Raw genomic sequence first — 336,044 nt, 5'->3', positions numbered from 1 at the left:
TTTATACTTCTTCTCCATTAATCTTTTATATTGAACTTTTTACTAATATTTTTTTTAAAATATTCTTTTTATATATTTTTATATACTTTTTAATTTAAATTAGTTTTATTATTAGTTTTTTAATCAATCTTAACTAATTTTATATATATATACTTTATTTATAGAAATTTATAATTTGTATATAATTTTATACCTTTATATACTTTATTTATACTTCTTCTCCATTAATCTTTTTATTGAGACTTATTACTAATATTTTTTTTAAAATATTTTATTTATATATTTTTATATACTTTTTAATTTAAAGTTCTATCTTTTTATTATACTCATACCACATCTTTCTAATTTTTCTAGTTTTTTTATTTCTCCTTATTATTTTTTGCTATTTGCTATCTTTGCAACAGTTTAAAACTAAACCTACGCACAGCCAACATGTTAATAAATATGATCTTCCGTATGATATGAAAGGTAATGGAACACCAACTACTGGTATTAATCCTGATATCATGCCACTATTAATAAATAGTTGAATAAATATCATAAAATTTAATCCTATAATTAATAATTTATTCATATGCTCTTTAACTCGATTACATAGCAATAATCCTATGCAAAACATCATAAAATATATGGATAAAATAATTATAACTCCGATATAACCAAATTCTTCAGCAAATACTGATAAAATAAAGTCTGTATGTCGTTCAGGTAAAAAATTGTGAGTATTTTGAACTCCTTTCCTCCATCCTTGTCCCCAAATTCCTCCATTGCCAATAGCAATTTGTGATTGTAATATATTATAACCTGCTCCTAAAACATCAGAATTTGGATTTAAAAATGTCATAACTCTTTGTTTCTGATATCCTAATAGAACAAAGTTCCACACTATAGGAATTAATAATATCATTAATAATAAAACAAGTAATATCTTTTTTATATCTACTCCTGCATAAAAGAATAGAGAAAAACTACTAGCACATAAAATAATAGTTGTGCCCAAATTAGGTTGTTTTAATATTAAAATTGATGGAATTGCAATTAATATAGATGGTTGTATTAAATATCTCCATTTTTTTATATGTGATATTGGTATATCATCAAAGTATTTTGCTATTATCATTATTGTTGTTATTTTAGCCCATTCAGATGGTTGTATACCAATTGGCCCTATCTGAATCCATCTTTGTGCACCCATTGCGCTATGACCAAAAAGTATGGTTATTATTAAAGCAATAACTAATCCAATATAAGATATTGTAGTTATCTTTTTTATTGTATTATTAGGTATAAATATGAAAATTAAAGATATTATACAAAATATACAACTGGATTGCCAATGTTTTACAGCAATGGCTGGATTTATTGAATATAATGTAATTGATCCTATAATATTTAATATTAATGCAAGAAAAAAATATAAAAATGCAAGTTTGTTTTTATTAGCAAATAAAATCATTATAAATTATTTTTATAAATATTAAAAAATTTATCAATAATATTTAATATATTAAATATTTTTAGATATATATATATAATTTTGATAAAAAAAAGCTTAAGCTAAAATAAAAAATTATTAAATTCTTAATTCATTAAAGATATATATTAAAAATATATATAATATATTAATATAGATTTTTATTTCTCTTATAACTCTTATAAAGAAAGTTCTAAAAATGTTTGTTATTTACTTCATTAAAAAATTCATATATTATTTATAGTAATAAATAATTTTTGAAAACAAATAAATTAAACAAAGATATGTGGAAAAATTGCGAAAAAACTTCTAGTAAGATATTTAATAATATTAAACACGAAAATATATGGAATGCTTGGAAAGATGTAAATAATTGGAATAAATGGGATAATAATATAAATATTTCTGAAATTAAAGATAATTTTCAGAAAGATGCTGAAATTACCTTAACATATAATTCTCAAAAGACTGAAAAATTTATTTTATCTGAAGTAGATGATCGAAAATCTTTTACTATTAAAAAATCTCTTATAGGTGCTGAGGTCTTTAAAACTTATAGCATTGAAGAAGTACAAGATGGTTTAAAAATTACGATGATTTTATCAATAAAAGGCATTTTAGGCTGCATTTGGGAAAAATTTATTGGAGAGAATGTTTTTTCTTCTATGCAAGAAGAAGTTGAACGTGTAGTAAAATTTTGTTCAGAATAAAGTATAATATAAAAAATATAGGTATATAACTTTTAATTATTGCATAAAATTAGTATTTCTTAGTATTTTTTTATTAACTTAGAATAAAAATATTTTTATTTTACGTATATAAACTTATATTAATAAAAAATATATATAATAAAAAAAAACAATTATCTTAAAATTATATAATTAATAATAAAGAATAATAAATTTATGCAAAATAATCAAAAAATTACTCAAAAACAGAGGAAAAAAGATTTTTTAGTATTATATGAATTATATGTAAAATATCAAAAATATAATATAATTTATATAAATAAAGATTTTCAAGATAGAAATTTTATTTCTATTGAAATTTTTTTTGATATTAGTACTCTGACTAATAATATTTCTACAGATGCATATCTTGGCAATCTTTGGAATATATACTTTAAAAATAATAATGGAAGAGAAAATGAATTTTATAAAAGTTGCACTATAGAAATAAATGAAATAGAAAATAAAGAACGAAATCTAAAAGATAATATTTCAGTATTACATGAATTAAATAATGATCTCAATAAATTATCAGAAATATCATTAAGATATAATATATCATTAGATAAATTTTCTAGTGAAAATAATATAAATAGTGTTTTTAATACATATAGTATTCTTCAATTTCGAAAACAACTCACAGACGCATTAAAAAATGATAGCAATGATATAAACAATAAATTTAAACCTATTAAAAGAATACTTCAATATCTTATAAAAGGATTATTTTTTACTTATGAAAAATTAATTAAAATTCCTTATAAATTTTTGAAAAATTTATTTTTAAAAAATTCTCAAAATCCTGAAATTTTACATTAAAAAAGTTGTCAGAAAATAGTATAAAAACTGATAGATTTAAAATTATTTGTGGTATATTTTGGTTGATAGCATCACTTATTATAAGCTCACTTAATGACGTTATAACTAAAAAATATACATTATGCTTTAATTTAGAACAAATAGTTTTTACAAGATTTGTTTTTGGATCATTAAGTATAATTCCAATAATAATATTTAATTCATTTTATAATTACAAATTTTATAGTCAAAATATTGAAAATGATTCAATTTTAAAAAAAATTAAATCATCCTTTAAGACCAATTACATTAAACAGCATTTAATTCGTGGTTTATTATTAAGTATATCAATGTACTTTTGGGTAAATGGTATATCAAAAATACCACTTGCTACAGTTACAGCAATAAGTTTTACTATTCCTATATTTTTAGTGGTATTAGCAATCATTTTTCTCAAAGAAAAAGCTAATATAAAAATTATTATTAATATAATAGTAGGATTTATCGGAATTATTATTGCAATAAATCCATCATCATTTCTTGATACATTAATTATTATCAGATTTATTATATCTGCTATACTTTTTGCTTATTTAGATATAATAAATAAAATACTTATAAATAAAGGTGAAAAAACAATAATTATGCTTTTTTACTCAAATTTTTTTGCAGGACTATTTTTTATAATACCTGCACTTAATAATTGGAAAATTTTCAACTTAAACGACTTACCGTACTTCATAATTTTAGGATTTGGAAGCAATATTATTTTGTATTGTATTTTGAAAGCTTATAGTTTGGCCTCATTAACTATATTAGCCCCACTGCGTTATCTAGAATTAATAATATCAACAATATTTGGTTATTTTTTATTTGATGAAAAAGTAACAATAAATCTTATATTTGGATCTATTATTATTGTAATTTCTACAATTAATACAATAAAAAAGCAGATAATAAGTAATATATAAAATATTATTGAATTTCATTATAATATATATTATACTCTTGTTTATTTATATAAAAAAAATATATATAATAATAAATAATTTATTTGAAATTACAATTAACATTATAAAAAAATAATAATTTTATGCAAAATAATCAAGAACCTATGCAAAATAATCTTACTGAAAAACAAAAACAACATTTTTTAGAGTTATATAAGATGGCTCTAGGATATAAATTTCTAATGGAAAATTATAAAGATCAATCTATTAATACAGATAATGAGATAGATATGTTAAGTGCAACACTATTTGAGTATTATTATGTTATAATTAATATGATATATAAAATAAATTTTAATACTGCTACTATAAACGATATAGAAAGAAATATAGGTATTAGCAAAGATATTTTAATAAGAACTCAAGAGGAAGTAGTTCGTTTGAATCAAAATATAATTACAAAGAATTCAGTAATATTACAAAAACAAGTAAATGATCTTAATGCAGTATTGAAGATAGTAAAAAAATTCAATGATCAAAAACATATGGAAGACGATGTAAAATATGTAATATATCATGCTCTGAAGAAATTACACCCTATTAGAACATTTATAAAAGATAAAATAAAAGATATTACAGGTATTATAATTTCTATTCTACTACGTCCTCTTAAATTAATATATGAACATATTATAAAACCAATTATTAATATTCCATCTCGTATACATAAATATTTCACTTCTGGAAATAATAAGAATTCTTCTATTTCTATTGATAGATAAAAAAGGATATTAAAAAGTTTTTTCTATATTAATAATATAATATTAATGTAAATGTAATATTATCCTATATTATTATCCTATATTAGGGTTTTTAATATAGTAAGGTAAAGGATAATGATATATATTCAACTGATAATTATAAGCATCCTCTTTAAATTCTTTAAATTCTTTCTTATTTAGTTCAATCTCAATATTAGATGATATTGATATAAATATTATTAGTATTATATTTTGATCTATTTTATTAATTATTGTAATTTCTACAATTAATTTAATAAAATTAATAAAAAAGCAGATAATAAATAATATATAAAAATAATAATTTTATGCAAAATAATCAAGAAATCACTATAGAACAAAAACAACAAGCTTTTTTAGAATTATATCCGATATTTTTAAGGTATTCATCATCACAATCACCTAGAGAGAAAGATTTTATATCAAATTTCTTTTTTCGTCTTATAAATTCTTTAGATTCATTTGAAAATATAAGTCAAATCAATATTAGATTAGAAAGTAAGAACATATCAACTGTCGAACAGAATATTAAAATCGTTAAAATGATGGGAGAGTCTCTAGGTATTGATCGAAATACCATCAATAGTATTGATATTCAAAGCATAAGTAATAAAACACATGAAGAAAATATTGATATAGCTTTGAATATGCTTCAAAATCTAAAAAATTTAAGAGATAAAGATAATCTTATAGAAGATTTTGAATCTTTAAAAAAAGATCCTATGGGGGAGGTAGATGTTCAAATTTTACGTCAAAACAGACTTAAAGATCAAGCCCAAGCTCAAGCCCAAGCTCAAGCTCAAGCTCAAGCTATAGCCCAAGCTCAAGCTCAAGCCCAAGATCAAGCCCAAGATCAAGCTCAAGCTATAGCCGAAAACAAAAGACTATTCAAAAGAATATCTTCCTACTTTATACCAGAAGAGTGTAGAGGTTATAGGTTAAGTGAGGACATTTCAGTTTTCTTTGTATATGGGATAAAAAATATTATAGTATTTCCTTTTAAACTGATATATAAACTTTTACCTGAACCGATTAAAGATAAACTTCTTGATCCAGTTATAGATAAATTTTTTAAACCAATTAAAAAATATCTGATTAGACCACTTCTTTATTTAATTACAAGTATTATTTTTCTTCCTTTATTTTTAATAACGGATCCTAAAGATTTCTGTAAATTTATTATTAAAGACATTATAAAACCAATTATTAGAATATCTTCCTACTTTATACCAGAAGAGTGTTATAAACATGGCTCTAAATTCTTAGAGAGGATACCAATTTTCTTTGTATATGGGATAAAAAATATTATAGTATTCCCTTTTAAACTGATATATAACCTTACACCTGAATCAATTCAAGATAAATTTCTTGATCCAGTTATAAATAAATTTTTTGAACCAATTAGAAAAAATCTGATTAAACCACTTCTTTATTTAATTACAAATATTATTTCTGTTCCTTTTTTATTAATACTTTATCCTAAAAAAGTGCGTAAATTGATTATTAAGGAGATTATAAAACCAATTATTAATATTCCATCTCGTATATGTGAATATTTTAGTTCTAAAAGTAATGAGAATTCTTTCATTTCTGAAAGGTGATCAGAATTCTTCTATTTCTATTGATAGATAAAAAAGAATATTAAAAAATATTAAAAGGTTTTTTTGTTATATAATAAATATAATATTAATGTAAATGTAATATTACCCTATATTATTACCCTATATTAGGGTTTTTAATATAGTAAGGTAAAGGATAATGATATATATTCAACTGATAATTATAAGCATCCTCTTTAAATTCTCTAAATTCTTTCTTATTTAGTTCAAGTTCAATATTAGATGATATTGATATAAATAATAATTTATTTAGTATAATATTATAAGTTGGAATATATTTTACTCCTAATATAATATCTTCAGCTTTAATATATGAATTAATATCTAATTCTTTGCAATTTCCAAAAAATATTTCAAATAATATAACATAAAATATAAAGAATCTTTCTTATTACACATTATTTATTATATTTTGATCTATTCTATTAATTATTGTAATTTCTACAATTAATTTAATAAAGAATAAATAATAAGTAATATATAAAAATTATTATTGAATTATTATTGAATTTTATTATAATATATATAATAAAGAATAATTTATTAGAAATTATAATTAATAATACAAAAAAATAATAATTTTATGCAAGAGAATATTACACAAAATAATCAAAAAATATCTAAAGAAGAAAGAAAACAAGATTTTTTAAAATTATACCAAATATATTTTAAATATTCTCATCCTGATACGCAAAGTAATTGTTCTAGTAATAATTCTGAACTTAAATCTATTTATTATAGTTGTAGTTTTAATCCTCTAATAAATAGTTCTTTTAGTAGAATAATTATTGCAATATGTGGTTCAATTGAAGATAATAAAAAAATTACTATAGTTAATGATGATAATTATATTCTTAAAGAAAGAGAAGAAAGATCAAATGCTCTTAAAGAGGTGGAAGAGAAAATAAATCTTATTAAAAAGACAAAAAATACAGACAAAAAAACAATTCTTTTTAAAGATATGAAAGAAAAATTAAATATTCTTGAAAAAATAGGAGAAAAAGAAGATATTCTTAAAGAAATAAATAAAAGATCAGATATTATTCAGAATATAGGAGCAAAAGATCTAAATATTAATGAAGATATCATGAAATGTAAAGCAGTACCTCGAATTACAACTTCAGCAAAAGGAACAATACAACAACAAATAAGTGATATTGATGTATTCTTGAATACATTAAAAAAATCAGGTATACAACTTGATAATAGCATAAAGTACGATATTTCTAATCTTGAAAATACTAAAGCTGATCTTATAAAGATGAAACATAATCTAATAAAAGATTATGTACAAGATACTCTATCTGCAATAGTAGTAACACTTTTTATTGAATTTCCTCTTAAATTAATATCTGTATTCATTATAAAACCAATTATTAATATTTCATCTCATGTATATAAGAGTATAGCTAATATTTTTAATTCTCAAAGTAATAATAATTCTATTCAGAAATAATAGAAGAAGATAATTATAAATTATTTATAATTATATTTATATTAATCGTATTATAAAATTATATTTATATTAATGATAATAGAAGATATTAAAAAATAACATAATATAACATAAAATATAAAGAATCTTTCTTATTACATATTATTTATTATATTTTGATCTATTCTATTAATTATAGTAATTTCTACAATTAATTTAATAAAGAATAAATAATATTTTATGCAAGAGAATATTACACAAAATAATCAAAAAATGACTCAAGAAGAAAGAAAACAAGATTTTTTAAAGTTATATGAAATATATCTAAAATATTATTATCTAAAAGATTATTGTGAGATTACATATAATGATCAAAATGATTTTGATATTATGTATAATGATCAAGATTTTTTTGAGCATATTAAGCATATTAATAATGAAGATATAGATATTATACAACGTCTAATATTAATACATCATTATAAGAATATAATTACTAAAATATATAAAACAATATTTTTATCTCATGAGATTTCATTATATAGGAGTAATTTGCAACAACAAAAAATGTTGGGTGATAATAATAGTATAATTAATATTCATTATATAAATAAAAGTACAATTAAAGAGATAGGAAGACATCTAGGTATTAGTACAGAGATCTTAAAAAAAACTAGCAATAAGGCAGTTGTTTTAAGTAAGAATATGATTAGGAAAACGAAAGCAGAACTAATACAAGAACAAATAAATGATATTAATGTATTCTTGGAAGCAGCAAAAAAAGAAGATATAAGAGATAGCCTTCTTTCTGCACCTATTAAAGGACTAAAAGAGATGAGAGATTATTTTATAAAAATAAAACCCCTTACTAAAACACTAACGAGAAGCATAATACTATTATCTCTTAAATTGATAAAGTTTTCTTTTATATTGATATCTGTGATATTTAAATTCATTATAAAACCACTTATTAATATTCCATCTCGTATATGTAAATATTTCACTTCTAAAAATAATGAGAATTCTTTCATTTCTGAAAGGTGATCAGAATTCTTCTATTTCTATTGATAGATAAAAAAGAATATTAAAAATATTAAAAAGTTTTTTTGTTATATAATAATATAATATTAATGTAATATTATCCTATATTAGGGTTTTTAATATAGTAAGGTAAAGGATAATGATATATATTCAACTGATAATTATAAGTATCCTCTTTAAATTTTTTAAATTCTTTCTCATTTAGTTCAAGTTCAATATTAGATGATATTGATATAAATAATAATTTATTTACTATATTATTATAAGTTGGAATATATTTTACTCCTAATATAATATCTTCAGCTTTAATATATGAATTAATATCTAATTCTTTGCAATTTCCAAAAAATATTTCGTTTTTATATTCAGAAAATGAATAATTGATATTTTTTTCTATATCATTATAAATTTCATTAAGACTTGATATTTTATAATCAATATCACGATATAAATTTATCTTATTATTATAAATAGTATCTTTGTAAAGAGTATTTTTTTTACAGCTATATCTACTATAATAATATAAATTTTCACCATTTTTATCAATTCCTGCTGGTAATAAAGCAACAATATTTTCACTATAATTAATTTTATCTTGAAAATTAGTTTTATCTTGAATTTTATCTAAAGCTTTTGAGGCTATACAATCTAAAGTATTAAATGGAATTATAGGGAATTTCTTAGAATTTTGTTCTTTTTCATTAGGAAATTCTGAAAGACTCATTTTTATTCCATATGCGTAACTTAAACCAATACGATTCCCTGTAAAACTACCTGGTCCAGTTGTAACAGCAATAGCATCTATATAACTAAATATTTTATTATTATCTTTCTTAAGATTATTATTTATATTATCTGATTTATTATCTGATTTATTCAAATTATTCATTATAACTTCAGATATAATCTCTTGTGTTATTGAAGATATAGTTTCAACTTGCATATTAAGATAATCAATAGATTTTGAAATTTCTAATTTAAAATCAATTGAAAAATCATTATTATTGATATTATTACTATAATACTTCTTTTTTTTACTATCTTTATTAATTTCTATTTTATAGAGAGCTACAGAGCAAAATCCACAACAAGTATCTATACAAAGCAAATTCATTTTAAAATTTTAAAAATTTATTTAATGTTTTTTTATTTATTTTTAATATTAATACTTCCATGACTATATATGCTGTGTTAAATAAAATATATTTATAAAATTATTTAATTCATAAAAACTTAATTCATAAAATTCATATACATATGAACATAGAAAATATCTTAATAAAAAATAAAAAAATAACAAAATTAGATACACAAACTAGATTAATTTTAGTACAAATAATGTACATGTATGACATAATGCTCATTGAATATAATTATAAAAAATCTAGTTCTGAAGTTGTTAATAATGTCTTTAAACTTATTAAAAATTGTATTGAAGATGAAAGCTTAGATTCAAAAGACAATAATAATTTCAAAGAAGTAATTCATTTCTTTGAAAAACCAGAAACTTTTAATGATGAAGATAATGAAGAGAATCTATATGGATATAATGGTGTATTATATAAAACACTGAAAAAACATGAATTAAATGCGGATTATATATCTTTTATAATTGAGATAACAAATAAAATATTATACTGCAAAAATCATATAGATGATATAATTCAAGAAAATTTAGAAGGAAAATGGGGGTTAAAAGATATAGCATATGTTATTAGAGCAATTTTAAGATTAGCAATTTTTGAAATAAAACAATTAAATCAATTAAATAAAAGTACAACAGATAAAATTAATGATATTTTTAATTCTAAAGCTGATTCTGAAAATATAAGTTCAGAATCTGATGAACAGAAAAAAAATAACAATAAAATTATAAGAAGTTATATTAAATTAACAAATATTTTAAGTCACTCTAAAGATATAGCATTTATTCATGCTTTCATGAGAAAAACATTTTTATATTAATAAAATTATATTTAATATATTTAATATTATTTTTGATACGTTTAAACTTATGAAAAAAATTAATAAGATATGTAAAAAATATTATTCTGCATTTGCTTCACTATTGTACTTTTCATCAGTATCATTATCGTATCCACCATCATAATCACTATCATCAGTGCTACTATCATCACCAGAATCATTGTTTTGATAAAGTGGTTTTTTATTATTTTTAGTTTCAAGAAAGCCTGCAAGACCTCTACATCTACTTGGTCGCCTCATTTTACGTAATGCTTTTGCTTCTATTTGTCTTATTCTTTCTCTAGTTACATCAAATAAGTGACCTACTTGTTCAAGTGTATGATCACTTCTCAGACCTATTCCAAATCTCATACGCAATACTCTTTCTTCTCTCGGTGTTAATGAAGATAACACAGCTGTTGTTATTTTTCTGAGACTATTACATATAGCAGCATCTAATGGTGTCACAGAATTAGGATCTTGTATAAAATCTGCAAGAACACTAGAATCATCACTACTAACTTTATTTTCTAAGCTAACGGGTTCCTTTGCTATTTTTAGTGTTTTTATAATTTTTTCAACAGATTGACCCATTTTTTCTGCAATTTCTTCTGGAGTTGGCTCTCTTCCCAATTCATGAATTAATTGTTTTATTATACGTAACATTTTATTGATTGTTTCTATCATATGAACAGGAATTCTTATAGTTCGAGCCTGGTCTGCAATAGATCTAGTTATAGCTTGACGTATCCACCATGTTGCATAAGTTGAAAATTTATAACCGCGCTGTGGATCAAATTTATCTACTGCTTTCATCAATCCTATATTACCTTCTTGAACAAGATCTAAAAATTGAAGTCCACGATTTGCATATCTTTTTGCTATTGATATTACAAGCCTTAAATTAGCTTCTATCATTTGTTCTTTTGCTATTTTTATCTTTCTTTCAGCTTGTCTTAATGAATTAATACTTTCTTTAAAAGTTATTAAATCTAATCCTATCTCAACTGCATAATTGGCCATTTTTTTAAGTATATCCTTAATTTTTGCAGACCAAGATGGAAAATCAAAATTTTTTCCTGCAATCTTTTTAACATTTTGTACCCAATCTAAATTATCACTTCCATGATATAGATTTAAAAATTTTATGCGGTTAATATCTGATGATATACAAATTTTAAGAATCTCATTTTCATAACTTAAAATGTTTTTATTTTGTTCTTGTAAAATATCTGCAATATTTTGTGATACATTTTCATTAATATAAAGTTGTCTCATACATTCACTGAGTTCTATAATCTTATTATTATAGTACTCTTCGGAATATTTTATATTATTAATTTCATTGTTAGAAATTTTTTTCTCTTCTATTAAGAAAGTAGAACAATAATTTTTTAATTTAATTTTCTGTAATTCTAAAATTTCTTGTGCAATATTTTTTGCTTTATTTAATAGAATTGTTACGCTTTCAAACAAGACATTTTCCATTTCTGTCATTGAATTTACTTCCTCATCATTTTCTTCTGTTTCATCATCAAAATCATCAAATATAGATTCTTCTCTTGAAATATGTGAATCAAGTTCATCTTGATTAAATTCACGAAAATACATAGTTTCTACATCTATTATTTCTCGTATACTCATATTCCCCATATTAATACTTTCTGCCCATTCAATAATTTTTTTTAAAGAAATAGGAAAAGAAAATAAAATTCTTATTTTTTTATATTTTCCATTTGTTATATCTTCAGCTATTGCTATTTCTGTTTCTCTAGTAAGAAGCTTAATACCACCCATTGCTCTAAGATATAACTTAAAAATATCTCCACTTGACTTATAATCTGATGCAGAGAATTCAGGATTTTTTAGATCATCTGTACTAACAACATCTTCTTTATCACCTTCTAAAGATACAGGCTCTACTATACTTTCATCTTCGAGAAAAAAATCATCTTCATCATTGTCTACTTGTAGTATTATTGAATCTAATTTCTTTTGTTCTTCTGTATCTTCAAACTCTTTATCATTTTTCTTTGTCATTTATTTTATTTATTGTATTATAATTATTATTTATAACTATTTATATTATTTTTTAATTAGATCATTATAAATCATTTATATCAATTATATTATCGATATTATTATTAATAATAATATTTCTTTTTTGTTGATTTTGCTTTAAAGATATAATATTTTTTTCTAATTTCATAAGAAGATTTTCATCTGGAAATTTTTTTTTCACCTCATTAAGAATTATCTGATGAGTTTTTTTTATTTGAATTTCTATCAAGTGATTTTCTTCTATCAAAAGCCATTTATCAAGATTTTGATATAGAAATTCTTTATTATATTTTTCTTTTATTTTAATAATATTATTTATAATAATCTCTTTATTTTCATTAGAAATTGAACAATCTTCCCAATTTTCTCCATTTAATAAAGTATTTTTTATTTTTATTAAATCTTCATTATAAATATCAGGAAGATCACTTAATCTTTCATATATATTAGAATTAGTTGCTTCTGGTTGTAAAATTAAAACTGATATTATATTAATAAAATTCTGACTAATTTTATTTAATTTTACTATATTTATATCATTTTCAAATAAATAATATTTATTTAGATTATTAAAGTTATTATTAATATTTTTATTATTTTGACGAATTTTTTGCCAGTATAATTTATCTAAATATAATTTATATTCAGATGATAATTCCCTATGTTTTACTTTTTTAGCAATATCTTTTAGTATTTGTCTAACACTAGCTTTTTCTTCTGGTTTAGAGTTATGCGTTATATTACAACAGATATCAAATATAAAATTTATTGCTGATTTTCTATTTTCTTGTGCATATTCACTCCATAATATATTTTTTTGCGATATACTACTAGGGTCTTCATCTTTTTTTAAAATGACAATTTCTATATTTTTTTCTGGAGTAAAATCAGAGATAGATTCTTTAATTAAACGAAACATAGCATTTTGACCTGCATTATCACCATCAAAACATATAACAGGATTATAACCTTTATTCCACAAATTATGTATATGATTTTGATTGATAGCTGTACCTAGACTAGCAATTACATTTTGTTTTTGTTTTGCAAGAGAAAGAACATCAAAATATCCTTCTACAATATAAATATCATTTTTATATTTAGTAGAATTATAATTCTGTTTATTATATATATTATGACGTGATATCTGATATAAACCATAAAATATTTCTCTCTTCTTAAAAATATCTGTTTCTCCACTATTAATATATTTAGGTATTTGTTTTATAAATTCATTATTTTGATTTTGATAATTTAAGTTATTTGAATTATAAGTTTTATTTTTATTAAAATCATTTAAAATTCTTCCTCCAAAACCAATAATATTTCCAAATTCGTCATGTATAGGAAATATAATTCGACCAGAAAGTGGATTTACAAATTGCGATATATTATGTTTAAAGACAAGGATTTTACTATTAATGATAATATTATCAGAAAAATTTTTTTTTAATATATTAATTAATTCTTTATTATTATTGGGACAAAATCCTATTTGATATTGTTTTAATATATTCGAATCTATAAGTCCTCTGAGCTCTAAATATTTTAGAGCATTATTATCTTTATTATTGAGTAGATTTTCATGATACCATTCTGCTGATATTTTATTAATAGAATATAATTCTTGATTTATATTATTTTTATAGGATATAGATATAGGTAAATCAACTTTAAATATATCAGCAATATTTTTTTTTGCTTCCATATATTGAATATTATGATATTTCATTGCAAAAGTGATGATATCCCCGTGCTCACCACATCCAAAGCAATGAAAAAATTTCTTGTATTCACTTACTGTAAATGATGGTGTTTTTTCATCATGAAATGGACATATTCCTAAAAATTCTCCATGAGATCTTTGTTTAAGATCTACATACTTACTTATATAATCATAAATATTACAATTTTCTCTAATGATTTGTGAATGCATTTTTTTACAAAATATATCAGAAAATAAATATAAAAATATTTATTTTTAAATAATTCTCGCAATTTGCATTAATTTTAATAAAATTATATTTTATAATTTTGTGACAACATATGTATCACGTAGAAATATTCTTTGAGCTTCTTCCTTATTTTTAGCTACTATAGTAGTGATTAATCTAAATCCATCTATTTGAGCTTTTTTTTCTAATAAAAATGAACTATTATAATATAATAGTAAATTTATTCCCAAAGAAATAAGACTAATATAATATTTATAATCTACTAAATATTCACTTAATAAAATGCATGATGATTTCATGATAAGTATTATTATACCTAAAATCCAAAATTTATGACAAAATAACCAAATCCAAGAAGAAATTAATAATAATAAAGAAGGAGAATCTGAAATAAATCTTGTATTAATTATTGTATCTCTATTGATTAATGCTTGTAGATTATTTCTATAACTACTTTTAATATAGATTGAATAAATTTTCATATCTTTTTATTAAATCAAATTTATATTAATTCTTTTTTATATGGAATTTATATTATCACAAAAATAATTAAAATTTAATACAGAATAATAATTATATTATATTTTTGTTATTATCATAATTGTAGATGTTATAAGAATGGCACAGCTAATAAGTATAGCAATATTTTTACTATGACGTGAGATAATATCATCATCTTTAATATATAAATCATATATATTAATAATTTCTTCGATTTTTTTTACATATTTTGCTGATTTTTGATATTTTTGCATATCTTTATTTAATTTATTGTGATTAAATATTGAAATTAGATCATTTATATTACCAGTTTCATAAACTTTCTCTAAGATCTTAGAAGCAATTTCTATATTAGATTTACCAAGCAAAGAACTAGTAATAGAATATGATAGATTTTTTGCTATTGATTTTATAATATTTTCTATATTTATTCCTTGTTTCGTATTTTTAATATAAAAAGAGTTTATTATTCCAAGTAAAATATAATATTTATGATTTCTTATATATCTAAAAGTTTCAATAGATTTTAAATATGGCCAATCTTTTAATTTCATACTTATTATTAGAAAATCATAAAAATCTGTAGTAATAGTTACATTATTCATATCATTCATATGTGATGATAATGTATTATTAAAGAATTCTATGGCTTCATAAACACTGAAACATATCTTATTATTTACTTCTGGTCCTGAATATTGATTTAGATTGCTAAAATACATCATATACCATATATTCATATTACGTTCATATATTTCGTTAATATCGCTATTACTTAATATATTATAATTATTATTATCACTTTCACTGATTGAAATAGCATCTTTTGTAACTAATTTGTTAATATTTGTTATATCTGAAAAAGACTTATTGATTTTTGAAGCAATACTATTTGCTGTATTAATAATAACAGCAAAAGATTGATGTTTTTTATTATGAGATAAACGACAAATAGATTCTATATAGCCAGATTTTATAATATAAATTAATAAATTTATCAATTTTTTGTCATTTTGATAAATACCATAATTAAGCATATTACCTATTTCTTTTATATTTAAAAAAGTATTTCCAATGCATATATAGTCATTCTTATTTTTATTTAAATTACTAATAAAGAATGCAGATAATAATCTTGTTATTTCATCTTTACTGTTAAAAACATCATCATAATAATAAATTTCATTACGAATATTTAATATTTCTATCATAATAGATCTATAAATAATATCTTCATCTTTTTTTACTTTTTCATCATTGAATGCATTAGAAATTTTTATCTTAAATTGATTATCATCACAGTTAAAAATTATATCTAAACTCATTTCGTATAATGAATTATATTTTTTATTATTTTTATTATTATTTATATCTTTCTCTATATCATATGAATGATTTTTAGCATTATTTTTGATTATATTACATGTATTATCGTTTTTATTTATAATATTTTTATTTATATTTATACAATCATTAATATCTCCATTTAATAATACATTACAAATATCTGATATTTCATCAGGTAAGTCATAATCCTCTATTCGAAATAATTTTTTTAAATAATTGAAACTTTCTTTTCTTGCTGTTGCTATAGCAATATCATGTAAATTAAAATTAAATAATTCAGTTCTTTTAAAAGAATTTAGAATAAGTACTCCAATAGCATAATAATCAGCAATATATTCATCAGATCCTTTTCCACATGGATGCGAACATCCTCTTAATCCATATTCATAAATCTCTGATTGTATACTTCCACATGGAGCATGAAAATAGTTATCTATTTCAATTATATCTTTATCTTCATTATAATAAACTGTAGAATTATTAATATTACCATGCATAATATTCAGATGATGTAGTTTACTTACTATTGAAAGTATTTGCTTAATTCGATGAATCGAAAAATTATCAATAATTTTTCTTTTAGAAAAATTTGTAACAAGAACAATTCTTTCAAATCCATCTATCTCAGTGAGATTAGATGATATTATAGGTAATAATCCAGTTATTGGATTATTTTTTAGTTTTTCTATATCATCTAGACGACATAAAGAAGGACAATAATGAACTATAGCAAATTTACTATTATCTATTTCATTCGAACTATAATTTGAACATATTTTGACTTTATAAGATTTTGTAAAAGGTGTTTTTAAATCTTCTATTGGTTGATTTAAATCTATTTCGAGATAATCATGAAGGCGTAATGGAATAGTATTTTGAATAAAATTAGATCTATTAATAGTTATATAATTTTTTTTTATTGAATCTTGTTGATAGTTTGATGATTTAAACATAATTTAATTAGTTTATTGACAACAGTTTATAAATTATATACTTGGGTAATGAGCTTGTGATATTTTACTATTGTGATACAAGTATTGCAATTTATTGATAAAAAGAGATAGATATTAGTTTTTACGTATATTGTGATATATTATCATATACTTTGCAATTTGTTCATAATAAAAATTTTTTATAGAAAATCTGTAAAGATATGTTATCAAATATTAATACTGTTACTTTTATTGGCATAGAAGCTAACAACATAGATGTTCAAACTCATATTGATAGTGGTGGATTACCAATATTTAATATTGTTGGCTTAGCTGATAAGTCAATTGCTGAATCAAAAGAAAGAGTAAGAGCTGCTTTCTCAAGTATAGGCTTATCATTTCCAGCTAAAAGAATAACTATTAACTTAGCTCCATCAGATCTTTTAAAAGAAGGAAGTCATTTTGATTTAGCTATTGCTATGGGTCTTCTGACAGCAATGAATATTATACCTAAAGATGAAATTCAAAATTTTATAATAATGGGCGAATTATCATTAAGTGGGGAGATTAATAGAGTAAATGGTATACTACCTGCAGCTGTATCTGCTAAAAATGCGAACAAGGGAATAATATGTTCATCAGAAAATGAAATGGAAGCTCTTTATTCAAGTAATAATAATATTTTTGTTTTTGATCATTTATTAGAGATAATTCATCATTTTACAAAAAAAAATCCTAGATATAAATCTGATGTTTCATTAATTGATATATTACAAGAATCTAATCAAAAACATTTAGATCTAAAAGATGTTTTGGGCCAGCCACTTGCAAAAAAAGGTCTCGAAATTGCAGCTGCAGGAAGACATCATATGATTATGATTGGACAACCTGGGTCTGGAAAATCTATGCTTGCTAAACGTCTTCCCAGTATTATGCCACCTCTTTCCACAGAAGAAATACTAGAAATTAATATTATAGCTAGTATTGCTGGAGAAATTGATCATGGCATAGGACTTATTAATTCGAGGCCATATCGTTCTCCACATCCTTCATCTTCCATGGCTTCATTAATTGGTGGAGGTAGAAATATTAGACCTGGTGAAATTACTTTAGCGCATTATGGAATATTATTTCTTGATGAGTTACCAGAATTTCATAGAAATAGTTTAGAATCATTAAGGCAACCTGTAGAAGATGGATATATAATTCTAGATAGAGCAAGTGGTCATGTTAAATATCCTGCTAAATTTTTACTAATTGCTGCAATGAATCCATGTAAATGTGGATATTATGGTAGTAAAATAAATAATATAAGATGTAGAAAAGCTCCACAATGCGCATATGATTATCAAAATAAGATATCTGGACCTATGTTTGATCGTTTCGATCTTCAAGTGCAAACTGATGAAATAAATTCAATATTATATGATTCTCAATTGTATAGTTCGCAAGAGTCTAATGAATCATCAACTAAAATCAGAGAAAGAGTAATATCTGCTTGTGATATTCAAAATAAACGCTATAAAAAATTAGGATGGGAAATAAAATTCAATTCTGAATTGGATGGTGATTGTTTAAATAAATCAGTTATTTTAACTAAAGAGGCAAAGAATCTTCTAGAAAAAGCTATAACAAAGTTTTGTATGTCAATGAGATCTGTTAATCGTGTTCTTAAGGTATCAAGAACAATTGCTGATTTATCGCAAAATGAAGGTGATATAAGATATGAAGACATGCTGAAGTCTATATCCTATAGAATAAATAGAATGATGGAATAAAATAAATAATTATTGAAATTTCATTAAATAGCTGTATTTATGTTCATTGTTTAACACTCTAAATAAATAAAAAAATGTTTTAGCTAAAATGCCTTTAAACCAAAATAATTACTATCTCTCTTGTTCAAATTTATCTATTGAAGATATACTAATAATAGTAGCATATTTGATATTTTGTTTATTAATTGGATTAAGTAAAATTAGTTCAATAAAAACAATACGCTGCTATGCTTTAGGAAGTAAGGATGACTCTATCATTAGTACAGTTTTTCTTGTTACTACATTATTTAGCACATATATTGGTGCTAGAATGACAATAGGAGTTATTGGGAGAACATATGAGTCAGGTCTAGTGTATGGTATAGCACAAATAGTAAGACCAGCTTTTTGGTTAGTTACTGGATTTGTTTTCGCAAAAAATATTAGCAAATTTAAAGGTTGTCTTAGTTTAAGCGATATAATGGAAAAAATGTACGGTATTAGTGGAAAATGGATAATAAATATTTTTTCATTACCTTTAAGCTGTGGAATATTAGCAGCACAAGTATTAGCAATGGGTAAAATGTTTGAATATTTTATAGGAACATCTCAAATTATAGGGGTCCTATGTGGAATGATTGTTCTTATTATTTATTCTGTTTTTGGTGGAGTAAGAGCTGTAATTGTTACTGACTTTGCTCAATTTATTATATTATTTATAGCATTTCCAATTTCAGCATATGTTATTTATTATGCTGCCGGAGGATGGGAGATAATTTTAGCAAATCTTCCAGATACACATAAATCTATCGATTTTAGTAATAAGAATAATATTACAGAACTTGTTTCCTTTATTTCATATTGTTTACTTCCTTGTACTGCTGCGACATATATTCAACGAATGCTTATTTCAGGTAATGAACAACAAATAAAGAAAATAATGAAGATAAATGCAATTTTAACTCTTCCATTAATTATAGTTTTATTAATTATAAGTTTATCAATAAAATCAGTTGCTCCAAATTTAGAAAGAGCAGATATAGCTATGTTTTATGCAATAGATAAATTTCTTCCAGTAGGGGTACGTGGACTAGTAATAGCTGGAATTTTAGCTGTAATAATGTCATCTGCTGATTCTTGGTTAAATACTACTGGAATTATGTTAGCTCATGATGTAGTTAAAAAAATGAAACCATCAATCTCAGATAGAACAGAATTAATCATTGCAAAATATTCGTCAGGCTTAGTAGGATTTATTGCAATCACTATAGCACTTAATGCAAAAAGCTTACTATCTTTATTATGGACTATAGATAATTTTTGGGAACCGATGATTATCGTTCCTTTATGTGCTGGATTTTTAGATATAAAAATAACTACTAAAGAGTTTTTATGTGGAGTTATTTTTTCTATTATAGGTGTAATAACTTCTGCAAATATTTTACGTGGTAACTATGATATAGTTACATTGGTTATAGGACTATTATTTAATATAATAGGAGTTATTACTATGCGTTATTTATTTAAGTTTGTAAAAAATGATTTTTTTAAAAAAAATTATTAGATTCATTAAAATTATCAATTTATGAAATTATATTTTTATTAATGAATGACTAAATTGAATGATTTTATTCCTGAAAGGAAAAAACAAAATTATATTGATAATTTATATTCGTTGTTTGATCAGTATCAAAGTATTAGAAAATCCTCACCTGATCATTTAGAACATATTCAAATATCATATTCTGAGTCTAGAATAATATCAGTGTTAATACAATTGCATAAACCCAATAAAATAATAGAAATAGGAAGTTTTATTGGATATTCAACAGCTCATATTATACAAGCTTTAGAATGTGTTTCTCCATCAGACAATTCTATAAAAACTGATAAATCTATCTTTATTACATTTGAAAAAAATAAAAAATATTATTCTATTCTTAGAAAAAACATGTTAGATTTATCTTTAAAAAAAAATAATCAAAATTTTAATGAAAAAAGCGATAAAAATCAAAAAACAAATATAATTAATGAAAATATAGATATTATTAATTTTTCACACTTGGATCTAATAACAGTTAATGATAATGCTGATATTTGTTTAGATAATATAAAAAATCGATTTTTTGAAAAAGAAAAAATAGATATGATCTTTATTGATGGATCAAAGAATTCTTATCCAGAATATTTAAAATTTGCTAATAAGAATCTCAGAAAAGGAGGATTAATAATATCCGATAATACGTTATTATTTAATTCTATGAATAATTATTCTAATTCTGATGAAATACTTGATAAAAAATTAAAAAAAATGTGGATTAATATTAATTCTTTTAATCAGGAATTAGCTCATTCTGAATTATATTATTCAATAATAATTCCTACTTTTCATGGTATGAGCATAGCAATAAAAGTATGAAATATATATTTTTATATAAGATTTCATGATATTTATAATTTTATGATATTTATTTTTATATACGCATTTTAATTTTTTTTCGCATTTTAAAAATACCACTTAAATTTATTATCATTAAAATACCTCCAGATACACTCATAAGTAACATAACATTATTTTGATCAAAAAATGAAAATAAACTAAATACAGTGATTCCATAAAAAATATATATAATTCTTCCGAATTTTTCATTTATAAATGTTGCACATTTTTGTCCAACAACAAAAAATCCAGCAATTGTTGTAAATCCAGATATAAAAAATAAAATACCTATATATAAATTAACATATCTTGATGGAATTATTGTTTTTATTGCTTCTCCAATGTATTCAGATGGTTTAAAGCCAATCATAGTCCATTTATCAGTAATAATAACTATTAAAACACTCATGGAAGAAATGAATATATTTGATAATAAAGCCATAACAGCAATTGGTGCTTGCTTTTCTGCTTTTGTTATTCTTGTTTCACTATGTATTATTGAATCATATCCTATACCTATATCACCAGAATATACAGCACGTGATGTACCATAATGCATTGCAGTAATCATTGTGCTACCTAAGAATCCACCAATAGCTGAATGCCCATAAAAAGCAGATTTAATAATTAGATATAATGCCGATGGAATTTTCGTATAGTTTAGTGATAATATTATAATACATATAATAGTATAACTGATCATAAAAGGTGGCATCATAATAACACAAATTTTACTAAAATGCTTTATACCTCCTAAAGTTGTCATTAATAACATTAATAATATACAAATAATTACTGTGATTCTATTAAATCCAAAATTTGTAACCATTGTATCTGTAATAATTAAAAACTGAGAAACATCAGCGCCATATATACAAAGAAAAGTAGCACTCATTATTGGTAATACTTTTTTTAAAAATTTATTATCTTTAAAAGCATGTCTAAGATAATACATAGGACCCCCGTTATAACCATTTTGCGAAAAAACCCTATATTCTATACCTAAGTATATTTCTGAGTATTTTATTAACATTCCGATTAAAGCACTTATCCACATCCAAAATAAAGTACCTGGTCCACCTATTAGTAAAGCTGCCACTACACTAACTAAATTCCCGAGTCCTATCATTCCACCTATAGATGCAAAATATATAGAAAATGGATTTATTCCAGGTTGGTCTTTATTTTCATCTTGTATTAATTTTTGAATATGATGTTTCAAGTTCAATATTATTGAAAATTGATATCCTTTTGATACTACAGTTAAGTAAATACCAATAAATATAATTACCAATAGCCCAATATAATTCCATATAATATTATCAATGATATACAAAATACTAAAAAAATCTTCAATAAATAATAAAATAGAAGATTGATATTTATTCATATTAACAGTTTCTTAAATTTATAAAGTTATTTAATATTGAAATTATCTAAAATTTTTTTATCTTATTATTAATATATAAAAATCTTTAATAATATAAAAATTTAAAATAACAACAATAAGTAGTTGATTATGCTTTTCTAATGGGTTATAAAAAACAATCATGCAAAATTATATAATATAAAATATAGTTCAAATTTTTAATAATATACATAAAATAATAAAATATAAAAATGAATAACAATAAACTTAATCCAATATCAAGTTATATCGCCGCAGAAAAAGCATATAATCTCTTATCTGATAAAATTGATCGCAGTGCAAAACAAATTAGAGAATTACCTGATGATTTTATTGATTTTAATAAAGATAATATTAAAGATTCATCAAATGATGTAGATATTATATTTTCTGATAATAATCTTAATAACTATGAATTACCAATACTGAAAGGGGAGAATTTTTATCCTTCAAATAATAATTATAATAATGATGATAATATATCAACAAACAATAGCAGTGAATCTTCAATTAATACATTCAAAGATTTAATTTTAAATGGAATTAATAAAATAAAAAAAGCTGAAGAAAGCGGATCTAAAATAACAGGCAAAGGAAATATTTTACAGTTGGCAAGTGATATATCTGAAGCTGATATATATCTTAAACAAGTTACAAATATTAGAAACTCATTAGTAAAATCATGGAAAGAACTTATATCAGCAGCTTAATCAATAATTATTGATTAATTATTGGTTTTATGATAGGGTATTATCACTATTTTTTCTAAAAAATAAATTTTTGATATTTAATAAATGCCTCAATTAGATCCATCTAATTTTTCTAATCAAATAACTTGGTTATTTATTACATTTGTATCTTGTTATCTTTTAGTTCATTTTATTTTGATTCCAAATATTAAATTTTGTGTTTTTGCGAGAAGAAAACATATAGATGCGCTTCTATATGAAGCACAACAAGCTAATGCAATGGTGGAACAAATTATAGAACAAATGGAATCTTTAAAAGCTTATGCTAATTCACAAGCCGATTTTCTTTTAAAAAAATCTCAAATTGATGCTGTAAAAATAATTACAGAGTGCGTTTCTAAATTAAATGCTGATTTTATTACTTATATTAAAGAAATTGACGAAGAAAAAAAAGAACAATTAAAAAAAGTTGCACTTTTACTTCCAGAAATAGTTGTTGAAATCTCAAGCAATATTGAAAAAATTTGGATTTATAAAACACAATCAAATTTAATAATATAAAGATTATATATATTACTTTTATAAGTATAAAGCAATTTTATTAAAAAATTATTAAAATATTAAATTTTTATTATTTATGACGAACGTTTTTTTAAATGAAGGATTATGGATGTTTTTAGCACTTATCTCTTTGATATTTATTTCTTATAAGCCAGTTAAAAATAAGATTAAGATGTATCTTAATACAAAAATAATAGATTTAGAGAAAGAAATAGCTTCTGCAATAATGATTAAAGAAACTGCATCTTTAAAACTTCATGAGATTCAAGAAAAGCATAGAAAAGCTGTTGATGAGAGTCAAAGAATACAACAAGAAGCAAAAAACAGAGCTGATGAAATAATGCTAGAAACAAATAAAAAAATACAATCAATATCAAATCATAGTAAAGTTATGATAAATTTGTATAAAGAAAAGTCTGATAATGATATCGTAAACATACTAAAGAATGATGTTGTTTTGACAGTAATTAATATGTTAGAAAACAATCACATGAAATATTCACAAAATGATATGAATATTGATTCTCAAGATAATAATGACAATACAAGCAAAAATATTTCTGATAGTGAGCAAAATAATAATATAAATCAAGAAAATTTAGAAATACTAAAAAAGATATGGAATTGAGATTATAGATTATAATTATGAAATATCATTATAAATAGATATTGATTTATTATAAAAAATATGTATAATAAAAGTATGTATTTGACGGGGCATAGCGCAGCCTGGTAGCGCATCTGGTTTGGGACCAGAGGGTCGGGAGTTCGAATCTCTCTGCCCCGACCATTACTCTGATAAATTATCTCTAATATTATTTTATGAATAACTATAGCACAAGTTATGTTTTTTTAAAAAAAAGACTTATTTTGTTGAGCAGCTATTATATATAGTATATAGTTATTGTTAATATTATAAAAATCTATATAATAGTTAATATATAGTAATATAGTACAGTATATGTTTTTAATGTAAAAATATTTGATTTTTTTTGTATAGTGCTAAACAGCAGAGATAATACTCTAATTTATTATATTAGAATACTACAATTTTACTAGAAATATAACACATTCGTTTAGAATGCGTTTAATAAGATAAAATAAAAGCTATTTGTTTTAGACCAAAAAAAATAGCTTTTAAAAAGAAAAAAATAACCTAAAAAGTTAAAATTTTCTATTTGTTTTTTGTATTAAATTAAACATTAAAGAAGAAATTAATCACACATTACTCGGGTGGATTGTTGTTCTAATGGTATTTGAGCAAGAACAGGTTTTTTAGTAAAAGCTTCTATACCTCTAACCACCAATTCACCTATAACTGCAGAAAGTAATAATACAAAAGTACAAATAGCAGCAACAGCTAAACTACCAGAAATAGCACTACCAAATCTTCCAGGAAGCTTTTTATCAATTTTATCTAAACGTGCAAAATTCTTAACACTATTAATAGGATTATAATCAGCTTTTTTACTTGCACCAATTATAGCTCCCACTGTACCACCTATTATTCCACAAACAGCAAGAGAAGCTAATTCTTTCTTACTTTTAGCTATCTCATATATTTTTATAGTCATAGTATTTTTTTTTAAATTATATTATTATTTAATGAACTCATTAACTAAAGACTATAAAATATTTTATATCAGTAGTTAATAAAAAGATATAATACTTTAAATATTAAATTAATTCAAGTATTTTTCCTATTTTCTTATAAAAAATTTATAAGAGATCATATTATAAATAGAAAATTATCATATTTATTATAAAAATAAAGTTTTTTATATATAAAAAACAACTTTTACTGGTATTTTTAAATAAAATTAATAATACTATTAATAATTTAAATAGTAATATTATTCTTGTTACTAACTGTTTCTTTTATTAGAGATATAAGAACTTCAGGATGATAAATAGCAATTTCAGATAAACTTTTTCTATTAATATCTTTATTTGTATTTTTAAGATTATTAATAAACTGAGAGTAATTAAGACCATAACTTCTAACAGCAGCATTTATACGCATAATCCATATTCTACGAAAATTTCTTTTTCTATTTTTTCTATCACGGTATGAGTATTGAAGAGCTTTTTCTACTTTCTGTATTGCTATTCTAAAACAATTTTTAGATCTACCTCTGAAACCTTTGGCTAATTTTAAAATTTTTTTATGTTTTTCTTTTGCATTTACACCTCTTTTTATTCTAGTCATATTTTTTTATTTAAATTTTATTTAAAAATTAACAATTTTTATATTATTTATTATGTATAAAACATATGAAAACAAAATATATCAGCATACGAATTTTATAACAGTAATAATAATATGTCCAACATTATCTGAAGAAATATAGATTTCTATTAATAGAATCAAATAAAATAATAAAAGTAATAATAATACAATTTAATTTTTTTTATATTTTATCAATTAAAATATAGTTAATTAAAAATTATTAAAAATAATACTTTGATTTGTATTAATACTCCTTGGATATAAACTTCTAATACTAGATATTAATAATATCTATCTATAACAAATTATAATTATAATTATGGATAATCTACACCACCATTATTTCCAAAAGGATGACATTTTAAAATTCTAACTAAAATCATTCTTAATCCTAAGAAAATACCATATTTTTCTATTGCTAATAATGCATATTTTGAACAACTGGGGTAATAACGACAATTGTTATTAAAAATTAATGGAGAAATAAAAATACGATAAAAATTAATTATAATTTTTATAGATAATTTTAATATTTTAGTAATTATCAGTTTAACAATTTTAAAAAAAATAATAGTTTTATAAAAATTCATAAAAATTTATAAAATTGATTAAAATTAATTTTCTAATATGATATATGCTTTTCCATTTTTATTTTCTACTTTAATATTTTTTTCTTTTAATAAAGAACTAAGAACAATTGGAGGAACAGTATAATTAATTATAATATTATCAAAGTTTTTATATCCTAAATTCTCTTTAAACTCAATTTTATTAATTTCTTTAATTTCGTTCAAATTTTTTTCTACTAATGGCCAATCTTTTGATTTTATAAATAATATTGAGGAATAATTTTCATTATTGTGAAATTCATCTATTCCTTTCCATAACATATCTATTTTTTCTAATAAATTTTTTATAATTCTTTCTGTAAATATTATTTCATTTTCATTTTCTTTTTTTGTATAAGATATAAATTTATATTTATTACTTGTGTGATTTAAAAATCTTAAATTTATTTCTACACGATTATTATTAATAATATCTTCTATATATATAACAATAATATTTTCTGCACTATGATTTTTAAGAATTGGGATAAATTTATTATATGGTGCACTCATTGCTGTAATATGATCAATATCTATTAAATCTGTTATTTTCCATTGACGAAGTGTGAATTTTAAAAGTCCAATTTTATCTTCGTAATCACTAATTGATGATTGCCATATACTATTAGTCCATAATTTATACTTTTTAGACGAACGAACTATAGGAAAAATAACTATTTTAGGAGTATATTCTGTACCGTACCTTATTCCTTTATTATTAAGGAAGCTTTGCACTGCTTGAGGATTGAAGTGTATATCAAGTTTTGCACGATAGCTATTATGCGTTATTCTTTCCCAGACTATTTCTTTATGTTTAATCATGGGTAAAATTACATCATTATTTATTTTTAGAGATTTATTTTCTGTAATTCTACTTACTAAAATTCTCGTTGCTTCATGCTCAGCTTTAATAAAAGCTTGGCTTTTTGCTTCTTCTGATAAATCTGTAACTACAGAAACATCTATACCACGAACTATAAATGCATCATCTTTATTTATACTTGTTATTTCATCATTTATCTTTTTATCATATATGTTATATTCAGCATTCAAATTTGAAATTATAATAAAATTATTGACAAATAATAAAAAAAATAAAAAAATAAAAAACAATTTATTATTTGGTAATTTTTGTCTTATGATAAAATTTAAATTTATGTTTCTTTCTTTCATATTTTTATTTTAATATAAGATTTTCGGATATAGATTTAATATAAAAAACAACAAAATTATAGTTAGTTGTATTATTAATTATTTATTTGCAACTAATAAAAATGATAATCATAAAATATTACAGGTAATAGGTAATGACTAATGAAACTTATATATTATCAAAAGTAAATAATATTCCAGTTTATAATTCAGAATCTTTTTTTGAAATGAGAAAAGCTGGAGCTTTAGCATCTCATATTTTAAATTATATTACTCCTTATGTTGTTCCTGGTGTTGATACTGAATATTTAGATAAACTTTGTTATAATGAAATTATACGTCATAATGCACTTCCAGCTCCATTAGGCTATAAAGGTTATCCTAAGTCAATATGTACGTCTATTAATCATGTTATATGCCATGGAATCCCAAGCAAGGATATGATTCTAAAAGAAGGTGATATTGTTAATATAGATGTGACTGTTATTCTAAATGGATGGTATGGAGATACAAGTAGAATGTTTTTAGTAGGAGATAAAATTCTTCCTAATGCTAAAATGCTTTGTAAAGTAACATATGAAGCAATGATGTTAGCTATAGAGTCTGTTAAACCAGGTTTAAATTTATCAGAAGTTGGAAGAATTATTAATGATCATGCAAATGAAAACGGATATAGTGTAGTTCGTGATTTTTGTGGCCACGGAATTGGTAGAATTTTTCATGACGAACCACAAGTACTACACTATAAAAATAAAGGTAATATTATATTAGAGGAAGGAATGTTTTTTACTATAGAGCCAATGATAAACGAAGGATCATGGCAATCTAGTATTTTATCTGATGGCTGGACAGCAGTAACAAAAGACAGAAGTTTATCAGCACAATGGGAACATACAATTGGTGTAACAAGTAATGGGTATGAAATTTTCACATCCTATTAATTAATAAATACTTTTGAAATATTAGAAAAAATATGAGTTTTACTCAATATTGTAGATAGCACTTCGAGTAATATTATATCTATAACACACAAAACAACTGTTGTTATGAGAATAATATTCCCTAATAAACGAGATTTTTTATTAGCATCTTCTTTTATATTACTATATGTTAAAAAAAAAAGATTATTTTCCATTATCGAATTAAGCATAAAATAAATTTAATTAATAGTTAAAATAGTTAAGAATTTATTTATACATTATATTAATTTACTTATTAGTGCATTAATAATAATTAAAAATAATATAATATTACAAAAATTATAATATAAATACAATTTTACTTATAAAATAGATTTTATAATTAAAAGTAATTAGACTGTTGACTATAAATATAATTGAAGTATAAAATTTGTTTTGTTTCTAAAATTTAAATCAGAATAAAATTCTATATTATAAATAATTGATATGATTAAAGATTCTAAAATGTCACAGGAGTTTCCATTTATTGCTCATGATATAGATGATATGAATAAAAGGGTTGATGGAGCTAAAAATCAACTTGTTCATAAACTTAATAGCCTCAGAACAGGAAGGGCTTCTCCATCTATGGTAGAAAATATAAAAGTTGAAGTTTATGGAGATTTAAAAAAAATTAAAGAAATTTCAAGTATTACTGCTTCTGATGCTAGATGTATTGTAATAAAACTTTGGGATAAAAGTTTAGTTAAAGCGACAGAAAAAGCTATTAGAGAATCTGGGTTAGGATTTAATCCAATAATTGAAATTGATACATTAAGAGTTCCAGTGCCTGATATGACTGGTGATCAAAGAAATTTAATGGTGCGAAAAGCAAAAGAGTATTCTGAAGAGGCTAAAGTAGCAATAAGAAACATTCGTAGAGATATCATAGATATTATTAAAAAATTAGAAAAAAATAAAGAAGTATCAGAAGATGATTGCAAAAAAGCTAGTAAGAAAATACAGGATCAAATTAATGTATATATTGAAGATATTGATAAATTAGTGAAAGTAAAAATTCAAGAAATTGAAATATGATTGTTTATTTCTGTATATAAATTTTTTAATATAAATTTTATTTATAAATTTAATTTTTTATTATTATATTTAATATATATTATTTTTTTTAATAATATAAAATATATGTATTTATACAAAAAATAAAAAATAATTAACTTAAATTTTTTCATAATATCATTGATACGTTCTGTTTATCCGCTAATATTATCTTTATTTTTAATCTTTGCATTTAAATTGGTAATATTTAATAATTTTAATAATGAATATTCGCTTTTTGATAAAGAGTTTTTTATTTTTTTCAATAATTTATTAAATAAGTCAATTATTATAAAAATAATTGTTGCTGTACTAAATCACCCTTATGAGAAATTTTTAGGAATAGCAATAATGTTATCTTTTAATATATGGGGAATTCTTTCACAACCAAAGGAAAACAGGAAGAAAGCTTTTTTAATATTTATTTATTTTTGGATAAGTTTAGAAATATCTATTATTTTAAATAATAGAATTTTTCATAAAAAACTTCGTATAATGAGAGATTCACCAACTTTAGTACTAGAAGGAGTAAAATTATCAGAGATTTTTCCTAATTATGGTATTAAAGATCGTGCTATTGATTCGTTTCCCAGTGGACATGCATTTGTTATAATATTTTTTGCTCTATTTCAAACAAAAATTTTAGGGAGATGTCATATTGCAACAGTTTTTATAACTGTTTTTTGGTGTTTACCTAGAATAATTGTTGGCGCACATTGGTTTAGTGATGTAGCATTTGGTGGAACTATGGGATGGTTTTTTTATGAAAATTCGATAATATTATTAAATATGATAATTTTTATTAAAGAGTATTTTAGTAAAAAACTAAAAACCAAAAAAACTAGAAAATAATTTCTACCTATTAAATTTTATATTTTATATTTCTGAATTAGATATAAATTTTTTAAGAATCTAAAGCATTCATATAAGTTTCAATAAGTATTTCCATTTCTTTAAGTTCTTCGTCTTTCATACGACGCATTTTAATAACTTGACGCATAGCTTTTGTATCAAATCCCTCTGATTTAGCTTCGTTGTATATTTCTGTTATAGATTTTGATAATTCTTTTTTTTCTTCTTCTAAATATTCAACTTTTTCTATATATGATTTTAGTTTTAAATTAAATTCAGACATTAAATAATTAATTATTTTAAATTAAGTGAAAAATTTGTAAATGAATTTTTATTTTTAACATAATAAGAAAATAATTACTAGTATTAAATTATATTAAAAATTTTAATACATATTTTTTAAGGAAGTTTTTATTGATTAATAAATAAATAAAATATATCAAACTATTATTTATACTTTTTTTGTAAATCGCAAAATCTCTAAATTAAATTCTTTTTTACTTAATTACTAATTAAATTCTATAATATTAGAAGTAGAATTTATTATCAAATCAAGAAAATTAAATTATATTAAAAATTTTAATACATATTTTTTAAAGAAGTTTTTATTGTTATTAGTATTGATAATATATCTTCCTTATTATTTGCATCATCTTTAATATTTACACAAAATTCTTTTTTATAATTGAGATTTTTTTGATTAATATTTTGTATATTATTATATTTATTGAATAAGATATAAGAATCACAATTTGATTTTATAAACTTTAAAAAAAAAGCATGAGTTCCATATTTTTGTAAATCTAATTCTGATATTTTAAACTGATTATAGTCATTTTTATTATCTATAGTATATAAAGTCAGAATTTTTCTATCTGATAAATTATCGGATCTAGTATTTTCAATATCACGAAAAATATTTTTTTTATCTTTCTTTTTTTCAATTTCATATTTTTTTAAAGTTATTTTACCGATTTTTTTATTTGAATGACAAATGTTACAAAAGATGTTATTACATTCTTTCATTTTTAATGATTGTAAGCTTTTTTCTGTAAAATTATTTTTACCTATAAGTTGTATCCATGTTTTACTTGTATATTTTTCAATTTGTTTTGATGATATTAGTAATCCATTAAAATTCTCAATCTTTGATTCACAAATAAGAGAATTATTAATAGCATATATTTTGCCATTACCAGAAATAACTATATCAGGAATTGTATTATGATTAATAAATAAAATATAGAATAAATTTAATAAATATAGAAAAAAAGATATTTTTTTTAAAAATTCTCCTTTTGACATACATATAATATAAAAACTTACGCTAGATATAATAATAAATTCGTCTGAAATTTGTGATATATATATTACAGATCCAGGTAATGAATTCACTATTTCTGAAACTTTAAGAATAAGAAATATACCCCAACTCATTGGAGTTAGGGAAATAGAGTGTAATTTTAATGGCATTAAAATTAAACTAATAATACCTAATGGCATAACTATTATATTAGTTACTGGTACGCATATTAAATTAGCTATGATGCTATATAATGAAATTTGTTGAAAATGATATGCTATGAAAGGTCCAGTTGCTATTGCAGCAACTGCTGAAGAAATAATCAAATCACGGATTTGATAAAATATTTTATATAAGATATTTATATGCATTGATTGATTATTAATACTAAATTTTTTAATATTTTTATTATTTTTTTTTAAAAATCTAAAAGTAATTATTAATGATAAAGAGGCTGAAAAAGACATCTGAAAACCAGGAGAAAATAAATTTTCTGGTGTAATCAGAATAATGATGCAGGCTATTATAGCTATAGCTCGAACAGGATGAAAATTTCTTCCTAAAATAATTGATAAAAATAAAATAGTTGATGTTCCAACTGCTCTCTGAGCTGAAACTGGTGACCCTGCAATTATCATATATAAAAATATTCCTACTATAGAGATTGCAGCTGCAAATCGCTCAACTCCATATTTTAATGCAATATAGCTAAATCTCTTATTTATATTTTTTATAGCTAAAAAAATAATCCCTGCTACTGAAATGACATGTAATCCAGAAATAGCTACTATATGTGCTGTTCCTGCCCCACGTAATATTTTTATAGCATTTAATGGTATTTCTGTGGTCTCACCTATAATCATAGCATTTACAATTGAACTATAGGGTTGATCAATACTTGATTTTACTTTTAATGATATTACTTCTCTAATTTTGTTGATTATATATTCAGATTTTTTTAGAAATTTTTCATAAAAATTTTTATTTTCTGAAATATATAATTTTTTATTCCATTTTTTAGCAATTTCTATAGCATAATCTTTTTTTATTACCCTAATTTTTCCAGTAGTATAACCAATTGCGCAAATCTTATTAAAAAAATAAAATTTTTTAATATCAAATGATCCAGGATATATTGGTGAAGGAGGACTAATTAGTCTAACCCTTGAAATTATAAAATCTCCTATACGAAATTCTTTTCTATCTTCTGATTTAGTATTGATTCTAATCTGATAAATTTCTTCATTAATATCTTTAGAAATTACATGTTTTATATAAAGTCTATAATCTTTCTCTCTTCGTTCTATTTTTTGAACTTCTCCAATAATTGTTGTGGATATTGAGCTAAATTCTACTTTTGGTAAATAAACAACTATATTTCTTATATAAGATGATAAATATCCTATTAATATTAATGAAATAATAATTATTATCTTATTTAATTTATAATTAAAAAAAATAATATTTTTAAAAGAAAAAATTAATTTTTCTGATCTATAAATTAGTATAAAAATTAAACTACATATTAACAATATAGTAGCTTTTATTAAAAAATAAATTTTCTGATTATAATATATATTTTTATATATATTTTTGATATTATCAAATATACTATTATAAGTAGTAATATTCCATTGTTCAAAGAAAATACTTATTCCTAATGCTATGAATAAAGGATACCATAAAACTAAATTAAAATACTCATTTTCAATTTCTTGGCATATTTTATGAAATAATTTAAAAAAATTATTAATAAATTTAGTAATTAATAAAATTAATATAAATTATAATTATTTGATAAATTAAAAGTAAATAATATTTTTATATACCTGAATATAATAATCTCTTGCAATAAATATTTATTTTGCTATAGTCGTCTGATAAGGATGGATGGCCGAGCGGTTTAAGGCACCGGTCTTGAAAACCGACGTATGTGAAAGCGTACCGTGGGTTCGAATCCCACTCCATCCGCCATTTTGCTTTATTAGTTTCATATTTTTCTATTTTTTTATATACAGTTACAAAATATTTTTTTGATACCATATCAATATTATTAGTATTCTTTTATAAAAAAATTGTAAAAAATAACGAATTATAATTTCTAATATATAAGATTAGCAATTATATAATAGCGATTTTTTAAAATCTTACAAAATTATAAAACATTAAAGAAAAGTTTATTGACAGTTTGAACACAATTGTTAATATGAAGTGTGAAATAATGTTATTTAACATTGAATAGATTCGTATAATAATATAAATATTTTTTTCTATGTCTAGAATAGGAAAATTGCCAATAGCAATACCAAAATCAGTAAAAGTAATCAATGATAACTCAAGTCTCTCTGTTACAGGACCATTAGGTATATTGAATATTGTTTTGCCTAAACAAGTGAATTTATCGATAGATGATGAATATATAAAGCTCTGTATTTCTGATAAAAATTGTAAGAAATCTAAATCTCTTTGGGGATTATTCAGAGCCCTCATTAATAATATGGTTGTAGGAGTTCAAAACGGCTTCTGTAAAAATCTAGTCATATATGGTGTTGGATATAAAGCAGATTTATTTGGTAGATATATAAAACTCAGTTTGGGTAAAAGCCATGACATATTTTATGAAATACCAAATGGCATAGAAGTCTCTGTACCAAAGCAAACAGAAATTACTATCACTGGAATTAATAAACAAGTAGTTTCAAATTTCGCTGCTGAAATAAAAAGACTTTGCAGAAAAGATCCTTATAAAGGTAAGGGTATATATAATAAAGATCAAGAAAGAAAACTTAAAAAAGTCAAAAAGTAATTTATTTATATCAAACCATATATTGATTTTAATCAAGATCTTTAATTTTATTTTTAGAAATACTCTTAAATATAATTCTTAAGGATTAATTGTATATTATATCATTAATTTTATTATTGTATTAAAAATAATAAATAATATATATAATTAGATATTAGTTTTATATTATTAACTTAACTATATTAAAAAATAAAAAGTTTTTATGAATAAAAAACAAAAAGCAAAAATTAGACGTGCTGAAAGGGTGCGCTATAAAATTAGAAAAATATGCAGAGAAACAGGAACACATCGTTTATCAGTAAAAAAAACTAATCTTCATATTTATGCACAAATAATTGACGATAGGTGTGGTAAAACTATAGTTTCTTATTCGACTCTAAAAGAAAAAGATCCGACTAAAAACAAAATAAGAGTTAATATGTCTAATAAGCAAAATGCAAAAAAAGTTGGTGAGCAAATTGCTTCTCTTGCTTTAAAAGCTGGAATAGAAAAAGTTGTTTTTGATAGAGGTGAGAGACGTTATCATGGTTGCATTGCGGAATTAGCTCAAGCTGCAAGACAAACTGGTCTTAAAATTTAAATTAAAAAATTATAACAATAGGACTAATTAAATAAAATTAATTTATATTATGTTATAGAAAGGAATTTATATTTTTTTATAAAGTTTTTATAAAGTTGTAATATAACAAATTTATTGATATGTGATACTTAATTAACTGTATTTTAATTTAAATTATAATTTTTTAAGTATGGCAAAATTTCCACATTGGCCTTTGCCTCATCATGGTCGTTTTATATTAGGTTTAGATAAAATGGTGGCAGCAGTTGATAGACTGAGGAGTCCTCATCTAAAAATTCCACCCGTTGTTCATGTTACAGGTACAAATGGCAAAGGTTCTACATGTGCTAATTTATCAAGCATATTTAAAGAGAGTGGATACTCATGGCATCGATATACTTCTCCTCATTTAATGCAATTTAATGAACGAATTGTGATTAACGGTCAAGAAATTGATGATATTCATTTATTTCAATTTTTAGAAGAATGCCGTATGAAATGCGATGATATACCACTATCATTTTTTGAAGGTACAACTGCAGCTGCTTTTTTAGCTTTTTCAAAATATCAAGCTGATGTTTTAGTCATGGAAGTTGGAATGGGTGGAAGATATGATGCTACTAATATTATAGAATCACCTCTGATGACTATTATAACTCCTATATCATTTGATCATACAGAATACCTTGGTGATACAATTGGATTAATTGCTGCAGAGAAAGCTGAAATAATAAAGCCATCATGTTATTGTGTTATATCATGGCAATTAGAAGAAGCAATGGATATATTAGTACAAAAATGTGAAAAATTATCTGTACCTTATCTTGCATGGGGAATAAATTGGATTTTTAAAAAAGTTGAGAACAAAGGATTTATTATTTACATTAAATGTCCATTAGAGTATATATCAGAAGATTTTATTTATGATTATAATATCACTAAAAATAAAGATGATATTGATGAAATAAATAATAGTGATAAAAATAATAGTGATAAAAATATAACTCAAAAAATAATTGATGAAACTTTTTTGCCTAGTGAGAATATTGTATTAAGAAATGATGATAATGAAACATATTTGGAAATTGAATTAATTTTGCCAAGACCTGGATTAATTGGAATACATCAATATATTAATGCAGCTACTAGTGCAGTATCTGCTTGGTGGTTGTCAAAAATGAAAAAATTAAATTCTTCTTACAAATTAAATAATTATTCGAAAATCAATATTAATAATATTGCTAATGGTTTAACTAAAGCAAAATGGATTGGTAGAATGGAAAGAATTACCAATGGATTTTTGGGAAAAATTGTACCTCAACATAGTGAATTATGGTTAGATGGTGCTCATAATCCAGCGGGAGCCGAGATGCTTAGTGCAAGCTTACTAGATATGCAACCTCAATTACCACTTTATGTAATAAATGGTCGTACTATGCAACGTGATATAAAAGGATTCTTACAATTCTTTTTAGGAAAAGCACGTATGGTTTGTGGAGTTCTTGTTGTTTCTGAGCCATCTGGTGAAAAAGCTGAAAATATAAGAGATGTAGCACAAGAAATGGGTTTTATTGCAACTGCAGCAGATAGTTTATTAGATGCTGTTAAAATATGCTTAGCTGATGCTAAAGGGATGCCATGTAGAATTATAATATGTGGATCATTATATTTAGCTGGAGATGTTCTATTAGCTAATAAGGGCATAGGTTAATAAAATAATTATAATAAAATAATTAATATAATAATATATAAATTCATTCAAAAATATTTTAGATAATTGTATTATATTTTAGTATATTTAAATTCACTATTTTGTTTATAAATACTATAAAATATTTTAAATATTTTATTTTAGGGTTTAAAATGATGTTATTTTTTATTTAATATTATATTAATTTGCGTTTTTATTAGTTATGGCAAAAATTATTGTTTTTGGGAATGAAAAAGGTGGTTCTGGGAAAAGTACGATTTGTATTCATGTCATTACAGCATTATGTAAACTTGGTTTTAAAGTTCTTGCTATTGATTTTGATATTTATCAACACTCACTTTTTAATTATATTGAGAATAGAAAAATTACTTCTGAATTATATAATCTTAATCTTGAGATGCCATGTTTAATACCTTCTTTAAATATATCTGAAGAAGATGTTAAAAATTTAATTGATAAAAATTCTGATTATGATTTTATTCTCATTGATACTCCAGGAAATCATAGTTCCCTAAATAGAATTGCACATTCTTATGCTGATTATCTGGTAACTCCGATAAATCCAAGTTATATAGATTTAGAAGTTATTGGGTATGTGGATAAAAAGAATTCAGAAAGGATTATTCCTGGTGTTTATAGTGCAATGCTTTTTGAGCAGAGAATAAAAAGAGCAGCAAGAGATGGAAAAAGGATAGACTGGATTGTTGTATTAAATAATATGCCAGCTACTAAAAATATTCGTAATTCTATACAAATTAAACTTTATTTAAACAACTTTGCTAAAAAAATGGGATTTAGATTAGGAAGTAGTTTATGTGATAGAGTAATTTATAAAGAACTATATTCATTAGGTGTTACACTCTATGACAGGGATAGTATAAAAAAATTAAAATCTCTTAAGATTTCTCCATCTCTTCTTGCTGCAAGGCAAGAAATTAAATCAATGTTAAAGTCTTTACAAATCTCAGAAATAATATCTAAATTAAATATAATTGAAAAATATTAACTTTTAGTGATATAAAATTTTTAATTTTTTATAAAAATATGTTTCTTATAAATTATCTTCTTCCAATTTCAAAAGAAAATCCTAATGATGCTGTAATAAAATCACATCAACTTATGATTAAATCAGGTATGATACATAAAGTTGGAAGTGGTGTATATAGTTGGCTTCCTATTGGACTACGTGTTTTGCATAAAGTTATAGATATTATACGTTTTGAGATGAATAATATAGGTTGTTTAGAAGTTAGCACACCATCCATGCAACCATTTGAACTTTGGAAAAAATCTGGACGTCATAGCGATAATGGAGATCTTTCAGCAGAAACATTAGTAGCAGTTGATCGTCATGGTAATAAGTTGATTTATAGTCCTACTGCTGAAGAAGTTTTTACTGAATTATTTGGAGATTGTATTAAATCATATAAGAATTTGCCAATTGTTTTATATCAAATAAGCACTAAATTTCGTGATGAAATTAGGCCAAGATTCGGGTTAATGCGTGGTAGAGAATTTTTGATGAAAGATGCTTACTCTTTTGATATAGATCAAAAAAATTCTTTGAAGAATTATGAAAATATTTTAAAAGCCTATTTAAAAATCTTTAAACAATGTGAATTGAGCGCAATTCCTGTTTTAGCACCTACTGGATCAATCGGAGGAGATTATTCACATGAGTTTCATATAGTTTCTGATACTGGAGAAAGTACTATTTATTATGATTCTTCAGTTATTAATGACATTGAAAACCAGAATATATCATTGGAAAATCTGAACTCCTACTATATATGTGAAGAAGAAAAACATAAATATAATAATAAAAAACCTATAAATATAAAAGGAGAATTAATAGAAACTAAAAGTATTGAAGTAGGACATATTTTTCATTTGGGAACAAAGTATAGTAAATCTATGAATGTGAAAGTACAAGGATACAATGGAGAATTATTTTATCCATCAATGGGTTGTTATGGTATAGGGGTATCAAGACTTATATGTGCTATAATAGAATGTTATAATGATGAGAGGGGAATAATTTGGCCTAAAAAGTTAGCTCCATTTAAAGTAATTATTATTAATATTAATAATAATTGTGAAAAGTGTGATCAAGTTAGTACAAAAATATATTATGAATTAAATAATATGGGGTTTGAACCTTTATATGATAATACAGATGATTCAATAGGAAAAAAATTTGCTAGAGCTGATTTAATAGGTATACCAGTACAAATAGTTATAAGTACTAAAAATATCAAAGAAGATAAAATAGAATTAAAATTTCGTCAAAAAATAGAAAGTATTTTTTTAGAGCAAGAAAATATAATTAATTATATAAAATTTGTATTAAATTAATGGTATATAATAAAATTACATAAAAAATGAAATATATTGGCGATGCAAAAATTAAAAAATTAATTGCTTATTAACTTTTATTATGTTCTATGTTTTCTTGATTTTGTTTAATATTTGATTCTATTCAAGTTAGAGATAAATATATATAATTTGTAATATTAAAAAAGAAATATTATTATTAGTACTTAATATGTATAAGTTTAATTTACGTAAAAAAAAATACTTTTTAGTTATTTTTTTTGTTTTTTATTATATAAATATCAATATTCCTATTTTATTTGCTAAGAATGATGAGGCTATAAATATTGATGATAAATCTTTAACTAAAATATCTTTTCCTTTAGAAAAAATAGAAGAAATAATTAACTCCTTTAATCTTAAAGAAAATGATAGTAATCATAAAAATGCAAAAACAATTAGTAAACATGTTGAAAAATCATATGATTGGTTAAAAAATAATATAAATGAATTAAAATCTCCAAAAAAAAGAATTCAAGTTAAAAGTAGTTTTTCTAGTTTAAAAACTGCTGATCAAACAATAAAAGAAGCTTTAATTCACAATAAGAACAAAATATATGAATGGATAAATTTTAATAAGTGTATTTTTAATAAGAAGAAAACGAATAAAGCAAAAAGAAAGTGTGATAGTATTCGTCTAATTTATAATGCACAATCTAATGTCGGATATGGAATAATTCAATATATTATTGAAAATGAAAATTTGCCAAAATCACCAATAATAAAGAATTATGAAACTAATACTATTGTAGTAATACTAAAAAAAGATTTACAAAATGTAAGTAATCCTTTTTATGTTTTGAGTGCATACCCTTATCAAACTAAAAAAAATTTGCAAAATAAAGAATTAAATAACGAAAAATAGATAGAATTTAAAATAATATTAGCTCATTATGAATTTACATAGAAAAAGCATACTTCTTCTTGGTGGTACAGGTTCTATTGGATCACAAGTATGTAATATCGTTGCTCAATATCCTGATATATTTCATGTAAAAACTATTATTTGTAAAGGTGATAATCCAAGATATATTGCTGCGCTGGCTAAAAAGTTACGTGTTAATAAAATTGTTACTAATAATCATGATACAAACGATTTGCGTATTCTTCTTTCACAGCAAAATACAAGCTGTTTAGTAAATGGAGGTAATGATGCAGTAATTGATGCTTGTCAAAATAAACATGATATTTGTATATCAGCAATATCTGGTATTGCTGCTCTTCTTCCATTAATTGCAGCAATACCTTATTGTGAGACAATAGGCTTAGCTAATAAAGAAAGTATTATTTGTTTAGGAGATTATATTATCAAGCAAGCAAAAAAACATGATACTAAAATTATACCTTTAGATTCAGAGCATAATGCATTATTTGAACTTTTAGGTTTAGATGATATTGTAAAAAATAATATTGATTTAAATAGTATAAGAAAAATTATTATAACAGCTTCTGGCGGTCCTCTTTGGAAATTTTCTACAAAAGAAATGGATCAATTACCACAGGAAAAAGTACTAAAACATCCTACATGGGGTATGGGTCAAAAAATTAGCATTGATTCAGCAACTATGATTAATAAAGGATTTGAAATAGTTGAAGTTGAAAGATTATTTAATATAAAAGTTGAAGATGTAGAAGTTATAGTCAATAGACAATCTCTAATACATGCTGGAATATCTTACAAAAATGGATCTACTAATATGTATTTTGGACCTACTACTATGGAAATCCCAATAGCAAATTTTCTCTTTAAAAAAAGTGGTCATCAACATAATATTGAAAATATCGATTTTGCATCTCTTGAAGGTATTGAATTCAATCAACCAGATGATAGTAGATTTCCTTTACTTAAATTTGCAGTTGATTGTTATAAGCATAGTAGACAGGCATTAGTTGCACTTAATGCTGCAAATGAGTCTACTGTCAAAGCATATATTGAGAAAAAAATAAAATTTACAGATATTGCAAAAATAAATATGATAGCAGTCGATGAAGCGAATAAAAAAAATCATCCTGTTGAAACACCAGCAGAATTAATTCATTATCATGATATAGTTTCAGCACTTGTTTATAAGCATATCTTTCAACATCATCAATATTGTTAATTATGTTAATTAATGTGATTTTTATTTTTTAATTATTGTTTTTTAAATTACGTTGTTTAGATGTTAGTTTTATATTTATTAAATGATTTTTATACTCTTTAGAAAATATATGTTGTCCATTATTACCAAGTACAAAATACACAAAATTATTCCATTCTGGGTGTAAAACAGCTCTAATTGCATTTTTTCCAGGATTACATATAGGTGTTGGTGGTAATCCTAAATTGATATATGTGTTATATTTTGATTTATGTCTATAATCCGAATATAACATTCTTCTACCTAATGTAGATCTTCCTTCCGTCATTCCATAAATTACTGTAGGGTCTGCTTGTAATAACATTTTTTTTTTAATCTATTTAAATATACTCCAGCAATTATTGCTTGTTCACTTTTTATTTTAGTTTCTTTTTCTACTATAGAAGCTAAAATAAGTGCTTCTTTGTAATTTTTTATTAATGAATCTATTCTTTTATCTCTTAATATCCATTCAGTTTTTTCAAATTTAATTGAAGATTTATACATAATATCAATAATTTGTGAAGCTTTCCAGCTTAAAGTAAAATCATAAGTATCTGGCATGATTTGGCCATTATTTAAAAGATATTTATTAGTATGTAATCCATAGTATAAATCAAATTCTATTTTTGAGTTTAATTTTAGGATTTGTAAAATTTGATAATTTGTTAATCCTTCTGGAATTGTAATTTTATGTCTTTTTACTTTACCATTATTGAGTTTAGTTAATACATCATTTATTCTTTCATTAGCTAAAAATTCATATTCTCCAGCTTTAATGTTCATTTTTTTATTTAATATTTTTTTTATTTTATAATAAATTATAAATGTATATTTATTTCCACCATTTTTATGAAAAATAGATGCTATATTTTCAATAGATGTACCACGATTAATAACTATTGTTTTATTCGATTTTAGTGACCAATTACTAATTTGAATAAATAACCAAAATGCTACTACTGATATAAAAATAATAAATGCACATAGATAATTTGCTATGTAAATTTTTATTTTATGAAAATATCTAGAATTTTTATATTTTACTTTCAACATCTTCTTTTGCATAAAAATACATATTTTGATAAATATTTTTATAAAATAAATTTGTCATAATAAGAATATGCGTAGTATATATTTGATGTGCTATTGTGGGTAATTTATACATTTCTTTTTCTATTTCAGCCATCTGAATAATTAATCTATATAAATAATTTTTATTATTAATCAATAATTTATAAAATTTTAATCTTTTATCTTGATAAAAGGGTAATTTTAGCATATTGATGCATTTATCTATTTTTATAGTATCATTACTATCTCCTATGAGAAATTTTACTATTACAGCTTGTAAAAGATAATTTTTAATAGAACGAAGTAAAGGTATTGGAGAAATTTGATCAATATTATTTATAAATTGAATATTATTACTTTCACAAAAATCTTCTATTGCATGCATATTAAATACACAGTCGTCATTTTTCATAGCAAATATATCATTTTCTGTTAATATACTGCTTTCATTAGAAAATCTTAAATTTTCTTTATTAATAAAAGAATTATTATAAGAATATTGATCAATTCCTAGATATAAGAGTATTTTTTCTAACTCATTATCAATAAATGAATTTTCATTAATCATTAAATCAATAATCATTTGTGGAATATGATTATCAAATTTTATGAAATATTGATTTAAAAAATCACGTATTATATTTATTTTATCTTTCTCATTTTGTTTATAACAATTGATACCTATAATATTTTTAGAAGAATTGTCAAATATAGATCTTGTATGACAATTTTTCTTCATTTTCCCACCAATTAAAAATATATATGGATAATTTTGATTATTGTTATATTTTTTATCTCTATATTCAATAATAATATTTTCAAGTGTTAAATTAATATTTTCTTTTACATTATTAATAATAATAGTTTTGGTTTCAGATGAGAATAAATTTTTTGTATATAACTCTTCTAGTAAGCCTGTAATATCTTTTTCTATATCATTGTAATTAAATTTAATGATTTCATCTACTGATATATTAATTATTTTAATAATTTCTTCTAATATTTTATTTATTTGCCCAATATCATCTCCGAATATCAACCAAATTTTATTTTTTAAAAGATTATTTAGTATTTTTTTTAAAATATTGATATTAAGTATCATTTTTTAATAAAATTTTTTCACTATTTGAACGAAGTTGTCCACAAGCACCCATTATATCTTGACCTCGTGGTTTTCTTATTGAGCAGAAATATCTACCAGATTCCATAATATTAGCAAAAGAATTTATACGTTTTTCATCAGAACAAGAGTACTTAGAATTTGGCCATGGATTGAATGGAATTATATTAATTTTCGCTGGTATATCTTTTAATATGCTTATTAAATGATAAGCATCAGAGTCGCTATCATTTACTCCATCAAGCATTACATATTCAAATGTAATTCTCTCATTATTAGTCTTTTCGGCATAATATTTACATGCATTTAAAAGATCTTTTATTGGGTATTTTTTATTTATTGGAACAATCTCATTGCGAATACTATCATCCGGAGAATGAAGGGAAACTGCCAATTTAACTCTAAGATTATCTGCGCATTGTATTATTCCAGGAATTATACCCGAAGTGGAAACAGTAATTTTTTTACGTGATATATTTAAACCTTTATCATCACAGAGTATTAAAATTGCTTTTTCAACTGAATCATAATTTAAAAATGGTTCCCCCATTCCCATAAATACTATATTAGTTAATTTTGCTCTTTTATTTCTCCAATCGTTAATTGCCGTTTTTGTGAATAGAACTTGAGATATTATTTCATCTGTTCTAATATTTCTGACTAATTTTTGTGTACCTGTATGACAAAAACTGCATGATAATGCGCATCCAATTTGTGATGAGACACAAACAGTTGATCTTGTATAATCTGGTATGTAAACAGTTTCAATATTTTGAGAAGAAATAGAATAACGCTTATTTAAAAAATAAGAATCTTCAAAATTTTGATCAATACTTTTATTACTCAAATCTAAAAGCCATTTACAAGTTCCATCAGAAGACATTAGTTCTTCTTTAAGATTTGGGCTAGTTATAAAAAATATATCTTTTAACTTTTCTTGTAAATTACGTGATAAGTTAGTCATCTCATCAAATCTTTTCACCCCTTTATTATATATCCAATCCCATATTTGATCTGCTATATATTTTTGAGATAAAAGGTTTTTTTGTAGTAATTCTCTTATTTCTTCTTTATTTAGCCCGTATAAAAATTCTTTTTCCACTAGAAATTTTATTATTAAATAATGATTATTAGATTTTTTCTATAATTACATATATTTTTATATTAAAATTCGTATTTTATCTTAATATATTATATTAATCTGTAGAAGTATTGTATCTTTTTCTTTTGCTTTTAGCAACACAAAATCTTTATTTTTACTATAAAGTAAAATATCGATATCATCTCCAGTAATTACTCCTTGATTTTCAAATAAATTAGCAATGATATTAATATCTTTTTTCATTAAAATATCTTGATCATTAAATATTTCTGCTTTTTTAGAATTAATACTGGTATTTTGTAATATTTTATTAGTTGAGTATTTTATTTTTGAATTTTTTGAAAAAGTATTATGTTTGTTCAAACTATATTTTGAATTATTCGTATAATTATTATAATTGTCGAAATTAATAAAAATTTTTACATTATTATTCAAAGAAAAATCTTTATTGTTTAATAAAGGAATATTATCATCATATAATATATCATACATTGAATTATGCAGTAAATCATTTGTATTTTTATTATTTATATATTTGATACATATTGATTTTTCGTTCTGTTTTGAACAGATCTTATCTAATGTTTCTAAAAATTCAAATAAATGTTTTTTATTATAATTTTGAATATATTTTTTAGAATTATTTGATATATTTTCTTTTTTTTTAGAAAAATCCCATTCTGCAGTATTTGATTCTGCTATAAAAAATCTATTACTTAATTTTACATTTGAAATTAAAACAATTTTTTTAGATTTATGATCTATAATACCTTTATCAGCTAATATTGTTATTTTATCAGCAGATTTCATAGCAGATAAAAAACTAGAGATAAAAATAACACAAATAAATATGATATGTTTCATCTGTAAATAAACTCTAAATAAAATATTTTTTTCTTTTTTTTCTTATAAGAAGAATTTGATAATAATTGACAATAAAAATATTGATAATAAAAATATTATTCTTCTTTCATAAGATGATTGAATTTTTTACCTTGAAAAATCACAAATAAATTAGAAATATTACCGTTAAAAGATTTTACTTTAACTCTACTTTCATCTAGCATAGTTTTTGATATTGACATACTTTCCTGCCAATGTGAAGGGCAATTTTCTTTATTACCTGGAAAGTGTTTATGATAAATAACTTTTTTTATTCCAGATTGTATAATCATTCTTGTGCATCCTGCACAAGGGAACCATGGAACATATATCATACAATTATTAGTAGAAACGCCAGATCTTGCTGCATTAATAATAGCATTTTCTTCTGCGTGATTTCCAGCAATATATTTATATTCTTTATTTTTATAATATTTGGCATAATCTACTATTCCTCTTGGTAATCCATTATAGCCAGTTGAAATAATTTCATGATTTACACTGACAATTACTGCTCCAATTTTCGTACTTGGATCTTTACTTTTCATACCAACTACATAAGCAATTGTTATAAAATATTCATCCCAACTCATTGGTCTCGTTATCAATTCATCATTTGATAAATGCATTGTTATATAATATATTTTTTATAATACTATTCAAAGTATATAAATTATATATTATTAATTACCTTCTTCAAGCTTTTTATCTTCTTGTAAAGATTATTTATCTTCTTGTAAAGATTATTATTAATTCTTAATAAAATTAAACTTTTGAAAATATAAATCCTATAAAGCAGCTTATAATATATAAGAATTCCCATAAAATATATAAATAATTTATAAATATAATAATAACTTATTTGTTTGTAATTAATAAAAGATTTTGACAAGATACTATTTTATGTTATGTAGTACATAATGATCTCACTTTAATTTATTTTTTTATTATTATTACTAATTAAAATATGTCAGATATAGAGAACAGACTTATAAACCTTTTAAAAGAAAGTTTTGAAGGGAAAGATAATATTACTTCTGATACTTCATTTGTTGAAGATTTAAGGGCTGATAGCCTTGATTTTGTACAGATGCTTATGGAAATTGAGGAAGAATTTGGAGTTACTATTCCTGATAAAGATGTAGAAGGAATGAAAAAAGTCTCTGATGTTATAAAATATTTAGAAGAAAAACAGGAGTAATTTTTTAAGAAAATCATTAGAATTTAAATTAATATTTAAAATTTCGTGTTAAATACTAATAATTTAAGGTTTTAAAGTGTTATACTTATATTTTTATAGAAAATTTTCTTTTAGTACTAATTGTATTTATTTACATATTCTTTAGTAATTTATATATATTTTTTAGTATTAATAGTTTTTTTTAAATTAAAGTTTTATATATTTTATAATGCTAATCTTTGTTATTAGTATCATTATTGTTATTGTTAGATTGATCATTCATACCCTCTCTAAAGGCTCTAACTCCTTTTCCTAAATCCCTCATTACCTGTGGTAGTTTTCCTGCACCAAAAAGAATTAAAACAACTAGTAATATAACAAGCATCTCACCGACTCTACCATTCATTTTGAAAATTATTAATTAATAATTCTTACAATATATTTTAGTATTTATTATATATTATTTATTTTGTCTAATTATTTTATTATGCTTTATTTGAGTTAATAGCAAATATATAATTTTATATTTTCATATAAAAATCTATATAATTAATAATAATGCAAATTATAGTTTTATTTTGTAAAATAATTTTATATCATAATCTATATCAAATTGTATAATTAATATTTAAACTATAACAAAGTTATTTATTTTATTGTAAATTAAATATTTATTTCTATACATTTCATATAAAATATATAAAAAAATTATGATAATTGGAATAGGAACTGATATAATAAAAGTAAAAAGAGTTAAAATAATATATGCTAGATATGGTCAAAGAATGCTACAAAGAATTTGTACTAATCAGGAAATAGAAGAAATAGATCATCGCTCTTTATCTCATTTTATAGCTAAAAGATTTGCTGCCAAAGAAGCATATGCTAAAGCTTTAGGATATGGGATAGGTAAAATGATAGGTTGGCAAGATATAGAAATTCTTAATAAAAATGGTAAACCATATTTTTCTGAAAATACAAAATTTATTCAGGATAAATATGCACATCTTACTATAGCTGATGAAGATGAATTTGCTCTAGCATTTGTTGTAATTGAAAAGAAAACATGAATAGTTTATTATGTAATAATAATACAATTATAAAAAGCATATATATTTATTAAGATTTATCAAAAAATTAAAAATATATTTTATTTTTAATATATAAGATTAAAAATTTTTATCTTTACTTATTAATATTTTTTTATTAACGTTAAAAGAACGGGGTTATAGCGCTGTGGAGCATTTGAATACTATTCAAAATGTTCATTTCATTTGCTTAGCTCCACAATGCCTCTATGGTGAAATGGTAGACACGACAGACTCAAAATCTGTTATCAATGATGTGCCGGTTCGAATCCGGCTAGAGGCACAAGATTAAATAATCAATCTAATCTTATTAACTTCTGCTAATAAAATCTTCTAAAAAATAATTCATGATTTAATTGTAGATTTCTATTTATAAAATTATAAATTATTATTTTGTATTATATGACGAATAAAATATTTATAACGCTTAAATCCTTATTTAATCAAGCATATTCGCTATTTTTTGCAATGATTTGGCTTTGTTGTGCTGTTTTATTTTCTTATATAGCAGAATATTTACTTAAGCTTTATCCATGTAAATTATGTCTTTATCAGAGATATATTTATGTTACAGGATTAATTATCAATACATTTTTTGTTATATATTTTTCTGATAAATTTCGCTATTTTATGCATTATATCAATAATTATGATAATAATGATGATAATGATAAAAACTTAAAAAAAAATAAAAATATAGATAGTAATTTTGTAAAAAATGTATATTTTATTATTATATTTCTAATAGCATTAATAGAATTACTTTTATCATTTTTTCATTTTGGTGTAGAGCAAAAATGGTGGAAATTTATTTCAACTTGTACAAATAATTTAAATAAAGCAAATTCTATTCAAGAATTTCAATTATTACTAGAATCAGCGGAATATGCAATGTGTGATATACCAAGTAAGATAATTGGGATACCAATGACTATACTAAATATAATATATAGTTTAGTATTTTTAATAATTTGGATTATAATTTTCAGAAAAAATAAATATATATAATAGAATTATTCTATAATTAAAATTATAAATATTATTCAATCATTTTTTTATAAAATAGTTGTATACATTATCGAATAATGATAATAATATCATATGAAAATATAGGTAAAACTAGGTAAAATTGAGTCACAATTTAAGATTATTAGTCAATTTAATAATCATTTAGATTGTTATTCATTAGCGAAAATTATTAACAAAAACGTATTAAATATAATCAATTTCAATATATGTTAAATTAGTGAACTTTATTATAATATCATGATATATATAAAAATTGGCATTATAATATAAGATTGTAAAATTTAATTTTATTAATAAATTAATTTATAATTTTTATAAAAAATTATACTTAAATACTAAATTAATACTGTTATTAATTGCAATGCAATATAATATTATAATATTTTTATATAAGAATTTTCTAAAAACAATTAATTATGAATTATAATGAGCTAAATTTTTATAAACTAAATGAGTTTTATTTTCATAAATACTTACTTATTCTTTACAAGATAATTGATAGAACAGCTATTTAATAGAATAGCTAAATTTTTAGTAATATTTTTTGAATAAAAATTTTTTTTTTAAAAACTCATTTGTTAAAATAGATTCATTAGTTTTATCTCTATGAAAAAAAATTACATCAACTATAAATTTATAATTAAAAAATTAAAATGAAAGATGGTAAAAATTCTGGTAATTCAAAATCTTTAAATTTTTCCTCCGCTAAAAATGATCATATCAAAAAAAAACAAACGTATCACGAAAATAATATACCAATTCTTAATCTAGAACAGCACTATAATGATTTATTATTTATTCCTCTAGGAGGAGCTAATGAAATTGGACTCAATTTTAACTTATACCATTACCAAGGTAAATGGTTGATAGTAGATCTTGGCATAGGATTTTCTGAGCAAGATCTACCTGGAGTTGACGTTATATTACCTAAAATAGATTTTATAGAAGAACATAAAGATAATATTATAGGAATGGTATTAACTCATGCTCATGAAGATCATCTTGGTGGTGTACAATATTTATGGCATTATTTAAGATGTCCAGTATATACAACTAAGTTTACTGCGGAAGTTTTAAGAGCAAAACTTTCAGAATATGAAGATGGAATTGACATAAACATTATAGAAGTTCCTATGAAAGGAAAAATAGAACTAAAGCCATTTTCTATAGAAATGATTAATATTACGCATTCTATTCCAGAAATGAATGGATTAATGATAAGAACACCAAAAGGTAATATTTTTCATACAGGTGATTGGAAATTTGATCCTCAGCCTATAATAGGAGATATAACAGATGAAAATTATATACGTAAATTAGGTGAAGAAGGTATTTTAGCTGTAGTTTGTGATTCAACTAATATTTTTACAGAAGGATCATCAAAATCAGAAGGAGAACTTATTAATAGTATTGGAGATATAGTATCTAAAATAAAAAATGGTATAGTTATTGTAAGTACATTTGCTTCCAATATCGCAAGACTCCATACTATAGGAATAGCTGCTAAAAGAAACAATAGAAAAGTTTTTTTAGCTGGTAGAGCTTTATGGCGTGTCTATAATGCTGCAAGATCATCTGGATATTTATTAGATCTTGATTTATTTTTACCTTCATATGAAATAAAAAACTATAAACGTAATGAAATATTAGTAATATGTACTGGATGTCAGGGAGAAAATCTTGCAGCAGTTAGTAAGATAGCACGTAATCAACACCAAGATATTAATTTAAAAAAAGGCGATGCAATTGTTTTTTCATCTAAAATTATTCCAGGAAATGAAAAAAGAATATCAAATTTATTGAATCATTTTTGTAAAGAAGGTATTGAAACTCTTACAGAAAGAGATCATTTTGTTCATGTATCTGGACATCCGGCACGTGAAGAGGTAAGAAGAATGTACGATCTTTTGCGTCCAAAAATATCAATTCCAGTACATGGTGAACCAACAATGATTCATGAGCATTGTAAATTTGCTATAGAATGTGGAATTGAAAAAGCAATTGAGGTAAGTAATGGAAAAGTTGTAAATCTGAGTATTGAAGATCCTAAAGTTATTGCTTATGTTGATTCAGGATATCTTGCAATTGATGGTAATGATATAATAAATGATAATAGTATAATATTTAAAGAGAGGCAAGAAATTCGAGATAATGGTGCTGTTGTTATTGTTCTTATTATAAACAAATCTCACAGACTTATTAGAAGACCTAAAGTTATATCAATGGGACTATTTGATAGAAATGACGATTCTGATAATAATATCATAGATGAAATTGTTGAGGAAATAAAAAATACAATATCAGAACTCAAAAGAATTGATGTTAAAATTCTTCCTAAAAAAATTAATAGAAATGTACAAAAAATTTGTAGTATGAAAAGAGGAAAATCTCCTAGAGTTTTTGTACATATAGAAAATATATCTTAATTTATCATTTATTTTGCTCAATTAAATAAAAAATAACTATAATATAAATAATATAAATTAAATATATAAAAATATAAAATATATAATTAATAATATAGAAAAATATATAAGAATGATCAATAATAGTAAAAAAATTGAGCAAAAATCACAATTTATATCTTTTGAAGGTGGAGAAGCTAGTGGAAAATCAACACAAGTTCTGATGTTAAAAAATTACCTTCAAAAACAAAAAATTAATGTAATATCGACCAAAGAACCAGGAGGTACTAATTTAGCAAATTCAATTAGAAATCTCATTCTATCACAAGAAATCTCTGATCCTCTAACAGAAAGTTTAATTATTGCTGCAGCGCGTCGTGATCATATAAAAAAAATAAAACAACATCTTAAAAATGAAGATTATGTTATATCTGATAGATATATTGATTCTTTTATAGTATATCAAGGTATTGTCAAAGGACTAGATGAAAAAATAATAAATAAATTAATTGAATGGACAACTGAAGGATTAAAACCAAATATAACGATTTTACTTGATATTGATGTTGATAATATGATGAAACGTATAAAAGGCAGTGAAAATCACAATACGTTTTATGATAATAAAAATTTTGATTTTCATCAAAAAATAAGAAATGGATTTTTAGAAATCGCTAGTAAATCTGCGGAAAGAATAAAAATTGTTGATGGAAATAAAACAAAAGAAGAAGTTCATACTGATATTTTATCAATACTTAACATATAATACAAATTTTAAGTAAAAAATATAAAATATTATATATTGGTTATATATTATATTAATTTGTATCACTGAAAAAAAAGAAAACAGGAAAAATTCAAAAAACTCAGAAAAACTTTTCAATATCTCTTTATTCCCCGATAAAATCAAAATATCAAAGACTTTTTTCTTAATTTGTAATATATTATGAACAAAAATATTATATTCATATTATATTCAGTATAAATATGATAAAATTCTGATAAAATCTATTCTTTGATATAAAATAACTTAAATATTATATTATTTACAATAAATTAAAAGAAAACTAAAAAAATCGTAAACTTATTTAAAATACTTAATAAGATTCAATATATATTAAGAATTTTTCTTCCATTTTGCAATATATCAATATAATGTATTACAAAGCACGAAAATTAATATATATTATATTAGTTATATTATTTACACAAATTAAAAGAAAACTAAAAATTTTTGATATTTTTTTATTTCTATTTTTGGATAAAACCAATATAAAATTATATTAGTTATATTACTTACACAAATTAAAAGAAAACTAAAAACTTTTGATGTTTTTTTATTTCTTTATTTCTATTTTTGGATAAAATCAATATATAAATACATTATTTACACAAATTAAAAGAAAACTAAAAAAATCGTAAACTTATTTAAAATACTTAATAAGATTCAATAAGATTCAATATATATTAAGAATTTTTCTTCCATTTTATGGAGCAACCAATACTAGGATATATATCAAAATTTACGATGTTATTATTAGAAACCATTTTCATAGCTTCGTATAGATCTCTCTTTTTTACTTCCCCATTTTTCCCACCATCATCAAGTCTACCTCTATACATCAACAAACCTTTACTATTAAATCCAAAAAAATCTGGGGTACAAACAGCTTGATACACTTCAGCAATAGATTGTGTACTATCTATAAGGTATGGAAATGAAAAATTATTATCTTTAGCAAAAATTTTCATATTATCAAATGAATCTTCAGGATAAGATTCATAATCATTCGAATTAATAGCAACAAATCCAATATTAATTCGTGCTAATGCTTCTGCTTCAGATGATATTCTTTTTGCTATTGCTTTAACATAAGGGCAATGATTACAAATAAATGCTATAACAAAACCGTTAGATCCTCTAATATCATCAAGAGAAAAATAAGTATTGTTTATACTAAGAAGGCGAAAATCTTCTGCATAAAAGCCAATTTCTGCAGGTAAACTAGAAAGAGGAGGCATATTTGTTTTTTTTATAATTAATAAATATTAAATTATTATATTATAGTATGAGTTTAATTATTATATTTATTAAATTTATAAAAGAATAAACGAATAAATAAATATTTTAACTAAACGTAATACATTTTCATATACCATTATTGAAAATGCATCATATAAACTATGAATAAAAGTATTGCACTAAATGCAAGTATGAGAAAATCTATTATTGATATAAAGTATTAATAAAATAAAAGGGAAAATTGATTGAAAATACTGGTATTTGCTATTTATTATTTTTTAATTCTAATTGTAGTTACAGGAGCATTTTTAACACTAATAGCTGAGAACAACATTATAGCAGAATATATTAGACATGGATCAATAATATAAGAATGAGAAAAATGATGAGCATTAGCGCCAAATGCAACTCCAATTGAAGAAATTATTAATTGAATTATAACAATGTTAAATTTTTTTGCATTTAAACTTTTATTAGCTGTTCTTAAAAAAGAAAAATACATTGCATATTTTGACTTTAGAAAATACAAAGCAACTATTACAAAGAGTGGAAAGACATGAAAAAACTCAATTATATTTTGCATATTTAAAAAATTTTTTTAACTTGTTTTTGCAATTAATAAAATAACTCATTAATATGATGTATCTGATTTTAACAATATTATCAAGAACTTTTTTCAATCTATTAAATTTTTTAGAGTTATTTTTCTTAGTTATTTTTTTTATATAAATTTTAATCTATAATTAAATTATACTATACTATTTTTTAATTTAAGTAAATATAAATTATTTTTATACAAATATCAATCATTCTTTGAGCAAATGCATATTCATTATCATACCATCCTACAACACGACATAAATTTCCATCATCTATTAAACAATTCTGCGTCAGATCTATTATACAGCTTCTGTTATCGCCAATAAAATCACTAGAAACTGTTTGATCTTGATTTATACCCATAATCTCTGGATACTGCTCACTATATTTTATAAATAAATTATTAAGATCATTAATATTTTTTATTTTTTTATCTGGAGTAAAAACAAAATCCACTAAAGATATATTATTTGTTGGAACACGTAATGATGATCCAAATATTTTTCCTTCCATTTCTGGAAAAATATATTTTATTATTTTATTAACACCTGTGGTAGTTGGAATAATAGAACATGCACCAGCTCTTCCTCTACGTTTATCTAAATGTTTTTTATCAACTAGAGATTGATCATTAGTATAGGAATGAATTGTTGTCATAAATCCATTTTTGATACCGTAACTATTTTTAATAACTGAAATTATTGGAAGAAGACAGTTTGTTGTACATGATCCTGCTGATATTACTATCTCAGATTGATTATCTAATTTATTATATAATAAATTTACGGATTTTTTAGAAGAGATAGTATCAAAATTATTATCTGTATTTATATCTGCATTTATATGTTTTTGATATGTATTTATATCTACATTTGTATGTTTTTCATGTGTATTTATATCTACATTTGTATGTTTTTCATGTGTATTTATATCTGCATTTGTATGTTTTTGATATGTATTTATATCTGCATTTATATGTTTTTCATGTGTATTTATATCTGCATTTGTATGTTTTTGATATGTATTTATATCTACATTTATATGTTTTTCATGTGTATTTATATCTACATTTGTATGTTTTTGATATGTATTTATATCTGCATTTGTATGTTTTTTATCTGTATTTATATCTACATTTGTATGTTTTTTATCTGTATTTATATCTACATTTGTATGTTTTTGATATGTATTTATATGTAAATTTTCAATTATATTATCATTTACACCACAAATAATAGTTGCATCTGCTCCATCACATGGAGCTGATACAATAACTCCTATAACGCCGAAATATGGTTTATTATTTATTGTATTGATAACTGGATTTGTGTTTTTTTTATGATTAAAATGCATCTTTGCATATTCAGCCGTATTAAATTTACCAGTGCATTCTAATACAATATCAACATTATTTAATGTCCAATTTATTTTAGATATATCTTCCTCACTTGTTATAAATATTTTATGATCGTCTATAACGAGCAATTCATTGGTATTATCGCTTATATAGTGGATTTTTTCATTAGCTGCAATGCGATGCACAGTATCATATTTGTATGCATATGCAGCATCTTCAGCAGTTATATTTCTACTATTTATTTGAACAACTTGTATAATATTTTTCCATCTAGAATTTGGAGAATAAATTGCACGCATTAAACATTTTCCAATTCTACCAAATCCATTGATACCTACACGAATAGGATAATTGTTGTTCACAGTATTGGTATTCATTTTAATATTGAATTTTTCATCTATAAAATATAGTTATTTTCTATAAATAACTGATAAAATTAATGATAATCAAGGAATTATATATTAATCTTCATCAAAAGGTGGAGTTTCATCATTTAAATCATTAATGTCTTTATCATAAGTTATAGCGGCAAATGCACTTTCACATAATTCTTGAAATGACACATTATGTATTTTAGAAAGATTCTGTAATTTTGATAAGCTTTCTATAACTTCATTTGGAATATTGCCACCTTTTGTATCTTGAATAAATTTATTTTGAAAATATATTGGATTATTCTCTTCTTTAGGGCGCCCAATGTATATATCAATATCACTTTTTTGTCCACCAAAAAAGCATGGAATTTTAAAATTTAATACTCTACGATCATCAGCTGCCATTATTTTAATGAATCTAATAATATTTAAAAATTGAGTAATAACAAATGCTAATACTTGTTATAATTAAATAATATTATAAAATAATTAATTTTATATATCAACCACACTATATAAAACTACTTTAAATAGTGTAATTTATTTTGAAAACTAGAATATGAAAAAAATATTTTATAAAATATAATTGGTATTCAATACCAATAAAATTAAATGTAATAAATTACAAAAACAAAATAAAAAATCAATTAATTTTATTATAATTTTATAATAATTTGAAACTTTTATATTTATATTATTTTTGATAAAGATATATAAAATAAAAGTGGTGCCCAGAGGCGGAATCGAACCGCCGACACAAGGATTTTCAGTCCTTTGCTCTACCGACTGAGCTATCTGGGCATACATGATTTAGCATGATATCAGAAATTTTGTACAAATACAAATAAATCATTATTTTAATAGCTTAAAGCGCCAATAATCATTTATAGTAGTACTATAAAAACTGATATAGTGTAAAAAAAGTAGTAAGTCAGATGAAAAAATAGTGGCTGGGGTAGATGGATTCGAACCACCGAATGCTGGTATCAAAAACCAGTGCCTTGCCACTTGGCTATACCCCAGTAATTAAAATACAAACTTACAATTAAGATCACAAAATAACCTTAAATTTATCATAACAAATCATTATATCATAATCAAGCATAAAAATTATATTCTTAAAATAAAATTATTACTGAATTATTTTTATATAATTATTAGTATAAAATAAAAAAATATTGAAAATTCTTTATATTCATATTTCATATACAATATCTATCATATAAGTCTATCAATATAAGTATTTTAACTGATAAAGCAGTTAGATATAAAAGATATAAAATTTATGAAAATATTTATGAAAATAATTAGATATTATTTTTTTCTTATATAAAATGTCTACTTATATCAATTAGTTGAAATTAATACTGTTTTTGAAAAAGAATTTATATAAAATATATGAATATAAAAAGAAAGAAAAATAAAATAAAAATATATAATAATAATAATTTATCTAAAACTAATACTATAGATAAAAATGAATTTATTAACTTAAGCGAAAAAAATCTTAATAATGACATCCCATCTTGGCAAAAAATGATAGATTTCGTGATTAATCAACAAAATATTCCATCTGGTGGATGTCTTTATGTTGTCGCTACACCTATAGGAAATCTTTATGATATTACATTGCGTGGTCTAGCTATATTAAGTAGTAGTGATATTATTTTAGCTGAAAATACAATTATAACTCATAAAATATTAAATTTTTATAATATAAAATCACAAAAAATTATCTCATTTCATGATTTTGATCATAATATAGATTATGCATTAAACTTATTGAATAGTGGAAAAAAAGTATCATTAGTAAGTGATGCTGGGACTCCAACTATATCAGATCCAGGATCTATATTAATATATAGAGCTAAAATAAGCAATATTCGAGTTATACCAATACCTGGGCCTAGCTCTATATCTGCTGCTATGTCAGTTAGTGGTGTTCTTGGTGATAACTGGTTATTTGTTGGATTTCTTCCAAAAAAAAGCTCTCAAAAGAAAAATAAGTTAGAATACTTAAAGGAATTAGATACTAATGTAATCATTTTAGAAAGCCCATATCGTATATTAGATACTTTGTATAAGATATTAGATATTTTTGGTAGTAAACATATGATTTGTATAGGAAGAGAAATGACGAAAATGCATGAAGAAATTATTTTTGATACTATTGAAAATATTTTTATTCTTTATAATAAAAGAGAAATAATAAAAGGGGAAATAGTTCTTATTATTTCTCAAGATAATAAAACACTTGAAGACAATATTCAATTACATAAAAAAGAAGTAATAGAGTATCATCAAAGCAATATTGAAAACAACAATATAATGCAACATACGCAAAATAAGAAATGTAATCATATTATAAATAATATAAAAACTATAAATAATGATAATAATAATGATAATATGCAGGACTCTATAAAAAATTTTATAAAGAGCAATGTATTATGTAGCGATGTAAAAGAAAATAATATTGAAAGTAATATTATTGAAAATATTGCTAAAATTGAAAATTCTGCTAAAAAAATATTTCAATCTCTTTTTGAATACCAAATTCCTTTAAATACAGCTACTAGAATTGTTGTAAACCTTTTAAATATAAATAGAAATACTGCATACAAAATAGGATTATTAACACAAAAAATAAATTCTGTAAATGGATTTACAATTGATAAAAATAAAAATTAAAAATAAAGCTTTTTAAAGAATAAAATTACTACTTATAATAATAAAACATATTATATATTTAAGGTTTATTTCCTTAAAATTAGATGATTAATTTAAAGAATCTATTTTATATATAATTTTTACGTATTAATTATATAATAATTTTTTAATTATAAAATTTATATAATATTTTCTATAATCATGAATTATATTAATATTAATATTATTGACAGTCAGAAGTATGAATAATATTGTTGAACTTGTTCTAATTTAAGTTAATATAATATATTAAAAAAAATGATTATAAAAAATTTTTTATTAAATTTTATAAAAAAATCTCTAATTTTTTTATTATTAATCGTAATAACTGCATGTTCAAAACAGAATGCATTAACAAATAATAATAATTATAAAGATCATAAATTATATATTATAATGATAGGTGCTCCTAGTTCTGGGAAGGGAACACATGCTTCTATTATATCAAAAAAATATAAAATTCCTCATATATCAGTTGGGGATATTATGAGAGATGAAGTAAAATCTGGAAGTAAATTAGGAAGAGAAATGGGAGATATTATGCAAAAAGGTGGTTTAGTTCCACCTCAAATAACAATGGAATTAATAAATAATAGAATTAGTCAAAAAGACTGTAGGAATGGATATATTCTTGATGGAGCACCTCGTTCTAGATATCAAGCAGAACAAATTAAAAATATTTTGAGTAAAGATCCTAATAATGTGAATATTATTCTAAATTTAGATGTTAGTGATAACGTACTTAAAGCTAGAATGATCAAACGTGCTGAATGTGGTAAATGTAACGCTGGTATGATTAAAGGATCTATCTGTACTAATTGTCATGGTGATGAAGTAATTAGATCTGATGATAATCCACGTACATTTAATAAAAGACTTACAACATATCACAAACATAGTGATGCAGTTATAGATTATTTTAAAAATCATAGCAACTTTATAATAGTTGATATCAAAAGCCATGGTAATGTAGAAGAGGTTTCTAAGAAAATTACAAATAGTATAGATTATTTTATCTCATATATAACAGAAAATAATCAAGTAATGAAATCATCATTAGAAAATATTATTAATTAACTTAACAATATTATTTTTTATTTAAATTTTTATTTAAAGATTAATGAAAAAGTGAAAAAATTTAATAATGTTTAATATATAAAAAAAATAACAAATATAAATGAAAATAAAAAATAAGCGTATTTTAGTACATAAAAATGATCTCCCAGATGATTTATCACTTGACTATACAATTGCAATTGATACAGAAGCAATGGGTTTACAGCCCCATAGAGACAGATTATGCTTAGTTCAAATTACTGATGGATCTGATTGTATTCATCTTATTCAGATGACAGAATTTGCACCTAAATCTCCAAACTTATGTAAAGTTTTATTTGATGATAATTATAAAAAAATTTTTCATTTTGCACGTTTTGATATAGCGATTTTACATCGTAATTTTGCATCTTGTTTCTTAAAAAATAACTATTTTATAGAAAAAAATAATAAAATTAATTCTAAAAATGATAGAATTAATAATGTTTTTTGTACAAAAATTGCTGCTCGTTTAGCTTTAACTTTTTGCCGTAGTCATAGTTTAAGAGACCTATGTTATGATTTATTAGGTGTTAAAATATCAAAAGAACAACAAACATCTGATTGGGGTAAAAATAGTTTATCTGATAAACAATTAGAATATGCAGCTTATGATGTTTTTTATTTACATCATTTAGCAGAAAAACTTTCAGAAATATTGGTTCGAGAAGGTCGTATGGAAATAGCACAAGCTGCTTTTGATTTTGTGCCATATCTTTCTGATTGTGATCTTTTAAATTTATCTGGAGAATATATATTTTCTCATTAATAAAATTTAATATTTTTTATATTTCTTATAATATTTTTTGTGAAATTTTAATTTTAGAATATTTTATTGGAATATTTTATATAATCATCATAATAATGTATAAAATTACCAATATAATGTGTAAATATTTGATTTATATTTAAATTATTAATATAAATAGACTTATATTTAATTTCTTCTTCAATTGATGTAATAATACAATCTTTTATTCCACAAGCATGAGATATTTTTGCAAAATGATGACTTTGTTGATGAATATTCAAGCTTATTCCATGATAAGTAATAGAATTTTTAACTTTTAATCCTAAGAATAATATTTTTTTATAATTCTGAGATATAAAGTCATTTTGATTTTTTTCATTATTATTTTTATTAGAATTAAGTTTATAGTTATCAAAATGCTCAGAATAATTAAAATTATTATAGTTATGAATCCATAATCCTGGATAATTATTTATTTGTTTTGTATCGATATTACAATAATTTTTCAAGAAAAGTGAAAAAAAACTTTGTATAATTATAATAAACTTTTTGATATCTGCACTAAATGGTGAGAAAAATTCAATCAAATTGATAATAAAATATACAACTTTTTGACCTGGAGCATGACAGGTTATCATGCCTCCACGATCAGAAAAGTGAATAATTTCAGGAGAAATTATAGATTGTAGTTTTTGGATTTGATCAGATGGGGTATTACAGCCTATACTATAAATAGTTGGATGTTCTAGAATTAATATATATCCTATAAAATTATCATTATTCTTTTTATTATTATCATATATTTTATTATAATTAATTTGATTATAATTATTAAAATTTAAAAAAGTAGAATAATCTGAATTATTTAAATAATATAAAGGATTTTGATATTTAAATAAACAATAATGTAAACTAGTCATAAGAGAATATGCTTTTTTATATTCAATAAGACTTTTTGCTTCTAGAATTGATATTATTTTAGACATAAATAATAATTCAATCTAATTTTTAATAAAAATATCTAATAAAATTTTTATAAAACTAAATTTTTAAATAAAAAATTAATTAGGATAAAATCCTAAACACATTAAATAATTTGTATCTATTTTATTACTTATTGATAATTTTTTATTAAAAATATTATATTTTATACCAGATATATCAATTATATAATAATTATTATTATATTTATGTTTATTATTTGTATGAGAATTTGTATTATCTTCATTTATTCCATAATTTTTAACTTTTTCAAAAATTTCTAATATTTCATTTGGTTTAATAAAATCTATATAATTGTGTGTTTTTTTAGGAACACATTTAATAATATATTCTGCACAAACTATTGCTTTAAAAAATGAAGTTAAATTCCTATTTATTGTTGATAAAAAAACAATTCCTCCAGGTTTTAGTAAATTTATACAATTTAATAGAAAATCTTCTTTTTCTTTTACATGTTCAATAATTTCCATCATTATTACAATATCAAACTTATTTTTTATAATATCATTTAGTTGTTCTTTTTTTGATGCATCACATACAAAAAATTTTGCATCTGATTCTTTATAATTTTTTTTTCTTTCTATATTTTTTCTGATTTTTATCTCTTCCAGTTTATTTTTGGCTATACTTATAAGATCTTCTTCAATATCTAAACCAACAACACTATGACCAATTCTAGCCAAAGGGATACTAAGTAATCCACCTCCACATCCTATATCAATAATATCTAATTTCTTATCATTACCAAACACTGTATTTACAATATCGTTTATATAATTTAGACGAATAATATTCATATAGTGAAGCATAGACATTGGTCCATCAGATTTCCACCATTCTGAGGAATATTTTGCAAAAAGATTCTCTACTAGATTTGATGAATTATAAATATTTTCATAAATTTCTGTGTTAAAGTTAGTAGAATTTATATTGAAATTATTGCTTTCATCTTTATTACTACTATAATTATTTAAATTATTAAAAAATTTGTGAAATAATTTATTCATAAACTATTTATTAACATATTATCAAATATATATTAAATATAAAATCTATAATTTAAATTCCCAATTATTTATAATTTTTTCAACATGATTCCAATTAACTTCATAAAAAGAATCAACTACAGCATTTATAAAAGAAGTAGGGAATATATTTTTCTGTTTATAATGATTACGACAAATTTCTTCAGCATATGACATACAACAATAAAAATATAAAGATGACATAACTGCAGATTCTATAATACCACTACCAGAACCACAAACAAAAGATGATAGTATTGCATTAAATAATTCAAATAATCCAGGTAAAGACTTAAAATAATTAGGAATTATAGGAATATGCTCTACATTTATTTTAGTGAAAAGGCTAATTTTATTATTAAAAAATTCAATAAAAACTAACTCTTTATTATAAATAAAACCAATTCTTTTTTTTATTAAATTCTCAATACAAAATTGAGATTTAATTTGTTCTTGTTTATAAACAATAATATTAGGATATTTAAATACATTATCCATAAGATGATAAATTTTTTTATCATTACTATTCAATAATTCGTAAAGACAGATACTATCTTTAATTCCAATAATAATTTGATAATTTTTTTCATGATTATTATCAATTATAGCATCCCATAGCCAAGAATTAGGAAAAAGTAATAATTCTTGAAGATCTATGTTTAAAATAACCTTTGATTTATTAAACCTTTTTAAAAACTCATTAAATGAAAAGTTAATATATCTCATATCAATATGATGATCAGAAACACCAAAAGTGCTTAAGCCAGTAGAAATTAGATATGCGAAATGAGAATTTATAAGATTTAATACTAAAGGATTATATATTTCTATATTTGAAATAGCTTTTTGTAATTTTTTTAACATATATTTCTTCTAATATGTTAAATAAGTATTTGACAGATTATATTAAACTAATATTAAATATTAATCAATTATTAAACAATAAGCAACGCATTAGTTTTTGTTATATTAGCAATTAAATAAAATTTAACATTATTTATTAACATAATAATATGATTCTAAATTCAATTGATCATTGAATGAATAAATATACAAATAAATCTTATATCATTAATATAATAAAATGTTAAATATTACTTTTTAATAATAATTGTATAACATATATAAAAATATATAGAATTAGAAATATATAATTAAATCAACTATGAAAATATAAATAAAATTTTAAAATAAAAATCTTATACATTTATACAAAAATAAAATTACTAAACAAAATAAATACTGGAAAAAATTTTTATAAAATAAGAAATGAGGTTGTATTACTTAAAATCTTCAAAAAAATCTATAATAGATATATTATTTATATCTATTTTCTGTAAATCAAGAATGAAAAAGTTTTTACTACCATTCCATACAATTAATATAGGCAAATTGTACGTTTCAAAATATGTTTGTAATTTGCCTTGTATATCAGCATATTTATTTAAATTTCTTATTATATTTAGATTATATATTTCATTGATTTCACGAATACTTTTGACAAATTCTTCCTCAGATTTTGTAACCATTATGGGAAATATATCTATTTCTTTTATGTTATTACGCTTTGCATCAAGTGCTAATTTATCTAATTTTTTAATTGCATCTATTGATTCAATATTCCATGTTACCCATAATAAAATTAATGCTTTTTTTGAATCTAAATCTGATAATGATAAAATATTATTATTTTCTCCAACAAAAAAAACTTCATCAGCATATAGATTTCGATTACTAGAATATTCAAATAATGTAATTTCACCATTTTCTCTTGCATATAAATTGGAATATTTGAAAAAATTCTCAAAAAAGTTTTTTTTGCTATGCAAAAAATTATGTAACAAATGTATAGTACTAATAGTATTAATACTGCTGAAAAATATAATACAAAAAATAAAAAATATTATTCGCAAACAAGAATGATAAAATTTGTTATTAATGTAATAGAAATTAATAATTTGTATTATATAAAAAGATTATAATAAAAACAACTTAATCATATTGAAAAAATCATTTAAAATGATAATATATCGATTGAAGCGAATTTTAAATCTGATATAAGTAAAAAAATATTATAATTATAATCTTCCTTTACAAAAATGTAAAAATAAATAATATTTGCTTTAAATTAATGAATTTTAATAATTAATATAAAAAATTATATGAAAATAAGAAATACTAACATTCAAGAAAAAAACTTTAACTTAATCAATGATCTTGGAACCAAGAGAGAAGAAAAAAATGAGAATAACAAAAATAATTTATCATCCATAAGACTTTATCACAATTTTATAAAAATATTTGAAGCAAGATTGAAAATGCTGCGAAAAGCTGGATTCCTTCAGTCAAATATTAATGTTTATGATAGAATAAAGTCTGCATTAGGAATTCTTGCTTCTAAAACTTATTCAGAAATACAAAAAGAAAATTTATCAAATTATTCTGATATCAATTCTTATATTATAGAACAAGTCATAGCTCTAACTGACCCACAAACAGCAGAATATCTCTTACTAAATTATTCGAAAAAAGAGCAGAATAATATAGCAAGTCGTATGTGGATTCGTGAAGCAACGCATAGAATTATGGAGATAATGCGCTCAATCATAATACAAATTGCTTCTCAAGCTGAATCAAATTTAAAAATATCAATTCCAGGACAAATAAATAATCAAGATATTTTACCTGTGTCTCTTGGATATTATATGATAAGCTATGCTATGTCATTTTATAGATTCTATTATAAATTTTCATTATTTAAACAAGAGCATAATGAAATGCCATCTGGTTCAGGATCAATGGGTGGAACTAGCTTAGTCATGAATAGTAATATCATTGCACGTTATTTGCATTTTAGCAATGTGAAAAGAAATGCTGCTGATGCTTTTGGAGATGATAGTCATATTTCAGATTTTATAAATGCTAGTAACGGCCTAGCTACTAAAATAGGTAAAATTATGCGTCAGATTTCGTTCTGGTCTCAACAATATAATGCTTTTATTTACTTTATAAAATCTCATAGTAGCAATTCATCATTTGGTCAAAGTAATAATGATGCTATGGAATTAATTGATTCTATAATTAGTAAATCAATAGGTATATGTAATATATCAAATAATGTGAATAACATTCTAGTTAATGCTGCATGTCCATTAACTATTAATCATCAAGAATTGAATGCTAATTTATTTAAATGTTTTGACGATCTTGAGTATATGCTTTTAGCAACACAAGATATATTCTTTATTATAAAAGCAAATAAACGTCTTACAAAAGAAGCTGCGCAAAATCCTAAGAGTTTTTATAAAGATATTTTAGAATGGTTCTTGAAAAATACTGAATTAGGATTACATAAAAGTATAGAAGTAACAAATTCAATTATAAATAAAGCTATCGAAAATGATCAGAAAATTGGTTTAATGGATTTACAAGAACTTCAAAAAATTAACCCTAATATTAATGCAGGAATATATGCAGCTGTTAGTCCAATGCGTGCATCAATAGCAAGAAGAAGTATTGATGGAACAAGCCCTGTAAAGGTAAGAAAACTTATTCGTTTCTTGATAAGAAAAATGAATCAAGATACTAATGATAATTTAAATGATAATAATACTAGTGATAGAATAGATACTAAATTAATTAACGAAGCTGGAAACATAAATTAAAATTTGTTTAATTTTAAAGTTTTTAATAATCTAATAGTATTACATTTTAATATTATTAGATAATAATAAGAAATTTTATAATTTTTATAAAAAATATTATTTAGTAATAAAATTGCTAAAAAAGTAATATAAAAATAAATTTATACAATCTCATCAGTGAAAGTTGTACTAGTTTGTGTATAGCTAACCCATTTTCTCGAATTAAGACGTAATAATGATGGATTTATTGATTTATCACGATTATTTATTTGATTTTTTTTAATATGATTTAATATCATAGTGTAAATTTTACTGCTAATATAATATTTTCTTTCTAGAATTTGATCAAATTCCTCTTGCAAATTCTTCATTTCTATCATTAGATCACAAATTATTTTTAATTCATCATTAGTTTCATTATTTTCCAAACAATTGGATTGATTTATTGCATTTATTATATTATCAGATTGAATATTTAAATAATTAAAAATAGCTGTTTTATCACGTTGTAATTTTAATATTACATCAATTTTCTCATTTTTATTAAGAATTTTAATCTCATTTTTAAAAATATCATTTAATCTTTTAAGTGCAAGAATTATAATACGTGAATTAAACTGAAAAATTATATTATTTGTATTACTTTCATTAAGCATATTTAATTCTAATAAATAAATATAAGCAAATGTTTTTATTAATTTTTTAAATTATTAATAAATATTGAAAGTAAATAAAATAATATTTTTATTATTTAATAAATTTATAGCTTTTTATATGTATTAGCTATAAAACAAATTAATCTATGAGGAATTTAAAATCAGTATTTTAAAAAGATATAATACTTAATATAAAACAATATAAAACATTATAGTAATCATAAATTTATAGCTATTTATGTGAGGCAATTCTGTTGACAGGTTTGCCCCGAACCCCGCTTAGCTAATCAAACTTACCACTGGCACTAGGCTACAGCTTGTCTCAAAGAACTATTTAACATTTCTGCAACAGCTTCTTTGAAATTGATTACTTTGCCGCTAATTTTTTGTTTAGCATTTGTTTTTTTAATCCATTACGGTGGTATTATACCGAGCAAACACTTTCCCATTTAATACCTGTCGAATCTATTTCACCCCCATTATAAGAAACCGATATGGTGGAGATGTCGGGTACTGCCCCCGAGTCCAGAGTACTTATCACGAAAAGCTTTTATTGCTATAGTTGATAATATATTATAACCAACAATTACAATATAACATCTAATTTTAAATGTTTCAATAACTAATATATTTAATTAAATTTTCTATAAGAATTTATTATCACTCAATTACTAAAAATAAATATATAATTAATAAATTGATATATTATATATTAAATTGAATATTAAATCAGACTTTATTTTTTTTATTTATTAATAATTATAATAATTCTAAATGTTTCAATAACTAATATATTTAATTAAATTTTCTATAAGAATTTATTATTACTCAATTACTAAAAATAAATATATAATTAATAAATTAAATATTAAATCAGACTTTATTTTTTTTTGATTAAAAAACTTCTGCAAGAATATTTTGTTTAAAAAAAATATAATACAAAATTAATATAAATAATTTTATGTTTAGTAATACTGTTATTTCACATGATGGTAGTGATGCAAATTTATTATTTAGAATAGATCCTAATTCTATTAATTATTCAAATGAGGGAACATGTACAATAAATGATCAATCTGGTGAATATACTTTAGAAGTACAGACTTTATCTGAAAAAAATAGTATTTTATATAATATGATTAAGCATTTATTTTTTTTATTTATAAAAAATTATGATCAAAATTTAGTTTTAGGATTTAATTTCAGGATTTAATATTTCTTTACCATGCCAATATGTAGCAGTATAACATTTTTTATTATCATTCCATATTAAATATGTATATGATATTTCATCTTTTTCAAAAGATACGCTCCACCCACCTACTGATCCTTTATTGAGATTTTTCCAACATAAAAGAATTGTATCGCCAGATTTTAAGTTTGATTCATACTTATTAATATTTGTTATTTTTGAATCTTTTATTGTATATTTAGGAATAATTTTATTTATCACTGCTGTTGCATAATTCATTTTAAGATTAGTATTAATATTATTTTTTAAATCTAAATTATCTTTAATATCATCATTTTTAATATTATTGATAATATCATCTTGTATATTTTTAGATATATTTTCTTTAAAATTATACTCTTTAATAAATTTTTGATATTTTTCATTTATTTGATCTATTTCTATTGCTTGAGTTGTATTCAAAACTGTTATTACAGCTATAAGATTACTATTATTTATTAATTCTTCTGATGTCATGGGTTTTGGTAAAGCTAAAACATCTGATAAAGGTCCTGCAATTATTGAACCAAATAGAAAAGAACTTAATAAATGAGCTTTAACAATAAATTTTGTATAATTTTTTTTTGTGTTATTCATATAATATTAATTATTAGTTGATATATTTTATTTTGCCAACTTAACGATAAATATTAATTCCATTTATATAATATTTTTTGGAAGTAGTGATTATTATAAAAACATATAATTTTTATAATATGTTTTATGCAATGCAAAATTTTAATAAAATAGTATTAATATTAATTTCTATTACTATTTTTTTCCTAGACTAATAAATGTTAAAATCAATTAACAAATATTAAAATACTAAAATATTTAGTAATAAAAAAAATTTTATTTGTTATATTTTATTTTTTTGAAAATTATATAGAATTATTATTATTTTGCATTGCGACAGCTATAGCACATGAAGCTATTCTTGACATAATTTCTTCTTCACTTCTACTTGTTAATATAACTGGTACTTTTGCTCCAACTACAATCCCAGCACCTTCTATATTTGACATATATCTCATTTGCTTGTATAGCATATTTCCTGCTTCAATATTAGGAGCAACTAATATATCTGGATCACCAGATACTTCTGATTCAACTCCCTTACTTATTGCAGCTTCTTTTGATATTGCATTATCAAAAGCTAATGGACCATCAACTATCCCATTAATTATTTGTCCTCTTTGTGTCATTTTACATAATGCAGCAGCATGAATAGTAGATGGAAGACGCTCTGTAACAGTTTCTACTGCTGATATAATTGCAACTTTAGGCTTACGTTTATAAATTGATATAAATAAATCTATTGCATTTTGAATTATACTTACTTTTGTATTTAAATCTGGATCTATATTTATAGCAGCATCTGTCAAGAATAAAGGTTTGTGATAATTAGGTGCTGATACTATAAATACGTGACTTATTCTTTTTTTATCAACTCTTAATCCTGATGTACGACTAACTATTGGAAGCATTAAATCGTCTGTATGAATCTTTCCCTTAATAAGGGCTTTTACTTTATTTTCTTTTGCCATTTGTGTTGCAATAATTGCTGATTGTATACTATCATCACTATCTATTATTTCGTACTGATTAATATCAGTTTTTAATTGCGATGACATTTTTTCCATAATACTTTTAGTTCCAATAAAAATTGGATCTATTATTCCCATTTTTGCGGCTTCTAATGAGCTTTCGAATGAAAACATATCATTTGCATGTACCACAGCAACTTTCATTGGTTTAAAACCCTCAGCTATATGTATAAGATGGGCATAAAGATTTTTGGGATCTTCACTATTAAGGTGAAGTTGATAACTATTTTGATTTGTAGACATATTAAAAAGTTAATTAAATTAATATTTAATTTATTAAAATATTTATAAATATATTAATAAAATCTTAACTTTTTTAAAAAAAAATATCAACTAGTAATTTTTATTCAATTTAATAATATTTATCTTTTATTTATTAAATTTTAATGATATTATTAATTAAAAATTAAAAATATTATATTTTTAAATAATATATTACTAAAATAATATAAAATATATCTTTAAAAGAAGATCTTCAAATTAAATAAAAATTTAACTAAAATATATATATTTATACTTATAATTATGTATAATTATGCACTTCCTGCATAATTTACAAAATATAGTGAATTTTTTACATTAAGTTTTTGATTCATTACTATATCCCAGCTATTTTGTGAATAATTAGATATAATTTTAAGATCTGGTGCAATAATAAGCCAATCATTATTATATATTTCCATCATAAGTTGATCTCCTTCCCAAGCAGCAATACCTTTAGCAAAAACTATTTTTTGTTTTATTTTATTTTTTTCTTTTTTTTGCATTTTAGTAACTATTTCTGTAGCTAATTCTTTTCCATCAAAGTAAAAATCAGCAATTATAGATTTATTATAGTAAAAACTTCTATATGTATAAATATTAGAATCTATTTTTGCATCATAAAATATAGATTTATCATCAAATCCAGCGTTATTTTCAAAAAAAGAAATTTCATTTTTTTGTTCATTAGATGAGTGATTCTCAATTTTTTTAACTTTTCTATTTAAGTTAGAAAAATCTAAACCTACTATTTTATCATTATTACTTGGTCCACCTAAAAGAAGTGGATATTCATCTATTAGATCATTATCATTATGTAAACTAATCTGTTTTCTATTTAAAATATCTAATGGGGATACTGTACCTATGGCATGATTTAAAATAACACCTATAACAATTCCAGATGAATCATAAGCGCAGACATATACAAGTGTTTTTTCAAAAAATGGGTCTTCTAAATGTGGTGAAGCAACTAGAATTTTACCTTCTAATCCTCTTAAATCATATTTTTTCATTTGTTTTAATAAAAATTAATTAATGTATTTTATTACCAATAAATAACATTACTTTTAGTTTAGTTTTTTGTCAAAATATTGGTTTAAAATATTAGTTTATATACAATAATTAATATTTATATAGTATATAATATTATAAGATTATATGGAGATTTATATGTATTTAGTATATAATATACTACTTAATATTATTTTAATAATAAGATATTATTTATATAAATATAATAAAAATAATAAAATAATCAAGATAAAAATTTCTAAAAAATATAATATTTGTATAAATATTACTAATTAAATATTTATTTAATAAATATATTAATATATATTAAATTTTAAATTAATTCAAAATTGCAATTTTTTAATATTTTATATATTTTTTTCTTTATATATATTATTAATTCCGTTAAGCATTTCTAAAGCTTCATTATATGAGCGTTGAAATACATTTCTCCCAATCATTGACCCATTTCCTCCTCCTATTTTTATCGCATTTATTTCTTTATAAAGAATATCTAAATTTTTACTATTTCCACCAGAAAAAAGAACCATTTTTTTTCCAACAAAAGCTGATTGAATTATTTTTTCAATACGATCAGAAATATTATCAAGATTTGGTATAATATTATTTAATCCATTAATATTATCAGGAATTTTAATTTTTATAATATGTGCGCCAAGTAAAGCTGCAATATGTACAGCATAACAAGAAATATCTAAAGCTGTATTCATATTAGGTCTAATTCCCTCACCACGTGGATAAGACCATATAATTACTAATAATCCAAATTTTTTTGCTTGTGCAATTATTTCACGTATTTCCCTAATACTTGAATCGAATTTATTGGATCCAGGATATATTGTCAAACCAATGCCTATACATCCTAGCCTTAATGCATCTTCAACTGATGCTGTGATTGCTTGATGAGGTGAAGTGTCAGAACTTTTTAGCATATTATTGCTATTTATTTTAAGAATAAGAGGAATCATACCAGCGTAATCACGAGCTATATTTTCTATCATTCCAAGAGGTGCAGCATATGCACTAAGTCCAGCTTCTATAGCTAATTTTACATGATACTCTGGGTCATAACCTAATGGATTATTTGAAAAACTTTTTTCTGGTCCATGCTCAAATCCTTGATCTACTGGTAAAATTACAAGATATCCAGTTTTAGATAATTTTCCATGATTTAATAATCTATAAGCATTTGCAGTACAAGCTGGGACATCACTTTGTAAACTTGATAAAAATTTATTGATAAGATTGTTTTTCATTGTTAGCATTAATATTTATTAGAATATTATATTTATTAATATAAGTTGTATAGTTACTTTTTATGTATCAATGTTATGTTATATTAACATTACTTTATTATTAATCCTAATATTATCAAAATCATAATTATAATATTTTTAATTTAAAATGGTTAATATACTAAAATTTAACCTAAATAAAATAATTATTTGCTGTATAATTAGTATTATTGGTATTTTTATTGTTAGTACTAATCTTAGTAGTGAGGTTTTAAGTGTTTACAGAGAATGTTATTTTAATTATGAAGGTATGTTCAGTACTTCTAAAGAAGAAGATGCAAATATAACTACAATAAATATAGGACAAAATATCGACTGTAAAGGAGATTGTGAGTCTAAATGTAAACTAAACTTATTACAAGGAATCAACAGAAACTTAAATAGTGATCAGATCGAAAATCTCAATCCTTTAATAAAAAGTACATTTATTGGATGTATGTCTTCATGCATGAAGGGAGAAAATTATATAGGTCCTGCTATCATGTCTGTAGAAGTAACACCATCTTCTGGTATCAAAGGTCAAAATACAGTTCAACTTCAAAAAAATGGGATCTCAGGTATAAAAAATAAATATTATTATTATGGACCATTAAAACAAATAGAAGGTTGTAAAAGATCAGCGAAAGATATACCAACAATTACAGATTATGGGTCAATAAGAGGAGAAAAAACTATAACGGTTAAAATAGATTTTTCTAAAAAAAATACGGTATATAAATGCGGGAGAAAAAGTCGTATTATGACTCCTACATACCCAAATCTTTCTGGATTTACACCTGAAGTTATGACATCTTACAATGCATCCTATAATATGGAGAAGTATAATAAAGCTAAAAATTCTATAAAACCAGAGAATAATATAAATATTATAGATCCTTATTTTAATTATCCAGAGATGACGTTTGGTATACTAAAAAAAAAGCAACTAAAACGTTATAATTCATCCGGAGAACCTAGAGACGCTGTATATGTACATTCTGATCTAATTGATAAAATTATAGCTAATTCATTTGATGATAAATTAAAACCATCTCTTGAGTGGTGTTTGGATAGAGATTTTAATAATTGTATGAGCAATAGCAGTAAAAATAATAGTCCTAAACTTTCACATCCTTGCTATTCTGTATTATCATCAAATGAATGGAAAACCGTTTCATCAAGAATGCTTACAGAATGCAAAACAAATCCGAAAGGATATCCTATTGGTAATTGTAGATTAAGAGAATTATTAAGTGGAGATAAAGATATTAATAATATTAACAAAAATCCAAATTGTTATCCAGAATGGCATATATATAATGAAAATCCTGTTTATACAGGCATTGATGTCAAAAATGGTGATAAATTATCAATTAGTTGGTATGGAAATATATTTGTTAATATATCTAGTTATATTGATAGCAATGTATTATCTCAATATAAAAATAACATAAATGATACTAATGATGTAAAAACTATTAGAAATAATATAGGATTACCATATTTTGAAAATGATTATGATAAAAGTATTTATCCAATATATGTTGATATAAAATCTAATTTAGTTGCAATGGGAAGAGATTATTTCTCTTCTCTTGATCTTAGAAAGGATTTAATTAATTCTCTTGAAGATCATGCGGGACTTGGTAACTCTTTAAACTTTGCACAACAAATGTTTAGAAGAATACTTCAATTGAGCACTTCAATAGGTGATATAAGTTATGCTCTTGAAAATGAAGGTAATATTTATGTAGAGAGTGATTCTTTAAATATTTATATGTCAATTCATGAAGATGATCCTATATATAGAATATGTAAATCATTAAATTTAAAAACTAAATTAAAGAAATGGAATGGATTAGATGGATATCTTTATCCTTCTGGTTCTTCTCCTATATCTCAGGAGGATGACGAGGATAAAGATAATAATATAGATATCACTACAGATGAAAGTAATCATAAAAATAAACTTGAAAATAACTATTACTGCAATGATATACGTGATCCAGGTTTAGTAAGAGTATCATATTCTGGTATATTATCGGGAATTCCAAATGAAAGAACTCCTTTTAGTATTAAGCCTTCTGTTTTTGATACTGATAATTTTTTAGCTGGTGGATTTGAAGTAGAAATATATTGGGAAAGTTCTTCAGTTAATGTTAGAAGCGTTAATATACAATATGCTATTCTTAAAAAAGGGCAAAATAAAGATCATGTTACTTGGAACAGTCTTAATACTTTTAATATAAATAATTTTATGTTTAGTAATACTGTTATTTCACATGATGGTAGTGATGCAAATTTATTATTTAGAATAGATCCTAATTCTATTAATTATTCAAATGAGGGAACATGTACAATAAATGATCAATCTGGTGAATATACTTTAGAAGTACAGACTTTATCTGAAAAAAATAGTATTTTATATAATATGATTAAGCATGTTCTTCAAACTCTTTATGGTAAAAACGCTTGTGTGGTTGGAGAATCTATGTCAGAAAATGCTGTAGTTCCAAGAGTTTATTCTGCTACTATAGAGCAAATTGCAAAATATGTTAAACCATTACTTGTAATATTTATCATGGTAACGGTAATTTCTTTTGTTATGGGAATTGTTAGTTTTAACCAGAAAGAGTTTCTAATGTTATGTATAAAGTTTTCATTTGTTGTAGCAATGACTACTGTTGCTTCTAGTTGGGAATTATTTGGTGAAAAAATTGCCAATCTTACTGTTTGTGGTAGCATTGATCTTGCAGCAAAATATACACCATCAATATCTGTTACAGAAAATATTGTCACTTTAGAAAAACAAGAAGATCCTTTAAAAATATTTAATGAATTATCAAAAGAATTCTCATTATTACTGAGCAAATTAGTATGGACAAAGATATTTGCACTTGTAGCAAATGGATTATCATGTTTTGCATTAGCAATAGTAATTATATACAGTCTAATAAAGATGCTTATTTTAGCTATTAAAGTTGCATTAATGTATTTAATGTCACTGATCAATATGAGTATATTAGTTATTATAATGCCACTTGTATCAGTATTCATGCTATTCAAAACAACAAGACATATATTTGATGCGACTGTGAAGTATGCAATTATGTTTACAATACTTCCAGCAGCAATATTTTGTGTTTTTAGTATTTTTAATTTAGTTATTCTTCAGTTAATAATAGCAACTTTTAATTATACAGTATGTAAAGTATGTTTAATATCTTTGACAGATATAAGCCCAATATTGAAAGTCTTTGGTTTAGATAGAGAATATTTTTGTCTTTGCCATGGAGCAAAATTCTTATTTGATTTTCACACATCAGAAAATGCAGAATCATTTACTTTATATGTTCCAACTGGTATAGCAAGTGCTGCAATTGCCTTATTATCTATGATGTATGTTGCAAATGCATTTCTTGATAATATATCTAGTATGTTATATAGAATGATTGGTGTTGGAGCAGCTCAAGCTGGTGATGGTGCAAGTGGAGTTCAAGGAGCAGCAGATAGTATAATGAGAACAACTCTTATTAATCCAAAAAATATGAATCCTATTCAAGGAGGCGGGGCTATTTTCCAGAATATTATGGCTAAAACAAAAACAGGAGCTTCTTATATTAACAAAAAACTTTATGAGAGAAAAGTTCGCAGAAAATAAAATGAATGTAAAATTCTTTAATGTAAAATGAATATAAAATATTAATCCTATTCAAGGGGGGCTATTTTCCAGAATATTATGGCTAAAACAAAAACAGGAGCTTCTTATATTAACAAAAAACTTTATGAGAGAAAAGTTCGCAGAAAATAAAATGAATGTAAAATTCTTTAATGTAATATTTTTTAATTATTAATTAATAAAAATACTATTGTAATAGTTACATAATTTTCTTATTGGACATTTTTCACAAAGAGGTTTTCTTGCTTTACATATGTATCTTCCATGTAATACAAGCCAGTGATGTACTTTATTCAGCCATTTTTTAGGTATAATCGATTCAAGTGCTATTTCAGTTGCAATAGGAGTTTTTGTAGAACATAGTCCTATTCTATTACTTGTTCTAAATACATGAGTATCTACTGCAATTACTGATTCTCCAAATATTACGTTTAATATAACTTTAGCTGATTTAGTTCCAATTCCTGGTAGAGAAAGTAAATCTTTAATATTATTTGGTACTTCGCTTTTAAAATTTTCTATTAACATATGAGATGTTACGATAATATTATTAGCCTTATTATTATATAAACCTAAAAATTTTATATAATTTTTTAAATTTTCTTTTCCAAGATCTATCATTTCCTCAGGAGTAGCTATTTTTTCAAATAATTGATCTGTTATTTTATTTACTTGTATATCTGTTGATCTCGCTGAGAGAATAACAGAAACTAGTAATTGATATGGTGTTTTATATTTTAACTCAATTCTAGGATTTATTTCAATTTCGTTGAATATCGAAAATATAGTGTCAATTTCTTTTATAGATTTTTTTGATAAATTATTTTTTTGTTCGATTTTCATAAAATTTTAAAAAATGTTTTCAGTATTATTTTTTTATTATTATAATTTATTAATATATTTTTTTATAATATTTGTTGTTATGTATATCTTCTTAATGATGATTTATAAAAAACTTATTTGAAATAGACAAATTCATAAACATAACTATTATAAATATAAAAATATTTATTTAAGATATAAATATTAAATTAATAATCAAATTAATAATAATTTCAATGATTAGAAAAATAGCACTTGATACAGAAACGACAGGTCTTGATATTAATCAGGGACATAGAATTATTTCAATAGGATGTGTTGAAATTATAAATGGAATGAAAACAGGATCAACAATACATTTAATGTTAAATCCTGGTCGTCCATCAGATCCAGGAGCAATAGCTGTTCATGGTATAAAAGACGAATTTTTGTTAAATAAACCAAAATTCGAAGAAGTAGCTCATGATTTTCTTTCTTTTATTGGAGATGATATATTAATCATTCATAATGCTCAATTTGATTTAAAATTTCTACGTAATGAGTTAAAAATTAGTGGAATAATTGGCCTTGAGAAAAATCATATTATAGATACTCTTTTACTTTCTAGAGAGAGATACCCTGGATCACCAGCTAGTTTAGATGCATTATGTAAAAAATTTAATATTGATAATAGTGAGAGAACACTACATGGAGCTCTGATTGACGCTGAATTATTAGCAAGTGTTTATATTGCTATGGTTGGGACTGTTCAATCAGAAATAGATATAAAAGAAAGTTCTAATAATACAATTGATACGCATTTATATTTAAAAAAAATAATATACGATATAAATAATAGATTTTTTAATATTTCTCAAGAAGATTTAAAAAAACATCAAGAATCTGTAAATAAAATTGAAAATTCTATGTGGAAAAAAATCTTGCCTTTTTTATATTAATAAAAATTTAATATATTTTGTTTTAACAAGTTTTTTTTAAAATTATTTATAATATGGCACATATTCTTATAATAGATGATAAAGTTGATATAACTAATTTAGTTGCAGATATACTAGCTGATGATGGTCATATTACAACTGAAGCTCATACTATAGCACAAGCTGAAGGGAAGTTAAAAATAGGTAATTATGATGTAATTATTGTTGATATTTGGTTAGATGATGGTAATAAAATGGATGGAATAGGATTTTTACGTGTGATTCGAAAAAATTATCCTCAAATTCCAATTATCATGATAAGTGGACATGCCACTGCTGAAACAGCAGCTCTAGCTATGAAAATAGGAGCATATGATTTTATGGAAAAACCATTTAAAAGTGATAAAATTTCATTTATAGTAAGAAAAGCTCTTGGGGTAAGAGAAGCGAATGATAATTACACAAAACATAGTGATAATAATATCAAAAATATAATAGTTGGCAAAAATACTTTAATTAATAATGTAAGAGAACAATGTATAAAAATATCGAAAGGTAACTCTAGAGTTATTATTAATGGTGCATTTGGAACAGGAAAAAGGTTAGTTGCTAAAACAATACATAATCTATCATTAAGACAAAATGGACTAAGTAGATTTGTAGAATATCATCCTTATAATAAAACAGAACAACAAATTCAAAACGATATTCAGGGTAATAATAATAATTTAAATATCTTTGAATTAAGTCAACATGGGACTTTAGTCTTTTATGATATTCATAAATTCTCACTTAAAAATCAGGAAATAATATTAGAAAAATTACAAAATAATATATTTAAGACTAAAAAACAAGAAATTGAAATGGATCTTAGAATAATATGTACAACTTCTTTAAAACAGATAGATTTTGATAATTTATTAAAATTTGGTCAATTTAATGAAGATCTTTTTAATAGAATTTCTATTAATAAAATTTTTCTGCCTGAACTTAAAGATATGTTAGAAGATTTTCAATTATTTATAAATCATTTTTTTAGAATTATATCTAAAAATATGATCACTAGAATACCTATTATAAATCAAGAAACTATATCATTAATGCTTTCATATAACTGGCCTGGAAATATGATAGAACTCTTTAATTTATTAAGAGGATTTATTATTGATAGCATAAATAATAATATAGAGAATATATCTGTTTATTATTTGCCCAGAAAGATTTTAGAATTTCATAAAATATCTTCTAATGAAGAAGAAAATCTTTATTTATTATCTCAAAAAGCTTATCGGGAAGCTAAAAAAGCATTTGAACAACAATATATTGCTACGCAGCTTAAAAAATTTAATGGAAGTATTAGTAAAACAGCAAAATTTATAGGTTTAGAAAGAACAGCATTACATCGTAAAATAAAAGATTTAAAAATTTTAGTAAAAAAATGAGGATATAAATTTTCTTCTGGTAATTTTATTGATAAAAGATAATTTAGTGATATATAAAATATTAAGCTTTAATATCATTGTAATCTCTGTATTTAAAGATATTAAATATTTAAAAATACTAAAAACAGTTTTATATTATATTAATTATTTATTTTTTATATATAAAAAATTTATCAAATGAACATACTTCGTAATACATTTATTAATAAATATATACATGCGATTCGCGAAAAAGCAGGTATATCAATACTACCAGCACTAGTTTTTAGTATATTTTTTTATATTCCAATAATATTATTCTCAATAAAATGTAATAACTGTGATTCAATTATTGATATTTTAAAAATAATAATAGAATTTTGTATTTTATTTTTTAATATATTTTTTTTGTACTTTATTATTGCATGGAATAACTTACTTTATCACGTTATTATATGTGTAACATATGCTTGTGGTGGATTATCTACATATTTCTTAATAAATTATAAAATAATTTTAGATTATGATATAATAGAAAATTGGTATTATAATGGAGTAACAAGTATTTCAAATTTAATTTATACAGGACAGTCAATAATTATATCAATAATGTTTATTATTATAGCTATATTTATAACACGTAAATCTAGAGATCTTTATCATTCTAATAGAGAGATATATTTTTCTTACTATTTTAAAAAATCAAAATCATTTGATTTTATAAATATTGTTGCAAATATATTATGTATTTTTTGGTTTTTACCTATGAATGATAAAATATCAACGCAATATGTTCCATTTAATATTATAAAATATGGTTTTAATAGTATATATGAATCAAATAGAAATTATTTTTTAAGTAAAATAGATATAAGTAAACATTATCAATTTATTTTTCACAAAACTAATCAACAAATTACAATAATACTAGTAATAGGAAATTCTCTAGTATCAAACGCAATGAGTATAAATAATCCAGATATAGTAAATAATACACCTCTTTTAAAAAAACTTGATAATTTAATTTCATTTACAAATAACTATCTTCCTTATAATAACAATAATCTTGCTTTTTCAAGTGTTATGTTTCGTCGTCTTTTTTTTGGAAAAGAACCTGACAAATATCATGAAACTAGTATTATTTCAGTAATGAAAAGTATTGGGTTTAAAACTACGGTTTTAAGTTCTTACCCAAAAGATGTGCATCATAAATTCTCAGATATATTTTTAGAAGCTGATGTACTAATTTATAAAAATGATATCGAAAATAAAATCTCTAAGCAAGATAAATATTGCAATGATCATAATTTAATAGAATTACTGAGAAAAGTAATTAATAAAAATGACAATAATTTTATTATTTTACATACAGTAGGTAATACTTGGCCTTATCATGAAAGATACAGTAAAGATTTAAAAATATTTTCTCCAGATTGTAGTTCCTCTGTTCCAAGTAATTGCTCATTTAGTGAAATAATAAATTCTTATAACAATTCTATATTAAACACTGATAATTTATTATACAATATAATTAATGAGTATAAATCAACCACATCAATATTATTTTTTGTATCAGATCAAGGTCAAGATAATATCTTGAACAATAATAGATATATTTTAAATAATGACAATAATATGCCGTTATTAAAATTTGATGAAAAATATATGTGGATGATTAACAATAATGAAATGATGGTTTGGTTTTCTAAAAAATTTTCTGAAAATTATAAAAATAATACTTACTATATTTTAAACAAAAGACACAAATTAATAACAATCGGTGATATATTTCATAGTATTCTTGGATGTATAGATGTTAAATCAGATATCATAGATCAGAGATTTAATTTGTGTAGTTCTCATGATCATTATTAGTTTTCATAATCATTATATTTACAATAAATAAAAAATTCATAATTTATATAAAAATATAAAATTTTCATTAAATTTCTTAAAAATTTTAGCAATTTGGACAGAAAACTATTTCAATTTCATTCCATAAATCATATTTATCTTGTGGAAGATTTATAAATGGTGCTGCTTTATATACTGCAGATATTGCACTTTGAATAAAAGCTTCATTGTATTTTGGATTTATATTAGAATCATCTGCTAAAACTCTAACATTTAATATATTTGCATTTCTATCTAATTTAATAATAATTCTTGCACTCATCTTTTCATCTCTTGCTCCATTAAAATGTGCTATATTCCATGAATTATTAATCTTATCAGCAATAATTGATATCTCTCTTATTAATTGTTCATTTTGATATTCTCCATCGTTTCCACTTGATTGTGATTTGTTATCATTGTTTATACTACTATCATCAATTTCACGATTATCATCAATATTTTTTAATAATTCACTAATATCTTTTTTATTAGTAACATTTTTTGTTTTATTAAATATAGATTCCGATTTATTATGTTTTTTTACATGATTATCTTTTGTTTTCTCCAATTTTTTATTATTTGATAATTTTTTATCATCTAGTTTTTTGCTAAAAATGCTATTTTCTTTTATTTTATTATCATTTTTAGTTTTATTATTAATAATATTTTCTTTTTTTATATTTTTATTATTATTCTTACTGATATTTTTATTATTTAATAAATTATTTTTATTAATTTGATTTTCTTTATGACTACTATTATTTTCTTTATTTATTAGATCATTTTTTTTAGGTATCTCTTTGATAGAATTATTATCTATATTTTTATCTATATCTATATTTTTTTCTACAATATCTTGATTTTTGTTTTTTATTACAGTCTCTAGTATTTTTTTATCTTCTTTTTCTTTAGTATTAAAATTAATATTATCATTATTATCTTTCAATAACTTTTTTTTACTAATTGTTGTGATTTTTGCAATAGATAAATTATTACCCTTAGATCCTTTATTGCCAATTGTGATTGATTTTTCATTATAAAATCGTGATATTCCCCAAAAAGATAAAATAAAAATTATTAAATGTAAAATAATAGATAAAGTAATAGATAAAAAACGTGATTTTTGCATATTATCTCTAAATAGTAATGTTTTTTATACATTATTTATCATTATTTTCAGTAACAAGAGAAACATTATCTATACCAGCGCCTTTGATTTGACCAAAAATTTTCATAACATATCCATAACTGATATTTTCATCTCCCATAATAAAGATTTTTATTTTATTAATTTCTTTATTACTATTAATATTAGATGAATTGTTATTTGAATTTTTAATTTTTATTAATTCACTTACTAACTTATTTTCCTCAACAATAATATCACGTAAGTAAATTTTATTATCTTTTGTTAAAGAAATAATAATAGGATCATCATTAATATCTTCAAGATTATCCATATTACTTCTTGGTAAATCAACTTCTACTCCAGCAATCATCATTGGAGTTGTTATCATAAATATTACTAGTAATACTAGCATTACATCTATAAAAGGAGTAACATTTATTTCACTATTTAATTTTATATTTCTTCCTTTTTTATTATGATTATTAATTCCAAATCCCATATAAATATAAAAATGAATGAAAAATTTAATAATTAATAGATTTCAATAATAAAATTTGAATTTGTAATAAATATATATTAATCAAGATCTCTTAACATTATATTAATTAATTCTATTTTAAATTCTTCAATTTTCACTTCAATTTCTTGAATATCAGCATTAAACTTGTTGTAAAATATTCCAGCTGGAATAGCAGCAACTAAACCAAACGCTGTTGCTAAAAGTGCTTCTGCCATACCAGGTGCAATATTAGCAATTGTTACATGTTTACTTGATGCAATACTTGGAAATGTTGTCATTATACCCCATACTGTTCCAAATAAGCCTATAAACGGAGAAATAGATCCTATTATTGCAAGAATCGGAAGTCCTTGTTGAAGGGATTGCACAGATCTATTAAAAGAAATGGTCATTGAATTATCTAAGCGTTCTCTGATATTTTTTGCCTGTTTATTTTCATTTTTTATATTAAACTCTTCCATAGCAGCAATTAATATATTAGCAGTAGGAGATCTATTTTTTGAAGAAATACATTTTCTAAAAATAACATCTAAAGATTGTCCAGACCAAAATAATTTTTCAAAAACTTTTATCTTTTTTTTTGTATTTAATAATGAAATAATTTTATCAAAAATAATTGACCAACCATAAATAGATGATAATAAAAGAATTATCATAACACTTTTAACTACAAAATCTGCTTGTAAAAAAAGACTTAAGGCTGATAATTTATTTTTAGAATCGTTTTTATTAAAAGTAGTATTTAAATTATCATTATTTAAATTATCATTATTTAAACTTACAGAATCTGCTGGAGTATCATCAATTATTTTTTTATTCTGATGTGTAGATGCAATATTGCTGTTATTATTATGATTATTTTTATAATCATCGTTATAATATGAATCTATAGCAAAAGTTGTATTGATTTTTAGTGTTATAAAACATATTAAAATAATTAATATATTAATATTTTTAAAGCAAAAAAGTATATTAAAAATTTGATTCATGTAGAATTTTTTAATTTTAAATAGCTTGATATATTAAGTTTTATATAGAATATTAATCTAAATTACTATAATTTTATATACAAATTAGTTATTTTAATAAGTATTAGAATTGTGATTATTATTATTAATAATAATTAAAATTAACAAATCATTTAAAGATTAGTAATCTTTCTAAATTATTTTTTTATTTAATATTTTATATTATATTTTTTATATGTTCTTAAGATTTCAAATTAGTTTTTTCATTATAGTATTTTATTTAATAAGTTTATTAAATAATTTACAACTTTCAGCAGAAGATTTTAATATTTTAAATGATAATTTCATTGTAGCAAAAGTAGATGATGAAATTATAACTAAATTTGATTTTATTTCTCGTCAGAAAATAATAAATACAATGATGCAACATAGTTCAAATACACCTTTAAATATTTTAGATGCATTAATTGATGAAAAAATAGCTGAAATAGAATCTAAGAAATTCGGACTTACTGTATCTAATTCTATGATAGATAATGCTATAATGCAAATTTCTTCAAATATAAATAATGGCAGTGAAATTAATAATGTATTACAAAATAATCATTTATTAAATGAGCTTCGTAAAGTAATCAAGGGACAATTAATGATCAGAAATCTTATTGATTTTTATATAGATAATCAGGTATTCATCACAGATACAGAAAAAAAAGATAAAGATATATTTGTAGAACATATGTTAAATTTATCTTTAGAAAAAAATAATACTATTAATAATTCTGGTTCATTAAAAATTTATGCTATTGAATCAAATCCTCAAAATATTAATTATATATCTGATATATATATAAAATCTTTAGAATTTAATAAAGATTTTGATTTTATTTTATCAGAAATTAAAAAAAATAATATTAAAATTGAAAATTACTATAATATTGGTTGGGTTAATGTTTCTGATATAAATATTAATCAAAAAGATGTTATAGAAAAAGCTATAATAAATAATAGAACTATTTGTGATCCTATAAAAATTAAAGAAGATTTATTTTTAATTATTTTTATTATTGATTCAAAAGATATATCAATGAAAAAAATTACTATTTCTGATAAAGAAAAAAATACATTAAAAAATAATATTTTATTTGAAGAAATATCAAAAAAAGAAATCGAAAAATGGATAGATATTATTAGAAATAATCATTATGTTGAATTATATAATGATTCATTAAATAGTTAAAAATATAAGGTTAAAAAATATAAAAAATCTATTTTATAATAAAATATATCTATTATATTAATAATAGATTTTTAATTATATTATTATGATTTAATATTTATCACTTTAATATCCATATAAATGGATATTTTTTTCTTTATACCAATAAAAATTTTTTAAAATTTTAAAATTATTCTACGATATTCATAAGAAATAATTCGTATAAAGGATTTATTAAACTTATTATATTACAAATATATTAATAATTAAATACTACTTTAAGTAAAAACAATTAAAAGATGTATTTAATTATTAAAAATAACTAATTATATTACATTTTTATAATATTTTTTTTTAATTTTCCCTTCCAGCAAGTATAATCTAATCTTAGATTTGTTTGGGTAATAATATTTTAACAATATTTTAATATTTACTACCCACTTGTATGACAAGACAATTAAAAAAAATTAATTCTATTGATGCATTTAAATTAAAAAAAAATTTATCAATTATATCACCAGTTAATGATAATTTTTTTCATGAACAAAAAGAAAGCATAGTTCTCAATAAGAATCATTTAAATGATCCTAGATTATCTAAAGATAAAAGAAATTCTATTATAGAAAAAAGTAATGTTAGAGCACTATGGCGTAGTGTGATAACACAAGCTCTTATGGATGCTGCAAGCAATTCTCATAAAAAATCAGAAAAAATTAATAAAATTTATGCATTGAAATGGTTAAAAGGAAACAACACAGAATTTATATCTGTTTGTCAGATGGCAGATTTAGATCCTAAATATGTTAAAATCAAAGTAGAATCAGCTTTATCTCGCGGATGTAAATGGAGGAATGATATAAGAAGATCAGGAGAATCTATATCTTTTAGTGATACTAGTATTCATAATCTAGAGCGTCAATCTATAGTTAAAAAAAGAGATAATATAAAAAAAATTAATGATAATTCTTTTTCTAAAGTTACAAAAATTATTAAAAAAACAATAAAACCAAGAGTATTAAATAATACTTATAAGTCTAAAGACTATAAATATAATAATTCTAATTATAATAATATAGATTTTAAAATAAATAAAAAAAAGGCGTTAATATAATTTAATAAATAATTTTATTAGTATATTTATGTTAATATTATAAATTTTCTGAAAAAGTATTATTTTTATATATTATATTATTTTATTGATTATATTTATAATTAAGTTATAGCATATAACCTAATTCTATCTAAATATATAAAAGTAATATTATTAATTAATATGAAAACAATATATTGCGATCATAACGCAACTACTACATTACATAATCATGTGTCTGATGCCATGATTACTTTAATAAAAAAGAATATGCCATATAATTCATCCTCAATACATAAATATGGTCAAGAAGCTAAAAATATTATAGAAGAAGCACGTAAATATATTAAAAAATCTTTTGGTGCAATTAGTTATAATGATAATAAAAATATCTCTGTAATATTTTGTGCTACAGGAACAGAAGCTAATAATTTAGCTTTAAAAGGCAAAAACTGGAAAGAAATAATTATATCTTCTATAGAACATTCATCAGTTGCTAAATGTAGAAAAGATAGCATAATATTAAATGTTGATTCAGACGGCATTGTAAATATTAATCAATTAGAAGAAATTTTATATAATATTTATAATAATATAGAGAAAAATGAGAAATTTTTAGTATCGATAAGCCTGGCAAATGGTGAAATTGGAATAATTCAGAAAATTCAAACTATCGCAAAATTAACCCATAAATATAATGGAGTAATACATACAGATGCAAGTCAAGCTTTTGGAAAAATACCAGTTAATTTTTTTGATTTAGGTGTTGATATGATGACAATTTCTGGTCATAAATTTGGTGGACCAATTGGCTCAGCTGCTTTAGTTTTACAGAATTCTATTAGTTTATATCCCATAATTGATGGTGGTGGACAAGAAATGGGAATGAGATCAGGAACTCTAAATATTATTTCTATTCATGGATTAGGAGTTGCATGCTCAATTATTAATGAAATAAATAATAATTGGAGTAATGTTGAGTTACAAAGAAATAAATTAGAAGATTTATTTAATATTGATAAAAAGAATTTGTTACATAAACCTATTAATTCTGAAATAAAAAGACTACCTAATACTATATCTGTACGTATTCCTGGTATCAAATCAGATGTACAGGTTGCATACTTTGATAGATATAATATATGTGTTAGTTCTGGACCTGCTTGCTCTTCCGGTACTATTAAAAAAACATCAAGTGTTTATTTATCTCTAGGATATGAAAATACTGCTTCTGAAGAGTTCATAAGAATCAGTCTTGGTCCTGGAATTTCTAATGAAGATTTGTATAAAATCAATGATGTTTGGCAGAGTTTAAAAAATAAATATGTAAAATAATAATTTTATATGCTAATTTATTTCTACAAATTCTATAAAAATCTTTAAGTTATATAAGAAATATTAAGTATCAGAAAAAAAATAATATACTAAATAAACTATAAGATATATTATGGATATTTTAGTTATAAATCATAAAAATATAATAATAAAATATAATAATTAATATAAAAACATGCGTAATATATATTTCGATTATTTAGCTTCTACACCTGTAGATTCAAGAGTGCTAGATAAAATGATTCCATTTTTTAGCGAAAAATATGGTAATCCTCACTCTAGAACACATATTTATGGTTGGGAAGCTGAAAAAGCTATAGAGGAAGCTAGAGATAAAATAGCAAATCTTATCAATGCACACTCTTCAGAAATTATATTTACTTCAGGAGCAACAGAATCCAATAATTTAGCAATTAAAGGTAGTGCTTATTTTTACAAAAATTATGGAAAAAAACATATTATAACATTAAAAACAGAACATAAATGTGTTCTAGATTCATGTCGATATCTTAAAGAAGATGGATTTGATATTACTTATTTAGGAGTTGATAAAAATGGAATAGTTGATTTAAATGAACTAGAGAAAACTATCCGCCCTGATACGCTCTTAATTTCAATTATGACAATTAATAATGAAATTGGAGTAATTCAGCCTGTAGCTGAAATTGGAGAAATTTGCAGGAAACATAATGTTTTTTTTCATACAGATGCGGCTCAGGCTTTTGGCAAAATTCCACTTGATGTGAAAAAAATGAAAATTGATATGATGAGTATATCTGGACATAAAATTTATGCACCAAAAGGCATAGGAGTACTTTATGTTAATAAAAATCCAAGAGTAAAATTAAAATCTTTAATTAGTGGTGGTGGGCAAGAAAGAGGTATGAGATCTGGGACCTTACCTACACCTCTTATTGTTGGTTTAGGTGAAGCTGCTGAGATAGCTAAATCAGAAATGAATTTGGATTATCAAAAAATTTCTACTTTTTATCATAAAATAACTAATTTTTTATTAACAATTCCAGATGTATTTATAAATGGTAGCAGAATTGAAAATCAATATTATCCTGGATGTATTAATGCAAGTTTTGCTTATATTGAAGGAGAATCTATGATTGCTAGTCTAAAAGGAATAGCGATATCATCAGGTTCTGCTTGTACATCAGCTTCGCTAGAGCCATCATATGTACTACATGCTCTTGGAATAGATGAAGATTTAGCTCACACATCAATAAGATTCAGTATTGGAAAATTTACAACAGAAGATGATGTGAATTACTTAATTGATTTAATAAACATATCTGTAATACGCTTACGTGATATGAGTCCATTATGGGAAATGGTGCAAAATGGAATAGATATAAAAAGTATAAAATGGGTACATTAATTATGATAATTATAATGTATACATAGATAAAAATTATTTTTATTATACTATTTTGTTGTCAAATCCTAAATTATTAATGAACGATAAAAAAAATATCAGGAAATATATACATTATATACTACTATTAAAACAGTACTAATTTAATATATTTTTTGAAAGTATTAGAAATTATATTTCTATTAAACCTGTTAAACGAAAACTTTATTTTATAAATTAATACTTTTAATACTTATTAAAAATTAAAATAAGCACAGTTTTTACTTTATTATATAAAATTTTCTAACTATAGTTTAAAGTTGAAATAATTTTTTGCAGTGCTTCATCTTTAGTAACTTTTTTTAATATTGAGTATTCTTGAACAAAACGAAGCATTGCAGTATCATATATTTGTTTTTCACTATATGAATGGTCTTCCCCATCTGGTTTATAGAGATCTCTAATAACTTCTGCTAATAATATTAATGATCCAGAATGAATCATTGATTCATATTTCCTAGCGCGTTTACTCCACATTATTCTACCACGTTGATTTTTACTTGATCTGATTTTATTGCTTAATATTTTGAATGCAAATTCAACATCAGATTCACTAGATAAAGAACGTAGTCCTACTTTAGCAGTCCTGTTCTTAGGAATACGCAATGTTACTCTATCATGTGAAAAAGATATAACATAAACAGTCATATCAACTCCTGCAACAGATTGATTCTCTTCAGAGATAATAATTCCAACTCCATGCATAGGATAAACAACATTATCTCCTACTTGGAAGTTTACTTCATTAACATCGGTTGGTTGAGATATTTTTTGAGTAAACATACTAATACTAATTATATATAATTTATTTTTATGTTACTAATAAAGTTAACATATTAAATTGAGTAATAAACTTAATTAAAAATTAATTTTTTATTACCGTAGAAAACAATGCAGTCATCCTAACATAATATTAAATTAATGTAAAGAATTTTAGAGAAAAATTTATCATCATTTTTGATATTATTTTTATATTAATTTAAATAAGTAATTAGTATCTAATAAAATTTTTGCAAAAAATGATATTTTTTGTAAATAATTTAGAATAAAAATATACAAATAAGCAATATTATTATTATCTAAAGATATGGTAATTATTAAAATTTTATTAAAAACTAAGTTTATTAAAAAATTATTATTTTTATTAAAATTTATACTATGTGAATTACACAATGTGTGTAAATTCTATCTCTGTAAATATATTTTCTAAGTTTTTAATATTAATATTCTCATTTTTAATATTTTTTATCTTATATATTTATGTTGCAATAATAAAAAATATGTGCTAGCAGTTCTTAGAACTTAATCATTTATTAAATACAGTAAATGACTATTAAAAAAAATTTAGTTGTTGTAGGCATAGCAGGGGCTTCTGGTTCTGGTAAAAGTTCCCTTGCTAATGCAATTATGAAAGATATACCAGAAGTTGTTATTATACCTCAAGATAATTATTACTTTGATCTTTCATATGTTCCTTTTATGGAAAGAAGGTTAAGGAACTTTGACCATCCTAGAAGTATCGATAATGAACTTCTTGTACAACATATTAAAGATCTCAAAATGGGGAAAACTATATTTATGCCACAATATGATCATAAAACTTGTACGAGACATGCTAGTGGTATTGAAATATCAAAATGTAAAGTTATTGTAATTGAAGGGATTATGGTACTTTCAGACAAGAACCTACGTAAAATGCTTGATATAAAAATATTTGTTGATACACCATTGGACTTATGCCTAAGTCGGAGATTACAAAGAGACGTTGTAGAAAGAGGATTAAAAATTGAAGATGGAATCAAAATGTATAATACTAAAACAAGACCAATGTTCATGAAGTTTGTTAAAACATCTAGAAAATATGCACACTTCCTTATACCAAAAGGTGGAAGAAACAAAGTTGCAATAGATATTGTTCGTAATATGTTGATTAAATTAGTTGATGAAAATAATGTTTTTTAATTTTTAGTTTTAATTAATTTTCTTTAATTTTTATTAAAAAATAATATTAGTGCCAATTTTAATACATCAATTAAAATAATTAAAAATATTGAGTACTAAAATACTATTCTTTATTACTATTCTTACATTTATTTAGTACTCTTACATTTATTTCATACGAATTAATCTCATAATTAAGTTTAAATTTTTTAATTGAAATGCCACAGTATCTACACACAATATTATCGTATATAGTTTTTATATCAATTGCAATTTTGATGAGTACTAATAAAAAAGCAATAAAGAAAACTGATCTAGTTATTGGTATTATATGTCAATTCTTTTTTGCTATAATAGTTATAAAAATACCATCTGTAGTCAATGCACTTACTTGCGTTAATGATACATTAAAATCTATATCTGATTCTGCTATTAAAGGAACATCGGTGGTTTTTGGAGGATTAGCAAAGACAGAAGCTTCTGGTCAGCTTGGTTTTATAATGGCATTACAAAGTCTTCCTGTTCTTATAGTTTTATCAGCTCTTAGTTCTGTTTTAATTTATATCAAGGTTTTACCATTTTTTATAAATATATTATCAAATATATTTCAAAAAACACTTCGTATAGGAGGAACATTAGGAGTTGCAATATCAACTAATATTTTTGCTGGATTAGCTGAAACACCTTTGATTATTACACCATATCTAAAACGTCTTACAAAAAACGAATTATTTACACTGATTACATGTGGAATGGCTGGATTAGCTAGCTCTGTTATGGTTCTTATTGATATTATAATACGACCTATTATTCCTAATGCGATGGTTCATACATTATCTTCTGTTTTAATTGGAATTCCTATGGTTGTCACAATTTCCAAAATTATTATTCCAGAATCATCAAATAATCTTACAGGTGCAAATGATATGGAACTTAAAGAAGGTGATACATTAATTGAATCTGTCTTTACTGGTATTATGAATGGTGCAAAAGTTCTTGTTACTATAGTTGCAATGCTTATAGGTTTTATATCTCTTATTGATATAGCTAATAAAATTTTAGATTATCTTCCATATATAAATAATAAACCTATTTCAATTCAAATGATTTTAGGTTTTTTAATGGCCCCAATAAGCTGGATTATAGGAGTAGAAAGCTCTGATATTATTAATGCTAGTAGTATTATAGGGACTAAAATAGTATTTAATGAGATATTAGCAACACAAGAATTTTTGACATTGGGATCAAGTATTTCACATAAAACACAAATTATAGTTATGTATGTTATATCTGGTTTTGCAAACTTTGGTAGTGTAGGATTAGCTATAGGAGTTTACAGTATGCTAGTTCCAGAAAGACGTGATGAAGTTTTAAAAATAGGTATGAAATCTCTAGTTGCAGGAAATTTAGTAAATTTTATAAATGCATCACTAGTAGCTTTATTTATATAAAATATAATTCCTACAAAATTTATAATACTTAATAATTTAATAATATAATTTATAACTTGATTAACCTTAAATATTTTTACATTATTAATAATTATATTGATATCAATATATTATTTTATTTTGTATTGTAAGTACTAAATAAGTATAAATCATATATTTATAACATGTGTTTTTATGGATGAACTAATGATAATGATATCAATTTTTATAGTAGTTATCTTAATATTATTCTTATTAGTATATATATTATATCTAAAAAAAGAAATAAAAAAAAATAATAAAACAGAACAACAAATAGAAATTATTGAGCAAAAACAACTAGATCTAAAACAAAAAATTGTTTGTATACGTTGTTTAGATGAAATATGCTTTATTTTTTATGGGGATGGACGTCCTCTTCTAATTCATAAAACTTCATTTAATCATTTTTATTCGAAAAATATTGAAGATTTTGAGAGTATTATTAAAAATGATAACCAATATCAAATTAATAATGATAACTCTGAAGACATAAATTATAAAGAATATAAAAATTATCTAAATAATAAATCTTCATTATCTCTGAAATCACATATATCAAATAATGTACAAGATAATTGTGATACAAATAATAAATCATAGTTTTTATGTTATCTTGATTAATCTAAAAACAATAATCATCATAAATGTAGAGTTCTCTCAAACTGTTTTACAAATAATTACTAAAAAATAATTTTATTATTTTATTATAAAAATAACAAATCTAAAATAATGTTGATTTTGCATAGATAATTTCTTATATCTAGATTTATAATATATATAAACTTTCCAACAGATCATACTAATTTATCATGAAATCAAATAATCCTGCTTTTTATAAAGTAATCTTACATATATTAATTTTTTTTAGTTTTGTATTTATAAAATTATTTAATACATCTTTTTTTTTAAAAAAAACTGAACTGTTTGCTTTAGAAACACATGAAAATCAGCAAGATTTGGTTAGTATTTTAACAAAAATGCAAAAGCAGCTCGATATTATCGAGCAAAATACTAAAAAACAAGGGGAAGAAATAGAAAAAATAAAAATTACTCAGAAAAAAAACAATCAATTGACTAATAAAAAAGAAATAAATGAAAAAACAAAAAATATCTCTTCAGTTGATAAAAAAAAGAATACTCAGAGTAATCAAGAAGAAATACTAAATTCTAACAAAAATTTAGAGATACCAAAGAAGCAAAGTAAACAAAATTCATCTGAAAATGAAATAGATATTAGTAAATCTCCACAATATCTTGAAAGTAGATCATCAAGTAGTGATTCTCCTCAATCTATTGATCAATTTAAAAATAAAATAAGTAAACAAGATAAAGCTGATGGTTTTGAAGAATATCAACAGGCATATGATATGCTTCGTTATGCAAATAGTACCAATAAAGATTTCTCTTTATCTTTTGATGCTATGGAAAAATTTGTAAATAAATATCCGAATCATCCTATGGCTGGTAATGCTTATTATTGGATAGGTGAAATATATTTTTATAATAAACAATATGAAAAAGCAGCAGTTCAATACCTTAAAGGTTATAGCTCACCAAGAGGAGAAAGATCAATTTTTAATTTATTAGGATTAGCAAGATCATACTTAAAAATTGGGAAAAAGGAAGATGTCTGTTCAACAATAATGCATATGCAAAAAGAATATCCTAATGCTGATAATGTTATAAAAAAAGAAGCTAGAGATCTTATAAATGAAGCTGGTTGCTAATTGTATATCATTTCTTTTATCATTTCTTTATTATTTGTAAATAAATTACTAGATTAAGTAAATATATATGTTAAATGCTAAAATTATTATTCCAATTGCAACTGCTATTATTTTTATAATGATAAGTATTGCTGGATATAATTCTTCACAAAAAGTAGGTAATAATGATAATAGTTGGTTGGTTAAAATTGGAAATAAAGAATATACATTATTAGATTATCAAGAATTTTATAATGATTTAAAAAATAACTCTTCTTTACCAAATAATTTAGACTTAAAGTCTTACGCTTTTGATAAATTAGTTGATGCAGCATTAATTGAAAAAGAAGCTGAAGAAATAGGTTTAGTTATAAGTGATAATATTATAAAAGAAGAATTACAAAAAATTTCTTCATTTCATGATGAAAATGGAAAATTTGATAAAAAAAAATTTAAAGGAACTTTAAAAAGAAATGGTATTAGTGAAAACAAATTTATAGAAAAAATGGAGCGTTTTTATTTGCGTAAACAACTTATGCAAATTTTTACTCTTAATCGTGGAGTTATATATCCAAGTATAATTCGTATTCTTAATTCAATAATATATGATCAAAGAAAAGCAAAATTAATTACAATAGATGAATTAGACATTCAAGATAATATTATTGCTTCTCAAGAAGAAATAAATAAATATTTTTCTGAAAATGAACAAATTTTTACTATTCCTGAAACAAGAGAGATAGAATATGTATTATTAACAACTGATTCTTTAGAAGATTCTGTAAAAATTCAAGATATTAACGATGATGAAGTTGTAATGGAGTATAAAAAACAAGAAAAATATCTTGAAATACCAGAAAGAAGAGATATAGAACAACTAATATGTACAGATAAAAAAGTTGTTGATATGGCGTATAATGCTATTTTATCTGGAAAAAAATTCGATGATGTTAGAAATAAATATGAAACACCATACGAATATACACGTAGTCTAAAAAAAATATCTCCAAACGATTATTTTAATAAAATTTTAACTGAAATTTTATTTTCTCTTAAAGAAGGTGATATATCGCGCCCATATCAAACTTCTCTAGGATGGCATATATTTTATATCAATAAAATATATCCTACCCAAAAAAGAGAATTTTTTGAAGTAAAAGATTATCTTATTAATGAAATTGTATTTAATAAAAATCAAGAAAAATTAAAAATTCTAACAGAAAAAATTGATTCTGATATCAAAAAAAAGATTTCTTTTGAAGAAATATGTAATAAATTTAAAATAAAATCACACAATGTACATGTGCAAATGAGATATAATAAAGATTATACTATTAATAATAATGAAGATGAAAATAAAAAATTTGATAATGTACCAAAAGTTATACAGAATTTAGCATTTAATACAAAATTATTAGATATATCAGAATTAGAAGTAATTAATGATAAAGAAATAAAATCTATAAGGGTTTTGTCTAATGATATATCAAAAACTAAAAAAGATGATAATAATTCAGATCTTCAAAAAGAATCTATTGGATATGTTTTACTAAAAGTTAATAAAATTATTCCTAAAAGATTAGTAAGACCTTCAGATAAAAAATTAGAAAAACTACTGTTAGATCAAAAGAAATATAATCTCTTAACAAATCTTGCAAATTCAATACATTCGACAGCTGATATTAATGATCAATCAGATTCTAATATTAGAAAAGATTTTTTTAACTCATTAAAAAAGTTAGTTAATAAACCAACTGATATTAATATATCTCGGATTCAACCTATGCCAAAGAATATAGATTTAGAATTATTAGGAGAGATATTTGATTTAGAGCCAGGAAAATCAACAAAACTTTATTTTAATAATGAAAGAAAACAATATCATTTTGCAATTCTAGAAGATATTAATTATCCAAATAATAATGAAGTAATTAATTCAGATTATGAAAAACAACTCACAGAATTCTATTTTGATATTATAAATGATGAATATTTACAATATTTACATAAAAAATATAAACCTAAATTAAATAAAAGCCTCATTTATAATAACTAATAAATATTCTAATAAATGATTTTAACAAAATGTTAAATTGAGTTGTTATTGGAGTTATTATTGTTTTTTATTCTATTTTATGCAATAATTAAACTGATTGATAAGTTCAAATTAATTAGTATTTTTAAATTAAATTAAAATTAATTTTTCATAACAAAATCAATTATTTAATAAGTTAATAAATATTCAATATTAATTATGGAAACAGCTCATTTAATAAATATTACTGATTCTTCATTTGAAAATGAAGTTTTAAAATATAAAGGATTTGTTTTAGTTGATTTTTGGGCAGAATGGTGTGGACCATGCAAGCAACTTATGCCAATACTAGAATCATTTGCAGAAAAAAATAATGATAAAATTAAAATTTGTAAATTAAATGTTGATGATAATCAAAAGATTCCTGGAGAAATGGGAATTAGAGGAATACCAACTTTAATTCTATTTAAAAATGGTGAAAAAATATCAATAAAAGTTGGAGCACTTAGTCTTAAAGATCTAGAAAGCTGGATAGAAGAAAATATGTCTAATAATTAAGAATTAAAGAATTATAATCAATAAATCTCTATACTAGATCTATAAATTAAATATAATAACATATTTTTGTAATTTTATTACAAATATATAGTTTTAATAATGAAATAATTTTATCAAAAATAATTGACCAACCATAAATAGATGATAATAAAAGAATTATCATAACACTTTTAACTACAAAATCTGCTTGTAAAAAAAGACTTAAGGCTGATAATTTATTTTTAGAATCGTTTTTATTAAAAGTAGTATTTAAATTATCATTATTTAAATTATCATTATTTAAACTTACAGAATCTGCTGGCTTATTAAGCTTATATCATAGGCTGAATTAATGATTATTATTATAATAACTTTTTTGTTTTTTTTATTTTAAACTCTTTTTATAAGATTAAAGTTTTATTTTATATCTTATATTTTGTATATTCACAACAAATTGCTAAGCTTAAAAATACAATACTATGTTTAGTATTGAGAACAGCAAATAGACTGAAGAATATAATGGCGGGAATGACGGGATTTGAACCCGCGACCTCTGGCTTGACAGGCCAGCGCTCTAACCAACTGAGCTACATCCCCTGATGTAAAGTGGTGGGCGATGACAGACTCGAACTGCCGACCCCCTCGGTGTAAACGAGATGCTCTACCAACTGAGCTAATCGCCCCCTTACAAGTTTTTATTATAAATATAAAAAATTAATGTGCAAGAAAAATTTTTATCATTTTTAAAAATATATTATAAAATTATTAATTCTCTCCTTAAAAAATATCATCAATAGTATTATAAATATGATACATTTATTAAAATAATAAAGATATAATTCTATTTAATGAAAATATATTTAATAATATTAATATTATATATAAAAAAATCTTATAGAATTTTTTTTAATTGTTTACTACAAAATACTTCCTCAAAAATAATTTTTATTATTACCATTGTAGGTAAAGCAAGAAACATACCTATTAATCCCATAAATTTTGCACTGAATAATAAACTAAAAATTGTTAAAAGAGGATGAAGTCCTATTTTTTTTCCAACAAAATGATTACTTAAAAAACATATATCTATTATATGTCCTACAGTATATGTAGAAATAACTAACCATATCTCAATTGTTATACCACCAAACTGTACTAAAGTTATAATTAATGTTATAATTAATGTTAATATTGCTCCAATATATGGAATAAAACTCATTATAAATGATATTAAACCAATAGTAAATGCGAAATTTATTCCTAATATAGAATATATAAGTGCATAGTAAATCCACCAAAAAAAAGCAATAATAGTTTGTCCAATAAGAAATTGACGAATTATTACATCTATTTTTTTTTGCCAATATTTTATTTTTATTATTTGATTTATAGTAAAAAATTTACTTCCATATTTTTTTATTTCATCATAATCACAAATAAATTGATATGTTATAAAAGGTATTAAAATAATTAATAATATTGATGAAAATATTGTTCCAGTTGAATAAATAACATAATCTATATTTTTACTGATGAAATATACACTTTGATTCAATAATTCTACAAATTTTATTTTGAGAAACTGAGCATTACTACTAGGTATATAAATTTCAAGAGAATTAGTAATTATTTCAACTGTTTTATTCCAATCATGATAAACAAATAGTTTATACATATTAATTACTTGATAATAACAATAAGGTAAAAAATAACTCATAATCATTATTATTGATGCAAATAACATTAATAAACTAGATAATGCTAAATATTCTTTTTTACATTTTAAGTTTTTCTGTAATTTTATGATTATCGGATATAAAATATATGCTAAAAGTCCACCAATTAAAAATGGAATAATGATATCCATAGCAATAATCATTAATATTATTAATATAATTGCTATAATATAAGGAAAAAAAGAATTTAAATTAAAATTCTTAAATATATTTAAATTTTTATTTAGCATTTATTGCTAATATCATTATTAATAAAATTTTATTCTATATAATTATTATTGTACTATAACTTTTTTCAAAGTGCTAAGTCTCTTTTACAAGAATATTTTTATTTTATAAATAAAACTATCAGTAATAAAATTATCAGTAACAAAATTTAATACAAAAATTTATTCTAACTTCTAAATACAAAAATATATTATTACTTAAATAATTTAATAATTAGTTAAAGTTAATAATAATTAATAATTTTTATTTAAGATTTGATCTATTTTGGATTTTATCCATTCCCTTCATATACTTCTTGAGAATATCAGGAATCGCAATACTACCATCTTCTTGTTGATAATTTTCAAGAACAGCAATTAATGTTCTTCCAACTGCTAATCCAGATCCATTAAGAGTATGAATATAATTCTTTTTTTTATCTTGATCAATATAATAAGATTTCATTCTTACTGCTTGAAATTCACCACAATTAGAGCAACTTGATATCTCTCTATATTTATCACACCCAGGAAGCCAAACTTCTATATCATATGTTTTTCTAGATGCAAATCCCATATCTTTTGAAGCTAAAACTATGATCCTATAAGGTAAATCTAAGCCACGTAAGACATTTTCAGCAGTATTTAGCATATATTCATGTTCAATATTAGATTGATTTTTAGATGTTATACTTACTAACTCTACTTTATTAAACTGATGCATTCTAATCATTCCTTTAGTATCTTTTCCAGCACTTCCAGCTTCAGAGCGAAAACATGGAGTATATGCTGTAAATCTTAATGGTAAATCTGATATATCTAATGTTTTATTAGCAACTATATTTGTTAATACAGCTTCTGAAGTAGGTATAAGTCTATATTTTTTGTCAACAACAAAAGAATCTTCAGAGAATTTAGGAAGCTGACCAACGTTATACATAACCTTATCTAATACCATAAGAGGAGTAGAAATTTCTATATATCCAGAAGCTTCTGCATTATCTAGCATATATTGAGCAAGAGCACGTTCGAGTTGTGCTAATTCAGCATATAATAAAACAAATCTAGTTCCAGATATTTCTATCGCAGTTTTAAAATCCATTAGACTAATAGAAAATTTATTATTTTCTATTTTTTTGTTAAATTTAACAGTTAAATCTTCTCCTAGATCAAAATGTTGCTTTGGTATAAAATTAAATACTTTTTTTTCTCCATATTCTTTAAATAATATAGAATCGTCTTCTCCACCTATTGGAACGCATTCATCGGGAATATTCGGTAATATTGATAATATATTATCTAAATGCTCTTGTTTTGAAGTTAGATCGTATTTTATTGTTGAAATTTGTTTATTAATACACTCGCTTTCTATCATCAATTCTTGAATTAAATTATTATTGCCTTGAATTTTTGCTATACTTATTTCTTTAGCAATTGAATTGCGTCGAGTTTGAAAATTTTGTAGTTCATTTTTTAAAATACATACTTCATTATCAATTAATATAATATCAGATGCTGTAGTAGATATACCACGAGCTCTCATACCTCTATCAAAAGATTCTTGATCACTACGTATTAGAGATACTTTATACATATTTTAATAATAAATATAAGAAATATAAGATTTTTATTCAATTAATGTAAATAATATGCTTTATAAAAATTTTTTTAATATTATTATTCAATAATATTCGCACCAACTAATTTTAGATATGAATATATTATATCTTTACTAATTTTCCCACATGAAAACATTTTTCCACTAATTTCCTGCACAGGAAAGACTTCAACAGCAGATCCTGTTACAAATATTTCATCAGCAGATTCAATGTCTTCTTTAGTAATTACAGTCTCTTTACATTCTAAACCAATATTTTCTGATGCAATTTTTAAAACTGTTTGACGTGTTATTCCATTAAGAAAACAGTCAGCTATAGGAGTATAAAGAACTTTATTTTTAATCATAAATATATTAGCACCAGGGCATTCAGCAACATATCCACGATAATCCATCATAACAGCATCATCATATCCTTCTTTAAATACATCTTCTCTACAAAGACTACTAATTATATATTGACCTGCTGCTTTTGCTTCATGTGGAAAACTATTAGGAGGTGGTCTAACCCATTTGGTCCATCCAAGACGTAATGGATTCCTTTTTTGATGACGATATGTCGGCCAACGCATTGCAATAAAAGATAGATGTATAGGTAAAGAGGGTGCTGATATTCCTAAAGAAATCCCTCCTTTCCAAGCAATTAATCTTAAATAAACATCATCATAGTCTGTAAGATCATTAACATAAATAATATCTTTAGCAGCTTTATTTAATTCTTCAATTGTATAAGGTATATGGTAACCTAAGATTTCTGCTGATCTAAGGAGTCTTTTATGATGATCTTCCATAGCAAAAACATTACCATAATAAGATCTTTCACCTTCAAAAACTGCATTTCCATAATGCAGGCTATGATTCATAACATGAAAATTTGCTTGCTCCAATGAAATTATTTTACCATCAACCCATATATACCTACTTGAGTTTTGGTATGTAAACATAATTAGTTATATTCTCATCTTTCTATTATTTAATCGCGTGTTCTACCAAATAAACGAACCATATACACAAACATATTAATAAAATCCATATATAATGATAAAGCGCAAAATACTGCTGCTTTAGATCTTGATATTTGATCTCCAGACATATAATAGTATACATCTTTTGCTTTTTGAGTATCATAAGCTGTAATTCCAGCAAATATTACCACTCCAGCAGCAGAAATCATAAATTCAATAGCGCTACTTTTTGTAAAAATGTTAATTAAACTTGCTATAAGTATACCAATTAAAGCCATAAAAAATATATGTCTGTATTGAGATAAATCTGATTTAGTTGTATATCCATATAAACAAGTTGCTCCAAACATACCACCAGTACTTACAAATGCTTTAAATGTTGTCATTGGTCCAAAAATTGCCAAAATATATGACAAAGAAGCTCCCATTAGAGCTGCGTAAGAAAACAGCAAACCTCTTGCTTTTGAAAGACTCATTTGGTTTATTTTTAAAGTAAAATAAACAGGAATTATAATAGTTGCTATCATCAATAATATACCTAGAGGGCCATGAACTATTGTCCATAAAGATGGACTATAAGAAACAAATCCTGCAACCAAAGATGTAATTAATAAAGCAAAAAACATCTGTTGATATATTAGAAGCATATGATTACGAAGACCTACATCATAACTGTAAGTAGAATTTGTATATGTTGATGTCTGAGATTTATTAAAATTAGATGTGTCTTTTGTATAATCCATAGAGAATCATTTGTTTAATTAGTTATTATAAAAGTAATATGAAATCATATCATATTTTGAGTTTATAAAACAAGTACTTTATCAAATTTGATTCATAAAATAGATGTATTGTAAGATATCAAAATCTCAAAAATACCAGTATAATAACAACTCCATATTTTTATTAAACATTTTCTAAAATTAGAATGAATAAATAGCGATATTTTATAATATGCTATTTATTTTAATATTTTATTCTCCTTTGATTTTTTTAATAACAGATGGAACTGCTTTAAATGAAATTTTAATTCCGGCTGGAACTTCAATAACTCTTTCCAATCCTGGCAAGCGCATAGTTTTAGGTGATGTTTTTACTTTCTTAAACATTCCTAAACTTCTAAAAGAAACTTTATTAGTCTCAGAAAGAGCTTGAATAAGAGAAGATATAAATAATTCTATATCATCTCTAGCTTGTTTTAAATTAATTTTCTTTTTTTTTGAAAGAATTTCTGCAACTCTCTTTATGCTCATATAAAGATTAAAAAATTTTGATTTATTATTATATAATGTACTTAAACACGCAGTTTATATAGTGCTATATTAAATAAATATTTCAATAATAAAAAACGTGTCTTTAAAAATTTTCTTATAAAAAGTAATAATTTGCAAATCAAATTATTATAAAATAGTTAATAAAATTATAATATAAAGAAGATAACCATATATTTTTATATGTTAATAATTAATATTTTATACTAAAAAATATTAATATTAATAGAAAATTGCATAATAATCGAATTTTTTAATAAAAATATATTAATTAATTTTTTCTTTGTAAAATTTCAATTAACAGGTCTTTTAATATGTTAATGTTAAAATTTAAATGATGATTAAGAGGATATTTTCTTTTAATTCTATCAAGAGCAGAAATAGCTACCCCTGCATATGTCTGGGCATAAGAAAGTGTTAAATTTATTATATTATATTTATTAAACATATCTGATATAATTGTAATAATTGTCTGATCATAGTAATTTTCTTTATGAATATTGTTAAAAATACTGATTATAGTGATTCGATCAGCATAATCAGCATTATTCCATAAAATAATAATTGGAATAGTTATTTTTCCTTCTTTGATATCTAACATAGCATCTTTTCCTAATATTTCTTTATTAACGGTATAATCAATTAAATCATCTATTATTTGAAAGGTTAATCCAAAATTTAATCCGAATTCTCTCCATATGGAAGCATCTTTTTTATTTTTGGATAAAACTGCAGCTGTTTCACATGATGAAGCAAAAAGTTCTGCAGTTTTTCCTTTAATAATTTCAATATATGTTTCAATAGAGAATTTATCTATTTTTTCATAAATTATTTCTTTATTATTATCTTCAGGTTTTATGATATTATTTATTTGTTTAATTTCTGCTGTTGCAATATAAGCACTTGCTTGAGCTATAGATTCAAGAACAAAGATTGATCCAGTTTTTACTAAAAATTTAAATGATTGACTAAACAAAAAGTCTCCAACTAATATTGCTTGCTTATTTCCCCATATTTTATGTGCGGTAATCTTATGTCTTCGGTAATTGCTATTATCTATAACATCATCATGAAGTAAAGTTGCTATATGTAATATTTCGATTGATGCTGCAAGATAATATATATGATAATATTTATTTAAATGATTATTATTTTGATTAACAAAATCAATATTATCGCAATCGTATGGTATAAATTTAGGATTATAGCTTCTAAAAATAAATAAAGTCATAGTTAATCTCATATTTTTCCCTCCAGATATAGATATATGTTTAGCAATATCTTTTAAATATGAGGAATCAGACGATTTTATACTTTCTGATATAAGAAAATGTACTACTTTTAATTCTTTTTTTAAAAAATCTTTAATTTTTTTGAGAGATTGCATTTTTAATATGATTAAATTTATAATTTTAGGTAATTTTTATTATAAGTTATATTTATATAATAAATGAGATATTTTTATACTTGAATATGATTTCTTTCTGATTTGTAGTTTATTAATATTTATATTTTTTTTTATAAAAACTTTCTTTAATACTAGTAAATTAACCAAAATATTACAAATCACAAATTTGTGATATATGCTTTTATAGTGTAGGTTTATAGTTAAATTTTTATAATTTGATTTTTATAATAGAAAAATTTAACTTAACTTTAATAAAAAATATGAAAATTACAGATAGTGATTACAAAAATCATATAAATAACAATAATTTATATTTAAAAGAATATAACTATCTTTATAAAACTATTCTATGGAATTCTTTTAATATAGAAGAGGCAACAGGATATAAAATTGAAACTATTTGTTTTTCTCACAATGTAATAATAGATAGCAGATTAGTATTTAAGTATGATTTGAATAAATTACTTAATTATTATACAGATGATATAAAATCTTTAAATAAAAACATTAAAACAATTAATAATTCTTGCTATGGCCCTATATTTGTGGGTCTTCCAGGTCCTAATTTCAACGGTGGGGATTTTGCAGAACAAGCTTTAGAATTAGGTGCTTCATTATGTTTCATTAATTCTGATGCAAAAAGATTTAAATCAGAAAGAATAATTATAGTAGATAATCCATATAAGATTATTGAAAATTTAGCAATTTATAATAGAAAAAGATTTAAAGGAAAAATAGTTTCTGTAACTGGTAGTTGTGGTAAAACTACATTAAAAGACATGATATCTTCATGTATTTCTAAAATAGAAAGCATAAATAATACATCAATTCATAGTGATAAATTTAATAACAATATAAAAGATTTTAGATCTGATAATATAGATTATAATAATAAAATAAATTTTTATAAGAATTATTTTACAAATTCTGAAAAAGATTCATCTTTTAAATCATTATTTAAAGTTTTCTCTTCTTATAGAAATTTTAATAATACTATAGGTCTTCCACTGATGCTTAGTAATATGCATCCAGAAAATGACTATGCTGTTCTAGAAATGGGTATGAATAGAAAAGGAGAGATAGCTAATATGACAGAAATTGCTCAACCAGATGTTACTACTATAACTAATATTTACCCTGCTCATATTGGTTGTTTTTCAAGTATTCAAGATATAATAGAAGCAAAATCTGAAATATTTTTAGGGCTAAATAATGGTATAGCTATAATTCCATATGATACTACTGGAAGTTTATCTCTTATTAACACTGCAGAAAAAAATGCAAAAATTATTATTATTTATGGAATTAATGTAATTCTTAATCAAGAATTAAAAGATTATTTGATTACTAAATTTAATAACAAAAATAGACCTACTTATATTTTTTGTAACGCAAAAATACAAAATAACAATGATAACATATATTATTCTATTAAATTAGAATTTTTTTATATAAATAAAAATTTTATATCTCAAAATAATATTGAAAAAATAAAATCAAAACATAAATTCTTTTATAAAATAAAAATTCCAACTGAACAAACAATTATAAATTCTATAGCTTGTTTATGCTCATTATACGCAGTATTATTAATAAATTATGATGATAACCAATTAATTAATATAATTCAGCAATCTTCAGATTACATTAAAGATTTTATACCATCTTTAGGTAGAGGTGGAATAGTTAATGGTAAAATAGAGAATACATTCATAATTGATGATACTTATAATGCCAATCCAGGATCAGTTGAAAAAGCAATAAATTCAATGATTTTATATAAAAATATAATATCATATGAGATGCGTCTCATAGTTATTCTTGGAGATATGTTAGAATTAGGATCTTACTCTCATCAAATGCATATTGATATTATAAATATATGTTGCGATTCTGGAATAAATATAATTTGTACTTTTGGAAAAGAATATCTAAATTCTGCTACATATTTATTTGGAGATGATATAGAAAATGGAAAATATATTCATAATAAAAATAATAAAAAAATTTTTATTCAATCTTTTAGTAAAATAAATGAATTATTTGATTTCTTAAAAAAAGAAGTTAAAGAAAATGATTTAATTTTAGTTAAAGGATCTAGGAGTATGAATATGCAAAGAATAGTTGATTATTTAGCGGAAAAAATTACTTAGATTTATATTTACTTAAATTTATATATCAAAATAGTATTATTTAGCAAATAAATTAAATTTTAAAATTTAATAGATACTTTATATTATTTCAATATAATATATGATGAATTTAATTTTTAATTTAAAAAAAACTCAGAAATTTATGTTTAATAAGAAAAATTTAATAGAAAAAATTCAATCTCTACGTCAAGAAATTATAAAACACAATCGTTATTATTATTCAAAAAATAAACCAATAATAACAGATCTTGAATATGATAGTATGAGGCGTGAACTAGAGATGTTAGCAAAGCAATTTGGTGATATGAAATTAGCTGATATTGACATAGGATATCCACCTAGTAATAGATTTAATCGTATTCGTCATACTTCTCCTATGCTATCTTTAGCAAATGCTTTTAATGAAGATGAAGTAAAAAGATTTGTTAAAAGAATTGAAAAATATACTGAAAAAAGTAATTTATCTTGTAATTATATTTGTGAGCCGAAAATTGATGGTGTTTCTTTTGCAGCCATATATTATAAAGGTAATTTAATTGCAGGATTAACCAGAGGTGATGGAAAACACGGGGAAGATATAACACAATCTCTATATTATGTAAATAATTTACCACGTAATATTAATTGTTCTGATTTAATTGAAGTAAGAGGTGAAATTTATATAGATAAAAAAGATTTTATTTCTCTAAATGAAAATAGAAAATCATCAAATGAGCAGCAATTTGTAAGTCCACGGAATGCAGCTTCTGGATCCTTAAGACATCTTAATACATCTCAAATTGCTGAAAGAAGGTTGAAATATATGATATGGGATTTATTTATTTTAGAGGAAGATCAGGTCAATATTGTAAACTTTAACAATAAAAAACAAGATAATGTTTTGTATGATATTAATATTGATACGATAGAAAATAGTTTAAAAGATAAATTAGTAAATCATTCTGATTCTTTATTATTTGCCAATAACCTTGGATTTACCACGGTGCCTTATTATATTGCAAAAGACTTTTCAGATATGATGAAATATCATCAAAAAATAGAAGAAGAAAGACCATTCTTAGATTATGATATAGATGGAGTAGTTTATAAGATAAATGAAATAAAAGTAGGAAAATTTCTTGGATCAACAAATCATTCTCCAAGATGGGCAATAGCTCATAAATTTACTGCAGAAACTGCTTTAACTGAGCTTATTAATATAGTATTTCAAGTTAGTAGAAATGGTATTTTAACACCAGTTGCTGAACTAAAGCCTATTTTAATTAATGGCGTAACTGTTAGTAGAGTTAGCCTTCATAATATTGATGAAATCAATAGATTAAAATTATATCTAAATTGCAAAGTAGAAATTAAAAGAGCAGGGGATGTTATTCCCAAAATAACTAGGGTTATATTTGATAATCAAGTAACTAATAATAATCCAATATTAGAATTAACAGATATAAAATGTCCAGAATGTCACAATAAAGCCATATTTAAATCTCCATATTTATATTGTGATAACTATGCATGTCCAGCTCAAATTATTGAAAAAATGATACATTTTTCAGGGCGTTCATGTTTTAATATTATTGGACTAGGAAAAAAGCAGATTAAACAACTATATCAGCTAAATATAATAGAAAATTGTGCAGATATAATGGAAATACCAGATAAATTAGATTTAATTAATAAAATTAAAAATCAAGATGGTTGGGGAGATAAATCTGTTAATGATTTAATAGACTCAATAAAAAAAGCTAGAATCGTATCATTTGCTAATTTTATATATGCAATGGGGATTCCAAATATAGGATATGGTATTGCATCAATATTATCTGATAAGTTTCATAATATAAAATCTCTTGTAGAGATTCAAAATAAAGAAGAATTACAAATAAAATCAAAATTAGGGGAAAAAACATCAGAATATTTATGGAATTTTATATCTAATATTTTAAAACCAGCTTTAATGATAGAATCTTCTCAAAATAAAATAGAATATGAAGAAAAATCCAATAATATCAAAATAACATTAGAAATAGAAACATTGACTAGATTAATAAAGGTAATCACTATTCAATAAATAATTTGATAATTATTAACTATATAACTTTTTAATATATTAAATATGCTACTTTTTCCAATTTTTATGAAATTCCTTATTTTCTTTCTCATCTTTTTCATAAAAAGAATTATATATACAATTTTTTATTGCTTTTAAAGCTAACATACAAAGTAAACCTACTGAACATACTATTGTACTTCCTACTATAGATATTATAAGACTACTAATTATTCTATAGCTTCCGATTGATTTTACTATTAAAGATATATTTATTATTAGAATTTTAATTACAAAATATTAATTTTTGATACACATTTTTTAGATATTAACTTATAAAATATTGTATATTTTATATTTATTCGCTATATATTCATTATGTACAAGATTTGTTATTGTGTCTAGCTATATTTGATTTGACGATAAAAAATATTGCTAATTTCAAATTTAGATTAATTTTATTAATTTAAAATAATAAATTAATTTATACAATAAAAAATAAAATTACCATTAATATCAATAATTTTTATAAAAAAATAATAAATAATTGATAATCATCAATAAATATGATTTTATAAATGCTAAAATATTTTAGTAGTTAAGAATTTTTTTGTTCTTCAAATAAAAATTCTCATATCAATTTATCAGTATTTACATATAGAGATCTGAATCCTTGCATGCTTTTTTATATTTAGTTAAAGTTTTATTTGTAATATAAAAATTTACAAAACTAAGTAAAAAATAAAGTTTATGAGTAAAATTATTATAAATATAAATGGAAACAATTATGAATTTGATAATGATCTAACAATTATTCAAGCATGCGATCAAATTGGTATTGAGATTCCACGTTTTTGTTATCATAAAAATCTTAAAATTGCTGGAAATTGTCGTATGTGTCTTGTAGAAGTAGACGGAATATCAAAGCCTGTGCCTAGTTGTTTACATAAAATTAGCAATAATACTAAGATTTCCACAAACTCTGATTTAGTAAAAAAAGCACGTGAAGGAGTAATGGAATTTTTACTCATTAATCATCCTCTTGATTGCCCTATTTGTGATCAAGCTGGGGAGTGTGATTTACAAAATCAAGCTTTTCTTTATGGAAAAGGAAAATCTTACTATAAAGATAAGCGTCGTATTGTGAATGATAAAAATATGGGACCATTTATATCTACTCATATGACTCGTTGCATTCATTGTTTACGTTGTGTTCGTTTTATGGATGATATAGCAGGATCCCCAGAAATCGGAGTTTTTTATCGTGGTGAACAAGTTGAAATATCAACTATTCTAAAAAAATCAGTTCATTCTGAACTTTCAGGAAATATTATTGATCTTTGTCCAGTTGGTGCTCTTAATGATGCTCCATCAGCATATACATATCGTCCATGGGAATTAAAAAAAATAAAAACCATTGATATATGTGATTCTTTAGGTAGTGCAATTTACATTTATAGTAAAAACAATAAAATAGTTAAAATAAAACCATCTGAAGATAATGATTGTAATCAAGGATGGATTTCTAATAAAAGTCGATTCTCATATGATGCTTTATCTTATCAAAGAATTACTAAACCTATGATACGTAATTCCGATAATCATCTAGTACCATGTTCTTGGGAAGATGCATTAAATTTGATAGTAAATTTAATTAACAATTGCAAAATAAAATCAGAAAAATTTTCACAAAATGTATTGCAAAAACATATAAACATAGCAGCTATTTCAGGAGATTATACAGATCTTGAAACAATTTATAGCTTTAAGACATTATTAGATAATTTAAATTGTAACTTTAATTATGAATGTAGACAGAGAGGTGAATTAATTAATCCTCAAAATAATAGTAATTATTTTTTTTCTAATGGTATTAATAGTATCGATGAAGCTGATTATTTTTTAATTATAGGTGGAAATATGCGTTATGATGCTCCTCTATTAAATTCAAGGATTTTTCAGAATTTTCAAGAAAATAAAATAAATATTAGTTATTTTGGTGAAAATATTAATTCTACTTATAATATGAATTATTTAGGTGATGATATTAATGTATTAAGAAAAATTGCAGATGGGAATCACAAAGAATGTGATATCATTAGAAAATCTAAAAAACCAATTATTATATTATCAACATCAGCAATGCAAAGTATTAATTATAATACTATATATATAATTGTTGAGTTAATTGCTTATCGCTTTGGTTTATCTAATAATGAGTGGAATAGTATTAATATTTTACCTAATACATTAGGCTTGATAAATGGACTTTTTTTAGGTTTTTATCAATGTTCTAAAAACATAAATATTGATAATAATCAAATTAATGATGATAAAGTTTCTCCCATAAAAACATTACTTAAAAAACTTTGCAGTAATAATAACATAATAATAAAAAATCACGAGAGATTTATTAAAAATAAAGAAGATAAAGATATAGATAAAGATATATTTAATGAATCTACATTAGAAGGTAATTCCACTATTTTATTTCTATTAGGATCTGATGAGATTGATTTATTATCTATACCATCAAATGTTAAAGTTATTTATATAGGTCATCATTGCGATAATTCTGCAAATAGAGCAGATATTATTTTACCCAGCCCTGCGTATACAGAGAGAAATAGCTTTTATTTAAATTTAGAAGGAAAATTAAGAAAAACATCATTAGCAATAAATCCTCCAGAAGAATCTAAAGAAGAGTGGGAAATTGCACTTATGATAGCAAAAAAGCTCGCAATTGATATTAAGTGGAATAATAGAAAAGAGTTAATATTTTATTTAATCAATGATAATATCTTAATAAAGCCACAAATGTATAAATATTATATAAATTTAATTGATAAAAATAATTTCAGTGATGATAATACAGATATAACAGATATAAAACAGGATATACTTATAAAAAAAACTAAAGATCATCTAGATAAATACTTCTATAATGATACTATTGATAAAAAAGATGAAAATTGTGAAGATAAAGAAAAGAAATATCCTTCCATGATGCCAAAATCATCTGATATACGCAGTTTTTATTGTGGTGATATCTTAGGTAGAAATTCTAAAAATATGATTATTGCTTATGAATATCATAAAGATTTAAATAAATAAATTTTATACATAAATATACATATTAAGACTATATTAATAGTAAAATACTTAGTATCAATACCATATTGATAAATATATAATATATATAATAAAAATAGTAATTAATTCAATAAAGCAAAGTTTTGATTATTTGATTTTATATTGTTAATTGTTTATATAGTGAGATTGTATATCTAAGTAAAAATTATTCTATTAAAAGGAATGAAAAAAATAATCTTAAGAAAAAAATTAAAAACTATTATTATAGTATTGCTTTTAATATTAAGTATTATATTTGGATTAAATTACCTTTTTAATAATTTTAACGAAAAAAACATTAAAATATCAACAAAAAATATAAAAAAAATGAATTATAATAGCTACATACCTAGAAATATAATTTTTGATAATCCTGAATTTTCAGGACTATCAATTAGTCCTAATGGAGACTATTTATCATATTCTGCACCATATAACAAAGTTATGAATATTTATGTAATAAGTGTAGATAAATTTTCTGATCTGGAAAAAACATATAATTCTCTTGAAAGTAAAGAGAATCGCAAAAGTTGGATGAGTGATTTGATAAAAAATAGTAAAATCATAACAAAAAGTACAGATCGTCCAATTATCAACTATTTTTGGACTGAAGATAGTAAATATATAGTTTATTTATTAGATAAAGACGGAGATGAAAACCATGGAATGTATTTTTTTGACCCTCATTCTGGAGAAGAAGTATTTCGTATTGTAGAACCAGGCGTAAAATTTAATCCATTATTAAATAGTAAAAAATATCCAAATATTCTATTATTTGCAAGCAATGGTAGAAGAAAAGATCTTTTTGATATTTATAAATTAGATACAAAAAAATGGGAAAAAGAATTATTAATTACTAATGATAAATATAGTAATTTTATATTTGATGATGATCTTAACCTTAGATTTGGGGATTTTAGTTTATCTAATGGAGGTATACAAGTTGATATATTCAAATTCTCTTCTTTAAAAGATCATCAACAACTAAAAGAATCAGATACTTTTGTTGCTGATGGAATTATAGTAAATAATAAAAATCATTTTAATAAAATAAAAAATGATAATATAGAAAATTCAAGTAATTCATTATTAAATAATGATAATCTATATGTATATATAGAAAAATTTATGACAATTTTACCAGAAAATGTATATACAACTAATTTAATAGGTTTTAATAAAGATAATACAAAAGTTTATATTCTTGATTCTTTTGGTCAAAATACACCATCAATTTATATTGAAGATATAAATACAAGAAAACGCGAAACTTTATTTTATGATAAGAAAAGCGATGATATTAGCATAAGTATAGACGAAAATACAAAAGAATTGAGATGGATTGATGTTAATTATGCAAGAAATAAAAGATATATATTTGATACAAAAATTAAAGATGATTTTTTAAAATTAGAACAATCATTTCCTAATACTGAAATAAGTATAATCTCATCTACAATCGATGATAGAAATTGGATTATATCTGTATGGAGTGATACTATTCCATCTGAATTTTATTTATATGATAGAAATCAAGAATCAATAAAATTTATAGCAACTACTAGGCCTAAATTATGGGATTATAAATTAATGCCAATGTATCCAGTCCTGATTGAGTCAAGAGATAACTTAAATATGATAAGCTATTTGACTCTTCCAGAAGAATCAAATTTTTCAGAAAAAATTATTTATAATGATGATAAGATAGCAATCAATATACATCCTAAAAATCCCGTTCCTTTGATATTATATGTTCATGGTGGTCCTACAGCCAGAGATGATTGGGGATTAAATCCTGTTACTCAATGGCTTGCTAATCGTGGTTATGCAGTACTAAATGTTAATTATCGTGGATCAACTGGATTTGGCAAAGAATTTATTAATGCTGGAAATGCAGAATGGGGAGCAAAAATGCATGATGATTTAATAGATGCTGTTGAATGGGCAATAAATAATAATATAACCACTAGAGATAAAGTAGGTATATTTGGAGGTAGTTATGGAGGATATGCTGCACTTGTAGGTTTAACATTTACACCAGAAGTTTTTGCATGTGGAGTTGATATTGTCGGTCCATCAAATCTTTTAACGCTGATGGATTCTATTCCTCCATATTGGAAACCTTTTTTTGAACAACTTAAAATAAAAATAGGAGGAGATCCATCTACTGAAGAAGGTAAAAAGTTTTTAGCTCAACGTTCACCAATTACGTTTGCTTCTAATATTAAGCGTCCGTTGCTAATAGGACATGGAGCAAATGACCCTAGAGTTAAAGAACATGAATCAGAGCAAATGATTTCTGAGTTACAAAGAAAAAATATACCTGCAACATATGTTCTTTATCCTGATGAAGGTCATGGTTTTGCTAAACCAGAAAATAAAATGTCTTTTTTTGCTATAACTGAAAAATTTTTAGCAAATTGCTTTGGAAATAGAAATAATTTTGAAGAAATAAAAGATGAAGAATTGAACTTAAGTTCTGCAAAATTTATTGCTGGGAAAGAACAAATACTAAAAAAATAATTAATAAAAAATGTTTTAATTTAACTCATGTTAATATATTATTAAATAACGCAATTTTATTTTCTGATAACTAAATAGTATTATAAAAACAATATGATACTATGTATAATTATATGTTTTGACAACAGTAATATATAAAAACTTTCAAAAATATTGTTGCTCAAAGAGATTCTTGATAATTTAAAACAATATAATTGTTTTTTTTATATAATTTCATATAAATTTAATTTTTTAATTAATTATTTTGATTTTTTTAAATGGCTATAAGTAATAAAGCTTGGGATAGTGTTGAAATTTTACAGGTAATAGAAAGTTTTTCAAGAGAGAATGGAATGTCAAAAGAGGCAGTTTTTTGTTCTCTTGAGGAAACAATAGCAATTTTTGCTAAAAAACAATACGGAAACAATGGAATAATTATAAAAATAGATAGAAATAATGGAGATCTAAAAATTTTCAATGAATTGATTGTAATTAGTGATGAAGATATGGAAAATATCATTATAGGTAAAAATAAAAACTTTAATAAAGATGATAGCTTCATTAATCATGAAATAAATAATCAATTAAATGAAAAAGAGTATAATATTGATGATGTTTTATCTAATCGAGATCATAATCATGATCCAAATTATATACATTCTGGAAATTCTATTTCTCTTAGTGAAGCACTTATTTTATATCCTAATGCTAAAGTAAATGATCGTATTAAAGAGGTTTTACAAAATATAGAGTTTAATAATGCAACTATACAATCTGCTAAAAAAATTCTTAGCGCAAAAATTAATGATATTAGAAAAAAAATAGAAAGAGATAGTTGTCAACATAGAATAGGAGAAATATTTAGTGGAATGGTAACTCATATTAATAATATAGGACTTTATCTTCAGACAAATCATGGTAATGCAATTATAAAAAGAAATAATCTTTTAAAAACAGATCATCATAAAATAGGAGATCGCATAAAAGCATGTTTAATAGAAATAGATTCTGAAAATCATGGACCACAATTAATTCTTTCAAGAACATCTGATGAATTTTTAATTCAACTCATGAAAAATGAGATTCCAGAAATATACAATAAAATTATTAGAATAATGGGTGTTTCTCGATATCCTGGTATTCGTTCGAAGGTTGCAGTTTTTTCTTCAGATAGTAATACAGATGCTGTTGGTTCATGTATTGGAATTAAGGGATTAAGAATTAAATCTATTATGAAGGAATTAGGAGATGAGAAAATAGATATTGTACATTGGTCTGATAATCCAGCACAATACCTTATAAATTGTATACAACCTATTCAACCAAAAAAAATAGTTATTTATGAAGACAAACATTCTGTTGATGTTATACTTGATAATTCTCATTTAAGTTCTGTTATTGGTAGAAGAGGACAAAATATTAATTTGATATCTAAATTATTAGGTTGGAGTATTAATATTACAGATGAAGAAAATTATTCAAATCGTCGTCTTAATGACTTTAATAGAATGACAACATCATTAATGAGCAGACTTGATATAGAAGAAATATTAGCACAATTATTAGTTGTTGAAGGATATGATTCAGTTAATAAAATTGCTGAATCAAAACCAGAAGTATTATCTCAAATAGAAGGGTTAGATCAAGAAGTAGCTGAAGAGCTAATTTTAAGATCCAAAGAGTATCTATCAACAGATGTAAATTCAGAGTTGAACGTTGAAAATACATCTATGTCAGATACAGAATTATCAAATAAAAAAGAGCAAAAAATTAATAAAAAAACATTACTTAATGTTATGAAAATGTTATCATTTAGTGGAATAAAATCAATATATGATCTAGCTAGCCTATCTAGTGATGAATTAATACAGATTTTAGATAAATATAACTATGATATATCAGAAGAATCAGCTCGAGAAATAATAAGTAATGCTCGTAATAAGGCTTATTTTTCTTTTGCTAAATAAATATCTATTCTTAACGTAAATTAACTTAAATAAGAAAATTTTCATAAAAATTTATATATTTATATTTTTATTTTTTTTCTTGTTAAAAAATCATACAACCATAGCAGTGAAATACCAGTAATTGATATAATTAAACATATCACAATTACCATACATCCATTGATTAATGATTGTTCTGTAAATCCACCATTACTCATATTAATATCATTACTATTAGAAATAACTTTACTAATAGAAATGTGGAAAAATGATCCAAATGACATCATTATCATATTTGAAATAGCAGAACTAAGAGAAAAAAGACGAGGTGAAACATAATTAGTAGCTTCACTTATAATAGAAATTTGATATCCACAAAGTATTCCTAATAAGAATAATACCAAATGTGCTAAATTTACTGTATTATCAAATATATTTACAGAATAATCACATATTTTAAATATAAGCATTATAAATAATATTAACATACCTAATGCACATGTCATGATTAAAATATAATTAGATATCTTATTTTTTGATATCTCTGCCATCATTCCTATAAAAGGAAATCCTATACATAAACCTATGAATATACAACTAGAACCTAAAGCAACTTGATTAGAATCCATGTTATAAACTATTTTCAAAAAAGGCATTGCCCATGCGTCAGCAAATCCTTCTAAAACTCCAAGCATTAATCCTCCGATGATAGATATAGTAATTATTTTCCAATTAAATATTACAGAAATTACATCTTTTGCAACTCCAGATTTCTCAGATTTAGATTTTTTATTTATTGATGGAGAAATACTATCTTCATTTTCTGAAATTTTAAATATTTTTTTAATTTTATTACTTCCAGGTATAAAAAATATAAGAATAGTCATAAAGATACTAATTATCATAAATCCTAGTATTAACCAATCAAATCCATAATTTTCTATGATTATCATAGCTGGTTTATTGAATAAACTTACAAGCAATAAAGCAAACGTCACCATGAATCCTAGCATTTTTTCATATCCATCGTTAAAAGATAGCCGAATAATTTTCATTGCAGATAAAAGAATTCCTGCTGATCCAAATCCAACAATAAATCTTCCTATAATATTGATTATCCAATATTTAGATGTAAGATTTGGTAATGTTCCAATTAAAATACAAGCTATCGCAATAAAAAAATTGTTTTTGCTAGAATATCTGGTGAGTAATATACTGAATGGTATATGTCCTATAGAATATCCTATATAATAAATTCCTGCAAATTGTCCAAAATCAGCATTTGTTATTCCAAACTTGATTTTAATTTCATTAATTGCTATAGCGGGAAAAACTCTTAATAAATACTGAAATCCATAGAGCATACTTACTATAAACCATATTATATATGATGTTCGATATTCTTTTGATCTATTTTTAGACATTTTATTAAACTTTTATTGTTTTATTTATTAAATAATTTATAAAATATTAATTAAAGTTTTTGATTATATATATTTTCACTTGTAAAAATCTAGAACAAAAACCTACAATATTTTAAATCTTTTAGGATATAAAAAATCTTAGTATAAGTTTTTATATATCAATTATATACTTTGATTATTTTATTTACAAATATACTTCCATATTAATAAGAAATACTTCCATACTAATAAAAATTAATTTGTAGATAATTAAGGTTGATGTGATAATATATCATATGCTTTATTTTGTAGATGATATATCTTACTAATTAAAGCTGTTTCATTTTCTACTTTTTTTTGTAAATCAACCATATGTGTCATTTCATTAATTGAATTAATATTGGATTCCTCAACTGCTCCTTGAACTATTTTATAATTTTCAGCAGGTATTGTTTGTTCTTCTGATATAAAGAGTAGATCTCTATTTTTACGAAGAAGATGTCTATTAGGAAAATCTACAATAGCAATTTGAGATCTTAATTCCTGTATAATTATAGAATTAGCTTCTGTATATCGACCATATACCTCTCCTATCTCATTTACAACTATACTCATATCATTTTCGTCAATAGCTATTGGATTTCCATCAGTAGATAATAGAGGATATCCATGAGTCGTTACAATTAAATTTTCATTATTTCTATAAAAATGACCTTGTCGTGTATACATGACTCCTTCGGGAGTTTGAACAGAAAAAAAACCACTACCATCTATCATAAAATCAAGAGGATGTTTGGTGTGATTTGGGGCCCCTTGTTTAAAATTTATTATTGTTTTTTCATCATATGGAAATGATACATTATCATTAACATCTTTTGTGATATAATTTCGAAAAATCATATCATCTGTTTTGAATCCATCAGTTTGTGCATTGGCAATATTATTACTACTTTTTCTAGCTCTATTTTGTTCACCAATACTACCAGATAACATAGAATATATAGCATTATCCATTTTATAAAATTTTAATTAAATTAAAGTAAGTTTTTTTATTTAAACTACTAATTTTTTATTTTAATTAATATTAATATTTAAATATATAACTTATAATCCTGTAGAACCAAAACCATTTTCACAACGTATACTAGTATTCAATTCTTCTGATTTTGCTAAACAAACACGTTCATAACGATTTATTACTAATTGTGCTATTCTCATACCATGAGTTATAGTGAAAATATGATTACCAAAATTTGCTAAAATAATTTTTATCTCTCCACGATAATCTGAATCTATTGTTCCTGGAGAATTAAGTACTATAATTCCATTTTTTAGAGATAACCCTGATCTTGATCTGATTTGACCTTCGTAACCATCAGGTATAGCAATACAAATCCCAGTTTCTATAAGAGAACGTTCTCCAGGATAAATAATAATTTCTTTATTCGGAATAGCTGACATAATATCTAGTCCAGCACTACCGGCTGTTGCATACTGAGGAATTGGTAAATCAACAGCATGTGGAAGAAATTTAATTTTTATATCTAATAGTGGTACTTTTACATTATTCATTTTAGTAATGATAAAATATTTATAATAAAAAATATTTGATTTATTAATATTAATTATATTGATTTTAATGTCATGCAATAAACTATAGTCCTATACTATATTAAATGCAATAAATGTTATTTATTTTATGATATTTCAAAGGAGTATTAATAATAATATAAAATATTAAATAATATATATATAAATATATATAATATAAAAATATATAATGTAAAATAAAATTTTTCTAACAGTTTATAACTAGATACAATACTTTAAAGTATATTATTATTTTTCTGATTAAATAATAAATATGAATATGTAAATTTATTTAATATAAAATCAGATATGATATATTAATATATTATCAAAGATATCAATTACATAATATATAATGAAATTAAATAATTTACAAAAAAGAATTTTATCATCTTTTGTTATTTTACCACCAGCTCTTTATATTGTTTATTATGGATCTTGGTTATATGTATTATGGGTTATAATAATTGGTTTATTAATATGCTATGAATGGCAAACTATTATAACAAATAATGCAAAAAAAATTTTAGGAACAAATTTATTTATTGCAAAATTTGAGTGGAGAATACTAGGGATAATTTATTCGTGTATTTTTATTTGGTCAATGTTAGTAATTAGATCCCATAATTTTGGTTATATTTTAACAATGTTTCTTATAACAGTTGTATGTTTTACTGATATAGGTGGTTATATTTTTGGAAAATCTATTGGAGGTCCCAAAATCGCACCGAATATAAGTCCAAATAAGACCTGGAGTGGATTAATAGGAGGTACAAGTCTTGCAACTATTGGTGGATATTTTTTTTATTTATTATGTGGAGATTTTATTTTTCCATATTTTATATCATCTCCTATATTTGCAATTTTATCACAAATTGGAGATCTAATAGAATCTGCTTTTAAAAGAAAATTTGGACAAAAAGATAGTGGAAGTATAATCCCAGGACATGGTGGCATAATGGATAGAATGGATGGTTTTGTAATATCTGCTCCATGTTTTGTATTTTATATAGATATAGTAAATTTATTAATAAAAAATACAGTATTTTTTCTATAATTTTACAATTTCTTATTATATTTAAATAAATTATTATTTAGTAAATTATTAAAAAAATATTTTTTAGGCATTAAAACAGCAGTAGATATATAAACTGAAGAATAAGTGCCAAATGCAATACCAAAAAAAATTGCACTGCCAAATCCATGTAATACATTTCCTCCATAAACAATTAATGAAAGACAAACAGCTAATGTTGTACCAACTGTCATTATTGTTCTAGATAATGTTTCATTTAAACTGGTATTGATTATTATCTCTTGTGATTTATTAATAAGTTTATTTTTATTTTCACGAATACGATCATAAATTACTACACTATCATTTACAGAATACCCAATAATCGTCAAAATTGCAGCAATTGAAGTTAAATCAAAATCATACCCAGTTACAGAATAAAATCCTAACGTTATAAAGATATCATGAAGTAAAGACACAACAACTCCAACAGAAAATCTCCATTCAAAACGGAACCATATATAAATAAGAATTACTAAAATAGCGATTAATAATGATTTTAAAGCATTAATAAAAAAATCACTTTCAGCTTTTGGTCCTACATAATCAAAACGATTGATTTCAGCTTGTTTTCTTAATATATAATCTTTATTATTTAATTCTTTATCTGAAGATTCAAGTAATACACTTGTTTTTGAAATATTATATATACCAGATAATAATTTTATAATTTGTGATATATCATCTTCTTTACTAGATTTAGAATGTATTCTTAAAGTTATATTATATTGTTGTAATTTTTTATCTAAAAAATCAGAATTTAATCTTTTAGTATCATTGTTTATTTGAGAATATTGAATTATAGAGTTTGGATAAATATTATTTAATTTATGTCTTATAAAATCAATATCATTTTTAATGTTATCACTATAAGCGGATACCTCAATAAGAGATCCTCCTGAAAAATCTATCCCTAAATTTAAACCTTTGTTTATTAAACAAAATATTGAATATATTGTAATAATACAACTAAAAATACAAAAAAATGGAATATATTTTGTAAAATTAATATAATAATGTTTATTAGAAATATGATTATTATTCATTTTTATTTTAAATTATGATTTTTTATAGCTGCTTATATGTTAAGCAGATTTATTTGTTTATTGATAGTATCTTTCTTATTTGATAGAGGATCTTTTTATTATAATTTATTAATTAATATATCAATTTTATGAATATTCTTTATAAATAAAAATTTATAATAAATTTTATATAATAAATATATATAATTATATAAAACTATGTTATTTAATATAATTATAATGTTTTTACTGTTTTATAATTAATACTTAAGAATTATTTATGTTATACAAAAATAAGAATTTTAATAATATTTTATTTAAAATAAAAAAATTTTTTATTGAAAATTATCAATTTCATAATCTAATAATTTATGATAAAATTACATTTTTAAATAAAAGTGGTAATGAAGAAAATATTAATTGTACAATAGCAATTGATATTAATAATTATAATAACACTCAAATTTGTATTAATAATTATTATTATAATAATAATGTTTTTAAATTAAAAGATTTATTTATCTCTCATGAGATTTTTAATCAAGATTTAACAAAAAATAAATTAATATTACCTTTTATTAAAAAAGGAATAAGTAATATAGTATTAAAAGGAAAATACTATGAGTTATATAAAGAATATAGGGAAAAATTTCATGAAGAAAAATCATTCTGTATTAGGACTCAAATAATTCATGATTTTTGTGATCATTTACTAATGGATCTCAATAATAGTTTTAAAGAAAAAATAAGTCTCAAAATAATATTTTTTGATATTTTTTTAAAAATATTAAATTATACATATTCTTTTACAAAATCTATACTCTCAAATATATTTTCTACTATAAAATTAGGAATAGTTAATATGAATAATATTTTGATACATCATTTTTATTCATTAAAGAAAAGTATCAATTCTTTTTCTTATAAAAAAAATGTAGAACTAGCTTTTGATTCCGAATTCTATTTTATAAATGAAAATGATATACATTCTTTTGCAAATAATACCACTTTTACAGATTATACTAATAAAATTTTAAATGTTGAAATTAATAATAATAGAATTAAAATAGATGGAGTTGATATTACAGAAGAGAAATGGGTTGTTGTGAGAAAAATTCAACAAGATAAAAACGAATATGTAATGACGAATAAAAAATTTAATGATAAATATCATTTGGTCTTTAAAAACCCAGATTGTCAAAAAAAATCAAATTCAAAAATAACTACTAAATCTGTTATAGATTTTTTTGTAAAAAAATATAGATGTCAAAAGTCTATATCAAAAAACAAATATTTTGATAAATTTTAAACAATTTAAACAAATATTAAAAATAATTATATAGTATAAATATTTTATATTTTATTAAAAAAAATATATATTTTAGATAGTTGAAATAAAAATGTATAAATTATTTATTATATTATAATATTTATAATAAAATAATTTTATGATTATATTTTTAATATATTTTAATATTTTTAGATTATATTTTATAATTATCTTGATTTTATTTATTAAAAAAAATATTATATATAATATATACTAATATTATATAATTAATGTTAAATTTATATAATAAACAGAATAAATTGTTTAACATTATAAAATTAATTTATAAAATCATGTCAAATTTTAAAATAAACAGTTCAAATATAGTATGTGATAATATCAACATACCTATAATTGATCCATATCATCCAGATTGGATTAATCAATTTAAAAATTGTGAATATGCAAATTTATTAATAAATAAATTAAAGTGTTTGCAAAAGAAAGAAAAAAATAAGAATTTAAATCATTATCTTATATTAAAAGCTATTTTTTATGCAAAATTCTATCACAAAGATCAAAAAAGAAAATCCGGAGAATTATATTATGTACATGCACTTAAAGTAACAGAAATGGTTGCTCATTATATCTTACGCACTGATCTTATTATAACATCAATACTACATGATACAGTTGAAGATACTCAATTAACCATTGAAATGATTAGTAATGCATTTGGGTATGATATATCTAATCAAATTCTTTATTTAACAAGAGTATATAATCAAGATAAAATAACAGCAGCGCAAATTGTTGAATACCTATTAGAAGATAAATATCATGATGTTTTAATTATTAAATTATTAGATAGAATACATAATATTATGACTCTTAATACAAAAGGTATTTCTAATACAGCAAAGACTATTCAAGAAACATTACATGCATTTTTGATATTATCATCTTATTTAGGTATAAAAAATGCAGAAGAAAAAATTACATTAATGTGTTTAGAATATAAAAATATATATAATAACAAAAAGAGCTCATAAAATTATACTTATAATTGCAATTGTAAAGATACTTATATTGATACTTATATACTAAAAAATTAATTTATACTGTCTCATTATCATTAGTTGTAGGAACAGATCGTTTTTTTACTTTACGACTATTTTCTTTTATTTTTTTTATTGATTTAGTATCAATACTAATATCATTGTTTCTAATTGGTTTTTTTCTTTCTTGCATACCAATAATTTCCATTATTTGGTCTTGATTTAACGTTTCATTTTCAAGAAGAGCTTTTGCAAGACTATGAAGCTGATCTATATTTTCCTGTATAATTCTTTTAGCTGTATTATATCCTTCTTCTACTAAAGATTTTACTTCACTATCTATAAGTTGACATGTTTTTTCAGAAAGATGACTACTTGCATTTACATTACCTTGTCCTAAGTAAATATCTTCTCTTTCTTCTCCCATAAGAACTGGACCAACTGCATCACTTAAACCCCATTGTGTAACCATACGCTTAGCTATTTGTGTTGCTGATTTTATATCGCCACTTGCTCCAGTTGTAACATTCTCTTTTCCAAATATTAATTCTTCTGCAGCTCTTCCTCCCATTGCAACAGCTAGATCAGAATGTAATTTTTCTCTTGTAATAGAATATCTATCATCTTCAGGAAGTCTTATTACCATTCCTAATGCTCTTCCTCTAGGAATAATAGTCGCTTTATGAATTGGGTCAGAATGTGGCATATGTAAGGCCACAATAGCATGTCCGCCTTCGTGATAAGCAGTAAGTTTTTGTTCTTCGACACTCATTATAATAGACCTTCTTTCTGGACCCATCATAACTTTATCTTTTGCAGCTTCAAATGTTGCCATATCTACAGTTTTATTATTGAGTCTTGCAGCAAGTAGAGATGCTTCATTGACTAGATTTGCTAAATCAGCACCAGTAAAACCAGGAGTACCACGTGCTATAAGATTAATATTAACATCTTTTGCTAGTGGAACTTTTTTCATATGTACATGTAGTATTTGCTCACGTCCATTAATATCTGGCAGTGGAACAATAATCTGGCGATCAAATCTACCAGGACGAAGTAATGCAGGATCTAGAACATCTGGTCTATTAGTTGCAGCAATTATTATAATACCATCATTAGCATCAAAACCATCCATTTCTACTAGAAGTTGATTTAATGTCTGCTCGCGCTCATCGTTTCCTCCACCCATCCCAATTCCACGGTGACGACCTACAGCATCAATTTCATCAATAAATATTATACAAGGACAATTTTTTTTTGCTTGTTCAAACATATCCCTAACTCTACTTGCCCCAACTCCTACAAACATTTCAACAAAATCAGAACCAGAAATGCTAAAAAACTTAACATCAGCTTCTCCAGCTATAGCCTTCGCTAATAATGTTTTTCCTGTTCCTGGTGTTCCTATAAGTAGGCATCCTCTAGGTATCTTACCCCCCAGACGTTGAAATTTAATAGGTTCTTTAAGAAAAGCAACTAATTCTTCTAATTCATCTCTTGCTTCATCTATTCCTGCAACATCATTAAATGTTACTTTACCACCATCCATAACTAAACGAGCCTTAGATTTTCCAAAACTCATTGCTTTTCCACCACCTTGAATATTTTTTATAAAATATATCCAGACTCCAATAAAAAGTAAAACTGGAAACCAAGATGCAATCATTCCTAGTACACTTTGAATTGGATTTTCAATAGGAAGGATTTCTACTTTTACAGAATGCTCAAGTAATTTATCTATCACCTTTGGATAAAAATATGGAGCACTTGTTATAAAAGTATTCAGATTTTGATCCTTAGCCTCAATACTATTACCTTGAATTGAAACCTCTCTTATATTTCCATTTTCAAGCCTTGTCATAAATTCAGAAAAGCTTATTTTATTTGTTCTCAATCCCATTTCTGAAACAGACATATATATTGTTATTACTGCTACTATAATTGATACCCATAATATAGTGCTATTTTTAAAACGAAAATTAAACATGAATTTTATTACTATTTTAAGCTATTATTTAAGTATATTTAATAGTTTTTAATTTATTAATTTTACTTCTTATATTTTAGTGTAATTAAGTTATATAAATTTAGATAAAAATCTATGCATTATTCTAAATTATATTTTGTATTTAATATTTTACATAACTATATAATACATAAATAAATTATATATGTAATTAATATGATATAAAATGTAAAACAGACATAGTCAAATTATTATTCTCTTGTTGTATAAATAAATAAAAATATTATTATATATATTATATATAATTTAAATTATTAAAATTTATTAATTTTTCTAACTATATTAATTATTTCAGCTGATATTTCCTCTATTGCTTTTCTTGTAATATCCACAATAGGAATATTATGAAATCTAAAAAACTGAATGGCTTTAACTATTTCCTCACGTGATTGTGTTATTGAAATATATTTTTTATAAATATCATTTTTACAAACATTTTCTGAATTTGAAAGATATTCTGATCTTTTTTCTCTAATATTTGTTAGTACTGATGGCGAGATAATTAATCCAATTTTAATAACTTCATCTAAATCTGAAATATCTGGTTCAATATCCGGGAAATATGGAATATTTGCTACTTTATATCCATGTCTTGACAAATATAAAGAAGTAGGAGATTTAGATGATCTAGAAGTACCTATTATAACAATATCAGCTTTATTATAATTTTGTCTATTTTGTCCATCATCATGATGAATAGCAAAATTAATATTATCTATTATTTTATAATAATCTTGATTAATATGATATTTACTTGGATAGTTAATATTTGGAGTTATACGTAATAATTCACTGATTTTCTGCGTAATTGGATCAATAGGACATATATAAGAAATATTATTTATTTTGCATTGTTTTATTAAATGATCAAGGCTAGGACTATCTGTCATAGTATAAAGTATAAGTCTTTGATCAAAACTATTAACTTCTTTTTTTATTTCAAAGATAATTTCATCAATTTGTGTGATTGTTCTTGTTAAAGGTCTTATTCTTTTTTCTATTTCTATTCCACTAAATTGTGACAGTGAGGCCTCAGATACTGTATTAACTGTTTCACCAGATGCATCTGAAACTAAATACATTAATAGTTTTTTTTTATTTGTATTAGTATTATTATATAATTTATTTATTTCCGAATTTTTAATTTCGTAATTTAGTATACTATTTTCCACAAATATATATATTTATATTATTTATTTAATTTTAAGAAAAGAATAAATAAAATTTTCCTGATTTTATTGATTTTTTATTTGTTTCTAACAAAAACATTTTTTTTATGAGAAAAAAGTCTATTTTTTTTTCTACCAAATAATTGAAGTTTATGATGAATAACATTATAACCTAATTTATCTCCTATTTTTTTATATATTTCTTCTATTTCATCTTTTTTTAATGAAAATTCTATTATTTCTCCAGTATCACTATCTATTAAATGTTCATGCATACTATAAATATCTGCTATCTCATATCTTGATTTATTTTGATAATCTATTTCTAACTTATATATTACACCGTATTTTTCAAGTAATGCAACATTTCTATAAACAGTAGCTATCCCTATTTCTGGATTTATTTTTTGAATTCTATAGTAAATATCTTCTACTGTTGGATGATCCTCAGAAGCTATTAGTATATTTATAATTGCTCTTCTTTGAGGAGTCATTCTAATTTTTAAATTTTTTGCGAGTTTTTCTAGATCGATGGACTCTAAATTCTTCATCTGGAATTTTTTAAGTAAAATATAAATCTTTATTGCTAATATATATCATATATCAGAACATATAGTATATTTTAATATATGTAATATCTATAAATATTGTATAATGTAAAGTAATTACATTAAAATTTTGGTTATTGAAAATGAAATATATAAAGTTAAAAAAAATAAAATGGTTAAATAATCTAGTACCAAGTACTATTATAATTGGCCTTATAACAACACTTAAATATATGTTGCAACGCAAGGTCACAATTAACTATCCATTTGATAAAGGCAAAGTTAGTAATAAATATAGAGGAGAGCATGCATTAATGTTTTATGATAATGGAGAGGAGAGATGTATTGGGTGTAAACTATGTGAAGCAATATGTCCATCTCAAGCAATAACAATTGATACAAAGCCTAGAGATAGTGATGGTTCACGTAGAACAACAAAATACGATATAGATATGTCAAAATGTATATATTGTGGATTATGTCAAGAAGCATGTCCTGTAGATGCAATAATTGAAACAAATAAATATGAATTTGTTATGGAGAAACGAGATGAGCTACATTATAATAAAGAAAAATTGTTAAAAAATGGAGAAATTCTGCTTAAAAACAATAAAAAATCTTTTATTAGGAAATAATAATTTAATTTTTATAAAAATATTGTTATTATTATATAATTAATATACAAAATTCAAATTAAAGTTTTTTATGAAAAATAATCAAGATACACAAAGTAAAAAAAATCCTTTTTTTAATAAATTAAGTAAAAATTTAAATGAATTTAGTCAAGCTCTAGACAAAAAATTAGAAAAAATAAAAGATCCATTAAAAAATACCAATAAAAATCTATTTGAAACAATTTTCGACGAAAAAGTAGTACAATTCGTGAATTTAGGAAAAAATGTTAATGGTTTAATCAAAGAAGCTGGAGAAAAATTCGATAATTTAGAAAAAACAGTTGGTAATGTAATAGAAGAAGGCAAAAAGGAATTCAATAATTTAGGAACAAATGTTAATGAGATAAAAGATGATATAAAGGAAACAGTAGAAGAGAAAGTCAATCAAGTACAAAATTTAGCTACTGTGATAAAAGAAAAAACAGATCAATTTTCTGATGATTTTAATAAAAAAATTGAAAAAATAGATCAAAAAGTTGGAGAATTATCATCAGTTGTCAATCAAAAACTTGATGAAGGTTTTCAAAAAATAGATGAAGGTATGGAAATTGCTGAGGTTGTAGTTCCAATATGTGGAAAGATATTAGAAAAAGATGCAAAAACATTTGGAGATTATGCAGCTAAAGAAGCGGTAGAAGTAGTTGAAAAAACTCAAAAGGTTATTAATGAAACAAAAGACCAATTAATTCAAGGAACTCAAAATGTTATTACTGAAGCAAGAGATAAAATTGATCAAGTTGCTATAAATATAAATAATATGAAAAAGGAAATGACTGGTACTTTAATTAATTTTCATAAAAAAATAAGTGAAATAAATAAACAATTGAATAATTTATTTTCAAATATTAAAAATTGCTCTGTAAAATTTAAACAAAATGTTGTAAATGGATTTAATTGTGTAACTAGAAGTATAAAAAATTATATACAAAATCAAATACGAAGATTAAAAAAGATCTGTAAATATAGCTTTTATGCTATTGTTACATTATGTGTTATTAAAACAATCAAAGGAATTATTAGATAGTGAGATTTAATTAATATATTTAGATTTTTTATATAAATATCAAAAATAAATAAAAAAAATATCAATTAATATAAAAATATCAAATAGAAAAATCTAACTTTAATTATAGAAAAGTTTTTTAAATCAAATAGAAGAATTCTATCTATGATAGTAAAAACACATCTTTACAGCAATACCTGATTTATTATAATTTATTATTTTATTTATTATATTTAAATTGAGTATATTCCATCCATAATGGAGATCTACTAAGTGAATTTTTAATTTCTTTTTCTAAATTATTTATAGATACTTCTATATTATTAATTTTTTCATTTTGAACTACATATGGATCATTAATATTATAAAAATCAGTGTTAGTATTAGTGTCAATAACAATACTGGTTAATGATTTATTTTCAGTATTTTTTATATCTTCTAATTCTTCTAATTTTGTATCCTTATTTATATTTTTTATTATATTACCATTTGAATAATGATTTGTATTATGATCATTATTTATTATTCCTCTAATCTCACCATGAACTAAATCTTCATCTTTTAATTTAAGATCTTCAGAATCATCAATTGATATACTGTCTTGTTGTGCAAATTTTGATTTTGGTGTTTCAAGAATTAATTTAATACTAATACTACTTTGTATTTGATGTGAATTTTTATTAATTATTTTTTCATTTATATCAGCTTTTTCAATAATAATTTTTAATTTTCCTATAGCTCCATATGATACAAACTTATTACTTATCCAATTTTTTATATTATTTTTGATTAAATTTTCATCTTCCGTAGTATTATCTTCCGTAGTATCATATACCTCTATATCATTTACGTTAAAACAAAATTTGTATATAGATATATCATTAGATTTTTCAGTATTAGGATGTTTATCAATTGTATTATTTGAAGAACAAGATGAAAAGATTATCGTAGATATAATTCCTATTATTATATTACGATAAACAAAAATCATATTCATATAATATAAAAAAATATTAAATATTATAGTTAGTATTATTATGATTTATTCGTATCTATTGTACGTTTTTCTTCGATCATATCATAAGCTTCTATCCTATCTCCTTCTAAAATATTATCATCTTCTATCATTATACCACATTCAAAGCCATATTTAGATTCTTTTACATCATCTTTTCCTTGACGTAAAGATTTTATTTTACTGGAAGAAATGATTATATTATTACGTAGTAATCTTATATTAGAGCTACGAGTAATTAATCCTTCTGTAATATAACATCCAGCAATTTTACCTATATTACTAATATTAAATATTCTTCTTACTTCCGCATATCCTGTAATATTTTCTTTAATAATAGGTTTTAACATACCGCCCATTATGGCTTTTACATCATTTATTAAATCATATATAATAGAATAATATCTTATATCAACACCTATTTTTTCAGCATATGCTTTTGCTAATGATGATGCTCTTACATTAAAGCCAAAAATAATTGAATTAGATGTAGATGCTAATGAAACATCAGATTCTGTAATTCCTCCAACATTCTGTAATATAATTTTAAGAGATATTTCTTCATTATTTAATTTATGTAGACTTTGTACTATTGCTTCAAGAGAACCTTTAACATCTGCTTTAATTATAATAATTAGTTCTTTTATAAGCCCATTATTTTGTTTAATGAGTTTTTCTATAGAACTAGTTTTAGTAACATTAGATAATTCTTGAATTTGCTTTTCACGAAAACTAGCAACAATCTTAGCTGTTTTCTCATCAGTTGTAACAACAAAGTCATCACCAGCTGTGGGAACAGAACTTAATCCAAATATCTCAACAGGAATTGATGGACAAGCTGATTTTATATGACGTCCTTTATCGTCAATCATACTCTTTATTCTTCCAAATGAAGATCCAGCAACAATATAATCACCTACTTTTAGAGTTCCTTTTTCTACTAAAAAAGTAGTACAAATACCTTTTTGTTTATCAATTCTTGCTTCTATAACATGGCCACGAGCTTTTTTATTAATATCAGTTTTTAATTCAAGAAATTCTGATAATAGAATGATTGCCTCTTCAAGTTTATCAAGACCATATTTTGTATGAGCAGATACTCCTATTACAATAGTATCTCCTCCCATATCATCGGGAATTAATTCATAATTCAAAAGAGAATTTTTAACTTTATCAAGATTAGCTTCAGGGTGATCGATTTTATTTATAGCAACTATTATTGGTACATTAGCAGCTTTAGCATGACTTATTGCTTCTATAGTTTGAGCTTTAATACCATCATTTGCAGCAATAACAATAACGACTATATCAGTTACTTTTGCACCTCTCATTCTCATTGCAGTAAATGCTTCATGACCAGGAGTATCAAGAAATGTTATAGATTCACCACTTTTAAGTTTAATATTATATGCTCCAATATGTTGTGTAATTCCACCAAATTCCTTACTTACTATATCAGTTGAACGTAAAGCATCCAAAAGAGATGTTTTTCCATGATCTACATGCCCCATAATTGTAACTACAGGAGCTCTTTTTACTGTAGTTTCAGGATTATTAGGAATTTCCTCTATTAACATCATAATTGAATCTTTTTCATTATTCGTTCTTTTTGGTTTATGACCATATTCTAAAACTAGAAGTTCTGCAGTATCTGAATCTATATTCTGATTTATAGAAGCAATTACACCAAGTTTTATAAGAGATTTTATTAGTTCTGTTGCTCTAACTGTCATGCGATTTGCTAATTCCTGTACACTAATTATTGGTGGAATTTCGACTTCTCGAATTACTTTTTCTGGAGTATAATCTTGCCTGTTAAAATTAGATTTATTTTTCTTTGATTTACCATATCTAGTTCTTGTTTTAAATCTGTTATATAATCCATCTTCAAAATCACTGCTATCATTAACATCAACAGTTGAAATTTGAGATGCTGATAACTTTTTTATATATGTTCTAGCAGATGTTTTCTTTGAAGATATTGATATTTTATTTCTTATTGATAAATTTTCATCAATTTTATTTGAACTTTTAGTTGATATTGGTTTAGATAAGTTATCATCTATTTTTGTATTATCATTCGTTTTACTATCTGTAGTTGATTTTTGTTTTGTTGATACATTTGTGTTTTCAACAATTTTGTTATTTTCATTAATAGAATTCTTTTTAGAAATTGTATTTTTTTTAGTAGAAAGACTAGTGTCGTTATTGGTATCTGAAGCATTAGATAAAGATGAAGTACGAGCCAAATAATTTAAATTAGTAACACCTCGTTTTTTTGTAGAGAATCTTAGAGTATTAATATTGCTATCCGTATTTGTATTATCTTTTATATTTATAAAATGAGATTCATTATTAGATTCTATAGGATAATCTATAAAATCGTTATTTAATTGACTATTATTACTAATATTATTTAATTGAGTATTATTACTACTAATACTAGTAGATATATTTTTAACTAGAATATCATGATCATTAGCATTAGATATAGCATTACTTTTTTCTTCGTTATCTATATTGCTTATATTAATACTATCAGTTGTATTATCATTTTTAGATACATCAGAAGATACATCAGAATTTATTCTATAGTTAGTATTTAATTCATAAATATTATTAATATAATCATTATTATCAATAATTTCAGAATTTTTAGAATTAGACATGTTTTTATTACTATAATTAATTATAAATTCTTTATTATCATCTAGTATAGTACTTTCATCAAATTTAGAAACATTAATATTTAATTCTTTATTATCTAATATCGATATATTTTCCTCAAATATATATTCATTCTGTTGGTTATCTTGTGTATTTTGTATATTATTCACATTTTTCAAATCTATAGAATCTGTTGAATTTTTACTTAAATACTCATTTTTATATATTGTATTTTGTTCATATTCTACTTCTGATTGTATGATATTTTTCTCTTGTTTTCCAATATTTAATAAATCTTTAGAATTTCTTTCATCTTTATCATAATTTTGATTATCTGTTAAATTGTCATCATTTATTGAATCATTTATAAGGAATTCATTATTTTCATTATTTTCAAGATTTTCATTGAAAAAAGTAGAATTACCTTCTTCCTTATCTAAAGAAATAGATTCAATTAAATTTCTTCTTGTATGAATTTCAGATTGTGTTAATTTATTATGTTCTATTTCTTTTTCTTTATTTTCAAATTCCGCATTATTTGGTGTCTTTTTACCACCTGATTTCATTACAACTATAACTTGATTAACTCTAGTAGTTTTATGATGATCAGAATTTAAATCCAAACTTGGTAAATTTATATTAGGATTAGGTACGTCTTTCTTGATACTAAGAACTCGACGTTTATTTGAATCTTTTACCTGATTAGTATTTTTATTATTATTCATTAATTAATTGATTTTGACCAAACTTTGTTAATAGTTATAACAACTATTTTACAGGACTTTATATAACTTTAATAACCATTTGTTAAATTTAAAAATTAAAGTTAGGATTATACTTAAGTCTCAGTAAAAAACAAGTAAACTATTATGAGTTAAATTAAAAAGATAAACTTATTTTTTAGATTTTAATAATAATACTACATTAAAAACAAATATTGTAATACTACTATTTTGGATCATGATGAATATTATTATATATGGTGAATGTTCTCTCTAACATATATATAGCCTGAAACAACCGTAAGAATAGCTGCAAACCATAATGCAAAAGATCCAACTGTTTTCAAATATGTCAACCCATCAACACTACTACCACATAATAGTATTATAATTGATGTCATCTGTAAAATTGTTTTTACTTTACCAATAACACTAACATTAATAATAACTTTAATTTCAGCCAAATACTCTCTAATTCCAGAAACAAATATCTCTCTACATAAAATAACTACAGTTGGTAGAACTGGTGCAATACCTTTACTAACCATCATTAACAATGTTGATGATACTATCATTTTATCCGCTATAGGATCTAACATACGTCCCAGATTACTATGTGCTTTCCATTTACGTGCTAATGCACCATCTATATAATCAGTTATACTTGCAAAAGTAAATATACTAACAGATAAATAGCGGGCTGTTTTAGTATCAAAATAAAAAGATATAACTAAAATAGGTATCAGAATAATCCTTATAATAGTTAAAATATTAGGTATTATTTTCTTTATTGCAGACAATTTTTTGATCAAATAACCAATTTAAATACTAGAAGACAATCAGCTTTTGAATATAGCATCTTGCTATAATTTTGTAAAGTTCATATATTTATTAGTATTGATTATTTTAATCGCTGTAAGATTTATAATTTTTATATGTATATTCTTGGATAAAAATAATATAGAAATTTTTACATCTAAAAATTTAATAGTTACATTTTTTTAAGTTAAATTTGTTGAAGTGAAAATTTTTACACTTAAAATTTTTTAATCTCATATTTTTAAGTTTAATATTTGATCAAAGATTTTCTTTACAATTGGTATAGAATTTCTACCCCAGCTTCCATTTTCTATAATTAATGCGATTGCATAACTATTCTGTATGTCTTCGTCTATAGTATTTATATTTGAATTATTATTATTTAAATAACTTAAATATGAAATTCCTTCAGAAGTATTATTATAATCATAAGACATATATCCTATAAAAATAGAATGTTCTTCTTTTCCTGATTCTGCTTTCAGTTTAGAGATTATTTGAGCAGTTCCTGTTTTACCAGCAAATGTAAATACATTTTTCTTTGCTTTTGGTACATTTATTTTATGTTGATCTACAACTTTTACCATTGCCTTTCTTATAATTTCTAAATTTTCGTTACGAAATGGTAGATCTATAGTTTTTTCGTTATTATTTGTAATCTTTAAACGTGGTTTAACCATTTTTCCACTACTTACACGCGCAATCATAGTTGCTAATTGAATCATCGTAACAAGAGTATATCCTTGTCCTATTGATGAATTTGTAGTATCTCCCATAGACCATTTTTTTCCAAATCTCTGGTATTTCCATGTTTCATCTGGGATAATTCCATTTGATTCAAATGGAATATCTATTCCTGTTTTCTGACCAAGACCTAATATATAAGCTATTTTTTTTATCTTAGATTGTCCAATTTTTCCTCCTATAGTATAAAAATACACGTTACATGAGTGTGCAATTGCTTGTGAGATATCAACAAAACCATGTCCAAATTTTCTCCAACAATGATAAAAACGTGAACCTACCATAATTCCTCCATTACAATATACTTTTCTATGTGGATCAATCCCATTTTCTAATGCAGCAATTGCAACAGCGATTTTAAAAACAGATCCGGGAGGATAGTTAGCACTTATACATTTATTTAAAAGTGGTGAATTTGAAGAATTTATAATATTTTGCCACTGTTTATAAGACATGTTATCAAAAATTTTAGGATCATAAGAATTTGTTGAGTACATTGCATTTATATAACCATTTTCTGGATTCATTATTACAATACTTCCTGTTTTTTCCTTAAGATTAAGTGCAACAATTTCTTGGATTTTTGTATTGATTGATATTTGTATTTTAGATCCTGATTTTGCTTTTAATGTGATTTCTTTTTTTATAATATTGCCTAAAGAATCAACTTCTAAATTTTGATTTCCTGTTATTCCTGATAATTCATTATCATAAAATTTTTCAATACCATTTTGTCCTTTTAAAGTATTATTTTCATAATATAATTGTCCATTAGATATTTTTCTTTCCATAATTACATATCCAATAACATGAGATAACAAATTCGCAAATGGATATATTCTCTGCTGAAATGCATTTATAATACAATGATCTAAGATATTATATTCTTCCTGTGCTATAACAATTTGCTCCCATAAAAGATTATCAATACTAGCTGTAACTTTTTTTGATTTTACAATTGATTTTATTTTAATATTAAATAATACCTCAAGATTATCTATAATTTTAATAGCTGTATTATATTCAACTTTGTGTAATCTTATTGAATATTTAACTATGTTTGTCGCTAATTTTTGATAATCTCTACTTATTATCTCTCCACGTGGACTATCTAAATGAATATTACGGAGTGAATTTTTTCTTGATAAAATACTATATTTTTCAGGATTTAAAATTTGCAGAAAAAAAAATCTATAAGCTATTATATTTAATCCTAAAAATTTTATTACTAAACCAATAAAACTTCTTCTAGAAAACGTTATATCTTTGTTTTTTCTATCAATCATTATATAAATTCATCTTTAAGTAATTTTAAATAAATATACAATTATCTCATTAAAATTATCAAATTATTCTTTTATTTTTTGTTACTTTTTTTATTATTATATATAGTATAGCAAATAATCTTTGCTATATCTTCGATAAACATGTTAGAATTTATATATATTAATTTACAGTTGCAAGAACTGATTGCTAAAAAACTTTTACTAAAAATAAAAATTAAAAATATAATATTATTATTTATTTGTATTAGTTTTTTTTCATTATAATGATTAAATTTTATAATAATATATACAAAAATGTACGATAAAATATTTTGTGATACTGTATTAAGATTAATAATTCTATCGAATAAAGAAATTAATAACAACATTTCTAAATTATTATATGTATTTAATATAGAAAATATAAAATTATCATAAACAATATTAAATAAACTTGATAATTGTTTTTGTGATATTATGTTGTTTATGCATGAAAATAAAAATAATAATAGAAATTTTTGAACAATGTAATTTTTGAGTAATGTTTTCATAGAATCAGTTTAATGTGACTTTTAATTTTTATATAAGCTGTTTTTTTAGTAAGTGAAATATTTGCATTAATAAAAATAACTTTTATAAATGTAGATAATATAAATAAATATGTACCAATATAGTATAATTTTTAACTTTATGATCAAAAATATATATATTATTATCTTAAATATTTTAATTATAAATATTATTTGCAATAGTAAACCTTACTAATTTAGATTTAGCTTTTTTATTAATTAAAAGGATTTATTTAATTTCAGTTTTTTAAGATGGAAAATACTAATAATAAGATCAATAAAACAAAATTAACCATTAGTAAAACAACTAAAGGGAAATATGAAACTTATCCTGTTGTTCCTCTGAGAGACATGGTGATGTTTCCTAGAATGATTGTAACTATATATATAGGAAGAGAATCTTCTATATCTGCTCTTAGTAAAACAAATAATACTGATAATAAAATATTGTTAGTTGCTCAGAAAGATTCTACAATAGATAAACCTGATGCTAAAGATCTCCATAAAGTGGGAGTTATAGCAAAAGTATTGCATACACTAAAATTAAATGAATCAGGAACGAGAAACATTAAAGTATTAGTAGAAGGTCAAAGTAAATGCTCAATCCATAGTTTTAAAACAGAAGAGGATTGTTTATTTGCTAAAGTAAAAATTGTAGAAACAACTAATGGTAACTTTTCTGAAGATGAAATCAAAGTGATGAGAAGGAGCCTAGTAGAAGAATTTGAAATATATGTTAGGAATAATAGAAGAATTAGTATTGATATCTTAAATGGAATTTTACAACTTAAAGAAAATGATACTTTATGTAATGCAATAAGTGCACATATGCCTTTATCTGGAGCAAAAAAACAAGAAATTCTTGAGCTCCCAAATGTTTACAAGCAGATGGAAAGTTTATTAGTTTTTATTAAGTCAGAAATAAATTTCAATGAAGCTGGAAGAAGGATTCAACAAAGAGTTCAAAAACAAGTAGAAACTAATCAAAAACATTATTTACTTGGTGAACAATTAAAAGCTATTTATGCAGAGCTAGGAGAAAATAATGTACATGAAGAATATAAACAGCTTAAAGATATAGCAGAAAAAAGTGGTATGCCCAGCTCAGTACGTAAAAAATTTGATATCGAATTACAAAGACTGAAGTCAATGAGTCCAATGTCTGCAGAAGCAAATATTAGTAGAGTTTATATTGATTGGTTAAAAGATATTCCTTGGAATAAAAAGTCAAACTTAGTTAATTCGATGGATTATGCTGAAAACATTATGAATACTGATCATTATGGTTTGAGTAAAGTTAAAGATAGAGTTTTAGAGTATCTTGCTGTTATGATGCGTACTCAAAAATCTTTAGGTACTGTAATTTGTTTTGTTGGTCCTCCTGGCGTTGGTAAAACATCTCTAGCTAGGTCAATTGCTAAAGCAACAGGTAGAGAATTTGGAAAGATATCACTTGGTGGAATAAGAGACGAGGCTGAAATAAGAGGACATCGTAAAACATATGTTGGAGCCATGCCTGGTAGAATAGTACGTATTTTGAAAGATCTTGGGGTAAATAATCCTATAATATTATTAGATGAAATAGATAAGATAGGTGGATTGTCTGAATATCGTGGAGATCCTTCAGCAGCATTATTAGATATTTTAGATCCAGAACAAAACAAATACTTTAGCGATAATTATTTAGAAGTTGAGATTGATCTTTCAAGTGTTTTATTTATTTGTACAGCTAATAGCTTAAATATATCTAGGCCATTACTTGATAGGATGGAAATAATAAAAATATCTGGATATGTTGAAGAGGAGAAAATTGCTATTGCTAAAAATCATTTAATGAAAAAGCAATACAAACTAAATGGTATATCTGAAAATGAACTAATTATAGTAGATAATGCTATAGAAGATATAATTCGATATTATACAAGGGAATCTGGTGTTAGAAATCTTGAAAGAGAAATATCTAAAATAATGCGTAAAAGTGTTAGGAATTTAATTTCTAAAGAAAGTTGTCAAATAAATGCTTTTGTAGAAGGATCAAATAATAATATATCTAATCAAGAGAATACCTCTTCAATTTTAATTGAAAATAATCCAATACTACTATCTATATCTTCAGATAATCTTAAAGAATTTCTTGGTAATCGTAAATATAATATAGGCTTAATCGATAAAAAAGATGGAATAGGCTTATGTAATGGATTAGCTTATACAGAAGTTGGTGGAGATTTGTTGCCTATAGAAGTTCTTATTGTTCCTGGGAAAGGAGAAGTAAAAACAACAGGAAAACTAGGAGAAGTTATGAGAGAATCTATAATGGCAGCTTGGACTCATATTAAATATTGTTGTTCTGATTTAAATATTCCATCTCAATATTTTGAGAAACATGATTGCCATGTTCATGTTCCTGAAGGAGCTGTACCAAAAGATGGTCCATCTGCTGGATGTGCTATTGCAACTGCAATAATATCGAGTATAACTAATATACCAGTTAGACGTGATATTGCAATGACTGGAGAAATAAGTTTACATGGTAAAGTTTTACCAATAGGAGGATTAAAAGAAAAAGTAATAGCTGCAGCTATGGGTGGAGTATCCTGTGTGTTTATACCTCAAGAAAATGTTAAAGATCTAGAAGATGTTCCACAATCTGCAAAAGATGCTATAGAATTTATTTCTGTATCATATATTCATGAAATATGGAGTAAGGCGCTTCTATCACCTATATCTAATCATAGGAATACATTTGCTATAAAAAATGATCCAATTGTTGATATTAATGGCTTAATTAATAAATGTGATATTAAGAATGAAAAAAGAAATAAAAGAAAAAATATAATCAATCCTTCTTGTTTTAGTTAAAATATAATATAAAAATCTAATATATTTGATAAAATAATAAATAATCAATTTATAATGAAAATATAAATTATATATTAATATAATTATATATATTTTTTTTATTAAGTATATTAATGATAATATATTTTTTAGAATAAATGAATTATCACAAAATAATATAATATTATAAAAGAATATAAACAAAAGTCTTGCAATATCATATAAAATATTGCTAATAAAATTGATGGTATTATTATTATTGCAATGCATAAATGACAAAAGAATTAAATCAAGATTTAACACAAAAACATAAAAAATATTCAAAAATAGTATGTGTTTTTTGTGGATCTAATAATAATGTAGATGAAAAGTATCTCAAACTTGGATATGATTTAGGAGTTGGATTGGCTAAAAATCATTTATCAATGCTTTATGGTGGATCAAATAGTGGAATTATGAATAGCTTAGCACAAGGTACTATAGATGCTAATGGAAAAAGTATAGGTGTTTTTCCTGATAAGATTTTTGGAAGATTTGAATTAGCTAATCCAAATATAACAGAAATGATAAATGTTCCAGACTTATTTACTAGAAAAATGGTTATGATTGAGAAATCTAATGCTTTTGTTATACTACCAGGAGGTTATGGAACATTAGACGAGATGTTTGAAGTTATGAATTTACAATCTATAGATTTGATTAAAAAACCTATTATTGTTGTGAATTATCAAGGATTTTGGAATACATTGATACGTTTATTGTTACATATTGAAAGGGAAAGATTTACACATAGAAGATTAACAGAAGTATATATTGTTTCTAATATAGATGAATGTTTATCTAAATTAAATATTTCATTTCAATAATACAATTAATATTAATAATTAATTAAATCTTAAAATTATATCTTTATATATTAGATTTTTTATAATTATTCATTATTTCCTTTATAAAGATTGAAAATAATCTGTAAATGATCTAATAATTAATTAAATCTTAAAATATATAATTAATTTAGTATAATTACAGTATAATATTATAATAAGAATATTAATATGTTTATTTATTATTTTTTTTATTAAAATTGAGAATTCTAATTTGTATTAAAGAGATATTATTAATATTTTTATATTATTTAATTTCAATAGTAGCTTGTAGAGCACCAACTTGCTGAATTGATTTTAAAATAGCTATCATATCAGATGTTTTCACACCTAAACTATTGAGTCCATCTACTAAATCACTCAGTGTTGTGCTTTCTTTAATCATCATCATTTTAGTTCCAGGCTCAGAATCTCTCGGAGGAAGATCATTTTTATTATTTGACATAAGCCATTCAAATTTGTCAATTTTATCAACTTTTACAATTAAGTTATTATTTGATACAGCAACATTACTTATTGTAACATTATCACTAAAAACTATCGTCCCATTTGTTTCATCTATAACAATTTTAGCTACTTGATCTGGACTAACCATAAGTGTTTCTATTTCAGCTAAAAGTCCAACTACGTTATTCGAATATTGAGGTGGAATATTTATCACGACTGTACCTGGGTCTTCAGCTTTTGATATATCACTTCTAATAGAAGAATTTATAGCATTAACTATTGCTCTTGCTGTTGTTATATCAGGATTTTTCAGTGCAAGATGTAATGTAGATAAATTATTAAGTGAAAATTCTATTTCATTCTCAACTATTGCACCATTTGTTATATAACCAGTTGTCATTATCGATTTATTATTTCTTTTTTTTTGCTGTTGATCTTCTATTTCTCCAAGACTAATTTGCCCTTGTGCAATAGCATAAACTTCTCCATCTGCTCCTACTAATTGTGTTGCTAATAATACTCCACCTTTTAAGCTCTTAGCATCACCTAATGTACTAACAGAAACTGACATGCGACTTCCACTTCTTGCGAATGGTGGAAGATTAGCTGTAACCATAACTGCTGCGACATTTTTAGTTTTTAATGTACTATTATCAGTACTATAAACATTATTTTTGACACCCATACGACCAAGATATGAGCGAAGAGTACTTTCAGTAAAGCCTGTATTAGTTAAGTTATCTCCTGTGCCATTAAGACCAACTACAAGACCATATCCAGCTAACATATTATCTCTAACACCCTCAAAATATACTATATCTTTAATTCTACTATCAGCTATTGAGTAATTACTGTATGGTGTGTAAATGAATATAAAAAAAAAGGTAATAAAATATAGAATAGAAAATATTTTATTAGTCACAAGTTTTCTAATTAACATTTTTTATCAAATTACAAAATTTTTTTAATTATCATTAGTAAATAACTCATATAAATCTTTGTCAAATATTTTATTAAATAACTAATTAAAAGATATTTATTGTTTAAATATAAATAAAAATACTATTCTGATAGTATTTAACACTAATTTGTATATTTTTTATATTATAAATATTTATAAATAATAATTTTATGATTAAGAATTTTTTCTTTTAATAATTAAGAATATATCTAAAAATTTAGATTTTCTGCTGATACAAAAAATTATAAATTTTTTATAAAATTATTATAAAAATAACTTCCATAGTTTAAATATAAAAATTAAATAATAAATCAGCTTAATTTTTTTGAACAGTTTATTTGAATAGTTTAATATTTTAGTTTATAGCATTCAAAATTCACTATTTAAAAAATTTTGTAATTATTTAGAATTAAATTGTTAACTATATATTAAATATAAAAAAGTTTTTATTTTTATGAAGAATACTACTCAAGATAATATTAAAAATAAAATAGAAGAGAGAAATGATATTAAAGATAATATTATTTTAGGAATAGACCCTGGATTAAAACATACTGGTTGGGCATTAATTAACAAAACAAATGATGGAAAAGTTCTTTATATATCATCTGGTGTAATAAAAAATCTTCTTAATAATTTAAAATCTGGAGATTTATCTGATCCAGTATTGAGACATAATACACTATATAAATCTAATTCTATTAGCAGTGATACTAAGAATATAAAAAATATAAAAAGTATATGTGATATAAAAAAACTGCTTTCTACTAATAAAAAATCAGAAAATTTATATATTGCATTGGGAAATATTTTTAAAAAATTGAATATAATTATTCAAGAATATAATCCGAATTGCGCTGCAATTGAAAATACATATGCAAATATAAATTTAGAATCTTCTTTAAAATTAGCACAAGCCAGAGCAGCTGCAATTATTGCTTGTTCTCATAATAATCTATTCTTAACAACATATCAAGCTAAAACTATAAAACAAACAGTAAGCGGAAATGGGAATGCTGATAAAGAACAAATAAAATCTGTTTTACCTTTTCATATAAATAATTTTGATCAATTTAAAAAGAAAAAAATGATCTATGATGAAACTGATGCTATAGCAATTGCAATATGTCATTTATTAAAACTTTAATAAGAAATATACAATATTTCTTAACGATATTTTTAAATATTATAATAGAATTTTTATTTTATAAATAATACTTTGACAATCATTTGTAATTAATAATATAATAGTATTATATTATAATTTATTTAATAAAATTTTCTTATGATAAACAATATAGACAATAATTTAGAATTAGATATAACTATTGATTTTTTTATCTCAAAATTCTATGAAAATCTATCTTCTTTAAAAATAAAATCTGAAAAAGTAAACAAGATTTTAAAAATTATTGAAACTCATTTTCCAGAATTAAAAAATCAACAAGATATTCAAAATTTTCAAATAGACGAAATTTTAAAAGATCTCATTGCTTTCGATTCAGCAATATCTAAATGTACTAATAATACATCTCCAGAAAAATGTGATAAATCTCCAGAAAAATGTGATAAATTAAATGATTTAGTAAATCAAATGAATCTAGATAATATTCAAAAAAAAAATAATGGAATAGAACCAAGATTTCTTAATAAAAATTCTTTAAATTACGATAAAGAAGCAAAAAAAAATACTAATAATAATGATGAAATTCTTAATTTATTAAATTTAATATTTGATATCAATGATCTTGACCTATTAAAAGGTATTATTAAAAGTAATAATATTTCAAATAAAAAATTTGATACCAATAATAGTTCTTTAAATAAAGATAATGCTTTAAATTCTATTGTAAATGATTTTATAGCATTATCAAAAGAATTAGGATTAAATAGATAGAGTTTTTGCTAATTTAATATATAAAGATCATGTAAAATGATAAAAAGTGGGTTTAATATTTTAATATGAAAAATTATTTTTACGTACATTTTCTAATAATTGCTCTTTCTATATTAAAGTCTCTAACTTTTATTACTTTGAATTCAATATTATTAATAATAAATGCATCTCCCACTTTTGGTGCTTCACCAATGTGATGTACCATAAAACTAGCAACAGTTCTTTGTCTTTTATTTACTGATTCTGCAAGAATAGAAGGATTATTCAATAATGCTACTATCTCTGTCATTAATGCAACTCCTGGTACACTATAACATCCATTATTTATTGATATAATATTAGGCAAAACATCACCATCTACAGCATTTTCTGTCGAAAAAATATTAGATATAAGTCCTATATTACCAAGAAAAGTTTTCAAAATATCATGCAATGTAATAACACCTTCAAATTCCCCATATTCATCTACAACTATTGCTATTTTTATACTATTTGCTAAAAATGTATCTATTGTTTTATTTACTTTAGAAGTTTCTGGGATATAAAGAATATGGTTTTTCTTTGCAATTTGGAAAAGTATATTATTATCTATTTTTTTATTTATTTCTAAGTTACATAATGAACGTACTGGAATAAATCCTACAAAATGATCGAAATCTCCATCTAAAAGTGGAAAATTTGCAAAGTTATTTTCTTTAATTTTTTGAATATTAACTTTAATATTATCTTTTATATTTAAACAAATCACTTGTTTACGTGGAGTCATTATTGAATTTACAAGTAAATTTCCTGTATCTATAAAACGTCTTAACATAGTTGATTCTTCATGCTTTATAGATCCTGAATTTTCAGCTTTTCTAATCATACCTTGTATTTCATCTATAGACACGCTATTAGTATTTATTTCATTTATTCTAATAAATTTAAGAATAATTTGAACTGATATTGAAAGTAATGAAACAAAAGGATATGTAATAAAAATGAATGCTGCCATTACATATGAACATACAATTGCTAATTGTTCTGGATAAATCATTGCTATCCTTTTAGGAACAATTTCACTTAAAACAGTAATATATGTCATTATAACAATAGCTAAACAAGTACCCAATGTATCTTTATGTTTTTCTATTATTTCACCAAAATATGGGATATTTAATAAGAAATTACCAAGATCATCTCCAAATACAGTTCCTCCATACAAACCTATGATCATACTCAATAATGTAATTGCTACTTGCACACTTGATAGCATTTTATTTGGAGTACTTAACAATTTAAGTGCTATTCTCGCACCATAACTGCCATTAGATGCGTACTTCTCTAACTTGCTAATTGAAGAAGTTAAGAGAGCTATTTCTGATATAACAAAAATCATGTTCACAATTATGATTATGATTATAATTGCTATTTCATTTAGATTCATTAATATTTTTTTAGTTTCTATTTATGTATTCCTTAAATTGTATATAAAAATATAAAGTATATACAATCGTAAATTTATATAAAATTTAAATTTTATATTTTATATTTTAAAACATGATATTTATATATTCTTATATAATATTATTATATTTATGATAAAAATTTTAAGATTTTAAAGAATAAAGTTGCATTGGAGATAAATTTTTATCTATTAATACTCTATCATCAAAAACAAATAAATTTCCTATCCAATTATTTATTGTTTTTTGTTCTTGTATTTTATTTTCTAAATATTTAATAATACCACCTTTTAAATGATAAACTTTACTAAAACCCAATTTTTTCATATATGCAGTTGATTTTTCACAACGTATTCCACCAGTACAATACATACATATTGGTTTATCTTTTTGTTGAATAAGATTTTTATCTATCCATTCGATTAACCCTGAAAAATTTTTTATACCAGGATTAATAGCATTTTTGAAATATCCAACAATAAACTCATACTCATTTCTAGTATCTATAATAATTGCTTCAGGATTATTTATCATTTCATCCCATTCTTCATTATTAAGATATTCTCCTCGTTCATAATCGCTATTACCACTTACTACCATTTCATTTGAATTTTGTGGATTACGAAAACTTAACACAACATTTTTTATTTTCACTTTCATTTTTGAAAATGGTATAAAATCAGCAAATGAGGCTTTATATTCTATATCTCCAAGATTTGGATAATTTTTATTGATAAAATTTTCAACTGATATAACATCATTTGGTAATCCTGCTAATGCACCATTTATTCCTTCTTCTGCTAGAAGAATAGTTCCTTTAATATTTTTACTATTACAATATGATTTTAATTCATTTTGTAAATTTTCAATTTTATCAATTGGACATATTTTATAAAAAGATATTATTCTATACATATTCTTATAAATTAAAATTAATATTATTATCTAAATTTAATCTAATATTAATATTTATATTGATTATATATTTTCATAGCAAGTAGATTTTTTGATAATATCAAGTGCATCTTGAGTATTTCCCCATTTTATTACTTTAACCCATTTATTTTTTTCTAATTTTTTATAATTTTCAAAAAAATGTTGAATTTTATCTATAAATATCTGAGATAAATCTTCATATTTATTGATATTAGCTAAAAAACAGTCTACTTTTTTATCAGGCACAGATATTATTTTAGCGTCAATACCACCTTCATCTTCTGTATGGAGAACACCTATAGCGCGAACTTTAATAATTGATCCAGGGATTAATTTATAACTTGAATGAATTAATATATCTATAGGATCTCCATCTCCACCTTTAGTTTTAGGTATAAATCCATAGTTACATGGATAATACATACTGGTTGGCATGATACGATCTACACGAATCATACCAATTTCTTTATCAAATTCATATTTTATTGGATCACTATCTGCAGATATTTCAATAATAGCATCAAAACTATTTATCATAAAAAAAAATATATTTTATAAATTTTAATTTTTAAATACTTTTTAATATTTTTACCTAAATGAACTCTTAATTATATTAATATTATATTGATATTATAATTTCTAATCATATTCCCATTATACTCATTCCAGAATCAACATAAATTATTTGACCAGTAATATTTTTCGCCCTATCACTCAATAAAAATGTGCTTAATTCCCCAACATCTTTAGCATCTATATTTCTTTTCATTGGTGAAACTTTTGCTGTATAATCAAGAATCTTAGTAAAATCACCAATTCCTGCTGAAGCAAGTGTTCTAACTGGTCCTGGTGATACTGCATTAACAGTAATATTTTGATCACCTAAATCATTAGCTATATATCTAACACTACATTCTAGAGCAGATTTAGCCACACCCATAACATTATAATTTGGAATAACTTTAGATGATCCATAGTAAGTAAGAGTGAGAATACTTCCTCCGTTTGTCATAATTTTTGAAGCTTTTTGAGCTACTGCTGTAAAAGAATAACAAGAAACATGCATAGTATTGAGAAAATTATCTAATGATGTATCAACATATCTACCTCTTAATTCATTTTTATCAGAGAAAGCTATTGCATGAACAATAAAATCTATATTTTCCCATTTTTGTTCTATTTGATTGAATGTTTCTGTTAAAGATTCATTATTTGTAACATTACATTTTATAATTTCACAGTTAAGGATTGATGCAAGTGGTTCTACTTTTTTTAGAAAAACATCATCTTGATATGATATCATGATATTAGCACCTTCCCTATGACAGATTTGTGCTATATTCCAAGCTAGTGATCTATCATTTGCAACACCCATAATTAAACCTTTTTTACCTTTTAACATTCCATTCCCAATTGATATTTCTTTATCTGTAATATTATTTTGATACATATTTTTTTAAATAAATTATATTTTAAATACAGTATTTTATTACTAGGATTATTTTTATAAGAATTAAAACACAATAACAAAATTCTAACTTAATGAATTTCTACTATTTTACAAGTTAAATTCTATATAATTTTTATTCAATAGAGAAAATTTAATGAGTTTATTCATAAAAAATTATAAGATTACAAATATATTTTATATATACATTTGCCTTAATTTATTAATATATATAATTATTAATATATATAAATTTAATATGGTATATTAAAATAATATGTTTTTTAATTATACTTAAAAATACTAAAAATTTATATGTAATCAAGAAATCAATTTTATAATATTGAATAATTTTTGCTATTTATATACTAAATCTAGTTTTTAAATATATTATGAATAATAAAAAAATTTTTATATAAAACTTGAAATAATAACTTGAAATAATAATCTCAAGTAATAACTTTGAACATTAAAATTATTTTTTATAAAAAATCAGAAAAATGACAAATAAAATAGATATTACTTCTTTAACTAATAACGCTTTATACAATATTACACAAGAATCTTATGCAGTCCAGCATAATATTGCAAATATTAACTTAGAAAATGCTGTACGCGTTAATGTTGAACAGAAAGAAGTAGCTGGATTAAATATTCCTGTTTTTTTAAGAGATTTTGATAAATTAAAAACTGCGATGTTATATGAAAAAAACAGTGAAGTTAATACAATTAAGATAATAAGTGATTATTATGAGCAAATATCAAATATAATGGATTCTACAACATCTGATATTGGAATTTTAGCTTCTTTTCAGAAATTTTTTCAATCTATAAATAATTATTATACAACTGATAATGAAAGTGCTGCAGATGACACAAATATATTATATTTAGTTTTAGAATCAGCTAAAGATATCGCATTTAACATTTCTGATACTCAAAAACAATTAATGAATATTATAGATGAAGTCTCATCAGATTTAGAAACTTCTATAAATCAAGTAAATAATATAATTCATGAAATATATGAGATGAATGTTCAAAAACTAATGGTTGAAAAAAATAGTCTTAGTTATACTAGTATAGAAGAAAGTATCAATCAAAAGTTGATAAAATTATCAGAATTTTTTTCTTTCAGTACATATGAGGATTCAAAAGGATTTCTAAATATTATAATTAATAATGGTGGATATAAAATAGTAGGGGAACAGGAATATTTTATAAAATATAAGAATGAATCAGCAATAGATATGATGAATTCTAACAAAAGTATAGAATTCTCCAAAATTAGTATTGTTCCAATTAACGTAAATAAATTAGGAGAAGGAGAAATTATCCTTGTTAATAGTGGATATGGAGATCAGTGTTCTTCTAAAGTAAGTCAAGGAAAAATATCTGGTCTTCTTGATCTCCGTGATGATATTATTCCTTCAATTTTATCAAAATTAGATAATTTAGCTTATATTTTATCTGATTCTATCAATAGTTGTCATAATAAAGGTACATCTTTAATTAATAACCCAACATTGACTGGTACACATAATATTTCTTTAGATGAATTAATACATGCTAAAGGAGTTGCTTACATATCTTTAGTTGATAAATTTGGTGTTACTGAAGAATCTAGAAATATTGGAAAAATTCCTACTATAGATTTACAGTTTGAAACTATAGCTGAGTCTAGCTCTAATATTGTAAATATTCAGTCAATTATTGATGAGATAAAATCTCTTGGGAATAAGGAAAGTTGTATATCATATGGAGATACTATATACGACCTCCAGCTAGCATCTCTCACACAAAAAATATCTGAATTTGATCTAGATATCACTGTTTTTATTGAAGATCCTCAAGAAAGTATTACTAATAATTTAAATTATAATGAAAATCCATCTTTTATTTTAGAGTCTGCTATAATATATGATAAAAATGGAAATATAATTCCATCATATGTTAATGGTTTATGTGAAATGAAACTTCAAGGTGGGAGACAACGTAGTTCATTTATTAATGGACCAAAAATTGTAATTGATAATCTAGCAGTAAATCAATTGAATGAATCTAATTATCCACTAAAAGTTGAAGTAAAAACTAATTTAATTGAAAATAGAATTAACAAAAAAAATGATATTATATTTGAAATACCATTTAAGGAAGATTCAGAATTAAGTATAAATGGTAGAAGAAATGATAGATTTTATGCAACTAATGTTATTGATAAAGATGGAAATCTTAAAAAAAGTAATCAAAACTCAATAATTTTAGATAATGATAATGAAAATATGATTGAAGTTAATTTAGTTGATAGTGATGATTATCCTGCAAATAACTTTGGATTCTTACAAATTAAATCTTTATCTTCTAATTCTGGAATAATTATAAATTCTGATAATAGCTTATTGAATGGGTATACTGATGGTAAGATAAATAAAAAAGATAGAAATTTTAGTGATTTTTTTGGTTTAAATGATCTCTTCTTAATTAATGATCCTAGTCAAAAAGCTGAGAAATTTAACTCTATTGATGAAATTATGAAATTTTCTGCAAAAAATATCAGAATTCGTGATGATATTAAAAAAAATCCAAATATGTTCGCATTAGCTAAAGCTTCAAGTACTAATAATTCAAATGTATTTTTTTATACAGATAGCGATATCGAAGATGATGATATGATAGAAGTTTACAATAAAATGTATCAAAAACGGCTCTTTGATACTGGAGTTCCATATCTTAACAGTGGGACATTATTTGATAATATCATTTTTTTTAATTCATCTATAACTAAAACAGCAGCATCAACAAAAGGTTCTTATGATAGAAAATTAAAAATATATATACAAATAGATGATGATTTGCAAAATCAAACTGGTATTGATTTTAATGAAGAATTATCAAAATTTCATTTATTATCAAAATTACAAGATGTAAATATTAGTATTCAAAAAATGGAGAATCGTAAAATAGATAGTATTATAGATTTATTAAGGTTTAGATAAAGAATAAATTAGATTTATTTTAATTTATTTCACTACAATAATATTTTTACTGTAAAATTTTAAATATAATTTTTATTAAATAAATATTAAAAATAAATATTAAACTTTTTATTTATATCATTTATCCTTATGATAAAAAAAATATCTGGATTCCCAGAATATCTTCCACAAGATCAAATGATCTTTTCATATGTTATACGAAAGTTACAGTTGTTATTTGAACAGGAGAGCTTTATACCTATGGATACAGCTGCTGTAGAACTTATAGATACATTACTCTCAAAAGGTAATGATCATGAGATATACGGATTATATAGATTGAATGGTGAAGAAAAAAAGAATTTAGCTTTAAGATTTGATCTGACTGTACCTTTAGCGCGTTATGTGGCACAGAACTATGGTCAACTTATATTTCCCTATCGTAGATATCATATAGCTCCAGTATGGCGTGGAGAACGGGCTCAGTCTGGTAGATATAGACAATTTTATCAATGTGATATTGATATTATAGGAAAACAGAATTTGGAAGAAGAATATGATGCTGAAATTTTATCAATTGGATGTAAAACACTTAATGCTTTAGGATTAAATGATTTTGTAGTCAAATTTAGTAGTAGAGATATTCTTATTCCACTGATGATATTATGTGGATTTAATGAAGATATAGTCTTTGATGCAATAAAAATTTTAGATAAATCAACTAAAGTAAGTCAAGATCAAATAATAAATGATCTAAAATTATTAAATTGTTCTTTTAATTTAGAAGCTATAAAATATATTTTATTTTATAATAAAAATATCGAAAATTCTCCAAATGGAAAAGATCAAATATATGATGTATTTAATAATTTAAGCCAGATATTAGAATTTAATTCTAAATTAATTGAAGGATATAATAAATTATATAATATTATTCATAAAGTTGAATTATTAGGAATTTCAAAATCACAACTTTTTTTTGATTTATCATTAGCTAGGGGTTTGAGCTACTATAGTGGAATAATCTTTGAAATTGTAAGTAATTCATTTAAAAACCTAGGCAGTATATGTGCTGGTGGTCGTTACGATAACCTTGTATCATCATTTCATACCAAAGAAAAATTTCCAGGAGTTGGGATGTCTATTGGAATTTCTAGATTGATACCAGAAATGATAAATAAACAAATGATAGATAAAGTATCAATTAATGATGTGATAATAATTGGGTTTGAGAATCATTTGGAAGAGAATAAGGAAATAAATAGCATTATAAATGAAGATAATCTACTGGTATCATATCATTCTAAAATAGCACAAATAATTAGAGATTGTGGTCTCAAAGTCCAACATTATTGGAAGAGATCTAATTTAAAAAAACAATTAGAATATTGTAATAAAATTGGTGTAAAAATTGTGATTATAGCTAGAAATGATGAGAAAATAAAAAATATCGTTTTTGTTAAAAATATGATTACTGGTGAACAAAAAGAATTAGCATTAGAAGAGTTATATGAATATTTAAAGAATATATTATAATCTACATTATAAATTATATTATAAATAAAAATATCATATATTTTAATTAAATTATTATATTTTATGTAAAAATATACTTAATTCAATATTTTTTATTTTATATATGAAAAAAGAATATGAAAAAAGGAAAAAATAAAAATGATTTAATTATTATTTGTCTAAATGGAAATCTACCAGACAGAAATTTTTTTCTAAAACAAAATCAAGAATTTAAAAATATTAAAATTATTGCAGCAGATGGAGCAGCTAATACTTTATATAAATCTGGTATAATACCTAATATAATCATAGGTGATCTAGATAGTTTAGATACAAACATTTTTAGCACTGATATATTAAATAATATAAAAATTATTAAAGATTTAAATCAAAATAAAACAGATTTTGAAAAAGTAATAGAATTTTTAATAAATTCTCATTCTAAAAAAATAAAAATTCAAAAAAATATTATTATTCTCGGAATTAATGGTGGATATATTGATCATATAGTTAATAATTTAAATATTATGATTAAAATCCCATTTAATTACTCATTTTATGATCCACCAATTTGGGGATATATTATAAAAAAAGGTGAAATAGCTGAATTTAATATACCTATAAAATCAAAGATATCAATTTTTGGATTTGTTAAAACATTTGTCAAAACATCAGGATTAAAATGGAATTTAAATCATTGGTTAAATTTTCCTGGAATGAACTCCGCTTTAAATAGATCAGATAGTCAAAATGTTATTATAGAAGTAAAATCAGGTGGAAATATTTTAATAATGATATATGATTCTTATATTAATGATAATGGTATTTAATTTAAAATTATATCATTAATTAAGATTAATTTTAATAAAGAATTATCAAAATTTCATTTATTATTAAAATTATAAGTTTTATTGATTATCAAAATTATAAGATATAAATATTAGTATTCAAAAAATGGAGAATCGTAAAATAGATAGTATTATAGTAGTATTATAGATTTATTAAGAGTATTTTTTTTAATTTTTAAAGAAAGTAATTTACTTCTATAATATCTTTAAATTGCATATTATCTAATAATTTCATTTCTGTTACTATAGAAATGATACTTAAAAATAAAAATATTAGACTTAAATTAATATTATAATATAAACCATCCAATTGAATTATTATTACAAAAAATATTATAAGAAAAATCGCAATTGCAAAATGATCCACTAAAAACCACAATGGAGGTTTAATTTTTATAAATGAGAAAAGATCTATAAGATCAAAAATAACTATAAGAAAACCAGATACCATCATAGCATTTATTATTGATACTAGCCATAAATTATCTGATAATTTAGAAAAATAAATAGCTGCAGGAATAGAAAATAAATTAATAAGTATAAAAAGAATAAAATTAAAACCTAATCGCATTGTTAAAAAGTATTTAAGTTTTGTATTTGATAAAGTTAATTGCATATGAAAGTTATAATTCATGAATCTATATATCCTCATAGGTATCATAAAATAGAAATTAGTAACAAATAATATAATATTAACAATAAAATAATGATTTAATATAAATTTTGGAGGATCTGGCATTTTTCTTAATATAAAACAAAAAACTATCCATAATATCTGCTTTGCAAATATATCTATCCAAGGAGATTTAGCAATAATAAATCTTTTATAGAAAAAAAGCATTGCTTGAAACTGTGATGTAAAAGTTGTCCTGCGATTTAAAACATTATTCACGATTCTTATTATTTTATTATTTTTTATTATTTTATTAAAATTTCTATATTATTTAATATTAATTTAATATTAATTTAATTATTTATTAATATTTTACAATTCATAAAATTCTATATCAGGAGATTCATTATCCATATTAGCAATTATAGGATCAACTGAATTATCATTTAGAAATTTAGTCAATTTATTTAATTGAGTTAAAGTTGAAGTAAGTATTACTATTCCATTTTGATTACATTTGTAACATATAATTTGAGCTATACTTAATGTTCCTCTTATATTATCTAAAAAAACATCACCCAAAGGATTATCCATAAGCCATATTGTAGGATTAGGCATTATTAATCCAATAGCAATACATGAAATTCTTCTTATTAAAACAGTTAAATCACGATAAATATAATCTATATAGCGATCTAAACCACACATGTTAATAATAAGATCTAAGGCAGGTTCAACATTATATAATTTAGCCCATAATATTAAATTATCTAAAAGTGTCATTCTTTGAAAGCATATCCCATTGGGATGTTCTGGTAGGTAACCTACTTGATCTCTCCATTCATCAATAAAAAGATCGACATTAACTTTATTATAAAATATTTCTGTAGGTAATTTTTTCTTAGGAATCAAATCAATTAAACGTTGATTTATTTTTTCTTTTTTATAATTATTAAGCCTGGCTATTTCTAATAATATTCTTGTTCTATATTCAGAATTATTTCCTGCTATTAATAAACATGCTCTGGGTCCTATTGTCATACTTAACATTCTAGGAGCATTTTTTAGAGAAATATAGCGAATATTTGATAATGTGAGCATAATAGACAATAAAATCAGGTATTCAGCAAATTAAACAATAATTTATATTATTTACTATAATATTTATTTTGTATAATGACTTCTTATTACATAAGAATCAAATAATCAATTCTAATTTATTTTATATAAATATTTTTTATTTTATTATATTAACTATATTAATATTAATTTACAGAATATATAATATATATTATAAAATTTTATTTATATTTAAAAAATTTAAAAATTATATATTTTATAATAAAAAAAATTTAATATTAGCAAAATATCATTTAGTATTAGCTAATTTCCAAATATTTATAGAATTTACATCAATTCTTTTAATAAATGACCAAGTATCTGTTATTCTTTCTGTTTGTACTGGATTTCCATCCATAATATTACCATCGCTATTACGTAAAACATATATTTGATCACTTATTATTGTAACATTAATTTTAATTTTATTATCTTTATTATCTTGGTCAATAAAAGCATTATCTATATTAATTTGTCTAATATTAATAACTTTTTGTTCTACAGTCTGATGCATAATTTTAAAATTATTAATTTGATTACTAAAAGATTGATAAACATTATCTTCAAGTAATTCTTTTAAAGTATCACAATCACCATTAGTAAAAGCATTTATAATAGTAATAAATGCTCTATTTACACCTCTTATAAAAGAATCTAAAGTAAATGATTTATCTAATTCCATAATTTCTTTTATAATATTACGTATAGGATACGGTAAATTTGCCTCATGTACACTAATTATCTCTGCGTTAATAGGTTCTGGATCTTTAATTTCAGAAGTTTCTGATGTATTATTTGTATTTTGTGCATCATTTACTTTAAAAAAATTTTGCCATTTTATATCACATGTACCTCTTCTATTTTGGTCATTACTATCTGTTTTTCCTAATACATCAATAAATTTATTAATTATGAAAAAAGTAGCAACACATAATATTATTAAATCTATCATATAAATTTATTATTTTTTTATTTTTTATTTGATTTTTATTGAAAAAATTAGCAAACAAATTGCTATTACAATGTAATTATCATGCAACAAAATTATAGCACATGCTATAATTTTCTTACAAACTAAATTTTTTATGCTATTTATTTCATGTAACTGTTATATTGCATATAACAATTTTTTTTATTAATTAATTCATTATAAATACAGATTGAAATGACAAAAAAAAATAAAGAAAAAATTATTGAAAGTGTGAATATTATTAAAGGGAGTGATTATCTCGATTTTAAATCTGATGCTCAATATATAAAAGATTTATCTGTTGAAAATCCGAATTCTCCATTTTCATTTTTTGCTAGTGAAAAGCCAGAAATAGGAGTTGGTATCAGTATAGATATAAAACATATCCATAATTATATATATGAAAATACTATACGTGCTGAAATCAAAGCATTTAATGTTAATGAACACAATAATAAAGAAGATAATTATTATAATAAACAAGATAATAAAGATAACAAAGATAATATTCTAGGAAACAGTAAAGATATAGTATTTATTATTGATATTAAATATAGTGGATTATTCACAATACAAGGATTAAATCCTGATGATATTAGTGGAAATGAATTAGCAGAACGTACACTTTTCGTTGAATGTCCAAAAATACTTTTTCCATCTCTGAGAGATATTATCATTGATTTAAGTAGTAAATCTGGATATCCACCAGTTATATTAAATATAATAAATTTTGAAGAAATGTATCAAAATGGAAGAAAAAATATTATTATGAAAAAAAAATAAGAAAATTATATTAGATTTTATTATATTATAATGATAAATTTAGACTTATTAATAATAATATCATATATAATAAGTATTTTTTTTATAGGATTGTATTATGGTAAAAATACAAAAACTATTTTAGATTATACAGTTGCAAATAAAAAATCTAATAAAATTGTTCTTTCATTAACTTTAATTGCAACTGTTTTTGGAGCTGGATCAATTGTTGGAGATGCAGCTAAAGTCTCAAGTGATGGTATAATATTTATAGTCAGTATGACTAGTGCATTGTCTATGACAGCTTATGTTCATTTTTTTGCAGATAAATTTTTTGATAGTAGATTTGATAATATGATATCAGCTGGAGATTTATCTCGTTACTTTTATGGAAGAAAAGCAGAACAAATTACAGCAATATTTGGAATTTTAATAAGTTCTACATCAATTGGAGGTCAATTAACTGCTGTTGGTCATCTTTTTAGTAATTTTTTTGAAAATAGCTATGATAAAATAGTTATATTATCATCATTGTTAATAATTATATATGTCAGCATTGGTGGTGTAAAATCTATTGCTATGATATCTATAGTACAATCTGCGATTATTCTTAGCGTTATACCTATAATAGCAATGTGGTTAGTTAATAAATGTGGTGGCATTAGTAATGTCATTATTAATACAAATCCTCAAAAACTTGCTATTCTTACACATTCTAAATTTAAAGAGTATAGTTTTTTGTTTTTTTGTAGCTGGTTACCATTTTTATGGTTACAACCATCTGTTATACAAAGGTTTTTAATGACAAAAAACAAAAATAATATAAAATCAATGTATAATATAATGTTTTTTGTTAGAATATGCTTTTCTATAGCAATTACTATAACTGGATTATGTTCATCATATCTATTCCCTGATATTAATAGTAAGAATATAATATCAGCAGTTATTAAAGAATCTTTACCAATAGGATTACGTGGTCTTTTTATTATTGCTGTACTATCTGCAAGTATATCAACAGCAGATTCTGCACTTAATGCTGCAAGTATATTATTAGTTCGTAATATTATTCATAGAAATAAAATTAAAAAATATAATAATCATGGAACAAATGATGAAATAAATGAAAATCATCAAATAAACACAAAAGAAAAAATAAATGAAAATGATATAAGAAGCTTAATTTTAATGCGTTTGTTCACTATAATTATAGGATCAATAGCAATGTTTATTTCTTTGTATGATCTTGATATTATAGAATTAATGCTAATAGGTTTTTCTGTTTGGGGAAGCGGTATAATTATTCCAATTGTTGGTGCAACTATAAAAATGCCAAATCCAACTTATAGTTTTTATATTCCATCTATTACAACTCTTAGTGTTTGTATATTATCTCAATTAATTGGAATTAGAGGGTTTTATATACCATCTTATACAGTAATATCTGGTTTAATTTCATATATTTTATGTATTTTTTATTATAAAATAAGTAATTCTATTAAAAAAAATAAATTTAATTAATATCAATTAGTAATTATAAAATATTAAAATAATTATAAAATATTAAAATAAATAAAAATATTTTTTTTCATTATACTGTTTTTAGTATATTATCTCAATTAATTGGAATTAGAGGATTTTATATACCATCTTATACAGTAATATCTGGTTTAATTTCATATATTTTATGTATTTTTTATTACAAAATAAGTAATTCTATTAAAAAAAATAAATTTAATTAATATCAATTAGTAATTATAAAATATTAAAATAATTATAAAATATTAAAATAAATAAAAATATTTTTTTTCATTATACTGTTTTATTTTACCACCTTAATAATATTCCATTGAAAATCATACCAGATCCTACACCAAGCATTATTATTAAATCTCCACTAGATAATCTTTTATAAAAACTATCTCCATTATGATATAAAAAATCTAATGCCATTGGTATAGAAGCAGCAGATGTATTCGCATACTTATTAACTGTAATAACAAATTTGTCTATAGATATATCTAAATTAGAAGCTATAGCATCTAAAATTCTTTTATTTGCTTGATGTGGAATTACCCAGGATATATCAGATATATCTAAGTTATTTCTTTTTACTAATAATCTTGATATAAATGTCAATTCTTGAACAGCATGTTTAAATACATTAATACCTTTCATAGTAATAAAACCATCACAATTGGCATATAGTATATCTTTTAAATCTGCATGAGAATAACTTACAAGATCTATTATATTTCCAGATTGTGGAATATTACCACTACTATCAAATAAATATTTTTTTTCGTTTAAATCTTGAACTTTTTCTGAATTGAAAGAAATTATCTTATTATTTAAAGAATTTATATTATAATTTGTATAATCAACTGTTAAATTTTTTTCATAAAATGAATTTTTACTAAAATTATCTATATCTATATTATTCATTAAATTTTGTGCATTATAAACGAGTTCAGCCTCCATTTTATTTTCTATAATAATTGCTCCTGCACCATCACCAAAAAGAACACATGTACTCCTATCATTCCAATCTATGATTTTTGACATTAAATCGGCACCTATCACAGCAATTTTACTGAATTGTCCACTAAATATAAACCCATAGGCTATTTGTATAGCTGTAACAAAACCAGCACATGCAACTTGTATATCAAATGCTGTACATCTATAATTTCCTATAATATTTTGTATTAAAGATGCAGTTGATGGCATTCGCATAGCAGGAGTTGTTGTTGCTAATATTATCGCATCAAGATCTAATGGATTAATACCAGCCATTTTAAGCGCTTTTAATAGAGCTTCAGAAGCTATTGAAACAATATCCTCTCCTTCGTCTATAATATAACGTTGTTTAATTCCTGTTCTTTGTTGAATCCATTCATCACTAGTATTAAGATGAAGAGGTAAATCTTCATTTAGAACGCATTTTTTAGGATGAGAAGCTCCTACTCCAGATATATAAATTCTTTGATGTTCAATTGGGTGTGTCATTAAAACGTAGCATATTCAATAATTTTACTGAACTATTTTTAATTTTATCGATAAAATCAATACAATTTATTTCATTAATTATTCTTTCATTTACATGATTTTCTGCAAGCATTATAGCTGTTTTTATTGCATTAGCAATTCCTTCTGATTTGGAACCACCATGACTCTTAACAATTATTCCATTTAATCCAACAAACATTGCACCATTGTTTTTATCTGGTCTTATTTTTTCCATGTTTTGTTTTATACTAGAACTTAGAAAAAATCCTCCTATTTTACTAATCAAATTTTTCTCTACTGATAATTTTAGTATATCTCTAATATAATTAGATACACCTTCTGCAGATTTAAGCACAACATTTCCTGTATATCCATCTGTTACTATAACATCCGCATTTCCTTCTATTATATGATGTCCTTCAATACATCCAATAAAATTAAGATTTGATTTTTGTAGTAGATCAAAAGCTTTTTTCTCTGTGTTTCTACCTTTATTTGATTCTACTCCAACATTTAACAAAGCAACAGTTGGATTATAATCAGATATATCATTATTTTGTTTTATATTATAAATAAGATGTTCTTCATTTTTATCATGAAAGTTATTTTTATTTAATATTTTATGTGAATTTAATAAATTATCGTTTATATTTTTTGTATTTTCCTGACTTAATATGATCTTTGCAAAGCATGAACCCATCAGAGCAAATTGAAGTAACATTTTTTCATCGCATTCTAAATTCCCTCCTAAATCTAGCATTACACATTTACCTCTTTTTGTAGGAATTGTACCAACTATTGCAGGACGTTTTATACCATTAATACAGCCTAATATTCTTATTGATAATGCCATTAATGCGCCTGTGTTTCCTGATGAGACAGCAACATGTGCTCTTTTTTGGGAAACATCTTCAATGGAAAGTTGCATACTACTATTATTTTTTTTCCCTCTCATAATATCTAATGGATTATCATCTGCTGATACTTCAGTGTTAGTTAGATTAAATATATAGAGATCTTTTGAAATATTGCTAGATTCCAAAAGTTTTTTTGCATCACTATTTCCATGTAAAATAAATGAGCAATTAGAATAATGTAAGGTTTCTTGTATCAATTCAAGAGCTTTAACTGGGGCTAGTGGAGAATAATCACCACCCATTAAGTCGATACTTACAACTATTTTATTATTCATTAAATTTTATAAAAAATAATATCAAATACTCTATATAATTTAGAGAAAATATAATTGTTTAATAAAGTTAAATAATTTATATAAATTTATGTAAAAAAACTATTTTTATGAAGTTTTTATAATTTTTGCAAATTTATTTAAATATTTTAAAATTAAAGTGATTTTTAATTTATATATTTATACAATATTCAAGTATTTTTTTATATTATAACTTTATTTCTTACTTTATTTCTTAAGGTATTAAGAACCAATATAAATAATTTATTTTTTTTATATATTAAAATTACTAAGCAAAAAAATTATGCAAAAATATGAAAGTATAAGATTATAAAATACTAATTTTAGATAAAAATATAAAATAGATTAAAAAATCTATAAAATATTTATTGTTATATTTATATTATATTTAATTTATAATGTTGCATCATCAATATTTTCCTCTTTTGGTAAAGGAAGAACTCTTTTATTTTTAAAAAAACCCTTAGCAGATATATGATGTCTTAAAACTGGTTCCCCTCTTTTATTCAATATAATATTATTACTTTGTAATCTTAATTTTGTTGCATTATTTTGATTTCTTCTTTTTGCTCCTTTACTTTTACTAGTTTTCTTTTTTGGTACTGCCATATTATTATATTATTAATAATTATCTATTATCAATCAATTTAGTTGTCTAAGATAAAAAAACACAAAATTATATTAAATTATAATTTTTTATCAAAGAAATATCTAATAACTTTTTAATGAATAAATCACTTCATTATTATATATATGAATCTTCATATGTCAATATTATCTAAATTTAGTTCTTATTAATTAATATAAATTACTACTGCTAGTTTTAATAAATAATAATATGATAATAATATGATTTTTTTATAAAAATTTCACTTAGCTATTTAGATATTTTTTTTTAGTATAAAATTTCTTAAAATTAAAATTTTTTAAAATATATAATAGATCATTTTACTTCATAAATTAATATACATTAAATATACTTTTTAATATACTTTTTGATATACTTTTGAATATATTTTTTAACGTATTTTTATGTATCTTTAGTTCAAATTCTTCTACTATTTAAATTTTTTTATTTTTTTATTTTTTTTATATACTTCCGTAAAATTTAAAATAAGTATATTTAAGTATATTCAACTGTTTATATTATTTATAAGCACAATATTTTTAAACAAGTTTCAAATATTTTTTATTATTTAATCTCATGCAAATAAATATTTTTCCTTTAAATTTATTAAAAAATAGTCAAAATAAAGCATCAATTCATTTGATTGGAAGTAATTTATCAACTTTAGATAAATCTGATATACAAAATGATATTGTAAATACAAAAGATTTTTATCAAAATAAAGATAGTAATTATACTAATTCTGATGTCAAAAATTATGAATTTTCAGATTATTTAGAATCAACAACCTATATTGAATCAATAAAAGATGCATTGAATTTACGATATGATTTTAAACCTAATTCTGGAAAAGGTGTAATATTAAGTGGAATATGCAAAGACAAAATCATTATTTTAATTGGAAAAGATGGTGATCAATCAACTAAATGGAAGTTAGTAGGCTCATGTATCTTTGATAAAGTTGATTATATTTGTCATCAAAATGCTGATTTAATTATAGATGATATAGAAGAAGAAATACCGCATATTATCAATCAAATTGCTATAGGAGTTGCAATAAAATCTTATAGTTTTACAAAATATTATAAAGCTAAAGCTGATGATAATAAAATATATTTTTCAAACCTTAATATATATGTTTCTGATAAAATATTAGAAAAAACAAAAGAATTATTTAAGGATACAAAAGCAATGATTGATGGAATGAATATAACTAGAAATTTAATCAATGAGCCAGCAAATGTTATATATCCTGAAAGTTTCGCAAATTATTGTAATGCAATAGCTAAAGAGGTAGGTCTTGTTGCAAAAATTATCGATAAAGAAGAAATGGAGTCTTTAGGAATGAATGCTTTATTAGGAGTTGCTCAAGGTAGTGATAAACCCCCATATCTTGTTATTTTAGAATGGTGGGGTAAAGATAATAATAAAGATAATAATAAAGATAACAATTATCAAAATAATTTAATTTCTTTTGTTGGAAAAGGAGTAACTTTTGATACAGGAGGTATAAATCTAAAAGGAAGTGACCATATAGCAGAAATGAAATATGATATGGGTGGAGCAGGAGTTGTAACTGGTTTGATGTATTCTTTAGCTAAAAGAAAAGCTAAAATTAATGCTATAGGTGTTTTAGGATTAGTAGAGAATATGCCTTCAGGTAAAGCACAACGACCTGGTGATGTTATAACATCAATGTCAGGACAAACTATAGAAGTTGATAATACAGATGCAGAAGGAAGATTAGTACTTGCAGATGTTTTGTGGTATGTACAAGAAAAATATCAACCTAATACAATAATAGATTTAGCTACATTAACAGGTGCCGTTAAAGTTGCTCTTGGTAATAATTGTGCTGGATTATTTAGTAATGATGATGATTTAGCTAAAAAAATATCCGATATAGGAGATAAAATTGGTGAATTTATATGGAGATTACCTATGGGTACAAGATATGATGAACAGATTAATTCATCTATAGCAGATATAAAAAATGTAGGACAAGGATATGGTGGAGGCAGCATAACTGCTGCTCAATTTTTAAAGAGGTTTATTCAAAGTAATAGAAAATGGGCGCATATTGATATAGCAGGAGTTTCTTGGAATAAATCTGGTGATAAATTTATACAAAAAGGTGCAACAGGATTTGGTGTAATATTACTTGATCGACTTATAAAAGAGTATTTTGAAAATAATTAAAAATATATTAAATATTAATATTAACAAATAATAAGTAGAATATTTTATGTAAAAAAATTATTTAATAATAGAAAAATAAATAAAAATATATTAAATATTAATATTAAACAAATAATAAGTAGAATATTTTATGTAAAAAAATTATTTAATAATAGAAAAATAAAAAAAATATAATAATTAATATAATTTTTAGTGTGAAATTGCACTATGGTTATTATCTTGATGTAACATTCTCTTTAAAGTATTCACTTCACTGTGTAATTCAGTCATTTTCTTTATATCAGTTACTTTATCATTTGTATTTTTCCATGATATTGTGTTTTCTGTATTTTGTATAGCTAATTTAATTGCTTCTTTATCAAAGTCTAAATGAATCTTATTATTGTGTTCTAAATCCTGATTTAATACACTTTCAATTGTTTTAACTGTGTGTTCAGAGTATTTTACCATATTTGTATTACTGTTTGCATTATGATTTCTCCCCCTAAGAAATTTATCTGCTTTATCTTCTCCATTTAGTTCTTTTTTAATATTATCATATTCTTCATAATCTTTTTTTTGAATGTTGCCCATTGCTTCAATTTTCTCAATATCAAATTTGTGAACTATGCCTTCAATTTTTATTGATTTTTCTAAAAATTTTTCTTTCAGGTTTTTTGATAAATCCTGGAATTCTTGTATATTTTTACTTAAATCTTGATTTAACTTAGGGTTATCTTGATTATTTGCATAATTCTTAAATAATTTATTTGTATTATCAGATATTTTTTTTGCTAAATCTTTTATTGTTTCAAGATCTTTAGGCTTAAAAGATTGTAATACAAGAGATCTTTCTGTATCCTCAATACATTTTATTATAAAATCTACCTGTGATGTAATTTTAGAATATTTATTGAACATATTCTGGAATTTTTCTTTTCTTTGTTCGTCTGTGAACTTTACTATTTTCTTTTCAACTGCGTTTTTATCCATTTTTATTTCAGTATGTTCTTTTATTAAGAAATCAAAATTACTTTTTTGATCAACAAAACTTTGTGATAAATTTTTAAGTTTATCAATTTCAGAAAAAAAATGGTTTCCATCATTTGAATAATCTTCATATAAAAATTTAGGTAATCCATTTTTTGCTTCAGTAGGTATTTCATAATGATTATCTATATTTATATTTGATTGTTGAGCTATTATTTGATTCATCATCTCTTTTAAATATTTATGTTCTTTCATATTAGTAATAGCATTATAATTATTAAGACGATTAACTATTAAAAATACTCCTGCAAAAGTAGTAGATGTTAGTTTTAAAGCTGGTATTGTTACAGGAGCTACAGATTCAACTACTTTAAGTGTACCTGAAACTATTTTTCCTGATTTATTATTGTATGCTCCATCTATAAGATTAGAAACTCCTCCTGCTATTGGATTAATATTTTCGATGGTTTTTTTTGCAATTATTTTTTTTAAAGAAAATTTTGTAAATATTGTAGAGATAGAATGTTTGACATTTCCTACTATATCTTTACTCTTTTGAAGATCGTTTATTTTTTTTGGTTCTTGTCCAATTTCTAGATTTTTCTCTACATATTCTTGATATTTACTTAATAATTCTTTTTGATCATTTTCATTAAACTTACCAGAAAAAATTTTATCTCTTATTTCTATTACATTATTGTTCAATTCATTAATTTCTTGCGTTATTTCTTTTTCTTTCTGTTTTTCTTTATCTGTAAGTCCTTTAGATAATTTTAAAAGATTAGTAAAAACACCAAAATATTTTACTGGACCTAATGAATGTGAGAAAAGTCCTTTTGTTAAACTTTTTGATATTTGATGAATTTTCTCATTATTTTCTAGACGTTCTCCTATTTTTCCATATTTATGTTCTACAACAAGTTTTAGATTTTCTAAATCCTGTTCTGTCAAATTTTCAGAACCAAATTCAATATCTCTTATGTGAGATTTGTTAAAACGTTGTTTCAAATATACTTTAGCTTCGGCATATAATTTATTAAAATTTTTTTTCTGTGCTTTATATATATTTGATTCAATGTTATTTGCTTCTTCATTGAGTTTTTTTGCCTCTTCATTGGGTTTTTTTGCAGCTTCATTTCTTTTTAATTGCACTACTTTTCGTTTATTTTCTAGTTCTTTGTTTTTTGTTACTAATTCTTCTTTAGATTTTTTTACTTCTATTTTTTGCTTATGAAAGTTTTTTTGTTCTTCTTGTATTTCGTTTTCTAAAGATTTTATCTTTTTTTGTAACTCTTCTTTTGAAGGTGTTGTTAATTTTTCTTGATGATTTTTAGCTATTTCTTGAAGTTTTATAATTTCTTCTTTTAAAGATTGTGATTTTGATGTTAAAGATTGAGTATCATTGTTATTTTTCATAGAAAATCCTATTTTTATAATATTTTTATATAATAAAATTTTATTACATTAAAATAATCTTGTAAATACTTTATAATTATCAAAATATTCAAAATTTAATCATATTTTATTTAATATTAAAATTATTCAAGGAATTATCTTGATTTTACAAAAATTTATATAATTTTTTTTTGTAAATTAAATTTATAAATACTTATATTGCATATTCTTAAATATGCAATTTTATTAAAAATATTATTACTTCCCCAGAGAATTACTCTTATTAATGATTAATCTTTTATTTTTCTACTTTTAATACCCCGGGAATAGAATTAAGAAATAGAATTCCTCCGATTACTCTCATTAATCTTTTGTTCTTTTATTTTTTCAACAAAACTCTTTGAAAAATCTTGCTGTTGAGAATACTGCGTTAATTTTGTAACACCACCTTTCTCATCATGTTTATTTATTATTTCCTTAATTTTATTATTTTTTACTCCTTCAGAAAAACTATTACTACGCTGGAAAGATTTGTTTTGAGGATGTTCATTATTATGTTGATCATCCTTCTTAAGATCATTTTTCATTTCCTGAACTAAATTCAACTTTTTACTTACATCTGTTAAATATGAAGATGTAGGATGACCATTTTTGTTATTATGTCTTTCATGATTTTTATGTCCATCAACATCTGGAAATAATTTGAAAGACAATATAAAATCTGTAATAGAATTTAATCCAGACTTGATATAGTCTAAAAACCCCTTAGTTTTAACAGGGTTCGTAGTATGAGTTGTATTACCTTTGACTGTATTATGATTAGCAGAATTAACAGTGGGTTGTGAATGTGTATTTTGTTGTGTATTAGAATTATGTCCTTGTGGTTGAGTTGTTCCATGTGATGTTGTTTGTGGAGGTGTTACTGTGTTATTTACAGTATGTGCATTATGATTATGACTTAGAGCTTCAATTCCTTGATTATAATTATTATATTGATATCCATGATTATTCAGTATCTTATTAAGATCATCATAAAGTATATTTACTGCCTCTGTTTTTACTTCTATTTTAAGATCTTTTTCTATTTTCTCTGTTATATTATTAATATGATTTTGATAAGATTCTTCTGAAAATTCTTTACCATTTTCTATTTTTACAAATTCTTCATCTAATTTTTTAATTTCATTTAATTTTTCATTAAAAAATATTTTTTGACCATTTTCTATACTAGTTTGAATATCAGTAATATTTTCTTCAATATTAAATTCTTTTTTTGGATCAAATCCATTATATTGATATTCTTTTAAACTACTAATAGATTTATCAAAAATTCTAGGATCAATAGGATTTTCAATTCCATGAATTTTATAAGCTTTACTCAATTCATGGTCTAATTCTTTTTGTAAATCTTGTATTTTCATTAAATTTTCACTGAATTCAGCAAATCCTTTCACTGTTTTCTGAATTATCTCCTGTGATTCCTTATTGAATTGTTTATTTATGTTATCATTTAATTTTTCTTTGTTATCTTTATCATCATTTCGATTTTTTTGTTCTTCTGTTTTAATTTTTAATTCTGCATTACTCTTTTGTTGTGCACTGATATCACCAATTAATTTTTTATTTTTTTCAATTAATTCTAAAATTTCACTACTTTTAGATAAATTTTCTTTATATATTTCAAAAGTATTTATAATTTTAGTTGGTATTTTTGGAGCATTTTCTTTTATAACATCTTGTTTTTCTTGTTGAATTTTTTCTTTTTGAGCTTTTTTATCTTCTTCAGATTGTAGATTTTGTACTTGTGGATTTGTTTTAGAAGTATATTCAGAAATAGCTTCATTTAATTTATCATAAGATTTTAACGTCTTTTTTGCTAACTTTTCTTGTGTATGATTATAAATTGCAGCCATGGTTGATCCAGCTACAATACCTACAGTAACACCTGCAGTAATTGCATATAAATTTGGCTCCGGGACTATAGATATTTTTCCTAATACTTCCAATAATTTGCTCGATATTGTTAGACTGCTATCTACTATGTTTGCTATCTTCTCATTTCTTTCTTCTTCTTTTTTATGTGGATCTTCATGTTCTTGAGTATTCTTTTGTATCTCCTTTTTTTTACTGAAAACACTCTTGATTTTATCTTTAAATTTACTAAGTTTATTCTTGATTTTGTCAAAACCTACCATATTTGCGATATTGATTACTATACCTAAAATAACAGTCGTCATATCAAGAATTAATAATACCAGAACTTTAGCAGATTCAGTAAACTGAGAGACTGATATTTTCTTAAATTCTTTAGATTTTTCTTTAGAATTTTTTGATTTTTGTTCAAGTTTTTCTAAACTTGCTTGCAATTCTTCTAATTGATATTTTTTTATAGGATTAGGAGTAATATCCTTTGAATTATCTAAAATAACATTAGCAATATTATTTTTAACTTTTTTTATTTCTTTCTCATAATTATGAGATAAGAACTTCTCTTTCATTCCGGCAATAGAATATCCAATTCCACCAAGAAAATGCGCAACAGAAAGAATTAATATACCTGGAGCTTTAAGAACATGAACCATTGCACCTTTAATGATACTTATAGCTGTTTTCTTATTTTTTTTATAACCTTGTAAAGCTTTTTCTATATCTTGTTTATCTTCTACTATAAAATCAGCAATTTTTTCTAAAAATTTTTCATCTTTAATTTCTTTAATATCATCTTTTGTTATTTGATTTACACTAGTTATAGCTTTTGGTTTTTTAGGATCCTTGAGTTTTTCTGGTTTTTTAGGATCCTTGAGTTTTTCTGGTTTTTTAGGATCCTTGAGTTTTTCTGGTTTTTTAGGATCCTTTGGTTTTTTAGGAATTTGTAATTTATTAAATTCCTCAATTATCTCATTAGCTGTTGCTTGTTTTTTTTCTTTTTTATTCTTTCTATTCTGTTTTTCTTGTTTTTTTTCTTTTGCAATTTTATCTTCAGCTTGTTTTTTTGCAATCTTATCTTCAGCTTGTTTTTGTTTTTTTTCTTTTACAATTTTTTGTTTTTCTTCCTCTTGTTGTTTTTTTTCCTCTAGTTTTTTTGTTTTTTGATCTTCTTCTGTTAGAATTTCCTTATTATTCATAAAATACTAAAAATAAATATAATTTATTTATATTTTAATATTTTTTTAAAAATTAATACATTAATTTAATTATTTGACTATTAATATGATTTATTAGTATAATATTTTATATTTAAAATATATATTTGATATTTACAAATTATATTTTTTTATATCAGATTTTTGTATATTTTAGCTTAATATTAAAATATTTTATCAAATTTTGTGTTTTTTATAAAAAAATTGAGGAACTTTATTTCCTTGATCAATAAGACAATTTTGATAATTCAGATCTATTTCTTCATCTACTTCATTATTTATAGTAGAAATATACGAAAAATTCATAAAAACATTCGATACTTGTTTATTATTGTTTGACATATTTTATAATATTTTGATAATGTTATCTTATCTTAGAATTTGAAAAGCTTTATACTTATTTATTAGGTAAAATATATATTAAATATATATTACATTGCAGATGTTTTATGAATTTAACTTATTAATTGGATTATTTAATATTAGTGTAGTTGATATATAGCAACTTTTAGTTATAAAATCAACTGATGATTGAAAGAATAATTATTTTTTGTTTTAAATATAAATAGAATAACCAAATTATAGGTTAATACAAAACATACTTTATCGTTATAATTTTTAGATTCGCGGATCATTTATATAAATTTAAAATATACAAAAATGAGCTTAATAGAAAAACTTCAAGCAATTGTAAAAAAGTATGAAGAATTAAATCAAAAAATGCTTGAAATTACTTCATCAAATGAGTATCAACAGAATGCTAAAGATGTATCAGAAATAGAAAATATTATTCCATATGCAAAAGCATATCTTGAAAGAAATAAAGAAATAAGCGAAATAAATGAAATATTAGAGAATACTCAAAAAGATGATAAAGAAATGGTTGATATGTTCAACTCTGAGCTTTTAATTTTAAAGGAAGATGTTAAAAATTTGGATTTACAACTAAGATATCTTTTGTTACCCAAAGATAAAGCAGATGATAAAGGTGTTATATTAGAATTAAGATGTGGAACTGGTGGAGAGGAAGCTGCACTTTTTTGCGCAGTTTTATTTAGAATGTATAAAAGATATTCAGAAAAAAAAAGATGGAAATTTGAAATATTAGAATATCAAAATACAGGATTAGATGGATGCAAGGAAGCATCAGTATCAATCAATGGAGAATCTGTTTATGCTCATTTAAAATTTGAATCTGGGGTGCATAGAGTGCAAAGAGTACCTGATACTGAATCAAATGGAAGAATTCATACTTCTACTGCAACAGTAGCAATTCTTCCTGAAGCTGAAGATTTTGAAGTAGAAATAAAAGAAAGTGAAATTAAAATAGATGTTTATCGATCTTCTGGAGCTGGAGGACAACATGTAAATACAACAGATAGTGCAGTACGTATAACACATATACCTACAGGTACTGTAGTATGCCAACAAGATGAAAAATCACAACATAAGAATAAAGCCAAAGCTTTAAAAATATTACGTGCAAGAATATATGATATGCAAAGACAATCTGTAGAAGATGAAAGATCTGAAGCAAGAAGAATTATGGTAGGCAGTGGAGATAGATCAGAAAGAATAAGAACATATAATTATCCGCAAAATAGAGTTACTGATCATCGTATAAATGTAACATCTTATAATTTAGAATCTGTTATAAATGATGGTGATATTGATCAATTTATAGAAAAATTAATAACAGAAAATCAAATGGCTATGCTTGCTAACTATAATAATATATAAATGATAAACTACTAAATATGTAATATTCAATAATAATACTATTATAATAAATTTTAGATAAATTATATTTTGTATTTTTATAATATATAAAAATTTATAATATAAAATTTTTAATATTTTGTTATTGAATATATAAAATAAAAAATATATAATATAGCGCAGTTCTACATTTATATGATTATTATTAATAATAAAATAGATTTATTTGCTTAATGGCATACTATATAACAGAAATAAAAAATCCCAATAGTGTTACATTTAGAACAGAACCACTAGAAAGAGGTTTTGGTACAACATTAGGGAATGCATTGAGGAGGGTACTACTTTCTTCAATTCCTGGTGCAGCTGTTGTTGCTGTAAGAATTAATGACGCAGAACATGAATATTCTTCAATTCATGGAATAAAAGAAGACTTTTTAGATATAATACTGAATCTTAAAAGTATGCCTGTGGGATTAAAAAGTGGTGTAAATAGAATCAAGGCAAAGATAAAAATGAAAGGTCCAGCAATTGTCACAGCAAGAATGTTACAAATAGAAGAGATAAATGAAATGCCTAGAAAAGATAATAATGATCAGATACTCATAATACCGGATTTAGATTATATTATATGTCATCTTGACAAAAATGCTGAGTTAGATTTATCACTTATTATATTAAAAGGCAGTGGTTATAAACAAGCAGGTAGTATTTCAGTAAATTCTCCTGTTTCTGCTTCTGGTAGATATATTTTAATGGATGCCATTTTTTCACCAGTAAAAACATGTACATACAGTGTAGATGTTGCAAAAGTGGGTAAAGAATCAAATTATGATAGTTTAGATTTAACAGTTCAAACAAATGGAACTATAACACCTGATATTGCTTTATCTTACGCTGCACGTATTCTACAAGAACAATTCAAAATGTTTGTCGGTGATTGTGAAGTTACAGAAAAAAATAATAAAGAAAAAAATGAACTTCCATTTGATCCAAAGCTTTTAACTAAAGTTTCTCATCTTGAATTATCAGTTAGATCTCATAATTGTCTCAAAAATGAAAATATAATATATATTGGAGATTTAGTTACTAAAAGTGAAGTCAAAATGCTTCATACTCCAAATTTCGGGAAAAAATCTTTAAATGAAATAAAAGATGTATTAAACAAAATGGGATTACGTTTTGGTATGGATGTACCACAATGGCCTCCTAAAAATATTAAAGAGCTTTCTGAAAAATATGATGAACATATAAATGGTACTACGGAATCTTTTTAAATAGAATATTTTTTTAAATTTGATTTTAAAGTTTATTTTTAAAGTTAATATTTATTTATTAATTTATATTTTTAAAGTCTATATTTATTTGTTTATTTGAATAAATATTTGAATAAATTACTTTACTTATTTATATTTTTATTAAAAATAAAGAGCTTTCTGAAAAATATGATGAACATATAAATGGTACTACGGAGTCTTTTTAAATAGAATATTTTTTTAAATTTGATTTTAAAGTTTATATTTATTAATTTATATTTTTAAAGTTTATTTTTATTTGTTTATTTGAATAAATATTTGAATAAATTACTTTACTTTACTTATTTATATTTTTATTTTTAAGTATTAAAAAATAGCAAAAAACTTTAAAGTATGTTAAAGATATCAATTCTAGATTTGAGAGTTTTAGTATATATAGGATGTACTCAAGAAGAAAGATCGAATCCTCAAATGATATCTATCAATATAGATTTATCATTTGATATTTCTTTATTAGGAGCGGATACAGATAGATTAGAGGATACAGTTTGCTATGCTTCAATAGCAAAAATAGTTAGAGATTTTTGCGAAACTAAATCTTTTAACCTTATAGAAAATTTAGGTAAATCTATATATGAAGAAATTATTAGAAATACTGATATTCATAAAAATTTAATTAATAAAATATCTATTGAAATACATAAAAATTCTCCTATTATTAATTCTATCGCAAAAGGTGGAATAAAATTAGTTTATTCTAGATCATCAATATCAGACTAATACATTTAGATTTAGAATGATTCATACTGTTTATATTAGTTTAGGATCAAATATTGGGAATCGTTTAAGAAATTTACAAGAAGCAATATTATTATTAATAGAAAGTAAATTATTAACTAATATCAAGAAATCAATTGTTTTAGAAACACAAGCAATTTTATCTGATAATACGCCACTAGAATATGCTGATAAATCATATTTAAATATGATAATTAGCGGAGAAACAATAAAAACTCCTTTGGATTTACTGATTGATTTAAAGAATATAGAAAAAATAATGGGTAGAACAGAGAGTATTTATAAATATTCTCCAAGAATTATAGATTTAGATATACTATTTTATGATAATTTAATAATAAATAGTAATATAATTACTATTCCACATCCTGAGATAAAAAATAGAGATTTCATTCAATATTTATTATCTTTAATGGGAAAACAAGACTTATTAGACTTATTAAATATAGAATTAAGACAGAAAATTAATGAATATCCAATATCTTTCTTAAATACATATATAATCAATCCAAAATTAGTTGGTATTATTAATCTCACACAAGATTCTTTTTCTGATGGTGGTAAATTTTATAAATTAAATGATGCAATAGCACACTTACAAAATCTTATTGAAGATGGTGCAAGTATAATTGAAATAGGAGCACAATCTACAAGACCATCAGCTATTATAAAATCTCTAGAATTTGAACATATTAAATTGAATGAATTTCTTAAAGAAATAAATGAAAATTTTTCATCAAAAAATATAAATATTAGTATAGATACATTTCATTCATCTATTATCATAGATTTAATTAAAAAATATAATATTTATATGATTAATGATGTTAAAAACGACCTTGATGATAATTGTTTAAGATTTATTTCAGATAGTGGATGTAAATTCTGTTTCATGCATTCTTTAGATATTCCTCCTGCGAGAAATATTTCATATAATATAAATATTTTGAATAAATTAAAAGAATGGTGTGAAAAATATCTAGAAAAATTAATAAAATTAGGTTTTAAGATAAAAAATTTGGTATTTGATCCTGGGATAGGATTTGGTAAAAATTACCTTCAAAATATTGATATTATTAAAAATATTGAATATTTTAAAGATTTAGGATGTGATATTATGTTAGGTCATTCTAGAAAATCATATATAAAATCATTTTCTAATGAAAAAGAGGCCTATCAAAGAGATATTGAAACGATAGCAATATCTTTGTTAGTAAAAAATAAAGTAGATTTCTTACGTGTTCACAATGTTAAAGATAATATGAAAGCTTTAATATCACAATCTGTGATATATAACGAATAAATATAAAAAATAATGGGATATAAATAGGATAAGATAAAATAGAATATAAAATCAATATTTATTGATTAAAGAACTAATTTCTTTATTTGTTTTTTTATTTTATCTAAAATAAATAAAAACTAAACAAAATGAGTTTTAATATCATAATTTGTGTATATTTCTTATTTTTATCTGAAATTTGTTAAATTATCTGGGAGAATTTAAAAAAATATACGAAAACCATAATCAAAAACTTGTTATCAAGTATATAAATTTTATATATGCTAGTAAACTAACATATATAATTTTTTTTGTAATTCAAAAAGAATTAGAACACATAGTCCATTTTAATTCTGAACATTTGTGTAAAGGTATCAGAAGTTTTAAATGACTTAATAGCCAAAGCACTATCAGTTCCAGCTGCAGCATAAATTTTTGGATATGATATAAATTGTTCATCACTTTTTTGTGATGCTCCTTGTGAATATCCAACTATATAAGCAGCACTTAATCTTGTATTGCCCATTATATATTGAACACCACCACCTAATTCTAGACGAGCAGAAGTTTTCTTTTTCATTTTTGCATCTTTTTGAGCTAATGAATAAGTAGAAGTACTAGATTTAACAATTTTATCAGATGTAACAGCTCTAGTATCATTAGAAATGATGCTTGCAGGATCAACGTTAAATTTTTCTAATGTAACTTCATTTTGTTCTACACCAGCTGCTCCTTCAATAAACGGACTAATAGAAGAATCTGAAATAATGAAATCATATTTCGCTCTTAACATTCCATTATAAGAAACAGTCTTTAATTCTGAATATCCATACCCATCTTTTGATTGAGTTTTGCTTTTTGCAAGAGATTTAGGAGTAAATCCGAATGAAACTCCAAGATTTACATTATCATTAATATAATAACCAACTCCAATTTCTCCAAAATACCCTTTATTGCCTCCATTAGCTGTATACATTACATCACTGAATGTTATAGCAGCTGTATTTTGTGCTTCTATCTTTGCCATAGTATCAGCACTATGAGAAAATTTATATTCTTGTTTTTCTGACATAGCATATCCTCCACCTGCACTGAAAGTCATTTTACATGCATCACCAACAGCTGCAAAAGCTGGATTTGAAGTAGCAAATGCAACTGCGGCAATTGCTAAAATTTTTAGATTTTTTTTACTCATATGTGTAAAAATGTGAAAAAATAATTAAATAGATAAAATCGATCTATAAGACCTATAAATAATTATAGACTTTTTAAATAGTATTATAAAAGTAAATATTACATTTATATGTAAATTATAAGATTTTACTGTAGTTGCTTTACAACAAAATATAATATCAGTTAGTAAAAATATATAAAAATATTTATACTATATAGATAAATATAAATGATAATAAAAATTCTGTGTTCTCGACAGGAATTGAACCTGTGACCTACAGATTAGGAATCCATTGCTCTATCCTACTGAGCTACGAGAACTAAGAATTTAATTTACACATAGTTAATATATAATGTCAAATTAAGTAAAAAACATGATTATTGATTATATTACCAAAATTTTCCTTCATAATAAAAATTATTATGCAAATGATAATATTCTTGCAAAGAACTATTAATAATTATAAGTATAATATTGAGTATATGTAGATTTTACCACTGAATAATCATCTATAAAGTTCAATTGATCATATTCCTTATTTAAAACATTATTTCCAATGTTTATTATATTTAACCCAAGTAAAGTTGATGTAATTGTTTCTGAGACTAAAATATCAATAGGATAAAAAGCAATATCGAATCCTAATCCGATAGCTCGAGTCATACTATGTGGACCAAGTAGTGGAAGTATAATATAATTGCATTGTTTTCCTCCGAATTTTAAAAAAGTATCTCCAAAAGTAGATTTTTGACGTTTTAATCCATGTTTTGAAGCAAAATCACTAAATCCTAAAATACCTACCGTAGAGTTTAAAATAAAACGATTAAAAGAAGAAAAAAAGCTTCTTATTTCTCCTTGGAGTAAATAATTTAACATATAAAGTGGCTCATTTAAATTATTTAAAAAATTAGACATCCCATCCCTCATATTTTGATGAAAAAGTACACCACGATAAACTTTTATAATTGGAATAACAATAAATCTATTTAATTTTTTATTAAAAATCCAAATTTTACGATTATATTTTTCCCATGGATCAGGAATATCAGAAATTAATGTTTGACTGTAAATATAACATTTATCATCCGTTGCAAACGGATTATCACTCATCAAAATTTCCTTATTATTAGTTAAATCTTTAGCTCTAGCTGAATTTATATCTATATGTATAGTCTTGATAAATATAATTATAAATACAATTATAATTTTATTTAATGATTTTATATTAAAATTCATTTTTCACCTAGCACTTACTAAAAAATATTGAAATTCTTATCGAAGGTAATATTACATTATAATCTATTTATTTAGCAAACATTTATCTTAATAAAATTATATTAATTAACTAATATAATAAAGTTACAATGAGTATATTTATACTAAAAAAAGTACAAAATTATATTAAAAAAAAGTACAAAAAAAGTATAAAGTAATTAATTTTTAATTATTAAAAAATATGTATTATTTATATAATCAAAAAAAAATTAAATTTATTGACGAAATTTCAAAATTTATTAACTATAATTCTATAAATCATCCTATAGCCTTTACAAGAGTTGATTTTAATATACCAATTGGAGAAACAAATTCTCCACTATCAGTAGCAAGAATTAAACAGAATAAAGAGACTATTTTATTACTCCTTAAGCTTGGATATATTGTTGTTCTTATTTCACATTTTGGACAACCAACTTCTATAAATCCTGATTATTCCTTAAAAAAAATATTAAAATATATAGAAAATGAGTATCAAATTAATGTTAATATTTTACCATATGAATTAGATAAAGCAGCAAAAACAATTCTAATTAATACACAAAATATAAAGAAACAAAAATCACTGCAATTTTATGATTTTAATAATTCTTTATATTTATTAGAAAATATTAGATTTTATAGTGGAGAAATTGAAAATAATTTAAATTTTGCAAAAAAAATATCAGAACTCAGTCAAAATGAAGATTCTATTTATGTGAATGATGCTTTTTCTGTATCTCATAGACATCATGCATCAATTTGTTCTCTTCCTATTTTTTTTCCTAATAAATCATATGGAGGATTAGCTTTAAAGCAAGAATTATTATTACTTGATAAATATGTTGGTCATTTACGTAATATGGAATCTAAAAAAATTCAATATATTAATAAAACCTCTATATTAGATAATAAAATAAAAGATAATAATAATACTTTTAATGATAAATTTAATATATCTGTAGTTATTATAGGTGGAAAAAAAATAACAACAAAATTACCCTTAATCAAAAATCTAAGCCAAAAATTAGATTATATTATATTAGGTGGAGCTATTGCTAATACATTTTCTATTGCTTTAGGAAAAAAAATTGGATCTTCTTTTTATGAACCAGAAATGATTGATTTTGCAATGGAAATTTATCTAAAAAGCAAAGCAAAAATAATCCTTCCTCAAGATTATATTGTTGTTGAAAATACTGTTGTTGAAAGTACTACAATAAATACAACAGATATAATAAAAAAAGATTATATACATAAATTTTCAGAGGATAATATATCAGGAGAAATAGGAGATATAGGCGAAATAACTATAAAAAATGTTATTTCTATTATAAAAAAAGCAAATATTTTAATTTGGTGTGGTCCTCTCGGGAGATATGAAATTCCTGAATTGTCTAATGGAACAGATAGTGTTGCCAATATAGTAGCTCAAGAAACCTCTCATAGAGCCTTAACGAGTATTGCAGGAGGTGGTGATACGATAGCCGCATTAGGAAAATATGCTGAAAAATTTACATATTGTTCAACTGCTGGAGGTGCTTTTATGATGTGGATAGAAGATGAATTACCAGGATTAATTGCATTACAAAACAATGATTAATTGTATATTAATTACATTACAAAACAATGATTAAAATTGTATATTAATTACATTACAAAACAATGATTAATTACATATTAATTGCATTACAAAACAATAATTAAAATTGTATATTAATTACATTATAAAACAATGATTAAAATTGTATATTAATTACATTATAAAACAATGATTAATTACATATTAATTGCATTACAAAACAATGATTAATTGTATATTAATTACATTATAAAACAATAATTAAAATTGTATATTAATTACATTACAAAACAATAATTAATTACATATTAATTGCATTACAAAACAATAATTAAAATTGCATATTAATTGCATTACAAAACAATGATTAATTACATATTAATTGCATTATAAAACAATGATTAATCGCATATTAATTGCATTACAAAACAATAATTAAAATTGTATATTAATTACATTATAAAACAATGATTAATTGTATATTAATTGCATTACAAAACAATAATTAAAATTGTATATTAATTACATTATAAAACAATAATTAAAATTGTATATTAATTACATTACAAAACAATAATTAAAATTGTATATTAATTACATTATAAAACAATAATTAAAATTGTATATTAATTACATTACAAAACAATAATTAAAATTGTATATTAATTACATTATAAAACCGGTAATTTAGAAAAAAATAATAAAAATACAAATACAAAAGTTAATTAAATATATCTCCATTATCAACTTCTGATAGACCAACAAATTGTCGTTTTTCATTGATAGTCATAAAATTATTATTTTTAAGTTTATCCCATATTATTTCTCTTTTTGGTTGTAAAGCATTTATTTTATCTATATCACAAACTATACGTATTGATTCATCGTTAAAATGCTTTATAAACCAGTTTTGTAAACAGCATATTATTTTTTCAACCATTGGTAATATAGTCTGCTCCCACATTGCAGTTCTAGCTTCACTTAAATTACTATATGTATTATCTCCTGGAATACCTAAAAGCTGAGATGGAACACCTAATGCTAATGCTATTTCACGTGCTAATGAATTTTTTAATTCTAAATAATCCATATCATGTGGTGACATACTTATTGTTTTCCATTCAAGACCTCCTTCAAGAAGTAAAGGTCTTCCAGCATTTTTTGATCCAGAATATATGTCATCGAACATTGATTTTAGCTGAGAAAATTGTTCAGGATTTAATCTACATCCTTGTCCTTGAGCATTTTTGACAATTATTGCACCACTTGGGCGTGCACCATTTTGAAGAAGAGATTGATTCCAAGCACTTGCTTGATTATGTTGATCAATACTAAAGCTTGCTACTTCAAGAGGAGATAATCCATACCAATCAGATAAAGGATGATAATTACGTAAATGTAAAATTTTACAAACATCATTTCTCTGATCTATTGGATAATCAATATTATTACCATCTACTGTATAACGATAAGCATATGGAATTTTATTATTATTGACGATAATTTGAACTCTATCAGGTCTCAATAAATAAATTTCTTGTAATATATTTTTTGGATTGTTTTTATAAATACCTAGAATATATACATTTCCACTTATCAATAAAGAAGTATATAGAGCTTCAAAAAATTCCTTACAACCCTGAAGTGGATTAGGTGAGCGTAGTATATTGATTATTTTATGATTTGTAATGGGGATCATTTCTCCATCATTTATCTCCTTATAAAGTTTTAGTGGTATACTTGCAGCAGCTTTAGCTAACATATCAATAGTACGATATGCTATAGCATTTTGACAATATCCATTTTTTGCCAAATCAATATAACTTTTTCCAGACCATACTGGTTTTCCTATATTATAAAAATAAGAATTATCATGCATTTCTTCATTTAAACTTTTATTTTGAGAACGACTAAATACATTAGATATATTTGAAATTTTATTAAACATAAAAAAATATATTAAATAATGTTGATATAAAAAATATTAAAATTTATTAAATTAATAAATGATCTATCACCTTAATTTATATCAAAGATAATAAAATCAGATTGTATTATAATTTTACTTTTATATCCTGGAAGTATTATTTTTAATAATTTATTTTATTATTTTAATGATTTATTATAATTTATTATGATTTTTATTTAAAATATTTATATGATAAAATTGCTCAAATTAAGTTAATTTAGTCTAATTTTTAGTTTTTTATGTAAATTTAGTTATTTTTAGTTATTTTTGATTAAAAATAGAATTTATAATCTTTTTTTTTATTTATAATATTTTTTTTTATTTAAATTTTATTAGCTTTATAATAAAATATTGTTTTGGATTAAATCCAACTAATTATATCTGGAAAATAAATTAATAAAAATTCTTGCTATATTTTTTATTTAGATATATTTAAATTTTTCTATATTTTTTTCTAAATTCTATCAACTTAAAAAATGATTTTTGTAGGAGTTATTACTTTAATTATATTATATGCTATTTTAGCTAGATTAATAATGAAGTTTTTATATATTAAATTAATCAAAAGTAATCAATTGAGAAAACCGGAGAATCATAATTATAAATCAAATATCAAAGTTATTTCTTTGATTATTGTATCTGTTATTGCATTGCAAACTATTATTTATACAATAGTCTCGTATATAACTTCTAATTCATTTTTATCTTTTATATTAATAATAATACATTTTGTAGGTTCTATATGTGGTGGACCAATTATAGCTTATATTTATGGAATAGGAGATGTATTAGTGAATCAAGGATCAAAAAACACTGGTGCAACCAACATGTTAAGAGTTGGAGGTATTAAATTAGCTGTTTTAACCTTTTCTATTGATGTTATTAAAGGGATAGGATTAACATATATTATGCTATATATTTTAAGATATATATATGATTTTCATACTCAGTATGTTTTTTTCCATCTACATGAATATCCATTGATAATAAAAAAAATAATCATGAATAATTTAAATACTACTTTAATAATGATATTAGTTACTATTTTTCATATTTTTCCAATATTTCCAAATATTAAAGGAGGAAAAGGAGTTTCTGTTATGTTAGGAAGTGCAATAATATTATTGCCTTTAAAAATTTTATCATTAATTATTTTTATTTGGATATCAACTTTTTTTATTAAAAAAATTGTTTCTCTAGCTTCAATTATATCATCAATATCTTTAAGTTGTATATCAATCTTTAGTTTATTTATAAATATATATAAAATTAAAGATAATATTGAAAATATTACAGATATTATGGTATGGAGATTATTTCCAGATATTTTAGGAATTTTAATTGTACCAGCTGTTATAATGTATTCGCATAGAGAAAATATAAAAAGAATTCTATCTGGGGAAGAAAAAAAAATTATTATAAAATAACACAATATTTGTGAATAGTTAAATATGACAAATAATCAAGATAATAGTACTTTCAGTACAAAACGTTCAACAGTCCAAGAAATAGAAGCTATTATAAATCAAACAATTCCTATTCTTGATCATGGTTTTATAAGAATTATTGATTATATGGGGGATGATAATGCTATCGTACAATCAGCTCGTGTTTCTTATGGAAAGGGAACAACTCAAATCAATGCTGATAAGGCACTTATTTCATATTTGATGAGACATCATCATACAAGCCCATTTGAAATGTGTGAAATAAAATTTCACATTAAAGCTCCTATTTTTGTTGCTCGTCAATGGCTTAGGCATAGAACTGCTAATGTAAATGAATATTCCGCGCGTTATTCGATTTTAGATAGAGAATTTTATTTACCTTCTAAAGAAAATATATCATCTCAATCTACAAACAATAAACAATGTAGAGTATCAAATTCTAATCTAAAAGAAGAAGAAATTGAATTTGTTATTGATATATTAAAAAATGATGCTAATCGTTGTTATGATAATTATCTCCAATTAATGAATATTAATGAAAATACAACAGAAAAAATAGATCCTAATAAATCTGGAATAGCAAGAGAATTATCTAGAATGAATTTAAATTTGAATTATTATACTCAGTGGTATTGGAAGATAGATCTTCATAATTTATTACATTTTTTATATTTAAGAACGCATAATCATGCCCAATATGAAATTAGAATTTATGCACAAAAAATACTAGAAATTGTGCAGAAATGGGTTCCTCACACATATGAAGCATTTATAAATTACAGATTAGAAAGTAAATCTTTTTCTAAAAATGCATTGAATTTTATAAAAAAACAAATTAAAGGAGAAGATATAACTTTCTCTGAAAGTGGAATATCAAAAAGAGAATGGAATGATATATGTGAGTATTTTAATCTAGAAGATATTATTATAAAATAATTAGTATTAATTATGATAATTAATTAAAATTAGTTAAAAAATAATCAAATAATAATAAATAAAATATTTTATTAATAAATCATCAAAAAAATAAAAGTTTATTATATACTAATAAAAATAAATAAAACTGTAATATTATGAATTATGATAGAGATTATGATATAAATGAATCTAAAAAATATAATATAGCTATTGTAGGAGCAACTGGTGCTGTTGGAGCAACTTTATTATATCTTTTAATTGAAAGAAGCTTTCCATTTGACAATGTATATGCTGTGGCTTCATCTAGATCAGCAGGAACAAAATTAAATTTTGGATATGATCCACCAATGGAGTTAATAGTTGAGGATCTTGAGACTTTCTCATTTGAAAAAGTAGATATTGCAATTTTTTCTATAGGAAGTAAATTATCATCAGAATATGCACCAAAAGCAGCATTAGCTGGTTGTATTGTTATTGATAATTCTTCATATTGGCGTATGAATGATGATATACCATTAGTAGTTGCAAGTGTTAATAGTGAATGTATATCACAATATAAAAACAAATATATTATATCTAATCCAAATTGTATAGTTGCACCTTTAGTTGATGTATTACATCCACTTAATAAAATTTATGGAGTTAAAAGAATTATTTTATCAACTTATCAATCAGTTTCAGGAAAAGGTAACAGAGCAATTCGTCAACTTTTTGAAGAAACACGTGATGATATTACGCAGAATTATGAAGAAAACTTAAATAATAATGATGATATAAATTATGATGAAAATAATTTCAATCAAGAAAATTATGATGAAAATAATTTCAATCAAGAAAATTACAATGAAAATTGTAAAAAAACTTCTAATAAAAAAATTGAAGAAGAAAATGAAAATTATGAAGAATCTGATGAGTTTTCAGGAGTATTACCACATAAAATAGCATTTAATGTTATTCCTCAAGTTGGAGAAATTTTATCAGATGGAGAAACAGAAGAAGAAGAAAAAATAAGAAATGAAATACAAAAAATTCTATGTTCTCAAATAGGTATTTCTGCAACTTGCGTTAGAGTTCCAGTTTTTTTTGGTCATAGTATTGCTGCAAATATTGAACTTTCAGTAGAAAATATTCCATCTATAGACGAAATAGCTGATGTTATAAAAAACAATAAGGATGTGATTATATCACATGATATTGATCATAATTATTCAACAAATTATATTATGCCAATTGATTGCGTATCCCTACCTTTTGTTTATGTTTCACGTCTAAGACCTGACTATAGTAATTCTAAAGCTTTCAATATATGGATAGTAAGTGATAACTTATATAAAGGGGCAGCATTAAATGCGCTACAAATTGCTGAAAAATTAATTACAACACATTTATAAAAATTGAATAGTATTGATTTATGTAGTATAATAGATTACATTAGCAGTTTTAATGAAGTTATTGTAAAATACACATGTATAAAATATTATTATATTTTATGTTCTTATTTACAATAATAGAATTAAAACCAGTATTTGCTGATTTTTCTGATATTTCTAATTGGTTTTTAGATTTTTTTAATTCTGATACAAAAAGTAATAAAGTTATAGTTTTAACTAGAAAAGATATTGAAAATTATATAAATAGTCAATCAAAAAACGGATATATGATTAATATTTCTGCAGACCTAGGCAGTAGTAATATAAGTAATATTGATCTTTCAGATTTAGATCTGTCTGGTGCTAATTTACAAAAAATGAACATGTCTGGGTGTAAAATGTATAGAACAAGAATGAGAGGAGCTTTTCTTGAAGGGTCAAATTTAAGTAATGTTATTTCTGAATATAGTGATTGGAGTCAATCATCCATAGCATATACAAATCTTGAAAATATAAAATTAGATAATGTAATTTTAGATGATGTTTTTGCAGAGGGAGCAAATTTCTCAGGATCAATCATAAAAAATAGCAGTATTATAGATGGAACTCTTGACAAAAGTAATTTTAGTAATACAAAATTCATAAGTTCTAATTTAACGTACTCAACATTTGACAATTCTGTGGTAAATAATACATATATAGAAAATAGTGATTTTTCTTCAACAAGTTTAGTCAACACTAAACTAATAGAAGTAAAAATAAAAAATTCTTCTTTACGCAATGCTCAAATGAATAGATCTCAAATTTTAAAAACAGATATTAATAATTCTGATTTATTTGGAGTAAATTTATCAAAAGCTATAATTAAAGCTTCTACTATAGAAAAAGTTATTATAGAATCTGGGTATTTTTATGGAACAATTTTTGAAATATCAACAATAAATAATACATTAATTTCATCATCTGATATGAGCTTTGTAAAAATAAATCAAACTACATTTTATTTATCATTATTAAACGATACTAAAATTAGTGATGCTGAAATAACTGATAGTAAATTTAATCGTGTTAATATAGTTAATTGTGACTTTAATAAATCAAAAATACATCAAATTAATGTTAAAGATGTTTTTTGGGGTAGTAATGTATCACAACCATCTATATATAATATCGTTAAATCAACTAATAGTTATATAGAGAATCAGTAATTTTTTATTTAGTTAAATCAACTAATAGTTATATAAAAAATTTATATAAAAAATAAGTAATTCTTTATTGTTTAATTATTAATTGTTTAATGAGCGTAATTTTAATGCGCAACATTTTTTATATTTGTGCCATTTGGTAATATAAATCTATTTATTAAGAGATTAGTTTGTTATGTACTCTTAATATTTAATAAATTTATAGAATTGTCACAGCAACAAGTTAACAGGGATGGCAGTCAAAGGTATACCTTTGCCGTTTTTTCCATGTTAAATTATGTTGCTCCAATGTTTATTGTTAATATTATGGTAACATTAAATGATGTTCTTATAATATTAAGGATAATAGCGATAATGCTATGTTTTGGATTATGTACAGTAGATTATTGGCCAAGAAAGATAAGAGATATTTGTTATCCTTTATATTGGTATATGACTTTATGGTTTTGTTTACCATTTCTTTCTTCGTATACAGCATTTATAACAAGAGCAGAAGAGTGTTGGTTGTTGAATGCTGCTTTATCATTACTTTTGCTAATAATGCTAGTCAGTTGGTTAGTTTTTGTAATATTGATGGTATCAGGAATAAGCTTTGCTTATACTATATATTATATCAAATTATCAAGTTTTCCACCGATTCAACTTCCTTCTAATAATATTTATCCATTTGCTTATTTATGTGCATTTTTATTACTTTCTATAATACTCTTTATGCGACATAAGGAAGATGTTCAGATCGAAAGAATTGAGATGTTACAGCTTTTTAGTGGAGCTATAGCTCATGAAGTTAACAGTCCATTAGCTGCTATAAGAATGCTTTCTAATACTTATAATGAAATATCAAAAGTAATATCTGCAAAAGATAAATCATTGATAAATGAAGATGGAGAGATAGTACATAATATTATAATAAATGATTCTGATTATAAAATGATGCTTGAAATTTTACCACAAAACTTTAATAGAACGGCTTTAGAAGCATCAAAAGTTGTTGAAATATTATTATTCTCATTAAGAAATGATATGTTAGAAAATAATAATTTCTGGAAAATTTCTGAAGTAATAGAAGAAGCAATAGATGGTTATGGTTTTACTCAAGAACAAAGACTTAGAGTTGTTTATGATACTAGTGATGATTTTTTTTTTGCTGGATCAAAACAACTTGTAAAACATATATTATATAATTTAATTCGCAATACTATTAAATATAGTGGAAGTGAAGCGAAAATTAGTATTTGGCTTGAAAATAATCATCTTCATTTCCGTGATAATGGAATTGGAATAGAACCAAAAGAATTAAGTAAAATCTTTAAATTGTATTATACGAGTAATAGAAATATAGGTACTGGTATAGGATTAGCATTTTGTGATTCTGTTATGAAATCTATGGGTGGTAGTATTAAATGTAAATCAGAATATGGATCTTTTAGTGAATTTATATTAAAATTCCCTGAAGAGGACTAATTTGAATAAAATTAAAATTTAAAATTTAATTTAAAATTAAATACAAAATTATATGATTTTTATTTATTTTATGATAAATATATCAATTATTTTATATTTTTCTATATTTTAATTATATTTACTATATTTTAATTAGAAAATAATAGTAATCTAATAAGAAATAAAATATTGCTAAAAAGCTGATCAGAATTTATATAATAATTTCAATCATATAAGTATCAATACAAAATTATATGATTATTCTCAAAAAGAGTTATATAAGTTATATAACTTCAATATTTTATTATTATTTTAGTATTTCTAAGAGTCTGGTGCGGCCGAAAAGACTTGAACTTTCAATCCGTTTCCGGAACAACGACCTCAACGTTGCGTGTCTACCATTCCACCACGGCCACTATATATATAATTTAGTAAGTTTAACTTGTTAAGTTAATACTAAATATAAAATAAGTTTAAAAAAAATATATTCTATAATATTATATATGTCAATATGACTTAATAATATAAATATTTTTTTTATTTAACTCTAGCCATTTTTTTGATCTCTTTGTTTTCTTCTTAAAATATTAGCTTTCATTTGTTTTGCTAAGTTTTTATTTTTCTGTATTATTTTATCTGATTTATTTAGTTTTTCATTTAAGTTATTCATATAAATATATATATTAAAATTTTATATTACAAAAATATATTATAATTTATTATATTAAAATTTTATTATAATTTATATTTAGATTTCTCTCATTATATTTTTTATTATATGAAGAATAGATTCAGAAAGAATTTTTAATTCTTCTTTATATATTGAATTTCTAAAATACATTAGTTTATTAGTTTTTAATGGTGATAATCCTTGATCTAAGTTATGCCAAATAAAATCAATAAATGGAATTTTCCCTAAATATTGAATATTATATTCTTTTGCATATTTTTCAACATTTGATAAATCATTTGTTAATTTTTCTTTATTTGAAGAGAATAAATTTTCAACTATTCCTATTATCTTTACATCTAATTTTCTTAACATTTGCATAGATTTATGCATTGCATCAATAGCAACTTCCTGATTTGTGGATATCAAAATTGTAGCATCTATTTTATAATTATTAATTAAACTTAAATGAAGATCCCCAGTTCCAGGAGGAGTATCTATAATCATATATTCTGAATTTTTCCAATTAAATAAATTACTCCATCTCCATTCAGTATTATATAGCATATGATGTAACATGTTACTTATCATAGGACCTCTCCATATTAATGGTTGATCTGAGCTAAAAAAAGAACTAGACATAATCTTTATAAATCCACGTGTGGGAGGTATAAAGACATTATCTTTTATTAACGGCTCTTCTTTTATTCCAATCATTCTACCCATAGATGGCCCGTGAATATCAGCATCTAAAATAGCTATTCTTTTTCCAATACTTTCAAAAGAATATGCTAATAAAGCTGTAAGTGTTGATTTTCCAACTCCACCCTTACCAGAAAAAATTACTATAGTTTTTTCAACTCCCGGTATATCATTTTTATAATTTTTCTTAAAAGATGTTTTTAATTTAGATTTTTCTTGATGGGATGATTTATTATTTTCTTCTAAATCTTTTGATTCTATATTTTCAGAAGTAGTATTCAATGAGATATTTTTACTATTATATTCTATTTTTTGTACTAATTGGGCAATAAATACAATATGTAATTCATTTTCAAGTATACTAAATTTGTTCTGAAGAAAAAATAATACTGTGTTTTTATATAAATCTGCCACAAAATCATTTGTAATTTCTTCTTCAATACTTTCTACCGAATCAAAATTTAACACTTGTGGATTTATAAATAAAATAATACCACTATTAGATATTTTTATATCAATTAATCCATCTAAAAGATTAGTTTTATTTTGCAGATCGTAATTATGCAATGATTTTTTTATTTCTGATATCAATTTTTATAAGAGTAAGTAATTTTATTTAGAATAAAGGTTTATTTGATAAAGAATATCTTATATAGTAAAACTTATAATAAAGATTTATTATAGTGCATTATATAGTATGTATTTAGTATGTATTATATAGTATATAGAATATAATATATATATAAAATATATAGCACTTTTAACACATCTTTGATAAGACAATAAATAAAAATTTAATTATTTCAAATTTTTTATTTTCAATGATAATTTTAGATACAATTAATACATTAAAGAAAATTTTTTATCCAGAAAAAAAAGTAGACACTGATTTTAATATTGAAAATCCGTGGGCTGAAAAAAATACTACTAATAATAATGATAATAACGAATCCAAAAGTTTTAACAATGATAAAAAAAATTTTTGGAACATTTTTCCAGAAAAAGATAAAAAAAATAACAATATAAAATATATAAAAATCATAGTTGTTGGATTAATAATTGGATGGTTATCAACTGGATTTTATACTGTTAATCCTGATGAACAAGGAGTCGTATTATTATTAGGAAAGTATAATCGTACTAGTACATCTGGATTAAATTGGAAACTCCCAGATCCTATAGAAACTATTGAAAAAGTTAGTGTTACAAGAATGCAAAAAGAATCTATAGGACTAAAACAAGGTACTAATATTTCATCTTATAATAAATATTTAAATTCTAAATCTAAAGTTGAACAAAAATTAGTTTCATTGAAAAAACTGATACCAAATTTAGATGATAATAATTCAGTTCAATCTAAATTTTCATCATCAAATAATGAACAAAATGATTTTTATAATGAAAATGATAGTGATTTAGGTATTAGTCAAGATGAGATCAACAATAGTATTATTGAAGAGAGTCAAATGCTAACTGGTGATGAAAATATTGTAGATATGCATTTTTATGTTCAATGGAGAATAAAAGATGCTAAAGATTATCTTTTTAATATAAGAGATAGTTATGGGGAGAATACTGTTAGATTTTCAGCTGAAAGTGCTATGAGAGAAGTTGTAGGAACTACTAAACTTTATGATGTTTTATCTGAAAAAAGACAAAAAGTTGAAGAATCTGCAAAAAAAATACTACAAAATATACTAGATAAATATAAAGCTGGAATAGAAGTTCATTCACTTGGAATATTATATAGTTATGTTCCACCAGAGGTTAGAAATGCTTATCGTGATATTCAATCAGCAAAAGCAGATAAGGAAAGGTTTATAAATCAAGCAACTGCTTATAGAAATTCTGTTATTCCTAGAACAAAAGCAGAAGCTCAAGCAAAAATAGAAGAAGCTAATTCTTATAAGATTGCCAAGATAGATGAAGCAATTGGAAATATAATGCGTTATAATGCAATGTATAAAGAGTTTAAGAAAAATCCAGATATTATAAAAAATAACTTATATATAGAAAGTATGGAAAATTTTTATGGTAATATAAAAAATAAAATTATTTCACAATCTTCAAGCAATAATCCCCATAATCTTACTCCTATAGTCCCATTACTTCTCAATCAAAAAGATATAGGGTTTGAGATCAGTAATAATGATAACATTAAGACATCTACTTTGTTAAGTGAAAAAAATGATGTATCAGATCATAAAAAAGTCAATAATAATCAATCATGATACTCAAAAATTTAATAAAATAAATTAAAAATCTAATTTTTTAATAGAAATTTTTTATAATTTTATAATCTAATTATATTTTAATATCATATAAAATAAATAATCAAATGCTTTCAAATAATAAGTTAAAAGAAGGAAAATCTCAATTTTCAAAGATTATTACTATTTTTGCTATGTTGTTATTTATTATGGCAATATCTTCATATATTGTTGATCAACGTCAAATGGTAATAGTTACACAATTTGGGAATATTATCTCTATAAAAAAAGAACCAGGTATAAAATTTCATATCCCATTTATTCAAAATATAATATATTTTGATAATAGAATACAAAATATTAATTTTAAAGCCAGTGATGCAAATGAATTAGTAACAAGTGATCAAAAAACTATGAGAATTGAAGCTTTTGCAAAATATAAACTTTCAGATCCTGCTAGATTTTACCAGACTGTTTATACTGAGTCAGCATTTAAAGCTCGCTTAAGTTCAATTTTTGAATCAACAATACGAGAAGTTATAGGAACTTTTTCTTTTGCTGATGTTCTTGGGAGTAAAAGAGAAGTTATTATGGAAAAAATAAGCGAAATTATTACTAAACAAGTAGAGGATTTTGGAGTTCAATTTATTGATATGAGAATAACGAGAATAGGTCTTCCAGAAAAAGCACGTATGGCTGTTTATAGAAGAATGGAAACAGATCGTACAAAAGAAGCTGCTGAAATCAGAGCACAAGGTAAACAAGAAGGAGATATAATTAAAGCTCAAACAGAAAGGGACCAAGTCATTATGCTAGCTGAAGCACAAAAACAAGCTAATGGTATAAGAGGAGATGGTGAGAGTCAAGCAGCAAAAATCGTTCTAGAAGCTGTTGAGAAAAATGGAGACAGTGGTAAGGAATTCTATAATTATTATAGGATATTACAGTCGTATAATAAAATTTTCAGCAATAAAAATGATATATTATTGATTGATATTAAAGAAGCTCCATTATTTGATATAATAACTAATTTTGAAATTAAAAAAAATGAAATTAAAAAAAATGAAGTTAAAAATAATCAAGATTTACAAAAGTTTAATAACAATTAATTATTTTTATTTTTTAACTAACTAAATTAGTTAATTTTATATTTTATTTATTGATATGTCTTATTTATTTAAGGAAATTTCAAAAAAATGGCAACAAAAATGGCAAGAGAAAAAAGTATTTTATACAAAAGAAGATGTATCATCTCCTAAATATTATTGTCTCGAGATGTTTCCTTATCCATCTGGTAAAATGCATATGGGACATTTAAGAAACTATTCTATTGGAGATGTTACTGCACGTTATCATAGAGCATTAGGATATAATGTTCTATATCCCATGGGATGGGATGCATTTGGTTTACCAGCAGAAAATGCTGCTATTGAAAACAATTTATCTCCTAAAGATTGGACAATAGGAAATATTGCACAGATGAGATATCAATTAGAAAGTATTGGATTATCTTATGATTGGGAAAGAGAACAAATTACTTGTTTACCTGATTATTATCGGCACGAGCAAGAGATGTTTATATCATTTCTAGAGAATGGAATAGCTTATCAGAAAGAATCTGATGTTAATTGGGATCCTGTTGACAATACAGTACTTGCAAACGAACAAGTAATAGATGGAAGAGGTTGGAGGTCTGGAGCTCTTATAGAGAAAAAAAAATTAAACCAATGGTTTCTTAAAATAACTGATTTTGCTGAAGATCTTAGTGATAGTTTAGATAGCCTAAAAGATTGGCCTGAAAGTGTCAAAGTTATGCAAAAGAATTGGATTGGAGTTTCAGAAGGAGCATTGATAGACTTTGAAATTCTGACAATTGATAATATTGAAAATAATATTTATAATTTTTATAATTTTGATTATAAAATCAATGAAAATCAAAAAAAAGAGTTAGAAATAGAAATAAAAAATAATATAAAGAGTTTAAATCTTAATAAACTAACTATTTATACTACAAAACCTGAAACAATATTTGGTGCAAGTTTTATTGCAATATCTATAGAGCATGAATTAGTAAAAAAAATTGAGAGCTATTTTACTATTATTGATAATTTTTTATTTAATCTAAAAAAAACAGATAAAAAAAAATTAAATAACCAATTTAATCTAAAAAAAACAGAAGAATTAAAAAAATTTATTGATGAATGTAAATTATATTATGAAATAATTAATAAAAAAATAAAAAAATCTGAAGAGATAGAAAAAATAGGATTTTTTACTGGATTTTATGCAATTCATCCGTTTTATAATGAGTATCCTGATTCCATACAAAAATTAATACCAATTTATATTGCCAATTTTGTGATCTCAGATTATGGAACAGGGGCAATATTTGGATGTCCTGCTCATGATAAGCGAGATTATGAATTTGCTATCAAATATCAATTGCCAATAAAGCCAGTTGTAAAGCCTCTTATACAATCTTCTCAGGAAGAAGATATTAATTCTGATCATAAATCAGATACAATAATCAGCTCTTTACATAAAGATATTGATTATAAAACATATAAATACAATCCTATTCCTTATATAGAATCTGGTATTATTTTTAATTCAGGACCAATTGACGGTTTTACAACAGAAGATGCTAAAAAATTTATTATAAATAAATTAGAATCTAGTGGATTTGGATTAGGAAAAAAAAAATATAGGATTCGTGATTGGGGTATTTCTAGACAAAGATATTGGGGTTGTCCAATCCCTATTATATATTGTCCAAAATGTGGAACTATTCCTGTAGATAGATCTGATCTACCAATACTTCTACCAGAAAATCCTGATTTTGAAAAATCAGGAAACCCACTTATTTACGATGATTCTTGGCGTGTTACTAAATGTCATATTTGTGGCAGTAATGCGCAAAGAGAAACTGATACTTTTGATACTTTTTTTGAATCTTCATGGTATTTTTTGAGATTTTGTAGTAAAAAAGATGAAAAAAATTTAAATATATCAGATTTAAAAAAATGGATGCCTGTTGATCAGTATATAGGTGGTATAGAACATGCTATTTTACATTTATTATATGCAAGATTTTTTGTAAGAGCATTGAGCAAATGTGGTTATTTTAATAAGGATGATATTGGAGGAATACTTGAACCTTTTAAATCTTTGCTAACACAAGGAATGGTCTGTAATATGGCTTTCAAAGATGAAAATGGAAAATGGATCAATGGACAAGACTCATATATTCAAAAAGATGGTAGCTATATATGTAAGAAAACCTCAAGGAAATTGTATCCAGTAGGAGTAGAAAAGATGAGTAAATCTAAATTTAATGGAATTAATCCTGACGATATCATTGATAATTATGGTGCTGATGCTGCTAGATTATTTATTCTATCAGATTCTCCGCCAGATAAAAATCTTGAATGGAGTAATACTGGTATTGATGGAGCATATCGCTATCTTAATAAAATATATACAATTGCCGAAGATTTAAGTAAAAAAAACGAAAAAATTAAATTAATTGATATTGCTCTAAAAATAAAGGCAGAATATTTAAATAATAAAAATATTTTTAATAAATCATTTAATAATGAGATATCTTATTTTATTGAGCAAATAACACTAAAAAATTTATGTAATCCAGATATTCTAAAAAAAATTCATCGTTATATTGCTAATGTTAGTGATGATATAAAATTGTTTAAAATTAATAAGGCTATAGCTAAGATAAGAGAGCTAAGCAATCTATATTTTCATTGTGAATCTGACTTTGATAAAATATTTTTAATTATTGTTGTTATAATATTATTATCACCAATAACACCACATTTATCAGAAGAAATCTGGGAAATGTTTGGATTTACAGAAATATACGGCATGTTATCAGAAATTAGATATTGGCCAGATTATAATAAACAAATTATCAATGAATCCATTATAAACTTACCTGTGCAACTCAATGGAAAATTAAAGGGAATAATATCTATATATTCTGATATGTCTGAAGAAAGTATAGTAAAAACTGCGATTGATAATATATCTGCTTTATCAAATACAATATATAAAAATAAAGATCATAATCATTCTAATAATCTTGATTATGAAAAGAATCAAATCGGTAAAATAATAAAAAAAGTTATATATATTCCACAAAAAATATTAAATATAATAATTTAAAATTAACAATCTTTATATTTTCTATAATTAATTATGTCTACTAAATTACTTAATTATCACAAATTAAAATCTAAAGTTGCTCCAAATAAGCAGGTTATAATTTTACATGGATATGGATCAAATGGTAAAAATATTTTAACTATTGCAGAAGAAATACAAAATTATATTCCTAATGTAGATTTTATTGCTCCAGATGCTCCAAATCGGTTTGAAGGTGATAATATAGATGGTTATCAATGGTTTAGTTTAATCAATAGAGATCCAATAAGTATGTTACGTGGTGTAACATCTGCTACTGCGGTTATAACTAATTTTATGGATAATATTGTTAATCCCAATCTCCCATTATATATAATGGGTTTTTCACAAGGAGCAATGCTTGCTGCACACGCTGCTATGCGTTATAAAACTCATAATGTTATGGGTCTAATAATGTGCTCTGGAGCTCTCATAGCTTCGCATCACCTTAAAAATGAATTAAGTGAAAATGCTCGTGACTGTACAATCGTTATAACACATGGAGATAATGATAATATTGTAGATTATCATTTATCTGAAGAAGCACATAATACTTTTTTAGATTTAGGTCTCAATAGTAAGTTGATCATTGAAAGAAATATTGATCATACTGTTGGACATATAGCATTTGATAATATACTAAAAATATTAAGTTTATAAAATTTTTTATAAATTATTAAATTTAATAGATTTTATATAAAATAAAAAAAATATTAAAAATAATTATTAATATTAAATATGTGTGGAATAATTGCAATATTTGATTCTAAAGAATGTGTAATTGATAGATTAATTAAAGGATTATGTAGTTTAGAGTATAGAGGTTATGATTCAGCAGGTGTTGCTGTATTTTATAATACAAAAAATACTCATAAACAAATTACAATAGATAAATTTCTTGATAATTTAAAAAATTTAAAAAAATTTAGCCAAAAATTAGATAATAAAACTGAAAAAATTGATATTACTTTATTTAAAGATACTATTGGGCATATTTATAAAAAAATAGATAAATGCTCAAGTTTACAAGAAATATTTTCAGAAAAAAATAATAGTAATACATTTTCATTAGGAATAGGGCATACTAGATGGGCTACACACGGAAAGCCAACTCTCCCTAATGCTCATCCTATTTTATCAGGAACTGTATGTGCAGTTCATAATGGTATTATTAGTAACTATGATGAAATAATAGATGATATTGATGAAAAATTAGAAGGAGATACAGATACTGAGATTTTAGCAGCTCTTGTTAATAAAAATTTAATGATTGATATTGATATCAATCAAATTGATAACAAAAATATTACAAGTATTTTTTTTTATATTGCAGTAACTTTATCATGTAAAAAGGCAGTAGGTGTATATAGTGTTGTTTTTACATCTATTGCTATTCCTAATTGTATGGTTATAGTATGTAAAGGATTACCACTAATTCTATCAATAGATAAAAAAAGTAAATCAATTTATATTGTTTCTGATATAGTTGCTCTTCCTAATAGTGATTATTTAATATATAATTTAAAAGATGGAGAAAAATCACTAATTATAGCAGAAGAAGTATATTGTTTTGATAAATTCGATAATAGATTTTATCCTGAATATAATTCTTATACTCAAAATAATTCTAATATTGAAAAAAAAACTAATTACTTCAATTTTATTCAAAATAATTTTGAATTCAATAATATAAATCTAATAAATTTATATAATTCTCATTTTTGGCAAGAAATTAATGAACAGCCAGATATCTTAAATAATATATCAAAAAATATAATTCAAAATATATCTAAGAACTCATCTGCAATTATAAGTTCTTTATCATCTTTAGATTTTTCAGCTTTTAATTCTGTTTGCTTTGTAGCATGTGGCACATCATATAATGCAGCTTGTTGTGCTAATTATTGGTTCGATAGACTTTCTTCTAAAGGAATAAATTGTAGAACAGAAATTGCATCAGAATTTTTAATTAGTGCTATTCGTCCAAATGAAAAAATTTTATATATTTTTATTTCTCAATCTGGTGAAACAGCTGATATAATTTTAGCATTCAAATATTTAAAAAAAATTGATCCTAAAGCAATAACTATCGGATTAATTAATAGAATGAATACAAAATTAGCAAATGATGTTGATTATGTTATAAATACAATGTCTGGTATAGAGTATTCAGTCGCATCTACTAAAGTTTATACTGCTCAACTTATGTTTTTATTACTAATAGGAGTTCAAGCTGGTTGGATTGTATTAAATCATAATATTAATGAAAATAGTGATATAAAAAATAAATTAAATCTAGAGAATGAAATTGATTTATTTAATACTAAGATATTAAACTCATTTTCAGAAAAAAATCAAAATCTTTTTAAGATTATTGAATCAATAATATATAAATCACAATTTATATTATCTAATCAAAAATTAAATATAAAATTTATAGAAATTGCACAAAAAATTATAAAATCTCGTCTTATAGTCTTTATTGGTCGTGGAATATCTTATCCATTATCTTTAGAGATGTCATTAAAAATGAAAGAATTAACTTATATTCCATGTGAAAATATTGCTGGAGGAGAATTTAAGCATGGACCATTAGCTCTTATTGATGAAAAAGTAACAGCTGTAATTATAGCTTGTGATGAAGAAATTAATGCATTGGAAAAAATCATCAGTACTTCACAAGAGATTAAAGCAAGAAATGGTAATTTGATTGTTTTAACAAGTGAAAATTCTGCTAAGAGATTTAAAAATATTTCAGAGGATATAATTATATTACCTTCTGCTGATATTTATAGTTCTTGTTTTATTTATATAATAGCAATGCAGATTATAGTAGGTTATGCAACAATATTCTTAGGTAATAATATAGATAGACCAAGAAATTTAGCAAAATCATTAACAGTAGAATAAAAGAATATATTTAATATTAAAAACAAAAAATTTATATTTCAGTATAAAAAATATTAATATTATTAATATTATAAAATTTTATTGTAAAATATTATTTATCTTCTGTATTTGAAATCTTTCTTGTTTCATGGCGGGAAAATTTTGTAAGACGTGATTCTATTGCAATAGATCTTTTTTCTGCCAATGAAATAGCTTCACTTGCCTGATCTAATTTTAGTTTAGTTTTTGATAAAAGTACTGAGAAATTATTAAAATCCTTTTTAATTATCTCTAATATTTCCCAGATTTTACTAGATTTTTCAGCAATAGCAAGAGTTCTAAAACCCATTCTTAAGCTATTAAGTATTGCTGATAATGTTGTTGGTCCAGCAATAACAACTCTATATTCTCTTTGAATCTCATCAATTATTCCTGGTATTTGAAGAGCTTCTGAATAAACTGATTCAACAGGAATAAACATTATCGCAAAATCAGTACTATATGGTGGTATAATATATTTTTCTGAAATACTTTTTGCAGATTTTTTTATAAAATTTTCGAGATTTTTTATATATTTTACATTTTTTTTATCTATTTTATCATTAATATATATTTTAGAATGATTTATTATATTTTCTGATTCAATAAAATTTTCTTTGTTAATATTATTGTTAATATTGATTTGTTGATTATTATTCTCTTCAATATGATTATTTATTAATCTCTCATAATCACTCATTGGAAATTTAGCATCAATTGGTAAAAAAATATTCATTCCATTCTCTCCACCAGGTAATTTTATTGCAAATTCAACTCTTTCTGTTGATTTTGGATTTATTGCAAAATTCTTTTCATATTGAACTGGAAGTAGAATTTGAGATAAAATAGATTCTAATTGTACTTCTCCCCAAATACCACGCGTTTTAACATTAGTAAGTATATTTTTTAGATCCCCAACGTTATTAGCAAGAGATTGCATTTCTCCTAATCCTCTGTGTACAATTTCTAAACGTCTACTTACAAGATCAAATGAATCTTTTAATCTTTTCTCTAGAGTAGTTTGAAGTTTTTCATCAACTGTCAGCCGAATTGTTTCTAGTTTTTCATCAATTACCTGTCGCATTATTTCGATCTTATTATTAGTATCATTTTGAATATGATCTAATTTATAGTCTATTGCTTTTCTTATATTTTCTAATTTATTATCATTATGTTGATTGCTATGATGTATGATATCAGAAATATATTTATGTGCTTGATCTATAATCATTAATGATTCATAATTTTTATTATTTTGTGTTAATATTATATCTAAATTTTCTATTATTTTTTGATTTTCTTGTTCAAATATAAGAATTTTATATGATATTTCCTGTAATAGAATAGAATTTTTTTTTAATATTTTAAATAAAAGAATAATTCCCAAAAGAATAGATATTCCTATAAAAAAATATAAGTACTGAAAGATTATTTGATGCACAATAAAAATATATAAAAATATAAATTAATACCAAAATACTATATATAATATATTGAACATTGTAGCAAAAAATAAAAATATCTCTGAAAAATTATAATTTTTGATCTGATTTGTATCAGATTGTAATATTTTATCTTTATCTACTAAATAATTTTTAGTATTTGGAAAGTATATAAAAGATATTATTCTTAAATAATAAAATACACTGATAGATGATGTTATCAATATTATACCAATAGTCCAATACATTTCACTACGTAATAATAACTGTAATGTTTCAAACTTAATTATAAATCCGGCAAATGGTGGTAATCCTGCCATAGATAATAACAAAATTGTTAAACAAAAAGCAATAAATGGATGAGATTTACCGATATTTTTTATATCATTGATATTATAATATGTATTATTAGTTTTAAATTCTAAAATAAGCAAAGTTAAAAACGAAGGCATAGCTATTGCCCCAAAATATATAATTGTATAATGAATTGATTTATGCTTTATAAACTCACTACTACTAATTAAGTTATCTGAAATCCTAAAGCCATATGACGTTATAATTAGAGAAATAAAAGCAAGATTATAGATAGTACTATAAGCTAATATTCTTTTTATATTGCTTTGCATTATTCCACCTAAACTTCCAATTACTAACGATATTATTGAAAGAGTCCAAATTATATCGTGTATTTTAAAAGATAAAAAAGTAGGAGATAAAAATATTTTTATAAAAAAAGATACAAATGCTATTTTATTAGCACTACTTAAAAACAACATCACAAAAGTAGGTGCTGATTGGTATAAATCTAATGTCCAAAAATGAAGCGGTGCTAATCCTATTTTTCCAGATATAGAAATTAATATCATTAAACCACCAATATGAGATATTAATGATATTTTATCTTTTGATAAAAATAATGTATTTAAGTTATCAATAAAATTTTTAGATTCTATTTCTAATATATTAATAGAATTTACTTCAAAATATAACATAGCTACTCCAGCTAAGTAAAAAACACTCATTACTCCATTAAATATAAAATATTTAATTACTCCTTCTAAAGCATATATACGTTTATTTTTAGATTCTGAATAACAAACAATAATTGGATACATTATAAGAGAAGAAGCTTCTATGGCTAAATAAGCAGTCATCATATCGTTAACTAATATCAAAAGCGATAAAATAAAAGCACATAATAATAATAAACCTGGTATCTCAAATGTTAATATATTAGAAGTATTATTATACGGAGTTTGATAAGTATTATGAGAATTAATAAAATTTTTATTATTATTTTTATTATTATTTATAATATTATTATTGTTATTATCATTTAAAGATCGGATTTTATCTATCCAATTTGCAGTAATTATCATACTAATTCCCCATAAGATTAAAAAAAAGAAAAGAATTATCAAATCTGAAGAACTAATATATATAGAATTATTAAAAAGAAAATGATTATAATGTGGTTTTATATTATTTATTTGATAAAAATATAATAAAGAACATATAATGACAAATATTCCACTATTATAGAAGAGTTTTACAATATTTTTAGGAGAATGACGAAAAAATACTCCTATTATCAACATAATAAGTGATAATAACAGTATAGAAAAAAGTACATATACAGATGATACAACTCTCATAATACTTATTTGATATGAATTGTTATTTATTAATATATTTATAATATGAATTTATTTAGTATATAGAAATATATTCTATTTTTTTGGGAATTCATAAAATATACTAGAAGGTTTTAAACCAATTAATATAATTAAAAAGATTAAAAAAGATAAAGTAATTATTCTACTGAAGTTCAATGGTTTTATTGCTTTAGAATCAATACTTGATGTTCCAAAAATTATCTTTTCAATTAGATTTATAATATAAATTGCACTAAAAATCATTCCACTAGTCATAATTAATCCATAGATTGTATTATTTAAAAAAACTGCATTGAGACAAATAAATTCAGCTATAAATCCAGATGTTCCAGGAAATCCTATTGATGCCATTACAAAAGCTATGAAAAATACAGCAATTTTAGGATTAGTTCTAGCGATTCCTGAGTATTTAGATATAGATCTATCATGTGTAATTTCAGATATAATGCCTATTAAAAGAAAAATTCCTGCTGATATAAGTCCATGACTTATCATTTGAATTGTAGCAGCTAATTGACTATATTTTGTACCAGCAAATATAGAAGCTGTAAGATATGACATATGAGATATTGAAGAATAAGCTATCATTTTTTTCATATCTTGTTGAGAAAAAGCAATAAAAGATGTATATATCATTGTAAAACAACTCCATCCTATTATTAAATTGGAAAAGTTTTCTGAAATCTCTGGGAAAAATGGTATTAGTATTTTTTGCATTGCATATCCACCCATTTTTAGTAAAATGGCTGCTAAAATTATTGATCCACCGGTTGGTGCTTCAACATGAGCATCAGGTAACCATGTATGAAATGGTATCATTGGAATTTTCACAGCAAATGATATTAGAAATGCTATCCAAAGCCATATTGTATATTCTTTTGGAATAATATTTATATTGTTAGATATATAATCTATATCTGAATTTTTTAAAAAAGATATTATAAATATAATTGCGACCAATGATATTATAGATAAAATAAATGTATATAGAAAAAATTTCATTGCAGCATAATTTTTATTTTTTCCACCCCACACTCCTATTATTATGAAAGTTGGTATTAAAATAAATTCATATAAAATATAAAAAAGTACTATATCTTTAGCTAGGAAAAACGTATTTATTCCAGCTGATAATATTAAAACTAACGCATAATATATATTATTTTGTACAATTGATTTATTTTCTTCCTTAATATCTAAATGAGACTCATTAAGTAGATAAATCTCATTTTTAACAATATTATCATTAGAATCATTAGAATCATTAGAATTAATGTTATTTTTTATTGGTGATTCTATAATAGCTATTATACTTATAATATTTGTAAGTAAAATAAGATAAATATTTAGATTATTTATTTGTAATGAATAATTTATATTATATTCTCTAGATATATTATATATGAAGTTATAAGATTCTATTCCATTTTTTAAGTCAAAAAATAATAATAAAGATATAATAAAAGAAATAAAACTTGCAATCCAAACTAATAATTCAGGATAATTTTTTACTTTTTTGTTTTTTTCGTTATTTTTCTTTAATTTCGAATTTTTTTTTAATCTTAAAAATTTATAAAAAAAATTTACAGGGAATATAAAATGAATAATTTTAATAATAAGAGATAGTAAAAAATTTTGATGATTAAAAATTAAAAATAATCCTGAAAGAAATGGAATTATTATTAATAAATTAATTAATATTGAATATTCTTGCATATATTTATTAGATTTTTATGATAAAAATTTTATATATAAGACTTTTTAATATATAATTTAAAATAATTTAAATAATGTAAAAAATATGCCTCATTCCAATATAATAAATCATACCTATAGTGAATAAAAATATAATCATTGCATAATGACTAATTTGCCCATTATATATTTTTTGTTGATTTTTAGCCATAGAAAAACAATAAAGTACTAAGTAATTTGTAATATTATTAAAAAAACGTTTTTCTATAAAATCATTCATATATTTTACTATAGTGTAAAAACTTCTTAAAAAAATTTTTTCATAAATTAAATCAAAATAAAAAGCATTTTTAGTTAATTTTTCAAAAAAAGTAATATTATTTTTATTAGAAATAGTATTTGAAATTGATGTTTTTTTATAAAAAAATATCATTGATATTATAAAAAATACTGTTCCTATAGAATTTATTATAAATTGTATATGAATTGGAATAATTTCTTTTAATTTTAAATTATCTTTAATAATTATATTTTCCCAAAAATTTATACTATTTTCTCCTAATGATTTTTCTAAAATACCAAAAAAAATAGATCCTATTGATAAAATTATCATTGCTAATTTCATCAAAAATGGTGGATCATGTGGATTTATTTCATTAATGCAAAAATTAAAATTATTATCTTTAATAAAAACGTAAAATATAAGTCTTGTACAATATATTGTAGTTAATATACTAACTAATAAAGCAATATAAAAAACACATTTATGATTAGAAATATAAAGATTTTGTAATATTAAATCTTTTGAAAAAAAACCTGAGAGTGGATAAACTCCTGATAGATTCATACTACCTACAAGCATCATAGAAAAAGTATATGGAATATAATTCGCTAATTTCCCCATTTTTTTGATATTTTGTTCTCCATTAATACTATGAATGATACTTCCAGCACCAAGAAATAAAAGAGCTTTGAAGAAAGCATGAGTTAGTAAATGAAACATAGCAGCAGTAAATGCTTTTGTTCCACAAGCAGCAAACATATATCCTAATTGACTACATGTAGAATAAGCTATTATTTTTTTGATATCATCTTGTGAGACTGCTGATATTGCGCCAAATAATGCTGTTAATATTCCAATATATAATACTATATTTAAAATAATATCAGAATTGCTGAATAATAGATTACACCGAACTATCAAAAATATCCCAGCAGTTACCATTGTTGCTGCATGAATAAGTGCAGATGCTGGAGTTGGTCCTTTCATAGCATCAGGTAACCATATATGAAATAGTATTTGTGCTGATTTTCCCATACATCCGATCAGCAAAAAAATACAACATAAATCCAATTTATTTAAAGATTTATTATAAAATTTGAATATAATTAATTCTTTTGCTTCCAATATTTTATTATTATTCAATATAGAATCAAAATCTATTCCCTGAAAAGTATGTACTATTACTATAATTCCAAAAAGTAATGCAAAATCGCTTATTCTATTTACTATAAATGCTTTTTTTGCTGCTTCTAATGCATCGCTTTTGTCATACCAAAATCCTATTAAAAGATATGATATAAGACCAACTCCTTCCCATCCGATAAATATTTGAATCATATTATCAGCAACAACTAATATAAACATTGCAAATGTAAAAGTTGATAAATAGATAGTAAATCTAAGTTTTCCTTCATCATTTTGCATGTATTTTATAGAATACATATGTACTATGAATGATATATTAGAGACTATATTTAACATATAAATGGACAGTGCGTCAGCTTTTATAGAAAAATTAGCCTTTATATCATAAATATCAATGATTTCCCAAAGAATAATATTAGTATTTAACTTATTAAAAATTAAATAATTAAAAAAAATAGCTACAGATAAAATATTAATATTTGCTAAAATTATCAATTTATTATGAGATAGGCATTTTTGTAAAAATAATAGTAATAGTACAAATACTATCGGAGAAAATACAAATACCACAAATAATGTGTTTATTAACATAAAATCAATATTTTATATGATTATATCTATATAAATTAATATCTCTTTTTAATTTATTGAAATATATTCTTCTTTTAAAGAATTAGCTTCTTCGGTTCTTATATTTTTGCATAATCTATGATAAGACAGTAAAAGTGATAAACCAACTGCAACCTCTGCAGCATTTACAGCTAAAATTAACATTGAGAATATATATGGTGTATAGTTAAGTGTAATTTTATATAAAATAACAAATACTGTGAAACAACCAGCTGTCATCAATTCCATACATATAAAAATATTGATAAAATTCTGGCTTTTACTAATGAGGCCACAACATCCAATAATAAATAGCGCAATACAGAAAATAATGAAATATTCCAGATATATATTATACATATTAGTTTAATAATTGTTATTTTTTAATTGATTTTACGGGGATTTATTTGTAATAATAATAGCACCATCTCCAGGAGATATTTTTATTAAATCAACACTTTTTGTTGAATAATAATCTATATTATGCTTTTTTATTGATTTAAATTCAAAATTACTAATAATAATTGTTATTGAAGATATTATTCCAGCTAATAAAATAATTCCAGCTAATTGAATCTGAAACCAGCTATTTTCATAAAGATGATTAGTTATCTCATCAAAATTACTCTTTGATGAATAAACATTATTTGTTATATTTTCATTATTATATTGTTCTACTTTTTTTAATTGTGTAATTTGTTTCTTTTGAAAAGAAATTGATGAATTTTTATTAAAAGTATCATATTGTATACAAACAAATGGTAAAAATACAAATATGAATATAAATAAAGTATTTATTAATTTATATATGATATTTTGTTTTGCAATAAAATCTAAATTTATCATCATTATTGAGAATAGAAATAAAATAGCTATTGCCCCAACGCATATTATAATTAAACTTATTCCTAAGAACTCATCACATGTGATTATAATTCCAATACCTGTAAATATAAAAACAACTATTAAAAAAAATACAGAATGTATTGTATTATTTGTTGATACAACCATTATGCTTGCAAAAAACGCTAAGCATCCACAAATAACTAGGATCATGAATGGTTAAATTATTAGTATATGTTGTTATATGTTAACATGACATATGGTAAAGTCAATGCTATACAAATTTAATACAAAATATTATTTTTTTATATTTGATAAAGAAATAGTAAATTTGATAATAAATTTTTAATATTATTCAATGAGCAGATATTATTATATAAAATTTCAAGATAATATTAATTACTCTATTTTTAATCAAAAAAAAATAAAAAAAAAGAAACTATTTAATAGTTGGATTAAAACAATTATTATTTTATTTCTATTTTTTTTTATTATTTATATTTTTTTATATCAAAAAATACAAAATAATAGTTCAAATATTGTTCATATTTTGAATATCTTTAAAAATATATATGAAATTGATGATAAAAAAATTGTATTATTAAGTGATAACTTGTATACAAATGATATAATATCAGAAAAAGACATATTTAATTGCTTTATTACTGAAAATAATAAAAAATCTGATATTTATGATTTTCTTCTTGAAGAACAAAAAAAATCTTTTATTGTTAAAATTTTTAATGCATTAAATATATCTTTTAATAAAATTAATCTATTATATATAGATTTATTCTTAATAAAACAAAGAATTTTAGAAAAATGTCCAATTATTGATAATGTTATTATAACTTCTTCTTTTTATCCATCATTAAAAATTCAATTAATAGTAAAAAAACCAGAAGCAATTCTTTACAAAAAAATTAATAATAAAGAAAAATATTACTTTATTGATAAATTTGGAGAAGAAATAAAAATTAACAAACCATATTTAAATAATTTATTAAATAATAGAAATTATAAATTGCCAATAGTGCTGGGAAAAAATTCAGAAAAAAACTTTTTCACAACATTGTCAGTACTAAAAAAATGTGGTATCGATATAGAAACAATTTATTCAATGCATTATATATTAGAACGTCGTTGGAATTTATACCTTAAAGATGGATTAAAAATAAAACTTCCAGAAAATAATCAAATATGTCGCGCTATTAAAATATGGGAACTTACAAAAGATCAATATATAAAAGCAAAATATGTAGATCTGAGATTGACATATTTGAAGCAACCTTTAATATATTATAATTAAAACGTGATAGTTATCAGAAATATAACTATTAAAATATATTAATTTTAAAATATATTAATTTATAATTTAAATAATTTATACAAAAAAATATGCAAAGTAGAAATTTATATAGACAATTGCAAAAAATAGAGAAATCTATATCAATTATTGGATTGGCAGGTAGTGGTAAGAGTACAATAGGTAAAAGATTAGCAAGAAAAATTGGTATTCCAGTATACGATACAGATAGCCATGTTGAAAAATTAGTTGGACACAATAAAGTAGAAATCTATGATTTTCAAGGGAAAGAGTTTTTTAAAAAGAAAGAAAAAGAAGCTGTAAAGGAAATTCTTTCATATGGTATTATTGTTATGTCAACAGGGAATGAAACATATCTTGATGATGAATTACGAAATTTAATCAATGAAAAATGTATAACAGTATGGCTGAAAGCAGATATAGAAACACTTTATTCTCGTATCATTAGACGTAATACAAGACCAGAAATAGATAGGTTAGATGATAAAAAAGCTGCTTTACAAAAAATGATTGATGATACTTCTCATATATATCAAAATGCTAATATAACAGTTACAAGTCAAGATATGGATCCACACTATATTATAGATGCAATTATTGCCAAGTTAAATAGAATACTAAATAATGTACCTATATCGTAAATTAATAATATAATACTAACTAAATACTAATAATTTTAAACTTTTTATATAAAAAATGGAAAATTCTGAATTATCATCACAATATATTAAAAAATTGTCACAACTTGCTTTAATAATAATAGATGATGAAGATAGTAAAAAATATGCTAGTCAATTTAAGGAAATATTCAAAATTCTAAATATGTTACAGAAAATTGATACTAAAGATGTTATACCTATGTCTTCACCAAATAAATCTTCGATTATAATAGATAATATCTTAGATAATACTTCTAATATTGAAATAGATCATTCTTTAATTGATAAAATTTCTAAAAAATCTATCCTTGCTAATGCACCAAAAGAACATAATGGTTATTTTGTTGTTCCAAAAATTATAGAATAAAATTATTAAATTAAATTTATAAATTTCCTATAAATGTCATATTTCCTTGATGCATCAAAGCATTTTTAAGACTACCTTGCTTATGAACATTAAATACTATAATTGGCATTTCATTCTCTTGGGCTAAAGCTACAGCTGCAGTATCCATAAAATGAAGACCATTTTGTATTATTTTTTCATAACTTATATTGTTATAATGTAATGCGTTGCTATATATTTTAGGATCAGCTGAATAAACTCCATCAACTTGTGTTCCCTTTAATACTATATCACAATTTGTTTCAATAGCTCTTAGTATAGCTGCACTATCTGTTGTAAAGAATGGATTTCCTGTTCCTCCTGAAAATATTACAACTCTTCCTTTTTCCATATGTCTAATTGCTCTTCTTCTTATATATGGTTCTGCTACTGGCGGCATTGAAATCGCCGATTGAACTCTAGTTGCAACACCGTAATTTTCCAACTTGCCTTGAATGGCAATAGCATTTATAATGGTTGCCAGCATTCCCATATAATCAGCATTAGCACGATCTATTCCAATCTTAGACATTGTTGCGCCACGACAAATATTACCTCCACCAACAACAACAGCAATTTGGCAACCATTTTCGTATATATCCTTGATCTCTTGACATATTTGATCTATAAAATCAGGATCAATACATGATTTTTCTCCTGATTGCATTAATGCTTCTCCTGATAATTTAAGTAATATTCTACTGTATTTTATTGTTTCAATATTTTTATAAGACATATAATTTTAAATGTATTTAATTTTTAGTTAATAATTATTGCACAGATAAAATTTTTCTCACAACAATAAAAAAAAGTCTATGATAAATTATAGTAATTCTTTAAAAAATAAGCTTAATTTACTTATAATTTTTACAGCAATTATAATATCAGTATTTGTAACAGCTTTTTTATCTTCGCTTTATTATTATTCTGGAATAGAAAGATTATTTAGTGAGGAAGTACGAAATAAAATTGAAGAAACTAATACGATAGCTAATCTCTATCTTGAAGAACATATCAATAGTATTAAAGTTGATTCTCTTGTTATTCAAGGAACAATTGAGAGATCACCAGATTTAATAAATAATTATGAAAAATTAAAAAAGATCTTGGATGAAATATCTCAGAATAGAGCTCTATCAGAAATAGTTATATTTAGTTCTGATAGAAAAAATATTGCAACTTCTTCTTATAGTTTAGCTTTTTTATTTGATCGTGTTCCTGAAGAATATTTAGATAAAACAGAAGGACAAAAAATTCATGTTTATAGAAATGGAGAAGACAAAGTACAAGCTCTATCTAGAATATATTCCCCATTAAGTGACAAAAAAATATATCTGCTTGTTGGTAGATATCTTGATGAGTCAATAATGAATAAAATTAGAGATAGTAATACTTCTACTAATCTTTATTCTACTACAGAAAAAAAATTACGTGTATTAAAAAAACCAATTATAAGTATTTTTGCTATAGGATATATCATATTTTTTTTTATTATAATTTTAATTGCACGCAGAATAAGTCATCTTTTTATTATTCCTATTCAGAATCTAGTTTCTACAGCATCAAGAATTAAAGATGGTGAATACGGATTAATAGTTCCTGAAGAACAAAAAGAAATTGAAATAATGCAATTATCAAATGCTTTTAATCAAATGAGTATTTCTATAGCAAATAGAAAAAAAGAACTAGAATTAGCATTAGATCTATTAGATCAAAGAAATAATTTTATAGAATCGATACTTGAAGAAATAACAATTGGTGTAATTGTTTTTGATTCTCAGAAAAATGTCATTCTTATTAATGATACTGCAAAAAAAATCTTAGATTTCAATGAAAAAAAAGATAATTTAAATAATTATAAAAGTTTTTTTCCAGAACTTGAAAATATAATAGATGATATAACAAATTTATCTATAAAAAATTTTAATAATAATACAATAGTTCGTAAAATACGTATTATAAGAAAATTAGAATATATTGAAATCCTAATACATATTAGATTAATACCAGATAATCAACATAGTATAATTGTGACATTAGATAATATTACAAAAATTTCTGCTGCTGAAAGATTAAGAGCTTGGGCTGATGTTGCACAAAAGGTTACCCATGAAATAAAAAATCCACTTACACCAATTCAATTAGCTGTTGAAAGATTAGAGAAAAAATTTTCACCAGAAGATAGACAAGATAGAAATCAATTTCTCCGTTATACACAGATTATTTTAGAAAGAGTTTCAGATATACAATCTTTAATCAAAGAATTTATAACATTTTCAAGAATAGCACCTTCTAGAATTGAATCTTGCAATATAATAGAAATAATAAATAACGTTATATTATTAGAACAAAATAGTAATAAAAATATTAAGTATGAATTTGACAATAGAATAGCAAATTGTTATGTTCTGTGCGATAGAATGCAGATTACTCAAGTGCTAATTAATATTTTAAAAAATGCAGCAGAAGCAATATATTTTAATCAAAATAATCTTTATAAATCATTATCAAAAGATAAAGAATATAGTACAGTAAATAATAATTACACAATAAATAATGGCTTGATCTCTATTTCTTTGAGTTATGAATACCTTGATAATTGCGATTACAAAAACAATTATTTAGATGATATCACTAATGATCTGGTTTTTATATCAATTCAAGATAATGGTGGTGGTTTAAAATCAGAACCAATTGAGGGAATAAGTACAAAAATAGATGGTAGCGGGATAGGACTTGCTATAGTAAAAAAAATACTCCAAGGACATGAGGAAAGTATGTTTGAGATAAAAAATACTAAAGATAATAGTGGATCAGTTGCAATATTTGCTTTAAAAAAAGTAAAATCAAATATGAAGTCATAATTTTTTGTATTTAAAAATATTTATTCATTATTTTATATAATTTCTGTATAAATATTTAATTTATGTGATTATTATATCACTCAATCTTATTTATAATTTAAATTTATTAGGGTAAATTACACTAAAAATGGAAAGAACTCATGAAAAAATAAAAAGTATTCGCTCTACACGTCGGGGTATTATACTTATGATAATTCATGCGATAGCTATGTCCATATTATATGTTATAAGCAAAAAACTTACGAAAATAATATCTCCAGAACAAGTTGCTTTTTTATATAAATTGGGAGTCTTTGTTATTGCATTTCCATGGTATTTAGCCAAAGGATTATATCAGACTATAAAAACTAATGTAATTCATTGGCATTTTGCTAGAGGAGGATTTAGCTTGCTTGCAACTATTTTCTTTTATAAAGCTATACAATCAATAAAAGTTGCAGACGCCGCTGCTATTACATATCTTGAAAATATACTTGTAATGCTTGTAGGTGTATTTTTTTTCAAAGAAAAGTTTTCATTATCAAAAATTATAATAGCTATATGTGGTATCACAGGAGCATTATTAATTATAAAACCGGGATTTGAATCATTTAGCTCATCCTATATTTATATTATGTATTCTTTAGTTTTTTGGATGTGTAATAATATAGTTGTTAAAGTTTTAGGTAAAACAGAAAAAACACATACTCAACTATTTTATTCGTCACTATTTGGATCTATTTTAGCAATACCAATGATCATAGGGAAAAATTGGAATGGAATAGAACTTTGGTATAATTTCCAATATATTCCAGCTCTAGCAGTTCTTCATGCAATTCATGTTATTGCATTTTTCAGATCATTTAAAGCTGCAGAAATATCTACAGTAATGCCATTTGATTATTCTCGTCTTATTTTTACAGGAATTCTTGGATATTGTTTATTTAATGAAAAACCAGATGCAATTTCTTTGCTTGGGTATTTTATAATATGTTTTGGTGGAATATATTCAGTATATAATGAAACTGTACTGAAATAAATAATATTAAATAATATATTTATATATATTCTAGTATATAATTATTGAGTATTTTGTATATAATTCTTATATAATTCTATTTTTTTTAAAAAATCTTCCAATCTAGTATTTTTTTTATTATAGATTTTGCAGGAGAAAATTTTCCTGGAGATACTAGTTTATTTAACGCTGAATTGTATACTTTTTTAAATTGTAATTTTATATCATCATTTTTTAATACTGAAAGTGTATAAAATAAAATATTAGATACATTGAATTTATCCCTGCCTATTAATTCAGGTATTAATATATTACTGGAAGTAGTATTTGATATAAATTCATAATTATATTGTGTAATACTTTTATTATTAATATCAACATCATCGATAGTATTAATAATATTAATCAAATTAAAGAATTGGTTTTTTTTTATTTGCCATTTTAAAATAAATTCAGTAACTCGTGATAAGCAATAAAAAGTCAACATAGGAACTTTAGCAATTGCGACTTCAATTGTAACAGTTCCAGATTTAACCCATGCGAAATGGCTATATGAAAGTGCAATTTTTTTTTGTATAGCATTATCAACAATAATAATACTAACTTTCTTTGTTTTAATCTTATTATTATTATTTATTACATTTAATTCTTTATCAAAATCTATTATGTGAATATCAGGATTATAATCCAAATAATTTAAAATTTTTTTAATAAGAAAATTTTTTAGCTTAAAAGTAGTGTGAAATATGAATATAATCTCTTTTATATTATATTTATATTGATTATTTTCTTTATTACCTTTATTAAAAATAATATCAACTAAATCAATGATAGATTGTGTTATAATTGTTATGTGATTTTTTATTTCATTTTTACGACTTCCTATCATTATACTTATACATTTTTTATGATTCATATCATTAAATATATTTAATATCACATCTTCTTGTATATCTTTTTGAGTGATATATTTATCTTTGTAATATTTACAATCATTATCAATTTTATTAATTGGATTACTAATATCTAAATTATTATATAATGTTGATATATTATTTTGTATTGATTTATTATTTGATTCCAAAATTTTATTTTCTAAACAAGATATAGATGCAAAATTCTCTTTATTATTTATTGCTAAATAATGTCCAACATATGAGTGTGACATATGTTGAAAAAATTTATCCTCAAATGGCATAATAAGCATTATATGATCGAATAATTTGGCAGCTATTATAGCTCTTTGGGGTTTTCGTGCCCAAACTGTTGGCGCTACATAATGTATATATTTTGGTGGATTTTGTTGTAATATTTTTGATTTTCTTAAATTTTTCACTAAATGAAAATTGAATCCTGGAGCATCTATAGTAATAATCAGATCTGGTTTATAATCTTCAGCAAAAAGAATTAATTTTTTCATTAAAAAATAAGCATTTTTTACAATAAATAATGCTTCTATTAGTCCTATGATAGAAATATTATCATATTGAGCTATTTGGATTAGTCCAGAATCAACCATTTTTTCTCCTCCCATTCCTGCGAATTCAAATTCTATTTTTTCATGATTTGGAGGTAATCCATCTAAATCAGATTTATTATTTATAGATAAAATATCTATATATTTATTTATTATTTGATCTCCAAAGAATTTTTTCATCTTTGGATGACAAAGATCTTCCATAAGACTAGCACCTAATCCATCTCCAGAATCTTCACAAGCAACTATCATAATTTTGAGTGATACCATATAAATACATTTACAATGAAATTAATTATTAATTAAATTTAATAATAAAAATATAATATTTTAATAGTATATGTCGAAAAATTATTTCAAATATTAAAATATAAAAATACTATAATAATGATATATATGATATATGAAATTATGGAAGTATTAAAAAATATAAAATTTTACAAAATATATAATTTTTGAATAAAATTTGAATAAAAATGCATGATAACGAAGCAAAAATATCTAAAAATATAAAAATATTATTTTTTATATTAAATAAGAGAAGAAATTAATATGCTGCGAATTTAGTATGTTTTAGCGTTAATTTACTGATTAAAAATTTATAAAATACATGTAAAATAACATGTAAAATAAACAAAGATACAACTAAAAGATTGTAAATTTTTAAAAAAATAGTAAGTAGTATGAATATGCTAATGCTATATACTGGTGCCGTCAGCGGGAATCGAATCCGCGACCTTTTCATTACCAATGAAATGCACTACCACTGTGCTATGACGGCTATATTTATTTATATAGTAAGTTATATAATATGTAATAACATATTAATTGATAAATAATATATAAAACAATAATATATAAGCATTATAATATATAAATACACAAATTATCCTTGTCAACATTATTTCTGTAAGTAGAATCGAATAATATATAAAATTAATAAGACAATTATTATATAAGTATTTTATAGAAATTTATCTATTTTAAAAACATTATTTAATTTTACTTAAAATTTATGAATATAAATAATATATTCAGTATTTTTTTTATTATTTTAATTTTAAATTCTTGCTCAAAGAATAATAGTTATAATAGTAATAATATTAATATTAACACAAATTTAAAGAAAAATTCTTTAAAAAAAAATTCTATAATTTATTCAGAAGTAATTTTGAAAGATATTGTAAATCTTGATAATGTTAAATTTGATCAACCTAAAATTGATGAACAAGCATATATAATGAAATATCATGCTTATAATATAGTAAATAAAATCAATGATTTTATTTTATTCAAAAATAATGAAAATAATGTAAATATTAATTTATATACAAACATAATACCATTACATTTATATATTTCATATAAATATACGAGAAAAAATGTTGGTATTCAAATTGATTCTTCTGCTAAATTAATTCGCACTAATTTATGGATTAAATATATTTTGTGTTCGAATAATATATCAAATATATCAAATATTAATAATAATTATAAAAAAATAAATCAGGAAATATATAAAGATGGTATTTATGATAGAAATAATGATAATAAATGTTTAATTATATATTCTGGTGAAATATATGAAGATAACGGATTTCGTACATCCGATTCTCTTTATGGTTTCTATGGTGCATATAAAAATATTGAAGAGATATTAGCTATTAAAGCATTAAAGAGTTTAGAAATAAATATTATAAAATTTCTCATAACTCAATAAACATAAAATAAATAAGCATAAAATTATTAATATATAAGTTTTTTAGTAATTTTTTTAGTAATATTAACTATTTCACTTAATGATCTCGCAACTTCTATTCCAGCATCTTGCATTGCATTAATTTTAGCTTCCGCAGTCTCATTAATATTAGATATAATTGCTCCTGCATGTCCCATTCTCTTACCATGTGGTGCTGAAATTCCTGCGATAAAACCAACAATTGGTTTTTTTTTCTTTAAATTTTTATACATTTTAGCTGCTTCTATTTCTAATTCACCACCTATTTCACCAATCATTATTATAATATCTGTGTTTTCATCTTCAATGAAAAGTTGAATTACATCTGAGAAATTAATGCCAGATATTGGATCACCACCTATACCAATACAGGTTGATTGACCAATATTAGATTTTGTTAATTGATATGATGTTTCATAAGCTAAAGTTCCAGAACAAGACACAATTCCTATTTTTCCCATTTTATATATATTACTAGGCATTATCCCTATTTTACATACTCCTGGTACAATAATACCTGGAGAATTTGGACCTATGAGTATAGATGAGCTATTTTTTAGAACTTGCTTTACTATAAGCATATCATGTATAGGAATACCTTCAGTTATACAAATAATAAGATCAATCTGTGCATCTATTGCTTCTAATATTGCCTCAGCAGCTGTTAAAGGAGGAACATAAATTACACTCGCATTAGCTTTTGTTATTTTTTTTGCTTCAATAACAGTATTAAATACTGGAAGATTAAGATGATTTGTACCACCCTTTCCAGGTGTTACACCTCCCACTATTTTAGTTCCATAATCTATATCACATTTTGAGTGAAATGTTCCATGATGCCCAGTAAAACCTTGACATATGACTTTTGTATACTTATCTATTAGAATTCCCATAATTATATTATTATTATACTAATTCATATAATATTTATTTTTTATTAAAGTTAAAACTTTAATACTTATAATTAATTATAAATTTGTTGAAGTTAAGTTTGTTAAAGTTAAGTTTGTTGAAGTTAAATTTGTTAAAGTTAAATTTGTTGAAGTTAAATTTGTTGAAGTTAAAACTTTTATACTTGTAATTAATTATAAATTTGTTTATAAAACTAAATATTGAATAATTTATAATAAACTAAATTAAATTATAAAATTATATCAAATTTATAAGATACATCAAATGAATTATTCTATGATGAATATTATTTAAATATAGTAAAATTTAGTTTATTAAAAAACTATCTTGCACAATTAATAAATTTTGTTTAAAATTAGATGAAGTTATTTTATAATATCATCTTTATTTAAGTCAAAAGTTGCAAAAAATAATAGATAATTATTCCAAGGCATTTACATGTCTTTATAAAGATAGAGAAATTTCAACAACGATATTAAATGAACTTGATCAAGTATATCAAGCTTTTATTAGAGTTGGTGATTCTAGTTATGTTTTTTTAAATCCTGAATCTCCTATGATACTCTTGAAGAAAATAGTGAGTACCATAAAAAAATCTTGGGAAAATCATGGTTTCTTTTTATCAAGAGAAGCACAAGTCTTTATATCTATTTTGATTAGAAATAGAAATCTTAATCTTCTTGGTGCAATTATATCAAAAGTAAGAGAAATCCATAACTTACAAGATGGTTTTGTACTTTTTAGTGTAGAATCAGCATATGAAATATCTGAAGATTATAAAAATTCTATAGTAAAAATAATGGAGAAAAAATATCCGAATAATAAAATACTAACAACTTTTAAAATAAATAAAAAGTTGATAAGTGGAATTTTATTTAGAATGAATGATAAAGTTTTAGATTTATCTTTATCATCTAGATTATCTAAACTCAAAAAAGAATTTTGTAATTAATATATAGAATTTTATATTTTATTGTTTATTATATTCATTGATATAGGTATTTAATTTAATTGATAAAAAACTATATATTATACAAATTATACAACTTAATTTAATATTTTATTCCCACTAAAATTAATTATTTATTTTTTATAAATACTTTTATATTTATTAAAGGTATTATGTGATTTAGTGCTTGGCTAATCCAACCTTTAAAATAAAAAATATATTATTTATTATTATAATACTAAAATTTTAACTTTAACAATTTATGATGATAGTATTATAAGTTAATTAAGAAAAAAATTAGAAAAAATTTATGAATCCTACAGAATTAGCAAATATAATAAAAAATGAGATAAATTCATTTATAATGACTGATAAAGCAACTTTAGAAAATGAAGGTGTTGTTATCAAAGTTGCAGATGGTATTGCAAGAGTTTACGGATTAAATAGTATTAAAATTAATGCTGTTGTTGAGTTTGATTGTCCATCCAAAACAAGAGGATTAGTGCTAAATTTAGAAAAAAATAGCATTGGTGTTGTTATAATAGGTAGTGATTCAAGCATCAAAGAAGGAGATAAAGTGAGATACATCGCTGATAATCCAGAAGTATACTGTGGAAAACCATTATTAGGAAGAGTTGTAGATGGAATAGGAAGACCAATAGATGGACTTGATCCTATAACAGCAAATACTAAAAATATTGTTATTAGATCAATTGAATCTCCAGCACCTGATATAATATCTCGTCGTTCAATTCATGAGCCAATGTATACTGGTATAAAAGCTATTGATAGTCTTATCCCAGTTGGGAAAGGACAAAGAGAATTGATTATAGGAGATCGTCAAACAGGAAAAACTTCTGTTGCAATAAGTGCAGTATTAAATCAGAAAAAGATAAATGAAAAAGCTAAAATTCCATATGAAAAAATATATTGTATTTATGTATGTATTGGGCAAAAAATGTCATCTGTTGCTAAATTAGTCAAAAAATTAACAGAAGAAGGTGCAATGGAATACACAACAGTTGTTGTAGCAAGTGCATCAGATCCAGCTCCTATGCAATTCTTGGCTCCATATACAGGATGTACTATAGGAGAGTATTTTCGTGATAATGGAATGCATTCTTTAGTTATTTATGATGATTTAAGTAAACATGCAGTAGCATATCGTCAAATGTCTTTGCTTTTAAGAAGACCACCTGGACGCGAAGCATATCCTGGAGATATATTCTTTATTCATTCAAGATTACTTGAGAGAGCAGCAAAAATGTCTGATGATAAAGGTGGTGGATCATTAACAGCACTGCCTATTATTGAGACTAGCGCTGGAGATGTTTCTGCTTATATACCAACAAATGTTATATCAATAACTGATGGTCAGATATTTCTTGAAACTGAGCTCTTTAATAAAGGTATAAGACCTGCTATAAATATAGGTATATCAGTTAGTAGAGTAAGTTCTGCTGCACAAGATAAAGCTATAAAACAAGTTTCAGGAGGGATAAAGTTAGATCTTGCTCAATATCGTGAGATGGAGTCGTTTTCTCAAATGGCTTCCGATCTTGATATATCAACACAAAATTTATTACAAAGGGGTCGTAGATTGACAGAATTATTAAAACAAGATGATAATGAAACATTTACAATGGAGGAAGAAGTAATAGCATTGTTTATTGGTATAAAAGGATATTTAGAAAAAATTGATATAGATAATGTTCTATCATTTGTTGGGTATATTATGAAAGAAATACGAGAGCATTCTCAGGATATATTAGATGAAATATATGATAAAAAAGCAATTTCTAAAGAAATTGAAGATAAATTACATCAATTTATAGAAAATCGCTTAGAATTATATAATCCAGTTGTTGCATAATAAAAACTAATAATATTAAAGATATTAAAGAAAATAATATTTATATTTGAATTTTTATAGTTAATGATAAAGTTAATGATAAATAATAAAAAATTATGAGTTTAAGAGCAATTAAAACTCGAATAAAAAGTATTGAATCTTCAAAAAAAATAACTGATGCTATGCAGTTTATTTCAGCTGCTAGGGCAAAGCAATTACAGAAGATATATACTAAATCAATTGATCATATGAATAAAGTTCATGAAATCATTAGCTCAATTGATGAAAGTGAATTTGAAAATTGTCGTTCTTTTAATAAATTTTCTGATTTATATAAAGATGCGAAAATGCTTCGTTCTGATGATCAGTTATCTTTAAATGATATTCCTTTAACATTTCATAAAAGAAAATTTGTAGTTGATAAAAGTGGTACTAAAAACAAGAGGCATCTAATTATTGTGATATCAGGAGATCGTGGGCTTTGTGGTCAATATAATTCTCTTCCTATAAAAAAATCACAAATATTATCTGCTGATATACATAATTCTACTGATAGTGTTAATCATGAAATAGATTATATTACTATAGGATCTAAGGCAAATGATGCAATTCAAAATATGATAAAATTGGGTTGTATAAGAGATAGCCATATCTGTTCATGTTTTTTAGATAAAAATATAAATTTTGAAAGTATAAGAAAAGCTATTATTTTGCCTATTTTTCATGAAATGACAGTATGTGATTATGAAGATTGCTCTATAGTTTATAACCATAATGAATCAGTGTCTAAGCAAAGATTAGAAGTTTGTTCTATATGGCCTGTCACAAAATTTATAAAAAATGAAAAATCTACTTATAATATAAAAAAAAGTGATAAATATTTGTATTTTGATCCTGAGCCAGTCAAAATTTTATCTAATCTTATTCTAAATTACATAGAAGCTAAAATTTATCAAATTTTAGTTAATGCTAAACTTGCAGAACATAATGCACGTATGATAGCTATGGATAATGCTAGGCGAAACTCAGAAAAAGCAATCAATAAATTAAAGAATTATTATAATAATGCTAGACAAGAAAGTATAACTAAAGAGATTTCAGAAATAGTGAGTGGTAGTGAATCTTCACTTGAACAATAATAAAATTTACTGATATAATTTGTATTTTTTAAGAATTTTTCAAGATTCTATTTATATATCTAAGTTTTTATTATTTTATTATAATATTTTATAATATTTATATTTTTATATACGTTTTTATGTATATGTTTATATATTTTTATATATATCATTTTCATCATGATTTATTATTATAATCTTCAAAGAATTTTTCATATTTATTTTCTACACCATCATATTCCTTAGCATTAGGCATAGGATCTATTTTCTTTGTAATTTTAGGCCATTCTTTAGCATATTTTCTATTGATTTCTAACCATTTTTGAAGGTCTGGTTCGTTATTATCAGGTTTTATTGCTCCAATAGGGCATTCTGGTTCACAAACTCCGCAATCAATGCATTCATCTGGATTAATTACTAACATATTAGGACCTTCATAAAAACAGTCAACAGGACATATTTCAACACAATCTGTATATTTACAACGTATACAATCTTCTGTAATTACATAAGTCATAGAAATTTTATCATCATTAGATTATTAATTATCTTATATAAGATTATCATACTATATTGTTATAATACATATTTTATAGTACAATTCTCGATTGTTTATTTGATTTTTATCTAAAAATCAATATATTTATAAGTGTATTAATTGATAATGATTGATATAAAAATTAATTTTAAAATTTAAAATGCGTATTTATTTTTGTTATATCAATATAACATTTTATATACTAATTTTAGTATGTATACTTTTTCCTATTATATTTAGTGGATGTGCCGTAATTGCACCATTTACTGTAGCTGGAACGGGAGCTGCTCTATCTGATGAAAGATCGATAGGAATGCAGGTAGATGATAAAGTAATTTTAGCAAGAATTAAAAATGCTCAAGCTGAATCAAAAATTCCTGGAATTTGGTCGAATATTGAGATATTAGTTGTAGAAGGTAGAGTTTTAATGGTAGGGTGTTTAGAAAAAGAAGATTATGTGGACGAAGCTAATCGGATTAGTTGGAGTATAAAAGGAGTAAAAGAAGTAATAAATGAAATTGTAATAGATGAAATTAGTTTTAGTCAAAGAGCACAAGATAGTTTTATAGCGAATCAAATAAGAGCTAAAATGCTTGTTGAGAAAGATTTTCTATCAAGTAATTATAGTGTTTCTGTATTTAAAAACACCGCCTATTTAATAGGTTTATCTCAAAATAAACAGGAAAGTAATAAAGCTATATTATTAACAAAAGAAATTAATGGAGTTAATAAGATAGTAAACCATATTATTTTACGTGATGATCCAAGACGTTGGTATAGAGTCTAGAATAAAATAAAAATAATAAAAATATATCTTAATGATAATAATTTAACTATTACATTTGTATTTATATTGATGTATTTTTATAATATATTGTATAATAATAGATTATATATTTTATAAGCTTATAAATTATATAAGAACTGACACAACTGGTTTTTTTAAAATTTTATAGTATTTTATTTTTATTTATAATTTTTTTATATAAAAAATTTTTAATAAGTAATTTTGATATATATTTAATAAATATGAGATATATTTTATAGCCTCTTATTTGAGCATTTAATAATATAATCAGTATATAATAAAATAATAAAGTAAATCTTAGTAAGAATATTGGCAGATTGTTGTCATATAATGAATAAAATTCTATTTAAAATAAATAATTAATTCACATAATTAATAGTTTAAATAATATAATATGAATGAGTTTAAAAATAAGAGTATAATTAGATTTCCAATAAGTAAATCAGGTTATATTAAAATGCAAACTGAGTTAGATAATCTTATTAGCAAGGATAGACATGAGATTATCAATGCTATTGCAGAGGCACGTGCACATGGAGATTTATCTGAAAATGCCGAGTATCATGCTGCTAAAGAAAAACAAGCACTAATTGAAAATAAAATTGCTGATCTCACTGATAAGCTTAATAGAGCAGAAATAATAGATTTATCTAATATAGAAAAAGATAAAATTCAATTTGGTGCAACTGTAAAAATGATAGATTATGAAAATAACAGAGAGGTTAAATATACAATAGTTAGTGATTATGAAGCAGATATAAAACAAGGATTAATATCTGTTTATTCGCCAGTATCTAAAGCTCTTATGGGAAAAAAAATAGGGGATGAAGTTGAAGTTGAGACTCCAAAAGGATTTCGATATTATGAAATTTTATCTGTAGATTATATATAATTAAAATTAAAAATATTATTTACAGTTTTTTTATTTTTATTCTATTATTTGAAATAGATTTTAGTTCTTTATTGAATATATTAAACTTTATGTAAAAATAAGATGCTAATCATTTAGCAATACTAAAAAAAAATTGCACTTAAGTTTTATTAGAAGTATACTTATAGTTGTATAAAACCCTGCAATATACTAATAAATCATATCAATAGTATATTCTTTATTATCAATTATAAGTTATGCTTAATGTAGTTATAGTTGCTGCTTCAAGAACAGCAATAGGTAGATTTAATGGTGGATTATCAACAGTTCCAGCTCCTCACATGAGTAGTGAATTGATAAAAAATATATTAGCAACAACTAAAATCAATCCCTCTGATATTAATGAAGTTATTATAGGACAAGCACTTCAAGCAGGTTGTGGTCAAAACACAGCTCGTCAAGCTCTAATAAATGCTGGAATCCCAGATAAAATTCCAGCGTTTACAATTAATAAAGTTTGTGGTTCTGGAATGAAAGCAGTTGTACAAGCTGTAACAAAAATTGTTTTTGATAAAAATATCTATGAAAAAGATAATATCATTATTGCTGGTGGACATGAAAATATGTCAAAATCTCCACATTTAATTCATTTACGAGATGGGTATAAAATGGGAGATACTCCTTTATATGATTCTATGATTAAAGATGGTCTTAGTGATGCATTTAATTTAAAACATATGGGAATCACAGCAGAAAATTTAGCACAAAAATATAAAATTACTAGAGAAGAACAAGATGAATTTGCTATTATATCTCAACAAAAAGCTTTAGATTCTACTAATAAAGGTATGTTTTCATCTGAGATGATTTCTATTTTTGTTAAAAATAAAAAAGATACATTAAACTTTAATATTGATGAATCAATTCAATATAATACTAATATTGAAAAATTATCTAGTTTAAGACCTGTATTTCTAGCAGATGGAACAGTAACAGCTGGAAATTCTTCATCTATAAATGATGGCGCTGCTATGTTATTATTAATGAGTAGTGATAAAGCAAAATCGTTGAATCTCCCGATATTAGCAACAATAAAAAGTTTTGCAGCAGAAGGAGTAGATCCTAACATAATGGGTATTGGACCAGTACCAGCAACAAAAAAAGCATTAGAGCTTGCTAAATGGGATATAAATAGTTTAGATCTTATAGAATCTAATGAAGCATTCGCAGTACAAGCAATTGCAGTAAATAAAGAATTAGGATGGAATCAAAATCGTGTTAATGTAAATGGAGGAGCAATAGCATTAGGACATCCAATTGGAGCATCAGGAGCAAGGATAATTGTTACTTTAGTACATTCTTTAATAAGAAGAGGTGGAGGTCGTGGATTAGCAACACTTTGTATAGGAGGAGGAATGGGTATTGCTGTTTGTATTGAAGTAAATTAAATAGTAATAATATTGATAATTATATTACCATAAATTTTATAATTTTCAGTATTTTTATACTGTTTTTATATTGTGATATTACTCTTTTAGAAAATATAATAATTTAGTTATTTTTTATCTAAAATACCTTTTTTCCACTCATATATTAAAGCTAATGCTAAAATAAATATAAATTTACTATAATTATAATTTTTAGTATTTTTATACTGTTTTTATATTGTAATATTACTCTTTTAGAAAATATAATAATTTAATTTAGTTATATAATAATTTAGTTATTTTTTATCTAAAATACCTTTTTTCCACTCATATATTAAAGCTAATGCTAAAATAAATATAAATGAAATCCCACTATAAAATGCAGTATTACTCATTTTTTTTACAGTAAGAGCCCATGGAACTAAAAATATAATTTCAATATCAAAAATTAAAAATAATATCGCAAAAAAATAAAATCTAATATTAGATGAATTTTTATTGTTTCCAACTTGATTAAAACCACACTCATAGCTAGAATTCTTAGCTTTATAAGGATTTCTTTTTTTGATAAAGAATGGAAGAGATAACATTATACATGCTAAAATCAACGATATTATTAAAAATAGGAATAATGATGAGTAATTATATATAAATTGTGTATTGCTTTGCATTATAATATTTTTAATATAAAAGTTAATAAATATATATTATTTATTTTATACATTTTTTTTATATATAAAATATATTTTGTTAATATAATTATTCATACAATTATTATTCATATAATTATTCATACAATTATCAAGTTAACCTCACATCTAAAATAATTAACCTCTTCTACTTGAATTACTACTTATACATCATATATGATTAAATGTGGCCATATTATGTATTATTGTTGATACTGATGTTTTATATTTGTTACTTTAAAATTTTTATTATGATAGAATTCAGATTGTCATAATAAATATCACTCAATTTATATTGCATATGAATATATATAACATTAACATTAATAAATTTATAAAGAAAAAAATCCAATATATTTTTTTAGCATCAGTATTGGTCTTTATATTCAGTTCTTGTAGCGGTCCAAAAGATATATCAGAAGATGACCTTAAAAGTCCGTGTGTAACACATAGATCATCTTTAGGAGGTGATTTGCATGATCCTTGTGAAAGGCGTTCTCCTCAAGAAAATAGATATTTTGTTTAAAAGATTATTAAAAAGATTATTAAAAAAATTATTAAAATTTTTAATTTTAAATTATATTGTTTTTTTTAGTAGAATTCTTGGATCTTACTATGCTATTTAAATAAAATGCTAATGTTAAATTTAATAAATAATTAAATGATGATATATACTTTAAGTTTTTATTTATAAAATAAAATATAGATCTTTATTTCTTTAAATTTTTACAATTATTAAATTTTATATTAATAAATTAACATAACAATAAATAAATAATTAAATTAAAAAAAATATGCCAATACAAAAAACTTTATCAATAATAAAACCAGATGCTGTAGCTAGAAATCTTATAGGTATTATCAATCATGAATTTGAGTCAAGAGGACTCAAAATAATTGCTCAAAAAATGATAAAAATTAGTATTGAACAGGCAAGTATGTTTTATTATATACATAAAGATCGTCCATTCTTTAATGAACTTATACATAACATATCTTCTGGACCAGTAGTTGTTCAAGTACTAGAAGGTGAAAATGGAATTTTAAAGAATAGAGAAATAATGGGTGCAACTGATCCGAAAAATGCTGAAGATTGGACAATTAGAGCAAAATATGCAAAAAGTATAGATGAGAATTCTGTTCATGGTTCAGATTCTGAAGAATCTGCTAAAAATGAAATATCATTTTTCTTTTCTGATATTGAGATATATAATAGATAAAATAATTAATAATAATAAATCAATTAATAAATTAATATAAAAAAACAGTATTTTATAAAAAAATCATCAAATTTATATTATATATAAAATAATTAATAATAATAAATCAATTAATAAATTAATATAAAAAACAGTATTTTATAAAAAAATCATCAAATTCATATTATATATAAAATAATTAATAATAATAAATCAATTAATAAATTAATAAATTAATATAAAAAACAGTATTTTATAAAAAAATCATCAAATTTATATTATATATATAAAATAATTAATAATAATAAATCAATTAATAAATTTTATTTTTATGAAAATTATTATATCTGGAAAAAACATAGATATTGGGGTCTCATTAAGAGAACATATAAATAATTCAATATTAAAACTCTCTGAACAACATTTAGCAAGTGCAAACATTAGTGGAGCTGTTTCTATTGAAAAAGATAAAAAGAAAAATACTTATTTTGTAGCAATATTAGTAAATGTAAATGATCATAGTAAAGTTGTTATAAGAGGTAATAATACTAATATAGATCCTTACCATGCTTTTGATGAAGCTATGATAAAAATGATAAAACAATTAAAAAAACATAAAGAAAGAATTCAATGTCATAGAAGAATTCATAATCATGATTTGATGTCAATTGATATTAAAAAATATGTTGTTAATTCAGGATATTTTGATGATGAAGAGGATATAGATGATGATATAGATGATGAGAAAGATCAATATGATGAGAAAGACCAATATGATGAAAAAGAAGAAAAAAGTAAATCTTTAGTTATATCAGAAGAAAATATTAAGATGTCTAAACTTACTCTTCATGATGCAATTATGAGAATGGATCTTCTAAATGTTCCTGCTTTTGTTTTTATTAACAAATTTAATTCACATATTTCAGTCATTTATTATCGTAAAGATGGAAATGTATCTTGTATAGATACCCAGACTTCTATAGAATCTCCTGACGAAAGTTATACATAATAAACTATTTATCTACTAAATAAGTTATTTTATTATAATATTTGAATTTTATTATAGTATTTATAATATAATTAGCATTAATATATAAAATATTAAGATACTCAGACTTCTATAGAATCTCCTGACGAAAGTTATACATAATAAACTATTTATCTACTAAATAAGTCATTTTATTATAATATTTGAATTTTATTATAGCATTTATAATATAATTAGCATTAATATATAAAATATTAAGATACTCAGACTTCTATAGAATCTCCTGACGAAAGTTATACATAATAAACTGTTTATCTACTAAATAAGTTATTTTATTATAATATTTGAATTTTATTATAATATTTGAATTTTATTATAATATTTATAATATATTATAACTTAATTATAGATTTTATGTCTTAATGTATTTGTTATAGCAGAATTTGCTTCTTTACTACTTTGATCAGCATCTTCTGATATTGTTTTCATGTGATCTACAACATCTTTAGTATCATATGCTACTTTATAAGATTTAATTGGTCCATTTATTTTTATAGATATTGATCTATTTGGTGTATAATCATTAGTTAACATAAAATAATAATTACTTATTCCACTTATTGCAGAATTAGGAATACTATAATTAGCTGCAAAAATAGATACAGCTCTATTATTTGTTGCTTTAGCATTTGTTATAGATACCAAACCATCTTTAATATCTATATTAGCGTTCATATCATCAAAAAATGAAGTACCTTCAGAGATTGCTTTATTGAATTCATCAAGTTTTTTATCAAAATTTCCATGTGAGGTATCTATAATATCAATAGCTTTACTTATATCTAATCCATTCCAAGCTATATTTTTACCTAAAAACGATAATTTACCATTCATATTTTTTTTTAATTCCATCGAATTATTGCCAGAAGTTGTAAAATCTCCACCTATACTAGCATATCCATCTATTTTATCTAATCCTGTTGTAATATATAAAAAATTCTTTGGATTAAAATTACTTATATTAAAAATAACATAAGAACTTGGAATTATTTCATATAATATTATTCTAGCTTTTAAATCTATTTCACCGTCATCAAATATTTTACCACGAAATTGATTCACATTTAATACACCACCATTTAAAGATGAAGTCATTTTATAATCAGATATTTCAACTTTATCACTAAATATTATTTTACTGGCATTCATATCAATATCTAAATCATAATGTGAACTAGAAAATTTATTTATTTTATTATCACTATCTTTATGTAAATAAAGAAAATTTCTAAGATATGAATCATTATTAGCAGTAGTTAAAAACTGTTTATTACTTGGAAAATTTGAAATTATTTTACGTAAATCAAGATAATCAAAGTAACTTTTAATTTTAAAGCTGGGTTTAAATTTATCTAATTCTATTTTAAAATATAAGTTTCCTTTTAAATTATTAGAATTAAGTTTAGTTATAAAGCCAAAATTTCCTTTACTAATAGATGTATTAAAATAGAATTGATTAAAGATTTCATTTTTTATAATCGCATTATCTGCTTTGAACTCTAAATTCCATTCCGATTTCATAGAACGGAACAAATTATAATTTTCTGTAAGCTCATAATAAATATTACCAGTTCTATCTGGATCAGCAATATAACTTATAAGTAGAATTCTATCTAAAAAATTACTTACATGAAATTTATCAAAATTTATATAATTTAAATAAATTTTATTATCTAATTTATTTTTATCATTAGATCTTTTCATATTAGTAGATGATATGAAACGAATATCATTTCCTAATAATCCTTTAGCTTTTATTATTGCACTACCAGAAGTTATAAAAATATCTGATTGAATAATAAGCTTGTTATCAAATAAATTATTTAAAGAGATATTATTTGTTACTTGAGGAGATGTAATTATTGGTTTTATGATGTTTTTATTAGAATTATTCTGATTTTTTGCTTCATTTAGTTTTTCTTCAAAGGATACAATTCCATTATTTTTAATAAAAATACTTTCTAAAAATAACCCAGCAGTATCAGTTTTTAGTTTCAAAATCCCATTCAACTTTAATATTCCATTTTCTTTTTTTATAACAGTTTTCAGATTAATATCTGAATTTTTTTTAATTTTTACTTGAAATTTATTACAAATAGAAATATTGTTTACATTTCCTAATCTAATTATTATAGAATCTATTTTTCCACCAATATGCTTAATATTTTCAATATCAAAATTTAAAATACTATTTATATTTTCAAGTGGATCAAAAAGAAATTTATTTGCAATATCTTCAATAACTTTTATAAAAATAATCCATATATTAGAACTATCACTACTTTTTCTTTCTATTTTTAATAAATCTACTTCTTTTGCCGAAAGATATCCACCGAATGATCGTTTATTATTTTGCTTTGTTATTGTTATCTCACCATCCAAATCTTGAATTGGTCCAGTTGATATAAAATTATCAATTTTACCATCACCATTTTTATCAATTAAAGTTGAGAAACTAATGCTAATATTTTGATTATTAAGTGGACTTTTATTTAATAATTCAATTGTATTTTCATTAAATTTTTTATTTATGATTTTATTTATAAATTTGTTAAATAATTCAAAATCGTTTAATTTAAAAAGTGTATCCACTTTTAATGGTATAATTTTGCTAATTTCTCCTAAATATCCATCAATACGCAATTCTGCACCAGGAAGTATATTTAGTAAATTTAATAAATATTTTTTATCACTATTATCATTAATTTTTACTAAAGTACCTTCAATTATAGCCTGCATATCTTGATAATTAAATATACCTTTTATATAATTTTCTTTATTAGGATTTTTATTTATTAAAAAAAATAATAATTGACATTTCCTTATAAGGGGAAATTTTTGAGATCTTAAATAAAAATGATTAAGTGATATTTTTTGAAAAATATCATTTTTATTATTAAGAAATTTTTGATTGAATATTAAATTCAGATGATCTAAATCTATAAGACCATTTTCAGCTTCAATATCACCAATCGAACTATCGACATTCTTTAATATATAACTAAAAGATAAAGGTATAATAATTTTTTTAGCATTTATAATTTGCTTTTTTCCATCTCTTATATCAACACTGTATAATATAATTGACGGATGTGGTAACCACTTAGTTATAATAGGTCCATTGATTTCAACATCAAAACCATAATTATATTTAATTTTATTTATAATGTTTTTTTTATGATCACTACTATTAAGTAAATAATCTATACCTAGTACTATGCCGAGCAGAGATACTGCAGCTACTAACAAAGTAAAAACTATAATCTTGATCTTTGTTGCAGTCTTGATTTGCACAGAATATTTTTACAATATATTGATTATATTTTTATAGATAATTATCAATAATAAAGATCTAATAAAATTAATATGACTATTTATTTATTTTAATATTATATTATGAAATGGTCAATATCATGAATATCTTTTTCTAAACCATAAAACTATTTAAATAGCATATACAAATGCATATGAAAAAAAATAATAAAAAAAAAATATCATATAATTATAATAATAAATTATTAGCCAAAAAAATTCCTCATCAATTTTCAATACATAATGAAAATATAATAGATAATTATTATTGGATGAGAGATGAAAAATGGCCTCAAAAAGTTGATAATCCTGATATAATAGAACATATCATAGAAGAAAATAATAATGCAAAAAAAATACTTTCTAAATTAAATCGAATTACAAATGAAATTTATACTGAAATATTAGAGCGTATTCCGATTGAATATAAAAGTTGCCCAATTATCCATAACGATTATGCCTATTATAGCATATCATGGAGAGATAAAAATTATTCAAGATATGTTAGATACCCTATTGAAAATCCTGATACCGAAGAAGTATTATTGGATTTAAATGATATGAGCGAAGGATATGAGTATTTTTCTGTACCTGGATATGAAATTAGCTATAATAATAACTTATTAGCATATTTTTTAGATGTAACAGGAGAAGAAAAATTCACAATATATATTAAAGATATTAAAACCAATACTATTGTAGATAGTACTGTAGATTCAGCTTTTTATGGAATAATATGGGATAAAGCGAATGAAGGCTTTTTTTATATTGAAGCTGCTGAAGATTGGAGGCAAAAAAAAATATTTTATCATAAAATTGGAAGTAGTATTGAAGATGATATAATGCTTTATGAAGAAAAAGATAATACTTATAGTGTTGATATATATGAAACTGACAATGATGATTATATTGTTCTTCATATTCAAAGCGCGGATTGTACAGAAATTAGAATTTTAGATAAATTACCAGAATCTGATACATATAATTGGTTAAAAAGTTCAAATTGGTATAAAATTTTAGATAGAAATAAAGGATATAGATGCTCTATATCACAAGATGATGAGTATTTTTACCTTACTATTGATGATCTTGGTAAAAATTTCAGATTGATCTCAATTCCTATCGAATCAGTATTCCCAAAAGAATTATCTTCAAAAATTCTAGAAGAAGATTTTAATTATACTAAAATTTGTTATGAAGAAATTTCTCACCATAATGAAAAATATTTATCTGATATTTTAGTATTTAAAAATTATATAGTTATAATGTACCAAACCAATGGATTAAAAGAACTATCAATATATAAGAAAGTATATAAAAAAGATCAAATAGATAGTGAAATTAAAGATATTCAGATAAATAATTTGAAAAAAAGAGAATTATTAAGAAAAATAATTTTTATAGATAATATTACTATGTCTGATCCATGCTATGATTTAGATATAATGGATACTCCATATGATTCTGATGTATTACGTTATATTTATAGCTCATTAAGGTGTCCATCTAGGATTTATGAATATAATTTTATAAGTAAAGAAATAAATATTATTGAAGAATATCCTATGCCAGAAAATTTTCAAGAAGATAATTATGTTATTCAGAGAATATGGGCTGATAGTAGAGATGGATTTTCTAAAATACCGATTTCATTAATATTTCATAAATATAAAGTAAAAAATTATAATATAAATCAATTTTATAAAAATAAAGAAGATATTAAATCTCTTCCTCTATTATTATATGGTTATGGTTCTTATGGAATAGGAATTGATTGTAGTTTTAGAAATAGTATTATATCTTTGTTAGATAGAGGATTTATATATGCTATTGGTCATATTAGAGGTGGAGATGATTTAGGATTAGAATGGTATGAGCAAGCGAAAATGCTGAATAAAAAAAGAACTTTTAATGATTTTATAGATGTTTCTGAGACTCTTATAAATTTAGGATATACAAAACCAGGAGATATAGTAATACATGGTGGAAGTGCTGGTGGAATGTTAGTTGGTGTTTGTGTTAATGAAAAACCTGAACTTTATAGAGCTGTTATAGCAGAAGTTCCTTTTGTTGATGTTCTAAATACTATGTTAGACAGTAGTTTACCATTAACTCCTGGTGAGTATAAGGAATGGGGAAATCCAGAAGAAAATAAGGAATATTTTGAATATATCCAATCTTATTCTCCATATGATAATGTTAAAAATAACAAATATCCACATATGTTTGTTACAGCTGGAATTAATGACCCAAGAGTTGGATATTGGGAAGCTATGAAGTGGGTTGCAAAATTGCGTGAATTCAATAATAATACTAGTTCTATTATACTTTTAAAAACTGATATGGGAACTGGACATTCTGGAAAATCTGGTCGTATTGACGCTTATAAAGATATTGCGGAAAAATATGCATTTATAATAAAAAATTGTTTATAGTTGCTATAAAATTAAATTATATATTTATAATATAAATATTATTACAATAGTAATTGTTATTAAAATTTTACTGTAAAAATAATTCGTATTATTATTAATAATAATTAATATACGATATATTATTTAAAATCTAATATATATTTGCAATTAATTATATTTATTAAATCTATTTGATGAAAAAAAATTAAATATTTATTTGTAAATATGTATATTGTATATATATTTATATTATCACTTGTATAGATAATAATTCTGTATTTCAAATACAATTAATAGTAATAATTTTTTGTGATAAAAATTTTTAAGGAATGAATAATAATATTATTATAATAAAAATTAAAAATTATATTATATATACTTATTATTTGAATTATACCAACTTTAAGATAGTTTGACTTAATTTATAATATGGATTTTATAAAAAATTTAGAAAAAAATAAGATTTTAGCTTTAATAGTTTCAAGCTTTTTACTTATTATTATAGGAATAAGTGTTTTTTACACTATTTCAAATCCATCTATGGTACCTTTATATAATAATCTTTCTCCAGAAGATAGTAGTCCAGTATTATCACGTCTTCAAGCTATGGGAGTAAAATATGATATTAATGGTGATGGAAATCAGATAATGGTACCATTTGATCGAGCACTATCATTGAGAATGATATTAGCTCAAGAGGGATTACCTATGATACATTCACAAGATGGATATGAAATTTTTGATAAGTCTTCTAATGTATTTGGTTCATCACAGTTTATGAATAATGTTAATCTAACAAGAGCAATGGAGGGTGAAATTGCACGTACTATAAGTAGCCTTACACCAATAGAATCAGCTAGAGTACATATAGTATTACCAAAAAGAGACTTATTTAGTAAGATAGGTCCATCTCCTTCAGCATCAGTTGTTGTTAAAATTAAACCAGGTTATCAATTAAATAAAAAAAATATCAATGGTATAGCACATCTTATGGCAAGTGCAGTACCAGATCTTTTAATGAAAAATATAACAATTCTCGATCAAACTGGAAAAAAACTTCAATTAGAATTAAATGAAGAAGAAAAAGATAATATTAGTAAAGAGATGTTAGAATATCGAGAAAATATTGAAACAAAAATTCAAAATTCTATAGAATCTATTATTTCTAAATATGTTGGTGAAGATAAAGTAAAAGCTACTGTTAGTGCTAATATTAACTTTAATAAAGAAATGGTAAATATTGAAGATTTTAATCCAGATAGACAAGTTATTAGATCTAAAAAAAGCAATAACGAAGAAAATACAGAAAAAGATTCAGGTAAAAATGTAACTGTTGCTAATAATGTACCTAATTATAATCAATATTTAAATGAAAATGGAGATCCATCTAAAAAACATTCCTCATATAGTGATATAACAAATTTTGAAATATCAAGAACAGTTACAAATAAAGTTATGCAGTGGGGAAATATTAATAATCTATCTGTAGCTGTTATTGTTGATGGTTCTTATCAAAAAGATGAAAATGGAAATCAAGTATATAAACAAAGATCTGAAGAAGAAATGAAAAAACTATATGCTTTATCAGCTAAAGCTGCTGGAATTGATGAGAATCGTGGAGATACATTAGAGGTAATAAATTTACCTTTTGAACAAAAAATACAATCAGATATTGAAAATACAAATAAAAATATTATTGATGATAAAAAAACTTTTGCTAAAATTGTACTTATAGCATTTGCATTCTTAGTTTTAGGATTTGTAGGATTGCGCCCATGGATTCTTAAATTTATAAGAGGTAAGATGTTAGATATCAAACTAAATCAAATAAAGCAAAATACATTAAATGAAAATGATAATAATCAATATAATAACGACAAAAAAATTGATTTATCATCTATTCCTGATCAATTTTCTAGAAAAATTCTAACAAATAATAACAAATCAGATAATATGTCTAATATAGATAATAAAGCAGCAAATATAAATAGCATTAACACTGAAGAAAGAAATGGGAGTTTAAAAAATTTGGTAAAGCATTTAAATGATTCCGTTAAAAGTGATCAAAAAATTGCTATGAATGCAATATTATGGTTATTAAATAGTAATAACTCTGAAAAAGAGTAATATTTATTTGTTAAATGCATTTTTATATAGAAAATCTATTAAAATTATAAAAAATGTTATCAGAACAAAAAAAATCACTATCAGGACCTGAAAAAGTAGCTATTTTAATGCGTTTGTTAGATGAAGATTCATTAAATTCTATTTTGCCCAAATTTGATGAAAATGAAATTAAGCAAATTTCTAAAGCACTTATGTCATTAGGACAAGTTCCATCTGAAATTGTTGAAAATGTATTATTTGAATTTTTATGGAGAGTTAATGAGTCATTTAATGTTGTAGGAAATAAGAATTTAGTTCTTGATATGCTTCAAAAATCTTTAGGCTCTGAAAAAGCTAATAGAATTATAGATGAAGTTGAAAATCATAATAGAGTTAGCGTTTGGGATCATCTTGAAAAAATGAGTCGTCAAGATTTAATGATTTTTTTAAAAAAAGAACATCCTCAAACCATAGCAGCTATCTTATCTATTATATCCTCTCCTAAAGCGGCAGCAGTTCTTTCAGTAATGGACAAAGAATATTCATTTGAGATTGTCAAAAGAATTTTGAGTATGGAAAAACTATCATCACAATCTATAAAGCATCTCGAAAAAGCACTGCACAAACAATTTACGGAAAAATTTATTGTTGAACAAACAAGAACAAAAAGCAATATTCAAGTAATTGCCGATATATTGGATACATTAAATGCTAATGATAATAGTACAATAAATAGTGAGAATTTTTTAAATAAAATAGAAATTTATGATAAGAATGCAGCAGATAATATTAAAAAAATGATGTTCTCTTTTTCTGATATAGCAAAACTTGATTATCCATCTATTCAAACTATTCTTGCAAACTTGCAGAATAAAAATGATCTTATAATAGCTTTAAAAGGATCAAATGAAAATATTAGAAGAGTTTTTGCTAATGCTATGTCACAACGTGCTGCAAAACTTCTTTTAGAAGAAGTTACAACTTTAAGCAATACTAATGCTTCTGAAATAATGAGAGCACAAAGAACAATAACAGATCAAACAAAAAAATTACTCGATTCTGGTCATATTGTTTTAAAAGATAACATCTTAAAAGATAATAATTAATAATATATAAAATGAAATTTTATTTTTTTATTTTTGAATTGTAGATATGTCATCTTCTTCACAAAAATTTAGAAAACTTGATTTAAAAGATTTTTCTAAAAATTCTTACAAAGAAAATGATAAAAATTTTGAATTAATAAATAATTTACAGGATAAGTCTCTTGAGAAAAATACTGAAATTAATTCAAATAATAAAGGATCTATAAAAAATAATAATGAAAATTATTATAATTATAATCAAAAAATAGATAATATAGATTATACTAATTATATTAATTCATTAACTGAGTATAATATTTCAGAAAAATATTCTAATAATAAAATTATTACTGATAATGATTTTTATAATAATATTAGTGATAAAGTAATTCAAAAAAATAATAATTCTGAAATTTTGAATAAAAACATATCAGAAAATAATAATACTACATATAGTGGTCCTTATAGTAGATATTATAATCCAAATATTGCACCAACAGCATCTCTTATTAGTATATCATCAGCACAACTTCAAAGTATTATAAATAATGTTAATAATTTAAAAAATATTATCTCTATAAAAGAAAAATCCCAAAAAAAAGAAGTTGATCAAGTCGATGAAATTCATCAAAAAATATCGGATATATTATCAAAAATTGATCAAAAAATCGAAGAAATAAATGATATATTATCGAAAGAGCTTATTAATAATAAAAAAAATACATTGATTCTTGTAAAATCAATGGTACATAAAATAGTTGATAAAATATATAAATACATCCCAGAAAATATTATAGATGATTTTATAGAAGAAGAATTATCAACAAATATTAATTATTCTATATCTACTATTGAAGTAAACTCAAATATTGTTAATTCTCTTGTAAAATTAATTGGAGATAGTTTTAAAGAAAAAGGGATAAATCTAGTTGGTAGTCGTAAAATTGCACCTGGTGATTGTAAGATTATTTGGAATAATGGATATACTTTAAAAGATAAAAATATTATACTACAGAAATTGGATGAAATAATAAATCATTATATAGAACCTTGGTTTATAAAAAAAGATGACGATATATAACTCAACTCAATTCAAAGATTAAAAATAATTTTATTTATGATGATATTATTTCTATTAATTCCAGTATCTAATAAATATATATATTTATTGTAAAAAGCCCTTGCAGTAATTATCAAAAATTATTATTTTATAAAAATATAAATATATTACTAATTATTACATCTTATTATTTTGTCAAAATATAGAATACAATTAATTTTTATAATATGAATAAAAGTTAATTTTTAGTTAATTTTTAGTAAAAATAATAGTTTCTTAAAAAATCCTATTTAATTTTTAGAATTATATTTAAATAAATATATATAGTTATTAATATCATACTATGACATCAACAGATTTGAAAAATAAAAAAGAAAATTCTACAATTGATAAAACTGATAAAAAAGAAGGATCTTTCCCATTAAAAGCTGTTTATAATATTCCATTAGAAGTTAATATTGTATTAGGCAGTAGAAAAATGAGTGTTGCTCAAGTTCTTGATATAAAGCCTAATTCTATAATTGAATTGGATCGCAAAGAAAATGAGCCAGTTGAAATTCATATTAATGGAAGATGTGTAGCTTATGGTGAAGTTATTATTGTTGGAGATAAAATAGGTGTGACAATTACTTCAATTGTAATACCAGACAGCTCAGAATAAAACTCATAAATAAACAAAATAGAAACAAAATAGAAATAAAAATACAAAAGAGATTAAATATTAGAAAATATTAAAAAATCAAAGATTATGATGTGAATATGATAAAACTTTAAATTTAAAGGAATCTAAAGAAATATTATTAAAATTTGTAAAAATCTTTTGCAGTAATTATCTAGAATTATTTTATTATAAAGATATATTACTAATTGCTATATCTTATTATTATTTTATCAAAATGTAGAATAAAATTGATTTTTAGTAAAAATCTTATACAAAATTACATTTATTAAATAAATAAGTATAAAATTTAAAATTACTAATTTTTAAAACTACTAATTATCTACAAAACATTTTTTCTAAAAGAGGAGTATAAAGCTTAACATATGTTGGTCTCCCATGATTACATTGGCTTGTAAAATCATTATTTTCAATTTCTTGAATTAATGCTCGCATTTCTTCAACAGTTAATGCATTTCCTGCTTTAATACTAGAGTAGCAAGCAATTCTACCACAGATTTCATCTATTTTACTTAAAAGTATTTCTTCTGTTATTAAAGAATTTGATATAACTTTTTGAATAATATCTATTATTGCATCTTTAGCAGAAATAAATCCACCAAATATTGAAGGAATAGAATTTACTTCGATTTTTGATTCATAAATTTGAATATCTATACCAAATTTTTCAAAGAGATATTTATTCTCACGTATTATAAATAATTCATCTTTAGAAAAATCAATACCTTCTGATAAAATTATATCTGAAAAAAGAAGATTTTGTTTAGGTAAATTCATACCATTTTTTAAAGTTTTTTTCATATTTTCTAATACAATTCTTTCATGTGCAGCATGTTGATCGATAATAACTAGAGCATTTTCTATATGACAAATAGATATAATATATAAATTATTAATTTGACAAATTGGATCACCTAATTTTAGTATTTTATTACTATAAATAGGTCTATTTTCATTAAAATATGTATTATTATGATATTGTTTGTAATTATATAGATATTCATCATGTTTGTTTTTATCACAAAAAGAAAACTCTAATTCTTTTAATAAAAGTTTATTATTTTTTAATTTTATATAATTATTTAAATTATCTGAATCCTGACTTAAATCAATATTTTCATTATTAATATTATCTTTTGTAGTAATATTATTATATTCTGATAAAAATTCTGATAAAATGAGTGATTTATTCTTATTATTATCATTTATTCGGTTCAAAATACTATTATCTATAATATTTTCAATGAGAGTAATACTACTGCTAGAACGACGTAATGTATTCTTAATACTATTTATAATATCATTCTTCATTAATATTTCATTAGTAAATTTAACTTGTGTTTTATGAGGATGAATATTTACATCAATATTACTACTATCAGTTTCTATAAAAACAACACAGCTAGGAGTATATTTTTTCTCAATTAATCCATTATATGCTATTTTGATAGATGAATATATTTTTGGATCTTTAACAACTCTATTATTAACAAATGTTATAATTTTACCACGATTTGTACATCCAGTTGGATTGATAATATAACCTGAAATATTTAAATATTTACTATGACTTTCAATCTTTAAAGCATCATTCCAAAAATTTATTCCCATTACATATTCTATTCTTTTTGATATATCCGTATTTTCATGAATATTAATAACTATTTTATCATCAATTTTTAATTTGAATTTTATTTTATTGTTTATTAGAGTAAATTGATTAATTAATTCTATAATAGTAGCAATTTCATTATTCTTTGATGGTAAAAATCTTAATTTATTTGGGATTAAAGAAAAAAGATCTCTAACTATTACTGTTGTACCTTTTTTTTCACGATAACAAGAAAAAATTCTTATTTCTTTTTCTTCCTTTCCATTCACATCTAGTTCCCAAGCCAAATCTGAATCTGAATTCTTTGATATAATAGATACATTTGCACTACTTACAATAGATGCAAGAGCTTCTCCACGAAAGCCAAGAAATCGAATATCATTAATATTATCAGATGTTATTTTAGAAGTTGCATGACTTGTAATAGCAAGATGTAAATCTTCTTTATCAATTCCACCTCCATCATCTGAAACTTCTATTAGAGTTATACCAGCATTTTTAATAATAATATTAATTTCATCTGCACCAGAATCTATTGAATTTTCTACTAATTCTTTAACTACAGATGCAGGTCTTTCTATAACTTCACCTGCAGCAATTTTACTAATTGCAGATGGTGAAAGAAGTTGAATTTTTCTCATTTTTAATAAGTGAATAAGTATTATATATTATAAAATTATTTTTATTATTATCATTCATTATATTCATTAATTTATTATAATTATTTTATAAAATACAAATGATGTGATGTTTTATCAAAAATATTATAAAATTGACAGATACATTCTATTTCATATACTATAAATTCGTATTACATAAGCTTTATTATAAGCAGTTTTATTTTTTACTAATCAAATTATATCATCATGAGTCAAAGGCCTATTCTAATAGATAAGTTATTAAAAATATCTCAAAAAGCTGGGTCTGCAGTAGTAAGAGATTTTGGAGAATTAAGCTTATTATCAGTTGAAACAAAAGGATCATTTGATTTTGTAAGTAGTGCTGATAAACAATCAGAAAAGATAATAGCTTATGAATTACAACAATTTCGTCCAGAATATCATTTTTTACTTGAAGAAAGTGGATATATTCAAACAACATCTTGGGAAAAAGTCCAAAAAGATGGTTTTGTAAGACGTTGGGTAGTAGATCCAATTGATGGAACAACAAATTTTATTAGAGGAAATCCTAATTTTGTAATTTGCATATCATTAGAACATATTGCTATACCACCAAATATTACTAATGTTAATGAAATATCAAAATATGTTCAGAATCCTAAAGTTATTGCAAAAGTATTATCATCAATGATATATTATCCATCTTATCAAGAAGTTTTTTGGGCAGAAGATGGAATAGGCGCGTATCATATTGATCAATATGGACAACAAACAAGAATTAATGTTATGCCATGTAAAGAAATAAATGGTGCAGTTGTAAATACAATTTTACATAAAGAAAAAATTTCTGCTTTTGATTCAGTATTTAATTTTTTATCAGATCATTCAGTAAGATGGAGGATCTCAGGTAGCATAGCAAAAGATATTACATATTTATCAAGTGGAAAAAATGATTTAGTTATATTTGCTGAAAAGTTAAAAAGATGGGATTTATCTGCTGCTTACTTAATAGGAAGAGAAGCTGGTGTAAAAATTGTAGATTTGAATTTTAAAACTATTAATAATATATCTCAGATGGAAGATAATGGAATAATTGCAGGACATCCTACATTTATTAATAAACTTCTCTCAGCAATTAATACTAATAAAATAATATGAAGTATAAATATTGATATGTTATGATGAGTTATTTTTTAACATTTGATTTAGATTTTAACTACTTTATTGATAAAGATCTTTTAATATATAAAAGGAATAAAAAAATAAAAGAGTATAGACATAATTACTCTATAAATATGAGAAAATGTGATATCAATTCAACAGATAAAGATATTGATTTCATTAATAATAATTACATATCTAATTATGACGATCATCATAATGTTCATAAATTCTGCTGTAATGCAAAAGAATGTGATATAGCATACTTATCTATGATTAATGAGCAATTTCATGTGTTATTTGACGATATTGATAGAGCTGAGCATATGTTTAAATGCTTGGGTTATTCAGTTGAAATAAATAATAAAGATTTATCAATGTTAATTTTTTCACTGTATGAAAATCTTGAAAAAATAAATAATGAAAAAGAATGCAGGATTTTACAATCAGAAATAAATTCTGAAATAAAAAATTTAATAAATAACTTATATTTAAAATTTTCCGAACAAAATTATAAAATAGCAATAGAAATCTGGCAAAAAGCATTTTTTTTAAAAAAATTCTCTCATAAAATTATAAGAAAAATTAGATTTATAAATCATAATAATGAATAATAAAAATTTAAAAATTAATCAAAAGAGTGAAGACTCTCTAAGAGTTGTTGGTATAGATCTTGGGACAACTAATTCTTTAATATCTATTTGTTTGCCTTTTAACGATGAATCAAGCGAATCAACATATAATGATGATAATGAGCAAGATTACGTTATAAACTATGATGTAGAAATTATGGATGATGAATATCAAGATGTAGAATTGAGAAATAAAGTAGAAATAATAGCAAAATGCTCATCCTCTGTTTATTATACTCAAAATGGAAAAATAATTGTTGGAGAAGAAGCTGAAAAAGAAGAATCTTGTTTAAGATCAATAAAAAGATTGATGGGTTTAGGTTTAAAAGATATTACTGCAAATGATAGTAATTATACTAAAAATAATAAATATCGCGAATTTAATATAGATTTTAACTTATCAAATGAATCAATTATATATATTTTATGTAGTGATCATAAATCACGTACTCCGATAGAAATATCATCAGATATACTTAAATATTTAAAAGAACAAGCAGAAACAAAATTAAAAATGAAGCTAGATAATGCTGTTATAACGGTTCCTGCTTATTTTGATGATGCAGCGCGATCAGCAACCAGAGTTGCAGCATATATGGCAGGATTTAATGTATTAAGACTTATTAATGAACCTACATCTGCTGCAATAGCTTATGGTAGTTTAGATAAAAAAAATTGTGATGGTAAATATTTTTTAGTTTATGATTTAGGAGGTGGAACTTTTGATGTCTCTATTGTAAAATCTCAATATGGAGTTTTGGAAGTATTTGCAACAGGAGGAATAAGAGATCTTGGTGGTAATGATTTTGATAAAGCATTAGCTGATCATTATAAGATTAATAATTTACAACTTGCAAGATCTATCAGAGAATGGCTATCTGAAAATGATTCCTTTGAATTTAAAGATATTTTAAAATTTAATGATACAAAAAGTATAAGTAGTACAAGAAGTATTACGGAAATATTAAATAATCTAAAAAAACAAAAAGAAATATTACCTATAATAAAAAAATCTGATTTAGAAGAAATATGTATTGAAATAGTACAAAAAACAATACGTATAATGCAATCTGTTATAGATGATGCTAAAATTGATATAAATGATATTGAAGAAATAATTTTAGTTGGAGGCACAACAAGAATGCCTATGATAAAAAAAATAATAAGTGATTCTTTCTTTAAAAAACTTAAAAATAATATCAATCCTGATGATGTGGTTGCTATAGGTGCTGGCATTCAAGCAGGAGCACTAAGTGTTAATTCAGGTATTTTATTACTTGATGTAAATCCATTAACATTAGGTATTGAAGTTGCAAATGGATGTGTTGATCAAATTATTCCAAGAAATACACCAATTCCATCTATAATTAAAAAATCTTTTGGTTTATATGAAGATAATCAAGAATTAGTAAAAATTCATGTTGTACAAGGAGAATCTGATTTAGTAAAAGAATGTCGTTCTTTAGCAAAATTTTCATTCAAATGCTCTGAAGGTTGTTCAAAAGAAAATGATAGAATAGAAATAACATTTTGCTTAGATGTTAATGGAATTCTGACAGTTACAGCACAAGAAAGAAAAAATGGTATACCATGGGGACAAATCAAAGAGATAACCATAAAACCATCTTATGGTCTTGATTCCGAAATAATAGATAATTTATTAAAAAATAAAAATATAAATAATAATGATATATTATTTTAAAATTTTATATAATTAAATATATAAGTATATAATTAATCTCAGTATTATATTAAAGTATAGTATATTATATAAAAACTAAAATAGATATATTATTATATTATAATATAAGATAATATTTTTATTATTTAAATTTTATTTAATTATTAATTACTAATTATTATTTTTCGATTTTTTAATTGATAAAATCAGTTATAGATACCCAAGAAATCTGTCTTCTATATTTTATATCATTATATTGATGATTACTGAAATAACGATAACTAAAAAAATTATCTGGATTAGAGTATGTATCAATTGGATATAATGCTATAGATTTTATATCATATTCTAATAACTTTTGCTTACAATATCCAGGTAAATCAAATAAATACTTAATATTTTCTTTTCTTATTATTTTTTGATTTTTTTTTAAAAAATCTATATTATCTTTTTGATTTTCTAGATATTTTCTAGAAAGTTTAAAGAAAATTATATTTTTTTTGTTAATATCTAATACTTCTGTATAAAATTTATAATCAACTTCATATGAATTCTGCTGTATGCAAGGACCTATAAAAGCTGATATTTCTTTCATATTTGCACCATTATCCTTCATTTTTTCTAATGAATTTTTAATAATATTATTAATTGCACCTCTCCATCCAGCATGAACTACAGATACTACTTTATTATTTTTATCAATTAATATTATTGGAATACAATCAGCGGTTTTAATAGCTAGTATAATATTAGTTTCTCTAGTTATTAAAGAATCAGCTTTAATATTTCGAATCCTTTCAGGAGATATATTCTTATCATTTATAACAATTGGTATATTAGTATGTGATTGATTGAGAAGAAAAAAAGGTAATTTTTTATATTCTATTCCATTTTTTGTTTTTTCTGATATTTCTATATAATATGGAAAATCATAAAATGATAATAAACTATTATTTATCGCATGTGTTATAGCATTTGAAATATTTAGATATTTACTTTGTATATCTGTACTTATATTATTAAAATTATTGTTTTTAATGTTAAAATTTACTGATAAAGCAAATTTATTTAAAAATCCATAAAATATTTCGTTATTAATCATATATTAATATTGTATAGTTTGTATACTTATATATCTTTTACTTATATATCTTTTATATATATTTTTATGTAATAATAAAAATAGTTAAAATTATTCTATAATAATATAACTTTATTTAAATAAATCATTAATTAATCTATTTCTAGAAAAATTTGCGTTTTTTTCTAGAGCAAATGCAACTTTAAATATTATGTCTTCTTGACAATAATTACCAATAACTTGTAATCCTAAAGGTAACTGTTCCTTTTCAGATAAACCACATGGAACAGATATTGCAGGTAATCCTGCTAAAGATGTTGGAACTGTAAATGCATCATTCATATAAATAGTAGCAGGATTATCTTGATTTTCTCCTAAACTATAAGCTGGTGTTGGGGCTGTAGGTGTTAATATTGCATCAACAACTTCAAAAGCATTTTTAAAATCTTGGGCAATTATATGACGAACTTTTTGTGCTTGACCATAATACTTATCGTAAGTTCCAGCAGATAATACATATGTTCCTATCATAATTCTTCTTTTTACCTCATTTCCAAAAAATTGGCTTCTTGTTTCAGCTACCATTTCATTAAAAGTTTGTCCAGAACGAGTTGCTCTTTCACCATATCTGATACCATCATATCTTGCTAAATTAGATGATGCTTCAGCAGGAGCTATAACATAATAAACAGATATTCCAACACTAGTATTAGGTAAATTAATTGGAACAATCTCAGCACCTTCTTCTTTTAACCAATCTTCAGCTTTTTCCCACATTCTAATTATATCTTCACTCATTCCTGCTATTTTATAATCAGAAGGAATTCCTATTTTTAAACCCCTTATACTACAATTACTCTTTAAAACATCAGTACATCTAGTTGATTCAAAATTTAGTGAAGTTTGATCTTTTTCATCATAACCAGTAATAACATCTAGAATTAATGCAGCATCTAATACAGATCTAGTAAGAACTCCTGCTTGATCTAATGAACTAGCAAATGCAATCATCCCCCAACGTGAACATCTTCCATAAGTTGGTTTAACACCAACTAATCCTGAAAAAGCAGCAGGTTGTCGAACAGATCCTCCAGTATCACTTCCCAAAGCTGCCATACATTGATAAGAAGCCACTGCTGCAGCTGAACCACCTGAAGATCCACCTGGAACAATTTTTTTATCAGGGAATTGAGAATTTTTCCACGGACTTATTACAGGACCAAAATAACTGTATGAATTATCAGATCCCATTGCAAATTCATCCATATTAGTTTTTCCAAATGGAATTGCACCAGATTTTTTGAGCTTATAAGTAACAGTAGATTCATATGGTGATCTGAAATTTCTCAACATAGCAGATCCAGCAGTTGTCAATTCATTTTGAGTGCAGAATAAATCTTTAATTGCAATAGGAATTCCTTCTAGCAAATTAATTTCATCACTATCTTTTCTCAATCTATTATCAGATTCAATGGCAGAAGCTCTTATAGCATCATAATCAATTGTAATAAAGGCATTCATATATTTAAACTTTTCAGCTAAGGAAATATATGCTTCTGCTAAATCAGATGCAGAAATTTCTCTACTTCTTAAAAGTTCACTTACTTCTGAAATGCTTAAAAAAATGTAATCATTCATATATACTTTATATTTTAAACTATCAAATTAATTAATAATATCTGAAATAATTAAAGCTGAAAAGCTTAAAAATCACTTACATATTCAGCATCCTAACAGAAATTATAGCAAAATGACAATCATTTAATACAATAGAATTATTAAACAATTATCAGAACATTTGATAGTAAAACAGTATATTCTTTATTAATATTAGATATTAATACCGTTAATAAGGTATACAGCTATTGAATTTTATTTCATATATATAAAAATATATTATTTTAATTAACAAAGCTGAATACCCCTAGGAGAAGGAAAAGATTTTAGAAATCCATATCACCCATACCTCCCATACCTCCCATACCACCACCTGGCATTGATGGAGTATGTTTTTCCTCTGGAAGATCAACAATAGCACCCTCAGTAGTTAATAATGATATTGCTACAGATCCAGCACTTTCTAAAGCAACGCGAACTACTTTTGCTGGGTCTATTATTCCTTCATTAGCACTTACATATTGCATTTTACGAGCATCATATAGCATATTGCTATCCCCCTTTTCTAATAACTTATCAGCAATAGATGCACTATTTTCTATTCCTGCATTTGTAAGAATACGTAATATTGGAGCACGTAAAGCTTTTTTTACAACTCTTATACCAGCTTCTTCTGCGGGATTAGCAGCTTTGATAGAATCTAAAGCTTTTGATGCATATAGAAGTGTGACACCTCCACCAGCAACTATACCTTCTTCAATAGCAGCTCTTGTTGCATTTTTAGCATCATCAACGCGATCTTTCTTTTCTTTAACTTCAACTTCTGTTGTTCCTCCAACTTTCACAACAGCAACACCTCCTGCTAATTTTGCTAATCTCTCTTCTAGTTTTTCTTTATCATAGTCTGATGTGCTTTCTTGGATTTGATGACGTATTTGAGCACAACGTTTAGCAACAGCATCTTTTGTTGTATTAGCATTTCCAACAACTATTGTTGTGTTATCTTTTGAAATAGTAACTTTTTGAGCTGTACCTAAATGTTCTAATGTAGTATTTTTTAAAGTACGACCAACTTCTTCGCTAACTAGTTGAGCGCCAACTAATATTGCTATGTCCTCTTGCATTGCTTTGCGTCTATCTCCGAATCCTGGAGCTTTAACAGCAGCTACTTTTAATCCACCACGAAGTTTATTAATAACTAAGGTTGCAAGCGCATCTCCATCAACATCTTCAGCTATAATGAGTAACTGACGTCCAGATTGTACCACACCTTCTAAGAGAGGCAATATGTCTTGAATATTACTGATCTTTTTTTCAACAAGAAGAATTAATGGTCTCTCCATTTCAACTGTCATTTTTTCTGAATTAGTAACAAAGTATGGAGAAAGATATCCTCTATCAAAGTGCATACCTTCTACAACTTCTAATTCCATCTCATTACCTTTAGCTTCTTCTACTGTAACAACCCCGTCGTTACCAACTTTTTCAAATGCAGATGCTAAAATATTTCCTATTTCTTGATCTCCATTTGCTGATATAGTTGCAACTTTTACTATATCGGAGGAATCACTTGCTTTTCTTGATATTGATTTTATATACTCTATTGCTGATTTTATTCCTTTATCTATACCTTTTGCAATATCTACTGGACTAACTCCACTTGAAACTGCTTTAAATCCTTCAGCAGCCATAGCACCAGCTAAAACAGTAGCAGTTGTTGTTCCATCACCTGCTGTATCATTTGCTTTACTTGCTGCAGCTTTTACAATTTGAATTCCTATATTTTCTAATCTGTTTTTAGATTCAACTGATTTTGCAACTGTTACTCCATCTTTTGTTACTTTTGGTTGACCAAATTTTGAATCAAGAGCAACACACATGCCACTTGGTCCTAAAGTGACTTCGACGATAGAACATAAGCGATTAACACCATTCATAATTTGTTTTCTTGCTTCATTTCCTGAAACGATTTCTTTTCCTGACATATAAATTTTTTATTATAAAAATTGTTAAATTTATTAAATTTTTGTTTATTATTGTTTTATAATTTGTATATTTTATTTTATACTAAAACGAAAAGTGAATATTATACTAATTTAGCAAGAACATCACTTTCTTTGATGATGAGATATTCTTCACCATCAAATTTAATTTCTGTTCCTCCCCATTTAGCAAAAATTATTTGATCACCTATCTTTACATCAAGAGGTATAACTTTTCCATCTTTATCTCTTACTCCAGAGCCCACTGCAATTACAGTACCCTGAATTGGTTTATCTTTTGCGCTTTCTGGTAAAAGAATACCTCCTGGTGTTTTGTCTTCACCATCCTTTTTCTTGACAACAATTTTATCATGCATAGGCATAATTTTATTTTTATCAGTCATAGTACTTTACATTCAATTAATGGTTAAATAAATTTCTATATTATTTTGTATTTCAACTAAAGAAAGTTTTTAATTTTTTTTAAATAAAATGTTTTAAATAAAAATGTTTTGATGTTATTACAATTTATAATATTGTGACAGCATCAGCCACACAATATCTATATATGAATGCTATTATTGATTTTCAAGTGGGTAATTAAATAAAAAATTAAAAAATTATTATGAATTTTATATCAAGTAAATTTGTAAAAAAAATAGCAAAAAACTTATTTTATATAATGTTTAAGCCACTTTTTCTCGATAAAATTTATTTAATTATTCAAAGTTTGTATTTTAAATTACAAAAAGTGATGATGGTATCAGTTCCTGTAATATCCATAGGTAATATTGAAATGGGAGGAACTGGAAAGACCCCTTTAGTAGAAGCAATGGCGAAAAGAATCTCAAAAGATGGATATAAAGTTGCTATACTTTCGCGTGGATATGGCAGAAAACAAAATATTTTTAAAAATATTTTTAAGAAAGAAGATGTTATTATAGTTGATTACAATAAACATACCGCAGAAGAAGTTGGGGATGAACCATTATTATTAAGTAAAGCAACAAAAGCAAAAGTATATGTTGCTAATAACAGAGTATTGGCAGCAAAAACAGCAATGGAAGACGGATGTGATATTATATTGATGGATGATGGACATCAGAATTTCAAGATACAAAAGGATTTTTCTATAATTGTTACTAGTGCTCTTGATTTAAAGCATGATCCTTCTTTATATAAAACAATTCCGTTTGGTAGACTACGTGAAGACTGGGAAAATGCGTTAGATCGTACTGAAGCTATTGTTATTGTAGGATATGATAAATCAATGCTTGAATCTCATTATTATTACAATTACACTAGTCGCGTGGCACCAGATGTTAAAATATTTAAAATATTAGCTGAGACAAAAAATCAAGAAAATTATACAGGAAAAAAATTCTTAGCTTTTACTGGAATTGGTCAACCAGAGAAATTCTTCTTTACTTTGAAACAATGTGGAGCAATAATAGTTGAAAAGCATGTTTTTAATGATCATCACAGATATAAAGAAAAAGAAGTGATAAGTCTTATTCAGAGAGCTAAAGAACTTGAAGTTGATCTTGTAACAACATCTAAAGATTATATAAAAATCTCACAATATAATAATCAATATGATAATATATATCATAATATATATCAGCTTGAAATAAGCTATAATGAACCACAAGTTGATAGATTATATAATTTTGTATTTGATCATCTTATAGCCAATCGTATACTTGATGTTAATAAAAGAATTTACCTTACTTTATAGTAATAAGGCATAATACTCAACTTATCTTAAAAAGTAATAAGAAATAAAGTAATTTTTCAAAAATCATAAAATATAATAGCATTTAAATAATACTAGCGTATATTATAAATTATAAATAATAATTAATCTTATTTAATAAAATATTACTCATACTTTTTACATATGCCTCCAATTGTCGGTGTTATTTTAATGGTTATCGTTATAATTTTCTCTATATTTGATCCTAATGGATCTTCTCATAATGCTTTTTTACATTATAAAGAGTATCTAATTGTTATTGGAATGATGTTAGGATATTTTTTTATAAGTAACCCAATATTATTACAAAAGGAATTAATTAAAAAGATTATATTTTATTCTAATAAAAAAAATCTTTCTAAAGAAAGTTATACATCATTATTGATGACATTACTTGATTTTCTGCGTTTTTCTCAAGCAAATACTCATCAAGATATAGAAAGACATATAGAAAACATTGCAGATAGTCCTATTCTAAAAACTAATAATTTATTAATAAAAAATAAGTTAGCACAAACATTCTTCTGCGATTATTTTCGTTTGATAGTGATTGGTTTTGACAATGTATATGAAATAGATTACATGATGTCAGATCGTATTAATGAAATAAAAACACATAATGATCGTCTTTCAGGTGTGATCAATAAAATGGCTGATGCTTTGCCAGGAATTGGTCTTATAGCTGCGATATTAGGTATGATTATTGCTTTATCATCAGCAGGAGATGAAGCACCTATCTTAGCGGCTAAAATAGCTAGTGCAATGGTTGGAACATTTCTTGGTATTTTTATGTCTTACTCTATTTTTTCCCCTTTAAATAATTATCTAGAAAATGTTATGGATGTTGAAATAAAAATTATAGAATGCCTAAAAGCCGCAATATTAGCTTATGTAAAGGGTCATCCTCCATCAATATGTATAGAATTTGCAAGACAAGTTATTCCATCTTATATACAACCTTCATTTCATGAGATAGAATTAGCTGCGGATAGGAAAAAATAATAATTATTATAATTTTTATTAAATTACTTTATAATTCATAAATTAAATTCAAAATCTTATTATTTTTTATTATACTTTATTAAAAATATTTTCTTAAAAAGAATTACAAAAATTATTTCATTGATATTATGATATAAATAATATAAATAAATGAAATTGTTAACTTTACAATAGTATATTTATGAAAACAAAAGAAAAAAGAACTTCTGGATACCAATATAATTTCAGTAAATATAGCCATGGACATGCCCATAGTAAAAAACATCAAGGTGGTGCTTGGAAAGTAGCGTATGCTGATTTTATAACGGCAATGATGGCTCTTTTTATGCTTTTATGGTTATTAAATTCAACACCATCAAATAAATTAAAAAAAATAGCAGAATATTTCAAACCTGGTTTTTATGGTAATGATGAAAAAGAAAACAAAACTGGAAAATTAGAAAATGAGAAAGCTATTGATAATAAAGTTGAAAAAAATTTTGATAATCCATCTGATAAAGAACATATAGGTATATCATCAAATTTGGAAAGTTTAAGAGAAGATATAAAACAAAGTCTTGGTGCTGATGATAAGGAGTATTCTGCAAATAATTCCGTAACTTTTGTTAAAATGCCTAATGGTCTGGCAATATATATGAGTGATTCTGGGAATTCAACTATATTTGAAAAAGGTGAGGCAAAATTAACATCTTTTGGGTCTTATTTATTGACTAATATTGCTAAAAAAATTCGATATACAAATATGTATGTCTGTATAGATGGATTTAGTGGTAAAAGTATTGATCTATCACTAAATGATTATGGTAAATGGGAATTATCTTTTGATAGAGCTAATAATGTACGAAAATTTCTTATAAACAATGGGTTGAGTATAGATAATTTTTATAGAATTAGTGGATATGGTGATAATGACCCAGAAAAAGATAATGATTCTTCATTATCTCCGAATCAAAAAAAGATTGGTATTATACTTATTGGACGAGATACAGTTAATAAAAAGAAAACTTTTAATCCTAATGATCAACTTTAAATAAAATATAAAATTATTTAAATAGAATATAAGAATATAAGAAAGGATAAAAAATTATAGAAATAAATATAATAAATAAATAATAAACGAATAATAAAGGTAATTAAATTAATTATTTATTAATATTAAGTTTTTTTTTAATTTAGTATAGATTAATACTAATATTTATTTTACAAAATTTTAGTTTGCATTGCAAAAACAATTATTATTTTGTTAGTGAGATTATATCAATTGAGTTAAATGAATTGTTTATAATCAACTTTAAAAATAACGATATGCATGTTATTGTTAAATATAACAAATTAAATAAATAGTTGTATTTAAGACGTTAAATGATTTCACATTTTTTTTTAAAGAGACCAATATTAGCTTCAGTAATATCTATCATTATAACTATGATAGGATTAGTTGCTATGAAAATATCAGCAGTTGAACAATACCCTCAGATATTACCAACAGATATTATTGTTAGTGCAAATTATCCATCAGCTAGTCCTGATGTTATTGCAACTACTGTTGCTGCGCCACTTGAACAAAAGATCAATGGAGTTGAGAATATGATATATATGAAATCTTCAAGTACTAGCAGTGGTAATCTGACAATTACAGCTACATTTGATGTAAATACTAATCCTTCTCAAGCTGAAATAGATGTTAATAATAGAGTTCAATCTGTGATGGCACAGCTTCCAGAGGAAGTAAAAAAACAAGGAATAGTTGTAACAAGAAAATCCAGTGTGATATTACAGGTTGTTACTGTATCATCAACAAATTCATTATATGATCAACTTTTTGTTAGTAATTATGCTTCTGTTAATATTATAGATACTTTGAAGAGAATTGAGGGAGTTGGTGATGCTTCTTTGTTTATTGGGCAAGCAAGTTATGTAATGAGAATTTGGATAAAACCAGATAAATTAAAATCTAATGAACTGACAGTTAGTGAAATTATATCTGCTATTCGTGAACAGAATTCTCAATATGCAATAGGAAAATTTGGTGATCAACCTAGTGATTATGCATATGAAATTACTTATAATGCTATAACAAATAGTAGATTTAGTACAGTAAAAGAGTTTGAAGATATAATTTTGAAAACTAATAAGAAAAACGGTTCTATTTTAAGATTGAAAGATGTAGCAAAAATTGAACTTGGAACTCAAAATTATAATTTCTCTTCAACTTATGATAAAAAACCATCAGCTGCTATTAGTGTATTTTTAAGATCTGGAGCTAATGCAATAGAAACTGCTGATTTAGTAAGACAAGAATTAGATCGTCTTTCAAAAACATTTCCTGAAGGTATAGAATGTACAATTCCTTTTGATACAACAAAATTTGTAAAAGCTTCAATGCGTGAAGTTTCTCATACTTTTATTGAGGCAATTATTTTAGTTATGGTAGTAATATATTTATTTCTTCAAAGTATTAGAGCTTCAATAATTCCATTAATAGCAATTCCTGTATCTCTGATAGGAACATTTTCTTTTATGTATTTATTTAATTTTAGTATAAATCTATTTACATTATTTGGTTTAATACTTGCTATAGGAATTGTTGTTGATGATGCAATTGTTGTAATAGAGAATGTCGAAAGAATCATGACAACTGAGAAATTATCACCATATAAAGCAACTTATAAAGCTATGTCAGAAGTTACTGGTCCTATTATAGCTATAGTGCTTGCTTTATCAGCTGTGTTTATACCAGTAAGTTTTATAGGTGGAATGACTGGAATAATATATAAACAATTTGCAATAACAATCGTTATTTCGATAGTATTATCTGGAATTGTGGCATTAACTCTTACACCTGTTCTCTGTGTAAAAATTTTTGAAAATAATCATGAAAGTGAAAAAAATAAAAGTGAAAAAATAAACTTTTTTCATAAATTTAATGATATTTTTGATAAAAGTACAAAACAATACTTAAAAGGAGTAAAATTCTTTTTAAATCATCCTAAATTATCTTGGAGTATAACATTTTCTTGTATTATTCTAACTGTCTTTTTATTTAAAAGTCTTCCTAAAAGTCTTGTTCCTGATGAAGATCAAGGATATATAATATCATCTATTTTTACTATGCCAGGTACAAGTTTTTTAAAAACTGATGGTATTGTTAAAAACTTTATTAATGATATATCAAATGAATATGCAATAGAACATACTGTTGCTCTCAGTGGATATGATGTTTTAAGCTCTGCTTTAAAAAATAGCTCAGGATGCGTTTTTATTACGTTAAAAGATTGGTCTATGAGAAAAAAGTATACTGATGATTCTCGTTTTTTATCAAGGAAATTAATGGGATTAGGAATGACTAAATATCAGGACTCACTAATTATGTCATTTAATCCTCCACCAATTATAGGAATGAGTACAACTGGAGGATTTGAAGCATATTTACAATATAGAGGAGAATCTAAAAATTTTGCTATTAATTTACAACAAAAAACACAAGAAGTTATTGAAGCTGCGAAAAAACATCCAGCACTAACTGGATTACAAACAACTCTTAGTATTAATTCTCCACAATATTATATTAGTGTAAATAGAGAAAAGGCAAAATTAATGGGTGTTAATATAAAAAGTATTTATGATGCATTGCAAGGTATTATAGGTAATTTATATGTTAACGATTTTACAATGTTTGGGCGTAATTATAATGTATTTATTCAAGGAGATTCTAAATCTAGGGGAACACCAGAAGAAATAAACGATATATATGTTAGATCGGATAAAAATAAGTTCTTACCTATAAAATCTTTTTTAAATATCACTAATATAATAGGACCTGATATAATAGATCGATTCAATATATTCCCTGCTGCTAAAATCATAGGTAGTCCTGCTCCTGGATATAGTTCTGGTGATGCATTAAATGCTTTAGAAGAAATCATTTCAAGTATTTTATCAAATGATTATACTTTAGCTTGGAGTGGATCTGCATATCAAGAAAGAGAAGCATCTGGTCATAGTTCAACAGCATTTGCTTTTGGAATAATAGCTGTATTTTTAATTTTAGCTTCGCTATATGAAATGTGGTCACTACCATTAGCAGTTGTAATATCAGTTCCATTTGCAATTCTAGGAGCTGTCATTGCAACAAAATTGAGAGGATTAAACAATGATATATATTTTCAAGTAGGAATTGTTACATTGATAGGATTATCTGCGAAAAATGCAATACTTATAGTTGAATTTGCTATAACAGAAGTTAAATCCGGTCTTAGTACATATGATGCAGCTATAAAAGCTGCAGAATTAAGATTTAGACCAATTATTATGACATCATTGGCTTTTATCTTAGGATGTTTACCTTTAGTTTTCAGTACAGGTTGTAGTTCAGCAAGTCGTCATGCTATTGGAACTGGAGTAGTGGGAGGAATGCTTTTTTCAACTTTAATAGCTCCTTTCTTTGTACCATTATTCTTTAAAACTATTATAGATCTCACTAAATTTAATTTTACAAATCCTAAAAAAATTGAAGATAATTAAAAAAAATACAAAATATAATTAAATAATATTCTAATAAATATTCTAATATTCATGTACCATATAAATATATCACATAAATCGTAAATATGAATTTTAATAAAAAAATAAAACTATTAAAAATCTCATTATTATCATCTTTAATTATAATATCTAGTGGATGTAATAGAGATTTAAATTATAAAAGACCTTCTTTTGATTTACCAGAAAATAATACTTCTATTAAGAATAATAATTTATCCGATAAATCAATTGTAAATTCATTAAATAATAATATCTTTCAAATAATATATTCAAATACAAATTATCAGTTTAAAAATAATAATTCTTATAATAATGAAAATGATTATAATAATCACAAAATAAATCATACATTATATTTAGATAATTCTTGGTGGAAGTATTTTTATGATAAAAATTTAAATTATTTAATAAATTACAGTTTAGAAAATAATTATGATTTATTAAATGCTAAATATAATTTAGATCAAGCTAAATTAATAGCAAAAATCCAGGAAAAATCTCTACTTCCTTCATTAAATGTTGATGCTATTTTATCCCGTGGTACAAATAAAGCTTATGACGAAATATTAAATAATAGTTCAATTGATTTTTCATTGAATTATCAGCTAGATGTGTGGGGAAAACTAAATGCAGTTAGTAAATCAAAACAAGCAAAAATGATGCAAACTGCTGAAGTTAAAGAAACAGTAAAATTAACAGTGATAACATCAATTATAAATAGTTATTTTGATTTATATAGAGATCAAAATATTTTACAATATCAACTTTATAATTTGATAATTCAAGAAAAACTCAAAGATCTTGTTGAAAAATCTGTTAATATTGGAAAAATTGATATTTCTTATCTTAATACATCTGAAAAACTGATTTCAGAAGCTGAAATAAGATTGCAAAATGCTAATAATCAACTATGTAATACTAGGAATAAATTACTTACATTACTTAGTTTATCTCCAAAAACATTAGTAATAGAAATAAACTATAATAAAGATATTACATTAGATGATATATCTCATTTAATATTAAATAATAAGAAAAAGTGGATTATATTTGATTTACCAAATGAAATACCAACTAATTTATTAGAACAAAGACCAGATATTAAAGCAGCTGAATATGATTTGATTTCTGCGCATGCGGATATATTAAAAGCAAGAGCTGAATTTTTTCCTGATATTAATATTTCTACAACTATTGGATTAACAAATGATAAATTTTCAGAAATATTTAATAATATGCATAGACAATGGGGAATTGCATCATCATTAGTAGGAAATATTTTTAATTTTGGGAAAAATATTGATATTTTACAATTAAGTAAATTAGAAAAAGAAAAAAAATTAGTACAATATCAAAAAACAGTAATAATTGCTTTTGCTGAATTATCAAATTCTTTAAATATGTATAATAATGCAAAAAAATCATTTCTAAATGCTAAAAATTATTATGAATTACAGTTAGAAAATGCAAAATTACAAGAAATACGATATAATACTGGCTCAATACCTTTGCAAGACTATTTAAAAGAATTACAGACAACAATATCTGCATTATCTAAAGCAGAATCTGCATATAATGATTTGAATTATTCATTAATTTTAGTAATAAAATCAATTGGTATAAAAACACAATAAATAAATAAAAATAATAATTATATAGTTAAAATTTTTAATAAAATAAATAAATAAAAATAATAATTATATAGTTAAATTATTTTAAAAAAATGTTTTTTATCTATAAAACAAAGTATAATTATATTAGGTAGATATTAAATAAGGATTATAATTTTTTTTAGAGATAGATTTATAATTATTGCAAAATATAAACAATATAAACAATATTAACACATATTTTATTAATTATATTTTTATATAAATTCTGTATTATTTTTACTATGATTTTATTGTAAACTTTAATTTTTATGTATTTTTTTCAATATTTTAGTAATAAATAACTTCTCACATGTAATAAATTTATATAATAACAATATCAACAGAATTTCTATTCTATATTATTCTTACTATGATTTTATTATAAACTTTAATTTTTATGTATTTTTTTCAATATTTTAGTAATAAATAACTTCTCACATGTAATAAATTTATATAATAACAATATTAACACATATTTTATTAATTATATTTTTTAATATATAGACATTTCATCTAAATAATATTAGATTGTTATGAACTATATCAATACTATATCAATTTTATAAAATTCAAATATTTTATAATCTTTAATATTATTTTATGCTTTTTTAAGTATGGGTTTAACAACAAATAGAACATCTTATAAACCATTTGAATATCCATGGGCATTTGAAGCATGGAAAATACAACAATCACTCCATTGGTTAGCCGATGAAGTTCCAATGGGTGATGATGTTAAAGATTGGCATCATAATCTAAATGATAAAGAAAAGAATCTGCTTACTCAAATATTTAGGTTTTTTACACAAGCTGATATAGATGTTAGTTCTTGTTATTTAGATAATTATCTTACATTATTTAGAGCCCCAGAAGTCAGAATGATGTTAACAGCTTTTGCTAATTTTGAAACTATTCATATAGATGCATATTCTAGACTTCTTGATACAATAGGAATGCCTGAAGTAGAATATCAAGCATTTCTGAAGTATAAAGCTATGAAAGATAAGCATGATTATATGTCTAATTTTAATATCAATAATCCTTATGAAATAGCTAAAACAATGGCAGCTTATGGAGCATTTGCTGAGGGTTTACAGCTTTTTGCTTCATTTGCGATGTTGCTTAATTTTCAGAGATTTGGAAAAATGAAAGGTATGGGACAAATAGTAGCATGGTCTGTTAGAGATGAAACATTACATACAAATTCAATTATAAAACTATTTCATACATATGTTGCAGAAAATAGATCTAATATCAATATTAATACATTAAATTCAGAATTAGTTGAAATATGTCAGAAAGTTATTGAATTAGAAGATGCATTTATTGATTTAGCTTTTGGGATCAGTGATGGAGATATAAAAGGTATGACATCAGATGATATAAAAAATTATATTAGATTTATAGCAAATAAAAGATTAAGTGATCTGAATGCACCATTAATATATGAAATAAAACAAAACCCACTTCCATGGATGGATGAAATTTTAAATGCTCCTTCATTAGCAAATTTCTTTGAAGCTAGAGTTACAGAATATAGTAAAGCATCAACACAAGGAGATTGGGAGAGTGTGTTTTAATATCCAATATAATTCTATTTTTTATATATAATTCTGTTTTTTTATATAAAGTTCTATTTTTTATATAAAGATTTGTATTTATTTTATGTTTTTATAAATTATTATAAATCATTATAAATATATAAAAATATATTTTAATATCCAATATAATTCTGTTTTTTATATAAAGATTTGTATTTATTTTATGTTTTTATAAATCATTATAAATCATTATAAATTATTATAAATATATAAAAATATATTTTAATATCCAGTACAATTCTATTTTTTATATATAATTCTGTTTTTTATATAAAGATTTGTATTTATTTTATGTTTTTATAAATCATTGTAAATTATTATAAATATATAAAAATATATTTTAATATCAGTACAATTCTGTTTTTTTATATAAAGTTCTGTTTTTTATATAAAGTTCTATTTTTTATATAAAGATTTGTATTTATCTTATGTTTTTATAAATTATTGTAAATTATTATAAATATATAAAAATATATTTTAATATCCAGTACAATTCTATTTTTTATATATAATTCTGTTTTTTATATAAAGATTTGTATTTAAACACTTCCTCTCCTTCATTAGCAAATTTCTTTGAAGCTAGGGTCAGAATTATAATGAAGCTTTTTATTATAAATTTATTATAAATATTTTTTTAAGTATTTACCAGTAAGTGATTTTTCACACATAACAATATCATGTGGTGGACCTGATGCAATGATTTCTCCACCATAATCACCACCATATGGTCCGAAATCTAGAATATAATCAGCTATTTTTATTACATCCATATTATGTTCTATAATTATTACACTATTATTAGAATCTATTAAGTAATTAATAACTTTCATTAATTTTCTAATATCTTCACTATGTAATCCAGTTGTTGGTTCATCAAAAATATATAAAGTATGTCCTATAGATTTACGTGTTAGTTCCTTTGCTAATTTAATTCTTTGAGCTTCACCTCCTGATAAAGTTGTTGCTGATTGACCAAGTTTTATATACCCAAGACCTACATCATGAATTGTAATTAATTTTTCTTTAATAAATGAAACATTTTCAAAGAAATCAATAGCATTATCTATTGTCATATCTAATACATCTGAAATTGATTTTCCCATATAAAGAATTTTAAGAGTATCAGAGTTATAACGTTTCCCATTACAATGCTCGCATGGAATATAGATCTCTGGCATAAAATACATATCTATTTTAAGAGTTCCATCTCCTTCACATGATTCGCATCTACCCCCCTTTACATTAAATGAAAAGCGACTCGAATTATATCCCATCATTTTAGCTTCAGGAAGTGATGCATATAATTCTCTAATTAATGTAAATACATTGATATAAGTTGCAGGATTAGAACGTGGAGTTCTACCTATAGGAGATTGATCAACTTCAATTATTTTATCAATGTTGTCAAATCCTGATATACTTTTATATTTACCTATTTCTAAATTTTGAGAATTTTGTATTTTTTTTTGTAATCCAGGATACAGAGTATCTATAATAAATGTAGATTTTCCACTACCTGAAACTCCACTGACAACAACTAATGCATTGAGTGGAATTACCACATCTATATTTTTTAAATTATGCTCAGATGCTCCAGTAACTTTAATACAATTACTCTGTAAATCTATATTTCTTCTTTTTTCGGGAATTTGGATAAATATTTCCTTTCTTAAATATTTTGCAGTAATACTATCAGAATGCTCCATAATTTCTTGAGGTGTTCCTGCAGCTACAACTTTTCCTCCTCCATCACCAGCTTCTGGACCAATATCAATAATATAATCTGCATTGAGCATTGTATCTTCATCATGTTCAACAACTATTACAGTATTTCCTTGATCACGTAATTCTTTTAATGTTCTGAGTAAATTATCATTATCAGATTGATGAAGTCCTATAGAAGGTTCATCTAAAACATATATTATACTACTAAGCCCTGATCCTATTTGAGTAGCTATTCTAATTCTCTGACTTTCTCCACCAGAAAGTGTACTTGATTTTCTATCAAGACTTAAATATCCTAAACCTATCTCTGATAATAAAGATAGTTTCTTCAAGATTTCTTTTATAATTCTATCAGCAATTTGATTTTGTGACCAATTTAATTTTTTAGGAAGATCTTTAAACCATAATATACAATTATCTATACTCATTCTACATACTTCTCCTATATGCTTATTATCAATTTTTATTGATAAAGAACTTTCTCTAATTCTATATCCTTTACAAGAACTGCAATCTCGAATTGATTGATATTGTTGTAAATCTTCAACAGAATTATTATTCTCTACATTTTCAATTTTATCTTGCAAATAATTAATTATTCCATTAAATTTCTTTTTTACAACTATTCTTCTTATTCCATCTTCTTCAAAAAATGGTATTTCTAAACTTTCATCTCCATAAATAATTTTATTCTGAATATCTTCAGGAATATCACAGAATGGAGTATTTGGATTAATATTATAATGTTTTGTTAATGCGTCTATAATACCATCATAATGATGCTGTTTTTTTCCAAGACGTGATTTACTACCTGGCTGAGATTTCCATGGTGCAATAGCTCCAGCCTTTAAACTTAGTGTTCTATCTGGGATTATTAAGTTAACAGAAAAAAACATTTCATTACCTATACCATCGCATTTTAAACATGCTCCATATGGACTATTAAAAGAAAAAATTCTTGGTTCTATTTCTGTCAAAGAAAAACCAGATACAGGACATGCAAATTTTTCAGAAAATGAAAATTTATCTCCAATTTTAAGAAATTCCTCAATATTTTTTTTGAATTTATTAACTTTAGAAAAATAATAATTATTCTCTGAATTTTCTTTTGTTTTTACATTTATTTCTGTATTTATTTCTTCATTTACCAAAGATTCTATAATTTTAATTTCTTTTTTGTCTAAAAAATTTTCTATATTATTCTTAATTAATAAATTTTTATTAGCTAAAAATACAATTTCAATTGTTAATATACCATTACTAAGTACTAAAGCATTTCTAACTAAAGATTTTAGAAGATTATTATCTTTAGATATAGAAATTTTACCTAAAATTAATTCAAGTGTATGTTTTTTATTTTTATCTAAAACTGGTAAATCAGAAAAAGAGTAATCAATACCATCAATTCTAATCATTTTATATCCTTGTCTACGTAAAGAAATTAGTTCTTTACGATGTTCTCCTTTCTGTCCAACAATTATAGGTGATAAGATTAATATTTTTGTTCCTTCAGGAAGACTTATAATTTGATTAAAAATCTCATCAGGTGTTTGTTTATGAATTTCTTGTTTAGTTAATGGAGAATATGGAATTCCTATTCTAACAAATAAAATACGTAAATAATCATAAATTTCTGTTGAAGTTGCAACTGTAGATCTTGGATTACGAGAAGTAGTTTTTTGATCTATTGCAATAGTTGGTGAAAGTCCCTTTATTGATTCAACATTTGGTTTAGTATTATTTTCGAATTGTTTTGCATAACTATTAAGACTCTCTATATATAATCTTCTTCCTTCCTCACATATTGTATTAAATGCTAGAGATGATTTACCAGATCCACTCAATCCAGTAATAACAACAAGTTTATTTTTAGGAATAGCAATAGAAATGTTTTTAAGATTATTTTCTGCTGCACCAGATATAATAATATGAGTTTTATTACTGATTTCAATGCTCATTTGATGATATTATTATTATAAATAAAAAATTTTATTATAAATTATAAGTAATACTATAATTTCTACAATTTTATATACTTATGATTTGATTAATATTTTTTTATAAAAAATTTTTTGCTAAAATTATTAGTTTATTATACTTTTTACAATATATATTATGTATACATAATATAATAATATTATTATATTATTTTTTTCTAAATTTTTTTCTAAATATTTTAGAATACTTACTAATAATATATACTTTAAGTGTATAGTTCAAGTATCTAAATACTCTATTTTACGAGCATTTTCTTCTATAAATTGTCTCCTTGGCAGAACTGACTCTCCCATTAACATATCAAAAACGTTACTTGCTTCTATTGCATCTTTTATAGTAAGACGCTTTATATTTCTAGTTTGAATATTCATTGTAGTTTCCCATAGTTGATCTGGATTCATTTCTCCTAATCCTTTAAATCTTTGTATATGCAATCCTTTTTTAGCATAATCAAACATATAATCTATAACTGATAATGGGAAAAAACTTTTAAAAGTAAGATCTTCTATTTGAAGCTCAACAATTTCACAAGAAAAAATAACTTTAATTTTACTTAAAGTATTTAATGTACGTTGATCTATTTTAATTATAAGATTACGTAGATTAATTTCTTGTTTAAAGATAGCTTCTTTATATTTATACTGAAAAATAAAATTATAAAGATTATCATAGTCAAAAGACCAAATTATTGAAGTATTATTCAATTTTTCTTCTTTATTTAATAGTTCTATAACTTGATTTGCCCAATCTATATAATCTTTTAACTCAGATTTTTTAGAATTTTCAAAAATATATTCCAAAATAGGAGCAATCCATAATGCTTGTGAAATTTTATGGTTATTGATAAAGTTTTGAGAGCTAATAAAATCATTAAACCATATTAAAAGGTTAAAAAATTCCTGTAAATTCTGTTTTTGTTCATTAAAATTTATAGGAGATTGCAAAATAGTAGGATAGACATTACAGTCATCATTTTTTATATTCTTAGTAAAATAAATATTTATATTCTTGATAAGTGAATTGATAAAATAATCATTCATTTCTTTATTATTACGTAAGTATGTATCTTTTTGCCCTATTCTGATTTTATATAAAGGAGGCTCTGCTATATAAAGATATCCTTTTGATATGATATCAGGCATATATCTGAAAAAAAAAGTCATTAGCAATGTTAATATATGTGATCCATCAACATCAGCATCAGTCATTAATATTATTTTATGATATCTTAGTTTATTGATATCAAATTCATCTTTTCCAATTCCTGTCTCTAATGCATTTACAAGACTAACGATTTCTGTAAAGCCATATATTTTATCTATTCTTGCTCTTTCAACATTTAATATTTTACCTCGCAAAGGAAATATTGCCTGAAATTCTCTATCTCTGGCTTGTTTAGCAGTTCCACCTGCTGAATCACCCTCTACAATAAATAATTCAGATTTAGATGGGTCTTTTGAACGATTACTTGCTAATTTACCAACTAAATTTGATAAAATATTACTTTTTTTACGACTTATATCACGTGCTTTTTTAGCAGCATCTCTAGCTATAGATGCGTCTATTATTCTATTAGCTATTATTCTAGCCTCATTAGGATTCTCTTCTAACCATTTATTAAGTGATAGTGTACATATATTTTCAACTATTGGACGAATTTCACCGCTTACAAGTTTATCTTTAGTTTGGGAAGAAAATTTTGGATCAGGTACTTTCACACTTAATACGGCTGTAAAACCCTCACGAATATCTTCTGGTTGTATTATAAGTTTATTATTTTTTTTAAATATCTCAGATATATAATTTGTTATAGATCTAGTTAATGCAGCTCTTAATCCAGTAAGATGTGTACCACCATCACTTTGTTTAATATTATTAGTAAAGCATTGTATATTCTCACTATAACTATCATTCCATTGCATAGCAACTTCAACAATTATTCCCTCGCTTTCTAGACGTGAATAGATAGTTTTGTGAAGTAATTTTTTACTTCTATCTAAATATTCTGCGAAATCTTTAATACCACCTTCATAACAAAGATTTAAGATTAAATTTGGTTGTAATCTCTTATCAGAGATACTAAATTTAATATTTGAATTTAAAAATGCTGTTTCTCTTATTTTTTGCTCAATTATCTCAAAGTCAAAGGAAGTAAAAGCAAATACTTGAGGAGAAGGAGCATAAGTTATAGTGGTTCCTCTTTTTTTTGTTTGTCCTATTATAGTTAATGGTTGAACTGTATCTCCATTTTCAAACCTCATAAAGTGTTCATTTCCATCTCTATATATTTTGACTTCCATCCATGCTGATAATGCATTTACAACTGATACACCTACTCCATGTAATCCACCAGATATCTTATAAGAGTTATTATCGAACTTCCCACCCGCATGAAGTTTTGTCATTATTAATTCTGCTGCAGATATTCCTTCTTCTGCATGTATATCTACTGGAATACCACGACCATTATCACTAATAGTAATAGACTCATCTTTATTTATTATAATATCAATTTTATCACAATATCCAGCCATTGATTCATCAACAGAATTATCAATAACTTCCCTGAGTGTGTTATAAAGACCAATTTCAGATCCTACATCTCCTATATACATACCAGGTCTTTTTTTTACTGGATCCAGACCCCTTAAAACTTGAATTGATTGAGAAGTATATGAGGAATGGTTACTACTTTTTTTCACTTTAAAAACAAAAAACCGTTGATAGAATCTGATCATCAGGATATCATGTAGTTTGTTTAAAATCAAGAAATCCGTTTTTTGAGATAAAATTTTATAAAATTAATTTTTTATAGAAATTTATAAAATACATTTAGTTTAATAGAATTATTTCGTATATAAATTATTTATATATGTTATTTTTATATTTATTCTATTATTTTATAGAATCAGATATTTTATAGAATCAGATATTATAATAATATTTGTACAGAATTAACTCAAAAATAAGCAGATTGTTTCAATAATTTATTGTAATATAATGAAATGTCTATCATAATAGTTTCTAGAAAAGAATTAGCAAAAGCTTTATCAAGAATAGTTACAATTATTGAAAAAAAAAGTAATATTTCTATTTTAAAGCATGTAAAAATAGATATAGAAAATAATTCTATATCTTTAACTGTTACAGATAGTGATGTTATTGCAAGTGTTAACTTTGCAATTGATTATTTATCAAATGAAAAAATCAGTTTTACAACAATTGCGCACAATCTTCATGATATATCACGTAAAATGTCTTGTGATAATATATCACTGGAAATAAATATTGCAGAAAAAAATTTATTAATTACATCTGATATAAATCGTTTTTCACTTCCTTGTTTAGGATCTTCTTCTTTTCCCAATTTCAATTCAATTGACGATGCATTTTCATTTTCACTTAATGTTAGTGATTTAAAACATCTAATATATCACACTAAACATGCTATGTCTTATGGTGATAATAGATATTATCTGAGTGGTCTACATATTCATACAGATGATGATAAACTTACTGCTGTAGCTACTGATGTACATCGTATGGCTTTAACAAAAATAAATAAGCCTCTTGATCTATACAATAATGTGAGTATTATAATTCCTCGTAAAACAGTTTCTGAAATATATCGTATTATTGGAGATTACAGCGATAATGATATAATAATTACTTCTATATCAGAAAAAAAAATCCATCTTTCATTAAAAGACTTTAATTTATCATCAAAGTTAATAGAATCAAAGTTTCCTAATTATAAATCAATATTTTCTAAAGAAAATCAGATAAATATCAGAGTAGAAGCTACACAATTAATAAAAGCTGTTGATCTTGTAACAGCAATATCTGAGAGTAAAATAAAATCAGTAAGAATATTATTTAAAAAAGATAATTTAGTTTTATCTGTTGATAATCAAATAGGTCATAAATCTTATGGATCTCACTATATAGATTCTTCAACTGAGAATTTTAATGAAGATATTGAAATTATTGTTAATTCTAGATATTTAATTGATATCCTTTCAGTTATTATTGGTAAATATGTAAAAATATCAATTTCTAATGCAATAAATCCTATTATTTTTTGTGACGATAATGATAATCGGGCTATTTATATATTAATGCCAATGCAATTTGGTGAATAAAAAATTTTAAGTAATATTAATAATTTTAATAATTAATTAAAATATTTGAATATAAAAAAGAATATAAAAGTTATTTTAAGTAATATTTCAAGTTTTAATTAGATTTAAATAAAGAATCTACAAAAGAAGAAATATTTCCATTATTAATATATGATGACAGAAAATTCTTAAAAAAAGATGATTTATTTAAAATATTCATTCCAAAACGACGTGTTATTTGTAAAAATGTGTTTTGTGATGAAAATAAAGATTCAATAAAAATTGTACCATAATTTATTAAATTAATATCTAAGAATCTTGAATTTTCATAATTTTTCAAAAGTAAATAATCTCCGATATCTAATCCTATATTGGAAAAATTTTTTATTAATGAACTTATAGTTATAATATCTCTTAATCCAAGATTAAATCCCTGTCCTGCGACTGGATGAATGCTATGATATGCATCTCCGACTAATGCAATTCTTTCTGAGAAAGCTTTTTGTGCTATTATTGATACTAAAGGATAAATGCTAATTTTTGAGCAAATTGAAATATCTCCTAAATATCCATCAAGTATTTTATTTAAAAAAATTAATAAATTTTCTTTATTAAATAATAAATCTTTTTCATCATAATCATTATTAGGTTCAGTCCATACAATTCCTGAATGATAACCACCATATTTAGGTAATATTGCAAGTGGGCCATTTGGTCTAAATTTCTGAACTGCTACACCATCATGATTCCAATTTGGATGATGAATATCAAAAACAATTGCGATTTGATTAAAATCATGTTTTTTTATACTAATTCCTGCATATTCCCTGATAGATGAATTTTTACCATCACATGCTAATAATAATGATGCAATACATTTTGTATTATCATTTTTATTTATATTATCATCATAGAGTGATTTTTTATCTTTGAATTGTTCTATATTATGCTCTAATTCAGAGTTTTTATCATATTTATCATTGTTATTGCTAATATTAACTTCAATTTTATCTTTTTTTATCTGATATGATATAATTTTTGATTTTTCGATAATATTTAATTGATCACGATAAAACCAAAGACTTTTTCGAAGAAAATTTTTTAATTCTATTTCATTTATCATTATTCCAAAATTTTCTTCAGATTCAGATAAAAAATCAACTTTTGCTGTTGTATTATCATCTACTACTCTAATTCTAAGTATTTCTTCTATTTGTGTCTGTTTAAAATTATTTAGTTTTAATAATTCAGATATTATAGATAATAATATCTGCCATGATTTTGATGATATTGCAAATAAACGGCCTTCATCATATATCTCTTGTTGTGTAGTATTAAATGGATCAATAGGACAAAATTTTTCTATATTTTCTAAACTTACAATAGTAATAGAAATTTTCTCATTATTATTATTTCTTTTTAATTTTTGATTATTTTTTTTTAAATTAATACTTCCTATATTATGATTATTATAATATTTTTTTGCTTTTTCTAAGTTTGATTTTGAAATCTGAATATTAAAATCATTATTGAAAGTTGTATAATCAATTTCTGGATTTAATATAGCTAGTGCTGTTGCAAGACCAGTACATCCACTTCCTATAATAATTATATCAGTTTCAATAGAATTATTGTCAGTATATTTATTTTTTGTAATTATTTTTTTTATTTTTTTCATAAAAATATAAGTATTTTGTTATACTATTAATTTTAGTATTAATTTACTAAATAAAAATCAATCTATTATGATTGTATATTACAAATTATATAAATTATAAATATAACTCATTAAGTATTAATATATTTTTTATTTTTATCATTCTAATTTATATTTATAAAATTATTTTATATTATGAAAGATAATAAGAGAAAATTTTTAATTCCTTAATTACAAATATTAAAGGATTATCAATATAATAATATTAAAAAATAAAAATATTATATGAATCAATTAAAAAATTTATCAAATCAACTTTATTTAACTAATTCAAAAACAGGAAAAAAAGAAATTTTTAAACCATATGATGAAAATAATATAAAGATGTATGTATGTGGCCCAACTGTTTATAATCCACCGCATATCGGTAATATTAGATCAGCTGTTTCATTCGATATTTTATATAGAGTTTTAATATATATTTACGGAAAAGAATGTGTATTTTACGCACGTAATATAACTGATGTAGATGATAAGATCATTATTGAATCTAAAAGATCTAATAAACCTATATCTGAAATTACTAAAGATATGACAAATATTTATAGAAAAGATATTGAAAGTGTTGGATGTTTATTGCCAAAATATGAACCTAAAGCAACAGATAATATAGAAAATATGATATCATTGATAGAAATACTGCTTTATAATAAAGTTGCTTACATTGCGGAAGGACATGTAATATTTTCTGTTGATGCTTATAAAAATTATGGAGAATTATCGAAACAAAATCAAGAAGATATAATTATGGGATCTAGAGTTGAGATTGCTCCATACAAGAAAAACCCTGCAGATTTTATTTTATGGAAGCCATCTGATGAGTTTTGTGGATTTTCTAGCCCATGGGGAATGGGAAGACCAGGATGGCATATTGAATGTTCTGCTATGATTAGAAGTATTTTTAATAGTTGTATAGATATTCATGGTGGTGGAGGAGATTTATTATTTCCTCATCATGAAAATGAATCAGCACAAAGTATTTGTGCTTATGGTGACGAATTTGTAAAATTTTGGCTTCATAATGGATTTGTTTTAGTTAATGGAGAAAAAATGAGTAAAAGTTTAAGAAATTGTTATACAATATCTGATTTAGTATCAAATTCTAGTATAACAAATAGCCTTGAGCTTCGTTATTTTTACTTAACAAAACATTATCGTAAACCAATTAATTATACTAATTCTGCAATTAAAAGTGCACAAAAAAATCTTTATAAATTATCTAAAGTTTTAATTAAAATTAATGATACAAATCAAGCTTTATATAGAATAAACTGTAATTTTAATAATAATATTGATAATTTTATTATAAAAAATAATATTATAGATGCATTATTTGATGATTTAAATACATCTTTGGCTTTATCTCATATGATTAAATTATCTGAAGAAATTGTTAATATAATAGAGATTATTATTGATAATATATCAAATAACATTTTTTCTTCAGATTCTGATTATTTTAAATCTTATATAAAACTCACAAATGAATACAAAATAGGATTATTTTTACTTGGATTTGATGAAAATAATATGTATAAAATACATCAAAATAAGGCTTTAAATTCTAGTAATAAATTAATATTAGATAACATAGAAGAGTTAGCAAGTAAGCGTTGGGATGCAAAATTAAATAAAGATTGGAAAACAGCTGATTTGCTCCGCGAAGAGATTAAAAATTTAGGTTATGATATATGTGATATGGAAAATAGTTATAAAATCATTCCTAAAATTTAAATTCATTATCATGATGCAAAAGATATACGTAAAGATCTAATTAATTTAGATATAGCAGGTGTTGGCATAAGAGCCCCCCCCTCCAACTAAATTATTTACTTTTTGATAATATATTTACTATAATTTTATTATTGATAATATATTCTACTATTTTCTTTATTATATTTCCTTTAAATAAAAATAATACAATAAAATATGAAAATGCTACTATAATAATTTTTATAATTACAATAAATCTATTATAATTACTAAATTCTAAAAAAAATGTGATATATTGATTATAAACTAATTTATTATAAAATAATATAGGTAATAATGATAATATAGAAGATATAATATATTTTACAATTTCTTTTTTTATTTTATGATAAATAATAATATTATATTTATTCTTTAATAAAAAAAGAGATAAAAAAATAATAGTATAACTTGAAATTACAGAAGCTAATATTACACCAACATATGATAAAATATTTAATAATATCCATCCTATTAATCCGTTCATAACAACTGCTATTAAAGAAAATATTGTTGGAATTTTTACATCACCTTTACCATAATAAAAATTATTTATAATTTTTATTATTATAAACGCTGGTAATCCAATAGACATATAATTTAATGCTAAACTGCTTTGCATTACAGATTTATTATCAAAAGCTCCATAAGCAAATAATAAATATAAAAGATCTTTACTGAAAAAAATTAAACCTATAGAAGATGGTATAGCTAAAAATAAAGAATAATTAATACAATTATTAAATAATATATTAAGTTTCTTATTATTTTGTTTAGTTTTTAAATTAATATTTTCATTATTTTTATATTTTGATGTATTTTTATTATTAAAAAATGATTCTGATGATATACCATTTTTTGATGAATATTTAGATATTTTAGGTAAAAAAGTTATAGATATAGCTGTACCAATTAAAGCCAATGGTAATTGCACTAATCTATCAGCATAATAAATATAAGACATACCACATGGAACAAATGATACTAAAACCATATCAATCCAAATATTTACTTGATTAATTCCAGATGTTAAAATTGCCGGAATAATTCTTTTGAAGAATTTATTAATATAAAAGTTTTTTTTTAATTGAAATGATATTATATGAATATTTTCTTTATAAATCCAAAATATCATCCATAAAAGCTCAATAAATCCAGATATTAATATAGAATAAGATAAAGCAAAAACAGGATCTATTTTTTTATTATTCAAATATAATATCCCAATTATACTTATAATATTCATTAAACATGATGTACTAATATATGGGAAAAATTTACCATAACAATTTAATATAGAACCATATAATGCTGCTAGAGATACTAATGAAAGATAAGGAAAAGTTATAATAGCTATTTTTGTTGCTAAACATATAGATTCAGTATTTAATCCAGGAGTTGTATATTTGATAATATCTGACATATTAAATATTACTAATATACTAAATAAGATTAGAGCTATTATAAGATAGCTTTGAACTTGAATAGCAAAAACTTTTGCACTTCTATTACCTTTGTTATTTTTTATCTCTGAAAAAATTGGTGTAAAAACGGAATTAAATGCACCTTCAGCAAATATAGTTCTAAAAAGATTAGTCAACTTAAATGCTGCTATAAATGCATCATTTTCTTTCCCTGTTCCTATAAAATAAGCTACTATAATATCACGTATATATCCTGTAATACGAGAAATAAATATAAATAAGCTCACATGTATTGTTGACTTTATAGTCATATTTTATTGTTTATGATTTTAATATATTTAATATGATTTTAATATATTTAATATGATTTTAATATATTTAAAATATTAATAAATTTTAAAAAATAAAATAAATTAATAAAAATATTATTAAAAATAATATATTAGAAAATAAATAGAATTTTAATATATTATTGTAATCTTAAAATATATTTTTTCTCACAAACATCAACAATAATATCAGATTTTATATCTGAAATATAATCTTGTATATCTTCTATTTTTAATAGAGTTAGTAATTTTTGTTCTGGATAAATTCCTACTACTTTTCCTATATTCTTGGTTAAACCGTTTGAATCTATATTTATCATCACTTTATCACCTCTATTTATTAATATATCATCAATTGTTAGTGGGTATAAATGATATAATTTTTGTCTTATTTTATTTCTAAATTTTGTTCTTGTTATCACTTCTTGTCCAATATAACACCCTTTATCAAAACTTATAGCACCAATATTCTCTAAAGAGAAATCAAAGGGAAAATATTCATTAGGAAAAAAATCATGTCCAAATTGTGGCATTTTTATTTTTAACATCAAATCATCTATCATATTCATTTCATATTTTCTATAATTAGAAAATAATTTTGTGAAATAATCTAGTTCAACAATTACTAATTCAGATGTTATATTTAAAGAAAAAAATAATTGTTTTTGCGATGAAGATTGAAATTCTAGAAATCTTGGATCAGTATATTTAACAATATAATTACTTATATTATTTTGATTATTTTCAAATTTATCATCAAATTTATCAAATTTATTAAAATTTTTATTACATATAATGTTATTATTACATATAATATGTAACATCCGTAAATTTTTTATGATTTTAATATCAACAGATGATTTTATTTTATATATCTTTAATTTATTATAAATATCTTCTACATAATTCGGATGACAGGCTAAATAATATTGAGAATTTAACTCATTTTTATTATTTATATTATCATCAATAATATCTTCAGCATTAAAAATATAATTAAAAATATTAAAATTTTTATCTAGAAGAATAAAAAAATCATATAAGATTTTTCCTTGTGGGCTTAAAAGTAAACTGTATTGACAAGATATATTATCTTTATCAGATAATTCGTTTATATCAGTAGTTACAATATTTTGTAAAAAACTTTTAGCATCGTTTCCAGAAATACTTATTAAAATTCTATATTTATCAGATAATAACATTTTTTATATTTTTTTATTATTTTTGTCATTATTAACATTATAATACTCTTTTCCTATAATAATAGGATTTCTATCGCGACTAACTCTCCAGTCATTAGTATCTCTAAGAGAATATATACATCCACAGTATTCTTGTTTATAAAAATTTTCTCTTTTTGCTATTTTATACATTCTTTCTGCCCCACCATTTGATCTCCAGTTATAGGTCCAATATGTAATATCAGGATATACAGATGCCGCTTTAATTCCAGAATTATTTATTTGATTCATATCTTTCCATCTAGAAATTCCAAGAGAACTTGTAAAGACCTTATAATTATTTTCATATGCATACAAAGCAGTTCTTGCAAAACGCATATCAAAACACATTGTACATCTTATTCCTCTTTCTGGCTCCATTTCCATACCTTTAGCTCTAGAAAACCAATTCTGAACATCATAATCAGCATCTATAAAATTTAATTTAAGTTTATTAGCAAAAGATATATTTTCCTTCTTGCGTATTTCATACTCTTTTTTAGGATGAATATTAGGATTGTAAAAAAATATAGTAATTTCTAGACCTGCTGCATGCATAGTTTCTATTACCTCTCCAGAGCAAGGTGCACAACAAGAATGAAGGAGAATTTTTTTTTCACCATTTGGTGGAATCATTTCATTTAATATTTTTTTATTTTTTTTACCTGATTTCATTACTCAATAAACTTTTATTATAAATTCTTACAATTAAATATATATTAAATATATATTATTATATTTTACCATTCATATTCAGAATTAATCTGAGATTTATTTTTTTTACCTGATTTCATTACTCAATAAACTTTTATTTTAAATTTTCTATCATAATAAAATAACAATTTTTAATACTTAAATAATTCTGTATAAATAGCTAATAATAATTTATTTAGTTTTTAATTATTTTAATTAATTTATTAAATATTAAAAGATTATTAAATATTAAAAAATTATTAAACTTTTATTATAAATTCTTACAATTAAATATATATTAAATATATATTATTATATTTTACCATTCATCATTACTAATTAAATTTGGATCTTTAAAAATAAAAATTTTATCATCAATTTCTCTATTGATTTGAATATTTTTTAGAAAAATCTCACTGACAATTTGATCATTTGCATTTATTGTAATAAATTTTTTTACTGTTAAATTATCTAATTTACTATTGTTAATTGTGGTATAACTGCTATTATTTTGAATGACAATAATCATACCATTTACTTCTGCTAGATGCAAAGAATCTTTATTTAATTGATTTTTTAATTTAAATTTTAAAGATATTTCCTCAGAATGATTTGTTTTTTCTTCTATAATAGAATTTTTATCATTTAAATTTGAATTATATGATTTATCTTTTATTAAACTATTTTTAAAATTATCATTTACTTTTAATGATTTTTCTTTAACATCTGGAAGTTGTTTACTATAAAATTCAGATAATTTAATACAATCAATAAAAAATTTCTCTTTGACTTTTTTATTACCAATTATGCTACTAATTTTAAATGGATCATCTATAAATGATGTTTCTTTTAATAAAAAATCATACATCGTTATTTTATTATTATTAGCTAATATTAATAAATGATTTGGATTTAAGTATTCTATTTTCATTTTATTTGGTGATTTCATAACAATTTTACCATTCATATCATTATGATCATGTTGTATAAAATCAGCACTCAATGATTTTAGTTCTAGTATATAATTCAGATATTTTTCCGATTCATTATTTGTACATTTTTGAGAATTCTTTATATTATCATAAGCTATAAGATTTGATGATATAACATCTAATGTTGTAAAAAAACATAAAATTGATAATAAATATAAAAATTTTATGTAAGAATTATATTTATCAGTCTTAATTGTCATCTTCAAATTAAAAATTTAATAAAATTAATATTTTTTAATATTTTTTGCATAATCTAAAGCACTATATGTAATACAAGCACATGCACCAGCTCTTTTAAATGAAATCATTGATTCTAAAAGTGTTTTTTCATAATCAATCATATTATTCATAGCTGCGCACTTCATCATAGCATACTCACCACTAACTTGATATGCTATAATAGGTATATTATGTTCAATACTAGCACGATAAATAATATCAAGATAGAAAGATGCTGGTTTTATTATTATTGCATCAGCCCCTTCATCTATATCAGCTTTTATTTTTCTCATAGAACCATTTAAATCTCTTGGATCAAGTTGATAATTAAACTTATCACCAACAGAATAAGACCCTACATGATCTCTAAACGGCATATAAAGAGATGATGCATATTTAGCACTATATGAGAATATTAATTTATAATTATATCCATTTTCATCTAAAACATTTCTAATAGCTTTGACTCTACCATCAGTCATATCTGATGGTGCAAGAACATCAGCGCCTGCTTCTGCAAGAAGTTTTGCATAATTAGCAAGTATAACAACTGTCTGATCATTTAATAATATTCCATCTGAATTTATTATTCCATCATGTCCATGAGATGTATATGGGTCAAGAGCTACATCAACAATAACTCCTATTTCTGGAAAATTATCTTTTATATTTTTTATTGCTTTGAAAAAAAAATTATTATTATTTAAAGAATAACTTCCAATATCATCTTTTAATATTGAAGGTATTATCGGGAATAACATTAGTGCTGAAATTCCAAGTTCATAAGCTATTTTGATTTCTTCTATAGCATTTTGAATTGAATATGATTTCAAGAAATTATTATTTTTAATCAAAATATCATCTTCTAAATGAATAAAAATAGGATATATGACATCATCACAAGTAAGATATAATTGATTAGTAATCTTTCTAATCCATTTATTAATACGATATCTACGTTGACGTTGTGTTATATTAATCATTATTTATTTATATTATATTTTTTTTATTTTTATTTTTATTTTAAATAGATTTACTTAATCAATAATATTATAATATTTATTCATAATTTTTAATAAAAAAACAGAAATGATAATAATAATCGTTAATAAAATTATAAAATATAATGGCATAGTTATACTCATACCATTATGAAGTATGCTCATACCAAATGTGATGCATGATGTAAAACAATAAGTTATCAAAGAAAATATACTAGATGCTGTTCCAATGTTCTGATTATATCCATAGAGAGATAACATTAATGCATTAATCATAAGAAAGCTTGTTCCTATTCTTGTTATAATTTGACTGATAATACATAATAATGCCATTTCATGTATAGAAATTATATTTAGAGATTCATGGAGATATGATGCAATAAGAAAGAATGTATTGCCCATAAAGCATAATAAAGATCCGTACATGATAATTTTATGTGGTACAACAGATTCCTGTAATTTTTTATTAATAACACCTCCTATAATTCCTGCAGCTGATATTATAGTAAATGTTATTCCATATTGTGATGGAGAAAAGTTTAAATTTTTTATAAATATAAATGGGGCTTCACCAAAGTAACTAAATCCCATTCCTTGAGTAAGACTTACAATAATAATACAACAAATTGTTTGCTTATTAGAAAATATATATTTGAAAGAAGAAATTATAGCATAAAAATTTTTTAAATATATGTCACTAATATTAGATTTATTATTAAAATATATATTTTTATTAGTTTCAGGCAATTTTATTAATGATAAAATCATGATTATAATACAAATTATCAAAAGACAAATAAAAATATTATTCCAATGTGTATGTTCTACTACAAATCCTCCAAATAATGGACCAATTGCAGGAAATATAGATATTGCAGTCCCTATTGCTGAAAAAACATATCCAAGTTTTTTACCACTAAAACTATCCCTACATATTACTTGCCCTAAGACACTACCACTACTACCACCGAATGCTTGGAAAAAACGTGCAATGATAAGTATTTCAATGGTAGAAGAAAAATAACAACCCAAACAAGAAATAATATAAATCATTAAGCCTATTAAAAGACTTTTTTTTCTTCCAATATAATCAGATAAATTCCCCCATATTGCAGTACCTAATGCAAATCCAACTAGATAAAATCCTAATGTATTTTCTGCCATAGATGCAGAAGATTTAAAATATAAAGCTATACTTGGTAATGATGGTGTATAAACTGTTTCTGAGAAAAGAGGAAAACCAACTATAATTATAATTATCAAAACTGATGGATATATTTCTATTTTTCCTGTTTCCTCTATTTTTCCTGTTTCCTCTGTTTCTTCTGTTTTTCCTGTTTTCTCTATTTTTCCTGTTTTTCCTATTTTATTAATATTTTTCTTAATATCTTTAATATTATGTAATTTATTTGTATTTTTTATATTATTCATTCTGATCTCATTATAATTGTATAATTTGTGATTCTTTCTATTTTATTAGATATTTCTTCTATTTTTCCAGTTTTTCCTGTTTCTTCTGTTTCCTCTATTTTATTAATATTTTTCTTAATATCTTTAATATTATGTAATTTATTTGTATTTTTTATATTATTCATTCTGATCTCATTATAATTGTATAATTTGTGATTCTTATTACAAAATTTAAAAAATTATCTATAAATATCTATAAATTGTTTATTATTGTGAAATTATTTCTTTAGCTTTTTTACCAAATACTTCGTATCTCCAGCCATGTTTTAATTTATCGCATTGATCAATTGATGTTATATGCCTAAGTTCTGCATTATTTACAATTAAATCTGCGGATATTCCTGTTTCTTGACTAACTTGATTAAGTAAATTAATTAAATTTCTTGCAAAATGAGATGTATCATAATATTTTAACATTTCTTTTTTTATTTTTTTATACTCATTTACTTCATATTCATTTATTTCTGACATAATTTCCTTAATTTTTTCACTTCCCAGATTAAAACTAGCATTTATTCTAAGAATAGAAACAGGAATTTTATTTTTCTCTTCTATTATGCAATATACAATATTTTGAAGGTTTTTATCAGATATAATATTTTGTCGACCAATATTATTTTGTTGTGCAATATCTTCACGTAATTTTATTAGTCGCATTAAATATGGTGCCATTTTTTGATTATCAAGATCTGGGGCTTCTTTAAAAAGAATATTCATAAAAATTTTTTCAATTTTATTCTTATTATCTTCAATTTCAATTATTGAATTTTGTACTTCTTCTTCGACCCATTTTCCATAATTCCTTTGTTTAATTTCTTCAAATATTATAGGATATATTTTATACAAGTAATTAACATCATTTGCAGCATAGTCTAATTGGCGTCTATCTAGAGGTCTTTTCAACCAATCAGACATTTGTTGATTTTTATCAAGCTTAATACCACAATAATGCTCAACTAAAGCGCGATATGAAATCATACGATGTTCACTAATAAATGCTCTAGCTATTTGTGTATCGAATATCCCTTGCATTTGACACTTCATATTAAATTTCAAAGCAAGATGATCATGTTGACATGCATGTATTACCTTAATTATTTGCTTATTTTCAAGAATTTCTTTTAAAAAATTCATATTTAATCCAGCTTTAGCATCAATTAAAACTATAATAAGATCTTTATTAGAAGATGATATTACAGAACTTGCATCCTCTATTTTATGTAAATTTTCTTTATCTGGGCATGCATATGCTATTTGTATAAGTGAAAGGTCTGGATAATATGAAGAATTATTAGCTATAAATTCTGTATCTATTGCAATAAATGGTTGCTTCCACATTTGTTCACAATGTTTTTGAAGAGACTCATTAGTCTTGATAAATATATTCATTTGACTATAATGTAAGTTGAAAATTTATATAAATAATAATTAACACAAATTAAAAAATTAAAAATTTATTTATCATTTTTATATTTGTAATAAATTATAAACGAATTATTTAAAACAATAGTTAAACAACATTAGGATATTATCATATGAATAACAAAACTATCAATCATGAGAATAATAATATTAATAAAAATATCAATTTTATGACAATTGATCAAATGGAACAAAAAATAAGAAAATCTATATCTATCATGCGCGACTATCTTTAACTGGGATAAAATACAATCTAAACTTGAAGAATTATCAGAAAAAGCAGCACAAATCGATATTTGGGAGAAAGATCCACAAGAAGCTACAAGAATAATGAAGGAAAAAAGTCATATAGAATATAATATAAATGAAATAAAAAATGCTGAAAATACAATTGATAATTTAATAGAATTATATAAATTTGCAGAAGATGACCCTGAAATTTTCTTAGAAATTCAAAATGATATGCAAAATCTCATGTTAGATCTCTCTAATAGAGAAATTGAGTGTCTATTTTCAGGAGAAGCTGATGAGCGTAATTGCTTTATTGAAATACATTCTGGTGCTGGAGGTACAGAAAGTGATGATTGGACTAGTATTTTAATGAGAATGTATTATAGATGGACTGAAAGAAGAAGATTTAAAGCAGAAATTGTAAGTCAAATTTTGGGTGAAGAAGCTGGAATTAAATCAGTAACAATAAAAATTATAGGAAAAAATGCATATGGTTGGTTAAAAGCAGAAACTGGAGTTCACCGTCTAGTAAGAATATCTCCATTTAATAGCGCTGGAAAAAGACATACTAGTTTCGTCAGTGTTTGGATATATCCTTTAATAGATGATAAAATAAATATAGTTATCAATGATAGTGATATTAGAGTAGATACATATCGATCTTCTGGAGCTGGAGGACAACATGTAAATACAACAGATAGTGCAGTACGTATAACACATATACCTACAGGTATTGTTGTCCAATCTCAAAATGATCGTTCTCAACATCGTAATAAGGAAGAGTGTATAGTTATGCTAAAATCCAGATTATATGAACTCGAAATACGAAAAAAAGAAGAAGCTGCTAATAACAATTCTAAAACTGAGATAGGATGGGGGCATCAAATAAGATCATATGTACTTCATCCATATCAAATGGTAAAAGATTTACGTACTAATCATGAGACAAGTAATACTAAAGCTGTTTTAGATGGAGAAATAGATGAATTCCTTTCTGCAAGCTTATTAAGTAAAATACAAAATATTAAACAAGAATAATAATATTAAACAAGAATAATAATAAGATATATAAAAATTTATAATAAATTTATAATAAATAAGAATAAGAATGATAATATAAAATTCCTACGTTTTTAATAAAATTAATAAAAAACTTATAATATACTTATATATTTATATTATTGATATATCAGTATTTGTAGATTTATTATTTATTAAGTTTTATTAAGTAAAATACAAAATATTAAACAAGAATAATAATATTAAACAGGAATAATAATATTAAACAGGAATAATAATAAGATATATAAAAATTTATAATAAATTTATAATAAATAAGAATAAGAATGATAATATAAAATTCCTACGTTTTTAATAAAATTAATAAAAAACTTATAATATACTTATATATTTATATTATTGATATATCAGTATTTGTAGAAGTAATATGATATTTTAATATTGTTGCAATATATGAAAAATAATCTCTATATTTTTTCTTAAAATTATTAACAGAAAATTGAGATTCTTCCATATAATATAAATATCTCTCTATTACTTCTAATGAAGAAAATGGATTATTTAATATAGGTAATATACTTTTTTTCTTTTTAAGATTTAAATTTAACATTCTATAAACTTTTCTAATAAGTGCAATAGCTATTTGTGAGTTTATAATATACTCATTAATATATCTATTATCTATGTCTATAGACATAATCTTTGTATCTATATCATTTATCAACCCAGGAGATTTTATAATATTATGATTATAATCTAATATTTTAAATATATTTCTTAATTTAGATGAAAAAATTGATTTAAATAATAATTTAATATAAATTGATCGGAATTGTTTATAAGGAAAAAAAATACAATAAAAAGTTGATATAAAATTCAGAGAAAATCTTATACCATTTATAATTTTTTTAGTATTATAATAATATAGTATAAAATACTCATATATTTTATTGGTAGTATTATCTGTAACAAAATCAAATATATGCAAGACTTCATTTAAAAATAAAGGAGTTATATTATTTAATATATTTCCATTTTTGATCTTAAAAAATGGTAATATTTCCTTTACTTTATTATAATATTCTTCATATGAATTAAATTTTTTTATATTTAATGGAATAATAGAAATATTTGAATTTCTTCTTTCAATTGTAAAATTAAATTTAGAAAAATTATCTTTATCTAAACAATTTATTGGAGTTGAACAAAATTCAATATATTTATTTATATAATCTGAAATTACTTCAGATAAAACATATCTTTTAGTATTATTTTGATTACTTTGATTTATTTCCCATATTCTTATAGATCGTAATCCTGGAATATATTTTTTTATATTATCATGTAAAACTAATTTATCAGAATATGGATTATTTAATCTATTCATTGATTTTGCAATATATAACATCATATAAACTTTTTATTTATATATTTATAAAGATTTATAAAGTTAAATTATTATTATATAATTTTTGTTTTTTTTATGAAATTACTCTGAGATTACTCTATTTTTAATAAAATTACTTAAAATTATATAATTTTATGCAATAGAATTTTATTTACCTATGCAAAATTCTTTAAATACAACATCTAATATTTCATCTAATTTTATTTCCCCAAATAATATAGATAATTCATTAATTGCGAATCGTATATCTTGTGCAGATAATTCTAAAGATTTTTGCAAAGAAAATTTCTCTAAATTTATTAAACATTCTTCTATACATTGTCTTTGTCTCTGATTTACTGGAAAAACCTCTGAAATTTGATTCATAGATTTTTTTATTATATTTTCAATAATATTGAATAATATTATAGTAAAATTTTCTATATTATTGTTTTTTATAAGATAATTTTCGGTATCAGAAATAATATGAGATTTCATAGAAAATAATATTATATCCATACTATTTATAAGTGTATCTATATTTTTTACTATTTCAGATAGATTTTCTAAATCTGGATTTATTTTTGATTTAATTCTAGATATAATTGTATTTTTTAATTTATTTTTAATAATATTTAAATTAATATCAAAATTATTATTTATTAATGATAATAAATTATCGTAATTAATATTTAAATCTTTTTTATTTTTAGTATTTGTAATATCTTGAGATAAAAAATCTATATTTAATAAATTTAATATAGAATTAGATGGAAATAAGTCAACTTTATTCAATATAAAAATTTTTGGTTTATTTATTGATAGAATATTCAATAACATATCAATTTGTGAATAAATATCTTCACTTTGATCAATAACAATAATTATAATATCAGCATCATCAGCAGCTTTATAACTACGCTTTATTCCATGATTTTCTATCACATCATCTGTTTGATCTCTTATCCCAGCAGTATCAGTTAATAATACCAAAAAACCACCTATATTTAGTCTTATTTTTATTGTATCTCTAGTAGTACCAGCGATATCAGAAACAATAGCTATATCGTCACCAGCTAAAATATTTAATATCGTTGATTTACCAGCATTTGGTGGACCCAAAATAGCGATTTTTATACCTTCTATTAAATTAATACTTTTATTATTTGAATATAAATAGTTTTTAATAGAATCTTTCAAATTATCAATCTCATTTTGACTATTTAAAAGTACACTATGTGGAATTTCATCATCTGGAAAATCTATATAAGCTTCTAATTGCGCCATAATAGATACTAATTCCATTCTCCATGAATAATATGGTAATGACTTATTAGTAATATTATTTAATTGTTGTTGTACAAGTTTTCTTTGATGTGATGTTTCTGCACTAATAAGAGCATTTAATGCTTCTACTTCAAGTAAATTCATTTTCCCATTAGAAAAAGCACGATAACTAAACTCACCATTTTTCGCATGTCTTATAAATTCAATATTATTTAACCTTTCTAATATAGAATCTATAATTGCAATTCCCCCATGTGGAAATATTTCAAGCATATGCTCACCTGTGAAACTGTTTGGTGCTATAAAATATATAACAACTACTCTATCAATAATAAAATGTTGCTTATTAAGATGATTATTATCATCATGTAGAGTATGATCATTTATCATATCAATACTGCTACTACTCCTGCTATTATCAGTAGAATCATATATATTAAGATGATTATTATCATGTAGAGTATGATCATTCATCATATCAATACTACTACTACTACTGCTATTATCAGCAGAATCATATATATTAAGATGATTATTATCATGTAGAGTATGATCATTCATCATATCAATACTACTACTACTACTGCTATTATCAGTAGAATCATATATATTAAGATGATTATTATCATGTAGAGTATGATCATTTATCATATCAATGCTACTACTACTACTGCTATTATCAGTAGAATCATATATATTAAGATGATTATTATCATGTAGAGTATGATCATTCATCATATCAATACTGCTGCTGCTACTACTACTATTATCAGTAGAATCATATATACAATGATTTTCAGTACTAATAATATCGTATATTTCTTTTACATATGCTCTCCTATCAACAAAAGATGATATATCACAATCAAAAAGAATATTTATAAGATCAGATATTTCTTCCTGATTTGGAGAAGAAATTCTTATAGCTGCTATAGCTGATTTCCCATATGGAGTAGAAAGAGCGTAAATGGTTTCATTATTATCTTTAACAGTAAATTTCTTAGATTTATTATAATATAAGTTCATTCTTTATTTATTAGATCCTATATTACATCATATAAAGTTTCACTGAATGTAAAAATATCTGGAGCTTTTTGCAATCTCATATTCAATGATGATACATGACATGTTCCATAATTAACGAAATATAATTTCGCGATTTTAGATTTAGGATTAGAATTATAAAAACTACTAATTTTTAATAAATTTTCTATTCTTTCTTCAGATGGTGGTGTACTTGCAGTATATAGAAAATCTATTGATGTTGGCATAAATCTTGGTGAAAATCTTGTTTCATCTACAAGTAGACTCACTATTTCATTCTCTATTTGTAAAACAATAATATCTTTAGATTTAAATGTTTCAATAATCTTTTGAACGATTTTTTCTTTAATAATAGAATAATGAGTACATGCAAGAATTAAAATAATTTTTTCAGATTCAGATTCATTTATAACTCCTTTGATTGCATCAAGATTTATTTCTTGTTGATATTCTATTTCATTTGCTAAATTAGGAATAGATATAAACAGTCCGTTTCTTCCTGAGAATGTATAATCTTTATTGCTATCATTTATTATGACATTACTCTGAATAGAAGCAATTCTATTTTGATATACTTGAGAATCTATTGTGAAAGGGGTTCCAAGAACAATTATTGGCAATTTCTCATCATAAGACTCTAATAATTTAATAGTTGGTGTTATAACATCTATTATATTCTTCTTCTCTCGCCTATTTTTAAATTTATTTAAGATTTCATCGTTACTACAGGAATAGTCAGTATCTTTTAAAAGTGCAGCTGATGCTGTATGGCAAGCGCAAATTATCTTAGTACATCCTATTTCCTTTAAAAAGTGCTGAATGGATCTAGCACGATTTAAAATAAAATCGTAATCTTTATTGCCGTAAGGCATTACTTCATTATCAGAAAAGTAGGTAATACTTTTATAATGATTGACTAGCAACGGATTATTTACAATTTTTGATAATATTGTTAATCCGCCCAATCCGCTATCAAAAACTCCCAAATGGGGTGTTGGATTTTTCATAATGAATATTAATTAATATAGAATATAGTAAAAACTTTTGTTTTATTTTACTTAATAATTTCTTGATTTTCATTATATTATATTTGAATGGATCAATAGTTAGATTAAGCACTTATTTTTTTTATTTAGGTTGTAATTTATATACTAATTTTTTTATCTAATCTACATTAAAAATCAGTTTTTGAAAAAATATATCTTGACCATTTTACTTCTATTAATTTTATTTCGCCAATTTCATAAATATTACTTCCTTCTACTGTATAATTTAAATAATCCATATCAAAACGTACTAAAATATCAAAAAAACAAGAAAAACTTATTTGTTGTTTAAATGAAGGTGGAATAGAAAAAGTAATAATGCCATTATCATTATCAATTGTATACAACTTACTAGAACATAATTTATCATCTATAAAAATTTTACAACTATCTATACGTGGTTTATTAATAAGACGTATTTCTTTAAATTTATTTAAGATATATTCTTTAAATAACATAAAAGATTTCTTATTACCATCCCCATATCCTATAATTTGATTTTTTACAGTATAATCTCCCCAATCTTTGAAAAGAAAACAAAAAGCACGGCCTTTTGCAATACGAAATAATGAAATAATTTCAGAAAGTTTATTATAATCTCTTATACTAGGTGGTATTGTAAATTTCATTTTAGGTATACACCAATTTATATTACGTTGTTCATGGCCACCTACACCTTGTGAGACTGAAGTTGAATATTCTATAGAACTTGAAGAACCACATGATATATCTTCTGGAAAGAGAATCTTAAGAAAATTATCTGAGTTACTTATATTATTATGCGATAATAAATAATCTACTTTGTAATTTTTATTAGAATGATATTTATAATCTTCTTTTTTGACTTGGATATCATTTTTTATATCAAAATTATTATTAATATTATTTTCTTTGTATATTTTCATATAATTTATTATTTAATCTAAAAATTATTAAATATTTTTAATTAAAACTATTAATTTATGATATTTTTAATATCATATTTTTTAATATAAACTCATATTTTTATTTATTTTTTTTATTAAAAATTATTAAAAATGATTATTGTTTTTCATCTTTTTCTTTCTTTTTAGATAAAAAACAACCATTATTTTTATGAATAAGAGGGCCACTATTATCAAAGACAAGATCTTTTTTATATCTCTCTAGATAATCTTCAACTATTGAAATATCAAGTGGGATAATATTGTCTTCTTCTTCATTTAACTCTTTATTTGTTTTTTTATCTAAAATTTTAGATTTTATACTATTTTTTAATAAATTCTTCGCGTTTTTTATTATTTTTCTATCGCTATAACATTTATCATCAGAAATAAACAATGAGTTTAGTAGAGGAATAATTTTTATTAAAGCACCTAATGGTGTTCCATTTCCTTGCATCCAATATTTATAATCATTATTATCATTTTCTTTTTTTTGTATATCATTATGATAATATTCTCCTTTAACAAAATAACTTCTATAAACATCATCTTGTTGCGATGTGCAAGAAATATTTTGCATAATAGGAGTATTATAATCAATAATTTTATTATTACTCATAGCTTTTATATCATTGATAGCTTGATAACATAAAGAAGTAAACTCCTTGATTAATTCCTTTCTAATAACATTACAATTAATATTACAACGTGTTTTATGGGTATTTTTATGAAATTTATTATCTAGGTTATAATTTCTCATATAAATAAAATTGATATAAATTTATGTTACATAAAATATTTATAGCGATTTATGGCCGATATAAATCATTATGAATTTATAATATCAATTTATTTTGATACCTAGGAAGTCCTAATAATAAGGAAGTCCTAATAATAAAAATTTTAAACTATTTTTCTAACTTTGGTTATTATTTTTATGTATTTATCATTATTCTTATAATTTTATAGATAATAGATAATATTTTCTTAATTTTATAAGAAATAATATAATTTAAATTATTCTCTTTATTTGTTTAAAGTATTCTTCTGCAATTTTAATATCTTATATAGTACTTTTTCACCTCTTTAAATAGATTTTCCTTAAATTTATATATATTCTTATAATTTTATAGATAATAGATAATATTTTCTTAATTTTATAAGAAATAATATAATTTAAATTATTCTCTTTATTTGTTTAAAGTATTCTTCTGCAATTTTAATATCTTATATAGTACTTTTTCACCTCTTTAAATAGATTTTTCTTAAATTTATATATATTCTTATAATTTTATAGATAATAGATAATATTTTCTTAATTTTATAAGAAATAATACAATTTAAATTATTCTCTTTATTTGTTTAAAGTATTCTTCTGCAATTTTAATATCCGACATGATAAATTTTTTATTTCCAACAATTTGATATTTTTCATGTCCTCTTCCTGCAATTAAGATTATATCATGAATTGTTGCATTAGTTATTGCATAATTTATAGCATCTTTTCTATTTCCTATTTCAATAACTGTAGCAAGATTTTTATCACAATGTATTATAATTTCCTGACGAATTAAGGCTGGATCTTCTTGACGTGGATTATCGTCTGTAATGATGATATAATCAGCAATAGAAGAAGCTATTTGTGCCATTTTCCTGCGTTTATCTCTATCTCTATTACCTCCACATCCAAAAACTAACCATAATTTTTGATGATATGTTTTTTTTAGCTCAGTTAAAGCCATTAAAAGACCATCAGGTGTATGAGAGTAGTCAACATATATATTACTTTGTGATATCTTTTGCATTCTTCCTGGAGGTTGTGATACCAATGGTATTATTGAAATCAGTTTATCAATATCAGCATCTGGTTTTACAGATAAAAATAAACTTATTCCACAAAGTAAATTCTGTATTTGAAATTCACCTATAATATCAGTTTTACATATATAATGTTTTTGATTTAAAACTAAAGTAAAACCAATACCAGGAGTATAATCATAAAAAAATACTGTCGATATAATATTATGATCTGTTATATCTTTTATATATGATTCATTTAGTTTATTTATTAAAAAATTTTTATTAAAAAAGTGATTATTATTAATAATTTCATTATTATTATTTATAATTCTACCATAAAAAATTATTTTTTTATCTTTATGAAGATATTGTAAAATTTTATATGAAAATTCATCATTTATATTTAAAACAACTATATCAGATGTTATTTCTGTAAATAATCTTAATTTAGCTAAAAAATAATTATTAATATCTGTATGATAATCAAGATGATCATGTGTTAGATTTGTAAAAGCAACAGATTTAAAATTAACAAAATCCAATCTATTCTGGTGTAATCCGTGACTTGAAGCTTCTATAGCTACATGATCAATTTTTGTGGATTGTTTTATTTTAGATTTATTTATTTTTTGAGAATTACTATAATTAGTAAGATAATTAAGAGTTTTATGAATTGTTTTTGAATCTGGAGTTGTAAGATGATTGGTATTATCAATAGATCTACACATTACTTTTTGTTTAGATTGTGAAAAATAACAATAAGTTTCTCCTAATGTTCCAATATAGACCGAATTCTTCCTAGAATATGCAGATGAAATGCATGAATAAAAATGTGCTGATGATGTTTTTCCATTAGTTCCTGTAACTCCTATTATTTTATCAGGCTGCTTAGGATAACATAAACTGCAAAACATAGCATAAGCTCTACGTATATTTTTAGTTTTATATAAAAAAACAGATTTTTTTAGTATTATATCTAATTGTAGTAAAGAATTTAATATTGAATTTTCTATTGTAGTTGGAATTATTACATATTTTGCACCATTATCAATAGCAGATGAAATAAAATTAGAACCATCAAATGTAACTCCAGGTATTGCAAAAAATATTGCATTTGTTTCAATTTTTCTATGATCTGATTCAATTTGTGGAAAATAAATATTATTACTAATAATAAAATTTTTTATATCATTTAGAATTAAATTAATATCAAGAGTTTCTAAAAGAGATATATCATTTTCGCAAAAATTATCTTTATAATACTCATAAAATTTAAATTTAAGATTAATAGATAAATTTTCTGGTAAAAGTAAATCAATTAAATAATTAATAGGTAATATTTTTTCTATTAGATTTTTTTGCATAATTAATAAGATATATCAATTATATTATAAAATATATCTAAAATACTTTTTATTATTTATATTTATAATAAATTTATAATTTAAAAATAATATTCTTAAAAATTATAATTAAATAGTATGAAATTTAATAAATATTTCAAAAATATTAAAAATTTATGTTATAATTGAATCCATAGTTTGAATAATTCTATTGATACTTTTTTCTTTTCCTATTACTTCCATAACTTCTGAAACACTTGGAGATTTAAAAGTACCTATAATAAGTGCTCGTAATAAAGACATAATTTCATTCTTTTTTATACTTTTTTGCTCAGCAATTATTTCAATAGTATCGTTAATTTTTAAACAATTCCACTCTTTTAAGTTTAAAAGATACTTTTTTATATCATCTACTAAACCAACAGTAATTTTACTTAATACTTGTTGGCATTTATCATCTATTGGATTTTTTTTATAAAAATATATCATACAAATATCAGATAATTCTAAAATTGTTGAAACTCTTTGTTTTGATATATCAATTCCTTTAAGTAACATTTTTTCATCTAATTCGAAATTATACTTTATATCTATAAGATTTAATTTTTCTATAATCAATGGATAAATAAGTGAAAAAAGTAATTTATTGTCTGTTTTTCTGATATAATGACCATTTAAATTATTAAGCTTTTGTATGTCAAATCTTGCAGGAGAACTACTAACCTTATGCAATTCAAATGATGAAATAGATTCATCTCTACTATAAATCTCAGTCATACCATCTCCACCCCATCCTAATCTAAGTAAATAATTTATCATTGTATCAGGAAGATAGCCCATATTTTTATATTGATCTATACCAATTGCTCCATGTCTCTTAGACATCTTCTTTCCATCTTCTGCATTTATCATTGGAATATGTGCATATTGAGGAATATTCCATCCCATAGCATTATAAATTTGTAATTGACGAAATGTATTTGTAAAATGATCATCACCTCTAATAATAGTATTAATACCAGCATCATGATCATCAACAACAACTGCAAGCATATAAGTTGGTGTACCATCAGAACGAACTAAAATCATATCATCTAACTCATTATTATTAACTTCAACTCTACCTTTAATAATATCATTAATACCACTAATAGAATTTAAATCAACTTTTAGTCTAATAGTATATTGTTTATATTCTAGATCTTTGTATTGGTATTGTAGATCTTTGTATTGATATCTATTATTATGCATTTCATTTGTTTCTTCTTCATTCATATTTAAAATGCTATGTACATGTATATTATCTGCGTCAGCTATATTAATATTTCTCCATGGACTAATAACTTTACCAAATTTCTCACGCATTTCATTTATTTCTTCTTGTGTCATATAACAACGATATGCCTTTCCAATTCTTATCAACTCTTCAGCAACTTCTTTATGCCTAAAAACATTTTTGCTTTGCAAAATAATATCTCCATCCCAATCTAATCCTAGCCAATTTAATCCATTAATAATTGCATCGATTGCTGATTGTGTAGATCTAATTTTGTCTGTATCTTCAATTCTTAAATAAAATTTTCCACCAAATTTACGTGTATGTAACCAGTTATAAAGGGCAGTACGAGCACCACCAATATGAAGATAACCAGTTGGAGATGGTGCAAAACGAGTTATTGGAATCATATTAGAATTTAAATTAATATATTTTTTATAAAAATTTATATTAGGATTTAATTAAAAAATCTACAACATCTTTTATATTTTGCATTTTAATTATTGTAATTTCATTACAAATTTTATTATTTAAATTAATATTACTTTTATTATCTAAATTGGTATTATTTTTATTATCTTTAATATTTTTAATATTTATTTTGTTTTCTTCTGGCATTACTATTCTACTAAACCCTAATTTTTTCGCTTCATTAATTCTATTTTCTATTTGTACAACCTGTCGTAACTCACCTAATAATCCAATTTCTCCAAAAAATACTATATCTCTTGGAATAGGAATTCTTTGTGCAGATGATATAATTGCAACAGCTCCAGCTAAATCTATAGCAGGTTCATTGATTCTTAAACCACCAGCAATATTGATATAAATTTCTTTATCAGATATTTTTAAATTAAGACGAGAAATTAAAATTGCAATAATCATAGAAAGACGATTATTATCCCATCCTACAGCTGATCTTTTTGGTGATGGTAAGAATGATTTTACAACTAAAGATTGGATTTCTAACATAATACTACGACTTCCCTCATATCCAGCAAATATACAAGAACCTATAGTTTCTTTTTCAAATCCTGATATAAAAATTTTAGATGGATTATTAACTTCAGTTAATCCAGTATTTTCCATTGAAAATATTGCTATTTCATTTGTTGAACCATATCTATTCTTAATTGCTCTAATAATTCTATATTGATGAGTTGTATCACCCTCAAATGATAAAACTGTATCTACCATATGTTCTAATAATTTTGGACCAGCAACCTGTCCATCTTTAGTTACATGACCTATAACTAAAACTATTACAGAAAAGTTTTTAGCTAAACGGGTTAATTCCATCACACAAGATTTTGTTTGGCTTATTGTCCCTGGAGCAGAATCTATTTCTTCTAAACTAATTGTTTGAATGGAATCTATAACAACCAATGAGTGTTTTTCTATCATTTGAGTCGCAGCAATAACTTCATTCATACTATTTGTTGCAAGAAGTTTTATATCTTTATGGCAGATATTAAGTCTTTGAGCTCTTAATTTTATCTGCATGGAAGATTCCTCACCTGTTATATAAAGACATTGAGTATTATTATTTGCACACGAATTGGCAATCTGTAAAAGTAATGTTGATTTACCAATACCAGGTTCACCATAAAATAATATTACTGAACCAATTACCATACCTCCACCAACAACACGATCAAATTCACTAATATAAGTCATACATCTATATGGTTCTGATATTGATGATGACTCACTTAAATCTGTTAAAGTAATTGGTAAACTGTTTCGCAATGCATTAGATGAAATAGCTGAAGAAGAATTCTTTATCTCTTCAATCATAGTATTCCAACTACCACACTCACTACACTTACCAACCCATTTTGTAGATTGAAAATTACAATTCTGACAAATAAAAACAGATTTTTTTATTGATGACTTCACTTTAATTCTGTTTTTATCTTATTTATCGAATTATAACAGTTTATAACAATTTTTTATTTGATTTATTTTGTTTCTATCGAATGATTATTTTATATAAATGATTTAATAGTATTAAAATAATTAAATATAATAATTATTCTAAAATATATAAAAACTTAATAATTTAATATAATAATTTAATATATTTAAAAAGATAATATATTTAATCTAAGACATATAATCCTGGAGCTGGTTCACCATATTTATCATCAACTGTGAAAATAGGTCTAGATTTACGCATACAAGATTCACATTCTTCATCTACCATTTTCTCATCATACATAATTTCACCTTTATCTTTATGTTTATGAGTTTGATGATTTATCAGCCATCTATGCATATCATCCCACCAAGAACCATCAATTTTCTTTGCACACTGAATCCATTCATCTGATGTTAAAATATTTTCTAATATAATATTATTTTCTACTTCAGAAGGATCAGAACGATTATCAACAACATAATATCCATATTTTCTTTTAGCTGTTGGTGGATTAACTATTCCCATAACATGACCAGATTCTCCAAGAACAAATCTTTTTTCTTTACTGCTTTTATATGCCATTTGAAGCCCCTTATATGTTGATTTCCACGGTGCTATATGATCATCTTTAGTTGCTACCATATATATAGGGAGATCTATGTTTTGAAGATTTATTTTCGTACCTTCTATTGATAAATTCCCTTTTATTAAATCATTTTTTAAATATAAATTCCTTAAATAATATTTATGACACTCTCCAGCCATGTTGGTAGAATCAGCATTCCAATGTAAAATAGATAATGGTTTTGGATCTTTTCCAAGCATATAGTTATTAATAACATAATACCATAACATATCTTTTGGACGAACCATTGAAAATGTTGAGAACATTGAATTTCCACTTAAATATCCTACATTATCTACATGCTCATCTATAGCATCTATAATATTTTCATGAATAAAAGCTCCAATTATTCCACAATCAGAAAAATCAACTAAAGAAGCAAGAAATGTTAAACTAGAAATATAGTTTACACCAGCACTTTTTAAATATGCAGCAGTAATAGCCATTACAGTGCCACCTAAGCAATATCCTATACAATTGACTTTAGAGTTATTACCACAAATCATTAATGCCATTTCTATGGCAACTATGGTACCTTTTATAATATAATCTGAGAATTTTTGTTTACAATTATCTGATGAAGGATTTACCCATGAAATCATAAATACTGTATGTCCTTTTTCCACTAGCCATTTTACTAATGAATTCTCAGATTCAAGATCTAGTACATAATATTTATTTATCCAAGCTGGACAAATAAGCACAGGGTTTTGGTAAACGTTTTCAGTTGTAGCATTATATTGTATAAGCTCAAATATCTCATTACGATAGACGATTTTTCCAGGTGTAGTAGCAATATTTTTTCCAATTACAAAAGTATTCTCAGGAGTTGTAACCATTTTAAACTCTCCAGATTTTTGATAATTTTCTATATCTTTCATATAATTATCAAAACCATTTTCCATACTTTTACCATTAGTTTTAATCATTTCTACCCAGAAATCATCATTAAATAATGGATAATTATTTGGTGTTTTCGCAGAATATATATTATCATAAAAGAATCTAAGAAGAGATAAATCTTTTAATGATAAATCACCATTATTTTTTAAATATTGATTAAATGGAAATGATGGATAATGATTACATAATGTATTAATGTTATTAAATGCATTTAATGAAGCATTTAAGCTGTGGAATGGATTGAAAGTATGAAAATTATTAAAAGGATTCATATTTCCACTAAAAATATACCCTGGTAAAAAATTTTGAGCTGGATTTTGTGGAAAATGCATCATTTCTGGAAATTGTAATAAATTTTGTGGAAAAGATTTAAAACAAGTATCTAAAAAATCATTTTGTATCTGTTTATATAAGTTATCATATGAATTTTCATCATATGAGCTATTATTATTCTGATTTTGATTATTTGTATTCTGAGATTTTGCAGATGTATCTGAATCATTCTTCTTAGAATTTTTTTCAGAAGAATTTTGATCTGAATTATTGTGAGAATTTCTATAAATTCTTTCATTTAAATGACGAGTTTTGATAATATTCTCACATCTATCTATTGTATCATTCAAGGTAGAATACACAATATCATTATGTATTTGCCAATTTTGCGTTATATTTTTAAAAAAAGATGAAGATTGTTGATTATTATTCTGATTATTTTGATTATTCTGATTTTGATCAAAAAAATTATAATACGGAATATAATTGTAATAAGGAGTTAATTTGTAAAAATTTTCATTTATTTTATATAAAAAATCCATAAAAGAATAATTTTGAGAATTATTCTGAATAATTTCTTTATATTTTTCAGTAAATTTTTTATTTAAGGTTTCAATAAAGAAATGTAAATTACCATATGAAGCCCAAAATAAATTGTTCTTTTCAGAAAAATTACTCAACATTATTTTGATAATTTTTGCAGAAAAATATAAATTATTTTTAATGTTATCTTGTTTATTATATATAAGTGAGTTCATACTATTGAAATAATGCTTATAATTATCGAAATATTTCAAGAAATAATTGTTTGATGTCATATTATATGTTAAAATGGCCTTATATTATTTTATTTACGATAATTTTAATTAATAATTAATTTTATTTATATATTTTTTCTGATAAATCATTCATAAATTATTATTTATAGTCCAAGTTATTAATTATATACTATATACTGATTTTCAATAAATTTATATCATATAAAATGACTTACTAATTAATATACTAAATATAAAATACTAAATATAAAAAAATAGTTTATAAATAATATAGTCATGTTTGAATTAATGATAATTTAAATTATGCAATTTATTTTAGATAAAAACAACTACAAATATATTAATAACATATTTGTAATATTAATCATATTATTTTATTAGTTGTTAATATCTAACTTATTACATGTAAAATAAATTAACTAATACAAACTCATACACAAATATATAATATAAAATTTTAATATATAATTAATATTATATTCTCGAAAACAAATTATATTGATTTATAACTTATGTCCATAAAGCTTTTAATTTAATTATATATCCTAAATTAGATGTTTTCATGATATCATTCTTAGCAAGTTCAAAAGCATCAGCAGCAATTTCCGCAATATAAAATCTTTTTTCTCCACTAGAAAAATAAATTTCATATTGATTTGGGATAACATTAATTTTTTTATCTTTTTTATTTTCTAAAAAGACATAAAAATTTTTATCAACTACAGATGTAAAATAAGGCTTGAATAATTTTTTGCGTTGCTCATCTGATATCATAGCAACAAATTCTTCAGAGGATAAATTATTAGATTTCATTATTCATTATTTAATATTAGATTTCATTATTAACTGTATATTAATCAACAATTAGTGATCACTTATATATAAGTAATTATACTTTATTCAAATAAAAAATTTAGTATTTTTTATAAAATTAAAACTTCAAAAATAATTAATATATTTATTTATATGGCTAAATTACTAAAAAAATTATAAATAATATTATATAATTAATGATTATATGTAATAATTACTCATCATAAATTCTATTATCTAGAGGAAATTTTTTACATAAATCAATAACTTTGCTACGAATAGGAATAAATTTTTCTTCCCAAAGAGAATGATTTTTTATTATTTCTAATTGAATTTCAATTTCTGATTTAGTTAATCTCTCTGAAGAAGAAAATATATTATTTGATTTAGATATAACTACTTTTATTATATTTTGACATAAATCTAACACATCACATATCATGTGTGAAACTATTTCTATACTTTGTAAATCAAATTTTCTACTTATCATTGTTGGACTTCCTATTCTTAATCCTGATGTTATTGTTGGTCCAGCTCTATCATGTGGAACAGAATTTTTATTACATGTTATTCCAAAAATATCCAAAACTTTTTCGGCTAATAATCCTGTAATTTCTGTATTTTGTAAATTTACAATCATAAGATGTGAATCCGTCCCATGACTTACTATTTTATAACCTCTTTTTTGGATAATTTCTGACATTTTTTTAGCTGCTTGAACAACGTTATCTATATATTTCTTAAAATTTGGTTGCATTGCTTCATAAAAAGCAACAGCTTTAGCTGCAATAATATGCATGAGTGGTCCACCTTGAATGCCTGGAAATAATGCTGTATCAATCTTTTTAGCTAAGTCCTGATCATTGGTTAAAATAATACCACCACGTGGTCCGCGTAATGTTTTATGTGTAGTTGATGTAACAAAATGAGCATGTGGCATTGGATTTGGATAATTTTCTGTCACTATGAGTCCAGCATAATGCGCAATATCGGCTAATAAATATGCATTAACACTATTAGCTATTTCTCTAAAATGTACAAAATCTATTTTTCTACTATATGCTGAAGCTCCTGCTATGATCATTTTAGGCTTAAATTCCAATGCTAATTTTTGAACTTCATCAAAATTTATCAAGCCATTATCGTCAACACCATAATGTTTAACTTTAAACCATTTCCCAGATTGATTTGCTATATGACCATGGGTTAAATGACCTCCACAGTTTAATGACATACTTAGTATTTTATCACCTGGTTGCAAAGTAGCCATAAATACAGTTTGATTGGCTTGTGATCCTGAATGAGGCTGAACATTAGCATACTTAGCTCCAAATAATTTTTTGACACGCTCTATCGCTAAATCTTCAATTTTATCAATAAATTCACAACCACCATAATACCTTTTTCCTGAATATCCTTCTGCATACTTATTTGTTAATATAGAGCCTGCAGCTTCCATAACAGCAGCACTTGCAACATTCTCAGAAGCTATTAGTTCAATAGAATATTCTTGGCGGTTTCTTTCTTGAAATATAATACTTGAGATTTCTGGATCTTTTTTCTCCAAAAAATTATTTAAGTAACAAGATGAATGAGATTTTATATTATTTTTTTCCATAAATTTAGAATTAAAATTTATTAATATTATATATTAATATAATAATTTTACACAATAAAAATTAAATATATTACATAAATCAGAAAAAATATTAAAAATATTAAAAAATAATTTTTATAAAAATTTTAAAATTTAGACTTCCATACAATAAAAATAGTTGAGAAAAGTATAACAATTGTAATTTTATGTTTATGTTAAATATTTTATGTATTGTTTATTTGAACTTACTAAACTTTCTATAAGTTATAAGATAATTTTACTATTTCATTTTATAATAAATTTTTATAAAAAAATCATTAAAAATATATGGATATACATAAAAATACAAGAAAATTTTTAATTATAAGATTTTTATACAAAAATTTAATAATAAATTTATTAATAGTATAATTAATTAATATTTATATAAAAAATTTATATGTCATTGAGAATCAAAAATAAAGTTCTAAAACATAGAAAAATACAAAGAGTTTTTCATAATACAAGAAAAAATAGATTTATTTATAATAGAGAACATAATAAATTATATAATAATTCTGATAAAATTTCTGATAAAATTAATAATATAATTCGTATTAGTATTGCACAAGAGATAAAAAAAATTGGACTTGATTATATGTATACACATAGCAGTAACGTTATGAACAGTGGCAGAATTGATAGTAATGTATTTAATCAATATCAAGAATATAATATTAGTAAATATAGTAAAAAAAGATTTATGAGTAATATTTTTCATAAATTAATATCAGAACCAGATATAAAATATCAAAATATTAAAAATAATAAAAATATTTCAGATTATTTCGGTATGTCTGTAAGACAAGTAGGTATGAGTATTTTACAGAAAATAATATCATTAGAGTAATTATTTAGAATAAAATATATATTCTATTAAAATTAATATTTGTATTTTTTATAGTATTAAATATCAACATTAATATAGTATTGATAAAAAAAATAGATAAAATAATTTTATGGGATGAAAATTAAATATCTCAGATAAATCATATAAAATATAAAGAAATAATTTAATCATAACAAAATTTTTTATAAAATATATATTGACTATAATATAAAATTATGATATCAATCAACATTGCGGAGTTGTTCAAATAGATATTATAAATAATATAATATCTAAATAAGATAACCAAGACGGTTATCTTATTGTGGAGAAGTTGCTGAGTGGCCAAAAGCAGCGGACTGTAAATCCGCCCGTGTAATGCGTTCGTAGGTTCGAATCCTACCTTCTCCACCATATACTCACTTCATTCTATTCTTATATAATATATATTTATCTACTTATATCTACTTATATATATATTCTATAAATTATAAACAATATAAAAAACAATAGAAAACTATAAAACTATAAAAATAATATAAATTTAATATATTATTTCATTATTTCGTATAAATTTATATAGATTCATTCTATTCTTATATAATATATATTTATCTACTTTTATCTACTTATATATATATTCTATCAAATTCTCTTTATTAAAAGGGCTCTTTCTCTTTGTTCTATATCTGATTTAATTTCTAAAGAAAAATTATTATACATATAGATTTTCTTTTCTTCTCTTAGCAATTTAATCAATTTATCACTATTATTAGTAAATAACTTTATAAATATTTCTGCAATATCATATATTTGATTAATTCCACATTCTATAATAGCCCCACTATGCTTATTTTTTTTCAAACGATTTGGAATTTCCTTGATTATATTATAATAGTGACTTAAACCGTCAAATTCATCAGTCAATGCATTTCTAGGCTCATATTCTTTAATACTAGAATGTAGATTTGTAAATTCATTTAAACTTATATATGGTGGATTTGCAATAATATAATCAAACTTGATATCTTGATCAATATTGTTCCACCAAGAGCTTTGAATAAAGGTTATAATATTTTCTAAATCATGATATTTTGCATTCAAATTAGCGATTCTTAGCGCTTTTATATTATTATCTATTGCATATCCATTTACCAAAAATCCCAATTTCATAGCTTCTTTTATAACTGATATAATTAGAGCACCACTGCCTGTACCAAGATCTATAACAGATAATTGAGGTTTTTGATGAAATTCTGAATAATCTTCATCTTTATCTTTATTTTCTTTATTTATTTCCTTATTTATAACAGATAATTGAGGTTTTTGATGAAATTCTGAGTAATCTTCATCTTTATCTTTATTTTCCTTATCTATTTCTTTATTTATTTCCTTATTTATAACAGATAATTGAGGTTTTTGATGAAATTCTGAGTAATCTTCATCTTTATCTTTATTTTCTTTATCTATTTCCTTATTTATTTTATCTATAACAGATAATTGAGGTTTTTGATGAAATTCTGAATAATCTTCATCTTTATCTTTATTTTCTTTATCTATTTCCTTATTTATTTTATCTATTTCCTTATCATATATATTAATATTTTCATAATTTTTTCTTTCATTACATATTTTTGCAATTGACTCAACTAAAATTTCAGAATCTGATCTTGGAATAAGAACATTATCATTAACTATAAAATCTAAACTCCAAAATTCTTTATATCCAATGATATAAGCTAATGGCTCATTTTTTAACCTTCTATCGACCATTCTCTCGAGTTCACTTAAAATAAATGGTGGTATTTTCATATCTAAATTTAAAAATACATGAGCTGGACTTTCTAATCTTAATACATGAGCAATTAATATAATAATATCTTTATGAATTGATTCAATAATATCATTATTGGATATAATATTTGTATTTATGTTTCTACATATATTTTCATTATAATATATATTATTAGTAGTATTATTAGATATTGTATCTACATTTATATCTACATTTTTATAAAATAATGAGTTATATGTTTTATCACCAGATAATAATAATCTGATATACATTATCCATTCTTTAATAGACATACTATTTGATATATTATTTAAATTATCGTTTGAATTCATTGTAAAATGTATTTTATTATATAGTTTTTATTAAAATTATTTGACGTGTTATTTTATATTTTATTTTATATTTTTATACAACTTTTAAGAATTTATTAATGATATATTAGTATTATTATATAATTTTATAATAATATGAAAAATTTAGATTAAAAATTTTATATATAAGATGAATTATAAATTCATTGTAAATCATAAATAATTATAAATTATTACTAATATTTTTGATTAATTTATTTATTTTTAACAAATTTATTAATGTTTGAAAAATACCAATTTCTTTGATACAATTAGTCCATCTCAAAGATATTAAACTGAAATATAGCTTCAAATCTATTTTTAATTAAACTTTATTATTTTTATTCTAATAACTATCATTTAATTAATATCCTATACTTATTATTCATGCCTACCTCAAAAACTGTGTATCCATTACTTCCAAAAGCAATAGCTATGTGGCTAATTCAAAATACAACTTTGACATTTAATCAAATTGCTGATTTTTGTGGTATTCATACTCTAGAAATCAAAGTCATAGCTGATGGAGAAGGATCTCGATCTGTAGTAAGTTATAGCCCTGTATCAAGTAAACAGCTTACTTGGGAAGAAATTAAAAGAGGAGAAAATGATCCTACATATAAAATTAAAGTATCAGATTCATTAAAAAATATTATAATAGAAGAAAACAAAAGATTAAAAAAGAAATATACCCCTCTTAAACAACGTAAATGTCGGAGAAATGGAATAATGTGGCTTATAAATAGATATCCAGAAATACCAGATAAAGAAATAGCAAAATTACTTTCTAGTACTAAAACAACTGTTTCATCTATTAGAGATAGAACATATTGGGATATGAGTAATATAACTCCTAGAGATCCAGTTCTTTTAGGTTTATGTCATCAAAAAGATGTAAATGCTCTAAAAGAGAAGTATGTTACCAATAATAGATCGAAATAATCATATGGAAGGTGCATGCGGAGGTACTTTAGTATACTCAACTTATCATGTTATAGTAGATGAAAAATTTTATAACAAACAAGATCATTATAACATAAAGAAATATAAAATAAACTAATTATACAATTAATGACTAAGAATTTTATTATTATAAATTTTATTGATAAAAATGGAATAGCAAAATCTGTTGAAGCAACAATAGGTTTATCAGTATTGGAAATTGCACGTAAAAATAATATAAACATAGAAGGCGCATGCGGAGGTGCTTTAGCATGCTCAACTTGTCATGTTATAGTAGATGAAAAATTTTATAACAAACTTCCTAAAGCAACAGAAGATGAAGAAGATATGTTAGATTTAGCTTTTGACTTAAAACCTACCTCAAGACTGGGATGTCAAGTAATTATTACATCAGAAATGGATGGTATCACTTTACAAATACCTTCAGCATCTAGGAATATAATGCTAGATTAAAAATAAATTTAAGATTTCTCTTTATATTTCTTTATTTTAATTTTTATATTTCTATATTTTTGTATTTTTGTATTTTTATAATATAAATTCAGCATCTAGGAATATAATGCTAGATTAAAAACAAATTTAAGATTTCTCTTTATATTTCTTTATTTTAATTTCTGTATTTCTATATTTTTTTATTTTTATAATATAAATTGAGCATCTAGGAATATAATACTAGATTAAAAATAAATTTAAGATTTCTATATTTCTGTATTTTAATTTCTGTATTTCTATATTTTTATAATATAAATTCAGCATCTAGGAATATAATGCTAGATTAGAAATAAATTTAAGATTTCTCTTTATATTTCTATATTTTTGTATTTTTATAATATAAATTGAGCATCTAGGAATATAATGCTAGATTAAAAACAAATTTAAGATTTCTCTTTATATTTCTTTATTTTAATTTCTGTATTTCTATATTTTTCTATTTTTATAATATAAATTGGGGATTTTCATATATTTTTATTTATCTATTCAATCTCAAAAAGTAATATTCCAGGCATTACTACATCACCCTTAGAAATATGAATAGCCTGTATAATACCAGAAGAAGGACTAATTACTGCATTTTCCATCTTCATAGCTTCTAAGAATGCTAAAATTTGACCTTTAAAAACACTATCACCAACTTTTACTTTAATATCAGTTATTGATCCAGCCATTATAGAAACAACATTAGAAATTTTACTTTTATCTTCATCAGGTCTAATCACATATTTGCTTAGTTCTGCAGCTCTTGGAGTAATCATTTGAGCCATAACTGTTTTATCCATAAAAGTTATTTGATAATAACCTTTAAATGTACGTTGAACTTGTAGACTATAATTTAATCCATTAATTGTACATTGAAATAAACTATTACCAGCTCTCCAACGACTTATAATATATAATCTACGATGTTCAAAACTAACCTTAAAACCTTCATCAATTGGTCTAATAGTAACAGGATATTTTATTCTATCCATCACAATTACCCATTTTGTATTAATATCTGAATACTTAATATTTGGTTCCAGAAAAGAATTTCTTTTTTGCTCACTAAAAAATATATAACAAGCTACACTCAAAATTACAGCACTCGCTTCATTATCTAAAATTGCAGATTCTTTAGAAGAAAAAACCTTATCAACAAATGATGTTGATATATTTCCCTCAACATATTCTGGATGGTTTAATATTTTTTGTAAAAAACCACTTATATTATGAGATATACCCTCTATGATATATTCACTAAGTACTTTCTTCATAGTTTCTATAGATTCATTTCTAGTTGGAGCATGCACTATTACTTTACTGATCATAGCATCGTAAAAAGCACTCACTTCACCACCTTCATAGATTCCACTATCTATACGAACACCTGGAGCTCTATTTGGCTCAATATAAGTTGATACTTGCCCTGTAGAAGGAATAAAACCATATACTGGATCTTCAGCATAAACTCTACATTCTGTAGCATGTCCTTTTATCTCAATATCTTTTTGTTTTAGAGTTAGTTCCTCACCACGTGCGATCCTTATCATTTGTTCTACAATATCAACTCCTGTAATCATTTCAGTTACAGGATGTTCTACTTGTATTCTAGAATTCATTTCCATAAAATAAAATAAACCACTAGTATCAACAATAAATTCAACTGTTCCAGCAGAATAATATTTCGTAGCCTTAGCAAGAGCTATAGATTGCTTATACATCTTTTTTCTTATTTTTTCATTTATAAAAATACTAGGAGCTTCTTCAATGACTTTTTGATGATGACGTTGTATAGAACACTCTCTTTCTCCAAGACATACATAATTCTCATACATATCTCCCAAAATCTGTATTTCTATATGACGAGGATTCTCTATATATTTTTCAATAAATACTCTACTATCTGCAAAATTGTTTTTTGCTTCTCTTTGTGCAGATATAAGCATTTGTTCCATCTCATCATCGCAATTTATAATCCTCATACCTTTACCACCACCACCAGCAGCAGCTTTAATAATAACAGGATAACCAATTTTACGTGCAGCTTTTATAGCTTTTTGTACTTTATCAATACTACGATAATAACCAGGAACAGTATTTACACCAGATTCAGTAGCTATTTTTTTGGCACGAATCTTATCACCTGTTTCCCTAATTGAATGAGCCGATGGACCTATAAATATTATACCATTTTTTGTAATTTGTTCAGCAAAAGATGCTTTTTCTGATAAAAATCCATAACCAGGATGAACTGCATCAGCTCCAGATTCCTTTGCAGCTTGTGCAAGATTTTTGATGTTTGTATAACTGGATGGTGATGGAGATGAACCAATAAAAAAAGCTTCATCAGCTTGATAAACATGACGAGCATTATAATCTGCTTCGGAATAAACAGCAACTGTAGATATGCCCATTTTTCTGGCTGTTTTTATAATCCTACAGGCAATTTCTCCACGATTTGCTATAAGTATTTTTTTTATTATTTTTTTCATCAATACTAGATATTTAAAAAAATCCTTTTATAAATTAAATAATTTAAATTAGTAATTTATTACTTTTTTATAGAAAATATAATATATCTATATATATGCAAAATAATTATAGAAAATATATAAATTTATATTATAATACGATTATATTACATATATTATTTCAATATTTAAATATTTAATTATTACAAATAATATTTGTTAATTAAACAATTAATAAATTATAATGAATATTATTCTATAATAATATACAAAAAATTAACAACTAATAATTATAAAATTTTCATGCAACAAGAAGAAAAGAATTTAAATGATTCTGGATATAAATTTATTATGTCTAAAAATACAGAAGATGAATTAAAATCATATTTTGATAAAATTAAACAAGAAGGAACTGAAATTTGCGGTATTGAGCTTAGAAATGCACTTCCCAAAAAAAATCTTAATAATCTAGATTTTGATACATTTAAAGGAATTTTTATCAATATAAAAAAACCAAAAATTTTTGCTGAAAGTTTAAACGCATTTGGACAAAATTCATCATACAATAATACAGAATTCAATATTCTTGGTAAAATTAGCTGCGTATTTAATAATGTATCTGTATATGATACTGGAGAATGGGATGAAAATCAAGTAAAGAGGACTTATGATGATAATAATCCACCAAAAGTTCATCTTTCTTTTACACCTGGTTTTCTAAACACAAATACATCACCACAATTGATAAAAATTTGTGATGAGAATAATATAACGGATGTGAATCAAATTTCACTACAACGAAATTTTCCTCTCTATAGTCATGAATATGAAAAACATATAGAAGAATCTATTCTTCCAGTTTTGTTGAATTTTAATGAAGAAGGAGAAAAACTAGGAAAAAAAGTATACGTTACACTTCCTGGAATGGGATTAGGTTGTTTTAATAAGGTTTTTAGTAATAAAAAAACTCTTGGAGAATTATATTATCGATCTATACAGAATGTTATATCCAAACATCAAGATAAATTAAATAATATAGAAGGAGTAGGGATATTTGTATTTGGTGATGAAATTGAAAATAAAGAAGATCAAACAATTGGAAATACTAAATTTATTTTAAGAAATCATTTTCATCATGGATTATTTACATTTTCAAAAATATATAACGAATTTGGTGTTAATAATAATAGTAATGATGTTCTTTTTACAAGAATAGTAGCTGCAGATCATATATCATGGCCAGGTAATGATTATAATGCTCCATCTGTTAGCGAAAATATTAAAGACATTGTAATACAAAATAGACGTACAGATGAGGGTTCAGTAGGCGCATGTACTAATATTCAAGGAATTATGGCTTCAAATATTCCAAACATATCTTTTAAATATTATGGAAATGATCATAATTTTCAATTTGCTAAAGGATATTTTAATATTTTGAAAACAACTTTCTCTGAGACTGTTAAAAATAAAGGATTAAAATTACAGAATAAATGGGAGATTTATAATTTAAATACTAGAGAACGCGAAAATTCTAATCAGATTGAACTTCCATCTGCAATTCAAAATGATAATCAATCCCAGGGTAATAGTATTATTCAACCTGGAAATCGCTCCGAATCATTATTTAAAATAGTGGGTACTATAGCAGCTGTATTAACAGCAATTGGAATATATGCAATAAGAAATGTTATTAAATCGTTGATTTTAAAAATGATATCATCAAAAAGTCAAAATATGCAAATATTAAGTTAAATATAATAAATTAAGTGTAAATATATTTATTATCAGTAAATATTATATAAAATTGAATATAATTAAAATTGTAATATAAATATTGTTATTAAATCGTTGATTTTAAAAATGATATCATCAAAAAGTCAAAATATACAAATATTAAGTTAAATATAATAAATTAAGTGTAAATATATTTATTATCAGTAAATATTATATAAAATTGAATATAATTAAAATTGTAATATAAATATTGTTATTAAATCATTGATTTTAAAAATGATATCATCAAAAAGTCAAAATACACAAACATTAAGTTAAATATAATAAATATATTTAATTTATTGCAAAGAGCTAATAATCCAACCTCCACCTAAAAGACGATCATTGTTATAAAATACACATGCTTGACCAGGTGTTATACCAAAATAGTCTTCAAATAATTCAATTACAATATTATATTCATTATTATCATTATTTTGAATATAATTCATTTTAGATGATATTTTTGGATTTATTTCATAATCTGAATTTAAATTAATATTCTTATTTGAAATAATTTCTGAATAAAATTGACTATTTTTATAATCTTTATAGAGATCTTGAATGTTATTTTCATTTAATAGTTTATTAAATTGTACTAATGATAGTATTCTTGCTTTAGTTGTTTTTTGTGTATAGCGTAGTTTTACATCGCATTCATATTCATTCCAATCATCATTATCAAGCCAATTAATTATTTGAACTAATATAAATCGCTTCTTTAAAAATTCTCTTGGACCAACAGTTATTGTATTACTTACTTTATCTATTTCTAAAACATATAAAGGTTCTTTATATGATATATTTAATCCTTTTCTTTGACCTACTGTGTAATTTATAATCCCTTCATGAGTTCCAATGATATTTCCATCAATAAATTTAATTTCTCCTATTTTTTTAGATTCTGGGTATACATCTAATACAATTTTTCTATAATCACCATTAGGAACAAAACAAATATCTTGGCTATCTGATTTATCAGCCACAACTAAACCATATTCTTTTGCAAGATCTCTAGTTTGATTTTTATGAATACTACCTAATGGAAAAATAGATTTATTTATTTGATCTTGTGTAGTAGAAAATAGAAAATAACTTTGATCTTTATGATCATCTATCCCTTTGTAAAGACAATATCTATTGTCAAAAAATTTACGACTTATGTAATGTCCTGTTGCCATGTAATCAGCATTTAAATCAACAGAAGCTTTTAAAAGATCTCTAAATTTAATTTTTTGGTTACAAAGAATACATGGAATAGGTGTTTTTCCGCTGATATAACTATCAGCAAATGGAATTATTACATCTTCTCTAAATGTACTCTCATAATTAAATACATAATGAGGAATTCCTATATGTTGAGCAGCCATTTGAGCATCATATATATCAATTCCAGCACAACATGCTCCTTTTTTATTAATAGCAATTCCATGGTCATATAATTGTAATGTTATACCTATGACTTTATGACCAATATCATTCAAAAGTGCAGCAACTGTAGAACTATCAACTCCACCAGACATTGCAACAACTATTGTTTTTTTTTCTTTTCCGATTGATTGAGATATTTCATTAAATAAATAGTTTTTTACATCAAAAAGCATATAATTTATGTAATATATAAAAATACAAATTATTAATTATAATAAATAATAATTATATAATATTATTATTAGATTCTAATATTATTTTAATTAATTTATTAATATCATTAATATTTATTATATTTTTTATTAAAAGAGTTATTAAATAGTGACAAATTGGCAATGTTATATTGTTTATATATTTTGAATGTTTTAGCTGATGAGCTGTATGATAACCTTCAATAGTTATTTTATTTGGATTTATAGATAAACCATTGATAATATCAACATCAATTTTTTTAGAATTTAGAATTTGTCCTATTTCAAATCCATAAGTATAATTTCTTGATTTTTTATTAGTTGAAGTGAGTATTATATCACCAATTCCACCAGTTGTCATAATACTCTTTTTATTCCCACCAATTTCAACTATTAAATTTTCTATTTCTCTTATTGTTTTTGCTATATAAGAACATGTTATATTATATCCAGATCCAAATCCATAAATTATTCCAGAACCAATTGCAATTAGATTTTTTATAGCAGAACACATTTGTATTCCAAACAAATCGTTACTAACTTCCACACCAAAATTATCATATGATAATACAGATGCAACAATATGAGCAGTAGATATATCTGACGATGCTATTGTTGTTGTAGCTGGTAATCCAGATATTATTTCATAAGCAAAATTCGGACCAGCCATAACAGCTATTTTATTATCGGGGAAGTATTTTTGTGTAATTTCATATGGTAAGCAATCATCTTTATCTATTCCTTTTGTGCATAAAACAATAATTGAATTTCTAAATTTTTTTTCAAAGATATTATTATATTTTAATATAATATCTTTTATATTATCAAATAAATCTCTAAGATTCTTTTGTGGTACAGAAACAAATATTATATCACTTAGCATTGCATCAAATAATGATGTTGTTGCTATTATTGATTTAGGTATAGGATCTTTATGATCAACTAATGGGTTAATTTTATTAGTATTTATAGAATTAGCTATTATAAAATCACGTGTGTATAATAATATTTTGTGTTTTTTATATTGAGTATTTTTATTATATAATTGTTGTTTATATCCCATAATAAATGACAAAGCTGTACCCCAAGCTCCAGCTCCAAGTATTGATACTATTTGATCTGATTGCATATAAAAAAATAATAATAAAAATATATTTTATATCAAACTTATTATAAACTAATATTTGAAAAAATATTATAATATTTTTTACTAATATTTAGCGATTGCATTTTAATATATCATATTTTTTATGAATAGCATTGGAATTTATATTCATTGGCCATTTTGTGAAAAAAAATGTCCTTATTGTGATTTTAATAGTTATGTAAAACAAAATATTAATCCTGATGAATGGGTAAATTCTTATTGCAAAGCTATAGATTATTATAAAAATTATATAATAAAACGCCCTATTGAGACTATATTTTTTGGTGGTGGAACACCATCTCTTGCTCCTGTTTATGTAATCGAAAAAATTATTAATAAATTATATAAAGAATATGTAATACATCCAAATATTGAAATAACTTTAGAAGCTAATCCTAGCTCAACTGAATCTGCAAAAATGAAAGATCTAAAGAGAGCAGGTATAAATCGCATATCTTTAGGAATTCAAAGTATTAGAAATAATAATTTAATCTTTTTAGGTCGTAAACATAACGTAAATGATGCATATCATGCTTTAGATATTATTGCTAATAATTATGATAATTATTCATTTGATTTAATATATGGATTACCAGAACAAAGTCTTGATGATTGGAAACTTGATCTTGAAACTATGTTACCATTAGCTAAATATCATATTTCTCTTTATCAATTAGTTATTGAGCCTGGTACACAATTTCATAAAATGTGGCTGAATAATATAATAAAAATGCCTGATGAAAATCAATTGGCGGATTTTTATAATTTGACAAATGAAATTACTATTAAAAATGAATTTAGACATTATGAAATATCTAATTATTGCAAAATAGATAAAGAATCAAAACATAATCTGCGTTATTGGAGATATCAAGATTATTTAGGTATTGGGCCAGGAGCACATAGTCGTTTTTATAATTACACAAAAATATCTGATTGTATAAATATAAATGATATAAATAATAATATTATAAGTAAAAATGATATAAATAATAATATTATAAGTAAAAATGATATAAATAATAAAAATACTGATTTTTCAACTAGAATTGCAACTATTGATCATAAAAATCCTGAAAAATGGCTTCAATCAGTAAAAAAATATGATCATGGAATTAATGATATTGAATATATAGATTGCGATATTGCAAAAAAAGAAGAAATTATAATGAAAATGAGATTATTAAATGAAGGTATAGAAATAAATAAATGCTCAATATCAGATTCCGTACTAAAAGAATTAAAAGATTTAGACCTTATAAAAATTCAAAAAAAATATAATATTTATGATAAAAATTATGGTAAAAAGGATAAAAAAAATAATTTATGTACAAAATTAAATTTTAATAAAAAAGAAAATAAAAATGTAATAAATGTTAATAATAAAATAAGTAATAAAATTATTGCATCTAATTCTATAAAAGGTAATATAAATAATAAAATATTAAAGATTGATTCTATGCATGACAATGAAATCAATGATGATATATTTTATATTATGGTCACAGATAGAGGTTCTGCAGTATTAGATTTTGTTATAGAAAAATTAATAAAATAATAAATTAATAAAAATAATATTTTTTAATGAAAATTGACAATATTAAATTAATATATAGAAAAATAATTATATAAAATATAAAAAGTATTAAAAAATAAATATATAAATAAAAAAGTAACAATACATGAAAAACATAATAAATGACACCAAGAGTTAATATAAGTATCAAACAAATTTTTTCAGTCATAATGATTTTAACAATAACAATTTATTTATTGTTACCAATATTATTTCCAAATTTAAGAGATAATAAAATATTTGTTCATAATAAAATATCACTTGGTTTAGACTTAAAAGGTGGTGTATCTATTTTACTTAAGGTTGATATTAATCAATATTATAAAGATTGTATTGGTAATACAGCCGATTTAATATCAAATTACTTAAAAAATGAAAATATTAATTTTTTTAGTAATTATTCTGATAATACTAAAGTTATAGTAAACAATGAAGATAAAAATAATATAGAAAATAATAATCATGAAAAAATTTATGATATATTAAAAAGAAAATTAAATCATGATGAATACGAAGTATCGTTAAGTAATAACCAAGTTATTGTTGAATTTACTAATAAATTTAAAGAAAATACCATAAAACATCTTGTTAATCAGAGTATTGAAATTATTCGACATCGTATTGATGATAGTGGAACACGTGAGATAGATATTCAAAGACAAGGTGATGATATGATTCTTATTCAAATCCCAGGAGTATACAGCACTGATGAAATAAAAAATCTTATTGGTAAAACAGCTAAAATGACATTCCATTTAATTAGTAATGATATAACATTAAAGAATTATGATAAATTACCATTTGGTATTAGAATGTTACCAGTAATTGACTTACTATCAGAAGATGATGAATCTTCTGAAGAAGATATAGATTCTGAAAATAATAAGAATAATAAAACTCATAATAAAAGAAATGATATAAGATTAGCTCAACGTCTTCCGGTGATTATTCACCCACTAATGCATGGAGAAAATTTAATAGATGCACAATCAATAGTCGGACATATGGGAGAATATAATGTTAAATTTAGACTTAATGAAGAAGGAACAAAAACATTTGCAAATATAACTAATATTTATAAAAACAGAAATTTAGCTATAGTTCTTGATGGTATCATAATAAGTGCTCCTAGAATCACTGATACAATTATTACAGGAGTTGGTGTAATTTCTGGAAATCTTACAGCAGAAATGGCTAAAGAATTAGCATTACTATTAAGATCAGGAGCTTTACCTACTGAACTAAAAATTATTGAAGAAAGAAATATTGGTCCAACATTAGGACAAGAATCAATAGATGCTGGGTGTAAAGCTGTTATTATTGGATTAATAGCTGTAGCTATTATTATGACATTGCGATACAAATATTTTGGACTTCTAGCAAATATTGCTTTGATTATAAACTTAGGTATGATTATAGCAATTATGAGTCTTTTTGAAGCAACATTAACACTTCCAGGAATATCAGGAATAGCACTTACACTTGGAATGGCAGTCGATGCTAATGTGTTGATATTTGAAAGAATTAGAGAAAAAAGTAAATTTAGTCAGAGTATAGAAGAAGGATATAAAGACTCATTTGCAACAATAGTCGATTCTAATATTACTACAATAGGAGCTGCAATAGTTTTATATGCATTTGGAACAGCTTCTATCAGAGGTTTTGCAGTAACATTAATAATTGGAATAATTAGTTCAATGTTCACTGCGGTAACATTAACTAAAGTAATATTAGCATTGTTTTTTAGATTTTATGATAAATTTTACTATAAATTACATAAAAATGTAAAAAATATAAAGTATAAAAAATATAAAGCATAAAATATAAATAATTTCTTTGAATATTATCTACTATTAACTAATAATACTAACTGATTTTATTAATAAAAACATTAACTAAAGTAATATTAGCATTGTTTTTTAGATTTTATGATAAATTTTACTATAAATTACATAAAAATGTAAAAAATATAAAGTATAAAAAATATAAAGCATAAAATATAAATAATTTCTTTGAATATTATCTACTATTAACTAATAATACTAACTGATTTATAATCTAAAAAGTACTTTTTATATTTTTTTAAAAATTATACTTGCATCTCCATAAGAAAAAAATCTATATTTATTTTTTATTGCAAATTGATAAGCTTCCATCATTTTTTTATATCCTCCAAATGCACATACTAAAATAAATAAACTACTACATGGCATATGAAAATTTGTTACTAATACATCACAAATAAGAAACTTATATCCTGGACGTATAAATATAGAAGTTTTAGATGTATTTATTGGAAACATATTACTTAAATTTAATTGTTCCAATTTCCAATGATTTGTTGCAGCACTTTCTAATGCTCTCATTGAAGTAGTTCCAACTGCAATGATTCTTTGTTTATTTTTTTTAGCTTTTTTAATTGCATTTACTGTTTCTTGATCAATTGAGTATACTTCTTCATGCATTTTATGATCAGAAATATTATCGGTTTTTATAGGTAAAAATGTTCCAGCACCAATATGTAAAGTTATTTTATGTATTTCAACACCCATTCTTTTTATATCATCTAATAATTCATTAGTAAAATGTAATCCAGCAGTATGTCCTGCAACAGAACCCTCTTTTTCTGCATATACTGTTTGATATGAAAATTTATCATTATATTCTCCACTACGACGCATATATGGTGGTAGTGGCATTTCTCCAAAAAATGGTAGTATTTTATTTAACATATTTATTTTACTATGTTCAAATTTCACTATCCATATAAAATCATCTTCTTTATTTACTAATCTTAAAATAGTATAAATAAATTTATAATCTGGTTGAAATTCTATGTATTCTACTTTTTCATTAGTAGAATTTATTTTTTTATGTAATATATCTTCTATATCTTCTATATTTTTTATATCTTCTATATTATATTTTAAGTTTGATAAAAAATTATTTTTATTAGATATATTACATTCTTTATTAATTTTATCACGATGAATTTTTTTCAAAATTAATATTTTATCTCCTGGAATCAGTTTTTTTCCTTTAATTAAGCATTTCCAATATGAAAAATTATTCTCTGAATTTAGATATTCTATAATATTGATGTCTACATTTTTTTTGAAGTGTTTTGATACTTTTATACCAAATAATGCTGCAGGTATTACTTTAGTATCATTAAATATCATAATATCTCCAGGATAGAGGAATTTAGTGATATCTTTAAATTTACTATCTTGATAATGATCAGCATTATCATCAATCACTAAAAGACGTGATGCATCTCTAGGTAATATTGGAGAAGATGCAATTAATTCTTTAGGAATATCAAACTTAAAATTTTCAAGTTTTGATAAATTTATTGTATCTGTCATAATATAATTAACAATAAAAAATTATAAAATAATTTATTTTACTAAAAAGTAAAATTATTATTAATTATTAATTAAGTAACATATTATTATGGAATCATATTCCATTTATTATACAGATAAAATACAGATAAAAAGATATGTAAAAAGATAGCAAAATCTTCTTTTTATGTATTAGTTGTTATTAGTGATCGCAGTAGATTTTGTGATTTTAATTCTGCAAAATTCTTAGAAATAGCAAGAGCAAAATAGAAAGCGCCACATAAAATTAAACAATTTTCTTATAGAATTATTATATTTTCTTAAGAAATTTATCTTATAATTATAAAAAATAATATATATAAAAAATTTTTATTATTTTTTTAGATAAAATAAATTAAATTATATATTTCAGTCTTTTAAGAATTATATACTAAGATAATTTAGTATCTTTCCGGAAATTATTTTTAATTTTATAAAAATCTTATAGAATTATTTATTTTTTATATATTAATATGATTTTAGTATTTTATAATTAGTTATTATATTATTGTTATTATTACTTAGCCTTTCCAAAAATAGTATTTTGTTTAATATCGAGATTTATAGGTGTTGTTGGAGGTTTTATTTGCTCAGATATTCCAATGCTTTCTAGTTTAGGCAAACCAAATGCATTTCCAGCTTGTTGAGCACTATCAAAAATCTTATCTATATTAAAAGGCGCAGTAAGATCCTGAGATTTTTTTCCCGATTGACCTAATGTTTCAGTACCACAAAAATTACCTCCTATACCAGAAAGAATATTTGATCCAGGTGTACCATTCATAAAAAAATATAAAAAAATAAATATTAATTATTTTATTAACAAATTATTAACATTATTAATAATGATAAAAATACAAGATTGTATTTTAATTATCTCATATTTTTAGTAAAAGTACAAATACATTCTTTAATTTTTAAAATACATTATTTAATTTTTAAAATAGATTCTTTGCTTTTTGCAAATTATCTTATTATATAAATAAGTGATAATAATAATCATAAAAATTTTATGAAAAAGTTTTTATAAAAATAATTATATAATTGCATTTTATATGTTTTTTTCCTTTTTAAAAAAGATATTTCCTGATCAAAATACTAAAATATTGCGAAATATTCTTTCTATTGTTACTGAAATCAATAAGATTGAACATAGAATGAAAAATATGAGTAATAAAGAACTATCTAATCAAACAGTCTTATTCAAAGATAGAATAAGTGAAGGTGAATCATTAGATTCATTATTACCTGAGGCTTTTGCTACAGTTCGAGAAGTAAGCTTGAGAATTTTAAATAAAAGACATTTTGATGTCCAATTAATAGGAGGAATTGCACTACATAGAGGTATGATTGCTCAGATGAAAACAGGAGAGGGTAAAACTCTTGTAGCACCATTAAGTATATATTTAAATGCTTTAGTTGGAAAGGGTGTACATCTTATTACAGTAAATGATTATTTAGCAAGAAGAGATGCTCAAAATATAGAAAAGATTTTAGGATTCCTTGGGTTAAAAGTTGGATGTATTACAGGAAATATGAATGATGAAAAAAGATATAATGCTTACTCTGCTGATGTAACATATGGAACTAATAATGAATTTGGATTTGATTATTTGAGAGATAACTTAAAATATCTTCGTAGAAATGATGATTATTTTATTCCAGGTAGTATGATACAAAGATCATTACATTATGCAATTATAGATGAAATAGATAGTATTTTAATAGATGAGGCTAGAACTCCATTAATTATATCAGGTCAATCTGATAATGATTTTAGAATGTATAAAGTTGTTAATGACATAATAAAAACATTAAAAGAAAGTGATTATGAAATAGATTTAAAAAATCGATCTGTAATTTTAAGCGAAGATGGAAATGAAAATTTAGAAAATATATTAAAACAAAAAGGTGTTATATCTAATATTGGTTCAATGTATGATTTAGATCATATGTCAATAGTTCATTATGTAGATCAAGCATTGAAAGCCCATCATTTATTTGTAAGAGATAAAGATTATGTAGTTGTAAACGGAAAAGTATTAATTATTGATGAGTTTACTGGGCGTATAATGGATGGTAGACGTTACTCTGATGGATTACATCAAGCTATAGAAGCAAAGGAAAAAGTTAGAGTACAAAGTGATAACCAAACAATAGCATCTACAACATTTCAGAATTATTTTAGATTATATCATAAATTATCTGGAATGACAGGAACTGCAATTAGTGAGGCAGAGGAATTTAAGGAAATTTATGGTCTTAATGTTTTAGATGTCCCAACTAATTTACCGATAAAAAGAGAAGATTGTGACGATATTGTATATTCTACAGAATCAGGTAAATACAATGGTATTGTTAGTTTTATAGAGGAAAATCATAAAACAGGACGTCCAATTTTAGTTGGCACAACAAGTATCGAAAGTTCCGAAAAATTATCATATTTATTGAATGAAAAGAAAATTCCACACAATATTTTAAATGCTAAGTATCATGAAAAAGAAGCTAAGATTATAGCTCAAGCTGGAAGTTTAAATGCTGTTACTGTTGCAACAAATATGGCAGGAAGAGGAACTGACATTATGCTTGGTGGTAATCCAGATATCATCAAAGAAGAAGGTCAAGATTTTTCTGAAATAATAAGTAAAGTAGAAGAAGAAAAACGTAAAATTTTAGAACTTGGTGGACTAGTTGTAATAGGGACAGAGAGACATGATGCAAGACGTATAGATGAACAACTTAGAGGTCGTTCTGGAAGACAAGGTGATCCAGGTAAAACAGTTTTTTACTTATCTTTAGAAGATAAATTAATGAAGATGTTTGGATCTGAAAAACTCAAAAATATCTTAAGTAAATTAGGACTTAAAGAAGATGAAGCAATAATACATCCAATGGTAACTAAAGCTATTATAAGAGCTCAACAAAAAATAGAGTCTATGAATTATGAATCTCGTAAAAATATCTTGCGATATGATGATGTTATAAATGTTCAAAGACAAGCTATATTTAAAAGAAGATTCGATATTATTGATTCAAATGAAGAATTAATAAATCATTTAAAGGAAATACATAAGAATACTTTGGATCAAATATTAATAGAATATGAAGAATATCAAAAGATACAATTAAAAAATGATTTTAATGATAAAAATGATGGTTTTTTATTAAAAATTCGTCAGATATATGGATTAAAATTTGATTCTATTGATGACAATGAAATTTCTTTAGAAAAAATTAAATTTGATGTTAATACATGTTTTTATAAAAAAATAGATCAAATCAATGATAAAAATATATTAATTCACATATTAAAAAGAATTATGCTAGAAATAATTGATAAATTATGGAGATTTCATATTAACGATTTAGATCAAATACGTCGTGGAATACATCTTAGATCTTATGGCCAACAAAATCCTCTTAATGAATACAAAATAGAATCTTTTAATGCATTTAAACAAATGATATCTGATTTTGAAGTTGAAACATTATCTTCATTTATGCACATGCATTATTCTATTTCTGATAATTCAAATGATGATATGATAAACAGCGATAATATATTGAATGATAATGAAAAATCATATCAAAATAATAAAACAAAGAAAAATACAGAAAAAAAGACTAAAAAAAGTAAATTATTAAAAAATGATAGTAATAATAATGATAATAATATACCTATAGATAATACTATTAATAATAATTCTGATCAGGACATAGTCAAAAATCATGATATTAGTAGAAATGATCCATGTTATTGTGAATCTGGTTTAAAATATAAATATTGTCATGGAAAAATAGCTGATTATTCAGATTAAAAATAAATTTTTGATTTTTTATTATCTTTGTCTAATTAAATTTTTTATTATTATTTTTATTAATAAATAATTATGTTTATAAAAAATATTTTAAGTTTAATATATAAAACCAAATATATTTATATTATTTCTATCATCATTGCGTTAACAGGTGGATATTACAATATATCATTTTTAATTAGTTTTGGAGAAATTATCACAAATAATTTTATTAAAATTTTTAAATTTGTTAGTATTCCTATAATATCATTATCTTTAATTGTTACTTTATCAAAATTTAAAAATGATAAATATTTAAAAGATATTTGGAAACAAACAATGTATTATACTATTAGCACAACACTAATAGCTTCAACAGTTGCATGTTTACTATATATTATAATTAATCCAGGAAATATTAATTCTAATTCTTCTAACATTAGTAGTAATTCGTATTTAGGAAAATTTAGTTATTTTAATTATTTGGATGGTATAATCCCATCTAATATTTTAACGCCATTTATTGAACATCAAGTTATTGGAGTCTTGATCATTAGTGTATTGATTGGGATATCTATATCATTTATCACAGAAGATATTTATAGAAATACTGTTATTAATTTTTTTGCAGGAATTCATGCTTTATTTATTGTAATGACATCGTGGATTATAAAAATAATGCCATTGGGATTATTTGGTTTTATTATAACAACTATAAACCAATTAAATTCTAAAGGTGATATAAATAGTATTAGTAAATATTTATTAGTTGTTGTTTTATCAAATATATTACATGGAATTATAATCTTACCGATACTTTTATATTTTCATAATATAAAACCTATTTCTTCGATTAAAGGAATGTTTCCAGCATTATCTATGGCATTCTTTTCTAAATCTTCATCTGGTACATTACCAATTACTATAAATTCTATTGAAAATAATCTTAATGTTTCTCCTGAAATTAGTAGATTTGTTCTTCCACTTTGCACATCTATTAATATGAACGGTTGTGCTGCATTTATATTTTCTACAGTGATATATCTTTTACAAAATAATGGTGTAGCTATTGACTATATCACAATGATAATTTGGATAATTGTTTCTTCAATAGCAGCAATAGGAAATGCTGGAGTACCAATGGGATGCTTTTTTCTATCTGCAAGTCTACTCACAAGTATGAATGTTTCTATAGAACTTTTGGGATTAATACTTCCTTTTTACGGAATTATAGATATGATAGAAACATCGTTAAATGTTTGGTCAGATGCTTGTATTACACAAATAATAGATAAAAAATATCACAAAATAAAAAATATAACATCTTAAAAATAAATTCATATTTATATAAATTGGTCTTGCTGATATATTTAATAAATGATATTGATAATAATTATCAATATCAAATTGACTTGAATATACTATTAATTAATAAAAGATTGAAACAACATGAATATTAATAAATATTTAAATAATTCAAATAAAATCTGTCAAACTTTAGAAGAAGCGATTAAAAATTGTAAAAAAGCTTTAATGTTTTTTATTGTAGATATATTATTTGATGAATATAATGATATAGGACATCAGATAATTGGCGCAGATATAATGAAAAATGATATAATTGAAATATATCAAGTAAGAAAAGATGGAACTTTAATTGTTATTATTAATAATTTTAAAAAAATTGTAATAAATAAAGAATTTATTAATAATATATTAGTTTGTGATGCAATTCTTTGAATAAAAATTATAAATAATGAATAATATTATTAAAGTAGCTATAATTGGCCTAGTTAATGTTGGAAAAAGCAGCATATTTAACAATATTACTTCATCTAAAGCAGCAACAGGTAACTGGCATGGAGTTACAATATCAGCAGAAGAAAAAATAGTTAATAATATTAAATATATAGATTTACCTGGTTTTCATAATATAAATTTATTTATTAAGCAAATAACAAAAAATAAATCATTTAATTCAAATAAAAAAACAAATTATATTAATAAAAATTTTATTAATGCAAATAATGATATTAGTGTAGATCAAATACTTACTTTTGATTATATTACTAATTCTGATGTTGATTGCATTATTCATGTAACTGATATCGATCACTTAAGACAAAGTATAATACTAACAAAAGAATTAAAAAAAATAGGAAAACCATTAATTCTTATTATTAATAAAGTTGATTTAGCTCAAAGAAGAGGTATAGTAATAAATACTGCTAAATTAAGTTTAATAATACAAATCCCAATAATATTATATAGCAATAATAAAAAAATCACTGAATTATACTGGTATGGAGATATATATCATTATAAAAATATAAAAAATAAATTTAATACAATTAATAATTGTTTATCATCAATTCTTTTTAAATATATATTTTTTTGTAATATTTTATCTGCATTTGATAATTATTCACAAAATTCAATATTCAAGACTACTAATGAAAATAATACACTTACGTGGGCAGTAGAAGTAATTGATAAAACAGTTACATTCCATAAAGCAAATAAAGAACGTATTAGTGATATAATTGATAATCTCTTAATAAGATCATTTGTTGGAATTCCAATATTTATATTAGCAATATCATTAGTTTTAATTTTATCATTATATATCGGCGGAATAGGTCAGGATATTTGTCAATATATGATTGATAATTTCTTAATATATCCTTCTATTAAAATAATAAGTAAATTTTATATTAATAATCATTTAATTTCTTTTATTTCTGATGGAATAGGTGTTGCAATTAGCACGGTTGTTTCATTTATATGTCCATTATTTATAATATATTTTTTCACTTCTTTTTTTGAAGAAAGTGGATATATGGCACGTGTATCACTAAGAGCAAATATATTAATGAAAAAATTTGGCCTACCCGGTAAATCATTAATACCATTAATGCTGGGATTTGGATGTAATGTTACTGCTATTATGGGAACTAGAATTATAACAGATAATAAGCAAAGATTTTTAGTAATAGCTATGATTCCATTTGTAACATGTAGTGCTAGACTTGGAGTATTAGTATTTTTTACTAGAGCATTTTTTTCTAAATTTTCTTTTATTGTTGTTATTAGTTTATATTTTATAGGAATATTATGTAGTATAATAACAGCTATTATATTTAGAAAATTTATTAAAAATACAGTTAAAAATAATATAGAAGAAATTCCAAATTATACATTTCCAAGTATTTTTATGATTATAAAAAAATCTATATTTCGTACACAATCATTTGTTTTTAATGCATCTAAAATTATATTTCCAGCAGCAATTATTATTAATTTAATAGTAAATTACCTAGTAGATGAAAATAATAAATATATAAATATAAATAATTGTTATAATACACAAAATGAAACTATTATTAAAAATAACATAATTACTATAAATAATAACAATTCTTTAGATATAAATTATCAATCTTATCAATCTAAGTATGAAATAAATAAATTAAATAAAAAAATTAATAAAATAGTTAAAATAAAAAAGAAATCATTTTGCTATGGAATACCAGTGTATTTCTGGAATAATATAGGTATAGAATGTGAAAATTGGCCAGCAATAGTTGGATTAATAGCTGGAACTTTAGCAAAAGAAACAGTAGTAGGTGTTTTATATGCTATGTATGGAAATTTGAATAAAATTAATCAACAAAAATGTTTAGATTTATATAAAAATGATAAGACTGAGATTTTAGATATTACTACAGATATCAGCAATAAAAATTCTCAATTCTATATTAATAAGGAAATTCAGAAAGCTTTTGGTAATCATAGTAATGCATTTGCTTACATAGTTTTTGTTATGTTATATTTTCCATGTATTTCTGTTTTTTTTGCAATTTTAAGAGAAATAAATCTTAAAGTAGCAATTATAACAAGTTTATGGAGCACATTTTTGGCATATTCTATTTCTTCATTATGTAAATATATAAATTATATATTTATTATATAATATGGTTATTAACTTGCAGATTTATCTTCTTTAAATTTATTTAAAAGATTAATAGCTGCATTTTCTTCAGCTATTTTCTTACTTTTTCCTTGGCCAGAAGATTCTTTTCCTCCTCCTATAACAATTATTGTAAATATAGGATTATGATCAGTACCAGTTGTATTTAATAATTGATATTGAGGAATACTCATTCCTTTTTTTTGTAAATACTCTTGTAATTCTGATTTTGCACTTTTCTTTGAAAAAAAATCTGATGATAATATAAGATTATTCCATAATTTTATTACTCTATTACGTAATAAATCATATCCTCCATCTATATAAATAGCCCCTAATAATGATTCCATTGAATTTTCAAGAAAACTAATTTCTGAATATTTCAGATCACTTTTTCCAAAAATTATATGTTCAAATAAATTAATATTTTGTGCTACTTTTACTATAGAGCTAGATTTAACTAAATTTGTATGAAAAAGAGCAAGCTCCCCTTCACTAGAATCAGGATAACTATGATACAACATATCGACTATAGCACTGCTTAATACAGCATCTCCCATAAATTCTAATCTCTGGTAAAATCTTCTTTTTTCTGCTCCTTTTAATGATAAATCATAACTTGGATGAGTTAAAGCGCCACGTAAAAGAGACTTATTATTGAATTTATAATTAATTTTATTTTCTAGTAAATCTAATTTCATATATTTTACTTTAATTCAATATTTTATAATATTATTTGTTTATATCAGATAAAATACATTTTTCTTAAAATTATATAATATAAATTATTAATATATAGTTAAATATTTTATATAAATATATTCTTATTCTTTAATTCTTAAAGATCTCAATCCATTCATTTCTTGAAGAGATGATAAGATAGATTTATTATAGAGTATAATACGAGCTTTCCCTTGTATATTAGCTGATGGTATCATACCCATATGACTATCAAATCTACTATCAACAGAATAATTTCTGTTATCTCCCATCATAAAATAATGATTATCTGGTATAATGTATTCTTTTGTTGTATTAGGGAAACTATTAAGATCTGCATCTTCATGGTAAAGAACATTATATTTTACTCCATTTGGTAACTCTTCTATATATCTATGACATATAGTATTTATATTTAAGAAATTTTTATTATTTTTATTGTTTTTATTTGATATATTCATTTCATAAGTCCCATTTATGACTCTTTTTAATTTTTGTCCATTGATTATTATTTCACCTCTAATAAGTTTTATTTTATCACCTGGTAATCCTATAACTCTTTTTATATATGTCTTATCATTATCAAATTCACTATGAAATATAACAACATCACCTCTCTCAGGATTATTAAATGCTAAAAATCTTTCATCAATATCAAGTCTTTTTACAAAATTATAACGACCATACCCATAAGAATACTTTGTTACAATTAAATGATCATTAATCAATATAGATGGTATCATTGATCCAGTTGGAACAAAAAATATTTCTATTACAAAAAGACGAATTAAAATATGCAAAAGTAATGCAATAACAGAGATTATTGCAAATTCTTTTAAAGATAAAAAAATACCTCGATTCATTTTTATATTATATAATTTTTAGTTGATTTAGTAGTAATTAATTTCAAATAGTATTAAAAAATTTTAATCTAGATATTTTTTAGATATTTTTCATATAACTAAATTTTTTATAAAATTTTCTTTTTAATTTTTGAATATAAAGTATATTATTAATTTTTCTTTTCATATAATTTTTTAATTCATTATTAATTTGTAAAATATTTGATGTATTGATATTTACTATTTTAGACATATATCTAATTATTAAAAACCATATAATAGATAATAAATATCTTTTTGTATAAAAATTGAAATCTGTTGACTTATCATTAATTGTATACCATATTTCGCTGGAAAATTTCCAATAATATAATGGATTATTATATGTTATAAGATTTTTACAAACTGATGATGATATTTTTGTTTTTATTATAGAATAATTTTTAATATCATTAAAATCATTGTTATATTTCAAACTAAATAATTCATCTATTACTTCTTCTAATATTTCTATAATCATATCACTTACTCCTTTATTATTACTTTGAAGTTTTAATAAATTTTTTCTATTAATACAAAATGTTGTTATAATTTTCATATATGTATCAGAAAAATCTCTAATACCATTAGGAAAGTAAAAATTTCCTTGATTATTCTTACCAATTTTAAAAAATGCTAAATCAAGAGAATTCTTTGTTATTTTATTTTGTTTATCAATCAAGATATGTGGTATTAATTCTTCAATTATAGTGTGAATAGATTTTAACCAATTATCTTCTAAAATTGATGTAGAAGAGTCAATTTCTATAATATTCTTATTATTATCTACTTGTGTATTCAAGTATATTATATTTCTTATATCTGATTTTTCTAACCAAATATTTTGTTTTTTTGAATACAAATTATTGTTTTTACTATTATTATTAATATTTTTATATATTTTAAAATATTTTTTTAATTTATAAAGTTTAATAAACATTATGCGAATTATACAATAAATTAAAAAATATTATATAGAATTATACATTTATTTGAGAAATATTAAATCTTTGCGAATAAATAGTTAAATAATTCGTTATAGAATTTGATGTGATCCTTTTTACATCATATATAGAAATACCAAGATTAGTGGTTATTTCATAATTAATATATACCAATATTTTAAAAGAAAAAAAATTCTCATTAACAGAAACAAAATCAAAATCTAACGATGTAGAATGATCTTTGCTAATCCATAAATATCTAGAAAATTCTTCCTCCAAATCAATAGATATTTTATCTATTAATTGGGTTGCAACTAAATATACTTCTACAATAAAACCAATAGTTCTTGTTTTATTAAGTGATAAATTTTCAACCATACATGTGATAAAATTAGCATTTGGAACAAAAATTGTAGTTTTCGTTTTAGGTTTGATTACTGTAAATCTCCAATCTATTTTCTCTACAATTCCTTCTAAAGTTGTATTTTTATCTATATTAAATTTTATCATATCTCCAACAATAAAAGGTCTATCCCAATAGATAATTGCAGTTCCTATAAATCCGCTAAGAAAATCCCTAGCAGCAAATCCCAGTGCAACACCTAATATACCACCTAATGCAAAAAATAGCTCCATACCAATACCAATAGTTTGCAAAATTAATGCACCAGATATTGATATACATAAAATAGTAATAAGTTTTGTTAATATATCAGCTTTTGTTTTTTTTACTCTTACATTTTCTTCAGAAAATACTGATGAATTAATTAATAATGAATGAATTTGTGGTGTAATATTTAATATAATAATAGCTAATGTTAATACCATATTTACAATAAATAACTTATATCCCCACAAAGATATAGCTATAATATTATATTGATTTGCTATCAAATAAACTAAAAATAGTAAAAGAGAAATAAAAACTCCTCTTTTTAATTGTTTATTAGAAGTTGTATACAAAATATATCCAAGTTTACTTGTAATGGAGGATTGTTTTTTATTATTAAATTTAATATAAAAGTAGTTTTTTTTGTCAATAAAATGTTGAAAAATAAAAAATATAATAAAAAATATAAATATTAATACTAATGTTTTAAATATTGACCAAAAATTATTATTAAAATATTTTAATATAATATCATACAACATAATTTTATTAAATATATTATATTTTAATTAAAAATTTATATATTTTATTATATATTTTATTTTTATTTATATATTATGATAATAATAAGTTTATAATGGTAAGTTGTCATGTTTTTTCCAAAATTGATTAGTATCTTTTTTATTTTTTAATATTTCAAATGCATTACATATTGCTCTTCTAGTATTTCTTGGATGAAGTATTACATCATCTATAAATCCACGAGAAGCTGCAATTTTTGAAGTAGCAAATTTCTGTTTATAGTCTGATATTTTAGTCGATTTATCTTTAGCAGATAATTGATTTTTATATAAAATTGATACTGCAGCATCAGCCCCCATTACTGCTATTTCTGCATTTTCCCAAGATAAAACAATATCACCACCTAAATGCTTTGATCCCATAACAATATAAGCTCCACCATAAGCTTTTCTCACAATAAGAGTAACTTTAGGAACAGTTGCTTCTGCATAAGCAAATATCAATTTTGCACCATCAATAATAATACCATTATGCTCTTGATTTGTTCCAGGTAAGAACCCAGGTACATCTACTAATGTAAGTATAGGAATATTAAAAGCATCACAAAAACGAATAAAACGAGCTGCTTTTATTGATGCATTAATATCTATGCAACCAGCCATATGCAATGGTTGATTAGCCACAATACCAATTGCTGATCCATCTATTCTTGAGAATCCTGTTATTATATTTTGTGCAAAGTCTTTTTTTATTTCAAAAAAATCACCATCCTCATCTACCAATTTCTGAATAATATTCATCATATTATATGGTTTTATTGAATCATCTGGTACTATCTTATCGAGAGAGGGTGATATACGGTCTGGTGAATCTTTAGATGGTAAAACTGGAACAGGACTAGAATTAGACATAGGAAGAAAATTGATTAATCTTCTAATTTGTAAAAGACATTCAATATCATCATCAAAAACTGCATCACAAACTCCACTTTTAGTAGAATGAACTTTTGAACCACCTAATTTTTCATGATTAACAATTTCATGTGTTACATTTTTTACAACATCAGGCCCTGTTACATACATATATGAAGTGCCGCTAACCATAAATATAAAATCTGTTAATCCAGGAGAATATACTGCTCCACCAGCACATGGACCCATAATCACAGATATTTGTGGAATAACTCCTGATGATTTAACATTACGCATAAATGCTTCTCCATATCCACCTAATGAATCAACACCTTCTTGAATTCTTGCACCACCAGAATCATTCATAAAAACAATAGGAATTTTTGCTTTTAAAGCCATATCTTGAATTTTATGAACTTTACGAGCATGCATTTCACCAAATGATCCACCAAAAATTGTAAAATCTTGACTACATATAGCTATCAAACGATTATTAACTTTTCCATATCCAACTATTACTCCATCACCTTTATAATGTTGATCACTTAATCCGAATTCATTACATCTATGTACAACCAAAGAATCAATTTCAATAAAAGATCCTGGATCAACTAAAATTTCTATTCTTTCGCTAGCTGTTAATTTATAACGAGAATGTTGACGATCAGCTCTTTGTTGTAATTTTAGTGAATTAGATAAATTGATTGAATTTTCATTTTTCATAAATTAATATTCGTAAACTAGTATTTTTTATATTATCAAAAATTTTATTTATTAATAAATTGATAAAATAATATATAGTTGATATATAGTGAATTAATATTAAATTAATACATATATATAATAAATAATATACAATTACTAATAAATACAAAGAATTCTGCTGAAAAATTTATTATAAATTAAGTAATATATAACTATATAAAAATAAAAATCAAAAATTAACATTTGTAAAATTAATATAAATTAATTAATATTAATAATTAATCATTTTTATAACGTTTTTTTTGTACATTTATTAACTTAATATATACTTTACTTCTTTACAAAATACTATATTAATATAATAATTAGCAAATACTATTATTTAATAGCATACAATAGCATCTATAGCTCAGTGGATAGAGCGTTACTTTCCGAAGGTAAAAGTCATAGGTTCAAATCCTATTAGATGCACCATTATAATTATTTATTGCATAAATGTTAAGTATGATGATATTGTGTCATCTTGTATGAGTATTAATTTTTGTTAACGCTGTGCTATAATGCACTCATTTTTCGATGAAAATGCATGGAAAAACTAGCTTCTAACTTTCAATGCCTATCTTATTGTGCTGGAGATTCTTATGATCTTTTAGCAATCTCTGAACATTTTACTAAAGAGGGATATGCACATAGTGTTTATGGAAGAGATGTTTTGCATCTTGATGCAGAAGTTGTAGGTATGAATCAAGATTCTTCTAAAGGAGATATATTTATTTATAGTTATGGATGTGCTGTTTTTTGGGGATTAGAAAGACTTAATGAAGAAAGAATGGTTAATATGCTGAGAGAGTTTTTAGATAAACCCCTCAGTAAATTAGTAGTTGATCGTTGTAATTATAGTGTAAATCCCAATATAGATTCTGCTTTTATAGATAATGAGTTAGATGAAATTTGCTTACAAAAACATGATATATATATCACTCTTGCTTTTTCTTATGGATTATCACAATCAGTAAAACTTGGATCTTTTGAAGAATCAGTTCAAAAAACAATAAAAGAAAATACACAAATTCCAGAATCTCTTATCAATAGTGGTAAAATATCTCTTTCTAAAAAGGATTTAGCAAAAAAAATAGGAATATTATTTTCTGAGAGAAATCTAGTTAGTTTAAATAAAGAATTTTTTGATACACCAGATTTTTTTTGGAGAAGACCAAAATATGAACCATATTATGAAATGTCATTAAAATTCATAGATTTAAAACAAAGAGTCCAAATTCTTAATAACCGCTTAGATGTTATACATGAATTGTATGGTATTGTTTCAGCAGAATTACAACATGCACACTCTTTAAGATTAGAGTTAATAGTTATACTTTTGATTTTTATAGAAGTTATACTTGCTGTTTTAAAAGATATTATGCATTGGTTTTAATTTTAAGATTGGTATTTTTTCATTTATTTATATTAAAATTTATACGTATTCATATATTTATACGTATTTTATTCTTAATAATATTCTTAATATATTATATTATTCTGTGTTTTTATGTATATTATTTGATATATATTAACATTAAATATTAAAATTTATACGTATTCATATTTTTAATAATATTCTTAATATATTATATTATTCTGCGTTTTTATGTATATTATTTTGAGTAAAAAATCTGATTAATTAAATCTACTAATAGTGGAAATAATTATTAAAGATGAACTTTTACTATTTTAGAAGATAGTATAATAATAAAGTTCTTCTTCTTTATTTGATTTATGATTTATAAGTATTTGTTATTACTTTATTAGTATCACTTTTTATATTTAATTAATATTTAGTTAATATCTAACTAAAATTCTAACTAAAAAATATTTTTTTATTTATTCTTTTTTCTTATAAAAGTAGGAATATTTAAGTCATTATTTTTATTATTTTCATCATCATAATCTTCTTCATCTAATTTATTTCTTTCACTAGAAATTATTCTACCAAATCGATGTATAAGGCTATTTTTTTTCATATTATCTTTTTCGCTTTGATCTGATACAACATTCTTATATTGATTTGATGTATTCATAGTATAGTGATCAAATAATGGAACTGATACTTTATTAAGGTTATCATTTTTTGTATTTAATTTTTCATTGTAATTCTCATTTTGATCATCTAAATAATTACGATAATGAGAAGAATGTTCTTGTGATGGTGATATGTTTTTATTATCTATATTTAATTTATTTTGTTGATTTTGATATGAATCATCATTTATATAGCTTTTTTTATTATTGTAATCGTTATTAGTAGTTTCTCTAAAATTATTATCATTATTATCATCATTAATATCATTTGTTGTTTTTGATTCATGATTTTCTGATAATTGATCAATACCTGTAGCAACTACTGAAACTTTTATTTTTCCTTTTAATTCTGGATTAAAAGCAGAACCAAATATGATATTCGCATTATGATCAACTTCTTCTCGTATTCTATTAGCTGCTTCATCTACTTCAAAAAGAGTCATATCATCACCTCCTGATATACTAACCAGTATACCTCTTGCACCTTTAATAGTTGAATTTTCAAGCAGAGGATTTGATATTGCTATTTCTGCTGCTATATGAGCACGATTTTCACCTTCTGCTTCTCCAGTACCCATCATAGCTCTTCCCATTCTACGCATGATACTTTCTATATCAGCAAAATCAAGATTAATAATACCTGGAACACGAATCAAATCTATTATAGCAAGTATACCAGTATGAAGAACTCCATCAACCATTTTAAATGCTTTTTCAAAAGTTGTATCTTTCCCAGCAGTTCTAAATAAATTTTGATTTGGTATAACAATTAATGTATCAACATGTCTTTCCATTTCGCTTAATCCTGCTTCAGCTATTAGCATTCTCCTTATTCCCTCAAACTTAAATGGTTTTGTTACAACTCCAACAGTTAATATGCCCATTTCTTTAGCTACTTGTGCAATAATTGGTGCAGCTCCCGTACCTGTCCCACCACCCATACCAGCAGCTATAAAAAGCATATCTACACCATCGAATAAACGTGATATTTCTTCTATTGATTCTTCTGCTGCAGTACGTCCAACTTCAGGATTAGAACCAGCACCTAATCCTTTTGTCGATCCTACTCCTAAACTCAGTTTTATTTCTGATAATGAATGCTTTAATGCTTGAAAATCAGTATTCATAGCAACAAAAATAAGATCTCTATCAACATTCTGAATGTCATTATTATAAACATTACTACTACTGAGTTCATTGATCATATTATTAATTGTATTACATCCTGCTCCTCCTATCCCAGCAACCATAATTTTTGGAGATCTAGAGGAAGCAGCTGTATCTCTTTTTATATTATTTTCATTCATATTTCATGAAATATTTTAAATTTTTTATATTTTTTTATATGTTTTTTATAAATTATAATATTATTAAGAATAAAAAATAATTATAATTATTTATATTTTTATTAGATCTGCTTTCTCCAAAGCTTCATCTATTGATCCTACCATATAAAATGCTGTTTCTGGAATATGATCATATTTCCCATCAACTAACCCACCAAAACCTCGAACTGTTTCTTCTATACTAAGAAATTTTCCAGGAGTTCCAGTAAATACTTCAGCAGCACTCAAAGGTTGTGATAAAAAACGTTGAATTTTCCGAGCTCTATTAACAGTTATTTTATCTTTTGGAGAAAGCTCTTCCATCCCTAAAATTGCAATAATATCTTGTAAGGATTTATAGCTTTGAAGAATTCTTCTTACTTCTCGAGCAACTCTATAATGTTCGTGGCCTACAATCTTTACATCTAATATTTGAGATGAGCTATCTAATGGATCTACAGCAGGATATATACCTAAAGCTGCTAAATCTCTGCTTAAAACAGTTGTAGCATCTAAATGAGCAAAGGCATTAGCAGGTGCAGGATCTGTTAAATCATCTGCTGGAACAAAAATAGCTTGTACAGAAGTTATTGAACCCTTTTTTGTTGACGCAATTCTTTCTTGAATATTTCCCATGTCAGTTGCTAATGTTGGCTGATACCCAACAGCAGATGGGATTCTTCCTAAAAGAGCTGATACTTCTGCTCCAGCTTGTGTAAAACGAAATATATTATCTATAAACAAAAGAACATCTTGCATTTGATCTCTAAAATGTTCGGCAATTGCAAGTGCAGATAATGGTACTGTTTTTCTAACTCCAGGTGTTTCATTCATTTGTCCATAAACTAATGTTACACGAGAATTTTCTAAATTATTAATATCTATAACTCCAGATTGAATCATTTCATGATATAAATCATTCCCTTCTCTTATTCTTTCACCTACACCAGCAAAAACAGAAACTCCACCATGAGCTTTAGCTATATTATTTATTAATTCCATAATTATAACTGTTTTTCCTACACCAGCACCACCAAATAATCCAATTTTACCACCTTTTGCATATGGAGCAATTAAATCTATTGCCTTTATTCCAGTAACTAATACCTCACTATCTGTTGATTGCTCACAAAAAGATGGTGGATTTGCATATATAGGAGCATACTCATTACTTTTTATATCTCCTTTTCCATCTATTGGTTCTCCTATGACATTTAATATTCTTCCAAGTGTTGGTTTTCCAACAGGCATCATTATTGGACTTTTAGTATCTATAACTTGTAAATTTCGTGTTAAACCACTAACATCACCTATAGCAATTGTTCTAACTATATTATCACCTATATGCTGTACAACTTCTAGATATAATGTTCTATTTTCAACTTTACACGTAAGAGCATGCGATATTACTGGCATATTCCCATCTGGAAATAACACATCGACTACTGCTCCTATAACTTGTACAATATGTGGTAATTGCGAGAGATTATTTAAAACTAAATAACGAGATTCTTTATCATTATCTTGGATTTCATTGATAAAACTATTTTTATCAATATAAGTAGTATTTGGTTTTATTCCGTCTTCTTTTTTATTTTTTTTCATATTATTTATATTTATTTTCAATTTTATTAATCTCTTTAATAAGATTTTTAACCGTCTATTTATATCATATAATCTTTATTAGAAGTTGCATCTTTATACAACTATTTTTTTATAATTTTTTAATAACTTAATTAAAAAAATCTATACTATTTAGTTAGTAATCAGTTATTTTCCATAAAGTATTTTAAATTTTTATTTATATAAATATACTAATTATCATTTATTGTTTATTTAATTCAGAATATTTTTTTGTAACAATAATTCATTTAATATCATAAAAAAATCATATTTTCTAATATAAAAAATAAAATAATTAATATGATAAATATATTATATTTATATTATATTTTATTTTTATTGGTAATTTTTTAATTGATTTAAATATTTTTTACCCTATTAATGAATACTTATAAATATAAAATTTTTATTGAAGAAGCCTCAGTTCATTTTTTTTTATAAAAAATTTATAAAAAATGATATTTTTAATTAAATATAACAATAATCTATCATATACAAATTTGTATATCAGAATTTTTTACATGAAGATTTTTTATATGTAAAATATCTGTATGTAGAATTTATACATAAAAAAATTGACGATACAAAAAAAAATGGTATCATAATCATGTACTTTTTTGTGTAATATTAAATATTAATTTTTAATTTTAAATGGCCCGTATAGCAGGAATAACACTTCCAACTAATAAAAAGATTAAAATAGCTCTCACATATATAAAAGGTATAGGAGAATATACAGCAAAACAAATATGTATTAAAGCAAATATTAATCTAGAATCAAGAGTTTTTAACTTGACTGAGAATGAGATTTTTAAGATAAAATCTGTTATAGATCAAATGTGCTCTTCTGAGAATAAAGAAAGTTCTCGTCATCTTCTTATAGAAGGTGATTTGGTAAGATATGTTCAAAAAAAAATTCAGACCCTAAAATCTATAAGATGTTATAGAGGTATACGTCATTCTAACAAGTTACCTGTTCGTGGTCAAAATACTAGAAATAATGCAAGAACAAGAAAAGGTAAAGCTGTTCCTATTGCTGGTAAAAAGAAAGTTGCTAAATAAAAAATAAATTAATAGAAAGATACATATATTATAGATTTATTATAGATTGTATAAATTACTTTCGTAAAAAAATAATAATTACTAAAATATATGGAATATCTATTTATTTTTTTCAAAATATAGAACATATCACTGGTGGCTTTCATGCACAGTATATTATTATGTTGTTTTATATTGACAATTTTTAAGATATTATTACCTATATATTACCTATAATAAATACAAAAAAAACTATAATTCTTAACAATAAGATAAAAACTTAATTAATCATGAGAAATCAGAAAACTACAAAATCAAAGTCTTGTCCTTCTGTAGGCAAAATATATATTAAAGCAACACTAAATAATACATATGTTACAGTCACAGACAAAGATGGTAATGTATTTAATACTGTAACAGCAGGAAAATTTTATAACGGATCTAAAAAAAGTACACCATATGCTGCTAAGCTTGCAGCAGATAGCGCAGTTTCTCAGGCAGTTTCAAATGGATTAAAAACAGCAGAAATTATAATATCAGGTCCAGGCCCAGGTAGAGAATCTGCAGTTAGAACTGTATTTGAGCATATCGAAGTAACAACTATTACTGATATTACCGGAGTTCCATACAATGGATCTAAGCCTCGCAAAAAACGTAAAGTTTAAATTAGAATTATAAACAATATCCTAATTAAAAGATTTAAAATAAATTGATAATCTTAAATAAGAGTATTATATTTATTTTATATGAACTATATAAACTTAAAATTAATAACTTAATATAGATTCTATAATTGTAATGTTTATAATAATTGGTATAACTTGTATAATTTAAAATATATTTTGAATATTCTAATTTTTTAGAAAAATAAATTAAATAAATATGCAAGCAATTTGAATACATCATTTTTACCATGGGAAGTGCGTATTTTAAGCATGTTTCCTGAGCTCTTTCCTGGTCCTCTATCTTATTCTATAATAGGAAGAGCTCTGACAAATGGTATATGGACTCTATCATCTAAGAACATTAGAGATTACACTAATGACAATACAAAAAGGGTTGATGATATGTCCTATGGTGGTGGTGGTGGGATGATATTAAAAGCAGATGTTGTAGCAAATGCAATAGAAAAAGAATTTTTGTGTAATAATCAAAATTTTCCCATTATTTATTTATCTCCTCGTGGAAGACTTCTAACTCAAAAACTGGCTGATGAATTAAGTAAATTTTCAGGAATACAAATTATTTGTGGTCGTTTTGAAGGTATAGATCAAAGAATTTTTGAAGAATTTTTTATTGATGAAATAAGTATTGGTGATTATGTTCTTTCTACTGGGGATATAGCAGCATATGTTTTAATAGATGCATGCGTTCGTCGTCTTCCTGGTGTGATATCTAAGAGAAAAGGAAGTGAAAGTCTTCTTTTAGAAGAAGAAAGTCTTTGTGTTAATACCAAATACGAATCCTTGCTTGAATATCCACATTATACTGCGCCATTTAAATGGCGTGAAAGAACTGTTCCTAATATTCTTGTTTCAGGTAATCATGATAAAATAAAAAAATGGAGATTATCACAAGCTGAAAAAATAACACAACAAAGAAGACCAGATTTATGGAAAATTTATAGTAAAAAATAATGAATATAAATATATAGAAAATGTTTTTAATTAAAAAATCTGTAATAGATATATATATAAATATATAAAAAAATGTTTTTAATTAAAAAATTGGTAAATTAAAAATTTATTTTAGTAATATATTGAATATATATTATTTTTTTTACTATTATTAAATAATAATATTTATTAAAATTTTCTCAAAAATACGTATTTATGGAATTATCTCAGTTATCAACTTTTTATTCTGATAAATTAATTTTATATATAAGAGATTTATTTAACAATCTTGAGAGTAAATCTATTCAATCGGGATTACATACTGTAAATCTTATAGATGCTATGAGATATACTGTTTTAAACAAAAATGCAAAACATTTACGTCCATTATTAATATTTATAATTAGTTCTATTTTTTATGAAATATGTTTTTTTTGTGAAAAAAACAAAAATTATACTAATTATGATTATTTTTATTCTCAAAAAATATATAATTTAACACTTATTAATGAAATGTTAATATGTGGAACATCTATTGAATTAATTCATAATTATTCTTTAATTCATGACGATTTACCATGTATAGATAATGATATATATCGTAGAGGTAAATTAACATGTCATGCTAAATATGGAGAAGATATAGCTCTTTTAACTGGTAATTCTCTTCTGACATTATCACTTGAAGTATTGTACGAAATAACTAATAAAAATACTAAAAATAGTCAATATTTGTATAGTTTTTTAACTAAAATGTTAACCTACAATAGCGGAATATTAGGAATGATTGGTGGGCAGAATATGGACTTATTATTTTTTAAGAAAAATATGGTATTTTCTGTATCAAGACATCAATATTATATACATTTAGCTAAAACATGTGCATTATTTACATTTTCTATGTCAGCAGGAATTTTAATAGGATCTAGTAAAAGTAAATTTTTTAATTATATATATAAAATACTCAATGATTATTATAAAAGTGGTATATTAAACAATCAATTAATTATTAATAAAAAAAATAATAGAAATAATAATAACTATATATTGAAATTATCTAAATTAGAAAAAATTGTCAATTTAATACTAAATTTAGGTAAAAAACTTGGTATATTATTACAAATGTTAGATGATTATATAGATAATTATCCTAAAGATGATGATTTTAATGACAAAGATATTGAGAAAAATCTAAAAAAACAATACGAAGATACATATAATATATTTCTTTGCTTGAAAAAATCTATAGTAGATTTTTCCCCAGAAATTATAGAGAAATCAAAAATTTTGCGTTTTATGTTAGAAGATCTTGATAATATTATAAAGTATTTTAAACAATATTAAAAATATAATTAAATACAATTAACACTATTTTTTATATAAAATTTTATATAAAGATCTCAATAAAACTTAAAGCATTCTGTAAAAATATAAAGATAAAAATTTATTATTTAGTATATTTAGTATATTTAATTTATTTTATTCTATTTATTATTTAGAATATTTATACTAGTTATTAAAACTTTTATTGAATTTTGTTACTATTTTGAATAATAAAATATTATTTTTTATATAAAATTTTTATATAAAGATCTCAATAAAATTTAAAGCATTCTGTAAAAATATAGAGATAAAACTTATTATTTAGTATATTTAATTTATTCTATTTTATTTATTATTTAGAATATTTATACTAGTTATTAAAACTTTTATTGAATTTTGTTACTATTTTGAATAATAAAATACTATTTTTTATATAAAATTTTTATATAAAGATCTCAATAAAACTTAAAGCATTCTGTAAAAATATAGAGATAAAACTTATTATTTAATATATTTAATTTAATTTATTCTTAGAATATTTATACTAGTTATTAAAACTTTTATTGAATTTTGTTACTGTTTTGAATAATAAAATATTATTTTTATATAAAATTTTTATATAAAGATCTTAATAAAATAATACATTGATTCTTTAAATATTATAAATAAATCCAAAAAAATCCAAAAAATCAAGAAATTATTGTCGGATTTATTGGAATTAAAGAAAAAGAGAAGACTGTAGGGGAAGGAAAAAAAGATTTAGAAGAACATTAATTCTAAAAAAGTAGATCTTGCAAATAATATTTTATTTTTATTCGTCTGATTTTTTCAGATTTTAGAATTTATTTAATTGATTCTCAATTTTACTATTACTTTTCTTTTCTATTACTTTCTAAATTTAAAAAAATTAGAATATATATTATCAATTGTTGTATTATTAATTTGCCGCTAAAGTATTTTTGTTGACAAAAAATTCAATAGTATTTCTTAAAATTCTTGCTCTTCGTCTTGATATACGTATGAAGCCATTATATCGACATTATAACTTTCTTTTTCCTTTTTTGTATAATTTCTGCCAGTGCCACGTTGAGCAGTTGTGCTACGTTGAGCAGTTATATTACTATTATTAGAGACATTTTTACTTGGGGTGTTTAAATTTGGACTAGTATTTGGGCTAGTATTTGAACTAGTATCTTTTTTTACATCGCTGTCTTTTCCATCACTATCTTCTTCAAATACCTCCATAAAAAGACTATATAAATCATTATCAACATCATTCTTTTTTCTGCCATCAAAAATATCGCTTTTTTCCGAGCCTTTTATTGCGGCTTTTAGTATAGATTCAGGAGCTCTATATGTTTGAATTGTTTTTATTATTTCATTTCTAGCGGCTTTAATATCAATGAGTCCATTTTCAATTTCAGCAATTGCTGTTACCACAGCATTTGATGCGCCCCAATCTGAAGCATCAGAATTTTGATGTAAATTTGCTCTATCAATCAGTGGGACGGCTCCTTTTAGTAGAGCACGAGTCCTCCACGAAGCTATTATAACCTCCTCAAATGGATCAATATCATCTATATTTTGCTCGTTATTATCTTGATTTTGATAAACAGAATCAGAGTAATAGATCGAATTATCATCAGAATTAGTGTGATTAACGTTAGAAGAGACCATTTTTACAGTGCACAAAATATAAAATTTACAAATTCAAATCCGATTAGTTTTAATTCCAAGCAACCTAGAATTTTTAATGCTTTTCTTGATTTTAACAGATAATTTCTGATTATGCAACTAGATAATTTAGAATTTTATCAAAATTGTGATGCAAGATTTTTTCTATATAATTGTGATAATAGTGCATTATAATTCATATTTTTTTAAAAATCAAAATAAAAATATAATTATTGTTATAATATAAAAGTTTTATTTTTTTATTTAAAAAAAGATTTTATGTGGTAAGATTTTTATAAGTAAAAAATAAAATTTATAAAAATCTATATAAAATTATGCTTTATAATAAATTAATTAATGCAATTAAAAGAATTGCAGGGAATTTTGGGGGTTTAAGGGATTTAAATGAAACTCAAAATGAGGTGGGGAACACGAAAGATGTTGCGGAGGTAGCAGCAAGTGAGAAAGTAACAGAAGTGAAAACGGCGGAAAATCGGGGCTTTAAGAGTGGTGTGAAAAGTGTAGGGAATGAGAAAGGTGTGGCATCGGGAAGTGCGAAAAGTGATGGCAAAAACAGTGGAAAAAGTGG

At 23.2% G+C, this 336,044-nt stretch carries 259 protein-coding genes, 12 tRNA genes, 1 other RNA gene and 1 pseudogene; 137 read left to right on the top strand and 136 right to left on the bottom strand.

Annotation, left to right across the window (positions count from 1 at the left end; translation table 11 throughout):
• Window positions 1–382: 382 nt before the first annotated feature.
• Window positions 383–1,456, bottom strand: coding sequence for a rod shape-determining protein RodA (rodA, locus tag Lyticum_RS03275; protein WP_322498904.1), 1,074 nt, complete (start codon window positions 1,454–1,456; stop codon window positions 383–385).
• A gap of 302 nt (window positions 1,457–1,758) precedes the next feature.
• On the opposite strand from rodA, the gene Lyticum_RS03270 reads away from it, so the two are divergent.
• From Lyticum_RS03270 to Lyticum_RS03240, 7 genes are all read left to right on the top strand, one after another.
• Window positions 1,759–2,184, top strand: a complete 426-nt coding sequence (locus Lyticum_RS03270) for an SRPBCC family protein (protein ID WP_322498903.1) — start codon at window positions 1,759–1,761, stop codon at window positions 2,182–2,184.
• Between the two features lie 195 nt (window positions 2,185–2,379).
• Complete coding sequence (locus tag Lyticum_RS03265) at window positions 2,380–3,021, top strand: hypothetical protein (RefSeq protein WP_322498902.1); 642 nt, start codon at window positions 2,380–2,382, stop codon at window positions 3,019–3,021.
• A gap of 5 nt (window positions 3,022–3,026) precedes the next feature.
• Window positions 3,027–3,971, top strand: a complete 945-nt coding sequence (locus Lyticum_RS03260; protein ID WP_322498901.1) for a DMT family transporter — start codon at window positions 3,027–3,029, stop codon at window positions 3,969–3,971.
• A 122-nt stretch (window positions 3,972–4,093) separates the two neighbouring features.
• Window positions 4,094–4,732 (top strand): hypothetical protein, encoded by a 639-nt coding sequence (locus Lyticum_RS03255; RefSeq protein WP_322498900.1) that lies wholly within the window; start codon window positions 4,094–4,096, stop codon window positions 4,730–4,732.
• A 326-nt stretch (window positions 4,733–5,058) separates the two neighbouring features.
• On the top strand, window positions 5,059–6,351 hold the full coding sequence (locus Lyticum_RS03250) for a hypothetical protein (protein WP_322498899.1): 1,293 nt from the start codon (window positions 5,059–5,061) through the stop codon (window positions 6,349–6,351).
• Between the two features lie 601 nt (window positions 6,352–6,952).
• Window positions 6,953–7,825: a hypothetical protein gene (locus Lyticum_RS03245; RefSeq protein WP_322498898.1), complete on the top strand. Its 873-nt coding sequence runs from the start codon at window positions 6,953–6,955 to the stop codon at window positions 7,823–7,825.
• Between the two features lie 219 nt (window positions 7,826–8,044).
• Window positions 8,045–8,848 carry a hypothetical protein gene (locus tag Lyticum_RS03240; RefSeq protein ID WP_322498897.1) on the top strand — a complete coding sequence of 268 codons (804 nt, stop codon included), beginning with the start codon at window positions 8,045–8,047 and terminating at the stop codon, window positions 8,846–8,848.
• A 94-nt stretch (window positions 8,849–8,942) separates the two neighbouring features.
• Here Lyticum_RS03240 and Lyticum_RS03235 read toward each other — a convergent pair whose 3' ends face one another.
• Window positions 8,943–9,959 (bottom strand): hypothetical protein, encoded by a 1,017-nt coding sequence (locus Lyticum_RS03235; RefSeq protein ID WP_322498896.1) that lies wholly within the window; start codon window positions 9,957–9,959, stop codon window positions 8,943–8,945.
• Window positions 9,960–10,102: 143 nt separating this feature from the next.
• Between Lyticum_RS03235 and Lyticum_RS03230 the strand changes: the two genes are divergently transcribed.
• Window positions 10,103–10,810 carry a transcription antitermination factor NusB gene (locus Lyticum_RS03230; RefSeq protein ID WP_322498895.1) on the top strand — a complete coding sequence of 236 codons (708 nt, stop codon included), beginning with the start codon at window positions 10,103–10,105 and terminating at the stop codon, window positions 10,808–10,810.
• Window positions 10,811–10,891: 81 nt separating this feature from the next.
• On the opposite strand, the gene rpoD is transcribed toward Lyticum_RS03230, so the two are convergent.
• From rpoD to Lyticum_RS03210, 4 genes are all read right to left on the bottom strand, one after another.
• On the bottom strand, window positions 10,892–12,850 hold the full coding sequence (gene rpoD, locus Lyticum_RS03225; protein WP_322498894.1) for an RNA polymerase sigma factor RpoD: 1,959 nt from the start codon (window positions 12,848–12,850) through the stop codon (window positions 10,892–10,894).
• Between the two features lie 64 nt (window positions 12,851–12,914).
• The gene (locus Lyticum_RS03220; RefSeq protein ID WP_322498893.1) at window positions 12,915–14,807 is read right to left on the bottom strand and encodes a DNA primase; all 1,893 of its coding nucleotides are present in this window, start codon (window positions 14,805–14,807) and stop codon (window positions 12,915–12,917) included.
• Window positions 14,808–14,897: 90 nt separating this feature from the next.
• The gene (locus Lyticum_RS03215) at window positions 14,898–15,308 is read right to left on the bottom strand and encodes a hypothetical protein (RefSeq protein ID WP_322498892.1); all 411 of its coding nucleotides are present in this window, start codon (window positions 15,306–15,308) and stop codon (window positions 14,898–14,900) included.
• A 96-nt stretch (window positions 15,309–15,404) separates the two neighbouring features.
• Window positions 15,405–17,627 (bottom strand): hypothetical protein, encoded by a 2,223-nt coding sequence (locus Lyticum_RS03210; RefSeq protein ID WP_322498891.1) that lies wholly within the window; start codon window positions 17,625–17,627, stop codon window positions 15,405–15,407.
• A 200-nt stretch (window positions 17,628–17,827) separates the two neighbouring features.
• Here Lyticum_RS03210 and Lyticum_RS03205 point away from each other — a divergent pair, with 200 nt between their 5' ends.
• The 3 genes from Lyticum_RS03205 to Lyticum_RS03195 all read left to right on the top strand — a co-directional run bounded on the left by Lyticum_RS03205 (window position 17,828) and on the right by Lyticum_RS03195 (window position 21,782).
• Window positions 17,828–19,384 (top strand): YifB family Mg chelatase-like AAA ATPase, encoded by a 1,557-nt coding sequence (locus Lyticum_RS03205; RefSeq protein ID WP_322498890.1) that lies wholly within the window; start codon window positions 17,828–17,830, stop codon window positions 19,382–19,384.
• Window positions 19,385–19,472: 88 nt separating this feature from the next.
• Window positions 19,473–20,927, top strand: coding sequence for a sodium:solute symporter family protein (locus tag Lyticum_RS03200; protein WP_322498889.1), 1,455 nt, complete (start codon window positions 19,473–19,475; stop codon window positions 20,925–20,927).
• 45 nt (window positions 20,928–20,972) lie between these two features.
• Window positions 20,973–21,782, top strand: a complete 810-nt coding sequence (locus Lyticum_RS03195) for an O-methyltransferase (RefSeq protein ID WP_322498888.1) — start codon at window positions 20,973–20,975, stop codon at window positions 21,780–21,782.
• Between the two features lie 55 nt (window positions 21,783–21,837).
• On the opposite strand, the gene Lyticum_RS03190 is transcribed toward Lyticum_RS03195, so the two are convergent.
• Window positions 21,838–23,193 carry an amino acid carrier protein gene (locus tag Lyticum_RS03190; protein ID WP_322498887.1) on the bottom strand — a complete coding sequence of 452 codons (1,356 nt, stop codon included), beginning with the start codon at window positions 23,191–23,193 and terminating at the stop codon, window positions 21,838–21,840.
• A gap of 230 nt (window positions 23,194–23,423) precedes the next feature.
• Here Lyticum_RS03190 and Lyticum_RS03185 point away from each other — a divergent pair, with 230 nt between their 5' ends.
• From Lyticum_RS03185 to Lyticum_RS03170, 4 genes are all read left to right on the top strand, one after another.
• Entirely contained in the window at window positions 23,424–23,921 is a 498-nt protein-coding gene (locus Lyticum_RS03185) for a flagellar hook-basal body complex protein FliE (RefSeq protein ID WP_322498886.1), read from the top strand.
• An 84-nt stretch (window positions 23,922–24,005) separates the two neighbouring features.
• Entirely contained in the window at window positions 24,006–24,461 is a 456-nt protein-coding gene (locus tag Lyticum_RS03180) for a F0F1 ATP synthase subunit B family protein (protein WP_322498885.1), read from the top strand.
• A 76-nt stretch (window positions 24,462–24,537) separates the two neighbouring features.
• Window positions 24,538–25,089, top strand: a complete 552-nt coding sequence (locus tag Lyticum_RS03175; protein ID WP_322498884.1) for a F0F1 ATP synthase subunit B family protein — start codon at window positions 24,538–24,540, stop codon at window positions 25,087–25,089.
• Between the two features lie 85 nt (window positions 25,090–25,174).
• A tRNA-Pro gene (locus tag Lyticum_RS03170) sits at window positions 25,175–25,251 on the top strand.
• A 424-nt stretch (window positions 25,252–25,675) separates the two neighbouring features.
• Here Lyticum_RS03170 and Lyticum_RS03165 read toward each other — a convergent pair.
• The 4 genes from Lyticum_RS03165 to Lyticum_RS03150 all read right to left on the bottom strand — a co-directional run bounded on the left by Lyticum_RS03165 (window position 25,676) and on the right by Lyticum_RS03150 (window position 28,472).
• Complete coding sequence (locus Lyticum_RS03165) at window positions 25,676–26,035, bottom strand: hypothetical protein (protein ID WP_322498883.1); 360 nt, start codon at window positions 26,033–26,035, stop codon at window positions 25,676–25,678.
• Window positions 26,036–26,301: 266 nt separating this feature from the next.
• Window positions 26,302–26,670, bottom strand: a complete 369-nt coding sequence (gene rplT / locus Lyticum_RS03160; RefSeq protein ID WP_322498882.1) for a 50S ribosomal protein L20 — start codon at window positions 26,668–26,670, stop codon at window positions 26,302–26,304.
• A gap of 338 nt (window positions 26,671–27,008) precedes the next feature.
• The gene (yidD, locus tag Lyticum_RS03155) at window positions 27,009–27,281 is read right to left on the bottom strand and encodes a membrane protein insertion efficiency factor YidD (protein WP_407659028.1); all 273 of its coding nucleotides are present in this window, start codon (window positions 27,279–27,281) and stop codon (window positions 27,009–27,011) included.
• Window positions 27,282–27,305: 24 nt separating this feature from the next.
• Entirely contained in the window at window positions 27,306–28,472 is a 1,167-nt protein-coding gene (locus Lyticum_RS03150) for a hypothetical protein (protein WP_322498881.1), read from the bottom strand.
• 134 nt (window positions 28,473–28,606) lie between these two features.
• Here Lyticum_RS03150 and map point away from each other — a divergent pair, with 134 nt between their 5' ends.
• Window positions 28,607–29,392 (top strand): type I methionyl aminopeptidase, encoded by a 786-nt coding sequence (gene map, locus Lyticum_RS03145; RefSeq protein ID WP_322498880.1) that lies wholly within the window; start codon window positions 28,607–28,609, stop codon window positions 29,390–29,392.
• On the opposite strand, the gene Lyticum_RS03140 is transcribed toward map, so the two are convergent.
• Complete coding sequence (locus Lyticum_RS03140) at window positions 29,389–29,601, bottom strand: hypothetical protein (protein ID WP_322498879.1); 213 nt, start codon at window positions 29,599–29,601, stop codon at window positions 29,389–29,391. The genes map and Lyticum_RS03140 overlap by 4 nt on opposite strands.
• A 256-nt stretch (window positions 29,602–29,857) precedes the next feature.
• Between Lyticum_RS03140 and frr the strand changes: the two genes are divergently transcribed.
• A complete protein-coding gene (gene frr, locus Lyticum_RS03135; RefSeq protein WP_322498878.1) occupies window positions 29,858–30,448 on the top strand; it encodes a ribosome recycling factor in 591 nt (196 codons plus the stop codon).
• A gap of 216 nt (window positions 30,449–30,664) precedes the next feature.
• The gene (locus Lyticum_RS03130) at window positions 30,665–31,318 is read left to right on the top strand and encodes a phosphatase PAP2 family protein (RefSeq protein WP_322498877.1); all 654 of its coding nucleotides are present in this window, start codon (window positions 30,665–30,667) and stop codon (window positions 31,316–31,318) included.
• 52 nt (window positions 31,319–31,370) lie between these two features.
• Here Lyticum_RS03130 and Lyticum_RS03125 read toward each other — a convergent pair whose 3' ends face one another.
• Together Lyticum_RS03125 and Lyticum_RS03120 are read right to left on the bottom strand one after the other, a co-directional pair.
• Complete coding sequence (locus Lyticum_RS03125; protein WP_322498876.1) at window positions 31,371–31,601, bottom strand: DUF2312 domain-containing protein; 231 nt, start codon at window positions 31,599–31,601, stop codon at window positions 31,371–31,373.
• Window positions 31,602–31,897: 296 nt separating this feature from the next.
• Window positions 31,898–34,153 carry a ComEC/Rec2 family competence protein gene (locus Lyticum_RS03120; protein WP_322498875.1) on the bottom strand — a complete coding sequence of 752 codons (2,256 nt, stop codon included), beginning with the start codon at window positions 34,151–34,153 and terminating at the stop codon, window positions 31,898–31,900.
• A 352-nt stretch (window positions 34,154–34,505) separates the two neighbouring features.
• Here Lyticum_RS03120 and Lyticum_RS03115 point away from each other — a divergent pair.
• From Lyticum_RS03115 to Lyticum_RS03080, 8 genes are all read left to right on the top strand, one after another.
• Window positions 34,506–34,595, top strand: a tRNA-Ser gene (locus tag Lyticum_RS03115).
• A gap of 298 nt (window positions 34,596–34,893) precedes the next feature.
• The gene (gene rplF / locus Lyticum_RS03110) at window positions 34,894–35,427 is read left to right on the top strand and encodes a 50S ribosomal protein L6 (RefSeq protein WP_322498874.1); all 534 of its coding nucleotides are present in this window, start codon (window positions 34,894–34,896) and stop codon (window positions 35,425–35,427) included.
• Between the two features lie 202 nt (window positions 35,428–35,629).
• A complete protein-coding gene (gene rplR / locus Lyticum_RS03105; protein ID WP_322498873.1) occupies window positions 35,630–36,007 on the top strand; it encodes a 50S ribosomal protein L18 in 378 nt (125 codons plus the stop codon).
• Between the two features lie 169 nt (window positions 36,008–36,176).
• Window positions 36,177–37,697: a bifunctional folylpolyglutamate synthase/dihydrofolate synthase gene (locus Lyticum_RS03100; protein ID WP_322498872.1), complete on the top strand. Its 1,521-nt coding sequence runs from the start codon at window positions 36,177–36,179 to the stop codon at window positions 37,695–37,697.
• Window positions 37,698–37,899: 202 nt separating this feature from the next.
• Window positions 37,900–38,703, top strand: coding sequence for a division plane positioning ATPase MipZ (locus Lyticum_RS03095; RefSeq protein WP_322498871.1), 804 nt, complete (start codon window positions 37,900–37,902; stop codon window positions 38,701–38,703).
• A 38-nt stretch (window positions 38,704–38,741) separates the two neighbouring features.
• Window positions 38,742–40,052, top strand: a complete 1,311-nt coding sequence (proS, locus tag Lyticum_RS03090; protein ID WP_322498870.1) for a proline--tRNA ligase — start codon at window positions 38,742–38,744, stop codon at window positions 40,050–40,052.
• Window positions 40,053–40,242: 190 nt separating this feature from the next.
• Window positions 40,243–40,935 carry an RNase A-like domain-containing protein gene (locus Lyticum_RS03085; RefSeq protein WP_322498869.1) on the top strand — a complete coding sequence of 231 codons (693 nt, stop codon included), beginning with the start codon at window positions 40,243–40,245 and terminating at the stop codon, window positions 40,933–40,935.
• Between the two features lie 28 nt (window positions 40,936–40,963).
• On the top strand, window positions 40,964–42,172 hold the full coding sequence (locus Lyticum_RS03080) for a hypothetical protein (RefSeq protein ID WP_322498868.1): 1,209 nt from the start codon (window positions 40,964–40,966) through the stop codon (window positions 42,170–42,172).
• A gap of 28 nt (window positions 42,173–42,200) precedes the next feature.
• Here Lyticum_RS03080 and mltG read toward each other — a convergent pair.
• From mltG to Lyticum_RS03055, 5 genes and pseudogenes are all read right to left on the bottom strand, one after another.
• Window positions 42,201–43,246, bottom strand: a pseudogene (mltG, locus tag Lyticum_RS03075) (endolytic transglycosylase MltG).
• A complete protein-coding gene (locus tag Lyticum_RS03070; protein ID WP_322498867.1) occupies window positions 43,227–44,366 on the bottom strand; it encodes a DNA polymerase III subunit delta in 1,140 nt (379 codons plus the stop codon). Before Lyticum_RS03070 ends, mltG begins: the two are co-directional and overlap by 20 nt.
• Window positions 44,356–45,486 (bottom strand): 23S rRNA (adenine(2503)-C(2))-methyltransferase RlmN, encoded by a 1,131-nt coding sequence (gene rlmN, locus Lyticum_RS03065; RefSeq protein ID WP_322498866.1) that lies wholly within the window; start codon window positions 45,484–45,486, stop codon window positions 44,356–44,358. The genes Lyticum_RS03070 and rlmN overlap by 11 nt, the downstream gene beginning before the upstream one ends.
• An 81-nt stretch (window positions 45,487–45,567) precedes the next feature.
• Complete coding sequence (locus Lyticum_RS03060) at window positions 45,568–46,350, bottom strand: hypothetical protein (RefSeq protein ID WP_322498865.1); 783 nt, start codon at window positions 46,348–46,350, stop codon at window positions 45,568–45,570.
• Window positions 46,351–46,445: 95 nt separating this feature from the next.
• Entirely contained in the window at window positions 46,446–46,997 is a 552-nt protein-coding gene (locus Lyticum_RS03055; protein WP_322498864.1) for a deoxycytidylate deaminase, read from the bottom strand.
• Window positions 46,998–47,335: 338 nt separating this feature from the next.
• On the opposite strand from Lyticum_RS03055, the gene acpP reads away from it, so the two are divergent.
• The gene (gene acpP / locus Lyticum_RS03050) at window positions 47,336–47,569 is read left to right on the top strand and encodes an acyl carrier protein (protein WP_322498863.1); all 234 of its coding nucleotides are present in this window, start codon (window positions 47,336–47,338) and stop codon (window positions 47,567–47,569) included.
• A 211-nt stretch (window positions 47,570–47,780) separates the two neighbouring features.
• On the opposite strand, the gene tatA is transcribed toward acpP, so the two are convergent.
• Complete coding sequence (gene tatA / locus Lyticum_RS03045) at window positions 47,781–47,954, bottom strand: twin-arginine translocase TatA/TatE family subunit (protein ID WP_322498862.1); 174 nt, start codon at window positions 47,952–47,954, stop codon at window positions 47,781–47,783.
• A 304-nt stretch (window positions 47,955–48,258) separates the two neighbouring features.
• Between tatA and acpS the strand changes: the two genes are divergently transcribed.
• The 5 genes from acpS to tmk all read left to right on the top strand — a co-directional run bounded on the left by acpS (window position 48,259) and on the right by tmk (window position 52,836).
• Window positions 48,259–48,618 carry a holo-ACP synthase gene (gene acpS, locus Lyticum_RS03040; RefSeq protein WP_322498861.1) on the top strand — a complete coding sequence of 120 codons (360 nt, stop codon included), beginning with the start codon at window positions 48,259–48,261 and terminating at the stop codon, window positions 48,616–48,618.
• A 221-nt stretch (window positions 48,619–48,839) separates the two neighbouring features.
• Window positions 48,840–48,919: transfer RNA gene (locus Lyticum_RS03035), tRNA-Leu, on the top strand.
• 119 nt (window positions 48,920–49,038) lie between these two features.
• On the top strand, window positions 49,039–49,644 hold the full coding sequence (locus Lyticum_RS03030) for a disulfide bond formation protein B (protein WP_322498860.1): 606 nt from the start codon (window positions 49,039–49,041) through the stop codon (window positions 49,642–49,644).
• Between the two features lie 773 nt (window positions 49,645–50,417).
• Window positions 50,418–52,091: a ribonuclease J gene (locus Lyticum_RS03025; RefSeq protein WP_407659032.1), complete on the top strand. Its 1,674-nt coding sequence runs from the start codon at window positions 50,418–50,420 to the stop codon at window positions 52,089–52,091.
• 112 nt (window positions 52,092–52,203) lie between these two features.
• Window positions 52,204–52,836: a dTMP kinase gene (gene tmk / locus Lyticum_RS03020; RefSeq protein WP_322498858.1), complete on the top strand. Its 633-nt coding sequence runs from the start codon at window positions 52,204–52,206 to the stop codon at window positions 52,834–52,836.
• Between the two features lie 701 nt (window positions 52,837–53,537).
• On the opposite strand, the gene Lyticum_RS03015 is transcribed toward tmk, so the two are convergent.
• From Lyticum_RS03015 to Lyticum_RS02990, 6 genes are all read right to left on the bottom strand, one after another.
• Complete coding sequence (locus Lyticum_RS03015; RefSeq protein WP_322498857.1) at window positions 53,538–54,092, bottom strand: thioredoxin family protein; 555 nt, start codon at window positions 54,090–54,092, stop codon at window positions 53,538–53,540.
• Between the two features lie 272 nt (window positions 54,093–54,364).
• Window positions 54,365–54,676 (bottom strand): hypothetical protein, encoded by a 312-nt coding sequence (locus Lyticum_RS03010; RefSeq protein ID WP_322498856.1) that lies wholly within the window; start codon window positions 54,674–54,676, stop codon window positions 54,365–54,367.
• Between the two features lie 182 nt (window positions 54,677–54,858).
• Window positions 54,859–56,427: a type I glyceraldehyde-3-phosphate dehydrogenase gene (locus Lyticum_RS03005; protein ID WP_322498855.1), complete on the bottom strand. Its 1,569-nt coding sequence runs from the start codon at window positions 56,425–56,427 to the stop codon at window positions 54,859–54,861.
• An 84-nt stretch (window positions 56,428–56,511) separates the two neighbouring features.
• On the bottom strand, window positions 56,512–56,829 hold the full coding sequence (locus tag Lyticum_RS03000; protein WP_322498854.1) for a DUF2610 domain-containing protein: 318 nt from the start codon (window positions 56,827–56,829) through the stop codon (window positions 56,512–56,514).
• Between the two features lie 320 nt (window positions 56,830–57,149).
• Window positions 57,150–57,225: transfer RNA gene (locus tag Lyticum_RS02995), tRNA-Phe, on the bottom strand.
• 146 nt (window positions 57,226–57,371) lie between these two features.
• Window positions 57,372–57,446, bottom strand: a tRNA-Gln gene (locus tag Lyticum_RS02990).
• Between the two features lie 376 nt (window positions 57,447–57,822).
• Between Lyticum_RS02990 and rsmI the strand changes: the two genes are divergently transcribed.
• The 3 genes from rsmI (at window position 57,823) to Lyticum_RS02975 (ending at window position 60,997) form a co-directional block, all read left to right on the top strand.
• Window positions 57,823–59,115 (top strand): 16S rRNA (cytidine(1402)-2'-O)-methyltransferase, encoded by a 1,293-nt coding sequence (rsmI, locus tag Lyticum_RS02985; protein ID WP_322498853.1) that lies wholly within the window; start codon window positions 57,823–57,825, stop codon window positions 59,113–59,115.
• Window positions 59,116–59,391: 276 nt separating this feature from the next.
• A complete protein-coding gene (locus Lyticum_RS02980; RefSeq protein ID WP_322498852.1) occupies window positions 59,392–60,210 on the top strand; it encodes an adenylate kinase family protein in 819 nt (272 codons plus the stop codon).
• A 100-nt stretch (window positions 60,211–60,310) separates the two neighbouring features.
• Entirely contained in the window at window positions 60,311–60,997 is a 687-nt protein-coding gene (locus Lyticum_RS02975) for a ribonuclease D (RefSeq protein WP_322498851.1), read from the top strand.
• Between the two features lie 53 nt (window positions 60,998–61,050).
• Here Lyticum_RS02975 and Lyticum_RS02970 read toward each other — a convergent pair whose 3' ends face one another.
• From Lyticum_RS02970 to Lyticum_RS02955, 4 genes are all read right to left on the bottom strand, one after another.
• Window positions 61,051–61,965: a lipoyl protein ligase domain-containing protein gene (locus tag Lyticum_RS02970; RefSeq protein ID WP_322498850.1), complete on the bottom strand. Its 915-nt coding sequence runs from the start codon at window positions 61,963–61,965 to the stop codon at window positions 61,051–61,053.
• 75 nt (window positions 61,966–62,040) lie between these two features.
• Window positions 62,041–62,988 carry a bifunctional 2-polyprenyl-6-hydroxyphenol methylase/3-demethylubiquinol 3-O-methyltransferase UbiG gene (gene ubiG / locus Lyticum_RS02965; protein ID WP_322498849.1) on the bottom strand — a complete coding sequence of 316 codons (948 nt, stop codon included), beginning with the start codon at window positions 62,986–62,988 and terminating at the stop codon, window positions 62,041–62,043.
• A gap of 45 nt (window positions 62,989–63,033) precedes the next feature.
• Window positions 63,034–63,870 carry a hypothetical protein gene (locus tag Lyticum_RS02960; protein WP_322498848.1) on the bottom strand — a complete coding sequence of 279 codons (837 nt, stop codon included), beginning with the start codon at window positions 63,868–63,870 and terminating at the stop codon, window positions 63,034–63,036.
• 416 nt (window positions 63,871–64,286) lie between these two features.
• A complete protein-coding gene (locus tag Lyticum_RS02955; protein ID WP_322498847.1) occupies window positions 64,287–64,835 on the bottom strand; it encodes a hypothetical protein in 549 nt (182 codons plus the stop codon).
• Window positions 64,836–65,168: 333 nt separating this feature from the next.
• Between Lyticum_RS02955 and Lyticum_RS02950 the strand changes: the two genes are divergently transcribed.
• Window positions 65,169–66,671, top strand: coding sequence for a lyase family protein (locus Lyticum_RS02950; RefSeq protein WP_322498846.1), 1,503 nt, complete (start codon window positions 65,169–65,171; stop codon window positions 66,669–66,671).
• 140 nt (window positions 66,672–66,811) lie between these two features.
• Here the strand turns inward: Lyticum_RS02950 and Lyticum_RS02945 are convergent, their stop codons facing one another.
• Window positions 66,812–67,306, bottom strand: coding sequence for a hypothetical protein (locus tag Lyticum_RS02945; RefSeq protein ID WP_322498845.1), 495 nt, complete (start codon window positions 67,304–67,306; stop codon window positions 66,812–66,814).
• A gap of 239 nt (window positions 67,307–67,545) precedes the next feature.
• Window positions 67,546–67,929: a transfer-messenger RNA gene (ssrA, locus tag Lyticum_RS02940) on the bottom strand.
• Window positions 67,930–68,267: 338 nt separating this feature from the next.
• Here ssrA and Lyticum_RS02935 point away from each other — a divergent pair.
• Window positions 68,268–68,519: a hypothetical protein gene (locus Lyticum_RS02935; protein WP_322498844.1), complete on the top strand. Its 252-nt coding sequence runs from the start codon at window positions 68,268–68,270 to the stop codon at window positions 68,517–68,519.
• On the opposite strand, the gene Lyticum_RS02930 is transcribed toward Lyticum_RS02935, so the two are convergent.
• The 4 genes from Lyticum_RS02930 to Lyticum_RS02915 form a co-directional block, all read right to left on the bottom strand.
• Window positions 68,496–69,134, bottom strand: coding sequence for a hypothetical protein (locus Lyticum_RS02930; protein ID WP_322498843.1), 639 nt, complete (start codon window positions 69,132–69,134; stop codon window positions 68,496–68,498). The two genes, Lyticum_RS02935 and Lyticum_RS02930, sit on opposite strands and share 24 nt — an antisense overlap.
• Before the next feature lie 284 nt (window positions 69,135–69,418).
• Window positions 69,419–70,387: a bifunctional enoyl-CoA hydratase/phosphate acetyltransferase gene (locus tag Lyticum_RS02925; RefSeq protein WP_322498842.1), complete on the bottom strand. Its 969-nt coding sequence runs from the start codon at window positions 70,385–70,387 to the stop codon at window positions 69,419–69,421.
• A 290-nt stretch (window positions 70,388–70,677) separates the two neighbouring features.
• A complete protein-coding gene (locus Lyticum_RS02920) occupies window positions 70,678–71,421 on the bottom strand; it encodes a YqgE/AlgH family protein (RefSeq protein ID WP_322498841.1) in 744 nt (247 codons plus the stop codon).
• A 366-nt stretch (window positions 71,422–71,787) separates the two neighbouring features.
• On the bottom strand, window positions 71,788–72,696 hold the full coding sequence (locus tag Lyticum_RS02915; RefSeq protein ID WP_322498840.1) for a class I fructose-bisphosphate aldolase: 909 nt from the start codon (window positions 72,694–72,696) through the stop codon (window positions 71,788–71,790).
• 148 nt (window positions 72,697–72,844) lie between these two features.
• Here Lyticum_RS02915 and Lyticum_RS02910 point away from each other — a divergent pair, with 148 nt between their 5' ends.
• Complete coding sequence (locus tag Lyticum_RS02910) at window positions 72,845–76,375, top strand: TrbL/VirB6 family protein (protein ID WP_322498839.1); 3,531 nt, start codon at window positions 72,845–72,847, stop codon at window positions 76,373–76,375.
• A 189-nt stretch (window positions 76,376–76,564) separates the two neighbouring features.
• Here the strand turns inward: Lyticum_RS02910 and nth are convergent, their stop codons facing one another.
• Window positions 76,565–77,236, bottom strand: a complete 672-nt coding sequence (gene nth / locus Lyticum_RS02905; protein WP_322498838.1) for an endonuclease III — start codon at window positions 77,234–77,236, stop codon at window positions 76,565–76,567.
• A gap of 209 nt (window positions 77,237–77,445) precedes the next feature.
• On the opposite strand from nth, the gene dnaQ reads away from it, so the two are divergent.
• From dnaQ to Lyticum_RS02890, 3 genes are all read left to right on the top strand, one after another.
• Window positions 77,446–78,153 (top strand): DNA polymerase III subunit epsilon, encoded by a 708-nt coding sequence (dnaQ, locus tag Lyticum_RS02900; RefSeq protein WP_322498906.1) that lies wholly within the window; start codon window positions 77,446–77,448, stop codon window positions 78,151–78,153.
• Between the two features lie 53 nt (window positions 78,154–78,206).
• Window positions 78,207–79,574, top strand: a complete 1,368-nt coding sequence (locus Lyticum_RS02895) for a sigma-54-dependent transcriptional regulator (protein ID WP_322498837.1) — start codon at window positions 78,207–78,209, stop codon at window positions 79,572–79,574.
• Window positions 79,575–79,751: 177 nt separating this feature from the next.
• A complete protein-coding gene (locus Lyticum_RS02890; RefSeq protein ID WP_322498836.1) occupies window positions 79,752–81,428 on the top strand; it encodes a sulfatase-like hydrolase/transferase in 1,677 nt (558 codons plus the stop codon).
• Window positions 81,429–81,513: 85 nt separating this feature from the next.
• Here Lyticum_RS02890 and Lyticum_RS02885 read toward each other — a convergent pair whose 3' ends face one another.
• The 3 genes from Lyticum_RS02885 to tolQ all read right to left on the bottom strand — a co-directional run bounded on the left by Lyticum_RS02885 (window position 81,514) and on the right by tolQ (window position 84,087).
• Complete coding sequence (locus Lyticum_RS02885; RefSeq protein ID WP_322498835.1) at window positions 81,514–82,578, bottom strand: hypothetical protein; 1,065 nt, start codon at window positions 82,576–82,578, stop codon at window positions 81,514–81,516.
• Window positions 82,579–82,609: 31 nt separating this feature from the next.
• Window positions 82,610–83,077, bottom strand: coding sequence for an ExbD/TolR family protein (locus tag Lyticum_RS02880; protein WP_322498834.1), 468 nt, complete (start codon window positions 83,075–83,077; stop codon window positions 82,610–82,612).
• Window positions 83,078–83,154: 77 nt separating this feature from the next.
• On the bottom strand, window positions 83,155–84,087 hold the full coding sequence (tolQ, locus tag Lyticum_RS02875) for a protein TolQ (RefSeq protein WP_322498833.1): 933 nt from the start codon (window positions 84,085–84,087) through the stop codon (window positions 83,155–83,157).
• A 214-nt stretch (window positions 84,088–84,301) separates the two neighbouring features.
• On the opposite strand from tolQ, the gene Lyticum_RS02870 reads away from it, so the two are divergent.
• The 4 genes from Lyticum_RS02870 to Lyticum_RS02855 all read left to right on the top strand — a co-directional run bounded on the left by Lyticum_RS02870 (window position 84,302) and on the right by Lyticum_RS02855 (window position 89,094).
• Window positions 84,302–85,303 (top strand): hypothetical protein, encoded by a 1,002-nt coding sequence (locus Lyticum_RS02870; protein ID WP_322498832.1) that lies wholly within the window; start codon window positions 84,302–84,304, stop codon window positions 85,301–85,303.
• A gap of 424 nt (window positions 85,304–85,727) precedes the next feature.
• Window positions 85,728–86,393, top strand: a complete 666-nt coding sequence (locus tag Lyticum_RS02865) for a hypothetical protein (RefSeq protein ID WP_322498831.1) — start codon at window positions 85,728–85,730, stop codon at window positions 86,391–86,393.
• A 162-nt stretch (window positions 86,394–86,555) separates the two neighbouring features.
• Window positions 86,556–87,707 (top strand): cysteine desulfurase family protein, encoded by a 1,152-nt coding sequence (locus Lyticum_RS02860; protein ID WP_322498830.1) that lies wholly within the window; start codon window positions 86,556–86,558, stop codon window positions 87,705–87,707.
• A gap of 175 nt (window positions 87,708–87,882) precedes the next feature.
• Window positions 87,883–89,094 carry an IscS subfamily cysteine desulfurase gene (locus Lyticum_RS02855; RefSeq protein ID WP_322498829.1) on the top strand — a complete coding sequence of 404 codons (1,212 nt, stop codon included), beginning with the start codon at window positions 87,883–87,885 and terminating at the stop codon, window positions 89,092–89,094.
• Window positions 89,095–89,373: 279 nt separating this feature from the next.
• On the opposite strand, the gene Lyticum_RS02850 is transcribed toward Lyticum_RS02855, so the two are convergent.
• The gene (locus Lyticum_RS02850) at window positions 89,374–89,913 is read right to left on the bottom strand and encodes a CarD family transcriptional regulator (protein ID WP_322498828.1); all 540 of its coding nucleotides are present in this window, start codon (window positions 89,911–89,913) and stop codon (window positions 89,374–89,376) included.
• Between the two features lie 543 nt (window positions 89,914–90,456).
• Between Lyticum_RS02850 and udk the strand changes: the two genes are divergently transcribed.
• From udk to trxA, 6 genes are all read left to right on the top strand, one after another.
• On the top strand, window positions 90,457–91,092 hold the full coding sequence (gene udk / locus Lyticum_RS02845) for a uridine kinase (RefSeq protein ID WP_322498827.1): 636 nt from the start codon (window positions 90,457–90,459) through the stop codon (window positions 91,090–91,092).
• Between the two features lie 197 nt (window positions 91,093–91,289).
• Window positions 91,290–92,522: a NupC/NupG family nucleoside CNT transporter gene (locus tag Lyticum_RS02840; protein WP_322498826.1), complete on the top strand. Its 1,233-nt coding sequence runs from the start codon at window positions 91,290–91,292 to the stop codon at window positions 92,520–92,522.
• Window positions 92,523–92,696: 174 nt separating this feature from the next.
• The gene (locus Lyticum_RS02835) at window positions 92,697–93,143 is read left to right on the top strand and encodes a hypothetical protein (protein WP_322498825.1); all 447 of its coding nucleotides are present in this window, start codon (window positions 92,697–92,699) and stop codon (window positions 93,141–93,143) included.
• Between the two features lie 209 nt (window positions 93,144–93,352).
• Window positions 93,353–94,270, top strand: a complete 918-nt coding sequence (locus tag Lyticum_RS02830; RefSeq protein ID WP_322498824.1) for a tol-pal system YbgF family protein — start codon at window positions 93,353–93,355, stop codon at window positions 94,268–94,270.
• A gap of 67 nt (window positions 94,271–94,337) precedes the next feature.
• Window positions 94,338–96,305, top strand: a complete 1,968-nt coding sequence (locus Lyticum_RS02825) for a SurA N-terminal domain-containing protein (RefSeq protein WP_322498823.1) — start codon at window positions 94,338–94,340, stop codon at window positions 96,303–96,305.
• 198 nt (window positions 96,306–96,503) lie between these two features.
• Complete coding sequence (gene trxA, locus Lyticum_RS02820) at window positions 96,504–96,842, top strand: thioredoxin (RefSeq protein WP_322498822.1); 339 nt, start codon at window positions 96,504–96,506, stop codon at window positions 96,840–96,842.
• A gap of 499 nt (window positions 96,843–97,341) precedes the next feature.
• On the opposite strand, the gene Lyticum_RS02815 is transcribed toward trxA, so the two are convergent.
• The 8 genes from Lyticum_RS02815 to Lyticum_RS02780 all read right to left on the bottom strand — a co-directional run bounded on the left by Lyticum_RS02815 (window position 97,342) and on the right by Lyticum_RS02780 (window position 104,004).
• A tRNA-Asp gene (locus Lyticum_RS02815) sits at window positions 97,342–97,418 on the bottom strand.
• A 10-nt stretch (window positions 97,419–97,428) separates the two neighbouring features.
• A tRNA-Val gene (locus Lyticum_RS02810) sits at window positions 97,429–97,504 on the bottom strand.
• Window positions 97,505–97,713: 209 nt separating this feature from the next.
• Window positions 97,714–98,787, bottom strand: a complete 1,074-nt coding sequence (locus tag Lyticum_RS02805; protein ID WP_322498821.1) for an AI-2E family transporter — start codon at window positions 98,785–98,787, stop codon at window positions 97,714–97,716.
• 241 nt (window positions 98,788–99,028) lie between these two features.
• Window positions 99,029–100,357 carry a serine--tRNA ligase gene (serS, locus tag Lyticum_RS02800; protein ID WP_322498820.1) on the bottom strand — a complete coding sequence of 443 codons (1,329 nt, stop codon included), beginning with the start codon at window positions 100,355–100,357 and terminating at the stop codon, window positions 99,029–99,031.
• An 83-nt stretch (window positions 100,358–100,440) separates the two neighbouring features.
• Window positions 100,441–101,325, bottom strand: coding sequence for a branched-chain-amino-acid transaminase (gene ilvE / locus Lyticum_RS02795; protein ID WP_322498819.1), 885 nt, complete (start codon window positions 101,323–101,325; stop codon window positions 100,441–100,443).
• Between the two features lie 29 nt (window positions 101,326–101,354).
• A complete protein-coding gene (locus Lyticum_RS02790; RefSeq protein WP_322498818.1) occupies window positions 101,355–102,089 on the bottom strand; it encodes a Bax inhibitor-1/YccA family protein in 735 nt (244 codons plus the stop codon).
• A 231-nt stretch (window positions 102,090–102,320) separates the two neighbouring features.
• Complete coding sequence (locus Lyticum_RS02785; protein WP_322498817.1) at window positions 102,321–102,599, bottom strand: HU family DNA-binding protein; 279 nt, start codon at window positions 102,597–102,599, stop codon at window positions 102,321–102,323.
• Window positions 102,600–102,888: 289 nt separating this feature from the next.
• Window positions 102,889–104,004: a polyprenyl synthetase family protein gene (locus tag Lyticum_RS02780; protein ID WP_322498816.1), complete on the bottom strand. Its 1,116-nt coding sequence runs from the start codon at window positions 104,002–104,004 to the stop codon at window positions 102,889–102,891.
• Between the two features lie 281 nt (window positions 104,005–104,285).
• On the opposite strand from Lyticum_RS02780, the gene Lyticum_RS02775 reads away from it, so the two are divergent.
• The 5 genes from Lyticum_RS02775 (at window position 104,286) to nusA (ending at window position 115,823) form a co-directional block, all read left to right on the top strand.
• A complete protein-coding gene (locus Lyticum_RS02775) occupies window positions 104,286–106,178 on the top strand; it encodes a UDP-N-acetylmuramoyl-tripeptide--D-alanyl-D-alanine ligase (RefSeq protein ID WP_322498815.1) in 1,893 nt (630 codons plus the stop codon).
• Between the two features lie 142 nt (window positions 106,179–106,320).
• A complete protein-coding gene (ligA, locus tag Lyticum_RS02770; protein ID WP_322498814.1) occupies window positions 106,321–108,243 on the top strand; it encodes an NAD-dependent DNA ligase LigA in 1,923 nt (640 codons plus the stop codon).
• Window positions 108,244–108,972: 729 nt separating this feature from the next.
• Window positions 108,973–111,336: an NADH-quinone oxidoreductase subunit NuoG gene (nuoG, locus tag Lyticum_RS02765; protein ID WP_322498813.1), complete on the top strand. Its 2,364-nt coding sequence runs from the start codon at window positions 108,973–108,975 to the stop codon at window positions 111,334–111,336.
• 201 nt (window positions 111,337–111,537) lie between these two features.
• Window positions 111,538–113,877, top strand: a complete 2,340-nt coding sequence (locus Lyticum_RS02760) for an alpha/beta hydrolase family protein (protein ID WP_322498812.1) — start codon at window positions 111,538–111,540, stop codon at window positions 113,875–113,877.
• 257 nt (window positions 113,878–114,134) lie between these two features.
• Window positions 114,135–115,823: a transcription termination factor NusA gene (gene nusA / locus Lyticum_RS02755; RefSeq protein ID WP_322498811.1), complete on the top strand. Its 1,689-nt coding sequence runs from the start codon at window positions 114,135–114,137 to the stop codon at window positions 115,821–115,823.
• A 59-nt stretch (window positions 115,824–115,882) separates the two neighbouring features.
• Here nusA and Lyticum_RS02750 read toward each other — a convergent pair whose 3' ends face one another.
• The 3 genes from Lyticum_RS02750 to dut form a co-directional block, all read right to left on the bottom strand.
• Window positions 115,883–117,226, bottom strand: a complete 1,344-nt coding sequence (locus Lyticum_RS02750; RefSeq protein ID WP_322498810.1) for an MFS transporter — start codon at window positions 117,224–117,226, stop codon at window positions 115,883–115,885.
• 249 nt (window positions 117,227–117,475) lie between these two features.
• Window positions 117,476–118,219, bottom strand: a complete 744-nt coding sequence (locus Lyticum_RS02745) for a flagellar hook basal-body protein (RefSeq protein ID WP_322498809.1) — start codon at window positions 118,217–118,219, stop codon at window positions 117,476–117,478.
• A gap of 90 nt (window positions 118,220–118,309) precedes the next feature.
• A complete protein-coding gene (gene dut, locus Lyticum_RS02740; protein WP_322498808.1) occupies window positions 118,310–118,777 on the bottom strand; it encodes a dUTP diphosphatase in 468 nt (155 codons plus the stop codon).
• A gap of 373 nt (window positions 118,778–119,150) precedes the next feature.
• Between dut and Lyticum_RS02735 the strand changes: the two genes are divergently transcribed.
• The gene (locus Lyticum_RS02735) at window positions 119,151–119,852 is read left to right on the top strand and encodes a phosphatidate cytidylyltransferase (RefSeq protein ID WP_322498807.1); all 702 of its coding nucleotides are present in this window, start codon (window positions 119,151–119,153) and stop codon (window positions 119,850–119,852) included.
• 2 nt (window positions 119,853–119,854) lie between these two features.
• On the opposite strand, the gene secF is transcribed toward Lyticum_RS02735, so the two are convergent.
• Complete coding sequence (gene secF / locus Lyticum_RS02730) at window positions 119,855–120,916, bottom strand: protein translocase subunit SecF (protein ID WP_322498806.1); 1,062 nt, start codon at window positions 120,914–120,916, stop codon at window positions 119,855–119,857.
• A 259-nt stretch (window positions 120,917–121,175) separates the two neighbouring features.
• On the opposite strand from secF, the gene Lyticum_RS02725 reads away from it, so the two are divergent.
• Window positions 121,176–122,204 (top strand): hypothetical protein, encoded by a 1,029-nt coding sequence (locus tag Lyticum_RS02725; protein ID WP_322498805.1) that lies wholly within the window; start codon window positions 121,176–121,178, stop codon window positions 122,202–122,204.
• Between the two features lie 314 nt (window positions 122,205–122,518).
• Window positions 122,519–123,217 carry an HD domain-containing protein gene (locus Lyticum_RS02720; protein ID WP_322498804.1) on the top strand — a complete coding sequence of 233 codons (699 nt, stop codon included), beginning with the start codon at window positions 122,519–122,521 and terminating at the stop codon, window positions 123,215–123,217.
• A 64-nt stretch (window positions 123,218–123,281) separates the two neighbouring features.
• Here Lyticum_RS02720 and ftsH read toward each other — a convergent pair whose 3' ends face one another.
• From ftsH to Lyticum_RS02705, 3 genes are all read right to left on the bottom strand, one after another.
• Complete coding sequence (gene ftsH, locus Lyticum_RS02715; RefSeq protein WP_322498803.1) at window positions 123,282–125,210, bottom strand: ATP-dependent zinc metalloprotease FtsH; 1,929 nt, start codon at window positions 125,208–125,210, stop codon at window positions 123,282–123,284.
• Window positions 125,211–125,503: 293 nt separating this feature from the next.
• A complete protein-coding gene (gene ppsR, locus Lyticum_RS02710) occupies window positions 125,504–126,421 on the bottom strand; it encodes a pyruvate, phosphate dikinase/phosphoenolpyruvate synthase regulator (RefSeq protein ID WP_322498802.1) in 918 nt (305 codons plus the stop codon).
• 74 nt (window positions 126,422–126,495) lie between these two features.
• Window positions 126,496–126,969, bottom strand: a complete 474-nt coding sequence (locus Lyticum_RS02705; RefSeq protein WP_322498801.1) for a Fur family transcriptional regulator — start codon at window positions 126,967–126,969, stop codon at window positions 126,496–126,498.
• A 140-nt stretch (window positions 126,970–127,109) separates the two neighbouring features.
• On the opposite strand from Lyticum_RS02705, the gene nuoI reads away from it, so the two are divergent.
• Both nuoI and Lyticum_RS02695 read left to right on the top strand, forming a co-directional pair.
• Complete coding sequence (gene nuoI, locus Lyticum_RS02700; protein WP_322498800.1) at window positions 127,110–127,601, top strand: NADH-quinone oxidoreductase subunit NuoI; 492 nt, start codon at window positions 127,110–127,112, stop codon at window positions 127,599–127,601.
• A gap of 70 nt (window positions 127,602–127,671) precedes the next feature.
• A complete protein-coding gene (locus Lyticum_RS02695) occupies window positions 127,672–128,664 on the top strand; it encodes a hypothetical protein (RefSeq protein ID WP_322498799.1) in 993 nt (330 codons plus the stop codon).
• Window positions 128,665–128,863: 199 nt separating this feature from the next.
• Here Lyticum_RS02695 and Lyticum_RS02690 read toward each other — a convergent pair whose 3' ends face one another.
• From Lyticum_RS02690 to mrdA, 4 genes are all read right to left on the bottom strand, one after another.
• On the bottom strand, window positions 128,864–129,634 hold the full coding sequence (locus Lyticum_RS02690) for a hypothetical protein (RefSeq protein ID WP_322498798.1): 771 nt from the start codon (window positions 129,632–129,634) through the stop codon (window positions 128,864–128,866).
• Window positions 129,635–129,678: 44 nt separating this feature from the next.
• Window positions 129,679–133,050, bottom strand: coding sequence for a translation initiation factor IF-2 (gene infB, locus Lyticum_RS02685; protein WP_322498797.1), 3,372 nt, complete (start codon window positions 133,048–133,050; stop codon window positions 129,679–129,681).
• A 248-nt stretch (window positions 133,051–133,298) separates the two neighbouring features.
• Window positions 133,299–133,847, bottom strand: a complete 549-nt coding sequence (gene pgsA, locus Lyticum_RS02680; protein ID WP_322498796.1) for a CDP-diacylglycerol--glycerol-3-phosphate 3-phosphatidyltransferase — start codon at window positions 133,845–133,847, stop codon at window positions 133,299–133,301.
• A 252-nt stretch (window positions 133,848–134,099) separates the two neighbouring features.
• Window positions 134,100–135,896, bottom strand: a complete 1,797-nt coding sequence (mrdA, locus tag Lyticum_RS02675; protein WP_322498795.1) for a penicillin-binding protein 2 — start codon at window positions 135,894–135,896, stop codon at window positions 134,100–134,102.
• 800 nt (window positions 135,897–136,696) lie between these two features.
• Between mrdA and lon the strand changes: the two genes are divergently transcribed.
• Together lon and Lyticum_RS02665 are read left to right on the top strand one after the other, a co-directional pair.
• On the top strand, window positions 136,697–139,303 hold the full coding sequence (gene lon, locus Lyticum_RS02670) for an endopeptidase La (protein WP_322498794.1): 2,607 nt from the start codon (window positions 136,697–136,699) through the stop codon (window positions 139,301–139,303).
• Between the two features lie 251 nt (window positions 139,304–139,554).
• The gene (locus Lyticum_RS02665) at window positions 139,555–140,148 is read left to right on the top strand and encodes an LOG family protein (protein ID WP_322498793.1); all 594 of its coding nucleotides are present in this window, start codon (window positions 139,555–139,557) and stop codon (window positions 140,146–140,148) included.
• A gap of 265 nt (window positions 140,149–140,413) precedes the next feature.
• Here Lyticum_RS02665 and Lyticum_RS02660 read toward each other — a convergent pair whose 3' ends face one another.
• Window positions 140,414–141,553: a flagellar basal body P-ring protein FlgI gene (locus tag Lyticum_RS02660; RefSeq protein WP_322498792.1), complete on the bottom strand. Its 1,140-nt coding sequence runs from the start codon at window positions 141,551–141,553 to the stop codon at window positions 140,414–140,416.
• Between the two features lie 475 nt (window positions 141,554–142,028).
• Between Lyticum_RS02660 and Lyticum_RS02655 the strand changes: the two genes are divergently transcribed.
• Window positions 142,029–142,721: a crossover junction endodeoxyribonuclease RuvC gene (locus Lyticum_RS02655; protein ID WP_322498791.1), complete on the top strand. Its 693-nt coding sequence runs from the start codon at window positions 142,029–142,031 to the stop codon at window positions 142,719–142,721.
• Between the two features lie 138 nt (window positions 142,722–142,859).
• On the top strand, window positions 142,860–143,471 hold the full coding sequence (locus Lyticum_RS02650) for a hypothetical protein (RefSeq protein WP_322498790.1): 612 nt from the start codon (window positions 142,860–142,862) through the stop codon (window positions 143,469–143,471).
• 79 nt (window positions 143,472–143,550) lie between these two features.
• On the opposite strand, the gene Lyticum_RS02645 is transcribed toward Lyticum_RS02650, so the two are convergent.
• The 4 genes from Lyticum_RS02645 to Lyticum_RS02630 form a co-directional block, all read right to left on the bottom strand.
• Window positions 143,551–144,897 carry a hemolysin family protein gene (locus Lyticum_RS02645; RefSeq protein ID WP_322498789.1) on the bottom strand — a complete coding sequence of 449 codons (1,347 nt, stop codon included), beginning with the start codon at window positions 144,895–144,897 and terminating at the stop codon, window positions 143,551–143,553.
• A gap of 163 nt (window positions 144,898–145,060) precedes the next feature.
• Complete coding sequence (gene trhO / locus Lyticum_RS02640; RefSeq protein ID WP_322498788.1) at window positions 145,061–145,831, bottom strand: oxygen-dependent tRNA uridine(34) hydroxylase TrhO; 771 nt, start codon at window positions 145,829–145,831, stop codon at window positions 145,061–145,063.
• 63 nt (window positions 145,832–145,894) lie between these two features.
• Entirely contained in the window at window positions 145,895–146,389 is a 495-nt protein-coding gene (ppa, locus tag Lyticum_RS02635; protein WP_322498787.1) for an inorganic diphosphatase, read from the bottom strand.
• Between the two features lie 106 nt (window positions 146,390–146,495).
• A complete protein-coding gene (locus Lyticum_RS02630; protein ID WP_322498786.1) occupies window positions 146,496–147,302 on the bottom strand; it encodes an enoyl-ACP reductase FabI in 807 nt (268 codons plus the stop codon).
• Between the two features lie 497 nt (window positions 147,303–147,799).
• Here Lyticum_RS02630 and Lyticum_RS02625 point away from each other — a divergent pair, with 497 nt between their 5' ends.
• The 3 genes from Lyticum_RS02625 to Lyticum_RS02615 all read left to right on the top strand — a co-directional run bounded on the left by Lyticum_RS02625 (window position 147,800) and on the right by Lyticum_RS02615 (window position 152,619).
• The gene (locus Lyticum_RS02625) at window positions 147,800–150,295 is read left to right on the top strand and encodes a FlgK family flagellar hook-associated protein (RefSeq protein ID WP_322498785.1); all 2,496 of its coding nucleotides are present in this window, start codon (window positions 147,800–147,802) and stop codon (window positions 150,293–150,295) included.
• A gap of 129 nt (window positions 150,296–150,424) precedes the next feature.
• On the top strand, window positions 150,425–151,810 hold the full coding sequence (gene hisS, locus Lyticum_RS02620) for a histidine--tRNA ligase (RefSeq protein WP_322498784.1): 1,386 nt from the start codon (window positions 150,425–150,427) through the stop codon (window positions 151,808–151,810).
• 116 nt (window positions 151,811–151,926) lie between these two features.
• On the top strand, window positions 151,927–152,619 hold the full coding sequence (locus Lyticum_RS02615) for a thiamine diphosphokinase (protein ID WP_322498783.1): 693 nt from the start codon (window positions 151,927–151,929) through the stop codon (window positions 152,617–152,619).
• Window positions 152,620–152,812: 193 nt separating this feature from the next.
• On the opposite strand, the gene Lyticum_RS02610 is transcribed toward Lyticum_RS02615, so the two are convergent.
• The 3 genes from Lyticum_RS02610 to Lyticum_RS02600 all read right to left on the bottom strand — a co-directional run bounded on the left by Lyticum_RS02610 (window position 152,813) and on the right by Lyticum_RS02600 (window position 155,321).
• Complete coding sequence (locus Lyticum_RS02610) at window positions 152,813–153,529, bottom strand: hypothetical protein (RefSeq protein WP_322498782.1); 717 nt, start codon at window positions 153,527–153,529, stop codon at window positions 152,813–152,815.
• A 93-nt stretch (window positions 153,530–153,622) separates the two neighbouring features.
• Entirely contained in the window at window positions 153,623–154,351 is a 729-nt protein-coding gene (locus Lyticum_RS02605) for a P-loop NTPase family protein (RefSeq protein WP_322498781.1), read from the bottom strand.
• Between the two features lie 268 nt (window positions 154,352–154,619).
• Window positions 154,620–155,321 (bottom strand): Tim44/TimA family putative adaptor protein, encoded by a 702-nt coding sequence (locus Lyticum_RS02600; RefSeq protein ID WP_322498780.1) that lies wholly within the window; start codon window positions 155,319–155,321, stop codon window positions 154,620–154,622.
• 213 nt (window positions 155,322–155,534) lie between these two features.
• Between Lyticum_RS02600 and Lyticum_RS02595 the strand changes: the two genes are divergently transcribed.
• Both Lyticum_RS02595 and Lyticum_RS02590 read left to right on the top strand, forming a co-directional pair.
• Window positions 155,535–156,122, top strand: a complete 588-nt coding sequence (locus Lyticum_RS02595; RefSeq protein WP_322498779.1) for a protein-export chaperone SecB — start codon at window positions 155,535–155,537, stop codon at window positions 156,120–156,122.
• 30 nt (window positions 156,123–156,152) lie between these two features.
• Window positions 156,153–157,622 carry a sodium:solute symporter family protein gene (locus Lyticum_RS02590; protein WP_322498778.1) on the top strand — a complete coding sequence of 490 codons (1,470 nt, stop codon included), beginning with the start codon at window positions 156,153–156,155 and terminating at the stop codon, window positions 157,620–157,622.
• Between the two features lie 306 nt (window positions 157,623–157,928).
• Here the strand turns inward: Lyticum_RS02590 and Lyticum_RS02585 are convergent, their stop codons facing one another.
• The 3 genes from Lyticum_RS02585 to rpmF all read right to left on the bottom strand — a co-directional run bounded on the left by Lyticum_RS02585 (window position 157,929) and on the right by rpmF (window position 160,929).
• A complete protein-coding gene (locus tag Lyticum_RS02585) occupies window positions 157,929–159,110 on the bottom strand; it encodes a beta-ketoacyl-ACP synthase 3 (RefSeq protein WP_322498777.1) in 1,182 nt (393 codons plus the stop codon).
• Entirely contained in the window at window positions 159,094–160,302 is a 1,209-nt protein-coding gene (locus Lyticum_RS02580) for a phosphate acyltransferase (protein WP_322498776.1), read from the bottom strand. Before Lyticum_RS02580 ends, Lyticum_RS02585 begins: the two co-directional genes overlap by 17 nt.
• 411 nt (window positions 160,303–160,713) lie before the next feature.
• Window positions 160,714–160,929 carry a 50S ribosomal protein L32 gene (rpmF, locus tag Lyticum_RS02575; protein WP_322498775.1) on the bottom strand — a complete coding sequence of 72 codons (216 nt, stop codon included), beginning with the start codon at window positions 160,927–160,929 and terminating at the stop codon, window positions 160,714–160,716.
• Window positions 160,930–161,524: 595 nt separating this feature from the next.
• Between rpmF and Lyticum_RS02570 the strand changes: the two genes are divergently transcribed.
• Window positions 161,525–163,147, top strand: coding sequence for a leucyl aminopeptidase (locus tag Lyticum_RS02570; protein ID WP_322498774.1), 1,623 nt, complete (start codon window positions 161,525–161,527; stop codon window positions 163,145–163,147).
• Between the two features lie 189 nt (window positions 163,148–163,336).
• Here the strand turns inward: Lyticum_RS02570 and Lyticum_RS02565 are convergent, their stop codons facing one another.
• The 3 genes from Lyticum_RS02565 to Lyticum_RS02555 form a co-directional block, all read right to left on the bottom strand.
• A complete protein-coding gene (locus tag Lyticum_RS02565) occupies window positions 163,337–165,532 on the bottom strand; it encodes a coiled-coil domain-containing protein (RefSeq protein WP_322498773.1) in 2,196 nt (731 codons plus the stop codon).
• Window positions 165,533–165,843: 311 nt separating this feature from the next.
• Window positions 165,844–168,636 carry a hypothetical protein gene (locus Lyticum_RS02560; protein ID WP_322498772.1) on the bottom strand — a complete coding sequence of 931 codons (2,793 nt, stop codon included), beginning with the start codon at window positions 168,634–168,636 and terminating at the stop codon, window positions 165,844–165,846.
• A 195-nt stretch (window positions 168,637–168,831) separates the two neighbouring features.
• The gene (locus Lyticum_RS02555; RefSeq protein ID WP_322498771.1) at window positions 168,832–168,996 is read right to left on the bottom strand and encodes a hypothetical protein; all 165 of its coding nucleotides are present in this window, start codon (window positions 168,994–168,996) and stop codon (window positions 168,832–168,834) included.
• 318 nt (window positions 168,997–169,314) lie between these two features.
• Here Lyticum_RS02555 and prfA point away from each other — a divergent pair, with 318 nt between their 5' ends.
• The 4 genes from prfA to folP all read left to right on the top strand — a co-directional run bounded on the left by prfA (window position 169,315) and on the right by folP (window position 173,730).
• Window positions 169,315–170,394, top strand: coding sequence for a peptide chain release factor 1 (prfA, locus tag Lyticum_RS02550; RefSeq protein WP_322498770.1), 1,080 nt, complete (start codon window positions 169,315–169,317; stop codon window positions 170,392–170,394).
• Between the two features lie 212 nt (window positions 170,395–170,606).
• Window positions 170,607–171,650, top strand: coding sequence for a DNA-directed RNA polymerase subunit alpha (locus Lyticum_RS02545; protein ID WP_322498769.1), 1,044 nt, complete (start codon window positions 170,607–170,609; stop codon window positions 171,648–171,650).
• A gap of 372 nt (window positions 171,651–172,022) precedes the next feature.
• Window positions 172,023–172,409, top strand: coding sequence for a dihydroneopterin aldolase (locus Lyticum_RS02540; RefSeq protein WP_322498768.1), 387 nt, complete (start codon window positions 172,023–172,025; stop codon window positions 172,407–172,409).
• A 16-nt stretch (window positions 172,410–172,425) separates the two neighbouring features.
• Window positions 172,426–173,730 carry a dihydropteroate synthase gene (folP, locus tag Lyticum_RS02535; RefSeq protein WP_322498767.1) on the top strand — a complete coding sequence of 435 codons (1,305 nt, stop codon included), beginning with the start codon at window positions 172,426–172,428 and terminating at the stop codon, window positions 173,728–173,730.
• Between the two features lie 307 nt (window positions 173,731–174,037).
• On the opposite strand, the gene Lyticum_RS02530 is transcribed toward folP, so the two are convergent.
• From Lyticum_RS02530 to Lyticum_RS02520, 3 genes are all read right to left on the bottom strand, one after another.
• Window positions 174,038–174,904, bottom strand: coding sequence for an outer membrane beta-barrel protein (locus Lyticum_RS02530; protein WP_322498766.1), 867 nt, complete (start codon window positions 174,902–174,904; stop codon window positions 174,038–174,040).
• Window positions 174,905–175,129: 225 nt separating this feature from the next.
• Window positions 175,130–175,203, bottom strand: a tRNA-Arg gene (locus Lyticum_RS02525).
• Between the two features lie 133 nt (window positions 175,204–175,336).
• Complete coding sequence (locus tag Lyticum_RS02520) at window positions 175,337–176,119, bottom strand: MlaA family lipoprotein (RefSeq protein WP_322498765.1); 783 nt, start codon at window positions 176,117–176,119, stop codon at window positions 175,337–175,339.
• A 220-nt stretch (window positions 176,120–176,339) separates the two neighbouring features.
• On the opposite strand from Lyticum_RS02520, the gene Lyticum_RS02515 reads away from it, so the two are divergent.
• Window positions 176,340–177,740: a phosphoglycerate kinase gene (locus Lyticum_RS02515; RefSeq protein WP_322498764.1), complete on the top strand. Its 1,401-nt coding sequence runs from the start codon at window positions 176,340–176,342 to the stop codon at window positions 177,738–177,740.
• A gap of 700 nt (window positions 177,741–178,440) precedes the next feature.
• Here Lyticum_RS02515 and Lyticum_RS02510 read toward each other — a convergent pair.
• Complete coding sequence (locus Lyticum_RS02510) at window positions 178,441–179,667, bottom strand: phage portal protein (protein WP_322498763.1); 1,227 nt, start codon at window positions 179,665–179,667, stop codon at window positions 178,441–178,443.
• A gap of 497 nt (window positions 179,668–180,164) precedes the next feature.
• Here Lyticum_RS02510 and Lyticum_RS02505 point away from each other — a divergent pair, with 497 nt between their 5' ends.
• The 5 genes from Lyticum_RS02505 to Lyticum_RS02485 all read left to right on the top strand — a co-directional run bounded on the left by Lyticum_RS02505 (window position 180,165) and on the right by Lyticum_RS02485 (window position 186,093).
• The gene (locus Lyticum_RS02505; protein WP_322498762.1) at window positions 180,165–181,115 is read left to right on the top strand and encodes a glycerol-3-phosphate acyltransferase; all 951 of its coding nucleotides are present in this window, start codon (window positions 180,165–180,167) and stop codon (window positions 181,113–181,115) included.
• Window positions 181,116–181,139: 24 nt separating this feature from the next.
• Window positions 181,140–182,072, top strand: coding sequence for an FAD-dependent thymidylate synthase (gene thyX, locus Lyticum_RS02500; RefSeq protein WP_322498761.1), 933 nt, complete (start codon window positions 181,140–181,142; stop codon window positions 182,070–182,072).
• A 137-nt stretch (window positions 182,073–182,209) separates the two neighbouring features.
• On the top strand, window positions 182,210–183,445 hold the full coding sequence (locus tag Lyticum_RS02495) for an aspartate-semialdehyde dehydrogenase (protein WP_322498760.1): 1,236 nt from the start codon (window positions 182,210–182,212) through the stop codon (window positions 183,443–183,445).
• Between the two features lie 98 nt (window positions 183,446–183,543).
• On the top strand, window positions 183,544–184,632 hold the full coding sequence (locus tag Lyticum_RS02490; protein ID WP_322498759.1) for a pentapeptide repeat-containing protein: 1,089 nt from the start codon (window positions 183,544–183,546) through the stop codon (window positions 184,630–184,632).
• Window positions 184,633–184,836: 204 nt separating this feature from the next.
• Window positions 184,837–186,093 carry a sensor histidine kinase gene (locus Lyticum_RS02485; protein WP_322498758.1) on the top strand — a complete coding sequence of 419 codons (1,257 nt, stop codon included), beginning with the start codon at window positions 184,837–184,839 and terminating at the stop codon, window positions 186,091–186,093.
• Between the two features lie 309 nt (window positions 186,094–186,402).
• Here Lyticum_RS02485 and Lyticum_RS02480 read toward each other — a convergent pair.
• The 3 genes from Lyticum_RS02480 to Lyticum_RS02470 form a co-directional block, all read right to left on the bottom strand.
• Window positions 186,403–186,488, bottom strand: a tRNA-Leu gene (locus Lyticum_RS02480).
• A gap of 131 nt (window positions 186,489–186,619) precedes the next feature.
• Window positions 186,620–186,742, bottom strand: coding sequence for a hypothetical protein (locus tag Lyticum_RS02475; RefSeq protein ID WP_322498757.1), 123 nt, complete (start codon window positions 186,740–186,742; stop codon window positions 186,620–186,622).
• Window positions 186,743–186,820: 78 nt separating this feature from the next.
• Window positions 186,821–188,035, bottom strand: a complete 1,215-nt coding sequence (locus Lyticum_RS02470; RefSeq protein ID WP_322498756.1) for a P-loop NTPase — start codon at window positions 188,033–188,035, stop codon at window positions 186,821–186,823.
• Window positions 188,036–188,265: 230 nt separating this feature from the next.
• On the opposite strand from Lyticum_RS02470, the gene hflK reads away from it, so the two are divergent.
• The 5 genes from hflK to Lyticum_RS02445 all read left to right on the top strand — a co-directional run bounded on the left by hflK (window position 188,266) and on the right by Lyticum_RS02445 (window position 196,764).
• On the top strand, window positions 188,266–189,675 hold the full coding sequence (hflK, locus tag Lyticum_RS02465) for an FtsH protease activity modulator HflK (protein WP_322498755.1): 1,410 nt from the start codon (window positions 188,266–188,268) through the stop codon (window positions 189,673–189,675).
• 107 nt (window positions 189,676–189,782) lie between these two features.
• Window positions 189,783–190,763, top strand: coding sequence for a protease modulator HflC (hflC, locus tag Lyticum_RS02460; protein ID WP_322498754.1), 981 nt, complete (start codon window positions 189,783–189,785; stop codon window positions 190,761–190,763).
• 55 nt (window positions 190,764–190,818) lie between these two features.
• Window positions 190,819–193,836, top strand: coding sequence for a leucine--tRNA ligase (locus tag Lyticum_RS02455; RefSeq protein WP_322498753.1), 3,018 nt, complete (start codon window positions 190,819–190,821; stop codon window positions 193,834–193,836).
• A gap of 33 nt (window positions 193,837–193,869) precedes the next feature.
• The gene (locus Lyticum_RS02450) at window positions 193,870–194,514 is read left to right on the top strand and encodes an alpha/beta hydrolase (RefSeq protein WP_322498752.1); all 645 of its coding nucleotides are present in this window, start codon (window positions 193,870–193,872) and stop codon (window positions 194,512–194,514) included.
• 78 nt (window positions 194,515–194,592) lie between these two features.
• Window positions 194,593–196,764, top strand: a complete 2,172-nt coding sequence (locus tag Lyticum_RS02445; RefSeq protein ID WP_322498751.1) for an isomerizing glutamine--fructose-6-phosphate transaminase — start codon at window positions 194,593–194,595, stop codon at window positions 196,762–196,764.
• Between the two features lie 91 nt (window positions 196,765–196,855).
• Here the strand turns inward: Lyticum_RS02445 and Lyticum_RS02440 are convergent, their stop codons facing one another.
• From Lyticum_RS02440 to Lyticum_RS02415, 6 genes are all read right to left on the bottom strand, one after another.
• Window positions 196,856–198,223 (bottom strand): DNA recombination protein RmuC, encoded by a 1,368-nt coding sequence (locus Lyticum_RS02440; protein WP_322498750.1) that lies wholly within the window; start codon window positions 198,221–198,223, stop codon window positions 196,856–196,858.
• A gap of 24 nt (window positions 198,224–198,247) precedes the next feature.
• Complete coding sequence (locus tag Lyticum_RS02435) at window positions 198,248–199,879, bottom strand: NADH-quinone oxidoreductase subunit N (RefSeq protein ID WP_322498749.1); 1,632 nt, start codon at window positions 199,877–199,879, stop codon at window positions 198,248–198,250.
• A gap of 75 nt (window positions 199,880–199,954) precedes the next feature.
• Entirely contained in the window at window positions 199,955–201,616 is a 1,662-nt protein-coding gene (locus Lyticum_RS02430; protein ID WP_322498748.1) for a complex I subunit 4 family protein, read from the bottom strand.
• 67 nt (window positions 201,617–201,683) lie between these two features.
• Window positions 201,684–203,615, bottom strand: coding sequence for an NADH-quinone oxidoreductase subunit L (gene nuoL, locus Lyticum_RS02425; protein ID WP_322498747.1), 1,932 nt, complete (start codon window positions 203,613–203,615; stop codon window positions 201,684–201,686).
• Between the two features lie 48 nt (window positions 203,616–203,663).
• The gene (gene nuoK / locus Lyticum_RS02420) at window positions 203,664–203,993 is read right to left on the bottom strand and encodes an NADH-quinone oxidoreductase subunit NuoK (protein WP_322498746.1); all 330 of its coding nucleotides are present in this window, start codon (window positions 203,991–203,993) and stop codon (window positions 203,664–203,666) included.
• A gap of 33 nt (window positions 203,994–204,026) precedes the next feature.
• A complete protein-coding gene (locus Lyticum_RS02415) occupies window positions 204,027–204,689 on the bottom strand; it encodes an NADH-quinone oxidoreductase subunit J family protein (protein WP_322498745.1) in 663 nt (220 codons plus the stop codon).
• Between the two features lie 337 nt (window positions 204,690–205,026).
• Between Lyticum_RS02415 and Lyticum_RS02410 the strand changes: the two genes are divergently transcribed.
• The 3 genes from Lyticum_RS02410 (at window position 205,027) to gatC (ending at window position 206,829) form a co-directional block, all read left to right on the top strand.
• Window positions 205,027–205,785, top strand: a complete 759-nt coding sequence (locus Lyticum_RS02410) for a cell division protein FtsQ/DivIB (protein ID WP_322498744.1) — start codon at window positions 205,027–205,029, stop codon at window positions 205,783–205,785.
• 89 nt (window positions 205,786–205,874) lie between these two features.
• Window positions 205,875–206,444, top strand: coding sequence for a shikimate kinase (locus Lyticum_RS02405; RefSeq protein ID WP_322498743.1), 570 nt, complete (start codon window positions 205,875–205,877; stop codon window positions 206,442–206,444).
• Between the two features lie 55 nt (window positions 206,445–206,499).
• Window positions 206,500–206,829, top strand: a complete 330-nt coding sequence (gatC, locus tag Lyticum_RS02400) for an Asp-tRNA(Asn)/Glu-tRNA(Gln) amidotransferase subunit GatC (protein WP_322498742.1) — start codon at window positions 206,500–206,502, stop codon at window positions 206,827–206,829.
• A gap of 16 nt (window positions 206,830–206,845) precedes the next feature.
• Here the strand turns inward: gatC and pyrH are convergent, their stop codons facing one another.
• On the bottom strand, window positions 206,846–207,583 hold the full coding sequence (gene pyrH / locus Lyticum_RS02395) for a UMP kinase (RefSeq protein WP_322498741.1): 738 nt from the start codon (window positions 207,581–207,583) through the stop codon (window positions 206,846–206,848).
• 79 nt (window positions 207,584–207,662) lie between these two features.
• On the opposite strand from pyrH, the gene Lyticum_RS02390 reads away from it, so the two are divergent.
• Together Lyticum_RS02390 and Lyticum_RS02385 are read left to right on the top strand one after the other, a co-directional pair.
• Entirely contained in the window at window positions 207,663–209,711 is a 2,049-nt protein-coding gene (locus tag Lyticum_RS02390; RefSeq protein ID WP_322498740.1) for a sensor histidine kinase, read from the top strand.
• Window positions 209,712–209,838: 127 nt separating this feature from the next.
• Window positions 209,839–210,729 (top strand): DMT family transporter, encoded by an 891-nt coding sequence (locus Lyticum_RS02385; protein WP_322498739.1) that lies wholly within the window; start codon window positions 209,839–209,841, stop codon window positions 210,727–210,729.
• An 85-nt stretch (window positions 210,730–210,814) separates the two neighbouring features.
• On the opposite strand, the gene Lyticum_RS02380 is transcribed toward Lyticum_RS02385, so the two are convergent.
• Both Lyticum_RS02380 and Lyticum_RS02375 read right to left on the bottom strand, forming a co-directional pair.
• Window positions 210,815–212,455 carry a glycosyltransferase family protein gene (locus tag Lyticum_RS02380; protein WP_322498738.1) on the bottom strand — a complete coding sequence of 547 codons (1,641 nt, stop codon included), beginning with the start codon at window positions 212,453–212,455 and terminating at the stop codon, window positions 210,815–210,817.
• A gap of 436 nt (window positions 212,456–212,891) precedes the next feature.
• A tRNA-Thr gene (locus Lyticum_RS02375) sits at window positions 212,892–212,966 on the bottom strand.
• 234 nt (window positions 212,967–213,200) lie between these two features.
• Here Lyticum_RS02375 and Lyticum_RS02370 point away from each other — a divergent pair.
• Window positions 213,201–213,905: a hypothetical protein gene (locus tag Lyticum_RS02370; protein ID WP_322498737.1), complete on the top strand. Its 705-nt coding sequence runs from the start codon at window positions 213,201–213,203 to the stop codon at window positions 213,903–213,905.
• Between the two features lie 26 nt (window positions 213,906–213,931).
• Here the strand turns inward: Lyticum_RS02370 and sucD are convergent, their stop codons facing one another.
• Window positions 213,932–214,816 carry a succinate--CoA ligase subunit alpha gene (sucD, locus tag Lyticum_RS02365; protein ID WP_322498736.1) on the bottom strand — a complete coding sequence of 295 codons (885 nt, stop codon included), beginning with the start codon at window positions 214,814–214,816 and terminating at the stop codon, window positions 213,932–213,934.
• Between the two features lie 75 nt (window positions 214,817–214,891).
• On the bottom strand, window positions 214,892–214,996 hold the full coding sequence (locus tag Lyticum_RS04165; protein ID WP_407659031.1) for a pentapeptide repeat-containing protein: 105 nt from the start codon (window positions 214,994–214,996) through the stop codon (window positions 214,892–214,894).
• A gap of 239 nt (window positions 214,997–215,235) precedes the next feature.
• Here Lyticum_RS04165 and atpH point away from each other — a divergent pair, with 239 nt between their 5' ends.
• From atpH to Lyticum_RS02350, 3 genes are all read left to right on the top strand, one after another.
• Window positions 215,236–215,787 (top strand): ATP synthase F1 subunit delta, encoded by a 552-nt coding sequence (gene atpH, locus Lyticum_RS02360; protein WP_322498735.1) that lies wholly within the window; start codon window positions 215,236–215,238, stop codon window positions 215,785–215,787.
• Window positions 215,788–216,094: 307 nt separating this feature from the next.
• Window positions 216,095–217,657, top strand: coding sequence for a F0F1 ATP synthase subunit alpha (gene atpA, locus Lyticum_RS02355; protein ID WP_322498734.1), 1,563 nt, complete (start codon window positions 216,095–216,097; stop codon window positions 217,655–217,657).
• A gap of 95 nt (window positions 217,658–217,752) precedes the next feature.
• Window positions 217,753–218,775: a F0F1 ATP synthase subunit gamma gene (locus Lyticum_RS02350; RefSeq protein WP_322498733.1), complete on the top strand. Its 1,023-nt coding sequence runs from the start codon at window positions 217,753–217,755 to the stop codon at window positions 218,773–218,775.
• 157 nt (window positions 218,776–218,932) lie between these two features.
• On the opposite strand, the gene fdxA is transcribed toward Lyticum_RS02350, so the two are convergent.
• Window positions 218,933–219,271, bottom strand: a complete 339-nt coding sequence (fdxA, locus tag Lyticum_RS02345; protein WP_322498732.1) for a ferredoxin FdxA — start codon at window positions 219,269–219,271, stop codon at window positions 218,933–218,935.
• A 181-nt stretch (window positions 219,272–219,452) separates the two neighbouring features.
• Between fdxA and Lyticum_RS02340 the strand changes: the two genes are divergently transcribed.
• The 3 genes from Lyticum_RS02340 to Lyticum_RS02330 all read left to right on the top strand — a co-directional run bounded on the left by Lyticum_RS02340 (window position 219,453) and on the right by Lyticum_RS02330 (window position 222,419).
• Window positions 219,453–220,079 carry a BON domain-containing protein gene (locus Lyticum_RS02340; RefSeq protein WP_322498731.1) on the top strand — a complete coding sequence of 209 codons (627 nt, stop codon included), beginning with the start codon at window positions 219,453–219,455 and terminating at the stop codon, window positions 220,077–220,079.
• A 415-nt stretch (window positions 220,080–220,494) separates the two neighbouring features.
• Window positions 220,495–220,992 (top strand): transcription elongation factor GreA, encoded by a 498-nt coding sequence (gene greA / locus Lyticum_RS02335; protein WP_322498730.1) that lies wholly within the window; start codon window positions 220,495–220,497, stop codon window positions 220,990–220,992.
• A 236-nt stretch (window positions 220,993–221,228) separates the two neighbouring features.
• Complete coding sequence (locus tag Lyticum_RS02330) at window positions 221,229–222,419, top strand: acetyl-CoA C-acetyltransferase (RefSeq protein ID WP_322498729.1); 1,191 nt, start codon at window positions 221,229–221,231, stop codon at window positions 222,417–222,419.
• Window positions 222,420–222,694: 275 nt separating this feature from the next.
• Here the strand turns inward: Lyticum_RS02330 and Lyticum_RS02325 are convergent, their stop codons facing one another.
• The gene (locus Lyticum_RS02325; RefSeq protein WP_322498728.1) at window positions 222,695–223,069 is read right to left on the bottom strand and encodes an NADH-quinone oxidoreductase subunit A; all 375 of its coding nucleotides are present in this window, start codon (window positions 223,067–223,069) and stop codon (window positions 222,695–222,697) included.
• A 391-nt stretch (window positions 223,070–223,460) separates the two neighbouring features.
• Here Lyticum_RS02325 and Lyticum_RS02320 point away from each other — a divergent pair, with 391 nt between their 5' ends.
• From Lyticum_RS02320 to hpf, 3 genes are all read left to right on the top strand, one after another.
• Window positions 223,461–223,613 carry a hypothetical protein gene (locus Lyticum_RS02320; RefSeq protein ID WP_322498727.1) on the top strand — a complete coding sequence of 51 codons (153 nt, stop codon included), beginning with the start codon at window positions 223,461–223,463 and terminating at the stop codon, window positions 223,611–223,613.
• Between the two features lie 268 nt (window positions 223,614–223,881).
• Window positions 223,882–224,307 (top strand): nucleoside-diphosphate kinase, encoded by a 426-nt coding sequence (gene ndk, locus Lyticum_RS02315; protein WP_322498726.1) that lies wholly within the window; start codon window positions 223,882–223,884, stop codon window positions 224,305–224,307.
• Window positions 224,308–224,617: 310 nt separating this feature from the next.
• On the top strand, window positions 224,618–225,295 hold the full coding sequence (gene hpf, locus Lyticum_RS02310; RefSeq protein WP_322498725.1) for a ribosome hibernation-promoting factor, HPF/YfiA family: 678 nt from the start codon (window positions 224,618–224,620) through the stop codon (window positions 225,293–225,295).
• 378 nt (window positions 225,296–225,673) lie between these two features.
• Here the strand turns inward: hpf and Lyticum_RS02305 are convergent, their stop codons facing one another.
• Entirely contained in the window at window positions 225,674–228,628 is a 2,955-nt protein-coding gene (locus tag Lyticum_RS02305; RefSeq protein ID WP_322498724.1) for an AsmA family protein, read from the bottom strand.
• A gap of 173 nt (window positions 228,629–228,801) precedes the next feature.
• Between Lyticum_RS02305 and Lyticum_RS02300 the strand changes: the two genes are divergently transcribed.
• The 5 genes from Lyticum_RS02300 (at window position 228,802) to Lyticum_RS02280 (ending at window position 235,972) form a co-directional block, all read left to right on the top strand.
• Entirely contained in the window at window positions 228,802–231,081 is a 2,280-nt protein-coding gene (locus Lyticum_RS02300; protein WP_322498723.1) for a S9 family peptidase, read from the top strand.
• A gap of 408 nt (window positions 231,082–231,489) precedes the next feature.
• Window positions 231,490–233,187, top strand: coding sequence for a flagellar basal-body MS-ring/collar protein FliF (gene fliF, locus Lyticum_RS02295; RefSeq protein ID WP_322498722.1), 1,698 nt, complete (start codon window positions 231,490–231,492; stop codon window positions 233,185–233,187).
• A gap of 53 nt (window positions 233,188–233,240) precedes the next feature.
• Entirely contained in the window at window positions 233,241–234,272 is a 1,032-nt protein-coding gene (locus Lyticum_RS02290) for a flagellar motor switch protein FliG (protein ID WP_322498721.1), read from the top strand.
• 46 nt (window positions 234,273–234,318) lie between these two features.
• Window positions 234,319–235,332: a FliH/SctL family protein gene (locus tag Lyticum_RS02285; protein ID WP_322498720.1), complete on the top strand. Its 1,014-nt coding sequence runs from the start codon at window positions 234,319–234,321 to the stop codon at window positions 235,330–235,332.
• A gap of 322 nt (window positions 235,333–235,654) precedes the next feature.
• Window positions 235,655–235,972: a FliM/FliN family flagellar motor switch protein gene (locus Lyticum_RS02280; protein ID WP_322498719.1), complete on the top strand. Its 318-nt coding sequence runs from the start codon at window positions 235,655–235,657 to the stop codon at window positions 235,970–235,972.
• A 336-nt stretch (window positions 235,973–236,308) separates the two neighbouring features.
• Here the strand turns inward: Lyticum_RS02280 and mutL are convergent, their stop codons facing one another.
• Window positions 236,309–238,243, bottom strand: coding sequence for a DNA mismatch repair endonuclease MutL (gene mutL / locus Lyticum_RS02275; RefSeq protein ID WP_322498718.1), 1,935 nt, complete (start codon window positions 238,241–238,243; stop codon window positions 236,309–236,311).
• A 225-nt stretch (window positions 238,244–238,468) separates the two neighbouring features.
• Between mutL and Lyticum_RS02270 the strand changes: the two genes are divergently transcribed.
• The 3 genes from Lyticum_RS02270 to Lyticum_RS02260 are packed head-to-tail and all read left to right on the top strand — an operon-like array spanning window position 238,469 to window position 241,717.
• Window positions 238,469–239,380 (top strand): inositol monophosphatase family protein, encoded by a 912-nt coding sequence (locus Lyticum_RS02270; RefSeq protein WP_322498717.1) that lies wholly within the window; start codon window positions 238,469–238,471, stop codon window positions 239,378–239,380.
• A 23-nt stretch (window positions 239,381–239,403) separates the two neighbouring features.
• Window positions 239,404–239,997 (top strand): iron-sulfur cluster co-chaperone HscB C-terminal domain-containing protein, encoded by a 594-nt coding sequence (locus Lyticum_RS02265; protein ID WP_322498716.1) that lies wholly within the window; start codon window positions 239,404–239,406, stop codon window positions 239,995–239,997.
• Complete coding sequence (locus Lyticum_RS02260; protein WP_322498715.1) at window positions 239,990–241,717, top strand: Hsp70 family protein; 1,728 nt, start codon at window positions 239,990–239,992, stop codon at window positions 241,715–241,717. Before Lyticum_RS02265 ends, Lyticum_RS02260 begins: the two co-directional genes overlap by 8 nt.
• A gap of 172 nt (window positions 241,718–241,889) precedes the next feature.
• Here the strand turns inward: Lyticum_RS02260 and pgeF are convergent, their stop codons facing one another.
• The 4 genes from pgeF to Lyticum_RS02240 form a co-directional block, all read right to left on the bottom strand.
• Window positions 241,890–242,798, bottom strand: coding sequence for a peptidoglycan editing factor PgeF (gene pgeF, locus Lyticum_RS02255; RefSeq protein ID WP_322498714.1), 909 nt, complete (start codon window positions 242,796–242,798; stop codon window positions 241,890–241,892).
• Between the two features lie 111 nt (window positions 242,799–242,909).
• A complete protein-coding gene (gatA, locus tag Lyticum_RS02250) occupies window positions 242,910–244,415 on the bottom strand; it encodes an Asp-tRNA(Asn)/Glu-tRNA(Gln) amidotransferase subunit GatA (protein WP_322498713.1) in 1,506 nt (501 codons plus the stop codon).
• Window positions 244,416–244,720: 305 nt separating this feature from the next.
• On the bottom strand, window positions 244,721–246,379 hold the full coding sequence (groL, locus tag Lyticum_RS02245) for a chaperonin GroEL (RefSeq protein ID WP_322498712.1): 1,659 nt from the start codon (window positions 246,377–246,379) through the stop codon (window positions 244,721–244,723).
• A gap of 101 nt (window positions 246,380–246,480) precedes the next feature.
• Complete coding sequence (locus Lyticum_RS02240; RefSeq protein ID WP_322498711.1) at window positions 246,481–246,780, bottom strand: co-chaperone GroES; 300 nt, start codon at window positions 246,778–246,780, stop codon at window positions 246,481–246,483.
• A gap of 221 nt (window positions 246,781–247,001) precedes the next feature.
• Between Lyticum_RS02240 and lpxK the strand changes: the two genes are divergently transcribed.
• The 6 genes from lpxK to Lyticum_RS02210 all read left to right on the top strand — a co-directional run bounded on the left by lpxK (window position 247,002) and on the right by Lyticum_RS02210 (window position 256,911).
• Window positions 247,002–248,114, top strand: coding sequence for a tetraacyldisaccharide 4'-kinase (lpxK, locus tag Lyticum_RS02235; RefSeq protein WP_322498710.1), 1,113 nt, complete (start codon window positions 247,002–247,004; stop codon window positions 248,112–248,114).
• Between the two features lie 162 nt (window positions 248,115–248,276).
• On the top strand, window positions 248,277–249,134 hold the full coding sequence (locus Lyticum_RS02230; RefSeq protein WP_322498709.1) for a MotA/TolQ/ExbB proton channel family protein: 858 nt from the start codon (window positions 248,277–248,279) through the stop codon (window positions 249,132–249,134).
• A gap of 181 nt (window positions 249,135–249,315) precedes the next feature.
• Window positions 249,316–250,164, top strand: coding sequence for a flagellar motor protein MotB (locus tag Lyticum_RS02225; RefSeq protein ID WP_322498708.1), 849 nt, complete (start codon window positions 249,316–249,318; stop codon window positions 250,162–250,164).
• 332 nt (window positions 250,165–250,496) lie between these two features.
• Window positions 250,497–253,658 carry an efflux RND transporter permease subunit gene (locus Lyticum_RS02220; RefSeq protein ID WP_322498707.1) on the top strand — a complete coding sequence of 1,054 codons (3,162 nt, stop codon included), beginning with the start codon at window positions 250,497–250,499 and terminating at the stop codon, window positions 253,656–253,658.
• Window positions 253,659–253,744: 86 nt separating this feature from the next.
• Window positions 253,745–255,313: a TolC family protein gene (locus Lyticum_RS02215; RefSeq protein WP_322498706.1), complete on the top strand. Its 1,569-nt coding sequence runs from the start codon at window positions 253,745–253,747 to the stop codon at window positions 255,311–255,313.
• Between the two features lie 632 nt (window positions 255,314–255,945).
• On the top strand, window positions 255,946–256,911 hold the full coding sequence (locus Lyticum_RS02210) for a ribonucleotide-diphosphate reductase subunit beta (protein ID WP_322498705.1): 966 nt from the start codon (window positions 255,946–255,948) through the stop codon (window positions 256,909–256,911).
• A 641-nt stretch (window positions 256,912–257,552) separates the two neighbouring features.
• Here Lyticum_RS02210 and uvrA read toward each other — a convergent pair.
• Both uvrA and gyrB read right to left on the bottom strand, forming a co-directional pair.
• On the bottom strand, window positions 257,553–260,615 hold the full coding sequence (uvrA, locus tag Lyticum_RS02205) for an excinuclease ABC subunit UvrA (protein ID WP_322498704.1): 3,063 nt from the start codon (window positions 260,613–260,615) through the stop codon (window positions 257,553–257,555).
• 258 nt (window positions 260,616–260,873) lie between these two features.
• Window positions 260,874–263,357 (bottom strand): DNA topoisomerase (ATP-hydrolyzing) subunit B, encoded by a 2,484-nt coding sequence (gyrB, locus tag Lyticum_RS02200; protein WP_322498703.1) that lies wholly within the window; start codon window positions 263,355–263,357, stop codon window positions 260,874–260,876.
• A 303-nt stretch (window positions 263,358–263,660) separates the two neighbouring features.
• Here gyrB and dnaN point away from each other — a divergent pair, with 303 nt between their 5' ends.
• Complete coding sequence (dnaN, locus tag Lyticum_RS02195) at window positions 263,661–264,797, top strand: DNA polymerase III subunit beta (protein ID WP_322498702.1); 1,137 nt, start codon at window positions 263,661–263,663, stop codon at window positions 264,795–264,797.
• A gap of 94 nt (window positions 264,798–264,891) precedes the next feature.
• Here the strand turns inward: dnaN and Lyticum_RS02190 are convergent, their stop codons facing one another.
• Window positions 264,892–266,454, bottom strand: coding sequence for an FAD-dependent monooxygenase (locus tag Lyticum_RS02190; RefSeq protein ID WP_322498701.1), 1,563 nt, complete (start codon window positions 266,452–266,454; stop codon window positions 264,892–264,894).
• 264 nt (window positions 266,455–266,718) lie between these two features.
• On the opposite strand from Lyticum_RS02190, the gene cysS reads away from it, so the two are divergent.
• Window positions 266,719–268,227, top strand: a complete 1,509-nt coding sequence (gene cysS, locus Lyticum_RS02185; protein ID WP_322498700.1) for a cysteine--tRNA ligase — start codon at window positions 266,719–266,721, stop codon at window positions 268,225–268,227.
• A 91-nt stretch (window positions 268,228–268,318) separates the two neighbouring features.
• Here the strand turns inward: cysS and murJ are convergent, their stop codons facing one another.
• From murJ to Lyticum_RS02145, 8 genes are all read right to left on the bottom strand, one after another.
• Window positions 268,319–269,980, bottom strand: coding sequence for a murein biosynthesis integral membrane protein MurJ (gene murJ, locus Lyticum_RS02180; protein WP_322498699.1), 1,662 nt, complete (start codon window positions 269,978–269,980; stop codon window positions 268,319–268,321).
• 158 nt (window positions 269,981–270,138) lie between these two features.
• Entirely contained in the window at window positions 270,139–271,200 is a 1,062-nt protein-coding gene (ygfZ, locus tag Lyticum_RS02175; RefSeq protein WP_322498698.1) for a CAF17-like 4Fe-4S cluster assembly/insertion protein YgfZ, read from the bottom strand.
• 3 nt (window positions 271,201–271,203) lie between these two features.
• Window positions 271,204–271,854: an epoxyqueuosine reductase QueH gene (locus Lyticum_RS02170; RefSeq protein WP_407659030.1), complete on the bottom strand. Its 651-nt coding sequence runs from the start codon at window positions 271,852–271,854 to the stop codon at window positions 271,204–271,206.
• Between the two features lie 376 nt (window positions 271,855–272,230).
• On the bottom strand, window positions 272,231–273,103 hold the full coding sequence (locus Lyticum_RS02165) for an outer-membrane lipoprotein carrier protein LolA (protein WP_322498696.1): 873 nt from the start codon (window positions 273,101–273,103) through the stop codon (window positions 272,231–272,233).
• A gap of 24 nt (window positions 273,104–273,127) precedes the next feature.
• Window positions 273,128–274,105 (bottom strand): porphobilinogen synthase, encoded by a 978-nt coding sequence (gene hemB, locus Lyticum_RS02160; protein ID WP_322498695.1) that lies wholly within the window; start codon window positions 274,103–274,105, stop codon window positions 273,128–273,130.
• A gap of 54 nt (window positions 274,106–274,159) precedes the next feature.
• The gene (locus Lyticum_RS02155; protein WP_322498694.1) at window positions 274,160–275,554 is read right to left on the bottom strand and encodes a multidrug effflux MFS transporter; all 1,395 of its coding nucleotides are present in this window, start codon (window positions 275,552–275,554) and stop codon (window positions 274,160–274,162) included.
• Window positions 275,551–275,718, bottom strand: coding sequence for a hypothetical protein (locus Lyticum_RS02150; RefSeq protein ID WP_322498693.1), 168 nt, complete (start codon window positions 275,716–275,718; stop codon window positions 275,551–275,553). The genes Lyticum_RS02155 and Lyticum_RS02150 overlap by 4 nt, the downstream gene beginning before the upstream one ends.
• An 82-nt stretch (window positions 275,719–275,800) precedes the next feature.
• On the bottom strand, window positions 275,801–276,982 hold the full coding sequence (locus Lyticum_RS02145) for a ribonuclease D (RefSeq protein ID WP_322498692.1): 1,182 nt from the start codon (window positions 276,980–276,982) through the stop codon (window positions 275,801–275,803).
• A 203-nt stretch (window positions 276,983–277,185) separates the two neighbouring features.
• Here Lyticum_RS02145 and prfB point away from each other — a divergent pair.
• Window positions 277,186–278,284, top strand: a protein-coding gene (prfB, locus tag Lyticum_RS02135) for a peptide chain release factor 2 (protein ID WP_407659029.1) whose coding sequence is annotated in 2 segments (ribosomal slippage) — window positions 277,186–277,248 and window positions 277,250–278,284 — 1,098 coding nt in all. Because the reading frame shifts where the segments join, the coding sequence is not laid out codon by codon here.
• 373 nt (window positions 278,285–278,657) lie between these two features.
• Here the strand turns inward: prfB and Lyticum_RS02130 are convergent.
• The 11 genes from Lyticum_RS02130 to glyA all read right to left on the bottom strand — a co-directional run bounded on the left by Lyticum_RS02130 (window position 278,658) and on the right by glyA (window position 295,304).
• Entirely contained in the window at window positions 278,658–279,677 is a 1,020-nt protein-coding gene (locus tag Lyticum_RS02130; protein WP_322498691.1) for a hypothetical protein, read from the bottom strand.
• A 144-nt stretch (window positions 279,678–279,821) separates the two neighbouring features.
• Entirely contained in the window at window positions 279,822–281,966 is a 2,145-nt protein-coding gene (locus Lyticum_RS02125; protein WP_322498690.1) for a tRNA modification GTPase, read from the bottom strand.
• 17 nt (window positions 281,967–281,983) lie between these two features.
• The gene (locus Lyticum_RS02120; RefSeq protein WP_322498689.1) at window positions 281,984–282,991 is read right to left on the bottom strand and encodes a glutamate racemase; all 1,008 of its coding nucleotides are present in this window, start codon (window positions 282,989–282,991) and stop codon (window positions 281,984–281,986) included.
• Window positions 282,992–283,158: 167 nt separating this feature from the next.
• On the bottom strand, window positions 283,159–283,935 hold the full coding sequence (locus Lyticum_RS02115; protein ID WP_322498688.1) for a DUF2460 domain-containing protein: 777 nt from the start codon (window positions 283,933–283,935) through the stop codon (window positions 283,159–283,161).
• Between the two features lie 136 nt (window positions 283,936–284,071).
• Entirely contained in the window at window positions 284,072–284,713 is a 642-nt protein-coding gene (locus tag Lyticum_RS02110) for a hypothetical protein (protein ID WP_322498687.1), read from the bottom strand.
• Between the two features lie 580 nt (window positions 284,714–285,293).
• Window positions 285,294–287,117, bottom strand: coding sequence for a Mur ligase family protein (locus Lyticum_RS02105; RefSeq protein WP_322498686.1), 1,824 nt, complete (start codon window positions 287,115–287,117; stop codon window positions 285,294–285,296).
• 153 nt (window positions 287,118–287,270) lie between these two features.
• On the bottom strand, window positions 287,271–288,782 hold the full coding sequence (gltX, locus tag Lyticum_RS02100; RefSeq protein ID WP_322498685.1) for a glutamate--tRNA ligase: 1,512 nt from the start codon (window positions 288,780–288,782) through the stop codon (window positions 287,271–287,273).
• A 40-nt stretch (window positions 288,783–288,822) separates the two neighbouring features.
• Window positions 288,823–290,271, bottom strand: coding sequence for a DNA repair protein RadA (gene radA, locus Lyticum_RS02095; protein ID WP_322498684.1), 1,449 nt, complete (start codon window positions 290,269–290,271; stop codon window positions 288,823–288,825).
• Window positions 290,272–290,473: 202 nt separating this feature from the next.
• Window positions 290,474–292,852 (bottom strand): PHA/PHB synthase family protein, encoded by a 2,379-nt coding sequence (locus tag Lyticum_RS02090; protein WP_322498683.1) that lies wholly within the window; start codon window positions 292,850–292,852, stop codon window positions 290,474–290,476.
• A 531-nt stretch (window positions 292,853–293,383) separates the two neighbouring features.
• Complete coding sequence (locus tag Lyticum_RS02085) at window positions 293,384–293,686, bottom strand: hypothetical protein (protein WP_322498682.1); 303 nt, start codon at window positions 293,684–293,686, stop codon at window positions 293,384–293,386.
• 214 nt (window positions 293,687–293,900) lie between these two features.
• Entirely contained in the window at window positions 293,901–295,304 is a 1,404-nt protein-coding gene (glyA, locus tag Lyticum_RS02080) for a serine hydroxymethyltransferase (RefSeq protein WP_322498681.1), read from the bottom strand.
• A gap of 418 nt (window positions 295,305–295,722) precedes the next feature.
• On the opposite strand from glyA, the gene Lyticum_RS02075 reads away from it, so the two are divergent.
• Together Lyticum_RS02075 and Lyticum_RS02070 are read left to right on the top strand one after the other, a co-directional pair.
• Window positions 295,723–296,172: a hypothetical protein gene (locus tag Lyticum_RS02075; RefSeq protein ID WP_322498680.1), complete on the top strand. Its 450-nt coding sequence runs from the start codon at window positions 295,723–295,725 to the stop codon at window positions 296,170–296,172.
• A gap of 306 nt (window positions 296,173–296,478) precedes the next feature.
• Window positions 296,479–296,565 (top strand) — tRNA-Tyr (locus tag Lyticum_RS02070).
• A gap of 231 nt (window positions 296,566–296,796) precedes the next feature.
• Here the strand turns inward: Lyticum_RS02070 and Lyticum_RS02065 are convergent.
• Entirely contained in the window at window positions 296,797–298,278 is a 1,482-nt protein-coding gene (locus Lyticum_RS02065; protein WP_322498679.1) for a N5-glutamine methyltransferase family protein, read from the bottom strand.
• A gap of 405 nt (window positions 298,279–298,683) precedes the next feature.
• Between Lyticum_RS02065 and Lyticum_RS02060 the strand changes: the two genes are divergently transcribed.
• The 3 genes from Lyticum_RS02060 to Lyticum_RS02050 are packed head-to-tail and all read left to right on the top strand — an operon-like array spanning window position 298,684 to window position 299,712.
• Complete coding sequence (locus tag Lyticum_RS02060) at window positions 298,684–299,238, top strand: cell cycle transcriptional regulator TrcR (RefSeq protein WP_322498678.1); 555 nt, start codon at window positions 298,684–298,686, stop codon at window positions 299,236–299,238.
• Complete coding sequence (locus Lyticum_RS02055) at window positions 299,213–299,356, top strand: 2Fe-2S iron-sulfur cluster-binding family protein (RefSeq protein WP_322498677.1); 144 nt, start codon at window positions 299,213–299,215, stop codon at window positions 299,354–299,356. The genes Lyticum_RS02060 and Lyticum_RS02055 overlap by 26 nt, the downstream gene beginning before the upstream one ends.
• Window positions 299,357–299,367: 11 nt before the next feature.
• On the top strand, window positions 299,368–299,712 hold the full coding sequence (locus Lyticum_RS02050; RefSeq protein ID WP_322498676.1) for a ferredoxin family 2Fe-2S iron-sulfur cluster binding protein: 345 nt from the start codon (window positions 299,368–299,370) through the stop codon (window positions 299,710–299,712).
• 521 nt (window positions 299,713–300,233) lie between these two features.
• Here Lyticum_RS02050 and Lyticum_RS02045 read toward each other — a convergent pair.
• Window positions 300,234–302,231 (bottom strand): acetyl-CoA carboxylase biotin carboxylase subunit, encoded by a 1,998-nt coding sequence (locus Lyticum_RS02045; RefSeq protein ID WP_407659027.1) that lies wholly within the window; start codon window positions 302,229–302,231, stop codon window positions 300,234–300,236.
• A 279-nt stretch (window positions 302,232–302,510) separates the two neighbouring features.
• Here Lyticum_RS02045 and Lyticum_RS02040 point away from each other — a divergent pair, with 279 nt between their 5' ends.
• On the top strand, window positions 302,511–303,962 hold the full coding sequence (locus tag Lyticum_RS02040; RefSeq protein ID WP_322498674.1) for a hypothetical protein: 1,452 nt from the start codon (window positions 302,511–302,513) through the stop codon (window positions 303,960–303,962).
• Window positions 303,963–304,282: 320 nt separating this feature from the next.
• Here Lyticum_RS02040 and mnmA read toward each other — a convergent pair whose 3' ends face one another.
• Window positions 304,283–305,587 carry a tRNA 2-thiouridine(34) synthase MnmA gene (gene mnmA / locus Lyticum_RS02035; RefSeq protein WP_322498673.1) on the bottom strand — a complete coding sequence of 435 codons (1,305 nt, stop codon included), beginning with the start codon at window positions 305,585–305,587 and terminating at the stop codon, window positions 304,283–304,285.
• 52 nt (window positions 305,588–305,639) lie between these two features.
• On the bottom strand, window positions 305,640–306,734 hold the full coding sequence (locus tag Lyticum_RS02030) for an NAD(P)H-dependent glycerol-3-phosphate dehydrogenase (protein WP_322498672.1): 1,095 nt from the start codon (window positions 306,732–306,734) through the stop codon (window positions 305,640–305,642).
• Between the two features lie 121 nt (window positions 306,735–306,855).
• On the opposite strand from Lyticum_RS02030, the gene hemW reads away from it, so the two are divergent.
• Together hemW and secD are read left to right on the top strand one after the other, a co-directional pair.
• Entirely contained in the window at window positions 306,856–308,310 is a 1,455-nt protein-coding gene (gene hemW / locus Lyticum_RS02025; RefSeq protein WP_322498671.1) for a radical SAM family heme chaperone HemW, read from the top strand.
• Between the two features lie 140 nt (window positions 308,311–308,450).
• Complete coding sequence (gene secD, locus Lyticum_RS02020) at window positions 308,451–310,148, top strand: protein translocase subunit SecD (protein ID WP_322498670.1); 1,698 nt, start codon at window positions 308,451–308,453, stop codon at window positions 310,146–310,148.
• 252 nt (window positions 310,149–310,400) lie between these two features.
• Here secD and queA read toward each other — a convergent pair whose 3' ends face one another.
• Window positions 310,401–311,696, bottom strand: a complete 1,296-nt coding sequence (gene queA / locus Lyticum_RS02015) for a tRNA preQ1(34) S-adenosylmethionine ribosyltransferase-isomerase QueA (RefSeq protein ID WP_322498669.1) — start codon at window positions 311,694–311,696, stop codon at window positions 310,401–310,403.
• Between the two features lie 535 nt (window positions 311,697–312,231).
• On the bottom strand, window positions 312,232–312,498 hold the full coding sequence (locus Lyticum_RS02010; protein ID WP_322498668.1) for a hypothetical protein: 267 nt from the start codon (window positions 312,496–312,498) through the stop codon (window positions 312,232–312,234).
• Window positions 312,499–312,769: 271 nt separating this feature from the next.
• Here Lyticum_RS02010 and secA point away from each other — a divergent pair, with 271 nt between their 5' ends.
• The 4 genes from secA to feoB all read left to right on the top strand — a co-directional run bounded on the left by secA (window position 312,770) and on the right by feoB (window position 319,484).
• On the top strand, window positions 312,770–315,532 hold the full coding sequence (gene secA, locus Lyticum_RS02005; RefSeq protein ID WP_322498667.1) for a preprotein translocase subunit SecA: 2,763 nt from the start codon (window positions 312,770–312,772) through the stop codon (window positions 315,530–315,532).
• A gap of 72 nt (window positions 315,533–315,604) precedes the next feature.
• The gene (locus tag Lyticum_RS02000) at window positions 315,605–316,840 is read left to right on the top strand and encodes a dicarboxylate/amino acid:cation symporter (RefSeq protein WP_322498666.1); all 1,236 of its coding nucleotides are present in this window, start codon (window positions 315,605–315,607) and stop codon (window positions 316,838–316,840) included.
• Window positions 316,841–316,960: 120 nt separating this feature from the next.
• Window positions 316,961–317,251 (top strand): hypothetical protein, encoded by a 291-nt coding sequence (locus tag Lyticum_RS01995; RefSeq protein ID WP_322498665.1) that lies wholly within the window; start codon window positions 316,961–316,963, stop codon window positions 317,249–317,251.
• Between the two features lie 16 nt (window positions 317,252–317,267).
• Window positions 317,268–319,484, top strand: coding sequence for a ferrous iron transport protein B (gene feoB, locus Lyticum_RS01990; protein WP_322498664.1), 2,217 nt, complete (start codon window positions 317,268–317,270; stop codon window positions 319,482–319,484).
• Between the two features lie 8 nt (window positions 319,485–319,492).
• On the opposite strand, the gene rnc is transcribed toward feoB, so the two are convergent.
• The 5 genes from rnc to Lyticum_RS01965 all read right to left on the bottom strand — a co-directional run bounded on the left by rnc (window position 319,493) and on the right by Lyticum_RS01965 (window position 324,792).
• Window positions 319,493–320,182, bottom strand: coding sequence for a ribonuclease III (gene rnc, locus Lyticum_RS01985; protein WP_322498663.1), 690 nt, complete (start codon window positions 320,180–320,182; stop codon window positions 319,493–319,495).
• A 123-nt stretch (window positions 320,183–320,305) separates the two neighbouring features.
• The gene (gene lepB, locus Lyticum_RS01980; RefSeq protein WP_322498662.1) at window positions 320,306–321,064 is read right to left on the bottom strand and encodes a signal peptidase I; all 759 of its coding nucleotides are present in this window, start codon (window positions 321,062–321,064) and stop codon (window positions 320,306–320,308) included.
• A 79-nt stretch (window positions 321,065–321,143) separates the two neighbouring features.
• Entirely contained in the window at window positions 321,144–321,944 is an 801-nt protein-coding gene (locus Lyticum_RS01975) for a hypothetical protein (protein WP_322498661.1), read from the bottom strand.
• 118 nt (window positions 321,945–322,062) lie between these two features.
• Window positions 322,063–322,989, bottom strand: coding sequence for a mechanosensitive ion channel family protein (locus Lyticum_RS01970; protein ID WP_322498660.1), 927 nt, complete (start codon window positions 322,987–322,989; stop codon window positions 322,063–322,065).
• Between the two features lie 279 nt (window positions 322,990–323,268).
• Window positions 323,269–324,792, bottom strand: coding sequence for an acyl-CoA carboxylase subunit beta (locus tag Lyticum_RS01965; RefSeq protein WP_322498659.1), 1,524 nt, complete (start codon window positions 324,790–324,792; stop codon window positions 323,269–323,271).
• Between the two features lie 380 nt (window positions 324,793–325,172).
• Here Lyticum_RS01965 and Lyticum_RS01960 point away from each other — a divergent pair.
• Together Lyticum_RS01960 and Lyticum_RS01955 are read left to right on the top strand one after the other, a co-directional pair.
• Window positions 325,173–325,248, top strand: a tRNA-Arg gene (locus tag Lyticum_RS01960).
• Between the two features lie 112 nt (window positions 325,249–325,360).
• Entirely contained in the window at window positions 325,361–326,209 is an 849-nt protein-coding gene (locus tag Lyticum_RS01955; protein ID WP_322498658.1) for an RMD1 family protein, read from the top strand.
• A 442-nt stretch (window positions 326,210–326,651) separates the two neighbouring features.
• Here Lyticum_RS01955 and ftsZ read toward each other — a convergent pair whose 3' ends face one another.
• Window positions 326,652–328,160 (bottom strand): cell division protein FtsZ, encoded by a 1,509-nt coding sequence (gene ftsZ, locus Lyticum_RS01950; protein ID WP_322498657.1) that lies wholly within the window; start codon window positions 328,158–328,160, stop codon window positions 326,652–326,654.
• A 90-nt stretch (window positions 328,161–328,250) separates the two neighbouring features.
• Window positions 328,251–329,783 (bottom strand): F0F1 ATP synthase subunit beta, encoded by a 1,533-nt coding sequence (gene atpD / locus Lyticum_RS01945; RefSeq protein WP_322498656.1) that lies wholly within the window; start codon window positions 329,781–329,783, stop codon window positions 328,251–328,253.
• 669 nt (window positions 329,784–330,452) lie between these two features.
• On the opposite strand from atpD, the gene Lyticum_RS01940 reads away from it, so the two are divergent.
• The 4 genes from Lyticum_RS01940 to Lyticum_RS01925 all read left to right on the top strand — a co-directional run bounded on the left by Lyticum_RS01940 (window position 330,453) and on the right by Lyticum_RS01925 (window position 333,802).
• Window positions 330,453–330,863: a ribosomal protein uS13 gene (locus tag Lyticum_RS01940; protein ID WP_322498655.1), complete on the top strand. Its 411-nt coding sequence runs from the start codon at window positions 330,453–330,455 to the stop codon at window positions 330,861–330,863.
• A gap of 269 nt (window positions 330,864–331,132) precedes the next feature.
• Entirely contained in the window at window positions 331,133–331,507 is a 375-nt protein-coding gene (gene rpsK, locus Lyticum_RS01935) for a 30S ribosomal protein S11 (RefSeq protein WP_322498654.1), read from the top strand.
• A 228-nt stretch (window positions 331,508–331,735) separates the two neighbouring features.
• Window positions 331,736–332,479: a tRNA (guanosine(37)-N1)-methyltransferase TrmD gene (trmD, locus tag Lyticum_RS01930; RefSeq protein ID WP_322498653.1), complete on the top strand. Its 744-nt coding sequence runs from the start codon at window positions 331,736–331,738 to the stop codon at window positions 332,477–332,479.
• 195 nt (window positions 332,480–332,674) lie between these two features.
• The gene (locus tag Lyticum_RS01925; protein WP_322498652.1) at window positions 332,675–333,802 is read left to right on the top strand and encodes a polyprenyl synthetase family protein; all 1,128 of its coding nucleotides are present in this window, start codon (window positions 332,675–332,677) and stop codon (window positions 333,800–333,802) included.
• Window positions 333,803–334,768: 966 nt separating this feature from the next.
• Here the strand turns inward: Lyticum_RS01925 and Lyticum_RS01920 are convergent.
• The gene (locus Lyticum_RS01920; RefSeq protein WP_322498651.1) at window positions 334,769–335,458 is read right to left on the bottom strand and encodes a DNA-directed RNA polymerase subunit omega; all 690 of its coding nucleotides are present in this window, start codon (window positions 335,456–335,458) and stop codon (window positions 334,769–334,771) included.
• A 332-nt stretch (window positions 335,459–335,790) separates the two neighbouring features.
• Between Lyticum_RS01920 and Lyticum_RS01915 the strand changes: the two genes are divergently transcribed.
• Window positions 335,791–336,044, top strand: a 254-nt coding sequence (locus Lyticum_RS01915; RefSeq protein ID WP_322498650.1) for a hypothetical protein, incomplete at its 3' end; no start/stop codon positions are given.

This window comes from Lyticum sinuosum (assembly GCF_034471385.1).
Classification (GTDB): domain Bacteria; phylum Pseudomonadota; class Alphaproteobacteria; order Rickettsiales; family Midichloriaceae; genus Lyticum; species Lyticum sinuosum.
The sequence above is the reverse complement of the archived record's forward strand: the minus strand, read 5'-3'. Positions and strand labels throughout refer to the sequence as shown.

What these genes read in the sequence shown, in the direction of transcription:
- rodA (WP_322498904.1), bottom strand. Translation starts at nt 1,456, where the DNA reads ATGATTTTATTTGCTAATAAAAACAAACTTGCATTTTTATATTTTTTT.
- Lyticum_RS03270 (WP_322498903.1), top strand. Translation starts at nt 1,759, where the DNA reads ATGTGGAAAAATTGCGAAAAAACTTCTAGTAAGATATTTAATAATATT.
- Lyticum_RS03265 (WP_322498902.1), top strand. Translation starts at nt 2,380, where the DNA reads ATGCAAAATAATCAAAAAATTACTCAAAAACAGAGGAAAAAAGATTTT.
- Lyticum_RS03255 (WP_322498900.1), top strand. Translation starts at nt 4,094, where the DNA reads ATGCAAAATAATCAAGAACCTATGCAAAATAATCTTACTGAAAAACAA.
- Lyticum_RS03250 (WP_322498899.1), top strand. Translation starts at nt 5,059, where the DNA reads ATGCAAAATAATCAAGAAATCACTATAGAACAAAAACAACAAGCTTTT.
- Lyticum_RS03245 (WP_322498898.1), top strand. Translation starts at nt 6,953, where the DNA reads ATGCAAGAGAATATTACACAAAATAATCAAAAAATATCTAAAGAAGAA.
- Lyticum_RS03240 (WP_322498897.1), top strand. Translation starts at nt 8,045, where the DNA reads ATGCAAGAGAATATTACACAAAATAATCAAAAAATGACTCAAGAAGAA.
- Lyticum_RS03235 (WP_322498896.1), bottom strand. Translation starts at nt 9,959, where the DNA reads ATGAATTTGCTTTGTATAGATACTTGTTGTGGATTTTGCTCTGTAGCT.
- Lyticum_RS03230 (WP_322498895.1), top strand. Translation starts at nt 10,103, where the DNA reads ATGAACATAGAAAATATCTTAATAAAAAATAAAAAAATAACAAAATTA.
- rpoD (WP_322498894.1), bottom strand. Translation starts at nt 12,850, where the DNA reads ATGACAAAGAAAAATGATAAAGAGTTTGAAGATACAGAAGAACAAAAG.
- Lyticum_RS03220 (WP_322498893.1), bottom strand. Translation starts at nt 14,807, where the DNA reads ATGCATTCACAAATCATTAGAGAAAATTGTAATATTTATGATTATATA.
- Lyticum_RS03215 (WP_322498892.1), bottom strand. Translation starts at nt 15,308, where the DNA reads ATGAAAATTTATTCAATCTATATTAAAAGTAGTTATAGAAATAATCTA.
- Lyticum_RS03210 (WP_322498891.1), bottom strand. Translation starts at nt 17,627, where the DNA reads ATGTTTAAATCATCAAACTATCAACAAGATTCAATAAAAAAAAATTAT.
- Lyticum_RS03205 (WP_322498890.1), top strand. Translation starts at nt 17,828, where the DNA reads ATGTTATCAAATATTAATACTGTTACTTTTATTGGCATAGAAGCTAAC.
- Lyticum_RS03200 (WP_322498889.1), top strand. Translation starts at nt 19,473, where the DNA reads ATGCCTTTAAACCAAAATAATTACTATCTCTCTTGTTCAAATTTATCT.
- Lyticum_RS03195 (WP_322498888.1), top strand. Translation starts at nt 20,973, where the DNA reads ATGACTAAATTGAATGATTTTATTCCTGAAAGGAAAAAACAAAATTAT.
- Lyticum_RS03190 (WP_322498887.1), bottom strand. Translation starts at nt 23,193, where the DNA reads ATGAATAAATATCAATCTTCTATTTTATTATTTATTGAAGATTTTTTT.
- Lyticum_RS03185 (WP_322498886.1), top strand. Translation starts at nt 23,424, where the DNA reads ATGAATAACAATAAACTTAATCCAATATCAAGTTATATCGCCGCAGAA.
- Lyticum_RS03180 (WP_322498885.1), top strand. Translation starts at nt 24,006, where the DNA reads ATGCCTCAATTAGATCCATCTAATTTTTCTAATCAAATAACTTGGTTA.
- Lyticum_RS03175 (WP_322498884.1), top strand. Translation starts at nt 24,538, where the DNA reads ATGACGAACGTTTTTTTAAATGAAGGATTATGGATGTTTTTAGCACTT.
- Lyticum_RS03165 (WP_322498883.1), bottom strand. Translation starts at nt 26,035, where the DNA reads ATGACTATAAAAATATATGAGATAGCTAAAAGTAAGAAAGAATTAGCT.
- rplT (WP_322498882.1), bottom strand. Translation starts at nt 26,670, where the DNA reads ATGACTAGAATAAAAAGAGGTGTAAATGCAAAAGAAAAACATAAAAAA.
- yidD (WP_407659028.1), bottom strand. Translation starts at nt 27,281, where the DNA reads ATGAATTTTTATAAAACTATTATTTTTTTTAAAATTGTTAAACTGATA.
- Lyticum_RS03150 (WP_322498881.1), bottom strand. Translation starts at nt 28,472, where the DNA reads ATGAAAGAAAGAAACATAAATTTAAATTTTATCATAAGACAAAAATTA.
- map (WP_322498880.1), top strand. Translation starts at nt 28,607, where the DNA reads ATGACTAATGAAACTTATATATTATCAAAAGTAAATAATATTCCAGTT.
- Lyticum_RS03140 (WP_322498879.1), bottom strand. Translation starts at nt 29,601, where the DNA reads ATGCTTAATTCGATAATGGAAAATAATCTTTTTTTTTTAACATATAGT.
- frr (WP_322498878.1), top strand. Translation starts at nt 29,858, where the DNA reads ATGATTAAAGATTCTAAAATGTCACAGGAGTTTCCATTTATTGCTCAT.
- Lyticum_RS03125 (WP_322498876.1), bottom strand. Translation starts at nt 31,601, where the DNA reads ATGTCTGAATTTAATTTAAAACTAAAATCATATATAGAAAAAGTTGAA.
- rplF (WP_322498874.1), top strand. Translation starts at nt 34,894, where the DNA reads ATGTCTAGAATAGGAAAATTGCCAATAGCAATACCAAAATCAGTAAAA.
- rplR (WP_322498873.1), top strand. Translation starts at nt 35,630, where the DNA reads ATGAATAAAAAACAAAAAGCAAAAATTAGACGTGCTGAAAGGGTGCGC.
- Lyticum_RS03100 (WP_322498872.1), top strand. Translation starts at nt 36,177, where the DNA reads ATGGCAAAATTTCCACATTGGCCTTTGCCTCATCATGGTCGTTTTATA.
- Lyticum_RS03095 (WP_322498871.1), top strand. Translation starts at nt 37,900, where the DNA reads ATGGCAAAAATTATTGTTTTTGGGAATGAAAAAGGTGGTTCTGGGAAA.
- proS (WP_322498870.1), top strand. Translation starts at nt 38,742, where the DNA reads ATGTTTCTTATAAATTATCTTCTTCCAATTTCAAAAGAAAATCCTAAT.
- Lyticum_RS03085 (WP_322498869.1), top strand. Translation starts at nt 40,243, where the DNA reads ATGTATAAGTTTAATTTACGTAAAAAAAAATACTTTTTAGTTATTTTT.
- Lyticum_RS03080 (WP_322498868.1), top strand. Translation starts at nt 40,964, where the DNA reads ATGAATTTACATAGAAAAAGCATACTTCTTCTTGGTGGTACAGGTTCT.
- Lyticum_RS03070 (WP_322498867.1), bottom strand. Translation starts at nt 44,366, where the DNA reads ATGATACTTAATATCAATATTTTAAAAAAAATACTAAATAATCTTTTA.
- Lyticum_RS03060 (WP_322498865.1), bottom strand. Translation starts at nt 46,350, where the DNA reads ATGAAACATATCATATTTATTTGTGTTATTTTTATCTCTAGTTTTTTA.
- Lyticum_RS03055 (WP_322498864.1), bottom strand. Translation starts at nt 46,997, where the DNA reads ATGCATTTATCAAATGATGAATTGATAACGAGACCAATGAGTTGGGAT.
- acpP (WP_322498863.1), top strand. Translation starts at nt 47,336, where the DNA reads ATGTCAGATATAGAGAACAGACTTATAAACCTTTTAAAAGAAAGTTTT.
- tatA (WP_322498862.1), bottom strand. Translation starts at nt 47,954, where the DNA reads ATGAATGGTAGAGTCGGTGAGATGCTTGTTATATTACTAGTTGTTTTA.
- acpS (WP_322498861.1), top strand. Translation starts at nt 48,259, where the DNA reads ATGATAATTGGAATAGGAACTGATATAATAAAAGTAAAAAGAGTTAAA.
- Lyticum_RS03030 (WP_322498860.1), top strand. Translation starts at nt 49,039, where the DNA reads ATGACGAATAAAATATTTATAACGCTTAAATCCTTATTTAATCAAGCA.
- tmk (WP_322498858.1), top strand. Translation starts at nt 52,204, where the DNA reads ATGATCAATAATAGTAAAAAAATTGAGCAAAAATCACAATTTATATCT.
- Lyticum_RS03015 (WP_322498857.1), bottom strand. Translation starts at nt 54,092, where the DNA reads ATGCCTCCTCTTTCTAGTTTACCTGCAGAAATTGGCTTTTATGCAGAA.
- Lyticum_RS03010 (WP_322498856.1), bottom strand. Translation starts at nt 54,676, where the DNA reads ATGCAAAATATAATTGAGTTTTTTCATGTCTTTCCACTCTTTGTAATA.
- Lyticum_RS03005 (WP_322498855.1), bottom strand. Translation starts at nt 56,427, where the DNA reads ATGAATACCAATACTGTGAACAACAATTATCCTATTCGTGTAGGTATC.
- Lyticum_RS03000 (WP_322498854.1), bottom strand. Translation starts at nt 56,829, where the DNA reads ATGGCAGCTGATGATCGTAGAGTATTAAATTTTAAAATTCCATGCTTT.
- rsmI (WP_322498853.1), top strand. Translation starts at nt 57,823, where the DNA reads ATGAATATAAAAAGAAAGAAAAATAAAATAAAAATATATAATAATAAT.
- Lyticum_RS02980 (WP_322498852.1), top strand. Translation starts at nt 59,392, where the DNA reads ATGATTATAAAAAATTTTTTATTAAATTTTATAAAAAAATCTCTAATT.
- Lyticum_RS02975 (WP_322498851.1), top strand. Translation starts at nt 60,311, where the DNA reads ATGAAAATAAAAAATAAGCGTATTTTAGTACATAAAAATGATCTCCCA.
- Lyticum_RS02970 (WP_322498850.1), bottom strand. Translation starts at nt 61,965, where the DNA reads ATGTCTAAAATAATATCAATTCTAGAAGCAAAAAGTCTTATTGAATAT.
- ubiG (WP_322498849.1), bottom strand. Translation starts at nt 62,988, where the DNA reads ATGAATAAATTATTTCACAAATTTTTTAATAATTTAAATAATTATAGT.
- Lyticum_RS02960 (WP_322498848.1), bottom strand. Translation starts at nt 63,870, where the DNA reads ATGTTAAAAAAATTACAAAAAGCTATTTCAAATATAGAAATATATAAT.
- Lyticum_RS02950 (WP_322498846.1), top strand. Translation starts at nt 65,169, where the DNA reads ATGAAAATAAGAAATACTAACATTCAAGAAAAAAACTTTAACTTAATC.
- Lyticum_RS02945 (WP_322498845.1), bottom strand. Translation starts at nt 67,306, where the DNA reads ATGCTTAATGAAAGTAATACAAATAATATAATTTTTCAGTTTAATTCA.
- Lyticum_RS02935 (WP_322498844.1), top strand. Translation starts at nt 68,268, where the DNA reads ATGTTTAGTAATACTGTTATTTCACATGATGGTAGTGATGCAAATTTA.
- Lyticum_RS02930 (WP_322498843.1), bottom strand. Translation starts at nt 69,134, where the DNA reads ATGAATAACACAAAAAAAAATTATACAAAATTTATTGTTAAAGCTCAT.
- Lyticum_RS02925 (WP_322498842.1), bottom strand. Translation starts at nt 70,387, where the DNA reads ATGTCTACAAATCAAAATAGTTATCAACTTCACCTTAATAGTGAAGAT.
- Lyticum_RS02920 (WP_322498841.1), bottom strand. Translation starts at nt 71,421, where the DNA reads ATGAAAAAATATGATTTAAGAGGATTAGAAGGTAAAATTCTAGTTGCT.
- Lyticum_RS02915 (WP_322498840.1), bottom strand. Translation starts at nt 72,696, where the DNA reads ATGAAAAACAATCTTATCAATAAATTTTTATCAAGTTTACAAAGTGAT.
- Lyticum_RS02910 (WP_322498839.1), top strand. Translation starts at nt 72,845, where the DNA reads ATGGTTAATATACTAAAATTTAACCTAAATAAAATAATTATTTGCTGT.
- nth (WP_322498838.1), bottom strand. Translation starts at nt 77,236, where the DNA reads ATGAAAATCGAACAAAAAAATAATTTATCAAAAAAATCTATAAAAGAA.
- Lyticum_RS02895 (WP_322498837.1), top strand. Translation starts at nt 78,207, where the DNA reads ATGGCACATATTCTTATAATAGATGATAAAGTTGATATAACTAATTTA.
- Lyticum_RS02890 (WP_322498836.1), top strand. Translation starts at nt 79,752, where the DNA reads ATGAACATACTTCGTAATACATTTATTAATAAATATATACATGCGATT.
- Lyticum_RS02885 (WP_322498835.1), bottom strand. Translation starts at nt 82,578, where the DNA reads ATGCAAAAATCACGTTTTTTATCTATTACTTTATCTATTATTTTACAT.
- Lyticum_RS02880 (WP_322498834.1), bottom strand. Translation starts at nt 83,077, where the DNA reads ATGGGATTTGGAATTAATAATCATAATAAAAAAGGAAGAAATATAAAA.
- tolQ (WP_322498833.1), bottom strand. Translation starts at nt 84,087, where the DNA reads ATGAATCAAATTTTTAATATACTTTTTTGCTTTAAAAATATTAATATA.
- Lyticum_RS02870 (WP_322498832.1), top strand. Translation starts at nt 84,302, where the DNA reads ATGTTCTTAAGATTTCAAATTAGTTTTTTCATTATAGTATTTTATTTA.
- Lyticum_RS02865 (WP_322498831.1), top strand. Translation starts at nt 85,728, where the DNA reads ATGACAAGACAATTAAAAAAAATTAATTCTATTGATGCATTTAAATTA.
- Lyticum_RS02860 (WP_322498830.1), top strand. Translation starts at nt 86,556, where the DNA reads ATGAAAACAATATATTGCGATCATAACGCAACTACTACATTACATAAT.
- Lyticum_RS02855 (WP_322498829.1), top strand. Translation starts at nt 87,883, where the DNA reads ATGCGTAATATATATTTCGATTATTTAGCTTCTACACCTGTAGATTCA.
- Lyticum_RS02850 (WP_322498828.1), bottom strand. Translation starts at nt 89,913, where the DNA reads ATGTTTACTCAAAAAATATCTCAACCAACCGATGTTAATGAAGTAAAC.
- udk (WP_322498827.1), top strand. Translation starts at nt 90,457, where the DNA reads ATGACTATTAAAAAAAATTTAGTTGTTGTAGGCATAGCAGGGGCTTCT.
- Lyticum_RS02840 (WP_322498826.1), top strand. Translation starts at nt 91,290, where the DNA reads ATGCCACAGTATCTACACACAATATTATCGTATATAGTTTTTATATCA.
- Lyticum_RS02835 (WP_322498825.1), top strand. Translation starts at nt 92,697, where the DNA reads ATGGATGAACTAATGATAATGATATCAATTTTTATAGTAGTTATCTTA.
- Lyticum_RS02830 (WP_322498824.1), top strand. Translation starts at nt 93,353, where the DNA reads ATGAAATCAAATAATCCTGCTTTTTATAAAGTAATCTTACATATATTA.
- Lyticum_RS02825 (WP_322498823.1), top strand. Translation starts at nt 94,338, where the DNA reads ATGTTAAATGCTAAAATTATTATTCCAATTGCAACTGCTATTATTTTT.
- trxA (WP_322498822.1), top strand. Translation starts at nt 96,504, where the DNA reads ATGGAAACAGCTCATTTAATAAATATTACTGATTCTTCATTTGAAAAT.
- Lyticum_RS02805 (WP_322498821.1), bottom strand. Translation starts at nt 98,787, where the DNA reads ATGCTAAATAAAAATTTAAATATATTTAAGAATTTTAATTTAAATTCT.
- serS (WP_322498820.1), bottom strand. Translation starts at nt 100,357, where the DNA reads ATGTATAAAGTATCTCTAATACGTAGTGATCAAGAATCTTTTGATAGA.
- ilvE (WP_322498819.1), bottom strand. Translation starts at nt 101,325, where the DNA reads ATGTTTACATACCAAAACTCAAGTAGGTATATATGGGTTGATGGTAAA.
- Lyticum_RS02790 (WP_322498818.1), bottom strand. Translation starts at nt 102,089, where the DNA reads ATGGATTATACAAAAGACACATCTAATTTTAATAAATCTCAGACATCA.
- Lyticum_RS02785 (WP_322498817.1), bottom strand. Translation starts at nt 102,599, where the DNA reads ATGAGCATAAAGAGAGTTGCAGAAATTCTTTCAAAAAAAAAGAAAATT.
- Lyticum_RS02780 (WP_322498816.1), bottom strand. Translation starts at nt 104,004, where the DNA reads ATGCAATCTCTCAAAAAAATTAAAGATTTTTTAAAAAAAGAATTAAAA.
- Lyticum_RS02775 (WP_322498815.1), top strand. Translation starts at nt 104,286, where the DNA reads ATGAAAATTACAGATAGTGATTACAAAAATCATATAAATAACAATAAT.
- ligA (WP_322498814.1), top strand. Translation starts at nt 106,321, where the DNA reads ATGTTTAATAAGAAAAATTTAATAGAAAAAATTCAATCTCTACGTCAA.
- nuoG (WP_322498813.1), top strand. Translation starts at nt 108,973, where the DNA reads ATGAGTAAAATTATTATAAATATAAATGGAAACAATTATGAATTTGAT.
- Lyticum_RS02760 (WP_322498812.1), top strand. Translation starts at nt 111,538, where the DNA reads ATGAAAAAAATAATCTTAAGAAAAAAATTAAAAACTATTATTATAGTA.
- nusA (WP_322498811.1), top strand. Translation starts at nt 114,135, where the DNA reads ATGGCTATAAGTAATAAAGCTTGGGATAGTGTTGAAATTTTACAGGTA.
- Lyticum_RS02750 (WP_322498810.1), bottom strand. Translation starts at nt 117,226, where the DNA reads ATGTCTAAAAATAGATCAAAAGAATATCGAACATCATATATAATATGG.
- Lyticum_RS02745 (WP_322498809.1), bottom strand. Translation starts at nt 118,219, where the DNA reads ATGGATAATGCTATATATTCTATGTTATCTGGTAGTATTGGTGAACAA.
- dut (WP_322498808.1), bottom strand. Translation starts at nt 118,777, where the DNA reads ATGAATAATGTAAAAGTACCACTATTAGATATAAAAATTAAATTTCTT.
- Lyticum_RS02735 (WP_322498807.1), top strand. Translation starts at nt 119,151, where the DNA reads ATGAAATTAAATAATTTACAAAAAAGAATTTTATCATCTTTTGTTATT.
- secF (WP_322498806.1), bottom strand. Translation starts at nt 120,916, where the DNA reads ATGAATAATAATCATATTTCTAATAAACATTATTATATTAATTTTACA.
- Lyticum_RS02725 (WP_322498805.1), top strand. Translation starts at nt 121,176, where the DNA reads ATGTTATACAAAAATAAGAATTTTAATAATATTTTATTTAAAATAAAA.
- Lyticum_RS02720 (WP_322498804.1), top strand. Translation starts at nt 122,519, where the DNA reads ATGTCAAATTTTAAAATAAACAGTTCAAATATAGTATGTGATAATATC.
- ftsH (WP_322498803.1), bottom strand. Translation starts at nt 125,210, where the DNA reads ATGTTTAATTTTCGTTTTAAAAATAGCACTATATTATGGGTATCAATT.
- Lyticum_RS02705 (WP_322498801.1), bottom strand. Translation starts at nt 126,969, where the DNA reads ATGAAGAATTTAGAGTCCATCGATCTAGAAAAACTCGCAAAAAATTTA.
- nuoI (WP_322498800.1), top strand. Translation starts at nt 127,110, where the DNA reads ATGAAATATATAAAGTTAAAAAAAATAAAATGGTTAAATAATCTAGTA.
- Lyticum_RS02695 (WP_322498799.1), top strand. Translation starts at nt 127,672, where the DNA reads ATGAAAAATAATCAAGATACACAAAGTAAAAAAAATCCTTTTTTTAAT.
- Lyticum_RS02690 (WP_322498798.1), bottom strand. Translation starts at nt 129,634, where the DNA reads ATGATTTTTGTTTATCGTAATATAATAATAGGAATTATATCTACGATA.
- infB (WP_322498797.1), bottom strand. Translation starts at nt 133,050, where the DNA reads ATGAATAATAATAAAAATACTAATCAGGTAAAAGATTCAAATAAACGT.
- mrdA (WP_322498795.1), bottom strand. Translation starts at nt 135,896, where the DNA reads ATGATTGATAGAAAAAACAAAGATATAACGTTTTCTAGAAGAAGTTTT.
- lon (WP_322498794.1), top strand. Translation starts at nt 136,697, where the DNA reads ATGGAAAATACTAATAATAAGATCAATAAAACAAAATTAACCATTAGT.
- Lyticum_RS02665 (WP_322498793.1), top strand. Translation starts at nt 139,555, where the DNA reads ATGACAAAAGAATTAAATCAAGATTTAACACAAAAACATAAAAAATAT.
- Lyticum_RS02660 (WP_322498792.1), bottom strand. Translation starts at nt 141,553, where the DNA reads ATGTTAATTAGAAAACTTGTGACTAATAAAATATTTTCTATTCTATAT.
- Lyticum_RS02655 (WP_322498791.1), top strand. Translation starts at nt 142,029, where the DNA reads ATGAAGAATACTACTCAAGATAATATTAAAAATAAAATAGAAGAGAGA.
- Lyticum_RS02650 (WP_322498790.1), top strand. Translation starts at nt 142,860, where the DNA reads ATGATAAACAATATAGACAATAATTTAGAATTAGATATAACTATTGAT.
- Lyticum_RS02645 (WP_322498789.1), bottom strand. Translation starts at nt 144,897, where the DNA reads ATGAATCTAAATGAAATAGCAATTATAATCATAATCATAATTGTGAAC.
- trhO (WP_322498788.1), bottom strand. Translation starts at nt 145,831, where the DNA reads ATGTATAGAATAATATCTTTTTATAAAATATGTCCAATTGATAAAATT.
- ppa (WP_322498787.1), bottom strand. Translation starts at nt 146,389, where the DNA reads ATGATAAATAGTTTTGATGCTATTATTGAAATATCTGCAGATAGTGAT.
- Lyticum_RS02630 (WP_322498786.1), bottom strand. Translation starts at nt 147,302, where the DNA reads ATGTATCAAAATAATATTACAGATAAAGAAATATCAATTGGGAATGGA.
- Lyticum_RS02625 (WP_322498785.1), top strand. Translation starts at nt 147,800, where the DNA reads ATGACAAATAAAATAGATATTACTTCTTTAACTAATAACGCTTTATAC.
- hisS (WP_322498784.1), top strand. Translation starts at nt 150,425, where the DNA reads ATGATAAAAAAAATATCTGGATTCCCAGAATATCTTCCACAAGATCAA.
- Lyticum_RS02615 (WP_322498783.1), top strand. Translation starts at nt 151,927, where the DNA reads ATGAAAAAAGGAAAAAATAAAAATGATTTAATTATTATTTGTCTAAAT.
- Lyticum_RS02605 (WP_322498781.1), bottom strand. Translation starts at nt 154,351, where the DNA reads ATGCTCACATTATCAAATATTCGCTATATTTCTCTAAAAAATGCTCCT.
- Lyticum_RS02600 (WP_322498780.1), bottom strand. Translation starts at nt 155,321, where the DNA reads ATGATAGATTTAATAATATTATGTGTTGCTACTTTTTTCATAATTAAT.
- Lyticum_RS02595 (WP_322498779.1), top strand. Translation starts at nt 155,535, where the DNA reads ATGACAAAAAAAAATAAAGAAAAAATTATTGAAAGTGTGAATATTATT.
- Lyticum_RS02590 (WP_322498778.1), top strand. Translation starts at nt 156,153, where the DNA reads ATGATAAATTTAGACTTATTAATAATAATATCATATATAATAAGTATT.
- Lyticum_RS02585 (WP_322498777.1), bottom strand. Translation starts at nt 159,110, where the DNA reads ATGACACACCCAATTGAACATCAAAGAATTTATATATCTGGAGTAGGA.
- Lyticum_RS02580 (WP_322498776.1), bottom strand. Translation starts at nt 160,302, where the DNA reads ATGAATAATAAAATAGTTGTAAGTATCGACTTAATGGGTGGTGATTAT.
- rpmF (WP_322498775.1), bottom strand. Translation starts at nt 160,929, where the DNA reads ATGGCAGTACCAAAAAAGAAAACTAGTAAAAGTAAAGGAGCAAAAAGA.
- Lyticum_RS02570 (WP_322498774.1), top strand. Translation starts at nt 161,525, where the DNA reads ATGCAAATAAATATTTTTCCTTTAAATTTATTAAAAAATAGTCAAAAT.
- Lyticum_RS02565 (WP_322498773.1), bottom strand. Translation starts at nt 165,532, where the DNA reads ATGAAAAATAACAATGATACTCAATCTTTAACATCAAAATCACAATCT.
- Lyticum_RS02560 (WP_322498772.1), bottom strand. Translation starts at nt 168,636, where the DNA reads ATGAATAATAAGGAAATTCTAACAGAAGAAGATCAAAAAACAAAAAAA.
- Lyticum_RS02555 (WP_322498771.1), bottom strand. Translation starts at nt 168,996, where the DNA reads ATGTCAAACAATAATAAACAAGTATCGAATGTTTTTATGAATTTTTCG.
- prfA (WP_322498770.1), top strand. Translation starts at nt 169,315, where the DNA reads ATGAGCTTAATAGAAAAACTTCAAGCAATTGTAAAAAAGTATGAAGAA.
- Lyticum_RS02545 (WP_322498769.1), top strand. Translation starts at nt 170,607, where the DNA reads ATGGCATACTATATAACAGAAATAAAAAATCCCAATAGTGTTACATTT.
- Lyticum_RS02540 (WP_322498768.1), top strand. Translation starts at nt 172,023, where the DNA reads ATGTTAAAGATATCAATTCTAGATTTGAGAGTTTTAGTATATATAGGA.
- folP (WP_322498767.1), top strand. Translation starts at nt 172,426, where the DNA reads ATGATTCATACTGTTTATATTAGTTTAGGATCAAATATTGGGAATCGT.
- Lyticum_RS02530 (WP_322498766.1), bottom strand. Translation starts at nt 174,904, where the DNA reads ATGAGTAAAAAAAATCTAAAAATTTTAGCAATTGCCGCAGTTGCATTT.
- Lyticum_RS02520 (WP_322498765.1), bottom strand. Translation starts at nt 176,119, where the DNA reads ATGAATTTTAATATAAAATCATTAAATAAAATTATAATTGTATTTATA.
- Lyticum_RS02515 (WP_322498764.1), top strand. Translation starts at nt 176,340, where the DNA reads ATGTATTATTTATATAATCAAAAAAAAATTAAATTTATTGACGAAATT.
- Lyticum_RS02510 (WP_322498763.1), bottom strand. Translation starts at nt 179,667, where the DNA reads ATGTTTAATAAAATTTCAAATATATCTAATGTATTTAGTCGTTCTCAA.
- Lyticum_RS02505 (WP_322498762.1), top strand. Translation starts at nt 180,165, where the DNA reads ATGATTTTTGTAGGAGTTATTACTTTAATTATATTATATGCTATTTTA.
- thyX (WP_322498761.1), top strand. Translation starts at nt 181,140, where the DNA reads ATGACAAATAATCAAGATAATAGTACTTTCAGTACAAAACGTTCAACA.
- Lyticum_RS02495 (WP_322498760.1), top strand. Translation starts at nt 182,210, where the DNA reads ATGAATTATGATAGAGATTATGATATAAATGAATCTAAAAAATATAAT.
- Lyticum_RS02490 (WP_322498759.1), top strand. Translation starts at nt 183,544, where the DNA reads ATGTTCTTATTTACAATAATAGAATTAAAACCAGTATTTGCTGATTTT.
- Lyticum_RS02475 (WP_322498757.1), bottom strand. Translation starts at nt 186,742, where the DNA reads ATGAATAACTTAAATGAAAAACTAAATAAATCAGATAAAATAATACAG.
- hflK (WP_322498755.1), top strand. Translation starts at nt 188,266, where the DNA reads ATGATAATTTTAGATACAATTAATACATTAAAGAAAATTTTTTATCCA.
- hflC (WP_322498754.1), top strand. Translation starts at nt 189,783, where the DNA reads ATGCTTTCAAATAATAAGTTAAAAGAAGGAAAATCTCAATTTTCAAAG.
- Lyticum_RS02455 (WP_322498753.1), top strand. Translation starts at nt 190,819, where the DNA reads ATGTCTTATTTATTTAAGGAAATTTCAAAAAAATGGCAACAAAAATGG.
- Lyticum_RS02450 (WP_322498752.1), top strand. Translation starts at nt 193,870, where the DNA reads ATGTCTACTAAATTACTTAATTATCACAAATTAAAATCTAAAGTTGCT.
- Lyticum_RS02445 (WP_322498751.1), top strand. Translation starts at nt 194,593, where the DNA reads ATGTGTGGAATAATTGCAATATTTGATTCTAAAGAATGTGTAATTGAT.
- Lyticum_RS02435 (WP_322498749.1), bottom strand. Translation starts at nt 199,879, where the DNA reads ATGAGAGTTGTATCATCTGTATATGTACTTTTTTCTATACTGTTATTA.
- Lyticum_RS02430 (WP_322498748.1), bottom strand. Translation starts at nt 201,616, where the DNA reads ATGCAAGAATATTCAATATTAATTAATTTATTAATAATAATTCCATTT.
- nuoL (WP_322498747.1), bottom strand. Translation starts at nt 203,615, where the DNA reads ATGTTAATAAACACATTATTTGTGGTATTTGTATTTTCTCCGATAGTA.
- nuoK (WP_322498746.1), bottom strand. Translation starts at nt 203,993, where the DNA reads ATGTATAATATATATCTGGAATATTTCATTATTTTCTGTATTGCGCTA.
- Lyticum_RS02415 (WP_322498745.1), bottom strand. Translation starts at nt 204,689, where the DNA reads ATGATCCTAGTTATTTGTGGATGCTTAGCGTTTTTTGCAAGCATAATG.
- Lyticum_RS02405 (WP_322498743.1), top strand. Translation starts at nt 205,875, where the DNA reads ATGCAAAGTAGAAATTTATATAGACAATTGCAAAAAATAGAGAAATCT.
- gatC (WP_322498742.1), top strand. Translation starts at nt 206,500, where the DNA reads ATGGAAAATTCTGAATTATCATCACAATATATTAAAAAATTGTCACAA.
- pyrH (WP_322498741.1), bottom strand. Translation starts at nt 207,583, where the DNA reads ATGTCTTATAAAAATATTGAAACAATAAAATACAGTAGAATATTACTT.
- Lyticum_RS02390 (WP_322498740.1), top strand. Translation starts at nt 207,663, where the DNA reads ATGATAAATTATAGTAATTCTTTAAAAAATAAGCTTAATTTACTTATA.
- Lyticum_RS02385 (WP_322498739.1), top strand. Translation starts at nt 209,839, where the DNA reads ATGGAAAGAACTCATGAAAAAATAAAAAGTATTCGCTCTACACGTCGG.
- Lyticum_RS02380 (WP_322498738.1), bottom strand. Translation starts at nt 212,455, where the DNA reads ATGGTATCACTCAAAATTATGATAGTTGCTTGTGAAGATTCTGGAGAT.
- Lyticum_RS02370 (WP_322498737.1), top strand. Translation starts at nt 213,201, where the DNA reads ATGAATATAAATAATATATTCAGTATTTTTTTTATTATTTTAATTTTA.
- sucD (WP_322498736.1), bottom strand. Translation starts at nt 214,816, where the DNA reads ATGGGAATTCTAATAGATAAGTATACAAAAGTCATATGTCAAGGTTTT.
- atpA (WP_322498734.1), top strand. Translation starts at nt 216,095, where the DNA reads ATGAATCCTACAGAATTAGCAAATATAATAAAAAATGAGATAAATTCA.
- Lyticum_RS02350 (WP_322498733.1), top strand. Translation starts at nt 217,753, where the DNA reads ATGAGTTTAAGAGCAATTAAAACTCGAATAAAAAGTATTGAATCTTCA.
- fdxA (WP_322498732.1), bottom strand. Translation starts at nt 219,271, where the DNA reads ATGACTTATGTAATTACAGAAGATTGTATACGTTGTAAATATACAGAT.
- Lyticum_RS02340 (WP_322498731.1), top strand. Translation starts at nt 219,453, where the DNA reads ATGCGTATTTATTTTTGTTATATCAATATAACATTTTATATACTAATT.
- greA (WP_322498730.1), top strand. Translation starts at nt 220,495, where the DNA reads ATGAATGAGTTTAAAAATAAGAGTATAATTAGATTTCCAATAAGTAAA.
- Lyticum_RS02330 (WP_322498729.1), top strand. Translation starts at nt 221,229, where the DNA reads ATGCTTAATGTAGTTATAGTTGCTGCTTCAAGAACAGCAATAGGTAGA.
- Lyticum_RS02325 (WP_322498728.1), bottom strand. Translation starts at nt 223,069, where the DNA reads ATGCAAAGCAATACACAATTTATATATAATTACTCATCATTATTCCTA.
- ndk (WP_322498726.1), top strand. Translation starts at nt 223,882, where the DNA reads ATGCCAATACAAAAAACTTTATCAATAATAAAACCAGATGCTGTAGCT.
- hpf (WP_322498725.1), top strand. Translation starts at nt 224,618, where the DNA reads ATGAAAATTATTATATCTGGAAAAAACATAGATATTGGGGTCTCATTA.
- Lyticum_RS02300 (WP_322498723.1), top strand. Translation starts at nt 228,802, where the DNA reads ATGAAAAAAAATAATAAAAAAAAAATATCATATAATTATAATAATAAA.
- fliF (WP_322498722.1), top strand. Translation starts at nt 231,490, where the DNA reads ATGGATTTTATAAAAAATTTAGAAAAAAATAAGATTTTAGCTTTAATA.
- Lyticum_RS02290 (WP_322498721.1), top strand. Translation starts at nt 233,241, where the DNA reads ATGTTATCAGAACAAAAAAAATCACTATCAGGACCTGAAAAAGTAGCT.
- Lyticum_RS02285 (WP_322498720.1), top strand. Translation starts at nt 234,319, where the DNA reads ATGTCATCTTCTTCACAAAAATTTAGAAAACTTGATTTAAAAGATTTT.
- Lyticum_RS02280 (WP_322498719.1), top strand. Translation starts at nt 235,655, where the DNA reads ATGACATCAACAGATTTGAAAAATAAAAAAGAAAATTCTACAATTGAT.
- mutL (WP_322498718.1), bottom strand. Translation starts at nt 238,243, where the DNA reads ATGAGAAAAATTCAACTTCTTTCACCATCTGCAATTAGTAAAATTGCT.
- Lyticum_RS02270 (WP_322498717.1), top strand. Translation starts at nt 238,469, where the DNA reads ATGAGTCAAAGGCCTATTCTAATAGATAAGTTATTAAAAATATCTCAA.
- Lyticum_RS02265 (WP_322498716.1), top strand. Translation starts at nt 239,404, where the DNA reads ATGAGTTATTTTTTAACATTTGATTTAGATTTTAACTACTTTATTGAT.
- Lyticum_RS02260 (WP_322498715.1), top strand. Translation starts at nt 239,990, where the DNA reads ATGAATAATAAAAATTTAAAAATTAATCAAAAGAGTGAAGACTCTCTA.
- pgeF (WP_322498714.1), bottom strand. Translation starts at nt 242,798, where the DNA reads ATGATTAATAACGAAATATTTTATGGATTTTTAAATAAATTTGCTTTA.
- gatA (WP_322498713.1), bottom strand. Translation starts at nt 244,415, where the DNA reads ATGAATGATTACATTTTTTTAAGCATTTCAGAAGTAAGTGAACTTTTA.
- groL (WP_322498712.1), bottom strand. Translation starts at nt 246,379, where the DNA reads ATGTCAGGAAAAGAAATCGTTTCAGGAAATGAAGCAAGAAAACAAATT.
- Lyticum_RS02240 (WP_322498711.1), bottom strand. Translation starts at nt 246,780, where the DNA reads ATGACTGATAAAAATAAAATTATGCCTATGCATGATAAAATTGTTGTC.
- lpxK (WP_322498710.1), top strand. Translation starts at nt 247,002, where the DNA reads ATGAATTTTATATCAAGTAAATTTGTAAAAAAAATAGCAAAAAACTTA.
- Lyticum_RS02230 (WP_322498709.1), top strand. Translation starts at nt 248,277, where the DNA reads ATGCCTCCAATTGTCGGTGTTATTTTAATGGTTATCGTTATAATTTTC.
- Lyticum_RS02225 (WP_322498708.1), top strand. Translation starts at nt 249,316, where the DNA reads ATGAAAACAAAAGAAAAAAGAACTTCTGGATACCAATATAATTTCAGT.
- Lyticum_RS02220 (WP_322498707.1), top strand. Translation starts at nt 250,497, where the DNA reads ATGATTTCACATTTTTTTTTAAAGAGACCAATATTAGCTTCAGTAATA.
- Lyticum_RS02215 (WP_322498706.1), top strand. Translation starts at nt 253,745, where the DNA reads ATGAATTTTAATAAAAAAATAAAACTATTAAAAATCTCATTATTATCA.
- Lyticum_RS02210 (WP_322498705.1), top strand. Translation starts at nt 255,946, where the DNA reads ATGGGTTTAACAACAAATAGAACATCTTATAAACCATTTGAATATCCA.
- uvrA (WP_322498704.1), bottom strand. Translation starts at nt 260,615, where the DNA reads ATGAGCATTGAAATCAGTAATAAAACTCATATTATTATATCTGGTGCA.
- dnaN (WP_322498702.1), top strand. Translation starts at nt 263,661, where the DNA reads ATGTCTATCATAATAGTTTCTAGAAAAGAATTAGCAAAAGCTTTATCA.
- Lyticum_RS02190 (WP_322498701.1), bottom strand. Translation starts at nt 266,454, where the DNA reads ATGAAAAAAATAAAAAAAATAATTACAAAAAATAAATATACTGACAAT.
- cysS (WP_322498700.1), top strand. Translation starts at nt 266,719, where the DNA reads ATGAATCAATTAAAAAATTTATCAAATCAACTTTATTTAACTAATTCA.
- murJ (WP_322498699.1), bottom strand. Translation starts at nt 269,980, where the DNA reads ATGACTATAAAGTCAACAATACATGTGAGCTTATTTATATTTATTTCT.
- ygfZ (WP_322498698.1), bottom strand. Translation starts at nt 271,200, where the DNA reads ATGTTATTATCTGATAAATATAGAATTTTAATAAGTATTTCTGGAAAC.
- Lyticum_RS02170 (WP_407659030.1), bottom strand. Translation starts at nt 271,854, where the DNA reads ATGATTCCACCAAATGGTGAAAAAAAAATTCTCCTTCATTCTTGTTGT.
- Lyticum_RS02165 (WP_322498696.1), bottom strand. Translation starts at nt 273,103, where the DNA reads ATGACAATTAAGACTGATAAATATAATTCTTACATAAAATTTTTATAT.
- hemB (WP_322498695.1), bottom strand. Translation starts at nt 274,105, where the DNA reads ATGATTAATATAACACAACGTCAACGTAGATATCGTATTAATAAATGG.
- Lyticum_RS02155 (WP_322498694.1), bottom strand. Translation starts at nt 275,554, where the DNA reads ATGAATAATATAAAAAATACAAATAAATTACATAATATTAAAGATATT.
- Lyticum_RS02150 (WP_322498693.1), bottom strand. Translation starts at nt 275,718, where the DNA reads ATGAATAATATAAAAAATACAAATAAATTACATAATATTAAAGATATT.
- Lyticum_RS02145 (WP_322498692.1), bottom strand. Translation starts at nt 276,982, where the DNA reads ATGAATATATTTATCAAGACTAATGAGTCTCTTCAAAAACATTGTGAA.
- Lyticum_RS02130 (WP_322498691.1), bottom strand. Translation starts at nt 279,677, where the DNA reads ATGATGTTATATATTGCAAAATCAATGAATAGATTAAATAATCCATAT.
- Lyticum_RS02125 (WP_322498690.1), bottom strand. Translation starts at nt 281,966, where the DNA reads ATGAACTTATATTATAATAAATCTAAGAAATTTACTGTTAAAGATAAT.
- Lyticum_RS02120 (WP_322498689.1), bottom strand. Translation starts at nt 282,991, where the DNA reads ATGAAAAATCCAACACCCCATTTGGGAGTTTTTGATAGCGGATTGGGC.
- Lyticum_RS02115 (WP_322498688.1), bottom strand. Translation starts at nt 283,935, where the DNA reads ATGAAAATATACAAAGAAAATAATATTAATAATAATTTTGATATAAAA.
- Lyticum_RS02110 (WP_322498687.1), bottom strand. Translation starts at nt 284,713, where the DNA reads ATGAGAAATTATAACCTAGATAATAAATTTCATAAAAATACCCATAAA.
- Lyticum_RS02105 (WP_322498686.1), bottom strand. Translation starts at nt 287,117, where the DNA reads ATGCAAAAAAATCTAATAGAAAAAATATTACCTATTAATTATTTAATT.
- gltX (WP_322498685.1), bottom strand. Translation starts at nt 288,782, where the DNA reads ATGATTCCAATAACTCGTTTTGCACCATCTCCAACTGGTTATCTTCAT.
- Lyticum_RS02090 (WP_322498683.1), bottom strand. Translation starts at nt 292,852, where the DNA reads ATGAACTCACTTATATATAATAAACAAGATAACATTAAAAATAATTTA.
- Lyticum_RS02085 (WP_322498682.1), bottom strand. Translation starts at nt 293,686, where the DNA reads ATGAAATCTAATAATTTATCCTCTGAAGAATTTGTTGCTATGATATCA.
- glyA (WP_322498681.1), bottom strand. Translation starts at nt 295,304, where the DNA reads ATGGAAAAAAATAATATAAAATCTCATTCATCTTGTTACTTAAATAAT.
- Lyticum_RS02075 (WP_322498680.1), top strand. Translation starts at nt 295,723, where the DNA reads ATGTCATTGAGAATCAAAAATAAAGTTCTAAAACATAGAAAAATACAA.
- Lyticum_RS02065 (WP_322498679.1), bottom strand. Translation starts at nt 298,278, where the DNA reads ATGAATTCAAACGATAATTTAAATAATATATCAAATAGTATGTCTATT.
- Lyticum_RS02060 (WP_322498678.1), top strand. Translation starts at nt 298,684, where the DNA reads ATGCCTACCTCAAAAACTGTGTATCCATTACTTCCAAAAGCAATAGCT.
- Lyticum_RS02055 (WP_322498677.1), top strand. Translation starts at nt 299,213, where the DNA reads ATGTTACCAATAATAGATCGAAATAATCATATGGAAGGTGCATGCGGA.
- Lyticum_RS02050 (WP_322498676.1), top strand. Translation starts at nt 299,368, where the DNA reads ATGACTAAGAATTTTATTATTATAAATTTTATTGATAAAAATGGAATA.
- Lyticum_RS02040 (WP_322498674.1), top strand. Translation starts at nt 302,511, where the DNA reads ATGCAACAAGAAGAAAAGAATTTAAATGATTCTGGATATAAATTTATT.
- mnmA (WP_322498673.1), bottom strand. Translation starts at nt 305,587, where the DNA reads ATGCTTTTTGATGTAAAAAACTATTTATTTAATGAAATATCTCAATCA.
- Lyticum_RS02030 (WP_322498672.1), bottom strand. Translation starts at nt 306,734, where the DNA reads ATGCAATCAGATCAAATAGTATCAATACTTGGAGCTGGAGCTTGGGGT.
- hemW (WP_322498671.1), top strand. Translation starts at nt 306,856, where the DNA reads ATGAATAGCATTGGAATTTATATTCATTGGCCATTTTGTGAAAAAAAA.
- secD (WP_322498670.1), top strand. Translation starts at nt 308,451, where the DNA reads ATGACACCAAGAGTTAATATAAGTATCAAACAAATTTTTTCAGTCATA.
- queA (WP_322498669.1), bottom strand. Translation starts at nt 311,696, where the DNA reads ATGACAGATACAATAAATTTATCAAAACTTGAAAATTTTAAGTTTGAT.
- Lyticum_RS02010 (WP_322498668.1), bottom strand. Translation starts at nt 312,498, where the DNA reads ATGAATGGTACACCTGGATCAAATATTCTTTCTGGTATAGGAGGTAAT.
- secA (WP_322498667.1), top strand. Translation starts at nt 312,770, where the DNA reads ATGTTTTTTTCCTTTTTAAAAAAGATATTTCCTGATCAAAATACTAAA.
- Lyticum_RS02000 (WP_322498666.1), top strand. Translation starts at nt 315,605, where the DNA reads ATGTTTATAAAAAATATTTTAAGTTTAATATATAAAACCAAATATATT.
- Lyticum_RS01995 (WP_322498665.1), top strand. Translation starts at nt 316,961, where the DNA reads ATGAATATTAATAAATATTTAAATAATTCAAATAAAATCTGTCAAACT.
- feoB (WP_322498664.1), top strand. Translation starts at nt 317,268, where the DNA reads ATGAATAATATTATTAAAGTAGCTATAATTGGCCTAGTTAATGTTGGA.
- rnc (WP_322498663.1), bottom strand. Translation starts at nt 320,182, where the DNA reads ATGAAATTAGATTTACTAGAAAATAAAATTAATTATAAATTCAATAAT.
- lepB (WP_322498662.1), bottom strand. Translation starts at nt 321,064, where the DNA reads ATGAATCGAGGTATTTTTTTATCTTTAAAAGAATTTGCAATAATCTCT.
- Lyticum_RS01965 (WP_322498659.1), bottom strand. Translation starts at nt 324,792, where the DNA reads ATGAAAAATGAAAATTCAATCAATTTATCTAATTCACTAAAATTACAA.
- Lyticum_RS01955 (WP_322498658.1), top strand. Translation starts at nt 325,361, where the DNA reads ATGGAAAAACTAGCTTCTAACTTTCAATGCCTATCTTATTGTGCTGGA.
- ftsZ (WP_322498657.1), bottom strand. Translation starts at nt 328,160, where the DNA reads ATGAATGAAAATAATATAAAAAGAGATACAGCTGCTTCCTCTAGATCT.
- atpD (WP_322498656.1), bottom strand. Translation starts at nt 329,783, where the DNA reads ATGAAAAAAAATAAAAAAGAAGACGGAATAAAACCAAATACTACTTAT.
- Lyticum_RS01940 (WP_322498655.1), top strand. Translation starts at nt 330,453, where the DNA reads ATGGCCCGTATAGCAGGAATAACACTTCCAACTAATAAAAAGATTAAA.
- rpsK (WP_322498654.1), top strand. Translation starts at nt 331,133, where the DNA reads ATGAGAAATCAGAAAACTACAAAATCAAAGTCTTGTCCTTCTGTAGGC.
- Lyticum_RS01925 (WP_322498652.1), top strand. Translation starts at nt 332,675, where the DNA reads ATGGAATTATCTCAGTTATCAACTTTTTATTCTGATAAATTAATTTTA.
- Lyticum_RS01920 (WP_322498651.1), bottom strand. Translation starts at nt 335,458, where the DNA reads ATGGTCTCTTCTAACGTTAATCACACTAATTCTGATGATAATTCGATC.